Source organism: Rathayibacter sp. VKM Ac-2803 (genome assembly GCF_009807175.1).
Lineage (GTDB): Bacteria > Actinomycetota > Actinomycetes > Actinomycetales > Microbacteriaceae > Rathayibacter.
The window spans coordinates 1,020,084-1,469,167 of sequence record NZ_WUCD01000001.1 but is presented as its reverse complement, the minus strand read 5'-3'; the positions used below and the strand labels follow the sequence as shown (position 1 = coordinate 1,469,167).

Below are 449,084 nucleotides of genomic sequence, written 5' to 3'. Positions count from 1 at the left end.
GGGCAGCTGCAGGCGCCGCCGAGCAGGATCGAGTGGTCGCCCTCGTCGCGCAGCTGCACGCTGACGGCGTACGGCGAGCGACCGGAGCCCTGGACCTGCCCGAAGAGCCGGGTGCGGCCGCCGAACCACTGCAGCTCGCCGACCCGGCCCTGGTCGGCGTAGCCGGTGCCCTTCTCGAAGGCGGCGGAGCCGACCAGAGCCCGGATGTCCTGCTCGGAGAACGGCTCGCGGGTCGTCGTCCCGGGCGCGTCCGACGGCGGCACCACGTCACCGGGGGGACTCTGGCGGGCCATGGACCTCTAGCTCTCCGCGCCCCGAACGGAACGCATCCGTCCATTCAACCCGATTCCGGGCGCGGTTCGAGCCGACGGCCAGGATCCGTGCCCCTCCTACGATGGAGGGATGCCTCGCCTGTCCGTCGTCTCGGCGCACACCTCCCCGCTCGAGCAGCCGTCGACCGGCGACGCGGGAGGCATGAACGTGTACCTCGCGGCGGTGCTGCCCGAGCTCGCGGCGCTCGGCTGGGAGGTGCAGGTGCTGACCCGCGGCTCCGGGACGCGCCGGATGGCGCCGGGGGTCGAGGTTGTCGGCGTGCCGGTCGAGGCCGCTGACAAGTACGCGCTCGCCTCCTCGGCCGGGGAGTTCGCCCGCGCAGCCGTCGGCGCCGACGTGGTGCACTCGCACTACTGGGTGTCGGGGCTGGCCGGGATGCTGACCGGGTCTCCCCACGTGCACTCGATGCACTCGAACTCGCTCGCGAAGAACGTGCGGCTCGTGCCGGGCGACGCCCGCGAGCCCGAGGAGCGGATCCGCGCGGAGGAGTCGGTGCTCGCCTCCGCCGATGCCGTCGTGGTCGCGGGGAGGGCCGAGCACGACGACGTGGTGCGCGGCTACGGCGTCGACGCGCGGAAGGTGACGATCGTGCCTCCGGGAGTGGAGTCGCGGTTCCGTCCATGGGCACTCGAGCGGGAGCCCGAGATCGTGCTGGTCGGCCGGGTGCAGCCGCTCAAGGGGCAGCTGCTCGCGGTGCAGGCGCTCGCGCGGATCCCGGTCGGCGAGCGTCCGGTGCTGCGGATCGTGGGCGCGCCCGCGCCGGGCCGGGAGGGCTACCTCGCCCAGGTCGAGGAGGCCGCCCGCACGCTCGGCGTGGCCGACTCGGTGCGCTTCGACGGAGTCGCCGACCGCGACGGGGCCGCCCTGCGACTCCGGAGCGCCCGCCTCGCCCTGGTGCCGTCGGCGGCAGAGACCTTCGGGCTGATCGCGCTCGAGGCCGCGGCGAGCGGCACACCGGTGCTCGCACGACGGACCACAGGCCTCGTCGACGCGGTGAGCGAGGGGCGGAGCGGCGTGCTGATCGACTCCGACGACCCGGGCGACTGGGCGGAGGAGATCCGGCGGCTGCTCGCGGATCCCGCCGAGCGCGCCCGACTGGGTCGCGGCGGCGTGGAGTGGGCCGCCGAGCACTCGTGGGCGTCGACGGCGGCGCGCCTCGACGCGGTGTACCGGCGGCTGCTCGGCTGAGCGAGGCAACCCCGGACCGTCGAGGGAGCCCGGTGGTCGAGGCGGTGTCGACGGTCCGGGGTTCCCTCGGTGCCGGGTCCGCGGCTCGGGTCTCAGTCGGCGATCGCGGGGGCCGGGGCTCCGGGGTCGAGGCGGGCGCCGTGGGTCGAGCGGTGCCAGGGGGCGAGGCGGTCGGGCGAGACGGCGACCATCGCGGCGCCGGTGAAGCCCGCGTCGTTGCCGAAGCGGGCCGGCACGATCTCGGTGCCGATGTCGATGAACCGGGCGAACTCGTCGAAGACGTGCGCCGCGGCGCCTCCGATCACGAAGAGCTGGGGCGAGAGCAGCATCTCGAGGTGGCGGTAGTAGACGCTCAGGCGACCGGCCCACTCCTCGAGGGTGATGCCCTCGCGGCGCACGGCCGAGAAGCCGACGCGCGGCTCGAAGTCGGGCCCGTCGATGTGCACGTGGCCGAGCTCGGAGTTGGGGATCACGACGCCCTCGTAGACCATCGCGGTGCCGATGCCGGTGCCGAGGGTCGTGAAGACGCACAGGCCTCCGCGGCCCTGCATGGCGCCGAACTCGCGCTCGGCGACCCCGGCCGCGTCGGCGTCGTTGACGACGACCACGTCGACGCCGGTCGCCTCCGACAGCATCGCCTGGGCGTCGAGGCCGACCCAGCGCTGCGAGACGTGGGTGGTCTGGCGGACGACTCCGCCGCGGACGATGCCCGGGAACCCGACTCCGACGGGGGTGCCCGCGATGGGCGACACGTCGCGGACGATGCCGGCGATCGCGGCGGCGAAGTCCTCCGGCTCGCGGCCGACCGGGTTGGCCACGGCGAAGCGGCGGGCGGCGCGCTCGCCGGTGGTGACGTCGACCAGGGAGGCCTTGATCGAGGTCCCGCCGATGTCGACGCCGACGGCGAAGCGCGGGAGGAGGCCGTCCTGGGGCTGAGTCACGGATGCTCCGTCTGGGAGGGGGGTGGCGAGGGAGGACCTCGGGCTCGCGGGAACGCGTACGGCTCGCCGGATCCGCGGATCCTGACGAGCCGAGTGCGATTCTACGAGCCCGAACTGCTCCCACGCTCGGAGTGGACAGCGAGCGCGTCGAGGACGTAGTCGATCACGGGGTCGTAGAGATGCACGGCGAGGCCGTCGTCGAGCGGGACGACCACCTCGATCGAGCCCTGCGCCTCGGCGACGAAGACGGCCGGATCGTTGCAGTCGGCGATCGCGATCGTCGCGAGGCCGCGTCGTCCCGCGGCGCCGGCCCAGCCGTGGTCGGCGATCACGAGGTCGGGGCGGAGGCCGAGGGACTCGAGCTCGTCGAGGAGCGCGTTCATCGGCTCGGGCGCGTGGGTGTGCACGAGGCTGCCGCCGCGGTAGGCGCAGGTGACGCCTCCGGTCGACCACAGCCGCAGGTGCTCGTCGGCCGAGGCGATGCGGATGCCGTCGGGGCGGGCGAGCGGCAGCGCGTTCACGTCGAGGACGCGGGCGCCCGCCTCCGTCGCGGCCGCCGCGAACCGCCGGTAGACGTCCATCAGCGTGGCGGGGTGGGCGGTCGCGAAGAGGAGGAGGCCGCCGTCGCGGACCGCCGCGGCGAGGCGCCGGCGGTAGGCGTCGAGCGCGGTGACCGCGAGGCCCGCGTCGATGCGGTCCTGCCCGCGCTCGAAGGCGGGATCGGTGCTGATGCCGACCCGCTCCCCCATCAGCGCGAGGAGGCTCTCGACGTCCCAGTGCTCGGCGACGTCGACCCCGTAGAGGTGGGCGGGCTCGCGGGCGGCGAGGCGGCGGAGGTTGCCGAGGTTGCTCGAGCGGTCGGTGAGGACGGCGCCGGTCAGGAGGGTCTCGTCGAGGACGGCGGCGAGCGCGGCGGAGGAGAGCGGGGGCATGCGGGCCTCTCGGGTCGGTGGCGGGGTCAGCGTAGCGATCTTCGGTTTCCGCTTGACTCGGTGAACAGTACCGATATATCGTTACTACATCGCCGACAGATCGAAGAGCACTCGCTCGAGACGGGCGACCGGATCCGATCGAAAGGGATCCTCCAACGACAGAAACGGAACAACCATGAACTCCCACGACTTCTTCTCCGACCGCGCCTCGTCCGGCCGTGACGGCCGCCGAGGGCACGGACACGACCACCCCGGCCAGCGCGAGCGCCGCGGCCCCGGCGGCCACGGACGCGGCTTCGGTCCGGGCTTCGGCTTCGGCCCCGGATTCGGCGGCGGCCCGGGCTTCGGCCCCGGCTTCGGCGGGCCCGGCTTCGGCCGCGGTGGCGGACGCGCCCGCCGCGGTGACGTCCGCGCCGCCCTCCTCTCCCTCCTCGCCGAGACCTCCTCGAACGGCTACGGCCTGATCAAGGCCATCGCCGAGAAGACCAACGGCTCGTGGCGCCCCAGCCCCGGCTCGGTCTACCCCACGCTCCAGCAGCTCGTCGACGAGGGCCTCATCACGGCCGTCGGCGAGGGCCGCGGCACCGAGTACCAGCTGACCGACGCCGGCGGCACCTACGTCCGCGAGCACGCCGACGAGCTCGCCGCCGCCTGGGAGGCGACTCCCGGAGCGAGCGACGCCGACCGCGCCTTCATGGAGAACGTCGGCAAGCTGATGGCGGCCGTGCACCAGTTCCGCGGGGCCACCCCGGAGCAGCGGGCCGCCGCCTCCACCAAGCTCGACGAGACCAGGCGCGCGCTGTACCTGATCCTCGCCGACTGATCACCGGATCGTGAGACGGCCGGGACGCCCTGAGCGTCCCGGCCGTTTCGTCGCGCCTGCGGGGTGGGTGCGCCGCACAACGTCAGCTGAGACGCCCTCTCGCGCACCATCGTGCGCGACGACCAGTCTCAGCTGATGGTGTGCGGCGCTCTCAGCGGCCGTAGGAGGCGGCGAGCCGCGCGAGGCCCTCGTCGAGCGTCACCGAGGGGCGCCACTGCAGGTCGGCGCGGGTGCGGCGCTGGTCGAACCAGTGGGCCGTCGAGAGCTGCTCGGCGAGGAAGCGCGTCATCGGCGGCTCGTCCTCTCCCGGGCGCACCGCCCAGACGCGCTCGATGAGCGAGCCGGCGGTACGGGCGACGGAGGCGGGCACCGACCAGCTCGGCGGCTCCACGCCCGCCGCGCGGCAGATCCCGGCGAGCAGCTCGGCCACCGGCCGCGGCTCGCCGTTGGTCACGACGTAGGCCTGCCCGTGCACGTCCTCGGCGCGGTCGAGGGCGGCGACGATCGCCGATGCCGCGTTGTCGAGGTAGGTCGAGTCGATCAGCCCCTGGCCGTCGCCGAGCAGCGGGAGGCGACCGGCGCGCGCCCGCTCGACGATCCGAGCGACGAGCTGCGTGTCTCCGGGGCCCCAGACCAGGTGCGGCCGGACCGCGACCACCGCGAACCCGGGGGCGTCGGCGGCGAGCGCGAGCAGCTCGGCCCGCGCCTTCGTGCGGGCGTAGTCGCCGCGAGCGCGCTCGGGGTCGGCCGGCTCGGCATCGGCGCCCGCGATCGAGGAGCCGGCGTGCGCGACCGAGGGGGACGAGACCTGCACGAAGCGCCGGACGCCCGCGCGGGCGGCGGCCGCCAGCAGGCGACGGGAGCCGTCGACGTTCACCCGGTCGAAGTCGCCCGGGTCGCCCGCGAGCGAGACCTTGGCGGCGAGGTGCACCACCGCGTCGGAGCCGGCGACCGCCTCCTCCACCGCGCGCGGGTCGGTCAGCGAGCCGCGGGCGTCGGTCGCGCCGGCCACTCCCGAGGCGCGGCGCTGGAAGGTGCGCACCTCGTGCCCCTGGGCGACGAGGCCCGCGGCGACGGCTCCGCCGAGCAGGCCGCTCGCGCCGGTGACCAGGACCTTCACGGCGCGACCATCCGTCCGCCGGCGAGGATCCCCTCGGCCCAGCGCGAGAGCGCGGCCCGGTCGATCTTGGAGTTGTGCCGGATGTCGGTCGGCAGCGCAGGAACGACGAGCACCGCTGCGACCGCGGCTCCGACGGCGGCGCGGATCTCGGTGGCGAGCTTGTCCGGCGCCAGCTGGGTCCTGTGGACACCACCGCGCGTCTCGACGACCGCGACGAGCTGCGACACTCCGCGGGGCCCCACGCCGACGATCGCGGCGCGGGCGACGGAGGCGACGCGTGCCTCGACCCGCTGCTCGGGGCCGACCGGCGTGACGACCCCCTCCGGAGTCACGATCACGTGCGGCAGACGACCCTCGACCCACAGCCGGCCCGCGGAGTCGACGCGGCCGACATCGCCCGTGCGGTGCCAGCGCTCCCCCGGTGCGGCGCCGACGCGGGCGGCGCGGTCGGTGAGCCAGAGCCGCTCGTAGTGGTCCTCGACGTGTCCGGCCGAGACGACGATCTCGCCCGTCACTCCGATGACCTCGACGGGCTCGGCGGCGGGGATCCCCGCCTCGTCCAGCGGCGCGAGGCGCAGGCGGACGCCCTCCGCCGGGGTGCCGACGCAGACGCCTCCGCGCGGGTCGTCGTCGAGGGCGGCCTCGCGGATGCCCTCGAGCGAGGCGTCGGTCAGCAGCAGCGCCTCGGTCATGCCGTAGGGCGTGTGCGCCGACGCGTTCGGCATCAGCGCCTGCGCCTCGGCGAGCAGGGCCTCGGGCACCGGGGCGCCCGCGGAGAGGAAGGTGCGGACGCCTCCGAGCGCGCGGTGGTCGTCGGCGTCGAGGGCGGCGGAGGTGGCGACCACGTTCGCGAGCGCGGCCGGCGAGAGGAAGAGGACGGTCGCCTCCACCTGCGCGGCGGCCGCGGCGACGGCGCGAGCGGTGAGGGTGCGCGGCGCGGTGACGTTCATGTCGGGGGTCACCGAGCGCGCCCCGAGGGCGGGACCGAGCAGCGCGAACGGCGCGAATCCGGCGACCAGGCCGGTCCCCTCGCCGACGCCGTACTGGCGGGCCAGGGTGTCGCGCACTCCTGCCAGCTGGCGGTGCGTGTAGACGACTCCCTTGGCGGGGCCGGTCGACCCCGACGTGAAGAGGATCGCCGCGACCGCATCGGGCGCCGGGGGCTCGCCGAGCGCCCAGGCGTTCGCGGCGAGCTCGGCGCGGCCCAGCTCGATCAGCTGGCCGAGGGACGTGTCGACGCCGAGGGCCTTCGCGGAGGCGCGCGGCAGCGTCTGCGTCGAGATGCGGCCGCCGGGCCAGCCGAGGGCGCGGGCGACGGTCAGCCCCGGCAGGGCGCCGACCACGAGGTCGGGCCAGGTGCCGCGGACGGCGCGGGTCAGGCCGCGGAGGCCGAGGCCCGCGTCGGCCACGACCACGATCGCTCCGATGCGCAGGCAGGCGTAGAGCAGGGCGGTGAGGTCGGCGCCCGGGGGCACCAGCAGCGAGACGCGGTCGCCCCGCTGCACGCCCGAGGCGCGCAGGCCCGCGGCGAGCTCGCGGACCCGCTGCGAGAGCAGCCGCCACGACACGGTGCGCGGGCCGCCGCCTCCGGGGGGCGCCATCTCGACGAGGGCGACGCCGTCGTCGTCGGCGTGCGTGTCGAGGTGCCGCCAGAGCGACTCGACCGGCGCGGTCGGTCGCGCGACATCGGGAGCAGCACCGCGCTCGGAGGTCGCGTCGCCCAGCCAGGTGAGCACGGCGGAGGCGTAGTCGACGTCCTCCGCGAGGAGGTGGCCCGCCCCCTCGAAGCGGTGCACCTGCGCGTGCGGGAGGCGATCGACGAGGTCGTCGAGGTAGCGGTCCGAGAAGATCGGATCGAGCGGACCCCACAGCATCAGCGCGGGGACGCCGAGCTCGCGGACGCCCTCGGCGATGCGGACGAGCTCGTGGTGGCTCGGGTGCGCGGAGTCGACGGGGATGTCGGCGACGAAGCCGCCGATGCCGCCGCGGCGGGCGGCGCCCTCGTAGGGCGCGCGGTAGCCGTCCTTCACCGGGGCGGGGAGCGCCGGGTGGCCGAGCGCGAGGGTCGTCTCGAGGAACGCCGGGGTGCCGACCGTCGAGGCGCCGAGCACCCCGGACGCGAGGGCGAGCCGGAGCGGCGCCGGGATCGGCGAGCCGACGGGCTGGTGCACGGCCGTGTTGAGCAGCATCGCGCCCCGCAGCTCGGCGGGGTGGTCGACGGCCCAGCCGAGCGATACGACTCCGCCCCAGTCGTGACCGAGCGTCACCACGTCGGTCAGGCCGAGGACGTCGGTGAGGTTCGAGAGCTCGCGGACGCGGTCGGCGAGGGTGTGCAGGGCCCCGGTGCGCTCCGAGAAGCCCATCTCGAGCTGGTCGACGGCGACGACGCGCCACGCGGGCTCGCCGCGGCGGGCGGCCTCGAGGGAGGCGGCGGCGAGGCGGCGCCAGAGGTACGACCAGGTCGGGTTGCCGTGCACGCAGAGGATGGTGCCGACCGGCTCGGTGCCGAGGGAGTCCCCGGTGTCGAGGAGGTGCCAGCGCCTGCTGTCGCCGTGGGCGTCCGGTGCGTCGACCAGGCGCGACCACTCGGGGTCGAGCCCGTCGAGCCCGGCGGGCGGCACCTGCGCCGGGGCGGACCGGCCGAGTGCGGCGCGGATCCTCGACGCCGGGTGCGCGCCGGCGTTCACCAGGCGATCTCGAGCATCGCGGTGTTGATGCCGGAGCCGACACCCATCAGCAGCACGCGGTCGCCCTGCTTGAGGGTCGGCGCCTCCTGGGCGAGCGTGATCGGGATCGACGCGGGCCCCACGTTGCCGAGGGTGCCGAAGGTCGTGGGGACGCGGGTCTTGTCGAGGCCGACCGCCTTGACGAGGCCGTTGGTGTGCACGGAGGAGACCTGGTGCGTGATGTAGCGGTCCATCTTGCCCCAGTTCCAGTCGCGCTTCGCCTCCTTCCAGGCGGAGACGACGAGCTCCATCCCGCCCTTGAGCAGGGCCTTCGCGTCGGTGAACATGCCGTCGACGCTGCCGACGCAGAGCTCGTTGAACTGCGTGGCCGCGCGGGTGATGCCGCCGAGGAGGCGGTGGCCCTGCGGATGCGCGTCGGCCGGGCCGAGGATGGCCGCGGCCGCGCCGGAGCCGAGGGTGAGGCTGGCGAACTCGCTCATGAAGTCGGTGCGGCTCATGCCCTCGCGCTTGAGGCGCTCGATGGTGTTGACCTGGATCTCGTCGGCGTCCTCGCCGTCGATGATCATCGCGTACTTGATCTGGCCGGCGTCGATCAGCTGAGCGGCGAGCGTCATGCCGTTGACGAAGCCGAGGCAGGCGTTGGCGATGTCGAAGTTGATGGCGGAGGAGGGCAGCCCCAGCCCGTGGTGCAGGCGCACGGCGACCGACGGCTCGAGGTGCTTGCGGGTGACCGAGGTGTTGATGATCAGCCCGATCTGGTCGGGTCGGATGCCCGCCTCGGCGAGCGCGCGCCGGCCCGCCTCGATCGCGGCGCCGTCGAAGTCCTGCTCGGAGTCCCAGTTGCGGCGCTCGTAGACGCCGGCGACCCGCTGGAGGAGCCCGGTGGGGAGGCGCAGGCGCTTGAGCGCGGGCGCGAGTCGCGCATCGATCTCGTCCGACGTGGTCACGCGCGGGGCCATCGTGGTCGCGACGGACAGCAACGCGACGTTGCGGTGCGTGGTCGTTGCGTTTCCGTCCAACGGAACTCCCTGTCGAGTTGTCGATCCTGGCAAGTGCCGCACCGATTTTACGCTGTCGTTCACCCACTGCTTCCTGGACGAGCGCTGGATGCCGGCAGAATGCACCCGGCGACCAGCTGTCCCCCGAGTTGGCGGGGATGCCGGGCGGCGGCCATACCGCCTCCGCCGTGTCAACCACCCTCTGCCCGGGGCTCGGACGGTGGATCGCGCTGACCTGTTCGAGAAGCTCCTGGTGCGCGACCGGCGAGTCCTGGCGCGGGAGTCGCCGGTGACTCCGGAGTCCGCAGCCCCGGCCGAGGAGCACCTGCCGCGCCGGCGCCCCGGCAGGCGATCCTCGGCTCGTGGAAACACGTTCGGCTCGTCGGAATCGTCGGATCCTGCGAGCCGAACCGGATTCCGCGAGCCGGAGGTGCGCCGAGGCGGCATCGGACGTTCGGCGACGAGCCGTCAGGTGCCCATCGCCCACGGCTCGCGGTCGCCGCGGAGGCGCGCGGCGAGCGCCATCGCCTGCTCGTCGGTGAGCGTGGCGACGTAGTCGACGATGCCGCGGGCGCGGCCCAGGCGCTCGAGCGACTGCGGGTCGGCGCGCGGACGGCCGCGCTCCCCCGCCGGAAGCCACTCCGGCCGGTCGGCGCGCAGGCGGAAGTAGCCGTCGGTCGCCAGCTCGATCAGATCGAGCAGCTTCTGCGGGGCGCGGGCGTTGTCGCGCGGGTCGGCCAGCCAGTCGTCGAGGTGGGTGACGAGTGTCTCGAGCACCTGCGACTGCCCGCGCTGGTAGGTCGCGAAGTCGGGGCGGTCGATCACGAAGCGGGTGTGCACGAACTTCAGCACCGCCACGTCGTGCCACGCGTCCGGGAGGAGCGACACGTGCCCCGAGCGCACGTTCGGGTCGGCGAGCACCAGCACGGAGCGCTGCAGCCGCCCGATCCAGGAGGACACGAAGGACTCGATAGCCCGCTCGGTGCGGGTCGAGCCGTCGAACGGCACGGCGAGCAGCCCCTCCACCAGCTCGGTCGACACGCGCTCGACGGAGGCGCGGAACAGCTCGTCGCCGGCGATCCACGGGTCGCGGGCGACCAGCCTCCGCCGCAGCATCTCGAGGGAGTGCCCGGGCGCTCGCGCCCACAGCTCACCGGCGTCGAGCGCGGCCAGCGCGTTCTGCTCGCGGAGGAACGCCCGGAACTCCACCGCGACCGCAGCCTGCTGCAGCACGCCCGCCCGGTAGAAGTCGTCGAGGTCGTGCAGCGAGTAGGCGATGTCGTCGGCGACGTCCATCACCGAGCACTCGAGCGTCTGCTGCCACGGAGCGATCGCCTCGAAGCCCGCGCGCGCGTCGAGCAGGTCGTCGAGGTCGAGCGTGTAGGCCGAGAACTTGGGCGGAGCGGTCTCCCAGCGGCTGGCGGTCGAGCCCCGCGGCAGCTCGGTCGGGTCGGTGGAGTCGATGCCGGGGCGGCAGACCACGCGCCCCCACGGGTACTTGAGCACCGCGGCCCGGGAGGCGGCGGTGAGGTTGAGGCCAGCCTCCACCGTCTCGCAGACGTCGAGCTCGGAGAGGATGCGGAACGACTGCGCGTTGCCCTCGAAGCCCTCCTCGAGCCCGAGCTTCTCGCGGGCGAGGCGGTCGAGCGCCTGCTCGCCGAGGTGGCCGAACGGAGGGTGACCGAGGTCGTGCGCGCTGGCCGCGGCCTGCACGACCACCGGGTCGCAGCCTCCGAGCCGCTCGACCAGCTCGCGCTGCGCGGGATCGGTGGTGGTGAGCTGCATGGCGATCGCACGGGCGACGGCGGTCACCTTGATCGAGTGGGTGAGGCGGTTGTGCACGACCTGGCCGACTCCGCTCGGCGAGATGACCTGCGTCACCGCCGAGAGCCGGGCGAAGTAGGGGGAGAAGCGGATGCGCTCGAGGTCGACCCGGTACTCGGGGAACTCCTCCCCGGTCGAGAAGCGGTCGACCGGCTCGGGCACACGGCGATCGCGCCGGCGGTCGCGCGGACGGCGGAGCACGTCGCGCCGGAGGGTGGGCACGCCGCCGGTGTCGGCGCCCGCCGTGTCGGCGCGGGCCGCTGGGCCGGGTGCCTCATCCATGGGGCCACCCTACGTGCGCGGCGCGGGCGCCTCCTCGACGCCCCGCGGCCGCACCGCGAACAGCACCGCCGCCGCCACGACCGCGCCGAGCACGTACGCCGCGATGTCGAGCCACGAGAAGGTGCTGCCGACCACGAGCGCCAGCGGCGACCACAGCTCGACGAGGCGCGCCGCGGCTCCGATCGCCTGCAGCTGCTCCATCGCGATCGACCAGGCGAGCGCGATGCCCGCCGCCGTGACGGCCGGGACCCGCGGCAGCAGCACGCACACCAGCAGCGCGACGAGCACGACGTAGAGGACGCCGCCCGCGACATCGGCGAGGAGCCCGGTGAGCAGGAAGCGCAGGGCGAGCCCGAGCCCCAGCGCGGCGGCGGCAGCGAGCACGAAGGGCAGTCGCGCCCTCACCGCGCGCCCTCCTCGTGCGCTCGCCGGAGCCGGTCGAGGGCGAACAGGAACGTCCGGTCGTCGGCGACGGTCCAGCCGAACCGGCCCGGGGAGGCGACGACGAAGGGGACGAGCACGCTCCGGCGGCGGCGCGCGACGAGCGAGGCGCGCGCCAGACCGCGGAAGCCCTCGCCGACGGGCGCCGGCGGCGCCAGCACCGACAGCACGGCGGCGCGGACGCGGTGCGCGCCGTGGGCGACCGTGCCGACCTCGACTCCCGCGACGTCGCTCCACTCCGCGATGGCGAGGGAGTCGGCGCGCTCGGCGGCGAGCGCCGGCCCACCTGCGCCGAGGGTGACGACCACGGCTCCCCGGCTCGTGGCGGAGGCGGCGGGCGCGGTGATGCGCTGGAGGGCGCGGTCGAGCTCGAGGGCGCGGAGCACCACGAAGCCCTCGCCGATCTCGGCGAGCTCGGCCAGGCGACGCTGCCGCTCGGGGCTCGCCTGGCTCAGCTTCGACCCGACCGCGGCGCGCAGCCGTCGCGCCTGCGCGGCCGAGGTCAGGAGCGCGGTCGGCTCGAAGCGCGCGCGCGGAGGGATCGGGACCCGCGGACCTGTGGGCGCCGACGGGACTCCCCAGTGCGGCGGCGGGGCTGCGGTCATGTCCCGGCTCCTGTCGATGGGCGATGGGCGATGGCGTGCCTGCTCCTGATTCTCGCCCCTCCGCCTCCCGCCTTGCCGGGAGCGCCGCCCCGACCTAGGATGGAGGTACCCCCCGGGGGTATCCACCACCACCCCCGAACCCAGGCAAGGAGAAGCACATGGGCATCGCGCGCCTCGATCTCGGCCTCACCGCCAAGGACACCGCCGCCAAGGACACCGCCGCCGACGGCTGCGGCTCGGGCGGCGCCTGCGCCTGCGGCGGCCACGGATCCTCGGCTCACGCGGCCCACGACGGCAGCACCGCGCAGAGCCCCTCCTCCGTCAGCTTCGGCGTCGCGGGCATGACCTGCGAGCACTGCGTCCGCAGCGTCACGGAGGAGCTCGCCGCCTACCCCGAGGTCGACAGCGTCGACGTCTCACTCGCCCCCGACGGCGTCTCGCGGGTGACCGTCGGCTCGTCCCGCCCGCTCGGCCGCGAGGAGATCGCAGGCGCGATCGCCGACGCCGGCTACCGGCTCGCTCCCCTGGCCTGATGGCCGACACGACCCTCGAGCTCGACATCGGGGGCATGACCTGCGCCTCCTGCGTCGCGAGGGTCGAGCGGAGGCTCGACGCGCTCCCCGGAGTGACGGCGAGCGTCAACCTGGCCCTCGAGCGCGCGACGCTGACGCTGCCCGACGGAACCACTCCGGCCGACGCGATCGCCGCGGTCGAGGCCGCGGGGTACACGGCGACGGTGCCGTCCGCGAGCGCTCCCCGCGCCGAGGCCGGGGACGACCCCGAGGACGACGAGCGCCGCACCCTCCGCACGCGACTCCTGGTCTCGGCCCTGCTGGCCGCTCCGGTCGTCGTGCTCTCGATGATCCCCCCGCTGCAGTTCGCGAACTGGCAGTGGCTCTGCCTCACCCTCGCCGCGCCGGTCGCGGTCTGGGGGGCCCGGCCGTTCCACCGGAACGCCTGGCGGGCCGCCCGCCACGGGTCGACCACCATGGACACCCTGATCAGCCTCGGGGTCGCCGCCGCCTTCCTCTGGTCGCTGTACGCCCTGTTCCTCGGCGATGCGGGCCGGACGGGCATGAGCATGCCGTTCGAGCTGCTCGGCTCCCGCTCGGGTCACGACGAGATCTACCTCGAGGTCGCGGCCGCGGTGCCCGTCCTCGTGCTCGCCGGCCGCTACCTCGAGGCCCGCTCCAAGCGCGACGCCGGTGCTGCGCTGCGGGCACTGCTCCGCCTCGGCGCGAAGGACGCCGCCCGCCTCACGGCCGACGGCGTCGAGGAGCGGGTGCCCGCCGCCTACCTCGCCGTCGGCGACCTGCTCCGCGTGCGTCCCGGCGAGGTCGTGGCCGCCGACGGCACCGTGCTCGAGGGAGCGAGCGCCGTCGACGCGAGCCTCCTCACCGGCGAGAGCGTGCCGGTCGAGGTGGGTCCGGGCTCCTCCGTCACGGGCGGTGTGCTCAACGCGCACGGCGTGCTGACCGTCCGGGTCGAGCGGATCGGCTCCGAGACCACGCTTGCGCGGATGGGCCGCCTGGTCTCGCAGGCGCAGGCCGGCAAGGCCCGCGTGCAGCGGCTGGCCGACCGGGTCTCCTCCGTCTTCGTACCGGTCGTCGTCGTGCTCGCTCTCGGGACCCTGGCGGGGTGGCTCCTCTCGGGCGCCGATCTCGCCGCCGCCGTCTCGCCCGCCGTCGCCGTCCTCGTGGTGGCGTGCCCGTGCGCGCTCGGGCTCGCGACTCCGACTGCGGTGCTGGTCGGGACCGGTCGCGGATCGCAGCTGGGCATCCTGATCCGCGGTCCCGAGGTGCTCGAGAGCAGCCGCCGCGTCGACACCGTCGTCTTCGACAAGACCGGCACCCTCACGACCGGCGCCTTCGAGCTCGACCCGGGCGTCGACGACGAGGCGCTGCTCATGCTGGCCGCCGTCGAACGCGGCTCGGAGCATCCGCTCGCCGCCGCGATCGTCCGCGGCGCAGAAGCCAGGGGGCTCGACGTCCCCGAGGCGACCGGCTTCCGGTCGAGCACCGGGTTCGGCGTGCGCGCGAAGGTGGGCGGGCGTCTGGTCGTCGCCGGTCGGCTGCGCTGGCTCGAGGAGCAGTGGGGCTACGCCTCCGGGCCCCTCTCGGCCGAGGCCGACCGAGCGTTCGAGTCGGGCGGCACCGTGGTCGGAGTCGGCTGGGAGGGCGAGCTGCGCGGCATCGCGGTGCTGCGCGACCAGCCCCGCCCCGACGCCTCGACGACCGTGACGGCGCTGCGCCGGCGAGGACTCCGCGTGCTCGTGCTCACCGGCGACGACTCCCGTGCGGCTGCCTCCGTCGCGTCGGCCGTCGGCATCGACGAGGTCATCGCCGAGGTGCTGCCCGAGGGCAAGCTCGCCGTGATCGAGGGCCTGCGGGCGGAGGGACGCAGCGTCGCCTTCGTCGGCGACGGCGTGAACGACGCGGCGGCGCTCGCCGCGGCCGACGTGGGCATCGCGATGGGCGCCGGCTCGGACGCCGCCATCGAGGCGAGCGACATCACGCTGGTCGGCGACGAACTCTCGCGAGTGCCCGACGCGCTGAGGCTCGGCCGCCGGACGCTCGGCGTCATCCGCGGCAACCTCTTCTGGGCCTTCGCCTACAACGTCGCGGCGATCCCCCTCGCGATGGCGGGGCTGCTCGGCCCGCTGGTGGCCGGCGCCGCGATGGCGTTCTCGAGCGTGTTCGTCGTGCTGAACAGCCTCCGCCTGCGCTCGTTCCGCGCGGGCGGCTGAGCGGCTCCCGGAGTGACGTGGTTGGCTGAGGAGATGCGAACCGAGACCCGCCAGGGCGTCCCCCTCCTCCTCGTCGACGAGGAGGGCGCCGCACTGTCCACCTCCGAGGACGCGCTCGCCCTCGTGGCCGAGACCTACGGCGGCGACGTCGAGACGATCGTCGTGCCCGTCGGACGCCTCGACCCCGAGTTCTTCCGGCTCCGCTCCGGCATCGCCGGCGAGTTCGTGCAGAAGCTCGTCAACTACCGCAAGCGCCTCGTGATCCTCGGCGACATCACCGAGCAGGTGTCGACCTCGAGCGCGCTGCACGACTTCGTCGTCGAGTCGAACCGGGGCGACCACCTCTGGTTCGTGCCCGCGCTCGACGCGCTCGACGCCCGGCTGGGCGACTCGGCGACCGCCGAGGAGCCCGGTGCCGACGGCGGCGTGGAGCCGACGCCCGGCCCCGCGCACTAGTGCCGCTCGAGCTGGCCGGCCCGGTGAGACTGCTGCTGCTCGCCGACACCCATCTGCCGAAGCGGGCGAAGGCGCTCCCCGAGGAGGTCTGGCGTGCCGTCGACGCGGCGGACCTCGTCGTGCACGCGGGCGACTGGGTCGACGAGGCCACCCTCGATTTGCTCGAGGCGCGGTCGCGGCACCTGCTCGCGGTGTGGGGCAACAACGATCCCGCGGGCCTCAGGGCTCGGCTGCCGGAGGTGGCGCACGCCGTGATCGGCGGCCTGCGCATCGGAGTCGTCCACGAGACCGGAGCCGCGGCCGGTCGGGAGGCGCGGGCCGACGCGGCGCATCCCGACACCGATCTGCTGGTCTTCGGGCACAGCCACATCCCCTGGGACACGGTCTCGCCGCGCGGCATGAGACTGCTCAATCCGGGCTCGCCGACGGACCGCCGTCGTCAGCCCGCCTGCACCTTCCTGACGGCGACGGCCGACGGAGGCGCCCTGCACGAGGTGCGACTCGTCCGCCTCCCTCCGCGCCCGACCACCCCCTCCTGAGGACGCACCGACGCGAGCCGCCACCCCTCGGCGGCGTCGGCGCAAGGGGGTTCCCTGGAAGTGAGGTCGGCCTAAGCTCACGAAGATGACTCGCTCACCGGACAGACCCGATTCCGCGCACCTGCGTCCGGACGGTCTCGACAGCGCCACGGTGGCGGCGCTCGGGAAGCTGTCGGAGGCGCTCGAGACCGTCGAGCACGCTCGAGGCCTCCTCTACGGATTCCACCGGCTGACCGGATCCGCCGACCTCGCGCTCGGCGACGCGGTGCAGGCCTTCCGGGACGCCGGGCACGACGAGATCGCCGACTCCCTCGAGGCCGACCTCGTCGGACGCAACGTCATCGAGGGACGCTGGACGTTCCAGATCGTCGAGGACTACGACGACAACTACTACCGCTCCTTCCGCGAGCACGAGAAGGCCGCTCGGGACAGCCTGGCCGAGGGCCGACGGCACGTCTTCGAGTCGGAGATGAAGGAGGACCGCCGCACGAGCGGTCGCCGCCATCACGAGTCCCGGCCGGGCACCTGATGAACGCCGTCATCCGGATGCGCACGTCCTCGCTGCGCGTGAAGGCGGTCACCTCGGGATCGGGCGTCGGCGACGCTCCCCAGGAGACCACCCGGCGCACCGTCCTGAGCGTCGACGGGCGCCGCTTCCTCCTGGCTGTCGACGCCGACGCGGAGGCGCTCGAGAAGCGCCTGATCGAGGCGGTGCGCGCGCACGGCGACATGGTGAACTTCATGATCGCCGGCGGACACGAGGTGTGCGTGCTGGTGTCCCCGGGCGTCGCGGTGATCCTCGAGCACGAGGAGGTCCCCGTGGAGGACCCGGACGCGGACGACTCGCCTCTGGTGTACGACGACGTCGAGTACCTCAGCTAGACCACTCCGGTCGACGCCCAGAGCCAGAAGGCGGCGTGCGCCCGGTGCGGGCGCCACGGCTGCGAGGCCGCCTCGGCCGCCGCGGTGCCGATGCCGCCGAGCGCGCGGCGGAGGACGAGGTCGCCGGCCGGGAACGCGTCGGGATCGCCCAGGAGGCGCAGCCGCAGGTAGTCGGCCGTCCACGGCCCGATCCCGGGGATGGCGAGCAGGAGGCGGCGCTGCTCGACAGGGTCGCCGCCGGGGTCGAGGTCGAGACCGCTCGCGAAGGCCTCGGCCACCGCCCGCACCGTGGCCGCGCGAGCCCGCGTGACTCCGATCGCCGAGCGCAGCGCCTCGGGATCGGGCGCGAGGAGGGCCTCGGGGCTCGGGAAGGCTCCGAGCCCGCCGACCCCCGCGTCGCCGAAGGCCGCGACCGCCCGAGCGCCGAAGGTGCGGGCGGCGGCGACGGACACCTGCTGACCGAGCACGGCCATCACGGCGGCCTCGAACGCCGCGGGGTACCGCGTCGCGCGGAGCCCGGGTCGCGCGGCGATCATCGGGGCGAGGACCGGGTCGCGGGACAGCGCCCGGCCGATCGAGACGATGTCGGAGTCGAGGTCGAACCAGGCACGCACGAGCCGGACGACGGCGGGCGCGACCTCGGCGGCGGCCTCGACGCGGACTCCCGTGTCGGTGAGCTCGAGCGCGATCGGCTGCGGCGCCCCATGGACCATCAGGAGGCGCTCGAGCCGCCCACCGTCAGCGGCGATCCGGTCGACGCCCGGCAGGGAGTGCGCGCGGAGGAGGCTCGCCGCCCCGACGCGGTCGAACGGGCCGTTCGCCTCCAGGTCGAGCACGGTCGCGGTGGGGGAAGTCAGGGGAGAAGCACCACCTTGCCGCCCGCGCGACCGGAGGCGACGAACTCGAGCGCCTCCGCCGCCTCGCGCAGCGGGAACGATCGGCCGAGGACCACCTCGAGCTCGCCGCGGCCGGCGCTGTCGAGCAGCGGCGCGCGAGCCGCCATCCGGATCTCGGTGCCGGGGTCGGCTCCGTCGCCGCCGCCGAGCAGGAGGATGCCGCCGAGCCGAGCCGCGTGCTCGAAGCCCGCGACCGTGGCGATGCGCGAGCGGTCGGCGACGACCGCCACCGACACGTCGAGTGCCTCGTCGGTGCCGGCCGCGTCGAGGGCGACGTCGATGCCGCTCGGCGCGAGCGCGCGGACCCGCTCCTCGAGCCCCGGCCCGTAGCGGACCGGCTCGCCGCCGAAGCGGCGGACGACCGCCTCGCCCCGCTCCCCCGCCGTCCCGACGACCCGGGCACCGCGGGCGCGCGCCAGCTGCACGAGCAGCGACCCGACGGCTCCGCTCGCGCCGTGCACCAGCACCGTGTCCCCCTCCGCGACACGGGTGGCCTCGAGCAGGTGCACCGCGGTCGTCCCGGTGAGCAGGAGGCCCGCCGCCGCCTCCCAGCCGAGCCCCGCCGGCTTGGGCAGCACGGAGCCCGCGGGCACGACGATCTCCTCTGCGAAGCCGCCCGAGACCCGGAAGCCGACGACCTCGTCGCCCACGGCCACCGCACCCAGCGGACCGACCGCCTCCGGCCCCACGGCCGTGACCACTCCCGAGACCTCGCCGCCGAGCCGCACGGGCGTGCGTCCCCCGAAGACACCCGCCAGCATCTTCGCATCGGAGGGGTTCACACCGGCCGCGCGGACCCGCAGCCGCACCCGGCCGGGGCCCGGCTCTCCCGGGTCGATCTCGACCGGACGGAGGGCCGAGGGTCCTCCGAAGTCGTCCGCCTGCATCGCCATGACCATGCGCTCCACCTCTCGCTGATGCGGCCGACGCTAGCAGCGACGTCCGACACGGCAGCCCCTCCCCCGAGCCCGACCGAGAACGCCCGTTCCCTGAGCGCCTACCATGGGGGGATGTCCTCCACCCTCGAGCTCGCCCCGCGCGAGGCGATCCTCGCCGCCGCCGATCGGCTCTACTACGAGCGCGGCATCCAGTCGGTCGGCATGGACGAGCTGCGCACGGCCGCGGGCGTCTCGCTCAAGCGCCTCTACTCGGAGTTCCCGAGCAAGGAGGCGGTCGTCGTCGCCGTGCTCGAGGGCCGCCACGAGCAGTGGACCCGCGGAGTCACGGCGCGCGTCGACTCCGAGTCGGGCGCTCGCGAGAAGCTCCTCGCCATCTACGACTTCCTCTTCGACTGGTTCTCCGAGGACTCCTTCCGGGGCTGCGGCTTCATCAACGCCTTCGGTGAGCTCGGCTCCTCGAACCCCGCGGTCGCCCGCCTCGCCCGCGATCACAAGGAGTCGTTCCAGCAGTTCCTCGCCACGCTCGCCGAGGAGGCGGGCGGCGGCGCCGAGCTCGCGGCGCAGCTCGCGATCCTCGCCGAGGGCGCGCAGACGACCGCCGCGATCGCCGGCACCCCCGAGTCGGCGCTGCACGCGCGCCGGGCCGCCGGGATCCTGATCGACGTCGAGACGGCGTAGCGGAGCACTGGCGAGGAAGATCCTGTGCTCGTCACCGGCATGCTGGTCGAGCAGCCGCCGGAGGCGGCGTATCGAGAACCAACAGCGTCAGAAGTCCAGGTCAGAATGCTGATCTGTTGACGCTGGCGGGTCTCGGTACGTCCCTGCGGGGCTACTCGACCAGCATGAAGGGAGACGGGCGCCGACTTCTCCCTCCCCGCTCGAATGAGACGCATCGCGGCTTCGCCGCTGGATACGCCCGCTGAGCGGGCTGCTCGATCAGCGAGGATCGAGACGCGTCCCCGTCCAGCTCATGCCTCGCCGCCCCCGGGAGGACCGACGACCAGCAGCGCCGCGAACACCGCGGCCACCGCGGCCAGCACCAGCACCCCCGCGAGCACCGGCCGGCCCAGCGCCCAGCGGAGCACCCGGCTGAGGATCCCCCGGTCGCGCGGGTCGGAGCCCGCCTCGCGCCGCCACGGGCCCTCGAGGAGCCCGCGACGCTCGAAGCCGCGCTCGAGCGGCACCGTCGCGTAGGGGACGACGGCACTCGCCACTGCGAGGAGGGTCGCACCCGCCGACCAGCGCTGGTTCACCGCGAGCACGAGGGCAGCGGCTCCGTACGCCAAGAACGCGAAACCGTGGATCGGCCCCGCCACGCTCACCGGCCAGTCGCCGACGTCGGCCACGTACTTCAGCAGCATTCCCGCGATCAGGAGGGTCCACGTCACCGCCTCGACCATCGACAGAATCCTGAAGAGGCGGCGCGGGCTCATGGGATCGGCTCCGTTCGAGGTCCGCGGCAGCGGACGGTCGGGGTCGGTCGAGGGACGCTCGAGAGAGTAGTCAGCCCGGCTCGACGCCTCCTGCGAGATCTCTCAGGCGGGACGGCCGATCAGCGCGATCGTCGAGACCGCCGCGGCGATGAGCGCCAGCGCGCTGGCGACGGCGGCGTGCGGACCGGTCCGCACGGGCGCCTCCTCTATGGCCGGCCGCCCGTGCACCTGGGCCCAGAGCCGACGGGCCACCTCGCGCGCGGCGGGGCGGTCGGCGGGGTCGAGAGCAGTCATCGCCGCGAGGAGTGAGCGCCAGCGCTCGGGCACCGACGCGGGGATAACCGGGGAGTGGTGCATCCGCTGGAGAGAGATCTCGAGGGTCGTGCCGCTGTAGGCACGGGAGCCCGACAGTGCTTCGAGCAGCACCAGGCCGAGCGAGTAGACGTCGGAGGCGGGGCCGACGGCTCCGGACCCCAGGCTCTCGGGGCTGAGGTACGCCGCGGTGCCCACCAGGAGATCGGAGCGGGTCAGCCGCGCGTCGTCGAGCGACCGGGCGATGCCGAAGTCGCTCAGCTTCGCCTCGCGGAGGGCCGTCGCCGAGGGGATCGGACGGGAGCGCACGAGCACGTTGTCGGGCTTCACGTCGCGGTGGATCACGCCCTGCTCGTGCAGGTGGGCCAGCGCGTCGGCGACCTGCGCGCCGACCTCGGCGACGACGCGCTCGTCGGCCGAGACGAACCACTGGGCTGCGGGGTCGGCCGGGTCGAAGTACTCCAGCACGAGGAAGGACGACTCGCCGACCTCGCCCTGGTCGAGCACCTCGACGATCGCCGGGTGGCGCGAGTCGATCAGGAGGCGCGTCTCGCGCTCGCGGCGGGCGCGCTCGTTCGGGGTTCCCGCGGCCGAGCGGTGCACCTTGACCGCGACAGCACGGGCCAGGCGCAGGTCGCGGGCCCGGTAGACAACTCCGCTGCCGCCCTCCCCGATGCGCTCGAGCAGGAGGTAGCGGTCGGCGAGGGTCGCACCGAGGAGGTGGTCGACGAGGTCCGCGGCGGCGAGCATCGCTGTCCTCCTTGTCGGTGCGGGGTGGGTAAATCGCTAGCTTGTCTAACTAGCTACTCGAGTTGTACCGCGCGCACCCTCCCTCCGCAAGCAGAACGGCAGGGTTGTGCATAACTAGACGCTCTTGCTACACGTCTGTCTAAACTGATGCGCATGGACGAGGCCTCGACGAATCGATCCGGGGCCTTCTGGTACCCCGGAGCGACGAGCGAGCCCGGTGCCGTCGAGGTCCTGGCCGCGATGCGCGCGTTCCGCACCGCCGAGACCGCCATGCGCCGCCGCACCCGCGGGTCGATGGGCATGGGCGAGAACGACCTGCTCGCCGTGCAGTTCCTCATGCGCCGCCAGCAGTCGGGGCAGCACGTCAGCCCGAAGGACCTGGCCGCCTACCTCGGCATCTCCTCTGCTTCCACGACCGTCCTGATCGACCGCCTCGTCAAGAGCGGGCACGTGGAGCGGCAGCCGCACCCGAGCGATCGACGCGCGATCCGGATCGTGGCGACCCCGACCTCGCACCGCGAGGTCCGCGAGACCCTCGACGAGATGCACCGCCGGATGCTCGAGGCGGCGGCACGGCTCTCGGGAGCCGAGGCCATCACGGTGATCCGCTTCCTCGAGACGATGCGCGACATCGTCGAGAAGCCCGCACAGGGCGAGGCCGAGGTCCCGGACACGGCGGCGGACGACTCCGAGCCGGACCTGGTCGACCTCGAGTTCCAGCGCCGCCGGGCCTGATCCTCGTCGTGCGCGAGCGTCGTCTCGGCCGGTCCGACCGTCGACGGCCGCGACTTCCGTCATTCTCCGACGAGCGATAACTAGCTTGACTAGTAGAAAGCCTGTCTAGCGATACAGTGGTCCCGCACCACCCACTCGTCTGATCGGAGAAGACCATGGGCACCATCCTGTACGGCACCCCTCCCGCCGCCATCGAGGTCGAGGACAGGGCGCTCGCCCACCTCCAGATCGTCATCATCAACAAGTTCCGGCGCGACGAGCGCTTCCTGCTGACCCTCGACGCGAGCCCCCAGGCCGGCACCGGCCGCCGCGGCGTCTGGATGCACCCCACCATCCCGATCCAGTTCGAGTTCAAGGGCAGCCGCCAGCCCACGATCAACCCCGAGTGGGTCGAGGCCCTGATGGAGCGCGCCAACAGCGGCACCGGCCTGCGAATCGTGGCCGAGCCCGCCAGCGCCGGTGCCGTGCCGATGCGCCGCTCCGACACCGCGGCCTGACCCGCTCGAGCCGGACGGCTCCCGATCGAGCAGTCGGCCCCGCCCGAAGCCCGTCTCCCGCAGCGGAGGCGGGCTTCGTGTCGTCTCCGCCCGGTCGCTGCAGAGATCCAGCAGATATGAACTTGCTCGCAAGTGCTTGACATTTCGCGCCAGCCTCGATCCACCGGCCCTACACTTCGAGGGCGGCGCTGGGACGTTTCGGCGGGCTCGTCCCCCGGGCCGCACTCATGACCGACCGCCGGATGCCGGGATCCCCTCTCGCATCCGGCGGGCGGACACGACCGGGGCCCCGAAGCCCCACCGCGAGGTCCGCCACCCTCAGGAGTCGGCGCGATGACCATCGACACGTCCAGCGAACCGCAGATCGTCACCGACGCGGGCGGTGGTGCAGCGGCGCGCGAGGTCGTCCCCGGCGAGGTGTTCACCGCCGTCGTGTCCGACGGATTCGAGCACTGGCGGGTGATCGCCGTCCTCGGCATCCGAGTGCTCGCCGAGCGCGTCGACGGAGGCGAGCGCCGCAGCTTCACTCTCCGCTTCGTCCGGCACCGCCTGTGGCTGCTCGCCCAGGCCGCGCCGGAGTCGTCGCCCCTCGCCTGATCGCGGACGACTCCCGCCCTCAGAGGGCGTGCTCGGCGCGCACCGGGCGCGGGATCCGCGCGAAGAGGCGGTCGAACACGGTGCGGCGGTCGAACTGCAGCGCGTACTCGCGGGCGGCGAGCGCGCGGTGCGCCCGCTCCTCCGCCGACAGGTCGAGGACGACGTGGTCGAGCAGTGACGCGATCGTGCCGGGGTCGTCGACCGGCGTGATGAAGGCGTGCTCGCCGATGGCCTCGCCGATGCCGCCGGTGAGCGTCGTGATGACGGGGCCGCCTCCCGCCAGCATCTTCTCGGCGAGGGCGATGCCGAAGGTCTCGACGAACTCCGGCCGCGGCTTGCTCGGCAGCACGAATGCGGAGCAGCCGGCCATCAGGTAGGGCTTCTCGGCGTCGCCGACGTCGTCGAGGAAGCGGATGCGGTGCGCCAGCGGCGACGCGGCCGCGAGACGCCGCAGCTCCGCCTCCTGCGGGCCCCTGCCCGCGATGACGAGCTCGTGGTCGGAATGGACGCGGCTGCGCTCGAAGCCGCCGATGAGGTCCTCGACGCCCTTCGCCTCGGTGAGGCGCGAGAGGAAGAGCACGTAGCCGTCGGTGCGGAGCCCGCGGGCGCGGACGACCTCGTCGACCACTCCGGGGTCGAGGTGGGTGTAGGCGTCGGAGTCGATGGCCGGGTAGGAGATCTCGATTCTGGCGCGGCACTGCTCGGCGAAGCGGGTGCCGTGGGCGGCGTCGATGCGCTCCGCCTCCTCGACGATCAGGTCGCGGGTGTACTCCGAGACGGCGACGCAGTGGTCCTGCGAGAGGTACGACGCGAAGATGTGGGCGGCGGCGCCCAGGCGCCCCTCCTCGACGGCGCGCCGGACGACGTTCGTGACGTCAGAGCCGACCGCCTCGGCGACCGTGGTGACGTCGACGGGGAGTCCCGTGCTCCAGGCCGCGCGCAGCGCATCCGACACCGCGATGGTGTGCGGGCTGAGGTAGAGCGACAGGCAGACGGTGGGGACGCCGTCGGTGAAGAGCTCGACGAGGCGGCCGACCATGCCGGCCAGGAAGCGGCCGTCGGGCACCTTGTAGTCGCCGACCGGCTCGGGACGCTCGACGATGATGCCGTCGCTGTAGGGCAGCACCGCGTCCAGCGGCTTGAGCGGGAGGCCCGCGGCCTGGAGCCGCTCGATCGGCCAGGTGACGATGCGCACCTCGTCGAAGCCGCGCTCGCGGGCGGTCTCGGCGAGGTTGCGGGCCTCGACCGAGTGCCCGCAGATCACCGGATCGGCGCGGACCACGATGACGAGTCTGTTCTGCACGGTGTGGGCGTGCGTGCTCTGGTCCATGGGGCTCCTTCGGGGGTGATCGGTGGTCGGGGTGCAGTGGTGTCGAGGTGCGGTGGTACCGCAGTGCAGTGGCGCTGCGCGTCAGCGGAGCGGGAACGAGGGCGGCCGGTGGGCCGCCTCGCTCCCCCAGCCGACGGGTTCGTCGCCGAGGTGGAGCGTCAGCTCGCCGCCGCGGTGCAGCTCGGCGGCGCTGATCGCACTCGCCTCGAGCGGGGCGCCGTTGAGCTCGGCCGACTGGACGTACTGGACGGGTCCGCCGGGCACGGGCTCGACGAATCCGGTCGTCCGGATCTCGAAGTCGGCGCCGCCGACCGCGAGCGAGGCCCGCGCGAAGGCGGGCGCGTTGACCAGCAGCTGCCCCTGGCCGGCGACGGGGAACAGCCCGAGGCTCGCCCAGACGTACCAGGAGCTCAGCCCTCCGGAGTCGTCGTTGCCGGGCAGCCCGCCGCGCCCCGTGCCGAAGCGCTGGTGAACGACGCCGTGCACGATCTCGGCCGTGCGATCGGGGCGGCCCGCGTAGTGGTACGCCCAGGGCGCCTCCATATCGGGCTCGTTGTTCAGCCCCTCGAAACGGCCGAGAGCCGCCCCGGCGAGCATCTCGGCGCGGTCGGGGCGGAGGCCGGGCTGCACGACCGGCTCGGCGCCGTAGCCGAAGAACTCGTCGAGCTGGGCGACGAAGGCGTCGTCGCCTCCGCTCAGCGCAATGCGGCCGGCCATGTCGTGCAGCAGCCGGAACGAGTAGTTGTGGCGCGTTCCCTCGTAGTATGTCGAGTCCTTCAGGAGTCCCGAGCGGAGGTCGTAGGCGTTGACCCACTGGGCCGCCCGCTCCTCGAGCTGCTCGGCGAGCAGGCGATCGCCTACATGGCGGGCGACGACCGCCGTGCACCAGTAGCCGTGCGCGAGGTCGAGGGTGTGGCTGATCGGGTGCGCCTCCCCCACCGCGAGGAACTCCTCGCCGTAGGTGCGCTTGAGGTCCTCGCTCATGTGCACGAGCGCCGCCTCCCAGTCGATGCCGGGCAGCCCGAGGCGGCAGAGATCGGCGAGGAACGTGTGCGCGAGCGCGCTGCCCTGGCGCGAGAAGCGGTCGCTGCCCTTGGCCATCCGGTAGCCGATCGGGAAGTTGCCCTCCTCCTCGCAGATGGTGAGCAGCGCGGCTCCGATCTCGACCGCGCGGTCGGGGACGAGCGCGGTGAGCAGCGGCAGCTGAGTGCGGTAGATGTCCCACATCGTGCTGATGTCGAAGACGAACGGGCCGTCGCTCGGCCAGAACGGGCTCTCGTCGGGGGCCAGGCACGGCTTGATCAGCGAGTGGTAGAGCGCCGTCGCGAACACGGTCTCACGCTCGGGCGACGGGGTGTCGACCGCGACCGCGCGCAGGCGCTTGCGCCACGTCTTGCGGGTGCGGTCGCGGCGCTGGTCGAAGCCGGTGCCGGTCGGCGGCACGTCGCGGTGCAGGTTCTCGCGGGCGCGGTCGGTGCCGCGCAGCGAGAAGCCCATCCGCAGCTCGACGGTCTGGCCGGCCGTGCTCGGGCCGGCCCACATCAGGCCGAACGGGCGGAGCGTCGTGGGGCGGATGTGGTCGAAGTCGAGCCGGGTGCCGCCGGGCATCAGCCGGCGGTCGTACCAGAGCATCTGCCGCCAGGGCAGGGCGTCGCACTCGAGGTGGACGGCGAGCGGTGCCCCCTCCATCACGACCTCACCGGCGGCGACGCCGGGCGAGATCGAGTGCAGGTGCGAGCGGAGGGGCACGGTCGCCCCGGAGGGGATCGCCAGGCCGCCCAGCGAGAGGTCGACGACCACGCGAGCGCTGCGGTGCTCCGGGAAGGTGTAGCGGTGCACCACCGAGGAGGGCCCGACCGTCAACTCGGCGCGGATGCCCGAGGAGAGGGTCGCGGCGTAGTAGCCCGGCTCGGCGACCTCGTCCTCGAGCTCCCAGCTGCGCCCGAGCTCGTCCAGCGGCTCGAGCATCGGCGTGACGCGGAGGTAGTTGTAGTACTTGCGGATCGCGCCGGTGCCCGACTGCTGGAAGTGCGTGAATCCCGAGGCGACGAGGCCGTCGTGGATCGTCGGCGGCACTCCCTCGAGCGCCAGGTCGTAGCGGCCGTAGCCGGTGGGGTAGGCCCCGGAGTAGGAGCACGCCGAGACCATCCCGAGCGGGAAGGTCGCACCCGGATGCGTGTTGCCGATCTGCGGCTTGGGCGACCACCAGGTCGCCGCGAGCCCCGTCGGCTCCGGCAGGAGGGTCGCCTCGGTGCCGAGGAACGGGTCCACCCGCTCGATCACCTGGTCTCCACCGCCGCCGCCATGCCGTGACGCTAGGCAGCGCCGGGAGACACAGGGTGTCGCCCGGGTGTACGAGCGGCGACGGGTCGGCGACCGATCGGGGCCGGAGCCCGGCGGGCTACGGGATCAGCCGCTCCGCCCGGTAGCGGTCGAACAGCGCCGTGAACGAGTCGACGGTGCGGTGGTGCACCGTGAACCCGGCCAGGCGCGACTTGCTGATGTCGGTGACGACCTCGATGCGGCGGCCGAGGTCGGCGTCGGTGTGCCACCAGGAGGCGACGCGCTCGAGGTCGGGCTCGACCAGGTCGTGCTCGCGCACCAGGCGCCGCCAGGTCTCGCCCGCGTCGGCCATCTGCTGCTCGAGCGGCTGCGGCTCCTCGCCCGGGCCGACGGGCTCGACCCCGAAGTGCTCGGCGATCCGCGACCACATCCAGCGCCAGCGGAAGACGTCGCCGTTGACCACGTTGAAGGCCTGGTCGCGGCCCGCCTCGGACGTCGCCGCCCAGAGCATCTGCTCGGCGAGGACGGTCGAGTCGGTCATGTCGGTCAGGCCGTTCCACTGCGTGGGCGAGCCGGGGAAGACGAAGGGGGTGCCCTGCGCGCGGTGGATCGATGCCGCGACCGCGAGGGTGAGCCCCATGTTCATCGCGTTGCCGACGGCGTGGCCGATCACGGTGTGCGAGCGGTGCACCGACCAGGTGAAGTCGTCGCGCTCAGCGGCGGCGAAGAGCTCGTCCTCCTGCGCGTAGTAGAAGTTGGGCGCGTCGAGCCGCGCCTCCTCCTCGTGGAACGGGGTGTCGGGCATCGCGCCCTGCCCGTAGGCCTCGAAGGGGCCGAGGTAGTGCTTGAGCCCGGTGACGAGTGCGACGTGCTCGAGCGGCGCGTGCGAGAGCGCGGCGAGCAGATCGCGGACCATGCCGCCGTTGACGGCGATGTTCTCCTCCTCCGTCGCCTGGCGCGACCACGCGGTGAAGAACACGTGCGTCGGCTGCTCGCCGGCGAGGACGCGGGCGAGGTCGTCGGCCGAGCGCAGGTCGGCCGAGAGCGGAGTGACGCCGGGCCGCTCGGCGATCGGCCGGCGCGAGAGGGCGGTGACGGGCCAGCCGCGCTCGGCGAGCAGATCGACGAGGGCGGAGCCTCCGATGCCGGTGGCGCCGACCACGAGGGCGTGCGGAGCGGAGGAAGTGGGCTGTTCTGCTGCGGAAGTCATCGTTGACGACAACGCCTCCGAGCCCGTGGCATTCCACGAGACCCCGGGTGGACATCCGGCGCTGCGTGGGAACCGGACCCGAGCATTTCTCGCTATCGTCGTCGGATGCTCGTTCTTCTCCGCCGACGTCCGGCGTTCCTTCCGACCGCTCTCCTCCTCGCGACCCTGGCCGGGTGCTCCGCAGCGCCCGCGGTCCCGGTCGCGTCGGGTCCCACCCCGACCTCGGCCGTCGCGGTGACGAGCGGTCCGACGATCGGACCGACAGGCACCCGGGGAGCGGTCGACTTCGACGGCGGATTCGTGCGGTTCGGCGACGGCGCGCGCATCGTCGATCTCTACGTGGATCCGCTCTGCCCCTACTGCAGGATCTTCGAGGAGGGCTCCGCGCCGCTCCTGTTCGCCGAGGCGGAGGCCGGGAGGGCGACAGTCCGGATCCATCCGATCACCGTCCTCGACCGGCTGTCACAGGGTACGCAGTACTCGACTCGCGCCGCAGCCGCGTTCATCGCGGTAGCGGCGGCGACTCCCGAGCACGCGCAGGGCTACTTCGAGGCGCTGTTCGCCCATCAGCCCGATGAGAACACGCCCGGCCTGAGCGACGACGAGCTCCTCGCGCTGGCGGCACTGCTCGGAGGCGACGAGGAGGCGATGCGGCGCGAGCTCCCCTCGATGCAGGGCTGGGTCACCGAGCTGACGCGGTCGGCGCTCACCGGACCGCTGCCGGTCACCGACGAGATCGCGGCGATCGAGCAGGTGCCGACCGTCGTCGTCCAGGGCGCGGTCTTCCGGGGCGACAGCGACGAGACGGAGGCGTTCGCGCAGTTCTACGCGGCGCACTGACCGCGCGAGGGCGGGCGGTGGATCTCGCGTCGATGACCCCCTGACCCCAGAGCACGACCAGGCGCCCGTCATCGATGTCGAGAGGACGCGGTGATCCCCCATCGAGCCGCGTCGAGCCCGACACCGCGTGGACGTATCGGCGCCGATCACGCCCCTGCGCCGCTGCCTGCGATGGTCTGGAGAGGCTCCCCGTGCCGGTCGAAGGAGAGCTCCTCACCCACCTCGGCGCACTCGGCCGCGACGAGATCGAGGGAGTTCCAGAAGTATCGGCTCGTGGTCCTGTCGCCCGCGAGGCCGTCGAGAAGGTTCTGCTCGGCCAACCGCGCCGCATCGGCCGACGTCGAAGTGGAGGAGTCGTAGGCGAAGGAATCCAGAGCGTCCTCGAAAGACGAACGATTGACGATCGTCGGGTCTGCTGCGAAGGCGTTCCAGGACTCCTCTAGAGGAGCGCAGAGTGACTCGTCCTGCTTGCCTCCGGGCAGTGCACACCCGCTGACGAGGAGCACCGGAACGGTGAGCAGTGCCGCTCCGGTCCTCCTCATCAGTGCCACGAGAGACCTAGCCTTCCACGTACATGTGTCCCGTCGCGGCCCAGACTGCGCAGGCTTTCTTCCGATACTCCGGCTGGTTGGTCTCGTAGATGTGGTAGCACGTCGACGTTCCGGTGTACCACTTCACGCACCGGCCTTGGTACTCGTAAGCGCAGATCTTGTTCACGGTGTTCGGAACGGCAGATGCCGACGTGGCACCTCCGGCTGCGCCGAGCGCGATGAGCAGGGAGACAACGAGCGAGCGCGTCACGTTCCTCGTGCGTGTCTTCATCCCGTCCATGGATTCCTCATTCCTCTTCGTCGAGTCGAGCCGCATCAGTCGGACTTCTCGAACTCAGTTGATAGTGAGTATTGCTCACAGGAGACGAAGGTATTCTCTGTGGCGGTTCAGAGGAACCGCTGGCGCGGGATGCGCAGCTCCGGTGCGACGGGGCGAGCGCACCGCACGGGGTAGCGTCGATGGGTGCGTTCTCCGTGGAAGTCCCGTGGCCCGGCGGAGCGACTCCCCCGCGAGGTGAAGGTCCTCGGGATCGTCGCGTTCTTCGTGATGCTCGGCTTCGGCGTCGTCGTGCCGGTGCTGCCCGTGTTCGTGCGGAGCTTCGGCGTCGGCTACGTCGAGGTCGGCGCCGTCGTGTCGGCGTTCGCGCTGATGCGGCTGGTCGCGAATCCGTTCGTCGGGCCGCTCGTCGATCGCTTCGGCGAGCGCGTGGTGCTCGCGAGCGGCATCGGGATCGTCGCGGTGTCGAGCGCGCTGGTCGGTCTCGCGGGCGACTACCCGCACCTGCTGCTGCTGCGCGGGGCGGGCGGAGTCGGCTCCGCGATGTTCTCGGTCGCCGCGATGACGCTCCTGCTGCGCACGGCCGCTCCGGAGCGGCGCGGACGCGCGATCGGGTTCTACCAGGGCGGGTTCCTGCTCGGCGGCATGGCGGGGCCGGCGATCGGAGGCGTGCTCAGCGCGATCTCGCTGACCGCTCCCTTCTTCTTCTACGCCGGCACCCTGGCCGTCGCCGGCGTGGTCGGCCTGGTGCTGCTGCGCCGGCCCGAGCGGGCGGCGGACGCGGCCGCTCCGGTCACGGCGAAGCCCCTCCGGGAGGTCGCCCGCGATCGCCGCTACCAGAGCGCGGTGCTCGCCAACTTCGCGCTGGGCTGGTCGGCGATGGGGGTGCGGGCGACGCTGGTGCCCGTGCTCGTCGTCGAAGGGCTGGGCGGCGATCCGGCCTGGACCGGCATCGCCTTCGCGATCGCCGCGGTGGTGCAGACCCTCGCGCTCGCCCCCGCGGGGCGCTTCGTCGACACGGTCGGCCGGCGGCCCGCCCTGATCGGAGGCTTCGCGGTCGCCGCGGTCGCCATGCTGGCGATGCCGCTGGTCGGCGAGCTGTGGCTGCTCGTCGTGCTGCTCTGCGTCTACGGAGCGGCGGCCGCGTTCATGGGGACCGCGCCCGGCGCGCTCGTCGGGGACGCGGCCGGCGAGCGCGGCGGTCGGCCCGTGTCGGTGTTCCAGGCCGCCTCCGACCTGGGTGGCGTGATCGGACCGCTGCTCGCGGGCGCGCTGGCCGACCAGGCCTCCCCCACCGCGGCGTTCGCCTCGGCCTTCGTGCTGCTCGGGCTCACCGCCGTCGTCGGCCTCGCGATCCCGCGCCGCGCGGCCTGATCGTCAAGTGTTGCGCCCGCGGGCGTCGACGGGCCAGGAGGCGACGCCTCCGCCGGCGAGCAGCACGCGGTACTCGTCGGCGAGGTTCACCGCTGTGCAGACGTGGTTGGGCACGATCCGCACGCGGGTGCCGACGGACAGGTCGACGCCGGTGATCGTCGCGTGGTGCTCCGAGAGCACGGTGACGCGCGCCTCCGGGAACGCGGGGAGCCTCCCGAAGCCGGTCGACGCGGCACCGCGGTCGGAGGAGAGCACCTTGCTCCCCGCGTCGGCGATGAGGTGGTCGTGGCGGCGCGAGACGATCGTCGTGAGCACGGTGACGGCGACCGACTCGAGGCCGATCGTGCCCATCTCCCACTGCTGAGCGTCGCCGAGGGACGAGACGCCCGGGCGCAGCTCGGTCAGCACTCCCGCGTCGGCGAAGGCGGCGGAGGGGGTCGAGCCGCCGCTCACCACCCGCGCGGCTACGCCGGAGCGGGCGAGGGAGTCGACGGCGGCCGCGAGGGCCTCGGCCTCGTCGCGCGCCGCGGACTCCCGGTGATCGAGGGCGTAGCTGTGGCCGGGGAACGTGAAGACACCGGCCACGTCGAGACCCTCCGCCACTGCCGCGGCAGCGACGGCGCCGGCGTCGAGGGGCAGGACACCGCTGCGGTGGTGCCCCGAGTCGATCTCGACGACGACCTCGAGAGCCGAGCGCTCCGCCTCCGGGATCGCGGCGGCGAGACGGGCGGCCGACTCGGCGGAGTCGACGCCGACCCGCACCCGCGCGCTCGCCAGCACACCGCGGAGGCGGGCGGTGCGGTCGGCGTCGAGCCAGAGCGGGTAGGCGATGAAGAGGTCGCGCGCACCGCCCGCGGCGAACACCTCCGCCTCCGACACCGTCGCGACGGTGAGGCCGACCGCGCCGGCGGCGAGCTGCCTCCGCGCGATCTCGACCGACTTGTGGGTCTTGGCGTGCGGGCGCAGCGCCAGCCCCCGCGCGTGGGCGGAGGCCGCCGTCGCGGCGATGTTGCGATCGAGGACGGCCTCGTCGAGGACGAGGGCGGGAGTCGGCAGGGAGTCGAGGCGGGCGTCGGCGGTCACGGGGCGATCCTAGGCCGGGCGCCGAGCAGAGGATCCGCCCGGCCGGAGAACGCGCTCGTGTCGCCTCCGGGACGCCGGAGCGGGAGAAGTGCCTCTAACGTGGGGGGCGGGATCGTCGAGGGGAACCGGATGCAGGAGCGCGACGCGCAGCAGCACCTCGCCGACTCGCACGCCCGGGCGGACGCCTTCGGTCGCGGGGTGCTGACCGCGACCTGCTCCGTCCGCCACTCCCGCGGCCTCGACGTCGTGTTCGTCCTCGACCGACCGGACGCCGACTTCCAGATCGGCATGGGCGCAGCCTCGGAGGACTTCGGCTCGATCCTCGCGATCGGGATCGACCGCCAGGGCGACCGGCTCCGCGCCTCCGCCACGCACACCGTCGCCGGCAAGCGCCGGACCGTCCCGGTCCGGGTGGTGTACCACTCCGGCTCCGTCATCGCCGTCGAGGCGAGCCCTCTGCCGCTGCGCGACCGGCCCGCCTCGCTGAAGTGCTGGTCGTTCGTGCGCTCGGGAGACGAGGAGCACTACTCCGACGTGATCGGCTTCGTCGCACCCTCGCTCGCCGAGCTGCCGACGGTGCCGTTGAAGACCCGGCCGCGCTAGAGCTGTCGAACCGGCGCTAGCCGCAGTCGATCCGCCCGGGCAGCGGCGCGAGCGGCAACCCCTCGACGACGATCACCCGGCCGTCGAAGGCCGAACCTCTGAGGACGCGGGACTCGCCGAGGCGGGCTCGGAGACTTCGGGCGTGCGCCGAAACAGCTGCAGCGAGGCCCGCGTCGATGGCACCCGGGACGCTCAGCGCGGCGAGGAGCCCGGTGAGCGCCTCCCCCGTCGCGGAGTCGTCGTCGAGGACGTCGGCTCGGAGGATGCGGTTCGACCGTCGCTCGAGGAGCGGAGCGGGAGCGGTCGGGGCTCCTCGGAAGTGCGACATCGGCCTGTCCCCTGTCTCTCGTCGTCAGTGACGTCGGCAACAGGGTCTAGGCCGCCGACCGACACGTTAGACCCGGAGCGCGGCACTGCACCAGACCCAGGACGGGTGGATACCGGGCGGCGGAACCCCTGCCGATCACGGGCCGGAACGCCACCCCCTTCTTTTCCGACGGACGTTCCCTTTCCCTCGGCGTCCTCCATCTGCGACACTTGCCGGACTGACCGCCCCTGCCCTCGGCGAGACCGCTTCGACGAAGGGCCTTCCGCATGGGCGTCCTGCACTACGACAACCGCAGCTTCGAGTTCGACGACCGGATCCTCACGCACCTGCAGATGGTGGTCGGCCTGAAGCTCCGCCGCTCGGAGAGCGGCTACCTGACCTGGGTGCCCAGCCGCGACACCGGAACGGGACGGCAGGCGGTCTGGATCGCGACCGGGGTGGCGCTGCACTTCGAGTTCTCGGGCAGCCGGATCCCCTCGCTCAACCGCGAGTGGATCGAGCAGCTCGTCGCGAGCTCGAACAGTGGAATCGGGCTGAACCTCTCTGACGACCGGAACCGCGAGCACGCCATCGCGGCCTGAGGAACACGGGGTAGGCTTCGCTGCAGCGTGCGCGCCCTGAGACCGCGGAGATACGTCATCGACCGATGATCGAAGGTTCCCGTGATGTCCACCCTGCTGACACCCCCGCTGCGCGACCGCTACCGTCGATTCTCGTGATCGGCGAACTCACCCCCGCTCCCGGAGGCGGCCACGAGCGGGACCTCGACTCGCTGCTGACATCCTTCGTCACCCTGCTGCCGGTCGAGGACGCCGCCGCGTCCGCCCTCGGCCGCCCTTTCGACATCGAGACGCTGGTCGCGAGCAGCTCGCGCGCGGCGGGCCTCGACGGAGCGCAGATCGACCTCGGCGAGGGCCCGAGCTGGAACGCCTACCGCACCCTCCGTCCCGTCAGCATGCGGGTGGATCACGACCGCGAGCTCTGGCCGTTCTTCGCCTCGACCCTGACCCGGGTCGGGGTGTGCTCGGTGCTCGCCGTCCCCCTCCTCGTGGGCACCCTGAGCATCGGTGCGGTCTCGCTCTACAGCGACTCCGCCGTGATGCTCGAGGCCGAGCAGCTGCGCCTCGCCGCGAACCTGTCGACCCTCCTCGCCCGCTCCGTCGTCGCCCGGGCGCTCGACGAAGCCGACAGCGGAGTCGCGGTGCGAGACCCCTCGCTGTCGCGCCGCGAGGTGCACCAGGCTACCGGCATGGTGATCGCCCAGACCGGGTCGACCCCGGAGGAGGCGCTGCTCACCATCCGCGTCCACGCATACACCGCGGGCCTGAGCGTGCGCGAGGTCGCCGCCCGGATCGTGGAGCGCCGGCTCGACTTCTCGCCCGATCGTGGCGGACCGGATCACGGCACTCCGGATCGTGGCGGAACAGACCCGAAAGTAGGATGACCCCATGGCTGGTTCCGTGCGCGAGCAGATGCTCCTCGAGACTCTGACGATCGTCGCCGACACCCTGGTGGACGACTTCGACGTCGTCGACTTCCTGCACGATCTGGTCGATCGCTGCGCCACCCTCTTCGACGCCGTCGACGTCGGCATCGTCCTCGCCGATCGGCACGGCCAGCTGGTCGTGATGGCCTCGACCAGCGAGCGCCTCCGCCTGATCGAGGCGCTGCAGCTCTCGGCGGGCGAGGGACCCTGCGTCGAGTCGTACGAGCAGGGATCGGTCGTGACGGCCGGGACGCTCGACGAGATCATGACCCGCTGGCCGGCCTTCGCCCACGGCGTGAACGACTCCGGCTACCACTCGGTGCACGCGGTGCCGCTGCGCCTGCGCCGCGAGACCATCGGATCGCTCAACTTCTTCCGCGACAAGCCCGGCACGCTCGACCCCGCCGACGTCCCGGCCGCGCAGACCATCGCCGACGTCGCGACCATCGGGCTCGTCCAGGAGCGCGCCGTGCGCGAGGCGTCGCTCGCCCGCGACCAGCTGCAGCACGCGCTCGACGCCCGGGTGCTCATCGAGCAGGCGAAGGGTGTCATCGCGCACAGCCGCAACGTCGACATGGAGGCGGCGTGGTCGATCCTCCGTGAGCGCGCGCGCTCGCGGCAGGCGCGGGTCACCGACGTCGCGCAGGGCGTGATCGACGGCGTCATCGTGCTCTGAGGCCGGGAGCGCTCAGGCGGGGACGTACTCGACGAGGGGCTCGGGGACGCCCGCCGCGGGCCCGGCGCGCCCGGGGCCGCGCGTTCAGCCGAGGACCGGCGCGGCCACGGGCGGAGCGACGCCGAACGCCGACACGTCCTCGGTGGTCGTGCCGTCGAGGGCCAGCTCGGCGAGGACGCGGCCGAGGGTCGGCGTGAACTTGAAGGCGTGGCCTGCGCCGAGGCCGACGAGGATGTCGGGGTGCTCGTCGAGCGGGCCGAGGATGAAGCGCCGATCGGGGGTCAGCGCGTACTGGCAGGTGAGCGTCCGGAGGACCTCGCCGCTCGCGGGCACGACCGCGGCCAGGAAGGCCCTCAGCTCGTCGAGCAGCCCGGGTGAGGGCGCGAACGTGCGCTCGTCCGGCGACATCAGGTTGTCGGAGACGTCGCGCGCGGCCTTGATCGTCGGCTCGCCGTAGGTCGGGAAGCCGTAGAAGCAGTGCTCGTCCTCCCAGATCCACACGGGGAAGCGCTCGCGGTCGAAGGCACCCGGGTCGCTCGGACCGAAGTAGCTGACCTGCTCCTGCATGGTGACGAGCGGGATCTCGGCGCCGAGCGGGGCGAGCAGGGCGTTGGTCCACGCATCCGCCGCCACGATCACCTTGCCGGCGTGCACGTCGCCGCGAGCCGTGTGCACGACGACGCCGTCGTCGACCGGGGTCAGCCGCTCGACCGGGGTGCGGTCGCGGAGCTCGGCGCCGTGCTGCCGCGCCTGCATCTGCAGCGCGGCGACCGAGCGCGAGGCGTGCACGATGCCGGAGTCGGCGGTGTGGACCGTCTGCGTGGCGGCGGGCAGCACGAACTGCGGCCAGCGCGCCGCGACCTCGGCCGGCGTGAGCAGCTCGAACGGGACGCCGGTCTCGGTGAGGCTCGCGCGGAACGCCTCCGCCGAGTACGGGCTGCCGGGCGGGAAGAAGACGACTCCGCCGGTGACGCTGACGAGGGTCTCGCCCGAGACGGCCTCGAACTCGGCCCAGTCGCGGTAGGCCGCCTGGGCGAGGCGCACGTACTCGGGGGCGCCGTAGGAGGTGCGGATGATCCGCGAGGTGTCGTGCGACGCGCCGCGCACGTGGCCGAGCTCGAACTGCTCGAAGGCCACGACGCGGGCTCCGCGCCGGGCGAGGTGGTAGGCGGCGGCGCTGCCGATCGCGCCCAGGCCGACGACGGCGACATCGACGTGCTCCATGCGGTGACTGCTCTCTCTGGTCGGTGCGGGGTGGGATCACTGTAGGAAGTGCGGGAGCCGCGATGGGTAGGGTGCGTACTGAGAGCAATCCACCGTGCAGTGGATTGCCGATCCTGCGGACGGAGTGAGCGGTGACGATGCGCGTGACGGCCGCCCTCCGGGTGGTCCGGCTGCTCGGCGAGCGTCCCGACCCGACGATCCCGCTGGCCGTCGGTGCGATCGCGGAGGCGCTCGGCGCGCCCCTCAGCGGCACCTCGCGACTGTGCGCGGAGCTCGAGCGCTCGGGCCTGATCGAGCGCGGACCGGCCTACGGCAGCTACCGTCTCGGCCGGGCCGCCGTGCGGCTCTCGGGTCGCGCCGCCGCGCCGTTCGCGCGGACGCTGCGGTTCGCGCTCACGCTCGCCGCGCAGCAGACGGGTGAGACCGTCGTGCTGGCCGCCGGGTCCGCGCCGTCGCCCCGGGTCGTCGCCGGCATCACGTCGTCGTGGACGCTGCACGCGCCCGCGGAGGTCGGCGAGGCGATCACCGACGAGTCCTCCGCGATCGCGCTCGCCGGCGACGGCCGGGGTGCGCCGTCCGAGTCCGCGTCGGGCGGGAGCGTCGAGATCGCGACTCCGCTGCTCACCCCGGCGGGCGAGTGCGTCGCGGTGCTCGCGGCGCGGCTGCCCGCGAACCGGCTCGCCGAGAACGGGCCGCGGATCAGGCGCGCCCTCGCCGTGGCGCGCACGAGCATCGAGGCGCGCCTGGGTGAGCCGGGCGCCGTGCGAGCGGCGGCGGAGGCGGTGCCCGCGCCCTCCGCGATCGGGGCGGCCCTGCGCCTCCTGCAGCACCTCGCCGACGGGCCCGACACGGCGGCCGGAGCGTCGGCGGCGGCCGGGCTCCGCCGCGATCGCGCCGTGCGGCTGCTCGACTCGTGCGTGCGAGCGGGCCTTGTCACGTCGACCGCCGGCGAGTACCGCCTGGGCTGGATCGTGCACGGCTGGTCCCGCGCCGCCACGGCGGCCCTCCTCGTCGACGGAGGCGGGCCGCTCGTCGCGGAGACCGCCCGGCGACTCGGAGCGTGCGGCTTCATCACCGTCCTCGCGGGGATGCGCAGCCTCACCGTCGTCGAGGAGCTGCAGCCGCCGGGTGCAGGGCTTGCGATGATCCCGTGGCTGGGCCGCGCCCATCCGATCGTCGGCTCGGACGGCGGGCCCACGATGCTGATGGACCTCGAGGAGGACGAGCTGGGGCTCCTCTTCCCCGCCCGGCACACCCCGCGGGAGCTGGCCCGCCTCCTGCGCCGGAGGCAGCGGGCGCGCCGCGACGGAGTCTTGACGATGGAGGCCTACGACGCTGCCGGCATGACCTCGGTGTCGGCACCGATCCGCGACGCGAGCGGCGCGGTGGTCGCGGCGGCGTGCCTCGTGGGGATCACGGAGGACGTGCACGCGCGGCGGGCGGACTTCGAGCGCGCGGCGGTGGAGCTGGCGGCGGGGGTGACGGGGCTGCTGAGATGAGCAGCGGGCAGCGAGCGGCGCCCGAAACGAAAGAACCCCCGGTGCGTCACGGTTCACGCCCGGAGAGGCACACTGGGGGAATTCGTTCGTAGATTACCACTCGTGAATCCGACCGGCGAGACCCGACGGTGAGCCCGACCTCGTCCGAGCGAAGAGCGCTTCTTCGAGCGATCTCACCCGACCGCCTCGGAACGTACCGCGCGGAGGGCACGCGATCCGGGCGCGATTCGCTGGTGCTGTACCTCTGGGACCGCGACGTCGCCGCGGCGGCGATGGCGGACATCGCGATCCTCGAGGTCGCCCTGCGGAACGCGATGAGCGAGGCTCTCGAACGCCGAGCGGGGCGTCCCGACTGGTACAGCGAGGACGTCGGGCTCGACAACCGCTCGCTGGCGGCTCCGTCCCGCGCATGGCAGGACGTCCCGGCGAACCGACGCACGCCCGGGCGCGTGGTCGCGCAGCTCATGTTCGGGTTCTGGCGGAATCTCCTCGAATCAGGAGGCGACATCGGCACAGGGCCACTCAGGCGGCCGGTCAGCTACGAGACGCTCTGGCGAGACGATCTGCACACCGCGTTCCCCGGCGGACGGGCCGTCGCCGCCTCGGAGGGGGCGCACTACACGCGGACCTGGACCCTCCGCGTCCTCAAGGACATCCATGCTCTTCGGAATCGGGCGGCGCACCACGAGCCGATCCTGACGGGCATCCCTCTTCCGGGCGAGGGACGACGCATCAGTGCGGGGCAGGGCTCTCGCGCGTGCCTCACCCTTGCGTCGATCCTCGACAGGGACCTCGCGTCCTGGCTCCGCGGCAACAGCCGACTGGCTGACGCTCTCGCCGCAGAGCCGACGGCCTAGCGCAGGTCACCCGGCTCACGGCGTCGTCGCCATCAGGCGCAGGCGGCAGGCCAGCTCGAGCGCGAAGCGCGTGTCCGGGTCGTCGAGGTCGAGGGCGAGGGACTGCTCGATCCGGCGGATGCGGTAGTTCACCGCGTTCGGGTGCAGGAGGAGCACCTCGCCGGCGCGCGCGAGGGAGTTGCGGTTGCTGAGGTAGGCCAGCAGGGTGCGCACCGAGATGGCGGAGCGCTCGGCGCCGAGCGCGTCGAGCGGCGCGAGCACGTCGTCGAGCAGGGCGCGGCTGAGGGGAGAGGCGTAGAAGTCGAGCAGCACGCGGCGGAGGCCCGTCACGTCGGTCACCTCGATCGCGCCGAGGCGGCCCGCGGCGACGGCCGAGCCGGCGGTGATGCGCGCCTCCGTGGCCGACTGGCGGAGGCCGGAGGCACCGGACTGCGGGGTGCCGAGGCCGACGGTGAAGGTCCAGCCCTCACCCGCGAGGGCTGTGCCGTGCGCGACGAGGCGCTCGACCACGTCGCGGACCCGCCGCTGGTGGTCGGGGGCGCCCGACTCCTCCGAGGCGACGACCACGAGGTCGTCGTGGAAGACGGCGAGGTGCCAGGTCTCGTCGCGGCCGTCGGTGAGCTGGAAGGCGTTCAGCTCGAGGGCCGCGATGGGGGCGGCGGGCAGGCGCCGCTCGGGGTCGTCGCGGTGGCGCGGGGTGATCCAGGCGGCGGCGTGCGCGAAGGCGACGGGCAGTCCCGCGCGGGCGGCGTCGACGGCGAGCGCGTCGATCCGGGACGATTCGGCGAGCAGCAGCTCGACGACGAGGTCGGCGCGGGAGCGGGCGGGGCCGAAGCGCAGCTGCGACTCGCGCTGCAGGGCGCGCGAGAGCAGGGCGGCGACGACGGGCAGGGCGATCGCGACGGCGGTCTCGGCCTGGTCGGCGACGAGGCGGCCGACCGCGACCTCGCCGATGCAGACCGCGTCGGAGTCGGTCCAGGTGACGGCCGGGTCCTCGATCATCCGCAGGGTGACCCCGAGTGCGGCGCTCGCGGCGTCGAGCACGGCGGAGCGCGCGTCGAGCGGCTCCCCCTCGCCGGATCCGGGGCCGCACGCGGCGGCGGCCACGGCGATCGCGTGCTCCGCGCGGCCCAGCGCCTCGGCCGCACCGCCGCGCAGCAGCCGGTCGATCGAGACAGCGAGCTCGGAGGGGGCCGCGTTCGCGGTGAGCACGGGCAGCGCACCGCGGTCGGCCAGCGAGCGCGATGTCGCGGCGAGCGTGATCTCGCCGACGAACAGCAGCGCGGCGACCTCGGCGGCGATCGCGCGGCGGATCACGATGTCGAGCTGGTAGGCCCGCGGCTGCTCGGCGCCGTGCAGGACGATCACCAGGTGACCGGGCGAGGCCCGGCCGACGTCGTCGAGCGCGAGCATCTCGACTCCGCTGAGCGCGACTCCGTCGACGGCGCCCGCGCGGCAGACCATGTCGAACTGCTCGCCGTGCTCGAGGACGTGGGCGAGCGATGTCTGTGCCATGAGAACAATCTGCCGCATTTCCTCATGCTGTCGGCACATTCCGTCCGGCCATCGGCCTGATTAGCCTCGAACCATGAGCTTCACGCCCTCCGCCGGAACCACCGCCGTGCGCCTGATCACCCGCGACGACGTCGCTTCCCTGGCCGCCGGCTGCGCCGTCTTCGGAACCGGAGGCGGCGGATCCGTGCACGGCTCGCAGCTGTCGGTCGAGAACGCGATCGAGGCGAACGGGCCGGTGAGGATGATCGGGGTGGAGGATCTCGGACCCGAGGACGCGGTCATCATCCTGTCGGGGATGGGCGCCCCCTCCGTCGGCATCGAGATGCTCGGCTCGAGCAGCCAGGTGCACACGCTGCTCCGCGAGGTGGAGCGGCTCGTCGGCCGGCCCATCACCGCCGTCATGGCCGCCGAGATCGGCGGCAGCAACGGAGTCGCCCCGGTCGGCTGGGCGGCCGAGCTCGGCCTCGCGGTGCTCGATGCCGACGGCATGGGCCGCGCCTTCCCCAAGGCGACGATGATCTCGATGAACGTCGCGGGCCTGGCCAGCGAGTTCGCGGTGATGAGCGACGTGGTCGGCAATGTCACGGTGCTGCGGACGATCGACATCGCCTGGCTCGAGCGCCACGCGCGGGCCTTCACGGTCGCGGCCGGCGGCATCGCGCTCGGCGCCCACTACCTCCTCACCCACGAGACGGCGCCCGGCGCGGTGATCGAGGGCACGGTGAGCCGCGCGATCCAGGTCGGCCGCCGCCTCCTGGGCTCGATCGACCCGGTCGTCGACATCGCCGAGGAGCTCGGCGCCGCCGTGCTGATCGGCGGCAAGGTGATCGACATCGACCGCAGCACCGAGGGCGGCTTCACCCGCGGCTCCGTCACCATCGACGGCGTCGGCGCCGATCGGAGCCGCATGGTGCGGGTCGAGATCCAGAACGAGAACCTCGTCGTCATCGAGGACGGCGGCGTGGTGGTGAGCGTGCCCGACCTGGTGACGATCCTCGACTCCGAGACCGGGGAGGCGATCTCGACCGAGATGCTCCGCTTCGGGCAGCGGGTGAGCGTGCTCGCGTGGGCGTGCGATCCGCTCTGGCGGACACCGCGGGGCATCGAGCTGGCGGGGCCGGCGGCGTTCGACTTCGACTTCGAGTACGTGCCGTTCGACGGCGCCGCCACGGAGGTGGCCCGATGAGCGCCCGCGACCTCTCCGTCGGCATCGACGTCGGCGGCACCAACACCGACGCGGTCGTGCTCGACGCCGACGGCGCCGTGATCGCCTGGACCAAGCAGGCCACGACCGAGGACGTCACCGGAGGCATCCGCGCCGCCCTCTCGGTCGTGCTGGGCGAGCTGGGCGAGGGCCGCGAGCGCGTCTCGCGGGTCATGCTCGGCACCACGCACGCCACCAACGCGATCGTGCGGCGCCGCGACCTCGGCCGGGTGGCTGTGATCCGGCTCGGAGCGCCCGCCTCGACCGAGTTCCCCTCGCTCTCGGGCTGGCCCGCCGACCTCCGCGAGACCGTGCTCGCCGGGGCGCTGCTCGCCGGCGGCGGGCACCTGATCGACGGCTACCCGATCTCACCGCTCGACGTCGACGGCATCCGCCGGTTCCTCGACTCGCTCGAGGGCCGGTTCGACGCGGTCGCGGTCTGCGGCATCTTCAGCCCGTCGTTCCCGGAGCAGGAGCTCGAGGTCGCAGCGCTCGTCGCCGACCACGTCGGGGTCGACGTCCCCGTCTCGCTCAGCCACGAGATCGGCGCGCTGGGTCTGCTCGAGCGCGAGAACGCGACGGTGCTGAACGCGGCGCTGCACGGCATCGCCCGCGACGTGACGCAGGGCCTCCTGACCGTCGTCGAGGAGGAGCGGCTCGACGCGGCCACCTTCTTCGCCCAGAACGACGGCACGCTGATGGCCGTCGAGTACGCCGCGCGCTACCCCGTCCTCACGATCGGCTCGGGTCCCGCCAACTCGATCCGCGGCGCCGCGTTCCTCTCGGGCGCCGACGACGCGATCATCATCGACATCGGCGGCACGACGAGCGATCTCGGCGTGCTCGTCGACCGCTTCCCGCGCGAGTCGACGCTGCCGCGCGAGATCGGCGGCGTCCGCACCAACTTCCGGATGCCCGACATCCTCAGCGTCGGCATCGGCGGCGGGACCGTCGTCGACACCGCGCGAGGGGTGCCGACCGGCGACTCCGTCGGCTACCGCATCGCCCGCGAGGCGCTGCTGTTCGGCGGCTCGACTCCCACGCTGACGGATGCGGCCGCGATGCAGCTCCCCGGGATGATCGCGGGGCACAGCCTCCCGACCCTCGACCGCGCCGTGCGCTCGGGGCTCGGCAACGCGCTCGCCGTCGCCCAGGACCGCATCGAGTCGGCCGTCGAGCGGATGTCGCTCGGCCGCGTCGGCCTGCCGCTCGTGGTGGTCGGCGGCGGCGGGTTCCTCGTGCCCGATCGCGTGCACGGCGCGAGCGAGGTGCTGCGGCCCGGCCGCGGCAACGTCGCCAACGCGGTCGGCGCCGCGATCGCCCTCGCCGGCGGCCGCGCCGACCAGGTGTGCGACCACGTCGACCGCACCGCCGCGATCGAGTCGGCCGGTCGCGTCGCGATCGAGCGCGCGATCCAGGCCGGAGCCGACCCGCGCCTGGTCGAGATCGTCGACGTGCTCGAGACACCCCTCTCGTACTCGACGAACGCCACCCTCAAAGTCTCCGTGAAGGCCGCGGGCCCGCTGGCCCTGATCGGGAGTCCTGCACCATTCGCCCTGCACTCCCCGAAGGACGCATCATGACCGCATCTCTCCGCGCCCCGGCACTCGCCGCCGGCGCCCTCGTCTCGCTGCTGGCCCTCAGCGCCTGCTCCGCTCCCGCGGGCGACTCCGGAGGCGGCGACCCCGTCTCGGGCGGCACCTTCTCGCTCGCGATCAACGACGACCCGGGAAGCCTGAATCCCTTCACCGGCGTCTCGCTCGTGCAGCGCGCCCTGGTCACGTTCGGCTACGACTCTCTCGCCTACACGACGCCCGAGGGCGAGGTCGTGCCGTTCCTCGCCGAGAGCTGGGAGACCACTCCGACCTCGATCGCGTACACGCTGAAGGACGGCATCACCTGCGCCGACGGCAGCGACTTCACCGCCGAGACCGCGGCCGCGAACATCGCCTACCAGGCGAACCCCGCCAACGGCACGTTCTGGTTCGGCTCGAGCGTCACCGAGGACATGACCGCGACAGCCGAGGGCAACGTGCTCACGATCACCTCCGCGACCAACAACCCGTTCCTCCTCCAGGGCACCGGCAGCATCGAGATGGTCTGCCAGGCGGGCATCGACGACCCGACGACCCTGACCGACACGACGAACGGCACCTCGCTCTACGCACTGACCGCCTCGAACCCCGGCTCGGACTACACCTACACGAAGCGCGACGGCTACACCTGGGGCCCCGACGACGTGACGAGCGACACCGAGGGCCTCCCCGACGCCCTCGAGGCGCGCGTCATCACCGACGAGGCGACCGCTGCGAACCTGCTCATCTCGGGGGAGCTGAACGCCGCCTCCGTCATCGGAGCCGACCGCCAGCGCCTCGACGCCGCCGGTCTCGACACCGAGGGCGTGCTCAACCCGATCGGCGAGATGCTCTTCAACGAGCGCGCCGACCGCCCCACCGCCGACGTCCGCGTCCGCCAGGCGCTCACGCTCTCGCTCGACCGCGACGCCGTGGGCGAGCTGGTCACCGACGGCAACGCGCTCGAGTCGGTGTCGCTGGTCAACCAGATCCCGCTGACCTGTGTGGCGGGAGGCCCGGAGTGGTCGCTGCCCGACACCGACGTGGAGGCGGCGGGCGAGCTGCTCGACGAGGCCGGCTACACCGTCGGCTCCGACGGACTGCGATCGAAGGACGGCGAACCGCTCACCATCCGCTTCCTCTACGACGCGGGAACCCCCTCGCACGGCGCCGCCGCCGAGGAGGTCCAGCAGGAGTGGAACGAGCTCGGCATCACGACCGACCTCGTCGCCGAGGACTCCGCCGGCTGGTCGACCGACCTGTACCAGAGCTACGACTGGGACACCGGCTTCATCCAGCTCGCCCCGTCGAGCCCGGTCGTGCTGAGCCTGTTCTTCCTCGGTGAGACGAGCGAGAACGGCGGCTACAACTTCATGGGCGTCTCGAACCCCGAGTACAACGCCCTCGCCACCGAGGCGCTCAGTGCCGGCACCGCGGAGGAGGCCTGCGGGATCTGGAAGCAGGCCGAGACCGAGCTGATCGAGCGGGTCGACGTCTTCCCGCTCGCCGAGACGGAGTCGCCGATGTACGTCAAGGGCGCCACCCTCGAGCGCCCGGGCACCGTCGCGCCGACCACCATCCGGATGGAGGGCTGACACCGTGACGATCCCCTCGACGCGACCGACGGCTCCGGCCGTCGCGGCGCCCCCGCGGACCGCGCCGATCGCCGCCGTGCGTCGGGGGGATCGTCTGCTCCTGCTCGTCGGATCCCCGCGCCTCGCCTTCCTCCTCAAGCGCCTCGCGCGGGCGGCGGTCTCGCTCGTGATCGTGCTGATCGCCTCCTTCTTCATGGTGCACTTCGTGCCAGGCGACCCGGTCCGCGCCGCCCTCGGGCCCACCGCCCCGGCCGCGACCGTCGACGTGCTGCGCACGACCCTCGGTCTCGACCGGCCGATCGGCGAGCAGTTCGCGAACTACCTCGGCGGCCTCCTCCGCGGCGACCTCGGCACCTCGATCAGCACCCAGCGGCCGGTCGGCACCACCCTCGCCGAGCGGCTGCCCGCGACGCTGATGCTCTCGGTCGTGTCGTTCGCGGTCGCGGCGCTCGGGGCCTTCCCGATCGGAGTCGCCACGGCCGTCTCGGCGCGGGCCGGCCGGCACCGCGCGCTCGACCTCGGCGTCTCGGGCCTGCTGGGCGTGATCATCGCGATCCCCAACTTCCTCCTCGCGGTGGTGCTGATCTGGCTGTTCAGCATCGTCGTGCCGCTCGCGCCCTCCGCGGGCTGGGGCGGGCCCGAGTACGCGGTGCTGCCGGTGCTCGCGCTCGCGATCGGACCGCTCGCCTACCTCGCGCGCATCGTGCACGTCGAGATGGTGCGGGTGCTGGAGGCGCCCTACCTCACCACCGCGCGCAGCAAGCGGCTGCCGGCGCACCTCCTCTACCTGCGGCACGCGCTGCCCAACATCGTCACCGCGACCCTCACCGCGGGCGGTGTCGTGCTGACCGGCCTCGTCGCCGGCACGGTCCTCATCGAGACCGTCTTCGTGATCCCGGGCATCGGATCGACGATCGTCTCGTCGATCACCACCAAGGACTACCCGCTGATCCAGGGCATCGTCCTCGCCTACGCCGTCCTGGTGCTCGCGGCCAACCTCGTGATCGACCTGCTGCTCGCGGCGCTCGATCCCCGCTCTGCGATCGCGGAGGCATGACCATGAGAAACCGACTCCGCTCCCCCCAGGGCCTCGCCGCCGCCGTCGGCCTGCTGCTCGTCGTGCTCGCGACCGTGCTCGGCCCGATCCTCTTCGGCGACCTGGCCACCGAGCGCTCCATCCCCGACCGGCAGCAGGGCGTCAGCCTCGCGCATCCGTTCGGCACCGACGACCTCGGCCGCGACCTGTTCGCCCGCGTCGTCGTCGCCACCCGCGTCTCGGTGCTGCTCACCCTCGGCGCGACCGGCATCTCGGTCGTCGGCGGCGTGCTGCTCGGCGTCGTCGCGGTGCTGCTGCCCCGGGTGCTCCAGCGCCTCGTCGCGGGGCTCATCGACATCCTGCTGTCGTTCCCGTGGCTGCTGCTGGCGCTGTTCTTCTCGGTGATCTGGGGCACGACCGCGGTCGGCGCCATGCTCGCCGTGGGCTTCGCCGGGATCCCGGTGTTCGCCCGCCTCACCAGCACTCTGGCGGCCTCGGTCGCGTCGAGCGACTACGTGCGGGCCGCGGGGATGCTCGGGAGCGGATCGCTGCGCACCACCGTCCGCCATGTGGTGCCGAACATCCTGCCGCCGCTGCTCGTGAACACCGCCGCGCACGCCTCCGTCACCCTGCTCTCGTTCGCCGCCCTGTCGTTCCTCGGGCTCGGCGTGCAGGCCCCCGAGTTCGACTGGGGCCGGCTGCTCAACGAGGGCGCCAAGCGGATCTACGTCGACCCGATGGCGGCGATCGGCCCCGGCATCGCGATCGTGCTCGTCGGAGTCGTGTTCGCGCTGCTCGGCGAGGTGTTCAGCGAGTCGACCTCGCGCACGAAGCGGCTCAAGGCCGTGCGGCGCCGGCGCTCGGACGAGGTCGTCGCGCCCGTCACCGACGCGACTCCCGTCGTCGAGATGTCGGACCTCCGCGTGGCCTTCCCCGGTCGCGACGGCGCGATGATCGAGCGAGTCCACGGGGTCGACCTCACGATCCTGCCGGGCGAGACCGTCGGCATCGTCGGCGAGAGCGGCTCGGGCAAGTCGGTGACGGCGAGCGCCGTCGCGGGTCTCCTCGGGCCGGAGGCGCGGGTCACCAGCTCGCAGCTGACGTTCCGCGGGATCGACATGACCGCCGTGCCGAACGCGGCCGAGCGCCGCCGGCTCGGGCTCGAGCAGGCGATGATCTTCCAGGATCCGCTGACCTCGCTGAACCCGGCCCTCACCATCGGCCGGCAGCTGCGGGAGGCGAGCGAGGTGCACGCCCGCACCAGCCGAGCGAAGTCGCTCCGCCGCGCTGTCGACAAGCTGAACCTCGTGCGCATCCCCGACGCCGAGCGGCGGGTGGGGCAGCTCCCCCACGAGTTCTCGGGCGGGATGCGCCAGCGCGCGATGATCGCGATGGGCCTGATGGGCGCCCCGCGCCTCCTGATCGCCGACGAGCCGACCACCGCGCTCGACGTGACCGTGCAGCGGCAGGTGATGCAGGCGCTCCGCGAGGCCCAGGAGGCGACGGGCGCCGCGATCCTGTTCATCTCGCACGACATCGCGCTGGTCAGCGGCTTCTGCGACCGGATCGTCGTGATGCGCGACGGCCGCGTGGTCGAGGAGATCGCCGCCTCCCGCCTCGACGAGGCGCAGCACCCCTACACGCGCGGGCTCATCGCCTGCGTGCCCGACATGACCACCGATCGCGGGGCGGCCCTGCCCGTCATCGCGGAGCTGCAGGAGGTGCAGGCGTGAGCGAGCTGCGATTCGAGGCCGTGACCGTGCGCTTCGGCCACGGGCGATCGGCGATGACCGCCGTCGACTCCGTCGATCTGACGGTGCGCCCTGGCACGACCCACGGGCTCGTCGGCGAGTCGGGCTCGGGCAAGTCGACCGTCGCGCGGGTGGCGGTGGGGCTGTCGCCGATCCACTCGGGGCGGATACTCCTGGACGGGGTCGACATCACGAGTCGGGCGCCCGATGCCCGGGCCGCGCGCCGGCGGGTGCAGATGGTGTTCCAGGATCCGCTCTCGGCGCTCGATCCCCGGATGAGCGTGGGTTCCTCGATCGCCGAGGGGCTGCTCGCGACCGGCCGGCGGCACTCGAGTGCGGAGCGGGCCTCGCGGGTGCGCGAGCTGCTCGAGCTGGTGCACATCGACCCCGCCCGCGCCGACGACCGGCCGACCGCGTTCTCGGGCGGTCAGCGCCAGCGGATCACGATCGCCCGCGCCCTGGCCGCGGAGCCGGAGGTGCTGATCGCCGACGAGATCACCTCGGCCCTCGACGTCTCGGTGCAGGGCGTCGTGCTGAACCTGCTGCGCGAGCTGCAGGAGCGCCTCGAGCTGACGACGCTCTTCATCTCGCACAATCTCGCCGTCGTCCGCTACGTCAGCGACGAGGTCACCGTGATGCGCGGCGGCCGGGTCGTCGAGCACGGGTCGACGGACGCGGTGCTCACCGATCCCGGCGACCCCTACACCCGTGAACTGCTGCGCGCCGTGCCCGTGATGGGCCGGCCGCTCGATCTGGAGGACGCATGACGCTCCTGCGCCGCGCCCGGCTCTCCGGCGCCACCGAACCACTCGACCTGCTGCTGGAGGGCGGGAGGATCGCCGCGATCGGCGCCTCCGGGACGCTGACCGGCGCCGACCCGCTGGACCTCGACGGGCGGTTCGTGCTGCCCGGATTCTGGGACGCCCACGTGCACTTCACCCAGTGGGTGATCAAGCGGCAGCGGGTCGACCTGGCACCGGCCGACAGCGCCGCGGCCGCCGTCGCGATCATGCGCGAGGCGCTGGCCGTCCGGACCGACGAGGTGCTCGTCGGCTACGGGTTCCGCGACGGACTCTGGCCCGACGCTCCGACCCTCGCGGCTCTCGACGCGATCGCTCCCGACCGCCCCGTCGTCCTCATCAGCGGCGATCTGCACTGCGGCTGGCTGAACACCGCCGCGGGCCGCCGGCTGGGCGTGCCGGTGCCCGAGGACGGGATGCTCCGCGAGACGGAGTGGATCGGGATGCTCGACCGACTCGACGCCGTCGGCCGACCGCCGGTGAGCGCCTACCGCGAGGCCGCCGATGCCGCCGCCGCACGCGGAGTCGTCGGGATCGTCGAGTTCGAGAACACCGACAACCTCGTCGACTGGCCCGCGCGCGTCTCGGCCGGAGTCACGGCGCTGCGGGTCGAGGCCGCGGTCTGGCCCGATCGGCTCGACGCGGCGATCGCCGAGGGCCTGCGGACGGGCGACGCGCTCGACTCCGCCGGGCTCGTGCGGATGGGCCGGCTCAAGATCGTCGTCGACGGCTCGCTGAACACGCGGACCGCCTACTGCTGGGACCCGTACCCCGGAGTCGCGGCCGAGAATCCGCACCCCTGCGGCGTGCTGAGCGTCGCGCCCGAGGACGTGGAGGAGCTGCTGGTGCGCGCCCGCGACGCCGGGATCTCGCCCGCCGTGCACGCCATCGGCGACCGGGCGAACACCGCCGTGCTCGACGTCTTCGAGCGCCTGGGGATCGCCGGCACGATCGAGCACGCGCAGCTCGTGGCGCGCGAGGACTTCGAGCGCTTCGGCCGACTCGGGCTCGTCGCGAGCGTGCAGCCCGAGCACGCGATGGACGACCGCGACGTCGCCGACCGCTACTGGCCGGGCCGCACCGACCGCTCGTTCGCCTTCGGCTCGCTGCACGCGGCCGGGGCGACGCTCGCGCTCGGCTCCGACGCGCCGGTCGCTCCGCTCGACCCCTGGATCTCGATGTCGGCCGCCGTCAGCCGGCGCCGCGACGGCCGCGAGGCCTGGCACCCCGCCGAGCGGCTGCCGTTCGACGTCGCCCTCGCGGCGAGCACCCGCGGAGTCACGGTCGGCGTCGGAGCCGTAGCGGATCTCGTCGTCCTCGACGCGGATCCGTCGACCTCCTCGTCGGAGGAGCTGCGCGGCACCCCGGTCGCCGCGACGCTCCTCGGCGGCCGCCTCACCCACTCGACCCTCTGAAGGACCGTCCGTTGCCCCTCATCACCACGCCCGCGGGCGTCGACGTCTTCTACGAGACCACCGGCGACCCCTCCGGACGCCCGCTCGTCCTCCTGCACGGAGGCGGCGCGCAGCTCATCGGCTGGGACGAGCGCTTCTGCGAGCTGCTCGTCGCGCACGGCTTCTTCGTCGTCCGCACCGACAACCGCGACGTCGGCCTGAGCCAGGCCACCGGCGGCCCGGCCGACACCGCGGCCGACTACGACCTCGCCGACATGGCGCTCGACGTGGTCGCGGTGCTCGATCACCTCGGCATCGAGCGGGCGCACCTCGCGGGCATGTCGATGGGCGGCTACCTCGCCCAGCTCGTCGCCATCGGGCACCCCTCGCGAGTCGCCTCGCTCGGGCTGATGTCGACGTCGCTGTCGTCGGCCCCCGAGTTCCTGGTCGGCGAGCACACGGGCGAACCGGTGACGGAGGTGCCTCCCGCGCTCGACCGCGACGCCTACGTCGAGATGTTCGTCGGCGGGCAGCGGCACTACCAGTCGCCCGGCTTCCCCTTCGACGCCGCGGCGAGCGCCGAGCTCGGCGGCCGCTACTACGACCGCGCCTACACGCCGACGGGGCTCGTGCGCCAGTGGAACGCGCTGCTCCGCGGACCGCTCGAGCGGCGCGAGGACATGGCGCGGGTCACCGTGCCGACGGTCGTGATCCACGGACGCGGCGACCAGAGCCTGCACTGGAGCGCCGCGCTCGAGACGGCGCGGGTGATGCCGCACGCCGAGCTCCACCTCTACGAGGAGATGGGGCACGACATCCCCGTGGAGCTGTGGCCGGAGTTCGCGATGGCGCTGGAGCGCACGGCGAGGAAGGCTGACGCCCATGCGTGAGAACCCGGACTACGCCATGACCGATCCCGCCGAGGTGCGCGCGCTCATCCGCGAGCACCCCTGGGCGACGATGGTGAGCGCGACCGAGGCGGGGGTCGTCGTCTCGCACTACCCGTTCCTGCTCGAGGAGGCTCCTCCGGGCTCGGGCACCGACGAGCTCGTCCTCGTCAGCCACGTCGGCCGCCCCGACGAGCGCGCGCACCGCCTCGGCGAGTCCGAGATCGCGATCGTCTTCCAGGGCCCGCACGGCTACGTCTCGCCGAGCTGGTACGGAGTCGCGCAGGCCGTCCCGACCTGGAACTTCGCCGCCGTGCACGCCTACGGGGTGCCCGAGATCCTGTCGGACGCCGAGAACCTCGCCGTGCTCGAGCGGCTGGTCGACCACTTCGAGGACGCCATGCCCGACCCGTTCCGCCTCCGCATCACGCCCGAGAACGCGGCCTACGCCGAGCGGATAGTGCACGGCACCGTCGGCTTCCGCCTCCGCGTCAAGCGCCTGGAGGCCAAGGAGAAGATGAGCCAGGACAAGCCCGACGAGGTGGTCGAGCGGATCACCACCGCGCTCGAGGCCCCCGGCCCCTACCGCCACCCGGCGCTGGCCGAGCGGATCCGGCGGGCCCGCCCGTGACCTTCTCGGGCGCCGGCGCCGAGCTGCTCGACGACCTCGTCCGCCTGCGTCGCCGCCTGCACGCCGACCCCGAGCTCGGACTCCATCTGCCGCGCACGCAGGCGGCAGTGCTCGAGGCGCTCGCGCCGCTCGGGCTCGAGATCACGACCGGGCGGGGGCTCTCGTCGATCACCGCGGTGCTGCGCGGGCGGCCGGGACCGGTGGTGCTCCTCCGCGCCGACATGGACGCGCTGCCCGTCACCGAGGCGACCGGGCTGCCCTTCGCGTCGACGAACGGGGCGATGCACGCCTGCGGCCACGACCTGCACCTGGCGGGCCTCGTCGGAGCGGCGCGCCTGCTCGCCGCCCGCCGCGACGAGCTGCCGGGCACGGTCGTCTTCATGCTGCAGCCCGGCGAGGAGGGCTTCGCGGGCGGGCGGCTCATGCTCGAGGAGGGGGTCCTCGAGGCCGCGGGCGAGCCCCCGGTCGCCGCCTTCGCGATGCACGTCGACTGCTCCACCGACCGCGGGCTGTTCGTCTCGCGCTCCGGCCCGATGATGGCCAGCGCCAGCGGCCTGCGGATCACCGTGACCGGTACGGGCGGGCACGCGGCGTTCCCGCACCTCGCCGTCGATCCGATCCCCGCCGCCGCCGCGGTCGTGCTCGCCCTGCAGACCTTCGTGGCGCGCCGGGTTCCCGCGACCGACCCCGCCGTCGTCTCCGTCGTCAGCATCGTCAGCGACTCGACCGCGCCCAACGTGCTGGCGACCCGGGTCGAGCTGCTGGTCAACATCCGCACCCTCTCGCGAGAGACGTTCGCGCTGGTCCGCTCGGCGCTCGGCGAGCTGGTGGCCTCGATCGGGGAGGCGCACGGCTGCGCGGTCGACACCGACTTCATCGACTCCTACCCCGTGACGCACAACGACCCCGCCGAGACGGAGGAGGTGCTGCGTGCGCTCGAGGCGCGTCACGGCGCGGACCGGGTGCGCCGCCTCCCCGCGCCGTCGATGGCCTCGGAGGACTTCGCCTACGTGCTCGAGGAGGTGCCGGGCACACTGCTCTTCCTCGGCACACGGCCCGCCGGCGTCCACGCCACCGGAGCGCCCTCGATGCACTCCGAGACCGCGGTCTTCGACGACTCGCTGCTCGACGTGCACGCCGAGACGCTCGCCGATCTCGCGTGGGACCGGCTGGTGCGCGGATGAGGCGGCTCACGGCCGCCGACGTCCGCGCCTCACTGGGCGATCCCGAGCCGCCGACGAGCGCCAAGATCCTCGACCGGCTCGACCGCAGCAGCCGCGTGTTCCTCGCGCACTCGCCGTTCTTGTGCCTCGCGACCAGCGACTCCGCCGGGAACTGCGACTGCTCGCCGCGCGGCGACCACCCCGGCTTCGTCCGCGCGCTCGACGACCGGACCCTCGCGATCCCCGACCGCCTCGGCAACCGGCTCGCCGACTCCTTCTCGAACATCCTCGACAACGGCCACGTCGGCCTCGTCTGCTTCGTGCCGGGGATGAGCGAGACGCTGCGGATCAACGGCACCGCGTACGTCACGGACGACCTCCCGCTCCGGCGCATGCTCGAGCAGGACCACGTGGTGCCGGAGCTCGCGACCGTCGTCGAGATCGACCAGGTGTACCTGCACTGCGGGCGGGCGCTGCTCCGCTCGCGACTGTGGGACCCGGAGATGCAGGACCTCGCCGACGAAGTGCCGAGCGCCGGGACGATGTGGGCGGAGGCGTCGGGGTACGGCGCCGAGGTCGCACGCGAGATCGACGCGGCGTCGGTCGACGGCTACCGGACGCTGTACTGATCGTGCCCGATCGTCTGAGGCTCGTGGTGACCCGGATCACTCCCGAGGCCGATGGCATCGTGAGCGTCGAGCTCGCCGATCCTTCCGGCGCTCCGCTGCCGCCGTGGGAGCCGGGCGCGCACCTCGACGTGCAGCTGATCACGCGGCAGCAGCGGCAGTACTCGCTGCTCGACTCGGATCCACGGACGTACCGCATCGCCGTGCTGCGCGAGGAGCGCTCGCGCGGCGCCTCGATGTACGTGCACGAGTTCCTCCGGGTCGGCAGCATCGTGCGCGTGCTGCCGCCGCGGAACCTCTTCCCTCAGCCGGCGGCCGACGAGCACCTCCTGCTCGCCGCGGGCATCGGCATCACCGCGCTCCTGCCGATGGCGCAGCGCCTCCACCGCGACGGGGCGGAGTGGGCGCTGCACTACGCCGTCCGCGGCGACTCGGCGGTGCCGTTCCGCTCGGAGCTCGCGGCACTCGGAGCCAGAGTGTCGCTGCACCCCCCGGCGCGACGGCTCGACATCCCCGCGCTGCTCGCCGATCCGCGCCCCGGCGTCGCGGTGTCGGCGTGCGGCCCGGCGCGCTTCCTCGATGCGGTGACGGCCGCGATGGCGGCGTGGCCACCCGGCAGTCTGCACCTCGAGCGCTTCGAGCCGAAGCCCGTCGCGGCCCGACCGGACGCGCCGTTCTCCGTGCACTGCGCGCGCTCCGACCTCGACGTCGAGGTGCCCGCCGACCGCACGATGCTGCAGGCGCTCGCGGCCCGCGACCTGCCCGTCACCGGCTCCTGCCTCCGCGGCGTCTGCGGCTCGTGCGCGGTGCGGGTGCTCAGCGGCGAGGTCGAGCACCGCGACTCGCTGACCACTCCGGAGTCGACGGTGCTGTACCCGTGCGTGTCGCGGGCGGCGGGGGCGCGCCTGGTGGTCGACCTCTGAGGAGTCGCCCCCTCTACTCCCCGTGCGGGAACACCAGCAGCGTCGACGTCGCCGTCGCGACCACGCGGTCCTTCGCGTCGAGGAGGCGCGCCTCCGCGAAGGCGACGCGGCGGCCGGGCTTCACCACGGCGCCGATCGCGCGGAGCTCGCCGCCGCCCGCGTGCACGCCGCGCAGGTAGCTGACAGTGAGGTCGAGCGAGGTGTAGCCGACTCCCGCGGGCAGCGTCGACTGCACGGCGCAGCCCGCCGCCGAGTCGAGGGCAGTGCAGGCGAAGCCGCCGTGCACGCGCCCGATCGGGTTGTAGTGCGACTCGTCGGGCGCGCAGGCGAACTCGACCAGCCCCTGCTCGACCCGCTCGAGGCGCATGTTCATCAGCGCGACGATCGGCGGAGGCGGGATGCTGCCGTCGAGCATCGGCCGCAGGTACTCCAGCCCGCTCATCGTCTGCGCGGCGGCGGCCCCGACGAAGGGGTCCTGCCACGAGACCGTCCGGGTCCGCTGCGTGTCGTCGGTCATCTCGGCTCCCTCGCCGTCGCGATCGCCCCCGGATCTCGGAAGGGCTGCTGGCATTCTCACGGAGAGTCCCGCGATGCGCCTCGTGCTCCGCGGATCGATCCATCGGAGCAGGCCCGTGCGACCGAGCAGGACGGGTCGTTCTCGACGGATCGATCCGGGCGGCCGCCGGATCGATCCGGGCTGCCGCTTGTCGCGCGCCCGCACCCGGGCGAGAGTGGGTGCATGACCGACGAGGGAACAGGCCGCCTGCTCGCGGTGAACGGAGTGGACCTCTGGGTCCGCGAGTTCGGGTCGCCCGACCACCCCGGGGTCGTCCTGGTGCCCGGTGCCTCGTCCCCTTCGGACTGGTGGGACGTCGAGCTCTGCGAGGCGATCGCCGCCGGCGGCTACCGCGTGCTGCGCTACGACCTCCGCGACACCGGCCAGTCGACGACGCGCCCGCCCGGCGAGGCCGACTACACCGGCGACGACCTGGTCGACGATCTGGCCGGAGTGATCACCGAGGCGGGTCTCTCGCCCGCGCACGTGATCGGCCTCTCCCTCGGCGGCGGACTCGCGCAGCAGCTCGCGATGGCGCGGCCGGAGCTGGTCCGTTCGCTGACGCTGCTCTCGACGAGTCCCGGCGGGCCCGGCTCCGAGGGGCTGCCCCAGATGTCGCCGGCGCTGGCCGCGTCGTTCGCCGTGGAGGAATCGCCCGTCGACTGGACCGATCGCGACGCCGTCCTCCGGCGGACTCTCGCCGAGGAGGCGCTGTTCGGCGGCTCGATCCCCGTCGACGAGGCGCGGGTGCGGCGGATCAGCGACAGCGCCTTCGACCGCTCGATCGATCTCTCGGCCGGATCGAACCACTGGGCGATCCCGTCCGCGAGCGGCACCCGCGAGCAGCTGGCGACGATCACGGCGTCCACACTCGTCGTGCACGGCACCGAGGATCCGCTGTTCCCCCTGGGGCACGGCGAGGCGCTGGCCCGCGAGATCCCGGGCGCGCACCTGCTCCCCGTCCCCGGTCTCGGCCACCAGTTCCCGCCTCCCGAGACCTGGCCGCTGCTCGTCCCCGCGCTCCTCGAGCATCTCGGAGCGGCGGACGGCGCGAGCTGATCAGACGGGCGCGATCCGCTCGATGACCGCCGTCAGGCGCGCCTGCAGCTCGAGCAGCTCGTCGAGGTCGACCCCGAGCGCGGCGACGACCTGCGGAGGCACCTCCTCGGCACGGGCGCGCAGCTCGCGCCCCGCGGGCGTCAGGCGGACGGCGAGCAGCCGCTCGTCGCGGGGGTCGCGCGCGCGGGTCGCGAGGCCGGCCGCCTCCAGCCGCTTGATCAGCGGCGAGAGCGTCGCGGGCTCGAGGCGCAGCACTTCGGCGATGTCCGAGAGCGAGCGAGGCTCCCGCTCCCAGAGCGCGAGCATCACGAGGTACTGCGGGTGCGTCAGGCCGAGCGGCTCGAGGATCGGCTTGTAGGCGCCGATGACCGTGCGCGAGGCGACGGCCAGGGCGAAGCAGAGCTGGCGGTCGAGCGCGAGCGGATCCAGGCTCTCCGAGGTCATCGTCACGATTGCTTAGTATACTAAGGATTATGACACGAAGGACGCCGAACCCGATGAACCCGTTCGACGGGAAGCCCGGCTTCTACAACAAGTTCAACCGGATCATCTACAGCTTCACCGGCCCGGCGCACATCGGCACGGGCTCCCCGGAGGCGCCGTTCGTCCCGACCGCCGACCCGCGCTGCCCCCTCTGCGGCGAGCCGATGGACCGGCACGACATCGACCGCTCCGGAGAGCGCACGCAGCTGCACTGCCCGGCCTCCTGAGAGAGGACGATGGCGGCATGAGCCTCGTCCGCGTGCACAACTTCTCGGTCTCCCTCGACGGCTACGGCGCCGGCGAGGGCCAGACCCTCGACTCCCCCTTCGGCCACGCGGGCCACCGGCTCGTCGAGTGGGCCGTCGGGACGCGGACGTTCCGCGAGATGGGCGTGCCCGGCGAGTCGCCCGGCTCGGTCGGCGTCGACGACGCGTTCGCCTCCCGCTGGGCGCGCGGCATCGGCGCCGAGATCATGGGCCGCAACAAGTTCGGCCCCCAGCGCGGCCCGTGGGAGGACGAGGACTGGCGCGGCTGGTGGGGTGAGGACCCCGTCTTCCACACCCCGGTCGTCGTCCTGACCCATCACCCGCGGCCGGTGCTCGAGATGGCGGGCGGCACGAGCTTCCACTTCGTCGATGCGGACCCCGCCGAAGCCCTCGAGCTGGCGCGCGCCCTCGCCGGCGACCTCGACGTCCGGATCGGCGGCGGCGTCGCCACCGTCCGGCAGTTCCTCGAGGCCGATCTGATCGACCAGCTGCACCTCGTGCTCGTCCCGATCGTCCTCGGCCGCGGCGAGCGCCTCTGGGACGGACTCGAGGGCCTCGAGGAGCGCTTCGCCGTCGAGGCGACGCCCTCGCCGAGCGGAGTCGTGCACCTCGTGCTCACGCGCCGCTGAGCGCTGTCGCACCTTCGACTCCACGGTCTCCGACGCCGTCGAGCTCGAGCGGCGGCGAGCGCCGGCCGTCTCACGCGGCGCCGTGATGATCGAGGACCGGAGCGACGACCGGACGAGGCTCCACGTCTTCGCGGATCCGGCGGGTCCCCCTTTCTGCATCGTCGTGGCGGAAGCCCCCCCGCGACGATCACATGTCCCCCGTAGTGGGGCAGTAGCGCCGCAATCCTGCCCCGACCCCTCCTCCGAATCATGCGTATACATCTACCTGACCACCGGAGTCCGCATGCTCTCGACCGCACCCCCCGCCCTCACGTCCGCGCCGATCGTCCCCGCGCGCGCCCTCGCACCCTCGCTCGTCGCGACGGCTCGCGGCGCCTCGGTGTCCGTCCCGCCCAGGGCCGACATCCGCGTGGCCACGGCCCCCGCGGGCCCGCTCGCACCGACCCTGCTCGCGCCGCCGAGCACCGCCCGCCCGCCGGTCCCGGCTCTCGACCCCGACTCCGACCGCGTCCTGGTCATCCGGGCCGCTTCCGGCGACAGCGACGCGTTCGCCGTGATCGTGCGCCGCTACACCGGGCTGCTGCGCGCGACCGCCCGACGCACGCTCGGCAGCAGCGCCGACGTCGACGACGTGGTGCAGGACACCTTCCTCGCCGCCTGGAGCCACGCCGACAGCGTCATCGACGGCGACACGATCGCCGGCTGGCTCGTCACGACCGTCCGACGCCGGAGCTACGACCGCCTCCGATCCTCGGCGACGCGCACGCGCGCCGAGCTCGACGACGAGCTGCCCGCCTCGCCGCACGACGCACCCGACGCCCAGGCGAGCCGCGCCTCCCTCGCCGCGGACGCCCGCCGCGTCCTCGCCACGATGCCGTCACCGCAGCGCCGCTGCTGGGAGCTGCGCGTCGAGGGCGCCAGCTACCTCGAGATCGGCGCCGAGCTCGGCCTGCCGCTGACGACCGTGCGCGGAATGCTGGCGCGCGCCCGGGCGACGCTGGCGAGCGAGCTGGCGCACTGGCGCTGAAGCACTGACGGTGCTGAAGCGCTGAGGCGCTGAGGCGCTGAGGCGCTGAGGCGCTGAGGGTGCTCCTCCACAGGGGGACGCTGCGGCGAGTCGTCGACAGAAGCTGTCTCCGCGAGTCCCGTGGCGCCTCCGACCGATTGACTCTCCCGCATGGCAGAGACGAGAACGGCTGGAGCGGTGCTCGCCGAGGCACGTGAACGCGGAGACCGCGCGGGTGAGCTCGCCCGCGCCGCCGCGCCGCTCCTCCTCGCCTCGGTCGAGCAGCTGTACGAGGGATACCGCACCGCGATCTCCTCTCCGGAGTCCTTCGCCAGGGGTCCGTCGGCCAGCGAGTCGAGCGAACTGGCGGAGCGGTCGATCCGTGCCGAATTCGCGATCGCGATGGGCGTCTCCGAGCGGGTGGCGTCGAACGAGCTCGAGCAGGCGCGACTGCTCGTCGACGATCTGCCGCACACCCGGGCCGCCCTGGCCGGCGCGCTCATACGGTGGGAGGCGGGCCGAGTGATCTGCGCGGCCGCAGCGACCCTGCCCGTCGAGTCCCGCGCCGCCTTCGACGAACGTGGCGCGGCCCTGGCCCTCTCACTGACGCCGGGTCAGCTGCGGCGCGCCGTCGCGCAACTGAGAGAGGAGCTGCACGAGGAACCCCTCTCCGAGCGGCACGCGCGCGCTCGTGAAGAGCGGTCGGTGTGGATGTCGGCCGGGATCGACGGGATGGCCACCCTCTGCGCACTACTGCCCGCGCCGGTCGCGGCCGGAGCATTGAACCGCCTCGACCGGATGGCACGCACGCTGCGCGCTGCCGCAGAGGAATCCGGCGACACGCGGACGCTCGCGCAGCTGCGTGCCGACGCCATGGCCGATCTCGTCTGCGACGGTGACATCGCCGGCACCACTCCGCTCGCGAGCGACCGCCCCGCGCCGACCTTCGTACCCGGCCTCCGCGCCGAGATCCGCGTCACCCTCCCCGCCACCACGGCGGTCGGTCTCGACGACCATCCTGCCGACCTCGACGGCTACGGGCCGATCCCGGCCGATGCCGCACGGGAGCTCGTCGGCATCGGCGAGACGTTCACCCGGGTCCTCGTCGAACCGGAAACGGGGATGATCGCCTCCGTCGGACGCACCCTCCGCGTCCCTCCCCCGCAGATGCGATTGGCGCTCCAGCTCCGCGATCAGACCTGCCGGTTCCCGGGCTGCACCCGCCCCGCCTCCACGGCCGAGGCCGACCACACCGTCGAGTGGCGGAACGGCGGCGAGACCAGCCTCCAGAACCTCCTCAGTCTCTGCACCAGCCACCATCACGTCCGACACGGCGATCGCTGGAGCTACAACCTCCAGCCCGACGGCACGGCCGAGTGGAGCACCCCCACCGGACGCCGCGTCACCACCCGGCCGCCCGCGCTTCCCGGCGGCCCACCGCCCGTGCGATTCACCGAGCCACCGCCGATCCGACGCGACTCGTAGACTCGGCGCCACCCGACCGGAGGTGCCCCGTGCGCGAGCTGACCTACTACGTCGCGACCAGTCTCGACGGCCTGATCGCCGCGCCCGACGGCGACTGGAGCGCGTTCCCGGCCGAGGGCGACCACTTCGACGCGATCCTCGCCGACTACAGCGACACCCTCCCGATCCACGCGCAGCAGGCCCTCGGAGTCACGGCCGACGGCTCCCGCTTCGACACCGTGATCATGGGGTGGCGCACCTACACGCCCGCGCTCGACGCCGGCATCGACAGCCCCTACCCGCACCTGCGGCAGATCGTCGCGACCCGGGGCGGCCACGCGGTCCCCGAGGGGATCGAGACCACCGCCGACCCGGTCGCCACGGTCCGCGAGCTGCGCGCCGGCGGCGGAGGCGGCGTCTGGCTGGCGGGCGGCGGCGCGCTCGCGGGCGCGCTGGTCGAGCAGATCGACACGCTGATCCTCAAGGTGAACCCGGTCGTGCTCTGCGACGGCGTCCCGCTCTTCGGAGGCGCGCCGTACGCCGCTCGGCGGTTCCACCGCCTCGAGTCGCGACGGTTCGACTCCGGCGTGAGCATCGACACCTACCGCCGGGTGCGCTGACAGGACGGTCGCTAGGGTGGGCACCACGAAGGGGGCCTCGATGGCACGCAGCACGGCTCGGATCGGCGGGGCGGTAGCCGCCCTCCTCACCGCGGCACTCCTCGCGGGCTGCGCCGGACCGACTCCGTACTCGGACTTCGAGCGCACCAGGGACGACCGCGACGTGCTCCCCGACCTCGGCACCGTCGACGACAGCATCGACCTCGACTCGGTGCGCTACGCGGGCAGCGCCGACGGAGCGGCGGTGTACATCGCTCTCTCGGCCGACGACGACGCCCGCTGCATGATCGTCCTCACCGAGTACGAGCCGTTCTCGGGATGCGGCGGTGGCGAGCTCGAGACCTCGATGCCGGGCGCCTTCGTGGCCCGCCTGCATCCCGACGGCGCCGGCCCCGAGGACTCCCCCGGACTCGACTGGACCGCCCTCGGCGAGAACGTCTCGGTGCGCGCGGGCTGAACGCAGGCTGGCTAGGGTGGGCGCCATGCAGAAGACCGACACCGTCGGAGCCGTCGTCGCCGTCATGCGCACCGAGGGAGCGATCTACGGCACGGTCCTCGCGATCACGCTGATCGCCGTGGGCTGGGACAAGGACACCGATCTCGAAGTGCTGCTCTTCCTCCTCGGCTCGGTCACCGTGTTCTGGATCGCGCATCTGTACGCGGGGACGATCGCGAGGCTGCCCGATTCCGAGCCCAGCCCGCGAACCGTGCTCGCCGCGGTGGGCGACACCGCGCGGCACTCGATCGGCATGCTCGCTGCGATGATCGTGCCCGCCCTCTTCCTCGCGCTCGGTCCGCTCGGACTCGTCGAGGAGTACACGGCCTACTACCTGGCGCTCGGCTCGGGGGTCGTGATCCTCGCCGTGCTCGGCTACGTGATGTCGGCGCGCCGGGGCAGTTCGCTCGCGCGGCGCCTCCTCAGCACGCTGATCACCACGCTGCTCGGCTTCGTCGTGGTCTGGCTGAGCACGTTGGTGCACTGAACCCCGAACACTGTCAGGCTGGCGGCATGACATCGCAGTCCAGCCTCCGTCCGTTCGGCCCGTCGGGCGCCTCCGTCACCCGGCTCACCCTCGGTACCTCGTGGAATCCCGAGCGCGTGCGCGACCTCGACCGGGTGCCGGCGCTCGAGCGGGTCCTCGACTCCGCAGCGGGCAACCGCGCCGTCTCGGTGATCGACACGTCGAACGAGTACGCCCTCGGGCACAGCGAGCGCCTGATCGGCGAGGCTCTGCGGGCGCGCGGCGGCGTGCCGGAGGGGATCACCGTGGTCACCAAGCTCGACCGCGATCCCCAGACCGGCAGCTTCTCGGCCGAGCGGATGCGGCGCAGCCTCGACGAGAGCCGCGAGCGTCTCGGGATGGACGTGCTGCCCCTGCTGTACCTGCACGACCCCGAGCGGATCTCGTACGACGAGGCGTTCGCCGACGACGGCCCCGTGAAGGCGCTCGTCGCCATGAAGGAGGCGGGCGTCGCGCTGTCGATCGGCATCTCGGGCGGGCCGGCGCCGATGCTGCTGCACTACGTCGAGACGGGGCTCTTCGACGCGGTGATCACGCACAACCGGTTCACGCTGGTCGACCGCTCGTCCGAGGAGCTGCTGGACGCCTCCGTCGACCGCGGCGTGGTCGTGGTGAACGCCGCCGTCTACGGCGGGGGCGCTCTCGCCCGCTGGCCGGAGCCGGTCAAGACCTACGCGTACCGCCCGGCTCCCGCCGAGGTCGTCGACGCGGTGGCCGCGATGGGAGCAGCCTGCGAGCGCGCCGGGGTGCCACTCGCCGCGGCGGCGCTGCAGTTCTCGACCCGCGACCCGCGGGTGACGACGACGGTGGTCGGAGCGACGACGGCCGAGCACTACGACGCGTTCGTGGCCGACGACGCCCTCGAGATCCCCGACGCGCTGTTCGACGAGCTCGCCGCGCTCGCGCCGTCGAGCGACGCCTGGCAGGACGCTCCGGGTTCGACCTGGCCGCGCTGAAGCGGGCCCGGTTCGCACCGTCAGGGCATAGCCGGGCTCTGTTCCCGGTTACCCCTCTGCATGACTGACGACGCTTCCGGGCCGGCCCTCTTCCGGCCGCTCACCCTCCGCTCCCGCACCGCTCGCAACCGACTGTGGGCGGCGCCGATGTGCCAGTACTCGGTCGAGGCGCAGGACGGCCGGCCGACCGGCTGGCACCTCGTGCACCTCGGCTCGATCGCCCGTGGCGGCGTCGGAGTCGTGATCTCGGAGGCGACGGCCGTCACTCCCGAGGGCCGCATCAGCCCCTGGGACACCGGCCTCTGGGACGACGCGCAGCGCGACGCGTGGGCGCCGATCGTCGACTTCGTGCACGAGCAGGGCTCGCTCGCCGGGGTGCAGCTGGCGCATGCCGGCCGCAAGGCGTCGACCTACCGCGAGTGGAGCGGGCGCGGCACCGTCCCCGCCGAGGAGGGCGGCTGGAACACCGTCGCCCCCTCGGCCGTGGCCTTCGACGGCTACGCGGAGCCGCGGGCGCTCGACGCCGGGGAGCTGCCGGGCCTCGTGGAGGCGTTCCGCGCCTCCGCTCGCCGCGCCGTCGAGGCGGGCTTCGATGTGATCGAGCTGCACGCCGCGCACGGCTACCTGCTGCACCAGTTCCTCTCGCCGCTCTCGAACCGGCGCGAGGACGAGTACGGCGGATCGCTCGAGAACCGGGCGCGCCTCCTCCTCGAGACCGTGCGGGCGGTGCGCGCCGAGATCGGCGAGCTGCCGTTGCTCGTCCGGTTCTCGGCCACCGACTGGGCCGAGGGCGGCTGGACGCTCGAGGAGACCATCCGCGTCTCGGAGTGGGCGCGCGAGGCGGGCGTCGACCTCTTCGACGTGTCGACCGGCGGGCTCGTCGGCGGCACGCACATCCCCGTCGCACCGCTCTACCAGGTGCCGTTCGCCCGCGAGCTGCGGCGGGCGACCGGTGCCCCGGTCGGCGCCGTCGGACTGATCACCACGGCCGAGCAGGCCGAGGGAGTCATCACTGCGGGTGACGCCGACGTGGTGCTGCTGGCACGCGAGCTCCTGCGCGACCCGCACGCCGCGACGCGCATGGCGCACGAGCTCGGAGTCGACATCGCTCCCGCGCAGTACGCCCGCGCCTGGCGCTGAGAACGACGAAGGGCCGGGCGGATCAGTCCGCCCGGCCCTTCGGAGAAGTCACTTCTCGTCGGTATCGCTCTCGCTGTCCGCGGGGGCGTCCTCTTCGGGGTTGAAGTGCGAGTCACCCGACACACCGACGGCGAGGCCGTCCTCGGAGTCCGGGATGGTGCCCTCGGTGCCGACGCCGTCCTCTTCCGGAGGAGTGGCGCTCGTGGTGTCGCTCATGGCTCAGGCCTTCACGTCGCCGCGCCAGGCGCCGTCCGGCGAGCCCTTCGACTCGATGTACTCCTTGAAGTTCTTCAGGTCCTTCTTCACGGCGTGGCTGCCGGCGCCCACGAGCGAGCCGACGGTCTCGAGGAAGCCCTTGGGCTCCCAGTCGAGCTGCACGGTGACGCGGGTCTCGGAGTCCGAGAGCTTGTGGAAGGTGACGACACCGGCGTGGTCGGTCTCGCCTCCGGTGCTGTTCCAGGCGACGCGCTCGTCGGGGTGCTGCTCGGTGATGTTGGCTTCGAACTCGCGCTCGACGGGGCCGACCTTGACCTTCCAGACGGTGAGGGTCTCGGTGACCTGCTGGATCGACTCGACCTCGTCGAGGAACTTCGGGAACTCCTCGAACTGGGTCCACTGGTTGTACGCGACGGACACGGGGACGTTGACGTCGACGGTCTCGATGATCTGCGGCACGGTGGTGCTCCTTGCTGTCTTCGATGGCGGCGATCCGCAGCTGCGGTCGTCTTCCTCGACGGTATTCGGGAGCCGCCTGGGAGTGCACCGGGTTGCGGGCGTGAGCAAACGTGGTAGAGACGGACGACTTCTCGTCGTCGGTACCCCTCTAGTCGTCGGTTCCGGAGTAGCGGTACGCCGAGAACGCCGGCGCACCCGTCACCGCGTACAGGCCGAGCACGCGGCCGGTGAACGAGGTCGCCGTCTCGGCGGTGAGGGAGCGGCCGTCGATCCGGGCGAGCGTGCGCGAGACGCCGCCCGCCTCCGCCCGCAGCACGACGAAGTCGCTCGTCATCTGCCCCGGTCCGAAGCCGACGCCGCCGTCCCGCTCGGATTCGAGCACCAGCGTCACCGGGCCCTCGGGCAGCTCGGCGGTCCACTCCTGATCGAAGGAGGGGATCACCGCGCGGGCGGTCACCCGCGTCCCCGAGCCGGTCGACTCCGCCTCGATCGCGTAGAAGGAGTCCTCGTCGTAGCGGACGGCCAGTCCGCCGACTCCGCTGGACACGTCGACGACCACGGACGCGGTCATCGTCTGCGTCAGCTGCCTGCGTCCCACGAAGGTCGGCTGAGGGTGACGGAGCGTCCGCCCCTCCCCCGCGATCACCAGCGCGCCGTCCTCGACCGCCGAGATCGCGGAGGGCAGGCGCCGCACCCCGATCCAGCCCGAGTCGAGCGGAGTCGCGAAGTCGACGTCGTCGCGCAGCGGTCCGCGCGGAGCGAGCTGCACCGGCTCGGCGACCGGCCAGCCGTCGACCCACTCGACGCGCGTGACGAACGTCTCGCGGCCCAGCGCCGAGAAGGCGCGGGTGGCGCCGCGCGGGCGCACGCCGAGCATCACCAGGAGCGTGGAGCCGTCGGGGCCCTCGACGAGGTCGCCGTGCCCGGTGTTCTGCACCGGCCGCGTCGTGCCGCGCGCCGTCAGGAACGGATTGCTCGGCGCGGTCTCGAACGGGCCCGTCGGCGCGTCGCCGCGCGCGATCGAGACGCCGTGGCCGCGCTCGGTGCCGCCCTCGGCGATGAGCAGGTACCAGGTGGAGCCCCGACGGTACAGGTGCGGAGCCTCCGGGAACCCGCCGCCGGTGCCCGACCACAGCGAGCGCGGCTCCTCGAGGATCGTGCCGGTCGCGAGATCGACCCGCACCTGCTGGATCCCGAGGTGCTGCCCCGTGTCGGGGCCGTCGAGGATCAGTCCGGAGTAGGTGACGTACGCGGTGCCGTCCTCGTCCCAGGCCAGGTCGGGGTCGATGCCCTGGAGGCCCTCTCCGTCCGGGGAGCGCAGGACGGTGCCGTCGCTCCACGGGCCGGCGGGATCCTCCGTCGTGAACACCACGCAGCCGCGCCCGGCGGGCACCGTCACGATCACGTGGAAGAGCCCGTCGTGGTGGCGGATCGTCGGCGCCCAGACTCCGAGACCCGTGGGGACCTCGTCGACCGCGATCTGCTCGGCGCGCGTCGCGACGTTGCCGATCCGCTCCCACGTCTCGAAGTCGGTGCTGCGGTAGACGGGCATGCCCGGCAGGTACTCGAACGTCGAGGTGACGAGGTGGTAGACGCCGTCGACGAGCACCACGCTCGGGTCGGGGTTGAACCCGGGGATCAGCGGGTTGGGGAACGGGGCGCCCACAGAACCGGCAGCAGCGGTGCTCATGCCAGGATCTCCAGCTCGGTGGCCAGCGGGACGTCTTCGAGCGAGGTGCCGATCCGCAGAGTGAACGCTCCCGCCTCGTACTCCCAGCCGTCGTTCCAGGTGGCGAGGAGGCGCGTCGGCACGGTCACCGCGATCTGCGCGGTGGCGCCGGCCTCGACGCTGGCGCTCTCGAAGCCGACCAGCCAGCGCACCGGACGCTCGACGGCGGAGTCGCGTCGCTCGGCGTAGGCCTGCAGCACGACCTTGCCCGCGCGCTCGCCCGTGTTGGCGACGTCGACCAGGAGCACCGCGTCCTCGCCCGCCGTCGCGGGGGCGGGCGTCGCGACCGAGAGCAGCTCGAACGACGTGTAGCCGAGGCCGTGGCCGAAGCCGTAGGCCGGCTCGACCTCGCTCCGGAGCCACGCGCGGTAGCCGATGTGGATGCCCTCGTCGTAGTGCAGCTCGCCGTCGGTGGGGAGCGTCGAGAGGACGGGGACGTCCTCGATGGCGGCCGGCCAGGTGGTGGGCAGGCGTCCGCCGGGCTCGACGCGGCCGAGGAGGATGTCGGCGACCGCGTCGCCCATCTCCTGCCCGCCGAAGTAGCCGACGAGCACGGCCGCGACCTCGTCGCGCCACGGCAGCAGCACGGGGGCTCCGGCGTTGACGACGACCACGGTGCGCGGGTTGACGGCGGCGACGGCGCGCACGAGCGCGTCCTGCTCGCCGGGCAGGTCGAGCGAGCTGCGGTCGTAGCCCTCCGACTCCACGGCCGAGTTGGTGCCGACGACCACGAGGGCGACGTCGGCGTCGCGGGCGAGCGCCACCGCCTCCGCGATGAGCTCGTCGGCCGGGGTGTCGTCGGGCTCGAGGCCGTAGGTGAAGCCGAGCGCGCCGTCGAGGTCGCCCTCGGCGTGCACGATGTCGTACTCGATGCGGATGTCGACGGGTGTGCCCGCGGTGACCGTGAGCGGAGCCGAGACCGACGGCGGCGCGAGCAGCGACGCGCCGAGGTCGTTGCCGACGGGCGACAGCGTCTCCTCGAGGAACAGCTCGCCGTCGACGTAGACGCGGGCAGTGCCGGCGACGGCGAAGCCGAGGCGCACCGTGGCGTCGGCCGCGGGAGTCAGGATCGTCGAGAACTCGACGCGGGCCGAGGCGGCGATGGGGGCCGTGCCGCCGAACCAGACGAGGGAGGTGGCGCGGCGGTCCTCGACGAACAGCTCGGCGCCGGACGCGTCGAGGAAGCGGACGCGCTGCCCGGGCTCGCCCGTGACCGGATTGGTGATGGTCTCGAGGACGAGCGGGGCGACTCCGTCCTGCACGACCGCGCCGAGCGCGTAGCCGACCCGGGCGTCGGGCAGCGCGGCGCGGACGCCGTCGAGCGGCGTGACGACCTTCTCGGGGAGCACGGTCGCCGATCCGCCGCCCTGGGTGCGGGCCTCGCGGGCGTTGTGGCCGATCACGGCGACGGAGGAGAGGGCGCTCGCGTCCCACGGCAGCTCACCGGTGTTGCGCAGCAGCACGCTGCCCGCCGCGGCGGCCTCGCGGGCGAAGGTGCGGCCGTCCTCGACGAGCACCGGCTCGGCGACGGCGGGCGCGAAGCCCTCGAGGGCGCCGACGCGCGCGGCGAGGCGGAGGATGCGGCGGACCTTGCGGTCGATCACCGACTCGTCGATCTCGCCGGAGCGGACGGCGGCGACCAGCGCGGCGCCCCACGGGCCGTCGGGGCCGGGCATGACGAGGTCCTGCGCGGCGCGGGCGCTGTCGACCGATCGCACGGCGGTCCAGTCGCTGATGACGACTCCGTCGAAGCCCCACTCGCTGTTCAGCGGGGTCTCGAGCAGGTCGTTCTCGGTCGCGGTGACGCCGTTTATCGAGTTGTACGAGCTCATCACGAGCCAGGCGCGGGTCTCGACGATCGCGCGCTCGAAGGCGAGCAGGTAGAGCTCGCGCAGAGCACGGTCGCCGACGCGCACGTCGACCGTGAAGCGGTCGGTCTCGGAGTCGTTGGCGATGTAGTGCTTCGGAGTGGCGCCGACGCCGTTCTCTTGCACGCCGCTCACGTAGGCGGCGGCGAGATCCGCGGTGAGCACCGGGTCCTCGCTGAAGCCCTCGAAGTGGCGGCCGCCGAGCGGCGAGCGGTGCAGGTTGATGGTCGGGCCGAGGACGACGTCGACGTCCTTGCGGCGGGCCTCGACCGCGGCGGCGGCGCCGTAGCGCCGGGCGATCGAGCGGTCCCAGGAGGAGGAGAGCGCGGTCGCCGAGGGCAGGTTCAGCGAGGGCGAGCGCTCGTCCCAGACCTCGCCGCGCACGCCGGAGGGGCCGTCCGAGACCAGCATCCGGCGCAGGCCGATCTTCTCGATCGGCCAGGTGGTCCAGAAGTCGCGGCCGGTGAGCAGCTGCACCTTCTCCTCGAGGTCGAGGCGCGCGATCAGTTCGCTGAGGCGGGCGTCGGCGTCGGGCCCTTCGGCCGAGATGACGGGGGCGGTGGAGGTGTCGGTCACGGTGACTCTCTCTCTTTCGAAGCGACGGCATCGTCGCTCAAAACCTAGCAGTAGTTGGTTTCTCACGGCAGAGGGTGCCGATCCCCCTCGCGAGGGTCGGCACTCCGTCAGGCGTGGGCGGCCGTGAACGCGCGGCGCTCCTCGCGACGCGCCTGCTGGCGCACGGGGTCGGCCACGGGCGCCGCCAGGAACAGGCGCTGCGTGTACTCGTGCTCCGGGCGCGCGGTGACCTGGTCGCCGTCGCCCCACTCCACGATCTCACCGTGGTACATCACGGCGACGCGGTGCGAGAGGTGCCGCACGACGGCGAGGTCGTGCGAGACGAAGAGGTACGCGACTCCGGTGCGCTCCTGGATCTCGGTGAAGAGATCGAGCACGCGGGCCTGGGTCGAGAGGTCCAGCGCCGAGACGGGCTCGTCGCAGACGATCAGCCGCGGCTCGAGGGCGAGCGCCCGGGCGATCGCGATCCGCTGCCGCTGACCGCCCGAGAACTCGCGCGGGAGGCGGTCGGCGGCCGACTGCGGCAGGCCCACCTGGTCGAGCAGCTCGCGCACGCGCTTCGAGGCGACCTTGCCGTCGACCTTCCGCACGGTGAGCGGCTCGACCAGGATCTGCTCGATCGTCAGCGACGGGTTGAGCGAGGTGTACGGGTCCTGGAACACGACCTGGATCTCGGAGGAGAGCGCCCGGCGCTCGCGCCGGCTCAGGTGCGCGATGTCGCGGCCGTTGTAGACGATCTCGCCCCCGGTGACCGGGGCGAGCCCCAGCACCGCGCGGCCGAGCGTCGTCTTGCCCGAGCCCGACTCCCCCACGAGACCCACGGTCTCGCCGGGCCGGATGTCGAGCGAGACGCCCTTCAGAGCCTTGAACGGCGCGGCGCGGAACCCCTTGCCGGGGTACTCGACGACGACGTCCTTGACGTCCAGCAGGGTCTTGTTGGGCACGGTCTCGCTCATCGCGAGGTCTCCTTCGTGGCCGTGACGAGCGGTCCGCGCGCGGGCCCCTCCTCGAGGATCGCGTCGAACAGGGCGCGGGTGTACGGGTGGCGGGGGTCGGCGAAGATCGAGCGCACCGGCCCGGTCTCGACGATGCGTCCGTCGCGCATGACCGAGACGCGGTCGCACAGGTCGGCGACGACGCCGAAGTTGTGCGTGACGAGGATCATGCCCATGTCGAGCTCGGACTGCAGCTCGCGGAGCAGGTCGAGCACCTCGGCCTGCACCGTGACGTCGAGAGCGGTGGTCGGCTCGTCGGCGATCAGCAGGTCGGGGTCGCACGAGACGGCGCCGGCGATGAGCACGCGCTGGGCCATGCCGCCCGAGACCTCGTGGGGGTACGCGTCGAAGGTCCGCTGCGGGTTCGGGATGCCCACCCGGGTGAGCAGCGCGATCGCCCGCTCCTTCGCCTCCGCCTTCGAGAGGCCCAGGCACACGCGCATCGGCTGCACGAGCTGGGTCCCGATGGTGAACGAGGGGTCGAGGTTCGACATCGGCTCCTGGGGGATGTACGCGATGCGCTTGCCGCGCAGCTTCGTCATCTCCTTCTCGGAGAGGTGCGCGAGATCCTGTCCGTCGAAGACGATCGAGCCGCCGGTGATCCGGCCGCCCTCGGGCAGCAGGCGCAGGACCGACCAGGCGGTCTGCGTCTTGCCCGAGCCCGACTCGCCGATCAGCCCGTGGATCTCGCCGCGGCGGACCGTGAGCGAGACGTCGTGCACGACGGTCTTCGTCGATCCGTCGCCCTGGCCGTAGCCGACCGAGAGGTTGGTGACGCGGAGCACTTCGGCGGCGCCGGCCTGCGAAGAACCGGAAGCGGACGTCTCCTCGTGCACGACGGTCTGCGGCGTCGCAGCGTCCTCGTCGAGCATCGTCTGGATGCCGATCGTCGAGAGGCTGGTCGGCACGGTGGCCGGCGCCGAGGCCGACTTGCGCTTCTTCGAGCGCTTGGCTCCGGAGGCGCTGCGCTCGAGCTCGTCCCGCATCGCATTGCCCAGCAGGGTCAGCGCGATCGAGGTGAGGCCGATCGCGAGGCTCGGCCAGAGCATCAGGATCGGGGCGTTGAACACGTTCGAGAAGCCGTCGTTGAGCATCGACCCCCAGGTCGGGATCGACAGGTCGCCGAGCCCGAGGAACTCGAGTCCGGCCTGGATCGCGATGGCGATGCCGGCGATGAGCGCCGCCTGGATGATGACGGGAGCGCGGACGACGGTGAGGATGTGCCGGGCGATGATCCGCCCGTTGCCGAGCCCCGAGACGCGGGCCGCGTCGACGAACAGCTCGCCGCGCACCGCGGTGACGGAGGCGTAGACCAGCCGGTGGAACGCGGGCGACAGCAGGACGCCGAAGATCGCCATCGAGAGCCACATCGACGGGCCGATGACGGCACGGGCGGCGAGGAGCACGACGATGCCGGGGAGCGCCATCAGGAGGCCGGTCGTCCAGGACGACACCGAGTCGAACCAGCCGCCGAAGTAGCCGGCGAGCAGACCGCTCGTGACCCCGATGGCCATCGCGACGAGAAGGGCGACCAGGGCGCCGGCGAGGCTGAACTGCGTCGCGAAGAGCAGGCGCGAGAGCACGTCGCGGCCGGCGCTGTCGGCGCCGAGCAGGTGCGCGGCACCCGGCTCGGCGAGCACGTCCTGGAGCGACGCCTGGTTGGGGTCGGCCGGGGCGAGCAGGGGGGCGAGGACCGCCGAGAGGACGACGAGCACGAGGAACACGAGCGAGACGAGCCCGATCGGGTTGTGCAGGAGGCGGCGGAAGAGGTGCGTCCGGGCGGCTCGCTCCTCGACGGCGACGTCGAGGGCGGGGCCGGGCGGCGGAGAGATGGCGGTCATGAGAGTCGCACCTTCGGGTTGAGCCAGCCCTGGAGCAGGTCGATGAGCAGGTTGACGATGACGACGATGATCGCCGTGATGAGCACGAGGCCCATGACCAGCGGGATGTCGCCCTGGGTGGTCGCGGTGACCGCGACCTGGCCGAGACCCGGGATCGCGAAGATCTGCTCCACGATCACCGCGCCGCCGAGGAGGCCGATGAACTGCACCGCGAGCACCGCGAGAGCGGGGCCGCCGGCGTTGCGGAGCACGTGCTGGAAGACGACTCGGGAGGCGGGGATGCCGCGCGAGCGCAGCGTCCGCACGTAGTCCTGGCGGAGCGCGTCGATCACCGAGCCGCGGACCTGCTGCGCCACACCGGCGATGCCTCCGATCGCGAGGGCGATGATCGGCAGCGTGACGGTGGCGACCCAGCCCGCGAACGAGTCGGTGAGGTTGACGTAGCCGGTCGGCTTGAACCAGCGGAGGTTGATGGCGAAGACCGTCACGAGGCCCAGCGCGATGAGGAAGCCGGGGATCGCGAAGCCGAGGACCGAGACCAGCTGCACGAGCTTGTCGGCCCAGCCGCGGCGGACCGCGGCCCAGACTCCGAGCACCACGGCGATGACCGCCGAGATGAGGGTGGCGCCGATGACCAGCGAGAGCGTGACGCTGACGCGGGTGCTGATGGCGGTGGCGACCGGCTGACCGGTGAACCACGAGTTGCCGAGGTCGCCGGTGACGGCGCCGCCGAGCCAGCCGGCGTACTGGGTCCAGATCGGCTGGTCGAGGCCGAGCTGCGCGGCCCGCGCGGCCACCGCCTCCGGCGTCGCGTTCTGTCCGAGGATGCGGCGGGCGATGTCGCCGCCGCCGAGGTAGAGGAGTGCGTAGGCGACGACGGAGATCAGCACCACGAGGATGATCCCCGAGATGACGCGTCGCAGGATGAACCTGGTCATCGGTGGTTCCTTCGATCGAGGAGAGCCGGCGCCCGCAGCGCCCACGAGGGCGACGGGCGGAGAAGGGGAGGGGCCGACCCGAGGGCCGGCCCCTTCACGACCGGATCAGGCCGGGGTGATGTTCCAGAGGTACGGGTAGGCGTTGCCCGTCTGGGTCTCGACCTTCGTGTTCGCATCCGTCACGAAGCTCGACTGCTGGCGGTACCAGGGGGCGAACCAGGCGTTGTCGACGGTGTACTTGTTGACGGCCTGGACGGCGGCGGCGTAGTCGGCCTCGGGGGCGGTGCGCACGGCCTCGATCAGCGTCGCCAGCTCGGGGTCGGCGTTCTTGAACGGGTTGAAGATCGCGTTCTCGCTGAGCTCGAAGTTGATCAGCGCCCAGTCGGGGTCCTGCTGCAGCGTGAGCCAGGTGGCCGGGTACTTGGGCGTGAGCACGTCGGCGATGAAGTTGTTGCCGGCGTCGGTGTACTTCGCGGTGATGCCGACCTCCGAGAGCTGCTGCTCGATGAGGGTGAAGGTCGCGGAGCCGACGAGCGAGGAGGTGGGCATGGCCAGCTCGAAGCCGTCGGGGTAGCCGGCCTCGGCGAGCAGCTCCTTGGCCTTCTCGGGGTCGTAGGGGTAGTCGTCGTCGAGCGACTCGTCGTAGCCCTCGGAGGACGTCGGGAAGATCTGCGTCGTCGGGGTGCCGTAGCCCTGGCCGATCGCCTTGAGCAGCGCCTCCTTGTCGAACGCGTAGTTGATCGCCTGGCGGACGCGGACGTCCCCCAGCGCAGGAGCGAGCGTGCCGTCGCGGTCGAGCAGGAGGAGCCCGGTCCAGTTGAGCTCGAAGGCGTTGACGGTGAAGCCCGACGCCTCGATCTCCTTGAGGTCGTTGTTGTCGACGGTGTTGGCCGCGTTGACCTGGCCGCCCTTGATCGCGTTCACCAGTGCGGTGGAGTCGCTGTACACGTTGATCACGAGGTCGTCGTAGTGCTGCGACTCCTCGTCCCAGTAGCCGTCGCGCTTGGTGAAGGCGTAGGAGGTGCCGATGACGGTCTTCGCCGCGTCGAGCTCGTAGGGGCCGGATCCGACGGGGACCGTCTGGATGTCGGCGGACTCGAAGGCCGAGGGCGCCTCGACGAGGCCGGCGTTCTGGGTCAGGTAGAAGAGGAAGGTCGGGTTGGCCTGCTTGAGCGTGACCGTGACGGTCGAGGCGTCGGTCGCGACGGCGTCGGCGAGGTCGGCCATCTTGTTCGTGTCGGGCGAGGTGCCGTCGCGGAAGCGGATCAGGTTCTGGGCGACCGCGTCGGCGTCGAGCGTCGAGCCGTCCGAGAAGGTGACCCCGTCGCGGATCGTCAGCGTGAGGACCGTGCTGTCCTCGTTGTACTCCCACGCGGTGGCCAGGCCCTCGGTGATCGTGCCGTCGGGCTCGGCCCGGAGGACCGTGTCGTAGACGGCCTGCATGTAGGGCGACTCGTTGGCCCAGTACGAGTTCGCCGCGGCGAACGTCGACAGGGTCTGGATCGCACCGAGAGTGAGCGTGCCGCCCGAGCCCTCGGAGGATCCTCCTCCCGAGTCGGCAGCGCAGCTGGTCAAGCCGACCATCGTGGTGATGGCGATCGCAGCGGCCGCCAGCCTCTTCCATCGGAACATCTTCGGTCTCCAGGTTCTCCCGACTCGTCCATGAGCCGGTGCCGAGGAAGCTAACACGAAAAACAGATGACCCCTAGGTTTTCAGGGAAAAAACTTCCGGGCGTTAGGTTTTCGTGATCCACGTGACCGGTCACGGGAAGCGCGACCCCGTTTCGTCCCGCGAAGACGGGGAGGATTCTGAATTCCGACTACCCGCCAGTTTTTTGACTACGAAACCTCGACGGGTTAGGTTTCTCGCACCGGGGGGACGACGAGCGCTTCCCCGCCCCGCCTCACGGCGCCCGCACCACCACCTCGCAACGATGCGCCAGGAGGCACTTCATGGCACTCCCCACCTCACCCCCGCGGCGCCCGCGCGGGCAGTACGCCAAGACAGCGGCCCGACGTGCCGAGATCGTCAGCGCGGGCCTCGAGGTGTTCTCGGCGAGCGGCTACCACGCCGCCTCCCTCCGCGAGATCGCCGAGAAGGTCGGACTCAGCCAGGCCGGCGTGCTGCACCACTTCGCCAACAAGTGGGAGCTGCTCTCGGCCGTGCTGACCCTCCGCGACGACCACTCGATCACCCGCGTCCCGAGCGGAGAGGCGGTCCCAGGAGTCGAGACCGTGCGCGCCCTGGTCGAGCTGGTCGCCTACAACACGCAGATCCCCGGCCTCGTCGAGCTGCAGTGCGTGCTCTCGGCCGAGGCGACCCACGCCGACCACCCGGCGCACGAGTACTTCGCCGAGCGCTACCGCTACGTCGTCGACCTGTTCACCGCCGCCTTCGGAGACATGCTCACCCGGGGTCAGCTCGTACCCGGAGTCGACCCGCGCAGCGCCGCCATCCGCACCGTCGCGACGATGGACGGCCTCCAGGTGCAGTGGCTGCTGCAGCGCGACTCGCTCGACATGCAGGCCGAGTTCCGCCGCAGCGTCCAGACCCTCGTCACCGTGGAGGTGTGACCGTGGCCTTCACCCGCGACTCGACCCTGGGCACCGTGCTCGATCACGCCGACGCGGCCGTCGTCGTCCGCCGGTTCGCGCCCGGAGTCGTCAACTCGCCGCTGCTCGTGCAGCTGCGCTCCGCCCCGCTCGGCCTGGTCGTCGGCATGGACCCGCTGCTGAAGACCGACCCGGCCCGCGAGGAGTCGTTCTGGGCGGCGCTCGGCGCGGTCGACGACTCCGGAGTCGCGGCCCCGCGCCCCGAGCGCGTCGCGGTCGTGCCCCGCGACGACTACGATGACGCGCCGCGGGGCTCTGCGCGACTGCGCTCCAGCGTCCCCGGCACCGTGCAGGCGCCGTGCGAGATCGTCGTCGACGGCCCCTCGCACGGCAACCCCTTCGTCGACGTCCAGTTCGCCGCCGAGTTCCGCCTCGGCGATCTCGTCCTGCGCGCCGGCGGCTTCTACGACGGCGACGGCGTCTACCGCGCCCGCTTCCTGCCCCGCGAGGCGGGCACCTGGAGTGTCACCACCGAGTCGACCGCCCGCTCGCTCGACGGCCTCCGCGGCACCGTCGTCGTCGAGGCGGCGCTCCCGGAGGCGCACGGCCCGGTCCGCGTCGCCGACACCTTCCACTTCGCCCACGAGGACGGCACGCGGCACGTCCCCCTCGGCACGACCGCCTACGCCTGGACGCACCAGGGCGCGGCCCTCGAGGAGGCGACCCTCGCCACGCTCGCGGAGGCTCCGTTCACCAAGGTGCGGATGTGCGTCTTCCCGAAGGCGTACCTGTACAACACGAACGAGCCCGACCTGTACCCGTTCTCGCGCGGTGCGGACGGCGAGTGGGACGTCGACCGCCCCGAGCCGGCGTTCTTCCGCCACCTCGAGGAGCGCGTCGCCGACCTCGCCCGCCTCGGGATCCAGGCCGACCTGATCCTCTTCCACGCCTACGACCGCTGGGGCTTCTCGGACATGGGGCGCGCCGCCGACGACCTCTTCACCCGCTACGTCGTGCGGCGGCTGGCCGCGCATCCGAACGTCTGGTGGTCGCTGGCCAACGAGTACGACCTGCTCTGGTCGAAGTCGGTCGACGACTGGGAGCGGCTCGCCGCGATCGTCGTCGCCGAGGACCCGGTGGGGCACCTGCTCTCGATCCACAACTGCTTCGGCTTCTACGACTACACGCGCCCGTGGATCACTCACGCGAGCGTGCAGCGGATCGACGTCTACCGCACCGCCGAGAACACCGACGCGTGGCGCGAGGAGTGGGGCAAGCCCGTCGTCATCGACGAGTGCGCCTACGAGGGCGACATCGACCAGGGCTGGGGCAACATCACCGGCGAGGAGATGACCCGGCGCTTCTGGGAGGGCGCCGTGCGCGGCGGCTACGTCGGCCACGGCGAGACCTACCTCAACGACCGCGAGGAGCTGTGGTGGTCGAAGGGCGGTGAGCTCGTCGGCGACAGCCCCGCGCGGATCGCGTTCCTCCGCCGCCTCACCGCCGAGATGCCGGACGGGCGGATCGACCCCCTGCCCTCGGACTGGGACGCTCCCTGGGGCGGATCGGGCGGCGTGCAGCTGGTCTACTTCGGCTTCAACCGGCCGAGCTTCCGGACGATCGTCCGCGACCCCGACGACGAGTGGATCGTCGACGTCGTCGACACCTGGGGCATGACCGTGTCGCGCGTGCCGGGGGTGTTCTCGGGATCGTTCCGCGTCGAATTGCCGGCGCGGCAGTTCATGGCGATCCGGCTGACGAAGGTGCTGTCGTGAGCGGCGTGCCTCCGCGGGTCCGCGTGATCTCGGACAACGACTACTCCGGCGACCCCGACGGACTGGTGCAGCTGGCGCAGCACGCGCTGTCGCCCTCGGTCGAGCTCTCGCTCGTCATCGGCTCGCACCTGCGACCCGACGACCCCTTCGACCCGTCGGGCCGGTCGGCCGACAACGCGGCCTCGGCGGCGCGCACGGTGCTCGCGCTCTGCGGGCGCTCCGAGGTGCCGGTGATCGCCGGGTCGAACACGGCTGCCACCGAGCCGTCCGCCGCCGCCCACGCGATCGTCGCGGAGGCGCTGCGCGAGGATCCGCGCCCGCTCTACCTCTGCGCCGGCGCCGGCCTCACCGAGGTCGCGGCGGCCCTGCGCCTCGAGCCCGCGATCGCCTCGAGGATGACGCTCGTCTGGATCGGCGGCCCCGAGCATCCGTCGCTCGCCTCTCCCCCGCCGGGCGCGATGCCGATCGAGTACAACCTGCTCATCGACGTGCCCGCCGCCGCCGAGGTCTTCGCGTCGGAGCTTCCGATCGAGCAGTTCGCGCGCGACTCCTACCGCCAGGTGCTCGCCTCGACGGCCGAGCTGCGCGTGCGGATGCGCGGCGCGGGCGCCCTGGGGCGCCACCTCTTCGACGCCCTCGGCGCGGTGTCGGTGATGGGGGCCGCTCACGGCCTGAGCTTCGGCGAGACCTACGCGCTCGGCGACAGCCCGCTCGTGCTCGCGACCGCGCTGCTCTCGGCGTTCGAGCCCGACACCTCGTCGAGCCGCAGCGTGCGCGTGCCGCGGCCGGGGATCTCGACCGGCGGGCAGTACGTGCCGGGGAACGGCGGGCCCGACGTGCGGGTGTACACCGCCGTCGACACGCGGCTGCTGCTCGAGGACCTCTACGCGAAGCTAGCGCTGGCGGGGCTCGACGCGCCCTGACCTGCGGAGGCGCGCCCGACGCGACCGGGCGCGGAGCGGGGCCTCGGTGCCGGCTGAGCACCGGTCCGCGTCCACTCGCTCACGGCAGCGGCGGCGACTGGACCTCTAGGGGGCCCCGATGCGGATGCAGGACGCGAACGGCGTCCACTCGCGTCCCCGGGGGTCACGGTCGGAGCGTGCGGGGCACCAGGCCCTCCTCCGCGAGCAGCCGCGCTGCCGCGAGCGTCGACAGGTCGTGGCCGTGGGCGCCGATGAGCTGGGCGCCGATCGGCAGGCCCGAGGAGGAGCCGAGCCCGATCGGGAGGACGGTCGACGGACCCGTCGCGAGATTCGCCACGTTGCTCCAGCGGCTGATCGCGCGCTCGTCCTCCGGGGCGATCGGCGCCGCAGGCGCTGCGGACGGCACCGTCGGGGCCAGCACGACGTCGACGTCGGCGAACACCTCCTGCCAGCGGTCGCGGAGGCGCAGCTGGGCGTCCCAGTCGGCCCAGACCTGCGCCGCCGGAGCTCCCGCGGCGGGGTCGCCGACGGAGTCGAGCCCCTCCGCCGTTCCGTCGAGCGCCGCGCCGTAGGCGATCTCGTGCTGCACGAGCCGGTCGAACAGCTGCTCGGCGTCGGGCGTCGCCAGAACCGAGTCGCGGATCACACGGGTCGTGACTCCCGCGGTGCCGAGCCGCTCCGCGAGCGCCTCGAGCGCCTCCGCCGTCTCGTCGTCGACCGGCGCCGACGCCTCCGACAGCCACAGCCCGACCCGAAGCTCACCGAGCGTCGCGAATCGCGGAGCCGGCAGCGCGAGCCGCCACGGACCGGGCGACGCCGTCCCGGCGAGCACCCCGAAGAGCACCGCCAGGTCGTCCGCGCTCCGGGCGATCGGCCCCGCGACGGAGCAGGAGGGCTCGAGGAGCGTGCCCGTCCGCCAGGGCAGGTGCCCGCGCTTCGAGATCACCCCGTTGCTCGGTCGGTGCCCGCAGACCCCGTTCCACGCCGCGGGCACCCGGATCGAGCCGACGAGGTCGCTGCCCAGGTCGCCCCACGACAGTCCGGAGGCGACGGCCGCCGCGGACCCGCCGGACGAGCCCCCGGCCGAGAGCCCCGCTCCCCACGGGTTCGGCGTGCGACCGTAGACGTCGTTGACCGTGTCGAGCGTGGCGAGGAACGCGGGCACGTTCGTCTTGCCGAGGATCACCGCGTCGGCCGACCGCAGCGCGGCGACCGCGGGAGCGTCGCTCCGAGACGGGTGCAGGCTCCCGGGCGTGCCGACGCTGCCGACCAGCCCCTCGACCTCGAACGCGTCCTTGACCGTGATCGGCACCCCGGCCAGCGCCCCGAGCGGCTCACCCCGGCGCCTCCGCTCGTCGATCGACGCCGCCGCGCGCAGCACCGCCTCCGGATCGTGTGCCACCACCGTCGTCGGGTGCTCGGCGAGGGCCGCCAGCCGATCGGAGGCGACCTCGACGGCCGACACCACTCCCGCGGCGAGCGCCGCCCGCAGCTCCGCGATGCTCGAGAACGGATCGATGGGGGTCATGTGCGCCTCTTCCGTTGTCCACCGCGCCTCACAGGGCGGTGCGATTCTGTGGGGGTCGAGTGGACGCCTTCCGGTGTCCGCATCGCGATCCGAGCCCGGTTCGGGTCCAGTCGGAGGGGAGACCGGTGACGACTGGACGGCTCTCGGGGCCCGGGTCGCACCCAGGACCCGATTCGCGTCCGGTCGACGAGTTCCCTAGCGCCCCTGCGCGTCCCCGCCCAGCTGCCCGATCGCGGGCAGCGGCCCGCCGTCGTCCGCGCCCGTCCCGCGCCAGCGCGCGACCGCGTTGCCCAGGTGGTAGACCACCAGCGCCGCGGCAGCGCCGAGCACGATCCCGCCGAGCTCGAAGCCGCCGGACGAGAACGCGAAGCCCGCGATCGCGATCACGAGCGACACCGCGGCCGTGTACTGGTTGACCGGGCGGGAGAAGTCGACGCGGTTGTCGATCCAGATCTTGATGCCGATGACCCCGATGAGGCCGTAGAGCGCGGTGGTCGCGCCTCCGAGGACCCCGGCCGGGATCGAGTTGAAGACGGCGCCGACCTTGGGCGAGAGGCTGAGCAGCACGGCCGTGACGCCGGCGACCAAGTAGGCGGCGGTCGAGTAGACGCGGGTCGCGGCCATCACGCCGATGTTCTCGCCGTAGGTAGTGGTGCCCGAGCCGCCGAAGGCGCCCGAGACGGTGGTCGCGAGGCCGTCGGCGATGAGCGCCCGGCCGGTGTGCGCGTTGACGGAGGAGTCGGTCATCGTCGCGACGCCGCGCACGTGCCCGACGTTCTCGGCGATGAGCACGAGCACCACGGGGAGGAACATCGCGATGCCCGACCACGTCGATCCGCTCGCGAAGTCGGGGAACGTGAACGGGGGCAGACCCACCCAGGCCGCGTCGGAGACGGCGGAGTAGTCGATCTCGTCGCGGACGAGCGCCACGACGTAGCCGATCACGACGCCGACGAAGATCGAGATGCGGCCGAGGAAGCCGCGGAAGAAGACGCTGCCGAAGACGATCGCGGCGAGGGTGACGGTGCCCGTGACGGGCGCCTGCTGGAACGAGAGCCACGCCGTCGGCGCCAGGTTGAAGCCGATCAGCGCGACGATCGCACCCGACACGACCGGAGGCATCAGCCGGTCGATCCAGCCGAGGCCCGCGAACTGCACCACGACGCCGACCGCGGCGAGCAGGAGACCGACGGCGACGACTCCGGCGAGCGCCGACCCCGTGCCGCCGACGGCGGTCGCCGCGGTGACCGGGGCGATGAAGGCGAAGCTCGAGCCGAGGTAGCTGGGCAGTCTGTTGCGCGTGATCACGAGGAAGAGCAGGGTGCCGACGCCCGAGAACAGCAGGGTCGTGGCGACCGGGAAGCCGGTGAGCACGGGCACGAGGAAGGTCGCGCCGAACATGGCGACGACGTGCTGGATGCCGATGGCGATCGTGGCGGGCCAGCTGAGCCGCTCGCCGGGAGCGACGACGGCGCCGGGTGCGACGGTGCGACCGTCGCCGTGCAGGGTCCAGATGGGCATGGGGCTCCTCGGCGGAAGGTGCGGGTGGGGGCGGTCCAGAGTAGCGAGCCGGCCGGGTGCCGCCGTCGTCCGACCTCCGGCTCGCAGAAGCACGTTCGGCTCGCAGGAACACGCGGATACCGCGAGCCGAACCGGATTCCGCGAGCCGAAGCTGCGCCTCCGTCGCCGCCACGCACGCCCGAGCCGACCTCCGGCTCGCAGAAACACGCTCGGCTCGCAGAAACACGCGGATTCCACGAGCCGAACGCGATTCCACGAGCCGGACATGCCCCGACAGCAGCTGCGACGCGCCTCCGAGCCGCTCGCCGCGCCGGGTGAAAGCAGCGCCCGCCTCCCGGACACAAGGGAGCATGAGGAACATGCCAGCTCCCCTCGCGGGCCCCGACCGGTTCGCCGCGGTCGCCGCCGCGGTCGCCGATCCGGTCCGCCGCTACCTCTGGCGCCGCACCGACGAGGCGACGGCCGACGACGTCCTCGCCGCCACCCTCTCGGTGCTCTGGCGCCGCCCCGACGACGTGCCGGAGGATCCCGTGCCGTGGGCGATCGGAGTCGCGCGCCTGCAGCTGCAGAACGCGCTGCGCACCCAGCGCCGCCAGGTGCTCCTCGCGCAGCGCATCGCCGTGGTCGACCCGCCGCAGGTGCGCGTCGACGCCGAGCAGGGGCCGTCGGAGTCGGACGAGGCGGTGCGCCTGGTGCTCGCGCGGCTCCGCGAGTCGGATGCCGAGCTGCTCCGCCTCTGGGCGTGGGAGGAGCTCGACTCGCGGGCGATCGCGGAGGTGCTCGGCATCACCGCCAACGCCGCGTCGATCCGCCTGCACCGCGCCCGGCGGCGCTTCGCCGAGCTGTTCGAGCAGACCAGAGCAGGAGGATCCCGATGACCGGAATCGACGACGACGAGGTCCGCTGGCGGATGCGCGCCGCCGACCCGGCGCGCGCCCTCGCGCCCCTGACCCCGGACGAGCTCAGCGCGCACATCGCCGCGGCGGTCGGCGAGCCCGCGCCCCGTCACACCCCCACCCGCCGCTCGCGCTGGATGATCGCCGGCGTGGGCGCCCTGAGCGCGGGCGCCGCCGCCTCCCTCCTGCTGCCGCTCGCCTTCGGGGTCGGGGGCGGAGCGGCGTCGACCCTCGAGCTGCCCTCGACCGGCGGCCCGATGGCGATGTGCGCCCCCGTTGACGCGGCGGCGCTCGAGCCCGCCGAGATCGCGTTCCGCGCGGAGGTGACCGGCATCGACCAGGGCGTCGTCACCCTGAGCGTCACCGACCGCTTCGCCGGCGAGGTGGCCGACACCGTCCAGGTCACGCAGTCGCCGGAGTCGGCGGTCGACGGCGCCCCGATCACCTTCGAGCCGGGAGTCGGCTACCTCGTCGCAGCCTCCGGAGGCGTCATCCTCACCTGCGGACTCAGCGGCCCCGACTCGGCCGCCCTCGGCGACCTCTACCGGGAGGCGTTCGCGCTGCGCTAGACGAGGAGCGTCAGCAGGCCGCCGAGCAGCGACGGGGCGACGCCGACCGCGAGCGCCCCGAGCCCGAGCACCACGCCCGCGAAGCTCGCGCGGCTGCCGCGGAGGGCGTCGTCGTCGCGCAGCCGTCGCCGGGCGCCGAGGCCGAGCACGATCGCGGTGACGGCGAGCACGGCCGCCACGATCGGGACCTGCATCGAGAACACCGCCGCGGCTCCGATCACGGCGGCGGCGATCGCTCGGACGTCGTAGGGCCGCATCGCTCCAGCCTGCCACGCCGGCAGCCGACACCTGTGGGGCACAGCCGACCCCTCCGTGGCAAGTCCCTTCGCAAGTGGGCGGAGCACGGCGGACGCTGGAAGCTCCCGATCCTTCCAGGAGGCAATGGTGTTCTTCCACGTGCAGCGACTCATCAGCGACATCGAGCAGGACGAGCCGGATCCGGCCGCCGCGAACGCGCTCCAGGAGGGGCTCGGCGGCCAGTTCGGCGAGATGCGCACGATGATGCAGTACCTCTTCCAGGCGATGAACTTCCGCGGCGCCGACGCGAAGCCCTACCGCGACCTCATCCAGGGCATCGGCACCGAGGAGATCAGCCACGTCGAGCTGATCGGCACCACCATCTCGCGCCTGCTCGACGGCTCGCCGCAGTACCAGGGCAAGCCGACCGACCCGCTCGACAAGCCCGGTGCCGGCGGCGCGACTCCGCTCAACATCGCCCTCGACACGGGCAACATCCACCACTACCTCGTCGGCGCGCAGGGCGCACTGCCGGTCGACTCGGTGGGCAACCCGTGGAGCGGCAGCTACGTCTACAACTCGGGCAACCTCGTGCTCGACCTGCTCTACAACCTCATGCTCGAGTCGACCGGTCGCCTGCAGAAGTCGCGCATCTACGAGATGACGGCCAACAAGACGGCCCGCTCGACCATCGCGTACCTCATCGTCCGCGACCAGGCGCATGAGAACGCCTACGCGAAGGCGCTCGAGACCCTCGGCATCGACTGGAAGAAGACCCTGCCGATCCCGAAGACCAACGCCGAGAAGTTCCCCGAGGTCAAGAAGCTCCTCGACCTGGGACTGCAGAGCAAGCAGTACACCTTCGACCTCGAGGGCGCGTCCGAGGCGGGCAAGATCTTCCGCGGGGCCTCGCCGTCGAACGACGGCACCGACCTCGAGTCGAAGGAGCAGGCGCCCGAGGGCGTCCCCTCCGTCATCGCCCCCGAGCGCTTCGAGGAGTACGCGCCGGGTCTGGACCCCGATCTGCTCAAGCTCATCCAGACGACGGCCGAGATGGAGCTCGACGAGATCAGCTCCTTCTACGGGCCGACCGGGAAGTAGCGGACGACCGGGTCCCCGCGTGCCCGTGTTCCGGCTCCTCGAGCCGCGACGCTGCGAGGGGGCCCGGCTCGACGTGGTCGCGCGCGCCGTCGGGCTGGAGCTCGACGGCCGCGGCGACGTCGTGGCCGGGAGCGTCACCGTGTCGCACCGAGAGGTGCGGGCGGAGGCGCTCTTCGCCGCGCTCCCCGGCCGCCGGATGCACGGGGCCGACTTCGCCGTGCAGGCCGCCGCGGCCGGTGCCGTCGCGGTGCTGACCGACGAGGCGGGCAGCGCGGCGGCGCGCGCCTCCGGACTGCCCGTGCTGCTCGCCGCCGACCCGAGAGCGGCCCTGGGCTCCGTCGCGGCGGCGGTCTACGGCACCGATCGCGCGCGGCCGACGCTCCTCGGCGTGACCGGCACCAACGGCAAGACCAGCACGGTGCACCTGCTCGACGCGATCCTCCGCCGGCTCGGCGTGCCCTCGGGCTACAGCTCCACGGCCGAGCGCCGCAGCGCCGAGCACGTCGTCGCGAGCCGGCTCACCTCTCCGGAGGCGCCCGAGCTGCACGCGCTCCTCGCGCGCATGACCGAGGACGGAGTCGAGACCGCGGCGATCGAGGTGAGCGCTCAGGCGCTGGTCCGCTCGCGCGTCGAGGGCCTCGTCTTCGACGTCGCCGGCTTCACCAATCTCAGCCACGACCACCTCGACGACTTCGGCGATCTGAGCACCTACCTCCGGGCGAAGCAGCGGCTGTTCCGGCGCGATCGGAGCCGCCGCGCAGTCGTCGTCGTCGACACGGCGGCGGGTCGCACGGTCGCGGCCGAGGCGGAGGTGCCCGTGGTCACCGTCGGCACGCGCGACGCCGACTGGACCGTCGACGTCCTCTCGTCGACCGCGACCGGCACGCGCCTGCGCCTCGTCGCCCCCGACGGCTGGTCGATGACCACCGCCGTCCCGCTGCTCGGGCGGCACATGGCCTCGAACGCCGCCCTGGCGATCGTGATGCTGGTGGAGGCGGGCTACTCGCGGTCCGCGATCGCCGCGGCCCTCGCCTCCGGACTCGCCGTCTCGGTGCCCGGCCGCACGCTGCTCGTCTCGGGCGCCGAGGGCCCGCGCCTCTACGTCGACTTCTCGCACACCCCCGACTCGGTCGCCCGCACCGTCGACGCCCTCCGCGAGGTGACCCCCGGCCGCGTGCTCGTCATCCTCGGAGCCGACGGCGACCGCGACCCCAGCAAGCGCGCGCCGATGGGCCGCGCCGCCGCCGACCGCGCCGACCTCGTGATCGTCACCGACCACCACCCGCGCTTCGAGGATCCGGCACAGATCCGCCGGGCGCTGCTCGAGGGCGCTCTCGGGCGCGGCTGCGAGGTGCGCGAGGTCGCCGAGCCGGCGCGAGCCGTCCGCGCCGCGCTCGGCGACGCGCGCGCCGACGACTCAATCCTCTGGGTCGGCCCCGGCGACACGGACTACCGCGTGGTGCTCGGCGCCGACCTCCCCTACTCGCCCCGCGCCGATGCGGCGCTCGCGCTGGCCGAGGCGGGCTGGGCGGTCTGAGCGCTCGGGTGCTTGACTGACCGGGTCGAGCATCGGAGGCGTGCAGTGTTCTCGAGCCTTCCCGTGCGCCGTGTGCAGCGCCATCCGGCATCGGAGGCGCCGCTCGACGTCTGGCCCGCGACCCTCGCGCCGGTGCGCCAGGTGCTCGCCGACGGCTGGGACCTCGGCACCGTGACGGTGCTGACCGGCGAGAACGGCGCGGGCAAGTCGACGCTGCTCGAGGCCCTCGCGCTCGCCTTCGGGCTGAACGCCGAGGGCGGTTCGACGGGCGCGATGCACGCGACGCGCGGCTCGGAGTCGGATCTCGCCGAGCAGCTGCAGCTCGTGCGCGGAGCCGGCGCCTCGAAGCGCGGCTTCTTCCTCCGTGCCGAGACCATGCACGGCTTCTTCTCGTATCTCGAGGACGTCGGCATCGACAGCGGCTACCACGAGCGGAGTCACGGCGAGTCGTTCCTCGACATCGTCACGAATCGCTCGCGCATCCGCGGGCTCTGGCTGCTCGACGAGCCGGAGTCCGCGCTCTCGGTCTCGGGCTGCCTCGCGCTGATCGGGCTGCTGCGCGACCTCGCCGCCGACGGCTCGCAGGTGGTCCTGTCGACGCACTCGCCGATCCTCGCCGCCCTGCCGGGCGCCGACCTCTACGAGCTGGGCGACTCCGGGATGCGGCGGTGCGAGTACGACGAGCTGGATCTGGTGCGCACGTGGCGCGGGTTCCTGGAGGATCCGCGACGGTACCTGCGGCATCTCGGGTGAGCGGGCCGCACAACCAAGGCTGACCAGGCGGAAGTGCTGAGTATTCAGGGGAATCCGCCTGTCAGCCTTAGTTGTGAGCACGTTCCGGCGCTCACCGGCACGTCGGGGCGCTCAGACCGCTCAGCGGGAACGACTCGCCCGGGTGCGCCGGGCGGATGACCGTGTCGAGGTGCGCGAAGGCGGCCCGCGTCGTCGCACCGCCTCCCGAGGGTGCCGCGCACATCATGCTCGACGACGCGAAGTCGTCGACGACCCGCCCCGACCCGTCCGTCGCCTCGGCGTCGATCACTCCCCCGATCGCGTAGCCCGCACCCCGTTCGGTCATCGCGCTCATGGTGGCCAGCACCGACGGCCAGACCGCGGAGTCGACCAGCGAGCGGGCCCCGTCGCCACCCTGCGGGCCCCGCACCTCGATGTTCAGGACCGACGGGCCCATCTCGACCGTGGCGGCGCCGACGAAGGCGGCCTCAACCTCGTGCGCGAGGCGGACCAGCTCGTCGGCGGGCCGGTCGTCGTGCACGACGATCTCGGACGACGGACGCCCACCGCCGGCGGGCCGGCCGATGGTCCACTCCGGGACGCCGCGGGTGATCGCCGTGTCGCTCGCGAGGAGCCGGGCGAGCGCCGTGATCGCCGAGTCGTCGCTGGTCGCCGCGAGCTCGACGTCGATCGTGGCGTCGCCCGCGTACGTCCGCACCGACACGCCCCCATCGACGTCGCGGCGCAGCGCGTCCCAGCCCTCGAGCGCGGCGACGAGCGCCGGCCCCGCGGTGTGGACGTCTCCGACCGCGAGCACGTCGTCGCCGATGCGCTGGGTGTACTCGCTCGAGGTGCGCCAGGCGGGGACGCCGTCGAGCGCCTCCCCCGCCGCCTCGGCCACGGTCGTCGCGATCGCCGTCTGCTGCTCGAGCGTGCACTCCTCCGACACCGTCACGTCGACCTCGACGACCGCGGGCACCGACCGCGAGAGCAGCGGTCGCGGGCTCGCGTCCACGGTGCTCTCGAGCACGCACGCGTCCTGCGACAGCGCCGCGTCGAGCGCGCGCCCGTGGTCGGCCGAGCAGCCGGCGAGCGCCCCGACGAGCAGGGCCGCGCCGAGGAGTCGTCGGTACCGCGCCATCGTGTCGCCCGTCCCCGGAGGCACCTTGCCGCCGGTCTCGAGAGGTGACAGTATCGACATTCGATACGAACCGCACGTTATTCGATACAGGAGCTTCCCGTGCCCCGAACCGTCCTCGTCGCGCTCCGCGCGCTCCTCCTCCTGCTGCTGTCCGGCGGGGTGCTGATCCAGCTGAGCGTGGGCTCGATCGCGCTCGAGGCGCTCGACGGCGGACCCGTCGACGGCGTGCTGGTCGCCGTGGTCGTCGCCGGAGTGCTCTGCGTCGAGGTCGTGCTGGTGTCGATCTGGCGCCTGCTCACCCTGGCCCGCGACGACGCGCTGTTCGCCGGCGATCATCGCTCCGACCTGTGGGTCGACCTCGCGATCGGCGCCTTCGTCTCCGGCTCCGTCCTCGCCACGATCGGAGCGGTCGCCGCGTTCGCAGCGATGCCCGCGCCGCTCCCCGCGCTGGCCTTCGCCCTGGTGGCCGTCGCGAGCGCCGCCCTGGCGCTGCTCGTCGTCGTGATGCGCCGCCTCCTGCACCTCGCGATCGAGCAGCGCAGCGAGCTCGCCGAGGTCGTCTGATGGCCATCGTCATCAACCTCGACGTCGAGCTGGCCAAGCGCAAGATGTCGGTCACCGACCTCGCCGCCGCGGTCGGCATCACCACCGCCAACATCTCGATCCTCAAGAACGGCCGCGCCAAGGCCGTCCGCTTCTCGACCCTCGACGCCATCTGCGAGGTCCTCGGTTGCCAGCCGGGCGACATCCTGACGCACGTGCCGGAGGAGGCGGTGGCGGCTGTCGAGCGGTGACGGAGTGGTCGGCGCGGGTCACCCGCCGTGCTGGTCGAGCCCGCAGCCCTGGAGGAGCGTGCTGAAACCCACCGACTTCTGCAGATCAGGCTTCTGTCCAGCCTTCTGACGATGGTGGATCCACTGGGAAGAGCCCGGCAAGCCCGCTGGTCGAGTAGCCGCCGAAGGCGGCGTATCGAGCAGTGAAGCCGCGTTGCGTCTCGGTGGGGAGGGAAAAGTGGGCGCCCGTCGCCACCCGTGCTGGTCGAGTAGCCCCGCAGGGGCGTATCGAGCGGCGAAGCCGCGCTGCGTCTCTGTGGTGAGGGAAAAGGGGCGCCCGTCGCCCTCCATGCTGGTCGAGTAGCCCCGCAGGGGCGTATCGAGACCCGCCAGCGTCAGCAGATCGGGCTTCTGATCTGGACTCCTGGCGCTGGTGGATCTCGATACGCCCGCTGCGCGGGCTACTCGATCAGCAAGGCAGGGACCACACGCAGGAGGTTACTTTTCCTAGGAGACCCACCAGCTTCAGCAGATCGGGCTTCTGAATTGGACTTCTGACGCTGGTGGATCTCGATACGCCGCGTTCCGCGGCTGCGGGCTCGATCAGCAAGGAAGGGACCACGCGCAGGAGGTCGCGCGCGCAACGTCAGCTGAGAGGGGCTCTCGCGCACCATCGTGCGTGAGCGGCGGTCCTGGCTGATGTCGTGCGCCCCTCAGGCGACCGCCGCGCTCGCGACCGGTCGCATCGGCACCCGCGGCGCCCAGCCCAGCGCGATCGCCGCGCCCGCCCACGCGACCTGACCGAGCAGCGGAAGCGCCGCCGAGACGATCGAGGCGTCCCCGCCGTTGGTGTAGAAGGTGTCGGCGATCGACATCCCGATGCCGAAGCCGGTGAAGAAGCGGAAGAAGATCGCGGCCCCCACCAGACCGAGCATCACGATCGCGAGGCGTCGCGGAGTGAGGATCCGGCCGGAGGGGTGGAGGGCGAGCCCCGCCACGAGCAGCGCCGGGAGGCTCCAGAACACGGCCCAGATCGCCAGCGCGACAAGAGTGCCCGTGAGCGAGAAGCCGTCGCGCTCGGCCATCAGCGCGTAGATCGTCGCGAGGTCGGTGCCGGGAACCTTCGTCAGAGGGTTCCAGACCAGCAGGTCGATCCCGCCGACCACGACCACCGCGAGCACCAGCGCCGCGCCGCCGAGGGCGATCGGCACGCGCTGCCGCCGGGTCGCCTCCCGGTGCGCGACCGCGACCGGACGCGTGCCCCCGATGACGGCGAGGCCGGTGGCCAGCCCCGCGAGCACCACGACGAAGCCCAGGAGCGGCAGCCACCACGGCGCTCCGGGGACCAGCACCCCGACAACGACCGCTGCGGGTCCCGCGATCGCCGCGAGCAGCGACACGCGAGCGGTGCGGGTCTCGGCGGAGCGGGCTGCTCCGACCAGGTGTGCGACTCCGACGACCCCGGCCACGAGCGCCAGCGCCGTGATGACCCGGCCGCTCGCCTGCAGCGCCGTGAGCACTCCCGCCGACGCGCCCTCGGGCACGATGCCCCCGCCGGTGAGGTAGACGCCGATCAGCACGAAGGCCGCCGCCGCCAGCAGCCCCAGACCGCGCCGGGCGAGTCGGCGCGGCCGGAGGAACCGCGGCTCGCCCGAGTGCGCGGGCAGCGCCCGGTCGAGGGTGGCGCTGAGGACGAGCGCCCCGATCACGATGTCGCGACGGTGCTCGGGCGCCCCGGCGACGTCGGCGCGCCACTCCTCGAGGTAGCGCTCGCGCGCGAGCGGAGGGAGGAGGCGGGCCAGGAGGCGCAGCAGCAGATCGATCACGCGGTCACCCCCGCGGTGCCGACGGCCCGAGCCGGGGCTGCGGCGCGCGCGATGGCCGCGGGTGCCGCCTCCGCACCCTCGCCCGTGAGCTCGTAGAGCCGGCGGCGCGGGCCGCTGCGCTCGGAGTCCGACTCCCACACCGAGGTCACCCAGCCCGCGCCCTCGAGCCGCTCGAGGATCGGGTAGACGCTGCCGGCCGGGCGGCCCGTGGCCTTGATGACGAGCATCCCCCAGGTCGGGGCGTCGGAGTCGAGGAGGACGCGCAGCACGTCCGCGGTGGCGGCGGTGATGCGGGCGAGCGGAGTCATGCGGCGAGGCTACCTATATAGAGATGGCGCGGTCAATAGCCGGGCGGCCCATCAAGGCTCAGCGGATCCGCCCGGCTGCGATACTCGCCGCATGACCCTGTACAACCCCGCCGTGTTCCCCGAGCCCACTCCCGGCCAGGGCCCCGGCCCGACTCCCGCCAAGACGGGCAACGGCCTCGGCCTCGCCTCGCTCATCATCGGCGTCCTCGCCCTCGTCGGCGCCGTGATCCCGATCGTCAACTACGTCTCGGGCTTCGTCGCCTTCATCGGACTGGTGCTGGGCATCGTCGCGCTCTTCCTCAAGAACCGCACTCGCGGCACCGCGATCGCCGGAGTGATCCTGAACGCGGTCGCGCTGATCCTGTCGATCATCCTGGCCATCGTCTACACCGCCGGATTCGCGACCGGCGTCTCGAACGCGATCCAGACCGCGCAGGCCGACGCGACCGACGGCCCCACCGTGCCCCTCGTCTACGAGGTCACCGGCATGGGCACCACCGCCACCGTCGTCTACTCGACCCTCGACGGCGTCGGCTCCGGAGTCGAGCAGGCCACCGACGTCGCCCTCCCCTTCACCGAGGAGCTGCAGGTGCAGGACGACGGCACCCCCGCCTTCCAGGCCTTCACCCTCACCGCGACGAACGGCGCCGACGACGAGGGCGACATCACCTGCCGCATCACCCTCGACGGCACCGTCATCGCCGAGCAGACGAGCACCGGCGCCTTCGCGACGGCGCTCTGCACGGCGACGCCGTAGGGGCTCTGGTGCCGAGCGGAGCGATTCCGCTCGGCACCGTCCCGGACGCGACGGCGGGATTCGAACCCGCGTCAGCGGTGTTGCAGACCGCTCCCTGGCCACTCGGGCACGCCGCGCTGAGGGTGGTCGGACCGCGAGCGGCCGGGGCACCTGGGTGACGACGGCGCGCAGGCCCGCATCGATGTCATGGCGTCTCCTCTCCTGTTCGCGACGACCGGGACCGGCTGCCGTGCCCCCATCCTGCGACGCCTCCCGCGTCCGCGCACGACTGTGACGAGCGGTTGCCGAACGTTGCGGTGGGTGACGTGCGTCGCGGGCCATCGCCTGCGACGCACGGTTCTAGCAGGGCGTCAGACGAGCGACCGCGTCCGAGAGGGTGAGTGAGCTGCCCAGGAGGTGGACGGAGGAGCGGTGCTTGACAGCGAGAGCGGTCACAGCCTGCTGGGGGACGCACGAGGGTCGGCTGAGGACGATCGGGGCTCCCATCGCTGCGGCCACGGTTCCGGCGGAGAGGGCGTCGGCGAAGCCCTCACCCGAGGCGAGGAACGCGCTCGTCGCCAGCACCCCGCCGTCGTAGAACGCGTTGATCTGACCGCTGGTGTCGTAGCGGTTCTCGCCGCCGATGCGGCGGAGATCGTCTGCGAGGCCGCGCTCGACGAGGTCGACGCCGATGCCGTCCGAGATGGACGGCTCGAGACCGAGGAGTACGACCTGGCCGGCATCGAGCCGCGCGAGAGTGGCGGCAGTGCCCTGGTCGACGGAGTCACGCTTGCCGTCGACGAGGAGGACGGGAGCGCCGCGCCGCCCGGCGGCGGGGCCGATGGCGAGCGCGTCCGGGAAGTCGTTGCCGGTGGCGAGGAACACCTCCGGGTAGTCCGTCCCGGTGAAGGCGTCCGCGATGACGAGCCGCGACGTGTCGTACCGGTCGGTCCCTCCGATGCGCGTGATGGACGGGACGAGCGCTGCGATCTCGTCGTACGCGGCGCCGCTCACCGTGGCGGAGCTGCCGACGACCACGACCCGCTTCGGACTGAGCCGGACGATCTCGTCGCGGACCACCGAGGGCAGTCCGTCGGGGTCGGTGAGCAGGAGCGCTCCGCCCTGCACCGAAGCGGCCGGACCGGCGCTGAGCGCATCGGGCCACTTCGCGCCGCTGGCGACATAGAGCACAGGGACACCGGGGGCGAAGAGGCTGCGGGTCGCCGCGACGGAGGTCGCGTAGCGATCGGTCCCCGCGATCCGGTCGGTGGTCGAGGTGTAGGCGGGCAGCGCGAGGTCGATCCCCCTCGTCGCCCCCGCCCCGACCTCTACTGGCGTCCCGGTGGCAGCGGTGTCGGAGGCACGCCAGAAGACGTCAGCACTCGTCGGCGCGGTGGTCGAGGAGGTGCTCTCCAGCGCCCGGAGGAGGTAGCGCCCCGCCGGGAGGCCGGTGATCTCGAAGGGCGAGGTGCCGCCTCCCTCGATGTTCAGGTATCCCGAGCCCATCGGCCACGCGGAATCCGTGCCCTCCTCGAGGAGCCAGGCTTCGGCGTAGTAGGGGCGAGTGCCGGTCGCGGCAGCGGGTGCGCCGACGGTCCCGGTCACCGACCCTGCAGGGAGGAGGGCGATGTCGGCATCGGCCGTGCTGGCCGTGATCCCGGGCGACCGGGCGGGGATCGCCGTGCCGCCGAACCAGGTGCGGGCGTAGGGCTGATTCCATCCGGCGCCGGCGCGGAGGAAGTAGGTAGCGCCCGCCGGCGCTGAGAACGAGAAGTCAGCCGACGATGAACTCTGGATCTGGAAGCCGTTCCAGTTGTAGAGCGACACGAACGGTTGAGCACCGAACGGAAGGTTCCCGGTACCGCCCGCCCCGTCGGCGACGGTGACCGATCCCGAGATGGTGATGGTCCCTGAGCCGGTACCCGCCGCGGGGTCCTTCCCCCGCGGGATGAACTGGTAGTTTCCATCGACAGCGCCGATGGTGTCTCCGAGCGGGACCGTCCGCCCGTCGACAGGACGAGGGGGCGTCAAGGTGACGGTGTCGGTGACCGTCGAGTCGGGAGCTGCGGCCGCGAGCGGCGCGACCGTGCCGGCGAGCAGAGCCACGGTGGCGGTGAGTACGAGCAGAGGGAGGCGGCGACGGCGAGGCACTGGTGCTCTTTCGGCTGAAGGCGCCGGAAGTCGGCGGACTTCGGATGCTAACGACCCGCAGAGCGCTTGTCATCCGCCCGTTGCGGGTGACAGACGCCGCCTCGCGGGCATCGGGAACGGACGCCACGACCAGACGGAGGACGGATGCGGTGCTGACTTCGGTCTCTCGACCGGCCGCCCGTACCCGCCCTTCCGCGGCGGACCGCTTACTTGCGGAACATCCGCGCCGTGGTCTCGAACAGGCCCTTTATCGGGCGCTGCTGCTCGCCCTGCTGGGCGCCGAGGATGATGATGACCGAGGTCAGCACCGGGATCAGCCACTGAGTGACCTTCTGCACGCGCAGCGCGGTGGTCAGCTCGGGGGTGTTGCCCGCCGACGCCTCAGTGACGCCCTTGGCGCCCTCGTCGATGTGCTTCGCCTGGGTCGCGCCGGCGATCGCGGCGGTCACGGAAGCGGCACCGGCGAGGCCGGTCACGACGGTCTTGATGATCGTATTGGTGCGGCTCTCCTGCTGGTTCTTCAGGCGTTCCTTGTTCGAGAGGATGAGGCCGATGCCTCCGACGCCGTGGGCGGCGATGGCCGCGAGCTGCACGGGGGTCCAGCGGGCCCAGCCCACGGAGGCGACGCGGAGGCGCTCGGACGGGTCGGACGAGGTGGCGGCGGCTCCGTTGAGGCCGACGGCGCCCATGAGGGAGCCCCCGAACCAGGCGGCGGCACCGAGGTCGTGGAGGCTGCGGACGAGCGTGTTGCGTGAGGGCATGGCTGCCTCTTCTCTGATCGTGGTCGCGCTAGTGCGGACGCGTTCGACGCTACGTCGGCCGATGCACAGGGGCACGGGGCTTGACCTCTCGGCGACGGGGCGCTCGAGTGGAGGCGTACCCCATCCCGGGGTCGCGAGCGAGGAGCCGACGATGACGACAGACGACGAGAAGCACACGATCCGCGACGAGTTCCACGACGCCGTGAACATGACCGCGAAGCAGCTCGAGGACTGGCTGGAGAAGGACGAGTCGAAGAAGGTCGGCCAGAAGCCCGCCGGCGGAGGCGAGTCCACCGGCCACGAGAGCGGTCGCCGCATCATCGAGATCCTCGGCACCAAGCAGGCCGACCTCACGGACGACGACTACTCGCACATGAAGAAGGTCGCGGCGTACGTGGCGAGGCACTCGAAGCAGCGGCCGTCGGGCGACGTGACGGAGACGAAGTGGCGGTACTCGCTGATGAACTGGGGGAACGACCCGCTTAAGAAGTGAGAATACGAGACTCGGTTTTGCTCAAGTTCAAGCCGAGCACTTAGCCTCGTTGCCCGTAGGCGAACGGGGCCCAGGAAGGCGCCATTAATGCACAAACCAGGAATATCCACTGGCCAGATATTCGTATCGGAGTGTATACATCATGCTGTCAATGGGGCGTCGGGGTTTTTCCAGAAAATCGAACGTCGACATCGCAAAGTTGCGATCGTTGGCGCTCTTACGCATTGCGTCCCGTAATTCGGGACTCGGGAACAATTTTCCGCTGGACGGCTCGACTGCAATAAGACAGCGATCGAAGGCTAAATGATGATTCGCACAAAGAGCTAGCCCATTTGACAAAGCGTCTATCGAGTCCGTCGCTGAGGCCGGACAGATATGAGCCGCTTGAACGAGCCCAAGCGAAATTCCGCACATTGCGCATCGACCGCCAAAATTCTCGATGACCAATCCCCGGAATCTTGAATCTCGCACCAAGACGCTGGTAGCTCGTCGCACCCGAACTGAAGCGGGTTCCGAATCGTCCATCACATCTGAGTGGACTAAATGAATTGCAGCCAGTCGAGCGTCACCTTCGCTTACGTTCGAGTACTCCTGCGCCGCACAAGCAACTGGTAATAGTTCAGGGCGGAAGACCCGAATGGTCTCCCCACTCGTTGAGACGTGCTGCGCCCAGCCGGTATCACGAGCTGTCCTCAATGCATCAAGCTGTGCGAACGCAGACCACCGAGTCGGCTTGTGCTCCCGCTCATAGGCGTCGGCGAGAACGACTAACGGCGCACCGACCAGCTCGTACTCGTCCTCCAACCAGAAGCCCACGAGTAATGGAATTCGACCCGCCGGTATGACAACTGGCTTACCGACAGGATTCTGAAAACGACGTTCGACATCGTCCCGATCTCGGTGGCTGAGCCCGACGAGCGAGGAGAAAAGCGCCACAGGTAGCCAAACATCGTCCAATTTGAGGCGCCCAAGTGCTGGCCAGCCATCGCCAGGAGTATCAATTAGTAAATCCCTGGGCAGCGCATCCTGCAGAATCTGTAAGCGCTGCGCTCGAGCGCTCATATTCCTAACACACCTTCTGCTTCACTAAGCGTAAATTTTAGACGCTGAAACGGAGGCCCGATGTCCCAACTGTTCCATGAGCGCACGAACGACAACCTTGCCCAATTCGACAGGAACCGCGTTACCCAACTGCCTCTGCACGTCCATCCGACCCAACGGTAGAACAAAATCATCTGGAAAAGTCATCAGGCGGAGCATCTCCGCCACGCGAAGGCGACGCGCCCTTTCTTCCCCCGAAGCATTCAGTACGTTCTCCCAGTGGAAAGGACCGACCCAAGGACCAGGCTGGGCCTGAAGGGTCGTTGACGGCCGCTCAGGATCGAGGCGCAGCAAGAAGGTCCAGTAGCGACTACGCCACTTGAATACGTCCCTGCCTCCGTAACGGTCACTATGCCACAAGTAGTTTTGACCGGGAGGGACCAATCCGGCAAGTTCTCCGTATTCTCCGTCGACAATTTCTTCCGTCGTGACATCGCCTCCTGGCGGGAGACCTTCGAAGGCGGTGCGTGCCGAGACATGCGGAATCTTTGATAGGTCAATTGTTCGATCGCGCTCGCTCCAACCAGAGTGAGTAGGCTCCGGGAACTCAAACTTTTTCCCGTCCCTTCTTCCTACTACAAATACTCTCCTGCGGAGCTGTGGAACTCCATAGTCAGCCGCTAAAAGCACTTTCCACTGAGGGTTGTATCCCAACTCGAACAAGGAGCGGAGGAGTCGTTCAAATTGCACGCGGTGAGTTTTGTACGTCAGTCCTTGTACGTTCTCCAGAATGAATGCCTCGGGACGAGTTTCCCGAACAACACGAACGTACTCATCAAGTAGAGAAGCATTCGGGTCCCGGCTTTCTCGCTTTTGCTCGAGCCAGAAGCCAGACTTGCTGAAAGGCGTGCATGGGGGTCCACCGACCACCAAGGTGGGCTCCCCAACTCGGAGACCCGATTCCGTCAGAATCCGTTCGGATTCGAGGAGGCGGATGTCTCCCGAAATGGTCCTCGCATCAAGGAAGTTGCTCCTCAGAGTATTAAGCGCCGGCTCGTTGTAGTCGGTCGCGACCGCGACCTTTAGAAGACCAGTCCCCCGGTCCGCCGACTCGAGGGGCGTAGCGTCAGCTCGCTCGACCGCGAGGTCCAATCCTCCCGCCCCCGAGAAGAGGCTGACGACGGGGAGCTGCTCGCTCATGGATCTCCTTGTTGCATAGGTACTTGATCGAACCTGCGGGTGGGTCCGTCCTTGGCAGGATGCACCACACCTACGACATTCGCGAACGTTACGTCGCGGACCGCGATCCAAACCGGCGCATCCACGGGCGGACACAGACGATGGTGCGCGTGTACGCGGGCGTGTACTCCTGGTGGCCAACGGATCCAACCTACGTCAAGCGTACGCCGCGGCAGCGCCGCGCACCCAAGCTCAACAGCACACGCCAATCCATCGCCTCGACAGCAGCTCAGGTTCTTCCCGATCCCGGCCCGAACCGCATCCGCTCATCAAGCACTGCACGGAACATCCAGCGACCGGCTATCAGCGACAGCCCTCCCCCCTCACAGTGACACCCCTCGTCTCCAAGCGCGAACGGCGTTGCCGCGACGTCCATAAGATCTTTGGCACCTACCGATCCCGAATCGCGCGTCGTGGGGAGCGGTGCCGCTCACGTACGCAATCAAGATAACGCGAGAGGAGCCGATGACGAAGGACACGGCCCGACCGTCGCCGAAGTTGGTCGAGGTCCCTAGACAGGGTTGTAGTCGTGAGCGCTAGGAAGATATTGGGAGTCACGTGGTCGTGATCGATTCGTTTAGCTAGGAGAATCAATGCGATAGAATTCCGCCTCTTTCATTTCGCAGTAGACGGACGTCCACGGCTCGTGAATTTATCGCGGTCGAACGGCAGCCGGCGGAGGCGGTTGACAGAACCAGCACCCCGACGAGGTGCAGGCCTCGGCTTTAAAGAACGATCGGAACGATAACCACAGAAAGGGCGTAGTCTATCGCGTTCGCCACAAAGGCGAATGTTCACAAGGCAACTCACCTTGACCGCTTCGATAGTGCCATCGCATCTGACATAAGGCGCAACCTCAAAGCGAGAATCGGAAGCAAGGCGAGCTCGGGTGCTTCTCCACACGCCACGCATTTAGAGAGAAATACGTAGTTCGGGGTAGGTAATCCTGCTGACACAGGCACCCAGAAGGCGGCACTGAGGACTGCAACTGACGAAAGTGGAGCGGGAGTAAATGAGGTATTCTCCGTAATCTCTCGTCCGCTCTGCCCCTGGCGTCCTCGTATCGCCGTAGGATCTGGGGAGCGGACACACAAGAATCCGCTACAGCGAATGGAGCGACGTGGCCGACGATTGGATGTACGACAAGAGGACGGCCTGCTGGTCCTATATGACGACGATGACTGTCAGCGACTACTTGGAACTCGCCAGCGAGGCCCATGCCGCCCAAGGAGGCCTCACTGGCCAGAGGGGGGTCATGGTGACAACGACCGCAAAGCGCATTCGCAGTCGGATGGTTGAAGACCTTAAAAAAGGTGCGACGCTCCCTCCCGTTGTGATTGGGGCAGTACTCGACACCAACGCCTTCGGGAACTTACCCCCGAGAGGAAACTCCAGCAACTTGGGTTTCCTTCCTGATAATCGCTCAAGCCTCTCAATCATCGACGGTATGCAGCGAACCGCAGCGCTTCAGGAAGCGCAAGCGGAGGCACCTGAAGTAGGCGACGGCAAAGTTCGTGTGGAGTTCTGGCTCACAGATAATGTGCGGGCCATGATTTACCGAATGCTGATCTTGAATACAGGACAGGTTCCCTGGACGATCAGTAGGCAACTGTCCGTGGTCTACGCTCCGCTCCTATCGGAGATACGGGAACGAGTGCCCGAAATTGATAAGGTGTCTACACCTGACCAGCCCGGTCGTAGAGTAGGTCCCGCACAATACTCGAGTGATGCTCTGGTGGAACTTTATATCGCCTTCTCGTTGCGAAAGACCGGGGTGGATACTAAAGAGGCACTATCAGACGAATTCTCGCGCCTAGACTTCGTTGACAACCTTGCGAATGAAGGCTTTCAAGAGCAGTTCTACGGAGTGCTGGCAATTTTGAGCCGGTTGGACAAGGCTTTTTCTCGCTTCGAGGAAGAGAAAGATCTTCCGGGCGGGCGTTTTATCTTTGATCGTCAACCTGCACGAATCGGGTTCGTAGTGTCGCTTGGCCTAGCCATCCTAGGACGGCCCGGAGCGGACCGCGGAGAGGGGCGGAGAGGCGAACGTTTACAGGAACTCACTAAATCAGCAGAGCTGCTTATTGAGCGTATCGATAGAATGGATCCCAACGAGCTTGGAGACTTTCTTCGTACAGACGTGTTACAGGAACTCCTCGACAAGCGTGTGGGCCAAGTTGGGCGCTACGAGCGGGGAATATTCGCGGATGCATTCAAGGTCTTGATTGAAGAGAACTTCGATGTAGTGAACCTCGAGCAGTGCTGGAGAGCCAGCTGAAGTCATGCGAAATATGATCGAAGCAAACAAAATGCTTTTCCAGCAACTCGTGAGCTACAGCGGCGAGCGTGGATATAATGTTACAAATGCCAATGCGGTTCGTTGGGTTCATGCTAACGACGACGCAGACGCTGTGCTTATAGGTGCCACGCTCCGCGAAAGCATGAGCTTCGGCCGATTCCGGCATTTAGCTTGGCTCGAGTTTGACAAGGTAGATTACGTCTGTTCAGTTGGTTTCGAAGGAGAACTCCGAGACCCAAACCTCTTATTTATCGACGATGTCCAAGGATTCGACGTCTGCCTTTTAACCGAACTGCGCGTATCTCCCAATGCCTCTGCCGTCAAGGTCTATAATATTGTAGAAGCAAGTAGCAGAGATACCGACAGCGCATATGTGGGTCATGACAACGCCCTGGTGACGGGCCTCTATCCGCCGATTAAGGTCTACCGAAGCGTAACGCCGATTAGCTCAGAGGTCGTTTGGTCGTCGTTTCTCGACTTTAGTGCAAATGAGCTCGAGTACGGCGGTTCTTGGATCGACAAAGAGCTCGCTGGCTTACTGTCCCAACTTGCGCAGAAGAGCCTGGAGTCTCTTCCCTACGCGGAGTTATGTAGGTCGACACTTGAACTAGACCCTCGCAGCCTTTTTATGAGCCTTTATCGGTGCATCGAGGCAACCTACGCACACGATAAAGCCTCAATGTTGAAAAATGCGTTGTCTATTGAGGCGAGTTGGAATGAGATCGCGAGCGTACTCGAGAAACAGATGTCGTGGAGACCGCTCGAGGAAACAAGCCTAATTTCGGTTCTTAGCCTCGCCAAGGACGAGGATTTGAGAGAAATTTGTGCATGTCTGGGCGTCAATTTGACGGATGAAACAGGGGTTCAGTCGGCAGCAGGCAGAGCGATATATAAATTGCGCAATCATATAGTTCACTACCGGCCCGCGCATTCTCCTGTCAAGGTTTCTGGGTTTGATTGGAACCGTATTTGCAAAGCGCTACTTGCCATTGCCGAAGACGTATTTGTAGTCGCTTACGGCAAAGTTGAAGTCTCGAATTCGACGACATAGGGGCCATGCGCGGTGCAACCGTAGATTAGCGAACGTTCAGCAGTCTTTGAACCCTCGGGCGGGGTGCACGCCCTGCCCGCAGGTAGGACTCGGACTCGTTGAGGAATTGCGTGGTTACTGTTTTGCATCGCGCGCCGGCGCTCAGCAGACGGGTATCTTTGCGGATCAAATTGGTGGCGGAATCATTTTCGTATCCGGGTACTCAGTTGTGAAATGCAACCCATTGATTTAATCAAGACACGTACGAAGTGTGTCGGTGATGCGCGTTCGATCTTCCTCGCTGATGCCGAGCTTGTAGCTTCTCACCACCCCCACGAACTGCTCCGCGTAGCGGCACTGCAGCTCCCGCGCCGGCGGCAGCCACTCCCCCGGCCCGGCGTCGCTCTTCGACTGGTTCGTCTCCTCCGAGGCCGCGACGAGGTTCGCCGAGTCGTTCGCGAAGGCGAGGCGCTGCTCGTCGGTCCACGCCCAGGCGCCGTGGTGCCAGGCCCAGCCGAGGGCGACGACGTGGTCGATCTGCACCAGGCGCGAGGTGTCGGAGCCGGAGACGAAGGAGACGGCGGTGCCGTCGTAGGGGTCGATCAGGGTTCCCGAGAGGACCTTGCAGTCGCGGGTGCCGGGCTTGAACACCGGATCGAGCAGGTCGCGGCCGAGGATGTCGTTGCGGGTGTCGCAGCCGTTGCGGTCGACGTCGGACCAGGCCTGGCCGAACAGGTCGCGGTCGTAGGGCAGGTCGGCGGAGCCGTCGTCGGACGGGGTCGCGGCGAGGGCGGCGAGCGCCTCAGAGGCGGGTCCGACGGCGGGAGTGGCCGACAGCGACGCGACAGGCGATGCGACAGGCGAAGCGGACGCCGAGACGACAGGCGCGGGAGACACCGCACCCGGCCCACCGACCGCCTCCCCCACTCCCACCACCGCGAACGCGACAGCGACGGCCCCCACCGCCGCGACGACGAACCCCCACCACGGCACCCGCCGCCGCACGCCACGCGTCGGCACAGCACCCCGAAGCACCGGAGGCGCCGTCCGCCGCGGCGCTCCCGGTCGCGGCGGCGGAGGCGCACCCACCACTAGACCCCCGAGTCGCCCTCGGGCGCGACGACCGGCGCAGAGACCGAGCGCGCCCCGTCCCACAGCCGGATCGCCGCGCGCGGCACCGGCCCGACGACGTCCACGCGCCACACCAGGTCCACCGGCGCCCCCGTCGCGCCTTCATACGGCACCACATGAATAGGCGCCGACGGGTCGAACCGCAGCCGCTCCTGCAGACGCGACGGCGCGACGAGGAAGCTCGTGACCCTCTCGTGGTACCGCTCCCCCACCTGCAGCTCCGTGAGCACCGTCGCGCTCACCGGCGTCATCGGGTCGGCGCGGGTCAGCGACTCGAGCAGGAAGTCGTCCCACGGGAGGTCGAGCTCGACGCCGTCGTAGTCCTCGGGGCGGCGGAGGGCGTTCAGAGGGTTCACGCCCATCGGGCGCACGCGCGGGCGGGCGATCGACTCCTCGTCGCGCTGCACCGAGGCGACGATGTCGGCCAGGCGCGGGGCGGCGATCCGCGTGAGCAGGGACTCGTCGTCCAACGCTCGCAGCAGCATCCGCCGGGTGTGGTTGGACGAGTGCGGGAGGTCCTCGTCCAGCGCCGAGAGGCCGAAGCCCTGGCCCGCTCCGTAGTCGGCGGCCATCTCCTGCACGAGCGCCTCGAAAGCCTCGTGGCGCCAGCCGCGGCGGACGAGCTTCGACGTCATCGCGGCGCGCATGCGGGCGACGGCGGCGGTCTCCTCGCCGCTGACGGTGGCGAGGCGCACGGCGAAGGGCATGTGGCCGCGCTCGACGTCGAAGGTCTCGTGCTGCGTCCACACGGGCGGCACGTGCCACGGCCGGTGGATCGCCTTCGACAGCAGCACCAGCCAGTCCACGGCCTGGCGGTGCACCGAGCGGAGGCGCGCGGCCTCCTCGCGGTCGCGCCGGGCACTCGCTCCGTAGTGGGCGAGGCGGGTGCGCTCGACCTCGATGCGGCGCTCGAAGCGCGACCAGCCGGAGTGGTAGCGCACGAGCGAGACCAGAGTGATGAGCAGCGCGGCGCCTCCGAGGCCCACGAGCATCCACGAGAGCAGCGAGGTCAGGATGCGCGGATCGAACGAGTCGGTGCGCGTCGCGTAGTCGTTGACGAACCAGATGCCGACGCCGACGGCGAGCGCCAGGGCGACGACCGTGACCCAGCCGACGAGCATCGAGCGGTGGAAGTCGCGGCGCAGCGCCAGCAGCTCCCCCGCGCGCTGGGGGCGGATCGCGTCGATCTCGCCGACCAGGTACGCGACCTCGTCCTCGGCGCGGCGGCGCTCGGCGCCGATCCGGTCGAGGAAGCGCCAGACGAACGACGAGCTCTGCGCGCCGGCCCAGAGGTCGTACTCGGCGAGCGCCTGCAGACGGCCGGAGCGGCGCGCCTCGGGGTCGACGGGCGGCGCGACGGGCTCCTCCGCCGGCAGCTCGATCTGCACGACGGGGCGCTCGGGCTCCGCATCCGGCTCGACCAGCGACTCCTGAGCGGGCGGGTCGAAGGCGGGAGGCTCGACGGGCTCCTCCACCGCGACCGGCTCCTCCACTGCCACCGGCGCGGGCACCTCCGCGGCGACCGACGCCTCCGACGCCGTCACCCAGTTCTGCAGCTTCACTCGCGGATCCTCGAGCGCCAGCGCATACCAGTCCACCCGAGAAGGGAACCCGGGCGGCACGTCGTGCGCGCCCGCCTCCCACGGCCCGTCGGGCAGCGCGAGCACGTCGCCCACGCGCCCGAAGACGGGCACCGCGCCCTCGACGGGCACGAAGCCCGCGTCGCGCAGGTCGGCGCTGCCGTCGAGCGCGCCGAAGACGAGCTCGCGGAGTCCGGCCCACAGCTGCGGTGTCGTGCGCACGTGCGCCATCGCGGCGGGCGCCCCTGCCTCGGCCCGCGCGCGGCCCTCGTCGTCGCGGAGGCGCTCGAGGTCGGCGAGCAGCAGGCGGTCGCGCACATCCAGCACCTCGTCGAGCTGCGAGCCGACCACGGCCGAGCCCTCGGCGGTGTGCAGCGCGCGGGTCATTGAGCGGTTGGCGCTGGACGAGAGCCAGCGGGCGCTCCAGCGCGGCATCTGCACGAGCTTGCCGGCCGAGAACGAGAAGAAGCGGCCGATCTGCGCGAAGAAGCCGATCCGAGAAGGCTCGGGCACGTCGAGCGCGCCCGCGGAGTCGTAGGTGAGGGCTCCGCCGTCCAGGCGCAGCGCCCCCTCGACCATGCCGTCGACGTAGCCGGCGATCTGCCCGTCCTCGATGAAGGCGGTGCCCGGCGGAGGCGGGCTGACGCTGGGGTCGATCAGCAGGGAGTCGGGGCGGGCCGCGTTCTCGAGGACACCGGCGGCGACGCGACGGCCGAGCGACTCCGTCAGCACCGCGTTGAGGAACACGCGCGAGATCCAGACGGAGTCGCCGCCGTCGCTCTCGCGGCTCATCAGCTCGACGCTGCCGTCGGTCACGCCGTTCCACAGCCCGGCGACGCTGGCCAGATGGGTCAGCGTGAAGCCGGTGAAGCGCTCGTCGTCGCGCACGAACGCGTCGCCCGACCAGGGGCTCGAGCGGTCCTCGGGCGACGCGATCACGATGAAGCCGTGCTCGTGCGCCTCCACGCGCTCGCGGAGCTGGAACGCCGTGGGCGCGCAGATCAGGGTGACCCGGCGAAGCTCGGTGGTCTGGTCGGCGAGGGTCGCGGAGGGGTTCGGCAGCGGCATCGAGGTGCGCACCCAGCGGCTCACCAGGTCGGCGACCGCGTCCTGCGCCGCGTCGGTCTGGCGCTCGGGCAGGGCCGAGCGGAGGGTGACCAGCCGCACCAGGGCGAGCTGCTCCTCCGCCAGCGCCTCGAAGAGGTCGACCGAGATCGCGACCGACTCGAGGTCGGCGCCCACCCCGAGCACGACGGCCTCGATCTGCGGAGGCGCGTACTCGGAGGTCTTCACGTGCTCGGGCAGCACCCAGAGCGCCTGGCCGAGGAGGCCGGTCTTGGTCCACTGCGCGGCGAGCTCGAGCAGGGTCTCGCCCTGCGCGCCGCTGGGCAGCAGGACGATCGCCGCCTTGCCGTCGGGCCAGAAGCCGTCCGAGCGGGAGTCTTCGGAAGGCACGCTCACACTCCGGTGTCCCGGGGACCGGTCGACAGCACCGACGACACGAGCGCGCGGATCGCGTCCTGGAACTGCTCCCGCATCTCCCACGTCACGGGGTAGTCGTAGACCGACACCATCTCGTCCTGCTGCACGATCTCGCTGTCGAAGCGGGCGAGCTCGTTCGAGAGGTAGGCCTGCACGGCGGCGCGGCGCGAGGCGAGGTCGCCGTCGGCCGAGCCGGCGCGGGACGCCTCCGGGACCGGTGCGCCGGTGGGCAGCGACCCGGTCTGCAGCCACTCGGCCAGCTCGGTCTCCTCGCCGCGGCTGCCGCCGAGCGAGGTGAGCACGCGGTAGGCGGCGAGCGGAGCGAGAGTGCCCTCGACATTGCAGAGCGCCATCGCGATGGCGAGCGACTGCAGCACGACGCCCGGGAAGTCGGCCGGGCGGGCGTTCCGCTCGCTGAGCAGCGGGTGCGGGAAGTCGGCGAAGCCGCGGGTCGACGGGTCCCAGACCGAGAGCTTCGGGCCCTTCTCGCCCTGCGTCGAGTCGACGGCGAGGCGGCCGAGGGCCTTGGCGACGTACCAGCCGCGGATCATCGACTCGATGGCGCGGGGATCGGCGGGGATGCTCTCGCCGAGCAGGCGCGCGCGCTTGAACTTCCAGAACGCCTCGCGGCTGTCCTGGGTGTTCGACTGCGCGAGCCAGCCGCGGGCGATGGGCTCCATCACCGAGTCCATCACGATCGGCTGGTACGGGAAGCCCGACATCGCGAAGACCTCGATGCCGTCGACCTTCTGGTCCTGGAACCACGATTCGCTGGTCGCGTCGTCCCAGACCCCCATCTGGCCGAGCACGCCCTTGGTCACCTCGTACATCTCGGTGCCCTGGCGGAACGGGATCGAGCTGAAGACGAGCGAGGTGTCCTGGTTGATCGCCTTGCCGTGCACGGCGCGCAGCAGTGCGGGGTTCAGCTTCACCAGCGGCTCGCTCGCGCCGAGGGCGGCCTGGAGCTGCTCGCGGTAGCGGTCGCGGCGCGCGGCGAACACGTCCGGCGGCAGGATCTCCCTGTCGAAGAAGCCGAGCAGGTCCTCGCCGATGTAGGCGGCGAACGGGGTGCCGTCGCGCTTCATCCACGCGCGGGCCCGGGCGACGTAGGTCTCGGGGTCGGTGGCGAGCTCGAAGGAGGCGCGCTGCGCCGGGTTCGCGACGGCCGGGTCGGCGGTCACGGTGGGCTTCCAGGTGCGCGGGTTGCCGACGAGCGACCAGGCGCCCGCCTCCGACTCGGTGTCGGGGCTCACGCCGACGAGCTGGTCGGTGATGACCCGCAGCACGGCGTCCTGGTACTTGGCGTCGCCGTCGACCGAGGCGCGCACCAGCTTCTGGAACTCGCCGGGGTACTTCTCGGGCTCGATCAGCATCCGCTCGTTGGGCGCCGGGCTGTACTTGCGCGGCACGGTGTCGTCGACGCGGCGCGGCCAGAACTCGTAGGCGTTCTCGCGGTCGTCGCTCGTCTTGCGCGAGTGCACGCGCTGCAGCAACGCGGTGCGGGAGCCGTCGAGGTAGTCCGCGAGCGGGCCGAGGAATGTCTCGCGCAGCTCGGCGAGCAGGGCCCACGCGGAGTCGCGCAGCGCCGCCTCCGACGACCACTCGAGCGCCTGCCCGAGCCGCTGGATCGCGAACTGCACCGCCTCCTGATCGGGGCGGATCGACTGCTGGTTGGCCGAGGTGCGCAGCTCGTCGGACACGAGCGAGCTCAGCGTGCCCACCCACTCCTCGTGCTGGCGGGCCTCGACGCGCAGGGCGTCGACGGTGCCCTTCAGGCCGCGCTCGAGGCGGCGGAGCATCGCGACGACCACGGGCAGGCCGTCCTGCGCCACGTAGCGCGAGACGGTCTCGAGGATGTGGCCGGGCATGGTGCGCGTCCACTCGTCGAGGCGCTGCTGGCGGGCCTCGTGATCGCGGTGCAGGAGGCGGGGGCTCGCCCGGGTGTACTCGTTGACCAGGCGGTCGGTCCACGTGGTGATGTCGGTGCCGCCCTGGCGGTCGAGCGACTCGGGGCGGCTGAGCTCGTCGTCGGCGGTGCGCTGCAGCTCGGACTTGATCAGGTCGAGGGTCGCGGTGTCGCGCAGCGCGTCGGTGACGTCGTTGTGCTCGGCGGTCTCCTCGTTCAGCCGCAGCTCGCGGAGGAAGCGCTGGTACTCGCTGTCGGCCGACTTCTCGATGTACTCGCGCTCGGTCATCCGCTCGAACTGCGGGTCCTCCTCCGCGTGGGCGTAGAGCATGCGGTCGATCGCCGAGCGGGCGAAGCGCTCGGCCGAGTACTCGAGGAACCGCTCGCGGCCGAGCGTGACGCGGCCGAAGCCGATCGAGGAGAAGGGCGGCGAGTGGTGCGCGGGGCTCATGAGACCGGAGTTGTCGGGCAGCACGTTCGCGGCCGAGCGGGCCTGCCAGTTGCCCGAGGAGTAGGCGATCATGTCGTCCTGCACGCGCTCGTCGATCATCCACGCGGTGAGGCTGGTGGCGACGGCGTCGTAGACGGCGTTCTGGTCCTCGAAGGTGACCTTGCTGTTGCTGCGGCCGATGATGAACGGGTACGCGGCACCGACGCGGTCCATCGCGGCGCCGTACGAGGGGGCGACGCCCTTGGTGCGCAGGAGCTCGAGGGTCGCGGGCGACGGAGTGTCGGTCCAGAAGCCGTTCATCGTCTCGGAGATCGAGGCGAGCGCGTTGCCGGGCATGCCGGCGGTCACGTTCAGCTGGTCGAAGACGTCGGGCGCGTAGAGCATGCTGAAGAACTGGTTCGACCACGGGTACTGCTTGGCGGTCGACTTGACGATCTCGATCACGTCGAGGAACTGGCCCGCTCCCGAGCCGCCGGCGACCGACGAGATGACGATGACGATCGGGCTGCCGTCTCCGCCGTCGTCGCGGGCGTTCAGGCGCGCACCGAGCGTCTGCAGCTCGGCGAGCGCCTCCGCGTCGTTCATCCGGCCGATGGCGGTGCGCGCGGCCTGGGCGATCTCCTTCGTCGCCGCGAGTGCCACAGCGCGGCCGACGGCGCGGTACTGGCCGGCGCCCTTGGTGACGTCGACCTTCACCAGGCGCGGATCGGGCAGCTGGCGCTCGATGTCGTGGCGCATCGCGTTGTTGGTCGCGTGCGCGCTCGTGATCGAGCCGTGCACGATGTCGAACGTCGCCGCGGTGCTGACCAGCCCGCGGTAGTCCTGCCGGGGCAGGAACGGCGCCTGGTACTCCATGCCGTCCTGGACGGTGGGGGTGTCGAAGTGCAGGAAGCGCCAGGCGGCGGGGATGCCGCCCTCCCAGCCGAGCTGCTGGAGCTTGAGCTCGAGCTGGTACTTGATGCCGCGGAGGGTCTTGCCGCCGGAGCCGCCGACTCCGATGAGGAGGAAGGGTTTGAGCATGACTGTCTGCTTTCGTCGTGTCGCGAGTCGAGGCGCTGAGTGGAGTCGCTGTCAGCGACCGCGGGGCGGAGGGGTTCGGGGGCCGGATCGGCCGGGCGGCGGGGGCGGTGTCGCGCCTCCGGGGCGGGGTGGGGGCGGTGAGCTCGGGCGGCCGGGGGCGCCTCCGGATCGCGGAGGCGGGGTGCCGGGGCGCGGGGGCGAGGTCGGGCGGGACGGGACGGACGGGGCGCCCGCGCGGGAGGGCGCACCGTCGCGCGGGGCGGGGCGCTGCGGCTCCGGGGGCTCGGGTCGCCTCGCCGCGCGCTCGCGACGCAGCGTGTCGACGGTGACCCACGCGGGGGCTCCGGAGTCGCGGAGCAGGTCGTCGAGGCGACGGTCGTACTGGCCCTCGTCGTCGCGGTCGACGCGGTGGTAGAGCACGGCGGTCGCGCGGACGGGGTCGTCGCCGCGCGGACGGTCGAGCTCCTGCTCGGGGACGACGAGCGCCCAGAAGGCGTCGAGCGGGAGCGACGTGAACTCGGCGTGACCGGCCACGAGCTTCGCGGAGGAGGACTTCCGCGTGCCGGTCCGGGAGGCGACGATGACGCCTCCCGCGGGCGGGCCCACCCGGTAGCTCGGTGCCTTGAGCGGCCACCACGGCACGTGCGCGCGCAGCCGCCCCAGCTCGGGATCGGCGAGCTCGCGCACGCCGGTCTCGCTGCGGAGGTAGCGGAAGCGCTCGTCGAGGCGGGTCGCGGTCGGCGCCTGGCGCACCCCCTCCGGCGTGATCTCGACCGGGATCGTCCCGCGCTGGAACGAACCCACCATCGCGATGCGGGTGTTGCGGCGGTTGAATAGCCAGAGCAGCAGGAGCGGGAGGATCACGCCGAGCAGGAGCAGCACGAGCGAGACCAGCCCGATCGCGGCGGCGTTGACCGGGAACGTCGAGGGGAAGGAGAGCGCGATCGTCTGCGGCGCGCTGCTGCCGGCCGCGGTGCGGATGTCGAGCGGGAGGGTCGCAGTGACGGAGGAGTCGGCGGCGACGGCGTTCTCGGCGGTCACGGCGAGCGTGCGGGTCGCGCCCTGGGCGACGGTCACGCACGCCCCCGGCGCGAGGGCCGCACCGGTGTCGTCGGTGAAGGTCCAGGCCCAGGAGTCCGCGCGGTCGGCGTTGTCGCTCGTCACGGTCGGCGGCTCGGCGAGGCAGACCTGGCCGTCGCCTCCCGCGGTCGGCCCCTGGATCGCGAGGGTCCCCTCCGCTCGCCCGTCGGCCCCGGTGAGCTCGCTGAGCACGACCGGCGACGAGACGCTGGGGAACGACGCCGGCAGCACCGTGGTCACGGTCTGCTGAGTGGTGACCGGCGCGAGGGCGACCTTATGCGGCGCGGTCGTCAGCGGCTCGACGGAGGCGGTCACGAGGATCTCGGAGGCCGTCACGTCGGCGGGCAGCGGCACGGTGATCGCTCCGGTGGCCTCGTCGATGCGGGCGTCGGGCAGCGCGGTCGTGGTGCCGTCGGCGGTGGCGGTCGCGGTGAAGACGGCCTGGTCGAAGACCGACAGGTCGGCGGGCGAGCCGTCGGCGTTCTCCACGCGGGCGGTGAGGCTGGCCGCGAGCGAGCCGTCGTCGCCGCGCTCGACCTGGTTCGCCTCGTCGAAGACGATGCGGAGATCGGAGAAGTAGAAGACGCTGTCGGCGCCGGTGAGGGTCCACTGGCCCTGCAGCTCGGGGCGGTCGACGGTCAGCTCGACGAGCTGCGCGCCGGAGGAGCCGCTGACCTGCACCTCGGGCGAGGTCGCGGACAGGGTGCCGAGACCCGAGCCGGCCGGCGGGGTGAGGGTCCACGCCGGATCCGTGACGACGGCCTGGATCCGCGAGACGCCGCCGTCGATCCAGAAGGTGCCGTCGGCCGCGAGGCCCTGCTGGGCTCCGCCGCCGATGCGGGCGCCGAGCTCGAGGAACACCGACGCTAGCGCGGCGGGGTCGGAGGCGTCGACCACGGCGCCGCGGACGGATCCCTCGGGGGCCGTCGCGGGCCCGCACGTGGCGGTGCCGCCTCCGTAGACGCCGCTGCCCTCGACCAGCGGCCACATGACTCGGGCCTCCTCCCGCTGCTCGCCGTCGGCCAGGAGCGTGCCGATCACGACGACTCCGGCCTGGCGGAGCGCGGCGAGCACGCCGAAGCCGCCCGGCTCGTCGCCATCGGGGTCGATGCGGGCGCCGCAGAGGGCGTTGGTGGCGTCGGCGGTGGCCTGCGCCGAGCCGAGGTCGATCTCGCCGTCGGTCAGCCAGATCACGAGCTGGCAGGCGGAGCCCGCGCTCGGCTGGCTCTGCAGCGCCGACTGGACGCCCTGCAGGCCGGCGAGCCAGTTGGTGCCTCCGCCGGGCGTCTTGGCGCGGATGGTGTCGGCGAGCGCGGCCGGGCTGTCGCCGGTCCACTGCTGCCAGTCGACGGCGGGCTCGAAGGCGCGGCTGAAGAACGCGGCGCCCCAGTTGACCGTGAGGTCGTCGCGGAGGCCGCCGAGCTCGGCGAGGCTGCCCGCGAGGATGTCGGCGCGCGCGACATCCGGGTCGGAGCCGCGACCGTCGTCGCCGCCGGTGTTCAGCGATCCGGAGTTGTCGACGAGGTAGTAGACGTTGAGGACGTCGGAGGAGGAGAGGCAGGTGCGGAGGTCCTCGATCGCGCCGCGACCGATGTCGGTGAGCGAGGCGGTCGGGGCGGTCGTCGTGGCCTGCGCCGCGGCTCCGAACCCGAGGACGAGGAGGAGCGCGGTGACGACGACCGCGAGCGCGCGGCGGATCACAGGCCTAGCCAGTCGGACACGGGGACGCTGATGTTGAGGATGTGCCACGCGCCGAGGACGAGGGCGGCGCCCGAGAGCCAGAGCAGCCAGCGGGTGAGGCGCGGGTCGGGCGCGAAGTGCCGGGCGTCGCGGAGGGAGTTCGCGCGCTGGGAGGAGAGGTCCCAGCCGGCCGCGAGGAAGACGAGCAGCGGAGTGAGCAGGTAGCCGACGACGCTCATCCAGACGGCGCCGCCGCGCACCAGGGGCAGCGGGACGCCGAGCACGCGGACCGGCGCGGCGGCCGTCGATGCGGCCAGGATCGCCAGCGCGAGGCTCACCACAAGACCCGCCACGCCCAGCCAGAGAGGCAGGGCGCTGGCGGTCCGGCGGGCGGCGGGGGCCCGGTTGCGCACGGTCGACACCGCTCCACCCTCCGCTGTCGCAGCTGAACGCTCCCTGTTGGGGGCGGCTGCTTCAGTATGCAGAGTCGCCCCGCGAGCGGCCAAACCCCCGTGGGGCGACTGTGCTTCCCTCGCGGGGCGACTGCGCTCCCCGCGGAGGACCTCTCTGCTTCCCTCTCTGCTTCACTGAGCGGATGGAGATCGCGCTCGGACTGCTCGGACTGCTCGTCGCCGCGGTGGCGGGAGCGGGCGTGGTGGCCGGGCGGCGGCGGGCGGCGCCGACCGCGCTGGTCGACGTCGTGGTGCGGCTCGCCCACGCCGGCGACGACTGGTGGCGGGTGACCGCCACGGTCCGCAATCGCGGCGTCGCCGACATCCCGCCGACCGCCTTCACCGACGGGCGGCCGATCACGGTCGCCCCCGACGGCTCGCAGGCGGCCGCCTGGTACGGCGAGGCGCCGCTCGGCTGGTCGCTCGACTCCGCGGGATCGCTCGTGCTCTCGCCGACGCTCCTGCCCCGCTCCGTCGATCTGAGCGCGACCGTGGTCGTGCGCGGTCGGCCCGGGGTGCGGATCGACGTGCCGCTGCGGTCGGTTCCGGTGCGCGAGGAGGTCGTCGAGACGGCGGCTCCGCAGGGCTGGGCCGCATCCGCCCCGGCCGTGGTGGCGCCCGCTCGCCGGCTCGTCGACGCGCCCGTCGAAGCGCTGCCCGTCCGCGAGACCGTGCTGCGGGGCGGGTTCGGGGTCTGGGCGGCGATGGTGGCGGGGGTGCTCGGAGCCGTGCTGATGGCGGTCGGCATCGCCCTGTCGATGAACGAGGCCGCGACGACCGCCGTAGGCACGCCCGGAGTGATCCTGATCCTGGTCGCGGTGGTCGGGATCCTCGGGACCCTCGCGGTCCGCCTCCTCCGCCGCTGGCTCGAGCCGCCCGCGCTCTGGCGGACGCCCGCGCAGCGGCTGCGGCGCCCCGGCACGATCGCGTCGCTCGTCCCCACCTACGCGGGCGTGTTCCTCTTCTGCCTCGAGTTCGTCGTGCAGGAGCGCGCGGGCGACACGACCTGGGTCGCGGGTGTGGGCCTGGTGCTGCTGGTCTCGGGCGGAGTGACCGCGGCGATCACGGGGCTCGTGCGTCTGATCGCCGTGGTGCGGGCGCGGCGATCGGCGTCGGCGGGCTGAGTGGACCCGCGAATGCGGTCGATGGTGCCCTCACAGGCGCTCGTCGGGGTCGAGTCGTCGCGTTCGGGCGCTGAGGCGGGCTCGGTGTCGGTGGTCGCTGCTTCAATACTCGTATGGATGAAGCAGATGGGACAGGGACGGCGGAGGCGCGACTCGGCGCGATCGCCGCGCTGACCGGGCTCGCCGCGCGCGCGGGGTTCGCGTCGGCGCAGCTGCTGTTCGCGAGGGCCTGCGCCCTGCACGGGGCCTACCGGACGGGTCTCACGATCCCGGAGTCGTTCGCACGCGGCGGCCGCCTCTCGCGCAGCGAAACGCACGAACTCGTCGAGCGCTCCCTCCGCGCCGAGCTCGCCGTCGGCGCGGGGATGACGGAGCGGGCCGTGACGCGGACCCTCGAGCTGGCCCAGCTGCTGATCGAGGACCTGCCTCGCACCCGCGCCGCTCTGGCTGAGGGGCGACTGCTGTGGGAGGCGAGCACGGTCATCTGCGACGCCGCCGCCACCCTTCCCGCCGCGGCCCGGGCCGCTCTGGACGAGCGCGCACTCGAGGCGGCCCTGACGAAGAACCCGACCCAGCTGCGGCGGACCATCGCGCGGATGCGGGACGAGCTGCACGACGAACCGCTCACCGTGCGGCACGTCCGCGCCCGCAAGGACCGGGGCGTGTGGGTCTCGCCGGAGGTCGACGGGATGGCCACCCTCTGCGCGCTGCTGCCCGCACCCGCCGCGATGGGCGCCTACCACCGCCTCGACCGCATCGCCCGCACCCTCCGCGACGGCGCCGACGACGAGCCGGGCGACGAGCGCACCCTCGCGCAGCTTCGGGCCGACGCGCTCGCCGACCTGCTCTGCGACGGGGACATCACCGGCACCACGCCGCCCGGCGACGGCCCGAGCACCCCGCCGACCTTCGTCCCCGGGGTGCGCGCGGAGGTGCGCCTGACGCTCGCCGCGAGCACCGCCTCCGGGGCCGACGACGCCCCGGCCGACCTCGACGGCTACGGCCTCGTCCCCGCCGACGTGGCCCGCGAGCTCGTGGGCGTCGGCGCCTCGTTCACCCGGATCCTCACCGACCCCGCCACCGGCGCGGTCGCCTCCGTCGGGCGCACCCACCGCGTCCCACCCCCGCGGATGCGCCTCCACCTGCAGCTGCGCGACCGGACCTGCCGCTTCCCCGGCTGCACCCGCCCCGCCTCCACCGCCGAAGCCGACCACACCCTCGAATGGCGCAACGGCGGCCACACCGCCCTCGACAACCTCGCCTCGCTCTGCACGAGCCACCACCACGTCCGCCACGGCGACCGCTGGACCTACCGCCTCCACCCCGACGGCACCACCGACTGGACCACCCCCACCGGACGACGCGTCACCACCCACCCACCCGCCCTCCCCGGACGACCACCGGAGCCACCCCCACGACCGCGGTTCGTCGACACCCCGCCACCGTTCTGATCGGCACTCAGCCCGCTCCGCGGGCGATCCTCCGCGCGTGCGCCCCCATCCCCCCTCTCGCTGATCGAGTAGCCCGCACAGCGGGCGTATCGAGATCCCCGTCCGCCAGAAGGCACGGCATGCAGACCTCCCTGCTGACGATGGCGGGTCTCGATACGCCCCTGCGGGGCTACTCGACCAGCGAGCTCGCGGGCATCAGTCCGCCCCTTCCCCCTCCCTCTCGCTGATCGAGTAGCCCGCACAGCGGGCGTATCGAGATCCCCGTCCGCCAGAAGGCACGGCGTGCAGACCTCCCCGCTGAAGATGGCGGGTCTCGATACGCCCCTGCGGGGCTACTCGACCAGCGAGCTCGCGGGCATCAGTCCGCCCCTTCCCCCTCCCTCTCGCTGATCGAGTAGCCCGCACAGCGGGCGTATCGAGATCCACGTCCGTCAGAAGGCGCGGCGTGCAGACCTCCCTCCTGAAGCGGGTGGGGCTCGATACGCCGCCTGCGGCGGCTACTCGACCAGCGAGCTTGCGAGCGGCAGTCCGCCCCTTCCCTCCTCGCTGATCGCGAGCGAGCTCGCAGGCGTCAATCCGCCCCCCCCTCGCTGATCGAGTAGCCCGCGCAGCGGGCGTATCGAGATCCACGTCCGTCAGAAGGCGCGGCATGCAGACCTCCCTCCTGAAGCGAGTGGGTCTCGATACGCCGCCTGCGGCGGCTACTCGACCAGCGAGCTCGCGAGCGTATCGAGATCCACGTCCGCCAGAAGGCGAGCGCTCACGCCTGATCTGCGGACGCGGGCAGGGCCGGCGGCGCCGTCGACTCGCGGATGACGAGGGTCGTGGCGAGCTCGATGCGGTGCGAGATCGGCGCGATGCCGTCGTGCATCCGGACGAGGGTGTCGACGGCGAGGCGGCCGATGTCGTGCATCGGGGTGCGCACGGTCGAGAGCAGGGGCGCGGTGGGCAGCACGGCGAAGGTGTCGTCGTAGCCCATCACGCTGACGTCGCCCGGGACGGTGAGACCGGCGCCGACGACCGCGCGGATCGCCTGGAACGCGTCGGCGTCGTTCGTGGCGACGATCGCGGTCGGAGGGTCGTCGAGGGCGAGCAGACCGGGGACGATCCACTCGGCACTCGCCATGCCGTGCTCCGAGACCAGGGCCGGATCCTCCGCGATGCCCGCCGAGGCCAGCGCCTCGCGGTAGCCGCCGTAGCGCGCCCGGAGCCCGGGATTGCGGGCGTCGCCGCCGACGAACGCGATCCGCCGGTGCCCGAGCGAGACGAGGTGCTCGGTCGACTGCTGGCCGCCGACCCAGTGGTTCGAGCCGATGCTCACCACGGAGGGGTCGAGCGGGTTGGGCGCGTCGACCGCGACGAGCGGCAGCGACACCTCCTCGCATGCGGCGAGGATCTCGGCGTCGATCGCGGTGGTGACGGCGAGGATCCCCAGGTGGCCCTTCGCCGCGACGGAGCGGACGAAGGAGCGGTCGAAGCGCAGGCCCTCGTCCGCCGAGCCGCCGGGGGCGAGGACTCCGGTCGTGACGTCGACGCGCTCGCTCTGCGCGCCTCCGACGATGCCCTCGAGCACGCGCAGCGAGTAGAGGCTGAGCAGAGTGTCGAAGACGACGGTGATGCCGCCGCCGACGCGGGAGGGACGCGTGCTCGGGGAGTAGCCGAGGTCGTGGATCGCCTGCTCGACGCGCGCCCGGGTGGTCGACGAGGCTCCCGGCCGGCCGTTGAGCACCTTGGACGCGGTCGCCTTCGAGACGCCCGCGCGCGCGGCGACCTGATCGAGGGTGACGCGGGTGTCGGGGGTGCGAGCCACGGGAGGGCCTTTCGAGAGCGGATGTCGCCCCACTGTAGACGAAACAGTTTCTTCGACCCCGAGGGCCCGCTCGACGTCGTTGCTTGCAGTCGTTCTGCCGCCGGCATACTCTGAACCAGCCCAGGAAACCTAAAGAAATTGTTTCCACCATTCCCGAGAAGGACGACGATGTCGCAGATCCCTCGCCTCCACGCACCTCAGCCCGACGACCTGACCGTCGGCAACGTGACGGTCGGGGCCGTCTCGCTCTCGCGCTTCAACTGGCGCCTCGCGACCGCCCTCTTCCTCGCCGGGATCCTCTGGATCGGACCGTACGTCGGGTCGGTCGGAGTGGTGATGCCCGCTCTGGTCGCCGAGGTCGCGCCCGAGGAGCGCGTCGGACTGGTGGCCACGATGGGACTCGCCGGAGCCTTCCTCTCGCTCCTGTCGAACATCGTGTTCGGGGCGCTCTCCGACCTCACCCGCTCGCCGATCGGCGCTCGCGCGCCGTGGATCCTGCTGGGCTCGGTCGGCACCTCGATCGGCCTGTGGGGCCTCCACTCCGCGACGACGACCACCACCCTGGTCGTCTGGTGGTGCGTCTACATGCTCTTCCTCAACGCGATCATCGCGCCGATGGTGGCCGTCATCTCGGACCGCGTGCCGAGCAAGTACCGCGGCACCGTCTCCTCCATCTACGGAGTGGGCATGGTGCTCGGCGCGTCGATCGGGCAGATCGTGGGCGCGGGCTTCGTCTCGGACCCGACCGTCGGCATCCAGGTCTTCGCGGTGGTGTCGCTCGTGAGCGGCGTGTTCTTCGTCGTCGTCGCCCCCGAGAAGTCCAACCGCGCAGAGGCGCGCGCGAAGCTCTCGGGGCGCCGGCTGCTGCACTCGTTCGCGCTCCCCCGCCGCGGGTCCCGCGACTTCTACCTGGCGCTCTTCGGCAAGTTCGCCCTCATCGCCGGCATGTACGCGATCACCAACTACCAGCTGTACATCCTCATCGACCACATCGGGCTCGACCAGGGCGGTGCCGCCGGGATCATCGCGATCATGGCCGGCATCCAGCTCGTCACGGCCCTCGTCTTCGGGCTCGGCTCCGGCCCGCTCTCCGATCGTCTCGGGCGGCGGAAGCCGTTCATCATCGTCGCCGCGCTGCTCGTGGGCGTCGGGATCCTGGTGCCGTTCCTCGCCCCGTTCGCCTGGGGGATGATCGTCTTCTCGGTGCTCGCGGGCATCGGCAACGGAGTCTTCACCTCGGTCGACCAGGCGCTCAACATCGAGGTGCTGCCCGATCCGAAGACGGCCGCGAAGGACCTCGGACTGCTCAACATGGCGAACTCGGGCGGGCAGATGCTCGGCCCGGTGGTCACCTCCCTCGTCGTCGCGACCACGGGCGGCTACCAGCTCGCCTTCGTCGCGGCGTTCGTCCTCCTCGTGATCTCGGCGATCCTGATCGTCCCGATCCGCTCGGTGCGCTGATCGCGTGCGCCCTGCCTATCGACTCCCGGCGTCACATCGATTCGACCAGCACTGCCACCGACTGGTTCACTACCTAGCATGAGTCGGGATGTGGTCGTCGTCGGCGCGGGGCTGTTCGGGACGGCCACCGCGCTCCACCTCGCGCGGTCGGGCGCCCACGTCACGCTGGTCGAGTCGGGGGCGGCGGCGAGCGCCACCACCGCGGCCGGCGCCGGCTTCGTCGGCCTCTGGGCCGCCGGCTACGCCTGGTACTGGAACGAGTCGGAGCGCGATCTCGAGCAGTACGGCATCGACTTCTACCGGGCGCTGGCCGTCCATCCCGACGGCGTCGACATCCTGCTCCGCGAGACCGGCAGCGCCTGGCTCGCGGTCACCGACGACGGCGTCCGCGATCACCTCGGCCCGCTCGCCGACCACCCGCTCCGGCCCGAGGGGTCGCGCTCGCTCACCCCTGACGAAGCCGCGGAGGTGATCCCCGGCCTCGACCCCGCGGCCGTCACGGGCGGATTCCTCCAGCCCGGCGGCATCCAGATCAGCGCGCCCGACGCGGCGCTCGCCCTCGTCGCCGTCGCCCGCGCGGCCGGAGTCGAGATCGTCGAGCACGCGCCCGTCACCGAGGTCCTCGCCGCCGACGGCCGCGCGAGCGGCGTCCGCACCGCCGACGGCCGCACGTTCACGGGCGACTCCGTGGTCCTCGCCGCCGGCTCGTGGACGAACGAGCTGCTCGCACCGCTCGGCCGCCGCCTCCCCCTCGCCCGCGTCGTCGCGAGCCGCCTGACCACCGCGCCGTTCGGCCTCCCGCCGCTGCCGACGCTGATGCTGCCCGAGCTCGACGGCCTCTGGGTCCGCGAGCACCGGGGCGGGCTCACCTACGGCAACGGCGTGGGCTACGAGCCGCTCGGCGAGGCCGAGGCCGACCGGCGACCGCGGCGCACCGACCTGGTCGAGGCGATGGACGCGCACCTCGCGCCGATCCTCGCGCGACTGCTGCCCGCCTCCGCCGACGCCGTGCGCGAGACGGAGTGGACCCAGGGCGTGGTCTCGTACACGGCCGACCGCCGCTTCCTCGCAGGTCCCGTCCCCGAGCTGCCCGGGCTGTTCGTCGCCGCAGGCGACAACGAGTCCGGAGTGACCCACGGGCCGGGCCTCGGCCGCCTGGTCGCCGAGCTCGTGCTCGAGGGCCGCTCGTCGCTCGGCGACCCCGACCGGTACGCGCCGTCGCGGTTCGCGCCGCAGCCCTTCGCCGACGAGGCCGCGGTGCTGGCCGCGATGCCTCCGCGCCGCGAGGTCGACGCCCGATGACCGGCCGCGATGTCGTCGTCGTGGGCGCGGGAATCGTCGGAGCCGCAGCTGCCCGCACCCTCGCCGAGCGCGGCGACCGCGTGCTCGTCCTCGAGCGCTTCGAGCGCGGCCACGACCGCGGCTCGTCGCACGGCGAGACGCGCATCTTCCGCCGCGGCTACGTCGAGGACGACTACCGCGCGCTGACCGGTCGTGCGGCGACCGAGTGGGCGCGGCTCGAGGCCGAGTCGGGTCGGCGCCTGTTCACCCCGACCGGCGCGATCGACCACGGCGACGCCTCCGCCCTGCTCGCGATCGAGGAGGCCTTCGCCCGCGACGGCATCCCCGTCGAGCGCCTCGACGCGGCGGAGGCGTCGCGCCGCTGGCCGGGACTGCGCTTCGAGACCGACGTGCTGCTGCACCCGGAGGGCGGCCGGCTCGACGCCGCCGCCGCGATCGAGGCGCTGCTCGAGTCGGCGCAGGCCCACGGGGCGACCGTGCGGGCGAGCGTCGGCGTCCACGAGATCCGCGAGCGCGACGGAGGCGTCCGCCTCGTCACCGACGAGGGACCGATCACCGCGGACGCCGTCGTCGTCGCCGCCGGCTCCTGGACCCCGGGACTCGTCGGCGACCTCGTCTCGACCGCCGGACTGGGGATCCCCGAGGTGCGCGTCACCCAGGAGGAGCCGGCCCACTTCGCGACCGGTCTCGACGGCTGGCCGAGCTTCGTGCACCACCGCGGCGCGCTGCCCACGATCTACGGCCTCGCGACCCCCGGAGTCGGCGTGAAGGTCGGCGAGCACGGCACGGGCCGCGTCATCGATCCCGACCAGCGCGGCGACCGCCGTCCCGAGCCCGAGGCGCTCGCCCGCCTGCAGCGCTACGTCGCCGAGTGGGTGCCCGGGGCGGATGCGGCGAGCGCCGACCCGATCAGCTGCCTCTACGACACCACTCCCACCGAGGACTTCGTGCTCGACCGGGTCGGCCGCGTCACCCTCGCGACCGGCTTCTCGGGGCACGGCTTCAAGTTCGGTCCCGTGCTCGGCGAGCTCCTCGCCGACCTCGCCGACGGGGCGGAGGCGCTCGAGCGCTTCCGCCTCACACCCTCCTGACTCCCCCACCCTTACGAAAGCAGCAGCATGCACTCCTTCCGCGCGCTCGGCGCCCTCGCGGTGCTCGGCACCACCGTCGCCCTGGCCGGCTGCACCGGCGCGTCCGGCGGCTCTGCGGCGAGCGATCGCCTCGTCATCGGCACCACCGACTCGATCGTCTCGCTCGACCCGGCCGGAGCCTGGGACCGCGGCAGCTTCACGCCGCAGAACCAGATCTACCAGCACCTCCTCACCTACGAGAACGGCGACACCACGCCCGTCCCCGAGGTCGCCGAGGCCTGCGACTACGACAGCGCGACCACCTACCGCTGCTCGATCACGCCGGACCTGACCTTCTCGAACGGCGACGAGCTCACCGCCTCCGACGTCGTCTTCTCGTTCCAGCGCGTCCTCGACATCGCCGCCGACACCGGCCCCTCACCGCTGCTCGCGAACATGGAGTCGGTCGCGCAGGACGGCGACGACGTGGTCTTCACCCTCGCGGTGCCGAACGACCAGACCTGGCCGTCGGTGCTGACCAGCATGGCCGGGCCGATCGTCGACGAGGAGGTGTTCCCCGCCGACGCGCTGCTCGAGGACGCCGACGTGATCGGCTCCGGGCCCTACGCGGTCGGGAGCTACGAGGACGGCGGGCTGCTGCAGCTCACCGCGAACTCCTCCTACTCGGGCACCGCCCCCGAGACGGACGAGGTCGTCCTCCGCCCGTACACCTCGTCGACCAACCTGCGCCTCGACGTCGAGAACGGCGCCGTCGACGTGGCCTACCGCTCGCTCACCGCGACCGACGTCGAGGACCTGAAGGGGAACTCCGACCTGCAGGTCGTCGACGGACCCGGCGGCTCGGTGCGCTTCCTCACCTTCAACGTGAACACGCAGCCGGGCGGCAGCGCCGAGCAGAAGCTCGCGATCCGCCAGGCCGTCGCCTCGCTCGTCGACCGTCAGGAGCTCGCCGACCAGGTCTACCGCGGCACCTACGCGCCCGCGTACTCCGTCGTGCTCGACGGCCAGCTCGGCGCGACGGAGGCGTTCTCGGACGTCTACGGAGCGGCTCCCGACCCCGAGAAGGCCGCGTCGATCCTCGCGGCCGCCGGGGTCTCCACTCCGGTGACCCTGCCGATCCAGTACACGAGCGACCACTACGGCCCCGACTCCGATCAGGAGTACGCGCTGATCGAGTCGCAGCTGGAGGCGTCCGGCCTCTTCAGCGTCGAGCTGCAGTCGACGGAGTGGACCAGCTACGTCACCCAGCTCGCGCCCGACTCGGGCTACCCTGCCTACCAGCTCGGCTTCTTCCCGGACTACCCGGACCCCGACAACTTCCTCCGCTCGGCCTACTCGTCGACAGGGGCCTCGGTCGCCAACGGCTACTCGAACCCCGAGGTCGACGCCCTGATCGACGCGGAGGCGACCGCGACGGACCAGGACGCCCGCGCCGCCGCGATCGAGCAGCTCCAGGCGGTGACCGCGACCGACGCGCCGATCATCCCGCTGCTGCAGGGCCGCGAGACCGTCGTCGCCGCGGCCGGAGTGACGGGCCTCGAGGACACCCTCGACGCGACGTACCTCTTCCACTTCGGAGCACTGGCGAAGTAGCGGGGACGGCAGTCAGCCGACGATGCGCGCCCAGCCCGAGGTCGCGTCGTCGTCCGACGGCGCCTCCCGTACCGGCTCGTCAGCCGTCGCGCGGTGCGCCCGGAACACGCCGAATGCCACCGTCCCCGCGGTCATGGCGAGGGTCGCCTCGAAGAGCGCCGGGCCGAGCGTGTACAGCGAGTTCGCCAGGATCGCCAGCGGCGGCACGTTCTCGGGGCTGTAGCTCCACTCGTTCGGCAGCGTCACCGCTACCGCCGGGACCGCGAGCGTCACGACCCAGAGCAGTGCCGTGTAGGCGACGAGAGCGGGCCACCATCCCGTGCCCCGCCTCACGAGCGCGCCGCCTTCAGGGTGATCGCTCCGCCGATCGAGAGGAGCCCGATCGTGATCCCCGGGCCGGGCACGTACATCAGCACAGCGCGGAAGAACTGCTCCGGCCCCGTGACGGTGTCGTAGTACATCGACGCGTTAGCGGTCCAGAGCGTGGCCGCCCCGACCACGAGGAACAGCGCTCCCATCACGGCGAGAGCGATCGCCGTGCGCGAGGCCGCAGAGGGTCGGGCGCGGTCGGTCTCGGCCCGCTCCTCGAGCTCGGGCTCGGGCTCGTGCGCCGGCAGCTCGGGCGCGGGCAGCGGCTCCGACGACTCGGGGGGCACGCGGACCTCTCGCCAGCGCTCGGGGATGCGCGGGGCCTCGGCCGGAGGCTCCTGCCTGCGGCGCTCCTCCTCGGCCTCACCGCGGCGCGGACGCCGGAACCGCTCTTCCGCCCGGGTGAGCCGCTCGGGCTCGGGGCCGTCGTAGCCGCGCTGGTAGGCGGCGTGGAACCGCGGATCCGTCCGGGTGCTCGGATCCGTCCGGGCGCTCGTCTCGGTGCTCTCAGCCATGCAATCCCCCTGCATCGTCTCGAGTCTTCATCCTGTCGCAGAACGACGGATCGCGCCTCTGATGTCAAGTGCAGGACACGGAGGCCCCGCGTACAGGAAGCTCGGAGAGGATCCACGCATACCTTCCCCCGCCGCACACCCCCTGCCTCGAGAACGGCCCGGCCATGATCCTGCTCCGCACCCACTCCAATCGCTGGGTCGCCCGCGCCCGCCGCGCCGGCGTCGCACTCGGACTGATCACCCTCGCCGCGGAGCTGTCGCGGCCGGTCTACAAGACCGTGCGCCTCGACATCGAGAGCGGCGAGCGCATCCTGCTGCGCGACTCCGACTCGCTCGAGGAGGCGTTCGCGGTGCTGATCGCGGGCGTCGAGCGCGCCCGCCTCGCCGCCGAGCTGCCCGCCGCAGACGAGGGCGACGCCGATCCCGCCGAGGACGACCCCTTCGACGACGAGATCGCGGCCTGACCCGCCGATCGTCTCCGCGAGGTCAGGGCGTGCGCACGCCCCGGGTGTCGGCGGTCTGCTCGCTCGACAGGCGTTCGGCCTCGGCACCGCCGACGGCCTCGCCGCGAGCGACCATGCCGGCCTGGTCCGAGAGCGGGATCTGCTTGAGGAAGACTGCGAGCACCAGCGCGATCAGGATGAACGGGATCAGGTACCAGAAGACCGGCGCGAGCGAGTCGGCGTAGGCGGCGACGACTCCGTCCTGCACCGACTGGGGCAGGGTCTCGAGGGTCTGCGGGTCGAGCGTGGCGGCCGCGGCGGAGGCGTCGCCCGAGCCGGCGAAGACGGCCGTCAGCTTCTCGGTGAGCGAGTTCGTGAAGATCGTGCCGAAGATCGCGACGCCCAGGGCTGCTCCCACCTCGCGGAAGTAGTTGTTCGAGCTGGTCGCGGTGCCGATCTGCTCGGCGGGCACCGCGTTCTGCACGACGAGCACGACGACCTGCATGATCAGGCCGAGTCCGGCGCCGAAGACGAGGAGGTAGACGCAGATCAGCCAGATCGGGGTGTCGGCCGCCAGCGTCGTCATCGCCGTCATCGCGATCGCGGTGAGGATCGTGCCGACGATCGGGTAGATCTTGTACTTGCCGGTGCGGGTGATCAGGATGCCGGACGCGATCGACGTGCCCATCAGGCCGACCATCATCGGCAGCATCAGCAGGCCCGAGACGGCGGCGGAGGTGCCCGACGCCATCTGCAGGAACGTCGGGATGAAGGCGATCGCCGAGAACATGCCGAGGCCGAGCGTCAGGCCGATCGCGGTCGCGTTCACGAAGATCGGGTTGCGGAAGAGGCTCAGCGGGATGATCGGGTCCTCGGCCCGCGACTCCACCCAGATGAATCCGGCGACCGCGAGCGCGAAGCCGGCTCCGAAGAGCCAGGTCAGCGCGGCGCCCCAGCCGTACTCGGCGTCGCCGCCGAAGTCGGTGAAGAAGATGAGCAGCGTGGTCGCGGCCGAGAGCAGGACGACTCCGGGGATGTCGATCCGCTTCTGCGCCTTCTTGCTCGGCAGGGTCAGCGCGAACCACGCGATGGCGAAGGCACCGATGCCGACGGGGATATTGATGTAGAACGCCCACTGCCAGGTCAGGTGGTCGACGAACAGGCCGCCGAGCAGCGGTCCGGCGATCGCCGAGAGTCCGAAGACCGCGCCGATCGGGCCGAGGTACTTGCCGCGCTCGTTCGCCGGCACGATGTCGGCGATGATCGCCTGCGAGAGGATCATCAGCCCGCCGCCGCCGAGGCCCTGCATCGCGCGGAACACGACGAAGCTCCAGAAGTCGCCCGCGAAGGCGCAGCCGACGGAGGCGATCGTGAACAGGGCGATCGCGATCAGGAAGAGGTTGCGCCGGCCGAGCACGTCGCCGAACTTGCCGTAGATCGGCATGACGATCGTGGTCGCGAGGAGGTAGGCGGTCGTGATCCAGGCCTGGTGCTCGACTCCGCCGAGCTGGCCGACGATGGTGGGCATCGCCGTCGACACGATGGTCTGGTCGAGGCTCGAGAGCAGCATGCCGGCGATGAGCGCCGAGAAGATGATCCAGATCCTGCGCTGCGTGAGCAGGAGCGGCTTCGTATTACCGGCGGTGGTGGTCATCGGTCCTTCTCGGGGTCGGGGGTGCGGGTCAGGAGTGTGCGGGCGAGGTCGAGGCGTGCGCGGAGAACCGCGTCGAACGGCGGACCCTCGGGGTGGGAGAGCGACTGCTCGACGGCGTGCCGCGCGAGGGTGCCGACGAGCTGCACGGCGAGGCGGATGCGCGGGTCATCGGGCGCGACGCCCTGCCGCTCGGCGGAGAACCGCTCGAGGAGCCGGTCGCGCTCGCTGCCCGCCTGCATCAGTGCGGTGAAGAGCTTGGGCTCGCGCTCGAGCAGGGCGAAGAGCTGCTGGGCTCCGTCGGGGGTGAGCCCGATGCCCTCGAAGTGCTCGATGGCGAGATCGACCAATCCGTCGAGGAGGGTCGGCGACAGCGTGCCGGGCACGCCGCCTCCCGCGAGGAACCGCTCGAGCGCCTCCCCCTCGAGGCCCTCCTCGGGGCGGCCGAGGACGGCCTGCTCCTTCGTCGGGAAGTAGTTGAAGAAGGTGCGCCGCGAGACCCCGACGTCCTCGCAGAGCTCGTCGACGGTGAAGCCGCTGAGCCCGCGCTCGATCGCGAGGGTGCGCGCGCGGGCGCCGAGCAGGGCTCGCCGCTCCCGCATCCTTTGGTTTGCACTCTCACTCACAGAGTGCATTCTTGCACGAACTGCACTCAAGGACAGCCCCGTGTCGGAATGGACGAGGCCTGCTCCTCAGCACGGTCTGAGATCGGTCGGATAAAACCTTGTGAACAGAATCGTTCATATGGTTTTAGACTGCCCAGATGAGTCCTTCCGCCATCTCATCGCCGCTCCACGAGCTGCTCCTCGATGCCGGCATCGCCGTGCGCATCATCAGCGCGCGTGATCTGCGGATCACCACCTCGTCCGGCGACGAGATCGACGCGCACCTCGTCTTCACACCGCGGCCGCCCACTCCGTCGGAGGTGCGCAAGCACGCGCTGGGAACGGCATCGGGCGCGGTGACCGCATTCGTGTCACCCCGCGCGAACAGCATCACCCGACGCCTCGCACTCGACGATCCCCGACTCGCCCTGTTCGGCTTGGACGATGGCACCGTCATCGTCCAAGGAGAGGATCTGACCGTCGCGAAGGACGATCGGCAGACGAGCGGCAGGCGACGCCGCGTGTCGTACGCGCTCTTCGCGCTCCAGCGAACGCTCGCGCGAACACGTGAACCGCGGTTCCAGAACGACCTGGCTCACGAATGCGGCGTCTCGCAGATGACGATCTCGAAGCTGCTCAGAGCAGATCCGCTCCTGGCGCAGCGGACCGGGCAGGGTTGGGTCGCTCGGGATCCTCGCGCCCTCGCCGAGCGTTTCCTCGCGGAGTACCCGGGTCCGGGCGGGCTCTCGCAGCTCTGGTACTCGATCCGACCCGTCATCGAGCAGGCGGAACAGGCTTCGGCATCGGGGCTGAGAGCGCTGCTGTCCGGGGACAGCGCCGCCGACCGTCTCGCACCATGGAGGGTTCCGAGGACCGCAGTGGTCTACGCGGACCGCAGCCTTCCCCTCGAAACGGCCGGCTTCGCGGAGACCGATTCTCGCGAGGCCACACTGCGAGTCCACGTCCCGATGGATCAGACGATCTGGGCGACAGCGGACGCGTGGTACCCGCGCGGACGCACCGTGGACCCACTCATCGCCGCGTGGGACCTGCAGCGCAGTGGCGGTCCCGACGCGGACGAAGCCGTGGAGCGCCTCCTGAGCAAGGAGGTGACGACGTGGCTGCGATGAGATCCGTCACACTCCCGTCCACGTCCCGAGCCGATGACGCAGCTCTCCTCGCACTGGCAGACGCATCACTCGCGATCGCCGAACTCGACGATGCGTGCATCGTCGGCGGGCAGATGGTCGCGCTCCTCTGCGCCGCCTTCCCGAGCGCCGACATGATCACGCGTCGAACGGTGGACGCGGATGCAGCAGTGTCTCCCGTCGTCGCCGCTGCGGGCACACTGCACGACCTGCTGATCACCAGCGGTTACACGCCGGGTTCGGGCAACCACTACGTCTCGGGCGACCGCGAGATCGACGTCCTCGTACCGTCGCTCACGGGCCGGTTCGAGAGCTCGGAGCACGGCGGGCGCGGGTTCGACAGCGCACCGGGCCTGGACCTCGCTCTGCACGGAACGCTCGAACTCGACGTGACGGTGATCCTGCTCGACGAGACCCCGCTCGCGTTCTCCACGCGGGTCCCCGGGGTCGAGCGAGCGCTGATCGTCAAGGCGCTCGCCTACGAGTCGCGGCGGGCACTGAAGGATCTGCTCGACATCTTCAACCTGATGCTGATCAGGAACGCGCACAGTCCTGAAGAGGTCGGCGGCTGGCGGATCGGTGACGAGGCGGGTACCGGAGCACGGGGTGACGCCGCCTCGGTGCTCCGCCGTATCGCCGGAGCGCCGGGACTCCGACTGATGCTCCGCGAGACGGGCGTTCCGCCCGGCCCGTTCGGGTCGCTCCTGCGCACCTACATCAGCGCCGACTGACCAGCCGTCTCGCTGCCAGGAGGGGCCGACGCCCGCAGGCGCCTAGCCCCCCACCGGTCAGAGCGTCAGCGTGTGCTCCCCCGCCCCGAGCTCGCGGTCGGCGGCGCCCGTCGCGCGGACGACCGCGGTCGCTCCGGCAGGGACCGTCACGGCGAGCGAGACGTCGTCGCCGGCGCGATCCCAGCGCACGCTCGCGAGGCCGTGCGGGGTCTCGAGGGTCGACTCCGCCCAGGTGAGGTCGCCGCCGGGCTGCGGGGCGATCAGGAGGCGGGAGTAGCCCGGGTCGAGCGGGGCCAGGCCGCCGACGACGCGGTGCAGCCAGTCGGCGACGGCGCCGAGCGCGTAGTGGTTGAAGCTCGTCATCTCGCCGGGGTTGATGCTGGCGTCGGGGAGCATCGAGTCCCAGCGCTCCCAGATCGTGGTCGCGCCCATCGTCACCGGGTAGAGCCACGACGGGCACTCGCGCTGCAGGAGCAGGCGGTACGCGGCGTCGATGTGCCCGGTCGACGAGAGGGCGTCGGTGATGAAGGGCGTGCCCGCGAAGCCGGTCGAGATCGTGTAGCCGCTCTCGGCGACGAGCTCGGCGAGCCGGTCGCCGGCCCAGCCCAGCTCGGAGTCGTCGAGCAGGCCGAAGACGATCGCGAGCGAGTAGACCGTGGTGCAGTCGCTGAAGACGCGCTGGTCGGCGACGTACTTCGCGCGGAAGGCGTCGCGCAGAGCCGAGGCCATCTGCGAGAACTCCTGCGCCTCCTCGTCGCGGCCGAGCACGGCCGCGGAGTCCGCCACGATGCGGGCCGTGCGGTAGGCGCAGGCCGTGGCGACGACTCCGGTGTCGGCCTTCGCATCGGCCGGGGCGTCGGGGGCGGCGTCGGGGTCGAGCCAGTCGCCGAACTGGAAGCCGGTGTCCCAGACGCCGGACGCGGACAGCTTCGAGCGGACGCGGCGCGCGTGCGACGCCATCGACTCGAACGACTCCTCGAGCACCGTCGGGTCGCCGTACGCCTGCCAGACAGCCCACGGCACCCAGGCCGCGGCGTCGCTCCAGAGTGCCGTGGAGTCCATCGGAGGGAAGCTGGTCTCGGCCGCGCGGCGCTTGAGCACGTCGGGCACGACGAACGGCACGGCGCCGTCGTGGTGCTGCTGCTCGAGGGCGAGGTCGCGGAGCCAGTCGCGGAGGAAGTCCTCGGCGTCGGCGAGGTACACGGCGGTCGGAGCGAACGCGGCGATGTCGCCCGTCCAGCCGAGGCGCTCGTCGCGCTGCGGGCAGTCGGTGGGCACGTCGAGGAAGTTGCCGACCATGCCGCGGTAGACGTTGTCGTGCAGCTGGTCGAGCAGGGGCTCGGAGCTGCGGAACGTGCCGATGCGGCGGAGGTCGCTGCTGACGACGATCGCGGTGAGGGCCCCGTCGGCGATGTCCCCCGGCCAGCCGTCGACCTCCGCGTAGCGGAACCCGTGGAAGGTGAGGGTCGGCTCGAAGACGTCGGCGCCTCCCGACAGCGTGAAGCGATCGGTCGCCTTCGCCTCGCGGAGGGGCCGGACGCCCAGCTCGTCGTCCTCCAGGACCTCGGCGTGGCGCAGCGTGACGACGCTCCCCTCCGGCCCGGTGACCGCGACGCGGACCCAGCCGACGAGGTTCTCGCCGAAGTCGACGAGGGTGCGTCCCGACGGGCTGGTCCAGATCTTCTGCGGCGCGATCTCGGCGAGGCGGCGCACGGGCGGGGCGATGTAGGGCTCGAGCATCGCCGGGTCGACCTCGACCTCGTGGACGCCGACCCAGGCGGAGTCGTCGAATCCGGCGCTCGTCCAGCCGGTCGGCTCGCGGCGGGCGTCGATGTCCTGGCCGTCGTAGAGGCTGTCGGCGGTGGTGGCGCTCGCGCCCGCGCGCCAGGAGTCGTCGGTCACGACGACCTGCTCGTGGCCGTCGGCGAAGCGGAGGCGCAGCTCGGCGGCCCCGGCGATCTCGGTTCCGTAGGGCGCGGCGCCCTCGCCCCAGCTCAGCCGTCCGCGGTACCAGCCGTCACCGAGGGCGAGGCCGATCGTCACCGTGTCCCGGCCGCTGATCAGGGGCGTCACGTCGTGCTCGGAGTAGCGCAGGCGCCACTCGTAGCTCGTCCAGCCGGGGGTGAAGAGCTCGTCCGAGGCGGGCGCCCCGTCGATCCACGCCTCCACGATGCCGAGGGCCGAGAGGCGGAGGGTCGCCGAGACGACCTCGCCGTGCCCGGTGTCGAGCGGGATCTCGCGGCGGAGGAGGGGGGCGGCGCCGTCGAGAGCGTCGTCGGGGGCCAGGAAGCGGGCGGTCCAGTCGGTCATCGTCGTCCTTCTGCGTGGTGGTGTGCGGTGAGTGGGTCAGTGGCGCGGGGGGCCTGAGGAATCGCGGACCCGGAGGATCGGCGTCCGTTCGAAGTGAACCGCCTCCGTCCGGCCGTCGAGTCGCTCGAGCAGCAGGCGCACGGCCCGGTCGCCGAGCTCCTCGCCGTACTGGTCGACGGTCGTCAGCGAGATGCCGGGATGCCCGGCCACCTCGATGTCGTCGTAGCCGACGATCGCCAGGTCGGCGGAGGTGAGCCCGGCGTCGTCGCGCGCCCAGAGGGCGTCGAGGGCGAGGGAGTCGTTGCCGGCGAAGAGCGCGGTCGGGCGGTCGGGCGAGAGGAAGACCTCGAGCGAGCGGGCCCGCGCGTTCTCGACGACGGGGTCGAGGTGCAGCACCTGCACCTGGTCGGCGAGGCCGGCCTCGTGCATCCGGTGCTCGTAGCGCACGAGTCGGACGGAGTGCGGGGCGCCGGCCACCCGTCCGGTGATCTGCTCGCTGACGGTGAGGTGGGCGATGCGGCGGTGGCCGAGGGCGAAGAGGTGATCCATCACGGCGTCGGTGCCCGAGACGTCGTCGTTGGTCACCGTGTCGTAGCCGGTCGAGTCGTCGTGCCGGCCGAGCATCACGATCGGTGTGCGGCGCGCGAGACGCTCGAGCCAGGCCGGCTCGACCATCGGCGAGACGGCGATCAGGCCGTCGACCTGCCGGTCGACGAGCGCCTCGATGGCACGGAAGCCCTCGCCCGAATCGCTCTGCGCCGGCGCGACGATGAGCTGGTAGCGGCTGCCCTCGAGCGCGGCGCTGGCTCCGGTGACGATGCGGTTGAAGAAGGCGTTGCCCAGGTGCGGGACCTCGACGCCGATGGTGAAGCTCGAGCCGCGCATCGCCCTCGCGGCGACGCTGGGGCGGTAGTCGAGCTCGTCGATCGCCGCAGTGACGCGCTCGCGCATCGACGGGCTGACTCCGTAGGCGTTGCGGATCACCTTCGAGACCGCGGCGCGCGAGACGCCTGCGCGCTGGGCGACGTCCTGGATCGTCGCGTGACCGTTGATGCTGTCGATCGAGCTCATCACGGCCTCCCCTGGGCCTTCGCGGACGATTCCTCCCGGAACCGCGCCTGGTCGAACGTGCCTGATCGCGGGTCGTCGAGCGACGCCGCGAACGCCACTGTAACGGTTCACGCACGATCATGTAGATCGGTCCACAATTTTCCGTAGATCGATTGACACGTTTCACGGCAGCGACGTATGTTCTCCCTGCGCCGCTTCTCGGGCCGTCGTCGAACGGTCGGGAACGGCGCCTCGGGCACCCCCGCAACAGTGACGTTGTCGATACATGGAGGTATTTGGATGTCGTTCCGACAGAACCGGCGAGCACGGCTCGCCCTCGGCGCAGGAGGAGCGGCTCTCGCTCTCGCGCTCACAGGCTGCAGCACGGGCGGTGGCGGCGATTCCGCCGACGGCGCCACGCTCAGCGTGCTCATCGACAACCAGACGGCGACCGTCGAGCTCTGGGATGCGCTCAAGGCGGCGTTCGAGGAGGAGAACCCCGACATCACCCTCGACATCGAGACGCGCCCCCAGGGCAGCGAGGGCGACAACCTGATCAAGACCCGCCTCGCCACGGGCGAGATGAACGACGTCTTCGCCTACAACTCGGGCTCGCTCTTCCAGGCGCTCAACCCCGACCAGAACCTCGCTCCCCTCTCGGACGAGGCCTGGGTCGACTCGCTCGACGAGGGCTTCCGCACGGTCGTCTCGACCGACTCCGACCTCTACGGCATCCCGCTGGGCCAGGCGATGGGCGGTGCCGTGCTGTACAACAAGGACGTCTACAGCTCGCTCGGCCTCACGGTGCCGAAGACCTGGGACGAGTTCATCGCGAACAGCGAGGCGATCAAGGCCGCCGGCGACGTCGCGCCGATCATCCAGACCTACGGCGACACCTGGACCTCGCAGCTCTTCGTGCTCGGCGACTTCGCCAACGTCCTCGCGGAGGACCCCGAGTGGGCGACCGACTACACGGCGAACAAGGCCAAGTACGTCGACGAGCCGGCCCTCGCGGGCTTCGAGCACCTGCAGCAGGTCGCGGAGTCGGGTCTCACCAACGAGGACTACGCGTCGGCCACCTACGACGACGGCGTCCGGATGGTCGCGACCGGCGAGGGCGCTCAGTACCCGATGCTGACCTTCGCGGCCGGCCCGCTGATCCAGAACTACCCCGACTCGCTCGACAAGGTCGGCCTCTTCCCGCTGCCGGGCGAGTCCGCCGACTCGAACCCGCTGACGGTCTGGCAGCCCAACGCGGTCTACGTGCCCAAGTCGACCGAGGGCGCGAAGCTCGAGAGCGCGAAGAAGCTGATGGCGTTCCTCGTCACTCCCGAGAGCTGCGACATCCAGAGCGAGGTCGCGGCGCCCCAGGGGCCGTTCGTGGTCGACGGGTGCACCCTGCCGGACGATGTGCCCGCGCTGGTGTCGGACATGCAGCCCTACTTCGACGCCGACAACACGGGCCTCGCGCTCGAGTTCCTCTCGCCGATCAAGGGTCCGGCGCTCGAGCAGATCACGGTCGCCGTGGGCTCGGGCATCACCCCCGCCGCCGAGGGCGCCAAGCAGTACGACGACGACGTGACCAAGCAGGCCCAGCAGCTCGGCCTCGACGGCTGGTGACCGACGCCGGTGCGGCGGGCGACGGAGGCGACTCCGCGGCCCGCCGCACCGCCGGGGCGCCGCCCCTCCCCCCTCGCTTCTCGATCGACGGAGATCACATGACGACACTCACGGAGGAGCGCCCCGCGCCCACCCGCACCGCGGAACCGCCGAAGCGGCGCCGGGCCATGAAGAGCCCGTACCCGACCTGGTTCTACCTCCCCGCAGGCGTCTTCTACGTGGTGCTCTTCCTCGTGCCGACCGTCGCCTCGCTCTACTTCTCGCTCACCCGCTGGACGCTGTTCGACTCGACCTTCATCGGCTTCGACAACTTCGTCGCCTTCTTCCAGGACCCGGCGCTCTCGACCGGCTTCGTCAATACCTTCGTCTACGCCCTGATCACCTCTGGCCTCAAGATCGTGCTCGGGATGGCCCTGGGGCTCCTCCTGAGCTCGCAGATCATCGGCCGCGGATTCCTCCGCAGCGTCGTCTTCTTCCCCGTGCTGGTGTCGACGATCGGCATCGGCATCACCTTCAAGGTGCTGCTGGATCCCTTCGACGGGATCGTCAACCAGGGACTCGCCGCCATCGGCGTCGCGGGGCCCGGCTGGCTGACGGACCCGCAGTGGGCGCTGTTCTCGGTCGCCCTGGTCGACGTCTGGAAGGGCGTCGGGCTGGCGACCCTCATCTACATCGCGGGCATCGTCGCGATCCCGCAGGACTACTTCGAGGCCGCCCGCGTCGACGGCGCCGGCGCCTGGCACAACTTCCGGCACATCACCCTGCCGCTGCTGCGCCCCGCCACCGTGACCGTGGTCCTCCTCTCCCTCATCGGCGGTCTGCGCTCGTTCGACCTGATCTGGGCGATGACGAAGGGCGGGCCGGGCTTCACGAGCGACGTGGTCGCCTCCGTCATCTACAAGCAGTACCAGGCGGGCTTCTACGGTCTCTCGACCGCGGGCAACGTCATCCTCTTCCTCGTCGTGGCGGCGATCATCTTCCCGCTGTCGGCCTGGCTCAACCGGAAGGACAACGAGCAGTGACCACCACCCCGCTCACCCCGTCCCCGCTCGCGAAGGCGCCGCTCGACGTCGATCCGCTCCGCGCCAAGGTGAAGCAGCGCGGTGTCGGCCGCGGCTCGCGCGCCTGGCGGTACGGAGGCGGTATCGCCGCGATCGTGCTGTCGGTCATCGTCTTCATCGTCCCCTTCGCCTTCATCGTGCTCACCGCGTCGAAGACGCAGCAGGAGTCGTCGCTGCTCGGCTTCACCTTCCCCACCCAGTGGCAGTTCTTCGAGAACCTGCAGGCCGTGATCGAGGCGCGCGACTTCCTCCTGCTGCGCGCCTTCGTGAACAGCGCGGTCCTGACGATCGTCTCGGTGACGGTGATGGTGGTGCTCGCCGCGATGGTCGGCTACGTGCTGCAGCGCCGCCGGTCGAAGTGGAACCCGCTCGTCAACGGCTTCGTCCTCGCCGGCCTGATCATCCCGCCGGCCGTGGTGCCGACGATCTGGGTGCTGCAGGGCCTCGAGCTCTTCAAGACCCTCCCCGGCCTCATCGCGGTGCACGTCGCGTTCGGCCTCTCGTTCTGCATCCTCCTGTTCCGCGCTTTCGTCTCGACGATCCCGCGCGAGCTCGACGAGGCCGCCGTCATCGACGGGGCCGGCCCGTTCCGCCTCTTCTTCACCGTGGTGCTGCCGCTGCTGAAGCCCGTGATCGTCACCGTGATCGTGGTGCAGGCCGTCGCGGTGTTCAACGACTTCACCTACGCGCTGTACTTCCTCCCCGGGGACGACAACGCCACTGTGCAGCTGACGCTCTACAACTTCTCGTCGCAGTCGCAGTCGTCGTGGAACCTCCTCTTCATGGACGTGCTGCTCATCACGATCCCGCCGCTGGTGATGTACATCTTCTTCAACCGCCAGATCGTGGCCGGCATGACGTCGGGAGCGGTGAAGGGCTGACGCCGCTCTCCTCTCGTCGATCGGGTCTCAGCCGTCCTCTCCGGGACGCTCGGTCCACCGCGCCGCCTCGGCGGGCGGATCGGTCCGCGGAAGATCGGCGGGGCCGACGAGGCGGCGGAGCCACGCAGGGCGGCGGGACCGGGTGAGGGCCCTCCGCCACCGCGGGTCGGTCAGCGCCTCCTGCGCGGGGTCGAGGAGGCGCCGGCCGCCTCCCTCCCACACCTCGATGCGCACGAGCGGCGGATGCGACCGGTGCAGGTGCCGCGCGGGCTCGCGCTCGGGGTGAGCGTGCCCGGCGCGGGTCCGCAGCTGCTGCTCGAGCTGCTCCGGGTCGGCCGCCGACCAGGTGCTGACGCCCACACCGCCGTCGGGCAGCGGGAAGCGCTCGGTGACCCGCAGCGGGAGCTCGTCGAGGGAGGGGGACATCGTTCATGCCTTCCGGAGTCGGCGCCCCGCAGGGCGCGTCGGGTGAGGTGGGAGGGGGCTCCCGCGCGGAGCCCCCTCCCTTATCTGCGCTCAGCGCTGACTGATCAGTGCTGGACGCGCAGTGCGCGCATCCGGCGGAGGCCGAGCAGACCGCCGCCCGTCAGCAGCAGCAGCGCTCCGCCCGCGGCCAGCGGACCGGCCGCCGCTCCCGTGGAGGCGAGGACGGTCGGCACGAGTCCGATCGCCGGCACGACGACCTGCGCGCACGACGCGGACGCCTCGTCGGAGCAGGGGCTGCGGACGAGGGTCGGCTCGAAGCCGGCCGGCAGGTCGTCGATCCTCGCCCGGTTGGGGACGGTCCAGGCGTCGACCCCGTCGGCGACGACACCCGTCACCGTGAAGGTCGCCGAGGCCCCGGGGGCCAGATCCAGCCCCTCCACCGACAGGTCGGCGGAGGCGGGCCCGCCGTCGCGCGAGATCGTCACGTCGGACAGGTGCGCGAGCGTCGGCACGTCGGTGAGCGTCACGCCCTCGGCCGGACGGTCGCCGATGTTCGAGACCTCGATCGTGAAACCCGCCCTGCCGCCGTGGGCGACCGACTCGTGGAGGGCGGTCTTCTCGATCTCGAGCCTGCCGCCGACCGGCGGCACGGGGATCTCAGCGCACGAGGACGCGGCGTCGTCGGCGCAGGGGTTCTGCACCGTCGGCGGATCGAATCCGTCGGGCTGGCGGGAGATGGTCGCGCGGTTGGGGATCGTCACCGCGTCGTAGCCGTCGGCGACCCGACCGGTCACGTGCAGCGCGATCCGGCCGCCCGCCGGGATCCGCAGGCCCGTGACGGGCTCAGACACCGACTGGACGCCGCCCCGGCCGTCCTCGATCGTCACGTCGGAGACGTGCTCGAGCACCGGCACATCGGTGACGCTGACATCGGTCGCCTCGACGGTGCCCGAGTTGCCCACGACGACGTCGAAGCCGGCCTGCCCGCCGTGCTCGACCGAGGGCTGCGAGGCCGTCTTCTGCAGCCACAGCCGGCCCTCGCCGACCGTGTGCGGCACGGTCGCGCAGGGGTTCGCATCGGTCCCGGTCCCCGAATCGGAGGGGACGAACGGCGCTCCCGCGACGCACGCGGTGTTGACGAGAGAGCCGTCGCCTCCCGCACGGACGACGACGTCGAAGGCGAGCTCGGCAACCGTCCCGACCGGGAGGGTGCCCGCAGCCCAGGCGATCCGCCCCGTGGCCGGATCGATCGAGGCCGTGCCGTGCGAGGTGCGGATCGACTCCGCGTCGAGATCGGCGTCGTCGAGCACCCCCTCGTCGAGGTAGTCGACGACCGAGGCGTCGGCGTAGTCGCCGGAGCCGTCGGAGGTGAGCGCCACCCGGTAGGGCACCCGCGCGCCGGGCAGCAGCGGCGCGTCGGAGGCGACGGTCGAGCTCTTCGCGAGGGTGAGGTGCGGTGCGAGGCCGTCGAGACCCGCGATCGCGGTCGCCGAGTCGGACCCGAACGTGTAGTCGTCGATCGCCCGCAGGTCGCCGTACGACCCGTGCACCGAGTCGTTCTCGTTCGGGGTGCGGCCCTCGCCGGAGTCGTCCGCCTCCCAGCGGTGCACTCCCGCGCTCGACTCCGTGCCGTCCTGGGCCGACAGCGCCTCGGCCGTCGTCGAGTAGCGCTCGGCGTTCGAGGAGGAGAGGAGGGAGTCGTCCCAGTGGATCGCGGACGGACTGGTGCCGCCTCCCGTCGACCGCACGATCGAGATGCCGCCCGACGACGTCTCGGCGTCGACCCGGGTGAAGTGGAACTCGTTGGTCCGGCCGATCGACGCGCGGAACCCGACGTCGGGATCGCCGGTGTCGACCGCGGCGCCCTGGGCGTCGAGACCGTCCCAGTCGACCGAGAACGGGCCGGGCTCGGCGACGATCTCGGTGAGGCGCACGTCGCGCGCTCCCCGGTGGTCGCCGTCCCCGTCGGCGTCGATGTCGACCGTCACCGTCCCCGGCTGGGTGCCGAGCGTGCCGGTGAGCGATCCCGCGTTCGACGCGGATCCCGCCCGTCGGTAGGCCAGCCCCTCGATCGTCGGCGCCCGGTACTCGGGCGCGATCGAGGGAGGCAGATCGCTGGACGGCGGATCGAGGAAGAGCTTGTAGGTCTGCAGACCCTCGATGCCGGAGCGCCCGGAGGCCTGCACGTACTGCGCCCCGACTCCGCCCGCCTCGCTCGACTGCGGCATCGGGACCGAGAGGTAGGACGGATCGGAGGACCCGACCCGCACATTGCCCTTGTTCGTCGCCTGGAGCGTCGACGCGACTCCGTCGTAGCCGCGCAGCGTCATGTCGTACCGGGCACCCGTCTCGGTGACGGCGTACAGAGTGAAAGACGCACTCCGCTCCCCCGGACCGGCGTAGCCGACCCTCGCTCCCGACTGGATCGCGTAGGACTCGGACCAGACGCGGCCCGCGAGCGCATCGCCGCCCGCGTCGTCGACCCCGATGCTCCACAGGAGGTTGACCGGTGCGGTCACGTCGTCGTCGGTCACACTGACGCGGAAGACCCCCGTCTCGGCCGCGACGAACGAGCCTCCCGCCGCCTCGGTCGGCGGAGCACCCCGCGCGAACGCCTGCGCGTCGAGGACCGAGCCGTCGGGCGCAGTGATCGCTGCGGTGCCGCCTCCGCTCTCGCCCTCCGCCGACCCCGAGCCGCCCTTCAGCGGATGGAGGTCGACGCGGAGCGTCTCGCCCTTCTGCACCCACGCCGACACGGTCGTCACGCCGTCGTTCGTCGCCCCGCCGTGCAGCAGCGTGTTCTCGATCGTCGTGCGCGGTGCGTCCGCCGCCGCGGCGGGCATCGCCGCCACCCCACCGCCGACCGCTGCGCCGCCGAGCAGTCCGCCGACGAGCGCGCAGCCCGCCGTCGTGCCCGCGAACGCGCGGACGGCTCGCGCCCGCCGCCTTCGACGGCCAGCCGGCCCCGACCGTTCCGTTCGACTCATCCGATGTCCTCTCCTCAGCCGCTCGGTGCTCGGCACCGGCGACGGTTCACGTCAGCCCCGTGCCAGGAGAGTAATGCTCACTTTCGTGTGGCCGCAGGCGCGATGTCCGATCTGTGGACAACGGGCGGCGGCGCCGGATGGTGTGGAGAGTGCGAGCGGAGGAGTCCTACTTGTAGACGGCCCAGACGGACTGGTCGAGGAGGCGCGTCTCGCCGTCGGCGCTGACCTCCCAGCCCTCGGGGGTGGTGCGCAGGTAGCGGCCGCGCAGGATCTCGGGGAACCAGCGGTCGCGGGTGCGGACCCACCGGATGAAGTTGGCCGGACGACCGGCGTTCAGGGTCTGGCTGCTGCCGGATTCACTCATGCGACCAGTCTCACGTGCTCGCGGATATGGGCTCGGGGCATTGACTTCCCAGGAAGACGGGGCAGTCGTTCACAGTCGCCGCACATATCGCTGAGTATCGTTCGCAGAAACAGGAGGTCATCATGAACAGCTCGTCATCGACCGGTGCTTTCGGCTCCGGCAACCCCATCGAGGGCATCTGGCAGGCCATGGAGCAGGTGCGCTCCAGCTTCGAGAAGCGCAGCGGCACTCGCGTCGGCCGCGGCGACGTCCGCGCGGCGGTGCTCGCCCTCCTCGCCGAGCAGCCCATGCACGGCTACCAGATCATCCACGAGATCGAGGAGCGCAGCTCGGGCAGCTGGAAGCCGAGCCCCGGCTCCGTCTACCCCACCCTGCAGCTGCTCGCCGACGAGGGACTCATCTCGGCGGACGAGTCGAACGGCCGCAAGACCTACTCGCTCACCGAGGCGGGTCGCGCCCAGGTCGCCGCCTCCGGCACCTCCGCCCCCTTCGCGGGTGAGCCCGAGCCCGTCGACTTCGGCGCCCTGCCGAAGGCCGGCGTCGAGCTCGCGCAGGCCGCCGCGCAGGTCGGCCGATCGGGCACCCCGGATCAGATCCGGAAGGCCATCACGGAACTCGAGGACTCGCGCCGCAGGCTGTACGCGATCCTCGCGCAGGACTGACCCGGGTGGCGCCGGTACGCCCGGGCCCTGAGGGCCCGGGCCGCCGCCGCGCGCGCAGCGATCAACGGCGCTACCGCCGAATCCTGCGCTTCGCCTCCTGGCACCTCGCGGTGACCTGGTTCTTCGATCTGCTGCTGCCCCGCGTCGGGCTGTCGTCGATCGCTCTGCGCACGCGCCCCGCGCGCATGCGCCGCTTCGCGCGCAGCTTCCACGTACTCGCGGTCGAGCTCGGCGGACTGATGATCAAGGTGGGCCAGTTCATGTCGTCGCGCCTCGACGTCCTGCCGCCCGAGATCACCCGCGAGCTGGAGGGGCTCCAGGACGAGGTGCCGCCCGTCCCCTTCTCCGGGATCCGCGCGCTCGCCGAGGCGCAGCTGGGGCTGCCGCTCGAGCGCGCCTATGCGGGTGTCGACGAGACCCCGGTCGCCGCCGCCTCGCTCGGTCAGGCCCACCGCGCCCGACTCACTCCGATCGATGCGGCCGACACCGGCTTCGCCTCCGCGATCGTCAAGGTGCAGCGGCCCGGGATCGACGAGATCGTCGACGTCGACCTCGCGGCACTGCGCCGCGTCGGCGGCTGGCTCACGCACGTGCGTCTCGTCTCGGATCGCGTCGACGCGCCCGCACTCGTCGAGGAGTTCGCGGTCACCAGCCTCGAGGAGATCGACTACCTGCAGGAGGCCGCCAACTCGGTCCGCTTCGCCGCGGACTTCGCGGGCGACGCCCGGGTGGGCGTCCCCGACGTCGTCTGGGAGCGCTCGACCCGCAAGGTGCTGACCCTCCAGGACGTCACGGCCATCAAGATCACGGATGCCGACGCCCTCCGCGCCGCCGGCATCGACCCGGCCGAGGTCGCTCCGGTCTTCGCGGCGGTCATGTTCGACCAGCTGTTCACGAACGGCTACTTCCACGCCGACCCGCACCCCGGCAACGTCTTCGTCACGCCGACCCCGGGCGCCGAGCTGCCGTGGCGCCTGACCTTCATCGACTTCGGGATGATGGGCGAGGTGCCGCCGACGACCCGCGCGGGCCTGCGGGCGATGCTGATCGCCGCCGCGTCGCGCGACGGCAAGGGCCTCGTCGACGCGGCCCGCAAGGTCGGCGTGCTGCTCCCCTCCGCCGACTCGCGCGAGCTCGAGCGGGCGATGACCACGCTGTTCGCGCGCTTCGGCGGCATGGGGTTCGCGGAGCTGCGCGAGGTCGACCCGCGCGAGTTCCGCGACTTCGCGGTGCAGTTCGGCGACGTGGTGCGCTCGCTGCCGTTCCAGCTGCCCGAGAACTTCCTGCTCATCGTCCGGGCGATGTCGCTCACCTCCGGAGTCGCCAGCGCGCTCGATCCGGCGTTCAACCTGTGGGACTCGGTCGAGCCCTACGCGCAGCAGCTCATCCGCGAGGAGCGCGGCAACGTCGCGCAGGACGTCGGCCGGCAGGCGCTCGACACCCTCGGTCTCGTCTGGCGTCTGCCCCGGCGTCTCGACGAGCTGGCCACCACGCTCGAGGACGGCACGCTCGCCGTGACCGTCCCGACCGTCGAGCGGCGGCTCGTCCGACTCGAGGGAACGGTGCGCCGCGTCGTCTCGGCAGTGCTGTTCGCGGGCCTGCTGATCGCCGGAGCGATCACGCGACCCGACGACACGGCCTTCGGAACGGTGCTGCTGGTCGCGTCGGTGCTGCCGCTGCTGCACGCCCTGTTCTCGGGGCGGCGGGGCTGAGGTTCGGTCCCGCCGCCCCGTGAGACAGTGGAGCGTGCTGACGGACCGTACGCCGCGCCGTCTCCCGGCCGCCCCTGTCCGTCGATTCCGAAGGCTTGCGAGGCTCGGCTTCGCGGTGAACGGAGTGCTGCACCTCTCTATCGGCGTGATCGCGATCCGTCTGGCGTTCGGCGACACGTCGCCCCTCGAGGCGGATCCGTCCGGAGCGATCGCACGCCTCACGAGCGCGCCGCTCGGCAGGGTCGCCGTCTGGGCCGCGTTCAGCGCCGTACTGGCCCTCGGACTCTGGCAGCTGACCCTCGGCGGCGCATCCGACAGTCCGAGACGCGCGGCGCGCTGGGGTCGCCGGGTGGTCGAGGCGGGCAAGGGATTCGCCTCGCTCGCGCTCGCCGGGACCGTGCTGATCTTCGCGCTCGGCGGATCGACGAGCTCCTCGGCGACGATCCGGACGATCAACCAGCAACTGGTCGCGACCACGACCGGGCTCGTGATCCTGGCACTGACCGGGGCGATCGTGCTCGGCAGCGGCATCGGCTTCATCGCGATCGGCATCCGCCGCGGGTTCCGCAAGCTGATCCGGCTGCCGGCGGGGCGACCCGGCCGCCTCGTCTCGGCGCTCGGCGCCACCGGCTACGTCGCGAAGGGCATCGCCGTCGGTCTCGCCGGGGGCATCTTCCTCGTGGCGGCGGCGACCGGCGACGCCGACCGGGCGACAGGGCTCGACGGTGCGCTGCGATTCCTCGCGGTCCCGCCGTACGGGACCGCCGCCCTGGTCGTCGTCGGGCTCGGAGTCATCCTCTACGGCGTGTTCCTGATGGCGCGAACGAAGCTCGCGCGCCTCTGAGACCCGAGTTCCCGCGTCAGTGCGCGGCGTCGTACGCGCTCTGGACCTCGGCCGGGATGCGGCCCGAGGGCGGGACGTCGTAGCCGTGGCGCTTCGCCCAGTGCCGGATCGCGGCGCGCATCTCGGGGCTCTTGCGGCCGGCGCTCGCGGCGACCGTCGTGATCCGCGGCGCCGCGCCCCCGGGCGAGAGCAGGCGGGCGGAGTCGACGTAGCGGGCGAGCGCGAGGTGCAGCCGGCCGATGTTCGCGGCCGTCAGGTCGATCTCGTAGGCGTCGTCGTCGATCGAGAAGCTGACGGTGCCGCCGCGACCGTCGACGATGGGCGCGCCGGTCAGGTCGTCGATCAAGCTCGTGCGCTGGGCCATTCAGCGGACTCCTCCGGGTCGGACGGAGCGCCGCGACCACGGCGGCTCCGCCGTCCAGCGTATCGAGCGCCGCGAGCGCCTTCGGGCGATGCTCAGCGCTCGTCGTCGGCGCGGAGCGAGTGGATCATGCCGCGGAGCAGCCGGGCTGCGCCGGCCTGCTCCTCCACGGTCACGCCGGCGAGCATCCGCACCTCGACACCGCGGACCGCGACGGTCGCCGCCTCGAGCCGCCGCCGCCCCTGCGGGGTCAGCTGCGTCGGGAGCACCTTGCCCACGCGCGCCTCGACGGGGCGGACCACGTCCCCCTCCCGCTCCAGGGTCTGCAGCAGGACGTTCATCGACTGCCGCGTCACGAACGCTCCGCGCGCGAGTTCGGAGTTCGAGAGCCCGGGGCGCTGGGCCAGCAGCTCGAGGCAGGAGTAGTGCGTCACCGTCATCCCGAGCGGGCGCAGCACCCCCTCCATCGCCGCGCGGAGGGCGCTCGACGCCTCCTTGAGCAGGTAGCCGAGGGAGGTCGTGAGGTCGATCCCGTCTTGACTCATGTCAGAAGTCTGACATAGCGTGAGCCATGTCAGTCAACTGACATCAACCGAAGGAGCACCCCATGCCCGTCACCGGACCCGACTTCCTCTCCCTCCAGACCCGCGACCTCGCCGCGTCGCAGGCGTTCTACGAGCAGTACCTCGGCCTCGTCCGCTCGCCCGCCGGCCCGCCGCACGCCGTCGTCTTCGAGACGACGCCGATCGCCTTCGCACTGCGCGACATCGCGCCGGGCACCGATCTCAGCGGAGTCGTCCAGCCCGGCATCGGGGCCGCGATCTGGCTGCACGCGACCGACGTGCAGAGCATCCACGACGCACTCGTCGCCGATGGCCACCCGATCGTCGCGTCCCCGATCGACGGCCCGTTCGGCCGGACGTTCACCTTCGCCGACCCCGACGGCTACCAAGTCACGCTTCACGACCGCGCCTGACGGCATTCGAGGAGAGCGCTCCTCGACCGGCTCTAGACCGGCTCGACGGAGAGGACCATGTCGCGACTCAGGGTCGGCCCTAGCAGCTCGCGCAGCCAGACGCGGTTCAACAGAGCGCGCTGGTGGCCGTCGAAGCGGTACTCCAGAACCGATCCGGGGTGCACGAGGATCGCCTGCGACCGGTAGCCGGCCCCGCCACGTCGTCCACGTCAGCCGGAAGGGCGCACCGCGCTCCATCCGCGTGCGCAGGGCGACGCGCAGGTGGGTCAGAGTGCGGTCGTCGAACACGATCCGCCTCCGCCAGGCACCGAAGATCAACTCGCCCATCAGGGTCTCCCTCATCGTCGTCGAAAGGCTCGCGAACGAGCGGGAGCGGCTGGCTCAGAGGCTCCGCGTGGCCGGATCCGCTCGCGAGCGGAATGGCCGGCCATGAGTGCCGAGGAAGGCCGAGCAGCGAGGGCGGGCCCACCTTGAAGCTATACCCGATCGGGGCACGCAGACGCCGTGAAGCGGCTCGCCCTCCCGTCAGTTCGCGACGGCGGGCGGCACAGGACGTGAGGTAACCCACGGAAATTTGAACCGAGCACCCGATTCGAGCGCGTCGGGTCTAGGTTTCAGGCACGTGCGGTCGTGGACCCGAAGTCCGATCGCACGAGGAGAGGTGATGCAGCCCTGGTGCGGCCGACTCCGCGCGGGTTCCCGTCGGCTGCGTGCACGAGGGCGTATCCGGCGGGCGCCGTCGTGTCGGATGTCCGATCCGCCCACGAGCTGCGGCCACGGTGCCCAGGAGGCGACGAGCAGGCCGGCGACCGACCCCGCTGCTGCACATCCGCGTGCACGAGCGCGGCACGAGCGGCCGGCTGCCTCCACGACGTGATCACCCTCGACACGGGCGGGTCAGGCCGCCAGGCGCCCGGCGGCGTCGACGCGAAGCTCGGCCAGGCGGTCGCGGGTGGCTACGAGCTCCTGGATCTGCGCGTCGAGGCGGGTCTGCTCGTGCTCGAGCAGCGCGAGCATCGCGGGGGTGGTGGTGCCGGAGTAGATGCACGGCAGGAGCATCACCACCTCGGCGCTCCCGAGACCCGCCCGGAACAACTGCTGCACCAGCAGGACGCGGTCGACGGTGTCGGCGTCGAAGAGGCGCTGGCCGCCCTCCGTCCGGCAGGAGGTGATGAGCTGCCGCATCTCGTAGTACCGCAGCGACCGCACGCTGACTCCCGTGCGCCGCGCCACTTCGCCGATCTTCAACCCGGTTCCTCCGACCCCTTGAAGCTGACATCCGTGTCAGATCCTACGGTGACGACATGGACATCACAGGAGCGACCGCACTCGTCACCGGCGCCAACAGAGGACTGGGCAGGCACTTCGTCGAGGAGCTGCTCGAGAGGGGAAAGCGCCGCGTCTATGCGACGGCACGCCGCCTTCCGAGTCTCGAGCACCTCCGGGACGATCCGAGGGTCGAGACGACCCGGCTGGACATCACGGAGCCGGATCACATCCTCGAGGCGGAAGCCCGGGCGGGCGACGTCGACCTGCTCGTCAACAACGCCGGGATCGCGACCCTGCAGAACCTCGTGACGGGCGATCTCGACCGGATCCGCGCCGAGATGGAGACGCACTTCTTCGGCACCCTCGAAATGACCCGGGCCTTCGCCCCCGTGCTCGCGCAGAACGGCGGCGGAGCGATCGTGAACGTGATGTCGCTGCTCTCGTTCCGCGTCCACCCCGGCAACGGCGCCTACGCGGCGGCCAAGGCGGCCAAGGCGGCCAAGGCGGCCAAGTGGCAGCTGACCAACAGCACCCGGCTCGAGCTGGCCGGGCAGGGGACCGAGCTCGCGGGCCTGCACCTGTCCTCGACCGACACGGAGATGATGGCCGGCTGGGACATCCCAAAGAGCGATCCCCGCACGGCCGTCGCGCTCGCCCTCGACGCCCTCGCCGAAGGGCGCGCGGAGGCGCTCGACACCGAGACCGCCGAGGTGAAGGCGCAGCTGGACCGCACGCCGGAGGAGCTCTACGCGCCGTTCCGGTCGCCGTCGGCCCGATGAGCGCCCGGTCCGCAGGATCCCGCTCGCCCGCCGCAGGACCGCGATACGGAGGCGGCCCGGCCCGATCGAGGGTATGACCGTCCCACTCGCCCCCACGGAAACCATGTCCAAAACAGAGAGCTAGGACTGCAAGCCACATGAGGCCGTCGTGCGACCGAGTTGCGGGTGGAGTACCTGGCCGATTCCTCGGTGAACTTCAGCCTCTGGACGACGGTCAACCTGCCGCACCCTCTCTGTGGACGCAACCAGGAAGACACTCGGAGGATCCAGACTTCACCGCCATGCTCGGGATGGCCTAAATCCGCAGCCAGCGCGGCGAGCGTCTGACGCTTGCCAGACCCTGCCGACGCTCAAAGACCTCTTCGGCTACAACTATCCGACCGACGAGCACAACGACCAGCTCCCACCAGCGGCGGCGGGTTCGCACCGAGCACGAGCCTCGCTACCTTTCGAGAGGCCGATGAGCATCAAGCGCGACGGCGCCGTGGTACTCGGCTAAAACTTCGTCGACGGCCTACCGATTACTCACTGCTATCTGCGTCAGCCTCATACCCGTGGGCGGACCGCCTAGCATTCGAGGAAAGTGACTGGAGCATGCGGATCGTGGCAGCCAACGCCGTTGGCGTCACGGGCGCTCCGCGCCAGGCTAACTGGACTTCCACGCCCGGACCGTTGACGTTCCGGACGATACGCAGGATGGCAGGGTTGTCAACGTCTTCCCGGATGCGCTTGATCCCCAGAGTCCACGCTTCAGCCTGACCGAAGTGACGAATCTTGATACCTATCTTGATCGCAATCGACTGGACGTCTTCGAAACTTTCGGCTTGGGGAAATGTCGCAAGGCTCGCAAAATGTACTCCATTAGCATATTGAATGATGCCTAGTCCTTCATGTTGCGATAAATCTTCCGATTCATCCTGGTCAGAAGACTTCTCAATGAAAGCCTCTTTCTCGGGCTCGGCCGCACGAGGCGACGGCGCTTTCTGGACCTTTAAGAAGAGCGGCTCGAGAACGATTTCAATTACAGCCATTGGCGTGTTATCCGTAGCACGGGGACCGATTCTGTTAATCCGGGTATAGCTACCTTCACGCTCGATAGCGCGCGGAGCGATCTCGGTCAACAGTTCGTGCACAACTCTCTTGTCGTGGATAATCGCAAGAATGCGACGACGGGCCTGAATGTCGCCGCGCTTTGCAAATCCGATGAGTTTTTCAGCAAGTGGACGAAGCCGCCTTGCTTTGGCTTCGGTTGTCTTAATGCTTTTGTGGGTAAACAAAGCCGAAGCGAGGTTCGCGAGAATTATTCGCTCGTGCGCCGGAGCACCCCGGAGGCGGAGTCGCTTGTCAGACTCAGGCACGTGGCAACCCTTCAACCCATGGTCCGCTTCGCGCAGAAGCCGTCGTGATGGTAGCGCAATTAGGCATCTGAGGCGCCCTCATCATCATTCTCGCCCGTCAAGCGCGCCGAGGGCGCTAGTGCGCGGTCCCCGGGAAGCAGGTCTTCGTACCGAATTGGACCCGAGTGCAAAACCCAATCAGTCTCCTTAAAATGACTCGACAAAGCGGGATTCTCTAAATCTTCTCGGGGCCCATCTTCTCCGAAGATTGCGATGTTCACCGGTCGGTCTAGCCTTTCCTCCCAGTCCGAGACCCAAACCTGGAGATAGAGGAAATTCTTATCAGAATATTCTTTCCTGATGAACGAGTATTTGTGGTTCTCGAGGTCGGCGGTCTCCGGATCTGCGCCGCTGAAAGTGATAGATTCCGTGACCTGGAGGTACGCGTCTTGGCTCGATATCTGAATATCGAAATCGCTTTTTACAGGCGATACGCCCAGTCGATGCAGAGAATCGAAGGGCCGTCGCTGCGGGAGGACACGTGGCCAGACTATCCTATACTTAGTCGCGATCTGATTTAGTTCAAAGACATCGGGTGGCCGACCGAACTCGCTTGTGAAAGCATAAGCAATTTCATTACGCGTCACCGGCATCGACTTATGCGGACCCGAAAAAAAGAACGCGGAACTACCCTGAAGTCGGACGTCCGCCTCACGAATCCCTTCTCGCCAAATTGCTTGCATCAAGGTTAACGTAAAGTCGCTGAAATACCCCGCCGGAAACCCGAGCGGGGTTACACGCCCTAGGCACTCATGTGCAGAGGAGGTCGTTATCTGGAGAAAATCGAGATCCTCCGGAGTGAGCTCATACCCGGAGTCGTCCCTGATCTCGGGGTGATTCGATTCTCCCGGTGCCATGCGCGCCATCATCCCACAGCCCATCCGGCGAGTCTGCCACCAATTCTGGGACAAAATAGGTAGGACCTGTCCCGATTTCTTCGACGCCAGTACAACTGAGAGCCCGAACGAAGCCCTGATCTTGTAGAGAATCGCCAGAACTTCGTTGAGCAACAGCGTATCGGCCTGCTTCGTTGCGCGGAGGCGTTAGCAGCGTGGTTCGCACTACTAACGCAGAGGAATCCGGCAGTGGTCGGTGCTGCTCGGCGGCGGCCAGGTGGCACCAATGGCGCCGTAGTCAAGGAGCACGCCGATCGCGCCGAGCGGTGCCGCGAGCGCGAGGCCTGCAAAGAGGCTGGAGAACAGTGCCCGGGACGTGTTCACAGGCACGATGGCGGCGCGGTCTGCAGGTTCGAGCGGGCGCGAAAACGATTCGTCGTGCGGATGACAGCAACCGGCGGATCATCCGCGTGCACTGCGCGAGTTCGCAGGCCTCGTTCAGCGAGATTAGGCAGCGGTTCAACCTCAACGGCAACGCTGCCGGAACTCGGGGCCCATGATTCGAGAGTGCGATCGTGATCATCCCCAAGAACGATCCCCGCACGGCCTTGGCGCTGGCCCTCAACTCCCTCGCCGAGGGGCGCGCGGAGGCGCCCGACACCGAGACCGCCGAAGTGAAGGCGCAGCTGGACCGCACGCCGGAGGAGCTCTACGCGCCGTTCCGGTCGGCGTCGGCCCGGTGAGCGCCCGACTCCGCGGGAACGCGCTCGTCCCCCGCAGGACCGCGACACGGAGGCGGTACCGCGAGGGCTGATGATGGGGCGATGACCTCTCCTCGCCGCCTCCGGACGACCGCGGGGGTGCTCTGGATCGTCGGACCTCTCGTCTACGTCGGTGCGGAGGCAATCGCGGCCTCGGCCTTCCCCGGCTACAGCTACGCCGACAACTACATCAGCGATCTCGGCGTGCCCGAGGTCGGCGCGTTCGAGGGCCGCGCGATCGACTCGCCCCTGCACTCGGTGATGAACGCCGGCTTCGTCGCCGAGGGGGTGCTCTTCCTCGCGGCCGCGCTGATGACGGTCCGCGCGACCTCCGGTGGTCGGCGGCGGGGCTTCCTCGGTCTCGCCGCGGCCCACTCCGTCGGCATCGTCCTGGTCGGCCTCGTGCACGGCAGTCGGCAGAGCGTCGAGAACGGCACTTCCGGGCTCCACGTGCTGGACGCCGCTCTCGCGATCATCGGAGGGAACTTGGCCGCGATGACCGCGGGCGTCGCTGTGCTGCGGTCGCGGACGCGCTGGGCGCCGGGGGTGGTCGGCATCGTCCTCGGCGCCGTCGGGCTGCTCGGGCTGGTGCTGCTGCGGGTCGACTCCGGGAGCACCGCTCTCGATCTGCTGCCCGACGGCGTCTGGGAGCGCCTCGCCGTCTACACGGTGACGGCCTGGCAGCTCACGACAGGGATCGTGCTGCTGCGCTCGGGTCACTCCTCCCGCATCGCCCCGTCGTAGCGGGCTCGGGCCTCCTGGACCGCGGGGAGCTGCCGATCGGTCCAGCGCAGCAGCGAGTCGACGAGCTCGTTCAGCGTGTCGCCGATCGGCGAGATGCGGTACTCGACGGCGATCGGGCGGGTCTCGAGCACGACGCGCGAGATCATCCCGTTGCGCTCCAGCCGGCGGAGCGTGGCGGTCAGCGACTTCTGGCCGACCGCGGGGACGGCCCGCCGCAGCTCGTTGAAGCGCAGCGGCCGCTCGCAGAGCTGGTCGAGCACCTGGAGCGACCACTTGTCGAGCAGCTCGTCGAGCAGCTCGCGGTGCGGAGCATCCACCTGCAGCAGGTCGGTCACGGTCGGGGCGGTGTCGTCCATGCCACCTAGTCTCGTTGAAGTGCCCTTCGTGCACCAGGTAGACAGAGGGAACCTGCTACCGAGAGAAGGACCGCATGAGCGTCACCACCACCTCCCCCGAGGGCATGTTCCAGTCCGTCAACTACGACCACGTCTCGGTCGCGACGGGCAGCCGCCACGTGCACGTCGCCGGGCAGATCGCCCGCGACGGCGAGGGCAACCGCCTCGCTCCCGGCGACCTCGCCGGTCAGGTCGCGCAGGTCCTCCGCAACACCGCGCGGGGTCTGGCCGGTGCCGGCGCGACGTTCGACGACGTGGTGCGCCTGCGCTTCTTCCTCACCAGGTCCACCCCCGGGATGCTCGCCGAGTGGGTCGCCGGGATCGAGCAGGTGCGGGAGGAGCTCGGCCTGCCGGACCCGCTGCCGCCCCTATCGGCGATCGGCGTCGACTTCCTCTTCGAGCCCGATGTGCTGGTCGAGCTCGAGGCGTACGCGGTGCTCGACTGACGCGCCGGACGCGAATCGGCGCGGAAGTGTGACACTCCGCCGCCCCGCGGACATGTCCCCGGTACCAGCCCGCGCATCGAGCGGACTGCCTCACCGGAAGCGACACCATGACCCGCCAGCACCGACTCACCGTCTCCCTCGCCGCGCTCGCCCTCGCCGGCGGTCTCGCCCTCGCGACCACGGGCTGCTCCACCGGAGGCGCCGCACAGCAGTCCCCCGCCGCCGTGTCCGCGGTCGCGGTCGGCTCCGTCACGACGGACGGCACGACGATCCTCGCGGAGACCTCGCTCGGCGACGATGTGTTCGTCCTCGGGCAGCACGGCACCGAGATCCGCTCCGCCGCCTCCTTCGACGGCGGCGACACGGACCTGAACTGGGAGAGCTTCGGCGAACCGGCCGCCGTCGACGCCGCGGCGTTCACAGTCGTGAACCCCGGCAACTTCCCCGACGCCGCCCCGGGCGGCATCGCGACGGTGACCGGCCAGGTCGGCTCCGAGGTCACCGGCATCGACGTCGTGACCGGCGACGGCCCGACGGTCGCCGCGACCGTTCAGGACGGATACTGGATCGCCGCCTGGGAGGGCGGCGACTTCGACGGTGGGAGCACCCCCGACCCGAGCTTCGTCGCCCACCTCGTCGACGGCAGCGCCACGACCGTCACGTTCGCCGACGCCACGAAGGACTGACCCTGTACTCCACGTCCACTCCCTGCAGCTCGGCGAGGCGATGATCGACCACGCCCGCCTCGCCGAGCTGCACCGCGCCCATTACGGCGATCTCATCCGCTACTTCGCGAGGCGGGGCGCCCTGGACGACGCCGACGAGCTCGCGGCCGAGGTCTTCGTGATCGCCTGGCGCAAGGTGCCGGCCGAGCTCGAGGATCCGAGGCCGTGGCTGTTCGGCGTCGCCCGCAAGGTGCTCGGCAATGCCCGCCGCAGCCATCAGCGCAAGCACTCCCTCGATGTGCCGCTCGACGGAGACGCCGACGGCTCGAGCGGTGGCCGGATCCCCCGGGTCGACTCCGCCACCGGCGAGATCGCCCTGCGCCTGGATCTGCAGCGCGCCTGGAACGAGCTCGCGCCCGCCGATCAGGAGATCCTCGCGCTCACCGCGTGGGAGGACCTCACCGTCACCCAGGCCGCCGAAGCACTCGGGATGCGCCGCTCCACCGCCGCGATGCGCCTCTCGCGCGCCCGCGGCCGCCTCCGGACGCTGCTCTCGGCGCCGGCCCCTCCCTCTCCACCCCCCGCCGGTCCACGACCGCACGAACAGGAGTCCTCGTGAACGACGATCTCCCCGAACGGGACCTGCTCCGCAGCATCGACCCCGCCGCCGGCCGCTCCGTCGGCGAGGACGCCCGGCTGCACAACCTGCTCACCGTCCTGGACCGCATCGAGCCCGAGCGCGGGCCCGTGCGCTCGCTCGGTCTGCGCGGCCGTCTCGCCCTGGCCGTCCCGGCCGGACTGCTCCTGGTCGGCGCCGCGGTGCTCGTGCCGGTGCTGACCGCCCCGCCGCCGTCTGCTCCGCCCGCCGCCACCCAGAGCGCGCCGACCGCGCTACTCGCCGGATCGGTCACGCCCGGCGGCGTCACGATCCTCGCCCAGACGAGCGTCGGCACCTCGCAGTTCCTCCTCGGGCAGCTCGGCGACGACATCCGCTTCGGCGCGTCCTTCGACGGCAGCGACCCCGACGACAACTGGGAGACCTTCGGCAGCCCCGCGCCGGTCGCCCCCGACACCGTCACGCTGACGAATCCGGGCAACTTCCCGGATGCGGCCCCCGGAGGCATCGCCACGGTCACCGGACAGGTCGGCTCGGACGTCGCCGCCGTCACGTTCACCCCCTCGGGCGGTGCCGCGGTCGCTGCGGCGCTGAGCAACGGCTACTACATCGCCGCCTGGATCGGCCCGGAGTTCTCGGCGGCGGGCATCCCGGAGCCGGACGTCACCGTCACCTACACCGACGGCCGCACAGCCGACGTGCCCTTCTCCGCCCTGATGTCGGACTGATGCGCCGCGCCACGTTCGTCGCTCCGAACTGCGCACAGTCCACGACCCTCACCTCCGAGAATCGACTCATGCCTCCTGCCACCACCCGCCCGCGGTTGCCGCGCGCACTCGTCGTCGCCCTGGTCGGCGGTCTGCTCCTGGGCGGGCTGACCAGCTTCCTGCAGGGCGCGCTGCCGGGGTCGCTCAGCTCGTTCGCCAATTCGTGCGGCGGCTGGTCGATGCTCGTGTTCGCGCTCGTGCGACTCGGCGGCGCCCGCCCGGTGCCGGCGGCGCTGCTCGGACTGCTGACGTTCTTCGCGCTGCTCGAGGGCTACGACCTCGTCACCGCGGCTCGCGGCTTCGGCTACTCGCCTCCCTTCACCGACATCCACTGGCTGCTCGCCGTCTCCGCCGGGCCGATACTCGGTGCCGCCGCCGCGCTGACTCTGCACGGCACGACGCCCTGGCGGGTGCTGGCGGTGGCGCCGCTCTCGGGCGTGCTGATCGGCGAGGGCCTGTGGGCGCTCGGCGCGATCATCGACACGACCAGCCCCGTCTACTGGTGGCTGCAGATCGTCCTCGGGGTCGCGTTCCTCGCGCTCGCGATCGTGCGGAGGCGGCCTCGGGTGCTCGTCGTCGTGGCGGCACTCGCGGTCACCGCCGCGGCCTCCGTCGCCTTCTTCCTGGTCTACTCCGCGCTGTGAGCGGCCGCCCGACCGCGCGGCTCCTCGCCCTGGCTGCCGCCGGACTCGTGCTCGCGGGCTGCACCTCGCCGAGCGATCCCGTCGCGACGTCCCAGGCCTCGTCGCCGTCGCCGTCTGCGACAGCGTCCGCCGCACCGATCGACGTCTCCGCCGAACTCGCGGCGCTCGAGAGCGAGTTCGATGCGCGGATCGGCGTCAGCGCCGTCGACACGGCGTCCGATCGACGCGTCTCGCACCGCCAGGACGAGCGCTTCGGCTACGCGTCGAGCATCAAGGCGCTGGCCGCCGCCCAGTTCCTCCGCGCCGTCCCCGCCGCCGAGCGCGACGAGATCGTCACCTGGACCGCGTCCGATGTCGAGGCGGCGGGCTACTCCCCCGTCACGAGTGAGAGCATCGGCGACGGCCTGCCGCTCTCGGAGCTCGTCGAGGCGGCGGTGCGCGAGAGCGACAACACCGCGCTGAATCTGGTGCTGGCCCGCCTGGGCGGGCCGGCGGCTCTCGACCGGGGACTCGAGGAGCTCGGCGACACGACGACCGAGGTCGTCGACGAGGAGCCCGCGCTGAACACGATCGAGCCGGGTGGAACGGCGAACACCACCACGCCGTCGGCCTTCACCGCCGCCCTGGGCGCCGTGGCACTCGGCAGCGCTCTGCCTCCCGAGGACCGCGCGCTGCTCCTGGACTGGATGAGCGGCAATGCGACGGGCGACGCGCTCATCCGCGCGGGGGCACCGAGCGGCTGGGGCGTCGCGGACAAGTCGGGCGGCGCGGGCGGGATCCGCAACGACGTCGCCGTGGTCACCCCTCCCGAGCGCGAGCCGATCGTGATCACCGTCCTCACAGAGCGGAACGACCGGGACGCCGACTACGACGACGCGCTCGTCGCCCGCGCCGCGGCCGTCGTGCTCGGCGCCCTGGAGTAGCGGGCCGGCGGAGGCGCTCTCACCGTGACGTCCTCGTCCGTGATGGACTGATCCGCATGATGAATTCTCTGCACAATTCGGGTTCCGGGCACGACACGAAGGTCGGCGCCTGATGGCCGAGGAGCGCGCGATCCTCGCGGGCGGGTGCTTCTGGGGACTCCAGGAGCTCATCCGCGACATGCCCGGTGTCTTCAGCACTCGCGCGGGCTACGCCGGCGGCAGCACGCCGAACGCCACTTACCGCCACCACGGCGACCACGCGGAGGCCGTCGAGATCGAGTTCGATCCCGAGCAGCTCTCGTACCGCGATCTGCTGGAGTTCTTCTTCCAGGTGCACGACCCCACCACGAAGAACCGGCAGGGCAACGACGTCGGCACCGCCTACCGCTCCGTCATCCTCTTCCTCACACCCGAGCAGGAGCGCGTCGCCCGCGAGACGATCGCCGAGATCGACGCCTCGGGCCGCTGGCCCGGACCGGTCGTCACCGAGGTCGAGCCCGCGGGCGAGTTCTGGGACGCCGAGGAGGAGCACCAGGACTACCTGCGCAAGCACCCGGGTGGCTACACCTGCCACTGGGTCCGGCCGAAGTGGGCGCTCGACGCCTGATCGGGTGTCCCGGCGCGCACGATTCCGTCGACTGTAGGAAGCGCGACCGCGACTCCAGCGCTACGGTCGCGGCATGCCGTGTGCACGGCGCCCGCGACCTCCTGGAAGTCGTGCAGCCGCTGCGGTCGCGTCGCCGAGCCGAAGCGGTCCCAGGCGTCGCTGACGACTCCGACCAGGCAGGAGAGGCGACCACCGAGATCGCGGAATCCCACCGCCCGGAGCAGTCCGCCCACGTCCGCGATCACATCGCGGACGCGATCGGCCGCGTCCTGCCCGCCGACGATGTCGACCGACAGGAACACGGCCGACCGGCTGAGCGGCGCGACGACCGCCTGCGGCTCGATCGGGACCCGGTCGTCGGCGCTCATCGGGCGGCCGTCGCGAACGCCGTGAGAGCGACGTCGTCGAGGTGGTGCGCGGGCATCGTGACCTCCGGTCCGCACGCCGGAGGGGCGCGCTCGCCGCGAGCCTGTCAGGGCGCAGGCCGCCGCGCACGAGTCATCCGACCCGACCCGGGTGGCCGCCCCGCTGATTGGCGGAGGGGCCGCGCGACATGTATAGTCGTACCTCGTTGCGTGCGCCCCTCGGGGCCGCGCAATGGACTGCGCCCGTAGCTCAACGGATAGAGCATCTGACTACGGATCAGAAGGTTGGGGGTTCGAATCCCTCCGGGCGCACTCGGAATCCAGGCCCTCCCCGGCCCCGGAGCCACCGAGTACTGGTTGAGACAGTGCCACTCGCGAGAGTGCTGAACGGCCCGCTTCGGCGGGCCGTTCTTCGTTGAGGGCCGCGCCTCAGCGCTCCTTCGCCCTGCTCACCTGCGCATCGACAGCCGAACGCTGCCCGCCCTGCTCCTGGGTGGCGACCCAGCTCGCGAGCAGCCGCAGCGACTCCTCCGTCGGCGACCCCGGCTCGGCCGCGTAGATCAGCAGATTGAGTCCCTCACCGAGCGGCTCCATCGCCTCGTAGGCCATGTCGAGGTCGCCGACGACCGGGTGCCGGAAGTGCTTGCGGCCCTGGACGTGGTTGCGCACGTTGTGCGCGCCCCAGCGGGTCCGGAACTCGGTGCTCCGCGTCGACAGCTCGCCGACGAGGTCCTGCAGGTCGCGATCGTGCGGGTTCCGCCCCGCCTCCGTGCGGAGGATGGCCACGTTGATGTCGGCGGACGTCTCCCAGCTCGGGTAGTACTGCTCGGCGAGGTCTCGGTGCAGGAAGGTCAGCCGGGCGAGGTTCACCGGCCGCTCGTCGAGCTGGTACGCGTCCCAGTAGAGCCCGCGGAAGAGGGCGTTCTCGGCGAGGACGTCGAGACGCCCGTTGCGCACGAAGGCCGGCCCGCCGGTGACCGCGTCGAGCACCCAGCGCAGACTCGGGCGCAGGGTCTGCGGCGAGCTGCGGCGCTTCGCCCGCACCGGGGAGGCGTTCGCGGTCGCCGCGAGGTCGAACAGGTGCGACCGCTCGGCGTCGTCCAGCCGCAGGGCATCGGCGATGGCCGCCAGGACGGTGTCGGAGGCGCCGGTGAGGTTGCCGCGCTCGAGCTTGGAGTAGTACTCGACGCTCACGCCGGCGAGCATCGCCACCTCGACCCGGCGCAGACCGCTGACGCGCCGGTTCGACCCGCCCGACAGGCCGGCGATCTCGGGGGTGATCCGCGCGCGGCGCGACGTCAGGAAGTCCTTGACCTCTTCGGAGTTGACCATGCTCGCCACGCTACGACGCATCCGCAGCCCGAGGGGTGTCCTGGCAGTACAGGTTCCGGCAGTGACTCCCCCGCGCGCGCGGGACACGGTGGAGTGGGATCCGCTCACCGAGAGAGAGGCTCCACCATGAAGGCCGTATCCCTGTACGGCGCGGGCGACGTCCGCGTCGAGACCGTGCCCGACCCGATCATCCAGCAGCCGACGGACGCGATCGTGCGCGTCACCCGCGCCTGCATCTGCGGGTCCGACCTGCACCCCTACCACTCCCTGCCCGCCTCCGACCGGGGCACCCCGATGGGCCACGAGCTCATCGGCGTCGTCGAGGAGACGGGCCCGGCCGTCACCACGCTGAAGAAGGGCGACTTCGTCATCGCCCCGTTCTCGTTCAGCGACAACACCTGCTCGTTCTGCCGCGACGGCTTCCAGACCGCCTGCAAGCACGGCGGCTTCTACGGCTCCGTCGAGACCGGCGGCCTGCAGGCGCAGCTCGCCCGCATCCCGCTGGCCGACGGCAGCCTCGTCGTCGTACCGGGCGTGACCGAGAACGACACCGAGCTCTTCGCCTCCCTGCTCACCCTCTCGGACGTGTACCTCACCGGTTTCCACGCCGCGCACATGGGGCGCGTCGAGGCCGGCAAGACGGTCACCGTGATCGGCGACGGCGCGGTCGGACTCTCGGCCGTGCTCGCCGCGAAGCAGCTCGGCGCCGAGCGCATCATCCTGATGGGCCGTCACGCCTCCCGCACCGACCTCGGCATCGAGTTCGGCGCGACGGACGTCGTCGCGGAGCGCGGCGACGAGGGCGTCCAGAAGGTCCTCGACCTGACCGGCGGCGAGGGCAGCCACGTCGTCCTCGAGGCCGTGGGCCACATGCCCGCCTACGAGCAGTCGTACGGAGTCGTCCGCCCGGGCGGCGTCATCTCGCGCGTGGGCGTCCCCCAGTACGAGGACGCACCCGTCGGCTTCGGCTCGCTCTTCGGCAGGAACATCACGCTCACCGGAGGCCCCGCGCCCGTCCGCGCCTACCTCGAGCAGAGCATCCCGCTCGTGCTCGACGGCACGATCGACCCGGGCCGGGTGTTCGACCGCACCGTCGGCATCGACGAGGCGCCCGCCGGCTACGCCGCGATGGATGCTCGCGAGGCGCTCAAGGTGATGCTCACGCCGTAGCGGGAACGGCCCCGGAGCCGTGCGGTTCCGGGGCCGCGGCGCTACGGCCGGTGGTAGTCGGCGTCGGCGACGTGCTCGAGCCACGTCGTCGTCGTGGCCGGGTCGTCGGCGTTCTCGGTGATGGCGAGGTGCTCCATGTACGAGGTCGGCGTCGCGCCGTGCCAGTGCTCCTCGCCCGCCGGGATGTAGACGGTCCGGCCGGGAAGGACCTCCTCCACGGCGCCGTCGCGCGTGCCCATCCAGGCGACGCCCTCGGTCACGTGCAGCGCCTGGCCGTTCGCGTGCGAGTGCCACGCGGTGCGGGCGCCGGGCAGGAAGCGCACCTTCGCGACGACGGCCTGCTGCGCGTCGGACTGCGGCGTCGCGATCATGTCGAGGTAGACGTCGCCCGTGAACTGGGCTGCCGGGTTCCTGACGGTGTCGGGCTTGGGCTCGATCCTCATGAGGGTGCTCTCCTTCGTGTCGTCGCGGGAGTCTCCCGCTGATCGGTGGGCAGGGGTCAGGCCTTCTCGGCGAAGACCGTCTTGGCGACGGCGATCGCGGCCATCGCGCGAGGCCAGCCGGCGTAGAACGCGAGGTGGGTGATCGCCTCGACGAGCTCCTGCTCCGTCACCCCGTTGTCGCGCGCGAAGGCGAGGTGGAAGCTCAGCTGCTCGGTCGCTCCGAGCGCCACCAGCGCCGAGACCGTGGCCAGGCTCCGGTCGCGCTTCGAGAGCTCCGAACGCTCCCACACCTCGTCGAACAGCAGCTCGTCGGTGTACCGGGCCAGGGTCGGCGCGATGTCCCCGACGGCCTTCTGCCCGCCGGTCCATCCGCTGTGCTTCTCGTCGGTCATCCGAGGACTCCTCTCGCTCGTGTGCTCCTCCCACCGAAGACCCGGCAGCCGCGCCGAGGGAGCCTCTGTCGAAGGGTGTTCCAGCAGGGCATCCCCGAGGACGGGAGAGCTCCGTAGGGTCGGCCCTGAACCGATCGGATCGACGAAGGAGACCACCATGCACGACCGCGTACTCGGACAGGGCCTGACCGTCTCGGCCGTCGGACTCGGCGCGATGGGGATGTCGCAGAGCTACGGCCCCAACCCCGGCAGCCGCGACGACATGATCGGCGTCCTCCGCTCGGCCGTGGATCTCGGCGTCACCTTCTTCGACACCGCCGAGGTCTACGGCCCGTACTCGAACGAGGAGCTCGTCGGCGAGGCCCTCGAGCCGGTCCGCGACGAGGTCGTGATCGCGACGAAGTTCGGCTGGGACATCGTCGACGGCGCGAGCGTCGGGCTCGACAGCCGGCCCGAGCAGATCCGCCGGGTCGCCGAGGCGTCGCTCCGCCGGCTGCGCACCGACGTGCTCGATCTCTTCTACCAGCACCGGGTCGATCCCGCCGTGCCGATCGAGGACGTCGCGGGCACCGTCGGCGAGCTCGTCGCCGAGGGCAAGGTCCGCCATTTCGGGCTGTCGGAGGCGTCGGCCGCGACGATCCGCCGCGCGCACGCCGTGCACCCGGTCACCGCGGTGCAGAGCGAGTACTCGCTGTGGACCCGCGACCCCGAGGCCGAGGTGCTGCCCGTGCTCGGCGAGCTCGGCATCGGCTTCGTGCCCTTCAGCCCGCTCGGCAAGGGCTTCCTCACCGGCGGCGTCACGACGGCGACGTCCTTCTCCCAGGACGACATCCGGAGGCGGGTGCCGCGCTTCGAGGCCGAGAACCTCGCCGCGAACCAGGCGCTCGTCGACCACGTCGTGCAGCTGGCGAGCGCGAAGGAGGTGCCGCCGGGTCAGATCGCCCTCGCCTGGCTCCTCCTGCAGCACCCCTGGATCGTGCCGATCCCCGGCACCCGCCGCACCTCCCGCATCCAGGAGAACGCCGGATCGACCGGCGTCACCCTCTCCCCCGACGAGCTCGCCGACCTCGACGGCCTCGCCCGCCGGGTGGGCGTCAGCGGCGAGCGCTACTCCCCGCAGCACCTCGCGTTCCTGGACAGGTGATCAGGACGCCTCGGGCGACCGGGGCGGGACGGCTCCCTCGGGCGTCACGAGACGTCGGGCGGCCTCGACGACTCCGGCCCGCCGTCGATCGATCTCGGCCCCGCCGCCCGACTCGGTCATCATGCGCGCGACCTGCGGCACCGCGTACCAGTAGCCGGCCAGAGCGAGGAGCAGGAAGTTCAGATGCTCCGGCGGGAGCCCCGGGGTGAGGGATCCCGCGCTCTGCGCCTCGGCCAGCGCGGCGGTCTTCTGCGCGTAGTAGGAGCGGCGCTGCTGCTCCTCCGGCACCTCGGAGGGGAAGGACAGCGCCTCCCACAGCACCAGGCGGACGAGCTCGGGGTGCGCGCGGTTGTAGTCGAAGAGGCGGCCGGCGTACTCGCCGATCCCCTCGGGAGTGGACGACTCGATCGGGATGGTCTCCGCGACGACGGCGAGCTTCTCGCGGAGCACGGCCGCGAACAGCTCCGGCTTGCTGCCGAAGTAGTTGTAGACCCGCTCCTTGTTGACGCCGGCGATCCGGGCGATCCGTTCCATCGTCGTCGCGTCGGGTCCCCGCTCGGTGAACTCCTGCGCCGCCGCCGCCAGGATCCTGCGCTTGGTGCCCTCGACGTCCCATGCCATCCGAGTCCCGCTCCCGTTCTCCAACGTTGGCGTTGTGTTTTGCCTCCCACAGTACTAGCTTGAAGACCAACGTCAGCGTTGGATTTCGGCGGCGGCCTCGGCTCGACATGACGCAGACCCCCGGACGAGAGGAACGAAGTCCATGAGCACCTCCCCCCGCGATACCGCAGCGCCGGGGATGAGCCGCGGGCTCACCCTGCTGTTCGCCGTCGCCGCCAGCGCCGCCGTCGGCAACCTCTACTGGGCGCAGCCCCTGCTGGGCATCCTCGGCGAGGACTTCTCCGTCTCCACCGCCTCCACGGGTCTGATCGTCACGGTCACCCAGGTCGGCTACGCCCTCGGCGTGTTCCTCCTGCTGCCCCTCGGCGACACCGTGAACCGCAGGCGGTTCATCCCCGGCCTGATGGTCCTCACCGCCGCGCTCCTGCTCGCCACCGCGGCCGCCCCCACCTATCCGGTGCTCCTCGGATCCCTCGGCCTGATCGGATTCAGCGCGGTCGCCGGGCAGGTCCTCATCCCGCTCGCCGGTGACCTCGCCCGCGACGACGAGCGCGGCCGCGTGCTCGGCACCGTCGCCGCCGGAATCATGATCGGCCTGCTCGTCGCCCGAGCACTCAGCGGTGTCGTCGCCGAGCACTTCGGCTGGCGCGCGGTGTTCGTCATGGCCGCCGTCATCATGCTCGTCGTGGCGGCCGTCCTCGCGCCCCGCCTCCCCCGTCTCGAGGCGCGACCGAGCGTCCCGTACGGCCGCCTGCTGCTCTCGGTCCTCCGCACGATCACCGGGACCCGGGCCGTGCAGGTGACGATGCTCATCGGCGCCTCGGCGATGTGCGTGTTCACGATGTTCTGGACGGGCATGACGTTCCTGCTGTCGTCTCCCGCCTTCGGCTACTCCGTGTCGCTGATCGGCGCGGTCAGCCTGGTGGGAGTCGTGGGCGCCCTCGCCGCGCAGCGCGTCGGCAGGCTCTTCGACCGCGGGCTCTTCGTCCCCGCGCTGGGCATCGGGCTCGCCATCACCTTCGCCGGTCTCGCCGTCTCGGCCCTCGGGTCGACGTCGATCGTCGTCCTGATCATCGGAGCGATCGTCTTCGGACTCGGCCTCCAGTCCGTCCAGATCCTCGCCCAGACCCGGATGGTGTCGATCGACCCCTCCGCCCGCAGCCGCCTCAACACCGCCTTCATCGGGGGCAACTTCGTCGGCGGCGCCGTCGGGTCCGCGCTCGCCGGGGCGTTCTGGCAGCTGGGCGGCTGGGTCGCGGTGATGCTCGCCGCCCTGGCCGTGATCGCCCTCGCCCTGCTCGTCTGGACGATCACCCGCAGGGGCGCGCTCGCGCACTGAGGTGCGCCCGCACGGCGAGAGGCGTGCAGCTGCTGAATGCCGCTCAGCCGCGCACGAGAGAGGCCACGTCGACTCCGAACACCCGCAGGAGGTGGGAGTGGAGGTGGCGCTCGAGGTCCGTGCAGACCGGGTCTCCGGTGCTCCAGATCCGCGCTGCCGTGCAGGCCGCGCTGAGCTCCTCCACCGTCACCGCGGTCCACCACCCGGGCTCGACCGCCCTCTCGAGGAGGGCGCGGGCGGCCTCGACCTCGCCGCGGTAGCGGGCGAGCACGCTGCGCATCGCCTCCGGATCGGACACGACCGACCGGAGCTCGTCGATGTGGGCGCGCAGGGTCGCGTCACCGCTTCGGCAGGCCTCGGCGATCGCCGTGCGCGCCACGTCTCGCGAGACGAGGGCGGTCGTAGCGGCGTTCTGCGGACGGCTGTCCGGGAAGTCGTTCATCGGCGATGTCCTCCGAGGGTTCGGCGCGGCGGTCAGTCGCGGACCCGGACTTCCACGGGTCCGTCGCTCGCGTCCTGCAGGGCCTCGACCGCGTCGAACGAACCGAGGGGGACGATGCCGGGGTAGGCGCCGACGCTGTCGTAGTAGAGGACGAGCCCCTGGTCGGGGGCGTAGTAGCCGAGAGTGCCGGCGGGGGCGGCGGCTCGATCGGGCGCAGTGCCGAGATCGAGCGGCGCGGGGAGCGTCGCGATCTTCTCCTGCCCGCCGTAGTCGCGGAAGTCGAGGGTGACCGGCAGCTGCGCGAGCAGCGACCGGGCGGCGACGGAGTCGTCGAGCGTCGCCTCGATCTCGAGGTCGCCGAACCGGAGGATGAGGGCGGTCGGGGCTGCGGAGGACTGCTGTGCGGCGGTGGCCGGCGGCCCGGAGTCGGACGGTGTCGGTGCAGCCGGAGCCGTCGACGCACTGGTCGCAGGCTCGGCAGTGTCGTCGCCCGGAGCGCTGCATCCCGACACCGTCAGCACGAGGACGCCGAGGGGCGCGAGGAGCAGGCGCGCGCCGCGGACGAGCACCGCGTCAGCGCGCATCGAGGTGATCCACCGTGAAGGCCGAGCGGCGCCCGTAGAGCGTGATCAGGAGCGCGATCACGCCGAGCCCCGCCATCAGCACCGCGAGGACCAGCGCGTCGAAGCTCTCGAGCAGGACCGCCCCGAGCACCCCCGCCCCGAAGATCGCGAGGTTGAACGCCACGGGGAGGAACGAGTTCGCGACGTCCGAGTTCTCGCGGCCCGAGCGGCTGAGTGCCGACTGCAGCTGCGCGGAGGCGCCGCCGAACGAGACGCCCCACAGCACGCTCGCCACCAGCACGACGGCCGGAGCACCGCGCCCCACGAGCAGGATCAGCCCCGCGAGGACGAACACCGCGACGCTCAGGTGCAGCAGCGCCCGGGGGAAGCGGTCGATGACGGCCGCCGTGATCGCGACTCCGACGATGGAGGAGACGCCGTAGACGAGGAGCACGAGATCGGGGCCGAGGCCCGAGCCGCCCTCGCGGAGGAACGGCGCGATGTAGGTGTAGATGGTGTTGTGCGCGAGCATCCAGACGAAGATCGTCAGGCACACGATCGCCACGCCGGGCATCGCGAAGACGCGGGCCAGCGGCAGGCTCCCCGCGGCGGTCCTCGGCTGGCCGGGCGCGTCCGGGACGAAGAGTGCGATCAGCGCGAACGTCACCAGCGCGATCAGGCTCAGCCCGCCGAACGACCAGCGCCAGTCGAACGTCGTCCCGAGCCAGGCGCCCAGCGGCGTACCGAGCGCGAAGCCGACGGGAGCGCCGACCGAGACGATCGACAGCGCGAGGCCCGCTCGCCGGGGCGGACTGATCCGCCGCCCGTACGCGGCGAGCATCCCCCAGATGATCCCGGTGAAGGCTCCGGCGAAGAAGCGCGACACGAGCGACACCACGACGTCGCTCGACAGCGCGGTGACGGTGTTGGCGACGATCAGGCAGGCGATGACCACCAGGATCAGCGGCTTCCGGCGGAACCCGCGCGTGAGGCTGATCGCCGGGATCGTGACGATCACCGTGCCGAGCGCCCAGACGCTGATGAACTGACCGACGGTCCCCTCGCTGGTCCCCATCCCCTCGGCGATCACCGGGAGCAGCCCCGCGGGCATCGTCTCGGCGGCGACGAGGAGGAACCCCATCGTGGCGAGGAGGGCGAGCGCGAGCCAGGGCATGGTCCGGGGCTCTGCCCGGTCGTCGGCGTCGGGGAGGCTCACGGGCGCAGTGGAGGTCATGGGGTCCTTCGAGGGCTCGGGGCGGCTCCGCGCGAACGAGGAGCCGTGCCGTCATCGGCGGTGGGGAGAAGAGGGAGGGGTCAGCTCGAGGAGCCGGCGGTGAGCCGCGCGACGTCCTCGGTGGCGGCCCAGGTGGCGAGCAGCCGGAGCTTGTCGTCGGAGGCGCTGCCGGGGACCGCCGGGTACACGGTCATCGAGTGGCCGGGGTCGTCCTGCAGCTCGCTCACCTGGAAGGTCAGCTCGAGCAGGCCGACCACCGGGTGCTGGAACTGCTTGAGGCCGGTGTAGTGGCGGCGCACGTTGTGCTCGGCCCACCGGGTCCGGAAGTCGTCGCTGCGCATCGACAGCTCGCCGATGAGGGCGGCGAGCTGCGCGTCGTGCGGGTTCCGGCCCGCGTCGCGGCGCAGGATCGCGACGTTCACGTCGGCCGCCCGCTCCCAGTCGGGGTAGAAGGCGTGCGCGCGCGGGTCGAAGAAGATGAAGCGGGAGTGGTTCGCGGGCCGCGCGGTGCTCCGGTACATCTCGGAGTAGAGCGCGAAGCCGAGCGCGTTCGCGGCGACCAGGTCCATCCGCGTGTTCGAGACGAAGGCCGGGGCGCCCGTGATCGCATCGAGCAGGTACTGCACCTCGGGCCGGACGGTCGCCACGACCGGGGTCCGCGACCGGGAGCGGACGCCCGCCTCGTTCGCCGTCCGCGCGAGATCGCAGAGGTGATCGTGCTCGGCGCGATCCAGGTGCAGGGCCCGGGCGATCGCGTCGAGCACCGAGTCGGACACGCCCGAGAGGTTCCCGCGCTCGAGGCGGGTGTAGTAGTCGACGCTCACGCCGGCCAGCCGGGCGACCTCGTCGCGGCGGAGCCCGGCGACACGGCGGCGCCCTCCGCTCGGCTCGACGCCGGCCTGCTCCGGCGTGAGTCGCCCGCGGCGCGACGCCAGGAACTCGCGTGCCTCTGCTCGATGGTCCATACCTCGAACCGTAGGAGCCGCCGACAGGTCCGTGAAGGGTTCTGTCAGAACCTGTCTCGCCGGGGCACCCCGCAGCGACGGCGGAGCGTCATCCGACGGACGCGAGGTCGATGCCCCAGACGCGTCGGAGGTGCGAGGAGACCCGGCGCTCGAGATCGGCGCAGACCGGGTCGCCCTCGCTCCAGATCCGGGCGGCCGCGCACGCCGACGCGACGCGCTCCGCACTCGCGTCGCGCCACCACTCCGGATCCGCCGCCGCCTCGAGGAGGCTGCGCGCGGCCTCGACCTCTGTGCGCAGGCGCGCCTGCAGCTGCCGCATCCGCTCGGCGTCGGGCAGCGCCGACCACAGCTCGTCGATGTGCGACTGGAGGGTGGCGTCGCCGAGGAGGCAGGCGTCGACGACCGCGACGAGCACCTCGTCGCGCGTGGCGGCACGTGGTCCGCACGGGGAGGTCTTCATCGGGGTGGGTCCTTCGGGGCGGGAGGCGAGTGGTGCGGGGAGGCGGATGCGGCGGTCGCGGAGGCGCGACCGCGCGGCGGGAGAGGGTCGGGCCGTCGTCGCGACTCGCGGGGGGACGAGGGGACGGGGCACGGAGCGACAGGAGGCGGGGGCCACCTCCCCTGACGGTATCTGAGGGCCTGCTCAGACACGCCCCACTCCCAGGGCATGCTCGGCCGGCACCCGGCGGAGCCAGCGCCACTCGAGCCGGGTCCGGCCCGTTGTGTCGTAGCGTGGCAGACATGGAGGCCGCCGCGATCGAGCTCGTGCGCTTCGTCGTCTCGCCCCTGCACCGCTTCGAGGGCCGCCCCGCCGACGGCCCCATCCCCTCCGAGGGCAACGAGCAGCCCGACCGGATCGAGATCCGCGCAGGCCTCGGCATCGTCGGCGACCGCTACTTCGCGCAGCGCGCGCACCGGACCGCCGCCGTGACCCTCTTCGCGATCGAGTCGCTCGAGCACGTCGCCGCCGAGCTCGGCACCGCCCCCTTCGATCCGGCCGACGTCCGCCGCAACATCGTCGTCCGCGGCGCCGACATCGACGCGCTCGCGGGCCGCACGTTCGCGCTCGAGCAGAGCGGTGAGCGGATCGAGTTCCAGGGCGGTCGACCGGCGAACCCCTGCGCGTGGATGAACGTCTCGCTCGCGCCGGGGGCGCACAGAGCGATGCGGAGGCGCGGCGGCGTCCGCTGCTCGCCCCTCGTGAACGGAGTCCTCCACCTCGGCCCCGCCCGGCTCGTCCTCCACAGATCCGAGGAGATGCTGATCTGAGCCGCCCGTCCACCGCCTAGGCTCGCTCCGACCGATCCCCACTCAGACCCGAGGAGGCGCCCGTGCCCCGACCAGGCCGCCCCCTCCGGACCCTCGCCGCCAGCCTCCGCGACGGCGCCCGCGACGTCTTCGCGACCACCCGCTCGCGGCGTCGCGATCCGAGACGGCGCTTCACGAGCACCGACGTCTCGGTGCAGCGGGTCCATCACGGCCGCGTCTGGGCGCGGGTGAGCACGGTCGGCCGCTCCGGCGAGCGCACCTTCGTGCTCGTCCCGGGCATCGGAGTCGCGGCCACCTACTTCGAGCGGCTCGCCCCCGCGCTCAACGAGTTCGGCCCGGTGCACGCCCTCGACCTGCCCGGCTTCGGCGGCGTGCCGCACCCGCCGCACGCCGAGCGGATGGGCATCACCGATTACGCCGAGCTCGTGGGGGCCGTCATCGACGAGCTCGGGCTCGACGACCCGGTCGTCCTCGGGCACTCGATGGGCACCCAGGTCGTCGCCGAGCTCGCCGCACGGCGCCCGGAGCTCACGACGATCGTGCTGCTGGGCCCCGTGATGAACCGGCACGAGCGGCGAGTCCCCGTCGCCGGGCTCCGCTTCGCCCAGTCGAGCGTCCGCGAGCCGCCGAAGGTGGCGGTCCTCGCCGCCGCCGCCTACCTCCTCTGCGGCCCGCGCTGGTTCTCGCGGGTGCTGCCCGAGATGATGCACTACCCCATCGAGGAGACGGTGCCCCGGATCCGCGCGTCGACGCTCCTCATCCGCGGCGAGTTCGATCGGCTGGTGCCGCGCGAGTGGGTCGAGGAGCTCGCCGAGTCGATCCCGCACGCCCGCGCGTGGGAGATCCCCGACGCCTCCCACTCGGTGATGCACGCCCACGCCGAGGAGGTGGCGCGGCTCTGCGTCGAGCACGCACGCGCACCTCAGCCCGATCGCGGCGAGACCGAGCTCCGGCGCTTCCCCGACGACGAGGTCGACCGCTCCCAGGAGGACGCCGCGGTCCCCGACCCGCTCGGAGCCGTCCGCGGGCGGGTGACCGAGCTCGCCGGCATCCTCCTCGACGACGACTCGCTCATCGCCGAAGGCAAGACGCAGCACGCCGAGGCGACAGACCCCGCGGCGCTCCGCGACGACGACGCAGCTCGGCCGTCGAGCGAATCGGCCGGCCCGTCCGAGACGACCCCCGCGTTCGACTGAGCCTCAGGACTCCTCGCCGACGATCTCCTCGCGGATGCGCCGCAGGTCCTCGGCGAGCGCCCCCATCAGGATCCAGTGCTCCGGATGCGGTGTCGCGATGACGAGCGGGGCCGTCAGCGCCGGCAGCTCGTCGGTGATCGCCTCCGGCTCGGGCACCGCCACCGACGACTGCACGAGCAGCCGCAGGTCGTGCGCCGCGCGGTGCAGCTGCGTCGCGATGTCCGCGATGGTCGCCTCGCGAACCAGGTCGGGGTCGTAGAGGTCGTGCACCGTCCGGGTCATCCCGCGCACCCGCGTGACGATGCGGGCGAGGCGCGGCGTGACCGAGTCGAGCGCGACGAGCCGGTCGCGGTGCGCCGAGCGGCGCGGGTTCAACCGGAGCGACTCCTCGCCGGTCGCGATGGCCTCCTCCGCCTTGCGCTGCATGGTCTGCAGGAGCCGGGCGTTGATCAGCAGCTCGTCGAGGCGCGCTCTCGCGACCGGCCGCTCCAGCGCGTCGGCCAGGTCGTCGAGGGCGGCCGCGAGCTGGGTCGTCAGGTCGCCGACCGCCCGCTCGGCCGGCGCGAGGGTGACCGGCGGCACGATCACGCCGTTGATGACGACTCCGATCACCGCGCCGATCAGCGTCTCGATGATCCGGTCGAACGCGTAGTTCGGCGTGACGGAGCCGACCGAGAGCACGAGCATCGCGCTGATCGGGATCTGCACCGCCGAGGCGGGGGTGAGCCGGATGGCCCAGCCGACCGCGATCGCGGCCACGATCGCCAGCAGCACGATGGTGCTGTCCGCGCCGAAGAGCGTGCCGATCAGCGAGCCGACGACGACGCCCACGATCACGCCGACGCTGCGCTCGAGGGCCTTCGAGAACGACTGGTTCACGCTCGGAGCGACCACCAGGAGGGCCGCGATCGCACCGAACACGGGGAGCGTGTCGGGGAAGATCAGCCCCGCGACGATCCACGTCACGACCGTCGCCGCCGCCGTCTTCACCAGCTGCAGCAGCGGCGGTCGCGTGGCCACGGTGAAGCTCGAGGTCAGGCGCATGCGTCCACGGTAGCCGCGGCGATCACGGCGTCGAGGCCGTCTCCACGCTCGCGAGCACGGCGCGGAGGGAGCGCGCCGCCTCCTTGCGAGCGCTCGGCTCGACTCCGGCGATCAGGGCGCGCTCGACCGCCAGCACCTCGGGGAACGCGAGATCGATCAGTGCGGCGCCGTCAGCGGTCAGTGCGATGAGGGCGCCGCGCCCGTCGGCGGGGTTCGCCGACCTCGCCACCAGCCCCCGCTTCTCGAGCGCCTGCACCCGCTTGGTGATCGCGGGAGCACTGGCGAGCCCGATCGTGCGCAGCACCGTCGGCGACTGCGGCTCCCCCGCCCGCCGCAGCGTCGTCAGCACGTCGAACTCGCCGCGCGTCAGCGCGAAGCCCGCCAGCCGCTCCTCGGTCGCCCGCACGATCAGCGCCGACGCGCGGATCAGCCGCCCGACGACGTCGACCGCCTCCGTGTCGAGCTCGGGACGCAGGAGCGCCCATCCCTCCCGGATTTCGTCGACGGCATCGCGCTGCTGATCATTCACGGGTAAAGTATAACTGCTTCACCCGTGAAGTATCACGCCGACCGCCGCCGCTCGGATCCCGCGCCACCCGAGGACCTGATGCCCGTCTCCACCGCCCTGCCCCACCCCCGCGAGCTGATCGCCTTCGGCCCGCACGCCGGCGCCCACCGCGTCGCGATCCGCGCCGGTGTCTCGATCGCCGTGCCGCTCCTCGCGCTCTGGTCGATCGGCCGCACCGACCTCGCGCTCTACGCGACCTTCGGCTCGTTCACCGCCCTCTACGGCCGTCAGCACACCCACCGCCCGCGGCTCGCGATGCAGCTCTCGGCGGCGGCCTACCTCGTGGCGGTGGTCACGATCGGCACGGCGGTGGCCCTCTCCCCGCAGCGGGAGTGGCTGATCATCCCCGTGGTCACGGTCGTCGCGGCGGCCGCCGCCCATCTCAGCGACGCCCTGCACTGGCACCCGCCCGGTCCGCTCTTCCCGGTGTTCGCCGTGACCGCCTGCGCGTCGGTCCCCGTCGACCCGTCGCGGATCGCGGAGGCGTTCGCCCTGGCCGCGGGCTCGGCCGCGTTCGCGCTCGTCATCGGAGTCAGCGGCATCGCGTCGCCCCGCGCCCGCCGCCTGGCGCCGACCCCGTGGCACACCTCGTTCCGCGCCGCCGCGGCGCGCCCGTCGACCCGCGCGGCGATGATCCGCTTCGGCGCGGTCGTGCTCATCGCCGGAGCGATCCCGACGGCGACGGGCCTCGGCCACCCCTACTGGGCCATGGTCTCGGCCGTCGCCGCGGTCTCGGGAGTCGACGCGACCGCCCGCCTCGTCCGCGCCGGCCACCGGATGCTCGGCACGATCGTCGGAGTCGCGATCGCCGCCGCCCTCCTCGCCCTGCCCCTCTCCCCCCTCGCGACGATCGTCGTGGTGGTGCTCCTCCAGATGACCGCCGAGCTCGTCGTCGGCCGCAACTACGGCCTCACCCTCGCCTTCGTGACCCCGCTCGCCATCCTCATGGTCGAGCTGGCGCACAGCACCGATGAGCTCGTCCTCCTGCGCGACCGCGCCCTCGAGACCGCGATCGGCGTGGCCGTCGGAGTCGCCGCGACCCTGCTCGCGCACGCTGCCGCCTCCCGGCGCTTCTCACAATGAGGGAACCCCGGACCGTCGAGGGAGCCCCGAGCAGCGGATCCCCTCGACGGTCCGGGGTTCCCTCAGCAGGGGCTGCGCTCCGTCACCGGAGGCAAGCGAAAGGCCCCCGACGCCTCAGCTGACTGAGGTGCGGGGGCCTTCTCGTGGCGGTACCGGTGGGATTTGAACCCACGGTGGACGCAAGCCCACACATGTTTTCGAGACATGCTCCTTCGGCCGCTCGGACACGGTACCGGGGAAGAGTGTACGCGACGGCCGGGAGCCGCGCCAATCGAGAGGGTCAGGCGCTGCCGGGGAGCAGGAAGTCGAGCACGCGGCCCCATTCGGAGACGGCGACCAGGTGCCCACGGTCGGGGACGACCTCGAGGCGCGAATCGAGGAGGCGGGCGGCGTACCACTCGCCGTGCACGCGGCCGACGACCGCGTCCTCGGCGCCGTAGAGGAGGAGTGCGGGCGAGGGCACGCCCTCGACGGCGAAGCCCCACTCCTGGAGTGTGTAGCCGACGATGTCGGCGGCCGAGCCGAGGTTGCCCTGGGCGGCCGCGCGCTCGAGCATGCGCAGCAGCCGGTCGCGGACCCCGGGGAGCTCGAGGACGGACGCGTCCGCCTCGGAGGCGCCGAGCATCCCGAGCATCGCCGCCGGGTCGGGCGCGGGGCCGAAGGCGCCGTCGAGCGTCGCGGTGAGCCGGCGGACGGCCTCGGCGAGCGGCAGATCGCGCCACGCCTCGAGCATCGCGCGGTTGTCGTCGCCGACCCACGGCACCGCGTCGTCGGGGGCGGGAGTCGCGATGACGGCGACCCGCTCGACCAGGCCCGGGTAGTTGGCCGAGAGGGCGAGGGCGACGCGACCGCCCGCCGACCAGCCCGCAGCGGCGACGGAGGCGACCCCGATGGTCGCGAGGTACTCGGCGATGTCGGCGGCGGCCTGCTCGGGGCTCGCGCCGACCCCCGCGCCCGCGGGATCGAGATCGGTGAGCAGCGAGGAGGCCCCGTAGCCCGGCCGGTCGAACGAGAGCAGGCGCACGTCGTGCCGCGCGGTCGCCTCGGGGTCGGGGTCGAAGTGGGCCGCGCCCGGCGCCGGGTGGGCGAGGACCACCACATGCTCGGCGCTCTCGGAGCCGGACCAGCTGACCCCGAGGGAGCGGCCGGACTTGAGGAGATGCACTGTCGACGCCATGGGGTCAGTCTTCCGCAGACCGCCGACACTGCCGGGGTGCCGCTCGGAGCGCGTTCGAACTCCACAGGCCGCGACGCGGGGGCGTTCTCCCCGGCACCGGGCGCGGCGCGTCCGAGTGTCGGCGGTCGACGGTACTGTCGAAGACACGTTCGAATCGCGGCCGATGTCGGAGGCGGCGCCTAACCTCACCCCATCGGCCCGCCTCCCTCGCTCGCCGTCCCCGCACTCCGTCTCCGCACTCCGCTCCCGAAAGGACCTCATGGCCTCCTCGAAGACGCGCACCGCCGCCTTCCGCTGCTCCGAGTGCGGCTGGACCGCCGCGAAGTGGGCGGGCCGCTGCGGCGAGTGCCAGCAGTGGGGCACCGTCGTCGAGAGCACCGAGCGCACGGGGATCGTCCGCGCCGTCGCCGCCGTCGCCCCGACCGCCGCCCGCGCGGCGCGGCCGATCACGCAGATCCCGACCACGTCGGGCGCCCACCACCGCCCCACCGGCGTCGGCGAGCTCGACCGCGTGCTCGGGGGCGGCATCGTCGCCGGTGCCGTGGTGCTGCTCTCGGGCGAGCCGGGGGTCGGCAAGTCCACGCTCCTCCTCGAGGTCGCCTCGCGCGCCGCCGCAGAGGGCCAGCGCGTCCTCTACGTCAGTGCGGAGGAGTCGGCCGCGCAGGTGCGGATGCGCGCCGAGCGCACCGGGGCGATGCACGACAGCCTCTACCTCGCCGCCGAGACCGATCTCGCGACCGTCCTCGGCCAGATCGACGAGGTGCTGCCCGACCTCCTGATCGTCGACTCGGTGCAGACCGTCGCGAGCGACACCGTCGACGGGCTGCCCGGCGGCCCGAGCCAGGTCCGCGAGGTCGCGGCCACGCTCATCCGGGTCTGCAAGGCGCGCGCCCTCCCCCTCGTGCTCGTCGGCCACGTCACGAAGGACGGCTCGATCGCCGGCCCCCGTCTCCTCGAGCACCTGGTCGACGTCGTCTGCCACTTCGAGGGCGACCGGCAGACGGCGCTCCGCTTCGTCCGCTCGCTCAAGAACCGCTTCGGCCCGACCGACGAGGTCGGCTGCTTCGAGATGACGGCCGAGGGCATCGCCGAGATCCCCGACCCGAGCGGCCTCTTCCTCAGCCGCACCCGCTTCCCCACCCCGGGCATCTGCGTGACCGTCGCGATGGAGGGCCGCCGCGCCCTGCCCGTCGAGATCCAAGCGCTCGTCATCGCCAACGACGGCGACCACCCCCGCCGGGTGACGAACGGAGTCGACGCCTCCCGGGTCGCGATGATCCTCGCCGTCCTCGAACGCCAGGCGGGCATCCCCCTGCGCCGCTGCGACGTCTACGTCTCGACCGTCGGCGGCGTGAAGCTGATGGAGCCGGCGGCCGATCTCGCCATCGCCGTCGCGATCGCCTCCGCCCACGCCTACACACCGCTGCGCCCCGGCATCGCGGCCTTCGGCGAGATCAGCCTCTCCGGTGACATCCGCCCCGCCTCCGGAGCCAAGCAGCGCGCGAACGAGGCCACCCGCCTCGGCCACTCCTCGCACCTCGACTCGGGCGCGTTCACCCTGTCGAGCGCGATCACCCACGCCCTCGTGCCCGTGCCCGAGCGGATCCCGGCCGGCGCGCGCGGCTGACGGCCCCGGCCCGCCCGCCGCAGACCGCTGACCCCGATCGGTGACGGTCTAGACGCCGCCCCCGCCGCCTCCGCCACCGCCGCCGCCCGAGCTGCCGCCGCCCCCGGCACCGCCGCTCGACGAGCTCGAGGAGGACCCGACGAAGCTCGACGCCGACGACGAGAACGACGAGACGCTGCCCGCGAAGGCCGCCGCCTGGAACCCGCTCGTCCCCGAGTACCAGACCGGATCCGCGCCCGCCCGCTCGTACACGAGGGCCAGGGCCTCCGCCCACCGCGACTCGAGCCCGAGCAGCACGGCCCACGGCAGGAGGCGCTCCGTCACCTCGACGACATCGATCGTCCCCACCTGGCGACGCTCCGCACCCGTGGGCGACTGCAGCATCGCCAGCCGGTCCTGCTCCGCCAGCCGGATGTACAGCTCGAGGCCCGCGAGATGATCCCGCAGCTCCGCCCCGGCCGCCGTCAGCGGCACCTTCGACACGAGCACGGTCGACACGACACCCGCGACCAGCGACAGCAGCAGCAGGATCAGCGGGAGCGCCCCGCCGAACGACCCATCGAGCAGGATCGCCCCGCCGACCACCGCGGCCATGAAGCCGAACAGCGCGGCGAGGATCACGAGCACCGAACCGCCGACCGTGCGCGGCCGGCGCAGCCCCGCCTCCGTCGCCCGAGCGGGCACGGTCGTCAGAAAGGCCGAGACCTCCTTGCCGAAGGCCTTGTCCTTCTCGGACAGGTCGCGCACCACGCCCGGCCGCGGCGACTCTCCGAACGCGATGTCGAGGAAGCGCTGGTCGTCCTCGGCGACCGGGACCGGCTGCCGGCGAGGACGGATCGTCGCCGGATCCTCGACGCGCAACACGAAGGCAGGCCGGCGCTTGGACCCCTCCGCCTCCTCGATCCGCACCAGACCGCGCACCGCCGCATCGATGAACGCGGCCGCCGGCGCCTTCGCCGTCTTGCCGCGCAGGGCGGCCGAGAGGAAGATCCCCGCAGCCGGGGGCTCGTACTCGGCGATCACCGTCGGACGCCCCGCCGCGTCCTTCAGCACCGTCGCCCGCCGGACGGCGGCGAGGACGAGCGCCCCGAGAGACAGCAGCACACCGGCCAGCTGCAGCCAGGCCCACCCGGAGGCGAGGTAGGAGTCGTCGCGCGGAGTGAAGGTGCCGGGAGCGAATCCGAGCGCCACGGTCACGTTCTCACCCGGCGACAGGTCGCTCCCCGAGGCGGTCAGCACGCCGTCGCCGCCGTCGATCGTGCAGCCGTCGGTCGAGCCCGCCACACCCCGGTAGCACCTCGCGGTGCCCGTCGCCGCGTCCGCGAGACCCTCGTCGAGCTCGATACGGATGTCGAAGCGGTCGAACGGCTGCCGCCAGGCCGTCCCGTTCGTGTCCCAGTAGAACTCGTCCTGCCCGCTGTCCGTCCCGGAGGCGGGCAGCGTGACGTCGCGCTGCGTGTAGGTGAAGACGTAGGTCCGGCTGCCGCGGACGAAGTCGTCCTCCGCACTCGTGACCAGGAGGATGCCGTCGTCGCTCTCGGTCTCGAACGGCCGCGGAGCGCCGTCGCCGTCGGTGACCGAGATCATCCGAACGTCGGTCGGGTGCCCCTCGTACTCGAGCGGGATCGCGCGCTGCATGCCGCGGTTCTGGTCCGCGTCGGGGAACTCGGCCACGAACGTCTCGGTGGTCGTCAGTGTGGAGCGCCCGGCCTCGTCCCGGCCGAGGCGGAACACCGCCGAGTAGTCCGAGAAGCGGAAGTCGTCGACGCCGGCGCGCAGTCCGACAGCGACCGCAGAGGCCGGGGCGCCGACGGCGGCTGCGGGAGTCGCGGCCCCGGCCGCGAGCGCCGCACCGAGCAGCGCCCCGGCCAGCAGACCCGCCGCGAGCACCGATCGCGGGCGCGCCCACCGCCTCCCGATCGTCGCGGTCGGGATCCCGGGCGTCCTCGTCATGCCAGCGATGCTACGCGCGGCGCAAGCTCGACTCGTCCCCCGAATGGGCTACCCGGTCTCCTACTGCAGCAGGAACTGCGTCGTCGATCCCGAGGCGATCCCCGCCACCGACACCGACAGGTTGTACGCCGCTCCCCCGGCCGCCACGGCCTCGCGACCGCCGGAGCAGGTGTCGGGCGAGGAGCGCGTGCGGTCCCAGGTGAGCGAGCTGCCCATCACCGACTGCCCGGCCTGGAGCAGCACCTCGAGGTCGGCCGCTCCGGTCTGGCAGTCGGTCGACGTCCAGATCTGGTCCGCGCCGCTCGTGATGGTGAAGACCTGCTGACTCGTGCCCGCGTTGATCACGCAGTCGGCGCTCGAGATGTTCGCCAGCGAGAGCGAGAGCTGCGGATCCACGCCCGCCGCGTAGTTCGTCGCATCCGTCACCGCGGTCACCGCGACCGAGGCCGCGGTGCACTCGGGAGCCGCGACCGGCGTGCCGCCCGGGTCCGTCGACGGGTACAGGGTCGGCAGGGACGAGGCCGCCGGGCTCCCACTCGCGTCCGTCGAGCGCGCACCCGCCCACGGCTGCAGCGAGAGCACCACGGCGATCCCGGCGACGATCACGACCAGCGCGAGCAGCACTCCCGCCCTGCGTCGCCGGTAGACCCGGGAGGGCAGTCGGCGGGGCGGCGGAGTCACCCGCCCAGGCTACGACGCCCGTGCGGTCAGAGCGTCTTCAGCATGCGGGTGTTGCCGAGCGTGTTCGGCTTGACCCGCGCGAGGTCGAGGAACTCGGCCACGCCCTCGTCGGGAGAGCGCAGGAGCTCGGCGTACACCTCGGGATCGACGACCTTCTCGCCGATCGGCGAGAAGCCGTGACGCGAGAAGAAGTCGACCTCGAAGGTGAGGCAGAACAGCCGCGACAGCCCGAGCTCGCGGGCGTCGTTCTCGAGCCGCTCGAGGATGTGGTGCCCGACCCCCTTGCCGAGCCAGTCCTGCGCGACGGCCAGCGTCCGCACCTCCGCGAGGTCGTCCCACATCACGTGCAGGGCGCCGCAGCCGATCCGGTTGCCCTCGCCGTCCTCGGCGATCCGGAACTCCTGCACCGCGCCGTAGAGCACCACGCGGTCCTTGCCGAGCAGGACGCGCTCGTTCACCAGCGGCTCGCTCAGCTCCTGGATGAAGGGGACGTCGCTCGTGCGGGCCCGGCGCACCGGGTACTTCCAATCAGCCATCCGACAAGCCTAGAGCCGCGGGCGCGCGACCGGTCGCGGCACGACGAAGGCCCGCCCCTCCGAGGAGGAACGGGCCTTCAGCCGCTGTGAACAGTCGGTGCTACGCCATCAGGTCGGGAGTCGCCGAGCCGGCGGTCGCCGCCCCGGTCGTCGCACCGGCGCTGATCGAGATCAGCCGCGGAGTCGTCGTGAAGACGAAGCCGTTCGCGACGAAGTCGACGTGGATGTGGTCGCCCGCACCCAGCTCGCCGTGCAGGATCCGCTCGGACAGCTGGTCCTCGATCTCGCGCTGGATCGCGCGGCGGAGGGGGCGCGCTCCGAGGGCCGGGTCGAACCCGACCTCGATGAGGCGCTCCTTCGCCGACTGCGTCAGCTCGACGGTCATGTCGCGGTCGAGCAGACGGTCGCCCAGGCGCTTGATGAACAGGTCGACGATCTGGAGCAGCTCCGGCTTCGACAGCTGCGGGAAGACGATGACGTCGTCCACGCGGTTGAGGAACTCGGGCTTGAAGTGCTTCTTCAGCTCCTCGTTGACCTTGCCCTTCATGCGGTCGTAGCCGGTGGCGTTGTCGCCCTCGATCTGGAACCCGACGGGACCACCGGCGATGTCACGAGCACCGAGGTTGGTGGTCATGATGATGACGGTGTTCTTGAAGTCGACGACGCGCCCCTGGCCGTCGGTGAGACGACCCTCCTCGAGGATCTGGAGGAGCGAGTTGAAGATGTCGGGGTGGGCCTTCTCGATCTCGTCGAAGAGGACCACGCTGAACGGCTTGCGACGCACCTTCTCGGTGAGCTGTCCACCCTCCTCGAAGCCGACGAAGCCGGGAGGGGCACCGAACAGCCGCGAGACCGTGTGCTTCTCGCCGTACTCCGACATGTCGAGCGAGATCATCGCGTTCTCGTCGTCGAAGAGGAACTCGGCGAGCGCCTTGGCCAGCTCGGTCTTGCCGACGCCCGTGGGGCCGGCGAAGATGAACGACCCGGAGGGGCGCTTGGGGTCCTTGAGACCCGCGCGGGTGCGGCGGATGGTGCGCGAGAGGGCCGCGATGGCCTCCTCCTGACCGATGACGCGCTGGTGCAGCGCCTTCTCCATGAAGACGAGTCGCGACGACTCCTCCTCGGTCAGCTTGAACACCGGTATGCCGGTCGCCTGTGCGAGGACCTCGGCGATCAGGCCCTCGTCGACGACACCGGTCGCCTTGACGTCGCCCGACTTCCACTTCTTCTCGAGGCGCAGGCGCTCACCGAGCAGCTGCTTCTCCTCGTCGCGGAGCGACGCGGCCTTCTCGAAGTCCTGGTCCTCGATCGCGGCCTCCTTGGCGGCGCGGACGACGGCGATGCGGTCGTCGAAGTCGCGCAGCTCGGGCGGTGCCGAGAGGATCGAGAGGCGCAGGCGCGCGCCGGCCTCGTCGATCAGGTCGATCGCCTTGTCGGGAAGGAAGCGGTCGCTGATGTAGCGGTCGGCCAGGTTGGCCGCCGAGACGATCGCACCGTCGGTGATGGACACCTTGTGGTGCGCCTCGTAGCGGTCGCGCAGCCCCTTGAGGATGTTGATCGTGTGGGGCAGCGACGGCTCCGCGACCTGGATCGGCTGGAATCGGCGCTCGAGCGCGGCGTCCTTCTCGAAGTGCTTGCGGTACTCGTCGAGCGTGGTCGCGCCGATCGTCTGCAGCTCGCCGCGGGCGAGCAGCGGCTTGAGGATCGAGGCGGCGTCGATCGCGCCCTCAGCGGCCCCTGCGCCGACGAGGGTGTGGATCTCGTCGATGAAGGTGATGATGTCGCCGCGGGTGCGGATCTCCTTCGTCACCTTCTTGAGGCGCTCCTCGAAGTCTCCGCGGTAGCGCGAGCCGGCGATGAGCGAGCCGAGGTCGAGCGTGTAGAGCTGCTTGTCCTTGAGCGTCTCGGGGACGTCGCCGCGGACGATCGCCTGGGCGAGGCCCTCGACGACGGCGGTCTTGCCGACGCCGGGCTCGCCGATCAGCACGGGGTTGTTCTTGGAGCGGCGGGAGAGGATCTGCATGACCCGCTCGATCTCCTTCTCGCGCCCGATGACCGGGTCGAGCTTGTTGTCGCGCGCGGCCTGGGTGAGGTTGCGGCCGAACTGGTCGAGGATCTGCGAGCCGCCCTGGGGCTGCTGCTGCTCACCGCCCACGGCGACCTGCTCCTTGCCCTGGTACCCCGAGAGCAGCTGGATGACCTGCTGGCGCACGCGGTTGAGATCGGCTCCGAGCTTGACGAGGACCTGAGCGGCGACGCCCTCGCCCTCGCGGATGAGGCCGAGCAGGATGTGCTCGGTCCCGATGTAGTTGTGGCCGAGCTGCAGCGCCTCGCGGAGCGACAGCTCGAGGACCTTCTTCGCACGCGGCGTGAAGGGGATGTGGCCGGTGGGCTGCTGCTGCCCCTGGCCGATGATGTCCTGGACCTGCTCGCGCACCGCGTCGAGCGAGATGCCGAGGGACTCGAGCGCCTTGGCGGCGACTCCTTCGCCCTCGTGGATCAGCCCGAGCAGGATGTGCTCCGTGCCGATGTAGTTGTGATTGAGCATCTTGGCCTCTTCCTGGGCCAGGACGACGACGCGCCGTGCGCGATCGGTGAATCTCTCGAACATGCTGTCACTCCCTACAGAACCCGCAGGGGTGGGCTCCGATAGATCGACTGTAACCAGCGGTCCTCCCGGTCGGACCCCCTGTTCGCCCTGGGCGTGAGGGTGTTCGGAGCCCTCTGTTCGAGGCCCGCGTCGGGCGCCCCCTTCGTGGCCCCTGTCCGGGACCGTCGGACGACATCCCCGTGCGGCTGTTGCGGAGTCGTCCCCGTGTACGGGATCGTGACTGAGTGCTCTCACAGGTGAGAGCCGCGATCCCTCGGGGGGACAGCACCACATGACACTTCTCGCACGCCCGCGTACGCGCGGCGCCATCGCCGCCACCGCGGCCGCTCTCGGACTCGCCCTGCTCGCGGCGACGCCGGCCACCGCCGATGACGCTGACAACCCCTCCGACTGGGACGACGCCATCTTCTTCAACGGCGGCGGCATCTCGATCGACGCAGGCCCCGAGTACGCGGGCTACGACGTCTTCGTTCAGGCGCAGCTCCCTTACGGAGCGAGGGGCGACTCGGGCGAATGGGTCATCAAGAAGGCGTCGCTCGACGCGGAGGGCGACGCGCTCGTGTACAACTTCGCCGGCCCCGTGAACCTCTACTTCTTCAGCCCGAGCTCCCCGAGCGTGGGACTCGAGCTGCCGGAGCCGGATGCGACCGCCGCCGTCTACCGTGGCGAGTCGATCGAGTACGACGTCGACGTCGCCGCCGGGACGGCCGAAGTGGACGGAGCAGTCCCGAGCGTGACGCCGCCGGCTCTCGAGAACTTCGAGGTCTACATCACGCCGTTGACCAACGCGTCCGTCGCGCCCTCCAGCTACTCCGTCGGCGAGGCCTTCGACCTCACGTTCTCGGACCTCTACTGGGCGGGACCGGGCGACCTCGACGGCCAGACCACGTCCACGGTGATCTACTCCGACCCGACGACGATCGGCACGGCGGCCATCGCCGGCGGAGCGGTCACCACGACCATCGGCGCCGAGTACACGACCGACCCGCACACGGTCGCGCTGATGGACTCGTACGGACGCATCCTCACGAGCGCGACCCTCGACGGAGGCGCAACGGCGGCTCCCGAGGCCGCGCCCGCCACGACTCCGGTCGCCGCGGCTCCGGTCGTGAACACGGGCACCAGGACGGGCACCTCCACCGGCGCGCACCTCGCCGAGACCGGCGTCGAGACGGGCTCCACCGCCCTCATCGCGACCCTGCTCGTCGCCGCTGGTGCCGGCGGACTCGTCGTGGCGCGTCGCCGCGTGACCGCCTGACACAGGACAGCAGGGCGGTGCGGTACCGCTTCCCTCCACCTGCCGACATCCCTCTCGAGGGTGTTGCTCGAGGAGCCCGCTTCCGCCACTCTGGCTGAGCGCTCTCGCAGGTGAGAGCCATGATCCCTTGGGGGGACAGCACCACATGACACTTCTCGCACGCCCTCGCACGCGCGGCGCCATCGCCGCCACCGCGGCCACTCTCGGACTCGCCCTGCTCGCGGCGACGCCGGCCACCGCCGCCGAATCGGACGACCTGGCCGAGGCGATCGCCCACAACGGCGGCACGCTGACGGTCGATGCCGGCCCCGACTACGCGGGCTACGACGTCTTCGTCCAGTCGCAGCTGCCCAAGTCCGAGAAGGACAACGGCGGTGTCTGGCATCTCGAGAAGGCCTCGCTCGACGCCGAGGGCGACGCCACCGTCCAGAACTTCGCGGGTCCGGTGAACCTCTACTTCTTCAGCCCGAGCGCACCGCACACCGGGCTCGAGCTCCCGGACCCGCAGGTCACCGCCGCCATCTACCGCGGCGGAGCCATCGAGTTCGACGTCGACCCGGCGGCCGGTACTTCGGCCGTCGACGGTACGGTGCCGACCGTCAGCGCGCCGACCCTCGACGCCCTCGAGACCTCGATCGTGCCGTTGACCGTCGCGTCCCTCTCGCCCTCGAGCTACTACGTCGGCGAGGCCTTCGACCTCACGTTCTCCGACCTGTACTGGGCGACCGGGGGCGACCTCGACGGCCAGACCACGTCCACGGTGATCTACTCCGAGCCGACCACCATCGGCTCCGCGCCGATCGTGGGCGGATCTGTCACGACGACGATCGGCGCCGAGTACACCACCGACCCGCACACGGTCGCGCTGATGGACTCCTACGGACGCATCCTCACGAGCGCGACCCTCGACGGAGGGGCCGCCGCGGCTCCCGAGGTCACGCCCGCCCCGACGCCCGTCGCCGTCGCCCCCGTCGTGAACACGGGCACCAAGACCGGCACGAAGACCGGCGCGCGCCTCGCCGAGACCGGTGTCGAGACGGGCGCTGCCGCCCTCGTCGCGACGCTGCTCGTCGCCGCCGGTGCCGGCGGACTCGTCGTGGCGCGTCGCCGCCGCGCGACCGCCTGACGCGTGACGGCGGAGACGGGCGGGTCCGACGTGCAGACGCACGGCGGCCCGCCCGTCTCCACGTCCGGCGCAGTCCCGGCGATCCGCGCGGTCATCGCGGTGACGAGCTCGGCGCTCGTTCCCGGGCTCGGGCACGGCCTGCTCCGGCACCACCGCTCCGCCGCGATCCGATTCGCGGTCGCCGCCCTCGCCGTCCTCGCGGTCGCGCTGCTCGTTGCGGCCGTCTCCTCCGACCCATCGCGGCTGGTCGCCCTCGCGACGGACGCGCGTGCCGTGCTGATCGCCGGCGTCGCTGGCGCCGCCCTCGGCCTCTTCTGGATCTCGGGTCCGATCGCCGTCGCCCGCCTGCTCCTCCGCCGCACGAGCCGCACGAGCCTCGCGCTCGCCACCGCGGTCGCCGTCGCGCTCCCGCTCGGAGCGACGGCCTGGTGGGTGTCGACCACCGCAGCGCAGTACTCGCTGCTCTCCTCCGTCTTCGCCTCGGGCCGCGGCCCGGTGCCCGTCGACGGCCGGTACAACATCCTGCTTATGGGGCTCGACGACGATCCGCTGCGCGATCAGGTGCTGTTGCCCGACTCCCTCACCCTGGTCAGCGTCGACGCCGTCACCGGCCGGAGCGTGCTGTTCGGCATCCCGCGCACCGCCGCGAACTTCCTCTACCCAGAGGGCTCGGCGCTCGCTGCGGCCCTGCCCGACGGCACTCGCTGCCTCGCCGGCTGCGGCATCAACCACACGTACCAGTACGGCGCGACGCATCCCGAGCTCTACCCCGGGAGCGAGGACCCGGGCGCCGACGCGATGCGCGACGCGGTCGAGGGCTACACCGGCCTGCCCGTCTCGGCGACGGTGTCGATCCGGATGACCGGCTTCGCCGATCTCGTCGACGCGCTCGGCGGCGTCTCGGTGATCGTGACCCGCCCCGTCCTGCAGGCCGGCGTCCCCGACGACGGCAGCGGGAAGCCGGTCGAGTACGGGCCGCCGATCGCGACGGGGCTGCAGCACCTGGACGGCTCCGAGGCGCTCTGGTTCGCCCGGTCGCGCGTCAACACCTCCGACCAGGACCGCGCCGAGCGGCAGGGCTGCCTCCAGGCGGCGCTGTTCCGCCAGGTCGATCCCCTGAGCGTCCTGGCCCGGTTCACCGCGATCGCGCGCTCGGGCACCGAGAACGTGTCGACGAGCCTCCCCGCGGATGCGCTGCCCGCGCTGGCGCGTCTCGCGGTGTCGAGCCGCACCCAGCCGTTCGTCCGTGTCGAGCTCGGCGAGCCGCTCACCCTCCCCGAGCAGCCCGACGTCGAGCTGGTGCACCGCACGGTCGCCGAGGCGATCGCCGGAGGCGACGACGGCTCGGACGCCGTCCGCATCGAGGTCCCCGGGGCATCGGCGCCGGTCGAGGCGCCCGCGGTCGTCGCCCCCACCGGCGCGGACGACGACGTCGAGCCCGCCTGCAGCGTCCCCTGACCCTGCCGCCACTCCATGCACAGGCATACACTTCCCGGATGAGCAACCTGGAGCGGCACCCGGACGAGCATCCGGTCGCCGCCGAGCCCACCGGTCGTGCCACCGACGGCTCGCCCGTCGAGATCCTGGAGGCGCGCCTGGTGCCGCTCGGCGGACCGCGCGCGATCGAGGTGCGCCGCACGCTCCCCCAGCGCTCGCGCTCGACGATCGGCGCGTGGTGCTTCGCCGACCACTACGGGCCGGTGGCTCTCGGCGACGAAGCCGGCATGGACGTTCCGCCGCATCCGCACACCGGGCTGCAGACCGTCAGCTGGCTCTTCGAGGGCGAGATCGACCACCGCGACAGCGTCGGCAGCCACCAGCTGGTGCGGCCGGGCGAGCTCAACCTGATGACGGCGGGCCGCGGCATCTCGCACTCCGAGGTCTCGACCGGATCCGCGCCCGTGCTGCACGGGGTGCAGCTCTGGGTCGCGCTGCCCGAGGAGGCGCGGGTCGTCGATCCGTTCTTCGAGCATCATCACGGGGTGCGCGTCGAGCTGCCGGGCGCGGTCGTGCGGGTCTTCGTCGGCGGGATGCTCGGCGCCTCGGTGCCCGCGAGCGTGTTCACGCCCCTCGTCGCCGCGCAGATCGACCTCGAGCCCGGCGCGCGGATCGAGCTGCCCGTGGAGACGGAGTGGGAGTACGGCGTCCTCGTCGACTCCGGACCGATCGGGGTGGAGGGCGTCGACGTCGAGCGCTCCGACCTCGCCTACCTCGCGCCCGGCCGCTCGTCCCTCACGCTGTCGGCCGGCGAGGCGGGCGGACGCGTCGTGCTCCTCGGCGGTGAGCCCTTCGCCGAGCAGCTCGTGATGTGGTGGAACTTCGTCGGGCGCAAACACGACGATGTGGCAGCTGCCCGGGAGCGCTGGCAGGCCGACGTCATCGCAGGAGGCGACTCCGACGGCCCGTTCGGCACTGTCACCGGCTACGACGGCCGCGCGCTGCCCGCGCCGACGCTGCCGACGGTCCGACTCAAGCCGCGCCCGGCCTGAGCCCGATCCGCGTCAGGACTCCTTCGTCACCTCGTCGGCCGTCGCCTTGTCGGCCGCCGCCTTCCGGGCCGCCGCCTCGTCCGTCGCCTCCGCACTCTCCCGGAAGGCACGTCGCGGATCCTGCAGCGCCGTCATCGGCGAGAGGTCGCGCGGAGCGACCGCGTCGACGAGCCAGCCCGAGATGATCCGCCACTTGCGGTCCAGGCTCGGCATCGCGGCGCCGTGGTAGGCGCGGTGGGCGAGCCAGGCGAGCGGACCCCGCAGCTTCACGCCCTTGATGATCCCCGCGCCCTTGCCGAGCCCGTACTCGGCGACCGTGCCGACCGAGACGTGGCGGTACTCCTCGACGACGCCGCCGGTGAGGTCGCCCACGATGTTCTGCGCGAGCAGCTTGGCCTGCCGCACGGCGTTCTGCGCGTTCGGCGGGTAGTAGGCGGGCTGCTTCTCGGCGGTCAGGTCGGGAACCTGCGCTCCGTCCCCCGCCGCCCACGCGCCGGCGACCGGCTCGCCGTCGTCCGTGACCACCCGGAGGCGTGCGTCGGCCGAGACGTGCCCCCGGGGTCCGCGGGGGACGTCGGTGGCGTCGAGGATCGGGTTCGGCTTCACTCCGGCCGTCCACACGATCGTGGCCGCGGGGATCCGCTCGCCGGTCGAGAGCTCGACCACGCCGTCCTCGCAGGAGGGCATCGTGGTCTTCAGGTGCACGTGCACACCGCGCGAGCGCAGGTGGTCGAGGGTCCATCCGGACAGCTCGGGGCCGACCTCGGGCGCGACGCGGTCGAGGGCCTCGACGAGGTGCCAGGTGACGTCGCCCATCGAGAGCGACGGCTGTGCGGCCAGGGCGCGGCGGCTGAGGTCGAGCAGCTCGCTCAGCGCCTCGACGCCCGTGTAGCCGCCGCCGACGAAGACGAAGGTGAGCAGCCGGCGGCGCTCGGCGGAGTCGGTGGTCAGGGCCGCGCGCGCGACGTTCTCGAGCACGCGGTCGCGCAGGTGCGCCGCCTCCTCGACCGTCTTGAAGCCGATGCCGTGCTCGGCGAGACCGGGCGTGGGGAAGGTGCGGGTGACGGCGCCGAGGGCGAAGACGACCTGGTCGAAGGCGAGCGTGCGGGTCGAGCCGTCGAGGGCGGCGACCGTCGCGACGCGGTCGGCGAGGCTGACTCCGGTGATCGCTCCGCGGATGACGCGGGTGTGCTTCAGCGCCGAGACCAGGGGCACGGTGACGTGCCGCGGCTGGACGTGGCCGCCCGCCACCTCGGGCAGCAGCGGCTGATAGGTCATGTAGGGGTTGGGCTCGACCAGGGTGACGTCGATCGGAGCGAGTCCGCGCCGCTTCTCGAGCCCCCAGGCGGTGTAGAGGCCGACGTAGCCGCCGCCCAGGATGAGGATGCGCGTCGTTCCGGATGCCGTCATGTCCGTGTCCCTTCTCGGACCCCGGACCGGGCGACGCGCCGAAGCGGAGCCGCGTCCACCGGTGCTGGGGAGTCTCCGACGCTACGCCGCGATCCCCGACCGAGCCAGCCCCTTGCGTGCGACGCCGGACGCTCCGCTCAGCCGGCCACCCGATCCTCGAGCCGGAGCCGCCGACGGTACTCGCTGGGCGAGAGTCCCGTCTCGGTCGTGATCGCCCGGCGGAGGCGCTCGGGGGACGAGAACCCGGAGCGCCGCGCGATGTCGCTCAGCGGCAGCCCCGCCGCCTCGGCCGTGCCGACCAGACGGAGCGCGTTCTCGGTGCGGACCGTCGAGATCAGCTCGCGCAGCATGGTGCCGCGCTCGTCGGCGACGGCGCGCTGGAGGGTGCGGAGGCTGACCCGGCAGCGCCGTGCGACGGTGCCCGGGTCGAGCAGCGGATCGCTGTAGTCGGTGCGGATGACCTGGATCGCCGCGTCGACCATGTCGTGCAGGCCGAGCCGCTCGGTGTCCTCCTCCTCGCGCTCGGCCCCGAGGATGCGCGCGAGCCGCAGCACCGTGCCCTGCAGGTACTCGGACTGCACCGGGTGCCCGATGTCGAGGTCGGCGAGGAAGGCGCGCAGCACGGTGCGAGCGGAGGCCGTCAGCGCCGACTCGGGGAGGGTGCGCGCGGGCTCGACGCGGCGGGAGCGCTCGGAGGCGGGTGCGTCGAGGCAGAGCACGAGGAAGCGCACCACGCGGCCCGCGCGGATGATCGCCGGGGAGTCGGCCGAGAGCGCGATCCCGCCGTCGGTGACGGTGACGACGCCCTCGGCGGACTCGAGGATGAGCGTCCCCTCCATCGGCAGCACGAACGCCGACGCGCCGTCGGAGGCGGACGGCCCGGGCCAGCAGGCTGCGAATGCCGTGGAGACGACGTGCACGACTCGGAGGTTCTCGACCGAGGCGAGGGCGAGGTCCATCCGGAAGCCCGCCGGGAGGTCGACGGCGATCTCGAGGGTGCGGCGCAGCGCCGCTACTCCGTCGCTGCCGCGCAGGCGGACGGAGCGGACGCCCGGGCTCAGGGGAACGCTCAGCGGATTGAGCAGGGACGGGCGAGGGACCACGGTGGCGACTCCGTTCGTGAGGACGATCGCGGAGCGTTCGTCCTCCGGGAGTCTAGGAGACGTGAGACATCCTCGTCTCGGCCCCGTCCGGGGGTGTCACTGCAGGGCGGAGGTGAGGCGCGCCAGGTTGTCGAGGACGGTCGAGCGCAGCGGCTGCTGCCGCCACTCGCGCAGCGTCAGCTCGCGGGAGTGCTCGCGGTAGCTCTGCTGGACCTCGCGCAGGTCCTCGACGAACTCCGATCCGCGGACCATGAGCGACACCTCGAGGTTGAGGGTGAACGAGCGCATGTCCATGTTGCTCGAGCCGATGACGGCGACGTCGTCGTCGATGGTGAAGTGCTTCGCGTGCAGGATCGTGGGCTTGCGGTACATCCAGATCCGCACGCCCGAGGTCAGGAGCGTCTCGTAGTAGGAGCGCTGCGCGTGGTAGACCACGGCCTGGTCGCCGATCTCGGAGACGAACAGCTCGACGTGCACCCCGCGGCGGGTGGCCGTCGTGATCGCGTAGAGCATCGCCTCGTCGGGGACGAAGTACGGGCTCGTGATGATGATCGACTTCTGCGCCGAGTACAGCAGCGTGAGGAAGAGCCGGAGGTTGTTCTCGCCGTCGAACCCGGGCCCGCTCGGCACGACCTGGCAGTCGATGGTGTCGCGCCTCTGCAGCGCCTCCATCGGCTCCGACTCGCGCAGCAGCAGCTCGTCGGTCTCGCTGTACCAGTCGGTGATGAAGATGGCGTTGATGCCCTGCACGACCGGCCCCTCGAGGCGCACCATCAGATCGTGCCAGTGCAGCCCCCGCCGGATGTTGCCGCGCTTGTTGTAGCTCGAGTCGACGACGTTCTGCGACCCCATGAAGGCCGTGTTGCCGTCGACGATCAGGAGCTTGCGGTGGTTGCGGAGATCGGGCCGCTGGTACTGCAGCCGCCAGGGGCGCACGGGCAGCATGTACGACCACTTCGCGCCGGCCTTCTCGAGTGCGCGGAGGCGTCGGCGGGTGCCGCTGAAGTACCCCGGCACGCGGATGGACGCGATGTGGTCGAGGAGGATCCGCACCGTCACTCCGCGGGCCACGGCCCGGTCGAGCGCGGCGAAGAACGGCGCCGTGGTCGAGTCGGCCGCGAGGATGTAGAACTCGCAGTGCACGTAGCGCCGGGCGCGGTCGATCTCGTCGGCCATCGCCCGGATGGTCTCCTCGTAGCCGCCCTGGAGGCTCGCGTCGTTGCCTCCGACCAGCGGCATCGCCCCCAGGTTGCGGTTCAGGGTGACCACCGACTCGAGCCACTGGGGCCACGGGTGGTTGCGCGCGACCCGGTCGATGCCGTCGGTCGACTCGAGGATGAAGCGGTTGATCTCCTCCTGCTTGCGCCGCCGCCGGCGCGGCAGCTTGTAGCTGCCGATGAACAGGAACAGGAGGATGCCGACGTAGGGGATGAGGAAGATCGCCATCAGCCAGGCGAGTCCGGTCGTCGGGCGGCGGTTGCGCGGGACGACGATCACGGCGATGACGCGCACGATCAGTTCGACGACGATCGCCCCCACGGCGAGCACCAGCGACCAGTCGGGACCCGTCACCGCATCTCCTCGCCGGTCGGTCTGTCGGTGTGCATCGAGTCGGACCGGCCGGGGCGGCTGGTCTCCGGAGAACCTGTCTCTCGAGGAACCGTCACTGGAGACGCGGTCTCTGACGTGACTGGTCCTGAGAAGCCTGGTTCTGAGAAGTCTTGTTCTGAAAAGCTCAGGCGTCGCGGGGCGGAAGACCGCGGCGGGCGCGCTCCTCGGCCTCGATGCGGTCGTAGGCGCGGCGCTCGTTGCGGTCGGAGCGGATCACGGCCCGCATGATGAACCAGAAGAGGAGCCCGACGCTGACCGTCGGCACGAGTGCCCACAGCCCCTGATTCCAGATCTCCCAGTCCATGGGGCGATCCTACCGGGCGGCGCCGGGAGGGGCTCGGCAGTGGCCGGGGAACGCGCTGAGGAGCGCCTATCGGCTCTCGATCGACTGGTTGAGCGCCGAGGCGTCGGCGTTCAGGCCCTCGAGCTCCGCGCGCAGCCCGTCGTAGACCGCGATGTCGGCGTCGATGGTGTCGCGCGTCGCGTCGATCGCGTCGCCGCGCTCGAGCAGATCGGCCCGCTCCTGCTCGAACGCCGCCGTCGAGGGGAAGTCGCCGCTGTCGGCGCGCGCGTTGAAGTCGTCGATCTCGGCGTTCAGCGCGTCGTAGTCGGCGTTGTTCGCGTCGACCCGCGCGGTCAGGTCGGCGTACATCGCGTCGATCCGGGCGACCAGATCGGCGATGCGGTTCTCGAGATCGGTGAAGACGGCCTCGTAGCGCGCGTTCAGCCCGACGACGACGGAGCGGTCGGTGAAGTAGGCGGCGTAGTGCGCCTCGAGCGCCGGCGGCAGATCCGCCACCTCCGTGCCCAGGATGGAGTGCAGCTCGTTGACGCGCTCGCCGAGGCCGCCGGTGCGGTAGAGCTCGAGCCGCTCGGCGATCGGTCCGTCGGCGGGCAGCGCGGCGTAGGCCGCCTCGAGCTCGGCGCCGAGCTCGGCCTGCTCGTCGGCGTCGAGGCGCACCCACGCGGCGTGCAGCATCTCGTGGGCGGCCGTGACGTCGCGGATCCCGTCGAGGTCGGCGTTCTCGACGTCCGAGATGTAGATGTCGCTGCCCGTGTAGCAGCCGAGCACGATCTCGTCGGAGGCGCCGTAGCCGCAGAGCGTGTTGAACCCGGTGGTCGGCTCGACGGAGGGGCTGGAGGCGTAGTAGAGCGCGCGGCCGCGGGTCGACATCGCGGTGCGGTCCGCGAATCCGCTGATCGTCTCGTCGGGAGTGAACGCCTCGGCCGCCCGCTGGTCGGCGAGCGCCGTGCCGAGATCGGCGGAGTCGACCAGGACGGAGGCGGCGACGGCCGCGCCCACCCCGAACTGCGCGAGGGTGAGGACGCCGGCGAGCGCCGTCGCGACGATGCTGGATGCGCGGACCACGTCGTGCAGCGCCTACTTGACCAGGGGGAACAGGATCGTCTCGCGGATCCCGAGGCCGGTGATCGCCATCAGGAGGCGGTCGATGCCCATCCCCATCCCGCCGGTGGGCGGCATGCCGTGCTCGAGGGCGCGGAGGAAGTCCTCGTCGAGACGCATCGCCTCGTCGTCGCCCGCGGCCGCCTGCCGGGCCTGCTCGACGAAGCGCTCGCGCTGCACGACCGGGTCGACCAGCTCGGAGTAGCCGGTCGCGAGCTCGAACCCGCGGACGTAGAGGTCCCACTTCTCGACGACGCCGGGGATGCTGCGGTGCGCGCGGACCAGCGGCGAGGTGTCGACCGGGAAGTCCATCACGAAGGTGGGCCGGGTGAGGCCGCCCTTCACGAAGTGCTCCCAGAGCTCCTCGACGTACTTGCCGTGGGTGGGCACGTGCACCTCGACGCCCTCGCGCTCGGCGAGGGTCTCGAGCTCGACGAGCGCGGTCGACGGAGTGATCTCGATGCCGGCCGCGAGCGAGAGGCTCTCGTACATCGAGATCCGCTCCCATTCGCCGCCGAGGTCGTACTCGGTGCCGTCGGCCCAGGTGACCACGTGCGATCCGGCGACGGCGAGCGCCGCGTTCTGGATCAGCTCCTGGGTGAGGTCGGCGATCGAGGTGTAGTCGCCGTAGGCCTGGTAGGCCTCGAGCATCGCGAACTCGGGCGAGTGCGTCGAGTCGGCGCCCTCGTTGCGGAAGTTGCGGTTGATCTCGAAGACCCGCTCGATGCCTCCGACGACCGCGCGCTTGAGGTAGAGCTCGGGCGCGATGCGGAGGAACAGCTCGGTGTCGAACGCGTTCGAGTGCGTGGCGAAGGGGCGGGCGGAGGCGCCGCCGTGCATCACCTGCAGCATCGGGGTCTCGACCTCGAGGAAGTCGTGACCGGCGAAGGTGCTGCGGAGCGAGGCGTTCACCTTCGCGCGGGTGACCACCGTGTCGCGGGCCTGCGGGCGCACGATCAGGTCGAGGTAGCGCTGGCGCATCCGCGTCTCGTCGCCGAGCTCGTTGTGCAGGTTCGGGAGCGGCAGGATCGCCTTCGCGGCGATGATCCACTCCGAGACCCAGACGCTCAGCTCGCCGCGCTTGCTCGAGATGACCTCGCCCTCGACGAAGAGATGGTCGCCGAGGTCGACGAGCTCCTTCCAGGCCGCGAGCGACTCGTCGCCGACGTCGCCGAGCGAGACCATCGCCTGGATGCGGGCGCCGTCGCCGGACTGCAGGGTCGCGAAGCAGAGCTTGCCCGTGTTGCGCTGGAAGACGACGCGACCGGCGAGGCCGACGCGGTCGCTCGTCTTCGTGTCGGGCTCGAGACCAGCGTGGCGCGCGCGGACCGCGGCGATCGTGTCGGTGACGCCGACGGAGACCGGATAGGCGCCGCCTCCGAGATCGTCGCCGGCGCGCTCGAGCAGGCGCTCGCGCTTGGCCAGGCGCACGGCCTTCTGCTCCGAGGCCTCCTCGGGGGAGAGCTCGGCGGGGGCGTCGGGGGTGTCGGCCATGGCGGAACGGTGCTTTCGATCGGAGGCGGTCGGGCGCGATCAGGCGAGCAGGATCGGGCCGTTGTCGAGGAGGCGGGTGGAGCCGACGACCGCGGCGACGAGCACGAGGGCCGGGCCGCGGTAGTCGTCGTCGACCGGGAGGAGCGTCGTCGGGTCAGCGACGACGAGGTAGTCCAGTTTAACCAGCGGCTCGCCCATCGCGGCCGACTGAGCGGCGGCGATGACGGAGTCGACGCCCCGGTCGGCGGCGGACGCGGCCGCCTCGAGCACCAGCGGCACCGTGCGCGCGGCGCGGCGCTCGCGGGCGTCGAGGTAGCGGTTGCGGCTCGAGAGCGCGAGGCCGTCCTCCTCGCGGACCGTGTCGACGGCCTCGATCGCGACGGGGAGATCGAGATCGCGCACCATCCGGCGCACGAGGAAGAGCTGCTGAGCGTCCTTCTGCCCGAAGAGGGCGGCGTCGGGCTGCACGATGTGGAGGAGCTTCGCGACGACGGTGAGCATGCCGTCGAAGTGGCCGGGGCGCGAGCGGCCCTCGTAGAGCGAGCCGACCCTGCCCGCGACGACGCGGGTCGAGGTGGAGCCGTCGGGGTACATCTCGGCGACGGTCGGGGCGAAGACGTACTCGACCCCCTTCCGCTCGAGGAGAGCCAGGTCGGCCTCGAGATCTCGGGGGTAGCGGTCGAGGTCCTCGGAGGGGCCGAACTGCAGCGGATTGACGAAGACCGAGACGACCACGACGTCGGCGATCTCGCGGGCCCGCTCGACGAGCGCGAGGTGACCGTCGTGCAGGGCGCCCATCGTGGGGACGAGGGCGATGCTCCGACCAGCGCGACGCACCTCCTGCAGCCGCTCGCGGAGGGCGTCGATGCGTTCGATGGTGCTGATCACCCGAGAACCCTACCGGCGGAGCCGCGTCCCCTCTCCCGGGCGCCGGCTCTGCCTGAGCCTCGTCCTCCGCTCGTCGCCGGAAGCAGCGACCACACCCCACCGTCGATGCAGTCGCCCTTGTCCACAGGTCCGCGCAACGGCCTCGCCTGCAGCTGCCGGCGAGGTAGCGTTCGTGGACGAGAAGATCTCACTTCTGATGCGGAGCCCCTTGAACGACACCCGCCCGCTCTGCGAGCACGTGTCCTTCACCGAACCCGGATGGAGGTCCGACCTCGTCGAGCTGCTCGCAGCAGCCCGCCGCTGGCGCTCCCCCGCCTCCACCACCCTCGACCGTTCCGATGTCGAGGCCAGCTTCGAGAGCGCGATGCGCTGGGGGCTGCATTCCCTCCTCGCCGTCAGGGGGACGGTCCACCCGGAGCCCGGTCCGTACTCGCTGCGGATCGAGAACACCGCCACCCGGATCCGCCCCTGGCGCGGAGTCGCGATATCGACACCGAACGAGGAGATCCTGACCGAACACGAGTCCCGCACCTATCAGGACTTCGAACGCCGCGTCGCGCTCCACCTGGTGGGCGACGAGGCACCGTTCTTCTACCGATCCCCCGACAGATGACCACCGATCCGCGCCTGCCTCGGCGAAAACGAGACGCACTGCTCTGGCCCGGACTCCTTCCTCTCGCGCTCGCGCAGGTCGCCGCGTCGACCGCCGCCGGGCTGGTGCTGACGATCGCGAGCGTCACGGCTCTCACCCTCTCCGGGTCCGAGCAGATCGCAGGACTCGTGCAGACGTCGACGGTCGTCGGAGCGAGCGCGCTCACGGTTCCGATCGCGCGGCTCACTCTGCGGTTCGGGAGGCGGGCTGCTCTGGCCGTCGCCTACGGGACGGCCGCGCTCGGCTCGGTCATCGGTGCAGCCGCGGTCGCAGCCGACCTCTGGGTGCTGTTCCTCGCTGCCGCCGCATTGATCGGAGGCGGGACCGTCGCCGGTCTCGCAGCGCGCTTCGCCGCCGCCGATCTGGCGCCGAGGGACACTGCAGTGGCGATCGCTCTCGTCCTCTGGGCATCGACCGTGGGATCGATCGTCGGACCGAACCTCGCCGGCGCGACCGGTCTCGCGAGCGCTCCGGCGTTCCTGCTCCCCGCAGTCCTCTACGGCTCTGCCGCGGCCTGCGTGGTCGTCGGGCTCCGCCGGACCGAGGTCGCGACGACGCCGCAGCGCCGCGAGTCCGCTCGGACCGCGGACGTGATCGCCGTCTTCCTGGCCCACCCGCGAGCGGTGGCCGGACTCGCCGTCACCGCAGCGGTGCACGCGACGATGATCGCGCTGATGACCATGGCACCGGTGCACCTGCACCACGAGGACGAGCCGACCGGCGTCGTCGGGCTGCTGATGAGCGCGCACCTCGCCGCGATGTATGCGCTCAGCCCGCTGTTCGGCCTCCTCGTGCGTCGCGCGGGCGCTCTGCGCAGCGGCGCGGCCGGGCTGGGAGTGGCCGTCGTCGCCGGCGGCGTGCTGGCGGTCGGCGCCTCCCGCGGTGCAGTGGTCTTCGCCCTCGGGCTCACTCTGCTCGGCATCGCCTGGTCGCTGGGGATGGTGGCCGGCTCGACTCTCGTGACCGAAGCCATAGGTCCACGAGAACGGACCCTCACGCAGGGCGCGACCGATCTGCTCATCAACCTGGGCGGTGGAGTCGCGAGCGTCGTCGCCGGCTCGGTGGTCGCGTCCGCGGGCTATGCACCGCTCGCCTGGGGCTTCGCCGCCGCCGTCGCTCTCGCCGCGGTCGTCCTGCTGGCCGCCGTCGCCCGTCGGACGCGAGCCGCACCCTCCTGAGAGCCGAGGGAACCAGCTCACGTCGAAGCAGCCACGTCCTACCGGCGGTCTCGACGGGTACGGGTTCTCCGGGCAGGAGGGACGCGCTCAGCCCGCCGCCCGGCGCAGGGCGTCGTCGACCGAGGAGCGCACGAGGCTCGAGAGGAAGAAGCCCGGCTTGTCGATGCCGATGCCGGCGAGCAGGCCGGCGGCCTGATCGACGATCGCGGTCGAGAAGGTGGTCGCGGTCGAGACGGCCTCCGCGTAGGCCGCGCGGTCCGCCTCCGCGACCGTCACGGGCTCGCCGCCCATCTCGACGACCAGCGCCTGGGCGATCGGGAGCACCGGCCCGGGGGCCGTCACGGCGAAGTAGGTCTCGGAGAGGCGCGCGAGATCCAGGCTCGTCCCGCTGAACGCCATCGCCGGGTGCACCGCGAGCGGGATGACTCCGGAGGCGAGCGCCGGCGCCAGCACCCCGTAGCCGTGCTCGGGAGCCGTGTGCAGCACGAGCTGCCCGGGCTGCCAAGCGCCGGTCGCCGCGAGACCCGCGACCAGAGCAGCGATCTCGCCTCCGGGGACCGCGATGATCACCAGCTCGCTCCGCTCGACCAGGTCGGGCACGGCGAGCACCGGAACGCCCGGGAGCAGCGCGTCGGCGCGCTCGCGGCCGCTCTCGCTGGTCGTCGCGATGCCGATGACGGCGTGGCCCGCGTTGGCGAGCGCCGCACCGAGCACGGGGCCGACGCGGCCGGCTCCGATGACGCCCACTCCGAGGCGCCCGTCTCGACGGCTGTCAGGCATGCGGTGGTCCCTCCGGTGCGGGCCAGGCGGCGCGATCGAGCGGGGCCGGCCAGGAGACGGGGGCGGCGGCGCGCGCCGGGGCGGGGCGCCTCCCCCACAGGTGGCTGTCGTCGCGCCCGGCGGCGGCGACTCCGGCGCGCGCCAGCTCGTCGAAGAACCGGCGCCCGTCGGCGACGCTCATCACCGGCACCATCGGCGTCACCGGGCCGGTGACCTTGTGCACCCGCGCCGAGGCGAGGCCGAGCAGGCGCTGGATCGGTCCCTGCTGCACTCCGACGCTCTGCATCCGCGCGAGCGGGACCACGGCGACCCGCCGCCACACCGCACCGCTGCGGATCACGACGACGTCCTCGGTGAGCCGGTAGCCGGTCCGCCGGAACGAGAGCGGCCGGAGCCAGGCCGCGGCGCGGGGCGCCCGCGTGTACCCGGGGGCGTCGCGGAGGCGCAGCGCATCGCCGACCGGGGTCGCCTCCGCCCCCTCGGCCGGCCCGGGGAGGAGGAGGCCCAGCACGCGCTCGACCGCGACGAGATCGCCCACGGGCAGGATCGTCGTGTTCGGCTCGCCGTTGGCCCCGCGGGAGGCGGCGTGGCCGGCGCGGTCGATCTTGACCTGCCACCAGCCGAACGGGCGCCAGAGCAGCGGCTGCGTGATCTCGACGGCGTGGATCCGGCCCGGCGGCAGCGTGTCGCTGCTGGTCGAGAGCACGCCGTAGCCGACGCGGACGCCGTCGGGCGTGCCCGCGATCGAGTAGCGCAGCGAGCGGACGAACTGGCGGATGTAGTAGCTGCCCGAGCCGATGAGGCCCGGCAGGATCGCGAACAGGATGTAGGGCGATCCGTAGACGGCGACGAGGACCACGGCGACCACCGAGACCGCGAGGAACACCGTGAAGCCGCTGAAGACCAGCGAGCCCAGCAGACGTCCCGGCGGGATCGACACCACCGACTCCGGAGGCGTCCCCTCGTCATCGACGTCGACGAACTCCTCGAGCCGGCGCGACAGGAACCCGCCGGCGGGCGCGGCGCCGGCCGCCACCGCCTCCCGCTCGCGGACCCCCGAGGCCAGTCGCAGGATGTCGCGGCGGAGCGCGTCCACCAGCCTCGACCCGAGGTACGAGAGCTGGACGTTCGCGTCCTGACCGGCGACGCTCACCTCGAGCTTCGCCGCTCCGAAGAGCCGGGCGAAGAGCGGACGCTGCACGGCGATGCCCTGGATGCGGTCGAGCCGCGCCCGGCGGTTCGTGCGGAAGAGGACGCCGGAGCGCACCTCGACCACCTCGTCGGTGATGCGGAAGGTGTGCATCCGCCACGAGAGCCAGAACGCGAAGACCGCGATCGCGAGCCCCACGGCCACGGCGAGCAGCGCCCAGCCGATGAGTCCGCGGCGCAGCAGCTCGTCGACCGGGTCGCCGCTCGCGTAGCCGCCGGGGCCGGGGAGGAAGAGCTCGACCAGGCGCTCGCGGAGGTTGGTGATGACGATGCCGAGGACGACCAGCAGGCCGATCCCGCCCTTGAGCACGGGCGTGGCGGGGTGCAGACGGTGCCACTCCCCGTCGGCGAGATCGGTCTCGATGCCGCGGACGGCGGCGGCGGGGGCGTCGCTCACAGGCCGGCCCGGCGCGACTCGGCGAGCGCGACGAGTCGGTCGCGCAGCTCCTCCGCCTCGCCGGCGACGAGACCGGGGATGCTGACGCCCGTCGCCGCGGCGGCCGTGACGAAGCGCAGGTCGGCGAGGCCCAGCGCTCGCGCGAGCGGCCCGCGGTTGACGTCGATGAGCTGCATGCGGCCGTAGGGCACCGAGACGAAGCGCTGGAACATGATGCCGCGACGGAACAGCAGGTCGTCGTCGCGGAGGAGGTAGCCGTAGGCGCGGGCGCGGCGGGGCGCGACGATCAGGAGGGTCACCGCGAGTGCGGCGGCCGCGACCAGCAGCGGCGGCGCCCACTCGACCCCGATCAGCCAGAGCACCACGGGGACCGCCAGGAGGACGACGCTCGAGACCACGGCCGACACGATCTCGACGGCCACGTACTTCGGCGAGACGCGGCGCCACTCCCCCGGGACGTCGAGCCGCCGACCCTCGAGAGCGACCGCCTCGCGTCGGCTGCGACGCTCTCCGGCCGCGGGTCGCGACTCCGGCTCGTCGGTCACGATGACGTCCTCCCTGCCCGCGCCCGACAGGCGTCGGCGTCAGGCGTGGTTCACCTCGCCGACGACGGGATCGTCGTCGTCACTCGGTGGGATGGTGCACAGGTGCTCGGCGACCAGGCCGGCCACCAGGAGGACGACGGAGCCCACGATCGTGGCGACGTCCTGCCACACGGAGCCTAGCGAAGGGATGACGGCCCGGCTCAGCAGGTAGAGGAGGATGCCGCCGGAGGCTCCGAGCAGGAGCGCGCCGACGTGGCTGGACGCCTTGGCGAGGACGACGACCCGCATCGCGCGGAACGGGTCGATGGGGCGCCGGAGCGTGCCCTTCGTCGCCCGGTGGATGGGGATCGCGAAGCCGAGCACGAGCGCCGCCACGACCACGAGGGTGAGCGGCACCGTCAGCGGCGGGATGAGGACGGGGAGACCGGAGGAGGCGATCGCCAGGTCGAGGAGGAAGCCGGCGACGGCGCCCGCGAGGCCGAGGCCGAGGAGGGTGCTGATGCGGGTGCGCTTCACGGAGTGCTGCTCTCGGGATCGGGGTGTCCGGGGGCGGTGCTCGTCGGGGCGATCCCGGAGGAGGCGCCGCTCCGCCACGCTATCGTCTCCGGCCGGTCCTCGACCCGATCGGTCGCGCGGATCCGGAGGTCGGCGATCGGGCCGGCGCCGGGCAGCACCGCCGACGGCTCGACGTCGAGCCACGGCTCGAGCACGAACGCCCGCTCGTGGGCCCTCGGGTGGGGCAGCGTGAGGTGCGGGTCGTCGCGGGTGACGCCTCCCATCGCGATGACGTCGATGTCGAGGGTGCGGTCGCCCCAGCGCTCCTCGCCCTCACCGCGGAGCCGGCCGCCGGCGAGCTCGATCGCGGAGGTCGCGGCGAGCAGGTCGTCGGGCTCGAGGGTCGTCGAGGCCGTGACGACGGCGTTGAAGTAGGCGGGCGCGTCGCGGTCCACTCCCTCGAGCTTCCACGCCGGCGACTCGACGACCTTGGACACCGCCAGGACCCGCACCCCGGGCGTCGTCGCGAGGGCGCGCACCGCGTCGGAGAGATGGGCCAGCCGGTCGCCGAGGTTGCCGCCCAGCGCGAGGACCACGTGCCGCTCCGGCCGGATCCGCTGCTGTCGCGGCCTCACGAGCGGCTCCTCGTGATCTGCACGGCGACGTCGTCGAAGGGCAACGGGATCGGGGCGTCGGGCTTGTGCACCGTGATCCGCACGATCTCGGCCGCGGCGAAGCCCAGGGCGACCTGCGCGAGGCGCTCGGCGACCGTCTCGATGAGGTCGACCGGGTCGCGAGTCACGGCGTCGGAGAGGGCGATCGCGAGCTCGCCGTAGTGCACGGTCTCGGCGAGCGCGTCGCCGTCCGCCGCGGGAGCGGTGTCGAGCCAGACCGTCGCATCGATGACGAAGTCCTGCCCGTTCTCGCGCTCGAAGTCGAAGACGCCGTGGTGCGCCCGCACGCGCAGGCCCGTCAGTGTGATCGAGTCGCGGACGGCGAGGGAGGCGGGGTCGATCGTCACGGGCGCTCCTGGGCGAGTCGGGCGGCGAGCGCGATGGCGCGCGCGCTGGATCGGACGTCGTGGACGCGGAGCCCCCAGGCGCCGCGGTCGGCGGCGAGGAGGGTGAGCATCGCCGTGACCTCGTCCCGCTCGACCGCGGGCGCCCCGGGGGCGGCGAACGGCGCGAGGAAGCGCTTGCGCGAGTGCCCGACGAGCACCGGGAACCCGAGCGACGTGATCGCCTCGAGGTGTGCGAGCAGCGACCAGTCGTGCTCGCCGTTCTTGGCGAAGCCCAGCCCGGGGTCGAGGATCAGCCGGTCGTCGCGGATGCCGGCCTCGCGGGCGGCGTCGATCCGGCGCTCGAGCTCGCTCCGCACCTCGGCGACGACGTCGGAGTAGGTGGCGAGCGAGGTCATGTCGGCGCTGTGACCGCGCCAGTGCATCGCGATGTAGACAGCGCCGCGCTCGGCGACCAGCGGGAGCATCTCCGGATCGGCCAGCCCGCCGGACACGTCGTTGACGACGACGGCGCCGGCGTCCAGCGCCGCAGCGGCCGTCGACGCGCTCATCGTGTCGACGCTGACGCGCACGCCCTCGGCGGCGAGGGCGCGGATCACCGGGAGGACGCGGGCCTGCTCGGCGCGGGCGTCTACCCGGGGCGCCCCGGGTCGGGTCGACTCGCCGCCGACGTCGACGAGATCGGCGCCGAACGAGGCGACGCCGGTCCCCGACGGGGCGGTCATCGCGAGACCGTGCCGCACGGCGTCGTCGACCGAGAGCCAGCGACCGCCGTCGCTGAACGAGTCGGGAGTGACGTTGAGGATCCCGAGGAGCGCTGCGCGGCCGCCGGGAGCGAGATCCGTCGCGGAGGGGGGCACGTCACTCCCCCCGGGCGGCGCCGATCAGCGCGATGATCTCGGCGCGGGCGGCGGGCTCGGCCAGGGAGCCGCGCGCGGCGACGGTGACGGTCGAGCTGGCCGTCTGGCGGGCACCGCGCATCCGCACGCAGCCGTGCTCGGCGTCGACGACCACGAGCACGCCCTCCGGCGACAGACCGGAGTCGATCACCTCGGCGACCTGCTCCGTGAGCCGTTCCTGCAGCTGCGGGCGCGACGCGACGGTCTCGACGATCCGCGGGAGCTTCCCGAGGCCGATCACGCGCTCCCCCGCCCGGTAGGCGATGTGCGCGACGCCGACGAACGGCAGGAGGTGGTGCTCGCAGACCGAGCGGAACGACAGGTCGCGCACGATGACGGTCTGCTCCTCCGCCCGCCCGCCCTCGACGACCGCGAAGGTCTCGTCGAGGTGCGAGGCGGGGTCGAGCTCGAACTCGCCGAAGAACTCCTCGTACGCCTCCGCGAAGCGACGGGGCGTGGAGGCGAGCCCCTCGCGACCCGGGTCCTCCCCGATGGCCGCGAGGAGCTCGACGACGGCCGCCTCGATGCGCGCCTTGTCGACGGGCACGGGACTCAGGCCGTCGCGGGGCGGGGGGTGATCAGCGGCGGGCGCTGGGGGGCGATCTCGCCGGCGTCGGAGGTGACGCCTCCGTCGGTCACGCCCGCGTCGATGGGAGCCTTCGCGACCGGCACCGCGATGGGCGGCAGGTCGGAGAGCGGGCGCTTGTCGCTCGAGAGCCACTGCGGGCGCTCGTCGATCTTGCGCACGTCCTTGAAGATCTCGGCGAGCTGGTCGTGGTCGAGGGTCTCCTTCTCGAGGAGCTCGGTCGCGAGGCGGTCGAGGATGTCGCGGTTGGCGTTGATGACCTGCCACGCCTCGTCGTGCGCCTGCTCGATGAGCTGGCGGGTCTCGGCGTCGACCTTCTCGGCGATCTGCTCGGAGTAGTCGCGCTGGTGGCCCATGTCGCGGCCGAGGAACATCTCGCCGGACGACGAGCCGAGCTTCACCGAGCCGATGTCCGAGGACATGCCGTACTCGGTGACCATCTTGCGGGCGATCGCGGTCGCCTTCTCGATGTCGTTGGAGGCGCCGGTGGTCGGGTCGTGGAAGACGATCTCCTCCGCGACGCGGCCGCCCATGGCGTACGCGAGCTGGTCGAGGAGCTCGTTGCGGGTGGTCGAGTACTTGTCCTCGAGGGGCAGCACCATCGTGTAGCCGAGGGCGCGACCGCGCGGGAGGATCGTGACCTTGGTCACGGGGTCGGTGTGCCGCATGGCCGCCGCAGCGAGAGCGTGCCCGCCCTCGTGGTAGGCGGTGATCAGCTTCTCCTTGTCGCGCATGACGCGCGTGCGGCGCTGCGGACCGGCGATGACGCGGTCGATCGCCTCGTCGAGGGCGCGGTTGTCGATCAGCTGCGCGTTGGAGCGCGCGGTCAGCAGCGCGGCCTCGTTGAGCACGTTGGCGAGATCGGCACCGGTGAAGCCCGGGGTCTTGCGGGCGACGACCTCGAGGTCGACGCCTCCCGCGAGCGGCTTGCCGCGGCCGTGCACCTCGAGGATCTTCTTGCGGCCGAGGAGGTCGGGGGCGTCGACGCCGATCTGGCGGTCGAAGCGGCCCGGGCGCAGCAGGGCGGGGTCGAGGATGTCGGGGCGGTTCGTCGCCGCGATGAGGATGACGTTCGTCTTGACGTCGAAGCCGTCCATCTCGACCAGGAGCTGGTTGAGCGTTTGCTCGCGCTCGTCGTGACCGCCACCCATGCCGGCGCCGCGGTGGCGGCCGACGGCGTCGATCTCGTCGACGAAGATGATCGCGGGCGAGTTCTCCTTGGCCTGCTGGAACAGGTCGCGGACGCGGCTCGCGCCGACGCCGACGAACATCTCGACGAAGTCGGATCCGGAGATCGAGTAGAAGGGCACGCCCGCCTCGCCGGCGACGGCGCGGGCCAGCAGCGTCTTGCCGGTGCCGGGAGGGCCGTAGAGCAGGACGCCCTTCGGGATGCGCGCGCCGACGGCCTGGAACTTGGCGGGCTCCTTGAGGAACTCCTTGATCTCGTGCAGCTCCTCGATCGCCTCGTCGGCGCCGGCGACGTCGCCGAACGTGACCTTGGGCGACTCCTTCGAGACGAGCTTCGCCTTCGACTTGCCGAACTGCATGACGCGGTTGCCGCCGCCCTGCATGCCCGAGAGCATCAGCCAGAAGAACGCGCCGATCAGCAGGATCGGGAGGAGGAAGCCGAGAGCCGACAGGAACCAGTTGGTCTGCGGCACCTCGTCGGTGTAGCCGTCGGACGGAGCTGCCGCGGTGACCGCGTCGACGACCTCGGTGCCGCGCGGGGCCACGTAGTAGAACTGCACCTGCGTGCCGTTGTCGCCGTCGGCCTCGCTCAGGGTCAGATCGACGCGCTGCTCGCCGTCGACGATCTTCGCCGAGGCGACCTTGCCGTCCTGGAGGAGCTCGAGGCCCTCCTGCGTGCTGACCTGCCGGAAGCCGGACATGGTGATCAGCGAGGAGCCGATCCAGACCGCCACGATCGCGAGGACGACGTAGAGAATGGGACCCCGGAAGATGCGCTTGACGTTCATGAATGTTGCGGGTGCGACACCCGGCACCTTTCTGACGAGAAATGTGAGTGCCAGGCTACCTCCCGCTCTCTGAACGCCGGCCACGCGTTCGCCGTGGGCCGAAAGCGGTGCCGGCTGTGTTCATCGGCTCTGATGCGGCTGTGCCGCATCAGAGCTCGCGGTCGGCTTCCCGAGATGGCTGCGATCCGCAGAGCGGCCGGCGTCGGGCCGATCGACCGCGCACCGCCGCGGACGCCACCCATGCTGGTCGAGTAGCCCGCAGGGGCGTATCGAGACCCACGTCTGTCAGCAGGCCGAGCTTCTACCCTCGCCTCCTGACAGAGGTGGATCTCGATACGCCCGCTGCGCGGGCTACTCGATCAGCAGGGCGGGGACCTCAGAAGAACCATCGGCGTCAGCGGATCGGTGATCCGGTCCGGGGTTCCCCCACCACCTGAGCGTCAGGCGGTCTCGAGGAGGGGCTCCGGGTCGCGGAGGGCGGGGGCCAGGCCGCGGCGGCGGCGGGCGGCGGCCAGGACGGTGACGCCCAGGGCGCCGAGGAGCCAGAGGGAGAGGACGAGGACGGCGTTCGCGACTCCGATGCTGCCGCCGGCGATCAGGGAGCGGAACGCCTCGACCGTGTAGGTGAGGGGCAGCGCTCCGTGGATCGCCTGGAAGAAGGCGGGCGCCGTCTCGGTCGGGTACGTGCCGCCCGCGGAGGAGAGCTGCAGCACCATCAGGAGCAGCGCGACGAACCGGCCGGGGGCGTCGAGCAGCGAGATCAGGGCCTGGTTGATCGCGACGAAGGTCAGGCTCGTGAGCACCGCGATCCCGATCATGCCGGGTACGTTCGCGGCCTCGATCCCGACGCCGAAGCGGATGACCAGCGCGGCGAGGACGCCCTGCGCGACGGCCATCAGCGCCCCCGGCAGGTAGCTGCGCAGCGCGATCACCCACGCCGGACGGCGAGCGGCGAGGAGTCGCTCGCTCAGCGGAGCGCTCATCAGGTAGAACGCGAGCGCGCCGACCCAGAGCGCGAGGGAGAGGAAGTAGGGCGCGAGGCCGTAGCCGTACTGCGGCACCTCGTTCAGGCGCTCCTTGTCGAGGGCGACCGGAGCGGCGGTGACGGCGCTGAGCGTCTCCGCCTGGTCGGCGGTGTAGGTCGGCACCTGGTCGGCGCCGTCGGTGAGCTTGTCGGTGAGGGTCTGCGACCCGTCGGCGAGGGAGTCGATGCCGGTCTCCAGGCTCTCGGAGCCGGTCTCGGCGGTGGCGGTGCCGTCGGCGGCGGAGGCGGCTCCGTCGGCGAGCGTCCGGGCGCCGGTGGCGAGGGAGGCGGTTCCCGAGGCGAGGGAGTCCGTCCCCGTCGACGCGTCGGCGATGCCCGTCGTGAGCGGGCCGACGCTGCCGGCGAGGGTGCCGACTCCGGAGGCGAGCTGCGCGGCTCCCGTGTCGAGGGAGGCGGCGCCGGCCGCGAGCGTCCCCGCGCCGGTCGAGAGCGCCTGGGCGCCGGTGTCGACCTGGGCGACTCCCGCCGCGACCTTCTGACTGCCGGCGGCGAGGCCGCTCGCGCCGGTCGAGACGGAGGCGGCGCCCGCGGAGAGCGCGGTGAGACCGGTCTTCGAATCGCCGACCAGCGCGGCCGTGCCGGCGGAGAGGGCCTGAGCGCCCTGGTCGACACCGGCCGCCCCGGTCGACACCTCGGCCGCGCCGGTCTCGAGCTGCGTGATCAGAGCGAGGCGCTGGGCGTCGGTGAGGGTGCCGTACTGGGCGAGCAGCGACTGCAGGCCGGTGTCGACGGTCGCGGCACCGGAGGCGAGTGCGGGCGTGCCGGCGGCGAGCGTCGACGCTCCGTCAGCGAGGGATCCCCCTGCGGTGAGCGCTGCAGCCGCCCCGTCGGCGACCGAGGTCGCACCGGTCTGGAGCGTCTGCGCCCCGGTCGCGGCGTCGGCCGCGCCAGTGGCGAGCGCGGGGGTCGAGCCCGCGAGCGTCGACGCCCCCGTCGCCAGATCGGCCGCGCCGGCGTCGACCTTCTGCGCGCCCGCGGCGACCGAGGTCGCTCCGTCGTTCAGCGCCGTCGCCTGGGTGGGCAGCTGCGCGGTCTCGTCGGCGAGCTGCTGCAGCCCGGCGGCGAGCGTCGCGGCCCCCGAGGAGGCCGACGCGGCGCCGGTGCTGAGCGTCCCTGCGCCGGTCGCGAGCTGAGCGGTGCCGTCCTCGAGCTGAGACAGGCCCACGACGAGCTCGGAGGAGCCGTCGGCGGCCTGTGCGGAGCCGTCGGCCAGCTGCGCCGCTCCGTCGGCGGCCTGCGCGAGGCTGTCGTGGACGTCGGTGAAGCCCAGGTAGACGTTCTTCAGGTAGCTCTCGCCGACCTCCTTCTCGACGGTGGCGGTGACGGTCGAGCCGATCGTCGAGGCGATGGTGCCGACGATGAGGTTGGCGCCGTCGTCGGTCTCGATCGAGAGCTTCGCGACGGAGGCGGCGGCCGGGTCGTCGCCGCCGAGCGAGGCGACATCGGCGGAGAAGCCCGACGGGATGGTCAGCACGGCGTAGACGGCGCCCGAGGCGAGCTCGCTCGCCGCCTCGTCGGCGTCGAGCCGGGTCCACGCGAAGTTCGAGGAGGAGGTGCTCGAGAGCAGCTCGTCGGTCACCGAGTCGCCGAGGGCGAGCGCCGAGCCGTCGGCGGCGGTCGCACCCGTGTCCTCGTTCACGACGGCGGCGGGCACGGTGTCGAGGGTGTGGGTCGGATCGAGGTTCGCCGAGGTCAGCAGCCCCGCGTAGATCAGCGGGATGAGCGCGATCGCGGCGAAGACGACGACGAGGCGGGGCTGGACGCGCCCGAGGGCACGACGGAGGGCTGAGGTGGGCATGATCCTTCTACTTCGCGGAGGTGGAGTGGAGAGCGGCGAGCCGCTGCGACGCGACTCCGGTGACGAGGAGCTCGGCGATGTCGGCGGCCGCGTCGGCGACCGGGCGGCGCGGGTCGCCCTCGAGCAGCCAGCCGACGACGAGCCACGTGGTGCCCGCCGCCAGGAAGGTGGCGAAGCGCTCGACGCGGGCGTGGTCGCCGGCGCCGGGCTCGCGGGCGGCGAGCGGCGAGAACGTGAGCAGCCGGCGGGCGAGGAACGCGACGACCGACTCCTGCACCGCGCGCGCCGTGCCTCCGGTGAGCACCCGGCGGTAGAAGTCGGCGTGCACGAGGAGGCCGTCGAGCAGGCCGTGGACGACCCGCGGCACGGCCGGCTCCCACTCCTGGGCGGACGAGACGGGCGTCGCCGCCGCGAAGAGCGCGTGCATCCGCTCGACGGCCGCCGCCTCGATGAGCGAGGGGACGTCTCCGAAGTGCTGGTAGAAGGTGGGCCGGCTGACACCGGCGGCCGCGCAGAGCTCGGTGATCGAGGGCTGCGCGTCGCCGGGCCGGTCGAGGGCGGTGGTGATCGCCGCCGTCAGCAGGTCGCGCGAGCGGGTCAGCCGCGGATCGGTCACAGGGGCCCTCTTCTCCTCCGGAGTCGAGGCAGCGCCCCGTCTCTTACGTTCGTAAGTAACTTACAACCGTAAAAGAAAGCGCGCAAGCGACGCCGATCGTCAGGCGGTCTCCTGGTCCGGGACGATCGTCGCGATCGAGGTGGTGTCGATGATCAGCGAGTCGTGCGGAGTGAGCCCCGGGCTCTTGGGGGTCGGCACCGGCAGGCGGACGACCAGCGCGCCCGGGTCGACGCCGAACCGTCCGGCGGTGGTGCGCCCGACGGGGTCTCCGTCGAGCTCGGCCAGCACGGGCTGATCGAGCTCGAACGCGAACTCGCGGCCCGGCCACTGCCGGAGGGAGGCGAGGCCGTTGCGATTCCCGGTCGCCACGTCGAGCGCCAGGCCGAAGCGGCGGCGCAGCAGAACGAGCTCGAGATCGCCGTCGTCGAGCACGGCGCCGGCGGCGAGCTCGATGTTGGCGACCACCGAGCTGCAGTTGCAGGCGAGCACCATCAGGCAGCGGGTCGGCGGCTCGGGTGCGCCGTCGATCGTGATCGTCGCCTCGAAGCCGGCCTTGAACATCGCCGGCGCGCCCGCCGCGACGTAGGCGCCCCAGCCGACCTTCTTCTTCAGCTCCTCGTCGGTCTTGTCCATGATCTCGGCGTCGAGCCCGACTCCGCCCATCACCATGAACACCCGCTCCTCGCCGTCGTCGAACACGGCGGTGCCCACGTCGATGGCGCGGTCCTGCCCGAGCAGCGCGATCTCGACGGCCTCGGCGAGGGACCCGAGCGGGAGTCCGAGATTGCGGGCGAGCAGGTTGCCGGTGCCGCTGGGCAGGAGTCCGTAGGACACCCCCGTGCCGCGGAGCACGGCGGCGACCGCGCGGACCGTGCCATCGCCTCCCATCGCGCAGACCACGTCGGCGCCCGCCTCGAGCGCCGCGCGGGCGGCCGAGGCGCCGGAGTCGTCGACGCTGGTCTCGAACCAGAGCGGCTCGTCCCAACCGAGACGGCGGGCGACGGTGGCGACCAGATCCTCGGCGGCACCGACGTCGTCGAACTTGCTCGGATTGATGACGACGGCGACCCTGCGCCCGGGGCGTGCTCTCTCGGCTCTCACCGTCTCAGTCTGGCGCGCGATCGAGGGCCGCCGCCGCCTCCGTCGCGAGCACGGCGCCGAGCTGGGCCGAGAGGGTGGCCGGCAGGGTGGGAGGCGCATCCCAGCGCGGACCCGCGAGCAGCAGCCCGTTGCGCTCACTCGTGCTCCAGAGGGCCTCGACGCTGCCGGTGACGAAGCGGCGGAGGCGCTCGGCGGTCGCGGGGACGACTCCGTCGGTCGTGGCCAGGTCGACCAGGTGGCGGTAGGCGATGCCGCCGAACAGGGCGCCGTCCCCCGTGCCCTGGTCGACGAAGACGCCGTCGGGAGCGAGGCGCGTCAGCAGATCGTCGGCGGTGAGGGAGGCGTGCGCCACGAGCCGCGGGTCGGGGCGCAGGCGGTGCAGGGCGAGCGCCGCGCCGATGTAGACGCCGTGGTTGTAGCTGAACGCCCAGTCGTCGCGCGCCGAGCCGCCCTCGCGGCCGATGCCGTCGGCGACGAATCCGGTCTCGGCGTCGCGCAGGCGCACGTGCATCCAGTCGAGGGCGGCGCGCGAGAGCTCCTCGCGGCCGTCGGGTCGGAGGCGCTCCAGCCGGGCTCCGAGGATGGCGAACGGGCCGTTGGCGGGCGCGTTCTTGTAGTCGAGCTGTCGGCGGCGCCAGGCGAGGCTCGCGCCGTGCCGGAGGTTCCAGCCGCGATCGACCGCGAAGCGCCAGAGGTGGTCGGCGCGGTCGAGCCACCTCGGCTCGTCCGTCGCCTCGCCGAGCCGCGCGAGCGCACCTCCGAGCCACATCATGTCGTCGAAGTAGCCGTTGACCAGCCGGCCGCCGTTGCGGAGGCGGATCGCGCGGTGGAGCCGCGACGCCCGCTCGAGGTGCTCGGCGTCTCCGGTGCGCTCGAAGGCGTCGACCTGGGCGTCGATCGCGTGCGCGAGCCACCAGTAGTCGAACTCGAGATCGGCTCGGAGCGAGGTCGGGTAGCTGTTGTGGTACCCGAGCACCGGCGCGCCGAAGAGCCGCTCGAGGCTCCGCTGGGCCGTGTCGGCGCGGCGGCTACTCGTAGACGTGGGGAGCGAGGATCGCGACATCGCGGAGGTTGCGGTAGCGCTCGGCGTAGTCGAGTCCGTACCCGATGACGAAGTCGTTGGGGATGTCGAAGCCGACGTAGGCGACGTCGACCTCGACCTTGGCGGCGCGGGGCTTGCGGAACAGCGCGCAGATCTCGACCGACTCGGCGCCGCGGCTGCGCAGGTTGCCCTGCAGCCACGAGAGCGTGAGACCGGAGTCGATGATGTCCTCGACGATCAGCACCTTTCGGTCGGTGATGTCGGTGTCGAGGTCCTTCAGGATGCGGACGACGCCGGAGGACTTGGTGCTGCTGCCGTAGGAGGAGACGGCCATCCAGTCCATCACGATGTCGAGCTTGAGCTCGCGGGCGAGATCGGCCATCACCATGACGGCGCCGCGCAGGACCCCGACGATGAGGAGGTTCTCGCCGGCGTAGTCGCGCTCGATCGCGCGGGCGAGACCGCGGATCCGCTCATGGATCTCGGCCTCGGTGAAGAGGACCTCGGTGATGTCATCGGCGATGTCGGCTGCTTCCACCCGGCCACTCTACGGGTCGGCTCCGCCGGCCCGCGGACCGCGGGGAGGGCGAGGCCGGCGCCCGCCCCGGCATGCTGGTCGAGGAGCCCCGCAGGGGCGTATCGAGACCCGCCGGCGTCAGCAGATCACGCCGTCGATCCGGACTTCTGACGCTGGTGGATCTCGATACGCCCGCTCCGCGGGCTACTCGATCAGCGAGGAAGGCGACTACGCGGGTCAGGTCGCGGGCGCGGGTCAGCTCGAGGAGGCGCGTCAGCTCGCTGAGGCCGGTCAGCTCGCAGGCGCGAACACCAGGGCGGCGCCCACCCGGGTCGCGCGGACGCCGGGGAGGTCGACGCCCTTCTGGCCGTGCCAGTCGGTGACCAGGGCGGCGACCGCGAGGGTCTGGGTGCGCGAGAGCGAGACTCCGAACTCGTTGGCGACGACCAGGCGGATGATGCGCTGGCGCAGTGCCGGCGGGTCGGCCGCGAGGCCGCGGGCGTCGACCGTGACGTGACCGTCGTCGTTCTGGCCGACCAGCTCGAGCGCCCAGTCGAGGGCCATCGCATCGAGCGCGTCGGAGTCCTCGCGCAGCTGGTCGGCGGTGCGGGCGAGCGCCTCCGCGATGCCGGGCCCGAGCTCGTCCTCGAGCACGGGCAGCACGCTCCGGCGCACCCGGACGCGCGAGAAGCGCTCGTCGACGTTGTGCGGGTCGTCCCAGAACTCGAGCCCGCCGTCGGCGCACGCCGCCCGGGTGCTCTCCCGGCGGATCGCGAGCAGCGGCCTCCGCAGCGGCCCGCTGACCGCCGCCATCCCGTGCAGGCTCGCCGCGCCGGCGCCGCGCGCCAGCCCCAGCAGCACGGTCTCGGCCTGGTCGTCGAGGGTGTGCGCGAGGAGGATCGCCGCGGCGCCCGTGGCGACCAGAGCGTCGTCGAAGGCGCGGTACCGCGCGGTGCGCGCCGCCGCCTCCGGACCGCCCTCGCCCGCGGGCGCCACCGAGACGACCTCGCGGAGCACCGGCGAGAGCCCGAGCGCGCGCGCCTGCTCCGAGGCCCGCTGCGCGACCGCGGCCGATCCCTCCTGCAGACCGTGATCGACGATCACCGCGCCGGCGCGACGCCCGCCGCGGGGTGCCTCGAACGCGACGGCGGAGGCGAGCGCGAGCGAGTCCGCTCCCCCGCTCAGCGCGACCAGCACCAGCACGTCGGGTTCTAGCTCGTCGAGGCTCGCGCGCACGGCACGGCGGATATCGGCGACGGCAGGAGTCAGGCGGGGGCGATCGGGCACATCAAGTAACGTAATGCCAGCGATCCGGCCCCCCGAGTGAGTGCTCGGGAGGCGGGTCCGATCCGCCGATGCGCCGCTCACGGCGCCACCGACTCAAGGAGCGAACATGGCCGCATACGACGTCGTCGTAGAGATCCCCAAGGGCAGCCGCAACAAGTACGAGGTCGACCACGAGACCGGTCGCGTCTACCTCGACCGCGTGCTGTTCACCTCCTTCGTCTACCCGACGGACTACGGCTACTTCGAGAACACCCTCGGCCTCGACGGCGACCCCGTCGACGCGCTGGTGCTGCTCGAGTACCCCGTGTTCCCCGGCGTCGGCGTCTCGGTGCGCCCGGTCGGCGTCCTCAACATGAGCGACGAGGCCGGCTCGGACGCCAAGGTCGTCGTGGTCCCCGCGAAGGACCCGCGCTGGCAGCACATCCAGGACATCGGAGACGTGCCCGAGCAGACCAAGAACGAGATCAAGCACTTCTTCGAGCGCTACAAGGACCTCGAGCCCAACAAGTGGGTCAAGGTCGAGGCCTGGGGCGACGCGGCTGAGGCCGAGCAGATCGTCCAGGACGGCATCAAGAAGCTGGCGGAGGAGGGTCACTGACCTTCCGCCTCTGAAACGAGGGAACCCGCTCCCGTCGAGGGATCCAGCAGCAGCTGGACGTCTCGACGGGAGCGGGTTCCCTCGTTCTGCGACTGGACTAGGAGGCCGGGCGGCCGACCATCCCGGTGGGGCTGCCCCAGATGGAGTGGATCCGCACCGGCGAGTTCGGGTTCGGCGCCTCGATGATCTGGTCGCCGCCGAGGTAGATGGCGACGTGGTAGTAGTCGCCCGGGTAGTCGGACCAGAAGATCAGGTCGCCGCGCTGACGCTGGCTGTAGGGGACGAGCTTGCCCTGAGCCGACATCTCGTTGTACTGGTTGGTCGCCGAGTGCGTGCCGATGTACTCGCCGGCGGAGGCGTACGACTGCTTGGTGAGGCCGGAGCAGTCCCAGACGTCGGGGCCCATGCCGCCGAGCACGTAGCGCTCGCCCAGCTGCTGCATCGCGTAGTCGATCGCGATCTCGACGGTGTTGGAGTTCGAGACGGGCGCCGGGGCCGGAGCGGGCACGGGCGCTGCCGGAACGGGTGCCGGCGCGGGCTGCTGGACGACGGGTTCCGGGGCAGCCGGAGCCTCCGGTGCTGCCGGAACGGGAGCGGGCGCTGGAGCGGCGGCAGGCGGCGCCGCAGGAGCCGGCTGCTGCGCCGGGGACTCGGGCTGGGACGCCGCGGGCGCCTGAGCCGGCTGCGCCGCCTCCTGGGCGGCCTCGGCCTCGGCCTGAGCCTGGGCGGCCGCTGCTGCGGCGGCGGCCGCGGCCTTGCGCTGCTGCTCGCCCGCGAGGAACGCGGTCTCGATCTCGACGGTGGAGTCCTTGAGCAGCGCGAGCTGGGCGATGAGCTCGGACGACTTCTCCTCCTGCGCGGCGAGCGCGGCCTGGGCGGAGGCGGCGGCCGCGTCGGCGACGGAGCGCGCCTCGTCGGCGGCGTCGGACAGCTTCTGGTGCTCGACGACCGCGACGTCGGCCTGCTCGGCGAGCGACTCGGCGTTCTGCTTGTCGGCGAGGGCGTCCGAGTAGACCTTCTGCGACTGCTCGGTCAGCTGCGACATCGCGCCGAGCTGGTAGAGCAGGTCGCCGGCGTTCTCGCCGCTCGCGACGAGGCTCATCGAGAGGTCTCCGCCCGCGGCGCGGGAGAGGTGCGCGGCGAGGAGGCCCGCGCGCATCCGCGACGTCTGGGCCTTGGTCGAGGCCTCGGCGGCCTGGGCCTCGAGCTCGTCGACGGTCTGCGCGGCGGCGGCGAGCGACTCGGACGCCTGGCGCCAGGCCTCGGCCTTCTTCATCGCGACGACCGACGCGTCGTCGACCTGGGTCTGGAGACCGGCGATCAGGGCGGTGATCGAGTCGATCTCGGCCTGCTTGGTCGCCTCGTCGGCCTTGGCGTTCTGCACGTCGTCCCACGACGGGTAGCTCGGGTCGTCCGCGGTGGCGGGCGTCAGACCGAGGGAGGCGGTGACGGCGGTCACCGCGAAGGCGGCCGAGACGGCCAGCGGCAGCCGGCCCCTCCAGGTCCGCTCACGCGGTGCCGGGGTGAAGCTGCGGGCGGTCGTCTTCGCGTCAACCAAGTGTGACTCCTCGTGCGGCCATGAAGGGCTGAGCGTCGACGGCGACGCCGTTGACGCGGGTCTCGTAGTGCAGGTGGCACCCGGTGGAGGCGCCGGTCGAGCCGACGGCCGCGATCTGCTGTCCGGCCTCGACGCGCTCGCCGACGCTGACGTAGATGCCGCCCGCGACGATGTGGGCGTAGCCCGTGCTGATGCCGTCGCCGTGGTCGAGCAGGATCCAGTTGCCGTACGTGCCGTTGGGGCCCGCGTACGACACGGTGCCGCTGTGGGCCGCGTAGATCGGGATCCCGCAGCCGCCGGCGATGTCGGTGCCGCGGTGCGAGTTGCTGCTGGAGCCGCCACCGGTCGAGATGCTGCCGCGGGGGCCGAAGGTCCCGGTGATGCGCCCTGCGGCGGGGCGGACCCAGCCGGAGTCGCTGACGGCGGTCGAGCCGCCGCCCGCGGAGGGTGCCGGCGCGGCGTAGCTGCCGCTTCCTCCGGAGCTCGGTCGTGCGGCCGCCGCGGCGGCGGCCTGAGCGGCCTGCGCCGCGCGGTAGGCCTCGGCGGCCGCCGCGCGGGCCGCGGCCTCCTCGGCGAGCTTGCGCTGGCGCTCGGCCTCGCGCGCGGCGACGCCGGCCTGGTACTCGGCGACGGTGCGCGACTCCGTGTCGCGCAGTGCCGCGAGCTGCTCCTCGAGGATGATGCCCTGCTGCTGCTGCTCGGCGAGCGCCGACTCGGAGGCGGCCTGGGCGGAGGTGGCCTCGGCCAGCGCACTCTCGGCGGCGACCCTCAGGCGCTCGCGCTCGGTCTGCGCGACCTTCGCCTGCTCGGCGAGGGAGGACGCCGTGTTGCGCGAGGTGCTCGCCTGCTCGTAGATCGCGTTCGAGCGCTCGACGAGCTTCGACATGTTGCCGATCTTCGAGAGCAGGTCGTCGGCCTCGCCGTCCTGCCCGTCGAGGAAGATGTTGACCGAGAGGTCGGTGCCGGTGGTGCGGTAGAGCTGCGCGGCGAGCAGGCCCGCCTGCTGCGAGGCGGCGTCGGCCTCGTCGGCGCTGGCGGTGGCCTGCGTGTCGAGATCGGTCGCGCGCTCGGCGGCCTGGTCGAACGCCTCCTGAGCGGCGAAGTACTCCTCGCCGCGCTGCTGCGCGAGTTCCTGGGCGGCGGCGACCTCGTCCTGCAGGCCGTCGATCAGGGAGGTGATGTTCTCGACCTGGGCGGCGGCGGCGGCGGTGTCGCCCTTGGCGGCCTCGACGTCCTCCCACGACGGGTACTCGACGGCCTGCGCGGGCGTCGCGACGAGGAGGCCGGCGAGGAGGGCGAGGACGGCGGAGGCCAGGGCAGCGCCGCGGAGTCGACCGGGCCGCGGCGCGTCGGAGGACCGAGCGGGGCGAGAGCGGCGCGGCGAGTGGAGCATGGGACCTCTGGAGTGTCGGTGGAGCCTCCTCCGCCGACGGTGCGGCTCCATCGCGCGGAGGATTGCAATTCCGACCAACCCTAGTCAAGGCACTACCGGCGCGCCTAGAGCGGCTCCGGCCCCGGACGGGCTTCTTCACACGCCGGAAACCTTCGGTTTTGCATATCCGGCTCGGTATCCCTATGCTTGCGTGTCGGTAGTGATGGGGGGTCGATCGCAGGGTCGCCCCGCGAGCTCCCGGCCCCATCGTTTAGTGGCCTAGGACACCGCCCTTTCACGGCGGCAGCACGGGTTCGAATCCCGTTGGGGTCACGATGGGCCGGCTTCACCACGACTACCTGCAAGTGCACCGATCCGCGAGGGTCGGGGCGTGAAAATCGAACAGCCTCGAAGGCAGTATGCTTGTCTTCGCAACGAGGCCCTGTAGCGCAGCTGGTTAGCGTGCCGCCCTGTCACGGCGGAGGTCGCGGGTTCAAGTCCCGTCAGGGTCGCAGAGAGGCCCTTCCGAGAGGAAGGGCCTTTTCATCGGGGTCGCCACGTGCGGCCCCTGCGGCGTTCTCGTCGCACGGCTCTGTAGCTCAGTTGGTAGAGCGCACGACTGAAAATCGTGAGGTCACGGGATCGACGCCCGTCGGAGCCACGGAAACCCTCGCCTAGCTTCTACATGGCGGGGGTTTCTTTCGTCCCGGGGCCCTCGTCTCCGGGACGGGGCTGTTCGCCCAGGTCGCCTGCGTAGGCTGATCCGGCCATGGACTCCGCCTTCCCGCCGCCCGACCCGTCGACGATCGCCCTCGATCCTCCGGAGTCCGCGCCGCGCGGGTGGGCGCCCCCGACCGGATCGATGCTGCCGGGTGCGCCCGCCTCGTACGACGGCTGGCTGCCGGCCGAGCCGCAGCCCTCGGTGGGAGCCCCGTACTCCTCTCTCCTCTACCTGCCCGACCCGCGGGTGCGCTGGGGCCTGCCGACCGCGGTGCTCACGATCGTGGGGATCGTCGTGCCGCTGGGCGCGCTCATCCTGCTCTTCGGGTTCGGTGTGCTGCCCTACTCCCCCGGTCTGCTGTTCGCGGGCGCGTTCGGGAGCTACCTGGTCGGGCTGGTCGTCCCGATCGCGGCGTCGCGGCTGCGCGGCCTGGGGTCGCTCGCCGCCGACTACGGCCTGCGGTTCCGCTGGGTCGACATCCCGATCGGCATCGGGCTCGGCATCGGCGTGCGCCTGGCGATCGTCGCCGTGCTGCTGGTCTTCTCGCCGTACCTGCAGGATGCGCAGACGAACCTCGACCTCGAGCCCGATCCGCTGTGGTTCGTGCTCAGCTCGGTCGTCATCCCCGTCGTGGTCGCGCCGATCGTCGAGGAGATCCTCTGCCGCGGTGTCGTGATGCGGGCCGTGCGGAACCGGATGCTGCGCCGGCGCACGGACGAGGCGCCTCCTACCCGCGGTCGCCGGATCTGGGCGGCCGTCTTCAGCGTCATCGCGTCGACCGCCGTCTTCGCCCTGCTGCACGGGCACCAGATGGTGAACCCGGCGACGATCGTGACGCTCGGCACGACCACCGTGATCGCGGGGCTCGCGCACGGCTGGATCTCGACGGTGACGGGCCGGCTCGGGGCGGCGATCGTGTCGCACGCGACGCTGAACGGGACGGCCGTGCTCCTGCTGGTGCTGGTGACGGCGCTCAGCTGAGGCCCGCGGAACCGGGAAGGCGCGGCTCAGACGTCGACGGCGCGTGGCGCCGATGCGTCCCTCAGCGGCAGCTCGCCGCGGACCTGGCGGTGCAGGCGCTCCATGTCGGAGTCGAGACTGGCGGCGGTGCGCGCGGCGTCGGCGAGGCCGTCGAGCAGCTCCTGCGGGACCTGGCGGTCGTACTTGTAGTAGATCTTGTGCTCGAGGCTCGCCCAGAAGTCCATCGCGATGGTGCGGAACTGGACCTCGACGCAGACGTTCACCGAGCCTCCGGACAGGAACACCGGGACCTCGACGATCGCGTGCAGGCTCTTGTAGCCGTTCTCCTTGGGCTCGGCGATGTAGTCCTTCACCTCGAGGACGGTCACGTCGGACTGCGAGGTGAGCAGCTCGAACACCCGGTAGACGTCCGAGACGAAGCTGCAGGTGATCCGCACTCCGGCGATGTCGGTGATGGCGCCCGCGATGCCCTCGAACGTGGTCTCGCAGCCCTTGCGCTCGATCTTCTCGATGAGACTGTCGGCCGACTTCAGCCGGCTGGTGACGTGCTCGATCGGGTTGTACTCCTGCAGCTCGCGGAACTCCTCCTGCAGGATCGACACCTTCGTGACGATCTCGTCCATGCCGAACTTGTACTGCAGCATGAAGCGCGCGAAGTCGTCGCGGAGCGCCCGGATCTCGGCGACGGTGGTCGCGTCGAGGGCCTGCGCGACCGCATCGGTCAGCGGAGGCACGGCGACGGTGTCTGGCGAGCGGGGATCCACAGTCGGACACCCTACGCGCGGTCGCATAAGCGCCGGATGTGAGTGCGGACACGCCCGTCCCGCAGGCGATACTGGGCGCGTGAGCACGACCGCACCCGGAGCCGCGCCCGGCTCGTTCCCGCCGCCCGATCCGGCCGCTCTCTCCCCGGGGCGCCCGCCTCGGCGCGCCCTGTCGCGCGGGGCGCGCCTCGGCATCGCGGCCGGCGTCGTGCTCGCGCTGGCGGTCGGCGGAACCGTGACGACCGTCGTCGTGCGCGGCCAGGTCGCCGAGCAGCGCTTCGAGGAGGCGGGCACACGACTCGTCGAGACCGCGCAGGACCACGACGACGCCGTCGCGGAGTGGGACGCGCTCGAGGCCGCGGTCGCGGTCGAGACGGACGGCGTCCGCAGCGCAGTGGCCGCGGCGGATCCGGCCGCCGTCGACGCGGTGAGCCGCGACGAGTACCTGAGCGCGATCGATCGGGTCGTGGACGCGGCCGATGACGTGCCGGTCGGCGAGCGCGCGGCGGTGCTCCCTCCCGTCGACCCCGAGGAGACCGAGGAGCGCTTCGACGCGGCCGACGGCTTCGACGAGCGCTCCGACGCGCTCGAGGACGACGCGGCCGAGCAGCGGGAGCAGACCGCGCGGATCCGTCCGCTGCTCGGCGAGGCGCGCACCGCCTCCGCCGACTTCGCCGCGTCGACGGCCGAGGTCGGCACCGCCCTCGCCGAGGCGAGCACCGCCGCGACGCACGAGCAGCGCTGGCTCGTGGAGCGCGCGCTCTACGGCTACGGCGGATCCGACGAGCCCGTCGATCTGGGAGAACCCGCGCTCCTGCGCGCCTACCTCGCCCGCGTCGCCGAGCTGCAGCAGTCGCAGGCCGACGGCCTCGCCGAGCGCGCCTCCGCCGACTGGCCGCGCAAGCAGCAGGTGCTCGACTTCGCCGACTCGATCGCGGGCGGCGTGCCGATCGACGTGAGCTGGGAGGAGAGCATCGAGATCGACGGAGTCGCCTACGGCTCGCTCGACAGCGGCGCCGGGCTCGCGACGTGGACGCTCGAGGACGGGGCGCCGGCGACGATCCAGCTGACCGAGAGCATCCAGCGCAACTGGGGCGCGGAGTGGACCCGCGGGCTGGTCGCCCACGAGGTCGGGCACGCCATCACCTCGAAGGACGGCTGCTACGAGCTGTACCGCGCGGCTCCGTTCGAGGGCGACGACGAGAAGTGGGCGACGGCGTGGGCGCTGTCGCAGGGGTTCGCGGACGGCTCGGGCACGGAGCCCTACGGCGACCCGGGTGCGGACGCGGTGGCGATCGCCTCCGCCTGCCGCTGACCGACCCTCAGCCCACCGCGCGCCGGTAGAAGGTGACGCCGTGCATCGGCACGCCGCCGAAGCGCTCGAGCTGGGCGCGTGCCGCCGACGACCCGTCACGGGCGATGGCGGGCACGCGGAGGCGCCGGTACCCGCGCTCGGCGAGGTGCGCCTGGAGATCGCGGCCGAGGAGGGTGCCGACTCCGCGCCCCTGATCCTCGGGATCGGTGCACTGCAGCTGCAGCACCGCCTCCTGGCGGAACCGGGAGCGGGTCACGAGCGCCTGAGCGTGCTCGACGACGCCCATGCGGCCGCGGGTGCTCTGCAGGAAGCGGGTGTAGTCGGGGACGGCCAGGGCGAAGCCGACGATCCGGCCGCTCGCCTCGTCGGTGGCGAGGCGCAGGATGTCGGGGTCGAGCAGCGCGGCCATCGCGGCGGCGGCGGTCGAGCCGCGCTGGACCTCGCCCGCCGTCACCTCGATCCCGGACGGTGACCCGGCGTGGGCGCGGTTGAGGACGTCGAGCATCTCGGCGCGAGCGGCCTCGGTGCGGGCGGCGGTGAGACGGCCGGGGCGCAGGCCCGCGGCCGCCCACTCCTCGGGGGCCACCGGACCGAGCGGGACACCCGCCTGCCTCGGCACCGTCTCGACGCTCCAGGTGTCGCCCTCCCAGATCCGCTCGAAGCCCGCGTCTTCGTAGACGCCCGGGTAGCTCGGCGGGTTCCAGAGCACGCGATCGAAGCCGCGCTGCGAGAAGCCGCTCGTGATCACTCCGCCGCCCTCGTGGGGCAGCAGCGACACCGGACCGAGGATCTGCTCGTGCCCGCTCGCCCGCTCGGTCACGGCGTCGAACAGCGCGGCGGCCGCCTCGGCGTCGGCGAACTCGGTCGCGCCGAACAGCAGGGTGCGGGCGCCGACCCGGGCGTCGAGCCGCGGATCGGAGTGCACGGTCGTGCGGCCGACGACGCGACCGCCGTGGTCGCGGACGAGGAGCAGCTCGACTCCGGCCGGCCGCAGGCGCGACCCGCGCCACCACGACTTCAGCAGCGCGTCGGGCAGCGGGACGGTGAGCGAGCGGGGGTGCAGGCGCCCGGGCAGGAGGCTGAAGTCGTCGTACTGCGCGCGCGACTCGACCCGCTCGACGTGCATCGCGCCTCCGCTCCCCCGGCGACGGCGCGCCCTCCGCCCAGAGTAGGAGTGGGCGCGCGGGTGGCGCGACTCGGGGCGGGCGGGCGGTCGGGCTCGCAGGATCCGGTGCGGCTCGCCGGAGGGTCTATATCCCGCGAGCCGGACCGAGTTCCACGAGCCGGAGGTGCTCCGGAGACCGGCCGCGGTCCGCCGGGCGGGGGATGCCGCGGGGCGCGGCGCGTCAGTAGGGTCGGACGATGGTGACCGGCTTCAACTTCGTCTTCGTCCTGTACGCCGTCTTCGTGGTCGTGATCGCGGTGGTCCTGATCGTGCTCGCCGTGCTGCTCTGCCGCCTGGCCATCGCCGCGCGCGAGAACCAGCTGACGACGGCGCGGCTGCGCGAGCTGCAGATCGAGCGGATGCTCGCGGAGGACGACGAGTAGGTCTCCCTGCCCTGACAGGCCCGGCGGTCAGGGCAGCGCGGGGCGCGCGTCCGGACGCGAGACCTTCGGGATCAGCAGCCCCAGCACGACGGCGACGACGGCACCGATCGCGCCGATCACGAAGGTGGTGCGGAAGCCCTCGGAGCTCGGGACGTCGACCGCGCCGACCGTGACCGTTAGCTGGGCGAGCACCGCGGCGGTGACGGCCGACGACAGGGTCGTGCCGAGGGTGCGCATCAGCGAGTTGAGCCCGTTGGCGGCGGCGGTCTCGGAGAAGGGCACGGCGCGCATGATCAGCGTGGGCATCGCGGCGTAGGCGAGGCCGAGGCCGACTCCGATCAGCGCGTTGATCACGAGGATCTGCCAGACCTCGGTGCCGAACGGGAGCACCAGCAGGTACGAGAGGGCGATCAGCGCGGCGCCCGAGATCAGGACGATCCGCGGTCCGGACGAGGCAGAGAGGCGCGCGGCGACCGGCGACGTCGCCATCATCGCCAGGCCGGACGGGGCCAGGACGAGGCTGGCCACGATCAGGCTGAGCCCGAAGCCCGCGCCCGAGGCCAGCGGCGGCGACTCGAGCATCTGCGGCAGCGTGATCTGGGCGCCGAAGAAGGCGAAGCCGACCGCCACGGAGGCGAGGTTGGTGAACAGCACGGCGGGTCGCGCGGCCACGCGCAGGTCGACGAGCGGGCTGGACTGCCGCAGCTCGTACCAGCCCCAGATCAGCAGGACCGCGACGCCGCCGAGGCCGGAGCCGAGGATCGCGGGGCTGGTCCAGCCCGCGTCGTTGCCGCGCGAGACGGCGATCAGGATGCCGCTGAGTCCGATGGCGAGCCCGATCGTGCCGACGACGTCGAAGCTGCCGGGCGCGCGCAGGGTCGACACCGGCACCACGAGGAGGACGAGCACGATGTCGAGCACGCCGAGGGCCGCCGACATCCAGAACAGGACGTGCCAGTCGAGGTTCTGCGCGACGAGGGCGCTGAGCGGGAGTCCGAGCGCGCCGCCGATGCCGAGGGTCGCGCTGACGAGGGCGATCGCGCCGGGGAGGCGGTCGCGGTGCAGGGTGTCTCGGAGGATCGAGATCCCGAGCGGGATGACTCCCATCACGGCGCCCTGCAGCGCTCGACCGACGACCAGCGTCCAGACGTCGCCGGCGAACGCGCAGACGATCGAGCCGATCACGAGGACCACGAGCGCGGCGACCGCCATCCGCCGCTTGCCGTAGAGGTCGCCGAGCCGGCCGGACACCGGGGTGAGGATGCACGCGCTGAGCAGTGTCGCGGTGATCACCCACGCGGTCTCGCTGCGATCGGCGCCGAGGAGGGTCGGCAGCTCCGACTGGATCGGCACGACCAGGGTCTGCATGAAGGAGGCGCTCATGCCGGCGAAGGCGAGGACGGCGGTGATCAGCCGCGGATCCGGAGAGCGGGCGAGGGAGCGAGGGGAGGGCACAGAGGTCCTTCGGTGTCGGCGGTGCGTCGTATTGCCCAGCTTTGCATCGGCCGGCTCCGGTATCGAGCCGAGCGCGGGTCGGGATCCTTCCCGCGGAGTCTTCCGAGCCCGCCGCGGCAGGCGGAGGATGGGCGGATGATCGACATCGAGAGCTGGATCGCCGGCTACGAGAAGGCCTGGGCCAGCGATGACCCGCACGACGTGGCCGCCCTGTTCACCGAGGACGCCGAGTACTTCACGGCGCCGTACCGCGACGCGATCACTCCGCGCGACGCGATCGTCGAGTGGTGGCGGGCGGAGGAGGAGCCGGGCGACCCGACGTTCGCCTGGGGACTCGTCGCGCTCACCGAGGGGACCGCTGTGGTGGAGGCGCGGACCATCTACCCGGGCGACACGACCTACCTGAATCTCTGGGTCATCCGGTTCGCCGACGACGGGCGGGCGTGCTCGTTCACGGAGTGGTACATGGAGGAGCCGGCCGACTCGGTGTCGTGAGGCGGTGCGGTTCGCGTCAGAGCTGGGCGGCCGCGAAGGTGTCGCAGCTCGCGGCGTCGCCCTCGAAGCCGGCCTGGAACCAGCGCTGGCGCTGCTCGGCCGAGCCGTGCGTCCAGCCCTCGGGATCGACGGTGCCCGTCGCCTGCTCCTGGATGCGGTCGTCGCCGACCGCCGCCGCGGCGCCGAGCGCGTCCTGGTACTCCTGCGCCGTCACGGGCTTGAGGTAGGGGGTGCCCGTCTCGTCCGGCACCGTCGACGCGTCGCCGACCCACGCTCCGGCGAAGCAGTCGGCCTGCAGCTCGAGGCGCACGGAGTCGGAGTCGGGCCCGGTCCCGGAGCGGTCGGCCGACTCCATCGCACCCGTCAGGTTCTGGATGTGGTGCCCCCACTCGTGGGCCAGGATGTACATCTGCGCGAGCGAACCGCCCGAGGTGTCGAAGCGGGTCCGCAGCTCGTCGAAGAAGTCGGTGTCGAGGTAGATCGTCTGATCCGGCGGGCAGTAGAACGGCCCGACCGCGGCGGTCGCGCCTCCGCAGCCCGTCTGGATCTGATCCTCGAAGAGGTCGACGCCCGCCGGAGTCGTATAGGCGACGCCCAGCGCGCCGGTCGCGGTGCCCCAGTAGCGGTCCAGCGACTCCGCGGCCCCCTCGAGCCGGCAGTCGACCTGCGTGTTCGCGTCGGCGCCGCTGTCGCAGGCGACCGCGGTGCTGGTCACGCCCTCGGGCGCGGCACCGCCTCCGCCGAGCACCTCGCCCAGGCCCGACAGGTTCACGCCGAGCAGCTGCGAGAGGAGCGCGAGGACGATGACCACGCCGGCACCGCCTCCGACCGCGATGCCCGTCGTGCGGCCGCGCCTGCGGACCTTGCCGCCGCTGAGCTGGGAGTCGTCGTTGAAGGTCATGCGGTCACGGTAGCGAAGCGCCCGATCTCGCGAGGGGGCTTGCGGGCGCGCTCAGCCCCAGCGGGACTCGCTCGCGTCGCGGATGATGTCGAGCAGCGCCTCCCGGAGCGGACCCTGCTCGAAGGTGCCCGGGAGCATGTCGACCTCGAGGCGGTGGGCGCGCTGCCACGCCTCGACGCCCTTCGGGGTCAGCGAGACGAGCTGCCGGCGCCGGTCGGCGGGGTCGCTGGCGCGCTCGACGTGGCCCTCGCGCTCGAGGCGCTCGATGGTGCGCGACATGGTCTGCACCTCGACGTGCGCCGAGGCGGCCAGCTCCTTCTGCGCGGTCGGGCCGGCCTGGAGGAAGTGCAGCACGATGAGCCCCGCGTGGGTCAGACCGATCTCGGCGAGGGCGCCGTGCCAGGCGTGCTCGACCATGCGGGACGCCGTCGAGAGCAGGCGCCCCGTGGGCCAGGTGGCCATCTCGGAGGCGTCGTCAGCGGGCATCTGATCAGGGTAGTCGCGTCGGCCCGGCGCAGGCGGCGCGTGGCGTCAGGAGGCGAAGCGGTCGGTCGCCTCGATCAGGGCGTCGAGGATGCCGGGCTCGTCGAAGGCGTGGCCGGCGTCGGCGATGAGGCGGAACTCGGCCTCGGGCCACGCGGTGTGCAGATCCCACGCGGTGAACGCGGGCGTGCACATGTCGTAGCGGCCCTGGACGATGACGGCCGGCACCTGGCGCAGCACGCCCGCGTCGCGGAGCAGCTGCCCCTCCTCGAACCAGCCCTGGTGCACGAAGTAGTGGTTCTCGATCCGCGCGAAGGCGAGCGCGTAGGCGGGATCCGACCAGGCCTCGACCATCTCGGGACGCGGCAGGAGCGAGATGGTGGACGCCTCCCACGTGGTCCAGGCGACGCCGGCCGGGCCGTGCACCGCCGGGTCCTCGTCGTGCAGAAGTCGGTAGTAGGCCTCGATGAAGCTGCCCCGCTCCGAGGCGGGGACGACGGCGGTGTACGCCTCCCACAGGTCGGGGTAGACCGCCGCGGCGCCGCCCTCGTAGAACCACTCGAGCTCGGCACGTCGCAGGGTGAAGATGCCGCGGAGGACGATCTCGGTGACGCGCTCGGGGTGCGTCTCGGCGTAGGCGAGCGCGAGGGTCGAGCCCCACGAGCCGCCGAAGACCTGCCAGCGGTCGATGTCGAGGTGCTCGCGCAGCTTCTCGATGTCGGCGACGAGGTACCAGGTCGTGTTGGTCGAGAGGTCGGCACCGGGCTCGCTGGCGTGCGGAGTGGAGCGGCCGCACATCCGCTGGTCGAAGAGGACGATGCGGTACTTCTCGGGATCGAAGAGGCGGCGGTGGGCGGGCGAGGTGCCCGCGCCGGGTCCGCCGTGCAGGAAGACGACGGGCTTGCCCTCGGGGTTGCCCGACACCTCCCAGTAGATCTCGTGGCCGTCGCCGACGTCGAGCATCCCGGTGTGGAAGGGCTCGATCTCGGGGTACAGAGTGCGCATAGGCGGCACATTACTGACGATCAGGCTCTGGATCGGGGACATCTGCGGCCCGCCCCCGAGTACGCGCCTCGACGGGCGCTGGTGCCGCACCGCGGATCGGAACGGCGGCGAGCGCGGAGGAATCCTGGCGGTCCGCCGCCCCAGTGGGAGGGGGGACGCCGTGCACTCCCCGGCACCTACTCTTCGGACGACCCGAACCCGAGGAGCCAGCGCTCATGTCCGTCCTCCGCTCCACTGTCGCTGCCGCGACCGGCCTGATGCTCGCTGCGGCGATCCTCCTCGGCGGTGCCTCGGCGCCCGCCTCGGCCGCTCCTGCCTCGGTCACCCTCTCCCCTTCCTCGGGACCGGTGGGGACCCGGACCGTCGTGACCGGCTCCGGGTTCGCCAAGAAGACCAGCGGCACCGTGACCGCAGGCACGGCGACCGCACCGTTCACCACGTCGACGACGGGCGCCTTCACAGCGACGATCACCATCCCCGAGACGGCGGCCGGCACGCTCCCGGTGACGGCGCGCGCGGGCGGGCGCACCGTCACCGCCGGGTTCACTGTCACGCTCGGCGGCGCCTCCACCACGGCCGGTCCCGGATCCACGACGAGCCCGGCAGGCAGAGCACCGGCGGTGAGCACGGCCCGGCTGCGCTTCGGCCTGACGACCCCCGGCGGCGCCTCGGCGAACACCGAGCTCGACCAGGCCGCCGCGCTCGTCGGCGAGAGTCCCTCCCTCGTGCTGTCCTACCAGGACTTCGGCCAGGCGCCTCCGATCGCGGGGCTCGACAGCGTCGCGGCCCGCGGGGCGACGAGCATCATCACCTGGGAACCGTGGCGGTGGGGAGGCGGTGTCGACCAGCCCGCCTACTCGAACGCCCGGATCCTCGCCGGTGACCACGACGCCTACCTGCGGCAGTGGGGCGCCGCGCTGGCCGCCTGGGGCAAGCCCGTCCTCCTCCGCTACGCGCACGAGATGAACGGCGACTGGTACCCGTGGTCGGAGGGCGTGAACGGCAATGCCGCGGGGTCGTACGCGGCGGCCTGGCAGCACGTCCACGATGTCGTCGAGGCTCAGGGCGCGTCGAACGTGTCGTGGGTGTGGAGCCCCAACGTGCCGTACACCGGGTCGACTCCGCTCCAGGGGCTGTATCCGGGTGCGCCGTACATCGACGTGATGGCGCTCGACGGGTACAACTGGGGCACGGCGGCCGCGTGGAGCTCATGGACGTCGCCGTCGGCTCTGTTCGGCCCGGGGCTCGCGCAGCTGCGCACCCTGGCACCGGGCGCGCCGATCCTCGTCGCCGAGACGGCGTCGGCCGAGGCCGGCGGGGTGAAGTCGGAGTGGAACAGCGCCCTGATCTCGTACCTCGCCGCTCAGGGCGATGTCACCGGAGTCGTCTGGTTCGACCACGACAAGGAGGTCGACTGGCGGATCGGCAGCTCCCCCGCCTCAGCGCAGGCGTTCGCGGCGGCACTCGCCCAGCGGAGGAGCTGAACGCCCGGCCTCAGGAGGCGAGCCGCAGCGCCACCAGCGCCGTCACGTCGTCCTCGCGCTCGGGTGACGCCTCGGTGAGGGCCCGCAGACGGGCCACGACCTCGGCGGCCGTGGAGGACTCGACGACGATCTCGGCGACGTGCCGCATCGACTCCACCGTCCCGTCGTAGAGGTCGAGGATGCCGTCGCTGCAGCTGATGAGCGCGTCGCCGGGCTCGAGGACCACGCGCGAGACGCTCCACGCCTCGTCGCTCCACATGCCGACGGGCAGGTTCAGCGACGCGAGCCGCTCCCAGGAGCCGTCGGCCCGGACGTGCAGGGTGAGCCCGTGGCCCGCGTCGACGTAGCGGACCTCGCCGCTGGCGTGCACGAGACGAGCGTGGAAGAGGGTCGCGAACGAGGCGGTGTCGCCGAGATCGGACGAGAGCGCGTCAGCCGCGCGGTCGAGCGGAACCCTGAGATCCTCATGACTGCGGGCGCTGCGGATCACCGCGCGGACCGTCGCGGCGATGATCCCGGCGCCGACGCCCTTGCCCATCACGTCTCCCAGGGTGAAAGCGGTGCCTCGGGAGACGGGGTACCAGTCGAAGAAGTCGCCGCCGACGGCCTTCGACGGCAGGCAGACGCCGGCGAAGTCGTAGCCCGCCGCATCGGTGCCCGCCTTGGGCAGAAGCGCCTGCTGCACGAGGGCCGCCTCGTCGAGCTCGAGGAGCGTGATCTGCTCCCGCGCCCGCACGCTCGCGACGAACTCGCGCGCCAGACGGGCGAGATCGTTCACCACGGCGGCAGCGAGGCCGAAGGCGACCGCCGAGAACAACCCGCGGGCGATCTCGTTCGGGTTCTCCTCGAGGGTCGAGCCGAGCAGGAAGGGCACGACGAGTCCCGCGCAGATGCCGACGAAGGCGAACGCGACGCTGCGGCGCCCCGGTGAGGCGGCCATCCAGACCGTCGGGAGGATCGCGAGCGACGCGAAGATCGACGCGCTCTCGCCGGTCGAGTAGCGGAGGACTCCGACGACGAGGAAGTCCAGGACCGGGACGAGGAGGACGGCCCGGCCCTCGGGGTCGATCCGGGGCAGCACTGCCGCCAGCACGGTGGCGGCGGCCATGGCGACCGCGGAGAGCGCGAAGGCGACCGGATCCGTCACCTCGATCGTCGGGACGACGAGGCTGAGCACGACGGCGACCGCGAAGAGGAACGCCACCGGGAGCTGCTTGACCAGCGGCGACTGCTCGTCGAGTCCGATCGCCACCGCAGTGACGCGGGACGCGGAGGTGCGGATGGGTGATCGCTGGCGCGTCGCTGATCGCATCACGACTCGCCGGTCGAGCGGTCCTTGCTCAGGGTCCAGACGTTGCGGCCCTCCGCGCGCTCGTAGTCGAACGCATCGACGAGCGCCTGGATGAACGCGATGCCCCGGCCCGACTCCGCGAACTCGTCCGGCATCTCGCGCGGCCCCGTGTCGATCCCGGGGGGATCGGCCGTGTCGACGAGCTCGGCGCGCAGCCGCAGATCGTCGGCGACGATCTCGAGCCGGCAGATGATCGTGGTCGAGGACGACCCGTGCTGGATGACGTTGGCGGTCAGCTCGATGAGAGCCGTCTCGAACATCATCCGGTCCATCTCGTCGATGTCGGGTCTCTCGTCCCAGAGCGACTCGAGGGCGGCGTGCACCACCTCGACCGTCTCGGGAGGGCTCCTGAAGAGGAGGGTGCGCTCAGTCACGATAGGCGTCCTCGGGAGTGTCGAACTGGGCGAGGACGCGGTCGAGGTTCGAGAGCTTCAGGACCATCGAGACCTGCTTGCTCGGCGCCGAGATCCGCAGGTCCCCTCCCGCCTGTCGCGTGCTCTTGAGGCAGCCGACGAGGGCACCCAGACCGGAGGAGTCGAGGAACGACACGGAGCTGAGATCGACCACGACGCGCGACCTGCCGTCGTCGATCGAGCGCTTGACGATCTCGCGCAGCTCGGGCGCCGCCACCATGTTCAGCTTGCCCTCGCCGTGGATGATCGTGATCCCGGGCTCGATGGTCTCGGTGGTGAACGTCATGCGGTCTCCTTCTTCTGGGTCACGAGGTCTGGGTGACAGGGGTCGGGGAAGCGGGGGGCACGGGCTCGAAGCCCTGGTAGGCGACGGCGCGGAAGAGCACGCTCAGCACGACGAGGTCGAACACCGCCCAGGCGATGTTCACCCCCGTGCCGATCGGCTCCGCACCGTTGAAGAACAGGTGGAGGCAGCCCGTGATGATCGCGATGACGAGCAGGACCATCACCACGAGCTGGATCTTGATCAGGCGCCACGGGATCCCGGTCGACTCCTGCCGCGTCTTCGGCGTGACCGCGAACCCGAGCGGGATCTTCAACCACACGTTGTTGATCGCGGTCGTGCACGCCTCGATCCAGACCGGGAAGAGGGCCAGGCTGTACTGCTGCCCCCGCCAGGTCGGGGTCCCCTTCGCGGCGATCAGGAAGAGCAGCTGATTCACGATCATGAAGGGGATGAAGCGGATGAAGAAGTCGAACGCGTCCGAGGCCACGGGCAGGATCCCGAGCACCAGGAAGACGATCGGCGCCGCGAAGTAGACCACCGCCGCGTAGCCGCTGATGTAGCTCCACATCGTCGCGAAGTACATCAGGCGCTGCGGGACGCTGAGCGCCTTCTGCAGAAGCGGGTTCTCGCGGAGGAACACCTGCATCGTCCCCTGCGCCCAGCGGAGGCGCTGAGTGAGCATCGTCCCCGCGTCCTCCGGAGCGAGGCCGTCGGCGAGGAGCTCGTGGTGGTAGACGCTCTTCCAGCCGAGGCCGTGCAGGCGCATGCACGTCGCCATGTCCTCGGTGACCGAGATGGTCGCGAGCGGCATGATCGGCTGCGCCTCCCCCGGCCGGTCGATGGCGATGCTCTGCAGCACGGCCTGCACCGATTCGAGGGCGTTCAGCGGCGAGAGCTCGCGATCCGAGAGCCCCAGGACGATCTGCTCGATGTCGACGATCGTGTCGACCGACGACTCCGCACCGCCCGAGGCGCGGGCGAGCGCGCGGATCTCGGCGAGGTCCTCCTCGAGCCCGGCCACATCGGAGGCGACCAGCGAGTAGCTCGCGGCGTCGACGCGCCGGTGCAGGTCGTAGGTGACCGAGGCGATCGGTGCGCCGCCGGCGATCGCGGCCTGCGCCTCCTTGATGGCGCTGCTGACGTCGTCGAGTGCCGCCCGGACCGCCGAGTCGGCGGCGGCCGGGTGCGACCGGGCCTTGCTCACGGCGCGAGCCGCTGTCCGCAGCGCCGACGCGATGCTGCGGTCGAGCTCGCGGACGTAGCCGGCGATCCCGAGCTGCATCAGCGCTTCGCGCCGCAGGACGGCGTTCGAGCCGCAGAAGAACGCCGCGTTCCAGCCGTCCTTGCCCTGCTGGATCGGCCCGTAGAACAGGGGCGCCTGGCTCCCGAGCGGGTCGCCCGTCGCCACGTTCGAGAACACCTGCGGAGTCTGGACCAGCGCGACCTCGTCGTCGCGGAAGTAGCCGAGGGTGTTGTCGAGGATCTCGGGCCGCGGGATCTGGTCGGCGTCGAGGATGAGGAGGAACTCCCCTGTGGTCTGCTCGAGCGCGTTGTTGAGGTTGCCGGCCTTCGCGTGCCGGGGGCGGTCCTTCCAGTCGGCCGAGCGGGTGATGTAGCCCAGCCCCGCACCCTCGGCGGCGGCGCGCATCTCGGCGCGGTCGCCGTCGTCGAGGACCCAGGTGGCGTGCGGGAAGCGCACGGCCTGAGCGGCGAGCGCTGTCGTCATCACCAGGTCGATCGGCTCGTTGTAGGTCGTGATGAAGATGTCGACCGTGGCGTCCTGGGCAGGCGGAGGCGGCGCCGCCCGCCCCCTCGCCCGCCACATGGTCATCCCGAAGAGGCAGACGTCGATGAGGCTGTAGGTCTCGGCCGCGACGAGCGGGACGGCGATCCACCACGCGTCCCAGTTGAGCGAGAACAGCCACCGCCAGCCGACGTAGTTCACGCCGAGCACGATCGTCAGGACCACGATGATGCGCAGGAGGAGCATCCGGCCGGGCGAGGTGAGGGTGCTCTCCGTCCCGGGTCCGGTGTCCACGGCCGTTCCGGCGCTCATCGGGGCACGATCCGGTAGAGGAAGCGCGTCCGCACCATGACCCAGAGCAGGCCGAGCACGACGAGGTAGGCGAGCGAGTTGACCACGGTGTTCCCTTCGCGCAGGAGAGGGATGTTGGCGATGATCAGGACGAAGACGACGTGCATGACGAACACGTAGAGCGTCGCCTGACCGAGGGGGATGAAGAACCAGCCGAGGAGTCGCTGCGCCGGCTTCCAGAGCACGGTGAGTGCAGCGTAGGCGGTGATGACCACGAGCAGCACGTTGACGACCCTGCCCGGGTCGAGAGTAGTCCGCTGGAAGGCGACCGAGTAGATGTCCGAGAAGGCGTTCGCCGGGATGAGCCCCAGGCGCAGGTCGTAGGGGCTGGAGAGATACGGGTTGTTCCACGAGAAGACCGCCAGCCCCGCCGTGGCCACCACGGCGACCGCGAGGACGATCCGCCCGGCACGGGTCGCGAACCAGACGAGGATCTCGCGCCGGTGGAAGCCCGCGACCATCCCCGTGACGAACAGCGCCTGCCAGGTCAGCAGCGGGAACGAGTCCTCGAACTGCGAGGGCAGGAGCCGCAGGCGCAGGATCATCTGAAGCACGTAGAGGGCCCAGCTGACCAGCAGCACGATCGCCCACCGCCCGCGCGACAGGGCCCAGAGGATCAGCGGGGCGATCGCGAGCATCACCACGTACAGGCCGAGGACGTTGACCTGCCACGGCCCGAGCCGGAGCAGAGCGAGGTCGACGATGATCGCCGGGTCGACGGGGTAGCGGAGGAGGCTGCCGATGTTCGTGTAGAGGTCGTAGACCCGGCCCGTCGCCTCGCTGCCCGCCGCGCCCGTCCCCTGGTCGACGTAGGTCGTCGCCGGAGTGCTGTTCACGAATCCGACGAGGCTCACGAGACCGACGAGGACGACCACGACGAGGGCCGTGACGTAGAGCTTCCAGGCGCGCGCCTCGGTGCGGAGGGTGACCTCGCCGATGCCCCCGCCCAGCACCTTCGGACGGTGCACCATCCCGAGGACGCCGCCCGAGAGCAGGACGAACAGCTCGGCGCCCGAGACCATGCCGATCGCCTCCTGCGTGAGGTTCTGCCAGACCGAGACGAGCGCGATGTGGTTGATGACCACGAAGACGATGGCGACTCCGCGGAGGTAGTCGATGCGGAGATCGCGATTCGGGGGTCCGTCGTAGGCGAGCCGGCCGCTCCGACCGCGCAGCAGCCCCCAGCCGGTCAGGGCGATCGCCGCCACGAGGACCCCCGCGACCAGGAGCCAGGCGGCCGCCCCGCCGATCGTCCCTCCCGCTGTCCGCACCGTGGACGAGGAGGTGAACGGCGCGTAGACCGGGCCGAAGACGAGCTCGCTCGCCTCGGCGTCGGCGGCGAACGCCGAGGAGATCGTGTCCGAGCCGGAGAGGCTCCAGTCGATGACGACCTCGCCGACGACGGCCCGGGCCGATGAGGAGTCGCGCCAGAGCACGACGTCGATCAACGGGTGCGCGTCACCCGAGGTGGCCGTGATCACCTGCCGCCACCAGTCCTGCTTGATCTCGAGCTCGGCCGGTCCACCGGCCCCCGGGCTGTAGAACGCGGCGGTCTCGAGCATCATCGGCGTGCCGGCGCTCTCGGCGAAGCGCTCGTAGAACGCGAGATCGCCCTCGCCGTCGAGATCCGCGTCGAGGGCGCCCTCGGAGGCGACCGCGTTCCTCGGGGCCCCGCCGCCGCTCGGGTCGTGATAGGCCGACAGACCGACCCAGTCGACCGCGTCGTCGCCCGGGTAGTAGGGACCGTAGGGGTCGTCGCCCGCGTCGAGCGATCCGCTGCCGTTCGTGTCGAGGGCGGCGTCGTCGGTCGTACCGCCGGCCGAGAAGGGGTAGGACTCACCGGCGGCCGGCGACCACACCGCGACGGCGTCGGGCAGATCGGAGTGCAGCACCTCCGCGAAGACGCGGAAGGCCGCGATGTACTCCTCGGGGGCGAAGCCCCAGGCCGTCCAGCTCGCATTCATCTCTGGCGCGAATCGGACGAACAGTGGGAGCTCCTGCCCGTCCCGCGCACGCGCGAGCGCCGCTACAGCTGCTTCGGCCTCCTCCTGGCCGAACCGGTCGAGACCCCCGACCGGGCGGAGGGTGACCGCGGCGAGCGCGCCCTGCCCCTCCGCCTGGCGCATGAACTGCGCGAGGTAGTCGACCTCGGCGTCGGTCACCGGGACGGCGGCGACGTGCTCGAGGACCGCGGCGGGGCGGCCGAGGCGATCGGTCTGCTCCGCAGCGCTGTCGCTGCTCCAGTCGAGACTCGACCCGAAGTAGGTGCCCGTCGGCGGCGAGAAGGCGGAGTCGTCGGCGATCGAGGCGACGGCGGGACCCGCCAGCAGCACCGCCGCCGCGACGGCGGCGAGGGCCGCCTTCCATGAGGACGGGGCGAGCAGTCGGAGCCTGCTCCGCCTCACGTGCGGCTCACCACGAGAACGGTCACGTCGTCCGAGGCCTTCTCGCCGAGCGAGAGCGTGCGGACGGACGCGAAGAACTCCTCCGCGCTCGCCGAGGCGCGCGCGAGGGCGGTGACCTCGGCCAGCGAGTTCAGGGTTCCGTCGTAGAGGTCGAGGACGCCGTCGGTGAAGGACACGAGCGCATCGCCCGGCGCGAGCTCGACCGACTGGGTCATCCATCCGCCGTCCTCGGCGATGCCCAGCGGCAGCCCGAGCGAGGCGAGCCGCTGGAAGGAGCCGTCGGCGCGCAGGACGACCGAGAGCCCGTGGCCGGCGTCGACGAAGTCGAGACGACCCGTCTCGGTCTCGAGGCGGCAGTGGAAGAGTGTGGCGAACGTCCCGGTCGCGGTGAAGTCGCGGAGCAGCTGGCGGTTGACCCCGGCCACGGCTCTCGTCGGCGCATCGCCGACGCGCGCGTGGAAGGCCGAGCGGATGCTCGCCGCGATGATCGCGGCCGCCGCGCCCTTGCCCATCACGTCGGCCAGCGTGATGTCGACGAAGCCGTCACCCACCCACCAGTCGTAGAAGTCGCCCGCGACCTGCAGGCGCGGGACGGACATGCCGGTGAGCGCATAGCCGTCCGGATGGGTCAGATCGAGCGGGAGCAGCTGAGCCTGGACCTCGGCGGCCCTGTCGCGCTCGGCGGAGTCGCGCAGCTCTCGTTCGACCCAGCTCCCGAACTCGTCGAGCAGGCGCTGCTGATCCTCGCTGAGATCGCGCGGAACGAAGTCGAGGAGGCAGATCGTGCCCAGCTGGAGTCCGCCGTCGACGCTGATCGGACGCCCGGCGTAGAAGCGCACGTGCGGCGCGCCCGCGACGTTCGCGTTGTCCGCCCAGGCCGGGTCCGCCCCGAGATCGGGGATGACGAGCATCGACCGCTTCTGCAGCGTCGCGTCGCAGAAGGTGCCCTCCCGCGGGTACTCGAGCGGCCAGCCCGGGTTCTGCGGCGACTTCGTGAAGAGCGTGCTCTCGTCGAGGAAGTGGATCTCCGCCATCGGGACGCCGAACAGGTCGCGCGCCATCCGGGTGATGCGGTCGAAGCGCTCCTCGGGGGGCGAGCCCATCACCCCGAGTGCCGCGAGGGCGTCGGAGCGCGGATCAGAGACGGCGTCGCCAGCCATGGAGCACCCCTTCGAGAACGATCAGCGGCCGCGAGGGTCACCTTCAGTTCCCCGCACCGTCAACGTATCGGGCACTCCGGGGCACGAACGTCCGCACACGAACCGCTCATCTCTGGCGTCCCTCGGAAGGGGGAGGCGGCGGCGTGGGATCAACCGGCGTCCGCTCCGGTGCACCGCGCTGAGAGATCGGAGTAGACCAGCCCGGCGGGCAGGTCCGCCCGGAACGCGCGACGCGTGTCGGGCTCCTCGACGACCGACCACGACACCTCGTCCTGGACCTCCGGCTCGAACTTCTCCCACTCGAACCAGTTGATCATCTTCAGATTCGGGAAACGGGCCGCGGTCTCGGCCGAGAGCACCTGCTGCCACCACGCCTGCTTGATCGCCAGCTCCCCCGCCGGGTCGCCGCGGGGGACGACCAGCGCTGCCGTCTCGGGGATGGCGACGGGCTTGCCGTGGTCGACTCCGTAGGTCTGGTAGAAGTCGGGTGCGGCGGTCTCGTCGCCGGCCGCGCCGTTGTAGGTGCCGGTGAGCTGAGCAGCGAACTTGCCCTCCTCCGGCATCTCGTTCTCGCCCCAGGGGTGGGCCGAGCCCCAGTGGTAGAGCGACATGCCGACCCAGTCGACGGCGTCGTCGCCCGGGTAGTACGGCGCGTAGGGATCGTCGTCGAGGCTCAGCACGCCGTCGCCGGTCGTGTCGAGCAGGGCGAAGTCGGCCGTTCCCGGCTGCGCGGCGGAGGCTCCACCCTCGAACGGGTAGCCGTCGGCGTTGTTCGGCGCCCACATCATCGCGGTGCCGGGCGCATCGCCGTGCACCGCTTCGGCGACCCGCCGGAACGCCGCCACGTAGGCGACGGGCTGCTGACCCCAGGCGTACCAGGAGCCGTTCATCTCGTGCGCGAAGCGGATGATCACGGGAACGCCGGTCTCGTTGACGGAGGCCGAGAGCTCGGCGATGTCGGCCGCGACGGCGTCGGTGACCGCAGCGAGACCCTCGATCGACTCGAGGGTGAGCAGGAGCGTCCCGCCGTTCACGCGCAGCTGCTGAGCGGCCGAGCGCACCTCGTCGCGCTCCTCCTCGGTGAAGGGCAGATCGGCGAACGCGACCGCGACCGCGGGCCGCTGTCCCAGCTCGCGGGAGTACTCCTCGATCGTCTGCGATCCCCAGTCGAGGTTCACGCCGAAGAGCGCACCCTGCTCGGGGACGATCTCGGCCGCGGGGCGGACGACGCAGGCGGCGGCGGTCTCGGCGGCGGTGCCGCATCCGGTGAGGGCCGCGACGACGATCGCCAGTCCGGTGAGGGCGAGGGCGCGAGTTCGAGGGGCCACGCCACACGGTAACCCGCGGCCGCCGTTCCCGCTCGCCCGGGGTCGGGCACGGAGAGGGCTGTCCGCGCTCCGATCCGCTCTCCTGCCACCCGTGGTCTGACGTGCCCAGCAGCGAGCCGATGCCGGGGCGGTGTCGAGGATGCGCCCGTCGTCCACGGCCCTTAGTGTCCAGGAGTGATCGGTGGCAGTGGACTCGTCGCGACGGTGTCCGCCGTCGTCGTCTGCGCGGCGATCTCGGCGGTGGCGCTCAGGGTCTTCGGAGTCGGCGCCTTCCTCCGCCCGGCGCTCGCGATCCTCCGCGGCGCGGTGCAGCTGACACTGCTCGCGCTGATCCTCACCGGCGTCATCTCGGACCTGCGCTGGGTGGGCGCCTTCCTGCTCCTGATGCTCGTCGCGGCGGTGGCGACCGCCTCCGGGCGTCTCGGGCGCACTCGCCGGGCGGTGCTCGCCGTCTCTGTCGCGATGGTGGTGGGCGTGGTGTTCACGGGGGCGGTCGTCTTCGGCCTCGGCGCCGTTCCGTTCACCGGCCGCTACCTGCTCGCGGTCGGCGGCATCGTGATCGGCGGATCGATGACGGTCGCGACCGTGACCGGGCGGGCCTTCGCGGCGACGCTCGCCGACCGGTGGGATCAGGTCGAGGGATGGCTCGCGCTCGGGGCGACTCCGCGGCGGGCGACCAGGACGCCGGCCAGGGAGGCGGTGTGGACGGGGCTCGTGCCGCTGACGGACCAGACGCGGACGACCGGGCTGGTGGTGCTCCCCGGAGCGTTCGTCGGCGCGGTCTTCGGCGGGCTCTCGCCGCTGGACGCCGGCGCCTTCCAGATCACGGTGCTCGCCGCGCTGGTCGCCTCCGGATCGCTGGTCGCCGTGGTGCTGCTGGCCGTCCTGGGCGGACGAGCGGTCCGCCCGTAGGTACTGTGGAGCGGATCCCCGCAGCACCCGCCCCGACGAAGGAGCCCCCATGCCCACCATTGTGAGCGGCGTCATCGCCCGGTCGAAGGGGGCTCCCGTCGAGCTCGTCGACATCGTCGTCCCCGACCCCGGGCCGGGCGAGGCCGTCGTCGACGTCGAGACCTGCGGGGTGTGCCACACCGACTTCCACTACCGGGAGGGTGGGATCAGCGACGACTTCCCCTTCCTGCTCGGCCACGAGGCCGCCGGAAAGGTCAGCGCGATCGGCGAGGGCGTCACGAACGTCGCGGTCGGCGACTTCGTCGTGCTCAACTGGCGGGCCGTCTGCGGCGAGTGCCGCGCCTGCACGCGCGCCGAGCCCTGGTACTGCTTCAACACCTTCAACGCGACCCAGCGGATGACCCTGGTCGACGGCACCGAGCTCAGCCCGGCGCTCGGGATCGGCGCGTTCGCCGAGAAGACGCTCGTGCACGCCAAGCAGTGCACGAAGGTCGACCCGGAGGCGGACCCCGCCGCGGTGGGCCTGCTCGGCTGCGGCATCATGGCCGGCCTGGGCGCGGCGATGAACACGGGCAACGTGGGCCGCGGTGACTCCGTCGCGGTGATCGGCTGCGGAGGCGTCGGCACGGCCGCCGTCGTCGGCTCCGCACTCGCGGGGGCGAGCACCGTGATCGCCATCGACCGCGACCCGAAGAAGCTGGTCGCGGCCGAGAAGCTCGGTGCCACGCACGTCATCGACTCGAGCGGCCTCGACGAGGCGGGTGTCGTCTCCGCGGTGCAGGCCCTGACGAACGGCTTCGGCGCCGACGTCGTGATCGACGCCGTCGGTCGCCCCGAGACCTGGCGCCAGGCGTTCTACGCCCGCGACCTCGCCGGCACCGTCGTGCTCGTCGGCGTGCCCACTCCCGAGATGACGCTCGAGATCCCCCTCCTCGACGTCTTCGGCCGCGGCGGGTCGCTCAAGTCGAGCTGGTACGGCGACTGCCTGCCCGAGCGCGACTTCCCGATGCTGACCGACCTCTACCTCCAGGGCCGGCTGCCGCTCGACGAGTTCGTCACCGAGCGGATCGCGATCACCGAGGTCGAGCAGGCCTTCGCCACGATGGCCGGCGGCGACGTGCTGCGCTCGGTGGTGGTGCTCTGATGGCCGCCCGCATCGAGAACCTGGTCACGAGCGGCACCTTCAGCCTCGACGGCGGCACCTGGGACGTCGACAACAACGTGTGGATCGTCGGCGACGACTCCGAGTGCGTCGTCATCGACGCCGCCCACGACGCCGACGCGATCCTCGGGGCCGTCGGCGATCGCGTCCTCCGCGCGATCCTGCTGACTCACGCGCACGACGACCACATCGACGCGGTGGCGGCGCTGAAGGCCGCGACCGGCGCACCCGTCCTGCTGCACGACGGGGACCGCGTGCTCTGGGACGCGGTCTACCCCGACACCTCCCCCGACGGCGGCCTCGTCGACGGACAGATCGTGCCGGTCGCCGGCGTCGACCTCGAGGTGCGGCACACCCCCGGCCACTCGCCGGGCGCCGTCTGCTTCGTCGCCGCCGAGCTCGGCACCGTCTTCACCGGCGACACCCTCTTCCAGGGCGGGCCGGGCGCCACCGGCCGCTCGTACAGCGACTTCCCGACGATCATCGACTCGATCACCGAGAGGCTGCTCACGCTGCCGGCCGACACCGTCGTCCTCACCGGGCACGGCGACTCGACGACGATCGGGGCGGAGGCGCCGCACCGCGAGGAGTGGATCGCGCGCGGGCACTAGGGCGTGTCGAACACGATCCCGCGTGCTCCGACCGTGCACGCAGGCCTGCGGATTAGGGTCGCGCCATGAGCACTCAGCGCACCCCCGTCACCGTGACCGTCACTGGAGCAGGAGGCGCGATCGGCTACGCGCTCCTGTTCCGCATCGCCTCGGGTCAGCTCCTCGGGCCGGACGTGCCGGTGCGCCTGAACCTCCTCGAGATCCCCGCGGGCCTGCGCTCGGCGGCCGGCACCGCGCTCGAGCTGCAGGACGGCGCCTTCGGCCTGCTCCGCGGCGTCGAGGCGACCGACGATCCGGCCGCGGCCTTCGACGGAGCGAGCGTCGCCCTGCTGGTCGGCGCCCGGCCGCGGAGCGCGGGGATGGAGCGCGCCGACCTCCTCGCCGCGAACGCGGGAATCTTCGGGCCGCAGGGAGCCGCGCTGAACGAGCACGCGGCCGACGACATCCGCGTGCTGGTCGTCGGCAACCCGGCGAACACCAACGCCTGGATCGCCCGCGCGAGCGCCCCCGACATCCCGGCCGGGCGCTTCACCGCGATGACGCGACTCGACCACAACCGGGCGGTCGCGCAGCTCGCGGCGAAGCTCGACGCTCCCGTCGACTCGATCGCCGGAGTGAGCATCTGGGGCAACCACTCCGCGTCGCAGTACCCCGACGTCACGCACGCGACGGTCGACGGACGCCCCGCGACCGAGCTCGTCGACGCCGAGTGGCTGCACCGCGAGTTCGAGCCGCGCGTCGCGAAGCGCGGCGCCGAGATCATCGAGGTGCGCGGGGCCTCCTCGGCGGCGTCCGCCGCCTCCGCCGCGATCGACCACGTGCACGACTGGGTCACGGGAACCGAGTGGACGTCGGCCGCGGTCGAGTCCGACGGGTCCTACGGAGTCGAGGAGGGACTGATCTCGTCGTTCCCGGTCCGCGCGGTCGACGGCGAGTGGCGGATCATCGAGGGCCTCGAGATCGACTCCCACTCGCGCGCCAAGATCGACGAGTCCGTGCTCGAGCTGCGCGCCGAGCGCGACGCGGCACTGGCGTTCCTCGATCGCTGATCCCCTCCGCGAGACGCCGTTCCGGTACGCCCGGGTCGGCGTGTCGCGTACCGGAGCGGCGTCTCGCGGGAATGGTCAGTGGCGCGGGGCCTTCTCGGGGGTCGGGAGGGTGCCGGCGGCGCGCGCCGCCTCGAAGTAGGCGTGCGCCTCCTCCTGCCGGGTCGCCTCGGCGCCGCTCGCGATCGACGCGCGGATGTGCTCGGGGCGGTAGCCGAAGGCGGCGACCAGATCGCCGGCGTGCGGACGGAGCCGGGCCAGGAGCCGGTCGATGTACGACGTGACGGCCAGCGCGCGCTGCGACGACAGGCGCCCGTGGATGAGGTACCAGTCGAGGTGCTTCTCGATCAGACCGAGGCCGAAGAGATCGCGGAGCCAGGTGAGGACCGTGCGGGTCCCCTCGTCCTCGATCGCCGCGAGCCCGTCGGTGAACGCCTCCCACTGCAGCAGCTCGGCGTGCGCGCGCGCCGCCTCGATCAGCTCGCTCTGGTGCGCGTTGAAGAGCCGGGCGGCCTCGTCGGCCGGCAGCTTCGAGGCCGAGCGGAGTCGCGAGGCGATGCCCGACACCATGCTCTCGACACGGTCGGTCAGCAGCTCGCGCTGCTCCTCGCGGAGCTGGCCGACCGAGCGGGCCGTGGACCCGCGGTCCGAGACGACCTGCGCGAGCCGGCGCAGCCCCGAGTTGTTGACGGTCGCCTCCGCCACCTGCTCGACGGCGTAGCGGGCGAGCACGCCGGGCTGCGCGTTCTTGAAGCGCCGGCCGACATCGGTGAGCAGCCGCTTGGCCACGAGCTGGAGCAGCACCGTGTTGTCGCCCTCGAACGTCGCGTAGACGTCGAGGTCGGCGCGGAGCTGGGTGAGGCGGTTGTCGGCGAGGAAGCCGGCGCCGCCGCACGCCTCGCGCGCCTCCTGCAGAGTGTCGAGCGCGTGCCAGGTCGACAGCGCCTTGAGCCCGGCCGCGAGGGTCTCGAGATCCTGCCGCGACGCGTCGGTGTCGTTCGCGCCCGAGAAGACGTCGTCGAACGCGCGCAGCAGCTTGTCGTGCGCGAAGCCGGCCGCATAGGTGGTCGCCAGGCGCGGGAGCAGGCGGCGCTGGTGGCGCTGGTAGTCGAGGAGCACCTCCTCGCGGTCCCCGCCGCCGGTGAACTGGCGGCGCTGGTCGCCGTAGGTCACGGCGATCGTGAGGGCGACGCGGGCCGCCACGACGGAGGCGCCGTCGAGCGAGACGCGCCCCTGGACGAGCGTTCCGAGCATGGTGAAGAAGCGGCGGCCGGGGCTCGCGATCGGGGACGAGTAGGTGCCGTCGGCCGCGACGTCGCCGTAGCGGTTGAGCAGGTTCTCACGCGGCACGCGGAGCCCGTCGAAGTGCAGCCGGCCGTTGTCGATCCCGTTGAGGCCGCCCTTGAGGCCGTCGTCCTCACCGCCGACGCCCGGGAGGAACGCGCCGTCGTCGTCGCGGATCGGAACGAAGAAGGCGTGGACGCCGTGGTTGACGCCGCGGGTCACGAGCTGCGCGAAGACGACGGCGGCGCGCCCGTCGACGGCCGCGTTGCCGAGGTAGTCCTTCCACGCGGCGCGGAACGGAGTCTGCAGGACGAAGTCGCCGGCGGCCTCGTCGTAGGTCGCGGTCGTCGCGATCGAGGCGACGTCGGAGCCGTGACCGGTCTCGGTCATCGCGAAGGCGCCGGGGATCTCGAGGCTCATGATGCCGGGCAGCCACTTCTCGTGGTGCGCGCGGGTGCCGAGGTGCAGCACCGCGGCTCCGAAGAGGCCCCACTGCACGCCCGACTTGATCTGCAGCGACGGATCGGCGGTGACCAGCTCCTCGAAGCCGGCGATGTTACCGCCGTGGTCGGCCTCTCCGCCGAGGTCCTCCGGGAAGGCGCGGAGCACGCCGCCCTCGGCCGCGAGGACGTGCATCTGCCGGGTGACCCGCGCCCGGTGCTCGGCCATCGGCAGGCCGTCGACACGGTGCAGCTCCTCGCGGGCGGTGAGCTCGCGCGAGGCGAGGCGCTGCTCACGCCAGGCTCCGAGGAGCACCTCGCCGAGCGCGGCGACGTCGACGCTGGGCGAGCCGTCCTCGTCGAGGCGGGCATCGACCTCGGAGCCGAGCGAGTCGACGGGAGGCGTCGGGGCGATCGCGCCGGCCTTCGAGCGTCGCGGCCGCGAGCGGCCGCCGGCGGCCCTGTCGGCGGCATCGGTGGCGGAGCGGGGGCGGGGAGCGGTGGTGACCATGACTGGAGGATCCCTTCGACCGTCGTCGGTTCGGCCCGCTCGCGGATCGCCGGCGGCGACGGATCGAGCGGGGTCGATCCCTGGCCGACGATCGTCGGGAGGCGGTGCTCTGCACGGTAGATCGGCTCCCGCGAAGGCGGAAACGATCCGTCGCGGGACGACAAAGCGGGCCGCGCGCGTGTGCTCCCGCGTTGTCGGAACCGGCCAGCGCGCCGCTCGCCCCGTCGGCCGGAATGCGACAGCTCCTCCCCTCTCTTGACAGGACGGCCGGGCGTTCGTACTGTATCGATACACGCCGCTCCTGTACCGATACAGGACGGTCGCCGGGCACGAAGGAGTGCGATGAACGACACGAGTACCGCGACCCCCTCGCCGTCCCCCCTGCAGCGCTTCCTGGCGGATCCGTCGCTGGTCGTGATCGGCGACCGCTGGCACCTCTTCCCGACGACCGACGGGATCGAGGGCTGGGGAGCGAGCGCCTTCCGCTCGTACTCCTCCGAGGATCTCGTCGAGTGGACCGACGAGGGCGAGATCCTGCGGCTGGGCCGCGACGTCGGCTGGGCCGACTCGTTCGCCTGGGCGCCCTCGGCCATCGAGGTCGACGGAGTGCACTACCTCTACTTCACCGCCGGCAACAGCATCGGCGTCGCCCGCGCCTCGACCCCCGCCGGGCCGTACACCGACCTCGGCGCTCCCCTCGTCGCGGCGGGCCGGTTCGACGGAGTCGCGATCGACCCGTCGGTCTTCCGCGATCACGACGGCACCGTGTACCTGCTCTGGGGCAACGGCGTCGCGCACCTCGTGCGGCTGGCGGAGGACCTCGTGTCCTTCGACGAGGCGGACGTGCACTCGTGGGTGCCGACGGGATTCCGCGAGGCCGCCCACCTGCACCGCCACGGCGACTCCTACTTCCTCACCTGGTCCGAGAACGACACCAGGGAGGAGGACTACCGCGTGCGCTGGGCGGTCGGCGCCACTCCGTTCGGCCCGTGGACCGACGGCGGCGTCCTGCTCGAGAAGAACACGGCCCTCGGGATCCTCGCGACCGGCCACCACTCTATCTGCCCCGTCCCCGGCACCGACCAGTGGGTGATCGCCTACCACCGCTTCGCCATCCCGGACGGCGACGGAGTGCACCGCGAGATCGTCTTCGACCTGCTGGTGCACGACGGCGATCGACTCGTGCCGGTCGTCCCCCGCCACGAGCACCTCCGCGTCCCGCTCGCTCCGACCGACTCCTGACCCCCCATCACCCGATCCCCTCCACAGAACAGAGGAATGCAATGTCGCATCGCTCCCGCACCATCCGCTCGGCGGCACTCGTCGTCGCCGCCGCGGCCGCTCTCTCCCTGACCGCCTGCAGCGCCTCGGGCGCCTCCGACGGGAAGACCACGCTGAGCTTCTTCTCGTGGGACAACGAGGCGACGATGACGCCGGTCATCGACGCCTTCGAGAAGGCCCACCCCGACATCGAGATCGAGTTCTCGAACGCGCCGCCCGTCGCCGAGTACGTCTCGACGCTGCAGACGCGCCTCGCGGGCAACAACGCCGCCGACGTGTTCATCATCGCGGCCGAGAACAAGACCAACCTGATCGAGGGCGGCTTCGTGAAGGACCTCACCGACGAGCCGTTCATGTCGGCGATGTCGCCGTTCAACACCGAGACCTACAGCGCCGACGGCAAGGCCTACGGGATGTCCACCTCCTCGTGGGCGGGCGGCATCATGTACAACCGCGCGCTCCTCGAGGCCGCCGGCGTCACCGAGATCCCGACCGACTGGGACGGCTTCCTCGACGTGCTGAAGACGGTGAAGGACTCCGGAGTCACGCCGTACTACGACTCCGCCTCGCAGATCCCGCTGGGAGTCTCGGCCCTCGTCGGCTCGGCCGACGCCGAGCAGGGCGGCGAGGTGGACGCGGCGATCTTCGACGGCTCCGCCTCGTTCGGCGACCTCTGGGAGGAGCCGCTCACGGCCTGGAGCGAGCTGCTCACGAGCGGCCTGATGAGCCAGGACGTCGTCAGCCTGACCGGCGACCAGATCGTCGACGAGTTCGCCAACGGCCGCGTCGCGATGATGGCCGCCGGCCCGTGGAACCTCCCCTCCGTCCGGGAGAAGGCGCCCGACCTCGACGTCGCGTTCGCTCCGTTCCCGACCCTCGACGGCAAGGGCTACTGGGCCGGCGCCGCGTCGCCCGGCTTCGCCATCAACTCGAAGACCGAGCACACGGCCGAGGCGGAGGAGTTCCTCTCCTTCCTCGGCAGCGAGGAGGGCGTGCGCACCTACCAGGAGGGCACCTCTGCGCTCACCACCACCACGAACTACACGCCCGTCATCGACCCCGCGCTCGAGCCCAACCTGGCCGGGCTCCAGGCGGGCGAGTTCTACCTGCCGCAGATCGCCTGGCCGCGGGAGCAGGACGCGCTGAACACCGAGGCCGTGGCGCAGATCCAGCTGCTCGCGCAGGGGCAGTCCTCTCCCGCCGACGTCGCCGCCGCCCTCCAGGCGCGGCTCGAGTCGCAGGGCTGAGGGCCCCGGTCCCCGTCATGACCGCCCACACCGCTGTCCGCGGCGCCGGAGCCCTCGCGCTCCGGCGCCCCGCCTCTCCGCTGCGTCGACGCGAGACCCTCAGCACCGGGATGTTCCTCGTGCCGATCCTGATCGTCTTCGCGCTCCTGTTCGCCGTGCCGCTGGCGCAGTCGTTCTACTTCAGCCTGACGGACTTCGACGGCTACTCGGTCGAGTCCGACTTCGTCGGCTTCGCCAACTACGTCAGCATCTTCCGCGACCCGGCCATGCTCGCCGGGCTGGTCTTCACCCTCACCTACAGCATCGGCACCACCGTGCTCGTCACGGCGCTGGCGATCCCGCTGGCGCTCGTGCTCAACCGGCCCTTCGTGGGCCGCGGAGCCGTCCGCGCGATCCTCTTCTTCCCGGCGATCCCGAGCATCGCGATCCTCGGGCTCGTCTGGGGTCTGATCCTGTCCCCGCTCGGCTCGGGAGCGATCAACCGCGTCCTCGAGGGCGTCGCCGGCCTCGGTCCGGTGCCGTGGCTCTCGAACGGGGCGCTGGCGCAGCTCTCGGTGATCGTCGTGGGGGTGTGGTCGAGCACCGGCTGGCACGCGATCCTCTACCTCGCCTACCTGCAGTCGATCCCGGAGGACTACTACGAGGTCGCCCGGATCGACGGAGCATCGGCGCCGCGCCGGTTCTTCTCGATCACTCTCCCCCTCCTCGCCCCCGCGGTGACGGTGAGCACGCTCCTCCTGATGACGGGCGGGCTGAAGGTCTACGACCTGCCCTTCACCCTCACCAAGGGCGGCCCGGGCTTCTCGACCTACACGATCACGCAGTCGATCATCCAGAACGGAGTCGCGCAGGCGCAGTTCGGCAAGGCCTCGGCCCTCGCCGTGGTGTTCCTCCTCGTCGTCGGCTCGATCGTCGCCGTCCAGCTGCTCATCTCGCGCCGCTTCGAGGAGAGGACCTCATGACCACCCTGATCAAGGACCCCGCCCCGACCCTCTCGCTCGACGCCCCCCGGCGCCGACGACCCGCGGGGCCCGCTCAGCGCCGCCGCCGCTGGGGCAGCGCCCTCACCAGCGTCGGCATGATCGCCCTGGCCGCCCTGGTCGGAGCCCCCTTCTACTACATCGTCGTCAGCACCCTGAAGACGCAGCAGGAGGTCTCGAGTGCGCCGTTCGCTCTGCCGACCACCTTCGATCCGAGCAACTACACCGACGTCTTCGCCTCCGTCCCGATCCTCGGCGCGTTCGCGAACACGCTCTACGTGACCGTCGCCTCCGTCGCCCTGATGCTGCTCGTCGGCTCGATGGCCGCCTACGCGATGCTGCTGCGGAAGACACTCCTCACCCGCGTCGCCTCCGTCGTCCTGATCATCGCGTTCCTCGTCCCCGGCCAGGCGACGCTGATCCCGCTCTACCGGCTGCTCGCCGGAGCCGGTCTGGTCGACAGCCTCGAGGGCCTGATCCTGCTCTACGCCGCGGGGGCGATCTTCTGCTACTTCCTGATCCAGGGGTACATGAAGTCGCTGCCGCTCGAGATCTTCGAGGCGGCGCGGATCGACGGCGCCGGCCCGTGGCAGATCTACTGGCGCATCGTCCTGCCGCTGATCCGCCCGATCCTGATCACCGTCGGCGTGTTCCAGACGATGTGGGTGTGGAACGACTTCATCACCCCGAACGTCTTCATCAGCTCGCCCGAGAAGCAGACCCTGGTGCTGCAGGTCTACAAGGCGGTCGGGTAGTTCGGAGTGAACTGGCCCGCGTTCCTGACGCTCAGCGTGATCGTCCTGCTCCCGATGGTGGTGTTCTTCATCGCGATGCAGAAGCACATCGTCGGCGGCCTGGTCTCGGGCAGCGTGAAGGGATGAGCGGCTTCCTGCTCGCCTACTTCCTCCCCGGCGAGCGCGAGGACGGCGAGCGGGTGCGGCTCGCGGTGAGCGAGGGGGCGACACCGGAGTCGTTCCTCCCGCTCCCGCTGGGGGTGCCGGTGCCCGCCGTCGGCGAGCGCGGCGCCCGCGATCCGTTCCTCGTGCGCGACAGGACGACCGGCCGCTTCGTCCTCCTCGCCACCGACCTCCGCACCTGGCCGGACGGCGACTGGCACCGGGCCGTCCGGCGTGGGAGCCGCTCGATCCTGGTCTGGCACTCGGACGACCTCGTCGAGTGGACCGCCCCCTCGCTGCACGAGGTGGCGCCCGAGTCGGCGGGCAACGCCTGGGCCCCCAAGGCCTACTGGAGCGACGAGCGCGGCTGCTGGCTCGTGTTCTTCTCGGCGGCCCTCTACCCTCCCGAGGCGGACAGGGCCTCCGCCGCGCACCAGCGGATCCTCGTGGTGGAGACGACCGACTTCACGACCTACCGCACGGCGAGGGTCGCCCTCGACACCGGACGCGACGTCATCGACGCCACCTTCCTGGCCGTCGGGGACCAGTGGCTCCGCTTCACCGTCGAGGCCGAGCCGGAGCGCGGCGTCAGCGCGGTCACCCTCGCGCGCGGGCTCTCGCTGGAGGGAGCGTTCGAGACGGTGCGCACCGGGATCGGGTCGCCCGAGCTGGCGCGCGGCGAGGGACCCGCCGTCGTGGCCACGCCCGAGCGCACCTGGCTCCTCATCGACGAGTTCGGGCTGCGGGGCTACCGGCTCTTCGTCAGCGACGACCCGGCCGGAGGCGCGTTCGCACCCGTCCCGAGCGCGCGCCTCCCCGTCGACGCGCGGCACGGCTCGCTGCTCGCGCTCGAGGGCGACGAGGCCGCCCGCCTCCGGAGCCTGCTGCGGTGAACGGGCTGCCGCTCGTGGGACCATCGGAACGAGGAGGCCCGATATGGTGACGATCCACGACGTGGCGAAAGAGGCCGGGGTCTCCCCGATGACCGTCTCGCACGTCCTGAACGACCACCCGCACGTCCGCGAGAGCACGCGCGAGCGGGTGCTGGGTGTCATCACCCGACTCGACTACCGCGTCAACGTCGCCGCCCGCAACCTCCGAACCGGGCGGACCGGCACCATCGGGCTGGCCGTCCCCGAGATCGACCGCCCCTACTACGGCCGGCTCGCGGCCGAGATCATCGCCGCCGCCGAGAAGCACGACCTCCGCGTCGTCATCGAGCAGACCGGTGCGCGACGCGAGAACGAGCTGGAGGCGCTCGCCTCCTCGCGCAAGCGCCTCTACGACGGCATCATCCTCAGCACCGTCGGCCTGGGCTCCGCCGACACCGAGCTGCTGCGGGTCGATCATCCGCTCGTCATCCTCGGTGAGCGGATCTTCGAGGGGCCGGTCGACCACGTCGCGATGGCGAACGTCGACGGCGCGCGCATCGCCGTCGAGCACCTCATCGAGCGCGGCTGCCGCCGGATCGTCATGGTCGACAATCCGGAGCACGACGAGATCGACGTCTCGAGCCTCCGCCTCGAGGGCTACCGCCGCGCCCACCGCGATGCCGGGCTCCCGATCGATCCGGACCTGCACGTGAACGTCTCGGAGTTCACGATGACCGGGGGCGCCGAGGGAATCCGCGTCTTCATCGACCGCCGGATCCCCTTCGACGGAGTCTTCTGCATCACCGACACCGTCGGCATCGGCGTCCTGCGCGGCCTGGCCGACCGCAGCGTCGCCGTCCCGGGCGACGTCCGGGTCGCCGCGTTCGACGCCATCATCGAGGGCGAGTACACGATCCCGAGGCTGACCACGATCGACCCGGACCACGCGTTCATGGCCCGCACTGCGGTCGAGCGGATCGTGCACCGCATCGCGGGCGGCACGGAGCCGGCCGGCGAGTACATCGCGGCACCGAAGCTGGTCGTGCGGGAGAGCTCGGCCTGAGGGCGTGGGCGCGAGGGTGGCGGCCCGAGGGTGGCGGCCCGAGGGTGGCGGCGCGAGGGTGGCGGCGCGAGTGGCCGTGGCTAGGCTCGTGGCATGAGCGAGCCGCCGCTGCCCCCGCCCCCGCCGTGGCGTCCGCCGTCCGCGGCGCAGCCCGGTCCGACCTCGGGAGCGCCGTCGGAGTACCCCACCGGACCCGCCGAGCAGGGCTCTCCGGAGTGGGCGCGCGCCCAGCCGTGGGGCGATCCGCAGCCGTCGGGACCGGGCACGCCCTGGAAGGCGGAACGGGAGCGGCGCCCGCTGCGGATCTGGGACGCGGTGACGACGGTGCTGCTGCTGATCTGCACGTTCGGGCTGACCCTGCTGCTCTCGTACTTCGGGCTGTTCTTCGGGATGGCCGGCGACGCCTGCATGGGCGGGAACGACTGCGACGGCGACCTGATCGGCTGGGGCGTGCTGGTCGCGGCCGGCGGGGTGTGGCTGCCGTTCGTCGCGGCGCTCGTCGTCTCGATCGTGCTGCTGGTCGTGCGCCGGATCGCGTTCTGGGTGCCGATCGCCGGGATGGCGCTGTCGTTCGGGTTCACCGTCCTCGGCGGATGGATGGCGACGGTCGGCTCGGGGAGCTGAGCGGCGCCGCTCAGTAGCTGTCCCAGCCGGGCTCCCAGTCGGGCTCGTCCGGCGGCACCCAGTCGTCTTCGGGCGCTGCCGAGGTGACGGGCGGGCTCGCCTTGTCGGCTCCGAACGAGGGCCGTGCGGAGCCGGCGGCCCGGGCCGAGTTCGAGCGGGACGGAGCCGCTCGGCGCGGCGCCGGCGCCTCCTGGCTGTCGTCGGGCTCGGCGATCGTCGGCGTCTCGCCCGCGACGACGGCGAGCACGGCGTCGCCGTAGGTGATCAGCTTCTTCTGGCCGACGCCGCCGATGATGCTGAGCGCGTCCATGGTGGCGGGCTCGGCCGTCGCGATCTCGCGGAGGGTCGCGTCGTTGAAGACGATGTAGGCCGGCACCGACTGCGCGCGGGCCTGCGCGGCGCGCCATTCGCGCAGGCGCTCGAACAGCGGTTGAGCCTCGCTCGAGAGCTCGGACACGGTCGAGCGGCCGGAGCGGGACGACCCGCTCGAGCGCGCCGGCTTCTCCGGCTCCTGCCGCAGCTCGACCTTGCGCTCGCCGCTGAGCACGGACGCCGAGGCGGGGGTGATCACGAGAGTCCCGAATCCGTCGTCGTTGACGCCGAGGAGGCTCTGCGCGAGGAGCTGACGCGCGACTCCGCGCCACTGGGTGTCGCTCAGATCGGCGCCGATGCCCCAGGTCGCGAGGCCGTCGTGCTTGTGCTGGGTCGTGCGCGGAGTGGTCTTGCCGCGCAGGATGTCGATGATGTGGCCGGCGCCGAACTGCTGGTTGCGCTCGCGCTTCAGGCGCACGACCGTCGAGAGGAACTTCTGCGCGGCGACCGTGCCGTCCCAGCTGGCGGGCGGCTCCAGGCAGGTGTCGCAGTTGCCGCAGGCGGTGCTCTCCTGGCCGAAGTAGGCGAGCAGGTTCACGCGGCGGCACTGGACCGTCTCGGAGAGCGCCAGCATGGCGTCGAGGTGGGCCGACATCCGCCTCCGGTGCGCGAGATCGCCCGGCGACTCGTCGATCATGCGGCGCTGCTGCACGACGTCCTGGAGGCCGTAGGCGAGCCAGGCGGTCGAGGGCAGGCCGTCGCGGCCCGCGCGCCCGGTCTCCTGGTAGTAGCCCTCGACCGACTTCGGGAGGTCGATGTGCGCGACGAAGCGGACGTCGGGCTTGTCGATGCCCATGCCGAAGGCGATGGTCGCGCAGACGATGACGCCCTCCTCGCGGAGGAAGCGCGACTGCGCGGCGGCGCGGACCCGGGCGTCGAGACCGGCGTGGTACGCCACGGCGTCGAAGCCGGCGGTGCGGAGCGCCTCGGCGGTCGCCTCGACGCTCTTGCGCGAGAGCGCGTAGACGATGCCCGCGTCGTGCGCGTGCTCGCGGCGGAGGAAGTCGATGAGCTGCTTGCGCGGCTCGACCTTGTTGACGATCCGGTACTGGATGTTCGGGCGGTCGAAGCTCGAGACGAAGTGGCGGGCCGACCCCATGTGCAGCCGCGTGGTGATCTCGCGGTGGGTGGCCTCGGTGGCGGTCGCGGTGAGGGCGATGCGCGGCACGTCGGGCCAGCGCTCGGCCAGCTCGCCGAGGGCGAGGTAGTCGGGGCGGAAGTCGTGGCCCCACTGGCTCACGCAGTGCGCCTCGTCGATGGCGAACAGGGCGATGCGGCCGCGGGCGAGGAACTGCTTCATGCCCTCGTTGCCGAGGCGCTCGGGAGCGACGTAGAGCAGATCGAGCTCGCCGTCGAGATAGGCGCGCTCGACGCGGGAGCGCTCGGCCGCGTCCTGAGTGGAGTTGAGGAACTCGGCCGCGACGCCGTTCGCGCGCAGGGCGTCGACCTGGTCCTGCATGAGGGCGATCAGCGGAGAGACGACGATGCCGGTGCCGGGCCGAACGATCGAGGGGATCTGGTAGCAGAGCGACTTGCCGCCGCCGGTGGGCATGAGGACGACCGCGTCGCCTCCGCCGATGACCTGCTCGACGATGGCCTGCTGCTCGCCGCGGAACGAGCCGTAGCCGAAGACCTTCTCGAGGATCGCCTGCGCCTCGCTCGACGACCCGGCGGCACCGGTCTCGGCAGCCCCGGTCCGGGCGGGCGCGTCGATGGTCGGGAGGGCGGTCGCGGTCGGCTCGGTCACCTGGGGAACTCTACCGGCCGCCTCCGACGCGGCTTCGGGGGGCCGCCCGATCTGTGGACGGACGCCCAGCGCGAGCCCTGGGGAGGACAGCACCGCGGAGGAGTCAGAGCCCGGTGATCGTCTTCGAGTCGCCGTCCCAGAAGCGTACGCCCGAGAAGCCGATGGCGAACGGCTCGCCCAGCAGGGGCACCGCCTCGCCGAGCATCTCGGGGCGCAGGCGGCGCGACACGCTCACGTGCGGGGCCCACTCCTCCGGGAGCGAGGTGGGCACGCCGCCCGGCACGAGCCGGGTGGCGCGGGCGTGCAGGGCGTCGAGGGCGGGCGACCGGGTGACGCCCCAGGCCAGCACGTAGCGGCCGGCGTGCGGGAAGAGGAGGACCGCCGCGAGGTCGACGCTCGCGGGCAGCGCGCCGAGCGCGCCGGGCTCGGGGGCGACCAGCTCGGGTCCGGCCACGAGTGTGACGTGCGGCCGGTTGCTCTCGGAGGTGTGCAGCGACAGGCTCGGGATGCCCGCGGCCTCGAGGGCCTCCCACTGCGCCCGCACCCGCACCTCCGACTCCGGATCCAGCAGGAGTTCGACGCTGCGCATGCCCCCATCCTCCCGCGCCGCACGCCCCCTCCCCCACTCTCCACACGTTGCGGTAGTCGAACGCGACTACCGCAACTTTCGAGGAATCAGACGCCTGGTGAACTCGGGCGGAGTCGCGACTCTCCAGAAGTTGCGGTAGTCGAGCGCGACTACCGCAACTTGTGAGGACTGGGGAGGGGATTCCGACGCATGGGGAGGGGAGAGGACTGCCCGCCAGGAGAATGGATCAGCGACCGCGCGTCAGCCGATCGTGACGAGGGCGGCGAACAGCTCGGGGGCGCGGCGGTCGAGGATGCGGCCGCCGACGCGGATGCCGACGAGGGCGAACACCGATCCGAGGACGATCGCGGCGGCCAGCGAGACGACTCCGAGCACCGTGTCGCCGGCGACGAGCGAGATCACTCCGAGCACGAGCGACGGCAGCGACAGCGCCGTGGTCGCGCCCATGCTGGCGAGCATGACGACGCTCGAGATCATCCCGGAGCCCGGGGGCGTCTTGAGCGGGGAGTCGCCGGGGGCCGGCACCGGGTACACGATCAGGGCGGAGGCGACGCTCGAGACCCCGAAGCCGCTCAGCAGCAGGGCGAGCGACATCCCGAGCACCGCGGGGACCGACTCCGGCTGCCCTGCGTAGAGGCCGGTGCCGATGCCGACCACCAGCACGGCGGGGACCCCCACGATCGCGGCGGCGATGACGCGGCCCGCGCGATCGGCCGAGCCGACGACTCCCGAGCTCACGTGCGCCGCCCAGGCGGTGCCGTCGTACGACACGTCGGCGCACAGGGTCACGCCGAAGATCAGCCCGATGAAGACGGCGGAGAGGAGGACGAGCGTTCCCCCTCCCCCGCCGATCGCGCTGTAGAAGACGGCGAGGACGACGATGGCCGGGATGACCAGGAGTCCGCGACTGTAGCGCGGGTCGCGCCACCAGTAGCCGAGCGCGCGGGCGGCGACGGCACCGGTCGGCGTGCCGGGGAAGCGCCCGAACAGGCCGATGCCCTCGGAGCCGGAGGCGGCGCGCGAGGTGGACGCGGCGGGCTCGGACAGGGCGTGGCGCAGCGCCCGAGACCAGGCCCAGGCGAGCACGGCGAGGGTGGCGACTCCGATCGCGAAGCGCGCGAGCGCGGCGAGCCAGTCGCCGGCGACGATCGAGCCCGGCACCGCCCAGATCGCACCGAGCGGCGACCAGCCGAGGGCCGAGGCGATCACGGGGAGCAGGTCGAGGCCGTCGCGGACGACTCCGGTGAGGCCGATGAGCAGCGGGCCGAGGAGGATCACGACGATGAGGACGACTCCGCCGATGACCTCCCGGTAGCGGCGGCTCGAGCCCAGGCCCGTCGTCAGCGCACCGATCAGGCGGGAGGCGACCACGCAGGTCGCGACGCCGATCACGGCGCAGACGAGCGCCGGCACGATGCCGATCGGGTTGCTCCACCAGGCCGCGGCCGAGGCCAGCGCACCGAGCGACGTCACGATCCCCGGGATCCCGGCGACGCCCGCCGCGGCGAGCCCCAGCATCAGCGTGCGCAGCGGGATCGGGAACGTGGCGAGCGTCTGCAGGTCGAGGCTCTGGTCGGATCCGGACACGAAGATCGGCCCGAGCACCCAGCCGAGCAGCAGCGCCGAGCCGCCGAGGGTCAGCGCGACGGTCGCGAAGGCGGGATCGGTGGCGCCGAGCGAGACGAGTCCGGCGACCACGAGGGCGAGCACGACCAGCGCGTACAGCCCGCCGAAGACGACGCCGACCAGCTGCCAGACGTTGCGCGTGAGGACGTTCCGGAGCAGCAGGAGGCGGAGCCTCAGGAGATGCGCAACCATGCGGGGCCCTCCTGGTGGGTGCGTCCGCCGACGAGCTCGACGAAGCGCTCCTCGAGGCTCGATCCGGCACGGACCTCCGCGAGGGTCCCGGAGGCGACGACGCGACCGTCGGCGATGACGGCGACCCGGTCGCACATCCGCTCGACGAGGTCCATCGAGTGGCTCGAGACGATGACGGTGCCGCCGGAGGCGACGAAGCCGGTGAGGATGTCGCGGATGTTGGCCGCCGAGACCGGGTCGACCGACTCGAACGGCTCGTCGAGCACCAGGAGGCGCGGCGCGCGCACCAGGGCGCACGCCAGCGCGATCTTCTTCGTCATGCCCGCGGAGTAGTCGACGACGAGGGTGCGGTCGGTCGGCTCGAGGCCGAGCAGCGCCAGCAGGTCGTTCGCGCGCTCGAGGACGGTCGGGCGCGCGATGCCGCAGAGCAGGCCGTAGTAGGTGATCAGCTGGAGGCCGGTGAGGCGGTCGAACAGCTTCACCCCGTCGGCCAGCACGCCGATGAGGCGCTTGGCCTCGAGGGTGTCCTTCCAGACGTCGACGTCGTGGATGCTGACGGTGCCCGCGTCGGGCCGGAGGAGCGCGGTGGCCATCGAGAGGGTCGTGGTCTTGCCCGCGCCGTTGGGGCCGACGAGGCCGAAGAACGAACCGGCGGGCACGTCGAGGTCGATGCCCGCGACCGCCTCCTTGTCGCCGAAGCGCTTGCGCAGGCCGCGGATGCGGAGGGCGATCTCGTCCTGGCGACCCGTCGCCTCCGGAGCCGCCCACTCGGGAGTGGCCGTGTCGGCAACGGTGCTGTCGGGAACGGTGCTGTCCGGAGTGGCGCTGTCGGGAGTGCGCCCTGCGCCGTTCCGTGCGTCCGGGCCGATGGGCGTCGCGTCCATGAGTGTCCCTTCGTGTGCAGAGGTTCGTGCACGTGACGGGCCGCGGTGGGCGGCCGCTCCCTCCACGCTAGGCGGAGCGGCGCACCAGGACATCCGTCCAGGGGCGGAGCACGGCGTGCGCCTGCGCACGGGTGCACTGCCTAGGCTGGGGCGATGCCCACCCTCCTCCTCGTCCGGCACGGGCGCACCACGGCCAACACCGCCGGGATCCTCGCGGGACGCACCGCCGGAGTCCGGCTCGACGACGTCGGGCGGCAGCAGGCCGCGCGGACGGGCGAGCGCCTCGCGGCCGTGCAGCTGGCCTCGGTCGTCTCGAGTCCGCTCGAGCGCTGCCGGCAGACGACGCGCTTCGTCCTCGACCGGCAGACCGGCTCGCCGGCGACGTCGATCGAGAAGGGCATCACCGAGTGCGACTACGGGCAGTGGCAGGGGAAGTCGCTGCGCGAGCTGGCGAAGGAGCCGCTCTGGTCGGTCGTGCAGAGCCAGCCGTCGGCCGTGGTGTTCCCCGGAGGCGAGGGGCTGGCCGCGATGCAGGCGCGCGCGGTCGGCGCGATCCGGCGGCACGACGCGGCGATCGCGGCCGAGCACGGGCCGGGAGCGGTCTGGGCGGCGGTCAGCCACGGCGACACGATCAAGGCGATCCTCGCCGATGCGCTGGGCATGCACCTCGACCTCTTCCAGAGGATCACGGTCGGCCCGGCGTCGGTGTCGATCATCCGCTACGGCGCGGGGCGACCCGAGGTCGTGGCCACCAACACGGAGGCGGGCGACCTGTCGTGGCTGCGCGCGGCGGCCCCTGCGGCCGATGCGCCGGTCGGCGGAGGCGCGGGGCACGAGTAGCGGGCCACCCGGGCGGGTGCCAGCCGGACGCTCGTAGACTGGACCCATGCCTCCGATCGTCCACGGGTTCGACTGGCCCGACCGCGTCGTCGTCGGAACCGTCGGCTCCCCCGGCTCCCGCTCCTTCTACCTCCAGGCCAAGACCGGGCCGCGCGTCGTCAGCGTCGGTCTCGAGAAGCAGCAGTCGGCCCTGCTCGCCGAGAAGATCGACGAGATCCTCGACCAGCTGATGGCCGCCGAGGGCAACCCGGTGAGCGTGCCGGCCGGGACGCCTCCGGAGCTCGTCGACAACGACCCCCTCGACCAGCCCGTCGAGCCCGAGTTCCGCGTCGGCGGCATCAGCCTCGGCTGGGACCCGGCCACCGCGCAGATCCTCATCGAGGCGTACCCGATCGACGACGACGCCGCGGCCACCGACGAGGAGGAGGCGGAGCCGACCGAGGTGCTGCAGGTGCGCATCCCGGTCGGCACAGCGCGCGCCTTCGCGAAGCGGACCCTCGAGGTCGTGGGCGCCGGCCGGCCGCTCTGCCCGCGCTGCGGCGACCCGATGGACCCCGACGGACACGACTGCCCGCTCGCATGAGCACGGCCCCGAGTTCGCGCGCATGAGCGACGACTCCGAACTGCTCGACGGCGAGCTCGAGCTCACGGGCCGGATCACGACCGCCTCGAACGCGACCTTCCTCGCGCAGATCGGCGACACCTCCGTCGTCTACAAGCCGGTCGCGGGCGAGAAGCCGCTCTGGGACTTCCCCGACGGGGAGCTGGCGGGGCGGGAGCGGGCCGCGTACCTCGCCTCCGAGGCGCTCGGCTGGAACGTGGTGCCCCGCACCTGGCTGCGCGAGGGTCCGCTCGGCACGGGCATGGTGCAGCTCTGGCAGGACATCGACCCGAACCAGGACGCGGTCGACCTGGTGCCCGCGGACGCGGTGCCGGAGGGCTGGCGGCACGTCCTCGACGGCAGCGACGAGAACGACCGCGACATCTCGCTCGTGCACGAGGACTCGGTCGCGCTCCGGCGGATGGCCGTGTTCGACGTCGTCGTCAACAACGCCGACCGCAAGGGCGGCCACGTTCTCGAGATGCCGGGCGGTCACCGCTTCGGCGTCGATCACGGGCTGACGTTCCACTCCGAGCACAAGCTGCGGACGGTGCTGTGGGGCTGGGTCGGCGAGCCGCTGACGACCGACGAGACCGCGGCGCTGGCGCGCCTCCGCGCCGAGATCGACGGCGCGCTGGGCGAGGCACTCGGGGAGCTGCTGACGGAGGAGGAGATCGCCGCCTTCGCGAAGCGGTGCGACCGCCTCCGCTCGTCCGCCCGCTTCCCGGCCCCGCGCGGCGGCATGCCCGCGGTGCCGTGGCCGCTGTTCTGAGGCAGCTCCCGCCACCGAGGGAACCAGCTCTCGTCGAGACAGCCCGCGCTGGGTGGCTGTCTCGACGGGAACGGGTTCCCTCGGTGTGGTGTCAGAAGCTCCACGCGCGTCCGAAGAGCTCGTCGCCGGGTGGGCGGCCGCCCGGGGCGGCGCCGCGCGCGCCGAGGTAGGAGGAGACGACGGCGGCGCCGAGGTCGTCCGACTCCGGGTTCACCACGGTGCCGCCGATGCGGCGGGCGAGCGAGTCGATGAAGCGGGCGAGGCCCGGATCCTCGCCGAGGCGGAAGAACGTGGTGTGCGCGCCGAGGCGGACGGAGGCGTCGAGCTCGCGGACCGAGACGGCGATGGTCACCGGGTCGGGCGGGTAGTCGAAGTAGATCTCGCCGTCGGGCTCGAGGTGCGCGGTCGGCTCGCCGTCGGTGACGATCAGCAGGATCGGCTGCGCGTTCGGGTGCTTGCGGAAGTGCCGGTTGGCGAGCAGCAGGGCGTGGTGCAGGTTGGTGCCCTTCTCCCACTCGGCGTCGAGGCCGACGAGCTGCTCGACGTCCATCACCTCGGCCTGGCGACCGAAGGCGATGAGCTGGAGGTCGTCGCCGCGGAACCGGCTCGAGATCAGGGTGTGCAGGGCGAGCGCCGTGCGCTTCATCGGGACCCAGCGGCCGTCCATCGCCATCGAGAACGAGGTGTCGACGAGGAGCGCGACGCAGGCCTGGGTGCGGGCCTCGGTCTCCTGCACCTCGACGTCGCCGATCTCGATGCGGACGCCCGAGCCGGTCGGGCGGCCGTCGCCGGCGGTGCGGGTGAGAGCGTTGGTCACGGTCCGCGTGACGTCCCACGCCTCGGTGTCGCCGAACTCCCACGCGCGGGTCGCGCCGGAGCGGTCGCCGGCCGCGCCCGCCCGCCGCAGGTCGCGCGCGCCCTGACGACCCGACATGGTGTCGGCGATGTCGCGGAGCAGCGCCTTGCCGAGCTGGCGCATCGCCTTGGGTGTCAGCGTGAGCCGTCCGTCGGAGCCGCGGCGCATCGTCCCGGAGTCGCGCAGCGCCTTCTCGAGCCGCTTCAGCGTCTGCGCGTCGACCGCTGCGTCGTCGCCGAGTCGCCGCGCCAGCAGATCGAGGTCGAGATCGTCGAGGCTCGACCGCTCGTACGGCTGCGCGAGCTGGTCGGCGAGGGCGTCGAGGTCGGCGAGCTCCTGGAACACGCCGGTGCCGTCGCCGAGGCCGAGGCCCTGCTCGCCGTCCATCCGCTCGGAGCCGCCCCAGTCCTCCCCCGGGCGGAGGCCGCGCAGGGTCTCGTCGAGGCGGCCGAGCGACTGCATCAGCTCGGGCGTTCCGAAGGCCTGCTGGGCGAGGGCGTCGAGCTCGTCGCGCTGCTCCTGGGTCATGGAGTTGCGCATCCGCTGCGCCGCGGCCGCCCGTGCGGCGAGGGCGTCGATGAGCTCGTCGACCGACTCGGGGGCCTCGGGGAAGTACTCGCCGTGCTGCGCCATGAAGGCGTCGAACTGCTCGGGAGTGTCGTCGCCGCGGGCGTGCGCCTCGAGCAGCTCGTTGAGATCGCGGAGCATCGCGTCGATCGCGGCGCGATCCTCGTCGCTCGCGTTCTCGAGGGCCTGCTTCATGCCGGCGAAGCGCTGGTCGAGCATCTCCCTGCCGAGCAGCTCGCGGATCTTCTCGAAGTCGGCGCGCGCCTCGGGGCTCTGCCAGCGGTAGTCGGACAGCTCGGAGACGGCGGCGGCCGGAGAGGGCGGGAGGCTCTCGAGCTGCATCTCGGCGAGGGTGCGGTCGGCGTCGTCCATCTGCGTGTCGCGGGCGAGCTGCTTGCGCTCGGCGAGGACGGCGCGGTCGAGCAGCTCGCGGATCTCGCGCAGCGTGCCGTCGAGGTCGTGCTTCTGCGTGAGGGACCGGCGGCGCTCGGCGACTCGGGCAGCGAGGTCGTCGAGGCCCTGGCCGTCGCGGGAGCCGCGGCGGAGGAACTCGCGCATGGCGCGCTCGGGCGAGGTGCCGGCCATGACGTCCTGGCCGATGGCATCGAGCGCCTCGGCGAGGTCGACGGGCGGGGCGAGCGGATCGGGACCGCCCGCGTACTTGGCGTACCGCGCGTCGCGGTGCAGCCTCCGGTTGCCCCTAGCCACGACGGGCTCCGAGACGGGTCCGCTCAGCCATAGACGGCCTCGCCCCCGCCCGTCTCCTTGCTGAGCCGGCGCGAGAGGTAGAGGCCCTCGAGGGCGAGCTCGATCGCTCCGGCGATGCGGCCGTCTCCGGTGGCGTCGAGCCGCTCGGCGATCTCGTCGTAGACGGTCGCCTCGCCGAGCACGGGCAGCCCGGCGAGGAACTCGCGCGCCGTCACCTGCTCGCCGGTGGTGATCATGGTGCCGTTCTCGACGGCGGTGACGAGCGGCTCGAGGTCGATGCCGCGCAGGTGCGCGCGCACGGTCTCGGCCGTGGCCTGGCGGAGGAGGTGGTCGAGGATCTCCTCCTCGCGGCCCTCCTCGCCCGACTCGAATTCGATCTTGCCGCCGAGCACGTCGACCGCGGTCTCGAGGTCGATCGGGCGGGCGACCGCCTCGTCCTCTCCGCGGCGGGTGGCCCGGTGCAGCGCTGCGGCGGCGATCGTCTCGGCGCCGGCGATGGCGAAGCGGGCGCTCACTCCGCTCCGCTGGTCGACGGAGCTCGACTCGCGGAGGGCACGGGTGAAGCGGGCGAGGATCTCGATGAGCGCGTCGGGGACGATCGCGACGAGCTCCGCCTCCTGGCGGATCACCGCGATCTCGTCGGCGAGCGCCGTGGGGTAGTGGGTGCGGATCTCGGCGCCGAACCGGTCCTTCAGCGGGGTGATGATGCGGCCGCGGTTCGTGTAGTCCTCGGGGTTCGCGCTGGCGACGACGAGGACGTCGAGCGGGAGGCGGAGGACGTAGCCGCGGATCTGGATGTCGCGCTCCTCCATCACGTTGAGCATCGCCACCTGGATGCGCTCGGCGAGGTCGGGCAGCTCGTTGATGGCCACGATGCCGCGGTGGCTGCGCGGGATGAGGCCGAAGTGGATGGTCTCGGGGTCGCCGAGGCTGCGGCCCTCGGCCACCTTCATCGGATCGACGTCGCCGATGAGGTCGGCGACGCTCGTGTCGGGGGTGGCCAGCTTCTCGACGTAGCGCTCCTCGCGGCTGCGCCAGGCGACGGGCAGCTCGTCGCCGAGCTCGGCGGCGCGACGGCGACTGATCGAGGTGATGGGCTCGTAGGGGTGCTCGCCGAGCTCGGAGCCGTCGATGACGGGCGTCCACTCGTCGAGCAGGCCGTTGAGCGTGCGCAGGAGGCGGGTCTTGCCCTGGCCGCGCTCGCCCAGCAGGACGATGTCGTGGCCGGCGATGACCGCGCGCTCGACCTGCGGGATCACGGTCTCGGAGAACCCGTGGAGGCCGGGCCAGGGGTCGCGCCCGTCGCGCAGGGCGTCGAGCAGGTTCTCGCGGATCTCGGTGCGGAGGCTCTTCTGCACGTGCCCGGAGGCGCGCAGCTGGCCGAGGGTGCTGATGGCAGGACTCGTCACCTCGGCAACGCTACGCCGCACCTCCGACACGTGGTGGAGGTCGGGGGAACTCGGAGGCGGGGAGCTCGTCCGATCCTGTGATCGCAGGGAGGTGGGTGTGTGAAGGAAGGTGTCCTCCTGTGTAGTGCCCTGTACTTGCTGATCGAGTAGCCCGCGCAGCGGGCGTATCGAGATCCACGTCCGCCAGAGGGCCAGGTCACGAGACCGATCTGCTGAAGCTGGTGGGTCTCGATACGCCCCTGCGGGGCTACTCGACCAGCATGGGTGGCGACGGGCGCCGACTTTTCCCCCCACCGCTCGAACGAGACGCGAAGCGGCTTCGCCGCTCGGTACGCCCCTGAGGGGCTGCGGGCTCGACCAGGATGGATGGCGGCGGGCGGAGAGGGCGGTATCGCGGGAGCCGGGGCCACGGCTTGCTGAGAGGGCTCGAAGGATCGGCTGCGAGGCTCGGAGGCCATCCCCGATCGGAGGGACACCCGATGACCAGCACCTCGTCCCGCGTCGGCCTCGCGGCCGCGACTCTCGCGCTCGGCGGCCTGCTCGCCTCCTGCACGGCCGCGCCGCCGCCGCCCAGCAGCCTGCTCGCGGAGGGGGACGGCGAGGTCCGCACCGTCGCCCAGGACCTCGAGGCGCCGTGGTCGATCGCCTTCGTCGACGGGACGCCGCTCATCAGCGAGCGCGACAGCGGGCGCGTCCTCGAGGTCGCCGACGACGGCGCGACCCGCGAGGTGGGCACCGTCGAGGGAGTGGTCGCCGAGGGCGAGAGCGGGCTGCTCGGCCTCGCCGTCGAGGGGCGCACCCTCTTCGCGTACTCGACGGGGTCGGACGGCAATCGCATCCAGCGCTTCGAGGTCTCCGGTGAGCCCGGCTCCTTCGAGCTCGGCGCGCCGGACACGATCCTCGACGGCGTCCCCGCCGCCCGCACCCACGACGGCGGCCGGCTCGCGGTCGGGCCCGACGGGATGCTCTACGCCACCGTCGGCGACGCCGGGCAGCGCGACGCGGCGCAGGACCCCGACTCCCTCTCGGGCAAGATCCTGCGGATGACCCTCGACGGCGAGGCGCCCGACGACAATCCCTCCCCCGGTTCGCTCGTCTACAGCTCGGGGCACCGCAACCCGCAGGGCCTCGCCTGGACCTCCGACGGCACCCTCTTCGCGAGCGAGTTCGGGCAGGGCACCTGGGACGAGCTGAACATCATCACTCCGGGCGCGAACTACGGCTGGCCGACGGTCGAGGGCATCGCCTCGCGCGACGGCTTCGTCGACCCGGTGCAGCAGTGGAACCCGGACGCGGCGAGCCCGAGCGGCATGGTCGCGATCGACGACGTGCTGTACCTCGCGAACCTCCGCGGCCAGGTGCTGCGGGCGGTGCCGGCCGCCGACCCGTCGTCGCAGAGCGACTACGCGATCGGGGAGTACGGACGCCTGCGCGACGCGGTCGCCGCGCCGGACGGGACGCTCTGGATCGTCACGAGCAACACCGACGGCCGGGGTGCGCCGGGCGCGGAGGACGACCGCGTGCTGGCGGTGGAGCCTCCCGGCGTGCGGTGAGCCGCCTCGCGGACCGGCTCAGTCGACGACAGCGGTCGCATCGAGACGGACCCGGTCGCCCCGATAGCGATCGAACACGATCTGGATAGCCGAACCGGTCGGAGTGACGTACGTCATCTCACGGAGGATCAGCGGGGTCCCCTCCGAGACTCCCAGCAGCCTCGCCGTGTGAGCATCGGCCTGGTCCGCTCCGATCTGGACGTGAACCGCACCGGTCTCCTCCCGGAAGTACTGCTCGATGATCTCCCGCATGCTGAGGGGGCCACGGATCTCCCTCGGATCGAACCGGTACGAGGTCGAGTAGTACGCCGTGCGCACGCCCACCACCTCTCCTTCGGCGGCGAACGTGTTCTCGACCATGCGCACGGTCGGATCGACGAGACCGAGCCGCTGCTCCACAAGGGGGAAGACCGGCACCTCGCGCTCCTCGGTGATCGCGATCGTCACGTGGGCGCCACTGCGGTCCACGACCCCGTCGGGGTACTGCGTGGCGGAGTCGATGTCGGCGAGCGGGAGGACGAAGCCGATCCCGGTCGCCCGCGTTCCGATCCGGGGTCTGCGCTGGACGAACCCGGTGTCGCGCAACTGCGAGAGCGCCGCCCGTACCGAGCCCCTGCTCGCGGCGAAGAGCGTCATCAGATGCTCTTCGGCGAGGGGCTCGTCGGGATCGAGGTGGCCGTCCCTGATGGAGGCGCTGATGAGGTCGCGCACCCTGCTCGCGCTCATCTGCCGACCGCGCGCGGAGCCGCCCTTGGCCCTGGGGTGCTCGCGGGGCGTTCCGCTCATGGACTCTCCTCGGAGGGCAGGGGAAGCGACTGGGGTGGGGACAGCGTAGTCCTCCCCACGAACGTGTGATCCGCGTGCCGCCCGTCGCAGATCCGCGGAACGACTGATCGGCGTAACACCCGGCCGAAAGGCGCCTTGAACAGGGTTTTCCGAACGAGTGAGAGCACCTCCAGCTCGCGCAATGGGCGTTAACGGACCGGTGCGGGCTGCGAAACATCCGGCCGCCACCATGAGAGCACGACTCGTCGCCGAGCATCCGGATGCTCACCGAATCCTGATGCCCGATCGCGCGGCGGCGGAGGAGAACAGGAGGAGACGATGAGCGTCGCCCCACCACGTGCGGTGCCCCTGACCACTGCACCCGCGACCCCCGAGCCGACACCGGCAGCGGCGAAGCAGAGAGGCAGCCGGACGGGCCGTTCTCGTCCCGGCGCCTGGATCCTCCGACCTCTCGGCCTGACGATCGCGAACCTCGCGGCCTTCGTCGTGCTCGCCTTCTTCCTCGTTCAGCTCATCCCGGGAGACCCTGTGGTGACGGCGACGGGCGGCAGGCTGACAGGCGCCGAGCTCGAGGCGGCGCGCGCCGCCTACGGTCTCGACCGCCCCTGGCCGGAGCAGTTCATCGCCTACCTCGGACAGCTCCTCTCGCTCGACCTGGGCACGTCGATCGCGACCGGCCGACCCGTCGCCGACGATTTCGCGACACGGATTCCGGCGACCCTCGAGCTGGTGCTCAGCGGGCTGGTGCTGGCCTGTGTCGTCGCGATGCTGCTCTCCCATTACGCGGTGACTCATCGAGCGACGCGCGCTGCCCGGGTGCTCACCTCGTACGCGCGGTCAGCGGGTGCGCTGCCCGAGTACGTCATCGGGATCGCCTTCCTCTTCGTCTTCTACGCCGTGCTGCACTGGGCACCCGCGCCGAGCGGCCGACTGGACCCGGCGCTGATCTCGCCGCCGCGGACCACAGGGTTCCCGATCCTCGATGCACTACTGGTCGGAGATCTGCCGGCGGCGCAGTCGGGTGCCGAGCACCTGGTCCTGCCGGTCATCGTGATGGTGGTCGCCCACACGCCGATCCTGATGAAGACCCTCATCGTGGGGCTCGACACCGCGATCGACGATCCGGCGACGCGGTTCAGGATCGCCTCGGGCGCGAGGCGCCGCACAGTCCTCGCGAGCATCTACCGGCGGGCGCTGCCGACCGCCGTCCCGATGCTCGGCATGCTCTTCGGGCTCCTGCTCGGCGGCGCGGTGGTGCTCGAGGCGCTGTTCGGTCTCGGCGGACTCGGGCAGTACGCCGTCGACGCCGTCAACTCCTCCGACGTCTTCGCGCTGCGCTCCTTCCTCGTGGTCACAGCCGCGATGTGTCTCGCGATCTACCTGCTGAGCGACGTTGCCGTCGGGCTGCTCGATCCCCGTCGGCGCTCCGTCGCGATCGGGGGTGCGCGCTGATGTCGCTGCACACCCCCGTCGTCACCGATCCGGTGCTGCCTCGCGTCCCTCGGAGCGAGCGTCGCCGTGTCCTACCGCACAAGGTCTCGGTCGCCCTGCGCCTCGCACCTTTCGCACTCGTGCTGATCCTCGCTGTCGCGGGCCCGTCGCTCGCCCCGCTGAGCGCGACGGAGGTCGTCGGGCCCAACTCGCAGGCGCCCTCGGCCGAGCACCTCGCCGGTACCGACTCGAACGGCCTGGACGTCCTGAGTCGCACGCTCACGGCCTTCCAGCTCGACGTCGCCATCGCGCTCGTCGTGACGGCGGTCGCGACGCTGGGCGGCATCGCGATCGGCCTGGTGTCGGGCATGTACGACGCGGGGCGGGGCCTGCTCGGCTTCGCGGCCCGCCTCCTCGGCCGCGCGGTAGACCTGGTGCAGGCGATCCCGGTGATGATCGCGGGGCTGGTCGTCGTCTCCTTCTTCGGCCGCAACGCCATGGTGATCACCCTCTCCCTCGCGGTGGTGCTGCTCCCGTTCCAGGCGCGACTGACCCGGACCGAGGTGCTGCGGACACGATCGGACGGCTACGTGGACGCCGCTCGGATGTCCGGCGAGTCTGAGCGTCGGATCCTGATCCGGCACATTCTGCGCAACTCCGCCGGACCCGCGATCGAGAACTCGTCCTCGGTCTTCGGGATGGCGATCATCTTCAGCGCGGCACTCGGATTCCTCGGCGTCGGCATCCCCGTGCCGACCGCGGAGTGGGGCTCCATGCTCGCCCTCGGCGCTCCCGATGCCGCTGTCGGCCGCTGGTGGCCCGTCCTGTTCCCTGCGGTCGCACTGGCGTTCAGCGTCTGGGCCGCATCCCTCTTCGTGGCGGCCCTGACGGATCCACCGGGCCGCCCCCGACGCTGAACCGCCCCTCCCGAATCCCGCCCCGCTCGCGCCGCACGAACTGGAGTCCTCATGCACCGTCCTTCCCGCCCTCTCGCCTCCGTCGCAGTCGTTGCGGCAGCGGCCCTCGTCCTGAGCGGCTGCTCAGGAGGATCCACCGCCGCGGACACCTTCGTCATCGTCACCGCCGCACAGCCCTCGAGCTTCAGCTACGAGACCAGCGCCACGGGATACGAGGCGGCCGAGTTCTTCATGAACACCGGTGCGACCCTCATCAAGAACCCCTACATCGACGGCTCCGAGGGCGAGTCGGTCCACCAGGACCTGTACGACTTCGAGCCCGTGCTCGCGGAGAGCTACGAGGTGAGCGACGACCAGCTGACGTACACCTTCGATCTCAACACCGACGCGGTCAGCACCGCGGGCAACACCCTCACCGCTGATGACGTCGTCTTCTCCATCGAGCGCAAGTTCGAAGTCGAGACGAGCATCGTCGCGTTCATCAGCGCCCCCTCGCTGACCAGTCCCGATCAGGTGACGAAGGTCGATGACGACACCGTGCAGTTCACCGTGGCCGAGCCCGGCTACGGCTTCACTCTGCTGTCCCTTCTGGCGAACACTCCCTACAACATCTACGACTCGACCGCGCTGAAGGAGCACGCGACCGACGACGACCCGTACGCCGTCACCTGGTCGCAGACCAATGCGAACTACGGCTTCGGCGCCTACTCGCTGAGCGACTACACGCCCGGCGAGCAGATGGTCTACGAGGCGAACCCCGGATTCGCGCTCGGGGAGCCGGCGGTGAAGCGCATCGTGCAGCGGGTCGTGGCCGATGCCGGCCAGCGCAGCAACCTCGTCTCGAGCGGAGACGCTCAGATCGCCACCCAGCTGCGCCCCGCCGATCAGGCCGCGCTCGCGAGCGACGGGTCGGCCCAGGTCTTCACGGTCCCGACGAACGCCTTCGTATACATGCCGCTGCTGACCACGGCCGCGCCCTTCGACGACGTGCGGGTGCGCCGAGCGCTCGCGGCGGCGATCCCCTACGAGCAGATCATGAGCGACGTCTACCAGGACCGGCTCAGCCCGATCTCGACCATCCTCGACGCCTCCGCTCCCGGGTTCAGCGGCGACGGCCTGGAGGCGAACACGACCGATGTCGCGACGGCCACGGCACTGCTCGCGGAGGCGGGCTACTCGCCGGACAACCCGGTGGAGTTCACCCTCACGGTGAACAACGCAGTGCCCGACCTGCAGGAGACCGCCGTGCAGATCCAGACGGCCGCTCGCGCCGCCGGCTTCGAGATCACCATCGACCCGGTCAACTCGGCTGCGTTCCAGGAGGGGCTCGCTGCCAAGTCCTTCCAGGCCTCGATGGGCCGCGACTACGCAGTCGTGCAGTCGCCGCCCTACGTGCTGTCGCTCTTCTACACGCCCGGCTCGCCCATCAACTGGCCCGACTTCGACGACGCCGCGCTCAACGACGCGATCGCCGCGGGGAACGCAGCCGGCGACCCACTGGGTTCGGAGGCGGGCGCGGAGTGGAACTCGGCCCAGCGAGTCCTGCAGTCCGAGATGCCGACGATCTACATCGGCTACGTCCAGCCCCTGAACGCCTTCGCGAGCGACGTCGACGGCTATGCGTTCCGCAGCGACAACGTGATCGACTACTCCGAGCTGGCGGTCGCCGGATGAACGCGCCCGAGCACGACGGCCCTCTGCTCGACGTACGCGGACTGCGGGTCTCCTACGGCTCCGTGACCGCCGTCGAGGACGCCGACCTCGTGGTCCACCGCGGCCAGCGGGTGGCGATCGTCGGTGAGTCGGGATCCGGCAAGACCAGCCTCGGGAACGCGATAGGCGGGTTCATCGATCCGCTGGCGGGACAGGTGACCGCCGAGACCCTCCTGCTCGACGGGCGCCCGCTCGAGCGGACCTTCGAGATCGGGACGCCGGAGCGGATCCCGCGCCGCACTCCCGGGCTCTCGATGGTGTTCCAGGACGCCATGTCCTCCCTCGACCCGGTCTGGACGATCGGCAGTCAGCTCACCGCGGTGCTCCGAGGTGTGCGCGCGATGTCGATGAAGCAGGCCAGGCTCGAGGCCGTCGCCTGGCTCCGCGAGGTCGGGATCACCGAGCCGGAGCGGGTGATGCACGACCGTCCGCACCAGCTCTCGGGAGGGATGCGGCAGCGCGTCATGATGGCGATCGCGCTGTCCTCGAAGCCGAGCCTCCTGATCGCCGACGAGCCGACCAGCGCACTCGACGCTTCGCTCGCGGTGGTGGCGATGGAGCTCATGGTGGATCTCGCGCAGCGCGAGGGGACAGCTGTGCTGATGGTCACCCACGACATCGCGCTGTGCCGCAGGTTCACCGATGTGGTCGTGGTGATGCATCGCGGCAGGATCGTCGAGACTCTCGCCTCGGCCGACCTCGACCGGGCGCAGCACCCCTACACGCGCGGACTCGTGCAGTGCGTGCCCACGCTCGCCTCTGCGGGGCTCGATCGCCTCCCCACGCTCGAGTCGGTAGCTGGAGCGGCGGCGTGAGCGCCGTCTCCGCGCCGAGCCCCTCCGGTGTGCGGATCGAGTGCTCGCACGTCCGCAAGGAGTACCGGAGCACGACCGCCGTCGACGACGTGAGCTTCGCCGTCGACGCGGGAGCACGCGTCGGCATCGTCGGCGAATCGGGCTCGGGCAAGTCGACGATGGCGAAGATCATCACCGGCCTCGAGCGTGCGACGAGCGGCACCGTGACGGTCGACGGGACGGATCTCGCCTCGCTCCTCTCGACCCGCGCAGGACGTCTCGAGTACCGACGGCGCGTGCAGCTGATCGCTCAGGACACCACCTCGACCTTCGATCCGAAGTCGCGCATCCGAGAGTCGCTGCGCGTCCCCGCGCAGATCCTCAGCGGCCTCGACCGCGCCGGCGCCGACAGCGCGATCGACGCGATCACGGCCGAGCTCGAGATCGACCCGTCCCTCGTCGACCGCTACCCCTCGGCGCTGTCGGGGGGTCAGCGGCAGCGGATGGCGATCGCACGGGCGCTCGTCGTGCGTCCCGGGCTCCTCGTGTGCGACGAGGCGGTCAGTGCACTCGACGTCTCGGTGCAGGGCGTCGTCCTGAACCTCCTCAAGCGCTACTCGGAGGACCACGGTGCGGGGCTGCTCTTCGTCTCGCACGGACTCCCCGCGACCGCGTTCCTCACCTCGGAGCTCGTCGTCATGCACTCGGGCACTGTCGTCGAGGCCGGCCGCACCCACGAGGTGATCACGAACCCCGCCCACCCCTACACGTCCCAGCTCGTCGGCGCCTACACGGCCCTCGAGACCCGGGCCTGAGCCGCTCGTCGCGGCATCCGCATCCCCGATCCACCCACACATCTCTGGAGTTCACATGTTTCATCTCGCTTGGTTCCTCGGCGACGGCTTCGGCATCCACGCGTGGAGCTCGACGAACGGCGACGGCCCCTGGGCCGGGAACGGCGCCTCCGAATGGATGAAGCCGGGCATCCACATCGACCTGGCCACGAGCCTCGAGCGGGCCGGCTTCGACTACATCCTCATCGAGGACACCGCCATGGTCGAGGACAGCTACAACGGCAGCGCGGACACCAGCCTCCGACGCGGCTTCATGGCTCCCAAGAACGACCCGATGCCGCTCGTTCCTCTGATGACGCAGGCCACCAAGCACATCGGCATCGTGCCGACCGTGTCGACCATCCAGTACCCGCCGTACCTCGCGGCGCGCCTGTTCACGACGCTGGACCACTTGACCGAGGGGCGGGTGGGGATGAACGTCGTCACGAGCGTCACCGACCGGGTCGCGCAGAACTTCGGCTACGAGCGTCACCTCGAGCACGATGAGCGCTACACGATGGCGATGGAGTGGACCGAGGTCGTGCAGCAGCTACAGACCTCGTGGAAGCCCGGAGCCGTGATCGCCGACGGCGAGGCCGGGATCTACGCCGACCACACCAAGGTGGAGCCGATCGACTTCGAGGGGACCTACTTCCGGTCGCGCGGGCCGCTCAACACCATCCCCGGGCCGCAAGGACTCGTGCCCATCTGCTCGGCGGGCAGCTCGCCGGCGGGGCGAGAGCTCGCGGCGAAGTACGACGACACCATGATCTCGATGGTCAAGACCGGAGCGCTCGGTCGGGCCTACCGGGAGGACATGCGGCGGCGGGTCGCCGAGCTCGGTCGCGACCCCGACGCCGTCAAGTTCATGTTCCTGATCAACCCGATCCTGGGTGCCACCGATGCCGAGGCGCAGGCCGCTGCAGACGCCTACGCCGCCTACCGGCGCAGCGACAAGGGCATCGAGTACAACCTCTGGAACATGTCGTACACCTCGGGCGGTCGCATCGACTTCGGAGGCATCGACCCGGACACCCTGGTCAGGGACATCGACCTTTCGAAGCAGAACGGCGAGCACACGTCGATCCTCGAGCTGTTCCGCGGTTACGAGGACCGGACTCTGCGCGAGGCGGTCTCGGAGTCGCACCAGGTCTCGGACATGGGGCTGATCGGATCCCCCGACACGGTCGCGGCGAAGATGGGCGAGCTGATGGACGAGATCGGCGGTGACGGGTTCCTGGTGTACATGCCCACCACGCGCGTCAACATGGCGATGGTGGCGGACGGTCTCGCACCCGCTCTGCGGCGCCGCGGTCTGATCCGCGAGGAGTACACCGGCGGCACGCTGCGCGACAACCTGCTGCAGTTCTGACTCGCAGAAGGCCTGAGGTCGTTCCGCGCGCTAGCCCTCACCCCAGCGCGCGGAACGCCTCGTCGGCGACGTCGAGCGTCCGCGCGATGTCGGCCGAGGTGAGCGCGGCGTTGACGAAGTGGTTGTGGTGCGAGCTGAAGAAGACGCCGCGGCGCACGCACTCGGCGATCCACTGCTGGTGCAGCATCAGCGAGCCGTCGTCGACGAGGCGCAGGTAGAACAGGGCGGGCTCGCCGGAGGTGACCAGGGTGCGGCCGTGCGAGGACGCGACGTCGATGAGTCCGGTCGTGAGCTCGGTGCCGAGCTCGCGGAAGAGCCGGGGGGCGTCGAGCTCGACGAGCCGGCGCTGCGTCGCGATGCCCGCGGCGAACGGCACGGCGCTCATCCAGTAGCTGCCGGTGTAGGTGATGCCGCCGACCGTGGCCCGCAGGCTCTCCTTCCCGCAGAGCGCCGAGACGTTGTAGCCGTTCGCGATCGCCTTGCAGAAGCAGATCAGGTCGGCCTCGAAGCCGTAGTAGTGGTCGCTGCCGGCCAGGTCGAGGCGGAAGCCGGCGCGGACGTCGTCGATGATCAGGACGACGCCGAACTCGTCGCACAGCGCGCGCACCGCGGGCCAGTAGCCCTCGGCGGGCAGCTCGTTGTCGGCGAAGTTGCCGTGCATGTAGGGCTGCCCGATCAGGGCGGCGATCTCGCCCCGGTGCTCGGTGAAGACGGCGCGCACCGCGGCGAGGTCGTTCCACGGGATCTCGAGGTTGCCCTCGACGTCCTGCGGGAGGACGCCCGGGTAGTCGAGCTTCTGCGACCACGGGTCGACCCCGTGGTAGTAGCCCGAGATCATGACGATGCGCTGCCGGCCCGTCGCCGCCCGCGCGGTCATGATCGCGAGCGTGGTGACGTCTCCGCCGTTCTTGGCGAAGAAGGCCCAGTCAGCGCTCGCCACCTGGTCGACGAGCAGCTCGGCGAAGTCGATCATCACGGTCGAGGGGAGCGACACCACGTCCTCGTGCGCGGTCTGCGCGGCCGCCGCGGCGGTCACGCCGGGGTCGACGTAGCCGAGCACGTTGGGCCCGTAGCCGCACATGTAGTCGAGGTACTCGTTGCCGTCGAGGTCCCAGAACCGCGTGCCCTCGGCGCGCTCGGAGAACAGCGGGTAGGCCGAGCGCGGGATCATGCCGCCGCCGGCCGGGCCGAGGTGACCGGGGACGCCGCCGGGGATGACCCGCGAGGCGCGGGCGAACGCCTCCTGGCTGCGCGGATACGTGAAGGGGACCGTACTCATGATGCTCCGAGGTAGGCCCCGACGCGGTCGAGGAGTCGATTGGTGTTGTCGATGAGGGGGATGTAGCCGCGCATCGTGACCCGGCCGTCGCCGACGCAGGCGAGCGCCGTCTCGCGGCCCGAGAGCACGTCGCCGGCGACGCGGAGGTCGTCGAAGCGCAGGGCGGCGCGCGGGCAGCCGACGGGATCGCTCAGGCGGGAGAGACGGTGGTCGCGGACCCGGATGCGGTAGCGGAGGTCGTCGCCCACCTCGATGTCGAGGTCGCCGTCGGCCATGTGCGCCGCCGACACGCGGCCCGAGCGGTCGCCGTTCGCGACGACGGTCAGGGCGGAGGCGACGACCTCGAGCGTGAGCAGGGTCGTGCGCTCGGTGACCGCCGGGTCCTCGGACTTCAGTGCCTCGCCGAGCAGCGCGCTGATCGGCGTGAACACGTTGGCGAGGAAGGCGATCCCCCGAGGCCCGGCGACCGGAACCGGCTGCGCGGCGCCCGCGATGACGGCGTTGAGGTGCTTCGCCGAGGTGAACAGCAGCGTCGGTCCGGACGCTCCCCCACCGCGCCGGATCGCGGTGCTGGTGAAGGTGTAGCTCGCGCGGAGGCCGCCGGGGGCGATCAGGGTCAGCGTCGTGGGCCTCGCCACCGGAGCGAGAGCGCGAGCGGCCTCGGGCGACAGCTCGACGAGGCGCGGCAGGGCGCCGAGGACGGCGTGCAGGTTGATCGCGGCGAGGACGCGGTCATCGATCTCGGTGAGCATCGTGTCCTTCGGGAGTGGGGTCGGCGGGAACGGTGAGCGCCGCGAAGGCGCCGGCGACGAACGCGATGTAGGCGCGGGCGGCGTCGCCGTCGCGGTCGGCGAGCCAGGTGAGGGTGAGGCCGTCGAGCGAGCGGGTGAGGGAGTGGGCGAGCTCGTCGACGGGACGCGTCCAGCGGACGTCGGCGATCTCGGCGGCGTAGGCGAGCGCCTCCTCGGACGCGGCCCGGTAGACCGCCCACTGCGCGCGCACGGCGTCGGGGTCGTGCCGGACGGTGTAGAGGGCGACCTCGAGGAGCGCGAGCTCACCGCTGGGCGAGCTCTCGAGGAGCGCGAGGTAGCCCTCGAGGCCGTCGGTGAGCACCGCGGCGATGTCGGCCGGGTGCTCCGCGTCGGCGTGGTCGGCGTGCAGGATCGCGGCGAGGCGCTCGCTGTCGGTCACCTGCTCGATCACCGCCGAGACGAGCTCGTCGCGCGAGTCGAAGGAGTAGTGGAACGCACCGAGGGGCATGCCGGCCTCGGCGACGATGGCCCGCGTGGTCGCGGCGGCCAGCCCGTCGCGGGCGATGACGCGGATCGCGGCGTCGACGAGCTCGGCGCGGCGCTGGGTGACGGGGATGCGGCGCATCAGCGCGACCCCGTGAGCCGGGCGCCGACGGCGAGCGTCAGCCACCGGGGGGCGAGCGTGGCGCCGAGCGCGCGGATCCGGTTGCCGAGTCCGACAGTCAGCACCGGCCCCGTGCCGCGGTCGAGGTGCCGGAACGCCGCGTCGACCACCTCGTCGACGGTGTCCACCGAGCCGACCTTGAAGCTGTCGGAGCCAGCGGCCTCGAAGAACTCGGTCTCGGTCGGGCCCGGGCACAGCGCCAGCACGCGCAGCCCGCTCCCCCGCGTCTCCTGCCAGATCGCCGCCGTCAGGGAGGTGACGAAGGCCTTGCAGGCGGCGTACGCGGCGGCACCGGGCAGCGGCTGGAACGAGGCGGTGCTCGAGACCATCAGCAGGGTCCCGCGGGGTGAGGCGAGCAGATCGGGCAGGAGGAGGCGCGCGAGGAGCGCCGGGGCGAGCACGTCGACGACGATCTCGTCCGCGAGCCGCGCGGGATCCTCCTCGGCGAACGGCCCGGCCGTGCCGAACCCGGCGCAGTTCACCAGGACGTCGGCGCGGAGCCCCTGCGCGCGCAGCGTCTCGACGATCGCGGACGGGGCGGCGGGGTCGGCGAGGTCGGCGGTCACGACGGAGACCGCCGCTCCGAAGCGCTCGCGGACGTCGGCGGCGAGGGCCTCGAGGCGGTCGCGGCGGCGCGCGACGACGACGATGTCGTGCCCGCGCTCGGCGTAGCGGAGGGCGAACTCGCGGCCGAGTCCGGAGCTGGCTCCGGTGACGACGGCGAGGGGGCGGTGGTGCGGCATGGATACCTCCGTGGAGTTGGACGTCTGTCCAACTCCGTCGAGTAAAGCCTGCTGAGCGGCGGGCGTCAAGGACGGGGTCCACCCCTCCGCCCCTCGTTTCGGCCGCGTTTCGGATGCGTGAAGACTTCTCGTCGCGCTTGCCCGCACCCGCCGCCTGGGCTTCTCTTGACCAGAGTTGGACAACGGTCCAACTCTGCCGCACGACCGCAGCCCAGGAGCCGCCCGTGTCCGTCCTCACGCCTCCGCGCACCCGCAGCGGCACCGATCCTCGCGGCCTCGCCATCGGCGCCGGTTTCGCCGCGCAGGGGCTCGGCTACGCGGCGATCATGACCTCGCTGCCCTCCTCCTCCGCGCGCTGGCAGCTCGATGCCGCGGCCGTCGCTCTCATCGTGCTGGGCACCTGCGTCGCGGCCGCCGTCGGATCGCTGCTCGCGGATCTCGTCGCCGTGCGCCGCGGCAGCCGGGCGGCGATGTGCCTCGCCCTGCTCGTGCAGGCCGTCACGATCCTCGGCATCGCCGTCGCCCCGGTCTTCCCGGTGTTCCTCGCGGCGATCGTGGTCTACGGAGTCGGGCTCGGCATGCTCGACGCCGCGCAGAACATGCAGGGCGTGCTGCACGAGCGCTCCGGCGGCCGGGCGCTGATGGGCCGCTTCTACGCGGCGTACACGGCCGCGGCCATCGTCGGCGCGCTGTGCATGTCGGCGTTCCTCGCCTCCAGCGGGGCGATCACCGGGGCCCTCGTGGTCGCGGCGGCGGTCGATGCGGCCGTCCTCGTGATCGGGATGCTGTGGCTCGATCCGACGCGGGCGGCCCGGCCCGCGGGCGCCGTCGATCGGGCCCCGCTCCCGCGCCGCCGACTCGTCGCGGTCGGGATGATCGTCCTGGTGGCGTTCCTGCTCGACTCCGCCGTCTCGACCTGGAGCACGGCCTATCTGCAGACGGGGCTCGGAGTCGCGGCGGCGATCGCGCCCCTCGGCTACGCCGCCTACCAGGGCGCGATCCTGCTCACCCGGCTGGCGACCGATCCGCTCGAGTCGCGGCTCGGACGCGAGCGCCTCGCGGCCCTCGCCCTCGCCGCGGGAGTGCTCGGGCTGGTCGTGGTCGCCGCCGTCCCGTCGGCCGTCGGCGCGATCGTCGGGTTCGCCGTGGCCGGGCTCGCCACGGGAGCGCTCGTGCCGCTCGCCTTCAGCGCGGCGGGCACGATCGTGCCCGCGCGGAGCGACGAGGTGATCGCGCGGGTGAACCTGTTCAACTACGGAGGCGCCGTGGCGGGCGCGGTCGTGCTCGGGCTGATCGCGGCCGGGCCGTCGCTCGGTCCGGCGTTCCTGCTGCCGGCGGTGGCGCTGCTGCTCTGCCTGCCGCTCCTGCGCGCGCTGCGACCGGTCCGAGCCGCCGAAGGAGCTGTCGATCGCCGTTCGCCCTGACATGTTGAGGAGTCTTCACCCGATCTGGTAGGAAGTTCGCGTGAACGGGGTGCGCGGGCGGGTATCGGCGATGCTGGGGGCGGCTGTCGCCGTGGTTCTGACGGTGAGCGCCTGCACGGCGTCTCCCGTCGATCCTCCGCCGAGCACTGCCGCTGCAGAGCCCGCCTCGACGAGCCCGGCGCTCTCGACGCCTCCCGAAGTGGAGCCGGTGCCGACCCGGAGTGCGTCCGACGGCTTCCGCGAGTGGCTGACGGCCTCCCGCGCTCCGGACGCGGCCACGGCCTGCGCCCGGCTCTCCCCGGAGCTCGCGGCGCGGATGGTGGATGAGCTCAACGCCACCGGCCCGCTCCAGGTCGCGAGCTGCGACGAGATGATCACCGCCACCGCGGAGCTCTACCGCGCGACCGGTCAGAGCGCCGAGGTCGACATCGAGGTCGAGCAGGAGACAGCGACCGCCGCCACTCTCTTCGTGACCTACCTCTCCTCCGGCGACTGCGGCACCGTGGTGCTGGAGCGCCCGGCGACGACCTGGATCCTCACGGAGCAGTCGCAGGAGTGCGCCGGCTGAGACCGACGCGGCTCAGCGCCCGAGCAGCCCGCGCAGCCCCTCCACGACGAGGTCGTGGTCGTCCATCGACGCGAGGCCCGAGACGGTGGCCGCGGCGACGACTCCGACGCCGCGCACCCTGAGAGGGAACGAGCCGCCGGTGAGGGCGTAGTCGGGGCCGAGCCAGCCGCCGGTCGAGGGGTCTCCCCCGCCCGCGGTGAAGCGGGCGGCGGCGAGGGCGCTGCTCGACTCCAGGCGCAGCACGACGGCCGACTTGCGGGCGATCCACGACTCCTGGTCGGGGACGCTGCCGCGGAGCGCGGCGCGGAAGAGGATCAGCCCGGGGCGGCGGATGTCGACCGCCACCGCGGCTCCGGCGGCGCGGGCGAGCTCGGTGATGCGGGAGCCCAGCTCCCACGCGGTGTCGTGGTCGAAGGCGTCGAGCACGAGCTCGCGCTCCTGCTGCTCGAGTTCGGCGAGGGCGTCGGCGTCGGTCACGGGGCCTCCTGGGGATCGGGCGGGACTGTCCCTCCTGAGGGAACCACGTCGCGGCGGGTCGGCACGACGGAGGGCGCCCGGGGTTGCGCCGCCGAGGATCCCGCTGCCGACGGCAGACTGGAGGGCACGGTGCGGGCAGCGCTCCGCCGACTCGAGGACGAGAGCGAGGACCCGATGACCGAGGAGACACTGCTGCACGGTGACGGGACGCTGGAGCGACTGGCCACGGGTGCCGTCTGGAGCGAGGGTCCGCTCTGGATGCCCGCCGAGAGACGTCTGCGCTGGAGCGACATCCCGAACGACCGGATCCTGCAGTGGGACAGCGCCACCGGCGAGACCTCGGTGCACCGCGAGGGCGTCGAGTTCACCAACGGCCGCCTCCTGGACGCCGACGGGAGTGTCGTGCAGTGCTCGCACGGGCGCCGCCGCCTGGAGCGCGAGCGGCCGGACGGCACACTCGAGGAGCTCGTGGCGAGCTGGGACGGCGGGCGACTCAACTCCCCCAACGACGTCGCGCAGGCGCCCGACGGCTCCTACTGGTTCACCGATCCGGACTACGGCATCAGTCAGCCGCGCGAGGGACACCCGGGCGAGCTCGAATACGGGGCCCGCTGGGTGTTCCGATGGTCGGCCGCGGACGGCCTCTCTCCCGTCATCACCGACATCGTCCAGCCGAACGGCATCGCCTTCTCTCCCGACGGAGGGACGGTCTACGTGACCGACACCGCACGCGCGAACGACGACGGCCCCGGCCACGGGATCCGCGCCTACGACGTCGTGGATCGCGGGGCCGGCGCCCGGGAGGGCCGGCTCTTCACCGACCTCGACCGCGGCGTCCCCGACGGCATCACCGTCGACGAGGCCGGGCGGGTCTGGTCGTCGGCCGGCGACGGCGTGCACGTCTTCACCCCCGACGGAGCCGAGGTGCTGTTCGTGCCCGTGCCCGAGGTCGTGTCGAACGTCTGCTTCGGCGGCTCGGACGGGAGCGATCTGTTCCTCACGGCGACGACGAGCCTGTACCGCCTGCGGACGCGCACCCGGGCGGCGGGAGCGGTCGGAAGCCGGCGCGAGGTGTCTGAGGCGCGAACCGGCCCGCTCGACGATACGGTCGCAGGATGAGCGAGACGTTCCTCGAGATCCACGTGCCCCTGACCCGCGAGCCCGGAGCGCCGGAGCAGGCCGACGACGACGAGTACCTGTTCCCCTGGATCGACGAGATCGAGACGCTGCTCTCGGATCTCGAGGGGCCGGTCGAGGAGTACGACAGCGGTGAGGAGTGGGCGAACGCCGCGGGCGAGCCCGAGTACCTCTTCTTCGTCACGGGCGGCACGGAGTCGGAGCTCTCGGCGGTCGCGCGCAGCGTCGCGCTGCTGCCGAACGTGCCGACGGGCGTCTACGCGACGATGAACGACTCCGCCGGCGAGATGGGCGAGGGCACGCCGGTCGACATCGGGCTGTAGCGCCGTTCGGCGTTCGGAACCGAGGGTGGGACGAGCTGTCGCCGCGTCAGGCGGTCGTCACCCCTTCTGAACCTCGGTTCTGCACGCGGTCAGGAGGCGCCGGGCGCCAGCAGGCCGCTCTCGTAGGCCAGGATCACCAGCTGCGCGCGATCGTGCGCTCCGAGCTTGGTCATCGTGCGGTTCACGTGCGTCTTGGCGGTGTGCGGCGAGATGAACAGCTCCTGCGCGATCTCCTGGTTGGAGCGCCCGCGCGCCACGAGCAGCAGCACCTCGCGCTCGCGCTCGGTCAGGTGCTCGAACTCGGGCGGCACGATCAGCGTCGACGACGGCGCGAGGACGTAGCGGGTGATCAGGCTGCGGGTCGCGGCGGGCGAGAGCAGGCTGTCGCCCGCGTGGACGGAGCGGACGGCCGCGGCGATCTCCTCGGGCTCGGCGCCCTTGCCGATGAAGCCGCTGGCCCCGGAGCGCAGGGCCGAGACGAGGTACTCGTCCTCCTCGAACGTGGTGAGGATGAGGACGCGCGTGCCGGCGAGACCGGGGTCGGCGCAGATCTCGGCGGTGGCGCCGATGCCGTCGAGCTCGGGCATGCGGATGTCCATCAGCACGACGTCGGGGCGGAGGCTTCGCGCCAGATCGACGGCCTCGCGCCCGGTGCGGGCCTCGCCGACCACCTCGATGTCGGAGGTGCCTCCGAGGATGTCCGACACGGCCTGGCGGATGAGCGCCTGGTCGTCGACGACGAGCACGGTGGTCATGAGGGGCCGTCCGTTCCGTGGTCGTCCGGTGCGAGGGAGGGAGGAGCAGCGGGATGCGCGTGAGTCAGCGGCAGGGGCAGCGCCGCCGCGAGGCGGTAGCCGCCGGGCGCCGGGCCGGTGGTGACGGAGCCGCGCACGGAGGCGACGCGCTCGCGGAGGCCGAGCAGGCCGTGGCCGGCTCCCCGGGGCGCGGGCGCGGACTCGGCCGGCACGGGGTTCGTGACGACGATCTCGACGCGGTCGTCGCCGACATCGACGAGGACGTGGGCGCGGTGCTCGGCGCCGTGCTTGTGGGCGTTGGTGAGCGCCTCCTGGACCACACGGTACGCGACGAGATCGACCGCTCCCGTGACGGCGTCCGGCTCGCCCTCGGTGCGCAGGGTGACCTGCAGGCCGTCGGCCTCGAAGCGGCGGACCAGCTCGTCGAGGCGGTCGAGCCCCGGCTGCGGGCCCGCGGACTCGGCGATCCGCTCGTCGCTGCGCAGCACCTCGAGGAGGTCGCCGATCTCGCCGAGCACCGAGCGCGCGGCCGTCCGGATGGTACCGAGGGCCTCCCGCGCCTTCTCGGGTCTCGTCTCGAGCGCGGAGGAGGCCACTCCGGCGTTGAGGCTGATCACCGAGATCTGGTGGGCGACGGCGTCGTGCAGGTCGCGGGCGATGCGCAGCCGCTCCTCCGTGACCCGTCGCCGGGCCTCGGACTCGCGGGTCTGCTCGGCGCGCTCGGCCCGCTCGGTGACGGCCTCGATGTACTCGCGGCGCGAGCGGGTCGCATCGCCCGCGGCCGCGGCGAACGCGATGACGACGGCGAACTGGACGACCCGCGCGTCGAGGGCGCCGACCGTCGCCGCCAGGAGGCTGAGGAGCAGGATCGAGGCGGCCGTCGCGAGCATCACGATCAGGCTCACCCGCCGGGGATGGCGGTTCGACACGGCGAACATCGCGACGGCAGCTGCGACGGCGACGCCCGGCGACAGGGTGCCGGTGAGGGCCGCCGCCCCGTAGAGCGCGACGACGGCGACGAGCACGGCGATCGGCCGGCGCCTCCGCAGCGGGAGCAGCAGGATCGGGGTGAGCGTCAGGCCGAGCGCCAGAGCGCTCGTCGCGCGGTACTCGCGCCCCGGGAACGGGGCCAGGGCGAGCGCCGCGATGACGACGGCCGCGATCACGTCACCGACCCACCCCGGGGGCCTGCGGCGCCCGGGGAGGTGCCAGGGTCCGACCGTCTCCATGCCCTCATTCTCCCGGGCCCGGTCCCGGGGGCGAGTCCCCCGGGCGCGGTGCGGCGACTACCGCGGCTGCGGTACGCGGATGGCGCGGGCGGGGGACGCGGCCGGCGGCCCGCTCGCCGAGTCTGGACGGAGCGCCCCGGACCCTCCGGGCCGCACCGCGAGGGAGAACCCCATGAGCACGCCCATCATCTCGGTGAGAGATGTCCACCGGTCCTACGGGAAGGGCCAGAACCGCTTCGAGGCACTCAAGGGCGTGAGCTTCGACATCCGCGAGGGCGAGAGCGTCGCGATCGTCGGCAAGAGCGGATCGGGTAAGTCCACGCTGATGCACGTCCTGGCGCTGCTCGACGCGCCGACGTCGGGCGTCGTCGAGCTCGAGGGGGTCGACACGCGCACGCTCAAGGGCCGCCGGCTCAACACCACGCGCAACCGCACCTTCGGCTTCGTGTTCCAGCAGTTCTTCCTGACCGCCAACGCCTCGGTGCTCGACAACGTCGTGCTGCCGATGAAGATCGCCGGAGTAGGCCGGGCCGAGCGCAAGCGCCGCGGCATCGCCGCCCTCGCCCAGCTCGAGCTCGACGACAAGGCGAGGAACAAGGCGGTCGACCTCTCGGGCGGCCAGAAGCAGCGCACCGTGATCGCGCGGGCCCTCGTCAACAACCCGCGGATCATCTTCGCGGACGAGCCCACCGGCAACCTCGACACGGCGACCGGAGCCGTCGTCGAGGACATCCTGTTCGCGCTGAACCGCGAGAACGGCATCACCCTGATCGTGGTGACCCACGACGAGGAGCTGGCGGCGCGCTGCGACCGGCGGATCCTCATCCGCGACGGCGTGCTCGTCGAGGACTCGGCGGCGGTGGCCGCATGAAGACCGTCGACCTCATCGGGACCGCCGTCGCGAACACGTTCCGCTCGAAGACGCGCACGCTGCTGACGATCCTCGCGATCTTCGTCGGCGCCTTCACCCTCACCCTCACCAACGGCCTCGGCACGGGCATCAACGCCTACATCGACGACACGGTCAACGGCGTCGGCGCCTCCGACGTGATGACCGTCACGAAGACGTCGGACGAGGCGGCCGGGCTCGACTCCGGCCCCACCGAGTACGACCCCGACACGATCGCGAGCGGCGGAGTCGGCGCGCCCGGCCGGACGGTCGTCGCCCTCACTCCCGACGACCTCGACGCCCTCGCCGGCATCGACGGCGTGCTCGACGTGCAGGCGGTGAAGTCGATCTCGGCCGACTACATCGCCGAGGGAGACGGCACGAAGTACGTCGCGAGCGTCGGGAGCCTCGTCGAGGGCCAGACGATCCAGCTGACGGCGGGCGAGGACCCGGACGACTCCTCCTCGGCGCTGCAGGTCGTGCTGCCCACCTCGTTCGTCGAGCCGCTCGGCTTCGCGGACGACGCGGCCGCCGTCGGGCAGACGCTCTCGATCGGCATCACCGACGCCCAGCGGACGCAGCACGTCGTCGAGGCGACCATCGTCGGCGTCGCGGAGGAGAGCGTCGCCTCGCCCGCCGGTGCGAGCATCGTCCCGAACGACTCCCTCACCGACGAGCTCTTCACGACGCAGAGCATCGGAGTGCCGGCCGACCAGGTCGATCGCTACGCCCAGGCCAGCGTGCGGTTCGCTGCCGATGCGAGCGACGATCAGATCACGGCGCTCAAGGACAGGCTCGCCGACGCCGGCTACACCGGCTCGACGGTCGCCGACCAGCTCGGCACCGTCAAGACCGTGGTCGACGGCATCGTGCTGGTGCTCAACGCCTTCGCGATCATCGCGCTGCTCGCGGCGAGCTTCGGCATCGTCAACACGCTGCTGATGAGCGTGCAGGAGCGCACCCGCGAGATCGGCCTGATGAAGGCGATGGGCATGGGCAGCGGACGGGTGTTCTCGCTGTTCAGCATCGAGGCCGCGTTCATCGGCTTCCTCGGCAGCGCGATCGGCGCCCTGCTCGCCGTCGTGGCGGGCACCGCGATCAGCGGGGTGCTCTCGGGCTCTCTGCTGGCGGATCTGCCCGGGCTCGACCTGATCGCGTTCGATCCGGGGTCGATCCTGCTGGTGATCCTCGTCGTGATGGCGATCGCGTTCCTCGCCGGGACGCTGCCGGCGGCGCGGGCCGCGAAGGCCGATCCGGTGACGTCGCTCCGCTACGAGTGACGCGGGGGAACCGGTTCGTGCTCGGCGAGCGCAGAACCGGTTCCCTCGGCGGAGCCCGCACGCAGCAGGCGCTCGCCGACCTCCGTGAGCGCCGCACGCAGGTCGTCGCCGTCGAGCACGTCGAAGTCGATGCCGATCGTGCCGATGTACAGCGCGAACTGCTCCGGAGACGCGGCCCCCGCCTCCAGCTCGGACGAGTCGTCGTCGAGCGCTGTCACCCGCGCCACCGCCGGCCCGAAGAGCGCCGAGATCCGGGCGGCCGAGGCGTGCATCCGCACCCGGTAGCGATGCGGGTAGGGCGCGACCGAGATGCTGCGGGAGGCGAAGTCGCGGACCGCCTCGTCGGGGATCTCCTGCGGCGTGAAGGGCTCGGCGAGCGGGAGGCGCGGCACCAGCCGGTCGAGGCGCAGCGTCCGCCAGGCGTCGCGGTCGGCGTCGCGCGCGACCACGTACCAGCGCGCGCCGGTGTGCACGATCCGGTGGGGCTGGATCGTGCGGCGCACCTGCTCGCCGTCGTGCCGGGTGTAGTCGATCCGGAGGCTCCGCGAGTCGCGGATGGCCCGCGCGATCGTCACCACCGTGTCGAGATCGACCGGGTCGACGGAGCCGCCGAGGGTCAGCACGGCGCGCTCGATCGCAGTGATCCGCTCGCGGGTCCCGGCCGAGAGCGACTGCTCGAGCTTGACCAGGGCGCGCGCCGCCGCATCCTCGATGCCGGTGACCGTGGTGCTCGCGGCGGCGCGCAGCCCGACGGCGATCGCGACCGCCTCCTCGGTCGACAGGACCAGCGGAGGCACGGACGCGCCGATCCCGAGGCGGTACCCGCCGCCGACACCGGGCACCGAGTCGATGCCGTAGCCGAGGCCGCGGAGATCCTCGATGTCGCGGCGGAGGGTCCGCGCGCTGACCCCGAGCCGCGAGCAGAGCTCGGCGCCGCTCCAGTCTCGGCGGGTCTGCAGCAGCCCGAGAAGGTCGAGGGTGCGTCCGGTGGTGCGGGTCATGCTCCATCGTGGCATTGCGGCCGTTTTCTGACCGCGATGGCGGGCACGCTCGAGTCATGACCGAAGCAGCGAGCATCCATCCCTTCCGCGTCGACATCGCGGCGAGCGCCGTCGACGACCTCCGCACTCGACTCCGGAGCACGCGCCTCCCCCAGCCCCTGCCCGGTGACGACTGGGACACCGGGGTCCCGACCGGCTACCTCCGCGGGCTCGTCGAGGCGTGGGCCGGGTTCGACTGGGCCGAGTACCAGGAGCGGCTGAACCGGGTGCCGCAGTTCACGACCGAGATCGACGGGCAGACGATCCACTTCGTGCACGTGCGGTCCCGTGCGCCCGGCGCGGTCCCGCTGCTGCTCACGCACGGCTGGCCCGGCTCGTACCTCGAGCTGCTCGGCCTGATCGAGCCGCTGACCGAGGCGGGCTTCGACGTGGTGATCCCCTCGCTCCCGGGCTTCGGCTTCTCGGCGCCGCTGACCTCCGGCGGCTGGACGACGCGGCGGATCGCCGAGACCTGGGCGACCCTGATGACGCGGCTCGGCTACGACCGGTTCGCGGTGCAGGGCGGCGACCTCGGCGCCGGAGTGTCGCCCGAGGTCGCGCGGGTCGCCCCCGAGCGCGTGATCGGCGTGCACGTCAACGGCACCCTCGGCTTCGTGCCCGAGGTCGACGACGAGACCGCCGCCTCCCTCACTCCTCTCGAGCAGGACCGGCTGCGGCGGATCGGCGAGTTCATGCGGGACGAGTTCGGCTACATCGCGCTCCAGTCGACGCGGCCGGGACTCGTGGGCGAGCTGCTCGGCGACTCCCCCGTCGCGCAGCTCGCGTGGATGATCGACAAGTTCCGGGCGTGGACGCACCCGCTGGAAACCGCAGCGGAGGACGTGGTGGGGCTCGAGTTCCTGCTCGCGAACGCGTCGCTGTACTGGTTCACCGCGACGGGGGGCTCGGCCGCGTACGTCGGCTACGCGCAGGAGTCGGAGTGGGGCGCCGTGCCGGAGGACTCGGGCGTGCCGACCGCGGTGATCTGCTTCGCCCACGACATCGGCATCCGCCGGTTCGTCGAGGACGCGCACACGATCGTGCGGTGGACCGACGTGCCCGACCGCGGCGGCCACTTCGCGGCGCTCGAGGAGCCGGAGCTGCTGGTGGCGGACATCCGCGAGTTCGTGCGCGGCCTGCGGGAGAGCTGACTGCGCACGGCGGGATCCGGCCCGCTGTTCGAGCCCGCAGCCCTGCAGGCGCGTATCGAGCAGCGAAGCCGCTTCGCGTCTCATTCGAGCGGTGGGGGAGAAGTCGGCGCCCGTCGCCACCCCCGCTGGTCGAGTAGCCCCGCAGGGGCGTATCGAGACCCACCAGCTTCAGCAGATCAGGCTTCTGATCCGGCCTTCTGACGCTGGTGGATCTCGATACGCCCGCTGCGCGGGCTACTCGATCAGCAGGGAGGGGGCGAGCCGCGGCTCACCTCCGGGAGAAGAGCAGCGTCCGCAGCGGCGGAGCGATCGACTCGCGCCGGAGCACGGCCGTGGCCAGCAGCAGGAGCAGCAGCACGGAGCCGCGGACCAGGCCCTGCCAGTAGAAGGAGACGCCGAGCAGCACGAGGCCGTTGTTGATCAGGCCGAAGATCAGCACGCCGATCGCGGTGCCGAGCACGTTCGGCCGCCCGTGCGCCGAGAGCGTCGCGCCGATGAACACGGCTCCGATCGCGTCGAGCACGTAGAGCTGGCCGCTCGCCGGCGAGTAGCCGTAGCTGCGCGACGCGAGCACGACGCCGGCCAGAGCGGCGATGAGCGCCGCGACGACGAAGGCGGAGGCGAGCGAGATCCCCACGCGGCGGCCGGCGATCCGGGTGGCGCCCGGCTGCTCCCCCGCCGCGGTCACGACGCGGCCCCAGCGGGTGTGGTCGAGCAGCAGCCAGACCACCACGGCGGCGCCGATCGCCAGCAGCACCGGCACGCCGATGCCGAGGACGGTCGCATTGCCCCAGGCGGCGAAGGCGTCGGGAGTCTGCTGGCGGCGCAGGTAGATCGGCGCGCCGCCTCCGGTGAGCAGCTGCTGCGCGCTGGTGCCGATGAACCAGACCGAGAGGGTCGCGAGGAACGCGCGGATGCGGAGGACGACCACCAGCACCGCGTTGACGACCCCCGCGAGCGTCCCGAAGCCGAGACCGATCAGCACGGCGAACCAGGTCACGTAGCCGTCGGCGATCAGCGCCGTCGACGCCAGAGCGGCGAGGTCGATCGCGATGCCGATCGACAGGTCGATGCCGCCGGCGCGGACCACGAGGGTCATCGCGCAGGCCGCCATCAGCAGCAGCGCGCCGGCACTGGCGACGTTGAGCAGGTTGGTCGGCGCGAAGTAGCCGGGGACTCCGGCGCCGAAGACGGCGAGGAGGATCACGACGGTCGCGGGGGCGAGCAGGCGCACGGCGAGCGCGCGGCGCGACTCCCCGACGGGCAGGGCGATGGCGGTCACGAGCGGACCCCTCTCTCGCGGAGCGCCGCGAGGCCGAGGACGAGGAGGATGAGCAGCCCCTTGATCGCGCCGACCCACTGGCTGTCGACGCCGATCAGGGTGAAGCCGTTGCCGAGTGCGGCCACGAAGACCGCGGCGAGCAGCGTGCCTCCGATGGTCACGACGAAGCGGCGAGAGAACACGACCGAGAGGTAGGCGGTGACGATGATGTCGAGCAGGATCTGGTTGCCGATCCCGGGCACCGCGGCGGCGAGTCGGGCGGCGAGCAGCAGCCCCGCGACACCCGCGAGCAGCCCCGAGAGCAGGTAGCTGGTGAAGACGTAGCGCCAGACCGCCACTCCCGCGACGCTCGCCGCGGTCGGGTTCTGCCCGACGGCGTAGCTGCGGGTCCCCCACGATGTCCGCCCGACGGCGAGCGCCGTCACCAGCGTGACCACCGCGAGCACCGCCACGGGTGCCGGGACGCCGAGCACGGCCCCGCCGCGCAGCCAGTCGAACAGCGGATCCGCGACCGGCACCTTCACGTTGTCGGTGGCCAGGAAGACCACCGAGCCGACGATGCCGGACGCGGCCAGGGTCGCCAGCAGCGGCCGCAGCCCGAGCACGACGGCGGTGCCGCTGATCGCGCCGAAGCCCACCGAGACGAGCAGTGCGAGCAGCACGGCCGGGATCGCGCCGAGACCGGCGGTCAGCGCGACGGCGGCGACGACCCCCGAGAGGCCGACGATCGGGCCGGAGGCGAGGTCGATGCCTCCGCGGACGACGTCGTCGCCGCCCGTGATCACGACGATCGCCAGGCCGAAGCCGGCGATCGCGGGCACCACGGCCTGGATGAGGATCGTCGAGACGTTGCCGCCCGTCGCGAAGACCGGCGAGGCCACGCTGAACAGCACGATCTCGACGAGGACGACGAGGTAGCCGATCAGTGCCAGCGCCCCGATGCCGCGACGTCGCGCGCGCGGCGCGGCGGGCGCCTCCGTCCGAAGGGGCGTGTCGGTGAGGGTCATGACGCGTGCTCCAGGGCGCCCGACGCGATTGCGAGCACCCGGTCGATGCTGAGCTCGGCGCGCGGCAGCTCGGCGCGAACCTCGCCGCGGTGCAGCACCACGACGCGGTCAGCGAGGCCGACGAGCTCCTCGAGGTCGAGCGAGACGAGCAGGATGCCGGCGCCCTCGTCGACGAGCCGGTTGACCAGTGCGTACAGGGCGGCGCGGCTGCCGACGTCGACGCCCGCGGTGGGCTGGTCGAGCACGAACACGCGCGATCCGGCGGCGAGCCACTTGCCGACGGCGACCTTCTGCTGGTTGCCGCCGGAGAGCGTGCCGACCACGGCCTCGGGATCCGCGGGACGCACGTCCAGCGCGGCGATCTGCTCGGCGGCGACCGCCCGGTCGCGCCGGCGGCTGGGCACGATGCCGCCCAGGCTGATCCGGCCGAGGGAGGCGATCGAGAGGTTCTCGCGGACGGTGTGCGCCACGAGCACCCCGTCGCGGCGACGGTCGCTGGGCACGTAGCCGCCGCCCGCGGCGACGAAGGCCCGAGCTGTCGCGGTGGCCCGGCCGGCCACGCGCACCCGGCCGCCGCGGCGGACGAGGCCGACCACGGCATCGGCCAGCACGTCGACGCCGGAGCCGACGAGGCCGGTCACTCCGACGATCTCGCCGGGCCGCAGCACCAGGTCGAGCGCGGCGAGGGCACCCGGCACGCTGAGCGCCTCGAGCTCGAGAAGCGGGGCGACCTCGGAGGCGACCGTGCGGTCGGAGCGGATCGCGAACTCCTCGACGTCGCGGCCGAGCATCAGCTCGACGATCCGGGCGCCCTGCTCGGCGTCGCCCTCGCGCAGGTCGATCTCTCCGACGTTGGCGCCGTTGCGCAGCACCACCACGCGGCTCGCGATGCGCTGCACCTCCTGCAGGTAGTGCGAGATGTAGATCACCGAGACTCCGCGCGCCTGCAGCCGGCGGATCGACGCGAACAGCGCCGCCACCTCGGCGGCGGCCAGCGGCGCGGTCGGCTCGTCGAGCACGAGGATGCGCGGCTCGACCAGCAGCGCCCGCGCGATCTGCAGCTGCTGCTGCTCGGCGACGGTGAGATCGTCGACCAGGGTGTCGCCGCGGACGGAGAGTCCGACCAGGTCGGCGAGCACCGACTCGGCCGAGACGCCCCTGCGGCGGAGCCTCTCGTGACCGAGGTAGAGCTGCTCGGCCACGGTGAGCCGCCCCGCCAGGTGGCGGTCCTGGTGCACGACCCGGATGCCGGCCCGCTCGGCGTCGCGCGGCGCGGTGATCGCGACCGGCGCGCCGTCGATCGCGATCGATCCGCCGTCGGCCGAGTACAGCCCCGTGAGGATCTTGATGAGAGTCGACTTGCCGGCGCCGTTCTCGCCGACGAGCGCGACGACCTCGCCGCGGCCGAGGGTGAGCCCGACCCCGCGCAGCACCGGCACCCCGGCGAAGGACTTGGTGACGCCCTCCATCACGAGGGCCGGCGCACTACTCACTGAGACCGAGCTCCTCGGTCTTCTCGGCGATGTTCGCCTTGTCGATCAGCACCGGCGCGAAGTAGGTCGTCGGAGTGACCGCGTCCGCCTCGCCGCCGAGGAAACGGGCGACGTTGTCGGCCGAGCCCGCGCCGATGGCGACGTTCTGCTGCGCGACGGTGGCGGTGTAGGAGGAGTCGGGGTCGGCGATCAGGTCGAGCGCGCCCTGGTCGGCGTCGACTCCGTAGATCTTGATCTCGTCGCGGCCCGCGGCGTCGACGGCCTGGGCGGCGCCGATCTGCGGGGTGTCCCAGCACGACCAGATCGCCGAGATCTCGCCCTCCGGGTAGCGCGAGAGCGCGTCGCCGATCTGCTGCTTCGCATCCTCGATCGTGCCCTCGTACTTGTCCTGCAGCTCGGGCTGGATGATCTGGATGTCCGGGTAGTCCTCGAGCACGAGCTTCAGCTCGTTGTAGCGGATGCGGCAGGGCGCGACGCCCGGGAAGCCGTTGAAGACCAGGATCTGGCCCGAGCCGCCGATGTCCTCGGCGATGGTGCGGGCGAGCGTCGAGCCGATCTGCCAGTTGTCGCTGGTGACGTTGTTCTCGGAGTACTCCGACACGTTGTCGATGGTGAACAGCGGGATGCCCGCGTCGTGCACCTCCTTCAGCGCCGGCGCGAGGGTCGTCGCGTCGCCGAGGATCACGATGATCGCGTCGGGCTTCTGCGACACCAGGTTCTCGATGTCCGAGACGTGCTTGTCGTCCTTCGCCTCGGCCTGCGTGGCGACGACGGTGCCGCCGAGCGACTCGACCCGGTCCTGGACCGACTGGTACACGATGCGGGAGAAGTCGTGCACGATGTCCTTCGCCGCGATGCCGACCGTCTTGCCCTCGAGGCTGGGGACGTCGGCGGTGGAGGTGGTCGCCGCCGCGTTGGCCGCGGTCTCGGCGGAGGCGCCGGACGACTCCTCCTTCAGGGAGCAGCCGGTGAGGACCAGAGTCGCTGCGGCGAGGATCGCCACCGCGGAGGAGAGGGTGCGGAATCGCATGGGGTGCCTGCTTCGGGAGTGAGGGATGCCGTGGGAGCCCCGCGGAGGATCGGAGGGGCCGCACCACATGGTCGCGGCGACGCGCTCCCGCGTCATTCCGGCCGGTCACGTGACGCAACCGAGCGTCACACGGCGCAAACAGGGCGGGCGGATCGCGCGGTTCTGGTAGAGGAACCGCATCGGCGCCCTGCGTTACGCCGGGTTGCGCCCGATCCGGCGCGCCCGCCGCCCGCTCGCCTAACGTCCGGGGCGGAGTATTCGCGAACCGAACGGAACCACACATGGCGTCCCGCATCGTCCTCAACGCCTTCGACATGACCTGTGTCGGCCATCAGGCGCCCGGCCTCTGGCGGCACCCCGACTCGCACGCCGACCGCTACAACGACCTCGAGTACTGGGTCGACCTGGCGAGGACTCTCGAGCGCGGCACCTTCGACGCCCTCTTCCTCGCCGACGTGCTGGGCGTGTACGACGTGTACCGCGGCTCCGTCGGCCCGGCGCTGATCGACTCCGCGCAGGTCCCGGTCAACGACCCGCTGCTGCAGATCCCCGCGATGGCCGCCGCCACGACGAACCTCGGCTTCGGCGTCACGATCTCGCCGACCTACGAGCAGCCCTACGCCCTCGCGCGCCGCCTCTCGACCCTCGACCACCTCACCAAGGGCCGCATCGGCTGGAACGTGGTCACCTCGTACCTCGAGTCCGCCGCGCAGAACCTCGGGCTCGAGCGGCAGATCCCGCACGACGAGCGCTACGAGATCGCGGAGGAGTTCCTCGACGTGGCCTACAAGCTCTGGGAGGGCTCGTGGGAGGAGGGTGCGGTGCTGCGCGACCGCGAGCGCGGCGTGTTCACGGACCCGCGGAAGGTGCATCCGATCGGGCACTCCGGCACGCACTACCGCGTGCCCGGGATCCACCTCTCGGAGCCGTCGCCGCAGCGGACCCCCGTGATCTTCCAGGCCGGCGCCTCGCCGCGGGGCATCGACTTCTCGGCGAAGCACGGGGAGGCCGTGTTCATCAACGCGCTCCAGCCCGAGCTGACCCGCCGCACCACCGACGCGATCCGCGACCGAGCCGAGGCGCACGGCCGGAAGCGCACGGATCCGAAGATCCTCATCCTCGCGACCGTGATCGTCGCCGAGACCGACGCGGAGGCGCAGGCGAAGTACGCGGACTACAAGACCTACTCGTCCCGCGAGGGCGCGATGGCGTTCTACGGCGGCTGGTCGGGCCTCGACCTCTCGCAGTTCCCGGCCGACGAGCCGCTCGGCTACGTCGACACGGACGCGGTGCGCAGCGCCCTCTCGATCTTCACCAAGGCCGACCCCGACCGCGCCTGGACCCCGAACGACATCGCCGAGTACCTCGGCATCGGCGGCATCGGCCCGGTGATCGTCGGCTCGCCGAGCACCGTCGCCGACGAGCTCGAGCGCTGGGTCGACGTGGCCGGCATCGACGGGTTCAACCTCGCCTACGTGGTCACCCCCGGCACCTTCGAGGACTTCGTCGACCTCGCCGTGCCCGAGCTGCGCCGCCGCGGCCGGGTCTGGGAGGAGTACGAGGGCTCGACCCTCCGCGAGTACCTGAGCGGCCCCGGCAGCGCCCGCGTCGCGGACTCGCACCCCGCGGCCGCCTACCGCGGCGCCTACGTCGGTGCCGCCAGCGCCGCCGACGGCCTGCCCGAGGACGTCCTCCGCCTCCTCCCCGACCTGGAGCCCGCACGATGAATCAGCCGCGTTCCCACTGGAACCACGTCGCCACCGCCGCCGAGCACGAGCACTGGGACGCCGTCGCGTACGGCGTCGCCGAGACGCTCGCCGAGGACGTGCTCGACCGCGACCGCGCGAACCTCGACCCGACGGTGGAGCTCGAGCCGCTGCGCTCCTCCGGACTGGTGAACCTGCTCGACCCCGCCGAGTACGGCGGCGGCGGCGCGGTCTGGAGCACGGGGTTCCGAGTGATCCGCATCCTCGCGTCGGCGGACGCGTCGCTCGCGCAGATCCTGCTGTACCACTACGTCAACTCGTCGAACATCGCGTTCTCGGCACCTGAGGCGGAACGCGAGCGCTTCTTCCGCGCGACGATCGAGGGGCAGTGGCTCTGGGGCGACTCGGTGAACCCGGTCGACCCCGATCTGGAGCTGACTCCCGCCGGCGACGGCTTCGAGCTGAACGGGCTCAAGCGCTTCTCGACCGGGGTCTCCTCGGGCGACGCGGTGCTGGTCAACGCGGTGATCGCCTTCGGAGACCGCGCCGGCGAGACGCTGACCTTCGTGATCCCGCGCGACCGCGAGGGGATCGAGCCGCTCGGGGACTGGGACTACCTCGGGCAGCGGCAGAGCGCCTCCGGGTCGGTGCGCTTCACCGGGGTTCGGGTCGACGCGTCCGAGATCCTCGGCGCACTGGTCGACGAGCCGTTCGCGACCCTGGTCACGCCGTCGATCCAGCTCGGCTTCGGCAACCTCTACCTCGGGATCGCGCAGGGCGCGCTGGCGAAGGGGCGCGGGCTGACACTCGCGCGGAAGAACTCGTGGTTCCTCTCGGGCGTCGAGACGTACGCCCAGGATCCGTTCGTGCGGAGGCTCTACGGCGAGCTGGTCGCGCACACGGCCGCCGCGGAGGCGCTGGCCGACCGCGCGGGCGCGCTGCACGACGCCGAGATCGCCCGCGGCTGGGACGTGACGGCCGAGTCGCGCGCCGCTCAGGCGATCGAGATCGCCAAGGTGAAGATCGTGACGGATGCGCTCGCTCTCGACGTGACGACGCGCATCTACGAGGCCACCGGCTCCTCCTCCGCGAAGAGCTCGGTGGGCCTCGACCTCTACTGGCGCAACGTCCGGACCCACTCGCTGCACGACCCCGTGGACTACAAGAAGCTCGAGGTCGGCGCGAACTACCTGACCGGCGACGTGCAGCCGCTGTCGCTGTACACGTGAGCATCGCGGAGGCGCGGGCCGCGTTCCGGCCGATCTTCGACGAGATCGCGGCCGGAGCCGTCCCGCGCGAGCTCGATCGGGAGCTGCCCTTCGAGCCGATCGCCCGGCTCCGCGAGGCCCGCTTCGGCGGGCTCCGGGTGCCGGTCGAGTTCGGCGGCCGGGGGCTCACCCTGCGCGAGACCGCGTCGCTCCTGATCGAGCTGGCGACAGCCGACTCGAACGTCGCGCAGGCGCTGCGCGGGCACTTCGCGTTCGTCGAGGACCAGCTCTCGTTCGCGCCGTCGCCGTCCCGCGACGGCTGGCTGCGGAGGCTCGCCGCGGGCGAGCTGGTCGGCAACGCGTGGAGCGAGATCGGCACCGCCGCGGTCGGCGTCACGCAGACGACGCTCACCCGTCGCGGCGACGACCTGGTCGTCAACGGCGCGAAGTACTACTGCACCGGCACGATCTTCGCCGACTGGACCGACGTCACCGTGCGTCTCGAGGACGGCACGGACACCGCCGTGGTCGTCCGCGTCGATCAGCCCGGCGTCGTCGCGACGGACGACTGGACGGGCTTCGGCCAGCGGCTCTCGGGCAGCGGGACGACCGTCTTCACGGACGCGCGGGTCGAACCGGAGCACGTCTTCGACTCGATCCTGCGGGCACCGCACCAGACGCCGTTCTTCCAGCTGGAGCTGCTCGCCGTGCTGGCGGGCATCGCCGCGGCGGTCGAGCGGGACGCGGTCGCCGCGGTGCAGGGGCGCTCGCGGGTGTACAGCCACGGACTCGCCGACCACGGTCGCGACGACGCGCAGATCCAGGAGGTCGTCGGCGAGGTCTCGGCGATCGCGTTCGGGGCGCGCGCCGCGGTGCTGATCGCGGCGGAGGCGGTGGGCGAGGCGGCGGCGGATCCGTCGCTCGTGCCCGCGGCGGGCGCGGAGGTGTACCGGGCGCAGGTGCTGCTCACCGAGTCGGTGCCGCGGGCCGCGACCCTCCTCTTCGACGCGCTCGGATCCTCCGGAGTCGCCGCCGGCGCCGCGCTCGACCGGCACTGGCGCAACGCCCGCACCGTCGGCGCGCACAACCCGGTGATCTACAAGCAGCGGATCGTGGGCGACTGGGCCCTGAACGGCACGCCGCCACCCCTCGCGTGGTCGATCGGCGTCGGCCGCCCGCGCTGATCCCAGGCTCCCGTCCGACCCGATCGATCCGGCACTAACGCACCGTCCGAGTCGACGACACGGTGCATCTGCGCCGGATCGATCGGCGTCAGCGGGGGGGCGCAGCACGCTCGCGGCTGGGCCCGTCTTGGGTGAGGACGCCGTTCAGGCGACCGACTGCGTGGGCTCGAGCCAAACGTCGAGCGCCACAATTCCTTCTGGGTACGGCGCGAGGCGTTCTGCCAGACGCGGAGTGATGTGCTGCACCCAGGCCGTGACCCGATACCGTCCCTGCGAGTCCATCCCCTCGCCGGACATGAACAGCCCCGCGGGTTCCTCCTCGTCGGACAAGATCTGGTCGACCGCGTCGAGATCAGCCCGTGACCATCGGCTCGGCACCACTACCAGGGCGTCCTGCAGCATCGGCCGCAACGCACGCTCCACCTGCGCCGGATCGACCGCATTCACCACTACGGCAACACCGTTTCCAGAACGCACGCGTACGAAGTGCAGGACGGCCCCGACGTCGATGAGCGATCCGATCACGTCGTTGACCGAGGCCGTGTCTTCGGGCGAGGAGGGCCTATCAAGAACCGGAAGAGCCAGGTCGAGCTGTTCGCGGTGCGAGGACGCGAGCCGGAAGCTCACGAAGTCGAGCTCGACGGGTTCCACAGCGGCGACGTCGACTGCGGTACCGTTCCAGGTTCCGGCAACGCGAGCGCCCGAAGTCGGCACCGCGCCATGCCATCCGACGAGGTCGACAGCCATCGAATCGACAGCTTCGCGCTGCTCGGACGGATCAGTCCACACCGGGGCAAGGCGAAGGGTCGGCCCGCCGGTCAGCAGTTGCCCGACTACTCGAACCCGGCTGCCTCGACTCAGAGTTCTTGAAACGATATCCATGACGTCCCCCTTCGCCACCTACGTTGGTGGCCGCTTCGAATAATCCTCGTTTTCGACCGGTCTGTCCTCGTTCTGTTCGTACTGTTCACGAGTTTCTCTCGACACCGATTCGATCGCTGTCGGCGAGATCGCAGATCGCGTCGAGCGAGTGATCGAAGTGAGCGACGGTCTCGCTCCCTTGATCTCGTCCCACAGTTCGCCGTCGGTGACGGATCGATCGGCGCGGGGCTGCGGAAGGACGGCCCGGCGAACGCCGAACACGGAGACGTGACGGATCAGAGGCGCGGCGCGTCGGCGAGCAGCCGGCGCGTGTACTCCTCGCGCGGCGCGCTCAGGACGGCCGCCGCCGCCCCCGTCTCGACGAGGCGCCCGTCGCGCATGACCGCGATGCGGTCGCTCATGTGGGCGATCACGCCGAGATCGTGCGAGATCAGCAGCAGCGCCAGCCCGTGGCTCCGCTGCAGGTCGTCGAGCAGGTCGAGGATCTGCGCCTGCACCGAAACGTCGAGCGCCGACACCGGCTCGTCGCAGATCAGCACGTCGGGGCGCGAGGCGAGCGCGCGGGCGATCGAGACGCGCTGCCGCTGCCCGCCCGAGAGCGTGCGCGGAGAGCGCCCCTCCAGCGCGGGCGAGAGGCCGACGCTCGTCAGCAGCTCGGGCACGGAGGCGTGCGGCCCGTCGCCGCGACCTCCCGCGTCGCGGAGGAGCCGGCCCACGCTCCAGCGCGGATCGAACGACGAGAGGCTGTCCTGGTAGATCGCGCCGATCCGCGGCCGCAGTGGGCGACGATCGCGCTCGCGCGCCTGGGACCACGGCTCGCCGGCGAACTCGACCGACCCCGCGTCGGGCCGGCGGAGCGCCAGCAGCAGCCGCGCCACCGTGCTCTTGCCCGACCCCGACTCGCCGACGAGGCCCAGGGTCTCGCCGCGGCGCAGCTCGAGGTCGACGCCGTCGACGGCGGTGCGAGAGCCGAAGCGGGCGACGAGCCCGGAGGCGCGCAGCAGGACGTCGCCGGGCGGAGCGGGCGCGACGGTGGGCGCGTCGGGATCCGTCAGCCGCGACCCGCGCGGGCGCCCGGCCGGAACGGCGGCGACGAGGGCGCGCGCCTCGGCGCTGACCGGTGCGCGCAGCACCTGCTCGGCGGTCCCCTCCTCGACGACGCGGCCGTCGGCGAGCACCAGGATGCGGTCGGCGAGCCCCGCGACGACCGCGAGGTCGTGCGACACCAGCAGCAGCGCGCGTCCCCGCGCCTTCTGCTCGGCGAACAGCTCGAGCACGCGCGCCTGCACGGTCACGTCGAGCGCGGTGGTGGGCTCGTCGGCGACGAGCAGCGGCGGGTCGAGCACGATCGCGGAGGCGAGCAGCGCGCGCTGGCGGAGCCCGCCCGACAGCTCGCCCGAGCGGTCGCGCATCCGTTCGACGGGATCGGGCATGCCGACGCTCGCGAGCGCCTCCGCGACCCGGTGCGACGCCTCCGCCGCGGGCAGCCGGCCGTGCAGCCGCAGCACGTCGCCGATCTCGCGCCCGATCGGCCGCAGCGGGTCGAGCGACTGCAGCGCATCCTGCGGCACGAAGCCGACGGCCGCCCCGCGGAGGCGCCGCAACGCCCGCTCGCCCGCGCCGACCACCTCCTGATCGCCGACCCGGATGCTGCCCGACACCGCGCCTCCGCCGAGCCCGAGCAGTGCCCGCGCGGTCACGCTCTTGCCCGAGCCCGACTCGCCCACGATCGCCACGCACTCGCCGGGCTCGACGCGGAACGAGACCCCGTGCACGACCTCGACGCCGTCGAAGGCGACGCGCAGGCCCTCGACCACGACCGCCGCCCTCACCGCGCACCCCGCAGTCGCCCGCCGAGCACCGTCGTCGCGATCGTCGTCAGCACGATCACGAGCCCCGGGAACACCGTCAGCCACCACGCGCTCGCGAGATAGGTGCGGCCCGCCGACAGCATGGCGCCCCACTCCGGAGCCGGCGGCTCGGCACCGAGGCCCAGGTAGCTGAGCGCCGACGCCCAGACGATCGCCTGGCCGACTCCGAGGGTCGCCAGCACCGCGAGGGGCCCGAAGGTGTTGGGCAGCACGGTGCCGAACAGGATGCGTGGCGCCGAGTGGCCGAGCACGCGTGCCGCCTCGACGTAGCCGGAGTCGCGGATGCCCAGCAGCTGGGTGCGCAGGATGCGGGCGTAGCCGGGCGCGGTCGAGAGGCCGACCGCGATCGTCGCGGGGACGACTCCGGGGCCCGTGACCACGATCACCAGCAGCGCGAGCAGCAGCGCCGGGAACGCGAACAGCACCTCGAGGACCCGCCCGATCACGCCGTCCACGAACCGCCCGCCGAACGCCGCGACCACGCCGAGCACAGCACCGAGGGCGAGCCCGATGCCCGTCGCGCTGACGCCGATGAGAAGCGACGCGCCCGCGCCCGCGATCAGCCGGCTGAGCACATCGCGCCCCGACTCGTCGGTGCCCAGCAGGTGCGCGAGCGTCGGCGGCGAGAAGGCGTCGCGGGGAGCGACCGCGAGCGGATCGGCGGGCGCGAGGAGGCCGGGCGCGACGGCGGCCAGCAGCAGCAGGCCGACGAAGGCGAGGGCCAGCAGCTCGCCCGGGCGGAGGCGTCCGGCGCGGCTCCGGGGCAGACGCAGCTCGAGCTCGCTCATGCGCGCACCGCCGGGCGCGAGGCGGTCCGCGGATCGACGAGCCGGGTCACGAGGTCGGTCGCCAGCGTCACGACGATGTACGCGAGCGCGGTGACGAGCACGACGCCCGTCACGACCGGCACGTCGCGGACGGTGACCGCCGAGAGCAGGGTCCGCCCGAGGCCGGGCCGGGCGAAGATCGTCTCGACGACGACCGCGCCGCCGATCAGGTAGCCGAACGCCCAGCCCGAGAGCGAGACGCCCGGCAGCACCGCGTGGCGCAGGGCGTGACGGAGGCGGATGCCGAGCTCGCCCTCGCCGCGCGCGCGGGCGGCCAGCACGAACGGCGACTCGAGGGCGTCGAGCAGGGAGCGGCGCATCACCTGCCCGAGGAATCCGGCGAGGGGGATCGCGAGGGTGAGGGCGGGCAGCACGAGTCCGTCCGGGGCGTTCGTGCTCACCGGTGGCAGCCAGCGCAGCGCCGTCGCGAAGACCGCGATGAGCACGGTCGCCAGCCAGAAGTGCGGCAGGGCGGCGGCCGTCAGCTCGAGGCCGGCGCCGAGCGCGGCGGCGACGCGTCCGCCGCGGGTCGACCAGAGGGCGGTCGCGAGGGCGAGGATCCACGCGAGCGTCAGGGCGAGGGCGGCGAGGAGGAGCGTGCCGGGCAGCTGCTGCCCGAGCAGGTCGACGACCGGGGTGCGGAGGGAGTAGGAGGTGCCGAGGTCACCGCGCGCGAGGCGGCCGAGCTGCGTCAGGTACTGCGCGAGCAGCGGCTGGTCGAGGCCGTACTCCGCGCGGACGGCGGCGAGCGCCTCCGGAGACGCCTGCGAGCCCGGGCCGCCGAGGATCGCCTGCGCCGGATCGCCGGGGATCAGCCGGATGAGGAAGAACACCGCGGTCGCGACCGCCCACAGCACGACGAGGGCGCCGCCGAGGCGCGCGAGCACGCGTCGGATCATGCGGTGGCTCCTCTCGTCTCTCGCTGACCGCGGGACACCCGCGCCCCTCGCCGCCCGCTGATCGAGTAGCCCGCGCAGCGGGCGTATCGAGATCGACCAGCGTCAGAAGGCCGAGCCCGAGGACCGATCTGCTTACGCTGGTGGGTCTCGATACGCCCCTGCGGGGCTACTCGACCAGCATGCTTGCGAGCAGCCGGTAATGAAGCATCAGAACCCGCCCGCTGATCGAGTAGCCCGCGAAGCGGGCGTATCGAGATCCACCAGCTTCAGCAGGCTGGCGGGCCCGCTCGCTCGACCGCTCGCTACGACACCCAGGCGTCCGCGAACCACGGGGTCGAGACCGTCGCCAGGGCGGCGACGCCCTGCACGGCCGAGCGGTGCAGGTAGTGGTTCTGCTGGTCGTAGAGCGGCAGGATCCAGTAGCCGTCGAGCACGATCTTCTGCGCCTGCTGGTAGAGATCGGCGCGCTCGGCCTCGTCGGTCGTCGCGCTCGCCTGCTCGAGCAGGGCGTCGAGCGCCGGGTCGTCGATCTGGGCGTGGTTCGCGAAGTAGCCGCTCGGCGCCGGCGTGATGCCGGAGGACGAGTAGAGGATGCGCAGCACGTCGGGGCCGACCTTCGTGTACGGCGCGCTGACCAGCTCGTACTCGTTCGCCGCGAGCGCCGCGTACCAGCTCGAGAGATCGAGCAGGCTGATCTGCACGTCGAAGCCGGCGGTCTTCGCCGATGCCTGGATCTGCTCGAACAGCGACTGCTCGGCCGGGATCGACTGGTTGGTGCTCACGGGCAGGCGCAGGGTGAGCGGCGTCCCGTCCTTCTCGCGGATGCCGTCGCCGTCGGAGTCGACCCATCCGGCCGACTCGAGGAGGCCTTCGGCGGCGGCGACCTCGTCGTCCGATCCGGCGTCCTCGAAGAGCGACGGCTCGGAGTAGGCGGTCGCCTCGCTGCTCGACAGCGGCGAGTACGAGCGCTCGGCGGTGCCGAAGAAGAGGGAGTCGATCGCGTCGTTCACCCCGACCGCTCGGATGAACGCCTCGCGCACGCTCGCATCGTCGAACGGCGACTGGCCCGAGTTGAGCTCGAGGCGGTTGACCGAGCCGGGGCGCGGCGCGTCGATCTCGACGAGGTCGGAGGCATCGGTCGCCGCCGCGAGCGTGTCGGGCTGGGCGTTGTCGATCACGTCGACCTCGCCCGCCTGCAGCGCGGCGTAGCGGGTGGCGGAGTCGGGGATGAAGCGCCAGGTGATGCTCGAGAGGTAGGCGGGGCCGTCGTGCCCGTCGCCGGTCGGGCCGGTGGCGGAGTCGTAGGCGTCGTTGCGGGTGAGGGTCACGTGGTCCTGCTTGACCCACTCCGTCACCGTGAACGGGCCGGTGCCGACGGGGGCCTCGCAGTTCGCCTCCTCGCCGCGGGCGATGCCGGCGGGCGACTGGATCGCGGTCCACGGCTGGGCGAGCGACTCGAGCAGCGCGCTGTCGGGGGCGCTGAGGGTGAAGCGGGCGACGGTCGGCGACACGGCGGTGACCGAGGCGACCTTGGCGACGGCGAGGTAGCCGGTGGACGACTTGGTCGCCGGATCCTGGAGGTGCGCGATGTTCGCGGCGACCGCCTCCGCATCCAGCGGCGTGCCGTCGGTGAAGGTGACGCCCTCGCGGAGGGTGAAGTCGTAGCTCAGCGCGTCGTCGGCGACGGTCCACGACTCGGCGAGCCACGGCGTGATCGCGCCCGTGTCGTCGCGGGAGACGAGCGACTCGAGCACCTGCGTCGCGAGCAGCGCCTGCGGGTAGTTGCCGCCGACGTGCGGGTCGAGGCAGGTGGGCTCGGCGTCGCCGGACGCGTACGTCAGCGTGCCGTCGGCGACCGGACCGGCGGCCGACCCTCCGGCGTCGTCGGAGGCGGCGGTGCAGCCGCTCAGGAGGAGGGCGGAGGCCGCGAGGACGGCGACGGGAAGAAGGGAGCGCAGAGACATGACGGCTTTCGACGGGGGAGGTTCCGGATATCTGCACCCGGCCCATAAACGGTACCAGCCGCGCCGCGCCCCATGCGGAGGTCCGCGAGAGAGGTCAGCCGGAGGTGGAGGCGCGCACGACGAGCTCGGGCTGGAAGACGACCTGGCGCGGGGAGGGATCGAGCAGGAGCTCGACCGCCGTCGCCCCGATCAGCGCACTCGGCTGGCGGATGCTCGACAGCGGCACCACCGTCGCGGTCGCGAACGCGATGTCGTCGTAGCCGATCAGCGCCACATCCTCCGGCACTCTGATCTCGCCCAGCAGCACCAGCGCCTGCAGCACCCCGACGGCAAGGAGGTCGTTGGCGCAGAAGATCGCATCGGGGCGATCGGAGGCGGCGCGCTCGGCGATCGCGCGCCCCGCCTCGCGCCCGGCGAGCACCGACAGCGCCTCGGTCGGGATCTCCTCGAGCGTCGCCCCGTCGACGGCCGCGACCGCCTGCCGCGCCCCCGCGACGCGATCGGCGACCTGACGGATCGACTCCGGCCCGCCGACCACCGCGATGCGGCGGCGCCCGAGCTGCAGCAGGTGCTCGACGGCGAGACGCCCGCCGGCGATGTCGTCGACAGCCACCGACGAGAACGCGGGGTCGCTCGACTCCCGGTCGACGAGCACGCACGGGATGCCGTGCGAGCGGAGGCGGGCGAGGCGCGCCGACTCCTCCCCCTGCGGCGAGATGAGCACCCCGCTGACGCGCTGCTCCTCGAAGAGGTCGAGGTACGAGTCCTCGCGGGCGGCGTCGGAGTCGGTGCTCGCGAGCAGCACCGCGAGCCCCGCCTCCGCGGCCCTGGCCTGCGCTCCGCGCGCGAGATCCGAGAAGAAGGGGTTGCCGGCGTCGAGCACGACCAGCCCGACGCTGCGACTGCGGCCGGCGCGGAGCTGCCGGGCCGCGTCGTTGCGGACGAAGCCGAGCGCGGCGATCGCCTCGTGCACGCGCTCGACGGACTCGCTGCCGACCTTCTCGGGCCGGTTGAGGACGTTCGACACCGTGCCCACCGACACACCGGCGCGGGCGGCGACGTCGCGGATGCTCACGGACGGCACGGCTCCTCCTCGAGAGATCGACTCCTGGGCGTCCCGGAAGTATGGCACCGGGCCGCGCGGCGAGGGCTTTGACAGCCTCCGTCGCCGCGCGCTAGCCTGCGGTGAAACGATTCACACCCCCCTCCGCACCGAAGGAGCCGCTCGATGACGAGTGACACCCCCCTCACCCGGGCCTGCTTCCAGCTCCGCGTGAAGCCCGAGCGCCTCGCGGAGTACCGCGAGCGGCACTGGGCCGTCTGGCCCGACATGCTCCGCGCTCTCAAGGCCGCCGGCTGGAACAACTACTCGCTCTTCGTCAGCGACGACGGCCTCCTGATCGGCTACGTCGAGACGCCGTCGCTCGCCGACGCGCAGGCCGCGATGGCCGAGACCGACGTCAACGCGCGCTGGCAGGCCGAGATGGCCGAGTTCTTCGTCGACCTCGACGGCGCCCCCGATGAGGGCTTCCTCCCGCTCACCGAGGTCTTCCACCTCGAGGACCAGCTCGCCGCCCTCTCCCCCACCACCAGCACCGAAGGAACCGCACCGTGACCGCTCTCAGCCCCGACATCCTCCGCCAGCTCGAGCAGCAGGCCATCGAGCTGCCCTCGTGGGCCTTCGGCAACTCCGGGACCCGCTTCAAGGTCTTCTCGACCCCCGGCACGCCGCGCACCATCGAGGAGAAGATCGCCGACGCCGCGAAGGTCAACGAACTGACCGGCCTCGCCCCGAGCGTCGCACTGCACATCCCGTGGGACAAGGTCGACGACTACAGCGCGCTCGGCGACTACGCGGCCTCCGTCGGAGTGAGTCTCGGCACCATCAACTCGAACACGTTCCAGGACGACGACTACAAGTTCGGCTCGCTGACCCACTCCGACCCCGTGATCCGCCAGAAGGCGATCGACCACCACCTCGCGTGCATCGACATCATGGACGCGACCGGATCGCGCGACCTCAAGATCTGGCTCGCCGACGGCTCGAACTACCCGGGCCAGCAGGACATCCGCGGCCGCCAGGACCGCCTCGCCGACTCCCTCGCCGCGATCTACGAGCGCCTCGGGGCCGAGCAGCGCCTCGTGCTCGAGTACAAGTTCTTCGAGCCCGCCTTCTACCACACGGATGTGCCGGACTGGGGCACCTCGTACGCCCACGTCGCCGCCCTCGGCGACCGCGCGCTGGTCTGCCTCGACACCGGTCACCACGCGCCCGGCACCAACATCGAGTTCATCGTCGCCCAGCTGCTGCGCCTCGGGAAGCTCGGCTCGTTCGACTTCAACTCGCGCTTCTACGCCGACGACGACCTCATCGTCGGCGCGGCCGACCCGTTCCAGCTCTTCCGCATCCTCTTCGAGGTCGTGCGCGGAGGCGGCTACGGCCCGGACTCGCCCGTCGCCTTCATGCTCGACCAGTGCCACAACGTCGAGGACAAGATCCCCGGTCAGATCCGCTCGGTGCTCAACGTGCAGGAGATGACGGCGCGCGCGCTGCTCGTCGACCGCGCCGCCCTCGAGGAGGCGCAGCTCGCCGGCGACGTGCTGGGCGCGAACGGGATCTTCATGGACGCCTTCTACTCGGACGTGCGCCCGGCGCTGGCCGAGTGGCGCTCGTCCCGTGGCCTGCCGGCCGACCCGATGGCGGCCTACGCCGCCTCCGGCCACGCCCAGGCCCTCGCCGACGAGCGCGTCGGCGGCACCCAGTCGAGCTGGGGCGCCTGAGCCCCGCACAACGAAGGCTGAACGCCCCGGATCCGCGAGAACGTCGCGATTCGGAGCGTTCAGCCTTCTTTCTGCGGTCGCAGCCCCGGCAACGGCCAGGATCGAGGGATGGACCTCGATGACCTCGGCGATCGCCTCTGCATCATCGGCCCGTCGAGCAGCGGCAAGTCGACTCTCGCCGCGGCTATCGGCCGCGCCCGAGGGATGCGGGTCGTCCACCTCGACCAGTACCGGCATCTCCCCGGCAGGCACTGGGTCGAGCGGGGCGACGACGAGTTCGCCGCGCTCCATGCCGCGGCCATCGCCGGCGAGTGCTGGGTGATCGAGGGCAACTACTCGCGCTGGCTGCCCGAGCGCCTCGACCGGGCGACGGGCCTGATCGCGCTCGAGTCCACCACGACCGCGACCGTGATCCGCTACCTCCACCGCACCTGGAGCGGGCAGGAACGCGTCGGCGGCCTGGAGGAGACGCGCGACCGGGTGAGCCTCGCGATGCTGCGGTTCCTCCTCGGTCCCTCGCGCCGGAGCAGGGGCGCTACCGGAGGCTGCACGAGGAGTCAGCCGTCCCCTCGGTGCTCCTGCCGGACCGCGCCGCGCTGGACCGCTTCGCGCGCGCCAACGGGCTCCGCTGACCGGTCCTCGTCCGCGAACCACCGGATCCGGCCGCTTCGCGAACGTGACTTCCGTGTCGCACGGCCAACACCCGCACAACTGAGGCTGGATGCCCCGAATCCTCCCGAGTCTCGCGATTCGGGGCGTTCAGCCTTGGTTGCGCAGACGAATCGACTCTCAGTGCGGCCGCAGGGCCGCGACGATGTCGCACTGCGCCGCGCGGCCGGCGCGAGTCGGCACCAGCGGATACACGTGCACCTGGCCGACGGCCTCGTGCAGCGTGAGCGGCACTCCCGCGGCCGCAGCCTTCGACGCGAGCACGTGCGCATCGGGGTTCAGCACGTCGCGGGTGCCGGTGAAGACCGTCAGAGGCCCGAGCCCGGTGAGGTCGCCGAAGAGCGGGCTCACCACCGGATCGACGAGCTCGAGGGAGCCGCGCCAGCGGTCGGCGAGCACCCGGCCACCGGGAGTCGCCAGCCACGGGTCCGTCGGCTGGACGAGCGGGATGCGCGGGTTGCTCCAGGTGAGATCCAGCGCGGGCGAGATCAGCAGGGTCTGCGGGAGGGTCACGCCGTGGTCGCGGAGGGCGAGCGCCGTCGAGAGGGCGATCTGCCCGCCGGCCGAGTCACCGGCCAGCGCGGTCGGTCCGTGGCGCTCGAGACTGCGCCGCACGAGCGCGAGCACGCCGTCGCGCGCCTCCAGCGCGGTGCCGAACGGCACGAGCGGGTAGATCGGGAGGGTCACCGCCACTGACGCCTCGTCCGCGATCCGCGCGGCGAGCCACCAGTGCTGCGGCGCGATCTCGTTGACCCAGCCGCCGCCGTGCGCGTAGACGACTCCGCCGAGGATGCGCTGCGGCCGGATCGAGTAGACCGGCCAGCCGCCGACCTGCTCCACGTCGACCCGCACTCCGGGTCGCAGGCGTGGCGGGGGACCGTACGGCGCCGGCCGCAGCGCGTTCTCGCGGATGCGCCGGCGAGCACCGTCGGCCGTGACGAAGGTGCGGTCGGCCCGGATCAGCCGCAGCGCGAGCGGGACGAGGGCGTCGGGCACGGCGGGAGTCATCCTCCGAGGATCGCGCACGCCAGTGGGGAGTCGCTGGGTGGAATCGGCCCTCGGGAGTGCGCTCCGGCGCTCGAGCAGCCAGAGTGGCCGGATGGACATCGCACCGCTGCTCACCTGGACCCTCGCCCAAGAGATCGCCGTCCCCGATGACGTCGGAGCGCTGCTCGTCGAGGGCGAGACGGCGGTCGCCGCCTTCCGCACCCTGCGCGACTCGGCGACGTTCACTACGAAGCGGCTGATCGTCCGCGACGCGCAGGGCATCACCGGCAAGAAGGTCGAGATCTACTCGCTGCCCTACAGCTCGATCAACATGTGGTCGACCGAGAACGCGGGCACGTTCGACATCAACTCCGAGGTCGAGCTCTGGACCCGCGCGGGCCACATCAAGATCAAGCTCGGCCGCGGCGCCGATGTGCGTCGTCTCGACTCGCTCTTCGCCTGGGCGGTCCTGCACTCGCACTGACGAGAGCCTCAGTCGTCCTCGAGCACCATGCCGACGGAGGTGGCGCACGCGTCGCCGCGCCACGCCTCCACGCCCTCGCGCAGCGCGAAGACGACGATCACGAGCCCGGCGACCGGATCCGCCCACCACCAGCCGAGCAGGCCGTCGAGCACCAGCCCGATCAGCACCGCGGCCGACAGCCACGTGCAGACCAGGGTCTGCTTCGAGTCGGCCACGACGCTGGCCGACCCGAGCTCGCGGCCGGTGCGGCGCTCGGCGAACGAGAGGAACGGCATCACGATCACGCTCAGCGCTGTGATGACGAGCCCGAGCGGGCTGTGCTCCGCCTCCCGGGCGCCGGCGAGCGCCAGCACGGACGAGAACGCGACGTAGGCGGCGAGCGCGAAGAAGGCCACCGCGATCACGCGCAGCGTGCCCTTCTCGTAGCGCTCGGGATCGCGACGCGTGAACTGCCAGGCGACCGCGGCGGCCGACAGCACCTCGATGCCGGAGTCGAGCCCGAAGCCGATCAGCGCCGTCGAGGACGCCGCGGCGCCGGCGCTCAGCGCGACGATCGCCTCGACGAGGTTGTAGCCGATGGTGGCGGCGACCAGGAGGCGCACCCGGCGCCGGAGGAGCGTGCGGCGGTCCGCGGTGAGCGTCGTCATGAGCAGCTGCACCCCTCGCCCTCGCAGCAGTCGGGGTCGACGTACAGCACCACCCGCAGCAGGTCGTCGAGCGCGGGCGCGAGGTGCGGGTCGGCGAGGCGGTACCAGGTGCGCCGCCCCTCCGGGATCGCGGCGACCAGGCCGCAGCCGCGGAGGCAGGCGAGGTGGTTCGACATCACCTGGCGCGAGACGTCGAGCGCGTCGGCGAGGTCGGAGGGGAACGCCGGCGCCTCCCGCAGCATCAGCAGGATGCTCGCGCGGGTCGGATCCGAGAGCGCCGAGCCGAGGCGGGCGAGCGCGGCGGTGTGGGTGAGGGTCGCGGTGACGGGCAGGGTGGCTGGCACGACTCCGATAGTACAGCGATCGCTGTATCCACGTCCTAAGCTGGAGCGATGGACGACGCGAGCGGCACCGACGTGCGCGCGGCGACCGTCGTGGTGATCGGCGTCGGCCAGGCGGGTCTCTCGGCCGGCCACCACCTCGCGCGCCGCGGATTCTCGAGCGCCCTCGCCGATCCCTCCGGCGCCCGGACCTTCGTGATGCTCGACGCGAATCCCGCCCCCGGAGGCGCGTGGCAGCACCGCTGGGAGTCGCTGCGGATGGCGACGGTGAACGGCATCTTCGACCTGCCCGGCTTCCCGGTCCCACCCGTCGATCCCGCAGAGCCGTCGCGCGCCGCGGTGCCGAGGTACTTCGCCGACTTCGAGCGCGCCGAGCAGCTGCCGATCCTCCGCCCCGTGACCGCGCGGAGCGTCGAGGCCGTCGACGACGATCCGGAGGGCGACCTCGTCGTCCGGACCGACGCGGGCGACTGGGCCACCCGCGCCGTGATCAACGCCACCGGCACCTGGAACAACCCGCTGCTCCCCCATCACCCCGGGCAGGAGACGTTCCGCGGGCGGTCGCTGCACACCCGCGACTACGTCCGCGCCGAGGACTTCGCCGGCCGGCGCGTGGCCGTCGTCGGTGGCGGCATCTCGGCGGTACAGCAGCTCGAGGAGATCTCGCGCGGCGCGACCACGTTCTGGTACACCCGCCGCGAGCCGGTCTGGCTGCCCGGCGCCTTCACTCCCGAGACCGAGGGCCGCGACATCATCGCGCGCGTCACCGCCGACGTCGAGGCGGGGAACCCGGCCGGGAGCGTCGTCTCGTACACCGGACTCGCCTGGACCCCGTACGCGGTCGCCGCCCGCGAGCGGGGCGCGCTCGTGCGCCGGCCGATGTTCACCGCGATCGAGCCGGACGGCGTGCGCGAGGCCGACGGGACGCTCACGCCGGTCGACGACATCCTCTGGGCCACCGGCTTCCGCGGCGATCTCGCGCACCTCGATCCGCTCGCCCTGCGCAACGATCGCGGCGGCATCACGATGACCGGGACCCGGGTCGACGCCGACCCGCGCGTGCACCTGATCGGCTTCGGCCCCTCGCAGTCGACCGTCGGCGCGAACCGCGCCGGACGCGACGCCGCGCGCGTCCTCTCGCGGTATCTCGAGCCCTCGGTGTGATGCGGAGCCCTAGGGTGAACCGCATGACCGGTGCCCCCGAGCCGTCCCGGCCGAGGCTGTCCCGCGAGGACGCCTCCAGCCGCATCACGGCCTACGTCTACGGCAACATCGTGACGCTCGCCACCATCGCACCGCTGACCACGGTGGCCGCCGAGAACGGGCAGGGCTTCTGGTACGTGCTCGCCACCGCGTTCTCGACCTTCCTCGCGCACACCTTCGCCGAGTCGATCGGCCGTCGGGCGCGGACCGACGAGCGGCTCTCCGCGGCGGTCCTCCGCGCCGAGCTCCGCGACTCCCTCCCCGTGCTCACTTCGGGGATCCTCCCCGCCGCCGTCCTGGGGCTCGCCTGGCTGACGGCCGTCCCCGGCTCGACGGCAGAGATCATCGCGCTGACCTACCTCGTGATCCGCCTCGCCCTGATCGGCCCGATCGTGGCGCGGATCCGCGGCGAGCGCCCGTCCTTCCGCACCTTCGTGGCGGGGATCGTGCTCGCGCTCGTCGGGATCGCCGTGGCACTGGTCAAGGTCGGTCTCGGGTCCTGAGCCGTCGCCTGCCGGCGCGTTCCCGCGCCCACCGCATCCCGACGAGCACCGCGCCCGCCACCAGGATGTGCAGCAGGACGAGGGCGATGGCGTCCGGCTCGACGAACTCGACCCTCCAGCCCGACGGCGCCCACGTCATCCCGCCCAACAGGGTGCGCGTGACGGTGAGCTGGGTGGCGTGGAACGCGATCGCGACCAGGAGGGCCCCCTCGATCGGCAGCCGGCGCGCGGCGACGAGCGCCAGCCCGAACAGCACGAGCTGCAGCACGTAGACGACCGGGTCGTTCCCCGCCGGGAACACCGCCGGCTCCTCGCCCGCCCCGCCGAGCACCGTCGTCACGGCCCACCGCACCGGGCCGATGACGAGACCGAGGAACGGGAACAGCGCGGTGGTCACGACGGTCGCGACGGCCGGGCCCCACCCATCGCGGAGGTTCGTCCACGCGTACCCGCGCAGCGCGAGCTCCTCGGGCAGGGCCTCGTAGAGGACGATGACGACGCCGTTCAGCAGCAGGAACCCCGCGAAGGCGACCGGATCGACGGCCTCGACGCGGATCCAGCCGGCCAACGCCGCGGGCAGCCAGACCGCGAGGCCCGAGCCCGCGCCGACGGCGACGCCCACGGAGAGCGGACGCAGCGCCCGCCGGGTCAGACCCAGCCCCCTCAGATCGCGCCGGTCGACCCGGCGGCGCAGCAGCGCGATCGCGGGGACCACGAGGGCCGACATCAGCACCGCCTGCACGAGCACGACGGCGAGGAGGGGCAGTCCGAGCGCCTGGTCGAGGGCGTCCGCCGCACCGATCGCGGCTCCGAGCCCGGCCCCGAGGATCAGCCACGCGACGACCGCCCGGAGGAGCGCGGCACCGCGCGGCACCGTCCTGCGAACGACACCGACGGCGACGCTCATGCGACGGCTCGCTCCGCGCGGGACTCCACCGGCGCCGGCCGTGGCCAGATCGAGTAGCCGACGGCCGTGACGACCTCGATCGCCACGACGAGGAGCAGGATCGGGAAGACGCCCTCGAGCGCCCCGGTCCGCGCGGGGTCTCCGGCGATCGCGCCGAGCAGGAGGACGACCCCGGCCGCGATCGCCGCGGCGAGGGTCGTGCGCGCGAGGTCCTTCCAGCACGAGCGCGCGTGGGCGGAGCCGGAGAGCTTCTGCGGGGCCGGGCCCCCGGCGAAGCGGTGGGCGAAGCGCAGGTCGGCGGCGCGGACGAGCGCGTGGCCGTAGGCGATCGAGAAGCCGAGGTAGACGGCCGAGAGCGAGTGCGCGAAGGAGGCCGTCGCTCCGTTGTGCAGATCGATCGCGGTCGCGAAGAGCAGGACGACGTCGACCACGGGGGTCAGCGCGAGCAGCACGGCTCCGGTGCGCTTCCAGCGGAGGGCGTAGCGCGCGATCAGGCCCAGGGCGATGACCACCCAGAATCCGATCTCGCACGCGATGACGATGGCCAGGATCATGGTTCCCCCGTTGCTCCGGTCGATCAGCACGACTGTGCTAATCGAGATCGAACGCTAGCACGCTCGTGCTAATCTCGCGGAGTGCCCCTCGACCGCGATGCCCGCAAGGCCCAGCTGGCCGAGGCGGTCTGGCGCGTGGTGCGCGAGCGCGGCATCGGCGCCGTCTCGGTCCGCACCGTCGCGGAGGAGGCGGGCGTCGTCGTCGGCTCGCTCCGGCACGTGTTCCCCACCCGCACCGAGCTCGTCGCCTTCTCGGCCGAGCTGATGGTGACGCGCGCGACCGAGCGGATCCTCGCCACTGCGCGCACGGGCGACGCGCTCGCCGACGCGGTGGCGATGCTGCGCCACCTGCTGCCGCTCGAACCCGACAGCCGCGCCGAGCTCGAGGTGAACATCGCGCTGATCGCCGAGACGCCGGCCCTGCCCGAGCTGCGCGGGATCCGCGACGAGGCGCACCGGGGGCTGGCCGAGATGTGCGTGCTGCTCTGCGCCTCCGTGGCGGGGCGACACCCGGATGCCGAGCTGCTCGACTCCGCGCGCCGCCTGCACGCGCTCGTCGACGGACTCGCCGTGCACCTGCTCCTGCGCGAGGGCGAGGGCGAGTGGGCGGTCGGCGTGCTGAGGGCCGAGCTGGAGCGGCTGCGCGGCTGACTAGCGCGTCGGGCCGGCGGACGCCCCGGTCACGACGTCAGCCGCTCGCGGGACGCGGGATCGACGATGTCGAGCCACTCGCGGTGATCGCCGATGTAGGCCGCGATGAACGGGCACTGCGGGACCACCTCGTAGCCCTGGGCGCGGGCGTCGGCGAGCACCGCCGCCGCGAGCGCACTGCCCAGGCCGTGGCCCCCGAACTCCGGGAAGACGACCGTGTGGGTGAAGGTGCGCACTCGGCCGCGCTGCTCGTAGGCGGCCACTCCGGCCCGCTCCCCGTCGAGGAGCACCTCGAACCGCGACCGGTCGCGGTCCTCCTCGACGGTGACGTGCTGCTCGTCGCTCATGCGGTCCTCCCGGTGTCGCTGCTCCGTGCGCTCACTGTACGACCGCGCCGACCCGCGCCACCGGTACCGGTCAGTCCCGCGAGGCGAGGTGCGCCCGGAGCGCGAGCATCGCCTCCTGCACCGCGGCGAGCTGATCGGAGGAGAGCCCCGCGACGAAGGTCTCCTGGACCGCGCGGAAGTGCGGCGCCGTCGCGGAGCGGAACGCCTCGGCACCCGGCGCGGCGAGCACGACCTCGGCCCCGCGGCTGTCATCGGAGGCCTGCTCGCGGGTGAGGAGACCGCGCCGCTCCATCCGTCCTAGGTGGTGCGAGAGCCGGCTGCGCTCCCAGCCGATTTCCTCGGCGAGCTGCGACGAGCGGAGGCGGTGCTCGGGGTGCTCGGTCAGGGCGAGGAGGACCGCGTAGTCGCCCTGCGAGAGCCCGGAGTCCTCCTGGAGCCGCGAGGCGACGACTCCGCGCACGCGCTCGGACGTCTCGATGAACAGGCGCCACGCGGCGAGCTCGCTCGGCGTGGGAGAGCGTCGGCGGCGCCGGTCGTCGGGAATAGCCATCGCCGGTCCTCTGTTTGACATGTCAAGTACCTCGGTTCCGAGGTGACATGTCAACTGTAGGAGAACGGCCGGCCGAGAGGCCCACGACCTCCCCGGGAAGAGCCCCACCATGCCTGATCTCGAATTCGGACTCGACACCTTCGGCGACATCCCCGAGAAGTCCCCCGGCGCCCTCGCCACCCATCCCGAGGCGATCCGCCAGGTCGTCGTCGAGGCCGTCCTCGCCGACGAGCTCGGCGTCGACGTCTTCGCCGTCGGCGAGCACCACCGGCCCGAGTACGCGATCTCGTCGCCCGAGACCGTCCTCGCCGGGATCGCGACCGCGACCGAGCGCATCCGCCTCGCCTCCGGAGTCACGGTGCTCAGCTCGGACGACCCGGTGCGGGTGTTCCAGCGGTTCGCCACGCTCGACGCGCTCTCGAACGGCCGCGCCGAGGTGATCCTCGGCCGCGGCTCCTTCACCGAGTCGTTCCCCCTCTTCGGCTACGACCTGAAGGACTACGACACGCTCTTCGAGGAGAAGATCGACCTCTTCGCCGAGCTGCTCACCGAGAAGCCCGTCACCTGGAGCGGGACCACGAGGCCCGCACTCCATGACGCGGACGTCTTCCCCAAGACCGAGTCGGGCCACCTGTCGACCTGGGTCGGCGTCGGCGGCTCGCCGCAGTCGGTCGTGCGCACCGCCAAGTACGGCTTCCCGCTGATGCTCGCGATCATCGGCGGCAGCCCCGAGCGCTTCGTGCCCTACGCGGACCTCTACCGGCGCGCCGCCGAGCAGTTCGGCACCACCGCGCACCCCATCGGCATGCACTCGCCGGGCTTCGTCGCCGACACCGACGAGGCGGCCCGCGAGATCTTCTTCCCGCCCTACAAGATCGTCCGCGACCGCATCGGCGCCCTCCGCGGCTGGCCGCCGGTCACCCGGGCCGCGTTCGACCAGGAGGTGGAGCACGGATCGATGTACGTCGGCTCGCCGTCGACGGTCGCCCGCCGCATCGCCGCCGCGATCTCGACCCTCGACGTCGGACGCTTCGACCTCATCTACTCCGCGGGCCCGATCCCGATGAAGGACCGGATGCGCGCGGTCCAGCTCTACGGAGCAGAGGTCATCCCGATGGTCCGCGACATCCTCGGACGCTGACAGGGTGGGAACCATGACCACGCGGACATCCACCACCATCGGCATCCTCGGCGCAGGCAAGGTCGGCACGGTCCTCGCCCGCCTGGCACTGGCCGCGGGGTACAGGGTGCTCGTCAGCAGCTCCCGCGACCCCTCCGCCATCGCCCTGACCGTCGACGTCCTCGCGCCCGGGGCAGAGGCGGTGACGGCCACCGACGCCGCCGCGGAGGCCGACATCGTGATCCTCGCCCTCCCGCTCGGCAAGCTCGGCTCGGTCCCGGTCGACGCCCTCGCCGGGAAGCTCGTGATCGACTCGATGAACTACTGGTGGGAGGTCGACGGCCCGCGCCCCGACCTGACCGACCCCGAGGCGACGACGAGCGAGATCGTCAGCCGGTTCCTTCCCCGCTCGCGCGTCGTCAAGGCGTTCAACCACATGGGCTACCACGACCTCGACGAGGAGCCGCGCCCCGCCGGCGTCCCCGGTCGCAAGGGCATCGCGATCGTGGGCGACGATCCCGACGACCGGCGCGCGGTCGCCGCCGTGGTCGACGCGTTCGGCTTCGACCCGGTCGATCTGGGCGGGCTGCGTGAGGGACGGCTCCTGCAGCCGGGAGGCGCTCTCTTCGGGGCCGACATCAGCGCGGAGGAGATCCGGGCCGTGCATGCGGAGGCGTCACGGGATCCGGATGAGGTTCGCGCTTCCTAGGAATAATTGACGCGTCAATCAGTTGTACCGGACATGAGCATCGACGCGGGCGCAACGCCCTCAGCATCCCTCGGAGTCCTCGGCGTCGGAGCGATGGGCGGCGCGATCGCGCGCGCCCTCGCCGCGAAGGGCCTCCCCGTCCTGATCGCGAACAGCCGCGGTCCCGAGACCCTCACCGACCTCGCCGCAGAATCGGAGTTCCTCCGCCCGGTCACGATCGAGGAGGCCGGGCAGGCCGACATCGTGATCCTCACCGTCCCGTGGGTCGCCGTCGAGGGCGTCCTCGGCCGCCTCTCCAGCTGGGAGGGCCGCATCCTGGTCGACGCATCGAACGCGGTGATCTTCCTCGCTCCCGACTCGCCCGAGCTGCAGGATCCCGCGAACCCGCTGGCCGCGATGGGCCTGAAGGCGGCGGACACGCAGGGACGCACCTCGAGCGAGCTCGTCCGCGAGCTCGCTCCGGGCGCCCGCGTCGTGAAGACCTTCAACCACATCGAGCCGCCGGTGCTCGCCGAGCCCCGCCGCGCCGGCGGACAGTCCGTCGTCTTCCTCAGCGGCGACGACGCCTCGGCCAACACCGAGATCGCAGCGCTCCAGGCGCGACTCGGGCTCTTCCCCGTCGACCTCGGCGCCCTCTCCGTCGGCGCCCCGCTGACGGAGTTCCCGGGCGGGCCGCTGCTGGGTCTCGACCTGCTCAAGCCGTGACCTGAGCGGGAGGAGCTCCGGCTCGCAGGATCGCGAGCCGGAGGTCGTCCGGCGCCTCAGTCGGCCGTGGCCGCCGCGGCGACCAGCGCCGTGTCGACGAACTGCTCGAAGCGCACGATGAGCCCGCCGCGCACCACGAAGTGGTGGGCCACCCGGGCGTCGAGCGCCTTGCCGGTGCTGCGGTGCGTCGCGGTGTAGCGCGCGAGCACGACGACGTTCTCGCCCTCGACGACGTAGTGGTCGTCGTGGGCGGCCCAGCCCTCCCAGTCGCGGCCCAGGATCTCCATCACGTTCGACGTGACTCCCTCGGGCGTGCGGTAGGTGCCCGCGAGCGGGAAGCCCGCCATCTCGGTCCACTCGACGTCGGGGGCCATCGTGGCCCGCAGCGCGTCGAGGTCTCCGGCGGCGGAGGCGAGGTACTGGCGGCGGACGACGTCGCGCGGTGCGGTGCTCGCGGTGTCTGCGGTGCTCACGGTCTCGGCGGTGCTCTCGTTCAGCCCCATGTCATCTCTCCCTTGGCGACCTTCGGCCCGATCTGGGCTGCGATCATCATCCCCGCGTCGGGATGCTTCGCGGCGAGCAGCGCGGTGGCGGCGGCACCGTCCGCCGCCTCGGCGAGCACGTCCTCGAACTCCACGAGGTAGTCGCGGGTGTACTGCAGGGCGCTCGCGTCGGTCGCGGTGCCGGGCAGGCGGTGGCCCGGGACGACGAGGGCGGGCTCGAGGGCGAGCATCTCGTCGAGCAGGTCGACCCAGGCCGAGCGCTGCTCGGGGGTCGCGGTGTCGGCGGTCCAGACGTGCTCCTGCTGGAACACGAGCACGCCGCCGAGGATCGCGCGCTGCGCGGGGTGCCAGAGGTAGTGGCGGTCGGGCAGGATCCCGGAGCCGCCGCGCAGCTCGAGCGCCTCGCCGTCGACCTCGATCGTGTCGGAGGCGAGCGGCGAGATCTCGACGAGGCGCGTCGGCAGGTTCGCGCCGAGCGCGGCCCACGCCTTGAGCTTGCCCTCGAACGAGGCGTGGATGTGCCCGATGACGATCGGAGTGGCGACGATCGCCGCCTCCGGGAACGCGTCGGCGACGACCTCGAGGCCGAAGTAGAAGTCGGGGTCGGCGTGGCTGACGAACACGGTGGTCAGGGTCCTGCCGGAGTCGAGGATCGCCGCGACGAGGCGGTGTCCGTCGGCGCGGGTGAAGCCGGCATCGACGAGGACGGCCTCAGTCGGGCCGGTCACGAGGACGGCGGACTTGTTCGGGGATCCGACCGGGAAGTCGAGATCGAAGACGTCGAAGGAGAGGGTCATGCTGAGCGGTCGCTTTCTCGGGATGCCGGCGGCGGTCGCCGTGCACCCGAGACAACTTAGCTGCGCAGTCAGCTATTCCCGACGACGGTGAACGCGATCACGGCATGACGGGGAGCGCCCGCGCCGCGCCCTTGCTGAGCGCCTCGACGGCGGCCGCGAACGACTCCCGGTGCTCCGCGGGCAGCACGGCGAGCATCGTCCGCTCGATATTGGCGGCATGGACCGCACTGGCCCGCAGCAGCATCCGCTCCCCCTCCTCGGTGAGCTCGACGAGCTGCACGCGAGCGTCGTCGGAAGAGGGCCGGCGCTCGACGAGCCCGCGCTGCACGCCGCGCTGCACCAGCCGCGTCGCGCCGCCGGAGGTGAGCACCCGCGCCTGCGCGATGTCGCGGACCGCGATGCCGCCGTCGCCCGCCCGACCGACCACGACGAGCAGCTCGAACAGCGTGTGGTCGAGCCCCGTCTCCTCCTCGAGCGCCCTGGCGAGGAGGTGCTCCCAGCCGTTCGCGGCGCCGAGGAGTCGGCCGAAGACGAGGATCCGCGGGTCGCCCACGGCCGCGCGCACGCTGGGCATGGCCGGTTCTGAGCTCATGCGCTCACCCTAGACACCGCTGGAGCGGCGCTCACCCCCCGTTCGACTGCGGGATCCCCTCGCCGAGCGCCTCGAAGCGGTAGACGAAGCCGCCGTCCGCACCGCTGATCGTCGCGTAGGCGTCGGTCCCGCCCGGCTCGATCGCGACGTTGGTGGCCGAGGCGAGCCCGGTCGCCTCTCCCTCCGGGACCGTGACCGTGGTGAGGAGCGCGCCCTCAGTGTCGTAGACGAGGATCTCGGGCCGGTTGTGCAGTCCGACGTAGAGGCGCCCGTCGGCGTCGACCGCGATCGAGTCGACCTGCCCGATGCCGGCGGAGGCGACGATCGCGGGGTGCGCGGTCGCGACCTCGGTCCCCTCCGGTGAGAGCGTGAGCCTGTCGATGCGGTTGCCGGTGTTGAGGCTCACCCAGAGTGCGTCGTAGTCGGGCGAGAAGCCGACGCCGTTGGGCGAGGGCAGATCGGAGGCGAGCACGGTCGCCTCCGCGGTCGCCGGGTCGATGCGCACGACGCGTCCGCTCGCCTCCCAGTACGGCGCGGTCGCCCCGGCCGCATCGGTGACGTAGAGCGCTCCGTCTGGTCCGAACGCGATGTCGTCCGGCTGCATCGGCACCCCGTCGACCGGCCCGGAGAAGACCTCGCGCACGTCGGTGCCGTCGGTGGTCATGCTGCGGATCGCGCCGCCGACGAAGTCGGTCACGTACAGGCGCCCGTCGGCCGGTCCGAACTGAGCGGAGGTCAGGACGGCGGCGTCATCGGTGTGGACCGTCTCAACGCTGTCGTCCTCGAGGTCGACGCGGAGCACCTTCCCGGCACCGGGCGGGGCCACCACGTCGACGACGTACAGGCTCCCGTCGGGCCCGAAGACGGGACCCTCGAGCAGGGTCATCCCCGTCGCCTCGTGGACCTCGGAGACCTGCAGCACTCGCTCGGCCGTGATCTCGCCGCCCGTCGCCGCCGATCCGTCCGGGGCGGCGTCGTCGGGGGCGGCGGCGGTGCAGCCGGCGAGCGCGAGCACCGCCGGCACCGCGAGCAGGCGCGCGTTCCTCATCGGGCCGCCTCGACGTCGGCGCCGACCAGCACGTCGCCCATGCCGCCGTCGCGCCACTCGCGCAGGAGGCGGTGGAAGGCGATCGGCCCCGGGCTGTAGGAGGCTCCTCCGATCGAGCGGGTGCCCTCGCCGTTGTAGTAGCCGGGCGTGCACTCGGCCTGGAACGCCCGCGTGTCGGCGGCGGTCTCGTGGACGGTGCGGACCCACGCCTCCTCCGCCTCGGCGCTCGGCTCCAGGTAGCGGGCACCGACCTCGCGGCCCCGCGCGATGACGGCGGCGATGTGCTCGGCCTGCTCGAGCAGGATGTGCGCGAAGTTCACCGAGTTGGCGTTCTGGATGCCGCTGAGGTGGAACAGGTTCGGGAAGCCGTGCGACGAGAAGCCGTGCAGGGTGCGCGGGCCGCGGGCCCATGCCTCCAGGAGGGTGCGGCCGTTGAGGCCGGTCACGGGCAGCGTGCCCGACACGACGCCCGAGACGCCGACCTCGAAGCCGGTCGCGAAGATCAGGCAGTCGACCTCGTACTCGGCGTCGCCGACGACGACGCTCGTCTCGGTCACCCGGGTGATCCCGCCGGCATCGGCCGTGTCGACGAGGGTGACGTTGGGGCGGTTGAAGGTGGGCAGGTAGGTGTCGCTGAAGCCCGGGCGCTTGCACATGTAGCGGTACCAGGGCTTGAGCGCCTCGGCCGTCGCGGGGTCGTCGACCACCTGGTCGATCCGGGCACGGAGGCGGTTCATCGTCGCGAGGTCGTCGAGCTCGTCGCGCCGCTCGCGCTCCTCGGGAGTGAGCGTCCCGTCGACCGCGCCGGAGAGGATCTGCCGCTGCAGCGCGGTCGTCGCGGTCCAGCCGTCCTGGACGAGGCTCTCCCCGACGGGCTCGCCGGCGAGCACCGCGAGGAAGTTCTCCATCCGCTCGCGCTGCCAGCCGGGCTCGAGCGATGCCGCCCACTCCGGGTCGGTCGGCCGGTTGTCGCGGACGTCGACCGTCGACGGCGTGCGCTGGAAGACGATCAGCTCGCGCGCGTCGGCGCCGACGTGCGGCACGACCTGGAGGCCGGTCGCGCCGGTGCCGACCACGGCGACCCGCTTGTCGGCGAGGCCCGTGAGGCCGCCGTCGGCCGAGCCTCCGGTGTAGCCGTAGTCCCAGCGGCTGGTGTGGAAGGTGTGGCCGCGGAAGGTCTCGATGCCGGGGATGCCGGGGAGCTTCGCCTGGGTCATCGTGCCGGAGGAGGTGACGACGAAGCGCGCGCGGAACCGGTCGCCGCGGTCGGTGCCGACGATCCACTCGTCCGCCTCCTCGTCCCAGTCGAGCGAGGTCGCGCGGGTCTGGAAGAGTGCGTCGCGGTACAGCCCGTAGTGCTCGGCGATCGCGACGGCGTGCCGGCGGATCTCGTCGCCCGGGGCGTAGCGCTCGGTGGGCATGGTGCCGACCTCTTCGAGCAGCGGCATGTAGACGTACGACTCGATGTCGCAGCGCACCCCCGGGTAGCGGTTCCAGTACCAGGTGCCGCCGACGTCGCCCGCCTCGTCCATCAGGCGGATCGACTCGACGCCCGACTCGCGGAGGCGCGCGGCCGTGAGCAGCCCGCCGAAGCCGGCTCCGATCACGAGAGCCTCGACGCGGTCGGCGACGGGCTCGCGCTCGACGCGCTCGGTGTACGGGTCCTTCGCGTAGTAGCCGAACTCCCCCGCGGCGCGGCGGTACTGCGTCGCGCCGTCGGGGCGGAGGCGGCGGTCGCGCTCGCGGCGGTACCTCTCGCGAGCGGCGTCGAGGTCGAGCGTGTCGGTGGTGCCGGCGGTCATCGTGTCTCGCTTTCGTCGCGCCGCGCGGCGCATCGACCGCGGGAGACCGGGCCTTCGGCGGGGAGCGACTGCTCCCGGCCTGACGCGCCGACACGGCTCCGGATCGGGTGATGTCTTAAAAGGTTAGCCTCGAGCTAACCATTTGTGCTGGGCGTCGGCTGGGACCTACGGTGAGCGCATGCCCTCCGACGACAGCCGCGCCCGAACGACGGCCGACATCGAGGCGCTGTCGATCGCGATCACCGTCCGCTCCATCCCGCGGGTGCTCGAGCCGCTGCTGACGACGGACCTCACGATCCAGCAGCTCAAGGCGCTCAGCGTCGTGGTGACGACGGAGGAGGGGGCGACCGGCGCCGGACTCGCCGACCGCTTCGGTGTCTCGATGCCCTCGATGTCGAAGCTCGTCGACCGGCTCGCGGCAGCCGAGCTCGTCACCCGGTCGGGCGACCCGGTCGACCACCGCGTGCGGCGGATCCACGCGACCTCCCTCGGGCGGGCGGTCGTCCGCGAGCTGATGGCCGCGCGCCCGGAGCTCGGCGAGGACGTGCTGTCACGGCTGAGCGAGGACGAGCTCGAGGCCCTCGCGACCGGGCTCCGGGCGATCAGCCGCGAGCTGCGCGCGCCGCGTCCCTGACGCGGACCCCCGGGCTCGGGCGGCCGCCGTGCGGCGCACCTCCGGCTCGCAGAACCCGGTTCGGCTCGCAGAATCCGCCGGATCTCACGAGCCGAACGCGATTCCGCGAGCCGGAGGTCGCCCGGGCGCGGGCTACTGCACCGACCAGCCGCCGTCCGAGGCGAGGACGATCCCGTTCACGTTCGCGGAGTCGTCGCTGAGCAGCCAGGTGATCGAGGCCGCCATCGTGTCGGCCGAGACCACCGGCGGGATCAGCTTCATGAACGGCGTCAGGCGCTCGCGCGCCGACTCCGCCATCGACCCCTCGATCGCGGTGGCCGTCGGGCCGGGGGCGACGGCGTTCGTGCGGATTCCGGCGGGACCGTAGAAGAACGCCGCCGACTTCGTGATGCCCACCACCGCGTGCTTCGAGGCCGTGTAGGCCGTGCCGGCCGCGTTGCCGCGTAGCGACGCCTCCGACGCGATGTTCACCACCGAGCCGCGGCCCTGCGCCAGCATCACCGGCAGCACCGCGCGGCTCAGCGCGAACGTGCCGTCGACGTTCACCGAGAACACCCGGCGCCACAGGGCGTCCTCCGTCTCGTGCAGCGGAGTCATCCCGTCCATGATCCCCGCGATGTTCGCGAGGCCGTCGATCCGCTCGCCCGCCGCGGCGACGATCGCCGCGACTCCGTCGGCCGAGGTGATGTCGGCGGTCACGGTCACGACCGAGCCCTCGGGAGACGCGGCCGCCAGCTCGTCGATGCCCTTCGGCACGACGTCGACCGCGACCACCCGCGCGCCCTCGCGGACGAGTCGGCGCGCGGTCGCCCGGCCGATGCCCGAGCCCGCGCCGGTGACGACCACCGTGCGCCCGGCGAAGCGGGACGACTCCGACGCCGACTCCTCCGCCTCCTCCTCCGGGATCACGCCGCCGTTCGCCTGGCGGACGAGCGTGTCGACGAGCTCCTGGGGGAAGCGTCCGCCGCCGAGCTCGACGAGCGTCTGCAGGCTGAGGCCCGCCGCGGGCTTCAGGTCGTCGGCCGACTGGCCGCCCTGGGCGAGGATGCCGCGGAGGATCGGGCCGCCGACCGCGTCGTCGAGCCATTCCTGGACGGTGTTCTTCGAAGTGAGCACGGGCTTCTCCTTGTGAGTGGTGATCGGATGCGGGAGGTGGTCAGGTCGTGGGGAGCAGGGCGAGCACGTCCTCCGTGCTGCCGGTCTCGCCGAGGACCGGCAGCACGCGGCTGACGCTGCCCTCGTGCGAGGCGGCCTGCAGGTCGGTGACGGCGTCGGTCGCGACGACCACCGAGTAGCCGAGGTCGTAGGCGGCGCGCGCGGTCGACTCGATGCCGAAGCTCGTGGTGAGGCCGGCGAGCACGATCTGGGTGACGCCGCGGGCGGCGAGCAGCTCGTGCAGACCCGTGCCGCCGAAGGCGCTCCAGGCGCTCTTCACGAGCACGAGGTCGTCGTCGGCGCGGCCGAGAGCGGGCAGCGGAGCGATCGCCTCGGGCGGGAGGACCGGCACCGCCCGTCCGCGGCCCACCTCGGTGCGCCCCGGGTTCGGGCGGCCGAGATCGGCCGTGACCAGGGCGACGGTGAGTCCGTGCGCGCGGAAGGCCGAGGCCAGCTCGGCCGCGCGCGCGACGACGTCGCCGATCGGGTGGACCAGCGGATTCGCGGCGGTCGCGGGCTGCAGATCGACGACGACCAGCGCGGTCACCGGATCGAGGGCGCTGATCGTCATCGCGGGCCGGGGCCGAAGGCGACGACGACCTTGTCGGCCGCGCCCGGCGTCGAGGCGGTGACGAAGGCCTGGTCGACCTCGGCGAAGTCGACGACATCGCTGACGATCACCGCGTACTTCTCCCAGTTCGCGACCAGATCCTCCGTCACCTCGAAGATCTCGGTGGGGTATCCCATCGCGAGCACGAGGGTCAGCTCGGAGCCGAGGATCGCGCCGAAGTCCACCTCGACGGGCGTCTTGTGCACCGCCACGATGCCGACGGTCGCACCGTGCTTGGCGGCGCCGAGGATGGTCCGGACCACGATCGGGGCCCCCGCGGCGTCGAGGTAGACGTCGGTCGCGGGCTTGCGCTGCCCACGCCGCGCGGGCGCCTCGCCCTGCAGCGCGATGAGGCGCTCGACGACGTCCTCGCGGGAGGAGTCGACGACCGCGTCGGCGCCGACCATCAGCGCCTTCTCGAGGCGGGACGGGATCACGTCGACGACCGTGATGTGGCCGGCTCCGAGCGCGCGGTAGGCGAGCACCGCGCCCAGGCCGATGGGGCCGGCCCCGAAGACGACGACCGCGTCACCCGGCTCGGGCGCGGTGCGGTTCACCGCGTGGCGCGCGACGGCCATCGGCTCGTTGAGCGCCGCGACCTCGAAGGGCACGTGGTCGGGCACGATCTGCAGGCTCCGCCCGAGCACCGCGTCCTCGATCAGGAGGAACTCGGCCATGCCTCCGGTCGTGCCGCCGGAGCCGATGATGCCGGTGCGCGCCGCCATCGGGTTGATCACGACGCGGGCGCCGAGGGGGATGCCCTCGACGCCGGAGCCGACCGCGACGACCTCGCCCGCCGGCTCGTGGCCCAGCGGCGTGCGCCCCTCGAGGCCCGGCAGCCCGCCGAGGGAGATGTACAGCGCATCGGAGCCGCAGATGCCGCACGCGCGCACCCGCACCAGCACGTCGGCCGGTCCGGGTGTCGGGGTGTCGACCTCGACCGTCGTCGTCTCGCCGGGGGCCGTGACCATCGAGAGCTTCATCCGCCGCTCCTCCTCTTCGCAGGTGATCCAGGTGATCTGCGGCAAAGCTAGCCGATCGGCTAGCTTTCGACAATGCGCGTCTAGGATCTTCAGCGAACGAGGAGGAGCGATGGCCCGACCGGTCGGCAAGCGCGGCGAATCGCGGGCGCGCCTCCTGCAGACGGCACTGCGCCTCTTCGGCGAGCGCGGCGTCAACGGCACCTCGCTGCAGCTCATCGCGGACGAGCTCGGGGTCACCAAGGCGGCCGTCTACCACCAGTTCGCCTCGAAGGACGAGATCGTCCTGGCAGTCGTCGAGCCCGCCTTCACGCGCATGGCCGAGCTCGTCCGCGACGCCGATGCGGCGCCTCCCGAGCGCGCGTTCGACGTCACGCTCGAGGGGCTGGTCGCGCTCGCGGTCGACCACCGCGAGTTCGCCGCCGCCATCCAGCGCGACCCGGCCGTCGTGCAGCTCCTCTGGCGCGACCCCGCCTTCGTCGAGGCGACGACCGGCATCAACCGGCACCTCATCGGCCCCGACCCGTCGGAGGAGGCGCGCATCGCGCTCGCCGTCGCGGGCGGCGGCCTCATGATCGCCGGCATGGACCCCTCGCTCCGCTCGGCCGACCGCGACGTCCTGGCGCGCGTCCTCCTCGAGTCGGCGCGCACCGTGCTGACGCCCTACCGCGCGGCGGCGCCCACCGACCACGTGGGCGGCCCTGCGGCAGGGACTCCGGCCGCAGCGAGCCCGCTGGTCGAGCAGCCCCGCAGGGGCGTATCGAGACCCACCGACTTCAGCAGATGAGGCGTCTGCCCTCGCCTTCTGACGGACGTGGATCTCGATACGCCCGCTGCGCGGGCTACTCGATCAGCATGGGGGGCGCACCATCCCTGAAGTCACGTCGCCTCAGAGCGGTGAGGGAGAAGTCGGCGCCAGCATGCTGGTCGAGCAGCCCCGCAGGGGCGTATCGAGACCCACCGACTTCAGCAGATGAGGCGTCTGCCCTCGCCTCCTGACGGACGTGGATCTCGATACGCCCGCTCCGCGGGCTACTCGATCAGCATGGGGGGCGCACCATCCCTGAAGTCACGTCGCCTCAGAGCGGTGAGGGAGAAGTCGGCGCCAGCATGCTGGTCGAGCAGCCCCGCAGGGGCGTATCGAGACCCACCGACTTCAGCAGATGAGGCGTCTGCCCTCGCCTCCTGACGGACGTGGATCTCGATACGCCCGCTCCGCGGGCTACTCGATCAGCATGGGGGGGGACGCCCGTCGGGCAGTACGAGGGGCCGGCGCGGGATAATCGGCGCACATCCCCCACCCCACTGAGGACGGTGCCCATGACCTGGCGCATGCCCGCGGAGACCGCTCCGCACGACCGCACCTGGATGACGTTCCCGGTCGCCGGCCCCTCCCTCGGCGACACCGCCGCCGAGCGCGAGGAGTGCTACGCCGCCTGGACCGCCGTCGCCCGTGCCGTGGCCGAGTTCGAGCCGGTCGCGATGGTCGTCGACCCGACCGAGACCGAGCGGGCGCGGCGGATGCTCGGCTCGACGGCCGAGCTGCTCGAGACCCTTGTCGACGAGTTCTGGATGCGCGACTTCGGCCCGACCTTCGTCGTCGACGACGAGCGGCCGGGCGTCCTCGGCGCCGTCGACTGGACCTTCAACGGCTGGGGCGACCCGGGCTGGTCCGAGTGGCGCAGGTCGGCCGAGATCGCGCGGTTCGCGAGCGCCGTCGCGGGCAGCGAGCTGGTCAGCTCGACGATGGTCAACGAGGGCGGCGGGATCCACGTCGACGGCGAGGGCACCGTGCTCCTGACCGAGACGGTGCAGCTCGACCCGCGCCGGAACCCGTACCTCGACCGCGCCCGCGTCGAGGCCGAGCTCGAGCGGACGATCGGCGCGACCCGCGCGGTCTGGCTCCCCCGCGGCCTCACCCGCGACTACGACGACTTCGGCACCAACGGCCACGTCGACATCGTCGCGACGATCCCGTCGCCCGGTCGCCTCCTCCTGCACCGGCAGGACGACCCCGCGCACCCCGACCACGCCGTGATGCGCGAGATCCGGGCGGGCCTCGAGGCGCAGACCGACGCCGCGGGGCGCGCCTTCGAGATCGTCGACGTGCCGGCGCCCGAGACGCTCCGCGACGCAGAGGGCTTCGTCGACTGGAGCTACCTCAACCACCTCGTCGTCAACGGCGGCGTCATCGCCTGCTCGTTCGGCGAGCAGCGCGCCGACGCGGCGGCGCAGGAGATCCTCGCCGAGGCGTACCCGGGGCGGAGGGTGATCGGGGTCGACGCGCGGGCGATCTTCGCGCGCGGCGGAGGCGTGCACTGCATCACCCAGCAGCAGCCGAGCGTCGGGGCGGCCGCGTGATCGACGTCGTCGAGGCCTCGATCGACGACCTCGCCGCCGCCCTCGAGAGCGGAGCGACGACCGCCGTCGAGCTGGTCACCGCCTACCTCGCGCGGATCGACGCCTACGACGCGCCGGGCACCGCCACCGCGCTGAACTCCGTCGTGGTCCGCGACCCGCGCGCGCTCGAGGAGGCCGCCGCCTCCGATGCCCGCCGCGCCGCCGGCGCCCCTCGCGGCCCCCTCGACGGCATCCCGTACACCGCGAAGGACAGCTACCTCGTCGAGGGCCTCACCGCCGCCGCCGGGAGCCCGGCCTTCGCTGAGCTGGTCGCCCAGCGCGACGCGTTCAGCATCGAGCGCCTGCGCGCGGCCGGCGCTATCTGCCTGGGGCTGACGAACATGCCTCCGATGGCCAACGGCGGGATGCAGCGCGGGCTCTACGGCCGCGCCGAGAGCCCGTACAGCGCCGAGTTCCTGGCGGCGCCGTTCGCCTCGGGCTCGTCGAACGGATCGGGCACGGCGACCGCCGCGAGCTTCGCCGCGTTCGGCCTCGGCGAGGAGACCTGGTCGAGCGGCCGCGGCCCCGCCTCGAACGGCGGTCTCTGCGCCTACACGCCCTCGCGCGGCGTGATCTCGACGCGCGGCAACTGGCCGCTGGTGCCGACGATGGACGTCGTGGTCCCGCACACCCGCACGATGGCCGACCTCTTGATCGTGCTCGACGCACTGGTCGCCGACGACGCGGAGAGCCGCGGCGACTTCTGGCGGGTGCAGCCGTGGGTCCGCCTGCCGCGGGCGTCGGAGGTGCGACCCGAGTCGTACCGCGCGCTCGCGGGGGCGTCGCTGAGGGGCCTGCGGCTGGGGGTGCCGCGGCTGTACCTCGGCACGGATCCGGAGGCGGGGACCGCGACGGAGCCGGGCATCGGGGGCCCGACCGGCCGCGCGATCACGCCGAGGGAGTCGGTGCTCGCGCTCTGGGAGGCGGCCCGCCGCGATCTCGAGGCGGCGGGGGCGACGGTCGTCGAGGTCGACTTCCCCGCGGTCTCGAACTACGAGGGCGACCGGCCGGGCGCACCGACGATCGCGACGCGCGGGCTCGTCTCTCCCGAGTACCTCCGCCGCGAGATCGTCGACCTGGCGGCGTGGGCGTGGGACGACTTCCTCGCGGCGAACGGCGACCCGCGGCTGAGCACTCTGGCCGACGTGGACGGAGCGAGGATCTTCCCGGCTCCGGAGGGTGCGCTGCCCGACAGGTACACGGGCTTCGAGGACGACATCGCCGACTACCCGGAGCACGTGCGGCGGCATCCGGTCGCGGCGATCACCGACATCCCGGAGCTGGCCGCAGGGCTGCGCGGGCTGGAGGAGACGCGTCGCGTCGACCTGGAGGAGTGGATGGCCGGACTCGGGCTGGACGCCGTCGTCTTCCCGGCGGTGGCGGACGTGGGCGCCGCCGACATGGACGTGGACGAGGCGTCGGCCGAGGCGGGCTGGCGGAACGGCGTGTGGGTCGCGAACGGCAACCTGCCGGTCCGGCATCTCGGCATCCCCACGGTCACCGTGCCGATGGGCCTCGCGGCCGACATCGGGATGCCCGTGGGGCTGACCTTCGCAGGCGCGGCCTACGACGACTCGCGCCTCCTGGCGATCGCGGCCGCCTTCGAGGCGACCGGCCGCCGCCGGGTCGAGCCGCCGCGCACCCCGCGCCTGCCGGACTGGTCCTCGCTGGTCGAGTAGCCCCGCAGGGGCGAATCGAGACCCACCACCGTCACAGGGGTGGCTCTGCACACCGCGTCTCCGGACGGTGGTGGATCTCGATACGCCGCGCTCCGCACGGCTACTCGATCAGCAGGGCGGGTGCTGGGTCACGGATGGCCCGGCAGCCCCCCGCTGCGATCAGCGGCGCGAGGCCGAGCGGCCAGCGAAGCGGGTGTAGATCAGCAGGACGATGATCGCTCCGATGATGGAGCCGATGATGCCGGCCGGCTGGAGGAAGCCGTCCATGGCGTCGCGCTGGAACAGCAGGAAGCCGAGGAAGCCGCCGACGAACGAGCCGATGATGCCGAGCACGATCGTCATGAGGATGCTGATGTTCTGGCGTCCGGGGACGATCAGACGGGCGAGCGCACCGGCGATGAGGCCGACGACGATGAGACTGATGATGAGACCGATCACGGTGGTCACCTTCCTGTAGCGCAGGGCTGACCTGCAGTTCTCGGCCCGACGGTTGCGGGGCCGATGACTACGGAACCACCCCCAGGGCGGCGCCGGTACACCCCTGGGGGTGTGGCTCCGCCGGCCGATTCTGGGGTAGCGTCCGACCATGCCCCGCACCGCGCCCCTCACCGTGGCGCTCGTGGACGACTACGACGTCGTCCTCACGGGCCTCGCGCACATGTTCGACCACTACCGCGATCGCATCCTCATCGCCGAGATCAACGCGAACACCTCGCTCTCGGACTCGATCGACATCGTGCTCTACGACTCGTTCGCGCAGCCGGAGTCGGATCACCACGAGCTCGCGGAGCTGGTGCGCAACGACCGCGCGAAGCACGTCGTCGTGTACACCTGGAACTTCCAGTCCGCGCTGATCGCGGACGCGCTCGAGCAGGGGGTGCACGGCTACCTCTCCAAGACCCTGCCCGCGCGGGAGCTCGTGGCGGCACTGGAACGCGTCGGCAGCGGCGAGATCGTCGTGAGCGACCCGCCCCGGCGCGCCGGCACCGCGCCCGGGCTCGACTGGCCCGGCCGCCACGAGGGGATCACCGACCGCGAGTCCGAGATCCTGGCGCTGATCACGCAGGGCAAGAGCAACGCCGAGGTCGCGTCGCTGACCTACCTCAGCCCCAACACGGTGAAGTCCTACATCCGCAGCGTCTACGGCAAGATCGGCGCGTCCAGTCGCACGCAGGCGGTGCTCTGGGGAGTCGACCACGGCTTCACGCCCGACCACCACCGCATCGACCACTGGCTCGGCGGGCCGTAGACCGCACGGCGCGGGTCAGTCGCCCCCGCCGCCTCCGCCGCCGCCGTCGCCCCCGGAGGAGTCGCCGCTCGAGCCGCTGTCGGAGGATCCCTGATCGTCGCCGCCGCGATCGTCCCGGCCGGTGCCCGACGACGATCCACCGTCGCCGGTCGCGGAGCCGGAGTCGCCGCGTCGACGCGGGGAGTCGGCGGTCGGCGCACCCGCGCGGGCGCGGAGGATCGCTGCGATGACGGATCCGACGATCGCGATGCCGACGACGATCGCCACGAGGATCGCGATCTGCTGGTCTTCCACGGCGGGCTCCCGTCTGCGTGAGCGGATTCTCAGCTCCACCGTACGGCGATCGCGCGCGATCCGCTGACCGCACCCCGCTACGGTGACCCCATGCCGAGACAGCCGACCATCCGCGATGTCGCGGTCAGGGCGGGCGTCTCGTACCAGACCGTCTCGCGCGTGCTCAACGACAGCCCGCAGCTGCGTCCGCGCACCCGGGAGCGGGTGCTCGCGGCGATCGACGACCTCGGCTTCCGCCCCAGCGCCGCCGCCCGCGCCCTCGCCACCAGCCGCTCCGGTCTGATCGGCATCCTCGCCGCCGAGAGCCACAGCTTCTACGGCACCGCCACCGCCATGGCCGCCATCGAGCAGGCCGCCCGCGACGCCGGCTACCGGGTCCCGGTGGTCAACGCCGCGCCGGATGCGGAGTCGCTGGCCGACGGTCTCGCCCACCTCCAGCGCGAGTCCGTCGAGGCGATCGTGGTCCTCGCCCCGCAGGAGCGGGCGCTCGAGGCGATCGACAGCCTCGCGATCGGAGTGCCGTTCGTCACCCTCGGCGCGTCCGGTCGCGGCGCCGATCCGCGCCTCCTGGTCGACCAGGCCGCCGGAGCCCGCCTCGCCACCGAGCACCTGCTCGCGCGGGGCCACACCCGCCTCGCGCACATCGCCGGGCCGCAGCACTGGGTCGAGGCGCACGCCCGCCTCGACGGCTTCACGACCCGGATGGCCGAGTCCGGCCTCGCCCCCGCCGCCGTGATCGCGGGCGACTGGAGCGCCGAGTCGGGCTACCGCGCCGGGCAGCGTCTCCTCGAGGAGGTGCCGGATCTGACCGCCGTCGTCGCCGGGAACGACCAGATGGCGCTCGGCCTGCTGCACGCGTGCGCCGACCGCGGCGTCCGTGTGCCGGAGGACCTCAGCGTGGTCGGCTTCGACGACGTGCCCGAGGCCGCGCACTACCAGCCGCCGCTGACGACGATCCGCCAGGACTTCGCCGAGGTCGGCCGCCGCACGATCGGCGTCGTGCTCGCCGAGCTGCGCGGCGAGACGGCCGCGGTCGACGAGCCGGTGCCGCCGGTGCTGGTGGAGCGCGCGTCGACGGCGGCGCGCAACATCGGCTGAGAAGGCTCCTCGCGCACCATCGCGCGCGACGAGCAGTCTCAGCTGATGTTGTGCGCCGCGATACCCCTCGCCTAGGCTGACCCGGGGCTTTGTGAACGGTCACATCGCCCGAGCGAGGAGCACCATGGACCAGCGACGGCCCGCCCCCGCCGAGGCGATCTCGAGCGGCGCGACAGCCCTCGGCATCGAGCTCGGCTCCACCCGGATCAAGGCGTGCCTCGTCGATGCCGCCGATCCGACGATCGTTCTCGCGGTCGGCAGCCACGAGTGGGAGAACCAGCTCGTCGACCGGCGCTGGACGTACTCGCTCGACGCCGTGCACGAGGGCCTGCAGGCCGCCTACGCCGACCTCGTCGCCGACGCGCAGAAGCGCCACGGCGCGACGCTCACCACCGTCGGCGCCCTCGGCGTCTCGGCGATGATGCACGGCTACCTCGCGTTCGACGCTGCGGGCGAGCTCCTCGTCCCGTTCCGCACCTGGCGCAACACCAGCACCGGCCCCGCCTCGGCCGAGCTGACCGAGCTGTTCGGCGCGAACATCCCGCTGCGCTGGTCGCTCGCGCACCTGCACCAGGCGGTCCTCGACTCCGAGCCGCACGTCGAGCGGATCGACTTCCTCACCACGCTCGCCGGCTACGTGCACTGGAAGCTGACGGGCGAGAAGGTCCTCGGAGTCGGCGACGCATCGGGCATGGTCCCGACCGACCCCGCGACCCGCGACTACGACGAGACCGTGCTCGAGCGCTACGACGCCCGCGTCGCCGGCGCCCTGCCGCCGCTGCGCGACCTGCTGCCCGCCGTGCTCCCCGCCGGCGCCCCCGCGGGCGAGCTCACCGCCGAGGGCGCGCTGCTGCTCGACCCGACCGGCGCCCTGCAGCCCGGCGCCCCGTTCTGCCCGCCCGAGGGCGACGCCGGCACCGGCATGGTCGCGACCAACTCCGTCGCCCCGCGCACCGGCAACGTCAGCGCGGGCACCAGCATCTTCGCGATGGTCGTGCTCGAGCGGCCCCTCGAGAGCGTGCACCACGAGCTCGACCTGGTCGCGACTCCGGCGGGCGACCTCGTCGCGATGGTGCACTGCAACAACGGCGCCAGCGAGCTCGCGACCTGGGTGGGCCTGTTCTCGCGGTTCGCCGCGGCCTCGGGCGGACCCTCCGACAGCGATGCCGTCTACGGCACCCTCTTCGCGGAGGCGCTCGAGGGCGACGCCGACGCCGGCGGCCTGCTCGCCTACAACCACCTCGCGGGCGAGCCGATCGCCGGCCTGGTGGAGGGCCGCCCGCTCGTCGTGCGCACCCCCGACTCGCGCCTCACCCTCGCGAACTTCATGCGCGCCCAGCTCTACGGCGTCTTCGGCACGCTCGCGCTCGGCATGCGCGTGCTCGCCGGCGAGGGCGTCGTCATCGACGAGATGTTCGCGCACGGCGGCATGTTCCGCACGGCCGGAGTCGCGCAGCGCTTCCTCGCCGGAGCGCTCGACGCGCCCGTGTCGGTCGCCGCGACCGCCTCCGAGGGCGGCCCGTGGGGCATGGCCGTGCTCGCCGCCTACCGCCTGACCGGCGGCGACCTCGCGCTCGACGTGTACCTGACCGACCGGGTCTTCGGCGCGGGCGAGTTCGAGACGGTCGCGCCGGACGCCACCGACGTCGCCGGATTCACCGCCTACCTCGAGCGCTACCGCGCCGGCCTCGCCGTCGAGCAGACGGCCGTCGACACCCTCACCACGCAAGGAGAAACCGCATGACTTTCGATCCCGCGACCGAGGAGGCGATCGCCCGCGTCCGCGAGGACGTCGCCCGCCTCCACGCCGAGCTGGTCCGCTACGGCCTCGTCATCTGGACGGGCGGCAACATCTCGGGGCGCGTTCCCGGCGCCGACCTGTTCGTGATCAAGCCGAGCGGCGTCTCGTACGACGACCTCGCTCCCGAGAACATGATCCTCTGCGACCTCGACGGAGTCGTCGTCCCGGGCAGCCTCGGCAGCGAGCGCGGACCGTCGAGCGACACCGCGGCGCACGCCTACGTGTACCGGCAGATGCCCGAGGTCGGCGGAGTCGTGCACACGCACTCCACCTACGCGACCGCCTGGGCGGCCCGCGCCGAGGCGATCCCCTGCGTCATCACCGCGATGGCCGACGAGTTCGGCGGCGAGATCCCCATCGGTCCGTTCGCCATCATCGGCGACGACTCGATCGGCCGCGGCATCGTCGCGACGCTGACCGGGCACCGCTCGCGCGCGGTCCTGATGCAGAACCACGGAGTCTTCACCATCGGCAAGGACGCGAAGGACGCCGTCAAGGCGGCCGTCATGGCCGAGGACGTCGCCCGCACCGTGCACCTCGCGCGCCAGGGCGGCGAGGTCGTCCCCATCCCGCAGGAGTCGATCGACGCCCTGTTCGACCGCTACCAGAACGTCTACGGACAGAACCCCACCGGAGCACTCTCATGAGCCGAAGCCCGATTTTCAAGAGCATCGTCCCCGACCTCGCGACCCGCACCGTCTGGTTCCTCACCGGCAGCCAGGACCTCTACGGCGAGGACACCCTCCGCCAGGTCGCCGAGCAGTCGCAGGCCGTCGTCGAGCAGCTGAACGAGTCGTCGTCGATCCCCGTCACCATCGAGTGGAAGCCGGTGCTGAAGAGCTCCGACGCGATCCGCCGCACGATGATCGAGGCCAACTCCGACGACTCCGTCGTGGGCGTCATCACCTGGATGCACACCTTCAGCCCCTCGAAGATGTGGATCCACGGCTTCGACGCGCTCGCCAAGCCGCTGCTGCACTTCCACACCCAGGCGAACGTCGCCCTGCCGTGGCAGGACATCGACTTCGACTTCATGAACCTCAACCAGGCCGCGCACGGCGACCGCGAGCACGGCTACATCCTCAGCCGGATGAGCGTGCCGCGGAAGACCGTCGTCGGCCACGCCAGCGACCCCAAGGTGACCGCGAGCATCGGAGTCTGGTCGCGCGCGGCCGCCGGCTGGTCGGCCTCGCAGGGCATGAAGGTCGCCCGCTTCGGCGACAACATGCGCAACGTCGCCGTCACCGAGGGCGACAAGACAGAGGCCGAGATCCGTCTCGGCGTCAGCGTCAACACCTGGGGCGTGAACGAGCTCGTCGAGCGCGTCGACGCCGCGACCTCCGAGCAGATCGACGCCCTCGTCGCCGAGTACGTCGAGAGCTACGACGTCGTGCCCGAGCTGCTCCCCGGCGGCGAGCGCCACGAGTCGCTCCGCTACGGTGCGGCGATCGAGATCGGCCTGCGCTCGTTCCTCGAGGAGGGCGGCTTCGAGGCGTTCACCGACAGCTTCGAGGACCTCGGCGGCCTCCGCCAGCTCCCCGGCCTCGCCGTGCAGCGCCTGATGGCCGACGGCTACGGCTTCGGCGGCGAGGGCGACTGGAAGACCGCCGTCCTCATCCGCATCGCCGCCGTGATGGGCGCCGGCCTCCCCGGCGGCACCAGCCTGATGGAGGACTACACCTACGACATGACGCCCGGCGAGGAGCTCATCCTCGGCGCGCACATGCTCGAGGTGTCGCCGTCGCTGTCGTCGGAGCGCGCCACGCTCGAGATCCACCCGCTGGGCATCGGCGGCCGCGAGGACCCGGTGCGCCTGGTCTTCACCGCCGACGCGGGCGACGCGGTCGTCGTCGCCCTGAGCGACGTGCGCGAGCGCTTCCGCCTGGTCGCCAACACGGTGACGACGGTCGTGCCGCCGCAGACGCTGCCGCACCTCCCGGTCGGCCGCGCCGTCTGGCAGCCGGCTCCCGACTTCGGCACCAGCGCCGCCGCGTGGATCACCGCGGGCGCCGCGCACCACACGGTGATGACCACGCAGATCGGCCTGGAGGCGTGGGAGGACTTCGCCCGCATCGCCGGCGTCGAGCTGCTCGTCATCGACGAGTCGACGACGCTGCGCGGCTTCGAGGCCGACATCCGCTCGAACGCGGCGTACTATCGCCTGGCGCAGGGCCTGTAGGCGCCGTGACGGTCTGCACCCGACGAGGGCTGCAGGCCGTCACGGCCCCACTGCAGTCGCTCGAAGCAGCGCGCCGCGATCCGCGCCAGCGGTGTGGAGCCGCCGTTCGACGAGTACCGTTGACGTAATCGTTCAGCCCGCCCGGATCAACCGGTGCGGGCTGGATTTCTTTCCGGGGGCGCGGCGGGAGAACCCGTGGCAGCGTCACTCAAGGCGTACACGACGATCGATCAGCAGATCCGGATCCTCGTCCGTCGCGGAATGCTCATCGATGTCGACGCCGAACGCTGGCTCCGATCGGTCACCTACTACCGGCTGAGCGGCTACCTGTTCAGCTACCGACGAACGGATCCCGTCGGCGGACGACAGCAGCGCTCCGATTCCTTCGTTCCCGGAACACCGCTCTCACAGGTCGTCGCTCTCTACGAGTTCGATCGCATTCTGCGCGCTCGGGTCCACGACGGTCTCGGCATGGTCGAGGTGGCGGTTCGACGAGGGCTGGCTGATGCGCTGGGCAGGGAAGGACCCGTGGCGTATCAGGACCCGAGTCGTTTCAGGACCGGCTTCGATCACGGAGCGTGGCTCGAGCGGGCGAACCGGCGCGTCGACCGAGTCGCCCGACGGTCGGACTCGATCAGGCACCATCTCGAGAAGTACGGTGGTGACGTGCCCCTCTGGGTGCTGGTCGACGTACTCGACTTCGCCGACCTGTCGCTGCTCTTCGCGGGGGCGCGAGCATCGGATCAATGGGCCGTCGCGGACGACCTCGGCCTGGTCGTCGACCTCGAAGCACTGAACGGCAATCAGAGGGCGAAGGCCGCCGGACGTCATCCGCTCGTCAACTGGCTCGAACAGCTGACGCTCGTGCGGAACATCTGCGCTCATCACGCGCGACTGTGGAATCGGACCGTGATCCCCGCCGGGACGGCAGCGATGCGGACAGTCCCCGGCCTCGAGTCCCTGCCTCACAGCCAGAGCGAGGGCGTGTTCGGCGCTCTCTGCGTCGTCGCGAGGGCTCGGCAGACGGTCTCCCCGGCTTCCGACTGGGCCCGCGGGATCTCGGTGCTCGTCGCCACCCACCTCGAGGCCACGGCAGGTCGGGCGGCGTCCGAGATGGGGTTCCCCTCGGGATGGCGGGGAGACCCGCTCTGGATGTCGCAGCACGACCAAGGGCGAAGGCCCGGATCCGTCGCATTCTCGGCGGTTCCGGGCCTTCGGCCTTACTCATGAGGCTCTCGGCCGGAAGACTCAGGCCTCCGTGTCGACCAGCGCGTCCAGCGTGGCGAGGTCCTCGGGCGAGATCGTGAAGTCGACGTCGGCGTTCTCGGCGATGCGCGAGGGCGTGGTCGACTTCGGCAGCGGCAGCACGTCCTTCTCGAGCAGGTAGCGGATGCACAGCTGCGCGACGGACTTGCCGTAGCCCGCGGCGATCCCCGCGATGTCGGAGTTCTCGAGCAGACCGCCGGTGGCCAGCGGCGAGTAGCCCTCGACGAGGATCCCGGCCTCGCGGCAGTACGCCGTCGTCTCGTCCTGGGTGTTGCCGACGAACCAGCGGATCTGGTTGGCGTGCGGCACGACGTCGGTCGCGTCGATCAGCGACTCGAGGTCGGCGACGGCGAAGTTCGAGACGCCGATCGCGCGCGAGCGCTTCGCCTCGTAGATCTCCTCCATCGCCGACCACGCGGCGATGTTGCCGTCGCGGTGGTCCGAGCCCATGTCCGACCAGGGCCACGGCGCGTGAATGAGGTAGAGGTCGACGTAGTCGAGCTCGAGCGCGGCCATCGTGGTCTCGAAGCTGGCCTTCGCGCCCTCGTAGTCCTTGACCTCGGCGGGCAGCTTGGTCGTGACGAAGACCTCGTCGCGGGGCACGCCGCTGTCGCGGAGGGCGCGGGCGACACTCGCCTCGTTGCCGTAGGCGCGGGCCGTGTCGAGGTGGCGGTAGCCGGCCTGGAGGGCCGTGGTCACCGCGTCGTAGGCGTCGGGTCCGTCCTCGATCTGCCAGGTGCCGAATCCGATCTTCGGGATCGTGACGCCGTTGGACAGGGTGAAGGTGTCGGTCAGTGCGGGCATGTCTCTCCTCGAGGCGTGGTCGCCGCGCGTCGTCACGCGGAAGCTACTGCCACGCTAGGGCGCCGCGCTCGGCGGCGGAGGGGACTTGCGGATCGGCGCTAGCCCGCGACGAGGCCGACGACCAGCGCGATCGCGACGACGACCCCGGCGACGCCTCCGATCGCCCGCCACCGCGTCTCGCCGGCGGCGACGACGAGCGTGGTGCCCAGGGTGACCGCGAGCACTCCGAAGGGCAGCATCACGGCGAACGTCAGCCCGAGCGAGCTGCCGGAGCCGAACGGCGCGGTGGCGAGCGCGGACACGAGCGCGAGGAGGGCGACCAGCACCGGCGCCACTAGCGGGGCGACGACCCGCGGCGCCCCGAGCGAGCGCTGGGCGGCGACGGCGGACCCGCCCGCGAGTGCGCCGACCACGGCGGCGAGGGCGATCGCGATCCAGCCCGACGCCGGTGCGCGCCCGTCCATGCCCCACCCGATGACGGAGGCGAGGTACAGCAGCGCGATCACGGCCGCGCTGACCAGGCCGATCACGGCGCCCGGTCGGGCGATGCGGAGGAGGCGTCGCTGCCGCGGCACGGCGCTAGAACCGCGAGGCGACGTCGTAGAGCACCTCGTCGTCGCCCGCGTAGATGCCCTCGGCGCGGGGCCAGTGCGAGATCACGTCGGTGAAGCCGAGCTCCTCCGCCCGCCCGACCATGTCGTCGAAGCGGGCGACGCTCTCGAGCGAGAAGTGCGGGCCGGAGTCGAGCGAGAGGTGCCGCTCGAGCGAGCGGGGGTCGCGGCCCGCCGCCTCCAGAGCGCCGTCGAGTCGGCCGCCGAGCTCGGCGACGGCGGCCCACCACTCGTCGGCGGTCCGGCCCTCGGGCCCGGTGGTGACCCAGCCCTGCGCGCGCTCGGCGACGAGGGCGAGCCCCTTCGGGCCGTTGGCGGCGAGCACGAACGGCAGGCGCGGTCGCTGCACGGGCTCGCCGACCATCCGGGCGCCGCGGGCGGTGAACCAGGTGCCGTCGATGTCGAAGCCACCCGAGCCCGGAGTCTCGTGCCGGAGCAGCGCGTCGAGCGCCGAGACGAACTCGACGTAGCGCTCGTGGCGCTCCCGCGCGGTGTACACGGGCTGCCCGAGCACGGTTGCATCGAAGCCGGTGCCGCCCGACCCGACGCCGAGGACGAAGCGGCCGCCCGAGATGTCGTCGAGGGTCGCGAGCTCCTTCGCGAACGGCACCGGGTGCCGGAAGTTCGGCGAGGCCACGAAAGTGCCCAGCCGGATCGTCTCGGTGACGACGGCCGCGGCGGTGAGCGTCGGGATCGTCGCGTGCCAGACCTGATCGGCGAGCGAGCGCCACGAGAGGTGGTCGTAGGTCCACGCGTGATCGAAGCCGAGCCCCTCGGCCGACTGCCACTTGCGGCGGGCCGTGGTCCAGGGTTCCTGCGGGAGGATGACGATGCCGTGGCGCATCGTCCGAGTGTAGGAGACGGCCCGCCGGCGTCGGGCCGAGCCCGCGTCCGAGATCCGCCGGGCCACCGTGCGCAGCGCCGAGCGCACGGCCCGCGCCGCCTCGTCGAGGGTGCCGGCGGAGCGAGCGTCGGATCCACGGCACCCCGTCGACGGGAAACCCGCCGACGACCCAGTCCTCGCCCGCCAGATCCTCGACCGCGAGCCGCTCGGCGTGCGCGAAGCGGTGCCGCTCACCGACCGCGACGTGCAGCGATCCCGACGGGAGCGCCTCGCTCCCGAGACCCGAGAGGCCGTGCTCGTCGGGGTCGGTGGCGGGGTCGCGCCACCGACCCGGGCAGGTTCCCGTAGCCGTTGCCCAGGTGCATGCCGATGAGCATCCTCCGATCCACGAGGGTGTCCTCTTCTTCCGCGGATGCCCAGGCGCTGGACCTCGGGCCGTAAAGGGAGATACTCTCCATTTATCGTCACGATACGGAGACTGTCTCCGTTCCGCTGAGCGAAGGGACGGACGCATGCCCGAGGCTCCGCACATGCCCGAGGCTCCCGGAGACCGACCGCGCGGAGCGCGATCCGACGCTCGTCGCAACCGGACCCACATCCTGGGCGTGGCCGAGGAGTACTTCACCGAGCACGGAGTGACCGGCTCCCTCGACGCGATCGCGAAACGGGCCGGCGTCGGCGCAGGCACGCTGTACCGCCACTTCCCGACCCGCGAGGCTCTGCTCGCCGAGCTGCTCGCGGCTCGCGACGAGACGCTCGTCGCCCAGCGGGACCGCCTGCGCGATCCCTCGGTCGGCTCCGCTGACGCGCTGAACGGCTGGCTCGACGCGGTCGCGGAGTGGGCCGGCGCGTTCGACGGCCTCCCGGAGCCGCTTCGCGCAGCGACGAGTTCGACGTCGTCTCCCTTGGCGATGACGTGCCAGGGGTTCGTCACGACCACGGAGGAGTTCCTCGGCGCCGCCCAGAGGGAGGGCACTGCCCGCGAGGACGTCCGGGCACGCGACCTCTTCCTCGCGGCGCTCGCCACGAGCTGGGTCCGGGGTGCGGCCCTCGCCGACGACTCCTCCGGCGCGGCCCTCTCCGCTCTCATCAGGAACGGGTGGGAATCCACCCCACCGAGCCGTCCGTCCGGCGACGCCGGCCGGACCATCACCGACATCGAAGGACAGCAGACATGAATCGCATCGGGATCATCGGCAGCGGATCGATCGGAGCCGCGGTGGCCCGCCTCGCGCTCGCGGCCGACTACGAGGTCGTCATCGCCAACTCACGCGGACCGGAGTCGCTCGGCGACCTCGTCGAGGAGCTCGGACCCCGGGCCCGGGCCGGGGACGTCCGCGCGGCGGTCGAGTTCGGGGCCGTCCCGGTCCTCGCAGTGCCGCTCGCCGCCTACCCTGCTCTGCCCGCCGACGTCCTCGCGGGCCGGACGATCCTCTCCACCGGGAACTACTACCCCCACCGCGACGGCCGGATCGAGCAGCTCGACTCGCTCGAGAGCACGACCGCCGAGTACGAGCAGTCGCTCCTCCCCGGCACGGTCGTCGTCAAGGCGTTCACCAACATCCTCTTCACCCATATCCCGAACCTCGCCCACTCCGACCCGCGCACCGCTCTGGCGATCTCCGGGAACGACAGCGACGCGAAGGCCCGGGTGTCCACGATCGTCGACGCCCTCGGCTTCGACCCGTACGACGCGGGCACCCTCGCGGAGTCGTGGCGCACCGAGCCGGAGTCGGGCGCCTACACGCAGATCTACGTCGCGGACCTGGAGCTGTTCACCCGCGACTACCTCGCCGACCCCGGTGCGCCGCTGACCGCGGACCGTCTCGCTGCGCTCATCGCCGCCTCCCACCGCGCGGACGTCCGAGCCCGGCAGTTCTGAGCCGGCGCGCCTCCCCTCGAGCAGCGCAGCGGATCACCGACCACCGGCCACCCCGCGGCCCGGTCGAGTGCGGCGAGGTCCTCGTCCGACAGGTCCAGGCGGCGCCGGCGATGTTCTCGCCCAGATGAGCCGCGGAGGACGCTTCCGGGGTGAGGGAGATGTGCCACTGTCATCACGACAGCGAGCGGCGCCGGCGTGCAGCCGGCCCGGGACCTCGGGGCCGACACCGTCATCGACCAGACCGCGGACGACTTCGCCGCCCACGGCATCCGCGGCGTCCGCCAGGCCCAGCAGTCGGCCGACGTCCTCGAACGCCTCACCGGCTACCTCGCCGACGGCGTCATCACGGCGAGGGTCGGAGCGACGTTCCCGCTCGGCGAGATCGCCTCGGCGTTCGAGGCGCTCGAGAACCGCACCGTCCGCGGCACGGTCGTCGTCACGCCCTGACCCGCGCGTCCCGGCCGACCCGTGCCTACGCTGTCGCCATGAGCGCAGCACTTGACCAGGGCCCCTTCTTCCACGGGACGAAGGCCGATCTGCGGGTCGGCGACCTCCTCACGCCCGGCTTCCGCTCGAACTACCGGCCCGAGATCGTGATGAACCACGTCTACTTCACGGCAGTCGCCGACGGCGCCGGCCTCGCGGCCGAGCTCGCACCAGGAACCGCCGAGCCGCGGGTCTACGCCGTCGAGCCCACCGGCGCCTTCGAGGACGACCCGAACGTCACCGGCAAGAAGTTCCCGGGCAACCCGACCCGCTCGTACCGCAGCGCCGAGCCCCTCCGCATCGTCGGCGAGGTCACCGACTGGACGCGCCTCACTCCGGAGGCACTGCGCACCTGGCACGAGCGGCTGGCTGCCCTGCGCGCCGACGAGCGGGGGGAGATCATCAACTGACGGCGCGTCAGCCCCTCAGGCCGAGCGCTCCTCGTCGTACGTCTCCCACGAGGCGGCGACCTGGCCGAAGTGCTCGATCGACCAGCGCTCGAGCGCCTTCAGCGGCTCCTGCAGCGTGCGACCGGCGGCGGTGAGCTCGTACTCGACGCGCGGAGGCACCTCGGCGTAGACGGTGCGGGTCACCAGGCCGTCGCGCTCGAGGCCGCGGAGGGTCTGGGTCAGCATCTTCTGCGAGACGCCCTCGACGGTGCGGCGGATCGCGGAGAAGCGAAGCGGCCCATCGCCGAGCGCTCCGACGACGAGGACCGTCCAACGGTCGCCGATGCGATCGAGGAGGCGACGGCTCGGGCAGCCCGCCGCGTACGGGTCGAGATCGGGCAGGTCAGTGGCCGGCTTGGTTTCCAAGAAGTGCCTACTTCCGATTAGTGACTATCGGACCTAGCGTAGCCCTGCACCACCCGCACCACACGTTTAAAGGAGCACGCACATGACCCGCATCACCATCGTCGGAGGCACCGGCTACACCGGCAGCGCCATCGCCCGCGAGGCCGTCTCCCGCGGCCTCGAGGTCACCTCGTTCAGCCGCTCCGTCCCCGAGGGCGACGCCCGCATCGACGGCGTCGCCTACGAGACCGGCTCGCTCACCGACCCCGCCGTCCGCTCCCGCGCGATCGAGGGCGCCGACGTCCTCGTCAGCACCCTCTCGCCTCGCGGCGAGCTCGACGGACGCATCGTCGAGGTCGACCGCGAGCTCGCCGCCCTCGCCGACGCGAAGGGCGCCCGCTTCATCGTGGTCGGCGGCTTCAGCTCGCTCCGCCCCGCCGAGGGCGCGCCTCGTTTCGCCGAGGGCGACGACATTCCGCCGCAGTTCGCCGCCGAGGCGAAGCAGATGAACGAGGTCCTGAACGAGCTGCTCGCCTCGTCGGAGTCGCTCGACTTCGTCTTCCTCTCCCCCGCCCAGCAGTACGGCGCCTACGCGCCCGGCGAGGCCACCGGTCGCTACCGCGTGGGCGGCGAGGTCGCGTTCTTCGACGCCGACGGCGTCTCGGCCCTCAGCGGCGCCGACTTCGCGCTCGCGATCGTCGACGAGATCGAGCGGAACGGTCACCACCGCGCGCACCTCTCCGTCGCGTACTGAGCCGTCGCATTGCGAGCCGTGCCCTCCGCGCTCATCGTCGGCCTCGACCCCGCCCTGTTGACCGACCCGGACCTCGACGTGAACGAGCGCCGCGTGCGCGCGAGCATGGACGCGGCGGTCGAGTCGCTCCGCGGCGACGGGATCGCGGCCGAGCTGTTCCTCCTCCGCGCACCCGTGGCCGAGGTCGCCGACGAGCTGCGCGCCGAGCTGCTCGAAAAGGCCCCCGACGCCGTGATGATCGGCGCCGGGGTCCGACTCGAGCCCTCGCTCTCGTGGCTCCTCGAGCTGCTCGTGAACACCGTCGTCGAGGCGGCGCCCGGCGCGAAGCTCTGCTTCAACGAGGACCCGGAGGCGATGGCGACGGCCGTGCGCCGCGTCCTGCCCTCGGCTACGGTCGCAGGATGACCGGGACCCCGCCCCTGGAGACTCCTCCTCTGTCCGAGCGGTACTTCGACGACTACGTGCCCGGTCTCGCGGCCGTGTCCGCACCGGTCGAGGTGACGGAGGCGGCGATCGTCGCCTTCGCGACCGCCTTCGACCCCCACGCGATGCACGTCGATCCGGAGGCGGCCCGCGAGGGCGAGTTCGGCGGGCTGATCGCGAGCGGCTGGCACACGACCGCGCTGATGATGCGACTCCTCGTCGACACGTTCCTCAACCCGGCGGCGAGCATCGCGTCGCCCGGAGTCGACGAGCTGCGCTGGCACCGTCCGGTGCGCCCCGGCGACGTGCTGCGCGGCCGGTTCTCGGTGCTCTCGGCGACGCCCTCGCGCTCCAAGCCCGACCGGGGGCTGGTGCGGATCGGCATCGAGCTCGTCAACCAGGACGAGGAGCTCGTGATGTCGCAGACCATGCTCGTGCTGCAGCGCCGCCGGCCCGCGGTCGGCGGCGGCTGATCGACGCAGGTCCGGGAAAGTCCGCAGCGCGCCGCGAGAGACCTCTGCGATCGGGGGTCGGAACGGTGGTGGCGTGTCCGCGAATCGTGGTCCTGGGGGCGGATCCGGCGGTCGCCCCGGGAGCACGGCCGCCCGGGTGCTGACGCGACGTCCGGTGGGAGTGGTCCAGTCGGCGGTGCCGTCGGGATGCAGGATGTAGGTCCAGCGGTCGCCGTGGCGGACGTGGTGGTGTCCGGTGCAGAGCGAGGCGAGGTTCTCGAGGGAGGTCTCGCCTCCGTTGCGCCACTCGATCGTGTGGTCGGCCTCCGATGTGGACGCGGGGCGGGTGCAGCCGGGGAAGCGGCAGGTGCGGTCGCGCAGCTGCAGGTGCAGGCGCATCCGGGGCGGTGGGACGCGGTGGGTGCGCCCGACCGACGTGACGGTCCCGGTGTCCGGGTCGGTGAGGATCCGCGTGAAGGAGGCTCCGACGCCCACCAGCTCGCGCGCGACGCCGGCCGGGACGAGGCCGTAGCCGTCGAGATCCGCGGGGGCGTCGTCGAGACCCGCCGCGGTGCTCGCGGCGAGCGTCAGGCGCACCTCGGCACGCACTCCCGGGACGAACGTCGGCGCCGGGGTCTCGCTGTCGGACAGGGGTGTCGTGCCGGCGATGTCACCGTCGGTCAGCAGGTCGGCGAGCGCGTCGGCGCGCAGCTGCGCGAGGGTGCGCTCATCACGCGCGCCGGGATCGGCCGCGCTGTCGGCGCTCTCGCGCAACCTCCGGGCGATGCGGTCCACGCGGTCGAACGCTCCCATCGCGAACGGCGCCGGCAACAGCGCGCAGAGCGTCGCCATCCCGTCCATCTCCGGACTCACCCACACGCCCCGGTCCGCCCGAGCCCGCGCGTGGCGGGCGGCGAGCGGCTCCCCGTGCAACTCGTCGCGCAGCCGGGCCACGACCCGGCGCAACTGCGACGCGGTCGCCCCGACAGCCGCCTCCGCCGCGCGCTCGTCGAACGACGCCCTCGACGCGGGAGGCAGTGTGCTCGCGGCCGCGCAGATCACCTCGACGCTCTTCCACACGAACGCACCGCCCGCGAGAGCGGCACGGGTGCGCGGAAGATCCTCCATCAGCACGGTCGCCTGCTCCAGAGCGCAGGTCAGCTCCCGCTCCGACATCCCCATCCCGACCGCCAGCTCGGCCCGGATCGAGCGCTCCACGAGATCGTGCGCCTCACCGCGCGACAGCCGGCCGCCGCGAGCGAACGACTCCGGGATCGTGATCGCCACCCGGTACGCCGTGTGCAGCGCCGCGGCCCGCGCGAGCAGCAGCCCGGCGGAGGAGCGGCCGAGGCTCGCCGCGAGATCGGTGAACGACGCGACCGCATCGCGCCGCGCCTCCACCGTCTCGACCTCACCCGAACCATCCATACCCGTATTGAAGCAGGGACCACCGTCACACAACCGGCCCGACCGCTCGAACCGGAAGACCGGACCTCGAGGAGCGCCTGTGGAGGAGCCGCAGCACCCGCACGCGCACGGCTACGGCAGCAGCGGCAGGCGATCCACGAGCTTCGCGATGCGGTTCTTCGGACCGACGACGCTGACGGCCAGGTAGTCGAACTCCTCCGTGGTCGCCACGACGGCCCGGTAGTCGTCGTAGACCCGGATGGCCTGCGCCTCGGCGGGCATGTCGGCGACGAAGGTGCCCTCGTGCGCGATCGCCTTCGCCCGGATCGCGCGGAGGGTCGCCGCGTCGGCGGCGAGCACGGTGCAGCCCACCCAGGGGATCCCGGGGTGCGTCGATCCCGAGGCGTCGGTCGCCGACGGACCCAGGAGCCCCGCGACGCCGGCGGTCGTGGCCGCGCTCACGCAGATCGCGGCGTTGACGGCCCGGCCGGGCGGCAGCGCCTCATCGACGACGACCACCCACTTCAGGCGGGCGGCGCGGGTGGGCGCCGAGGTGTCGATCTCGTCGGGAGCGAATCCGACGGGGGTGGCGGCGTGCTCGGTCATGGGTCTCCTCGGGTCTACTTCTGTACGCGATGGCGCCCCACAGACAAGCGCAACGGCGGCAGTAGCGCAGGATGTCCGTATGAATGACCAGTGGAACGGCCGCGGAGCCGCGTTGGACGAGCTCGACATCCGGATACTGCGCTTCCTGCAGTCGGATGCACGGATGACGAACCGCGACCTCGCCGCGGCCGTCGGCGTGAGTCCGACGACCGCGCTCGACCGCACCAGGAGCCTCCGCCAGCGCGGCGTCATCGTGCGGGCGACCCTCGCGGTCGATCTCCCGTCGATCGGGCGGCCGGTGCAGGCGCTCATCGCCGTCCGCATCCGTCCGCCGTCCCGCGAGGTGATCGAGGCGTTCCGCGACTGGGTGAGCGGCCTCGACGAGACCGTCGGCCTGTTCGTCACCGCCGGCAACGAGGACTTCATCATCCACGTCGCCGTCCGCGACAACGACGACCTCTACGCCTTCGTCATCGACGGGCTGACCCAGCGCCGCGAGGTCGCGGACGTCCGCACGTCGGTGGTCTACCAGCACCTGCAGGAGCACGTCGTGCTGCCGCTGGAGGCCCGCGAGGGCGGCGGGCGGAGGAGCGGAGGCCGCTGACTCCGTGGGCCGATCGTGCGATCTGCAGGCGCGGCGCGCCGGGGAGCGCTCTCCGTCGCACGACCGGCTCCCGGCGGGGCGGATCACCCGCAGATCGCACCGGATCGGCGCGCGACTCCTCGAAAGTCGCGGTAGTCGAGCGCCACTACCGCAACTTTCGAGGAGTGAGTGAGGCGCGAACGAGCCGACCGAGGACCGGCCAGGCGCGAGGGCGTTGACCCGCTCGCGTCGTCGCGCCTAGGCTGCAGAGGCTGCGAAACAGAGGGAAACAGTTTCCTCACTGAGGATCGCACCCGCACTCTCGATCGGATCCACCATGACCGTCACCCCGTTCACCGCCGACTGGACGGTCAGGGCTCCCCGCGGGCCGTTCGCCGCCGCTCAGAGGGGCGCCGATGACGCCGTCGCGGTCACCCTCCCGCACGACGCCCTGCGCGACGCGGAGCGCGCGCCCGACGTGCCCGGCGCCGGCAGCGCCGCCTACTACCCCGCCGGCGCCTTCAGCTACCTCAAGCGGTTCGAGGTCCCGGAGGAGTGGGCCGGCCGGGTGGTCCGGCTCGAGGTCCAGGGGGCGTTCCGGCACGCCATGGTCTTCCTCAACGACGAGTTCGTCGGCAACCGGGCCGACGGCTTCGCGCGCTTCTTCGTCGAGCTGACCCCGTTCCTCCGCTTCGGCGCGACCAACACCCTGCGGATCGAGGTCCGCTCGGGGCAGGACACCCGCTGGTACGCCGGCGCCGGACTGCACCGTCCCGTGCTGCTGCACGTGGACGAGCCGACGCACATCGAGCCCGACGGCGTGCGCATCACCACGGTGCGCGTCGAGGACGACCAGGCCGTCGTCGAGGTGGTCACCAGCGTCGTCAACCGCGGCCTCGTCACCGCGCAGCGCACGGTCGAAACGAGCCTCGCCTCCGGAGCGCGCGTGGTCGAGAGCGAGCGGACGCCGGTCACCGTCGCGCCGGGCCGCACCGCGGTGGTGCGCCAGCGCCTGTACGTGCAGCAGCCCGAGCTCTGGAGCGTCGAGTCGCCGCACCTCTACACGGCGACGACGACGATCGGCGAGGCGGCCGTCACGACGGTGCACGGCATCCGCACCGTGACGGTCGACCCGCGCAAGGGCCTGCGGATCAACGGCGAGCCGGTGCTGCTGCGCGGCGCCTGCCTCCACAGCGACAACGGGCCTCTCGGGGCGGCGTCGATCGCACGGGCGGAGTTCCGCCGCATCGAGCTGCTCAAGGAGGCGGGCTTCAACGCCATCCGCACCGCGCACAACCCGGCGTCGCCGTCGATGCTCGACGCCTGCGACCGCCTCGGGATGCTCGTGATGGACGAGGCGTTCGACATGTGGGCGCGCGGCAAGACCGACTACGACTACGCCCTCGACTTCGCCCAGTGGTGGCGGGCCGACCTCGAGTCGATGGTCGCGAAGGACTACAACCACCCCAGCGTGATCATGTACTCGATCGGCAACGAGATCGTCGAGGCCGGGACGCCCCACGGCGCGGTGCAGGCGCGCGACCTCGCCGAGCACGTCCGCTCGCTCGACCCGACCAGGCCCGTGACCAACGGAGTGAACGCGGCCCTCACCGTCCTCGACGAGCTGGACGACATCCTCCAGGCCGAGCAGGGCCTGAACGAGCTGATGGGCGAGTCGGGCGCCGACATGATGAGCGCGATCGGCTCCTCCGACGCCGTGACCCGGCGCACGGCCGAGTCGAGCTCGGTGCTCGACGTGCTCGGCCTCAACTACGCCGACGGGCGCTACGCCGCGGATGCCGAGACGTTCCCGCACCGCGTGATCGTCGGCTCCGAGACCTTCCCGTCGCGGATCGGCGACCTCTGGCCGATGGTGCTCGCGAACCCGAACGTGATCGGCGACTTCACCTGGACCGGCTGGGACTACCTCGGCGAGGTCGGCATCGGCGCCACCTCGTACGCCGAGGACCCGGCCGCGAACGGCGCCCTCGAGCGCGAGTTCCCGTACCTCACCGCCTGGTGCGGCGACCTCGACATCACGGGGCACCGGCGCCCGGTCTCGTACTACCGCGAGATCGTGTGGGGCCTGCGCTCCGAGCCGGCGATCGCGGTGCTCCGCCCCGAGCACCACGGCCACTCGATCACCATGCAGTCGCCGTGGGCGTGGAGCGACTCCGTCTCGTCCTGGACCTGGCCCGGCTCCGAGGGCCGCCCCCTGACCGTCGAAGTGGCGGCCGACGCGGACGAGGTCGCGCTGCTCCTGGACGATGTCGAGGTGGCCCGCGCGACGGTCGGCGGGGTCCGCCCGATGCTGGCGACGCTCGAGACGACCTACCGACCGGGCACGCTCGTCGCCGTTGCACTGCGCGGCGGAGTCGAGACCGGCCGCACCGAGCTCCGGACGGCGACCGGGGCGGTGCGGCTCGTCGCCTCGGCCGACCGGTCGGCGCTCGAGGCCGGCGACGAGGATCTCGCGTTCGTGTCGCTGGAGCTCCGCGGCGAGAACGGCGTGCTGGTCACCGGCGACGACCGCGCCGTGACGGTCACGGTCGACGGAGCCGCCGTGCTCGCGGGCTACGGCAGCGGCGCTCCGGCGACGACCGAGCGCTTCGACGCCGCGACGCGGACGACGTTCGACGGGCGCGCGCTGGCGATCGTCCGGCCGACGGGGCCGGGCACCGTGACGGTGCGCGCGTCGGCGGAGGGACTGGCCGACGCGGTGGTGGAGCTGACGGTCGCCTGACGCCGAGCTCCGGCTCGCAGGACCACGTCCGGCTCGCTGGATTCGCCGGATCCGACGAGCCGAACGCGATCCCGCGAGCCCGAGGTGCTCCGCGAGCGACCGCGACTGAGCGGGGCCTGTGCGAGTTCTCAGTGTCCACTCCACGGAACGGCGGGAGCGACCGGGGCTGCCTACGGTCGTTCACAGGCACGACGGCGTGCACGACTCCCCCTCGAGATCCGCTCCGACCGGAAGGCCCGCCATGACCGCCACGCTCGACCACGCCACCGCCGCTCCCACGACCCACCGGGCCGCTCCGCTCGGATCGTCGCTCGGCCTCCTCGTCCTCCGCGTCGCGCTGGGCGCCGTCTTCCTCGCCCACGGCTGGCAGAAGGTCGCGGTCGACGGTCTCGCCGCGACGACCGAGGGCTTCGGAGCGATGGGCATACCGTTCGCGGCCGTCCTCGCCCCCGTGGCGGCGTTCACCGAGCTGCTCGCCGGCGCTGCGGTCATCGTCGGCCTCCTGACCCGCATCGCCGCCGCCGGCCTCGCGATCACCGCACTCGTCGCGCTCGTCGTCGTCCACCTGCCGAACGGCTTCTTCGCGGCGACCGGCGGGATCGAGTTCGTCCTCGTCCTGGCCGCCGGATCCGCGGCGCTCGCTCTCACCGGCGCCGGCCGCCTCTCGGTCGACGCCCTGCTGCGCCGCCGCCGCTGACGCCGGGCCCCCGCAGCACCTCCGGCTCGTCGAATCGTGTTCGGCTCGCGAGAACCGCCGATTTCTAAGAGCCGAACCGGATTCAACGAGCCCGAGGCACCTCCGGACCCGCTTCGGCTCGCAGAACCCGCTTCGGCTCGAGAGAACCGCCGAATCCTGCGAGCCGAACCGGATTTCACGAGCCGGAAGTGCGTCCGAACCTCAGCCCGCCGCCCCGCGCGGCGCCGCCACAGAGGCCCGCTCGATCAGACGCGTCTCCAGCTCCATCCGCGTCGCGCTCGACGACAGCGGCCGCGACGAGCGGTGCGCCTGGTGCAGCATCAGGAAGGCCGCCGCGCCCATCTCGGCGATCGGCTGCTGCACGGTCGTCATCGGCGGCGTCGCCCACGCCGCCTCCTGCACATCGTCGAATCCGATCACGCTCAGGTCCTCCGGGATCCGCAGACCGGCGTCGTCGGCGGCCTCGTAGACACCGAGGGCCATGACGTCGGAGCAGGCGAAGAAGGCGGTGGGCGGGTCGGAGGCGTCCAGCATCGCGCCCGCCGCCGCCCGGGCCCGCTCGCGATCCCAGTCGCAGTACGCGACGCGGGCGCCCGAGACGCCCGCCGCGCGGAGCGCCGTGCCGAAGCCGTCGATCCGCGCGCTGCTGTAGAGCTGGGTTCGAGCCCCGCCGAGGATCCCGATCCGCCGGTGACCCAGACCGAGCAGGTGCTCGGCCGCCATCCGCCCGCCGTCCCAGTTGGTGGCGCCGATGCTCGCCACATCCGCCGGCGGCCGGGTGCTCGGATCGACGACGACGACGGGGATGTCGGCGCTCGTCAGCAGGTGCAGCTGGGCCGGCGAGACGTCGACCAGCACGACGATCGCGCCGAGGGAGGTCCGGCGCAGGAGGCGGCTGACCCAGCCGCCGTCGGGCCGCGCGCGGGTGAGCACGAGGTCGACCCCCGCAGCCGACGCCTCCTCCTCGATCCCGCCGAGGACAGGGCCGATCCAGCTGCCGCCGAGGTGGCTGACGACCACGTCGACGATGCCGACGACCCGCGGATCCTCGACCGGCGGGCGGAGCTTCGGCCGCCTCCGGTAGCCGAGCTCGTGCGCCACCGCCATCACCCGCAAGCGCGTCGCCTCCGACACGTCCGTGCCGCCGTTGAGCACCTTCGAGACGGTCGGCACACTCGTCGCCGCGAGCTCGGCGATGCGGGCCATCGTGGGCCGCGGAGTCTCGTCGGTGCCGTCCATCCGCCCACCGTACCCGCCCGGTAGTTGCGCAACTAGTGGTCACTCCGGAGCCGCCTCGCCCTTGCCCGCGGTCATGAGCACCGGCAGAATGATCGGACGCCCTGCCGCAGACCATGCGACTTGCGCAAGTTCGAGGACGAACGCGGAGCGATCCGCCCGCCAAGCGAGGACGACGATGACCGACCCCACACCGACCTCCCCCGTGAAGAGGGCGCTCGTCGTCCGCGGCGGGTGGGACGGGCACCAGCCCGTCGAGGCGACCGAGCTGTTCCTTCCCTTCCTCGCCGAGAACGGCTTCGAGGTGCGCGTCGAGGAGTCGACCGCCGTCTACGCCGACGAGGAGTACCTCCGCACCGTCGACCTGATCGTGCAGGCGAACACGATGACGTCGATCGAGTGGCCCGAGTTCGTGGGCCTCCGCACCGCGATCGAGAACGGCACCGGTCTGGCCGGCTGGCACGGCGGCATCGCGGACTCGTACCGCAGCACCGCCGACTACCTCCAGCTGATCGGCGGTCAGTTCGCCTCGCACCCCGGCAAGCACCCCGACGAGCGCACCGGCGAGCAGTCCGACAACTACGTGCCGCACCGGATCGAGATGACGCCGGCCGCCGCCGACCATCCGATCACGCAGGGCATCGGCGACTTCGAGCTGACCACCGAGCAGTACTGGGTGCTGCACGACGACTACAACGACGTGCTGGCGACCACCACCCAGGCCGTCCGCCCGTGGGACCCGTGGCACCGCCCGATCACCTCGCCCGCGATCTGGACCCGCCGGTGGGGCGCCGGCCGCATCTTCGTCTCGACCCCGGGCCACCGCGTCGAGATCCTCGAGGACGCGAACGTCCGCACCATCATCGAGCGGGGGCTGCTGTGGGCCTCCCGCTGAGAGTCGGCATCATCGGAGTCGGGAAGATCAGCGAGCAGTACCTCGCCAACCTCCCGACGTTCCCCGGGCTGCGCCTGGTCGCCGTCGCCGATCTGAACACCGAGCGCGCCCGCGAGGTCGCCGACGGGCAGGGCGTCCGGGCGCTCTCGGTCGACGAGCTGCTCGCCGACCCCGAGGTCGACGCGGTGCTCAACCTCACGATCCCCGCGGCGCACGTCGAGATCGGCACGCGGGCGCTCGAGGCCGGCAAGCACGTCTTCGCCGAGAAGCCGCTGGGCCTCGACCCCGCGGAGGCCGCGCCGATGCTCGACCTCGCCGAGCGCCTCGGCCTGCGCGTCGGCAGCGCGCCCGACACAGTCCTCGGCACGGGCATCCAGACCGCCCGCCGCACCCTCGACTCCGGACTGATCGGCGACCCGATCGCCGCGCAGGTGCAGTGGACGGCGCCCGGGCACGAGCGCTGGCACCCGGCACCCGAGTTCTACTACCAGCCCGGAGGCGGACCCCTGCTCGACATGGGCCCCTACTACCTGACGGCGCTCGTGCACTTCTTCGGACCGGTCGTCCGTGTCACCGGCCTCGCGACGCGCTCCGCCCGCCCGCGGATGATCGAGACCGGGCCCCGAGCGGGAACGCCTCTGCCGGTGGCGGTCGACACGCACATCAGTGCACTGCTCGAGCACGCGAGCGGCGTGACCTCGACCGTCACCGTGAGCTTCGAGGTGTGGCGGAGCCGCGCCCCGCAGTTCGAGGTCTACGGCACGGAGGGGACCATCGCGGTCCCCGATCCCAACCGGTTCTCGGACCCCGTCGAGGTCGCGGTGCGCGACGGCGAGTGGCGGAGCGTCCCCGACTCGGCCGGCGTCGTCGACACGGGCCGCGGAGTCGGGCTCGCCGATCTCGCCGACGCGATCGAGGAGGATCGGCCGCACCGCGCCTCCGGTCGGCTCGGTCTGCACGTGCTCGAGATCATGGACGCGGTCCTGCGCTCGAGTGCCGACAGGGCGGTCGTGGCGATCGCCAGCACCGCGGAGCGGCCCGCCGTCGTGCCGCTGCAGACGACGGCGGGCGATCTCGTCGCCGAGGACGGAGCACCCGCATGACCACCCTCCGCGTCGCGATGATCGGCCACTCCTTCATGGGCCGTGCCCACGCGCAGGCCTGGCGGACCGCACCGCGCTTCTTCGAGCTGCCCCTGCAGCCGCAGCTCGCGGTCGTCGTCGGTCGCGACGCCGGCCGGGCGTCGGCCGCGGCGCAGAACTTCGGCGCCGAGGAGTCGTCGGACGACTGGCGCGCGGTGATCGCCCGCGACGACATCGACCTCGTCGACATCTGCACCCCGGGCGACCAGCACGCCGAGATCGCGATCGCCGCGCTCGCGGCGGGCAAGCACGTGCTCTGCGAGAAGCCACTGGCGCGATCGGTTCCGGAGGCGGAGGAGATGACCGCGGCGGCCGACGCCTCGGACGCCCTCGCCATGTGCGGCTTCAGCTACCGCCGCACGCCGGCCCTCGCCCTGGCGAAGCGCTTCGTCGAGGAGGGGCGGCTGGGCGCGATCCGCCACGTCCGCGCGCAGTACCTGCAGGACTGGCTGAGCTCCTCCGAGGCCCCGCTGACCTGGCGCCTCGACAAGCAGAAGGCGGGCTCGGGCGCGCTCGGCGACATCGGCGCGCACAGCATCGACACCGCTCAGTGGCTCACCGGGCAGAGCATCGCGGGCGTCTCGGCGATGCTGCGGACCTTCGTCACCGACCGCCCGGTGCTCGCCGAGCAGGCCGGTCTCGGCGGTCGCGCCGAGGAGGGCGCCGAACGCGGGCCGGTCACGGTCGACGACGCCGCCGCCTTCACCGCGACCTTCGCCGGCGGGGCGCTCGGGGTCTTCGAGTCGACGCGGATGGCTCTCGGGCGCCGCAACGCGAACCGCATCGAGATCAACGGCGAGCTCGGCTCGGTCGCTTTCGACTTCGAGCGGATGAACGAGCTCGAGTACTACGACGGCCGCGATCCCCAGGAGGCGCAGGGCTTCCGGCGCATCCAGGTCACCGAGCCGTCGCACCCGTACACGGGCGCCTGGTGGCCGACCGGTCACGGACTCGGCTACGAGCACGTCTTCAGCCACCAGGTCGTCGACCTGGTCACGGCGATCGCCGAGGGCCGGCAGCCGACGCCGTCGTTCGGCGACGCCCTGCAGGTGCAGCGCGTGCTCGATGCGGTCGAGCGCAGCGCAGCGGATGCGTCGCGGTACACCTCGGTCTGAGCCTCCGCCCCCTCGCCCTCTTCTGCGCCCCCTCGTCCTCTTCGGCCGGTCGAGCACGCGACTTCACCGGCCGTGAACCGCGTCCGTCGAACCGCGCCAGCGGGTCGGGCCCCTTTCGGGGGGAATTACCCGCCGGATAGTCCTAGAATCGGCCTTTCGGGGGGTGTCGCCATGCTCTTCGTCGGGCGCGGGGGGACGGCACGTGGGAGTGGGATTCCGACACGAGGGTGAGCTGCGGAGCCTCTCGGGAGCGCGGCTGCGCCCTGTCGTGGGCCCGGCGCTGACCCGGAACCGTGAGCGCTCCCGCCTCTCGGCGGCCCTGACGATGCCGAGCGGCCCCGGACTGGTGAGGCCGTCGGCCGTCGCCCAGGCGTGGGAGGCACCGCTGATCCGCCTCATCAGGGCGGGCGCTCCCGCCGCCGCGCTGCACGACGCGACCGCCGCCTCGCCCGAGGGATCCCGTCTGGCCGCCGTCATCGAGCTCGTGCGCGATGCGCTCGCGCGCCCCGAGGACGACCGGGCGATCCGCCTCGCCGGCTGGCTGGTGCGCACGCGCTACGACCCGGCCGCCGACCCGTTCCTCCGCCGCTACGGGATCGGTCTCACGGCGCACCTGCCGCTGAGCGCGGGGCTCGACGTCGACGTGCCGCTCGATGCGACGGCTCTGCGCCTGCTCTACGCCGAGCTGGCCTCGGCCGACGACCCGACGGGTGCGACGGCCGCCGTCGAGTCGCTGGAGCCGTCGACCCTCGCGGCATCGACGCTCTCGGCGCTCTACTCGGCCCGGCGGAGGTGGAGCGACGTCGCCCAGTTCTCGGGCAGCGTCGTCAACGTCGACGCGGCGTCGGCGGCGGTGCTGATCCGCCGCGGCATCGCCCTGCGCGAGCTCGGGCTGATCGAGAGCTCCCTCGACGCCTTCGACCGGGTGGTGCGGCCGAACGTGACCACGGCCCGCCCCGTCGAGCTGCGCGTCGAGGCGCTCTTCGAACGGGCGAGCACCCACCTGGCCGACGGCCGCCGCGCACCGGCCCGCCGCGACCTCGAGCGCGTCCTCGCGCTTTACCCCGAGAGCCCGGAGGCCCGGGAGCTGATGGCGGCGGCGAGCCGCTGACGCTGCACGCAGCCGCTGCCTCGCTGATCGAGTAGCCCGGGTCGGAAGCCTGATCTGCTGAAGCCGGCGGGTCTCGATACGCCTCCTGCGGCGGCTACTCGACCAGCAGGCTTGCGAGGGTCTCTTCCCCTTGCATCTGCAGCAGCGACGTCTTTCCCAGCGGCCCCTCTTCGCTGATCGAGTAGCCGCGGAACGCGGCGTATCGAGATCCACCAGCGTCAGAAGTCCAGGGCAGAAGCCCGATCTGCTGACGCCGGCGGGTCTCGATACGCCGCCTGCGGCGGCTACTCGACCCGCCGGGAGAGCGCGCGCTGCTCGGGCTTGCGGAGGCTCAGCCCTCGGCCTTCGACGGCTTCCCGTCGGCCGGAAGCACCTCGACCGGGGTGTCGAGCGCGTCCTCGCCCTCGGCCTGCGAGGGCTTGTCGGGCTGGTCCAGCGGATCCTGCACGGGGCTCGGCGTCTGGTCGTCCATCGACGTCGAGTCGCTCATCGGAATCCCTCCGGCCGGTCCGAGGTGGCCGAGGGCTCGGGGTGCGCCTCGAACTCCATCCAGGCCCGGTCGAGACCGGCCTGGGCTTCGGCGGACTCGCTGGCGAAGTAGCCGTCGTAGATCGCGCGGCCGCCGTGCTCGGGCAGGTCGTCGCGGTCGGCGAAGGCCTGGGCGAACCCGCCCACCTCGTCGTCCCTCTTCTCCTGGTCCCGCAACCATGCGGGGAAGGTCTGCGTCATGGGACACCTCTCTCTGTCGTCCCGCCAGCCCACCGCTTCGCCGCCCGGTTGGCAACCCCTCGACTCCTCGCCACCCCGCGCGTCACGCGGACACCGGGGTCGAGAGGTGCAGGCGGGCGTCGCACCAGCCGGCGACGGAGTCGTCGTGGGTGGCGACGACGACGCTCGCGCCGTGGCCGGCGAGCTCGCCGAGCACGTCGAGGACCATCGCGGCGTTGCCGGCGTCGAGCGCGCCGGTCGGCTCGTCGGCGAGCACGACGGTCGGGCTCTTGACCAGGAGGCGGGCCAGCGCGACCCGCTGCTGCTCGCCTCCGCTGAGTCGCGAGACCCGCTCGCGCCCCCTCCCGCCGAGCCCGACGCGGTCGAGGGCGCTCTCGAAGCGGCCCGCCCTGCCGCGCCGCTCCCCCAGGGCGATCGCCAGGTTCTGCTCGACCGTGGCGGTGTCGACGAGGGCGTAGCTCTGGAACAGGTAGCCGAGCCGGTGCCGGCGGAACCGTCGCCGGCCGCCCGCCCGCAGCCGGGTGATCTCCTCGCCGTCCACCTCGATCGAGCCGGAGTCGGGGGCGTCGAGGAGCCCGAGGCAGTCGAGCAGCGTCGACTTGCCGCTGCCGCTCGCGCCGGTCAGGGCGAGGGTGCTCCCGGAGGCGACGGTCACGTCGAGTCCGCTCCAGAGCGCGCGGCGGCCGTAGCCCTTGGTCAGGTCGGTGGCGAGGATCACGGTGGTCCCTTCGGAGTTCGGAGGTCAGGAGTCGACGGAGCGCGACCGCGCCGCGCGGACGTGGGCGAGGGCGAGGCACGCGAGGAGGAGCGCCCCGCTGAGCGCGGTCAGCCCCAGCGCGAGCGCGGTCTGCTCGACGACGAACGTCTCGGTGTCGACCGACCCGAGGTCGAGCACCGTCCTGACGTCCCGCGGATCCCGGAACCACATCGGCACGACCGCGAGCGCGAGCGTCGCCGACAGCAGCACCCCCTCGAGGAGGAGTCCGCTCCGGTGCGCGGACAGCGGCCCCAGCCCCGAGAAGCGGTGCACGAAGGCGCGCCGGCGGTCCTTCTCGACGAGCACCACGGCGGCGACGAGGCCGGTGAGCAGGACGACCACCGCGGCGCCGACGAGGCCGATGACATTGATCGACAGGGTGCCGAGGGCCCGGCGGTACTGCTCGTTCGCCTGGTAGGCGACCGGCGTGATCGAGGCGACGGCCTCGGTCAGGCCGCGTTCCTCCAGGGCGGCGGGCAGCGCCTCCGGCTCGGTGAAGACGACCGAGCCCCGCGTGATCGCGGAGAACAGCTCGGAGGGGGCGACCGCCGAGATCGAGGGCAGGACGACGACGATCGGATCCTCCAGCATCGTCTCGGTCGCGAAAGGGTCGGAGTCGCCCGCTCGGAACGTGTAGAGCGTCTGGCCCGCGGGGATCGTGCGCTCCTCGACGGCGGAACCGGCGGTCTCGGGTGCGGGATCGGACACCTGCGACTGGATCCGCTGCCACAGGCGGAGCTCCTCGAGCACGGCTCGGGTCCGATCCATCGGAGTGCCGTCGGGCTCGAGGACGGTGACGGCATCGTCGGGGACCTCGGTGATCCGCTCGCCACCGCCGCCCGTCACCTCGACCGCGCGGAGGTAGCCCTCGTCGACGAGGAGCACGCCGCGCTCCTCCCCCAGCGTCTGATCGACGAAGACGGCGTGCCCCGCTGCCGCCTGCGCCTCGACGAGAGCGGCGAAGCCGGGGATGGTGGCGCGGTAGCCGCTCTCGCTCCCGTACCCGTTGATCCCGAGGACGACCGCATCGCCGGCCGCGCTCCAGAACGCGCGCCCCCGGCTCTCGACGTCGGCGACACGGGCGCTCTGCCCGAGCGACGCGACGACGGCGAGGAGGACGAGGACCGCGGGGACACGCACCGCGTAGATCCCGAGCAGGACCCACCAGCCGTCGATCTCGCCCTTCACCTGGTCGACGAGGCGGCGACCGTCGGTCAGGGCGATCCCGATGACGTGGGCGGCCACGGCGGCCGGCAGCAGGATCAGGAGGAGCCGCCCGAACAGCGACGAGGTCGTGGGCAGCTGCGCCAGGCCGTTCAGGACGCCCACCGTGACGGTCACCGCGGCCAGCGACACGAGGGACAGGAGCAGGACGGGCGCGGCGAGTCGCCGCCCCTCGCCGAGGAGGATCCCGAGGAAGCCTGCCCCGTGCAGTCGCTGGACACCGTGCGCCCGACTGCGGAGGACCGTCCCGGCGCCGACGAGGACGAGGATCGCGAGGAGCGCCACGATCAGCGCCCGCATCAGGTCTCCGTACTCCCGGTAGGTGTCGATCTCGATGCCCGAGGCGTACGGGTACACCTCACCCGACCAGCCGGCCTCCTCGATCGCGGCGAGGACCGCCTCGGCATCGACTCGCTCCCCGCCGACCAGGTAGGCGCCCCGAGCATCGAGTGCACCGAGGTCGATGAGAGGTGCGACGGTGGTGGTGATCGAGGTGTCGACGGCGCCGTACCCGTCGCGGAGCAGCTCGGCCGCGACACCGTCACCCGCGACGTAGAGGTGGCGGAGGTGGGCGGGATCGTCGGCGTCGTCCACGTACCGGACGAGGTCGAGCCCCCGGCTCTGAGCGAGACCCGTCAGCTCCCGGTAGAGCTCGTCCGCCGGCATCGTGGGAGCGGCGTCACCCGAGACGCGCAGCTGCCACCCGCCGTTCCAGATCGGACCGCGCGCGTCGAACGCCCGCACGAACGCGACGGCGAACACCGCCGCGAGGACGACGGCCAGCACGTAGCCGAGGACCACGCTCCTGCTTCTCACAGCTCTCCCCTGCTGCAGAGGTGGGCGGGGCCTCTGCCCCGCCCACCGACGGACGGTGACTCAGCAGAAGCTGTAGTAGGCGTAGTCGGTCTGGAAGGGCCGAGCCGGGGCGCTGACGCCGGCCGCCCGCGTCGGGCTCGTGCAGCCGGTCCGGTGGATCGTCCCGTTGTCGACCGACGCCCGGTGCCAGCGCGACGGGTGCTGGTACGACGAGAGGACCGTCCCGTTGCTGACCCCGTGGATCCACGTCCCTCCCTCCGGATACGAGGTCGTGTAGGCCGCCGCGGCCGCCGGCGCGACGAGGATCGTGCCCGTCAGGGCGAGGGCGGCGAGGAAGGAGCGGCGCGAGCCGGGGGCGCGGAAGGACATGGTGGAACCCGTTTCTGATCTCGGTCCGCCGTCGCCGGGGCCGGCGATGCGGGCTGCGAGTGCTGCAGCGAGGGAACCGTACGACCGGACCCAGACGAGTATGCCCATGCAGGGGTGCGAATGAAGAAGTCGGGCGCAGAATCCGCCCTGTGGAGGAGCGTCGACGCCCTCAGAGCTCCGGGCCCACCGCCTCGAACCGCCGCGCCAGCACCCCGAACGCCGCCACCAGCTCGGCCGGCTCCGCTGCCGTCATCTCGCCGCCGAACCTCCCGAACGACGCGGCGAGCGCCTCCCACGACCACGCCCCGAGCGAGAGGCGGCAGCCGTCGTCGCCGAGGTCCTCGACCGCGCCGTCGCCCACGTAGGGCGCCACCTCGCGCAGCGGCATCCGGAGCGTCACGACCCCCCGGCACGGCCAGCCGCCGCCCACCTCGCCGCCGCGGAACCGGGCGTCGAGAAACGCCGCCACGCCCCCTCCGGGCAGCTCCCTCCGCGTGAAGCGCGCGCCGCGAGGCGTCCGCGGCGCCAGCCGGTCGACGCGGAACACCCGCCAGTCGTCGCGGTCGAGATCCCAGCCCACGAGGTACCACCGCCCCTCTCGCGCGACGAGGTGGTGCGGCTCGACCCGCCGCGGAACCTCCCCCGAGCCGTAGTCGAAGCGCAGCACCTCCCTGGCCCGCACGGCCGCGGACACCGCGACGAGCACCTCGGGCGCCACGGCGGGCGCCTCCGCTGCGATCGCGGTGAAGCGGAGCGCGTCGAGCCGGTGCCGGAGGCGCTCGGGCAGCACTTGCCGCACCGCCGCGAGCGCCCGCGCCGCCGCCTCCTCGAGCGCCGCCACGGGGACGGGCGACTGCAGCGCGACGGCGAGCGCCAGCGCCTGCTCGTCGTCGAAGAGCAGGGGCGGCAGCTCCGATCCCGCTTCGAGCCGGTAGCCGCCGTCGGGGCCCTTGATCGCGCGGATCCGGTAGCCCATCCCGCGCAGCCGTTCGATGTCGCGGCGCACCGTCCGCGGCGTGATCTCGAGCCGCTCCGACAGCAGCTCGCCCGGCCACACCCGGCGCAGCTGCAGGAGGGAGAGCAGCTGGAGGGCACGCGAGGAGGCCGAGGTCATGTCTCCGATGCTATGTCGAGAAGAGGACCGCAGTCGTCCTCTTCTGCGACGAGAGTAGGTCTCACCGGGAACGGATCCCGGCCCTTCGAGGAGCAGATCATGACCATCACCACCACCACCCACCTCAACTTCCGCGGCCAGGCGCGCGAGGCGCTCGCCTTCTACCAGTCCGTCTTCGGCGGACGGCTCGACGCCCTCAGCTACTCCGATGCGCACAACGTCACCGCCCCCGAGGAGGCGGACCAGCTGATGTGGGGCCAGGTCGCCTCCGAGGCGGGCTTCCGCGTGATGGCGTACGACGTGCCGTCGCACACGCCCTACGAGCCCGGCACGATCCCCGTGTTCGTCTCGGTCCGCAGTGCCGACGGCGACGAGCTGCAGGGCTACTGGCAGAAGCTCGCCGAAGGGTCCACGGTCGTCGTGCCGTTCGGGCCCGCCTCGTGGTCGCCGCTGTACGGCATGGTCCGCGACCGCTTCGGCGTCACCTGGGTGCTCGACCTCGAGGTCTCCTGGGGCGAGTGAGCCGAGCGGAGGAGGGGCCGCGCGCCCCTCCTCCGCCCCCGCCGTCTCGACACGCTCCTCCCCAGGCCCTGTCGCGCGAGTTCCTTCCAGAGTTTTCATCGACCCCGGAGGAGGCGGTGAGTCGACCCCCGATAGCGTGCCGCCATGACAGCGCAGGACGACATCGGCGCGGACCGCGCGCCCGCGAAGGACTTCTCGCACGAGCAGGAGGGCTACCAGCACGGCCTGAAGCCCCGTCAGCTGCAGATGATCGCGATCGGCGGGGCGATCGGCACCGGGCTCTTCCTCGGCGCCGGCGGCCGCCTCAACTCGGCCGGGCCCGCGCTGGCGATCGCCTACCTCGTCGCGGGGATCTTCGCCTTCTTCATCCTCCGCGCGCTCGGCGAGCTCGTCCTGCACCGCCCCTCCTCCGGGTCGTTCATCTCGTACGCCCGCGAGTTCTACGGCGAGAAGTTCGCCTACGCGGCCGGGTGGATGTACTTCCTCAACTGGGCGATGACCTCGATCGTCGACACGACCGCCGTCGCCGTGTACCTCAAGTACTGGTCGGCGTTCACCGCAGCGCCGCAGTGGCTCCTCGCGCTGATCGCCCTCGTCGTCGTCCTCGCGGCGAACATGGTGGCGGTCAAGGTGTTCGGCGAGCTCGAGTTCTGGTTCGCCCTGATCAAGGTGACGGCGCTCGTCGCGTTCCTCGTGGTCGCCCTCGTCTGGCTGGTCTTCGCCTTCCCCGTGCAGGCCGGCGGCGAGAGCGTGCGGACGGGGTTCTCGATCCTGTCCGACAACGGCGGGATCCTCCCCAACGGACTCCTGCCCGCGGTCCTCGTGATGCAGGGCGTCGTCTTCGCCTACGCCGCGATCGAGCTCGTCGGGACAGCCTCCGGCGAGACGCAGGACACCGAGAAGGTGATCCCGCGCGCGATCAACTCCGTGATCGTCCGCATCGCGGTCTTCTACGTCGGCTCGATCGTCCTGCTGTCGCTACTGCTCCCCTACACCGCCTACAAGGAGGGCGAGAGCCCCTTCGTCACGTTCTTCTCCTCGATCGGCGGGCCGGAGGTGGGCGCGATCGCCGGGTCGATCATGAACTTCGTGGTCCTCACCGCCGCGCTCTCCTCGCTCAACGCCGGCCTGTACTCGACCGGCCGCGCCCTGCACTCGATGGGCATGAACGGATCGGCGCCGAAGTGGACGACGAGGATGTCCCGCGGCGGAGTCCCGTACGCCGGGATCCTGCTCACCGCGTCCTTCACGGTCGCCGGGGTGGTGCTGAACTACTTCGTGCCGAGCCAGGCGTTCGAGATCGCCCTCAACATCGCGAGTCTCGGCATCATCACGGCCTGGGGGACGATCATCCTCTGCCAGATGCGGCTGCGGCAGTGGGCGAAGAAGGGCCTCGCGAAGGAACCGTCGTTCAAGCTGCCGGGCGCCCCGGTCACCTCGTGGCTCACGCTGGTCTTCCTGGCCGTCGTGCTGGTGCTGATGGCGATCGACTTCCCGGTCGGCACGCTGACGATCGCGTCGCTCGTCATCGTCGTCCCCCTGCTCGTGGCCGGCTGGTTCCTTCAGCGCGACCGCATCCTCCGGATCGCCGAGCTGCGCGACGGAGTGACCGGCCCCTTCCCGGTCACCGGGCGCGACCCCGCCAACCGGGTCCGCCGCGACGACGACGGCACGAGCTGATCCGAGCGGCCTCGACAGTACGCTCGACCGGCGGGCGCCCTCACGCCCGCGGACGGGAGCGGCATGGCCACGGTGGACTCCGCTGAGCGGCGAGCTCGGCTGATCGGGCTGCTCGAGCGCGACGGCGCGATCCGACTCGACGACGCCGCGGCCGAGCTCGACGTCTCGACCATGACGGTGCGGCGGGATCTCGCCGACCTCGAGGCGGAGGGCCGGCTCAGCCGGGTCCGCGGTGGTGCCGTCGCCGCGCTCCGCCCGCGCCCCTTCGCCGAACGCCTCGCCGCGGGAGCCGCCGCGAAGCGCGAGATCGCGCGCAAGGCCGTCGCCCTGCTGCCCTCGTCCGGCGCCGTGGCGGTCGACGCCTCCTCGACCGCGGGCACCCTCCTCGGCACCGCCCCCGAGTCGCCGGGGCTCCTGGTCGCGACGAACTCGCTCGAGAACCACGCCAGCGCCCGCACCACCCGGGCCCGCGTCGTCCTGATCGGCGGCGAGCTCGAGGAGGAGACCGACAGCTTCGTCGGCCCCCTGGCCTGCGCGAGCGCGGCCGAGCTGCACTACGACCGCTTCTTCACCTCCGCCTCCGCCGTCTCGATCGCGGGCACCAGCGAGGTGACGCTGCAGGAGGCGCAGGTGAAGCGGGTCTTCGTCGCCGCCTCGAGCGAGACCGTGCTGCTCGTCGACTCGTCGAAGCTCGAGCGGTCGGCGCTCGCCCGCGCGCTCGACTGGGCGGCGATCAGCGTGATGGTCACCGAGCTCGAGCCGTCCGACGAGCGCCTCGAGCCGTTCCGCGGGCTGGTGGAGCTGCGGTGACGGCGGGAGCCGCACAACGAAGGCTGAGAAGCCGAGAACGGCGAATTCTCGGCGATCCGTCCTTCTCAGCCTTGGTTGTGCGGCTCCGAGCACCGAGACCCGCCCGCCGACCGTTGACGCATCCGGCGGTGGCTGTTAGCTTCTGTGACAGTTAACAAGTTCGTTCAACCAGACGGAGAAGTCATGGCCTCGACCGCCGCAGAGCTCATCGCCCGCTCGAACCGCCTCGGCGCCGACCCGAAGAACACGAACTACGCGGGTGGCAACACCTCCGCGAAGGGTGTCGAGACCGACCCCGTCACGGGCGAGCCCGTCGAGCTGATGTGGGTCAAGGGCTCCGGAGGAGACCTGGGCACGCTCACCGAGGCCGGCCTCGCCGTGCTGCGGCTCGACCGCCTCCGCGCGCTGGCGAACGTGTACCCGGGCCTCGACCGCGAGGACGAGATGGTCGCCGCCTTCGACTACACCCTGCACGGCAAGGGCGGCGCCGCCCCCTCGATCGACACCGCGATGCACGGCCTCGTCGACGCCGCGCACGTCGACCACCTGCACCCCGACTCCGGCATCGCGTTCGCGACCGCCGCCGACGGCGAGAAGCTCACCGCCGAGGCGTTCGGCGGCCGGGTCGCGTGGGTCCCGTGGCGCCGCCCCGGGTTCCAGCTCGGTCTCGACATCGCGGCGATCAAGGAGGCGAATCCCGGCGTCATCGGGGCGATCCTCGGCGGCCACGGCATCACCGCCTGGGGCGACACGAGCGAGGAGGCGGAGGCGAACTCGCTCGAGATCATCCGGGCCGCCGCCGCCTACATCGCCGAGCACGGCGCTCCCGAGCCCTTCGGCCCCGCCCTCGACGGCTACGCCGCCCTGCCCGAGGAGGAGCGCCGCGCGAAGGCCGCCGCCCTCGCCCCGCACCTGCGCGCCGTCGCCTCGCACGACCGCCCGATGGTCGGCCACTTCACCGACTCGACCGAGGTCCTCGACTTCCTGGCGAGCACCGAGCACCCCCGCCTCGCGGCGCTCGGCACCTCCTGCCCCGACCACTTCCTCCGCACCAAGGTGAAGCCGCTGCTGGTCGACCTGCCCGCCACCGCCTCCGCCGCCGAGATCCTCGAGCGCCTCCCCGCGCTGCACGAGGCGTACCGGGCCGACTACCAGGCCTACTACGACGCCCACGCGACGCCCGAGAGCCCCGCCATCCGCGGTGCCGATCCGCTCGTCGTGCTGGTGCCCGGCGTCGGCATGTTCTCGTACGGCGCGAACAAGCAGACCGCCCGCGTGGCCGGCGAGTTCTACGTGAACGCGATCAACGTGATGCGCGGTGCCGAGGCGATCTCGACCTACGCGCCGATCGACGAGGCCGAGAAGTTCCGCATCGAGTACTGGGCGCTCGAGGAGGCGAAGCTGCAGCGGATGCCGAAGCCGAAGCCGCTCGCGTCGCGGATCGCGCTCGTCACGGGCGCCGCCTCCGGCATCGGCAAGGCCATCGCCACCCGTCTCGCCGCCGAGGGCGCGTGCGTCGTCATCGCCGACCTGGACCTCGCCAAGGCGCAGGCCGCCGCGGCCGAGCTCGGATCGACGGACGTCGCCGTGGGCGTCGCCGCGAACGTGTCGAACGAGGCCGCCGTGCAGTCGGCGATCGACGCCACCGTGCTCGCCTTCGGCGGACTCGACCTGGTCGTCAACAACGCCGGACTCTCGCTCTCGAAGTCGCTCTTCGACACCACAGAGGCCGACTGGGACCTGCAGCACAACGTGATGGCGAAGGGCTCGTTCCTCGTCTCGAAGGCGGCCGCGCGGGTCCTCGTCGACCAGAAGCTCGGCGGCGACATCATCTACATCTCGTCGAAGAACTCGGTCTTCGCCGGCCCCAACAACATCGCGTACTCGGCTACCAAGGCCGACCAGGCGCACCAGGTCCGCCTTCTCGCCGCCGAGCTCGGCGAGTTCGGCATCAAGGTCAACGGCATCAACCCCGACGGAGTCGTCCGCGGCTCCGGCATCTTCGCCTCGGGCTGGGGCGCGAACCGCGCCAAGACCTACGGCATCGAGGAGGAGGACCTGGGCAGGTTCTACGCCCAGCGCACCATCCTCAAGCGCGAGGTCGTCCCCGAGAACGTCGCGAACGCGGTGTTCGCGCTGTGCACCTCGGACTTCTCGCACACGACCGGGCTGCATGTTCCTGTCGATGCGGGCGTGGCTGCGGCGTTCCTGCGATGACATCGTCATCGCGGGGACGCCGAAAGGCGGCAGCCCTCACTCCGGTAGACCTCGGAACGCACCGGCGACCCTCAATGGGTCGCACCCCGGTCTCCAGGGACATCCACCGACCGGAGACGATCGCACCGCACGGAGTCCTCCGATGAAGGCCGTCGCCGCCGTCGACCTCGGCGCGACCAGCGGCCGGGTCATCCTCGGCTACGTCGGGCGCGACGAGCTGCGGATGCGGCACGTGGCCCGCTTCCCGAACCAGCCGGTGCGGGTGACCGAGGGGAACACCTCCGGACTGCACTGGAACGTGCTCGAGCTCTACCGCTCGCTGAGCGCCGGGCTCGCCGACGCCGTGCGCGAGGAGCCCGACGTGGTGTCGATCGGCGTCGACTCCTGGGCCGTCGACTACGCGCTGCTGCGCGGGGGGCGGATGCTCGGCACGCCGTACCACTACCGCGACGAGCGCGCCGCGCGGGGCGTCGCCGACGTGCACGCCCGCATCGGCGCCGACGAGCTGTACCAGCGCAACGGGCTCCAGCACCTCGCGTTCAACACGCTGTTCCAGCTCGCGGCCGAGCGCGAGACGCTCGCGCTCGCCGATCGGGCGCTGCTGATCCCGGATCTGATCGGCTACTGGCTGACCGGCGTCGCCGCGACCGAGATCACCAACGCCTCGACCACGGGGCTGCTGCGCCCCGACACCCGCGCGTGGGACGACGAGCTCCTCGCGCGCCTCGACCTTCCGCACGAGATCCTCGCGCCGCTGATCGAGCCGGGCTCCGCGCTCGGCCCGCTGCTACCCGAGGTCGCCTCCGAGTTGCCCGGCGCGCCCGCGCGGCTCGGCGTCGTCGCCGTCGGCTCTCACGACACGGCCTCGGCCGTCGTCGCGGTGCCGTCCACCGACGACGACATCGCGTACATCTCGAGCGGAACCTGGTCGCTCGTCGGCGTCGAACTCGAGAAGCCGGTGGTCTCGCTGGAGGGTCGGGCCGCCAACTTCACCAACGAGGGCGGCGTCGACGGGCGTGTCCGATTCCTGAAGAACGTGTCGGGCCTGTGGCTCCTGTCGGAGTCGATCCGCACCTGGGAGAAGCAGACCGGCGAGCGGATCGACCTGACCGCGCTGCTCGCCGCTGCCGCCGCCATCCGCGGACCGATCACGACCTTCGACGCGGCCGACGAGCGCTTCACCCCGCCGGGCAACATCCCCGGCCGGATCGTGGAGTGGTGCGTCGAGCGCGGTCTCGACCAGCCGCGGACCCGGGCGGAGTTCGTGCGCTCGATCCTCGAGTCGCTCGCGGAGGCGTACGCGACGACGCTCGAGCAGGCCGCGGCGCTCTCGGGCACGCGGATCGCCGCGGTGCACGTCGTCGGCGGCGGGTCGCAGAACGAGCTGCTCTGCCAGCTGACCGCCGACCGCACCGGGCTGCCCTTGCTCGCCGGCCCGGTCGAGGCGACGGCGATCGGCAACATCCTCGTGCAGGCGCGGGCGCAGGGCCTGGCCTCGGGGTCGCTGGAGTCGCTGCGCGCCCTGGTGCGGGCGGCGTTCCCTCCGGTGCGCTACACGCCGCGCGGGCGCTGAGAGCACTCCGGCGCCACCTCGGGCTCGCAGGATCCCGTTCGGCTCGTCGGAACCGGCTGATTCCGCGAGCCGAAGGACGTTTCGCGAGCCCGACGTGATGTCGCGAGCCCAAGGTGATTCCGCGAGCCCGACGTGAGCGCTCGGGCGTGCTCAGCGACGCGACCGGTCGGGCGCGCTCTCCTCCGGCGCGGGCTCGGGAGACTCGCCGACAGGAGCACGGCCCGAACCGGCCTCCCCGGACTCCCCGGAGGCCGGCTCCCCGCGCAGGTACTGCGCGGAGATCACGCGGAACGACCGGGTCCCGAGCGCCGCGGCCGCCGCGAGGATCATGATGATCCCGCCGATCAGGAACACCAGCGCGATGCCGCGGCCGATCCCGTCGCCGAGCAGCCCTCCCCAGGCCGACCGTCCCTCCGCCGACTCCATGTAGGGGATGAGCGCGAACTCGGCGATCGGCGCGATGAGGAACGCCGTGACCGGAGCCGCGGCCGACTCGAAGGCCGCCGCGAAGCCGAAGACCCGCCCCTGGGTCTCGAACGGCACGACCTTCTGGATCACCGTCTGCTCAGCGGCCTCGACCGCGGGGATCAGCGTCATGTAGATCCAGATGCCGCCGGCGTAGAGCCACCACCAGTCGCGGAGGGTGAACACGGCGCCGATCAGGCCCATCGCCATCACGAGCAGCAGCATCGTCCGGACCGGGTTCCTCCCGAGGCCGAACCTCGCGACCAGCAGACCGCCGATGATGAAGCCCGTCGCGGTCACGCCGAGCACGATCCCCCACACCTCCACGGGGAAGAGCTCCAGCCCGTACGGATCCATCAGCGCCATGTAGACGCCGCCGATCAGGTTGTTGAAGGTCGAGAAGACGATCAGCGCGAACAGTCCGGTCGCCGCCCGCACCGCCGACACGCTGCCCCGCAGATCGATGAACGGGGCCTGCTCGCCGTCCGTCGCGGGCCGGTCCTCCGGGATGCTCAGGAACAGCAGGTGGACGAGGGCGGCGGCGGAGGCGGCGATCGCGATCAGCATCGTCCACCCCATGCCGAGCACGCCGATCGACAGTCCGCTGAACACGCTCGTGACCACGAAGGCGAGCCCCTGCACCGTGCCGACCAGCCCGTTCGCGTTCGCGTGGCGCTCCACCGGGACCAGGAGCGTCACCGAGGTGGACAGGGCGATGTTGCGCATGTTCTCGATGACGGCGCCGAACAGGATCGTGCCCGAGAACACCCAGAACCAGGGACCGCCGAAGTCGAGCAGCACCGACTCCGGGAGCACGAGGTACAGCCCGCCCGCGACGCCGAACGACACGAGCGTGACCGCGCCGGCGAACAGCATCACCCGGTACTTGCGGTGCCGGTCGACGATGCTGCCGAAGGCCATCGCGAAGATCGCGACGAGCAGCATGTAGGCGCCGCCGATGACGCCGGTCGCCAGCACCGAGCGCGTCTCGAGGTACACCCAGAACGTGAGCGCGAACCAGAGGAAGCTCGTCGTCACGTTCGCGAACGCGGTGTTGACGAGGATCTGGTGGAAGGTGCGGAGGCTCGTCCTCCCGAGATCCGCGGTCTCGGGGGCGGGAGTGTCGGAGGACATGCTCACCTTCCGCTCGATGACGGCGCTTCGAGAAGTCGGGCTCTCCTGTGAGCCCGCAGGAGCCACTCTAGGCTCGCGCCCCCGCCCGGTCGAGGGCCGGCGGCGCGCCCGGGCTACTCGCCGAAGAGGGCGAGGATGTTCCCCTCGCTGTCGCGCACGTACGCCGACCGCGACGACTCCGTGAGCGCCTCGATCGCGCCGAGCTGCTCGCCGCCGTGCGCGAGGACCGCGGCGATCGTCGCCTCGAGGTCGTCGACCGAGACCGTGATCGTCGGGTGCGGCAGCTCGGCGCGCACGTGCAGGTCGCCGTCGATCCCGCCTCCTGTGCGGAGCACGCCGCGCGTGGCGTCCCACGGTTCGTAGCCGAACCCGAAGACGTCGGAGTAGAAGGCGCGCGCCCGCTCGATGTCGTCGACGGGGATGCTGAAGTGCTCGACGGAGGCCATGCCCCATGCTCGGCCGCTGCGGGAAACGGGTCAACCGCGAGCTCCCGGCGAGCGTCGTCAGGCGAGTGTCGCGATGAGCTCCTCGGTCGCCGTCCACAGCTGCGCCCGCCTCGCAGCGTCGTCACCGGGAGAGACGGGACGGATCTCCCGGCGACCGCGGGCCGTGACGTACAGACCGGTGCGTCGGAGGTACTCCGCGTCGGTGGCGAGGGCGGTGATGAGGTCGGCGCCTCGCCGGGGGTCCCCGATGTGCAGCGCGGTGAGGATGCGCTCGAGGCGGGCGGCGACGCCGAGCTCTCGGCCGAGGCCGGTGGTGTTGAAGCCGGGGTCGAGGCAGTTCGCGGTCACGCTCGTGCCGGCCAGGCGGCGGGCGAGCTCGAGGCTGAACATGATGTCGAGCAGCTTGGACTTCCCGTAGGGCTCGGAGGAGCCGCGCGCCGTGAACGCGGTCGTGTCGGTGAGGTCGCCGGGCAGCGTCAGGGTGCCGTGCCGGCGCGAGGCTTCGGAGGCGACGGTGACGATGCGCCCGGCGGGAGCGCGGTGCAAGTGGGGCAGGAGGGCGTTCGTCAGGATGAAGGGCGTGAGGTAGTTCACGGCGATCATCTCGGGGAGTCCGTCGGGGGTGATGCGGGGTTCGAAGGCGTGGAGGCCCGCGTTGTTGACGAGCACGTCGATCCGGTCGTAGCGGGCTCCGATCTCCGCAGCCACCCTCCGGGTGTCGGCGACGCGGGTGAAGTCGGCGAGGAACACGTCGATCTCGGCGCGAGGAGAGCGAGCGAGGATCTCGGCGCGTGTCTCGTCGGCCTTCGACCGGCTCCGGGCGGTGATGGCGAGGCGGGCGCCCTGTCGGGCGAGGTCGCCGGCGGCGATGCGGCCGAGGCCGTTGGTGGCTCCGGTGATGACGATGAGCGGCGCGGATGTCATGGGACGGGTCCTTCTGTCGGTCCAGCGGGCGAAGCGGCGGCCTCGTCGGCGCCCGGGCCACCGCTCGGAGAGGGCGATCGAGTAGTTTGTCGATGCCCATCACCTTAGGAAGTATGATGGGGATGTGCAAACGACATCGACGGATCGGCGCGACCTCGAGCTGGCCCTCGGGGAGGGCATCAACGCACTGCTGAGCGCGACCCGCGCGCTGAGCGAGCGCAGCGCCGCCTCCTTCCACGAGCAGCTGCAGCCGGCGGCGTTCCACATCGCGCGGTGGCTGCACGCCTTCGGGCCCGCGAGGCCCAGCGTCATCGCCGAAGCGCTCGGCATGGACCGCAGCTCGACCAGCACGCTCCTCGGGCGGATGCGCGCGCTGGGGCTGGTCGAGAGCACTCCCGATCCGACGGACCGACGCGGAGTCATCGTCGGCCTGACGACGGCGGGCGAGGAGCGCGTCGCCCGCGTGCTCGCGGAGCGCGGCGGCGAGTTCGGCGACCGCGTCAGCGCCTGGCCAGACGCCGACGTGCAGACGCTGACCCGCCTCCTCGAACGGCTGACCCGCGCAGGCTGGGCCGACTAGCGGGCCGTTGCGCTCCACAGCGACGAACGGCACGACTCGAGCTGCCCACCAGCGAGCCGGCCCTTCCGTTCGCCGGCGACTCGGCACTAGTCTTGTCGTCGCGTGCCAAAACGTTTTGGCGGCCGCCGGTGGACATCGTCCGCCGAGCGACCTGCACTCGAAGAGGAGACAGCATGTCCACCCCCGTCCTCAGCCGCCGCACCGTCCTCCGGGTCGCGGCGAGCATCAGCACCGTCGTCGCCGCGTGGTCCGGTCAGCTCGAGCCGGCTGCCGCTGCCGCTGCCGCCCCGGTCGCCGCGGGCCGCCGCTCCGTCCCGGTGGGCCTGCTGTGACCGCCGCCGTCGCGACGACGTCGAGCGACGCCCGTGTCTCGAACGTCTACGACGTCACCGACTGGAAGGTGCGCGGCCGGAAGGTGACCGCGCAGAGCGATCTGGGCGCCGTGATCAACGACATCATCGCCGAGATCAAGCGCACGCAGCCCGCCCAGGCCGACAAGCCCGGCGCCGTCGTCTACATCCCGCCGGGGACCTACTCGCTGAAGACCCGCGTCGTCGTCGACATCAGCTACCTGACGATCCGCGGATCCGGCCACGGCTTCACCTCGCTCAGCATCCGCTACAACGCCGGCGTCACCTCGGCGTGGAAGGAGCTGAACCCCGGCGGCAGCCACGTCCGCGTCGAGAACACCGACGGCACCTCGGAGGCGTTCCTCGTCACCCGCACGGGCGACCCCCGCCTCAACTCGGTCACCTTCGAGAACTTCTGCCTCGACGGAGTCTCGTTCGGCGCCGACGAGAACTCCTACCGCAACGGCAAGGTCGGCATCCGGTTCGCCACGGCGACCGACACGACGCGGGTGCGCGGCATGGGCATGGTCTACCTCGAGCGCGGGCTCATCGTCCAGGACGCCGACGCCCTCGACGTCTCGGGCAACTTCCTCGCCGAGTGCGGCAGCTGCATCGAGCTCGTCGGCTCGGGCCAGGCGTCGAAGGTGAGCGACAACCACCTGGGGGCCGGTCCCGTCGGCTTCTCGCTCTTCGCGGAGGGGCACAACGGACTCCTGATCACCGGGAACAACGTGTTCCCGCGCGGGATCGACTCGGTGCACCTGAAGAACTGCTACCGCTCGAGCGTCTCGTCGAACCGCCTGCACTCCTTCTACCCGGGCATGATCACCCTCGAGGGGAACTGCAAGGAGAACCTGATCGCCTCCAACGTGCTCGAGCGCCAGGTCGAGACCTTCGGGCCCTTCATCGGGGTCGGGAACGGCCGCGACGACCTGTTCGGCGTCGTCCAGGTGAACGGCGACGGCAACACGATCACCGCGAACCACGTCTCGCTGATCATGCCGCCGGAGCAGGTCGCGCCGGCGGGAGCGACGCCCGCCGTCTTCCGCGTGCAGTCGGGGGACCAGAACCAGATCGGCGCGAACCACGTGATCACGAACCTCGTCGTCCACACCGTGGTGCTCGACGCCGGCACGACGAACTCGCGCGTGTTCGACAGCGGCACCGAGGCGCAGTTCAGGGCCGCGACGACCAGCTACGGATTCCGTCCGACACCCTGACCTGCAGAGGCAGAGACAGGAGGGGGGCGCGGCCGCCCGCCGCGCCCCCCTCCACCCCAGCACCGACCCGAGAGCGAGAGAGACACCCATGCCGTCCGCCAACCTCTACGACGTGACCACCTGGCCGATCGGCGATCCCTTCGAGGACATCGGCGAGGTCTTCACCAGCATCCTCGCCGACATCAAGAGCCGGCAGACGGCCACCGATGACGACAGCCGCGGCAAGCCGGGGGCCGTGATCGTCGTGCCGCCCGGCGACTACCCCCTCCTGACGCAGGTCGTGATCGACATCAGCTACCTCAGGATCCAGGGCTCCGGGCACGGCTTCACCTCGTCGAGCATCCGCTTCAACGTGCCCGAGGAGGAGTGGCCCGACCTGCACGAGCTCTGGCCGGGGGGCAGCCGGATCATGGTCCGGATCCCCGTGGCCGACGGCGCCGACGAGAGCGAGGGGGCGGCGTTCCTCGTGAAGCGCGAGGGCAGCCCCCGGATCAGCTCGGTCGAGTTCGCGGACTTCTGCATCGACGGGCTGCACTTCGAGGCGGACGGCTCCGACCGGCACCCCGAGAACACCTACGTCAACGGGAGGACCGGCATCCGCGTCGCCGGCGCCAACGACTCGTTCCGCGTCACCGGCATGGGGTTCGTCTACCTCGAGCACGCCCTCCGGATCGACAACGCCGACGCGTTCTCGATCCACGACAACTTCATCGCCGAGTGCGGATCCTGCATCGAGCTGCGTGGCTGGGGTCAGGCGTCGAAGATCACCGACAACCTGATCGGAGCCGGACCCCGCGGTCACTCGATCTACGCCGAGAACCACGGCGGGCTGCTGATCACGGCGAACAACGTCTTCCCGCGCGGCGAGAGCAGCGTCCGCCTCCGCGGCGTCACCCGGTCGAGCGTGACCAACAACCGGCTGCACTCCTTCTACCCCGGGATGGTCGTGCTCGAGGCGGGCAGCTCCGAGAACCTCGTCGGCTCGAACCACCTCCTCCGCGACCACGAGCCGTGGACGCCGTTCCTGGGCGTCGACAACGGGCGGGCCGACAGCGACGGGCTCCTCGTCCTCGACGGCAGCGACAACTCCGTGATCGGCAACCACTTCTCCGAGGTGGTCGACTCGCAGAAGGTCCGTCCCGCCGGCGAGCGACCGGTCGTCATCCGGCTGACGGCGGGGACCGGGAACCACATCGCCGCCAACCACATGGTGGGCAAGGACGTGCGCGCGGCCTCGGGCGGCTCGGCCTTCGAGGCGCAGGTGGACGCGCTGCTGCACACCGGAGCCGCCGGCGGGCTCGCCCTCGCGACCGTCGTCGTCGACGCCGAGTCGGTCGGCAACACGATCCTCGACTCCGGGACCGACGCCGAGGTCGTCGCCGACCGGAGCGTCAACGCCGTCAGAGCCACGCCCGGGATCGGGGACTGACGGAGGGCGGGCGCCGCTCGATCAGGCGAGCGCCCGCGCCTCCGCCCGCCCGCCGACGGCGCGGGCGCTCGTCGCCGGGGCGATCGGCCCGCCCAGCACTCCGGCCGAGGTCACGACCTCGAGGACCGGCCCGTCGAGGAGCACCTCGAGGCGACCGCCGCGGTGGGGGGCGCTCGAGGTCTCCGCGCCTGAGCGCTCGAGCGCGACCGCGGCACCGTCCCAGACCAGCGCCGTCGCCGCCCCGAGCTCGAGCCGGTCGCCCGCGCCCTCCGGGGTCCAGCCGATCAGCACCGGGGCACCCGTCAGATCCTCGAGGTCGACGGGAGCACCGGGGGCCGACGCCCACGCGGGGTGGGGCAGCACGACGAGCCGGTCGTCGCGGATCCCGAGCAGGTGCGGGACGCTGAGCGCACCGGTCCAGCCCGCCTCCGCGTCCTCGACGCCGCGCATCCAGAACATCAGGCAGGGGCGGCCCTCCGCGTCGCGGAAGAACGACGGGGCGTAGTAGGAGTCGCCGAAGCTGAGCCGCCCCCAGTCGCGCGCCTCGAAGCGGCCGTCACGGTACTCGCCGATCCCGTAGGCCGCGTAGTGCAGGACGTCGGCGTCCCACACGGAGCTGATCAGCACGTGCCGACCGTCGATCTCGACGATCTGCGGGCACTCCCAGAGCGCCCCCGTCCACACCGGCTCGCGCTCGCTCGTCGAGCGGCGGGCGGCGACGCCGTCGTACTGCCACGAGTCGAGGTCGGCGGAGGTGTAGGTGATCGCGAGCGCGTCGCCGGAGGAGGTGCCCGCGCCGACGAACATCCGCCACCCGGCCTCCTCGCGGAGCACGAAGGGATCGCGGAAGACCACGAGGTCGAGGTCGGCGGGCGGCCGGAGGAGGACGTCGCCCTTCTCCCACACGTCCCAGCTCGGATCGGTCGGGCGCGCGACGCGGATCCGCCCGAGCGCGTAATCCTCCGCGATCGTCGAGGTGTAGAGGATGCGAGCACCGTCCTCCGCATCGACGAGGCTACCGGTCCAGATCCCGCCGTCGCCGTCGCCCGGGGCGAGTGCGATCGGGCGGCGCTCCCAGTGCAGCAGGTCCGTCCCGACCGCGTGGCCCCAGTGGCAGGTCGGCTGCCAGACCGCGCTGCCGGGCACGTACTGGTGGAACAGGTGGTACCGCCCGTCGTGGACGGTGATCCCGTGCGGATCGTTGATCCAGCCGGACTCGGCGGTGAAGTGGATGCGGGGGCGTTCCGCCCGAGGCGCGGGGGCGCCGTCGAGACGTCCAGCCGCGTCGATGGAGGTCGAGGTCATGAGGTGACAATACGTTTTGCCAAAACGTCTTGTCAAACGTCGGCATCCCGTGCATGCTGTCCTTCGTCGGCATCCGTCGACCCCCCGGCACCCCCGCACAGCGCTCTCGATTGGAGCCGAATCAATGTCGCTTCGCAGAACACCCCGCCCCCTCGCCCGGCGCAGAGTCCTCCTGGTCGGCGCCGTCGCCCTCGCCTCGACCACCGTCCTCGCCGGCTGCGGCGCGGGCGGCGGCACCGGCGCCTCCGGCGATGCCGACACGGTCATCGTCCTGGTCGAGGCAGGCGGTCTCGTCGAGCTCCAGCCCATCGCGGACAAGTTCACCGAGGACACGGGGACGACCGTCGACTTCGTCGAGCTGCCCTACGACGGGCTCTACAACCGCCTCAACAGCGAGTTCTCCGCGGGCAGCGTCTCGTTCGACGTGGCGGCCCTCGACGCGATCTGGCTGCCCGCCTTCGCCGGCGCCGTGACTCCGCTCGACGACCTCTACACCGACGACGTCGTCGCAGACCTCTTCCCCTCCCTCGTCGAGGAGGCGGACGTCGACGGCAGCTACGTCGGCATGCCGGCGTGGACAAACTCCGAGATCCTCTACTACCGCACCGACCTCTTCGAGGACCCCGCTCAGCAGGCGGCCTTCAAGGCCGAGTACGGCTACGACCTCGTCCCGCCGACCACCTGGCAGCAGTACCGCGACGCAGCCGCCTTCTTCACCCAGGACACCGACGGCGACGGCACGACCGACCTGTACGGGACCGACGTGAAGGGCGCCGTCGAGACGGAGTGGCTCGCGACGCTGTCGCAGACCGGCGAGACGACCATGGTGACGGACACCGAGGGAGCCGTCTCGCTCGGCGACGCCGAGAGCAAGGAGGCGCTCGACTTCTACACGAGCCTGCTGCCCTACGCTCCTCCCGGCGCCGCGCAGCTCGACTGGGCCGGGGCGCAGAACCTCTTCAACCAGGGCCAGACGGCCATGATGCGCTTCTGGGCGCACGCCTACCGGCAGATCCCGGCCGACGCCGCGGTCGCCGGCAACGTCGGAGTCGCGCCGATGATCGGCGGCGAGGCCGGGCCCGCGGGAGTGCCCGGCGCGTGGTACCTCTCGGTCGCGGAGGCGAGCGAGAAGCAGGAGAAGGCACTCGAGTTCGTGCAGTACGCCTACGACAACAACGAGCTCAGCGCCGAGACCAGCCTGGGCCTCGCCTCGCGCATCTCGGTCCTCGAGAAGTACCAGGACGTCGAGGGCTTCGAGAACTACAAGCCGCTGCTCGACACCCTGAACTCCCCCGCCACCCTCCCGCGCCCCGCGGTCGCCGAGTGGCAGCAGATCGTCGACACGGTGCTGATCCCGATGCTGCAGAAGTCGGTCGAGCCCGGAGCCGACAACCAGCAGCTCCTCGACGACGCCGCGCAGCAGGTCGAGACCCTGGTGGCGAAGTGACCTCCGCCACTCAGGCGCCGGCCGCGGGCCGGACGGGGACCTCCCCCTCCGGCCCCCGGCCGGACCGGCCCCCGCGCCGCTCGCTGAGCGACAAGCGCTTCGCCACCCTCCTGATGGTCCCGGCGACGCTGTTCCTGGCCGTCTTCGTCGGCTGGCCGCTGCTGCAGTTCGTCGGCGACTCGTTCTTCTCGATCGACCCGATCGGCGGGACGCGCGACTTCATCGGGCTCGGCAACTACGCCGCAGCGTTCGCCTCGCCCGACTTCCTGAACGCGTCGTGGCGGACGGTCGTCTACACGATCATCGTCGTCGCCCTCGAGTTCGTCCTCGGCCTGGGTGTCGCGCTGCTCTTCACGGCCCTCGGCGACGCGTCCCGGGTCTTCCGCACGATCTTCCTGTACCCGCTGATGATCGCGCCGATCGTGGCCGGGCTGCTCTGGCGGTTCCTCCTGATCGACAACGTCGGCATCGTCAACGAGGTGCTCGCCCGGATCGGGATCCTCTCCTCGCCCGGCCAGATCGCCTGGCTGAGCGACCCCTCGATCGCGCTGTTCTCGGTCGCCATCCCCGACATCTGGCTGACCACCTCGTTCATCACCCTCGTGCTGTTCGCCGGCCTCCAGAACATCCCCGGCGACATCATCGAGGCCGCCCGCCTCGACGGAGCGCGCTACCCGGCGATCCTCTTCCGGATCGTGATCCCGCTGCTGCGCCCCGTCATCGCCGTCGCACTGATCCTGCGCGGGATCGACGCCGCCCGCGCGTTCGACGTGATCCTCATCCAGACCAACGGCGGACCCCAGCAGAGCACCGAGACGATGTCGCTGCTGATCTACCGCACCATGATCCGATTCGGAGATCCGGGTCTCGCCAGCGCGATGGGCACGATGTACCTCGTCGTCATGCTCGCCGTCGCGCTCGTCGCGATCCTCGCGATCTGGCGACCCGGTGGAGAGCAGAACTCATGAAAGGCCTCGAAGCCACCCGCGTCGGCCCGCGCGCGATCATCTGGATCGCCCTCGCCCTCGCCGTCGTCCTGTACGGATTCCCGTTCGTCTACATGCTGCTGACGTCCTTCAAGACGCCGCTCGAGACGATCTCGGTCCCGCCGCGGATCCTGCCGACCCAGTGGACGCTCGACAACTACTCCGCGGCGCTCTCCCGGGACGGAGTCGTCGCCTCGTTCATCAACAGCATCGTCACCGCGGTGCTGAGCACGGCCGTCTCGCTCGTCCTCGCTATCCCTGCGGCCTACGCGGTCACGAGGTTCCGGACCCGCCTGGGGCGCGTCTTCATCGTCGGCGCGCTGGTCATGCGGATGGTCCCGCCGATCGTCGTCGGGGCGCCGATGATCTCGATCTTCCGGAGCCTCGGCATCGCCGACACGTCCCTCGCCCTGGCGATCGCGCACACCACGATCTCGCTGCCCCTCTCGATCTGGCTGATGTCGAGCTTCTTCGAGGCGGTCCCGGCCGAGCTCGAGGAGGCGGCGAAGATCGACGGCGCGAGCCGGCTCGGCGCACTGTGGCGGGTCGTGATCCCGGTCACGGCGGGCGGAGTCGCGGTGACCGCGATCTTCGCGTTCCTCGCGTCGTGGAACGAGTTCCTGTTCGCGCTGCTGCTCACCGCCGTCCGCGCGCAGACGACTCCGATCGTGATCGCGAACTTCCAGACCCAGTTCGGCCTCGACTGGGGCGCGATGACCGCCCTCGCCGTCCTGTACTCGGTGCCCGTGATCCTGCTCACCCTGGTGCTCCAGCGCCACATCGTCGCCGGGCTCACGCTCGGCGCCGTCAAGGGCTGACGCCGGTAGTCTCGGCGGCGGCGAACGATCGAGGAGGTGTCGGACATGGCGCAGAAGGCAGTCGGCATCCGCGACGTCGCTCGCGAGGCGGGCGTCTCCGTCACCACGGTCTCGCACATCCTGAACGACGTGGAGTCGGCCCGGGCGAGCGTCGAGACCCGGGAGCGGGTGCGGGCGACCGCGGCCCGCCTCGGCTACGGAGCGAACCGGATCGCGCGGAGCCTGCGTCGGCAGCGGACCGAGATGATCGGCCTCATCAGCGAGGAGATCGCCACCACCCCGCACGCCGGCCGGATCATCCTCGGCGCACAGGAGGCGGCGCACGCCCACGGGCTGACGCTGGTCCTGATCAACACCGTGCGCGAGTCGTCCGACCTGAGCGCGGACATCGACACGCTGCTCCGCCAGCAGGTCGACGGGATCCTCTTCGCCACGATGTTCCACCGCGAGGTCTCGCTCCCCCACCCGCCGTCGGTGCCGACCGTCCTCATCGACGCGCGCGACCTCGGCGGGCTCATCCCCTCCGCGGTCCCGGACGAGGTCGGCGGAGCGAGGGCCGCGGTGTCGGAGCTGGTCGACGCCGGGCACCGGCGCATCGGGTTCCTGACCAACCGGGAGGACGTGCCCGCGACCCGCCTGCGCCTGCAGGCCTACCGCGAGATCCTCACCGAGGCCGGTATCCCGATCGACGAGTCGCTGATCGTCGAGGAGCTCTCCGAGAGCCCGGGCGGCTACCGAGCGGGCAAGCTGCTGCTCGAGCGGGCCGACCGGCCCACCGCGCTCTTCTGCTACAACGACCGCATGGCGATGGGCGCCTACCGCGCCGCCGCCGAGCTGCACCTCGAGATCCCCCGCGACCTCTCCGTCGTCGGCTTCGACAACCAGGAGATCATCGCCGAGGGCCTCTACCCGCCCCTCACCACCGTCGCCCTCCCGCACTACGAGATGGGCGCCTGGGCGGTCGACACCCTCGTCGGCCTCCTCGCGGGCCGCGGCGAGGAGCTGCTGCTGGCATCGCACCCCGTCCTGCTGCCCTGCCCGCTGGTCCGCCGCGACTCCGTGCAGGCACCGCCCGCCCCCTGACCGAGGGGTGCACCGCAGCCGCCGCACGCGGCGGAGCCGCTTCGCCCCCCCCCCTGCTGGTCGAGTAGCCCCGCAGGGGCGTATCGAGACCCACCAGCGTCAGCGGATCGGTCTTCTGCCCCGGCTACTGACGGACGTCGATCTCGATACGCCGCGTCCCGCGGCTACTCGATCAGCGAAGAAGAGGACCACACGCAGGAGGTCAGCAGATCAGGCGTCAGCCCCGGGCTTCTGATGGACGTGGATCTCGATACGCCGCGTTCCGCGGCTGCGGGCTCGATCAGCGAGGGAGGGGACCATCCCCAGAAGGTCGATTCTCCTCACAGACCTTCGCAAGCTCGCTGGTCGAGCCCGCAGCCCCGCAGGGGCGTATCGAGACCCATCTCCCTTCGAACGTCGGCCGGCGCCGGCGCCCCCTCCGCTCGAGAGGAGCACGCGAGCCGCCCGTCAGGCCTCCGGGCTCGCCGAGACGAACGGCTCGAACGGGTCGGCTCCGCCGGCCTCGAGCCAGTCGTACTCGACGCTCTCGCCGCCGATGCACCAGGTCGACGGAGTGGGCGAGTCGAGCCAGTCGACCGGCTCCACGCCGCCGGGGGCGCCTCCGTCGAGCGCGATCCGGAGGGCCGCCGCCAGGTCGTCGTCGACGGCGGCCGAGCGGGTCGAGGGGTCGACCGAGACGAACAGCGCGGTGCCGCTGCGGGCGACGAGGTCGAGGAACCGGCGGTTCAGCTCCCAGTCGGTGCCCGGTGTGCTCGCCACGCAGTCGGGGTCGGCGGTGAAGAAGGCGCCGTGCTGCGCGAGCCGGAAGGCGATGGTGTTGACGCCCACGCGGCGGGTGCGGTCCCAGTCGAGTCCTGAGGTGTCGTCGCCGATCCGCTGGGCGTGCACGAGGCCCGCCGCGAGGTGCCCGACGACGTCGCAGCCGAGGACCATCGCATCACCGGAGGCGGCCAGTGCCGCGCGGTAGAAGCCGACGAGCGCCTCCGCCGTGGTCGCCGAGGGATCGTGCAGCGCCGGCCCGCCGCCCGGTGACGCTCCCATCTCGGGGCCCCACTGGCCGAGCAGGTCGTAGGTCGAGAAGTCGTGCTTGATGAGCTCGAAGCCCCAGCCGCTCAGCCGGGCGAAGTCCTCGGTGACGAGCTCGAGGACCGCGGGCGAGCTCGGGTCGAGCGCGATCGCACCGTCCCGGGCAGCACGGGCGCCCTCGATCGAGGAGTCGCGGGTCAGCAGCGGCCGGAACCAGACGCCCGGTCGCACGCCCTCCTCCCGGATCGCTGCGGCGGCCGCGGCCATGTCGGGGAACTCCCGGGGTCGACCGCGCCGCCACGGGCCCGGGGAGGAGGCGAGACCGTCGGCGGTGCCCTCGAGGCTCCAGCCGTCGTCGATGACGCCGAAGGGGCGCACCGCGTGGTCGCCGGCGAGGTCGGCGACCAGGCGCGCGTCGCGGACCACCGCGTCGAGCCCGAAGTCGCGACCGTAGGCGTAGTACCAGTTGTTGGCGCCGACCAGTGGCCCCGCCGTGTCGAGCGGATCGGCGCAGAGGAGGCGCATCAGCTCCTGCTGCGCGCGGAACGCTCCGGCGTCGGACGTCGTGCGGCGGACGGTGGCGGCGTGGATCGCGCGGTCGCCCGGGCGGACGGCCGCTCCTCCGCTCCGCAGGTCGAGCGTCAGCGTGACCCCGTGCGGGTCGACCTGCCAGAACGCGAAGGCGCCGCCGCGGACCTCGACGCCGAAGCCCCGGGTGACCCCGGAGACCGGGTCGGCGACCAGCGCCGTCCACGGCAGCACGCGCTCCGGTCGCACCGCGCACCACTCCAGCTCGCCGTACGAGCGCTCCCATGCGTCGCCGAGCACGCGGGCCGAGGAGGGCGTCGCCTCGTGCCAGCGCAGGGCGACCCGCGCGACTCCGGCGAGCGCCGCGACGTCGATCCGGAGGCCGTGACCGACCCCCGTCAGCGCGACCCGCACGCCCGAGCGATCGCTCGCGACGAACGGGCCGGAGGGGTCGACCTGCACCCGGATCGAGTCGGGGGCGGGGACGGACAGCTCTGTCACGGGGGCTCCTTCTCGCCGCGGCCTGCCGAAGAACGACAAGCGACGGCTATATGTCACGACATTGGCGCAAACCTTGCGCGCCAAGAATCTACCCGTGTAGCTTCCCTCTTGGCTACACGAGTAGCTAAAGGCCCGACCGGGCAGCACCACGGCATTCGACGAAGGAGTCACCGTGCACTCACATCCGACCCGCGCCCCCCGCGGCGAGCGGCGCAGCCGATGACCGCGACCCGCCCCGCCCTCCCCGCGAAGGTCTCCCCCGGCCGCCGGGCCGCCAAGCGCCGCGAGATCCTCGTCGCCCTCGCGTTCGTGCTGCCGGCGGCGATCGGCTTCGGCGCGTTCTACGTCGCCCCCGCCGTCCGCGGCATCTACCTGAGCTTCACCGACTACAACCTGATGAGCGCCCCGTCGTTCATCGGCCTCGACAACTACGTGCGCCTCGCCTCCGACCCGCTGTTCTGGAACTCGGTCGGCGTGACCCTGCAGTACGTCGCCATCAACATCGTCGTGCAGACGATCGTCGCCGTCGGTCTCGCCGTGCTGATGCACCGCTTGACGCAGTCCGTCGTCATCCGCGGCACGATCCTCCTGCCGTTCCTGATCTCGAACGTGATCGCGGCGATGATCTGGTTCCTGCTGCTCGACTACCAGCTCGGCTTCGTGAACAGCGTGATCGAGTGGCTCGGCCTCACGCGGATCCCGTTCTTCGCCGACTCCGGCTGGGCGATCCCCACCATCGCGCTGGTGAACGTGTGGCGGCACATGGGCTACACCGCCCTGCTCGTCTTCGCCGGGCTGCAGATGATCCCGCCGTACGTCTACGAGGCGGCGGCGATCGACGGCTCGAGCGAGTGGCGCTCGTTCTGGAGGATCACCCTCCCGCTGCTGCGGCCGATCCTCGCGCTGGTGCTCGTCATCACCGTCACCGGGTCGTTCCAGGTGTTCGACACCGTCGCCGTGACGACCAGGGGCGGGCCGGTCAACGCCACCCGGGTGATCCAGTACTACATCTACCAGGTCGGCTTCGGCGAGAACGACTTCGGCTACGCCAGTGCGATCTCGGTCGTCCTGCTCCTCATCCTCGCCTGCGTCGCGTTCTTCCAGCTCCGGCTGATGCGCGCCGACCAGTCCGACCTCGCCTAGGGATCCCCGATGACCTCCACCCTGATCGCCGACGCCGTCGTCGGCCCCGCCGCCCCCGACCCCGGCTCGCCCCGCCGAGCCGTCCGCCGCCGCCGCCCCTCGTTCGGCCGGGTCCTCGCCTGGACCGCGATGATCGTGGCCCTGTTCGTGACGCTGTTCCCCTTCTTCTGGATGATCCGCACGGCCTTCTCGACCGAGAACGCCCTCGCGAGCAACCCCACCTCGCTCCTGCCGGTCGAGTTCACCTGGGGCGCGTTCGCCCGGGTGCTCGGCTTCGCGACGCAGGAGCAGGCGATCGCCGAGGGCGGCTCGGGCGCCTCCGTCGACTTCTGGCTCTACCTGCGCAACTCCGTCGCCTACGCGACGCTCGTCACCGCCGGTCAGCTGCTGTTCTGCTCGCTCGCCGCCTACGCCTTCGCCCGCCTGCGCTGGCCGGGTCGGAACCTCGTGTTCTCGGCGTTCCTGACGGCGCTGATGGTCCCGCCGATCTTCACGGCGCTGCCGAACTTCGTGCTGATGCGCGACCTGGGGCTGCTCAACACGATCCCCGGGCTCGCCCTGCCGACCCTGCTGATGACCCCGTTCGCGGTGTTCTTCCTCCGCCAGTTCTTCCTCGGCATCAGCCGCGAGATCGAGGAGGCGGCCGAGCTCGACGGCGCCGGCAAGCTCCGCATCTTCTTCCGGCTGATCGTGCCGATGAGCGTCGCCCCGCTCGCCACGCTCGGGATCCTCACCTACATCAACACCTGGAACGACTACTTCTGGCCGCTGCTCGCCGGCAACACGGAGGAGTCGCGCGTGCTCACCGTCGCGCTCGGCGTGTTCCGCTCGCAGACCCCCAACGGCAGCCCCGACTGGGCAGGGCTGATGGCCGCGACCCTCGTCGCCGCCGTCCCCGTCCTGATCCTGTTCCTCGCGTTCGGGCGCCGCATCGTCGACTCCATCGGCTACTCCGGCGTCAAGTGACGCCCTCCCGAACCCCTCGCACCCCCTCCCTCGCAATGAAGCAGAAAGGTCGCAGCACCATGTCCAGAACCCTCCAGAGGTCCGCCCTCACCCTCGCCGGCGTCACCGCCCTCGGACTCTCCCTCGCCGGCTGCGTGGGCGGCGGCTCCGGCACCGGGACCGCCGACAGCGCCGACATCGACACCAGCGCAGCCTCGGGCACCATCGACTACTGGCTCTGGGACAACAACCAGAAGGCCGCCTACCAGAGCTGCGCCGACGGGTTCCAGGAGGCGAACCCCGACGTCACCGTGACCATCTCGCAGTACTCGTGGGACGACTACTGGACCAAGCTGACCAACGGCTTCGTCGCCGGCACCGCGCCGGACGTGTTCACCGACCACCTGTCGAAGTTCGCCGACTTCGTCAACAACGACCAGCTCGTCGCCCTCGACGGCGTCGTCGAGAAGGACGGCATCGACGTCACCCAGTACCAGGACGGCCTCGCCGACCTGTGGGTCGGCCAGGACGGCAGCCGCTACGGACTCCCCAAGGACTGGGACACCGTCGCCGTCTTCTACAACCAGGCGCTCATCACCGACGGCGGCTACACGCCCGAGCAGATCGCCGCCCTGCAGTGGAACCCGGACGACGGCGGCAGCTACGAGCAGGCGATCGCGCACCTCACGGTCGATGTGAACGGCGTCCGCGGCGACGAGCCCGGCTTCGACAAGAGCCGGGTCGCCGTCTACGGCCTCGGCCTCGACAGCGGCTCGGGCGGCGGCAACGGCCAGACCCAGTGGAGCATGTACGCCGGCACCACCGGCTGGAACTACACCGACAAGAACCCGTGGGGCACGCAGTACAACTACGACGACGAGCGCTTCCAGGACACCATCGGCTGGATGGCCGGACTGATCGAGAAGGGCTACATGCCCTCGGTCGCCGCCGTCACGGGCAGCGACTCGACGCAGACCTTCGGCGCCGGCAAGTACGCGATGCTCACGAACGGCTCGTGGAACATCAACTCGTTCACCGGTCTGAGCGGAGTCGAGGTCGGCATCGCGCCGACGCCGGCCGGCCCCGACGGCACCCGCGCGACGATGTTCAACGGCCTCGCCGACTCGATCTGGTCCGGCTCCGACAACAAGGACGCCGCGGCGGCCTGGGTCGAGTACATGGCCTCCCCCGCCTGCCAGGACGTCATCGGCGAGCAGGGCGTGGTGTTCCCCGCTATCCCGAGCGGCACCGAGAAGGCCCAGGCCGCGTTCTCGGAGCGCGGCATCGACGTGAGCGCGTTCACCCAGCAGGTCGACGACGGGACCACGTTCCTCTTCCCGATCTCCGACAACGCGGCGAAGATCACGGGCATCATGACGCCCGCCGTCGACGCCGTCCTCGAGGGCCAGGCCGACCCGTCCTCGCTCACGGACGCCAACGAGCAGGTCAACGCGCTGTTTGAATAGCCGAAGCGGTGGGGGCCCGGATCGTCCGGGCCCCGGGCCGTGGCCGAGGAGGCCGACCGTGACGAGCGCACCACGATCCCCGCGGGCTCCCACCCGCAACGACGTCGCGGAGCGGGCGCAGGTGAGCACCGCGGTGGTCAGCTACGTCCTCACGGGGGCGAAGAACGTCACCCCCGAGAAGCAGCGCCGCGTGCGCGAGGCGATCGCGGAGCTCGGCTACCGGCCCAACAGCAGTGCGCGGGCGCTGCGGACGGGACGGACCCACGTGCTCGCCCTGCTCATGCCCGACAGCAGCAACCCGTACTTCGCCGAGTTCGCGATGCAGATCGAGAGCGCCGCCGCCGAGCGCGGCTACGCCCTGATCATCACGAACACCCACGACGACCCCGAGCGCGAAGTGCGACTCCTGAACGAGATGCACTCGCGGGGCGTCGACGGGGTGATCCTCGCGAGCGTGTTCCACGAGAGCCTGCAGCCCGCGGCCGACCCGGCGATCCCGACGGTCCTGATCGACTCGTTCAGCCCCGTCGCCGGGGCCCCCTCGATCGGCCTCGACGCCGTCGCCAGTGCGCACGCGGTCGTCCGGCACCTCGTCGAGGCGCACGGCTGCCGGTCGATCGACCTGGTGCTCGGCGCGAGCTCCGACCCGACCGGCGCCACCGACCCCCGCGAGATCGGCTGGGCCGAGGCACTCTCGGCCGCCGGCCTCCCGCTCGGCTCCGTCGAGATCACCAGCTGGACCAGGGAGGGCGGGCTGCTCGCCGCCGAGCGCCTGCTCTCGGGCTCCCGGCGGCCCGACGCCGTCTTCGCCGGCTCGGACCTGCTGGGGATCGGACTCCTGCGCGGAGCCTCCGACCTGGGGATCCGCGTCCCGGAGGAGCTCGCGATCATCTCGTACGACGGCACCTCGGAGTCGGCGTTCAGCATCCCCCGCCTCACCACCCTCGAGCAGCCCGTCGCCGCCATGGCGCGCCGGGCCATCGACCTCGTCACCTCCCCCTCATCGCCCCACTCCGGTCACACCGCGTTCCACGGCGAGCTCATCCTCCGCGAATCCTGCGGATGCGGCGCTCGCAGCGCGGCTGGCCACTCGGAAGGACCCTCCTCATGACCGGCACCACCTCCCCGACCGGAGTCGTCCTGCGCGCCGCCGGCGTTGCCCTCGTCCTCGACCTCGGCGACTCCCTCCTCCCCGCGGTCCTGCACTGGGGCACCGACTGCGGCCCGCTCGACGCCCGCGCCTTCGAGGCGCTCGCGCTCTCAGCGGCCGCGCGTCCCAGCCCGAACGACATGGACGAGCCGGTCAGGCTCGCCCTGCTCCCCGAGGAGTGGACCGGCTGGAGCGGCAGGCCCGGCCTGAACGGCTCCCGCGCCGGCGCCGACTTCTCGCCCCGCTTCCGGGTCGTCAGCGCCCTGGCGGACGGCGAGCCGCTGACCGGAGTCGCCCAGGCGCGCGTGCTGTCGGTGCGCGCGGAGGACCCGGTCGCCGCCCTCGCGCTCGATCTCGAGGTCGAGATGGACGCCTCCGGAATCGCTCGACTGCGCGGCGAGGTCACGAACCTCGGCGCCGAGGTCTACCAGCTCGACGAGCTCCTCCTCGCCCTGCCCGTCACCCCCGCGGCGAGCGAGATCCTCGACTTCGCCGGGCGCTGGGGCAAGGAGCGGGTCCCGCAGCGCTCGAGCGTGACCATCGGCGCGCACCGCCGCGAGGGCCGGCACGGTCGCACCGGAGCCGACGCCGCGACGCTGCTCTCGGTCGGCGAGCCCGGCTTCGGCTTCGCCGGCGGCGAGATCTGGAGCCTGCACGTCGGCTGGTCGGGCAACCACGTGCACCAGGTCGAGCGCGTCTCGACGGGCGTGCAGACACTCGGCGGAGGCGAGCTGCTGCTCCCTGGCGAGGTGCGGCTCGCGCAGGGCGAGAGCTACCGGAGCCCCTGGCTCTACGCCGCCCACGGCGTCGGCCTCGACGCGGTCGCCCGCCGCTTCCACCGCCTGCTGCGGGCGCGGCCCCAGCACCCCTCCTCCCCGCGCCCCGTCACGCTGAACGTCTGGGAGGCGGTCTACTTCGACCACGACCTCGACGTCCTCGTCGAGCTCGCCGAGCAGGCCGCCGCCCTCGGCGTGGAGCGCTACGTCCTCGACGACGGCTGGTTCGGCAGCCGCCGCGACGACACCTCGGGGCTGGGCGACTGGACCGTCTCGACCGACGTGTGGCCCCAGGGCCTGCACCCGCTCGTCGACCGCGTCCGCGCCCTCGGCATGCAGTTCGGGCTCTGGTTCGAGCCCGAGATGGTCAACCTCGACTCCGATCTCGCCCGCGCGCACCCCGAGTGGATCATGGCGACCGGCGGACGCCTCCCGGTCTCCTCGCGGAACCAGCAGGTGCTGAACCTCGGGATCCCCGAGTGCTTCGAGCACATCCGCGGCGCGATCTTCGCGATCCTCGACGAGTACGACATCGCCTACGTCAAGTGGGATCACAACCGCGACCTCGTGGACGCCGGGACCTCCCCCGGCGGCCGGGCCGGCGTGCACACGCAGACGCTCGCCTTCTACCGGCTGCTCGACGAGATCAGGGAGCGGTACCCGGCCCTCGAGATCGAGTCGTGCTCCTCCGGCGGCGCCCGCGTCGACCTCGGAGTGCTCGAGCGCACCGACCGGGTCTGGGTGTCCGACAACATCGATCCGCTCGACCGCCAGCAGATGAACCGCTGGACGACCCAGCTGATCCCGCCGGAGCTGATGGGCTCGCACATCGCCTCGGGCGTCTCGCACACGACGGGCCGCTGGCACGACCTGTCGTTCCGCGCCGTCACCGCGCTGTTCGGCCACCTCGGCATCGAGTGGGACCTGCGCGCGGCGAGCGACGCGGAGCGCGCCGAGCTCGGCGCGTGGATCGCCTTCTACCGGGAGCACCGCGCCCTGCTGCACGGCGGCGACCTGGTGCGGCTCGATCACCCGGACGAGACCCTCGCGGTGCACGGCGTGGTCGCCTCCGACCGGAGCGCCGCCCTCTACTCGTACGTCTCGCTCGCGCGCTCGGGAGTGGTCTCGCCGGGACGCCTCCGTCTGCCGGGCCTCGACCCGGAGGCGGTGTACCGGGTGACGCCGGTGACCATCGGAGGCGGCGGCGACCGCGTCACGCCGGCTCCGTGGTGGGGCGAGTCCGGCATCGAGCTCTCGGGCGGACTGCTCGGGAGCGCGGGCCTCATGGCGCCGCTGCTGCGGCCCGAGACGGGGGTCGTGTACTCGGTGCAGCGCGTCGGCGGGTGAGGGCGCGGCCGTCGGCCTGTGACGTGCGCCCGGGGGCGAGAGGTTTGTGACGTAGGAGCGGGTGCGCTCCCGGGGGCCCGTTCGCCGGCTCTCGCCCCTGTGCTCTCGTCTGAGCGGCGAGAGATGACGAACAGCGTGCCCGGCCGTGTCCAGCGGTGCGTCGATTCGGCGGCTCCCCGCCTCGCGCATCGTCGCGGCCCGGTCGCGTCGGCTCGAGGACATCGAGGCCGCCCTCATGCGCGCCGCCTCTTGTGAGGCGCGACCCCCGGCCGCTACGGTCGTCGGAGCCGATCTACGAAAGGAGCCTGGCCATGCAGAACACCACGCATTCCACCACCGCCGGCTTCTTCGGCGCCCTCTCCGACTGACCGGTCGAGCCTCCCGCTCGTCATCGCTCAGACGGTGACGGCGCTGAAGAAGCTCCCGGTCCCACGGTCTCGCCGTGCGGATCGACGTCCCGTCCGGGACCCTCGCAGGTCCTCCGCGCCGCCTCCTCGGCGGTGCCTCCGCGCCGCCTCCCCGGCGGCGCCTCCGCGCGCCCTCGGCGCGCTCCTCGCCGCGCCCTCAAGGCGCTCTTCGGCGCGCCTGCGCGCCCTGCCAGAAGGACATTCTCGTGAACACCGCACTCGGAGCGACCGCACTCGCCCGACCTCGACGCCGCACCGCCGGACTCCTCGACCGCCTCGCCCTCCGCCTCGGAGTCGCGCTGGTGGCGTGGAGCCGGCGCGACCGGCGCCTCCCCCTCACCGACGCCGACGTCGCCGCGCTGCGCCGCGAACGCGCCGACCTGCTCGAGCGCGAACGGAGGTACCGCCTCCTGAACACGCCCCGCTGACCGGTGCTGCCGCCGGGCACCTCCGGCTCGCGAGAACGCGTTCGGCTCGTGGAATCGGCGCCTTCCCACGAGCCGAACGCGATTCCGCGAGCCGGACCTCGGCCGCCGGGACGCTCGGGCTCGTCAGAGCACGTTCGGCTCGTCGAATCGGCGCCTTCCCGCGAGCCGAACGCGATTCCGCGAGCCGGACGTCGCCTCCCGGGCTCCGCGCCGCTTCGAGGCTCGACGACTCCGCAGAAGTTGCGGTACTCGCGTGCGACTACCGCGACTTCTGCTGAATCGGCGGCTCAGCCGCGCGGAAAGCGCGCGTCGCGCTCGTAGTCGCGGCGCCGCAGCTCGAGAGCCGCCGCGACCTGGGCCGGCGCGTCGTCGCCGACGAGCAGGCGGAGGCGGTCGTCGCCGGACGCGACGTGCGCCAGGATCGCCCGCGCGGCCTCGGCCGGTGCCAGCCCCTCGCCTCCGGAGCTCGCGGGCCACGGCACGGTCGGCGTCCCGAACAACTCGGTCCGCAGCGGGTCGTACGCGGGCAGCGGGCGGCTGAAGCGCATCCCGCTCCCCGCCCAAGCGGTGTCGAGGGCGCCCGGCTCGACGATCGTCACGCGGATGCCGAAGGCCCGCATCTCGGCGGCCATGGCCTCACTGAATCCCTCGAGCCCCCACTTGGCCGCGTTGTAGAGGCCGAGCGTCGGCATCGTCCCGACTGCGCCCACGGTCGAGATCTGCACGAGGTGCCCGGAGCCGGCGGCCCGCATCACCGGGATCGCCGCCTGGCACAGCCAGAGCGGCCCGAGCAGGTCGGTGTCGAGGATCGTGCGCGCCTCCTCCTCCGACACCTCCTCCGCGGCGCCGATCAGACCGTGCCCGGCGTTGTTGACCAGCACGTCGAGCCCCCCGAAGGCCTCGACCGCCCGCGCCACGGCCTCGGCGGCCCCTGCTCGCTCGCGCACGTCGAGCCGGTGCACGACGAGTCGGTCGTGCGGAGGCAGATCGTGCTCGCCGCGCACCGTCGCGACGACCGCGTGCCCCTCCTCGAGGGCCGCCTCGGTCAGTGCCCGGCCCAGTCCGCGGCCCGCGCCCGTGATCATCCAGGTGGCATCAGTCATGCCGCCCACCCTACTCAGAACTGGACGCACCGTCTCGTTTCGTCGAGTACCCTCGAACCCGTGGCGCGCCTCCGGACTCAGACCCTCGTGCACACCGCCGCCCTGGCACTCGCCGAGACCGGCCCCCTCACCATGGAGGGCATCGCCGCGCGCGCAGGAGTGAGCAAGCAGACGCTCTACCGCACCTGGCCGTCGACCGGCGCGATCCTCTTCGACGCACTGCTCGCGGAGAGTCTCGGCGCCGACGGGCGGGTCGCCGTGCCCGACACCGGCGACCTCGCCGCCGATCTCGAGCTGCTCGTCACCGGGACGATCGCCGAGCTGACCGATCCGCCCCGGGAGGCGCTGCTGCGCACTCTCACCGCCGCGATCCAGACCGATGCCGCCCTCGCCGAGCAGTACCGCGAGCGCCTCCTCGTGCCCCAGCTGGCCGCCGTCGCCGACCGGCTGCGTCGCGGAGGCGTCACCGATGCGGACGAGGCGGCCGAGCTCCTCCTCGGCCCGGTCCTGCACCGGTGGCTGCTGCGCTCGCGCCCCTTCGAGCCGGGCTGGCCGGCCGCGCACGTCGAGCGCGTCCTCCGCGCGCTCTGACGCTCCCTCGGGCACCGACGCATCCCGGGAGTCCGACAGTCGTCGTACTCGAGCGCTGAGCACGACGACTTCTGGAGGGTCGACGGCGCCCGCCTTGAGCGCGTCCAGGGAGTTAGGTTAGGTTAACCTTCGCAACCCGTCACTCCCTCAGAAGGATCGTCCGTGCCCTCCTCCCGCACCCCCCTCCGCCTCACCGCCGTCGCCTCGCTCGGCCTCACCGCCCTGCTGCTCACGGCCTGCTCCGGAGGCGCCGACGCCGGTGCGACCGATGCCGCCACGGCCGGCGGCGGAGCGTTCCCCGTCACCGTCGAGCACGCGTTCGGCGAGACCACGGTCGAGTCGGCCGACCGCGTCGTCGCGATCAGCTGGACCAACCAGGACGTCGCCCTCGCGCTCGGCGTGACCCCGGTCGGCTTCACCCGCGCCTCCTACGGCGACGAGGACGGCGACGGACTGCTCGCCTGGACGAAGGACGCACTCGACGCGGCCGGCGACGAGACTCCGACGCTCTTCGACGAGACCGACGGGATCCCCTACGAGGCCATCTCCGACCTCACGCCGTCCGTGATCCTCGGCGCCTACTCCGGCATGACGCAGGAGGACTACGACACCCTGTCGCAGATCGCGCCGACCGTCGCCTACCCGGGCCTGGCCTGGGGCACGACCTGGCAGGACTCGGCGAAGCTCGACGGCGCCGCGCTCGGACTCGCCGACGAGGCGGAGGCGGAGGTCGCCGACGTCGAGTCCGACATCGACGCCGCGGTCGCCGAGCACCCCTCGCTCGAGGGCAAGACCTTCACGTACGGCTGGTACGACCCCACCGACGCCAGCTCGTTCACCTACTACACGGCGAACGACGCCCGCGTGAAGTTCGTCGAGGACCTGGGTCTCGAGCTCGCGCCGAGCGTCGTCGACCTCACCGGCGACTCCGAGGCGTTCAGCGGCACCCTCAGCTCCGAGAACGCCGACCAGCTCGACGCCGACGTGCTGATCGTCTACGGCGACGACACCACGCTCGCCGCGCTGCAGGCCGACCCGCTGCTCTCGAAGATCCCGGCCGTCGCGCGCGGCTCGGTCTACGTGCTGACCGACGACTCCTCCGAGGCCATGGCGACCTCGTCGCCCAACCTGCTCAGCATCCCGTGGGTGCTCGACGAGTACACCGCGGGCCTCGCCGCCGCCGCCGACAAGGTGTCGTGAGCGCCGGTACCTCCCTGCCGCACCGGCGCCCCGCCCCCGACGACACTCTCGGGCGGGGCGCCGGTCGCACGAGGGCCGTCGCGCTCGTCGTCGTAGTCGCGGCGCTGGCCGTCGCGATGGTGCTCTCGCTCGTCTACGGCTCGCGCGAGATCCCGTTCGGCGAGATCTGGCCTGCGCTGACCGCCCCCGACCCCGACTCGATCGCCGACGCGGCGGTGCAGGGACGCGTGCCGCGCACGGTGCTCGCACTGCTGGTGGGGGCCTCCCTCGGGCTGGCCGGTGCGGTGATGCAGGGCATGACCCGCAATCCGCTCGCCGACCCGGGCATCCTCGGCCTCAATGCCGGCGCGTCGCTCGCGGTCGTCCTCGGCATCGCGACCGTCGGAGCGACGACGCTCCCCCAGTTCATCTGGCTCGCCTTCGTCGGCGCGGCCGCGGCCGGCGCGTTCGTCTACGCGGTCGCCTCCCTGGGCCGCGAGGGCGCGACTCCGCTCAAGCTCGCCCTGGCCGGCGCCGCGACGGCCGCGGCGCTGACCTCCCTCCTCACCGCCGTGCTGCTGACGCAGGAGGCGACCCTCAACCGCTTCCGCTTCTGGCAGGTCGGCGGGGTCGGCGGCGCCGAGACCGTCGGCATCGTCCAGGTCCTGCCGTTCGTCGCCGTCGGCGCGGTTCTCGCGCTCGGCAGCGCCCGCGGCCTCGACGCCCTCGCACTCGGCGACGACCTCGCCACCGGACTCGGCCGCCGCGTGGGACGCATCCGCCTCGTCGCGGGCGTCGCCGCGGTGCTGCTCTGCGGCGCGGCCACGGCGATCGCGGGGCCGATCGGCTTCATCGGCCTGATCGTCCCGCACCTCGCGCGCCGCGTCACCGGACCGGCGCACTCCTGGCTGCTCCCCTTCTCGGCCCTGCTCGGCGCGCTGCTCCTGCTCGTCGCCGACGTCCTCGGGCGCGTCGTCGCCCGCCCCAGCGACATCGAGGTCGGCATCGTCACCGCCCTGATCGGCGCCCCGGTGCTGATCGCGATCGTCCGCCGCTCGAAGGTGCGGGCCCTGTGAGCGCCGTCGCGAGTCCCGGCATCGTCGCCGGGCGCCGGCAGCGGCTGCGCCGCACGGTGATCGGATGCACGGTCCTCGCGCTCCTCGCCCTCGCGCTGGTCGTGGTCTCGCTCACCGTCGGCAACACCGTCTACTCGCCGCTCGACGTGCTGCGGGTGCTGCTCGGCGAGACCGTGCCGGGCGCCTCCTTCACCGTCGGCACCCTCCGCCTGCCGCGCACCATCACCGCCGTGCTCGTCGGCATCGGGTTCGGGATGGGCGGCGTGATCTTCCAGACGATGCTGCGGAACGCGCTGGCCAGCCCCGACATCATCGGCATCACCTCGGGCGCGAGCGCGGCCGCCGTGGTCGCGATCGCGTTCTTCGGTCTCTCGGGCACCACGGTCTCGGTGATCGCGGTCGCGGCCGGGCTCGCGACGGCGCTGCTGATCGCCTCCCTCGCCGACGGCGGCGGAGTCGTCGGCGCGCGGCTGATCCTGATCGGGATCGGCGTCGGCGCCATGTTCCAGAGCGTCATCGCGTTCGTGCAGACCCGCGCCGACTTCGAGGACGTCCAGGAGTCGCTGCGCTGGCTGACCGGCAGCCTCAACACGGCGCTGTGGGACGGCGTGCCCCCGCTCGCGGTCTCGATGCTCGTGCTCGTGCCCCTCGCCCTGCTCCTCGCGGGCCGGCTCTCGGTGCTGCAGCTCGGCGACGAGTCGGCGACCGCGCTCGGCATCGACGTGCGCCGCAGCCGCCTGGCGCTCCTGGCCGTCGGAGTCGGACTCGTCGCGGTCGCCACCGCCGCCACCGGGCCGATCGCGTTCGTCGCCTTCGTGTCGGGGCCGATCGCGCGGCGGATCGTGCCCGACGCGCGATCGCTGCTGATCCCCTCCGCCCTCGTCGGCGTGGTCGTCGTGCTCACGGCCGACCTCGTCGCGCAGTACGTCGCCGGGCTCGTCTTCAGCGGCGCACGCTTCCCCGTCGGAGTGGTCACGGGCGCCGTCGGCGCGCCGTTCCTGCTCTGGCTCCTCGCTCGCCGCAACCGCACCGGAGGCTCCCTGTGACCGCACCCGCCACTGCTCCCACCGGGACCCATCGAACCCTGTCCGTCGACTCCGTCACCCTCGCCTACGACGAGCGCGTGGTGGTCGACGGCCTCTCGCTGACCGTGCCGACCGGCGCGATCAGCGTCATCGTCGGCGCGAACGCCTGCGGCAAGTCGACGCTGCTGCGGGCGATGGCGCGCCTGATCACGCCGCGCGAGGGCGCCGTGCTGCTCGACGGGCAGGCGATCCACCGCCTCCCGACACGGCAGGTCGCCCAGCAGGTGGGGCTGCTGCCGCAGACGCCGATCGCGCCGGAGGGGATCGCCGTGTCGGATCTGGTCGCGCGCGGCCGGTACCCGCACCGCGGCTGGTTCGGCCGCGGCGCCTCCGCCGACGACGACGCCGTGGTCGAGGACGCCCTGCGCGCGACCGGCACCCTCGAGATCGCGGACCGGCCGGTCGACGAGCTCTCAGGCGGCCAGCGCCAGCGCGTCTGGATCGCGATGGCGCTGGCGCAGCGCACCGACGTGCTGCTGCTCGACGAGCCGACCACCTACCTCGACGTCTCGCACCAGATCGAGGTGCTCGACCTGCTGACCGACCTCAACCGCTCCCGCGGCACCACGATCGTGATCGTGCTGCACGACCTCAACCTCGCCGCGCGCTACGCCGACCACCTGTTCGCGGTGCGCGACGGCGCGCTGTACGCCTCCGGGACGCCGGCCGACGTGGTGACGCCCGAGACGGTGCGCGCCGTCTTCGGGATGGAGTCGCGCGTGATCGAGGACCCCGTGTCGCGCACCCCGCTGGTGCTGCCGATCGGGCGGCACCACTCGGGCTGACGCGAGGCGACTCCCGGATCTCCCGCCTCGACTCCGCAGTAGGCGCGGCGACGGGGGGGGGGGGGGGCAGGATCGGGGGATGGCCCTCCGCGATCTCTCACCCGCCGACCTCGCGACACCGCGGTTCCTCGAGCTGCTGCGGATGGCGGCAGAGCTCCCCGACGAGGAGCTCGCCCGCCTGCGCGACGAGGAGCTGCCGACGCTCTCGATCATCGGAGCGGTGGGGGACGGGGGCCTCGACGCGTTAGCTGCGGTGCGGATCCGCGAGGACGGACTCGAGATCGAGTACATCGCGTCCCGGGTGCGGGGGCTGGGGTCGGCGCTCGTGAGCGAGCTGCGGCGGAGGCATCCGGGAGTCGTCATCGTCGCCGAGACCGACGACGACGCCATCGGCTTCTACCGGCGTCTCGGATTCACGGACGTCCCCGCTCCCGCCGACCCCCGCTGGCCGGGCCGGCCGCGGTACCGGTGCACGCTGCCTGCGTTGTGACGAACGGCGAAACCGCTTCGCGCCTCGGTGATGAGTAATAGGAGCGCCCGCCCCCTGCCTGCTGGTCGAGTAGCCCTGCAGGGGCGTATCGAGACCACTGTCCGCCAGCAGATCGGCCATCCGACCGGTTCTTCTGACGCTGGTGGATCTCGATACGCCCGCTCCACGGGCTACTCGATCAGAAGGTTCTGGCCGCACCCTCGACTCCGCGGGCGGTCACCCGGGGTCGAGGGTCACCCGCGCGTCCAGTCGCAAGCGATCCAGGAACGTCTCGTCGTGGCTCACCACGACCAGAGCGCCGCGCCAGGCCGCGAGCACGTCGACGAGGTGGTCGGTCGTGGCCATGTCGAGGTCGTTCGTCGGCTCGTCGAGCACGAGCAGCTGCGGAGCGGGCTGCGCGAGGACCAGGCCGGCGAGCGCCACGCGGAAGCGCTCCCCACCCGACAGCGCCGCGGCCCTCCGGTCGACGATCGCGCCCCGGAGGAGCAGCCGGGCCAGCGCGTTGCGCAGGTCGCCCGTCGGCACGGCGGGCGCCGCGCGGGACACGTGCTCGAGCACGGTGCGGTCGTCGTCGAGCAGCCCGTCCCGGCGCTGCGGGAGCCAGCCGATCCGGTCGGTCAGCGCGGTCGCGCGAGTGTCGACGATCGGATGCGGGCGGGCGTCCCGAGCGCCGACGAGCTGCTCGAGCAGGGTCGTCTTCCCCGTGCCGTTGGCCCCGACGACGGCGATCCGCTCCGGTCCCTGCAGCACGGTGGTCCGCCCGCGCACTGTGAGCTCGGCCAGCCGCCGCCCCGCCGGCAGCCCCGGATCGGGGAGCTCGATCCGGACCGTGTCGTCGTCGCGGATCGCCCGCGAGGCCGCGTCGACCTGCTCGCGGGCGCGCGCCTCCGCCTCGCCGTGACCGGCCCGCAGACGCCCGGCGGTCGTCTCGGCCCTGTTCTTCCGGGCGTTCGCGAGGATCTTCGGCATCGACTCCGCCGATCGGGCGCCCGCCTTCGCCCGGCGCGCGATGGTCGTCTCGGCCTCGATCCGCTGCCGGCGCTCGGCGCGCAGCAGTTGGTCGGCGTCGCGCAGATCGCGCTCGGCCGCCGCGCGCTCGAGAACGAGCCGCTCCTCGAACACCGACCACGAGCCTCCGGAGGTGCGGAGCGCACCGTCGCGCAGCTCGGCGATCTCGTCGACGTGCTCGAGCAGCTCGCGGTCGTGACTGACGACGATCAGCGTGCCGCGCCAGCGGTCGACGAGGTCGAGGAGCAGCCCGCGCGACCGGCGGTCGAGGTCGTTCGTCGGCTCGTCGAGGACGGCGATCGGCGCATCGCGCAGGCGGACCCCTGTGACGGCGGTGAGGACCGCCTGCCCGCCGGACAGCGTCGCGACCGGACGCCGCAGATCGTCGAGGTCGAGACCCACGTCGTGCAGCGCGGCGACCGCCCGGGCCTCGAGGTCCCAGTCGTCGTCGAGCGCCTCGAAGTGCCGTGGATCGGCGTCGCCGCCGAGGATCGAGTGCAGGGCGTCGAGTTCCGGGCGGATCCCCAGCAGGTCGGCGACGGTGTCGTCCGGTCCGCGATCCAGACGCTGCGGCAGCAGACCGACCGGCCCCGTGGTCGAGACGGTTCCCCTCGTGGGGAGGAGATCGCCGGTGACGAGCCGGACGAGCGTGGACTTGCCGGCGCCGTTGGCTCCGACGAGCCCGGTGCGGCCGCGCCCGAAGGCGGTGGTGACGCGGTCGAGGACGATCGAGCCGTCCGGCCAGGCGAACGAGCAGTCGGTGAGGACGACGGAAGGTGCGATGACAGTGGGCACAGTGCTCCCGGTGATGGTGTCGGCGCACGACGAACCATCGCTCCCGGGGAGGGAGGCGTCCGCCTCAGGGGGCGGGCACGGGGGTCGTCAGTGCGAGGGCAGCGTCTGCGTCGTGGACGCAGTACCGGTGCTGATGCGCAAGGGACCGTCTTCCGTGCGGGGAGCCCCCGTGTCCGCGAGCCGCCTGGTCGGCCGGTGAGGTGGCCGCGCCGACGTCGCGGCTCGCGACGAGGTACCCGTGCACGCTACGCGCAGCCGTCGCGCAGCCGCAAGGTCCCCCTCGACCTGACGCCTGGTCGATCCGTCACGAACGCACCGTCCGAGTCGAGCGCACGGTGCATCTCCGACGGATCGATCGCGCCGGGCGCGAGGCGTGGCGCGTGTGGCACGCTCGACGGGAAGCGCGCCCGCGGGCGGTGCGCGGGAGCGGAGCGGCAGATGATCGGGCTGGATCTCACGGGGAAGACGGCACTCGTCACGGGTTCGGGGCAGGGCATCGGCCTCGCCATCGCGATCGGGCTGGCGCGGGCCGGCGCCGCGGTCGTGGTGAACGCGCGGTCGCAGGAGTCGGTGGACCGCGCGATCGGGGAGGTGACCGCGACCGTGCCGGGCGCCTCCGTCTCGGGGGTCGCCGCCGACGTGTCGAGCGACTCCGGCACCGACGCACTGCTCGAGGCCGTGCCGACGGTCGACGTGCTCGTCAACAACCTCGGGATCTTCGGCAGCGCCGACGCGCTCGAGATCACGGACGACGAGTGGCGCCGCTACTTCGAGGTGAACGTGCTGACCGGCGTGCGCCTCACCCGCGCCTACCTGCCCGGGATGATCGGGCAACGCTGGGGGCGCGTGATGTACATCGGCAGCGACTCAGCCGTGGTCACTCCCGCCGAGATGATCCACTACGGAGTCTCGAAGACGGCCTTGCTCGGCGTCTCGCGCGGCTTCGCGAAGACGGCGGCCGGCACCGGAGTCACGGTCAACAGCGTGCTCGCGGGGCCGACGCACACGGGCGGCGTCGAGGACTTCGCCCGCTCGCTCGTCGGCGACGACCTGCCGTGGGACGAGGCGGAGCGCGAGTTCATGCGCCTGCACCGCCCGCAGTCGCTGCTCCAGCGCCTGATCGAGCCGGAGGAGATCGCCCACATGGTCGTCTACCTCGCGTCCCCGCTCGCCTCGGCGACGACCGGTGCGGCCGTCCGCGTCGACGGCGGCTACATCGACTCGATCGTCCCCTGAGGTCGGTCTTCTGAGGTCGGTCTTCTGAGGCCGGTCTTCACGGAGCGGAGTGACGGGGCCGCGCCGGTCGACCGGTCGCGAACCGGGGCCCGGTCGCCCCGCAGACCCCGGTGCGCGTCCGTTCCTGGCGTCGCCCGCGTGTGGCCGGGCGGCGACCGCAAGGGGAGGCCGAGCCGGACGCGCCGCGGCAGAGTGGTGACATGACTTTCACCGGGTTCGGGACGGACGCGAGCGCGTTCCTCGCCGCTCTGACGAAGGACAACTCGCGGCAGTTCTTCGACGAGCACCGCCAGGAGTACGTCGAGGTCCTCCGCCAGCCCCTCGAGGACCTGCTCGCGGAGGCAGAGGCCGAGTACGGACCCGGTCGGGTCATGCGCCCCAATCGGGACGTGCGGTTCAGCCACGACAAGTCGCCGTACCGGACCAGCGCCAGCATGTGGGCCGGCAGCGTCGGAGGCGTCTACCTCAGCGTGAACGCCGCGCACCTCGAGGTCGGCGGCGGACTCTACGAGCCCAGCCGCGACCAGCTGGCGCGGGCACGGGCCGCCATCGACTCGGTCCCCACCGCCGCGTCGCGCCTCGCCGAGATCGTCGACGCGCTGACGAGCGCGGGGTTCGAGCTGGCGGGCCCGTCGCTGAAGACGGCCCCGCGGGGGTACGACCGCGACCACCCGCGGATCGCGCTGCTCCGCCTCAAGCACTACGCGGCGCTGACCCGCCTCCCCGTCACCGCGCCGCCGGCGGCGATCAAGGACGCCTGGTCGGCCGTCGAGGACCTGATCGCCTGGGTCGACACGCACGCGCAGGCCGCGCGGTCGTGGCCCTGACGCCGGTGGGTAGCTCGCTGATCGAGTAGCCCGCGCAGCGGGCGTGTCGAGATCCACCAGCTCCAGAAGGCGAGGCCAGAAGACCGAGCTGCTGAAGCGGGCGGGTCTCGATACGCCGCCTCCGGCGGCTACTCGACCAGCATGCTGGCCGCTGCGGGCTCGGCCTGCATGGAGGGGCCGGGCGCCCGGCGCTGATCGAGCCCGTAGCCCGCGCAGCGGGCGTATCGAGATCCACCAGCGTCAAAGGGGGAGACCTGAGGACCGAGGTGCTGACGCGGGTGGGTCTCGATACGCCGCCTCCGGCGGCTACTCGACCAGCATGCCGGCAGCCCCTCCCTCGCTGATCGAGCCCGCAGCCCGCGTAGCGGGCCTATCGAGATCCACCAGCGTCAAAGGGGGAGACCTGAGGACCGAGGTGCTGAAGCGGGTGGGTCTCGATACGCCGCCTCCGGCGGCTACTCGACCAGCATGCTGGCCGCTGCGGGCTCGGCCTGCATGGAGGGGCCGGGCGCCCCTCGCTGATCGAGTAGCCCGCGCAGCGGGCGTATCGAGATCCACCAGCTCCAGAAGGCGAGGCCTGAGGACCGAGGTGCTGAAGCGGGTGGGTCTCGATACGCCCCTCCGGGGCTACTCGACCAGCATGCCGGGGCTGCGGGCTCGGCGAGCACGGCGGCGAGGGAACCGGCTGCCGTCGAGACCGCCCGTTGGAGCTGGCGGCCTCGACGGGAGCCGGCTCCCTCGGGAGCGGACGGGGCGCGGCGGCGCGCGTCAGGCGCGCGGCGGCGCGACCGAGCCGCCGGGACGCCAGGGGCCGCCGATGCGCTCCTGGAGGAGCGGCGCAGCGGGGTCGGCGAGACGGGCGAGCAGCGCCTCGACGCCGCGGCGGCCGAGGGCGTGGCCGGGGCCGACGAGCAGGTCGAGCGCCGGGTCGGCGAGGTCGGCGACGTCGGGGTCGGAGGCGAGCAGCACGATCGAGAGGTCGTCGGGGACGCTCACGCCTCGGTGCCGCAGCTCGTGTGCGAAGCCGATGGCGGCGCCTCCGTTGATGATCACGACCGCCGTGACCGCGCCGACGTCGAGCGAGCGCGCCAGGGCGCGGCCGCCGGCCGGCGACTCGTCGCAGCGGAGGAGGGACCCGGCGAGGCCGCGCGCGGCGCACATCCGCGCGAACGCCTCCTCGGTGCGCGCGTACGGGCCGAAGTCGGAGCCCTCGCCGCCGAGCACCAGCGCGATGCGGGAGTGGCCGAGCCCGGCCAGGCGCTCGATCGCCTGGCCGACCATGCCCTCGAAGTCGATGTCGACCCAGTCGAGGGCCGAGGGATCGCGGGTGCGGCCGATCAGAGCGAACGGCGTGCCGGCGTCGCGGAGGATCGCGACCCGCTCGTCCTCGGACGCCACCTGCATGAGGATCACCCCGTCGATCAGTCCGTCGGAGCGCAGGTCGGCGAGCCGCTCCGATCCGCCGACGGTCGGCCAGAGCACGATCGAGTAGCCGTTCTCGGCGGCGGCCTCGGCGGCACCGGTGAAGAAGGCCGTGGCCGTGGTGAGCGGGCGGCCCGGGACGAGCGGATGGACGACCGCGACGATGCGGGAGCTGCGGCGGGCGAGGGCGCGGGCGAGCGCGTTCGGGCGGTAGTCGAGCTCGCGCATCGCCGCCTGCACGCGCTCGCGGGTCTCGGGGGTCACGGGCTTCGAGTCGTTGACGACGAAGGACACTGTCGTCATCGAGACGCCGGCGAGGCGTGCGACGTCCTTCATCGTGGCCACGGCGACTCCTCGCGATCGGGTGCCGGTGCGCGGTTGACGCAGGGCGGGGGTCTCCCGCAGTCTAGGAGCGCGCACCGGTGAAGCGCTTAACCGCAGCAGCACCCGGTCCCACGACGCAGCGCCTCCATCGATGAAGAAGGAACCCCCGTGACCACCTCCGCCACTCCCGTCCGCGTCCTCGTCTGGGGCGAGAACCGCCACGAGCAGATCGAGGAGAAGGTCCGCGCGATCTACCCCGATGGCATGCACACGACCATCGCCGAGGGAATCCGCGAGAACCTCGGCGACGACTCCGTCGTCCGCACCACCACCCTCGACGAGCCCGAGCACGGCCTCACCGAGGAGGTCCTCGCCGCCACCGACGTGCTGGTCTGGTGGGGGCACGCCGCCCACGGCGAGGTCGCCGACGAGGTCGTCGAGCGCGTGCACCGCCACGTCCTCTCGGGGATGGGCCTGCTCGTGCTGCACTCCGGCCACTGGTCCAAGATCTTCGGCAAGCTGATGGGCACCACCTGCACGCTGCGCTGGCGCTCGGAGGAGGACCGCGAGCTGGTCTGGACCGTCGACCCCACGCACCCCATCGCCCAGGGCGTGCCGCACCCCTTCGTCATCCCGCAGCAGGAGATGTACGGCGAGTTCTTCGACGTGCCCGCGCCCGACGAGCTCGTCTTCCTCTCGACGTTCTCGGGCGGCGAGGTGTTCCGCTCGGGCATGACCTACAAGCGCGGTCACGGCCGCATCTTCTTCTTCTCCCCCGGCGACCAGGACTACCCCGTCTACCACCACGAGCACGTGCGCCGCGTGATCGCGAACGGCGTCGAGTGGGCGCGGACTCAGCGGCCCGAGCGCCGCCTCCCGGTGCTGCAGCGCTACGAGACCGAGCAGTTCTACACCGGCCACGACTACGAGGGAGCGCTCGTCCGATGACCGTGCGCCTGGTCCAGGTCGGCGCCGGCGCGATGGGGCGCGCCTGGATCCGCACGATCCGCGACTCCCCGGACGCCGAGCTGGTCGGGCTGGTCGACCTCGACGTCGATCTGGCCACGAGGGCGGCAGCGGAGGAGGGAGTCGGCCCGATCGCGGTCGGCGGCAGTGTCGCCGAGGTCGCCGCCCGCTCCGGTGCCGACGCGGTGGTCAACGTGACCGTGCCGCGCGCGCATCTGCCGGTCAGCTCCGAGGCGCTGTTCGCCGGGCTGCCGGTGCTGTCCGAGAAGCCGATCGCGCCGACCATCGCCGAGTCGCTGATCCTCGCGGCGACCGCCGAGGTGGCGGGGCAGCTGCTGATGACGAGCCAGTCGCGGCGCTACTACGCGGCGATCAACGCGTTCCGCGAGCAGATCGCGGGGCTCGGGCAGCTGGGCACCGCGTCGGTGACGTTCGCGAAGGCACCGCGGTTCGGAGGCTTCCGCGACGAGATGGCGCACGTGCTGCTCGTCGACATGGCGATCCACGCCTTCGATGCGGCGCGCTACCTGCTCGCCAGCGACCCGGTCGCCGTCTACTGCGAGGAGTACAACCCCGGCTGGAGCTGGTACGCCGACGGAGCCGCGGCGAGCGCCGTCTTCGAGTTCGCCGACGGAGTGCGCTTCAGCTACACCGGCAGCTGGTGCGCCGATGGCCTCGAGACGTCGTGGAACGGCGACTGGCGCGTCAACGGCGCCGGCGGCACGGCGCACTGGGACGGCGACGAGGCTCCGGAGTGGCAGGCGCGGGAGTCGGAGGCGGTGCAGGTCGCGTCGCTGGATCCGGTGCCGGAGGAGATCGCGGGCTCGCTCGCGGAGTTCGTGCGGGTGCTGGGCACCGGCGAGGTGCCGTCGGGCGAGGTGCACGCGAACGTGCGGAGCCTCGCGATGGTGGAGGCGGCGGTGCGCTCCTCCGAGACCGCGGCGCGCGTGCGGATCGACGACGTGCTCGAGGACGGCTACGCGGAGGCGCTCGGGCTCGTGCGCGACGAGCGGGTGCGGGCGGCGCTGGCCGCCTGGGGCTCGGCGCGCGAGGGGCTCACCCCCTCCTCTCGCTGATCGCGTCGGAGAGCCGACGTTCGCAGGGAGACGGGTCTCGATACGCCGCCTGCGGCGGCTACTCGACCAGCATGGATGGCGGCGTCACGTCACCCGAGGCGCCCCCTTCTTACTGATCGAGCAGCCCGCGCGGCGGGCGTATCGAGATCCGCCGAAGTCAGCAGGGGAGGCGTGCAGACCCGATCTGCGGCCGGCGACCGCGTGTTCGCCGCGCGGACACCTTCGTGAGCCCGGCTGTTCATCCGGGGCCGCGAGCGTGGGCGGGTTCCCTTCGAATCTGCTCAGGAGACCCGTGCCCCGTCACACCGCCCCCCGTCGCGCCGCCGGCGCCGCGATCGCCCTCACCCTCGCGAGCTGCACGATCGGTGCCGCTCTGCCCGCCGCCGCCGCGGGCGACTCCTTCTTCACGCGCATCGCGACCGTGCCCGCGTACCTCAACGCCGCCGACCCGGCCGTCGACTCCGCCGTCGCCGAGATCTCGAGCGCGTCGCCCGACGGCCGCCTCGTCTACTCGACCGACTCGGCCGGTCAGCGCATCAACGTCCTCGACATCAGCGACCCCGAGGCACCCAAGCCCCTGGGCGGCGTGGGCGTCGGAGGCGAGCCCACCTCGGTCTACGCGACCGGCGAGTACGTGCTCGCGGTCGTCGACACCAGCGACGGCGACTTCGCGAACCCCTCCGGCCACGTCAGCGTCCTGCACGCCGACGACCTCGCACCGGTCGCGACGATCGAGCTCGGCGGACAGCCCGACTCCATCGACGTGACCACCGCCGGCGACACCGCCGTCATCGCGATCGAGAACCAGCGCGACGAGGAGTTCACCCCCGAGGGCGGCGAGGAGGGCGACCTCCCCCAGCTGCCCGCCGGCGAGCTCGTGGTCATGGACCTCGCGGGCGACCCCACCACGTGGGTGGCCGAGCACGTCGACATGACCGGGCTCCCGGGCCTCGACACCCCGAGCGACCCCGAGCCCGAGTACGTCTCGATCAACCCGGCCGACACCGCCGTCGCGGTGACCCTGCAGGAGAACAACGCCGTCGCGATCGTCGACCTGGCCACCCGCACCGTCGTCACCTCGTACTCGGCGGGCACCGCCTCCGTCAGCGGGATCGACACCCTCGACGACGACCACATCGAGCTCACCGGCTCGATCACCGACGTGCCCCGCGAGCCCGACGCGATCGGCTGGGTCGGCGACGACCACATCGCCATCGCGAACGAGGGCGACTGGAAGGGCGGAACCCGCGGCTGGTCGATCCTCGACGCGGCCACCGGCTCCGTCACCTGGGACGCCGGCAACACGTTCGAGCACCTCGCGGTGAGCCTCGGCCTCTACCCCGACAAGCGCTCCGACGCCAAGGGCGCCGAGCCCGAGGGCCTGCTCTCGGCCACCTACGACGGCGTGCCCTACGTCTTCGTCGGCGCCGAGCGCGCCAACTTCGTCGCGGTCTACGACGTGAGCGACCCGGCCGCGCCGCGCTTCGTGCAGGCGCTGCCGTCCACGCCCGGTCCGGAGGGGCTCCTCGCCCTGCCCGAGCGCGACCTGCTGGTCGTCTCGAGCGAGACCGACGACGCCGAGGCGGCCGTCCGCGCGAGCGTGCAGCTCTACGCGATGGGCGCCTCCTCGCCCGCGTTCCCGACCATCGCGTCGGCGGACGTCGACGGATCGCCGCTGCCCTGGGGCGCCCTCTCGGGCCTCTCGACCGACCCGGCCGACGCCGACCGTCTCTTCGCGGTCAGCGACAGCGCCTACGCGCCGAGCGAGATCTACTCGGTCGACACCTCCGTCACCCCGGCGCTGATCGACTCGTCGCTCACCGTCACCGAGGCGGGTGAGCCGGCGGCCCTCGACCTCGAGGGCATCGCCGCGCGCGCCGACGGCGGCTTCTGGGCCGTCACCGAAGGGGCGACCGGCCCCGAGAACGCGCTCCTCGAGCTCGACGCCGACGGCGCGGTGCAGCAGCGCATCGCCCTGCCGACCGAGGTCGCCGACGCGCTCGGCTCGCAGGGCTTCGAGGGCGTGACCATCGAGCAGGGCGCCGAGGGCGAGATCGTCTGGACCGCGCTGCAGCGCGAGGCCTCGATCGACGCCGACGGCATCGTGCGGATCGGACGCTACGACGTGGCGGACGAGAGCTGGAGCTTCTTCGGCTACCCGCTCGAGGCCGCCTCCGGCGTCGAGGGCGACTGGAACGGTCTCTCCGAGATCACGCTGACCCCGGCGGGCACCCTCGCCGTGATCGAGCGCGACAAGCGCAACGGTCCGGATGCGGCGCTCAAGGCGGTCTACACGGTTCCGCTGCCCGACGGCGCTGGTGCGGCCGTGGGCGAGGAGCTCCCGGTGCTCGAGAAGACGCTCGCGGCCGACGTGCTGCCCGCGCTCGAGGCCGGCAACGGCTGGACGCAGGAGAAGCTCGAGGGGCTCGGCATCACGGGCTCCGGCGAGGTGTTCGTCGTGACCGACAACGACGGTGTCGACGACGCGAACGGCGAGACCGTGCTGGCCTCGCTGGGCAGCGCGACCGAGGTGTTCGGCGCCGCGCCGGTGCCGACGCCGACGGCGACTCCGACCGCTGAGCCGACCGCGACGCCCACTGCTGAGCCGACCGTCGCGCCGACTGCAGTGCCGACGACCGCGCCGACCACGGCACCGACCGCTCAGCCGACGGTCGCGCCGAGCGCGCACCCGACGGCGAGCGCGGCCCCTGTCGCCGGCACCACGCCCACGCGCCCCGGCTCGGGACTCGCCAGCACCGGAGTCGAGTCGGGCTGGGCCGCCGCCGCGGCGCTCACGCTGATGGCCGGCGGAGCGCTCGCGCTCGGCCTCGCCCGCAGGCGCCGCACCGCGCGCTGACCCGTTGACGACGAACGGCCCGGAGGACTCAGGTCCCCCGGGCCGTTCGTCGTCCCGCGCGCCGGCCCCGCGCCGCCGGACGACCTTCGGCTCGCGGCATCACGTTCGGCTCGCGAGAAACGCCCGTTTCGACGAGCCGAACGCGATTCTGCGAGCCGGAGGTGCTCCCGCCGGCGGTCGGCCGCCCTCCGAGACGACCTCCGGCTCGCGAGAACACGTTCGACTCGTCAGAAACGCCTGTTTAGACGAGCCGAACCGGATTTCACGAGCCGGAGGTGCTTCCGCGCGATCCGGGGCCGGGGACGTGTGGCGGGGCGCCGAGACGCCACCTTCACTGCGGCGTCGAGAGCGGAGCCGGTTCCCTCGGCGGCGGGGTCAGCTGCCGGTCGTCGGGGCGTCGGTCTCGGCAGGCGTCGGCACGTCGGTCGGGCTCTCGCCGGCCGAGGGACGGGTCGGCGGGGTGGGAGCCTCTCCGTCGGCGGGCGGTGCGGGCGGAGTCGGGACCTCGCAGTCCGCAGACGGTGCCGGCGGAGTCGGCGCGTCGCCGGTCATCGGCGGGGCGGGAGGGGTCGGGCGTGCACCGTCCGCGAGCGGGGTGGGCAGCTCGCCGTCGGCAGGCGGCGTCGGCGCGTCGCCCTCGGCGGGTGCGGGGGGCGGGGTCGGCGCGTCACCGTCCGCGGGCGCGGCCGGAGGCGTGGGCAGCTCTCCCTCGGCGGGCGGGGTCGGGGCGTCGCCGTCCGCGGGTGCTGCGGGAGGCGTCGGCAGCTCACCCGCAGCAGGCGGCATGGGCAGCTCGCCGTCAGCAGGCGGCGTGGGCAGCTCGCCGTCAGCGGGAGGCGTGGGCGCTTCTCCGTCAGCAGGCGGCGTCGGCGCCTCCCCGTCTGCAGGCGGCGTCGGCAGTCCCGCCGCGCCCGGCCCGGCCGGTCCGCACCTCCCCGGCCCGGGCGGGGTCGGCGCCGTGCCGTCGCCGGCGGCCGGCGCACCGGTCGCGCCCTCGGTCGCCCCCGGCGTCTGCAGCGGCGTCGCGCCCGCCGACGTCGACGGGGTCGGCGTCCCCGTCCCGTCGGCGAACGCCGCCGTCGCGCCCAGCCCGGTCAGCCCGAGCGCTCCGGCCGCGATGCAGACAGCGATCGCGCGGACCCTGGGTCGGCGCGGCCCGAAGCCCGAGCCCTTCGTCGTGGTGGTCTCGCTCATGGTTCTCTCCTCGTGCCGGCCCGATGCCGATCCCGTTCGGGAGCGGTTGCGGCCGGTTCCAGTTCAGATTCAGAGCCGAATCTGAAGCGGCGCTTAAGAACAGTGCCTCCCCAGCCGATGCCTGGCCCGCGTCGATCCGCCGCCCCTACGGTCGGAGCATGCTCCCTCCCGCCCGGATCCTGCTCGTCGAGGACGACGACGCCATCCGCACCTCCGTCGAGACCGCCCTGCGCAGCGAGCGCTTCACGGTGCGCGGCCTCGCGACCGGCGAGGACCTCGCCCACGAGCTCCTCGCCTTCTCCCCCGATCTCGTGATCCTCGACTGGATGCTCCCCGGCCCGAGCGGCATCGTGCTGGCCGAGCGCGTGCGCCGGGCGAGCGACGCGGCCGTCATCATGCTCACCGCGCGCGACGCCGTCGACGACCGCCTCCGCGGGTTCGACGAAGGAGTCGACGACTACGTGGTCAAGCCGTTCGTGCTCGCCGAGCTCGTCGCTCGGGTGACGGCCGTGCTGCGCCGGCGCGGGCGGGTCCCGTCGATCATCGAGATCGGCGATCTCGTCGTCGACCCCGACTCCGGCCGGGCCCAGCGCGACGGCGCTCAGCTCGACCTGACCGCCACCGAGTTCCGGCTGCTCGCGTTCCTCGCCGGCAGCCGCGGGCGCACGCTCAGCAAGACGCAGATCCTCACGCAGGTCTGGGGCTACGACCACGTCGACCCCAACCTCGTCGAGGTGCACCTCAGCTCCCTCCGCAAGAAGATGGAGGCGCACGGCGAGCGCCTGATCCACACCGTCCGCGGTCTCGGCTACCGGGTCGAGGCGTGAGCGCGACGCCGCTGCGCACCGGCTCGCTGCGCCTCCGCACGGTCGTCGCCGTCGTCGCGCTGCTGGCCGTGCTGCTGCTCGCGCTCTCGGTGACGGTGCAGGCCGTCCTCGGCGACCGCCTCCGCGCCCAGATCGAGGAGCGGCTGCAGGACCGCGCCTCCGCCGCCGCCGCTCTCGTCGGCACGATCGATGACGACGAGCTCGCGTCGCGGCTGTCGGCGCAGGGCGTCGCGGTGCGGATCACGAGCCCCGAGGGCGAGGCCGTCGTCGCCGGCCCGAGCCCGGAGCAGCTGCGCGCCGGCCCAGGGGCGGCCGATCAGCTGGCCGAGCCTCCTGCGGGACCGCCCGCCGCGGCGCCGACTCCCGCACCCCGCGCCGCCGCCGACGCCACCGTGACCGTCGCGTCGAGCTCCGTCTCGGGCGACGACCAGCTGATCACGCTCGAGTCGACCCTCAGCGACGGCACCGAGCTGACCCTGACCAGCGACGCGAGCTTGGTCGGCTCCACTCTCGCGTCGCTCAACGCGATCCTGCTCGTCTCCTCCGCCGCGTTCCTCCTGCTCGCCGCGATCGCCCTGACCGTGGTCGTGCGCGCGACTCTGCGCCCCCTCGAGCGGATGACCGCCGTCGCCCGCTCGATCGCGCACGGTGATCGCGGGCGCCGCCTCCGCCCCTCGCGCCCCGGCACCGAGCTCGGGCGGACCGCCGCCGCCTTCGACGAGATGCTCGACGACCTCGAGCAGGCCGAGCGCACCGCGGTCGCGGCCGAGAGACGGATGCGCGCCTTCGTCTCGGACGCGGCGCACGAGCTGCGCACGCCGGTCGCCGGCATCCAGGCCGCGGCCGACGCGCTGGTCAGGGCCGACGGCTCCGAGGCCGACCGCGAGCGGCTCTCGGTGCACGTGGTGCGGGAGTCGCTGCGCGCGGGCCGCCTGGTCCAGGACATGCTGCTGATGGCCCGCCTCGACGAAGGGCTGGCCGTCGAGCCGCGGCCGCTCGACGTGGTTCCCGTGGCGGAGGCGGCGATCGAGCGGCAGCAGCTGCACTCGTCCGGCCTCGCACTGGCTCTGCACCCGTCGGCGCAGGCGCCCCTCGCGCTCGCGGACCCGGACCGGCTCGGACAGATCCTCGGGAACCTGCTCGAGAACGCTGCCCGCTTCGCCCGCTCGCGCGTCGACGTCACGCTCTCGTCGACTCCCGGAATCGTCGTGCTCACCGTCGACGACGACGGCCCCGGAGTCGCGGAGGCCGACCGCGAGCGCGTCTTCGACCGCCTGGTCCGCCTCGACGACGCGCGCAACCGCGCCGACGGAGGCTCGGGGCTGGGCCTGCCGATCGCCCGTGGCCTCGCCCGCGCCCTCGGCGGCGACCTCGTCTGCGTCGAGGGCCCGGCCGGCGCGCGCTTCCGCGTGACGCTCCCCGCGGCCTGATCGCGCCCGCGACCGAGCGACGAAGGCCCGGCCCACGCGACCACCCGGCGACCGTGGACAACGCCAGGAGGACCGGTGACATCGCGACCGCGTCCGCGTTGGACAGTTCTCGCCCGGACTGCCGTCTCGAAGCGGCAGAAACCGCCGAACCGATCCGAGGACGGCCCCGGCATTCGGCACTTCTCGCCTCCATCGGATACGAGAAGCGGCAGAACCCGTCGAACAGGCGCGCCGCACGCCCAGGAGCGTCGAGAACCTGAGTACCGCCACCGAGGCGATGCGGATCGCCCGTCCCGATCGGGCCGGGTCACCCTGCGGCGTCACCCCCACCCGGTCCGAGGCGGAACCGTCACCCGAGTCCCGAGACACCGCAGCGGATGCCTCGGCCAGAACCGGTTCCCTCGGCCGAGGTCTCCCCCACCTAGGCTCGCCGCATGGCAGCCCGCATCTCGCACACGACCATCGACAGCCGCGACGCTCTGGCGCAGTCCGTCTTCTGGAGCGCCGTTCTCGGCTTCGCGGAGGACCCCGAGGATCCCGACGTGCCCGGGGACGACGAGTGCATGATCTTCTCGAGCGACAGCACTCAGCGACTGCTGTTCATCGAGGTCCCCGAGACGAAGCAGCTCAAGAACCGGCTGCACCTCGACCTCGAGCCCGACGAGGGCAGCACCCGCGACGAGGAGCTCGCCCGCCTCCTGCAGCTCGGAGCCCGGCAGGTCGACGACCTCCGCCGCCCCGACGGCACGGGCTGGGTCGTCCTGGCCGATCCCGAGGGCAACGAGTTCTGCATCCTCCGCAGCCGGGCCGAGCGGAGCGCGTAGCCACCCGCCCCTCCGCCCCGTCGTCGCGAGGGAACCGGCTCTCGGCCGGCACGCGGTGTCTCGGCCGGAAGAGGTTCCCCCGCTGAGCCCCTGCACAGCAAACCGGCGATTCCGCAAGCACGTGTCCAGGTGGCATCCGCGCGCCACGATGACGACATGGACACGCTCGACGCCGCCTCGACCCGCACGCTCGTGCGCCATGGGTTCGGCATCGACCTCTCCGAGCTCGCGCCGGTGACCGGCGGTCTCGACCCGCGCGCCCGCGTCTGGTGCGCGACCGACGACTCCGGGGCCGTCTGGAGCGTCAAGGCCACCCGGCGCGACGGACGCTTCGGGCTCGCGCTCGCCGCCGAGCTCGGCGACGCGGGCGCCTCCGGGGTCGCCGCACCGCGACGCGCCGTCGACGGGCGCCCGTGGAGCGAGGCCGACGGCCTGCTCGTCTCGCTCGCCCCGTGGATCCCGGGCGAGGACGCGGTCGACGCCGATGCCGACGCGCTGTCCTGGGAGGAGTTCGGCGGCGTGCTCCGCTCGATCCACGACGCCGAGCCTCCCGCGGGCGCCGTGCCGATCCGGAGGGGCATCCGCCGCGAGCACCGCCCGCCCGCCGAGCTGATCGCCGAGGTCGACGAGCACCCCGCCGGCCGGTCCCCGCTCTGGCGCGAGCACCGCGAGCGCCTCCTAACCCTCGCGAGCGCCGAGCGCCGCCTCAAGCGCGACCGCACCGCCACCTCCCGCGTCCCCGTGCACGGCGACCCGCACCCCGGCAACATCGTGATCGACGAGGCCCGCCGCCCGTGGCTCATCGACTTCGACGAGTCGACCGTCGCTCCCCGCGAGGTCGACCTGCTCCTGGTCGAGCTCGGCGTCATCGTCGCCCGGCCGATCACCGACGCCCAGCGGCGCGCCTTCCGCTCCGGCTACGGCGAGACCCTCATCGACGACGAGCGGATCGCGCGCTTCGGCTGCGTGCGCGCCGTCGAGGACGTGACGGCCGCGTTCCTCGCACCCGCGGGACCGCACGATCTCGCCGGCCAGCTCGGTCCCCACGGACTCGTCTCGCTCGTCGAGACCGCACTCGAACGACTCCCGGGCGCCTGACCGGCACTCGGGAACCACAGCAGACGACCACCACAGCACTCCCCACCACAGCACTCCCCCACCACAGCAGAGGATCCATCATGCGCAGACGACTACTCCCCCTCGCCGCTCTTCTCACGGCGCCCCTCGTCCTCACCGGCTGCAGCGGCTTCGGCGGTGGCGGCGGCGACTCCGCAGACGGCGGCGACTCGATCACCTTCACCACCTGGGCCAGCGAGTCGGAGCAGGCCGCGTTCGAGTCGCTCATCACCGACTTCGAGGCCGCGAACGACGGCGCGAGCGTCGAGCTCAACGTCGTCCCCTACGACCAGATGTTCAGCAACATCGACGCGCAGCTGAGCTCGGGCGAGGCGCCCGACGTGTTCCGCGTCGACTACGGCAACCTCGGCGTCTACTCGAGCCAGGAGCAGCTGCTCGACGTCACCGACCAGATCCCCGAGTTCGACTCGTTCACCCCGGCGTTCCAGGAGGCCGTGTCCTACGACGGCGTGCCCTACGGCGTCCCGCACCAGACCGACGTCTCGGCGCTGCTGGTCAACACCGCGCTGCTCGAGGCCGCCGGCGTCACCGACATCCCGACCGCGGCCGCCGACGCCTGGACCTGGGAGGAGTTCGCCGACGTCTCGACGAAGCTGCGCGCCTCCCTCCCCGCCGAGCAGTACCCGTTCGCCGCGAACTGGCAGCTGGGCGGCACGACCCGCTGGCTGAGCTGGCTGTTCGAGGCCGACGGCGCGCTGCTGGAGGAGGACGGCACGACTCCCGCGATCGACTCCGAGGCGGGAGCGAAGGCCGTCGACTTCACCAAGAGCTTCTTCGAGAACGGCTGGGTCCCGCCGACCAGCTCCGTCAAGTCGCCGGCCTACGCCGACTCCCTCTTCACCGAGCAGACCACCGCGATGGCCTTCGTCGGCTCGTTCCTCGTGCCCGACGTCGACAACCTGGCCGACTTCGAGTGGACCGCCACCCCGATGCCCGTCGATGAGCGCGGCGCGACCGACCTCGGCGGCAACGCCCTCGTCGCCACCGCCGACACCGACAACCCCGAGCTCGCCACCGCGTTCCTCTCGTTCATGACGGAGGCGGACAACATGGCCGCGTTCTGCGCCGCCACGAACGAGCTGCCCACCCGCACCGACATCGACCCCGCCTCGATCGACTTCCAGGTGCGCCCGGATGTGATGCCCGTCTTCGCCGAGCAGGCGACCACCATCACCCCGAGCGACGTCAAGCAGCTGACCTCGCCGTTCCTCGCCGAGATCTCGGTCGGGATGCAGGACCAGCTCGAGGAGGCGTTCGTCAACGGACGCAGCACCGAGGAGACGCTGTCCGGCCTGACCGACGCCATCACGCAGGCCACCGGCGAATGACGGCCGTCCCGCTCCGGCAGGCCGCCGCCGCGACGAAGGCCCCGCGTCGCCGGCGGACCGCGCGCACCAGGGAGGCGCTCGCCGGCCTCGGCTTCGTCGGGCCCAACCTGCTGCTGATGGCGCTGTTCCTGTTCGTGCCGATCCTGTGGGCGATCCAGCTGTCGTTCCAGGAGTCGCGCGGCTTCGGCGACCCGGAGTGGGTCGGCTTCGCGAACTACCTGCGGATGGGCGCCGATCCCGTCTTCTGGCAGAGCCTCGCCAACACGCTGGTCTTCACGGCCGTGACCGTGCCGCTCGAGCTCCTCGGCGGGCTCGGCCTCGCCGTGCTGCTCAACTCGGTGCTGCCGGCCCGCGGGATCTTCCGCACGATCATCGTGCTGCCGCTGGTGATCTCGGGAGTCGCCTCCGGGATGATCGCGGTCACGATCTTCAGCGAGTCCTCGGGCATCGTCAACAAGGTGCTGTCCTCGATCGGCCTCTCGCCGGTCTCGTGGCAGTCCGACGGCACGGCCGCGATGGTGTCGGTGATGCTCACCGCGGTCTGGCTGCGCATCGGCTTCAACATGGTGATCTACATCGCCGGCCTGCAGAGCGTGTCTCCCGAGCTGTACGAGGCGGCGCGGATCGACGGGGCGACGCGGTGGCAGCAGTTCCGCGCCCTGACGGTGCCGCTCGTCGGCCCGTCGACGTTCTTCCTGCTGATCATGAACGTCATCGCGTCGTTCCAGGTCTTCGACATCGTCTTCGTGATGACCGGAGGCGGGCCCGGCTTCTCGACCTCCGTGCTCGGCACCTACGCCTACCGCAACGGCTTCCAGGTGCGCGAGCAGGGCTACGGCGCCGCGCTCGGAGTCGTCATCCTCCTCATCTCCCTCGCCTTCACCTACCTGCAGTGGCGCACGAGTCGCACCCGCGACCTCGTCGAATAGGAGCCGCGGCCATGACCTCCTCCACCATCCCCTCCCCCGCGATCGCCGCGGCGGTCGTCCAGGCGTCCCCGCGCCGGGACCGCGGCCGCCGCGACGGCTCGCGTCTCGGGCTCGTCCTGCGCATCGTCGTCGCCGTGGTCGCCTCCGCGATCGTCTTCTTCCCGCTCTACTGGATGCTCGTCATCGCGTTCTCGCCCCGCGGCGAGGTCTTCTCGCCGGGGCCCCCGCGCTTCTGGCCGAGCGAGATCTCGCTCGAGAACTTCGCGACGGTGTTCGCGCGCTTCCCGGTCGAGGAGTGGTTCCTCAACTCCGTCGTCATCGGTCTGTTCGTGACGGCCTTCACCGTGGTGCTCAATCTGCTGGCCGGCTGGGGCTTCGCGCGGCTGCGCTTCCCGGGGCGCAACCTGCTGTTCCTCCTGGCGCTGGCCACGATGATGATCCCGGTGCAGGCGATCATGGTCGCCCAGTTCAAGCTCGTCACCGGGCTCGAGATCTACGGCACCTACTGGTCGGTGATCCTGCCCGGAGCGGCGGCCGCGTTCGGCATCTTCCTCGCCCGGCAGTTCTTCCTGTCGATCCCGGAGGAGCTCATCGAGGCCGCGCGCATCGACGGCGCCGGGCACCTGCGCGTCTTCGTGCAGATCGTGCTGCCGCTCAGCCGCCCGCTGATCGCGGTGCTGATCCTGCTGACGCTGCTCGGCAGCTGGAACGACTTCGCCTGGCCGCTGATCGCCCTGAAGGACAACGAGCTGTTCACGCTGCCGATCGGGCTGCTCTACCTCAAGGGCCAGTCGACTCCGGACTACTCGTCGAGCATGGCGCTCGCGCTGGTCTCGGTGCTGCCGATGGTGCTGCTGTTCCTCGCCTTCCAGCGCTACTTCGTCCAGGGCTTCGCCCGCAGCGGTATTCGCTGACGCGGCTCACCTGCTCGAGGGAACCCCGAACCGCCGAGACCGCCCGCTGTGCGTGGCGGTCTCGACGGTCCGGGGTTCCCTCGGTGCAGCGGAGCCGGGGCCGAGGTCGCGACCTATCCTGGAGGCTCCCGATCCTGGAGGCGCCGTGAACGTCCGCGAGCTCCTCACCCACCCCGAGCTGCAGCTCACCCTCGTCAGCGGCGACGACGTGCAGCTCGCCCGCGCCGTCTCGGGCACGTACACGATCGACCTGCCCGATCCGGGGCGCTTCCTCTCGCCCGGCGACGTCGTGCTGACCAGCGCGCTCTGGACCTCGGGCCGCGAGAGCGTCGAGCGCTTCGTCGGCGGTGTCGCCGACCGGGGCGTCGTGGCGATCGTGGTCGGGCTGATCGCGGTCGGCTCGCTGCCCGTGGGCATGATCGAGGTCTGCCGGCGGCACGGCGTCGCGCTGATGACGGTCGCGCCGGACGTGTCGTTCAAGACCATCGCGCAGACGGTCGCCGGAGTCGTCGCGCAGGCCGACCTGCCCACCCTCGGCCGCGACGCCCGCTTCGCGCGGCGGCTGCTCGAGGATCTGGCGTCGGGCGAGGGCGTGCACGTGGCGCTCCGCGCCTTCTTCGAGGAGTTCGCCCACGGCAGCTGGGTGGTGGATCACGCGGCGACGCTTGTCGCCTCCGCCGGCGGCATGCCCACCGCGGCCGACTACGGCGCGGCCTGGGAGGCGTCGCTCGCCTCCGCCGACGACCGCTGGCAGGTCACGGAGCAGGGCCGGTCGCTCTCGCGCCGCGCGCTGTTCTCCTCCGCCGGCGAGCGGCTGGGAGTGCTGGTCGTGACGGGTGATCAGCGCGGCTGGTCGGAGGAGACGGCCGACGCCGTCGAGCTGCTCGCGAGCGCGGTCGGCGGGCGGCTCGAACTCGCGCGGCGGCAGGAGGCGGAGGCGGGCGGTCCGCTGCTCGAGCTGCTCCGCGCCGTCGAGCACGACGAGCTGCCCGAGGCCGAGATCGCGGTGCGGCTGCGGATGCTCGGTGCCCGCCTCGGTGCGCCGCTGCGGGTGGTGACGGCGCGCTCCGACGACCCGGCGCTGCCTCCCGAGGCGCTGACGCGACTGCTGCGCGACGCGGCCGAGCGCGAGCACGGGCTGGCCCTCGGGGCCGTGCTCGACGCCGGAGCGGTCCTCGTGCTCGGCGACCCCGACGACGAGTCGCGGTCGCCGGGCGCGACGCTGCGGGCGGCCGTCGAGTCCGCGCCGTGGCTGCTGCGCGGGCGGCGCGTGGCGATCGGAGTCGGGGACGCGTCACGCAGCGCGGCGCAGCTCGGCCGGTCGCTGCTCGGAGCGCGCGAGCGGATGGCGGCGGCGACCGGAGACGCCGTGTCGGTGCTCGAGCACACCGTCCCCGTCTCGAGCGACGCGCTGCTCGAGCTCGTGGCCCCGCGCACCAGGGCGGCCTTCGCGCACGAGGTGCTCGGCGAGCTCGTCCGCTACGACGACGAGCACCGCACCGACCTCGTCGAGACGCTCCGGGTGTTCCTCGACGGCAACGGCTCCTGGCGCCAGGCCGCCGACCGGCTGCACCTGCACGCGAGCACTCTGCGCTACCGCGTGCAGCGGATCGAGGCGCTCACCGGTCGCGACCTCGCCTCGATGGCCGACCGCGTCGACCTGCACCTGGCGCTGCGGTACCTCTGAGGCCAGCCGCACAACTAAGGCTGAGTCGCGTCCCCGGCGGACGAATCCGAGGAATCCGGATTTCGGCCTTAGTTGTGCAGGCCTTTCGCGCTGACGACATGGATCACCGATACGCCCGCTGCGCGGGCTGCGGGCTCGATCAGCGAGGAGCGGCGGCAGCGACGTATGCGTCGATCCGGGCGAGCAGCGCCTCCTGGGCGTCGGCGTCGGCCCACGAGCCGAGCACGGAGTTGCGCGCCAGCTGCACCAGCTCCTCGCGCGTGAAGCCCGCGGCCTCCAGCGCCGCGTAGTTGTCGGCGATGTAGCCGCCGAAGTAGGCGGGGTCGTCGGAGTTGACCGTCACCCGCACCCCGCGCTCGAGGAGCGCGCGCATCTCGCCGGCCTTCATGTCGCTCGAGACGAAGGAGTTGGACAGCGGGCAGCAGGTCAGCGCGAGTCCGCGCTCGACCAGCACCTGCACGAGCTCGGGAGCCTCGACGATGTTCGTGCCGTGGTCGATCCGGTCCACGCCGATCTCCTCGAGCACCTGGCGGATGTGCTCGATCCCGTTCGGCTGGTCGACGTCGCAGTGCATCGTCAGGCGCAGCCCCGCCTCCCGCGCCCGCGCGAAGACCGGGGCGAACTTCGCCGGCGGGTTGCCGCGCTCGTCCGAGTCGAGGCCCACGCCGATCAGGCGGTCGGCGTACGGCAGCGCCGCCTCGAGCGTCTCGCGAGCGCTCTCGGCCGACATGTCACGGAGGAAGCAGAGGATCAGCGAGGCGTCCACGCCGAGCGCCGCCGCATCGACCGCGGCCCGGTGGTAGCCGCCGATCACGGCGTCGAGCGGCACTCCGCGCGAAGTGTGCGCCTGCGGGTCGAAGAACGCCTCGACGCGCACCACGCCGTCGGCCGCCGCGCGCCGGAAGTACGCCGTGGCGAGGTCGTAGAAGTCCGCCTCCTCGCGCAGCACGTCCATCGCCGGGTAGTACACCGCGAGGAACGAGGCGAGCGAGTCGAAGTCGTAGGCGAGCGCCTCCGGCACGGGGAGTCCGTTGCGCTCGGCGAGCGACGCGCGCAGCTCGGGCTCGAGGGTCCCCTCGAGGTGCACGTGGAGTTCGACCTTGGGAAGTCCGACGAGGAAGGAGGACACGGGAGCGCCTTTCGGAGGGGTGTCAGTGGCCGGTCGCGATGAAGTCCATCGCGACGAGGGGTCCCGGCAGGGCGGCGCCGAGCACGGTGCGGGCGGGGGGATCGACGGGGAACCGCTCGGCGTACGCCGCGGAGGCGTCGGCGAAGTCGCGCCCGAAGTCGCTCAGGATCATCGTGATGCGCACCACGTCGCCGAGCCCGAGCGCGAACTCGTCGGCGAGCAACCGCTCGATGTTGTCGAGGGCCGCCGTCGTCTGCGCGCCGACCCCCTCCGGGAGCGTGCCGTCGAGCGGCGAGAACGGCCCGATCGCCGAGCCGTAGACGACGCCGTGCGCCTGGACCGCGTGGCTGTAAGCGCCCCGGGGAGCGCCGAGCGCCTCCGCCGTCACGAATCGACGGACCTCCGAGACGGTCATCGGGGCGGCATTCCGCCCGATACGAGGCGACCGCGCGAGACGACCGCGACGATGTTCTCGGCCCGCAGGTCGTCGATGCTCTCCCAGGGCCGTCCGCGCAGCACCACGAAGTCGGCGCCGAAGCCCTCGGCGAGCCGTCCGACGCGGTTGCCGAGGCCGACGACCGCCGCGGCGTCCGACGTGGCGGCGACGAGGGCGCGCTCCGAGGTCCAGCCGAACGCGTCGCGCATCCGGCGCACCTCGTCGAGCTGCTCGCCCCAGTCGACGTAGACGCCGTTCGCGTCGGTGCCGAGCACGAAGCGCACCCCGGCCTCGCCCGCGGCGAGGAACCCGGCGTCGCGGGTGGCGACCACGTCCTGCGCCTTGAGCGACGCCTCCGGGGACGACGGCGCACGGCCCGCGGCGATCACGTCGTTGATGAAGAGGGTCGGCGCGACCGGCAGGTTCCGCTCGACGAGCGTCGCCCAGTGCTGCGGGCCGATGGCCGTGCCGTGCTCGATCGAGTCGACGCCGAGCGCGAGCGCCCGGTCGAGACCGGCGACGGAGTGGGTGTGCGCGGCGACGGGCATCCCCAGCGCGTGCGCCTCGTCGATCGTCGCGGCGATCTCGGCGTCGGTCTGGTTGCGCCAGCCGACCCGATCGCCCATCGAGAGCACGCCTCCGCTCGTGTAGATCTTGATGCCGTCGGCGCCCGCGCGGGCCCAGGTGCGCACCAGGCGCCGGCACTCGTCGGGGCTGTCGGCGACGCGGTCGCGGTGCGGGTAGTGCGGCGGCACGAAGAGGTCGCCGTGGCCCGCGGTCATGCCGACCGCGCCGTGGTTCACGAGCCGGGGCCCGTCGGCGATGCCCTGCTCGAACATCCGCGCCACGGTCATCTGCAGCTCGTCGGCCCCGAGGTCGCGGAGGGTCGTGACACCCGCGCGGGCGGCCTTGCGCGCGTTGTTCGCGATGTGGAAGACCCGCTCCTCCCGCGGCGTGACCAGCGGCCAGGAGGCGAAGTCGGCCGTCCCCTCGCCCGAGTAGGCGCCGAGGTGCACGTGCGTGTCGACCAGGCCGGGGATGATCGAGAAGGGCGAGTCTCCCGACGCCTCCGAGACTGAGGCGATGTGATCGCCGTCCCACGCCAGCGTGGCGGTGCCGAGGGATCGCTCCCCGTCCCAGATGGTTCCGGTGATGCTGCTCGTTCCGGTGATGCTGTCGCTCATGCCCATCCTCAGTTCTGGCCGCCGAAGCGGACGGCCGCCAGTCTCTCGCCGATCGCCACGACCGCGTAGGCCACGACTCCCAGCGCCGTGATCACCGCGAGCGACGCCCACAGCTCGTCGTAGCGGAATCCGGCCGACGCGCGCTGCACGGCGCCGCCGAGTCCCTTGCCCGTCGCCAGCCACTCGGCCAGCATCGCGCCGCTCAGTGCGGAGGGGACGGCCACCTTGGCCGCCGCGAAGATCGCGGGCACCGCCGTCGGCAGCGCCACCTTGAGCAGTACGTCCAGCGGCGAGCCGCCGTAGACCGTGACGAGCTCGAACGACTCGCGCGAGAGCGAGCGGAGGCCGAACACCACCGTCACCAGCGCGGGGAAGAACACCGCGACGGCTCCGACCACGGCGACCGCCGCGATACCGTTGCCGATCGCCAGGGTGATCAGCGGAGTCACCACGATCAGCGGCATCGACTTGAGCAGCATCGCGATCGGCATGACGGTCGCCTCGAGCGAGCGGATCAGCACGAACAGCACCGCGATCGCGAGGGCAACGAGCATGCCCGCGGCGTAGCCGACGAGGGCGTCGAGGGCGGTCACGCCGAGGTTGCCGAAGACGATCGCCCGGTTCTCGGCGGCGTCGGCCTCGGTGAAGAGGTAGACGGCGACGTCGGTCGGGGTCTTGCCGAGCAGCGGAGACACGTCGGCGATCGCGAGGAAGGCGTACCAGAACGCGAGTGACAGCACGACGGCGACGGCCAGCGGCACGAGCTCGGCGCGGACGATGCGGAGGGCGAGGCGCCCGGTGAGGTCGCGCGGGCGGCGCGCGGGGCGGGTGGCCGGGCGGCCGGCGGCGGCGCTCATACGACTCCTCCCGTCCGGCGAAGGACCGCGCGCCGGGTCGCCCGCGGCGTGCCCGTCACCCGCGGCATCACCCAGCGGCCGAGCGCCGCGATCAGCGCGTAGCCGAGGATCGTGACGACCCCGCTGGTCACCGCGAAGGCCCAGGCGCGCTCGACGTCCATCTGGCGCTGCGCGACCGCGAGGGCGACTCCGAGTCCGGTGGTGACTCCGCCGAGGTACTCGCCGAGCACCGCGCCGAGGATCGCCGCCGGCACGCCGACCTGCAGGGCCGTGATCGTCGCGGGCACGGCCGCGATGGCCTGAACCTTGACGATCTGCGCCCAGCGTCCGCCGCGGTAGGCGGCGACCAGGTCGAGCGCCGTGCGGGGCGCCGAGCGCACGCCGAGCAGCGCGCCGATCAGGGTGGTGAAGAAGACGAGCAGCGCCGCGAGGAAGATCGAGGTCGTGCGGCCGCCGAAGATCACGAGGATCACCGGTCCGACGGCGGTCAGCGGGAGGCAGTGGCTGATCACGCCGATCTGCTCGATCACCCGGTGGGTCCACGGCACGAGCAGCGCGACGGTGGCCAGGGCGAGCGCCGCCAGGTTGCCCCAGAGGTAGCCCTGCCCGGCGGCGAGCACGGTGTCGCCGACGTTGCGGAGGTAGAAGGAGGGCCCGTCGCGGACGAACGCGGCGACGATCGCGCCCGGGCTCGGCACGGCGCGGCTCTCGCGGTAGACGGTGTCGGCGAGGATCCACCACACCGCGACGAAGGCCGCGAGGCCGGCGAGCACCCGCCAGTTCGCGCGGATCCAGACCGTCACGCGTCGTCCTCCATCGCGACACCGTGCTGCGAGAAGAGCAGGTCGGTGATGCGGTCCTCGATCGCGTGGAACTCGGGGCTGCGCAGCATCTCGACCGTGCGGGGCCGCGGCAGGTCGATCTCGATCACCTCGACGATGCGCCCCGGGCGGGGCGACATCACGGCGACGGTGTCCGAGAGGAGGATCGCCTCGGCGATCCCGTGCGTCACCATCAGCGTGGTCGCGGGTCGTGCGGTCCAGATCCGCTGCAGCTCGAGGTTGAGCCGCTGACGCGTCATGTCGTCGAGCGCGCCGAACGGCTCGTCGAGCAGCAGCAGGTCGGGCTGCACCACGAGGGCGCGGGCGATGGAGGCGCGCTGGCGCATGCCTCCCGAGAGCTGCGACGGGTAGGCGTCCTCGAAGCCGCTCAGCCCGACGAGGTCGAGCAGATCGGGGATGCTGTCGCGCTTGCTCGCCTGGCGGGTGAGCTCGAGCGGAAGTCGCACGTTCGAGCGCACCGAGCGCCAGGGCAGCAGAGCCGAGTCCTGGAAAGCGATGCCCAGCTCGGCGGAGCGCTTCGTGCCGACGACCGGGGTGCCGTGGATCGAGACGGAGCCGGTGGTCGGCTTCTCGAGCCCCGCCAGCATCCGCAGGATCGTCGACTTGCCGCAGCCGGAGGGGCCGAGCAGCGACAGGAACGACCCGCGCGGGGTGACGAGGTCGACCTCGGCGAGCGCCTGCACCGAGCGCGATCCCAGATCGAAGCGCTTGCTCAGCCCGCTCAGGCGGATGCCCTCGGTGGCGTTCTCGATGGTGCTCAACTGCTCGTCCTCTCCGCGCGGGTCAGGTTCTCGGGCGTGCTCGGGGCTCAGCCCTCGAGAAGCTCCGGGTGCTCCTCGTAGACCTCGTCGATCAGCGTCGTGTCGAAGAGGTCGTCGGCGTCGAGCTCGATGCCGGTCAGCGCGAGCGACTCGACCGACTGCTCCTGCAGCTCCGGCGTGATCGTGAGCAGGCCGTTCTCGTCGGTGTCGGGGGTGACGATGAGCCCGGTCTGGGTCGTCATGACCTGCGCCTGCTCCTCGACCTTGTAGTTCTGGTCGGCCGCGTAGTCGGCGACGACGGTCTCGGCGGTGGCCTCGGGGTCGGCGACGGCGTCCTTCCAGCCGCGGGCGACCGCGTACAGCAGCGCCTTGACCTTCTCGCGCTCGTCGTCGATGCTCTCCTGCGCCACGACGATGGTCTCGCCGACCATCGGCAGGCCGGTGTCGGCGAGCAGGAACTGCTGCGCCGAGAAGCCGCGCTGGTTGAGCGTGTTGGCGCCCGAGGTCGCGTAGCCGATGTAGCCGTCGACCTGGCCGGTGGTGAGCAGCGTGGAGTCGGTGAGCGGCACGCGGTCGATCTCGGACTCGTCGATGTCGTTCGCGGCGAGGAACGCGCGCCAGACCAGGTCGTTGCTGTCGCTGACTCCGATGGTCTTGCCGACCATGTCCTGCGGAGTCTCGATCGGGGCGTCGGTGAGCGAGACGATCGCGAAGGGGTTCTTCTGGTAGGTCGCGCCGACGATCTTCATCTCGGCGCCCTCCGAGATCGCGGGGCCGGTGATCAGCGGCGACGAGACGCCGGCGAAGGCCGATCCGCTCGCGATGGCGGTCTCGGCGCCGGTCGCGCCGGTGCCTCCGGGGGTCAGGGTGACGGAGTCGAAGCCCGCGTCGGCGAAGTAGCCGTTCGCGTCGGCGAGGTACTCGCCCGCGAACTCGACGTGGGGCACCCACGAGAGCTGCATCGTGGCCTCGCCGAACGAGGTGTCGCCGTCGCCCGAGGCGGCCGCGTCCGATCCGCTAGAGCAGGCGGTGAGTGCGGTGGTGGTCGCGAGGGCGACGGCGAGCGCGCCGAGCAGCGCGCGGCGGCGGCGGGCGGGAGTGGTCTGGGGCATGCGGGCTCCGATGCGAGGGAGGGACGAGGAGGAGTGGGGCGGGCCGGGGGAGGCTCCACCAGTCGACCAGAGCGGGGCTCCCCGGCGCCTCGTCGCACGGAGGATGTGTGCGACGGGGTGCCGCGTCCTCCTCGATGCAGGGACAAACCGTGTTGCGGTCAGGTTTCCAGCCTCGCATCCCGCGTTTCCCCTGCACGCATCGTGGATGCCGGACCGCCTCGCCTGACTATCAGCTCAACGATCCGTGCACCGCTTCTGCTGGAGCCGGCGGCGGCGCTCGTCGCCTTCCCTGCTGGTCGAGTAGCCGCGCAGTGGCGTATCGAGACCCACCGACTTCAGTGGATCAAGCAACCGACCCGATCTTCCGGCGGTGGTGGATCTCGATACGCCCGCTGCGCGGGCTGCGGGCTCTATCAGCGTGCTGAGACGCATCGCCCCCCCTCCGACGACGCGGCGGCTCAGCCGGCCGCGACGGGCGCCGAGTGCAGCAGCCCCTCGAGCCGGGCGTAGCTCGTCTCCATCCCGTCGGTCATGCCGGTCGCGAGGACCGCGTCGCGCTGAGCGGCATCGGCGTAGGTGATGACCAGGGTCAGCAGCGTGCCGTCGGCCGTCGGCGTCAGGGTCATCTCGTTGAGCGTCGCGGGGAAGTCCGTCCCGATCATCGCCTCGGTGGTGACCGCCCTGAACGGCTCCTCCGACTCGAGGAGCTCGCCCGTGAAGCCGAACCGCTCGTCGCCGCCGTCGCGCTGCCACTCGTAGCGGTAGCTCCCGCCGACCTCGTTCGCGATCTCGCAGACGGGCATCGACCAGCCGTCGGGGCCGAGCAGCCATCGCTTCATCAGTTCGGGATCGTTGTGCGCACGCCAGACCTGCTCGATGCTCCCGCGGACGACCCGCGAGACCCGCACCTGCGTGTCGTTGAGGATCTGCGCCGAGGTGGCTCGGTCCGCGGCGAAGGAGGCCAGATCGGCGAGGACCTCGTCGATCTGGGCCATCGCCTCGCGGGTGCCCTCCTCCATTCCCATCGCGACGAGCTGCTCGAGCTGGTCGAGAGAGTCGAAGGTCGAGGTCGTCGTGAGCCGGGTGCCCTCTGCCGTCTCGTCGAAAGCGAAGACGGCGCGCGTGGCGGGCAGGTCGGCACTCGGTGCACCCGTCTCATCGGCGAACCGGTCGATCACCTCGAACGAGCGCATCGGGTCGACGGCGGTCCAGTCCCAGCAGCCGTAGTGCCGATCGCCGTCGGGGCCGGTCATCAGGTAGACGCTGCGGCCGCCGACCTCGGCGTCGTGGCGGAGGAAGGTGGCCGGGTAGGTCGGCGGACCCCAGAAGCGCTCGATCTGCCGAGGGTCGGTGTAGGCGTCCCAGACGCGCTGAACGGGAGCGGCGAAGTCGGCGACGATCGTGAGCGTCAGCCGGTCGAGATCCTTCTCGACGGAGGTGATGGGCATGGGGTGCCTTTCGGTGGAGTCGGTCAGACAGGGTTCTTCGAGGAGCCGGCGTCGGGCTCGGGTTCCGCGAGCATCGCGTCGAGTCGATCGATGCGCCCGCGCCAGATCTCCTCGAACCCGTCGAGCAGACGCTGGGCCGCGCGGAGGCGCTCGGGGTTGCCGCGCACGAGGCGCTCGCGGCCGAGCGGTCGCTTGGTCACGAGCATCGCCTCCTCGAGCACGGCGACGTGCTTCTGCACCGCCGCGAACGACATGTCGTAGCGGTCGGCGAGCTGCGAGACGGACACCTCTTCCCGGAGGGTCCGCCGGACGATGTCGCGCCGGGTCGCGTCGGCCAGCGCCCGGAACATCCGGTTGACGTCGGCGTCGGAGAGCTTATGTACAACCATGTGATTGCACGTTACGCCCGAAGGGGCGACACCGCAAGAGCGCGCAGCGGTCACACCGTCGGCGTCAGCTCCTGCAGCCCGGTCACGCGCAGCAGATCGAGCCGCGCCTCATCGGCCGACCCCGGCACCACCGTGTAGACCACGATCCGCAGATCGCCGCCGGTCACCGAGAGCACATCGCAGTCGACGGTGATCGGCCCGACGGGCGTGTCCGTGACCGTCTTGCGACTCGCGCGGTGCTCGGCGACGTGCGCCTGCGACCAGCGCGCGGCGAAGTCGGCCGAGGCCGCCCGCAACCGCACGACGAGGTGGGCGAGCGCGGCGTCGTCGGGGTAGCGGCCCACAGCGGCGCGCAGGTCGGCGACGAGGTCGGCCGCGAACTCCTCCGCGTGCCGATCGTCGAAGTCGGTGCCCTCGTGCCCCTGCGTGAAGTGGCGCCAGACGAGGTTGCGGTCGAGCCCGGTGAAGCGCGAGGGATCGCCGTTGATCGCGGCCCAGAGCGGGTTCCACAGCAGGATGTCGTGGGCCGCGGTGAACACGGCGAGCGGCACGTCCCCCAGGCGGTCGACGATGCGCTGCACCCCGGCCGTGATGTGCTGCGGCACCTGCGCGCGGGTCGGCGGGGCGACTCCTGCGACGCGGAAGAGGTGGTCGCGCTCCTCCTCCGTCAGCCGGAGCGCGACGGCCAGGGCGCCCAGCAGCTGCCCGGAGGGGTTCACCGCGCGGCCCTGCTCGAGCCGCACGATGTAGTCGACGCTCACGCCGGCGAGGGCGGCGAGCTCCTCGCGCCGGAGACCGGAGGTGCGCCGCCCGGCCCCCGCGGGAAGCCCGACCTCTGCGGGGCGGACGCGCTCGCGCCACGACCTCAGCACGCTCGCGAATTCGCTCATGCGCCCATGCTCCTCCCTCTCCGCCGGTCGGTCCTGGTATCAGCAGTCCCCCCGTCAGGCGATACCTGGGGCGGATGCCGCAGCAGGCACAGCATGGAGTCATGACAACGACACTGATCACCGGGGCCAACAAGAGCCTCGGACTCGAGACCGCCCGCCGCCTCCTCGAGGCCGGCCACACCGTCTACGCCGGGATGCGCGACACCGCGAAGGGCGAGGAGGCCCGGGCGCTCGGCGCCCACGTCGTCCAGCTCGACGTCCTCGATGCGGCGAGCGTCGACGCGGCGATCGCCTCGCTCCCCTCCCTCGACGTGCTCGTCAACAACGCCGGCGTCCTCGGCACCTCCTTCGGCGTCGACGACCTGACGGCGGAGGCGATGGCGAGCGTCCTCGACACCAACGTCACCGGCATCGTCCGGGTGACCCAGGCCGCACTGCCCCTGCTGCGCCGCTCGGACGCGCCCGTGATCGTGAACGTCGCCTCCGGGGTCGGCTGGCCTCGTGCGCTCTCCACCCCGAGTGCCGACGAGTTCCCCGTGCAGACCGTGCCCTACGCCGCGTCGAAGGCCGCGGTCATCGCCCTGACGGTGCAGTACGCCAAGAACCTGCCCGGCTTCCGAGTCAACGTGAGCGATCCCGGCTACACCGCGACCGACTTCAACGGCCACGGCGGGTACCAGACCGTCACGGAGGGCACCGATGCCACGGTCGCGCTCGCGCTCGTCTCCCCCGATGGCCCGACCGGCGAGTTCCACTCCCGGCACGGCCGCGTCGACTACTGACGCGCGCGAGGGAACCCCGGACCACCTGTTCACATCGCACTCGGAGATTCGGTAGAACAAGAACATGGGATTCTCCGAGGACGCCGAAGCTCGCGCCGCGCAGCAACGCGCAGAGGCCGCACAACGACAGTCGGAGTCGGAGCGCCTCAGGTCCTCTGTGGCCGAAGCTGCGGCGGGCTTCGCCCGAGTTGCTCTCGAACATGGATTGAGTTCGATTCCGATCTTCACGTGTATCGGCAGGAAGAAGTCATGGGGCTCCACGCGGGACGTGTGGGGGCGGACAGCTTCCGGTTGGGCGATAACCAACATGCAGAGCCACAATCGCCGGACTATCGCCATCTCCGTCGACGGCGGTACCTGCCCGAGCGTCCTCGCTGCGAGTTATGGCGGTCACGGATACCAAGGCAGAGGGTCGGACCATACCAGCAACATTCTGAGCCAATACGAGTACCGATCATTCCGGGAGATACCGCGAGATCAACCATTGATCGTTTGCGAAAGACTTGACCCTGCATCGAGTTCCGAACTCGATCGATCAGACGTCAATCTTCTCCGAGAATTCGCCGCGTCCATCATCAATGGACATCGGCCCGACTACATCCCCTGGGGCGAGCGGAAGATGTTCTAGGCCGTACACCCCTTCAGAGCTGCGAAGGATGCACGGAGCTGGTCGACACCCGACTCGATTGGTTGCAGGAGGCAACAAAACGGAGGCTTAGGCGGCAGAATGGTGAGATGACGCAACGGAGCAACTGGGCGGGCACCTACGAGTACCGCGCCGCCGACATCATCGAGCCCGAGTCGATCGAGGAGGTGCAGCGCCTCGTCCGCGACAACGACCGGGTCCGCGCGCTCGGCACCCGCCACTCCTTCAACGCGCTCCCCGACACCCCGGGCGCCCTGCTGCACCTGGGCCGCCTCGCCTTCGAGCCGGTGATCGACGCCGACGCGAGCACCATCACCGTCCCGGGCGCCACCCGCTACGGCATCGTCGCCTCCCACCTGCACGCCAACGGCTACGGCCTGCACAACATGGGCTCGCTCCCCCACATCTCGGTCGCGGGAGCGATCTCGACCGGCACCCACGGGTCCGGCGACCGCAACGCGAACCTCTCCTCCGCCGTCTCGGCTCTCGAGCTGGTCACCTCCGACGGCTCGCTCCGCACCATCCGGCGCGGCGAGCCCGGCTTCGAGGGCGTGGTCGTCGGGCTCGGCGCCTTCGGCATCGTCACCCGCGTCACCCTCGACATCCAGCCCACCTTCGACGTCCGCCAGGACGCCTTCGTCGACCTGCCCTGGGACCGCGTGCTCGACGACTTCGACGCGATCACGTCCTCCGCCTACAGCGTCAGCCTCATGACGCACTGGTCGAGCCCGACCGTCGAGCAGCTCTGGCTCAAGACCAAGGTCGAGAACGGCTCCGTGGCGGATGTCGACGCGACGCACCTCGGCGCGGTCGCCGCCTCCGCCAGCCTCTTCGCCGTCTCGGAGGGCGTCGACTCGAACCTCAACCCGTTCGGCGGCTCCGTCGGGCCGTGGTCGGAGCGCCTCCCCCACTTCCGGCTCGATCGCGAGCCGAGCGCGGGCGACGAGATCCAGAGCGAGTACATGGTGCCGCGCGAGAACATCCGCGAGGCGATCGTGGCCCTCCGCGCGATCGGCGAGCGGATCGACGAGGTGCTGCTCATCACCGAGCTGCGCACCATGGCGGGCGACGACCAGTGGCTCTCGCCCGCGTCGGGTCGCGACAGCGTCGGCATCCACTTCACCTTCGCGAAGGACCGCGCCGGAGTCGACGCCGTGCTCCCCGCCGTCGAGGGCGCCCTGCTGCCGCTCGGCGCCCGGCCGCACTGGGGCAAGCACTTCCTCGCCGGCGCCTCCGAGATCGCGCCGCTCTACCCGCACCTCGCCGACTGGCGCGCGCTGCGCTCCGAGTGGGACCCGGCCGGGAAGTTCGCGAGCGACTTCGTCCAGGAGCGCCTCCTGGGCTGACGCGCGCGGTCAACGGGGTGACCTGCGCAGCGCCGCGCCGTAGCGTCGAGGGGACGAGAGGGAGGCACCCCATGCCGCGGAACGAGCAGATCCCGTCCACCATCGAGCGCTCCGACGAGCATGCGCAGGCCCTGTGGTCGGCCGCGCACGACTCGGCCGTCGAGAGCTACGGAGACGGCGAGCGCGCGCACCGCACCGCCTTCGCTGCGCTGAAGCACGAGTACGAGAAGGTCGGCGACCACTGGGAGCGCAAGGCCGAGAAGGGCCCGTCCGACGACCGCGCCGCCCAGAGCGGACCCGACGGCGACGGCGAGACGGCGGGCGGAGTCGACGCGAACGCCACCAAGGCGCACCTGCTCGACCTCGCCAAGCGCCTCGACATCCGCGGCCGCTCCCGCATGACCAAGCCCGAGCTCGTCGACGCCCTCCAGCGCGAGAACACGAAGCGCACCCGCGCGGCCCGCTGACGCCGACTCGACGCGGACGCGCAAGCCGACGCGGACTCCCCCTCGCTGATCGAGTAGCCCGCGCAGCGGGCGTATCGAGATCCACCAGCGTCAGAAGTCCGGATCGACGGGCTCATCCGCTGACGCCGGTGGGTCTCGATACGCCCCCTGCGGGGCTACTCGACCAGCATGCTGTGGCTGCTGCAGCCTCCCCCTCAGCGCACCGCGTCCCTGATCGCCGCCATGCCGAGCTCCAGCTCGGCGAACGTCGTCGACAGCGGCGACAGCCCGATCCGGATGCCGTCCGGCCTGCGGAAGTCGGGGATGATCCCCTCGGCCTGCAGCCGCGGCACGAGCGCCGCGAACGACTCGTGCGCGATCGTCACGTGCGACCCCCGCTCGCCCGGCGCCCGCGGAGTCGCCACCCGCACCCCGAGCGGCACCAGCCACTCGTCGGCCAGCTCGAGCGCGTACGCCGTCATCGCCTCCGACTTCGCGCGGACCGCCGGCATGCCGACCTCTCCGATCAGCGCGATCATGTCCTGCATCGCGACCATCGCCGTGATCGGCGGCGTCCCGCTGAGGAACCGGCGCATGCCGGCGGCGGGCGTGTAGCCCGGCCCCATCTCGAACATGTCGGCGACACCCATCCAGCCCTGGATCGGCTGCGCCAGCGAGCCCTGGTGCCGCGACGCGACGTACGCCCAGGCCGGCGCCCCCGGCCCGCCGTTGAGGTACTTGTAGGAGCAGCCGACCGCGAGGTCCGCCTCCCACGCGTCGAGGTGCATCGGCACCGAGCCGACCGAGTGGGAGGCGTCCCACAGCACGAGCGCGCCCGCGGCGTGCGCCTGCGCGGTGATCGCCGCGGCGTCGGCCAGGAACCCCGACCGGTAGGCGACGTGGCTCAGCAGCACGAGGGCGGTGCGCTCCCCGAGCGCCGGCGCGAGATCCTCCGTCGACACCCCGCGCTCCGGGTCGGAGGTGATCCAGCGGAGGGTGCTCCCGGTCTCGGCCGCGATGCCCTCGAGCACGTAGCGGTCGGTCGGGAAGTTGTCGGTGTCGACGACGATCTCGTCTCGACCCTCCTGCGCCTGCCGTGCGACGGCCGCACGCGCCAGCTTGTAGAGGAGCACGGTGGTCGAGTCGGCGACCACCGTCTGCCCCGCGGCCGCACCGAGCGCCGCCGCACCGAGCGCGTCGCCGACCTCGAGCGGACGGTCGAGCCACGACTCCGCCCAGCCGCGGATGAGCCGCCCGCCCCACTCCTCCTCGGCGAACCGCGCGAGACGCTCGACGCTCGCCCGCAGCGGCCGCCCGAGCGAGTTGCCGTCGAGGTACGAGCGCACCTCGGGCGTGCGGACGAAGAGCTCGGGGTACGGCGCGAGCGGATCCTGGGCGTCGAGCGGATGCATGCCCTCAGCGTAGGGACACCCGCCGACACCCGCTCCGACCCCTCCCTCCACTCTCCAGAAGTTGCGGTAGTCGCGCTCGACTACCGCAACTTCTGAGGAATCGACGCTCTCCGCGCCCGGCCGCCGCCCCCCACCTGAGAAGTCAACGAGCAGACGCCGATCCGCCGCCCACCTACGCTCGCCGGAGGACGACCGCCCCCGACCCCGGAGCCGCCCCGTGACCCAGCAGACCCCCCGCCCCCAGCCCCGCCGCGAGCCCGCCGCATGAGGGTCACCGACACCAGCGACCTGTGGTGGCGCTCCGCCGTCTTCTACAACCTCGACGTCGAGACCTTCATGGACTGGAACGACGACGGCGTCGGCGACCTCGAGGGCCTCGCCCACCGCATCGACTACCTCGCCGAGCTCGGCGTCAGCTGCCTCTGGCTCGCCCCGTTCTACCCGTCGCCCGGCCGCGACAACGGCTACGACATCAGCGACTTCTTCGGCGTCGACCGCCGGTACGGCCACCACGGAGACGTCGTGGAGGTCCTCCGCACCGCGCACGACCGCGGGATGCGCGTCATCGTCGACCTCGTCGTCAACCACACCAGCGACCAGCACCCGTGGTTCCAGGCGGCGCGCTCCTCCCCGGACAGCCCCTACCGCGACTACTACCTCTGGCGCGACGAGCCGCCCGCCGACCAGCCTGCCAACGTGTTCCCGGACGCCGAGGACGGCGTCTGGTTCTTCGACGAGCAGGCCGGTCAGTACTACCTGCACAACTTCTACCGCCACCAGCCCGACCTCAACACCGACAACCCCGCCGTACGCGACGAGATCGCCAAGCTGGTCGGCTTCTGGCTCCAGCTCGGGGTCGACGGCTTCCGCGTCGATGCGGTCCCCTTCCTGATCACCCCCGGCGCACCCGACGAGCACGAGTGGCTGCGACTGCTGCGCCGCTTCGTCTCGCGCCGCTCGGGCGAGGCGATGATGCTCGGCGAGGTCAACCTCGGCCGCGACGAGCAGCTCGCCTTCTTCGGTGGTGCCGACGCCGACGAGCTGTCGATCCAGTTCGACTTCATCGGCAACCAGCGCCTCTACCTGGCGCTCGCCCGGGGCGAGGCCGCGCCGCTCGTCGAGGCCCTCGCGAGCCGCCCCGCGATCTCGACCGGCAGCCAGTGGGCCAACTTCGTGCGCAACCACGACGAGCTCACCCTCGACCAGCTGTCGGAGCCGGAGCGCGACGAGGTCTTCGCAGCCTTCGCTCCGGAGGAGTCGCAGCGGATCCACGGGCGGGGCATCGTCCGCCGCCTCCCCCCGATGCTCGACGGCGATCCGCGCCGCATCCGGATGATCTACAGCCTCCTGTTCTCGCTGCCCGGCGTGCCCGTCCTCTACTACGGCGAGGAGATCGGGATGGGCGAGAACCCGTCCCTGCCGGGCCGCGGCGCGGTGCGCAGCCCGATGCAGTGGAGCGCGGCGGCCAACGGCGGCTTCTCGCGGGCCGACGCCGACGACCTGGTCGCCGCCGTCACCGAGGGCGGCTTCGGTCCTGAGCACGTGAACGCGGCGGACCAGCTGCGCGACTCCGCCTCGCTGCTCGCGCACGTGAAGGGCCTCGCCTGGCTCTACCGCCGCTCCCCCGAGATCGGCTGGGGCGACTTCGTCCAGCTGCCCGCCGACGACCCGGCCGTCTTCGCGCACCAGGTGTCGGCGTCGACGGGGACCACGGTGGCGGTGCACAACCTCGCGTCGAGCCCCTGCTCGGCGACGCTGCGGCTGCCGGACGCGCCCGCCGGCGCCCGCCTCGTCGACTCCCTCTCCGGCGACTCGACGCCCGTCGGCCCCGACGCGTCCGTCACCCTGCCGCTCGACGCCTACGGCGCCCGCTGGTTCCGCCTCGCATCGGAGTCGTCCCGCCGCCTGGTCTGACGCCCGCCCGAGACCCCGGAGTCGCCCTCGAGCTCGAGTCACCCGCCCACTCTCCGAAGGTTGCGGTAGTCGCGCCCGACTACCGCAACTTTCGCTGAATCGAGGGCAGCGCCCGGCCAGCAGCCCCGGCGTTCCCTGAGAGGGCACGAGGCGTTCTCACGGCGGACGTCCCTACTCTGTCCCGGTGGACTTAGACACCCTCCTCAACATCGGCCTCGTCGTGCTGTTCGTCCTCATCGGAGGCGTCTTCGCCGGCACCGAGATGGCCATCGTCAGCCTCCGCGAGAGCCAGGTCCGTGCGATCGAGGCCGACAGCGAGCGCGGCCGCCGCATCGCCGAGCTGGTCCGCAACCCCAACACCTTCCTCTCGGCGGTGCAGATCGGCGTCACCCTCGCCGGCCTCTTCTCGTCGGCGTACGGCGCCTCGACGATCGCACCCGACCTCGTGCCCCCGCTGCAGTCGCTCGGCCTCTCGGCCGGCGCCGCCTCGACAGTCGCGCTCATCGCGATGACGCTCGTCATCGCCTACCTGTCGCTCGTGCTCGGCGAGCTCGTGCCCAAGCGCCTGGCCATGCAGAAGTCGGTCGCCTTCACCAAGATCCTCGCCCCGCCGCTCAACGGGCTGGCCCGCCTCATGCGCCCGGTCATCTGGCTGCTGTCGGTGTCGACCGACGCCGTGGTGCGCCTCCTCGGGGCCGACCCGCGCGAGAAGGGCGAGAGCGTCTCGGCCGACGAGGTGCGCGACATGATCTCGAGCAACACCGAGATCCACGAGGACAGCCGACGCCTCCTCACCGACATCTTCCGCGCCGACGACCGCCGCGTCGCCGAGGTGATGCGGCCGCGTCACGACGTCGACTTCCTCCGCGGCGAGCTGCCCGTGGCGGAGGGGTACCGCGCCGTCCTCGGGGCCCCGCACTCGCGCTACCCGGTCGTCGGCGAGAGCTTCGACGACGTCCTCGGATTCGTCCACGTCCGCGATCTGATGGCCGCGTACCCGGAGGAGTCTCCCCGTACCGTCGCCGACATCACCCGCCCGATGCTCGCCGTCCCCGGCACCACGAAGGTGCTGTCGGCGCTGCGCACCATGCGCCAGGACGGCCACCAGATCGCCGTCGTCATCGACGAGTACGGCGGGACCGACGGCATCATCACGCTCGAGGACCTGCTCGAGGAGCTCGTCGGAGAGATCTACGACGAGTACGACGGCGCCCGCCAGGAGGGCGACGCGAAGGCAGCCGAGAACCTCCTCGAGATCGACGGCGGCATGATCCTCGAGGATCTCGAGGAGCTCCTGCACGTCGAACTTCCCGAGGGCCCGTACGAGACGGTCGGCGGCTACATCCTCGACCGCATCGGCCGCGTCGCGGTGGTGGGCGACTCGCTCGTCGTCGGCGACCACCTGCTCCGCATCGCCGAGACCGACCGCTACCGGATCTCGCGGATCACCCTCGTGCCGCAGCCCGCGTCGTCCGCCGCGGAGGAGTCCGAACCGGCCTCCTGAGCCGGGTCGCGGCAGTCGCGCCTCACGGCAGTCGCGCCTCGACCCACCGCGTCGCCGGCAGCCCGCGCACCCCGGGCCGCGCGGTCCAGAGCCCGCCCGCGAACGGATGCGCCGCCCGCTCCTCCGCCGAGAGGTCGCGCGAGGCGGACGACACGATCGCCACGTCGAGCTCCTCGCCCGCGAAGGCGATGCTCGACACGTGCGGAGCGTCGACGGCGATGCCCTCCCCCTCGACGCGGCGGCCCTCGGCGTCGTAGACGCGCACGCCGCTCCCGCCCCAGATCGCGCACCAGAGCCGCCCCTCGGAGTCGACGGTGATCCCGTCGACGAACACGCCCTCCTCGGGCTCGAGGAACGTCTCGCGCGCGGACTCGCCGGGGTACGAGCGCCGGTGGACCACTCCCGACTCGGTGTCGACCGAGTACATCACCGAGCCGTCGGGCGACCAGCCGAGTCCGTTCGAGAGCCGCAGGTCGTGGTCGAGCACGGTGACCGAGCCGTCGTGCTCGAGGCGGAGGAGCACGTCGTCGCCCACGGACTCGCCCAGCGTCAGCGACCCGACCACCAGCCGTCCCTGCGGGTCGATCGAGCCGTCGTTGAAACGGTGCCCCTCGGGCAGCAGCTCGGAGCCGCGGGTCAGCGACCCGTCGACCTCGAGGATCGCGAGGCACCGGGTGAGCGCGACCAGCACGCGTCCGTCGCCGAGCGGCAGGGCGCAGCCGACCTGCTCGCCCACGTCCGAGCGCGAGATCGCGCCGATCCCCTCCGCGGTGAGCGGAGCCGAGAGCACGGCACCCGCCTCGATGTCGACCCAGGTCACGCGACCGGTGCCGGCGTCCCAGACGGGCCCCTCGCTGAGGATGTAGGAAGGGGTGCCCGCAGGCGTCGCGTCGATCATCCGCCCACCGTAGTCGCGGGCGGTGGGAGGCCGGGGGGCGGTTGACGCGCTCCCTTCGACGAGCGAGCGCGCCTCCGCCGCCACCCAGCGGACGAAGTCGGCGGCAGGGCCCGCGAGGGTGGGATCCGCCGTCGCCCCTCGCCGTCGCTGGTCGACAGCGGCCTCGAGCAGTCCGCGCCATCGGGGTTCGGTGCGGCCCAGCCACACCGCCGACTCCGCCTTCCCCGCGACAGTGCCGGACGTCGCCGTCCACAGGAGACGGGCGGCCGTGAGCACGGCGTAGGGCTGGGCCCAGTCGTCCACCAGCACCGCCGGGTCGTCGCGAATCCAGACCGCGCGTGCATCGGCCTGCTGCAGCGCCTCCGCCCGCAGGGCTCGGGGATCGATCTCGGGCACCAGCGTCGCGGCCGACTCCCCCGCCAGCGCGATCGCACGATGCCGGAGCAGCCAGCGCGCGTTCCAGGAGTCGTCGTGCGAGGACTCCACCAGCTCGCGGCTGCCGTTGTCGACGTACAGCCAGAGGCCGTGCGCTCCGACGGGGTCGCGCAGAGCGGAGGCGGTCACCCAGCTGCCCTCGAGCCGTCCGGCCCAGCGCAGCGGAAGGTCGGGAAGGGACCGGTGGAGAGCTCTCGCGGCCGAGATCCGGTCGGCGGAGAGCGCCTCCGCGCTCACGATCACGACATCCGCGTCGCTCGCCCGATCGCCGCAGCCCAGCGCGAACGAGCCCGTGAGGTGGACTCCGACGAGTCCGTCTCCGAGGATGTCCGCGACTCCGTCCCGCAGGGCGAGGAGGGTCTGCTCGAGATCGGCCGCCTCACCCTCCGGCAGCTGCCGCCGGAGAGTGGTGCGGATCGTCATGAGCCGACGGTACGCGCTCCTACACCTCCGCGCACCGTGCGGACAAGGGGTGAATAGCCCGGCGATACAAGGGTCTATCGTCGTCTCGCCGCACCCGAGGAGCAGACGGAGCCGGGGCGACAGGAGGGCCTTCTCATGTCGACAGGTACGACCGACTCGCGTGACGCGAAGGGTCCGGTGCGCAGTCTCGTCCCGGCACGCATCGACAGGCTCCCGTGGACGAGGTTCCACTGGTCGATCGTCGTGGGGCTCGGCTTCTCCTGGGTCCTCGACGGACTCGAGATCCAGATCGTCGCCTCCGCCGGATTCGCGAAGGAGTTCGGCCTCGACGCCGCGCAGGTCGGCGTGCTCGGCTCGGTCTACCTGGTCGGCCAGATCGTGGGGGCGCTCGTCTTCGGGCGGCTCAGCGACAAGCTCGGGCGGCGCAAGCTCTTCATCCTGACCCTGGTGATCTACCTGGTCGCGAGCGGACTCGCCGGCCTCGCGCCGAACTACGCGTTCCTCGCGGTGTTCCGCTTCTTCGCCGGCATGGGCATCGGCGGCGAGTACGCGGCCATCAACTCCGCCATCGACGAGCTGATCCCGTCGAAGTACCGCGGCCGCGTCGACATCGCGATCAACGGCACGTACTGGGGAGGCGCGGCGCTCGGCTCCGCGGCGAACCTGTTCTTCCTCAACGACGAGATCTTCGCCGAGAACGTCGGCTGGCGACTCGGCTTCTTCCTCGGCCCGATCCTCGGACTGGCGATCATCTACCTCCGCCGGCACATCCCCGAGAGCCCGCGCTGGCTGATGACGCACGGCCGGGAGGAGGAGGCGGAGCGCACCGTCGACGCGATCGAGCGCCGCGTGAAGGCCGAGGGCGGCACCGTCGAGCCGGTCGACGACTCGCTGGCGATCACGGTCAAGGCGACCGAGAGCATCCCGTTCCGCACCATCGCCCGCGTGCTGATCAGGCAGTACCCGAAGCGGACGCTGGTCGGCGCGACCATGATGATCACGCAGTCCTTCCTCTACAACGCGATCTTCTTCACCTACGCGCTGGTGCTCGAGAACTTCTACGGCGTGGAGCAGAGCGCCGTCTCGTACTTCTTCTTCCCGTTCGCGATCGGCAATCTGCTCGGCCCGCTGGTGCTCGGCCACCTGTTCGACGTGTGGGGTCGGCGCAAGATGATCTTCCTCACCTACGGGATCTCGGGCGCCGTGCTGGCGCTCTCGGCGCTGCTCTTCAGCATGGACGTGCTGACCGCGACGACCCAGGTCGTGCTCTGGTGCGTCTCGTTCTTCTTCGCCTCGGCCGGCGCCTCGAGCGCGTACCTGACGGTGAGCGAGATCTTCCCGCTCGAGCTGCGCAGCCAGGCGATCTCGTACTTCTTCACCCTCGGCCAGATCGCCGGCGCGGTGGCACCGACCCTCTACGGCGTGCTGATCGGCGACGGCAGCGACCGCGGACCCCTCACGGTCGGCTACTACGTCGGCGCCGCGGTGATGATCGTCGGCGGCGTGGTGGCGCTCGTCTACGGCGTCGACGCCGAGCGCCGCAGCCTCGAGAGCATCACGGAGCCGCTCTCGACGGTGCGGGACTGACGGCGGGCGGCGGGCGGAGTCGCGGCACGCGCCTCGCCGTGCTCCGCGCGCGTGGAGGAGTCTGGTCTCGGCATGTTCTTTTGTCAGGACATTGGGTGTAGCCTGACGGCACGTCCCATCTGATCCGCGCCGCCGCCCCTCGCCTCCCGCGAGGCGGCGACAGAAAGTTGTACAGAGCCGTATGACCCCCTCCACCACGACCTACGACGTGCTGACCATCGGCCGCGTCGGCGTCGACATCTACCCGCTCCAAGACGGTCTCGGTCTCGAGGACGTCGAGACCTTCGGCAAGTACCTCGGCGGGAGCGCGGCGAACGTCGCGGTCGCGGCGGCCCGTCACGGCCGCTCCGCCGCCCTGATCTCCCGTGCCGGCGACGACCCCTTCGGCCGCTACGTGAAGCGGGAGCTGCGCCGGCTCGGGGTGTCGGACGAGTTCGTCGGCACCGAGGCGGAGCTCGCGACCCCGGTGACGTTCTGCGAGATCTTCCCGCCGGACGACTTCCCGCTGTACTTCTACCGCAAGCCCAAGGCCCCCGACCTCGCGATCACGGCGCAGTCGCTCGACCTCGACGCCGTCCTCCGCGCGAAGGTCTACTGGTCGACCGTCACCGGCCTGACCGAGGAGCCGAGCCGCTCCGCCCACTTCATCGCCTGGAAGGCGCGCGCCCGCAAGGAGCTGACCGTGCTCGACCTCGACTACCGGCCGATGTTCTGGAGCTCCCCGGCGAGGGCGACGCAGGAGGTGGCGAAGGCGCTCGAGTGGGTCACCGTCGCCGTCGGCAACCGCGAGGAGTGCGAGATCGCCGTCGGCGAGACCGACCCGCACCGCGCGGCCGACGCGCTGCTCGAGCGCGGTGTCGAGCTCGCGATCGTCAAGCAGGGCCCCCGGGGCGTGCTCGCCAAGACCCGCTCCGAGACCGTCGAGGTCGCCCCCTTCCCCGTCGAGGTCGTGAACGGTCTCGGTGCGGGCGACAGCTTCGGCGGCGCGCTCACCCACGGCCTGATCGAGGGCTGGGACCTCGAGCGCATCCTCCGCTTCGCCAACGTCGCGGGGGCGATCGTCGCCTCCCGCCGCGAGTGCTCGACGGCCATGCCGACCTCGGACGAGGTCGAGGCCTTCCTCGAGGAGCGCAGCGATGTCGCCGTCTGACGCGCTCCGGAGCGGCGACCGCGACGAGGCCTTCGCCCGGCTGCGCCGGCTCCGCGCCGAGGATCCGACCGCGGTCGCACGGATGCTCGCCGCCCGCCGCCGCCGCCCGCTCCTCGGTGAGAACGGCCGCCTCTTCATCGTGGCCGCCGACCACCCCGCCCGCGGCGCCCTCGGCGTCAGGAGCGACGCGATGGCGATGGCCGACCGCTACGACCTGCTCGACCGACTCGCGACGGCCCTCTCCCGCCCCGGAGTCGACGGCGTGCTCGGGACTCCGGACATCATCGACGACCTCGCCCTCCTCGGCCTGCTCGACGACAAGGTCGTGGTCGGATCGATGAACCGCGGCGGGCTCAAGGGCGCGTCGTTCGAGATGGACGACCGCTTCACGGGCTACGACATCGACGGCATCGTCCGCGACGGCCTCGACTTCGCCAAGACCCTGCTGCGGGTGAACCTCGCCGACCACGGCTCCGCGGCGACCATCGAGGCCAACGCCCGGGCCGTCACCGCCGCCGCGGCGGCCGGGATCCCGATCATGCTCGAGCCCTTCATGAGCGAGTGGGTCGACGGAGGGGTCGTCAACGACCTCAGCGCCGACGCCGTCATCACCTCGATCGCCATCGCCTCCGGCCTCGGCTCGACCTCGGCCTACACGTGGATGAAGCTGCCCGTCGTCGACGAGATGGCGCGGGTGATGGCCGCCACGACCATGCCGACCCTCCTCCTCGGCGGCGACCCGCAGGGCAGCCCGGAGGCCACCTACGCCAAGTGGCGCGAGGCGCTCGCCCTGCCCGGCGTGCGCGGGCTCGTCGTCGGCCGCACCCTCATCTACCCGGCCGACGGAGACGTCGCCTCCGCCGTCGACACCGCCGCCGCACTCGTGCACGGCGTCACCTGAGCCCCGCCTGCTCCGTCCCTCCACAGAAGCGCCGCTCTGAGAAGCGTCCCTCCACAGAAGAAGGAATCATGTCCGAGACCACCGGCATCGCGCCGCTCACCACCGTCACCGTCGTCCCGCACTGGATCGACGGCGCACCGTCGCCCTCGACCTCGGGCCGCACCGCGCCCGTCTACGACCCGGCCCTCGGCGTCGTGACGAAGGAGGTGGCCCTCGCCGACCAGGACGAGATCGCGGCCGCCGTCGCGTCCGCCAAGGCCGCGTTCCCCGCCTGGCGCGACCTCTCGCTGACCAAGCGGCAGGCGATCCTGTTCCGCTTCCGCGAGCTGCTCGAGGCCAAGAAGGGCGAGCTCGCCGAGATCATCACCTCCGAGCACGGCAAGGTCCTCTCGGACGCGCTGGGCGAGATCACCCGCGGCCAGGAGGTCGTGGAGTTCGCGACCGGCCTCGCGCACCACCTCAAGGGCGAGTACTCCGAGCAGGTGTCCACCGGAGTCGACGTGTACTCGACGAAGCAGCCGCTCGGCGTCGTCGGCATCATCTCGCCGTTCAACTTCCCGGCGATGGTGCCGATGTGGTTCTTCCCCATCGCCATCGCCGCCGGCAACACGGTGATCCTCAAGCCCAGCGAGAAGGACCCGTCCGCCGCGATCTGGATGGGCGAGCTGTGGAAGGAGGCCGGCCTCCCCGACGGCGTCTTCACCGTCCTCAACGGCGACAAGGAGGCCGTCGACGGCCTGCTCACGCACCCCGACGTCCGCTCGATCTCGTTCGTCGGCTCGACTCCGATCGCGCAGTACGTCTACGAGACGGGCACCAAGCACGGCAAGCGCGTGCAGGCCCTCGGCGGGGCGAAGAACCACATGCTGGTGCTCCCGGACGCCGATCTCGACCTCGTCGCCGACTCCGCGATCAACGCAGGCTTCGGCTCGGCGGGCGAGCGGTGCATGGCCATCTCGGTGGTCGTCGCCGTCGAGCCCGTCGCGGACGAGCTCATCACGAAGATCCAGGACCGCGCGTCGAAGCTGCGCATCGGCGACGGGCGCCGCGGCTGCGACATGGGGCCGCTGGTCACCGAGCAGCACCGCGACAAGGTCGCCTCCTACATCGCCATCGCCGAGGAGGACGGCGCGAAGGTCGTCATCGACGGCCGCGGCATCGAGGTCGACGGCGCCGCCGACGGCTTCTGGCTCGGCCCGACCCTCCTCGACAGGGTCCCCACGACCTCGCGCGCCTACACCGAGGAGATCTTCGGCCCGGTGCTCTCGATCGTCCGCGTCGCCTCCTACGAGCAGGGCGTCGACCTCATCAACAACGGGGCGTTCGGCAACGGCACGGCGATCTTCACGAACGACGGAGGCGCCGCCCGGCGCTTCCAGAACGAGGTCGAGGTCGGCATGATCGGCATCAACGTCCCGATCCCAGTGCCGGTCGCGACGTTCTCGTTCGGCGGCTGGAAGTCGTCGCTGTTCGGCGACACCAAGGCCCACGGCGCGGAGGGCGTCCGCTTCTTCACCCAGCAGAAGGCGATCACCTCGCGCTGGCTCGACCCGTCCCACGGCGGCATCAACCTCGGATTCCCCCAGAACTGACCGCTCGCCATCTGACGCTGGTGGATCTCGATACGCCCGCTCCGCGGGCTGCGGGCTCGATCAGCATGCAAGGGCAGCAGCGGGCAACGGGCGCAGCAGCAGCCCGCGGCTCCGCCCGCCAGCATGCTGGTCGAGTAGCCGCCGCAGGCGGCGTATCGAGACCCACGTCCGCCAGCAGCTCGGATCTGCAGGCCCACCCGCCCAGCATGCTGGTCGAGTAGCCGCCGCAGGCGGCGTATCGAGACCCACGTCCGCCAGCAGCTCGGATCTGCAGGCCCACCCGCCCAGCATGCTGGTCGAGTAGCCGCCGCAGGCGGCGTATCGAGACCCACCAGCGTCAGAAGACCGTTCTCCAGCACGCACGCGAGAAAGAAGGCAACGATGCAACGGCGCAACGACTGGATGTTCCCCCGCGGAGCACTGAGCCGCGACGGCTGGGAGTCCGTCGTCGACGACAGCGTCCCCGGGTGGCGGCACACCGGGCTGCGGGTCGCCGAGCTGGGCGACGGCGACGAGGTGGAACTGCCCGCCGCCGGGCTCGAGCGGCTCGTCGTCCCCCTCTCCGGCTCGTTCACCGTCCGGCACCAGAGCTCGGGCCCGTCGACGACCACCCTGCTGGAGGGTCGGGACTCGGTCTTCGACGGTCCGAGCGACGTGCTCTACCTCTCGACGCTGTCGTCCGCGACCGTGTCGGGGGTGGGGCGGGTCGCGATCGCGGAAGCACCTGCCGCCTCCGTCCACCCGAGCCGCCACATCGCGCGCGTCGACATCCCCGTCGAGCTGCGGGGCGCCGGCCGCTCGAGCCGCCAGGTGCACAACTTCGGCACCCCCGGCGCGCTCGAGGCCGACCGGTTCATCGTCTGCGAGGTCATCACTCCGGCCGAGAACTGGTCGAGCTTCCCCGCGCACAAGCACGACGAGGAGATCCCCGGGCAGGAGACGCGGCTCGAGGAGATCTACTACTTCGAGTCCGCCGTCAGCCGCGGCGTGCAGGCCCCCGCGACCGCCGAGCCGTTCGGGATGTTCAGCACATCGTCCTCCCCCGAGGGAGAGATCACGATCGACGCCACCGTGCGCAGCGGAGACATCGCGCTCGTCCCGTTCGGCTACCACGGCCCCGCGGTCGCGGCGCCCGGCTACGACCTCTACTACCTCAACGTCATGGCGGGCCCGGGATCCGAGCGCGCCTGGCTGATCAGCGACCATCCCGCGCACGGCTGGATCCGCGGCACCTGGGACGGCCAGGAGATCGACCCGCGACTCCCGTACACCACGACCGAAGGAAGCACGCACGCATGAGCACGACGAAGCGGATGACCGTCAGCCAGGCGCTGATCGAGTTCCTCGCGAACCAGTGGACCGTCGACGGCGACGTCCGCGAGCGCACCATCGCCGGGACCTTCGGGATCTTCGGCCACGGCAACGTCGCCGGGATCGGCCAGGCCCTGAAGCAGATCGAGGCCGAGCAGCCGGGCCTGATGCCCTACCACCAGGCCCGCAACGAGCAGGCGATGGTCCACCAGGCGGTGGGATACGCGCGGATGCGGCGACGCCGCGCGACCTACGCGAGCGCCGCCTCCGTGGGCCCCGGAGCCGCGAACATGCTGACCGGTGCCGCCCTCGCGACCACCAATCGACTCCCCGCGCTCCTGCTGCCGAGCGACACCTTCGCGACCCGCGTGGCCGACCCGGTGCTGCAGCAGATCGAGCTGCCGCACGACACGTCCGTGCAGGTGACCGACGCCTTCCGGCCGCTCTCGCGCTTCTTCGACCGCGTCGACCGCCCCGAGAAGCTCTTCTCCATCGCCCTCGCCGCGATGCGCGTCCTGACCGACCCGGCCGAGACGGGGGCGGTCACGATCGCGCTGCCCGAGGACGTCCAGGCCGAGAGCCTCGACGTCCCGCTCGAGTTCCTCGCCCCGCGCGAGTGGCACCTGCGCCGTCCGCTGCCGGAGGCGGGCCCGCTCGCCCGCGCGGTCGCCGCGATCCGCAACGCGGAGAACCCGATCATCGTCGCCGGCGGCGGCGTGATCTACAGCGGCGCCGAGGACGCGCTGAAGGCCCTCGTCGAGGCGACCGGCATCCCGGCCGGCACCACCCAGGCGGGCGGCGGATCGCTGGACTGGGACCACCCGCAGTACCTCGGCGGCATCGGCGCGACGGGCACGACCGCGGCGAACCGCCTCGCCGCGCAGGCCGACGTCGTCATCGGCATCGGCACCCGGTACTCCGACTTCACCACCGCCAGCCGCACCGCGTTCCAGGCCCCCGGCGTGACCTTCGTGAACATCAACGTCGCCTCGTTCGACGCCTACAAGCACGGCTCGCAGTTGCCGGTGATCGCCGATGCGAGGGAGGCGCTCACCGCGCTGCTCGCCGCGCTCGGCGACCACACCGTTCCCGCCGAGTGGGCTCGGCAGGCCGCCGACGAGAAGTCCGCCTGGGACGCGACCGTCGACGCGGCGTTCGACCCCACCGGCAGCTCCCTGCCCGGGCAGGCCGAGATCATCGGAGCGGTCCAGTCCGCCTCCGAGCCGCGCGATGTCGTCATCCAGGCCGCCGGCTCGCTGCCGGGCGATCTGCACAAGCTGTGGCGGGTGCGCGACAGCCTCGGCTACCACGTCGAGTACGCGTTCTCGTGCATGGGCTACGAGATCGCCGGCGGCCTCGGGGTGCGCCGTGCCGCTCCAGACCGCGACGCGATCGTCATGGTGGGCGACGGGTCGTACCTGATGCTGCACACCGAGCTGGTCACCGCGGTGGCCGAGGGGATCAAGCTCATCGTGATCCTGCTGCAGAACCACGGCTACGCCTCGATCGGCCACCTCTCCGAGACCGTCGGCTCCGAGCGCTTCGGCACGAAGTACCGCTTCCAGGACGAGAGCGGGAGCTTCCAGGGCTCCCGGGTGCTCCCGATCGACCTCGCGGCGAACGCCCGCAGCTACGGAGTCGAGACGATCGAGATCGAGCCGAGCCCCCGCGCGATCGACGACCTGAAGGCGGCGATCGCCGCGGCGAAGGCCTCCGACACGACGACCCTCATCCACGTGAACAGCGACCCGCTGGCCTACGCGCCCGACGGCGAGGGCTGGTGGGACGTGCCCGTCGCCGAGACCTCCACCCTCGAGTCGACGGAGACCGCTCGCCGGACCTACCTCGAGAAGCGCGAGCGGCAGCGCCCGCTGCTCGGCTGAGCGCCGCCAGCATGCTGGTCGAGTAGCCCCGCAGGGGCGTATCGAGACCCACGTCCGTCAGCAGAGGAGACTTCTGCTCCACCCTTCTGACGGACGTGGATCTCGATACGCCCGCTGCGCGGGCTACTCGATCAGCGAGGGAGGGAACGCGCGGAGAAGAACACGTCCGCTGGGAGGCTCACCGAGGAAGAGACCCTCGGAAGCTCGCTGGTCGAGCAGCCGCCGCAGGCGGCGTATCGAGACCCACCTCCCTGCAGACGTGAGACCTCTTCCTTCTTCTGCGATGCGGGCCGTGGGCTCGATCACCGCCTTTCCGACGTCCTCATCACCGATCGACGAGCGTGATCTCGAACGAGTAGAGGTCGGGGCGGTAGCAGTGCTGGCCGTACTCGACCGCGCGACCGGAGTTGTCGAAGGCGGTCCGCGTCATGGTCAGCACGGCCGCGCCCTTGCGCAGGTCGAGCAGCTCGGCCTCGCGGGCCGTGGCCGCGCGCGCACCGATCCGCTGCTTGGCGACGCGCATCGCGACGCCCCTGGCCCGCAGCAGCTGGTAGAGACCGTGCGTCTCGAGGGCGGTGAGGTCGAGGTCGACGAACTCGGCCGGGAGGATGTTGTCGAGCACGGCCAGCGGCACGCCGTCCGCCGAGCGGACGCGCACGATGTGCACGACCGGCGACCCGAGCTCGACGCCGAGCGCCCCCGCCGCCGTCTCGTCGGCCACTCCGACCGAGGAGTGCAGGGTCCGCGTCTCGGGCGTCTGCCCGGACCGCTGGAGGTCCTCGTAGAGGCTCGTGAGCTCGACGTTGCGGGTCACCCGCCCGTGCACCACCTGCGTGCCGATCCCTCGACGACGCACGAGGAGCCCCTTGTCGACGAGGTCCTGGATGGCGCGCCGGATCGTCGGACGCGACATCCCGAGGCGGTTGCCCAGCGCCACCTCGTTCTCGAGACGCGAGCCGGCCGGCAGCGTCTCGTCGAGGATGGCCTTCTCGAGGCGGGTTGCGATCTGGTGGTAGAGCGGGATCGGGCCCGAGCGATCGAGGTCCATGAAGAGATCCATGGGCAGGGTCTGCTCCTCCTGAAGTGCCATGTGTCTCCCCCGTCGTCACGCCGTGCGTATGGGCTTACATTATGCCCTCCATGTCACCTCGCGCTCCTTACGTCTTATTGTTAGGACAATTGCTCCTGGCGCCACTAGGCTGATTCCCATCACTCGACGGTGATCCCGTCGGCCGGACCAGCCCTGGAGAAGACATGAGCGACACGCTGACCGCAGACGAGACCTCGACCGCCGCGGCGCCGGTCCTCCCCCTCCGCGCCGCGGCCGAGAGCACGCCGACCAGCCTGTGGAACGACTCCGCCGATCTGCGCGAGCTCGAGCGCTCCATCTCGTTCGGCGCCGTGGGCGCGACCTGCAACCCCGTGATCGCGCTGACCACCATCGAGAAGAACCTCGACGTCTGGGCCCCCCGGATCGCGCAGCTGGCGGTCGAGAACCCCACCGCGGGCGAGAGCGAGCTCGGCTGGCTCGCCATCGAGGCCATGTCGATCGAGGCGGCCGCCCTCCTCGTCCCCGCGTTCCGGGCGAGCGGCGGCCGCGACGGCCGGCTCTCGGTGCAGACCGATCCGCGCCTCCACCGCGACGCCGACGCCCTCGTCGCCCAGGCCGTGCACTTCTCTGAGCTGGCCGAGAACATCATCGTGAAGATCCCCGCGACCGCGGTCGGCATCCGCGCGATCGAGGAGGCGACGTACCGCGGAGTGAGCATCAACGCCACGGTCTCCTTCACCGTCGCGCAGGCCGTCGCCGTCGCCGAGGCGATCGAGCGCGGTCTCGACCGTCGCACGGCGGAGGGGCTGCCCGAGCACGAGTTCGGCTCGGTCGTGACCATCATGGGCGGGCGACTCGACGACTGGATCAAGGCCTCCGCCGCCGCCGATCGACGCCTCGTCGAGCCGGGGTACCTCGAGTGGGCCGGAGTCGCCGCCCTCAAGAAGGCCTACTCGATCTTCCGCGAGCGCGGCTACCGCTCCCGCATCCTCTCGGCCGCCTTCCGGAACCACCTGCAGTGGTCCGAGCTCGTCGGCGGCGACCTCGTCGTCTCCCCGCCGTTCGAGTGGCAGCTGCTGATCGACGAGAACCGGATCGCGGTCGACTTCGATCGGATCGACTCCCCCGTCGCCCCCGAGATCCTCGAGGCGCTGCTCGAGCTGCCGGAGTTCCGCCGCGCCTACCTCGAGGACGGCATGAGCATCGACGAGTTCGACTCGTTCGGCGCGACCCGGCGCACGCTGCGGCAGTTCCTCGACGCGGACGCCCGCCTCGACGCCCTGGTCCGCGACATCCTCCTCCCGGTGATCTGATCCGGTGGGCGGGGAGAGCGGGGGCGGCACCGACGACATCACCTTCCGCTCCCGCCGCTGGGTGCGCCCCGAGGACCTGAACGCCCACGGGAGCCTCTTCGGCGGCAGCCTCCTGCGCTGGATCGACGAGGAGGCGGCGATCTACGCGATCCTGCAGCTCGGGAACCCGCGCGCGGTCACGAAGTTCATCTCCGAGATCGAGTTCGTCTCCTCCGCGGTGCAGGGCGATCTCATCGAGATGGGACTGCGCGCCACCGCGTTCGGCCGCACGTCGCTGACGATGCGGGCCGAGGTGCGCAACATGATCACCCGCCACCGCATCCTCGCGATCGACCGCATCGTCTTCGTCGGCCTCGACGACCAGGGCCGGCCGACTCCGCACGGCTACACCGGCATCACCTACGAACGCGATCGGCTGCCGGCGCACGGCTGACACGTGCGGGGCGCCCCCTGAACCCGAGCACGGGCAGGGGGCGTCCCGCCGACCTCACTTCCCGGTGCGGACCGTGTAGATCGCGCCGGTCGTGACGTCCTCCTCGATCGCCTCGAGGGTCCGGCCGCGGGTCTCGGGAACCTGCGTCGCGATGAAGACCAGCGCGACCACGCCGATGCCCGCGAAGACGAAGAACGTGCCCGAGATGCCGATCGCCTCGACCACCGTCGGGAACCACAGGCCGAGCACCGCGTTCGCGATCCAGCCGAAGAACACCGCGAGGCCGATGGCGAAGCCGCGGATGAAGAGCGGGAAGATCTCGGCGAGCATCACCCAGATGGCGATGTTGAGGAAGGTCTGCATCGAGCCGACGAAGAGGACGACGAGCAGCAGGATCACGAAGGGACGCGCGGCGTTGCCGACCGGCAGCGCGATCGACGCGACGCCGATCAGGAAGTGCATGGCCGTGGTCAGCGAGAAGCCGAGCAGGAGGGTCGTGCGCCGGTTGATCCGCTGCATCAGCGAGAGGCCGATGACGCCTCCGATGACCGAGATGACACCGGGCGCGATGTTCGCGATGAGGGCCGACCCCTCGTCGAACCCGGCCTCGGTCAGCACCGACTGGCCGTAGTACATGATCGAGTTGATCCCGGTGAGCTGCTGGCCCACGCTGATGCCGATGCCGACCAGCACGATCCGGAGGATCCACTTGTCCTTCAGAGATCGCCAGCCGCCCTGCGGACGGGCCGACTCCGCACGCGCGGTGCTCTCGATCTCGTCGAGCTCGGCCTGGGCCCGCTCGCGGCTGCGGACGGTGGTCAGCACCGCGAGCGCGTCGTCCATCCGGCCCTTCGAGATCAGCCAGCGCGGCGACTCCGGGACGCCCGCCATGCCGATCAGCAGAGCGGCGGCGGGGAGCGCGCTGACCGCCAGCATGTAGCGCCAGACGCTGCCGTGGTCGGCCCAGACGGTGCCGATGATCGCGTTGACGACGAAGGCCGACAGCTGTCCGACGACGATCATGAGCTCGTTCCGGCCGGCGATGGAGCCGCGGATCTCGTAGGGCGCCAGCTCCGACAGGAAGACCGGCACGACGACGGAGGCGCCGCCGACCGCGAGGCCGAGGACGGAGCGGCCCACCACCATCACCTCGAGGTTCGGCGCGAAGACGCAGGTGAGCGCGCCCGCGATGAACAGGATCGCGAGGAGGATGATCGTCCGTCGCCGGCCCCAGGAGTCGGAGAGGCGGCCGCCGAGCAGGGCGCCGATCGCGGCGCCGACCAGGAGGGAGCTGGTGACGACGCCCTCGGTGAGGGTCGTGAGTCCGAGCTCCTCGGCCATCGGGGCGAGCGCCCCGTTGATGACGCCGGTGTCGTAGCCGAAGAGCAGGCCGCCGAGGGTCGCGATGAGGGCGACGACGCCGAGGCGGCGGCTGTGCGGACCCGCGGTGAGGGGCGGTAGCGAGCGGGAGGGGTGGGCTGGTGCAGTCACGGAGACTCCTTCGTCCGGTGGTGAGGCCCCCTGGCCGTGCCGTGGTCGACGTCGTCGTGACTCTCCGGAGCCGGGGTGCGACGACGTCGACGCTGCCTTCCCGGTCGAGCATACCTCACTTATGGTCAATGTGCTATTGTAAGAACATTAGCCAGACCGCTACCAGGGAGTTGTACACCGCCGTATGATCCAGACACTCGTCCGCGCCTCCGCCCCCACCGCCGGAGACCCCCGGTGAAGGCCTCCCTCGCCGGCGCTCCCGTCAGCTTCGGCGTCTTCGAGCTGACTCCCGAGGGGTCGGAGGTCGTCTCGCCCGACGATCTCGTCGACGTCCTGGCCCAGGCCGGCTACACCGGCGTCGACCTCGGCCCGGTCGGCTACCTCGGCCGGGGCGCCGAGCTGCGCGGGCGGCTCGACCGGTCCGGACTCGAGCTCGCAGGCGGCTGGATCCAGCTGCCCTTCACCGACGACGAGGCCTTCGCCGCCGCGCTCCCGCAGCTGCACGAGACCCTGCGACTCTTCTCCGAGGCGTCCGAGAGCGGACCGTCGCGGCTCCCCCTGCCCACCCTCGCCGACGACGGCTCGACCGCCCGGCGCTCCTCCCCCGGTCGCGGCGAGGCCGCCGATCCCCTCGACGAGGAGCGCTGGTCGCGTCTCGTCGCCAATGTCGACCGCGCCGCGACGATCGTCCGGGCCGCCGGCTTCGAGCCGACCTTCCACCACCACGCGGGCACCTACATCGAGTCGCCCGGCGAGATCGACCGGTTCGTCGGGGCCGTCGACGTCGGCCTGACCCTCGACACCGGCCACCTGCTGATCGGCGGAGGCGATCCCGTCGCTGCGATCGACCGGTGGGGTCCGCACATCAACCACCTGCACCTCAAGGACGTCGACGTCGCCGAGCTCCACCGCGTGCTCTCCGCCGGCGGCGGCATGCGCGAGGTCTGGTCCTCGTCGTCCTTCGTCGCCTTCGGCCGGGGCGACATCGACCTCGACGCGGTGATGACCGCGATCGACTCGAGCGGCTACGACGGCTGGGTGGTGGTGGAGCAGGATGTGCTCAACGCGCCCGACGCCGTCATCGACGACTTCCGCGCCGAGCGCGGCGAAGACCAGAGGATCAACCGCGAGGCGATCCGCTCCTGGGTGTGAGCCCGCCCCGCCTCCCTCACTCCCCCCACCCTCTCGACCGCCCCCTGGGCAGCTAGGACAACGACGTGACTCACAAGCCGCTCCGCTTCGGACTCATCGGCACCGGCCGCATCGGCCAGGTGCACGCCGCCAACATCGCGGCCGACCCCGAGGCCGCCCTCGCCTGGGTGTGCGACCCCTTCATCGACGGTGCGAACGCCGTCTCGGCCCTCTACGGCGGGACGGTGACGACCGACGCGGCCGAGATGTTCGCCTCCGGTGAGATCGACGCGGTGCTCATCGCCTCGCCCACCGCGACGCACGTCGACCTCCTCGAGGCGGCGATCGACGCCGGCGTCCCCGCCCTGTGCGAGAAGCCGATCGACCTCGACATCGCCCGCGTCGACGCGCTCCTGCCCCGGGTGCAGTCGTCGGGGGTGCCGATCGCGCTCGGCTTCAACCGCCGCTTCGACCCCGCGTTCGCCGAGGCGCGCGCCCGGGTCGCGGCCGGCGAGATCGGAGCGCTCGAGCAGCTCTCGATCATCAGCCGCGACCCCGCCGCCCCGCCCGCCGCCTACGTGGCGGTGTCCGGAGGCATCTTCCGCGACATGACGATCCACGACTTCGACATGGCCCGCTTCTTCCTGCCCGACATCGTCGAGGTCTCGGCGACGGGCACCACGACCTTCGACCCCGGCGCGCGCGAGCACGGCGACTTCGACACCGCGGTCGTCACCCTCCGCGCCTCCTCCGGCGCCCTCGTCTCGATCACGAACTCGCGCCACAGCTCGGTCGGCTACGACCAGCGCATCGAGGCGTTCGGCGCCGACGGCTCGATCGAGGTCGCGAACGCGCTGACGAGCCTGGTGAGCGTCTCGAACGCGTCGAGCGTCCAGGCGAAGCCGCCGTACCAGGACTTCTTCCTCGAGCGCTACTCCGTCGCCTACCGGGCCGAGCTCAGCGAGTTCATCAAGCTCGCGCGGGGCGAGGAGTCGACCAGCCCCACCTTCGCCGATGGTCGCGCCGCGCTGATCCTCGCCGACGCCGCCGCCCGCTCGGCCGTCGAGCGCGTCGCGATCGGCGTCGCACTGTGACCGCGGCGAGCGGGGAGACGCAGCGATGAGCCTCCGCCTGGCCGCGTCCGCAGAGATGCTCTTCGCCGAGCTGGACTTCGTCGACCGCGTGCGCCGCCTGCACGAGCGCGGCTTCGAGGTCGAGATCTGGGACTGGTCGACGAAGGACCTGCCCGACCTCGCGGCGACCGGCGCGACGTTCTCGTCGATGACGGGCTACCTGTTCGGCGACCTCACGACCCCGGACGGGATCGCCGAGCTCCTCCGCACCGCCGAGCTCTCGCTCGACGCGGCCGAGATCATCGACAGCCCCCGCCTCAATCTGCACGGCACCGGCCTCGCGCCGGGCGGGCTGCCGGTCCGGCCTGGCAGCGACGTGTCTCCCCAGGAGCGCGACCGGGCGGAGGAGACGCTCACCCGTCTCGCCGAGCTCGGCGAGTCCCGCGGCAGGGTCTTCACCCTCGAGAACCTCAACACCGCGGTCGACCACCCGGGCACGCCGTTCGCCCGCGCGGAGGACACGCTCGCGCTGGTCAGCGCCGTCGATCGGGCGGGGCTCCGACTCAACCTCGACCTCTACCACGCGCAGATCGGCGAGGGGAACCTGATCGAGCTGGCGCGCCGCGCCCAGCCGTGGATCGGCGAGATCCAGGTGGCCGACGTGCCGGGCCGCTGCGAGCCGGGCACCGGCGAGATCCGCTACGAGGCGATCGCTCGCGAGCTGCGCACGCTCGGCTACGACGGCGTCGTGGGTCTCGAGGCCTGGCCCTCGACCGACTCGGAGTCGGCCCTCGACGCCTTCGAGGCGGCCTTCCGCGGCTGACGACCGTCCCCTCCTCGCTGATCGAGTAGCCCGCGCAGCGGGCGTATCGAGATCCACGTCCTTCAGCACGAAGGCTTCAACCCGATCTGCTGACGCTGGTGGGTCTCGATACGCTCCTCCGGGGCTACTCGACCAGCATGGTGGGGTGGGAGCACGCGCCGACTCCTCCCTCATCACTGAGACGGGAACCGGCGCCCCCTGCTCGCTGATCGAGTAGCCCGCGCAGCGGGCGTATCGAGATCCACGTCCGTCAGAAGGCCGGGCCTGAGGACCGATCCTTTGACGCTGGCGGGTCTCGATACGCCCGCTGCGCGGGCTACTCGACCAGCATGATGGGGGGGGCAGCACACGCCGACTCCTCCCCCATCACCGGGACGCGAAGCGGCCACTCCGCTTCTGAGAGAAGTGCCCCCCTGCGCACGGCCCCCTCCTCGCTGATCGAGTAGCCCGCGCAGCGCGGCGTATCGAGATCCACGGCCGAGCCTGAGGACCGGCCTGCTCACGCGGGGGCTACTCGACCAGCATCCCCGTCAGCTGTCGTAGGTGGTGGGCCCCGTCACGCCGCGGACCGTCTCCCACGCGCGCGCCGCGTCGCTGCGGACGGCAGCCTCGACGATCTCGGCCGCCGACCACGCGTCCGCCGCCGAGGGGGCGAGCTGCCGCCCCGCGAGGACCGAGCCGAGGAACAGCGAGGCCTCGATCGTCTTGAGGTCGTCGAAACCCATGCTCGTCCCGGCGCCGGGCTGGAACCGCCCGAAGTCGCCGAAGCCCGGCTCGGCCATCACGGTCCGATAGCCGCTGGGGTCGTCGGCGAGCTGCAGCTCGTTCAGCCGCTGGAAGTCCCAGCGCAGCGACCCCTTCGTGCCGTACACCTCGAGCGCGTACTCGGCGCGGGGCCCGACGGCCACCCGGCTCGCCTCGAGCACCGCGACGGCTCCCGACTCGAACCGGCCGAGGAGCGCCGCGTAGTCCTCGTTCTCGACGGCGCCCTTCGCCGCGTCGTCGTCGCCCTTGCTGAAGTGACCGGCCGCGGCGGAGCCGGGCAGCGGACGCTCGCGGACGAAGGTCTCGGTGAGCGCGGAGACCGAGTCGATCCTCCCGACCACGTACTGCGCCAGGTCGGCGCCGTGCGACAGGAGGTCGCCGAGGACGCCGGACCCCGCGCGGTCGCGCAGGAAGCGCCAGGTGAGCGCGCCGAGCGGATCGGCCGAGTAGTCGGCCAGCAGGCGCACGCTGACGTTCGTCACGGTACCGAGCGCGCCCGCGCGCACCAGAGCGCGGGCCTTCGCCACCGCCGGCGCGTGGCGGTAGTTGAAGCCGACCGACGTCACGATCCCGGCGGTCTCGGCCGCGCGCGCGATGTCCGAGGACTCGAGTGCGGAGCGCCCCATCGGCTTCTCGATCCAGAACGGCTTGCCCGCCTCGGCCGCCGCGAGGGCGACCTCGCGGTGCAGGAAGTTGGGCGCGCAGATCGAGACGACGTCGACCTCGGGGTCGGCGAGCACCTCGCGGTAGTCGGCCGTGGCGCGCCGGTAGCCGAGGACCTCCCGGGCGCTCGTGCGGGTCGCGGGGTCGGTGTCGGCGGCCGAGACGAGGTCGACGGCGACCCCGAGATCCGGATAGTGCTCCGGGACCGCGCGATACGCACGAGTATGGAGGCGACCCATCCATCCGACCGATACCAGTCCGACTCCCAGTCGGTGAACCATGGCGCTCTCATTCCTTCTCGTCGACGCTGAACAACACCACTCTACCTCCATGACAATATGTATTGACATTTGCAACGCCCGACTTCATACTCGACGCGACAGCGACGTTTTCCCGGACCGTCATCGACGACGGCATCCGCATCGAAGGGACTTTCAATGAAGAAGCGATTCCTCACCGGACTCGGCGTCACGGCCGCGGCCGCACTGCTGCTGAGCGGATGCACGGGGACCGGTCAGGAGCCCGCCGCCAGTGCCGGAGGCGGCGGCGACTACACCTACGCCGTCGTCACGCACTCCGGCCCCGGCGACGCCTTCTGGGACCGCGTGAAGTCGGGGGCCGAGGCCGCCGGCGCCGACTACGGAGCGACGATCACCTACAACGCCGATCCCGACCCGGCCAAGCAGTCGCAGCTGATCGACAACGCGGTGGCCCAGGGAGTCGACGGCATCGTCGTCTCGATGGCCAACCCCGACGGAGTGAAGGACAGCGTCGAGAAGGCGGTCGCCGCCGGCATCCCGGTGGTCACCATCAACTCGGGCATCGAGCGCTCGGCCGAGTTCGGCGCTCTCACCCACATCGGCCAGAGCGAGACCGTCGCCGGCGAGGCCGTCGGCACGAAGCTCGCCGAGGCGGGGGCGACGAACGCCCTCTGCGTCATCCAGGAGGCGGGCAACGTCGGTCTCGAGGAGCGCTGCAAGGCGGCCGCCTCGACCTTCGGCGGCACGATGTCGAACCTGCAGGTCGACGGCACGAACGACGCCGAGGTCAAGGCGACGATCAAGTCGAAGCTGCAGTCCGACCCCTCGATCGACGGCGTCCTGACGCTCGGCGGCCAGTACGCGATCGACGCCGTCGGCGCCGTCTCGGAGTCGGGCAGCTCGGCGCAGGTCGGCACCTTCGACCTCTCGGAGGACGTGGTCACGGCGGTCGAGGACGGCTCGATCGCCTTCGCGGTCGACCAGCAGCCCTACGTCCAGGGCTTCCTCGGCGTCACCGCGCTCTCGCTCTACAGCACCAACGGCAACGTCATCGGGGGCGGCCAGCCCGTCTACTCCGGTCCCGCCTTCGTGACGAAGGAGAACGCCGCGGCGGTCGCCGAGTTCGCCGCGAACGGCACCCGCTAGCAGCACCACGGAGGCCGGCGTCGCCCCGCGCCGGCCTCCGCTCTCCCCCTTCGAACAGGAGTCACCGTTGACGACCACAGACATCGTGACGATCGCCACGAGGCCACGCCTCGAGAGACGTCCTCTCCGCAAGATCCTGGCCCGGCCCGAGACCGGCGCGCTCGTCGCAGCCCTCGCCGTGCTGGTGTTCTTCTCCCTCTACACCCCCCAGTTCCTGAGCCTCGCCGGAGCGGGCGTCTGGCTCGAGTCCGCCTCGACCTTCGGCATCATGGCGGTCGCCGTCGCGATGCTGATGATCGGCGGCGAGTTCGACCTCTCGGCCGGAGTCATGACCGGCTTCTCGGCCCTCATCGTCGGCATCCTGACCACCCACTACGGGCTCAGCATCTGGATCGCCGTCCTGATCTCGCTGGTCACCTGTCTCGGAGTGGGCGCCCTCAACGGCATCCTCGTGATGAAGACCGGACTGCCGAGCTTCATCGTCACCCTCGGCACCTTCTTCGCCCTCGCCGGGATCGACCTCGCCGTGACCAAGATCATCACCGGCCAGGTCGCGATCCAGGGCATGACGAACGTCCCCGCCTACGACAGCATCCAGCCGGTCTTCGGCTCCTCCCTCACCGTCGGCAACGGCACGTTCTACGTCTCGGTGCTCTGGTGGTTCGCCGTCACGGCGGTCGCCACCTGGATCCTGCTGCGCACCCGCGCCGGCAACTGGATCTTCGCCGTCGGCGGTGCGCTCACCTCCTCGCGCCAGATCGGCGTGCCCGTGCTCAAGACCAAGATCGGCCTCTTCATGGGCACCGCCGGCGCGGCGTGGCTCGTCGGGATGATCTCGCTCTTCCGCACCTCGACCGTGCAGGCGAACACCGGCGTCGGCCAGGAGTTCATCTACATCATCTGCGCGGTCGTCGGCGGCTGCCTGATGACCGGCGGCTACGGCTCCGCGATCGGCGCCGCCCTCGGCGCCCTGATCTACGGCATGGTCTTCCAGGGCATCACATTCGCCCAGTGGGACACCAACTGGCTGCGCACCGTCCTCGGCGGCATGCTCCTCGCGGCCGTGCTGCTGAACAACTTCGTCCGGACACGAGCAGGAGGCGGGCGATGAGCGCCGAGTACACGACCAGCGGACCCTCGACCGGGCGACCGGCGGCGCCCCGCACCCCCGTCGGCACGACGATCGTCGAGGTCCGCGACATCGGCAAGAGCTACGGAGCCGTCAACGCGCTCGCCGGAGTGTCCACCACGGTGAACGCGGGTCAGGTCACCTGCGTGCTCGGCGACAACGGCGCGGGCAAGTCGACGTTCATCAAGATGCTCGCCGGCGCCCACACTCCGTCAGAGGGGCAGCTGCTCCTCGACGGCGAGCCGGTCACGTTCTCGTCCCCCCGCGCTGCGCTGCAGGCGGGCATCGCGACGGTCTACCAGGACCTCGCCGTCGTGCCGCTGATGCCGGTCTGGCGCAACTTCTTCCTCGGCTCCGAGATCACGAAGGGCATCGGACCGCTGCGGCGACTCGACGTCAAGGCGATGCGCGCGATCACCCAGTCCGAGCTCGCGAACATGGGCATCGACCTGCGCGACGTCGACCAGCCGATCGGCACGCTCTCGGGCGGCGAGCGCCAGTGCGTCGCGATCGCCCGGGCGGTGTACTTCGGCGCCCGCGTGCTCATCCTCGACGAGCCGACCGCCGCCCTCGGCGTCAAGCAGAGCGGAGTGGTGCTCAAGTACATCGCCCGCTCGCGCGACCAGGGCCTCGGGGTCGTCTTCATCACTCACAACCCGCACCACGCCTACCCCGTCGGCGATCGCTTCCTGCTCCTGAACCGCGGCACCAGCCTCGGCAACTTCGAGAAGAGCGAGATCAGCCTCGGCGAGCTCACGAGCCTGATGGCCGGAGGAGCGGAGCTCGCCTCCCTCGCCCACGAGCTCGAGCGGTCGATGGGTCCCGACTCCGACCTCGCGGCCGAAGTGGCGCACGAGGCCGCCGCGAGCCCGTCGACGGCACCCGACCGCGCGGGGGCGAACCCCGCGGTCTGACACCGCGCAGCATCGGCCGGCCCCTCGCTCGAGGTGGTCGGCCGGTTCCGCGTTCCGGCCGGCCCGACCACGAGACGAAGGCAGGCGCATGGCGCACTTCCGCATCCGCGACTTCCACCCCGAGGACATCGACGGCATCCTGCCGCTCTGGGAGGAGCTGCGCACGCAGGCCGAGCCCGTCTACGGGCTCTCCGAGGTGCTCGCCTCCTGCCGGCAGGACCACGCGGTGGTCGCCGTCCTCGACGACGTCGTCATCGGCGCGGCGGTGGGCCGCGCCGCGCACGCCCAGGGCTGGATCGTGTTCCTCGCGACCGAGCGGGAGCACCGGCGCACCGGCATCGGCGGCGCGCTGCTCGCGGCGCTCGAGAAGCGGATGGCTCCGCTCGGCCTGTCGAAGCTCTCGGTGCTGCTGCCCGACTCGGGGCTGCCCGACGACGCGTTCGCCGAGCAGGGCTTCGAGGCCAAGAAGAACCTGCGCTACTTCGAACGGCAGATCCCCGTGCAGCGCGCCGAGCTGGGCGTGCTGTCCGAGCTCGGCGGCCGCGTCCTGCCCCGGGGGCTCTGGGAGTCGATCGGCGGCATGCAGCGCGAGAAGGAGCTGCTCGAGCGCCGCCTGGTCATGCCGCTCGCCCGCGCCGACCTCGCCGAGCAGTTCGGCGTCGTCCCGCCGAGCGCCGTGGTCCTCTTCGGCCCGCCCGGGACGGGCAAGACGACCTTCGCGCGCGCCATCGCCTCCCGGCTCGAGTGGTCGTTCGTCGAGGTCTTCCCCTCGCGCCTCGCCTCCGACTCGGCAGGGCTCGCCGGCGCCCTGCGCGAGACCTTCGACAGGATCACCGAGCTCGAGCACGCGGTGGTCTTCATCGACGAGGTCGAGGAGATCGCGGTGCAGCGCGGAGGCGGGCCGCCGTCCGCGCTGCAGGGCGTCACGAACGAGCTGCTCAAGATCATCCCCGCGTTCCGCGATCAGCCGAACCGGCTGCTGGTGTGCGCCACGAACTTCATCCGCTCGCTCGACTCCGCCTTCCTCCGCCACGGCCGCTTCGACTACGTGATCCCGATCGGGCTGCCGGACGACGACGCCCGCTTCTCGATCTGGTCGCGCTACATCCCGGGCCACGTCCTCGACACGATCGACGTCGCCGCGCTGGTCGCCGACACGACGGGCTTCTCGCCCGCCGACATCGAGTACGCCGCCCGCAGGGCGTCGCAGGCGGCGCTCGAGGACGCCCTCGACAGCGGCGGCGACGCGATCGAGGCGCGCCGGGGACCGCGGACCGCCGACTACCGCGCGGCGATCGCGGCGACCCGGGCGACGGTCTCGCACGAGGTGGCGGAGGCGTTCCTCGACGACATCGGCCGGCTCGCCCGGGTCTGAGAGGGCGGCCCTACCCGACGTGCACGCCGGGGCGGCGGGAGCGGCGCGCCTCGGCCCGCCGCAGCACTTCGCGGGTGACGGGCGCCACCTCGCCGGTGCCGGTGACCAGGAAGCGGAACATGTTGGTCAGCGGGTCGCCCTCGGTCCACTCGAAGTAGACCTCGGGGATCACCCCGGTCAGCTCCCGGATCTCGAGCAGCACGGTCGCGATCGTGTTCGGGATGTTCCCGGAGGTGACGGTGAGCACGCGGAACCCGTGCCGGATCTCGCCGCGCACCAGCAGGTCCTCCTCGAAGTCGGACGAGTCGGTCGCCTGCACCTCGAGGAAGAGCACCGGCGAGCGCCGCGGCAGGTTGCTGTGCTGGTGCTCCTCCGCCAGCTTCTGCCGGTACTCGGCCTCGGATCCGTCGTCGGGCTCGTTCGCGAGGACCCGGATGACGCCGTACTCGTCGGCGTCGGTGGTGACGAAGTCGAGCGCGGCCGCGTCGAAGGTCACCGAGGTCGCGCGCAGCTGGAACGAGCGGTGCACCCGCGACACCAGCGACACCGTCAGGATCCCCAGGATGAACACCCCGGCGATCCGCACGCCGTCGGGCCGCTCGACCACGTTGACGACCGTCGTGTAGACGAACACCAGCGCGATCACCGCGAAGCCGATCGCGCGCTTGCGCTGCCTCTTGCGCCTCGCCGACAGGAACACGGCGACGGAGGCGGAGGTGATCAGCACGAGCACGCCCGTGGCGTACGCCCCGCCCTGCGCGTCGACGTCGGCCTGGAACAGGATCGTGATGACGAAGGCGATCACCGTGAACACCAGCACCAGCGGGCGCACGGCGGCGGCCCACTGCGGAGCCATCCCGTAGCGCGGGAGGTAGCGCGGCACGATGTTGAGCAGCCCCGCCATCGCGGAGGCGCCCGCGAACCACAGGATGCAGATCGTGCTGATGTCGTAGACGGTGCCGAACGCCTCGCCCAGGTACTCGTGCGCGAGGTAGGCGAGGGCGCGGCCGTTCGCCTCCCCTCCCGACCGGAACTCGGCCTGCGGGATCAGCAGCGTCGTGACGAAGCTCGACGTGATCAGGAACGCCGACATCGTGACCGCGGCGGTGACCAGCAGCCGCTTGGCGCCGCGGATCCGACCGGCCGGGTTCTCCTCGGTGTCGCCCGCCTCGCCGCGGATCTGCGGCATCACGGCCACGCCGGTCTCGAACCCCGAGAGCCCGAGCGCCAGCTTCGGGAACACGATCAGCGCGATCCCCACCATGATCAGCGGATTGCCGTGCTGCGTGTTCAGCGCCGACCACCAGTCGCTGACAACGACCGGGTTCTCGGTGACGTGAGCGAGCGCGACGACGATCACCACGGCGTTGAGCACGAGGAACGCCGCCACGAGCACGACCGCGATGGAGATCGCCTCCTTGAAGCCGCGGAGGAACACGACCGCGAGCAGGGTGATCAGACCCAGGGTGAGCGGCACCTCGGCGCCGTGGAACCACTCCGGGGCGAACGGGTTCTCGACGGCGTGCGCGGTGGCGTCGGCCGCGCTGAGCGTGATGGTGATCATGAAGTCGGTCGCCGCGAAGCCCAGCAGCACCAGGACGAACAGCTTGCCGCCCCACCACGGCAGCAGCCGCTCGAGCATGGCGATGGAGCCCTCGCCGCGGAAGCTCTCCTTCGCCACGCGCCGATAGACGGGCAGCGCGCCGAAGAGCGTCAGCAGCACCAGCACGATCGTCGCCAGCGGCGAGAGCAGGCCCGCGGCGAGCGCCGCGATCGCGGGCTGGTAGCCGAGCGTCGAGAAGTAGTCGACGCCGGTCAGGCACATCACCCGCCACCACGAGTGGGTCTTCTCGGCGGAGGAGTGCGGCCCCGGGTGGGTGCCCGCGTTCTCGCGGAGGCCCTCGAGCAGCCACGCCCGCAGGCCGCCGGGAGGCGCCGTGCGGAGCGGGGAGGGTTCGAGGGCGTCGGCGTCGCCACGGACTGCGGAGGAGGTCACCGGACAGTTCTACTCGCTCGCCACGACCTCCGAGCGCGGATCCCGCGCATCCTTACGGATCCCTAACGGGCAGTTCCTGGGGAGGAGCGTTCAGGCCTCGCGGACCGCGTAGGTGAGCACCGCGTTGCCGGCGCTGGTGATGACGGAGTCGCGCAGCTCCAGTCGCGTCGGCGGGTCTCCCGCCTCGAACAGGCGCCGACCGGCGCCGGCGACGACCGGGTGGATCATCAGGGTCAGCTCGTCGAACACGCCCGCGAAGAGGAGGGTGCGCACGAGCGAGATGCTCGAGAAGAGCGAGATGTCGCCTCCGTCGGTCTGCTTCAGCGCGGTCAGGAACTCGGCGGCGTCGCCCTCGATGAGGGTGGCGTTCCAGCCGAGCGGGCCCGAGAGGGTCGTGGAGGCGACGTACTTCTCGATCGGGTTGATGAAGGAGGCGAAGGGGTCGTCCGCCGGCGCACTCGGCCAGTACTCCGACCACTCCTCGTAGCCGGTGCGCCCGAGCACGGCGGTGTCGACCGCGCCGATCATCCGGCCCATCATCGCGCCCAGCTCGGCGTCGAAGCTGTCGAACTGGAACAGGTTGGGCGACTCGACGACGCCGTCGACCGACATGAAGAGCCCCGCGGTGAGCGTGCGCATGGTGTGCCTCCAGTGACCACCGACTCCCCCGCCGGCTCACCCCACCCTCCCGCACCCCCAACGCGGGGACAACCGTGCATCCGCGCCGCACAGACAAGGCTGGAAGGCCGATTCCGCCGAGAATTCGGCGATCGCGGGATCCCAGCCTCGGTTGTGAGGCCGATCGCCCCGACCCTCAGCTCGCGACGGCCCCCGCGCGGCGGTACCGGCGGTTGCGGACCGCGAGGATCGCGCCTCCGATGATCGCCGCGAGGAGAGAGCCGGCGAGGACCCCGACCTTCACGTGGTCGTCGGACTCGCTGCCCACGCCGTACGAGAGCTCGCCGACCAGCAGCGAGACCGTGAAGCCGATGCCCGCGACGAACGACATCCCGATGACGTCGATCCAGCGCAGGGTCGGGTCGATGACGATCCCGCGGAACCGGGTGAGCAGGAACGTGCTGCCCGAGATGCCGATCGCCTTGCCGAGCACGAGACCCGCGATGATGCCGAGCGCGATCGAGTCCTGGAACGACTCGACGAGCCCCGAGAAGCCGCCGACGGTGACGCCCGCCGAGAAGAACGCGAAGACGGGGACGGCGAACGTCGTCGAGAGCACGCTCCAGCGGTCCGCGAAGTGCGCGGCGAGGCCGTCGTAGAGGGGGCGGCCCTCGGCGTCCGCGCCGGTCTGCACGCGGGCGCGCTTCGTCGCGACGACGGGCACCGTGAAGCCGAGCAGCACGCCGGCGACGGTCGCGTGCACCCCGGAGGCGTGCACCAGCGCCCACGTCGCCACGGCCAGAGGGATGAGCACCCACCACGCGCGCACGCCGCGCTGCACGCAGACGGCGAAGACCGCGAGCGGCACGAGGGCGAGGGCGAGCAGGAGCGCGTCGATCCCCGCGGTGTAGAAGACGGCGATGATCGTGATCGCCAGCAGGTCGTCGACCACGGCGAGCGTCAGGAGGAACGTGCGCAGCGCCGGCGGCAGGAACTTGCCGACCACGGCGATGACCGCGACCGCGAAGGCGATGTCGGTCGCCGCCGGGATGGCCCAGCCGTCGAGGGCGGCGCCTCCGCGGGGCAGGTTCACGAGGACGAAGATCAGCGCGGGGACGGCGACTCCGCCGGCCGCGGCGACGATCGGGACGATCGCGGTGCGCGGGTCGCGGAGCTTGCCGGCGACGAACTCCTCCTTGAGCTCGAGGCCCACGACGAAGAAGAAGATCGCCAGCAGCCCGTCCGCCGCCCAGGCGCCGACGCTCAGGTTCAGGTGCAGCGCCTCGGGCCCGAAGGAGAAGTCGCGGATCGCGTCGTAGAGCCCCGAGGCCGGGCTGTTGGCGATGATCAGCGCGAGCAGCGTCGCGGTGAGGAGGAAGGCGCCGCCGACCGTGTCCTTCTGGAGGGTCTGGCGGAGCCCGCGCCAGATGGCGTGCGGGGCCTGGTCGGCGGGCAGGGGGGTGTGCGGATGCGTCATGGGTCTCTTCCGGAAGGGAGGGAGTCGGGAGACGCGGCCGCGGGCTCGGAGGAGGGGCGGACGCGGATCAGACGCGTGGCGGCGGGCAGCCGGCGATCTCGCCGTGGGCGTTCGTGCCCCACGAGCTGAGCCAGCCGTTGGTCCCCGAGGCGCGCTTCGTGAGGAGCAGGCGGTTCGGGTACGCCGCAGCGGCACGCGCGAGAGCGCGCCGGAGCGGAAGGAGAGACATCCCTGCGAGTTTACCGAGCGCACCTGAGCGCGCACAGAGGGAGAGACCCGCGCACAAGTGAGGCTGAGAGGCCGGACCCGCCCGGGAAACGGGGGGACGCGGCCTCTCAGCCTCACTCGTGCACGCCGGGCGGAGGCGCACTGCCCCCGCCCGAGCGGATCACTCCTCGACGACGATCGTGGTGATGACCGGGTTGCGGCGGTGGCGGCGGGTCAGCCAGCGGCCGAGGGTGCGGGTGATCAGCGCCTCGATCGCCTCGCGGTCGGTCGGCTTGCCGGCGGCCTGCAGCACCGCGTCGTCGATCGCCTTGCTCGCGTTGGCCTTCCAGCCCGGCTCCTCGACGAAGCCGCGGGTGAAGAACTCCACCGGCTCGCCGAGCGTTCCGCGGTCGAGGTCGACGATCGCGAGGACCGTGATGGCGCCCTCCTCCGCGAGCACGCGGCGGTCGATCATCGCGTCCTCGGTGGCGACGCCCATCGTGGTGCCGTCGACCAGGATCTGGTCGGCCGGGATGCGTCCGCTG

The 449,084-nt window shown here is 72.0% G+C and carries 424 protein-coding genes, 6 tRNA genes and 2 pseudogenes (2 of these 432 cut by a window edge); 227 read left to right on the top strand and 205 right to left on the bottom strand.

Annotated features, from left to right (window positions below):
• Positions 1-293: the 5' end (the start) of a DEAD/DEAH box helicase gene (locus GRS96_RS06855; RefSeq protein WP_159854500.1), read on the bottom strand. The gene continues 3,118 nt to the left of window position 1, outside the view; 293 of the gene's 3,411 nt are visible here — the first part of the coding sequence; the start codon lies at positions 291-293; its stop codon lies off the left edge, out of view.
• A gap of 109 nt (positions 294-402) precedes the next feature.
• Between GRS96_RS06855 and GRS96_RS06850 the strand changes: the two genes are divergently transcribed.
• Positions 403-1,521 (top strand): glycosyltransferase, encoded by a 1,119-nt coding sequence (locus GRS96_RS06850; RefSeq protein WP_159988099.1) that lies wholly within the window; start codon positions 403-405, stop codon positions 1,519-1,521.
• Between the two features lie 92 nt (positions 1,522-1,613).
• Here the strand turns inward: GRS96_RS06850 and GRS96_RS06845 are convergent, their stop codons facing one another.
• Both GRS96_RS06845 and GRS96_RS06840 read right to left on the bottom strand, forming a co-directional pair.
• Positions 1,614-2,462, bottom strand: a complete 849-nt coding sequence (locus GRS96_RS06845) for an ROK family protein (protein WP_235021852.1) — start codon at positions 2,460-2,462, stop codon at positions 1,614-1,616.
• Between the two features lie 101 nt (positions 2,463-2,563).
• Complete coding sequence (locus GRS96_RS06840) at positions 2,564-3,394, bottom strand: phosphatase (protein WP_159854504.1); 831 nt, start codon at positions 3,392-3,394, stop codon at positions 2,564-2,566.
• Between the two features lie 175 nt (positions 3,395-3,569).
• Between GRS96_RS06840 and GRS96_RS06835 the strand changes: the two genes are divergently transcribed.
• Positions 3,570-4,217 carry a PadR family transcriptional regulator gene (locus GRS96_RS06835; RefSeq protein WP_159854506.1) on the top strand — a complete coding sequence of 216 codons (648 nt, stop codon included), beginning with the start codon at positions 3,570-3,572 and terminating at the stop codon, positions 4,215-4,217.
• A gap of 151 nt (positions 4,218-4,368) precedes the next feature.
• Here the strand turns inward: GRS96_RS06835 and GRS96_RS06830 are convergent, their stop codons facing one another.
• The 6 genes from GRS96_RS06830 to GRS96_RS06805 all read right to left on the bottom strand — a co-directional run bounded on the left by GRS96_RS06830 (position 4,369) and on the right by GRS96_RS06805 (position 12,174).
• Entirely contained in the window at positions 4,369-5,337 is a 969-nt protein-coding gene (locus tag GRS96_RS06830; RefSeq protein ID WP_159988098.1) for an NAD-dependent epimerase/dehydratase family protein, read from the bottom strand.
• Positions 5,334-8,024, bottom strand: coding sequence for an alpha/beta fold hydrolase (locus GRS96_RS06825; RefSeq protein ID WP_236553573.1), 2,691 nt, complete (start codon positions 8,022-8,024; stop codon positions 5,334-5,336). Before GRS96_RS06825 ends, GRS96_RS06830 begins: the two co-directional genes overlap by 4 nt.
• Complete coding sequence (locus tag GRS96_RS06820) at positions 8,021-9,043, bottom strand: 3-oxoacyl-ACP synthase III (RefSeq protein WP_235021854.1); 1,023 nt, start codon at positions 9,041-9,043, stop codon at positions 8,021-8,023. Before GRS96_RS06820 ends, GRS96_RS06825 begins: the two co-directional genes overlap by 4 nt.
• Positions 9,044-9,490: 447 nt before the next feature.
• Positions 9,491-11,128: a deoxyguanosinetriphosphate triphosphohydrolase family protein gene (locus tag GRS96_RS06815; protein WP_159854512.1), complete on the bottom strand. Its 1,638-nt coding sequence runs from the start codon at positions 11,126-11,128 to the stop codon at positions 9,491-9,493.
• Positions 11,129-11,137: 9 nt separating this feature from the next.
• Positions 11,138-11,533, bottom strand: a complete 396-nt coding sequence (locus tag GRS96_RS06810; protein WP_159854514.1) for a DUF2809 domain-containing protein — start codon at positions 11,531-11,533, stop codon at positions 11,138-11,140.
• Positions 11,530-12,174 carry a hypothetical protein gene (locus tag GRS96_RS06805; RefSeq protein ID WP_159988096.1) on the bottom strand — a complete coding sequence of 215 codons (645 nt, stop codon included), beginning with the start codon at positions 12,172-12,174 and terminating at the stop codon, positions 11,530-11,532. The genes GRS96_RS06810 and GRS96_RS06805 overlap by 4 nt, the downstream gene beginning before the upstream one ends.
• Before the next feature lie 158 nt (positions 12,175-12,332).
• Here GRS96_RS06805 and GRS96_RS06800 point away from each other — a divergent pair, with 158 nt between their 5' ends.
• From GRS96_RS06800 to GRS96_RS06775, 6 genes are all read left to right on the top strand, one after another.
• Complete coding sequence (locus tag GRS96_RS06800) at positions 12,333-12,707, top strand: heavy-metal-associated domain-containing protein (RefSeq protein WP_159854518.1); 375 nt, start codon at positions 12,333-12,335, stop codon at positions 12,705-12,707.
• Positions 12,707-14,920: a heavy metal translocating P-type ATPase gene (locus GRS96_RS06795; protein WP_159988095.1), complete on the top strand. Its 2,214-nt coding sequence runs from the start codon at positions 12,707-12,709 to the stop codon at positions 14,918-14,920. Before GRS96_RS06800 ends, GRS96_RS06795 begins: the two co-directional genes overlap by 1 nt.
• Before the next feature lie 33 nt (positions 14,921-14,953).
• Complete coding sequence (locus GRS96_RS06790; protein ID WP_159988094.1) at positions 14,954-15,376, top strand: DUF4180 domain-containing protein; 423 nt, start codon at positions 14,954-14,956, stop codon at positions 15,374-15,376.
• A gap of 23 nt (positions 15,377-15,399) precedes the next feature.
• Positions 15,400-15,915: a metallophosphoesterase family protein gene (locus GRS96_RS06785; protein ID WP_159854524.1), complete on the top strand. Its 516-nt coding sequence runs from the start codon at positions 15,400-15,402 to the stop codon at positions 15,913-15,915.
• A gap of 85 nt (positions 15,916-16,000) precedes the next feature.
• Positions 16,001-16,444 carry a hypothetical protein gene (locus GRS96_RS06780; RefSeq protein WP_159854526.1) on the top strand — a complete coding sequence of 148 codons (444 nt, stop codon included), beginning with the start codon at positions 16,001-16,003 and terminating at the stop codon, positions 16,442-16,444.
• Positions 16,444-16,797, top strand: a complete 354-nt coding sequence (locus GRS96_RS06775) for a hypothetical protein (protein ID WP_159854528.1) — start codon at positions 16,444-16,446, stop codon at positions 16,795-16,797. Before GRS96_RS06780 ends, GRS96_RS06775 begins: the two co-directional genes overlap by 1 nt.
• Here the strand turns inward: GRS96_RS06775 and GRS96_RS06770 are convergent.
• Both GRS96_RS06770 and GRS96_RS06765 read right to left on the bottom strand, forming a co-directional pair.
• Entirely contained in the window at positions 16,794-17,633 is an 840-nt protein-coding gene (locus GRS96_RS06770) for a DNA-3-methyladenine glycosylase family protein (RefSeq protein ID WP_204162051.1), read from the bottom strand. The two genes, GRS96_RS06775 and GRS96_RS06770, sit on opposite strands and share 4 nt — an antisense overlap.
• Positions 17,634-17,650: 17 nt before the next feature.
• Positions 17,651-18,586 carry a quinone oxidoreductase family protein gene (locus GRS96_RS06765; RefSeq protein ID WP_236553572.1) on the bottom strand — a complete coding sequence of 312 codons (936 nt, stop codon included), beginning with the start codon at positions 18,584-18,586 and terminating at the stop codon, positions 17,651-17,653.
• Between the two features lie 117 nt (positions 18,587-18,703).
• Here GRS96_RS06765 and GRS96_RS06760 point away from each other — a divergent pair, with 117 nt between their 5' ends.
• Positions 18,704-19,270 (top strand): TetR/AcrR family transcriptional regulator, encoded by a 567-nt coding sequence (locus GRS96_RS06760; RefSeq protein WP_159854532.1) that lies wholly within the window; start codon positions 18,704-18,706, stop codon positions 19,268-19,270.
• Positions 19,271-19,560: 290 nt separating this feature from the next.
• Here GRS96_RS06760 and GRS96_RS06755 read toward each other — a convergent pair whose 3' ends face one another.
• Both GRS96_RS06755 and GRS96_RS06750 read right to left on the bottom strand, forming a co-directional pair.
• Positions 19,561-20,025: a DUF3817 domain-containing protein gene (locus GRS96_RS06755; protein ID WP_159988093.1), complete on the bottom strand. Its 465-nt coding sequence runs from the start codon at positions 20,023-20,025 to the stop codon at positions 19,561-19,563.
• A 102-nt stretch (positions 20,026-20,127) separates the two neighbouring features.
• Positions 20,128-21,087, bottom strand: a complete 960-nt coding sequence (locus tag GRS96_RS06750) for a serine/threonine-protein kinase (protein ID WP_159988092.1) — start codon at positions 21,085-21,087, stop codon at positions 20,128-20,130.
• Between the two features lie 153 nt (positions 21,088-21,240).
• On the opposite strand from GRS96_RS06750, the gene GRS96_RS06745 reads away from it, so the two are divergent.
• The 3 genes from GRS96_RS06745 (at position 21,241) to GRS96_RS06735 (ending at position 22,916) form a co-directional block, all read left to right on the top strand.
• A complete protein-coding gene (locus GRS96_RS06745; protein ID WP_159854538.1) occupies positions 21,241-21,822 on the top strand; it encodes a MarR family winged helix-turn-helix transcriptional regulator in 582 nt (193 codons plus the stop codon).
• Positions 21,823-21,977: 155 nt separating this feature from the next.
• Positions 21,978-22,319 (top strand): DUF7882 family protein, encoded by a 342-nt coding sequence (locus GRS96_RS06740; RefSeq protein ID WP_159854540.1) that lies wholly within the window; start codon positions 21,978-21,980, stop codon positions 22,317-22,319.
• Between the two features lie 333 nt (positions 22,320-22,652).
• Complete coding sequence (locus tag GRS96_RS06735) at positions 22,653-22,916, top strand: hypothetical protein (RefSeq protein ID WP_159854542.1); 264 nt, start codon at positions 22,653-22,655, stop codon at positions 22,914-22,916.
• Between the two features lie 19 nt (positions 22,917-22,935).
• Here the strand turns inward: GRS96_RS06735 and GRS96_RS06730 are convergent, their stop codons facing one another.
• From GRS96_RS06730 to GRS96_RS06720, 3 genes are all read right to left on the bottom strand, one after another.
• Positions 22,936-24,246, bottom strand: coding sequence for a glycosyltransferase family 4 protein (locus GRS96_RS06730; RefSeq protein WP_159854544.1), 1,311 nt, complete (start codon positions 24,244-24,246; stop codon positions 22,936-22,938).
• Between the two features lie 81 nt (positions 24,247-24,327).
• Positions 24,328-26,529 carry a glycoside hydrolase domain-containing protein gene (locus GRS96_RS06725; protein ID WP_159854546.1) on the bottom strand — a complete coding sequence of 734 codons (2,202 nt, stop codon included), beginning with the start codon at positions 26,527-26,529 and terminating at the stop codon, positions 24,328-24,330.
• A 118-nt stretch (positions 26,530-26,647) separates the two neighbouring features.
• Complete coding sequence (locus GRS96_RS06720) at positions 26,648-27,739, bottom strand: SDR family oxidoreductase (protein ID WP_159988091.1); 1,092 nt, start codon at positions 27,737-27,739, stop codon at positions 26,648-26,650.
• Positions 27,740-27,844: 105 nt separating this feature from the next.
• Between GRS96_RS06720 and GRS96_RS06715 the strand changes: the two genes are divergently transcribed.
• Complete coding sequence (locus GRS96_RS06715; RefSeq protein WP_159988090.1) at positions 27,845-28,579, top strand: DsbA family protein; 735 nt, start codon at positions 27,845-27,847, stop codon at positions 28,577-28,579.
• Between the two features lie 146 nt (positions 28,580-28,725).
• Here the strand turns inward: GRS96_RS06715 and GRS96_RS06710 are convergent, their stop codons facing one another.
• Together GRS96_RS06710 and GRS96_RS06705 are read right to left on the bottom strand one after the other, a co-directional pair.
• Positions 28,726-29,121, bottom strand: a complete 396-nt coding sequence (locus tag GRS96_RS06710; protein WP_159854551.1) for a hypothetical protein — start codon at positions 29,119-29,121, stop codon at positions 28,726-28,728.
• A gap of 16 nt (positions 29,122-29,137) precedes the next feature.
• Positions 29,138-29,446, bottom strand: a complete 309-nt coding sequence (locus GRS96_RS06705) for a hypothetical protein (protein ID WP_159854553.1) — start codon at positions 29,444-29,446, stop codon at positions 29,138-29,140.
• A gap of 147 nt (positions 29,447-29,593) precedes the next feature.
• On the opposite strand from GRS96_RS06705, the gene GRS96_RS06700 reads away from it, so the two are divergent.
• The gene (locus GRS96_RS06700) at positions 29,594-30,781 is read left to right on the top strand and encodes an MFS transporter (protein ID WP_236553571.1); all 1,188 of its coding nucleotides are present in this window, start codon (positions 29,594-29,596) and stop codon (positions 30,779-30,781) included.
• A 3-nt stretch (positions 30,782-30,784) separates the two neighbouring features.
• Here the strand turns inward: GRS96_RS06700 and GRS96_RS06695 are convergent, their stop codons facing one another.
• Positions 30,785-31,864 (bottom strand): alanine racemase, encoded by a 1,080-nt coding sequence (locus GRS96_RS06695; RefSeq protein ID WP_204162050.1) that lies wholly within the window; start codon positions 31,862-31,864, stop codon positions 30,785-30,787.
• 129 nt (positions 31,865-31,993) lie between these two features.
• Between GRS96_RS06695 and GRS96_RS06690 the strand changes: the two genes are divergently transcribed.
• A complete protein-coding gene (locus GRS96_RS06690) occupies positions 31,994-32,467 on the top strand; it encodes a hypothetical protein (protein WP_159988089.1) in 474 nt (157 codons plus the stop codon).
• Between the two features lie 16 nt (positions 32,468-32,483).
• Here the strand turns inward: GRS96_RS06690 and GRS96_RS06685 are convergent, their stop codons facing one another.
• Positions 32,484-32,795: a hypothetical protein gene (locus tag GRS96_RS06685; RefSeq protein WP_159988088.1), complete on the bottom strand. Its 312-nt coding sequence runs from the start codon at positions 32,793-32,795 to the stop codon at positions 32,484-32,486.
• Positions 32,796-33,061: 266 nt separating this feature from the next.
• Between GRS96_RS06685 and GRS96_RS06680 the strand changes: the two genes are divergently transcribed.
• The 3 genes from GRS96_RS06680 (at position 33,062) to GRS96_RS06670 (ending at position 34,957) form a co-directional block, all read left to right on the top strand.
• Complete coding sequence (locus tag GRS96_RS06680) at positions 33,062-33,376, top strand: DUF7882 family protein (RefSeq protein ID WP_159988087.1); 315 nt, start codon at positions 33,062-33,064, stop codon at positions 33,374-33,376.
• A 134-nt stretch (positions 33,377-33,510) separates the two neighbouring features.
• Positions 33,511-34,239, top strand: coding sequence for a GAF and ANTAR domain-containing protein (locus tag GRS96_RS06675; protein ID WP_159988086.1), 729 nt, complete (start codon positions 33,511-33,513; stop codon positions 34,237-34,239).
• A gap of 4 nt (positions 34,240-34,243) precedes the next feature.
• Positions 34,244-34,957 (top strand): GAF and ANTAR domain-containing protein, encoded by a 714-nt coding sequence (locus GRS96_RS06670; RefSeq protein ID WP_159854563.1) that lies wholly within the window; start codon positions 34,244-34,246, stop codon positions 34,955-34,957.
• Positions 34,958-35,041: 84 nt separating this feature from the next.
• On the opposite strand, the gene solA (GRS96_RS06665) is transcribed toward GRS96_RS06670, so the two are convergent.
• Entirely contained in the window at positions 35,042-36,181 is a 1,140-nt protein-coding gene (gene solA, locus GRS96_RS06665; protein WP_159988085.1) for an N-methyl-L-tryptophan oxidase, read from the bottom strand.
• Positions 36,182-36,318: 137 nt separating this feature from the next.
• Here solA (GRS96_RS06665) and GRS96_RS06660 point away from each other — a divergent pair, with 137 nt between their 5' ends.
• Complete coding sequence (locus tag GRS96_RS06660; RefSeq protein WP_236553680.1) at positions 36,319-37,680, top strand: MarR family transcriptional regulator; 1,362 nt, start codon at positions 36,319-36,321, stop codon at positions 37,678-37,680.
• A gap of 233 nt (positions 37,681-37,913) precedes the next feature.
• Entirely contained in the window at positions 37,914-38,537 is a 624-nt protein-coding gene (locus tag GRS96_RS06655) for a hypothetical protein (protein ID WP_159988083.1), read from the top strand.
• A 15-nt stretch (positions 38,538-38,552) separates the two neighbouring features.
• Here the strand turns inward: GRS96_RS06655 and GRS96_RS06650 are convergent, their stop codons facing one another.
• On the bottom strand, positions 38,553-40,052 hold the full coding sequence (locus tag GRS96_RS06650; protein ID WP_204162049.1) for a PucR family transcriptional regulator: 1,500 nt from the start codon (positions 40,050-40,052) through the stop codon (positions 38,553-38,555).
• Positions 40,053-40,125: 73 nt separating this feature from the next.
• Here GRS96_RS06650 and GRS96_RS06645 point away from each other — a divergent pair, with 73 nt between their 5' ends.
• From GRS96_RS06645 to GRS96_RS06590, 12 genes are read left to right on the top strand one after another with little or no spacing between them, the layout of a single operon-like run.
• Positions 40,126-41,238, top strand: a complete 1,113-nt coding sequence (locus GRS96_RS06645) for a DUF917 domain-containing protein (RefSeq protein WP_204162048.1) — start codon at positions 40,126-40,128, stop codon at positions 41,236-41,238.
• Positions 41,235-42,839: a hydantoinase/oxoprolinase N-terminal domain-containing protein gene (locus GRS96_RS06640; RefSeq protein WP_159854569.1), complete on the top strand. Its 1,605-nt coding sequence runs from the start codon at positions 41,235-41,237 to the stop codon at positions 42,837-42,839. Before GRS96_RS06645 ends, GRS96_RS06640 begins: the two co-directional genes overlap by 4 nt.
• Complete coding sequence (locus GRS96_RS06635) at positions 42,836-44,425, top strand: ABC transporter substrate-binding protein (RefSeq protein ID WP_159854571.1); 1,590 nt, start codon at positions 42,836-42,838, stop codon at positions 44,423-44,425. Before GRS96_RS06640 ends, GRS96_RS06635 begins: the two co-directional genes overlap by 4 nt.
• Before the next feature lie 4 nt (positions 44,426-44,429).
• Positions 44,430-45,482, top strand: a complete 1,053-nt coding sequence (locus GRS96_RS06630; protein WP_204162047.1) for an ABC transporter permease — start codon at positions 44,430-44,432, stop codon at positions 45,480-45,482.
• Positions 45,479-47,194, top strand: coding sequence for a dipeptide/oligopeptide/nickel ABC transporter permease/ATP-binding protein (locus GRS96_RS06625; protein WP_159988082.1), 1,716 nt, complete (start codon positions 45,479-45,481; stop codon positions 47,192-47,194). The genes GRS96_RS06630 and GRS96_RS06625 overlap by 4 nt, the downstream gene beginning before the upstream one ends.
• Positions 47,191-47,979, top strand: a complete 789-nt coding sequence (locus GRS96_RS06620; protein WP_159988081.1) for an ABC transporter ATP-binding protein — start codon at positions 47,191-47,193, stop codon at positions 47,977-47,979. The genes GRS96_RS06625 and GRS96_RS06620 overlap by 4 nt, the downstream gene beginning before the upstream one ends.
• Positions 47,976-49,427 carry an amidohydrolase gene (locus tag GRS96_RS06615; protein WP_159988080.1) on the top strand — a complete coding sequence of 484 codons (1,452 nt, stop codon included), beginning with the start codon at positions 47,976-47,978 and terminating at the stop codon, positions 49,425-49,427. The genes GRS96_RS06620 and GRS96_RS06615 overlap by 4 nt, the downstream gene beginning before the upstream one ends.
• A gap of 11 nt (positions 49,428-49,438) precedes the next feature.
• Positions 49,439-50,296, top strand: coding sequence for an alpha/beta fold hydrolase (locus tag GRS96_RS06610; RefSeq protein WP_159854579.1), 858 nt, complete (start codon positions 49,439-49,441; stop codon positions 50,294-50,296).
• Positions 50,289-50,924, top strand: coding sequence for an FMN-binding negative transcriptional regulator (locus GRS96_RS06605; protein ID WP_159854581.1), 636 nt, complete (start codon positions 50,289-50,291; stop codon positions 50,922-50,924). Before GRS96_RS06610 ends, GRS96_RS06605 begins: the two co-directional genes overlap by 8 nt.
• Complete coding sequence (locus GRS96_RS06600; protein ID WP_159988079.1) at positions 50,921-52,108, top strand: M20 metallopeptidase family protein; 1,188 nt, start codon at positions 50,921-50,923, stop codon at positions 52,106-52,108. The genes GRS96_RS06605 and GRS96_RS06600 overlap by 4 nt, the downstream gene beginning before the upstream one ends.
• Complete coding sequence (locus GRS96_RS06595) at positions 52,105-52,716, top strand: MSMEG_1061 family FMN-dependent PPOX-type flavoprotein (protein ID WP_159854585.1); 612 nt, start codon at positions 52,105-52,107, stop codon at positions 52,714-52,716. The genes GRS96_RS06600 and GRS96_RS06595 overlap by 4 nt, the downstream gene beginning before the upstream one ends.
• A gap of 26 nt (positions 52,717-52,742) precedes the next feature.
• Positions 52,743-53,636, top strand: coding sequence for a PDR/VanB family oxidoreductase (locus GRS96_RS06590; RefSeq protein WP_159988078.1), 894 nt, complete (start codon positions 52,743-52,745; stop codon positions 53,634-53,636).
• A gap of 13 nt (positions 53,637-53,649) precedes the next feature.
• Here the strand turns inward: GRS96_RS06590 and GRS96_RS06585 are convergent, their stop codons facing one another.
• A complete protein-coding gene (locus tag GRS96_RS06585; protein ID WP_159988077.1) occupies positions 53,650-54,153 on the bottom strand; it encodes a PaaI family thioesterase in 504 nt (167 codons plus the stop codon).
• 222 nt (positions 54,154-54,375) lie between these two features.
• Here GRS96_RS06585 and GRS96_RS06580 point away from each other — a divergent pair, with 222 nt between their 5' ends.
• Entirely contained in the window at positions 54,376-55,251 is an 876-nt protein-coding gene (locus GRS96_RS06580) for an alpha/beta fold hydrolase (protein WP_159988076.1), read from the top strand.
• Here GRS96_RS06580 and GRS96_RS06575 read toward each other — a convergent pair whose 3' ends face one another.
• Complete coding sequence (locus GRS96_RS06575) at positions 55,252-55,695, bottom strand: MarR family winged helix-turn-helix transcriptional regulator (RefSeq protein ID WP_159854870.1); 444 nt, start codon at positions 55,693-55,695, stop codon at positions 55,252-55,254.
• A gap of 29 nt (positions 55,696-55,724) precedes the next feature.
• Here GRS96_RS06575 and GRS96_RS06570 point away from each other — a divergent pair, with 29 nt between their 5' ends.
• From GRS96_RS06570 to GRS96_RS06530, 9 genes are all read left to right on the top strand, one after another.
• Positions 55,725-55,961 carry a hypothetical protein gene (locus GRS96_RS06570; RefSeq protein ID WP_159854593.1) on the top strand — a complete coding sequence of 79 codons (237 nt, stop codon included), beginning with the start codon at positions 55,725-55,727 and terminating at the stop codon, positions 55,959-55,961.
• A gap of 17 nt (positions 55,962-55,978) precedes the next feature.
• Entirely contained in the window at positions 55,979-56,629 is a 651-nt protein-coding gene (locus tag GRS96_RS06565; RefSeq protein ID WP_159854595.1) for a dihydrofolate reductase family protein, read from the top strand.
• Positions 56,630-56,912: 283 nt separating this feature from the next.
• Entirely contained in the window at positions 56,913-57,656 is a 744-nt protein-coding gene (locus GRS96_RS06560; RefSeq protein WP_159988075.1) for an RNA polymerase sigma factor, read from the top strand.
• Positions 57,657-57,806: 150 nt separating this feature from the next.
• Entirely contained in the window at positions 57,807-59,120 is a 1,314-nt protein-coding gene (locus GRS96_RS06555) for an HNH endonuclease signature motif containing protein (RefSeq protein WP_159988074.1), read from the top strand.
• 29 nt (positions 59,121-59,149) lie between these two features.
• A complete protein-coding gene (locus GRS96_RS06550; protein WP_159854601.1) occupies positions 59,150-59,719 on the top strand; it encodes a dihydrofolate reductase family protein in 570 nt (189 codons plus the stop codon).
• Positions 59,720-59,759: 40 nt separating this feature from the next.
• Positions 59,760-60,176, top strand: a complete 417-nt coding sequence (locus tag GRS96_RS06545; protein ID WP_159854603.1) for a hypothetical protein — start codon at positions 59,760-59,762, stop codon at positions 60,174-60,176.
• Positions 60,177-60,201: 25 nt separating this feature from the next.
• The gene (locus tag GRS96_RS06540; protein WP_159854605.1) at positions 60,202-60,702 is read left to right on the top strand and encodes a hypothetical protein; all 501 of its coding nucleotides are present in this window, start codon (positions 60,202-60,204) and stop codon (positions 60,700-60,702) included.
• A gap of 26 nt (positions 60,703-60,728) precedes the next feature.
• On the top strand, positions 60,729-61,697 hold the full coding sequence (locus tag GRS96_RS06535; RefSeq protein WP_159854607.1) for an aldo/keto reductase: 969 nt from the start codon (positions 60,729-60,731) through the stop codon (positions 61,695-61,697).
• A 60-nt stretch (positions 61,698-61,757) separates the two neighbouring features.
• A complete protein-coding gene (locus GRS96_RS06530; RefSeq protein WP_159988073.1) occupies positions 61,758-62,837 on the top strand; it encodes an NADH:flavin oxidoreductase/NADH oxidase in 1,080 nt (359 codons plus the stop codon).
• A gap of 48 nt (positions 62,838-62,885) precedes the next feature.
• Here GRS96_RS06530 and GRS96_RS20465 read toward each other — a convergent pair whose 3' ends face one another.
• The 8 genes from GRS96_RS20465 to GRS96_RS06495 all read right to left on the bottom strand — a co-directional run bounded on the left by GRS96_RS20465 (position 62,886) and on the right by GRS96_RS06495 (position 73,091).
• Positions 62,886-63,053, bottom strand: coding sequence for a hypothetical protein (locus tag GRS96_RS20465; RefSeq protein ID WP_204162046.1), 168 nt, complete (start codon positions 63,051-63,053; stop codon positions 62,886-62,888).
• 3 nt (positions 63,054-63,056) lie between these two features.
• A complete protein-coding gene (locus tag GRS96_RS06525) occupies positions 63,057-63,512 on the bottom strand; it encodes an SRPBCC family protein (protein WP_159988072.1) in 456 nt (151 codons plus the stop codon).
• Positions 63,513-63,660: 148 nt separating this feature from the next.
• Positions 63,661-65,202: a glycoside hydrolase family 43 protein gene (locus GRS96_RS06520; protein WP_159988071.1), complete on the bottom strand. Its 1,542-nt coding sequence runs from the start codon at positions 65,200-65,202 to the stop codon at positions 63,661-63,663.
• Complete coding sequence (locus tag GRS96_RS06515; protein ID WP_159854615.1) at positions 65,199-67,685, bottom strand: glycoside hydrolase family 3 C-terminal domain-containing protein; 2,487 nt, start codon at positions 67,683-67,685, stop codon at positions 65,199-65,201. The genes GRS96_RS06520 and GRS96_RS06515 overlap by 4 nt, the downstream gene beginning before the upstream one ends.
• Positions 67,686-67,792: 107 nt before the next feature.
• Positions 67,793-68,641, bottom strand: coding sequence for an ATP-binding cassette domain-containing protein (locus GRS96_RS06510; RefSeq protein WP_159854617.1), 849 nt, complete (start codon positions 68,639-68,641; stop codon positions 67,793-67,795).
• Complete coding sequence (locus GRS96_RS06505; protein ID WP_159854619.1) at positions 68,638-70,521, bottom strand: dipeptide/oligopeptide/nickel ABC transporter permease/ATP-binding protein; 1,884 nt, start codon at positions 70,519-70,521, stop codon at positions 68,638-68,640. Before GRS96_RS06505 ends, GRS96_RS06510 begins: the two co-directional genes overlap by 4 nt.
• The gene (locus GRS96_RS06500; RefSeq protein WP_159854621.1) at positions 70,518-71,459 is read right to left on the bottom strand and encodes an ABC transporter permease; all 942 of its coding nucleotides are present in this window, start codon (positions 71,457-71,459) and stop codon (positions 70,518-70,520) included. The genes GRS96_RS06505 and GRS96_RS06500 overlap by 4 nt, the downstream gene beginning before the upstream one ends.
• A gap of 105 nt (positions 71,460-71,564) precedes the next feature.
• Positions 71,565-73,091 carry an ABC transporter substrate-binding protein gene (locus tag GRS96_RS06495; protein WP_159988070.1) on the bottom strand — a complete coding sequence of 509 codons (1,527 nt, stop codon included), beginning with the start codon at positions 73,089-73,091 and terminating at the stop codon, positions 71,565-71,567.
• 321 nt (positions 73,092-73,412) lie between these two features.
• Between GRS96_RS06495 and GRS96_RS06490 the strand changes: the two genes are divergently transcribed.
• The 3 genes from GRS96_RS06490 to GRS96_RS06480 are packed head-to-tail and all read left to right on the top strand — an operon-like array spanning position 73,413 to position 76,710.
• A complete protein-coding gene (locus GRS96_RS06490) occupies positions 73,413-74,033 on the top strand; it encodes a TetR/AcrR family transcriptional regulator (RefSeq protein ID WP_159988069.1) in 621 nt (206 codons plus the stop codon).
• Positions 74,034-74,035: 2 nt separating this feature from the next.
• The gene (locus GRS96_RS06485; protein WP_236553570.1) at positions 74,036-75,787 is read left to right on the top strand and encodes a DUF5605 domain-containing protein; all 1,752 of its coding nucleotides are present in this window, start codon (positions 74,036-74,038) and stop codon (positions 75,785-75,787) included.
• Positions 75,784-76,710 carry a nucleoside hydrolase gene (locus GRS96_RS06480; protein WP_204162045.1) on the top strand — a complete coding sequence of 309 codons (927 nt, stop codon included), beginning with the start codon at positions 75,784-75,786 and terminating at the stop codon, positions 76,708-76,710. The genes GRS96_RS06485 and GRS96_RS06480 overlap by 4 nt, the downstream gene beginning before the upstream one ends.
• 163 nt (positions 76,711-76,873) lie before the next feature.
• On the opposite strand, the gene GRS96_RS06475 is transcribed toward GRS96_RS06480, so the two are convergent.
• Positions 76,874-78,238, bottom strand: a complete 1,365-nt coding sequence (locus GRS96_RS06475; protein WP_159988068.1) for an amidase — start codon at positions 78,236-78,238, stop codon at positions 76,874-76,876.
• 195 nt (positions 78,239-78,433) lie between these two features.
• The gene (locus GRS96_RS06470) at positions 78,434-79,759 is read right to left on the bottom strand and encodes a uracil-xanthine permease family protein (RefSeq protein ID WP_159988067.1); all 1,326 of its coding nucleotides are present in this window, start codon (positions 79,757-79,759) and stop codon (positions 78,434-78,436) included.
• Positions 79,760-80,118: 359 nt separating this feature from the next.
• Here GRS96_RS06470 and GRS96_RS06465 point away from each other — a divergent pair, with 359 nt between their 5' ends.
• Both GRS96_RS06465 and GRS96_RS06460 read left to right on the top strand, forming a co-directional pair.
• Positions 80,119-80,637, top strand: a complete 519-nt coding sequence (locus GRS96_RS06465; RefSeq protein ID WP_159854633.1) for an RNA polymerase sigma factor — start codon at positions 80,119-80,121, stop codon at positions 80,635-80,637.
• Entirely contained in the window at positions 80,634-81,224 is a 591-nt protein-coding gene (locus tag GRS96_RS06460) for a hypothetical protein (protein ID WP_159854635.1), read from the top strand. The genes GRS96_RS06465 and GRS96_RS06460 overlap by 4 nt, the downstream gene beginning before the upstream one ends.
• Here the strand turns inward: GRS96_RS06460 and GRS96_RS06455 are convergent.
• Positions 81,221-81,481 carry a hypothetical protein gene (locus GRS96_RS06455; protein WP_159854637.1) on the bottom strand — a complete coding sequence of 87 codons (261 nt, stop codon included), beginning with the start codon at positions 81,479-81,481 and terminating at the stop codon, positions 81,221-81,223. The two genes, GRS96_RS06460 and GRS96_RS06455, sit on opposite strands and share 4 nt — an antisense overlap.
• 127 nt (positions 81,482-81,608) lie before the next feature.
• Between GRS96_RS06455 and GRS96_RS06450 the strand changes: the two genes are divergently transcribed.
• The 3 genes from GRS96_RS06450 to GRS96_RS06440 are packed head-to-tail and all read left to right on the top strand — an operon-like array spanning position 81,609 to position 84,852.
• On the top strand, positions 81,609-82,562 hold the full coding sequence (locus tag GRS96_RS06450) for a manganese catalase family protein (RefSeq protein ID WP_159989245.1): 954 nt from the start codon (positions 81,609-81,611) through the stop codon (positions 82,560-82,562).
• 19 nt (positions 82,563-82,581) lie between these two features.
• Positions 82,582-84,099, top strand: coding sequence for a Mur ligase family protein (locus GRS96_RS06445; RefSeq protein ID WP_236553569.1), 1,518 nt, complete (start codon positions 82,582-82,584; stop codon positions 84,097-84,099).
• A gap of 45 nt (positions 84,100-84,144) precedes the next feature.
• Positions 84,145-84,852: an AAA family ATPase gene (locus tag GRS96_RS06440; RefSeq protein ID WP_236553568.1), complete on the top strand. Its 708-nt coding sequence runs from the start codon at positions 84,145-84,147 to the stop codon at positions 84,850-84,852.
• Between the two features lie 91 nt (positions 84,853-84,943).
• Here GRS96_RS06440 and GRS96_RS06435 read toward each other — a convergent pair whose 3' ends face one another.
• Positions 84,944-86,032 carry a hypothetical protein gene (locus GRS96_RS06435; protein ID WP_159988066.1) on the bottom strand — a complete coding sequence of 363 codons (1,089 nt, stop codon included), beginning with the start codon at positions 86,030-86,032 and terminating at the stop codon, positions 84,944-84,946.
• Positions 86,033-86,071: 39 nt separating this feature from the next.
• Between GRS96_RS06435 and GRS96_RS06430 the strand changes: the two genes are divergently transcribed.
• Together GRS96_RS06430 and GRS96_RS06425 are read left to right on the top strand one after the other, a co-directional pair.
• Positions 86,072-86,536 carry a DUF2975 domain-containing protein gene (locus GRS96_RS06430; RefSeq protein ID WP_159988065.1) on the top strand — a complete coding sequence of 155 codons (465 nt, stop codon included), beginning with the start codon at positions 86,072-86,074 and terminating at the stop codon, positions 86,534-86,536.
• Positions 86,536-86,766 (top strand): helix-turn-helix domain-containing protein, encoded by a 231-nt coding sequence (locus GRS96_RS06425; RefSeq protein ID WP_159988064.1) that lies wholly within the window; start codon positions 86,536-86,538, stop codon positions 86,764-86,766. The genes GRS96_RS06430 and GRS96_RS06425 overlap by 1 nt, the downstream gene beginning before the upstream one ends.
• Positions 86,767-87,458: 692 nt before the next feature.
• Here GRS96_RS06425 and GRS96_RS06420 read toward each other — a convergent pair.
• Complete coding sequence (locus tag GRS96_RS06420) at positions 87,459-88,571, bottom strand: hypothetical protein (protein ID WP_159988063.1); 1,113 nt, start codon at positions 88,569-88,571, stop codon at positions 87,459-87,461.
• Positions 88,568-88,879 carry a PadR family transcriptional regulator gene (locus GRS96_RS06415; protein ID WP_159854649.1) on the bottom strand — a complete coding sequence of 104 codons (312 nt, stop codon included), beginning with the start codon at positions 88,877-88,879 and terminating at the stop codon, positions 88,568-88,570. The genes GRS96_RS06420 and GRS96_RS06415 overlap by 4 nt, the downstream gene beginning before the upstream one ends.
• 91 nt (positions 88,880-88,970) lie before the next feature.
• Between GRS96_RS06415 and GRS96_RS06410 the strand changes: the two genes are divergently transcribed.
• Positions 88,971-89,636 carry an MmpS family transport accessory protein gene (locus tag GRS96_RS06410; protein WP_159988062.1) on the top strand — a complete coding sequence of 222 codons (666 nt, stop codon included), beginning with the start codon at positions 88,971-88,973 and terminating at the stop codon, positions 89,634-89,636.
• A gap of 45 nt (positions 89,637-89,681) precedes the next feature.
• On the opposite strand, the gene GRS96_RS06405 is transcribed toward GRS96_RS06410, so the two are convergent.
• From GRS96_RS06405 to GRS96_RS06395, 3 genes are all read right to left on the bottom strand, one after another.
• Positions 89,682-89,752, bottom strand: a tRNA-Cys gene (locus GRS96_RS06405).
• Positions 89,753-89,975: 223 nt separating this feature from the next.
• A complete protein-coding gene (locus GRS96_RS06400) occupies positions 89,976-91,766 on the bottom strand; it encodes a cell wall-binding repeat-containing protein (protein ID WP_159988061.1) in 1,791 nt (596 codons plus the stop codon).
• A gap of 206 nt (positions 91,767-91,972) precedes the next feature.
• A complete protein-coding gene (locus GRS96_RS06395) occupies positions 91,973-92,527 on the bottom strand; it encodes a hypothetical protein (RefSeq protein ID WP_159988060.1) in 555 nt (184 codons plus the stop codon).
• Positions 92,528-92,678: 151 nt separating this feature from the next.
• On the opposite strand from GRS96_RS06395, the gene GRS96_RS06390 reads away from it, so the two are divergent.
• Positions 92,679-93,020, top strand: a complete 342-nt coding sequence (locus GRS96_RS06390; protein WP_159988059.1) for a DUF3140 domain-containing protein — start codon at positions 92,679-92,681, stop codon at positions 93,018-93,020.
• 84 nt (positions 93,021-93,104) lie between these two features.
• Here the strand turns inward: GRS96_RS06390 and GRS96_RS06385 are convergent, their stop codons facing one another.
• On the bottom strand, positions 93,105-94,082 hold the full coding sequence (locus GRS96_RS06385) for an HNH endonuclease (RefSeq protein WP_159988058.1): 978 nt from the start codon (positions 94,080-94,082) through the stop codon (positions 93,105-93,107).
• Between the two features lie 24 nt (positions 94,083-94,106).
• Positions 94,107-95,261, bottom strand: coding sequence for a DNA cytosine methyltransferase (locus GRS96_RS06380; protein ID WP_159988057.1), 1,155 nt, complete (start codon positions 95,259-95,261; stop codon positions 94,107-94,109).
• Between the two features lie 1,159 nt (positions 95,262-96,420).
• Between GRS96_RS06380 and GRS96_RS20460 the strand changes: the two genes are divergently transcribed.
• Both GRS96_RS20460 and GRS96_RS06370 read left to right on the top strand, forming a co-directional pair.
• The gene (locus GRS96_RS20460; protein WP_204162044.1) at positions 96,421-97,578 is read left to right on the top strand and encodes a hypothetical protein; all 1,158 of its coding nucleotides are present in this window, start codon (positions 96,421-96,423) and stop codon (positions 97,576-97,578) included.
• Between the two features lie 13 nt (positions 97,579-97,591).
• On the top strand, positions 97,592-98,650 hold the full coding sequence (locus tag GRS96_RS06370) for a hypothetical protein (RefSeq protein ID WP_159988056.1): 1,059 nt from the start codon (positions 97,592-97,594) through the stop codon (positions 98,648-98,650).
• 228 nt (positions 98,651-98,878) lie between these two features.
• Here the strand turns inward: GRS96_RS06370 and GRS96_RS06365 are convergent, their stop codons facing one another.
• The 5 genes from GRS96_RS06365 to GRS96_RS06345 form a co-directional block, all read right to left on the bottom strand.
• A complete protein-coding gene (locus GRS96_RS06365; RefSeq protein ID WP_159988055.1) occupies positions 98,879-99,649 on the bottom strand; it encodes an HNH endonuclease family protein in 771 nt (256 codons plus the stop codon).
• Positions 99,650-99,720: 71 nt separating this feature from the next.
• Positions 99,721-102,795: a hypothetical protein gene (locus tag GRS96_RS06360; RefSeq protein WP_159988054.1), complete on the bottom strand. Its 3,075-nt coding sequence runs from the start codon at positions 102,793-102,795 to the stop codon at positions 99,721-99,723.
• 2 nt (positions 102,796-102,797) lie between these two features.
• Complete coding sequence (locus GRS96_RS06355) at positions 102,798-106,199, bottom strand: tubulin-like doman-containing protein (RefSeq protein WP_159988053.1); 3,402 nt, start codon at positions 106,197-106,199, stop codon at positions 102,798-102,800.
• A 51-nt stretch (positions 106,200-106,250) separates the two neighbouring features.
• Complete coding sequence (locus GRS96_RS06350; protein WP_159988052.1) at positions 106,251-108,980, bottom strand: hypothetical protein; 2,730 nt, start codon at positions 108,978-108,980, stop codon at positions 106,251-106,253.
• The gene (locus GRS96_RS06345) at positions 108,977-109,381 is read right to left on the bottom strand and encodes a hypothetical protein (protein WP_159988051.1); all 405 of its coding nucleotides are present in this window, start codon (positions 109,379-109,381) and stop codon (positions 108,977-108,979) included. The genes GRS96_RS06350 and GRS96_RS06345 overlap by 4 nt, the downstream gene beginning before the upstream one ends.
• Before the next feature lie 173 nt (positions 109,382-109,554).
• Between GRS96_RS06345 and GRS96_RS06340 the strand changes: the two genes are divergently transcribed.
• A complete protein-coding gene (locus GRS96_RS06340; protein WP_159988050.1) occupies positions 109,555-110,535 on the top strand; it encodes a hypothetical protein in 981 nt (326 codons plus the stop codon).
• A 113-nt stretch (positions 110,536-110,648) separates the two neighbouring features.
• Positions 110,649-111,986: an HNH endonuclease signature motif containing protein gene (locus tag GRS96_RS06335; RefSeq protein WP_159988049.1), complete on the top strand. Its 1,338-nt coding sequence runs from the start codon at positions 110,649-110,651 to the stop codon at positions 111,984-111,986.
• A 760-nt stretch (positions 111,987-112,746) separates the two neighbouring features.
• Here GRS96_RS06335 and GRS96_RS06330 read toward each other — a convergent pair.
• Positions 112,747-113,796 carry a LacI family DNA-binding transcriptional regulator gene (locus GRS96_RS06330; RefSeq protein ID WP_159988048.1) on the bottom strand — a complete coding sequence of 350 codons (1,050 nt, stop codon included), beginning with the start codon at positions 113,794-113,796 and terminating at the stop codon, positions 112,747-112,749.
• Between the two features lie 168 nt (positions 113,797-113,964).
• Between GRS96_RS06330 and GRS96_RS06325 the strand changes: the two genes are divergently transcribed.
• The 4 genes from GRS96_RS06325 (at position 113,965) to GRS96_RS06310 (ending at position 119,243) form a co-directional block, all read left to right on the top strand.
• Entirely contained in the window at positions 113,965-115,257 is a 1,293-nt protein-coding gene (locus tag GRS96_RS06325; protein ID WP_159854679.1) for an MFS transporter, read from the top strand.
• Between the two features lie 78 nt (positions 115,258-115,335).
• Positions 115,336-116,559: an NAD(P)/FAD-dependent oxidoreductase gene (locus GRS96_RS06320; protein ID WP_159988047.1), complete on the top strand. Its 1,224-nt coding sequence runs from the start codon at positions 115,336-115,338 to the stop codon at positions 116,557-116,559.
• Positions 116,556-117,650, top strand: a complete 1,095-nt coding sequence (solA, locus tag GRS96_RS06315) for an N-methyl-L-tryptophan oxidase (RefSeq protein ID WP_159854681.1) — start codon at positions 116,556-116,558, stop codon at positions 117,648-117,650. Before GRS96_RS06320 ends, solA (GRS96_RS06315) begins: the two co-directional genes overlap by 4 nt.
• A 27-nt stretch (positions 117,651-117,677) precedes the next feature.
• Positions 117,678-119,243: an ABC transporter substrate-binding protein gene (locus GRS96_RS06310; RefSeq protein ID WP_159854683.1), complete on the top strand. Its 1,566-nt coding sequence runs from the start codon at positions 117,678-117,680 to the stop codon at positions 119,241-119,243.
• A 12-nt stretch (positions 119,244-119,255) separates the two neighbouring features.
• Here the strand turns inward: GRS96_RS06310 and GRS96_RS06305 are convergent, their stop codons facing one another.
• Positions 119,256-119,576 carry a hypothetical protein gene (locus GRS96_RS06305; RefSeq protein WP_159854684.1) on the bottom strand — a complete coding sequence of 107 codons (321 nt, stop codon included), beginning with the start codon at positions 119,574-119,576 and terminating at the stop codon, positions 119,256-119,258.
• Positions 119,573-120,127 carry a hypothetical protein gene (locus GRS96_RS06300; RefSeq protein WP_159988046.1) on the bottom strand — a complete coding sequence of 185 codons (555 nt, stop codon included), beginning with the start codon at positions 120,125-120,127 and terminating at the stop codon, positions 119,573-119,575. Before GRS96_RS06300 ends, GRS96_RS06305 begins: the two co-directional genes overlap by 4 nt.
• Before the next feature lie 164 nt (positions 120,128-120,291).
• Here GRS96_RS06300 and GRS96_RS06295 point away from each other — a divergent pair, with 164 nt between their 5' ends.
• Entirely contained in the window at positions 120,292-120,591 is a 300-nt protein-coding gene (locus GRS96_RS06295; RefSeq protein ID WP_159988045.1) for a hypothetical protein, read from the top strand.
• Positions 120,592-120,613: 22 nt separating this feature from the next.
• Here the strand turns inward: GRS96_RS06295 and GRS96_RS06290 are convergent, their stop codons facing one another.
• Positions 120,614-122,224 (bottom strand): MDR family MFS transporter, encoded by a 1,611-nt coding sequence (locus GRS96_RS06290; RefSeq protein ID WP_159988044.1) that lies wholly within the window; start codon positions 122,222-122,224, stop codon positions 120,614-120,616.
• Positions 122,221-122,847 (bottom strand): TetR/AcrR family transcriptional regulator, encoded by a 627-nt coding sequence (locus GRS96_RS06285; RefSeq protein ID WP_159988043.1) that lies wholly within the window; start codon positions 122,845-122,847, stop codon positions 122,221-122,223. The genes GRS96_RS06290 and GRS96_RS06285 overlap by 4 nt, the downstream gene beginning before the upstream one ends.
• 197 nt (positions 122,848-123,044) lie before the next feature.
• Here GRS96_RS06285 and GRS96_RS06280 point away from each other — a divergent pair, with 197 nt between their 5' ends.
• Complete coding sequence (locus tag GRS96_RS06280) at positions 123,045-123,956, top strand: hypothetical protein (protein WP_159988042.1); 912 nt, start codon at positions 123,045-123,047, stop codon at positions 123,954-123,956.
• Entirely contained in the window at positions 123,944-124,705 is a 762-nt protein-coding gene (locus GRS96_RS06275; protein WP_159988041.1) for a hypothetical protein, read from the top strand. Before GRS96_RS06280 ends, GRS96_RS06275 begins: the two co-directional genes overlap by 13 nt.
• A gap of 57 nt (positions 124,706-124,762) precedes the next feature.
• Here GRS96_RS06275 and GRS96_RS06270 read toward each other — a convergent pair whose 3' ends face one another.
• Positions 124,763-127,015 carry an alpha-L-rhamnosidase gene (locus GRS96_RS06270; RefSeq protein ID WP_159988040.1) on the bottom strand — a complete coding sequence of 751 codons (2,253 nt, stop codon included), beginning with the start codon at positions 127,013-127,015 and terminating at the stop codon, positions 124,763-124,765.
• A gap of 36 nt (positions 127,016-127,051) precedes the next feature.
• Positions 127,052-128,086: a LacI family DNA-binding transcriptional regulator gene (locus tag GRS96_RS06265; RefSeq protein WP_159988039.1), complete on the bottom strand. Its 1,035-nt coding sequence runs from the start codon at positions 128,084-128,086 to the stop codon at positions 127,052-127,054.
• A 279-nt stretch (positions 128,087-128,365) separates the two neighbouring features.
• On the opposite strand from GRS96_RS06265, the gene GRS96_RS06260 reads away from it, so the two are divergent.
• From GRS96_RS06260 to GRS96_RS06250, 3 genes are all read left to right on the top strand, one after another.
• Entirely contained in the window at positions 128,366-129,685 is a 1,320-nt protein-coding gene (locus GRS96_RS06260) for an ABC transporter substrate-binding protein (protein ID WP_159988038.1), read from the top strand.
• A 98-nt stretch (positions 129,686-129,783) separates the two neighbouring features.
• Entirely contained in the window at positions 129,784-130,707 is a 924-nt protein-coding gene (locus GRS96_RS06255; RefSeq protein WP_159988037.1) for a carbohydrate ABC transporter permease, read from the top strand.
• Between the two features lie 68 nt (positions 130,708-130,775).
• Positions 130,776-131,627 carry a carbohydrate ABC transporter permease gene (locus tag GRS96_RS06250; RefSeq protein WP_159854882.1) on the top strand — a complete coding sequence of 284 codons (852 nt, stop codon included), beginning with the start codon at positions 130,776-130,778 and terminating at the stop codon, positions 131,625-131,627.
• Between the two features lie 27 nt (positions 131,628-131,654).
• Here GRS96_RS06250 and GRS96_RS06245 read toward each other — a convergent pair whose 3' ends face one another.
• The 3 genes from GRS96_RS06245 to GRS96_RS06235 all read right to left on the bottom strand — a co-directional run bounded on the left by GRS96_RS06245 (position 131,655) and on the right by GRS96_RS06235 (position 135,404).
• A complete protein-coding gene (locus GRS96_RS06245) occupies positions 131,655-132,053 on the bottom strand; it encodes a hypothetical protein (protein WP_159988036.1) in 399 nt (132 codons plus the stop codon).
• Positions 132,054-132,157: 104 nt separating this feature from the next.
• The gene (locus GRS96_RS06240) at positions 132,158-135,040 is read right to left on the bottom strand and encodes a DUF7927 domain-containing protein (protein WP_159988035.1); all 2,883 of its coding nucleotides are present in this window, start codon (positions 135,038-135,040) and stop codon (positions 132,158-132,160) included.
• A gap of 166 nt (positions 135,041-135,206) precedes the next feature.
• Positions 135,207-135,404 (bottom strand): hypothetical protein, encoded by a 198-nt coding sequence (locus tag GRS96_RS06235; RefSeq protein WP_159854701.1) that lies wholly within the window; start codon positions 135,402-135,404, stop codon positions 135,207-135,209.
• A gap of 122 nt (positions 135,405-135,526) precedes the next feature.
• Between GRS96_RS06235 and GRS96_RS06230 the strand changes: the two genes are divergently transcribed.
• Genes GRS96_RS06230 through GRS96_RS06220 form a run of 3 tightly spaced genes read left to right on the top strand, consistent with a single transcriptional unit; the run spans position 135,527 to position 138,622 of the window.
• Entirely contained in the window at positions 135,527-136,066 is a 540-nt protein-coding gene (locus GRS96_RS06230) for a PadR family transcriptional regulator (protein WP_159854703.1), read from the top strand.
• 5 nt (positions 136,067-136,071) lie between these two features.
• Positions 136,072-137,778 (top strand): ABC1 kinase family protein, encoded by a 1,707-nt coding sequence (locus tag GRS96_RS06225; RefSeq protein WP_159854705.1) that lies wholly within the window; start codon positions 136,072-136,074, stop codon positions 137,776-137,778.
• Positions 137,779-137,797: 19 nt separating this feature from the next.
• Positions 137,798-138,622: a DUF1206 domain-containing protein gene (locus tag GRS96_RS06220; RefSeq protein WP_328612391.1), complete on the top strand. Its 825-nt coding sequence runs from the start codon at positions 137,798-137,800 to the stop codon at positions 138,620-138,622.
• A 16-nt stretch (positions 138,623-138,638) separates the two neighbouring features.
• Here GRS96_RS06220 and GRS96_RS06215 read toward each other — a convergent pair whose 3' ends face one another.
• Entirely contained in the window at positions 138,639-138,986 is a 348-nt protein-coding gene (locus tag GRS96_RS06215; RefSeq protein WP_159988033.1) for a histone-like nucleoid-structuring protein Lsr2, read from the bottom strand.
• A 92-nt stretch (positions 138,987-139,078) separates the two neighbouring features.
• Positions 139,079-139,528: a MarR family winged helix-turn-helix transcriptional regulator gene (locus GRS96_RS06210; RefSeq protein ID WP_159988032.1), complete on the bottom strand. Its 450-nt coding sequence runs from the start codon at positions 139,526-139,528 to the stop codon at positions 139,079-139,081.
• Positions 139,529-139,590: 62 nt separating this feature from the next.
• Between GRS96_RS06210 and GRS96_RS06205 the strand changes: the two genes are divergently transcribed.
• The gene (locus GRS96_RS06205) at positions 139,591-139,959 is read left to right on the top strand and encodes a VOC family protein (protein ID WP_159988031.1); all 369 of its coding nucleotides are present in this window, start codon (positions 139,591-139,593) and stop codon (positions 139,957-139,959) included.
• A gap of 32 nt (positions 139,960-139,991) precedes the next feature.
• Here the strand turns inward: GRS96_RS06205 and GRS96_RS20780 are convergent, their stop codons facing one another.
• From GRS96_RS20780 to GRS96_RS06200, 3 genes and pseudogenes are all read right to left on the bottom strand, one after another.
• The gene (locus GRS96_RS20780) at positions 139,992-140,123 is read right to left on the bottom strand and encodes a hypothetical protein (protein WP_268893221.1); all 132 of its coding nucleotides are present in this window, start codon (positions 140,121-140,123) and stop codon (positions 139,992-139,994) included.
• A gap of 46 nt (positions 140,124-140,169) precedes the next feature.
• Positions 140,170-140,286, bottom strand: a pseudogene (locus GRS96_RS20905) (DUF7882 family protein); the annotation flags it as partial.
• Positions 140,287-140,856: 570 nt separating this feature from the next.
• On the bottom strand, positions 140,857-141,207 hold the full coding sequence (locus tag GRS96_RS06200) for a MerR family transcriptional regulator (RefSeq protein ID WP_159988030.1): 351 nt from the start codon (positions 141,205-141,207) through the stop codon (positions 140,857-140,859).
• Positions 141,208-141,263: 56 nt separating this feature from the next.
• Here GRS96_RS06200 and GRS96_RS06195 point away from each other — a divergent pair, with 56 nt between their 5' ends.
• Positions 141,264-142,007, top strand: a complete 744-nt coding sequence (locus GRS96_RS06195) for an SDR family oxidoreductase (RefSeq protein WP_159988029.1) — start codon at positions 141,264-141,266, stop codon at positions 142,005-142,007.
• 521 nt (positions 142,008-142,528) lie between these two features.
• On the opposite strand, the gene rplQ is transcribed toward GRS96_RS06195, so the two are convergent.
• A complete protein-coding gene (gene rplQ, locus GRS96_RS20900) occupies positions 142,529-143,365 on the bottom strand; it encodes a 50S ribosomal protein L17 (RefSeq protein ID WP_159988028.1) in 837 nt (278 codons plus the stop codon).
• 1,450 nt (positions 143,366-144,815) lie between these two features.
• On the opposite strand from rplQ, the gene GRS96_RS06185 reads away from it, so the two are divergent.
• Positions 144,816-144,983: a hypothetical protein gene (locus GRS96_RS06185; protein WP_159988027.1), complete on the top strand. Its 168-nt coding sequence runs from the start codon at positions 144,816-144,818 to the stop codon at positions 144,981-144,983.
• An 81-nt stretch (positions 144,984-145,064) separates the two neighbouring features.
• On the top strand, positions 145,065-145,745 hold the full coding sequence (locus GRS96_RS06180) for a DUF998 domain-containing protein (protein WP_159988026.1): 681 nt from the start codon (positions 145,065-145,067) through the stop codon (positions 145,743-145,745).
• Here the strand turns inward: GRS96_RS06180 and GRS96_RS06175 are convergent.
• The gene (locus GRS96_RS06175; RefSeq protein WP_159988025.1) at positions 145,718-146,101 is read right to left on the bottom strand and encodes a winged helix-turn-helix transcriptional regulator; all 384 of its coding nucleotides are present in this window, start codon (positions 146,099-146,101) and stop codon (positions 145,718-145,720) included. The genes GRS96_RS06180 and GRS96_RS06175 overlap by 28 nt on opposite strands.
• 74 nt (positions 146,102-146,175) lie before the next feature.
• Here GRS96_RS06175 and GRS96_RS06170 point away from each other — a divergent pair, with 74 nt between their 5' ends.
• From GRS96_RS06170 to msrA, 7 genes are all read left to right on the top strand, one after another.
• Complete coding sequence (locus GRS96_RS06170) at positions 146,176-146,586, top strand: RidA family protein (protein WP_159988024.1); 411 nt, start codon at positions 146,176-146,178, stop codon at positions 146,584-146,586.
• 107 nt (positions 146,587-146,693) lie between these two features.
• Positions 146,694-147,272 carry a hypothetical protein gene (locus tag GRS96_RS06165; RefSeq protein ID WP_159988023.1) on the top strand — a complete coding sequence of 193 codons (579 nt, stop codon included), beginning with the start codon at positions 146,694-146,696 and terminating at the stop codon, positions 147,270-147,272.
• Between the two features lie 40 nt (positions 147,273-147,312).
• Positions 147,313-147,870 carry an RNA polymerase sigma factor gene (locus GRS96_RS06160; RefSeq protein WP_159988022.1) on the top strand — a complete coding sequence of 186 codons (558 nt, stop codon included), beginning with the start codon at positions 147,313-147,315 and terminating at the stop codon, positions 147,868-147,870.
• Complete coding sequence (locus tag GRS96_RS06155) at positions 147,867-148,595, top strand: hypothetical protein (RefSeq protein ID WP_159988021.1); 729 nt, start codon at positions 147,867-147,869, stop codon at positions 148,593-148,595. Before GRS96_RS06160 ends, GRS96_RS06155 begins: the two co-directional genes overlap by 4 nt.
• 68 nt (positions 148,596-148,663) lie before the next feature.
• Positions 148,664-149,278 carry a DUF6518 family protein gene (locus tag GRS96_RS06150; protein ID WP_159988020.1) on the top strand — a complete coding sequence of 205 codons (615 nt, stop codon included), beginning with the start codon at positions 148,664-148,666 and terminating at the stop codon, positions 149,276-149,278.
• Complete coding sequence (gene bla, locus GRS96_RS06145; RefSeq protein WP_204162043.1) at positions 149,275-150,201, top strand: class A beta-lactamase; 927 nt, start codon at positions 149,275-149,277, stop codon at positions 150,199-150,201. The genes GRS96_RS06150 and bla overlap by 4 nt, the downstream gene beginning before the upstream one ends.
• Positions 150,202-150,313: 112 nt before the next feature.
• Complete coding sequence (gene msrA, locus GRS96_RS06140) at positions 150,314-150,808, top strand: peptide-methionine (S)-S-oxide reductase MsrA (RefSeq protein WP_159988019.1); 495 nt, start codon at positions 150,314-150,316, stop codon at positions 150,806-150,808.
• Here msrA and GRS96_RS06135 read toward each other — a convergent pair.
• Positions 150,763-151,176: a Dyp-type peroxidase domain-containing protein gene (locus GRS96_RS06135; RefSeq protein ID WP_159988018.1), complete on the bottom strand. Its 414-nt coding sequence runs from the start codon at positions 151,174-151,176 to the stop codon at positions 150,763-150,765. The genes msrA and GRS96_RS06135 overlap by 46 nt on opposite strands.
• 236 nt (positions 151,177-151,412) lie before the next feature.
• On the opposite strand from GRS96_RS06135, the gene GRS96_RS06130 reads away from it, so the two are divergent.
• Positions 151,413-151,485, top strand: a tRNA-Arg gene (locus tag GRS96_RS06130).
• A 117-nt stretch (positions 151,486-151,602) separates the two neighbouring features.
• Here the strand turns inward: GRS96_RS06130 and GRS96_RS06125 are convergent.
• Positions 151,603-152,505: a helix-turn-helix domain-containing protein gene (locus tag GRS96_RS06125; protein WP_159988017.1), complete on the bottom strand. Its 903-nt coding sequence runs from the start codon at positions 152,503-152,505 to the stop codon at positions 151,603-151,605.
• A 126-nt stretch (positions 152,506-152,631) separates the two neighbouring features.
• Between GRS96_RS06125 and GRS96_RS06120 the strand changes: the two genes are divergently transcribed.
• A complete protein-coding gene (locus GRS96_RS06120; protein WP_204162042.1) occupies positions 152,632-153,675 on the top strand; it encodes a zinc-binding dehydrogenase in 1,044 nt (347 codons plus the stop codon).
• 41 nt (positions 153,676-153,716) lie between these two features.
• Here the strand turns inward: GRS96_RS06120 and GRS96_RS06115 are convergent, their stop codons facing one another.
• Both GRS96_RS06115 and GRS96_RS06110 read right to left on the bottom strand, forming a co-directional pair.
• Positions 153,717-154,118 carry a (R)-mandelonitrile lyase gene (locus GRS96_RS06115; RefSeq protein ID WP_159988016.1) on the bottom strand — a complete coding sequence of 134 codons (402 nt, stop codon included), beginning with the start codon at positions 154,116-154,118 and terminating at the stop codon, positions 153,717-153,719.
• A 56-nt stretch (positions 154,119-154,174) separates the two neighbouring features.
• Positions 154,175-154,510 carry a carboxymuconolactone decarboxylase family protein gene (locus GRS96_RS06110; RefSeq protein WP_159988015.1) on the bottom strand — a complete coding sequence of 112 codons (336 nt, stop codon included), beginning with the start codon at positions 154,508-154,510 and terminating at the stop codon, positions 154,175-154,177.
• Positions 154,511-154,667: 157 nt separating this feature from the next.
• Here GRS96_RS06110 and GRS96_RS06105 point away from each other — a divergent pair, with 157 nt between their 5' ends.
• Positions 154,668-155,654 (top strand): aldo/keto reductase, encoded by a 987-nt coding sequence (locus GRS96_RS06105; RefSeq protein ID WP_159988014.1) that lies wholly within the window; start codon positions 154,668-154,670, stop codon positions 155,652-155,654.
• On the opposite strand, the gene GRS96_RS06100 is transcribed toward GRS96_RS06105, so the two are convergent.
• Positions 155,655-156,275 (bottom strand): TetR/AcrR family transcriptional regulator, encoded by a 621-nt coding sequence (locus GRS96_RS06100; RefSeq protein ID WP_159988013.1) that lies wholly within the window; start codon positions 156,273-156,275, stop codon positions 155,655-155,657. It abuts the gene before it with no gap.
• Between the two features lie 142 nt (positions 156,276-156,417).
• Between GRS96_RS06100 and GRS96_RS06095 the strand changes: the two genes are divergently transcribed.
• The gene (locus tag GRS96_RS06095) at positions 156,418-157,614 is read left to right on the top strand and encodes an MFS transporter (RefSeq protein ID WP_204162041.1); all 1,197 of its coding nucleotides are present in this window, start codon (positions 156,418-156,420) and stop codon (positions 157,612-157,614) included.
• 43 nt (positions 157,615-157,657) lie between these two features.
• On the opposite strand, the gene GRS96_RS06090 is transcribed toward GRS96_RS06095, so the two are convergent.
• The 5 genes from GRS96_RS06090 to GRS96_RS06070 all read right to left on the bottom strand — a co-directional run bounded on the left by GRS96_RS06090 (position 157,658) and on the right by GRS96_RS06070 (position 161,278).
• Positions 157,658-158,056, bottom strand: coding sequence for a hypothetical protein (locus GRS96_RS06090; protein ID WP_159854729.1), 399 nt, complete (start codon positions 158,054-158,056; stop codon positions 157,658-157,660).
• Positions 158,057-158,088: 32 nt separating this feature from the next.
• Entirely contained in the window at positions 158,089-158,640 is a 552-nt protein-coding gene (locus GRS96_RS06085; protein WP_159988012.1) for a cyclophilin-like fold protein, read from the bottom strand.
• Entirely contained in the window at positions 158,630-159,853 is a 1,224-nt protein-coding gene (locus tag GRS96_RS06080) for an MFS transporter (RefSeq protein WP_159988011.1), read from the bottom strand. The genes GRS96_RS06085 and GRS96_RS06080 overlap by 11 nt, the downstream gene beginning before the upstream one ends.
• A gap of 80 nt (positions 159,854-159,933) precedes the next feature.
• Entirely contained in the window at positions 159,934-160,818 is an 885-nt protein-coding gene (locus GRS96_RS06075) for a helix-turn-helix transcriptional regulator (protein WP_159988010.1), read from the bottom strand.
• 88 nt (positions 160,819-160,906) lie between these two features.
• A complete protein-coding gene (locus GRS96_RS06070; RefSeq protein WP_159988009.1) occupies positions 160,907-161,278 on the bottom strand; it encodes a hypothetical protein in 372 nt (123 codons plus the stop codon).
• A 281-nt stretch (positions 161,279-161,559) separates the two neighbouring features.
• On the opposite strand from GRS96_RS06070, the gene GRS96_RS06065 reads away from it, so the two are divergent.
• Together GRS96_RS06065 and GRS96_RS06060 are read left to right on the top strand one after the other, a co-directional pair.
• Entirely contained in the window at positions 161,560-162,087 is a 528-nt protein-coding gene (locus GRS96_RS06065) for an MOSC domain-containing protein (protein WP_159989239.1), read from the top strand.
• 62 nt (positions 162,088-162,149) lie between these two features.
• Positions 162,150-163,283, top strand: coding sequence for an alpha/beta fold hydrolase (locus tag GRS96_RS06060; protein WP_159988008.1), 1,134 nt, complete (start codon positions 162,150-162,152; stop codon positions 163,281-163,283).
• Between the two features lie 3 nt (positions 163,284-163,286).
• On the opposite strand, the gene GRS96_RS06055 is transcribed toward GRS96_RS06060, so the two are convergent.
• Together GRS96_RS06055 and GRS96_RS06050 are read right to left on the bottom strand one after the other, a co-directional pair.
• Entirely contained in the window at positions 163,287-164,327 is a 1,041-nt protein-coding gene (locus GRS96_RS06055; RefSeq protein ID WP_159854739.1) for an FUSC family protein, read from the bottom strand.
• A gap of 22 nt (positions 164,328-164,349) precedes the next feature.
• Complete coding sequence (locus GRS96_RS06050) at positions 164,350-164,856, bottom strand: MarR family winged helix-turn-helix transcriptional regulator (protein ID WP_159988007.1); 507 nt, start codon at positions 164,854-164,856, stop codon at positions 164,350-164,352.
• A 78-nt stretch (positions 164,857-164,934) separates the two neighbouring features.
• On the opposite strand from GRS96_RS06050, the gene GRS96_RS06045 reads away from it, so the two are divergent.
• On the top strand, positions 164,935-165,978 hold the full coding sequence (locus tag GRS96_RS06045; protein ID WP_159988006.1) for an FUSC family protein: 1,044 nt from the start codon (positions 164,935-164,937) through the stop codon (positions 165,976-165,978).
• A 144-nt stretch (positions 165,979-166,122) separates the two neighbouring features.
• Here GRS96_RS06045 and GRS96_RS06040 read toward each other — a convergent pair.
• Positions 166,123-166,212, bottom strand: a tRNA-Ser gene (locus GRS96_RS06040).
• Between the two features lie 46 nt (positions 166,213-166,258).
• On the bottom strand, positions 166,259-167,155 hold the full coding sequence (locus tag GRS96_RS06035) for an alpha/beta fold hydrolase (RefSeq protein WP_159988005.1): 897 nt from the start codon (positions 167,153-167,155) through the stop codon (positions 166,259-166,261).
• 259 nt (positions 167,156-167,414) lie between these two features.
• Here GRS96_RS06035 and radA point away from each other — a divergent pair, with 259 nt between their 5' ends.
• Positions 167,415-168,782, top strand: coding sequence for a DNA repair protein RadA (radA, locus tag GRS96_RS06030; protein ID WP_159988004.1), 1,368 nt, complete (start codon positions 167,415-167,417; stop codon positions 168,780-168,782).
• 48 nt (positions 168,783-168,830) lie between these two features.
• On the opposite strand, the gene GRS96_RS06025 is transcribed toward radA, so the two are convergent.
• The 4 genes from GRS96_RS06025 to GRS96_RS06010 form a co-directional block, all read right to left on the bottom strand.
• Entirely contained in the window at positions 168,831-170,735 is a 1,905-nt protein-coding gene (locus GRS96_RS06025) for a DUF2207 family protein (protein WP_159988003.1), read from the bottom strand.
• Positions 170,736-170,795: 60 nt separating this feature from the next.
• Positions 170,796-171,416 carry a hypothetical protein gene (locus tag GRS96_RS06020; protein WP_159854750.1) on the bottom strand — a complete coding sequence of 207 codons (621 nt, stop codon included), beginning with the start codon at positions 171,414-171,416 and terminating at the stop codon, positions 170,796-170,798.
• A 26-nt stretch (positions 171,417-171,442) separates the two neighbouring features.
• The gene (locus GRS96_RS06015) at positions 171,443-171,952 is read right to left on the bottom strand and encodes an amino-acid N-acetyltransferase (RefSeq protein ID WP_159988002.1); all 510 of its coding nucleotides are present in this window, start codon (positions 171,950-171,952) and stop codon (positions 171,443-171,445) included.
• A gap of 100 nt (positions 171,953-172,052) precedes the next feature.
• On the bottom strand, positions 172,053-174,563 hold the full coding sequence (locus GRS96_RS06010) for an ATP-dependent Clp protease ATP-binding subunit (RefSeq protein WP_159854754.1): 2,511 nt from the start codon (positions 174,561-174,563) through the stop codon (positions 172,053-172,055).
• A gap of 271 nt (positions 174,564-174,834) precedes the next feature.
• On the opposite strand from GRS96_RS06010, the gene GRS96_RS06005 reads away from it, so the two are divergent.
• From GRS96_RS06005 to GRS96_RS05990, 4 genes are all read left to right on the top strand, one after another.
• Positions 174,835-175,821, top strand: a complete 987-nt coding sequence (locus GRS96_RS06005) for a hypothetical protein (RefSeq protein WP_159988001.1) — start codon at positions 174,835-174,837, stop codon at positions 175,819-175,821.
• 145 nt (positions 175,822-175,966) lie between these two features.
• On the top strand, positions 175,967-176,947 hold the full coding sequence (locus GRS96_RS06000) for an LPXTG cell wall anchor domain-containing protein (protein ID WP_159988000.1): 981 nt from the start codon (positions 175,967-175,969) through the stop codon (positions 176,945-176,947).
• 3 nt (positions 176,948-176,950) lie between these two features.
• Positions 176,951-178,405: an LCP family protein gene (locus tag GRS96_RS05995; RefSeq protein WP_159987999.1), complete on the top strand. Its 1,455-nt coding sequence runs from the start codon at positions 176,951-176,953 to the stop codon at positions 178,403-178,405.
• Between the two features lie 38 nt (positions 178,406-178,443).
• The gene (locus GRS96_RS05990) at positions 178,444-179,436 is read left to right on the top strand and encodes a pirin family protein (RefSeq protein ID WP_159987998.1); all 993 of its coding nucleotides are present in this window, start codon (positions 178,444-178,446) and stop codon (positions 179,434-179,436) included.
• Between the two features lie 12 nt (positions 179,437-179,448).
• Here GRS96_RS05990 and GRS96_RS05985 read toward each other — a convergent pair whose 3' ends face one another.
• The 7 genes from GRS96_RS05985 to panC form a co-directional block, all read right to left on the bottom strand.
• Complete coding sequence (locus GRS96_RS05985; protein ID WP_159854764.1) at positions 179,449-180,846, bottom strand: NAD(P)/FAD-dependent oxidoreductase; 1,398 nt, start codon at positions 180,844-180,846, stop codon at positions 179,449-179,451.
• A 137-nt stretch (positions 180,847-180,983) separates the two neighbouring features.
• Positions 180,984-181,949 carry an AraC family transcriptional regulator gene (locus tag GRS96_RS05980; protein ID WP_159987997.1) on the bottom strand — a complete coding sequence of 322 codons (966 nt, stop codon included), beginning with the start codon at positions 181,947-181,949 and terminating at the stop codon, positions 180,984-180,986.
• A 96-nt stretch (positions 181,950-182,045) separates the two neighbouring features.
• Positions 182,046-183,521 (bottom strand): cardiolipin synthase, encoded by a 1,476-nt coding sequence (gene cls / locus GRS96_RS05975; protein ID WP_159854768.1) that lies wholly within the window; start codon positions 183,519-183,521, stop codon positions 182,046-182,048.
• A gap of 163 nt (positions 183,522-183,684) precedes the next feature.
• Positions 183,685-183,864, bottom strand: coding sequence for a hypothetical protein (locus GRS96_RS05970; RefSeq protein WP_159854770.1), 180 nt, complete (start codon positions 183,862-183,864; stop codon positions 183,685-183,687).
• A 66-nt stretch (positions 183,865-183,930) separates the two neighbouring features.
• Positions 183,931-184,929 (bottom strand): hypothetical protein, encoded by a 999-nt coding sequence (locus tag GRS96_RS05965; protein WP_159854772.1) that lies wholly within the window; start codon positions 184,927-184,929, stop codon positions 183,931-183,933.
• A 12-nt stretch (positions 184,930-184,941) separates the two neighbouring features.
• A complete protein-coding gene (gene lysS / locus GRS96_RS05960; RefSeq protein ID WP_159854774.1) occupies positions 184,942-186,459 on the bottom strand; it encodes a lysine--tRNA ligase in 1,518 nt (505 codons plus the stop codon).
• Between the two features lie 39 nt (positions 186,460-186,498).
• On the bottom strand, positions 186,499-187,347 hold the full coding sequence (gene panC / locus GRS96_RS05955; protein ID WP_159987996.1) for a pantoate--beta-alanine ligase: 849 nt from the start codon (positions 187,345-187,347) through the stop codon (positions 186,499-186,501).
• 208 nt (positions 187,348-187,555) lie between these two features.
• Here panC and GRS96_RS05950 point away from each other — a divergent pair, with 208 nt between their 5' ends.
• Both GRS96_RS05950 and GRS96_RS05945 read left to right on the top strand, forming a co-directional pair.
• Positions 187,556-187,960 carry a hypothetical protein gene (locus GRS96_RS05950; protein WP_159987995.1) on the top strand — a complete coding sequence of 135 codons (405 nt, stop codon included), beginning with the start codon at positions 187,556-187,558 and terminating at the stop codon, positions 187,958-187,960.
• Positions 187,957-189,177, top strand: a complete 1,221-nt coding sequence (locus tag GRS96_RS05945) for an MFS transporter (protein WP_159987994.1) — start codon at positions 187,957-187,959, stop codon at positions 189,175-189,177. Before GRS96_RS05950 ends, GRS96_RS05945 begins: the two co-directional genes overlap by 4 nt.
• Positions 189,178-189,264: 87 nt before the next feature.
• Here the strand turns inward: GRS96_RS05945 and GRS96_RS05940 are convergent, their stop codons facing one another.
• The 15 genes from GRS96_RS05940 to tilS all read right to left on the bottom strand — a co-directional run bounded on the left by GRS96_RS05940 (position 189,265) and on the right by tilS (position 204,488).
• Positions 189,265-189,957 carry a Rossmann-like and DUF2520 domain-containing protein gene (locus GRS96_RS05940; RefSeq protein ID WP_159987993.1) on the bottom strand — a complete coding sequence of 231 codons (693 nt, stop codon included), beginning with the start codon at positions 189,955-189,957 and terminating at the stop codon, positions 189,265-189,267.
• On the bottom strand, positions 189,950-191,563 hold the full coding sequence (locus GRS96_RS05935; protein WP_159987992.1) for a PH domain-containing protein: 1,614 nt from the start codon (positions 191,561-191,563) through the stop codon (positions 189,950-189,952). Before GRS96_RS05935 ends, GRS96_RS05940 begins: the two co-directional genes overlap by 8 nt.
• Complete coding sequence (locus GRS96_RS05930) at positions 191,560-192,108, bottom strand: PH domain-containing protein (protein ID WP_159854786.1); 549 nt, start codon at positions 192,106-192,108, stop codon at positions 191,560-191,562. The genes GRS96_RS05935 and GRS96_RS05930 overlap by 4 nt, the downstream gene beginning before the upstream one ends.
• A gap of 39 nt (positions 192,109-192,147) precedes the next feature.
• Positions 192,148-192,624 carry a DUF3180 domain-containing protein gene (locus GRS96_RS05925; RefSeq protein WP_159854788.1) on the bottom strand — a complete coding sequence of 159 codons (477 nt, stop codon included), beginning with the start codon at positions 192,622-192,624 and terminating at the stop codon, positions 192,148-192,150.
• A complete protein-coding gene (gene folK / locus GRS96_RS05920) occupies positions 192,621-193,238 on the bottom strand; it encodes a 2-amino-4-hydroxy-6-hydroxymethyldihydropteridine diphosphokinase (RefSeq protein ID WP_159987991.1) in 618 nt (205 codons plus the stop codon). The genes GRS96_RS05925 and folK overlap by 4 nt, the downstream gene beginning before the upstream one ends.
• Positions 193,235-193,624, bottom strand: a complete 390-nt coding sequence (gene folB, locus GRS96_RS05915; RefSeq protein ID WP_235021864.1) for a dihydroneopterin aldolase — start codon at positions 193,622-193,624, stop codon at positions 193,235-193,237. The genes folK and folB overlap by 4 nt, the downstream gene beginning before the upstream one ends.
• Positions 193,621-194,481: a dihydropteroate synthase gene (gene folP, locus GRS96_RS05910; RefSeq protein ID WP_159987990.1), complete on the bottom strand. Its 861-nt coding sequence runs from the start codon at positions 194,479-194,481 to the stop codon at positions 193,621-193,623. The genes folB and folP overlap by 4 nt, the downstream gene beginning before the upstream one ends.
• A gap of 1 nt (position 194,482) precedes the next feature.
• Positions 194,483-195,067, bottom strand: a complete 585-nt coding sequence (gene folE / locus GRS96_RS05905) for a GTP cyclohydrolase I (protein WP_159854794.1) — start codon at positions 195,065-195,067, stop codon at positions 194,483-194,485.
• A gap of 5 nt (positions 195,068-195,072) precedes the next feature.
• Positions 195,073-197,082 carry an ATP-dependent zinc metalloprotease FtsH gene (ftsH, locus tag GRS96_RS05900; RefSeq protein WP_159854796.1) on the bottom strand — a complete coding sequence of 670 codons (2,010 nt, stop codon included), beginning with the start codon at positions 197,080-197,082 and terminating at the stop codon, positions 195,073-195,075.
• A gap of 440 nt (positions 197,083-197,522) precedes the next feature.
• The gene (locus GRS96_RS05895) at positions 197,523-199,925 is read right to left on the bottom strand and encodes a YhgE/Pip domain-containing protein (protein WP_159987989.1); all 2,403 of its coding nucleotides are present in this window, start codon (positions 199,923-199,925) and stop codon (positions 197,523-197,525) included.
• Between the two features lie 7 nt (positions 199,926-199,932).
• A complete protein-coding gene (locus GRS96_RS05890; RefSeq protein WP_159987988.1) occupies positions 199,933-200,541 on the bottom strand; it encodes a TetR/AcrR family transcriptional regulator in 609 nt (202 codons plus the stop codon).
• Positions 200,542-200,640: 99 nt separating this feature from the next.
• Positions 200,641-201,642, bottom strand: a complete 1,002-nt coding sequence (locus GRS96_RS05885) for a diacylglycerol/lipid kinase family protein (protein ID WP_159987987.1) — start codon at positions 201,640-201,642, stop codon at positions 200,641-200,643.
• Between the two features lie 4 nt (positions 201,643-201,646).
• Positions 201,647-202,705, bottom strand: coding sequence for a glycoside hydrolase family 76 protein (locus tag GRS96_RS05880; protein ID WP_159854804.1), 1,059 nt, complete (start codon positions 202,703-202,705; stop codon positions 201,647-201,649).
• The gene (hpt, locus tag GRS96_RS05875; RefSeq protein WP_056041011.1) at positions 202,671-203,222 is read right to left on the bottom strand and encodes a hypoxanthine phosphoribosyltransferase; all 552 of its coding nucleotides are present in this window, start codon (positions 203,220-203,222) and stop codon (positions 202,671-202,673) included. The genes GRS96_RS05880 and hpt overlap by 35 nt, the downstream gene beginning before the upstream one ends.
• Positions 203,223-203,492: 270 nt before the next feature.
• Positions 203,493-204,488 carry a tRNA lysidine(34) synthetase TilS gene (gene tilS, locus GRS96_RS05870; RefSeq protein ID WP_159987986.1) on the bottom strand — a complete coding sequence of 332 codons (996 nt, stop codon included), beginning with the start codon at positions 204,486-204,488 and terminating at the stop codon, positions 203,493-203,495.
• Positions 204,489-204,594: 106 nt separating this feature from the next.
• On the opposite strand from tilS, the gene ppa reads away from it, so the two are divergent.
• Positions 204,595-205,086 carry an inorganic diphosphatase gene (gene ppa, locus GRS96_RS05865; protein ID WP_159987985.1) on the top strand — a complete coding sequence of 164 codons (492 nt, stop codon included), beginning with the start codon at positions 204,595-204,597 and terminating at the stop codon, positions 205,084-205,086.
• Between the two features lie 97 nt (positions 205,087-205,183).
• Here the strand turns inward: ppa and GRS96_RS05860 are convergent, their stop codons facing one another.
• Complete coding sequence (locus tag GRS96_RS05860) at positions 205,184-206,644, bottom strand: C40 family peptidase (protein ID WP_159987984.1); 1,461 nt, start codon at positions 206,642-206,644, stop codon at positions 205,184-205,186.
• Positions 206,637-208,037: a M23 family metallopeptidase gene (locus GRS96_RS05855; RefSeq protein WP_159987983.1), complete on the bottom strand. Its 1,401-nt coding sequence runs from the start codon at positions 208,035-208,037 to the stop codon at positions 206,637-206,639. Before GRS96_RS05855 ends, GRS96_RS05860 begins: the two co-directional genes overlap by 8 nt.
• Positions 208,038-208,276: 239 nt before the next feature.
• On the opposite strand from GRS96_RS05855, the gene GRS96_RS05850 reads away from it, so the two are divergent.
• The 4 genes from GRS96_RS05850 (at position 208,277) to GRS96_RS05835 (ending at position 209,718) form a co-directional block, all read left to right on the top strand.
• A tRNA-Glu gene (locus GRS96_RS05850) sits at positions 208,277-208,349 on the top strand.
• A 105-nt stretch (positions 208,350-208,454) separates the two neighbouring features.
• A tRNA-Asp gene (locus GRS96_RS05845) sits at positions 208,455-208,528 on the top strand.
• A gap of 76 nt (positions 208,529-208,604) precedes the next feature.
• Positions 208,605-208,677 (top strand) — tRNA-Phe (locus GRS96_RS05840).
• Between the two features lie 108 nt (positions 208,678-208,785).
• Positions 208,786-209,718, top strand: coding sequence for a CPBP family intramembrane glutamic endopeptidase (locus GRS96_RS05835; protein ID WP_159987982.1), 933 nt, complete (start codon positions 208,786-208,788; stop codon positions 209,716-209,718).
• A 26-nt stretch (positions 209,719-209,744) separates the two neighbouring features.
• Here the strand turns inward: GRS96_RS05835 and GRS96_RS05830 are convergent, their stop codons facing one another.
• Positions 209,745-210,362, bottom strand: a complete 618-nt coding sequence (locus GRS96_RS05830; RefSeq protein ID WP_235022083.1) for a GTP pyrophosphokinase — start codon at positions 210,360-210,362, stop codon at positions 209,745-209,747.
• A 199-nt stretch (positions 210,363-210,561) separates the two neighbouring features.
• Here GRS96_RS05830 and GRS96_RS05825 point away from each other — a divergent pair, with 199 nt between their 5' ends.
• Positions 210,562-211,797, top strand: coding sequence for a hypothetical protein (locus GRS96_RS05825; protein ID WP_159987981.1), 1,236 nt, complete (start codon positions 210,562-210,564; stop codon positions 211,795-211,797).
• A gap of 7 nt (positions 211,798-211,804) precedes the next feature.
• Here the strand turns inward: GRS96_RS05825 and GRS96_RS05820 are convergent, their stop codons facing one another.
• Positions 211,805-212,923 (bottom strand): GNAT family N-acetyltransferase, encoded by a 1,119-nt coding sequence (locus GRS96_RS05820; protein ID WP_159858400.1) that lies wholly within the window; start codon positions 212,921-212,923, stop codon positions 211,805-211,807.
• 236 nt (positions 212,924-213,159) lie between these two features.
• On the opposite strand from GRS96_RS05820, the gene GRS96_RS05815 reads away from it, so the two are divergent.
• A complete protein-coding gene (locus GRS96_RS05815) occupies positions 213,160-213,345 on the top strand; it encodes a hypothetical protein (RefSeq protein ID WP_159858397.1) in 186 nt (61 codons plus the stop codon).
• Positions 213,346-213,372: 27 nt separating this feature from the next.
• Here the strand turns inward: GRS96_RS05815 and GRS96_RS05810 are convergent, their stop codons facing one another.
• A complete protein-coding gene (locus GRS96_RS05810) occupies positions 213,373-214,800 on the bottom strand; it encodes an MFS transporter (RefSeq protein WP_235022080.1) in 1,428 nt (475 codons plus the stop codon).
• Positions 214,801-214,935: 135 nt separating this feature from the next.
• Here GRS96_RS05810 and GRS96_RS05805 point away from each other — a divergent pair, with 135 nt between their 5' ends.
• Complete coding sequence (locus GRS96_RS05805; RefSeq protein ID WP_159858394.1) at positions 214,936-215,295, top strand: nuclear transport factor 2 family protein; 360 nt, start codon at positions 214,936-214,938, stop codon at positions 215,293-215,295.
• Between the two features lie 16 nt (positions 215,296-215,311).
• Here GRS96_RS05805 and ypfJ read toward each other — a convergent pair whose 3' ends face one another.
• The 3 genes from ypfJ to pip are packed head-to-tail and all read right to left on the bottom strand — an operon-like array spanning position 215,312 to position 217,684.
• Positions 215,312-216,196 carry a KPN_02809 family neutral zinc metallopeptidase gene (gene ypfJ, locus GRS96_RS05800; protein WP_159858391.1) on the bottom strand — a complete coding sequence of 295 codons (885 nt, stop codon included), beginning with the start codon at positions 216,194-216,196 and terminating at the stop codon, positions 215,312-215,314.
• 51 nt (positions 216,197-216,247) lie between these two features.
• Positions 216,248-216,682: a MarR family winged helix-turn-helix transcriptional regulator gene (locus GRS96_RS05795; protein WP_159987980.1), complete on the bottom strand. Its 435-nt coding sequence runs from the start codon at positions 216,680-216,682 to the stop codon at positions 216,248-216,250.
• A 45-nt stretch (positions 216,683-216,727) separates the two neighbouring features.
• Positions 216,728-217,684: a prolyl aminopeptidase gene (pip, locus tag GRS96_RS05790; RefSeq protein ID WP_159858385.1), complete on the bottom strand. Its 957-nt coding sequence runs from the start codon at positions 217,682-217,684 to the stop codon at positions 216,728-216,730.
• Between the two features lie 215 nt (positions 217,685-217,899).
• Here pip and GRS96_RS05785 point away from each other — a divergent pair, with 215 nt between their 5' ends.
• A complete protein-coding gene (locus GRS96_RS05785) occupies positions 217,900-219,168 on the top strand; it encodes a glycoside hydrolase family 26 protein (RefSeq protein ID WP_159987979.1) in 1,269 nt (422 codons plus the stop codon).
• 10 nt (positions 219,169-219,178) lie between these two features.
• On the opposite strand, the gene GRS96_RS05780 is transcribed toward GRS96_RS05785, so the two are convergent.
• The 7 genes from GRS96_RS05780 to GRS96_RS05750 form a co-directional block, all read right to left on the bottom strand.
• Positions 219,179-220,420 (bottom strand): PP2C family protein-serine/threonine phosphatase, encoded by a 1,242-nt coding sequence (locus tag GRS96_RS05780; protein WP_159987978.1) that lies wholly within the window; start codon positions 220,418-220,420, stop codon positions 219,179-219,181.
• A 59-nt stretch (positions 220,421-220,479) separates the two neighbouring features.
• Entirely contained in the window at positions 220,480-220,893 is a 414-nt protein-coding gene (locus GRS96_RS05775; RefSeq protein WP_159858376.1) for an ATP-binding protein, read from the bottom strand.
• The gene (locus GRS96_RS05770; RefSeq protein WP_159858373.1) at positions 220,886-221,218 is read right to left on the bottom strand and encodes an STAS domain-containing protein; all 333 of its coding nucleotides are present in this window, start codon (positions 221,216-221,218) and stop codon (positions 220,886-220,888) included. The genes GRS96_RS05775 and GRS96_RS05770 overlap by 8 nt, the downstream gene beginning before the upstream one ends.
• A 19-nt stretch (positions 221,219-221,237) precedes the next feature.
• Positions 221,238-223,208 carry a glycosyltransferase family 2 protein gene (locus GRS96_RS05765; protein WP_159858433.1) on the bottom strand — a complete coding sequence of 657 codons (1,971 nt, stop codon included), beginning with the start codon at positions 223,206-223,208 and terminating at the stop codon, positions 221,238-221,240.
• Between the two features lie 62 nt (positions 223,209-223,270).
• A complete protein-coding gene (opgC, locus tag GRS96_RS05760; protein ID WP_159987977.1) occupies positions 223,271-225,718 on the bottom strand; it encodes an OpgC domain-containing protein in 2,448 nt (815 codons plus the stop codon).
• A complete protein-coding gene (locus GRS96_RS05755) occupies positions 225,715-226,878 on the bottom strand; it encodes a PP2C family protein-serine/threonine phosphatase (protein WP_159987976.1) in 1,164 nt (387 codons plus the stop codon). Before GRS96_RS05755 ends, opgC begins: the two co-directional genes overlap by 4 nt.
• Positions 226,879-227,027: 149 nt before the next feature.
• Positions 227,028-228,206: a glycoside hydrolase family 26 protein gene (locus tag GRS96_RS05750; RefSeq protein WP_159987975.1), complete on the bottom strand. Its 1,179-nt coding sequence runs from the start codon at positions 228,204-228,206 to the stop codon at positions 227,028-227,030.
• Positions 228,207-228,380: 174 nt separating this feature from the next.
• Here GRS96_RS05750 and GRS96_RS05745 point away from each other — a divergent pair, with 174 nt between their 5' ends.
• From GRS96_RS05745 to GRS96_RS05730, 4 genes are all read left to right on the top strand, one after another.
• Positions 228,381-229,118, top strand: a complete 738-nt coding sequence (locus GRS96_RS05745; RefSeq protein ID WP_159858364.1) for an ABC transporter permease — start codon at positions 228,381-228,383, stop codon at positions 229,116-229,118.
• 49 nt (positions 229,119-229,167) lie between these two features.
• Positions 229,168-230,262, top strand: a complete 1,095-nt coding sequence (locus tag GRS96_RS05740; protein WP_159987974.1) for an S-(hydroxymethyl)mycothiol dehydrogenase — start codon at positions 229,168-229,170, stop codon at positions 230,260-230,262.
• Positions 230,262-230,891, top strand: coding sequence for an MBL fold metallo-hydrolase (locus GRS96_RS05735; RefSeq protein ID WP_159987973.1), 630 nt, complete (start codon positions 230,262-230,264; stop codon positions 230,889-230,891). The genes GRS96_RS05740 and GRS96_RS05735 overlap by 1 nt, the downstream gene beginning before the upstream one ends.
• A gap of 65 nt (positions 230,892-230,956) precedes the next feature.
• Entirely contained in the window at positions 230,957-231,940 is a 984-nt protein-coding gene (locus tag GRS96_RS05730; protein WP_159987972.1) for a malate dehydrogenase, read from the top strand.
• A gap of 75 nt (positions 231,941-232,015) precedes the next feature.
• Here the strand turns inward: GRS96_RS05730 and GRS96_RS05725 are convergent, their stop codons facing one another.
• A complete protein-coding gene (locus GRS96_RS05725) occupies positions 232,016-234,172 on the bottom strand; it encodes an acyl-CoA dehydrogenase family protein (protein ID WP_159858352.1) in 2,157 nt (718 codons plus the stop codon).
• Positions 234,173-234,514: 342 nt separating this feature from the next.
• On the opposite strand from GRS96_RS05725, the gene GRS96_RS05720 reads away from it, so the two are divergent.
• From GRS96_RS05720 to GRS96_RS05690, 7 genes are all read left to right on the top strand, one after another.
• Positions 234,515-235,414 (top strand): family 43 glycosylhydrolase, encoded by a 900-nt coding sequence (locus GRS96_RS05720; protein ID WP_159858349.1) that lies wholly within the window; start codon positions 234,515-234,517, stop codon positions 235,412-235,414.
• Positions 235,415-235,455: 41 nt separating this feature from the next.
• Positions 235,456-236,700 (top strand): ABC transporter substrate-binding protein, encoded by a 1,245-nt coding sequence (locus GRS96_RS05715; RefSeq protein ID WP_159858346.1) that lies wholly within the window; start codon positions 235,456-235,458, stop codon positions 236,698-236,700.
• Positions 236,701-236,717: 17 nt separating this feature from the next.
• On the top strand, positions 236,718-237,662 hold the full coding sequence (locus GRS96_RS05710; protein WP_204162040.1) for a carbohydrate ABC transporter permease: 945 nt from the start codon (positions 236,718-236,720) through the stop codon (positions 237,660-237,662).
• Positions 237,659-238,435 carry a carbohydrate ABC transporter permease gene (locus GRS96_RS05705; protein WP_236553567.1) on the top strand — a complete coding sequence of 259 codons (777 nt, stop codon included), beginning with the start codon at positions 237,659-237,661 and terminating at the stop codon, positions 238,433-238,435. The genes GRS96_RS05710 and GRS96_RS05705 overlap by 4 nt, the downstream gene beginning before the upstream one ends.
• 122 nt (positions 238,436-238,557) lie before the next feature.
• Positions 238,558-239,469: a glycoside hydrolase family 43 protein gene (locus tag GRS96_RS05700; protein ID WP_159987971.1), complete on the top strand. Its 912-nt coding sequence runs from the start codon at positions 238,558-238,560 to the stop codon at positions 239,467-239,469.
• Between the two features lie 43 nt (positions 239,470-239,512).
• Positions 239,513-240,511 (top strand): LacI family DNA-binding transcriptional regulator, encoded by a 999-nt coding sequence (locus tag GRS96_RS05695; RefSeq protein ID WP_159987970.1) that lies wholly within the window; start codon positions 239,513-239,515, stop codon positions 240,509-240,511.
• Between the two features lie 93 nt (positions 240,512-240,604).
• On the top strand, positions 240,605-241,135 hold the full coding sequence (locus tag GRS96_RS05690) for a DUF6264 family protein (protein WP_159987969.1): 531 nt from the start codon (positions 240,605-240,607) through the stop codon (positions 241,133-241,135).
• A gap of 10 nt (positions 241,136-241,145) precedes the next feature.
• On the opposite strand, the gene recQ is transcribed toward GRS96_RS05690, so the two are convergent.
• From recQ to GRS96_RS05670, 4 genes are all read right to left on the bottom strand, one after another.
• Complete coding sequence (gene recQ, locus GRS96_RS05685; RefSeq protein WP_442966596.1) at positions 241,146-243,254, bottom strand: DNA helicase RecQ; 2,109 nt, start codon at positions 243,252-243,254, stop codon at positions 241,146-241,148.
• 103 nt (positions 243,255-243,357) lie between these two features.
• Positions 243,358-243,843 (bottom strand): 2'-5' RNA ligase family protein, encoded by a 486-nt coding sequence (locus GRS96_RS05680; RefSeq protein WP_159987967.1) that lies wholly within the window; start codon positions 243,841-243,843, stop codon positions 243,358-243,360.
• Between the two features lie 240 nt (positions 243,844-244,083).
• A complete protein-coding gene (locus GRS96_RS05675) occupies positions 244,084-245,661 on the bottom strand; it encodes a transporter (RefSeq protein WP_159987966.1) in 1,578 nt (525 codons plus the stop codon).
• Positions 245,643-246,545 (bottom strand): ABC transporter ATP-binding protein, encoded by a 903-nt coding sequence (locus tag GRS96_RS05670; RefSeq protein WP_236553566.1) that lies wholly within the window; start codon positions 246,543-246,545, stop codon positions 245,643-245,645. Before GRS96_RS05670 ends, GRS96_RS05675 begins: the two co-directional genes overlap by 19 nt.
• Positions 246,546-246,698: 153 nt before the next feature.
• Between GRS96_RS05670 and GRS96_RS05665 the strand changes: the two genes are divergently transcribed.
• From GRS96_RS05665 to GRS96_RS05655, 3 genes are read left to right on the top strand one after another with little or no spacing between them, the layout of a single operon-like run.
• Positions 246,699-247,385: a histidine phosphatase family protein gene (locus tag GRS96_RS05665; RefSeq protein ID WP_159987964.1), complete on the top strand. Its 687-nt coding sequence runs from the start codon at positions 246,699-246,701 to the stop codon at positions 247,383-247,385.
• Positions 247,386-247,431: 46 nt separating this feature from the next.
• The gene (locus GRS96_RS05660) at positions 247,432-247,968 is read left to right on the top strand and encodes a DUF3090 domain-containing protein (RefSeq protein ID WP_159858319.1); all 537 of its coding nucleotides are present in this window, start codon (positions 247,432-247,434) and stop codon (positions 247,966-247,968) included.
• 22 nt (positions 247,969-247,990) lie between these two features.
• Positions 247,991-248,758, top strand: coding sequence for an SCO1664 family protein (locus GRS96_RS05655; RefSeq protein WP_159987963.1), 768 nt, complete (start codon positions 247,991-247,993; stop codon positions 248,756-248,758).
• Between the two features lie 91 nt (positions 248,759-248,849).
• Here GRS96_RS05655 and GRS96_RS05650 read toward each other — a convergent pair whose 3' ends face one another.
• Positions 248,850-250,889 carry a vWA domain-containing protein gene (locus GRS96_RS05650; RefSeq protein WP_159987962.1) on the bottom strand — a complete coding sequence of 680 codons (2,040 nt, stop codon included), beginning with the start codon at positions 250,887-250,889 and terminating at the stop codon, positions 248,850-248,852.
• Positions 250,890-250,912: 23 nt separating this feature from the next.
• A complete protein-coding gene (locus GRS96_RS05645; RefSeq protein WP_159858311.1) occupies positions 250,913-252,298 on the bottom strand; it encodes a magnesium chelatase in 1,386 nt (461 codons plus the stop codon).
• A 479-nt stretch (positions 252,299-252,777) separates the two neighbouring features.
• Here GRS96_RS05645 and GRS96_RS05640 point away from each other — a divergent pair, with 479 nt between their 5' ends.
• Positions 252,778-253,851, top strand: coding sequence for a PQQ-dependent sugar dehydrogenase (locus tag GRS96_RS05640; RefSeq protein ID WP_159987961.1), 1,074 nt, complete (start codon positions 252,778-252,780; stop codon positions 253,849-253,851).
• Between the two features lie 18 nt (positions 253,852-253,869).
• Here GRS96_RS05640 and GRS96_RS05635 read toward each other — a convergent pair whose 3' ends face one another.
• Positions 253,870-254,637 carry a GntR family transcriptional regulator gene (locus GRS96_RS05635; protein WP_204162039.1) on the bottom strand — a complete coding sequence of 256 codons (768 nt, stop codon included), beginning with the start codon at positions 254,635-254,637 and terminating at the stop codon, positions 253,870-253,872.
• Between the two features lie 318 nt (positions 254,638-254,955).
• Here GRS96_RS05635 and GRS96_RS05630 point away from each other — a divergent pair, with 318 nt between their 5' ends.
• From GRS96_RS05630 to GRS96_RS05605, 6 genes are read left to right on the top strand one after another with little or no spacing between them, the layout of a single operon-like run.
• Positions 254,956-256,089, top strand: a complete 1,134-nt coding sequence (locus GRS96_RS05630) for an ABC transporter permease (protein WP_159858307.1) — start codon at positions 254,956-254,958, stop codon at positions 256,087-256,089.
• Positions 256,089-256,985 carry an ABC transporter permease gene (locus GRS96_RS05625; RefSeq protein ID WP_159858305.1) on the top strand — a complete coding sequence of 299 codons (897 nt, stop codon included), beginning with the start codon at positions 256,089-256,091 and terminating at the stop codon, positions 256,983-256,985. The genes GRS96_RS05630 and GRS96_RS05625 overlap by 1 nt, the downstream gene beginning before the upstream one ends.
• 51 nt (positions 256,986-257,036) lie before the next feature.
• On the top strand, positions 257,037-258,659 hold the full coding sequence (locus GRS96_RS05620) for an ABC transporter substrate-binding protein (RefSeq protein WP_159987960.1): 1,623 nt from the start codon (positions 257,037-257,039) through the stop codon (positions 258,657-258,659).
• Positions 258,656-259,513 (top strand): ABC transporter ATP-binding protein, encoded by an 858-nt coding sequence (locus tag GRS96_RS05615; protein ID WP_159987959.1) that lies wholly within the window; start codon positions 258,656-258,658, stop codon positions 259,511-259,513. The genes GRS96_RS05620 and GRS96_RS05615 overlap by 4 nt, the downstream gene beginning before the upstream one ends.
• Positions 259,510-260,307, top strand: a complete 798-nt coding sequence (locus GRS96_RS05610) for an ABC transporter ATP-binding protein (protein WP_204162038.1) — start codon at positions 259,510-259,512, stop codon at positions 260,305-260,307. The genes GRS96_RS05615 and GRS96_RS05610 overlap by 4 nt, the downstream gene beginning before the upstream one ends.
• Positions 260,308-260,362: 55 nt before the next feature.
• Positions 260,363-261,697 (top strand): NtaA/DmoA family FMN-dependent monooxygenase, encoded by a 1,335-nt coding sequence (locus GRS96_RS05605; RefSeq protein ID WP_159858299.1) that lies wholly within the window; start codon positions 260,363-260,365, stop codon positions 261,695-261,697.
• Between the two features lie 37 nt (positions 261,698-261,734).
• On the opposite strand, the gene GRS96_RS05600 is transcribed toward GRS96_RS05605, so the two are convergent.
• From GRS96_RS05600 to GRS96_RS05585, 4 genes are read right to left on the bottom strand one after another with little or no spacing between them, the layout of a single operon-like run.
• Positions 261,735-262,976 (bottom strand): aminotransferase class III-fold pyridoxal phosphate-dependent enzyme, encoded by a 1,242-nt coding sequence (locus tag GRS96_RS05600; protein ID WP_159987958.1) that lies wholly within the window; start codon positions 262,974-262,976, stop codon positions 261,735-261,737.
• The gene (locus tag GRS96_RS05595) at positions 262,973-263,728 is read right to left on the bottom strand and encodes a hypothetical protein (protein ID WP_159858295.1); all 756 of its coding nucleotides are present in this window, start codon (positions 263,726-263,728) and stop codon (positions 262,973-262,975) included. Before GRS96_RS05595 ends, GRS96_RS05600 begins: the two co-directional genes overlap by 4 nt.
• On the bottom strand, positions 263,709-264,353 hold the full coding sequence (locus GRS96_RS05590; RefSeq protein WP_159987957.1) for a TetR/AcrR family transcriptional regulator: 645 nt from the start codon (positions 264,351-264,353) through the stop codon (positions 263,709-263,711). The genes GRS96_RS05595 and GRS96_RS05590 overlap by 20 nt, the downstream gene beginning before the upstream one ends.
• Positions 264,353-265,135, bottom strand: coding sequence for an SDR family NAD(P)-dependent oxidoreductase (locus tag GRS96_RS05585; RefSeq protein WP_159987956.1), 783 nt, complete (start codon positions 265,133-265,135; stop codon positions 264,353-264,355). Before GRS96_RS05585 ends, GRS96_RS05590 begins: the two co-directional genes overlap by 1 nt.
• A 224-nt stretch (positions 265,136-265,359) precedes the next feature.
• Here GRS96_RS05585 and GRS96_RS05580 point away from each other — a divergent pair, with 224 nt between their 5' ends.
• A complete protein-coding gene (locus GRS96_RS05580) occupies positions 265,360-266,559 on the top strand; it encodes an MFS transporter (protein WP_159987955.1) in 1,200 nt (399 codons plus the stop codon).
• 40 nt (positions 266,560-266,599) lie between these two features.
• Entirely contained in the window at positions 266,600-267,127 is a 528-nt protein-coding gene (locus GRS96_RS05575) for a hypothetical protein (RefSeq protein ID WP_159858286.1), read from the top strand.
• A gap of 12 nt (positions 267,128-267,139) precedes the next feature.
• Here GRS96_RS05575 and GRS96_RS05570 read toward each other — a convergent pair whose 3' ends face one another.
• On the bottom strand, positions 267,140-267,604 hold the full coding sequence (locus GRS96_RS05570; protein ID WP_159987954.1) for a heme-degrading domain-containing protein: 465 nt from the start codon (positions 267,602-267,604) through the stop codon (positions 267,140-267,142).
• A 174-nt stretch (positions 267,605-267,778) separates the two neighbouring features.
• On the opposite strand from GRS96_RS05570, the gene GRS96_RS05565 reads away from it, so the two are divergent.
• Complete coding sequence (locus tag GRS96_RS05565; protein ID WP_159987953.1) at positions 267,779-268,723, top strand: SMP-30/gluconolactonase/LRE family protein; 945 nt, start codon at positions 267,779-267,781, stop codon at positions 268,721-268,723.
• Positions 268,720-269,064: a hypothetical protein gene (locus GRS96_RS05560; RefSeq protein ID WP_159858280.1), complete on the top strand. Its 345-nt coding sequence runs from the start codon at positions 268,720-268,722 to the stop codon at positions 269,062-269,064. The genes GRS96_RS05565 and GRS96_RS05560 overlap by 4 nt, the downstream gene beginning before the upstream one ends.
• Positions 269,065-269,153: 89 nt before the next feature.
• On the opposite strand, the gene GRS96_RS05555 is transcribed toward GRS96_RS05560, so the two are convergent.
• Together GRS96_RS05555 and GRS96_RS05550 are read right to left on the bottom strand one after the other, a co-directional pair.
• Positions 269,154-269,819, bottom strand: coding sequence for a response regulator transcription factor (locus tag GRS96_RS05555; protein WP_159858278.1), 666 nt, complete (start codon positions 269,817-269,819; stop codon positions 269,154-269,156).
• Positions 269,816-271,048, bottom strand: a complete 1,233-nt coding sequence (locus GRS96_RS05550; RefSeq protein WP_159987952.1) for a sensor histidine kinase — start codon at positions 271,046-271,048, stop codon at positions 269,816-269,818. Before GRS96_RS05550 ends, GRS96_RS05555 begins: the two co-directional genes overlap by 4 nt.
• Positions 271,049-271,220: 172 nt before the next feature.
• Between GRS96_RS05550 and GRS96_RS05545 the strand changes: the two genes are divergently transcribed.
• Both GRS96_RS05545 and GRS96_RS05540 read left to right on the top strand, forming a co-directional pair.
• Positions 271,221-271,919 carry an ABC transporter ATP-binding protein gene (locus tag GRS96_RS05545; protein WP_159987951.1) on the top strand — a complete coding sequence of 233 codons (699 nt, stop codon included), beginning with the start codon at positions 271,221-271,223 and terminating at the stop codon, positions 271,917-271,919.
• A complete protein-coding gene (locus GRS96_RS05540; protein WP_159987950.1) occupies positions 271,916-273,217 on the top strand; it encodes an ABC transporter permease in 1,302 nt (433 codons plus the stop codon). The genes GRS96_RS05545 and GRS96_RS05540 overlap by 4 nt, the downstream gene beginning before the upstream one ends.
• Here GRS96_RS05540 and GRS96_RS05535 read toward each other — a convergent pair.
• Positions 273,208-274,218 carry a helix-turn-helix transcriptional regulator gene (locus tag GRS96_RS05535; protein WP_159987949.1) on the bottom strand — a complete coding sequence of 337 codons (1,011 nt, stop codon included), beginning with the start codon at positions 274,216-274,218 and terminating at the stop codon, positions 273,208-273,210. The two genes, GRS96_RS05540 and GRS96_RS05535, sit on opposite strands and share 10 nt — an antisense overlap.
• 56 nt (positions 274,219-274,274) lie before the next feature.
• Between GRS96_RS05535 and GRS96_RS05530 the strand changes: the two genes are divergently transcribed.
• Positions 274,275-275,408, top strand: a complete 1,134-nt coding sequence (locus GRS96_RS05530; protein ID WP_159987948.1) for an epoxide hydrolase family protein — start codon at positions 274,275-274,277, stop codon at positions 275,406-275,408.
• 268 nt (positions 275,409-275,676) lie between these two features.
• On the opposite strand, the gene GRS96_RS05525 is transcribed toward GRS96_RS05530, so the two are convergent.
• From GRS96_RS05525 to GRS96_RS05510, 4 genes are read right to left on the bottom strand one after another with little or no spacing between them, the layout of a single operon-like run.
• Positions 275,677-276,690, bottom strand: coding sequence for an ABC transporter permease (locus GRS96_RS05525; protein WP_159987947.1), 1,014 nt, complete (start codon positions 276,688-276,690; stop codon positions 275,677-275,679).
• Positions 276,687-277,697 (bottom strand): ABC transporter permease, encoded by a 1,011-nt coding sequence (locus GRS96_RS05520; protein WP_159987946.1) that lies wholly within the window; start codon positions 277,695-277,697, stop codon positions 276,687-276,689. The genes GRS96_RS05525 and GRS96_RS05520 overlap by 4 nt, the downstream gene beginning before the upstream one ends.
• Positions 277,694-279,190 (bottom strand): sugar ABC transporter ATP-binding protein, encoded by a 1,497-nt coding sequence (locus GRS96_RS05515; RefSeq protein ID WP_159987945.1) that lies wholly within the window; start codon positions 279,188-279,190, stop codon positions 277,694-277,696. Before GRS96_RS05515 ends, GRS96_RS05520 begins: the two co-directional genes overlap by 4 nt.
• Positions 279,183-280,220, bottom strand: coding sequence for a sugar ABC transporter substrate-binding protein (locus tag GRS96_RS05510; RefSeq protein WP_159987944.1), 1,038 nt, complete (start codon positions 280,218-280,220; stop codon positions 279,183-279,185). Before GRS96_RS05510 ends, GRS96_RS05515 begins: the two co-directional genes overlap by 8 nt.
• Before the next feature lie 281 nt (positions 280,221-280,501).
• Here GRS96_RS05510 and GRS96_RS05505 point away from each other — a divergent pair, with 281 nt between their 5' ends.
• Genes GRS96_RS05505 through GRS96_RS05495 form a run of 3 tightly spaced genes read left to right on the top strand, consistent with a single transcriptional unit; the run spans position 280,502 to position 284,318 of the window.
• Positions 280,502-281,947 carry an LLM class flavin-dependent oxidoreductase gene (locus tag GRS96_RS05505; RefSeq protein WP_159858258.1) on the top strand — a complete coding sequence of 482 codons (1,446 nt, stop codon included), beginning with the start codon at positions 280,502-280,504 and terminating at the stop codon, positions 281,945-281,947.
• Positions 281,944-283,155, top strand: a complete 1,212-nt coding sequence (locus GRS96_RS05500; protein WP_159987943.1) for an acyl-CoA dehydrogenase family protein — start codon at positions 281,944-281,946, stop codon at positions 283,153-283,155. Before GRS96_RS05505 ends, GRS96_RS05500 begins: the two co-directional genes overlap by 4 nt.
• Positions 283,152-284,318, top strand: coding sequence for an acyl-CoA dehydrogenase family protein (locus GRS96_RS05495; RefSeq protein ID WP_159987942.1), 1,167 nt, complete (start codon positions 283,152-283,154; stop codon positions 284,316-284,318). Before GRS96_RS05500 ends, GRS96_RS05495 begins: the two co-directional genes overlap by 4 nt.
• A gap of 144 nt (positions 284,319-284,462) precedes the next feature.
• Here GRS96_RS05495 and GRS96_RS05490 read toward each other — a convergent pair whose 3' ends face one another.
• The 6 genes from GRS96_RS05490 to GRS96_RS05465 all read right to left on the bottom strand — a co-directional run bounded on the left by GRS96_RS05490 (position 284,463) and on the right by GRS96_RS05465 (position 291,845).
• A complete protein-coding gene (locus GRS96_RS05490; RefSeq protein WP_159987941.1) occupies positions 284,463-285,200 on the bottom strand; it encodes a hypothetical protein in 738 nt (245 codons plus the stop codon).
• A gap of 275 nt (positions 285,201-285,475) precedes the next feature.
• Entirely contained in the window at positions 285,476-287,032 is a 1,557-nt protein-coding gene (locus GRS96_RS05485; protein ID WP_159987940.1) for an ATP-binding cassette domain-containing protein, read from the bottom strand.
• Complete coding sequence (locus GRS96_RS05480) at positions 287,029-287,859, bottom strand: ABC transporter permease (RefSeq protein WP_159858248.1); 831 nt, start codon at positions 287,857-287,859, stop codon at positions 287,029-287,031. The genes GRS96_RS05485 and GRS96_RS05480 overlap by 4 nt, the downstream gene beginning before the upstream one ends.
• A complete protein-coding gene (locus GRS96_RS05475; RefSeq protein WP_159987939.1) occupies positions 287,856-288,797 on the bottom strand; it encodes an ABC transporter permease in 942 nt (313 codons plus the stop codon). Before GRS96_RS05475 ends, GRS96_RS05480 begins: the two co-directional genes overlap by 4 nt.
• 302 nt (positions 288,798-289,099) lie before the next feature.
• The gene (locus GRS96_RS05470) at positions 289,100-290,761 is read right to left on the bottom strand and encodes an ABC transporter substrate-binding protein (protein WP_159987938.1); all 1,662 of its coding nucleotides are present in this window, start codon (positions 290,759-290,761) and stop codon (positions 289,100-289,102) included.
• A 94-nt stretch (positions 290,762-290,855) separates the two neighbouring features.
• Positions 290,856-291,845: a LacI family DNA-binding transcriptional regulator gene (locus GRS96_RS05465; RefSeq protein WP_204162037.1), complete on the bottom strand. Its 990-nt coding sequence runs from the start codon at positions 291,843-291,845 to the stop codon at positions 290,856-290,858.
• A 144-nt stretch (positions 291,846-291,989) separates the two neighbouring features.
• On the opposite strand from GRS96_RS05465, the gene GRS96_RS05460 reads away from it, so the two are divergent.
• Positions 291,990-292,376, top strand: coding sequence for an L-rhamnose mutarotase (locus GRS96_RS05460; protein WP_159987936.1), 387 nt, complete (start codon positions 291,990-291,992; stop codon positions 292,374-292,376).
• Entirely contained in the window at positions 292,373-293,542 is a 1,170-nt protein-coding gene (gene rhaI, locus GRS96_RS05455) for an L-rhamnose isomerase (protein ID WP_159858238.1), read from the top strand. Before GRS96_RS05460 ends, rhaI begins: the two co-directional genes overlap by 4 nt.
• A 789-nt stretch (positions 293,543-294,331) precedes the next feature.
• On the opposite strand, the gene GRS96_RS05450 is transcribed toward rhaI, so the two are convergent.
• Positions 294,332-295,219: an alpha/beta hydrolase fold domain-containing protein gene (locus GRS96_RS05450; RefSeq protein ID WP_159987935.1), complete on the bottom strand. Its 888-nt coding sequence runs from the start codon at positions 295,217-295,219 to the stop codon at positions 294,332-294,334.
• A 91-nt stretch (positions 295,220-295,310) separates the two neighbouring features.
• Here GRS96_RS05450 and GRS96_RS05445 point away from each other — a divergent pair, with 91 nt between their 5' ends.
• The gene (locus tag GRS96_RS05445) at positions 295,311-295,682 is read left to right on the top strand and encodes a PH domain-containing protein (RefSeq protein ID WP_159858232.1); all 372 of its coding nucleotides are present in this window, start codon (positions 295,311-295,313) and stop codon (positions 295,680-295,682) included.
• A gap of 8 nt (positions 295,683-295,690) precedes the next feature.
• On the opposite strand, the gene GRS96_RS05440 is transcribed toward GRS96_RS05445, so the two are convergent.
• Both GRS96_RS05440 and GRS96_RS05435 read right to left on the bottom strand, forming a co-directional pair.
• Positions 295,691-296,329, bottom strand: coding sequence for a cation diffusion facilitator family transporter (locus GRS96_RS05440; protein ID WP_159858230.1), 639 nt, complete (start codon positions 296,327-296,329; stop codon positions 295,691-295,693).
• On the bottom strand, positions 296,326-296,673 hold the full coding sequence (locus GRS96_RS05435) for an ArsR/SmtB family transcription factor (RefSeq protein ID WP_236553565.1): 348 nt from the start codon (positions 296,671-296,673) through the stop codon (positions 296,326-296,328). Before GRS96_RS05435 ends, GRS96_RS05440 begins: the two co-directional genes overlap by 4 nt.
• A 48-nt stretch (positions 296,674-296,721) precedes the next feature.
• On the opposite strand from GRS96_RS05435, the gene GRS96_RS05430 reads away from it, so the two are divergent.
• Positions 296,722-297,834, top strand: coding sequence for a flavin-containing monooxygenase (locus GRS96_RS05430; protein ID WP_159858228.1), 1,113 nt, complete (start codon positions 296,722-296,724; stop codon positions 297,832-297,834).
• 23 nt (positions 297,835-297,857) lie between these two features.
• Entirely contained in the window at positions 297,858-298,376 is a 519-nt protein-coding gene (locus GRS96_RS05425; RefSeq protein ID WP_159858226.1) for a hypothetical protein, read from the top strand.
• Here GRS96_RS05425 and GRS96_RS05420 read toward each other — a convergent pair.
• The gene (locus GRS96_RS05420) at positions 298,354-299,283 is read right to left on the bottom strand and encodes a CPBP family glutamic-type intramembrane protease (protein WP_159987934.1); all 930 of its coding nucleotides are present in this window, start codon (positions 299,281-299,283) and stop codon (positions 298,354-298,356) included. The genes GRS96_RS05425 and GRS96_RS05420 overlap by 23 nt on opposite strands.
• On the bottom strand, positions 299,280-299,837 hold the full coding sequence (locus tag GRS96_RS05415) for a hypothetical protein (protein WP_159987933.1): 558 nt from the start codon (positions 299,835-299,837) through the stop codon (positions 299,280-299,282). Before GRS96_RS05415 ends, GRS96_RS05420 begins: the two co-directional genes overlap by 4 nt.
• Positions 299,838-299,918: 81 nt before the next feature.
• On the opposite strand from GRS96_RS05415, the gene GRS96_RS05410 reads away from it, so the two are divergent.
• Positions 299,919-300,488, top strand: a complete 570-nt coding sequence (locus tag GRS96_RS05410) for a TetR/AcrR family transcriptional regulator (RefSeq protein ID WP_159858220.1) — start codon at positions 299,919-299,921, stop codon at positions 300,486-300,488.
• A gap of 29 nt (positions 300,489-300,517) precedes the next feature.
• Here the strand turns inward: GRS96_RS05410 and GRS96_RS05405 are convergent, their stop codons facing one another.
• Complete coding sequence (locus GRS96_RS05405) at positions 300,518-300,835, bottom strand: GNAT family N-acetyltransferase (protein ID WP_159858218.1); 318 nt, start codon at positions 300,833-300,835, stop codon at positions 300,518-300,520.
• A gap of 70 nt (positions 300,836-300,905) precedes the next feature.
• Positions 300,906-301,385 carry a MarR family winged helix-turn-helix transcriptional regulator gene (locus tag GRS96_RS05400; RefSeq protein ID WP_159987932.1) on the bottom strand — a complete coding sequence of 160 codons (480 nt, stop codon included), beginning with the start codon at positions 301,383-301,385 and terminating at the stop codon, positions 300,906-300,908.
• Between the two features lie 109 nt (positions 301,386-301,494).
• On the opposite strand from GRS96_RS05400, the gene GRS96_RS05395 reads away from it, so the two are divergent.
• Genes GRS96_RS05395 through GRS96_RS05385 form a run of 3 tightly spaced genes read left to right on the top strand, consistent with a single transcriptional unit; the run spans position 301,495 to position 303,919 of the window.
• Complete coding sequence (locus tag GRS96_RS05395; RefSeq protein ID WP_159987931.1) at positions 301,495-302,526, top strand: LLM class flavin-dependent oxidoreductase; 1,032 nt, start codon at positions 301,495-301,497, stop codon at positions 302,524-302,526.
• A gap of 4 nt (positions 302,527-302,530) precedes the next feature.
• Positions 302,531-303,214, top strand: coding sequence for an NADPH-dependent F420 reductase (locus GRS96_RS05390; protein WP_236553564.1), 684 nt, complete (start codon positions 302,531-302,533; stop codon positions 303,212-303,214).
• Between the two features lie 33 nt (positions 303,215-303,247).
• Complete coding sequence (locus GRS96_RS05385; protein WP_159987930.1) at positions 303,248-303,919, top strand: NADPH-dependent F420 reductase; 672 nt, start codon at positions 303,248-303,250, stop codon at positions 303,917-303,919.
• A gap of 56 nt (positions 303,920-303,975) precedes the next feature.
• Here the strand turns inward: GRS96_RS05385 and GRS96_RS05380 are convergent, their stop codons facing one another.
• The 5 genes from GRS96_RS05380 to GRS96_RS05360 form a co-directional block, all read right to left on the bottom strand.
• The gene (locus GRS96_RS05380; protein WP_159858208.1) at positions 303,976-304,422 is read right to left on the bottom strand and encodes a nuclear transport factor 2 family protein; all 447 of its coding nucleotides are present in this window, start codon (positions 304,420-304,422) and stop codon (positions 303,976-303,978) included.
• Positions 304,413-305,219 (bottom strand): MBL fold metallo-hydrolase, encoded by an 807-nt coding sequence (locus GRS96_RS05375; protein ID WP_159987929.1) that lies wholly within the window; start codon positions 305,217-305,219, stop codon positions 304,413-304,415. Before GRS96_RS05375 ends, GRS96_RS05380 begins: the two co-directional genes overlap by 10 nt.
• 97 nt (positions 305,220-305,316) lie before the next feature.
• Complete coding sequence (locus GRS96_RS05370) at positions 305,317-305,811, bottom strand: MarR family winged helix-turn-helix transcriptional regulator (RefSeq protein WP_159987928.1); 495 nt, start codon at positions 305,809-305,811, stop codon at positions 305,317-305,319.
• A 31-nt stretch (positions 305,812-305,842) separates the two neighbouring features.
• Positions 305,843-306,859: an SMP-30/gluconolactonase/LRE family protein gene (locus GRS96_RS05365; protein ID WP_159858202.1), complete on the bottom strand. Its 1,017-nt coding sequence runs from the start codon at positions 306,857-306,859 to the stop codon at positions 305,843-305,845.
• Positions 306,856-308,661 (bottom strand): flavin-containing monooxygenase, encoded by a 1,806-nt coding sequence (locus tag GRS96_RS05360; RefSeq protein ID WP_159987927.1) that lies wholly within the window; start codon positions 308,659-308,661, stop codon positions 306,856-306,858. The genes GRS96_RS05365 and GRS96_RS05360 overlap by 4 nt, the downstream gene beginning before the upstream one ends.
• A 178-nt stretch (positions 308,662-308,839) precedes the next feature.
• On the opposite strand from GRS96_RS05360, the gene GRS96_RS05355 reads away from it, so the two are divergent.
• Positions 308,840-309,295, top strand: coding sequence for a MarR family winged helix-turn-helix transcriptional regulator (locus tag GRS96_RS05355; RefSeq protein WP_159987926.1), 456 nt, complete (start codon positions 308,840-308,842; stop codon positions 309,293-309,295).
• Positions 309,296-309,427: 132 nt separating this feature from the next.
• Here the strand turns inward: GRS96_RS05355 and GRS96_RS05350 are convergent, their stop codons facing one another.
• Genes GRS96_RS05350 through GRS96_RS05340 form a run of 3 tightly spaced genes read right to left on the bottom strand, consistent with a single transcriptional unit; the run spans position 309,428 to position 312,043 of the window.
• On the bottom strand, positions 309,428-310,411 hold the full coding sequence (locus GRS96_RS05350) for an SDR family NAD(P)-dependent oxidoreductase (protein ID WP_204162036.1): 984 nt from the start codon (positions 310,409-310,411) through the stop codon (positions 309,428-309,430).
• A gap of 40 nt (positions 310,412-310,451) precedes the next feature.
• A complete protein-coding gene (locus GRS96_RS05345) occupies positions 310,452-311,021 on the bottom strand; it encodes a cysteine hydrolase (RefSeq protein ID WP_159858196.1) in 570 nt (189 codons plus the stop codon).
• Positions 311,018-312,043: a zinc-dependent alcohol dehydrogenase gene (locus GRS96_RS05340; RefSeq protein WP_159858194.1), complete on the bottom strand. Its 1,026-nt coding sequence runs from the start codon at positions 312,041-312,043 to the stop codon at positions 311,018-311,020. The genes GRS96_RS05345 and GRS96_RS05340 overlap by 4 nt, the downstream gene beginning before the upstream one ends.
• Before the next feature lie 109 nt (positions 312,044-312,152).
• Between GRS96_RS05340 and GRS96_RS05335 the strand changes: the two genes are divergently transcribed.
• From GRS96_RS05335 to GRS96_RS05325, 3 genes are all read left to right on the top strand, one after another.
• Entirely contained in the window at positions 312,153-312,827 is a 675-nt protein-coding gene (locus GRS96_RS05335; protein WP_159987925.1) for a TetR/AcrR family transcriptional regulator, read from the top strand.
• A gap of 533 nt (positions 312,828-313,360) precedes the next feature.
• Complete coding sequence (locus GRS96_RS05330) at positions 313,361-314,401, top strand: agmatine deiminase family protein (RefSeq protein WP_159987924.1); 1,041 nt, start codon at positions 313,361-313,363, stop codon at positions 314,399-314,401.
• Entirely contained in the window at positions 314,398-316,119 is a 1,722-nt protein-coding gene (locus tag GRS96_RS05325; protein ID WP_159987923.1) for an amidase, read from the top strand. Before GRS96_RS05330 ends, GRS96_RS05325 begins: the two co-directional genes overlap by 4 nt.
• Before the next feature lie 159 nt (positions 316,120-316,278).
• Here GRS96_RS05325 and GRS96_RS05320 read toward each other — a convergent pair whose 3' ends face one another.
• Positions 316,279-316,557: a GlsB/YeaQ/YmgE family stress response membrane protein gene (locus GRS96_RS05320; RefSeq protein ID WP_159859791.1), complete on the bottom strand. Its 279-nt coding sequence runs from the start codon at positions 316,555-316,557 to the stop codon at positions 316,279-316,281.
• 148 nt (positions 316,558-316,705) lie between these two features.
• Between GRS96_RS05320 and GRS96_RS05315 the strand changes: the two genes are divergently transcribed.
• Positions 316,706-317,368, top strand: coding sequence for a response regulator transcription factor (locus GRS96_RS05315; RefSeq protein WP_159859788.1), 663 nt, complete (start codon positions 316,706-316,708; stop codon positions 317,366-317,368).
• 15 nt (positions 317,369-317,383) lie between these two features.
• Here GRS96_RS05315 and GRS96_RS05310 read toward each other — a convergent pair whose 3' ends face one another.
• A complete protein-coding gene (locus GRS96_RS05310; RefSeq protein WP_159987922.1) occupies positions 317,384-317,662 on the bottom strand; it encodes a hypothetical protein in 279 nt (92 codons plus the stop codon).
• A 90-nt stretch (positions 317,663-317,752) separates the two neighbouring features.
• Between GRS96_RS05310 and GRS96_RS05305 the strand changes: the two genes are divergently transcribed.
• The 5 genes from GRS96_RS05305 (at position 317,753) to GRS96_RS20895 (ending at position 323,970) form a co-directional block, all read left to right on the top strand.
• A complete protein-coding gene (locus GRS96_RS05305) occupies positions 317,753-318,760 on the top strand; it encodes a LacI family DNA-binding transcriptional regulator (protein WP_159859782.1) in 1,008 nt (335 codons plus the stop codon).
• Between the two features lie 124 nt (positions 318,761-318,884).
• Complete coding sequence (locus GRS96_RS05300; RefSeq protein ID WP_159987921.1) at positions 318,885-320,504, top strand: xylulokinase; 1,620 nt, start codon at positions 318,885-318,887, stop codon at positions 320,502-320,504.
• The gene (locus GRS96_RS05295) at positions 320,501-321,208 is read left to right on the top strand and encodes an L-ribulose-5-phosphate 4-epimerase (RefSeq protein WP_159859776.1); all 708 of its coding nucleotides are present in this window, start codon (positions 320,501-320,503) and stop codon (positions 321,206-321,208) included. The genes GRS96_RS05300 and GRS96_RS05295 overlap by 4 nt, the downstream gene beginning before the upstream one ends.
• Entirely contained in the window at positions 321,205-322,740 is a 1,536-nt protein-coding gene (gene araA / locus GRS96_RS05290; protein WP_159987920.1) for an L-arabinose isomerase, read from the top strand. The genes GRS96_RS05295 and araA overlap by 4 nt, the downstream gene beginning before the upstream one ends.
• Positions 322,741-323,001: 261 nt before the next feature.
• Positions 323,002-323,970: an Abi family protein gene (locus tag GRS96_RS20895; RefSeq protein ID WP_442966632.1), complete on the top strand. Its 969-nt coding sequence runs from the start codon at positions 323,002-323,004 to the stop codon at positions 323,968-323,970.
• An 18-nt stretch (positions 323,971-323,988) separates the two neighbouring features.
• On the opposite strand, the gene GRS96_RS05280 is transcribed toward GRS96_RS20895, so the two are convergent.
• The 3 genes from GRS96_RS05280 to GRS96_RS05270 all read right to left on the bottom strand — a co-directional run bounded on the left by GRS96_RS05280 (position 323,989) and on the right by GRS96_RS05270 (position 326,265).
• Complete coding sequence (locus tag GRS96_RS05280) at positions 323,989-324,810, bottom strand: aldo/keto reductase (RefSeq protein WP_159859767.1); 822 nt, start codon at positions 324,808-324,810, stop codon at positions 323,989-323,991.
• Positions 324,811-324,908: 98 nt separating this feature from the next.
• Positions 324,909-325,385: a hypothetical protein gene (locus GRS96_RS05275; RefSeq protein ID WP_159859764.1), complete on the bottom strand. Its 477-nt coding sequence runs from the start codon at positions 325,383-325,385 to the stop codon at positions 324,909-324,911.
• A 4-nt stretch (positions 325,386-325,389) separates the two neighbouring features.
• The gene (locus tag GRS96_RS05270) at positions 325,390-326,265 is read right to left on the bottom strand and encodes an LLM class flavin-dependent oxidoreductase (RefSeq protein WP_159859802.1); all 876 of its coding nucleotides are present in this window, start codon (positions 326,263-326,265) and stop codon (positions 325,390-325,392) included.
• A 530-nt stretch (positions 326,266-326,795) separates the two neighbouring features.
• On the opposite strand from GRS96_RS05270, the gene GRS96_RS05265 reads away from it, so the two are divergent.
• The 4 genes from GRS96_RS05265 to arr all read left to right on the top strand — a co-directional run bounded on the left by GRS96_RS05265 (position 326,796) and on the right by arr (position 329,043).
• Positions 326,796-327,443: a TetR/AcrR family transcriptional regulator gene (locus tag GRS96_RS05265; protein ID WP_159859799.1), complete on the top strand. Its 648-nt coding sequence runs from the start codon at positions 326,796-326,798 to the stop codon at positions 327,441-327,443.
• Complete coding sequence (locus GRS96_RS05260) at positions 327,440-328,147, top strand: NADPH-dependent F420 reductase (RefSeq protein WP_159859761.1); 708 nt, start codon at positions 327,440-327,442, stop codon at positions 328,145-328,147. The genes GRS96_RS05265 and GRS96_RS05260 overlap by 4 nt, the downstream gene beginning before the upstream one ends.
• Positions 328,148-328,342: 195 nt before the next feature.
• Complete coding sequence (locus GRS96_RS05255; protein ID WP_159859758.1) at positions 328,343-328,594, top strand: zinc-binding dehydrogenase; 252 nt, start codon at positions 328,343-328,345, stop codon at positions 328,592-328,594.
• Positions 328,595-328,632: 38 nt separating this feature from the next.
• Entirely contained in the window at positions 328,633-329,043 is a 411-nt protein-coding gene (gene arr / locus GRS96_RS05250) for an NAD(+)--rifampin ADP-ribosyltransferase (RefSeq protein ID WP_159859755.1), read from the top strand.
• A gap of 15 nt (positions 329,044-329,058) precedes the next feature.
• On the opposite strand, the gene GRS96_RS05245 is transcribed toward arr, so the two are convergent.
• A complete protein-coding gene (locus tag GRS96_RS05245; protein WP_204162035.1) occupies positions 329,059-329,448 on the bottom strand; it encodes a winged helix-turn-helix transcriptional regulator in 390 nt (129 codons plus the stop codon).
• An 82-nt stretch (positions 329,449-329,530) separates the two neighbouring features.
• Between GRS96_RS05245 and GRS96_RS05240 the strand changes: the two genes are divergently transcribed.
• From GRS96_RS05240 to GRS96_RS05230, 3 genes are read left to right on the top strand one after another with little or no spacing between them, the layout of a single operon-like run.
• Positions 329,531-330,181: an NAD(P)-dependent oxidoreductase gene (locus tag GRS96_RS05240; protein WP_159987918.1), complete on the top strand. Its 651-nt coding sequence runs from the start codon at positions 329,531-329,533 to the stop codon at positions 330,179-330,181.
• Positions 330,182-330,199: 18 nt separating this feature from the next.
• Entirely contained in the window at positions 330,200-330,586 is a 387-nt protein-coding gene (locus GRS96_RS05235) for a hypothetical protein (protein ID WP_159987917.1), read from the top strand.
• Positions 330,583-331,077 (top strand): MaoC family dehydratase, encoded by a 495-nt coding sequence (locus GRS96_RS05230; RefSeq protein ID WP_159987916.1) that lies wholly within the window; start codon positions 330,583-330,585, stop codon positions 331,075-331,077. The genes GRS96_RS05235 and GRS96_RS05230 overlap by 4 nt, the downstream gene beginning before the upstream one ends.
• A gap of 246 nt (positions 331,078-331,323) precedes the next feature.
• Here the strand turns inward: GRS96_RS05230 and GRS96_RS20890 are convergent.
• A pseudogene (locus tag GRS96_RS20890) lies at positions 331,324-332,484 on the bottom strand (DUF222 domain-containing protein); the annotation flags it as partial.
• A gap of 111 nt (positions 332,485-332,595) precedes the next feature.
• On the bottom strand, positions 332,596-333,069 hold the full coding sequence (locus tag GRS96_RS05220; RefSeq protein ID WP_159987915.1) for a DUF2000 domain-containing protein: 474 nt from the start codon (positions 333,067-333,069) through the stop codon (positions 332,596-332,598).
• A gap of 79 nt (positions 333,070-333,148) precedes the next feature.
• Between GRS96_RS05220 and GRS96_RS05215 the strand changes: the two genes are divergently transcribed.
• The 3 genes from GRS96_RS05215 (at position 333,149) to GRS96_RS05205 (ending at position 337,092) form a co-directional block, all read left to right on the top strand.
• The gene (locus GRS96_RS05215; RefSeq protein ID WP_236553562.1) at positions 333,149-333,673 is read left to right on the top strand and encodes an Lrp/AsnC family transcriptional regulator; all 525 of its coding nucleotides are present in this window, start codon (positions 333,149-333,151) and stop codon (positions 333,671-333,673) included.
• A gap of 316 nt (positions 333,674-333,989) precedes the next feature.
• Positions 333,990-336,395, top strand: coding sequence for a glycoside hydrolase family 2 TIM barrel-domain containing protein (locus tag GRS96_RS05210; RefSeq protein WP_159987914.1), 2,406 nt, complete (start codon positions 333,990-333,992; stop codon positions 336,393-336,395).
• A gap of 241 nt (positions 336,396-336,636) precedes the next feature.
• Positions 336,637-337,092 carry a DoxX family protein gene (locus tag GRS96_RS05205; RefSeq protein WP_159987913.1) on the top strand — a complete coding sequence of 152 codons (456 nt, stop codon included), beginning with the start codon at positions 336,637-336,639 and terminating at the stop codon, positions 337,090-337,092.
• 201 nt (positions 337,093-337,293) lie between these two features.
• Here the strand turns inward: GRS96_RS05205 and GRS96_RS05200 are convergent, their stop codons facing one another.
• Positions 337,294-338,331, bottom strand: coding sequence for a LacI family DNA-binding transcriptional regulator (locus GRS96_RS05200; RefSeq protein ID WP_204162034.1), 1,038 nt, complete (start codon positions 338,329-338,331; stop codon positions 337,294-337,296).
• A 175-nt stretch (positions 338,332-338,506) separates the two neighbouring features.
• On the opposite strand from GRS96_RS05200, the gene GRS96_RS05195 reads away from it, so the two are divergent.
• From GRS96_RS05195 to GRS96_RS05180, 4 genes are all read left to right on the top strand, one after another.
• Positions 338,507-339,223 carry a ThuA domain-containing protein gene (locus GRS96_RS05195; protein WP_159859399.1) on the top strand — a complete coding sequence of 239 codons (717 nt, stop codon included), beginning with the start codon at positions 338,507-338,509 and terminating at the stop codon, positions 339,221-339,223.
• Positions 339,208-340,326, top strand: a complete 1,119-nt coding sequence (locus GRS96_RS05190; RefSeq protein ID WP_159987912.1) for a Gfo/Idh/MocA family protein — start codon at positions 339,208-339,210, stop codon at positions 340,324-340,326. Before GRS96_RS05195 ends, GRS96_RS05190 begins: the two co-directional genes overlap by 16 nt.
• On the top strand, positions 340,323-341,480 hold the full coding sequence (locus GRS96_RS05185; RefSeq protein ID WP_159859394.1) for a Gfo/Idh/MocA family protein: 1,158 nt from the start codon (positions 340,323-340,325) through the stop codon (positions 341,478-341,480). Before GRS96_RS05190 ends, GRS96_RS05185 begins: the two co-directional genes overlap by 4 nt.
• A 208-nt stretch (positions 341,481-341,688) precedes the next feature.
• Positions 341,689-342,591: a tetratricopeptide repeat protein gene (locus GRS96_RS05180; RefSeq protein WP_159859391.1), complete on the top strand. Its 903-nt coding sequence runs from the start codon at positions 341,689-341,691 to the stop codon at positions 342,589-342,591.
• 331 nt (positions 342,592-342,922) lie between these two features.
• Here GRS96_RS05180 and GRS96_RS05175 read toward each other — a convergent pair whose 3' ends face one another.
• From GRS96_RS05175 to GRS96_RS05150, 6 genes are all read right to left on the bottom strand, one after another.
• Complete coding sequence (locus GRS96_RS05175) at positions 342,923-343,081, bottom strand: hypothetical protein (RefSeq protein WP_159859388.1); 159 nt, start codon at positions 343,079-343,081, stop codon at positions 342,923-342,925.
• On the bottom strand, positions 343,078-343,320 hold the full coding sequence (locus tag GRS96_RS05170; protein ID WP_159859385.1) for a hypothetical protein: 243 nt from the start codon (positions 343,318-343,320) through the stop codon (positions 343,078-343,080). The genes GRS96_RS05175 and GRS96_RS05170 overlap by 4 nt, the downstream gene beginning before the upstream one ends.
• An 82-nt stretch (positions 343,321-343,402) precedes the next feature.
• Positions 343,403-344,038 (bottom strand): ABC transporter ATP-binding protein, encoded by a 636-nt coding sequence (locus GRS96_RS05165; protein ID WP_159859382.1) that lies wholly within the window; start codon positions 344,036-344,038, stop codon positions 343,403-343,405.
• Between the two features lie 24 nt (positions 344,039-344,062).
• Positions 344,063-346,117, bottom strand: a complete 2,055-nt coding sequence (locus GRS96_RS05160; protein WP_159987911.1) for a hypothetical protein — start codon at positions 346,115-346,117, stop codon at positions 344,063-344,065.
• A 60-nt stretch (positions 346,118-346,177) separates the two neighbouring features.
• Positions 346,178-346,486 carry a lactococcin 972 family bacteriocin gene (locus GRS96_RS05155; protein ID WP_159859377.1) on the bottom strand — a complete coding sequence of 103 codons (309 nt, stop codon included), beginning with the start codon at positions 346,484-346,486 and terminating at the stop codon, positions 346,178-346,180.
• 169 nt (positions 346,487-346,655) lie between these two features.
• Positions 346,656-347,600 (bottom strand): helix-turn-helix transcriptional regulator, encoded by a 945-nt coding sequence (locus GRS96_RS05150; protein ID WP_159859374.1) that lies wholly within the window; start codon positions 347,598-347,600, stop codon positions 346,656-346,658.
• A 99-nt stretch (positions 347,601-347,699) separates the two neighbouring features.
• On the opposite strand from GRS96_RS05150, the gene GRS96_RS05145 reads away from it, so the two are divergent.
• The 5 genes from GRS96_RS05145 to GRS96_RS05125 all read left to right on the top strand — a co-directional run bounded on the left by GRS96_RS05145 (position 347,700) and on the right by GRS96_RS05125 (position 354,402).
• A complete protein-coding gene (locus GRS96_RS05145; protein WP_159987910.1) occupies positions 347,700-348,122 on the top strand; it encodes a VOC family protein in 423 nt (140 codons plus the stop codon).
• A 144-nt stretch (positions 348,123-348,266) separates the two neighbouring features.
• A complete protein-coding gene (locus tag GRS96_RS05140) occupies positions 348,267-349,802 on the top strand; it encodes an amino acid permease (protein ID WP_159987909.1) in 1,536 nt (511 codons plus the stop codon).
• Between the two features lie 63 nt (positions 349,803-349,865).
• Positions 349,866-350,612 (top strand): DeoR/GlpR family DNA-binding transcription regulator, encoded by a 747-nt coding sequence (locus GRS96_RS05135; RefSeq protein ID WP_159859365.1) that lies wholly within the window; start codon positions 349,866-349,868, stop codon positions 350,610-350,612.
• Between the two features lie 183 nt (positions 350,613-350,795).
• Positions 350,796-352,829, top strand: coding sequence for a bifunctional aldolase/short-chain dehydrogenase (locus GRS96_RS05130; RefSeq protein WP_159859362.1), 2,034 nt, complete (start codon positions 350,796-350,798; stop codon positions 352,827-352,829).
• Positions 352,830-352,971: 142 nt separating this feature from the next.
• Positions 352,972-354,402, top strand: a complete 1,431-nt coding sequence (locus tag GRS96_RS05125; RefSeq protein WP_159987908.1) for a rhamnulokinase — start codon at positions 352,972-352,974, stop codon at positions 354,400-354,402.
• Positions 354,403-354,552: 150 nt separating this feature from the next.
• Here GRS96_RS05125 and GRS96_RS05120 read toward each other — a convergent pair whose 3' ends face one another.
• The 3 genes from GRS96_RS05120 to GRS96_RS05110 form a co-directional block, all read right to left on the bottom strand.
• Positions 354,553-356,001 carry an MFS transporter gene (locus GRS96_RS05120; protein ID WP_159987907.1) on the bottom strand — a complete coding sequence of 483 codons (1,449 nt, stop codon included), beginning with the start codon at positions 355,999-356,001 and terminating at the stop codon, positions 354,553-354,555.
• Positions 356,002-356,114: 113 nt separating this feature from the next.
• Positions 356,115-356,447, bottom strand: a complete 333-nt coding sequence (locus GRS96_RS05115) for a VOC family protein (protein ID WP_159987906.1) — start codon at positions 356,445-356,447, stop codon at positions 356,115-356,117.
• 57 nt (positions 356,448-356,504) lie between these two features.
• A complete protein-coding gene (locus tag GRS96_RS05110) occupies positions 356,505-357,371 on the bottom strand; it encodes an SDR family NAD(P)-dependent oxidoreductase (protein WP_159987905.1) in 867 nt (288 codons plus the stop codon).
• A 124-nt stretch (positions 357,372-357,495) separates the two neighbouring features.
• On the opposite strand from GRS96_RS05110, the gene GRS96_RS05105 reads away from it, so the two are divergent.
• From GRS96_RS05105 to GRS96_RS05090, 4 genes are all read left to right on the top strand, one after another.
• Entirely contained in the window at positions 357,496-357,951 is a 456-nt protein-coding gene (locus GRS96_RS05105; protein WP_159987904.1) for a MarR family winged helix-turn-helix transcriptional regulator, read from the top strand.
• Positions 357,952-358,124: 173 nt separating this feature from the next.
• A complete protein-coding gene (locus GRS96_RS05100) occupies positions 358,125-358,283 on the top strand; it encodes a hypothetical protein (RefSeq protein ID WP_159859353.1) in 159 nt (52 codons plus the stop codon).
• Positions 358,280-359,521 (top strand): NosD domain-containing protein, encoded by a 1,242-nt coding sequence (locus tag GRS96_RS05095; RefSeq protein WP_159987903.1) that lies wholly within the window; start codon positions 358,280-358,282, stop codon positions 359,519-359,521. Before GRS96_RS05100 ends, GRS96_RS05095 begins: the two co-directional genes overlap by 4 nt.
• Before the next feature lie 88 nt (positions 359,522-359,609).
• Positions 359,610-360,950, top strand: coding sequence for a NosD domain-containing protein (locus GRS96_RS05090; RefSeq protein ID WP_159987902.1), 1,341 nt, complete (start codon positions 359,610-359,612; stop codon positions 360,948-360,950).
• Between the two features lie 21 nt (positions 360,951-360,971).
• On the opposite strand, the gene GRS96_RS05085 is transcribed toward GRS96_RS05090, so the two are convergent.
• The gene (locus tag GRS96_RS05085) at positions 360,972-362,255 is read right to left on the bottom strand and encodes a glycoside hydrolase family 32 protein (RefSeq protein WP_159987901.1); all 1,284 of its coding nucleotides are present in this window, start codon (positions 362,253-362,255) and stop codon (positions 360,972-360,974) included.
• A 124-nt stretch (positions 362,256-362,379) separates the two neighbouring features.
• Between GRS96_RS05085 and GRS96_RS05080 the strand changes: the two genes are divergently transcribed.
• The 4 genes from GRS96_RS05080 (at position 362,380) to GRS96_RS05065 (ending at position 366,589) form a co-directional block, all read left to right on the top strand.
• Complete coding sequence (locus tag GRS96_RS05080) at positions 362,380-363,702, top strand: ABC transporter substrate-binding protein (RefSeq protein WP_159859342.1); 1,323 nt, start codon at positions 362,380-362,382, stop codon at positions 363,700-363,702.
• Positions 363,703-363,815: 113 nt separating this feature from the next.
• Positions 363,816-364,670: a carbohydrate ABC transporter permease gene (locus GRS96_RS05075; protein ID WP_159859413.1), complete on the top strand. Its 855-nt coding sequence runs from the start codon at positions 363,816-363,818 to the stop codon at positions 364,668-364,670.
• Positions 364,667-365,506 carry a carbohydrate ABC transporter permease gene (locus GRS96_RS05070; RefSeq protein WP_159859339.1) on the top strand — a complete coding sequence of 280 codons (840 nt, stop codon included), beginning with the start codon at positions 364,667-364,669 and terminating at the stop codon, positions 365,504-365,506. The genes GRS96_RS05075 and GRS96_RS05070 overlap by 4 nt, the downstream gene beginning before the upstream one ends.
• Positions 365,507-365,551: 45 nt before the next feature.
• Positions 365,552-366,589 (top strand): LacI family DNA-binding transcriptional regulator, encoded by a 1,038-nt coding sequence (locus GRS96_RS05065; RefSeq protein ID WP_159859336.1) that lies wholly within the window; start codon positions 365,552-365,554, stop codon positions 366,587-366,589.
• 447 nt (positions 366,590-367,036) lie between these two features.
• Here the strand turns inward: GRS96_RS05065 and GRS96_RS05060 are convergent, their stop codons facing one another.
• Positions 367,037-368,644 (bottom strand): hypothetical protein, encoded by a 1,608-nt coding sequence (locus GRS96_RS05060; protein WP_159859333.1) that lies wholly within the window; start codon positions 368,642-368,644, stop codon positions 367,037-367,039.
• A gap of 219 nt (positions 368,645-368,863) precedes the next feature.
• Here GRS96_RS05060 and GRS96_RS05055 point away from each other — a divergent pair, with 219 nt between their 5' ends.
• The 6 genes from GRS96_RS05055 to GRS96_RS05030 all read left to right on the top strand — a co-directional run bounded on the left by GRS96_RS05055 (position 368,864) and on the right by GRS96_RS05030 (position 376,306).
• The gene (locus GRS96_RS05055; protein WP_159859330.1) at positions 368,864-369,787 is read left to right on the top strand and encodes a carbohydrate ABC transporter permease; all 924 of its coding nucleotides are present in this window, start codon (positions 368,864-368,866) and stop codon (positions 369,785-369,787) included.
• A 9-nt stretch (positions 369,788-369,796) separates the two neighbouring features.
• Positions 369,797-370,753 (top strand): carbohydrate ABC transporter permease, encoded by a 957-nt coding sequence (locus GRS96_RS05050; RefSeq protein ID WP_159859327.1) that lies wholly within the window; start codon positions 369,797-369,799, stop codon positions 370,751-370,753.
• Between the two features lie 59 nt (positions 370,754-370,812).
• Positions 370,813-372,198 (top strand): ABC transporter substrate-binding protein, encoded by a 1,386-nt coding sequence (locus GRS96_RS05045; RefSeq protein ID WP_159987900.1) that lies wholly within the window; start codon positions 370,813-370,815, stop codon positions 372,196-372,198.
• Between the two features lie 58 nt (positions 372,199-372,256).
• A complete protein-coding gene (locus tag GRS96_RS05040; protein ID WP_159987899.1) occupies positions 372,257-373,309 on the top strand; it encodes a LacI family DNA-binding transcriptional regulator in 1,053 nt (350 codons plus the stop codon).
• Entirely contained in the window at positions 373,306-375,471 is a 2,166-nt protein-coding gene (locus tag GRS96_RS05035) for an alpha-galactosidase (protein WP_159987898.1), read from the top strand. The genes GRS96_RS05040 and GRS96_RS05035 overlap by 4 nt, the downstream gene beginning before the upstream one ends.
• 613 nt (positions 375,472-376,084) lie before the next feature.
• On the top strand, positions 376,085-376,306 hold the full coding sequence (locus GRS96_RS05030; RefSeq protein WP_159987897.1) for a hypothetical protein: 222 nt from the start codon (positions 376,085-376,087) through the stop codon (positions 376,304-376,306).
• Between the two features lie 287 nt (positions 376,307-376,593).
• On the opposite strand, the gene GRS96_RS05025 is transcribed toward GRS96_RS05030, so the two are convergent.
• Positions 376,594-377,409, bottom strand: coding sequence for an SDR family NAD(P)-dependent oxidoreductase (locus tag GRS96_RS05025; RefSeq protein WP_204162033.1), 816 nt, complete (start codon positions 377,407-377,409; stop codon positions 376,594-376,596).
• Positions 377,410-377,469: 60 nt separating this feature from the next.
• Between GRS96_RS05025 and GRS96_RS05020 the strand changes: the two genes are divergently transcribed.
• The 6 genes from GRS96_RS05020 (at position 377,470) to GRS96_RS04995 (ending at position 382,615) form a co-directional block, all read left to right on the top strand.
• Entirely contained in the window at positions 377,470-378,000 is a 531-nt protein-coding gene (locus tag GRS96_RS05020) for a TetR/AcrR family transcriptional regulator (protein ID WP_159987896.1), read from the top strand.
• Between the two features lie 162 nt (positions 378,001-378,162).
• Complete coding sequence (locus GRS96_RS05015) at positions 378,163-379,200, top strand: iron-siderophore ABC transporter substrate-binding protein (protein ID WP_159987895.1); 1,038 nt, start codon at positions 378,163-378,165, stop codon at positions 379,198-379,200.
• Entirely contained in the window at positions 379,197-380,255 is a 1,059-nt protein-coding gene (locus GRS96_RS05010) for a FecCD family ABC transporter permease (protein ID WP_159987894.1), read from the top strand. Before GRS96_RS05015 ends, GRS96_RS05010 begins: the two co-directional genes overlap by 4 nt.
• Entirely contained in the window at positions 380,252-381,301 is a 1,050-nt protein-coding gene (locus tag GRS96_RS05005) for a FecCD family ABC transporter permease (RefSeq protein ID WP_159987893.1), read from the top strand. The genes GRS96_RS05010 and GRS96_RS05005 overlap by 4 nt, the downstream gene beginning before the upstream one ends.
• On the top strand, positions 381,298-382,125 hold the full coding sequence (locus GRS96_RS05000; RefSeq protein WP_159987892.1) for an ABC transporter ATP-binding protein: 828 nt from the start codon (positions 381,298-381,300) through the stop codon (positions 382,123-382,125). Before GRS96_RS05005 ends, GRS96_RS05000 begins: the two co-directional genes overlap by 4 nt.
• Before the next feature lie 79 nt (positions 382,126-382,204).
• On the top strand, positions 382,205-382,615 hold the full coding sequence (locus GRS96_RS04995) for a GNAT family N-acetyltransferase (protein ID WP_159987891.1): 411 nt from the start codon (positions 382,205-382,207) through the stop codon (positions 382,613-382,615).
• A 216-nt stretch (positions 382,616-382,831) separates the two neighbouring features.
• Here the strand turns inward: GRS96_RS04995 and GRS96_RS04990 are convergent, their stop codons facing one another.
• Complete coding sequence (locus tag GRS96_RS04990) at positions 382,832-384,418, bottom strand: ATP-binding cassette domain-containing protein (protein ID WP_159987890.1); 1,587 nt, start codon at positions 384,416-384,418, stop codon at positions 382,832-382,834.
• 441 nt (positions 384,419-384,859) lie between these two features.
• On the opposite strand from GRS96_RS04990, the gene GRS96_RS04985 reads away from it, so the two are divergent.
• A complete protein-coding gene (locus GRS96_RS04985; RefSeq protein ID WP_159989233.1) occupies positions 384,860-385,654 on the top strand; it encodes an SDR family NAD(P)-dependent oxidoreductase in 795 nt (264 codons plus the stop codon).
• Positions 385,655-385,854: 200 nt separating this feature from the next.
• A complete protein-coding gene (locus GRS96_RS04980) occupies positions 385,855-386,481 on the top strand; it encodes a DUF2461 domain-containing protein (protein ID WP_159987889.1) in 627 nt (208 codons plus the stop codon).
• Between the two features lie 768 nt (positions 386,482-387,249).
• Here GRS96_RS04980 and GRS96_RS04975 read toward each other — a convergent pair.
• A complete protein-coding gene (locus GRS96_RS04975) occupies positions 387,250-388,239 on the bottom strand; it encodes a LacI family DNA-binding transcriptional regulator (protein ID WP_235022113.1) in 990 nt (329 codons plus the stop codon).
• A gap of 156 nt (positions 388,240-388,395) precedes the next feature.
• Here GRS96_RS04975 and GRS96_RS04970 point away from each other — a divergent pair, with 156 nt between their 5' ends.
• The 3 genes from GRS96_RS04970 to GRS96_RS04960 all read left to right on the top strand — a co-directional run bounded on the left by GRS96_RS04970 (position 388,396) and on the right by GRS96_RS04960 (position 393,126).
• Entirely contained in the window at positions 388,396-389,175 is a 780-nt protein-coding gene (locus GRS96_RS04970; protein WP_159987888.1) for a ThuA domain-containing protein, read from the top strand.
• Entirely contained in the window at positions 389,172-390,269 is a 1,098-nt protein-coding gene (locus GRS96_RS04965; RefSeq protein WP_159987887.1) for a Gfo/Idh/MocA family protein, read from the top strand. The genes GRS96_RS04970 and GRS96_RS04965 overlap by 4 nt, the downstream gene beginning before the upstream one ends.
• A 292-nt stretch (positions 390,270-390,561) precedes the next feature.
• Positions 390,562-393,126: an esterase-like activity of phytase family protein gene (locus GRS96_RS04960; RefSeq protein ID WP_159987886.1), complete on the top strand. Its 2,565-nt coding sequence runs from the start codon at positions 390,562-390,564 to the stop codon at positions 393,124-393,126.
• A 375-nt stretch (positions 393,127-393,501) separates the two neighbouring features.
• Here the strand turns inward: GRS96_RS04960 and GRS96_RS04955 are convergent, their stop codons facing one another.
• A complete protein-coding gene (locus GRS96_RS04955; protein ID WP_159987885.1) occupies positions 393,502-394,320 on the bottom strand; it encodes a hypothetical protein in 819 nt (272 codons plus the stop codon).
• A 158-nt stretch (positions 394,321-394,478) separates the two neighbouring features.
• Between GRS96_RS04955 and GRS96_RS04950 the strand changes: the two genes are divergently transcribed.
• From GRS96_RS04950 to GRS96_RS04915, 8 genes are all read left to right on the top strand, one after another.
• Positions 394,479-395,147, top strand: coding sequence for a response regulator transcription factor (locus GRS96_RS04950; protein WP_159857634.1), 669 nt, complete (start codon positions 394,479-394,481; stop codon positions 395,145-395,147).
• Entirely contained in the window at positions 395,144-396,577 is a 1,434-nt protein-coding gene (locus GRS96_RS04945) for a sensor histidine kinase (protein ID WP_159987884.1), read from the top strand. The genes GRS96_RS04950 and GRS96_RS04945 overlap by 4 nt, the downstream gene beginning before the upstream one ends.
• Before the next feature lie 434 nt (positions 396,578-397,011).
• Entirely contained in the window at positions 397,012-397,401 is a 390-nt protein-coding gene (locus GRS96_RS04940) for a VOC family protein (protein ID WP_159987883.1), read from the top strand.
• 156 nt (positions 397,402-397,557) lie between these two features.
• Positions 397,558-398,499, top strand: a complete 942-nt coding sequence (locus tag GRS96_RS04935) for a phosphotransferase enzyme family protein (protein WP_159987882.1) — start codon at positions 397,558-397,560, stop codon at positions 398,497-398,499.
• Positions 398,500-398,579: 80 nt separating this feature from the next.
• Entirely contained in the window at positions 398,580-399,866 is a 1,287-nt protein-coding gene (locus GRS96_RS04930) for an ABC transporter substrate-binding protein (RefSeq protein ID WP_159987881.1), read from the top strand.
• Positions 399,863-400,795: a carbohydrate ABC transporter permease gene (locus tag GRS96_RS04925; protein ID WP_159987880.1), complete on the top strand. Its 933-nt coding sequence runs from the start codon at positions 399,863-399,865 to the stop codon at positions 400,793-400,795. Before GRS96_RS04930 ends, GRS96_RS04925 begins: the two co-directional genes overlap by 4 nt.
• Positions 400,796-400,806: 11 nt before the next feature.
• Positions 400,807-401,709, top strand: a complete 903-nt coding sequence (locus tag GRS96_RS04920; protein ID WP_159857646.1) for a carbohydrate ABC transporter permease — start codon at positions 400,807-400,809, stop codon at positions 401,707-401,709.
• A 145-nt stretch (positions 401,710-401,854) separates the two neighbouring features.
• Positions 401,855-403,396 (top strand): PucR family transcriptional regulator, encoded by a 1,542-nt coding sequence (locus GRS96_RS04915; protein WP_159987879.1) that lies wholly within the window; start codon positions 401,855-401,857, stop codon positions 403,394-403,396.
• Positions 403,397-403,535: 139 nt separating this feature from the next.
• Here the strand turns inward: GRS96_RS04915 and add are convergent, their stop codons facing one another.
• The 10 genes from add to GRS96_RS04865 form a co-directional block, all read right to left on the bottom strand.
• Positions 403,536-404,525, bottom strand: coding sequence for an adenosine deaminase (add, locus tag GRS96_RS04910; protein WP_159987878.1), 990 nt, complete (start codon positions 404,523-404,525; stop codon positions 403,536-403,538).
• Between the two features lie 22 nt (positions 404,526-404,547).
• Positions 404,548-404,940, bottom strand: a complete 393-nt coding sequence (locus GRS96_RS04905; protein WP_159857652.1) for a RidA family protein — start codon at positions 404,938-404,940, stop codon at positions 404,548-404,550.
• Positions 404,937-406,145, bottom strand: a complete 1,209-nt coding sequence (locus GRS96_RS04900; protein WP_159857654.1) for an amidohydrolase family protein — start codon at positions 406,143-406,145, stop codon at positions 404,937-404,939. The genes GRS96_RS04905 and GRS96_RS04900 overlap by 4 nt, the downstream gene beginning before the upstream one ends.
• Before the next feature lie 8 nt (positions 406,146-406,153).
• Entirely contained in the window at positions 406,154-407,002 is an 849-nt protein-coding gene (locus tag GRS96_RS04895) for an ABC transporter permease (protein WP_159857656.1), read from the bottom strand.
• Positions 406,999-407,805 carry an ABC transporter permease gene (locus tag GRS96_RS04890; RefSeq protein WP_159987877.1) on the bottom strand — a complete coding sequence of 269 codons (807 nt, stop codon included), beginning with the start codon at positions 407,803-407,805 and terminating at the stop codon, positions 406,999-407,001. The genes GRS96_RS04895 and GRS96_RS04890 overlap by 4 nt, the downstream gene beginning before the upstream one ends.
• Positions 407,802-408,605 (bottom strand): ABC transporter ATP-binding protein, encoded by an 804-nt coding sequence (locus tag GRS96_RS04885; RefSeq protein WP_159987876.1) that lies wholly within the window; start codon positions 408,603-408,605, stop codon positions 407,802-407,804. The genes GRS96_RS04890 and GRS96_RS04885 overlap by 4 nt, the downstream gene beginning before the upstream one ends.
• Positions 408,606-408,652: 47 nt before the next feature.
• Positions 408,653-409,717: an ABC transporter substrate-binding protein gene (locus GRS96_RS04880; RefSeq protein ID WP_159987875.1), complete on the bottom strand. Its 1,065-nt coding sequence runs from the start codon at positions 409,715-409,717 to the stop codon at positions 408,653-408,655.
• A 458-nt stretch (positions 409,718-410,175) separates the two neighbouring features.
• The gene (locus GRS96_RS04875; protein WP_159987874.1) at positions 410,176-411,165 is read right to left on the bottom strand and encodes an SRPBCC family protein; all 990 of its coding nucleotides are present in this window, start codon (positions 411,163-411,165) and stop codon (positions 410,176-410,178) included.
• A gap of 23 nt (positions 411,166-411,188) precedes the next feature.
• Complete coding sequence (locus GRS96_RS04870; protein WP_159857664.1) at positions 411,189-411,554, bottom strand: ArsR/SmtB family transcription factor; 366 nt, start codon at positions 411,552-411,554, stop codon at positions 411,189-411,191.
• A gap of 50 nt (positions 411,555-411,604) precedes the next feature.
• Entirely contained in the window at positions 411,605-412,444 is an 840-nt protein-coding gene (locus GRS96_RS04865) for a helix-turn-helix transcriptional regulator (RefSeq protein ID WP_159987873.1), read from the bottom strand.
• Between the two features lie 101 nt (positions 412,445-412,545).
• On the opposite strand from GRS96_RS04865, the gene GRS96_RS04860 reads away from it, so the two are divergent.
• The 3 genes from GRS96_RS04860 to GRS96_RS04850 all read left to right on the top strand — a co-directional run bounded on the left by GRS96_RS04860 (position 412,546) and on the right by GRS96_RS04850 (position 415,685).
• Positions 412,546-413,226 (top strand): SDR family NAD(P)-dependent oxidoreductase, encoded by a 681-nt coding sequence (locus GRS96_RS04860; RefSeq protein WP_159987872.1) that lies wholly within the window; start codon positions 412,546-412,548, stop codon positions 413,224-413,226.
• Positions 413,227-413,961: 735 nt separating this feature from the next.
• A complete protein-coding gene (locus GRS96_RS04855) occupies positions 413,962-415,218 on the top strand; it encodes a D-arabinono-1,4-lactone oxidase (RefSeq protein WP_159987871.1) in 1,257 nt (418 codons plus the stop codon).
• A 71-nt stretch (positions 415,219-415,289) separates the two neighbouring features.
• A complete protein-coding gene (locus GRS96_RS04850) occupies positions 415,290-415,685 on the top strand; it encodes a ChaB family protein (RefSeq protein WP_159987870.1) in 396 nt (131 codons plus the stop codon).
• Positions 415,686-415,879: 194 nt separating this feature from the next.
• Here GRS96_RS04850 and GRS96_RS04845 read toward each other — a convergent pair whose 3' ends face one another.
• A complete protein-coding gene (locus tag GRS96_RS04845; protein WP_159987869.1) occupies positions 415,880-417,076 on the bottom strand; it encodes a kynureninase in 1,197 nt (398 codons plus the stop codon).
• Positions 417,077-417,340: 264 nt separating this feature from the next.
• Between GRS96_RS04845 and GRS96_RS04840 the strand changes: the two genes are divergently transcribed.
• Both GRS96_RS04840 and GRS96_RS04835 read left to right on the top strand, forming a co-directional pair.
• Complete coding sequence (locus tag GRS96_RS04840; protein WP_159987868.1) at positions 417,341-418,990, top strand: alpha-amylase family protein; 1,650 nt, start codon at positions 417,341-417,343, stop codon at positions 418,988-418,990.
• A 184-nt stretch (positions 418,991-419,174) separates the two neighbouring features.
• A complete protein-coding gene (locus GRS96_RS04835) occupies positions 419,175-420,494 on the top strand; it encodes a hemolysin family protein (protein WP_159857688.1) in 1,320 nt (439 codons plus the stop codon).
• 22 nt (positions 420,495-420,516) lie between these two features.
• On the opposite strand, the gene GRS96_RS04830 is transcribed toward GRS96_RS04835, so the two are convergent.
• Positions 420,517-422,250 (bottom strand): SMP-30/gluconolactonase/LRE family protein, encoded by a 1,734-nt coding sequence (locus tag GRS96_RS04830; RefSeq protein WP_159987867.1) that lies wholly within the window; start codon positions 422,248-422,250, stop codon positions 420,517-420,519.
• 135 nt (positions 422,251-422,385) lie between these two features.
• On the opposite strand from GRS96_RS04830, the gene GRS96_RS04825 reads away from it, so the two are divergent.
• The 6 genes from GRS96_RS04825 to iolD all read left to right on the top strand — a co-directional run bounded on the left by GRS96_RS04825 (position 422,386) and on the right by iolD (position 430,674).
• Positions 422,386-423,837: an MFS transporter gene (locus GRS96_RS04825; RefSeq protein WP_159987866.1), complete on the top strand. Its 1,452-nt coding sequence runs from the start codon at positions 422,386-422,388 to the stop codon at positions 423,835-423,837.
• Positions 423,838-424,018: 181 nt separating this feature from the next.
• Positions 424,019-424,987, top strand: coding sequence for a 5-dehydro-2-deoxygluconokinase (gene iolC, locus GRS96_RS04820; protein WP_159987865.1), 969 nt, complete (start codon positions 424,019-424,021; stop codon positions 424,985-424,987).
• Positions 424,974-425,888, top strand: a complete 915-nt coding sequence (locus GRS96_RS04815; RefSeq protein WP_159987864.1) for a class I fructose-bisphosphate aldolase — start codon at positions 424,974-424,976, stop codon at positions 425,886-425,888. The genes iolC and GRS96_RS04815 overlap by 14 nt, the downstream gene beginning before the upstream one ends.
• Positions 425,889-425,956: 68 nt before the next feature.
• Complete coding sequence (locus GRS96_RS04810; RefSeq protein WP_159987863.1) at positions 425,957-427,480, top strand: CoA-acylating methylmalonate-semialdehyde dehydrogenase; 1,524 nt, start codon at positions 425,957-425,959, stop codon at positions 427,478-427,480.
• 381 nt (positions 427,481-427,861) lie between these two features.
• The gene (gene iolB, locus GRS96_RS04805) at positions 427,862-428,779 is read left to right on the top strand and encodes a 5-deoxy-glucuronate isomerase (protein WP_159987862.1); all 918 of its coding nucleotides are present in this window, start codon (positions 427,862-427,864) and stop codon (positions 428,777-428,779) included.
• On the top strand, positions 428,776-430,674 hold the full coding sequence (gene iolD, locus GRS96_RS04800; RefSeq protein WP_159987861.1) for a 3D-(3,5/4)-trihydroxycyclohexane-1,2-dione acylhydrolase (decyclizing): 1,899 nt from the start codon (positions 428,776-428,778) through the stop codon (positions 430,672-430,674). Before iolB ends, iolD begins: the two co-directional genes overlap by 4 nt.
• 325 nt (positions 430,675-430,999) lie before the next feature.
• Here the strand turns inward: iolD and GRS96_RS04795 are convergent, their stop codons facing one another.
• On the bottom strand, positions 431,000-431,764 hold the full coding sequence (locus GRS96_RS04795; protein WP_327437448.1) for a GntR family transcriptional regulator: 765 nt from the start codon (positions 431,762-431,764) through the stop codon (positions 431,000-431,002).
• Positions 431,765-431,928: 164 nt separating this feature from the next.
• On the opposite strand from GRS96_RS04795, the gene GRS96_RS04790 reads away from it, so the two are divergent.
• Both GRS96_RS04790 and GRS96_RS04785 read left to right on the top strand, forming a co-directional pair.
• Positions 431,929-433,038 carry a transaldolase family protein gene (locus GRS96_RS04790; protein ID WP_159987860.1) on the top strand — a complete coding sequence of 370 codons (1,110 nt, stop codon included), beginning with the start codon at positions 431,929-431,931 and terminating at the stop codon, positions 433,036-433,038.
• 4 nt (positions 433,039-433,042) lie between these two features.
• The gene (locus GRS96_RS04785; RefSeq protein WP_159857706.1) at positions 433,043-433,471 is read left to right on the top strand and encodes an acyl-CoA thioesterase; all 429 of its coding nucleotides are present in this window, start codon (positions 433,043-433,045) and stop codon (positions 433,469-433,471) included.
• Between the two features lie 54 nt (positions 433,472-433,525).
• Here the strand turns inward: GRS96_RS04785 and GRS96_RS04780 are convergent, their stop codons facing one another.
• Entirely contained in the window at positions 433,526-434,962 is a 1,437-nt protein-coding gene (locus GRS96_RS04780; RefSeq protein WP_159857708.1) for a sugar porter family MFS transporter, read from the bottom strand.
• 234 nt (positions 434,963-435,196) lie between these two features.
• Here GRS96_RS04780 and GRS96_RS04775 point away from each other — a divergent pair, with 234 nt between their 5' ends.
• The 3 genes from GRS96_RS04775 to GRS96_RS04765 all read left to right on the top strand — a co-directional run bounded on the left by GRS96_RS04775 (position 435,197) and on the right by GRS96_RS04765 (position 437,989).
• Positions 435,197-436,114, top strand: a complete 918-nt coding sequence (locus GRS96_RS04775; protein WP_159987859.1) for a sugar phosphate isomerase/epimerase family protein — start codon at positions 435,197-435,199, stop codon at positions 436,112-436,114.
• Between the two features lie 65 nt (positions 436,115-436,179).
• Positions 436,180-437,187: an inositol 2-dehydrogenase gene (gene iolG, locus GRS96_RS04770; protein ID WP_159987858.1), complete on the top strand. Its 1,008-nt coding sequence runs from the start codon at positions 436,180-436,182 to the stop codon at positions 437,185-437,187.
• A 25-nt stretch (positions 437,188-437,212) separates the two neighbouring features.
• Positions 437,213-437,989 (top strand): TIM barrel protein, encoded by a 777-nt coding sequence (locus GRS96_RS04765; RefSeq protein WP_159987857.1) that lies wholly within the window; start codon positions 437,213-437,215, stop codon positions 437,987-437,989.
• 530 nt (positions 437,990-438,519) lie between these two features.
• Here the strand turns inward: GRS96_RS04765 and GRS96_RS04760 are convergent.
• Positions 438,520-439,698 (bottom strand): Gfo/Idh/MocA family protein, encoded by a 1,179-nt coding sequence (locus GRS96_RS04760; RefSeq protein WP_159987856.1) that lies wholly within the window; start codon positions 439,696-439,698, stop codon positions 438,520-438,522.
• A 156-nt stretch (positions 439,699-439,854) separates the two neighbouring features.
• On the opposite strand from GRS96_RS04760, the gene GRS96_RS04755 reads away from it, so the two are divergent.
• The 4 genes from GRS96_RS04755 (at position 439,855) to GRS96_RS04740 (ending at position 444,241) form a co-directional block, all read left to right on the top strand.
• Entirely contained in the window at positions 439,855-440,823 is a 969-nt protein-coding gene (locus tag GRS96_RS04755) for a sugar ABC transporter substrate-binding protein (RefSeq protein WP_159857718.1), read from the top strand.
• A gap of 67 nt (positions 440,824-440,890) precedes the next feature.
• Positions 440,891-441,934: an ABC transporter permease gene (locus GRS96_RS04750; protein ID WP_159987855.1), complete on the top strand. Its 1,044-nt coding sequence runs from the start codon at positions 440,891-440,893 to the stop codon at positions 441,932-441,934.
• Positions 441,931-442,866 (top strand): ATP-binding cassette domain-containing protein, encoded by a 936-nt coding sequence (locus tag GRS96_RS04745; protein ID WP_159987854.1) that lies wholly within the window; start codon positions 441,931-441,933, stop codon positions 442,864-442,866. The genes GRS96_RS04750 and GRS96_RS04745 overlap by 4 nt, the downstream gene beginning before the upstream one ends.
• A gap of 88 nt (positions 442,867-442,954) precedes the next feature.
• Positions 442,955-444,241 carry an ATP-binding protein gene (locus GRS96_RS04740; RefSeq protein ID WP_159987853.1) on the top strand — a complete coding sequence of 429 codons (1,287 nt, stop codon included), beginning with the start codon at positions 442,955-442,957 and terminating at the stop codon, positions 444,239-444,241.
• Positions 444,242-444,251: 10 nt separating this feature from the next.
• Here GRS96_RS04740 and GRS96_RS04735 read toward each other — a convergent pair whose 3' ends face one another.
• The 5 genes from GRS96_RS04735 to GRS96_RS04720 all read right to left on the bottom strand — a co-directional run.
• The gene (locus GRS96_RS04735) at positions 444,252-446,237 is read right to left on the bottom strand and encodes an amino acid permease (protein ID WP_442966590.1); all 1,986 of its coding nucleotides are present in this window, start codon (positions 446,235-446,237) and stop codon (positions 444,252-444,254) included.
• 90 nt (positions 446,238-446,327) lie between these two features.
• Complete coding sequence (locus GRS96_RS04730; RefSeq protein ID WP_159987852.1) at positions 446,328-446,876, bottom strand: dihydrofolate reductase family protein; 549 nt, start codon at positions 446,874-446,876, stop codon at positions 446,328-446,330.
• 175 nt (positions 446,877-447,051) lie between these two features.
• Positions 447,052-448,332 (bottom strand): Na+/H+ antiporter NhaA, encoded by a 1,281-nt coding sequence (gene nhaA / locus GRS96_RS04725; protein ID WP_159857728.1) that lies wholly within the window; start codon positions 448,330-448,332, stop codon positions 447,052-447,054.
• Between the two features lie 67 nt (positions 448,333-448,399).
• On the bottom strand, positions 448,400-448,561 hold the full coding sequence (locus tag GRS96_RS20450; RefSeq protein ID WP_204162180.1) for a hypothetical protein: 162 nt from the start codon (positions 448,559-448,561) through the stop codon (positions 448,400-448,402).
• A gap of 159 nt (positions 448,562-448,720) precedes the next feature.
• On the bottom strand, positions 448,721-449,084 hold the 3' end of the coding sequence (locus GRS96_RS04720; protein WP_204162130.1) for a ribonuclease J. It continues 1,265 nt past the right edge of the window; only the last 364 of its 1,629 coding nucleotides appear in the window; its start codon lies beyond the right edge, outside the window — the gene reads right to left on this strand; the stop codon is at positions 448,721-448,723.

Excerpts from the sequence above, each read along its gene's own strand:
- GRS96_RS06850 (WP_159988099.1), top strand. The coding sequence starts at position 403 with ATGCCTCGCCTGTCCGTCGTCTCGGCGCACACCTCCCCGCTCGAGCAG.
- GRS96_RS06840 (WP_159854504.1), bottom strand. The coding sequence starts at position 3,394 with ATGCCCCCGCTCTCCTCCGCCGCGCTCGCCGCCGTCCTCGACGAGACC.
- GRS96_RS06835 (WP_159854506.1), top strand. The coding sequence starts at position 3,570 with ATGAACTCCCACGACTTCTTCTCCGACCGCGCCTCGTCCGGCCGTGAC.
- GRS96_RS06815 (WP_159854512.1), bottom strand. The coding sequence starts at position 11,128 with ATGGATGAGGCACCCGGCCCAGCGGCCCGCGCCGACACGGCGGGCGCC.
- GRS96_RS06805 (WP_159988096.1), bottom strand. The coding sequence starts at position 12,174 with ATGACCGCAGCCCCGCCGCCGCACTGGGGAGTCCCGTCGGCGCCCACA.
- GRS96_RS06800 (WP_159854518.1), top strand. The coding sequence starts at position 12,333 with ATGGGCATCGCGCGCCTCGATCTCGGCCTCACCGCCAAGGACACCGCC.
- GRS96_RS06795 (WP_159988095.1), top strand. The coding sequence starts at position 12,707 with ATGGCCGACACGACCCTCGAGCTCGACATCGGGGGCATGACCTGCGCC.
- GRS96_RS06790 (WP_159988094.1), top strand. The coding sequence starts at position 14,954 with ATGCGAACCGAGACCCGCCAGGGCGTCCCCCTCCTCCTCGTCGACGAG.
- GRS96_RS06780 (WP_159854526.1), top strand. The coding sequence starts at position 16,001 with ATGACTCGCTCACCGGACAGACCCGATTCCGCGCACCTGCGTCCGGAC.
- GRS96_RS06775 (WP_159854528.1), top strand. The coding sequence starts at position 16,444 with ATGAACGCCGTCATCCGGATGCGCACGTCCTCGCTGCGCGTGAAGGCG.
- GRS96_RS06765 (WP_236553572.1), bottom strand. The coding sequence starts at position 18,586 with ATGGCGATGCAGGCGGACGACTTCGGAGGACCCTCGGCCCTCCGTCCG.
- GRS96_RS06760 (WP_159854532.1), top strand. The coding sequence starts at position 18,704 with ATGTCCTCCACCCTCGAGCTCGCCCCGCGCGAGGCGATCCTCGCCGCC.
- GRS96_RS06755 (WP_159988093.1), bottom strand. The coding sequence starts at position 20,025 with ATGAGCCCGCGCCGCCTCTTCAGGATTCTGTCGATGGTCGAGGCGGTG.
- GRS96_RS06750 (WP_159988092.1), bottom strand. The coding sequence starts at position 21,087 with ATGCTCGCCGCCGCGGACCTCGTCGACCACCTCCTCGGTGCGACCCTC.
- GRS96_RS06745 (WP_159854538.1), top strand. The coding sequence starts at position 21,241 with ATGGACGAGGCCTCGACGAATCGATCCGGGGCCTTCTGGTACCCCGGA.
- GRS96_RS06740 (WP_159854540.1), top strand. The coding sequence starts at position 21,978 with ATGGGCACCATCCTGTACGGCACCCCTCCCGCCGCCATCGAGGTCGAG.
- GRS96_RS06735 (WP_159854542.1), top strand. The coding sequence starts at position 22,653 with ATGACCATCGACACGTCCAGCGAACCGCAGATCGTCACCGACGCGGGC.
- GRS96_RS06730 (WP_159854544.1), bottom strand. The coding sequence starts at position 24,246 with ATGGACCAGAGCACGCACGCCCACACCGTGCAGAACAGACTCGTCATC.
- GRS96_RS06720 (WP_159988091.1), bottom strand. The coding sequence starts at position 27,739 with ATGACTTCCGCAGCAGAACAGCCCACTTCCTCCGCTCCGCACGCCCTC.
- GRS96_RS06715 (WP_159988090.1), top strand. The coding sequence starts at position 27,845 with ATGCTCGTTCTTCTCCGCCGACGTCCGGCGTTCCTTCCGACCGCTCTC.
- GRS96_RS06710 (WP_159854551.1), bottom strand. The coding sequence starts at position 29,121 with ATGAGGAGGACCGGAGCGGCACTGCTCACCGTTCCGGTGCTCCTCGTC.
- GRS96_RS06705 (WP_159854553.1), bottom strand. The coding sequence starts at position 29,446 with ATGCGGCTCGACTCGACGAAGAGGAATGAGGAATCCATGGACGGGATG.
- GRS96_RS06690 (WP_159988089.1), top strand. The coding sequence starts at position 31,994 with ATGCAGGAGCGCGACGCGCAGCAGCACCTCGCCGACTCGCACGCCCGG.
- GRS96_RS06685 (WP_159988088.1), bottom strand. The coding sequence starts at position 32,795 with ATGTCGCACTTCCGAGGAGCCCCGACCGCTCCCGCTCCGCTCCTCGAG.
- GRS96_RS06680 (WP_159988087.1), top strand. The coding sequence starts at position 33,062 with ATGGGCGTCCTGCACTACGACAACCGCAGCTTCGAGTTCGACGACCGG.
- GRS96_RS06670 (WP_159854563.1), top strand. The coding sequence starts at position 34,244 with ATGGCTGGTTCCGTGCGCGAGCAGATGCTCCTCGAGACTCTGACGATC.
- solA (WP_159988085.1), bottom strand. The coding sequence starts at position 36,181 with ATGGAGCACGTCGATGTCGCCGTCGTCGGCCTGGGCGCGATCGGCAGC.
- GRS96_RS06660 (WP_236553680.1), top strand. The coding sequence starts at position 36,319 with ATGCGCGTGACGGCCGCCCTCCGGGTGGTCCGGCTGCTCGGCGAGCGT.
- GRS96_RS06650 (WP_204162049.1), bottom strand. The coding sequence starts at position 40,052 with ATGGCACAGACATCGCTCGCCCACGTCCTCGAGCACGGCGAGCAGTTC.
- GRS96_RS06645 (WP_204162048.1), top strand. The coding sequence starts at position 40,126 with ATGAGCTTCACGCCCTCCGCCGGAACCACCGCCGTGCGCCTGATCACC.
- GRS96_RS06640 (WP_159854569.1), top strand. The coding sequence starts at position 41,235 with ATGAGCGCCCGCGACCTCTCCGTCGGCATCGACGTCGGCGGCACCAAC.
- GRS96_RS06635 (WP_159854571.1), top strand. The coding sequence starts at position 42,836 with ATGACCGCATCTCTCCGCGCCCCGGCACTCGCCGCCGGCGCCCTCGTC.
- GRS96_RS06625 (WP_159988082.1), top strand. The coding sequence starts at position 45,479 with ATGACCATGAGAAACCGACTCCGCTCCCCCCAGGGCCTCGCCGCCGCC.
- GRS96_RS06615 (WP_159988080.1), top strand. The coding sequence starts at position 47,976 with ATGACGCTCCTGCGCCGCGCCCGGCTCTCCGGCGCCACCGAACCACTC.
- GRS96_RS06605 (WP_159854581.1), top strand. The coding sequence starts at position 50,289 with ATGCGTGAGAACCCGGACTACGCCATGACCGATCCCGCCGAGGTGCGC.
- GRS96_RS06595 (WP_159854585.1), top strand. The coding sequence starts at position 52,105 with ATGAGGCGGCTCACGGCCGCCGACGTCCGCGCCTCACTGGGCGATCCC.
- GRS96_RS06585 (WP_159988077.1), bottom strand. The coding sequence starts at position 54,153 with ATGACCGACGACACGCAGCGGACCCGGACGGTCTCGTGGCAGGACCCC.
- GRS96_RS06580 (WP_159988076.1), top strand. The coding sequence starts at position 54,376 with ATGACCGACGAGGGAACAGGCCGCCTGCTCGCGGTGAACGGAGTGGAC.
- GRS96_RS06575 (WP_159854870.1), bottom strand. The coding sequence starts at position 55,695 with ATGACCTCGGAGAGCCTGGATCCGCTCGCGCTCGACCGCCAGCTCTGC.
- GRS96_RS06570 (WP_159854593.1), top strand. The coding sequence starts at position 55,725 with ATGACACGAAGGACGCCGAACCCGATGAACCCGTTCGACGGGAAGCCC.
- GRS96_RS06565 (WP_159854595.1), top strand. The coding sequence starts at position 55,979 with ATGAGCCTCGTCCGCGTGCACAACTTCTCGGTCTCCCTCGACGGCTAC.
- GRS96_RS06560 (WP_159988075.1), top strand. The coding sequence starts at position 56,913 with ATGCTCTCGACCGCACCCCCCGCCCTCACGTCCGCGCCGATCGTCCCC.
- GRS96_RS06555 (WP_159988074.1), top strand. The coding sequence starts at position 57,807 with ATGGCAGAGACGAGAACGGCTGGAGCGGTGCTCGCCGAGGCACGTGAA.
- GRS96_RS06545 (WP_159854603.1), top strand. The coding sequence starts at position 59,760 with ATGGCACGCAGCACGGCTCGGATCGGCGGGGCGGTAGCCGCCCTCCTC.
- GRS96_RS06540 (WP_159854605.1), top strand. The coding sequence starts at position 60,202 with ATGCAGAAGACCGACACCGTCGGAGCCGTCGTCGCCGTCATGCGCACC.
- GRS96_RS06535 (WP_159854607.1), top strand. The coding sequence starts at position 60,729 with ATGACATCGCAGTCCAGCCTCCGTCCGTTCGGCCCGTCGGGCGCCTCC.
- GRS96_RS06530 (WP_159988073.1), top strand. The coding sequence starts at position 61,758 with ATGACTGACGACGCTTCCGGGCCGGCCCTCTTCCGGCCGCTCACCCTC.
- GRS96_RS20465 (WP_204162046.1), bottom strand. The coding sequence starts at position 63,053 with ATGAGCGACACCACGAGCGCCACTCCTCCGGAAGAGGACGGCGTCGGC.
- GRS96_RS06520 (WP_159988071.1), bottom strand. The coding sequence starts at position 65,202 with ATGAGCACCGCTGCTGCCGGTTCTGTGGGCGCCCCGTTCCCCAACCCG.
- GRS96_RS06510 (WP_159854617.1), bottom strand. The coding sequence starts at position 68,641 with ATGAGCGAGACCGTGCCCAACAAGACCCTGCTGGACGTCAAGGACGTC.
- GRS96_RS06505 (WP_159854619.1), bottom strand. The coding sequence starts at position 70,521 with ATGACCGCCATCTCTCCGCCGCCCGGCCCCGCCCTCGACGTCGCCGTC.
- GRS96_RS06500 (WP_159854621.1), bottom strand. The coding sequence starts at position 71,459 with ATGACCAGGTTCATCCTGCGACGCGTCATCTCGGGGATCATCCTCGTG.
- GRS96_RS06495 (WP_159988070.1), bottom strand. The coding sequence starts at position 73,091 with ATGTTCCGATGGAAGAGGCTGGCGGCCGCTGCGATCGCCATCACCACG.
- GRS96_RS06490 (WP_159988069.1), top strand. The coding sequence starts at position 73,413 with ATGGCACTCCCCACCTCACCCCCGCGGCGCCCGCGCGGGCAGTACGCC.
- GRS96_RS06475 (WP_159988068.1), bottom strand. The coding sequence starts at position 78,238 with ATGACCCCCATCGATCCGTTCTCGAGCATCGCGGAGCTGCGGGCGGCG.
- GRS96_RS06470 (WP_159988067.1), bottom strand. The coding sequence starts at position 79,759 with ATGCCCATCTGGACCCTGCACGGCGACGGTCGCACCGTCGCACCCGGC.
- GRS96_RS06465 (WP_159854633.1), top strand. The coding sequence starts at position 80,119 with ATGCCAGCTCCCCTCGCGGGCCCCGACCGGTTCGCCGCGGTCGCCGCC.
- GRS96_RS06460 (WP_159854635.1), top strand. The coding sequence starts at position 80,634 with ATGACCGGAATCGACGACGACGAGGTCCGCTGGCGGATGCGCGCCGCC.
- GRS96_RS06455 (WP_159854637.1), bottom strand. The coding sequence starts at position 81,481 with ATGCGGCCCTACGACGTCCGAGCGATCGCCGCCGCCGTGATCGGAGCC.
- GRS96_RS06435 (WP_159988066.1), bottom strand. The coding sequence starts at position 86,032 with ATGTCGATACTGTCACCTCTCGAGACCGGCGGCAAGGTGCCTCCGGGG.
- GRS96_RS06425 (WP_159988064.1), top strand. The coding sequence starts at position 86,536 with ATGGCCATCGTCATCAACCTCGACGTCGAGCTGGCCAAGCGCAAGATG.
- GRS96_RS06415 (WP_159854649.1), bottom strand. The coding sequence starts at position 88,879 with ATGACTCCGCTCGCCCGCATCACCGCCGCCACCGCGGACGTGCTGCGC.
- GRS96_RS06410 (WP_159988062.1), top strand. The coding sequence starts at position 88,971 with ATGACCCTGTACAACCCCGCCGTGTTCCCCGAGCCCACTCCCGGCCAG.
- GRS96_RS06395 (WP_159988060.1), bottom strand. The coding sequence starts at position 92,527 with ATGCCCTCACGCAACACGCTCGTCCGCAGCCTCCACGACCTCGGTGCC.
- GRS96_RS06390 (WP_159988059.1), top strand. The coding sequence starts at position 92,679 with ATGACGACAGACGACGAGAAGCACACGATCCGCGACGAGTTCCACGAC.
- GRS96_RS06385 (WP_159988058.1), bottom strand. The coding sequence starts at position 94,082 with ATGAGCGCTCGAGCGCAGCGCTTACAGATTCTGCAGGATGCGCTGCCC.
- GRS96_RS06380 (WP_159988057.1), bottom strand. The coding sequence starts at position 95,261 with ATGAGCGAGCAGCTCCCCGTCGTCAGCCTCTTCTCGGGGGCGGGAGGA.
- GRS96_RS06370 (WP_159988056.1), top strand. The coding sequence starts at position 97,592 with ATGATCGAAGCAAACAAAATGCTTTTCCAGCAACTCGTGAGCTACAGC.
- GRS96_RS06355 (WP_159988053.1), bottom strand. The coding sequence starts at position 106,199 with ATGCTCAAACCCTTCCTCCTCATCGGAGTCGGCGGCTCCGGCGGCAAG.
- GRS96_RS06340 (WP_159988050.1), top strand. The coding sequence starts at position 109,555 with ATGGAGATCGCGCTCGGACTGCTCGGACTGCTCGTCGCCGCGGTGGCG.
- GRS96_RS06335 (WP_159988049.1), top strand. The coding sequence starts at position 110,649 with ATGGATGAAGCAGATGGGACAGGGACGGCGGAGGCGCGACTCGGCGCG.
- GRS96_RS06325 (WP_159854679.1), top strand. The coding sequence starts at position 113,965 with ATGTCGCAGATCCCTCGCCTCCACGCACCTCAGCCCGACGACCTGACC.
- GRS96_RS06320 (WP_159988047.1), top strand. The coding sequence starts at position 115,336 with ATGAGTCGGGATGTGGTCGTCGTCGGCGCGGGGCTGTTCGGGACGGCC.
- solA (WP_159854681.1), top strand. The coding sequence starts at position 116,556 with ATGACCGGCCGCGATGTCGTCGTCGTGGGCGCGGGAATCGTCGGAGCC.
- GRS96_RS06310 (WP_159854683.1), top strand. The coding sequence starts at position 117,678 with ATGCACTCCTTCCGCGCGCTCGGCGCCCTCGCGGTGCTCGGCACCACC.
- GRS96_RS06300 (WP_159988046.1), bottom strand. The coding sequence starts at position 120,127 with ATGGCTGAGAGCACCGAGACGAGCGCCCGGACGGATCCGAGCACCCGG.
- GRS96_RS06295 (WP_159988045.1), top strand. The coding sequence starts at position 120,292 with ATGATCCTGCTCCGCACCCACTCCAATCGCTGGGTCGCCCGCGCCCGC.
- GRS96_RS06290 (WP_159988044.1), bottom strand. The coding sequence starts at position 122,224 with ATGACCACCACCGCCGGTAATACGAAGCCGCTCCTGCTCACGCAGCGC.
- GRS96_RS06270 (WP_159988040.1), bottom strand. The coding sequence starts at position 127,015 with ATGACCGACTGGACCGCCCGCTTCCTGGCCCCCGACGACGCTCTCGAC.
- GRS96_RS06265 (WP_159988039.1), bottom strand. The coding sequence starts at position 128,086 with ATGAGCTCGATCGACAGCATCAACGGTCACGCGACGATCCAGGACGTC.
- GRS96_RS06260 (WP_159988038.1), top strand. The coding sequence starts at position 128,366 with ATGTCGTTCCGACAGAACCGGCGAGCACGGCTCGCCCTCGGCGCAGGA.
- GRS96_RS06255 (WP_159988037.1), top strand. The coding sequence starts at position 129,784 with ATGACGACACTCACGGAGGAGCGCCCCGCGCCCACCCGCACCGCGGAA.
- GRS96_RS06245 (WP_159988036.1), bottom strand. The coding sequence starts at position 132,053 with ATGTCCCCCTCCCTCGACGAGCTCCCGCTGCGGGTCACCGAGCGCTTC.
- GRS96_RS06240 (WP_159988035.1), bottom strand. The coding sequence starts at position 135,040 with ATGAGTCGAACGGAACGGTCGGGGCCGGCTGGCCGTCGAAGGCGGCGG.
- GRS96_RS06235 (WP_159854701.1), bottom strand. The coding sequence starts at position 135,404 with ATGAGTGAATCCGGCAGCAGCCAGACCCTGAACGCCGGTCGTCCGGCC.
- GRS96_RS06230 (WP_159854703.1), top strand. The coding sequence starts at position 135,527 with ATGAACAGCTCGTCATCGACCGGTGCTTTCGGCTCCGGCAACCCCATC.
- GRS96_RS06215 (WP_159988033.1), bottom strand. The coding sequence starts at position 138,986 with ATGGCCCAGCGCACGAGCTTGATCGACGACCTGACCGGCGCGCCCATC.
- GRS96_RS06210 (WP_159988032.1), bottom strand. The coding sequence starts at position 139,528 with ATGAGTCAAGACGGGATCGACCTCACGACCTCCCTCGGCTACCTGCTC.
- GRS96_RS06205 (WP_159988031.1), top strand. The coding sequence starts at position 139,591 with ATGCCCGTCACCGGACCCGACTTCCTCTCCCTCCAGACCCGCGACCTC.
- GRS96_RS06195 (WP_159988029.1), top strand. The coding sequence starts at position 141,264 with ATGGACATCACAGGAGCGACCGCACTCGTCACCGGCGCCAACAGAGGA.
- GRS96_RS06180 (WP_159988026.1), top strand. The coding sequence starts at position 145,065 with ATGACCTCTCCTCGCCGCCTCCGGACGACCGCGGGGGTGCTCTGGATC.
- GRS96_RS06175 (WP_159988025.1), bottom strand. The coding sequence starts at position 146,101 with ATGGACGACACCGCCCCGACCGTGACCGACCTGCTGCAGGTGGATGCT.
- GRS96_RS06170 (WP_159988024.1), top strand. The coding sequence starts at position 146,176 with ATGAGCGTCACCACCACCTCCCCCGAGGGCATGTTCCAGTCCGTCAAC.
- GRS96_RS06165 (WP_159988023.1), top strand. The coding sequence starts at position 146,694 with ATGACCCGCCAGCACCGACTCACCGTCTCCCTCGCCGCGCTCGCCCTC.
- GRS96_RS06160 (WP_159988022.1), top strand. The coding sequence starts at position 147,313 with ATGATCGACCACGCCCGCCTCGCCGAGCTGCACCGCGCCCATTACGGC.
- GRS96_RS06150 (WP_159988020.1), top strand. The coding sequence starts at position 148,664 with ATGCCTCCTGCCACCACCCGCCCGCGGTTGCCGCGCGCACTCGTCGTC.
- msrA (WP_159988019.1), top strand. The coding sequence starts at position 150,314 with ATGGCCGAGGAGCGCGCGATCCTCGCGGGCGGGTGCTTCTGGGGACTC.
- GRS96_RS06135 (WP_159988018.1), bottom strand. The coding sequence starts at position 151,176 with ATGAGCGCCGACGACCGGGTCCCGATCGAGCCGCAGGCGGTCGTCGCG.
- GRS96_RS06125 (WP_159988017.1), bottom strand. The coding sequence starts at position 152,505 with ATGGTCAACTCCGAAGAGGTCAAGGACTTCCTGACGTCGCGCCGCGCG.
- GRS96_RS06120 (WP_204162042.1), top strand. The coding sequence starts at position 152,632 with ATGAAGGCCGTATCCCTGTACGGCGCGGGCGACGTCCGCGTCGAGACC.
- GRS96_RS06115 (WP_159988016.1), bottom strand. The coding sequence starts at position 154,118 with ATGAGGATCGAGCCCAAGCCCGACACCGTCAGGAACCCGGCAGCCCAG.
- GRS96_RS06110 (WP_159988015.1), bottom strand. The coding sequence starts at position 154,510 with ATGACCGACGAGAAGCACAGCGGATGGACCGGCGGGCAGAAGGCCGTC.
- GRS96_RS06105 (WP_159988014.1), top strand. The coding sequence starts at position 154,668 with ATGCACGACCGCGTACTCGGACAGGGCCTGACCGTCTCGGCCGTCGGA.
- GRS96_RS06100 (WP_159988013.1), bottom strand. The coding sequence starts at position 156,275 with ATGGCATGGGACGTCGAGGGCACCAAGCGCAGGATCCTGGCGGCGGCG.
- GRS96_RS06095 (WP_204162041.1), top strand. The coding sequence starts at position 156,418 with ATGAGCACCTCCCCCCGCGATACCGCAGCGCCGGGGATGAGCCGCGGG.
- GRS96_RS06090 (WP_159854729.1), bottom strand. The coding sequence starts at position 158,056 with ATGAACGACTTCCCGGACAGCCGTCCGCAGAACGCCGCTACGACCGCC.
- GRS96_RS06085 (WP_159988012.1), bottom strand. The coding sequence starts at position 158,640 with ATGCGCGCTGACGCGGTGCTCGTCCGCGGCGCGCGCCTGCTCCTCGCG.
- GRS96_RS06080 (WP_159988011.1), bottom strand. The coding sequence starts at position 159,853 with ATGACCTCCACTGCGCCCGTGAGCCTCCCCGACGCCGACGACCGGGCA.
- GRS96_RS06075 (WP_159988010.1), bottom strand. The coding sequence starts at position 160,818 with ATGGACCATCGAGCAGAGGCACGCGAGTTCCTGGCGTCGCGCCGCGGG.
- GRS96_RS06070 (WP_159988009.1), bottom strand. The coding sequence starts at position 161,278 with ATGAAGACCTCCCCGTGCGGACCACGTGCCGCCACGCGCGACGAGGTG.
- GRS96_RS06065 (WP_159989239.1), top strand. The coding sequence starts at position 161,560 with ATGGAGGCCGCCGCGATCGAGCTCGTGCGCTTCGTCGTCTCGCCCCTG.
- GRS96_RS06055 (WP_159854739.1), bottom strand. The coding sequence starts at position 164,327 with ATGCGCCTGACCTCGAGCTTCACCGTGGCCACGCGACCGCCGCTGCTG.
- GRS96_RS06045 (WP_159988006.1), top strand. The coding sequence starts at position 164,935 with ATGCCCGTCTCCACCGCCCTGCCCCACCCCCGCGAGCTGATCGCCTTC.
- GRS96_RS06035 (WP_159988005.1), bottom strand. The coding sequence starts at position 167,155 with ATGGCGTCGACAGTGCATCTCCTCAAGTCCGGCCGCTCCCTCGGGGTC.
- radA (WP_159988004.1), top strand. The coding sequence starts at position 167,415 with ATGGCCTCCTCGAAGACGCGCACCGCCGCCTTCCGCTGCTCCGAGTGC.
- GRS96_RS06025 (WP_159988003.1), bottom strand. The coding sequence starts at position 170,735 with ATGACGAGGACGCCCGGGATCCCGACCGCGACGATCGGGAGGCGGTGG.
- GRS96_RS06015 (WP_159988002.1), bottom strand. The coding sequence starts at position 171,952 with ATGGCTGATTGGAAGTACCCGGTGCGCCGGGCCCGCACGAGCGACGTC.
- GRS96_RS06010 (WP_159854754.1), bottom strand. The coding sequence starts at position 174,563 with ATGTTCGAGAGATTCACCGATCGCGCACGGCGCGTCGTCGTCCTGGCC.
- GRS96_RS06005 (WP_159988001.1), top strand. The coding sequence starts at position 174,835 with ATGACACTTCTCGCACGCCCGCGTACGCGCGGCGCCATCGCCGCCACC.
- GRS96_RS06000 (WP_159988000.1), top strand. The coding sequence starts at position 175,967 with ATGACACTTCTCGCACGCCCTCGCACGCGCGGCGCCATCGCCGCCACC.
- GRS96_RS05990 (WP_159987998.1), top strand. The coding sequence starts at position 178,444 with ATGAGCAACCTGGAGCGGCACCCGGACGAGCATCCGGTCGCCGCCGAG.
- GRS96_RS05985 (WP_159854764.1), bottom strand. The coding sequence starts at position 180,846 with ATGACGGCATCCGGAACGACGCGCATCCTCATCCTGGGCGGCGGCTAC.
- GRS96_RS05970 (WP_159854770.1), bottom strand. The coding sequence starts at position 183,864 with ATGGACTGGGAGATCTGGAATCAGGGGCTGTGGGCACTCGTGCCGACG.
- lysS (WP_159854774.1), bottom strand. The coding sequence starts at position 186,459 with ATGGCCGACACCCCCGACGCCCCCGCCGAGCTCTCCCCCGAGGAGGCC.
- GRS96_RS05945 (WP_159987994.1), top strand. The coding sequence starts at position 187,957 with ATGACCACCGATCCGCGCCTGCCTCGGCGAAAACGAGACGCACTGCTC.
- GRS96_RS05940 (WP_159987993.1), bottom strand. The coding sequence starts at position 189,957 with ATGCCTGACAGCCGTCGAGACGGGCGCCTCGGAGTGGGCGTCATCGGA.
- ftsH (WP_159854796.1), bottom strand. The coding sequence starts at position 197,082 with ATGAACGTCAAGCGCATCTTCCGGGGTCCCATTCTCTACGTCGTCCTC.
- GRS96_RS05895 (WP_159987989.1), bottom strand. The coding sequence starts at position 199,925 with ATGCCCACCTCAGCCCTCCGTCGTGCCCTCGGGCGCGTCCAGCCCCGC.
- GRS96_RS05880 (WP_159854804.1), bottom strand. The coding sequence starts at position 202,705 with ATGTCGCGATCCTCGCTCCCCACGTCTACGAGTAGCCGCCGCGCCGAC.
- ppa (WP_159987985.1), top strand. The coding sequence starts at position 204,595 with ATGGCCGCATACGACGTCGTCGTAGAGATCCCCAAGGGCAGCCGCAAC.
- GRS96_RS05855 (WP_159987983.1), bottom strand. The coding sequence starts at position 208,037 with ATGCTCCACTCGCCGCGCCGCTCTCGCCCCGCTCGGTCCTCCGACGCG.
- GRS96_RS05835 (WP_159987982.1), top strand. The coding sequence starts at position 208,786 with ATGGACTCCGCCTTCCCGCCGCCCGACCCGTCGACGATCGCCCTCGAT.
- GRS96_RS05830 (WP_235022083.1), bottom strand. The coding sequence starts at position 210,362 with ATGCTGCAGTACAAGTTCGGCATGGACGAGATCGTCACGAAGGTGTCG.
- GRS96_RS05820 (WP_159858400.1), bottom strand. The coding sequence starts at position 212,923 with ATGCACGTCGAGCGGGTCGAGTCGCGCGCGCAGTACGACGACTTCAGC.
- GRS96_RS05815 (WP_159858397.1), top strand. The coding sequence starts at position 213,160 with ATGGTGACCGGCTTCAACTTCGTCTTCGTCCTGTACGCCGTCTTCGTG.
- GRS96_RS05805 (WP_159858394.1), top strand. The coding sequence starts at position 214,936 with ATGATCGACATCGAGAGCTGGATCGCCGGCTACGAGAAGGCCTGGGCC.
- ypfJ (WP_159858391.1), bottom strand. The coding sequence starts at position 216,196 with ATGACCTTCAACGACGACTCCCAGCTCAGCGGCGGCAAGGTCCGCAGG.
- GRS96_RS05795 (WP_159987980.1), bottom strand. The coding sequence starts at position 216,682 with ATGCCCGCTGACGACGCCTCCGAGATGGCCACCTGGCCCACGGGGCGC.
- pip (WP_159858385.1), bottom strand. The coding sequence starts at position 217,684 with ATGCGCACTCTGTACCCCGAGATCGAGCCCTTCCACACCGGGATGCTC.
- GRS96_RS05785 (WP_159987979.1), top strand. The coding sequence starts at position 217,900 with ATGTCCGTCCTCCGCTCCACTGTCGCTGCCGCGACCGGCCTGATGCTC.
- GRS96_RS05770 (WP_159858373.1), bottom strand. The coding sequence starts at position 221,218 with ATGACGTTCACCACCGAGACCATCGAGCCCGGGATCACGATCATCCAC.
- GRS96_RS05765 (WP_159858433.1), bottom strand. The coding sequence starts at position 223,208 with ATGCTCCTCCTGCGCATCATCGTGGTCCTGACGATCGTGCTCGGCGTG.
- GRS96_RS05755 (WP_159987976.1), bottom strand. The coding sequence starts at position 226,878 with ATGGCTGGCGACGCCGTCTCTGATCCGCGCTCCGACGCCCTCGCGGCA.
- GRS96_RS05740 (WP_159987974.1), top strand. The coding sequence starts at position 229,168 with ATGCCCACCATTGTGAGCGGCGTCATCGCCCGGTCGAAGGGGGCTCCC.
- GRS96_RS05735 (WP_159987973.1), top strand. The coding sequence starts at position 230,262 with ATGGCCGCCCGCATCGAGAACCTGGTCACGAGCGGCACCTTCAGCCTC.
- GRS96_RS05730 (WP_159987972.1), top strand. The coding sequence starts at position 230,957 with ATGAGCACTCAGCGCACCCCCGTCACCGTGACCGTCACTGGAGCAGGA.
- GRS96_RS05725 (WP_159858352.1), bottom strand. The coding sequence starts at position 234,172 with ATGGTCACCACCGCTCCCCGCCCCCGCTCCGCCACCGATGCCGCCGAC.
- GRS96_RS05720 (WP_159858349.1), top strand. The coding sequence starts at position 234,515 with ATGAACGACACGAGTACCGCGACCCCCTCGCCGTCCCCCCTGCAGCGC.
- GRS96_RS05715 (WP_159858346.1), top strand. The coding sequence starts at position 235,456 with ATGTCGCATCGCTCCCGCACCATCCGCTCGGCGGCACTCGTCGTCGCC.
- GRS96_RS05710 (WP_204162040.1), top strand. The coding sequence starts at position 236,718 with ATGACCGCCCACACCGCTGTCCGCGGCGCCGGAGCCCTCGCGCTCCGG.
- GRS96_RS05705 (WP_236553567.1), top strand. The coding sequence starts at position 237,659 with ATGACCACCCTGATCAAGGACCCCGCCCCGACCCTCTCGCTCGACGCC.
- GRS96_RS05700 (WP_159987971.1), top strand. The coding sequence starts at position 238,558 with ATGAGCGGCTTCCTGCTCGCCTACTTCCTCCCCGGCGAGCGCGAGGAC.
- GRS96_RS05695 (WP_159987970.1), top strand. The coding sequence starts at position 239,513 with ATGGTGACGATCCACGACGTGGCGAAAGAGGCCGGGGTCTCCCCGATG.
- GRS96_RS05690 (WP_159987969.1), top strand. The coding sequence starts at position 240,605 with ATGAGCGAGCCGCCGCTGCCCCCGCCCCCGCCGTGGCGTCCGCCGTCC.
- GRS96_RS05680 (WP_159987967.1), bottom strand. The coding sequence starts at position 243,843 with ATGCGCAGCGTCGAACTCCTGCTGGATCCGGAGTCGGAGGTGCGGGTG.
- GRS96_RS05675 (WP_159987966.1), bottom strand. The coding sequence starts at position 245,661 with ATGGTTGCGCATCTCCTGAGGCTCCGCCTCCTGCTGCTCCGGAACGTC.
- GRS96_RS05670 (WP_236553566.1), bottom strand. The coding sequence starts at position 246,545 with ATGGACGCGACGCCCATCGGCCCGGACGCACGGAACGGCGCAGGGCGC.
- GRS96_RS05665 (WP_159987964.1), top strand. The coding sequence starts at position 246,699 with ATGCCCACCCTCCTCCTCGTCCGGCACGGGCGCACCACGGCCAACACC.
- GRS96_RS05660 (WP_159858319.1), top strand. The coding sequence starts at position 247,432 with ATGCCTCCGATCGTCCACGGGTTCGACTGGCCCGACCGCGTCGTCGTC.
- GRS96_RS05655 (WP_159987963.1), top strand. The coding sequence starts at position 247,991 with ATGAGCGACGACTCCGAACTGCTCGACGGCGAGCTCGAGCTCACGGGC.
- GRS96_RS05640 (WP_159987961.1), top strand. The coding sequence starts at position 252,778 with ATGACCAGCACCTCGTCCCGCGTCGGCCTCGCGGCCGCGACTCTCGCG.
- GRS96_RS05635 (WP_204162039.1), bottom strand. The coding sequence starts at position 254,637 with ATGAGCGGAACGCCCCGCGAGCACCCCAGGGCCAAGGGCGGCTCCGCG.
- GRS96_RS05630 (WP_159858307.1), top strand. The coding sequence starts at position 254,956 with ATGAGCGTCGCCCCACCACGTGCGGTGCCCCTGACCACTGCACCCGCG.
- GRS96_RS05625 (WP_159858305.1), top strand. The coding sequence starts at position 256,089 with ATGTCGCTGCACACCCCCGTCGTCACCGATCCGGTGCTGCCTCGCGTC.
- GRS96_RS05620 (WP_159987960.1), top strand. The coding sequence starts at position 257,037 with ATGCACCGTCCTTCCCGCCCTCTCGCCTCCGTCGCAGTCGTTGCGGCA.
- GRS96_RS05615 (WP_159987959.1), top strand. The coding sequence starts at position 258,656 with ATGAACGCGCCCGAGCACGACGGCCCTCTGCTCGACGTACGCGGACTG.
- GRS96_RS05605 (WP_159858299.1), top strand. The coding sequence starts at position 260,363 with ATGTTTCATCTCGCTTGGTTCCTCGGCGACGGCTTCGGCATCCACGCG.
- GRS96_RS05600 (WP_159987958.1), bottom strand. The coding sequence starts at position 262,976 with ATGAGTACGGTCCCCTTCACGTATCCGCGCAGCCAGGAGGCGTTCGCC.
- GRS96_RS05595 (WP_159858295.1), bottom strand. The coding sequence starts at position 263,728 with ATGCTCACCGAGATCGATGACCGCGTCCTCGCCGCGATCAACCTGCAC.
- GRS96_RS05590 (WP_159987957.1), bottom strand. The coding sequence starts at position 264,353 with ATGCGCCGCATCCCCGTCACCCAGCGCCGCGCCGAGCTCGTCGACGCC.
- GRS96_RS05585 (WP_159987956.1), bottom strand. The coding sequence starts at position 265,135 with ATGCCGCACCACCGCCCCCTCGCCGTCGTCACCGGAGCCAGCTCCGGA.
- GRS96_RS05565 (WP_159987953.1), top strand. The coding sequence starts at position 267,779 with ATGACCGAGGAGACACTGCTGCACGGTGACGGGACGCTGGAGCGACTG.
- GRS96_RS05560 (WP_159858280.1), top strand. The coding sequence starts at position 268,720 with ATGAGCGAGACGTTCCTCGAGATCCACGTGCCCCTGACCCGCGAGCCC.
- GRS96_RS05555 (WP_159858278.1), bottom strand. The coding sequence starts at position 269,819 with ATGACCACCGTGCTCGTCGTCGACGACCAGGCGCTCATCCGCCAGGCC.
- GRS96_RS05550 (WP_159987952.1), bottom strand. The coding sequence starts at position 271,048 with ATGGAGACGGTCGGACCCTGGCACCTCCCCGGGCGCCGCAGGCCCCCG.
- GRS96_RS05545 (WP_159987951.1), top strand. The coding sequence starts at position 271,221 with ATGAGCACGCCCATCATCTCGGTGAGAGATGTCCACCGGTCCTACGGG.
- GRS96_RS05540 (WP_159987950.1), top strand. The coding sequence starts at position 271,916 with ATGAAGACCGTCGACCTCATCGGGACCGCCGTCGCGAACACGTTCCGC.
- GRS96_RS05535 (WP_159987949.1), bottom strand. The coding sequence starts at position 274,218 with ATGACCCGCACCACCGGACGCACCCTCGACCTTCTCGGGCTGCTGCAG.
- GRS96_RS05530 (WP_159987948.1), top strand. The coding sequence starts at position 274,275 with ATGACCGAAGCAGCGAGCATCCATCCCTTCCGCGTCGACATCGCGGCG.
- GRS96_RS05520 (WP_159987946.1), bottom strand. The coding sequence starts at position 277,697 with ATGACCCTCACCGACACGCCCCTTCGGACGGAGGCGCCCGCCGCGCCG.
- GRS96_RS05510 (WP_159987944.1), bottom strand. The coding sequence starts at position 280,220 with ATGCGATTCCGCACCCTCTCCTCCGCGGTGGCGATCCTCGCCGCAGCG.
- GRS96_RS05505 (WP_159858258.1), top strand. The coding sequence starts at position 280,502 with ATGGCGTCCCGCATCGTCCTCAACGCCTTCGACATGACCTGTGTCGGC.
- GRS96_RS05500 (WP_159987943.1), top strand. The coding sequence starts at position 281,944 with ATGAATCAGCCGCGTTCCCACTGGAACCACGTCGCCACCGCCGCCGAG.
- GRS96_RS05490 (WP_159987941.1), bottom strand. The coding sequence starts at position 285,200 with ATGGATATCGTTTCAAGAACTCTGAGTCGAGGCAGCCGGGTTCGAGTA.
- GRS96_RS05480 (WP_159858248.1), bottom strand. The coding sequence starts at position 287,859 with ATGAGCGAGCTCGAGCTGCGTCTGCCCCGGAGCCGCGCCGGACGCCTC.
- GRS96_RS05475 (WP_159987939.1), bottom strand. The coding sequence starts at position 288,797 with ATGATCCGACGCGTGCTCGCGCGCCTCGGCGGCGCCCTCGTCGTGCTG.
- GRS96_RS05470 (WP_159987938.1), bottom strand. The coding sequence starts at position 290,761 with ATGTCTCTGCGCTCCCTTCTTCCCGTCGCCGTCCTCGCGGCCTCCGCC.
- GRS96_RS05460 (WP_159987936.1), top strand. The coding sequence starts at position 291,990 with ATGACGAGTGACACCCCCCTCACCCGGGCCTGCTTCCAGCTCCGCGTG.
- GRS96_RS05450 (WP_159987935.1), bottom strand. The coding sequence starts at position 295,219 with ATGACTCCCGCCGTGCCCGACGCCCTCGTCCCGCTCGCGCTGCGGCTG.
- GRS96_RS05445 (WP_159858232.1), top strand. The coding sequence starts at position 295,311 with ATGGACATCGCACCGCTGCTCACCTGGACCCTCGCCCAAGAGATCGCC.
- GRS96_RS05440 (WP_159858230.1), bottom strand. The coding sequence starts at position 296,329 with ATGACGACGCTCACCGCGGACCGCCGCACGCTCCTCCGGCGCCGGGTG.
- GRS96_RS05430 (WP_159858228.1), top strand. The coding sequence starts at position 296,722 with ATGGACGACGCGAGCGGCACCGACGTGCGCGCGGCGACCGTCGTGGTG.
- GRS96_RS05425 (WP_159858226.1), top strand. The coding sequence starts at position 297,858 with ATGACCGGTGCCCCCGAGCCGTCCCGGCCGAGGCTGTCCCGCGAGGAC.
- GRS96_RS05420 (WP_159987934.1), bottom strand. The coding sequence starts at position 299,283 with ATGAGCGTCGCCGTCGGTGTCGTTCGCAGGACGGTGCCGCGCGGTGCC.
- GRS96_RS05415 (WP_159987933.1), bottom strand. The coding sequence starts at position 299,837 with ATGATCCTGGCCATCGTCATCGCGTGCGAGATCGGATTCTGGGTGGTC.
- GRS96_RS05405 (WP_159858218.1), bottom strand. The coding sequence starts at position 300,835 with ATGAGCGACGAGCAGCACGTCACCGTCGAGGAGGACCGCGACCGGTCG.
- GRS96_RS05400 (WP_159987932.1), bottom strand. The coding sequence starts at position 301,385 with ATGGCTATTCCCGACGACCGGCGCCGCCGACGCTCTCCCACGCCGAGC.
- GRS96_RS05395 (WP_159987931.1), top strand. The coding sequence starts at position 301,495 with ATGCCTGATCTCGAATTCGGACTCGACACCTTCGGCGACATCCCCGAG.
- GRS96_RS05385 (WP_159987930.1), top strand. The coding sequence starts at position 303,248 with ATGAGCATCGACGCGGGCGCAACGCCCTCAGCATCCCTCGGAGTCCTC.
- GRS96_RS05380 (WP_159858208.1), bottom strand. The coding sequence starts at position 304,422 with ATGGGGCTGAACGAGAGCACCGCCGAGACCGTGAGCACCGCAGACACC.
- GRS96_RS05375 (WP_159987929.1), bottom strand. The coding sequence starts at position 305,219 with ATGACCCTCTCCTTCGACGTCTTCGATCTCGACTTCCCGGTCGGATCC.
- GRS96_RS05370 (WP_159987928.1), bottom strand. The coding sequence starts at position 305,811 with ATGAGCTCAGAACCGGCCATGCCCAGCGTGCGCGCGGCCGTGGGCGAC.
- GRS96_RS05365 (WP_159858202.1), bottom strand. The coding sequence starts at position 306,859 with ATGAGGAACGCGCGCCTGCTCGCGGTGCCGGCGGTGCTCGCGCTCGCC.
- GRS96_RS05360 (WP_159987927.1), bottom strand. The coding sequence starts at position 308,661 with ATGACCGCCGGCACCACCGACACGCTCGACCTCGACGCCGCTCGCGAG.
- GRS96_RS05355 (WP_159987926.1), top strand. The coding sequence starts at position 308,840 with ATGCCCTCCGACGACAGCCGCGCCCGAACGACGGCCGACATCGAGGCG.
- GRS96_RS05345 (WP_159858196.1), bottom strand. The coding sequence starts at position 311,021 with ATGACGATCAGCGCCCTCGATCCGGTGACCGCGCTGGTCGTCGTCGAT.
- GRS96_RS05340 (WP_159858194.1), bottom strand. The coding sequence starts at position 312,043 with ATGAAGCTCTCGATGGTCACGGCCCCCGGCGAGACGACGACGGTCGAG.
- GRS96_RS05335 (WP_159987925.1), top strand. The coding sequence starts at position 312,153 with ATGGCCCGACCGGTCGGCAAGCGCGGCGAATCGCGGGCGCGCCTCCTG.
- GRS96_RS05330 (WP_159987924.1), top strand. The coding sequence starts at position 313,361 with ATGACCTGGCGCATGCCCGCGGAGACCGCTCCGCACGACCGCACCTGG.
- GRS96_RS05315 (WP_159859788.1), top strand. The coding sequence starts at position 316,706 with ATGCCCCGCACCGCGCCCCTCACCGTGGCGCTCGTGGACGACTACGAC.
- GRS96_RS05305 (WP_159859782.1), top strand. The coding sequence starts at position 317,753 with ATGCCGAGACAGCCGACCATCCGCGATGTCGCGGTCAGGGCGGGCGTC.
- GRS96_RS05300 (WP_159987921.1), top strand. The coding sequence starts at position 318,885 with ATGGACCAGCGACGGCCCGCCCCCGCCGAGGCGATCTCGAGCGGCGCG.
- GRS96_RS05295 (WP_159859776.1), top strand. The coding sequence starts at position 320,501 with ATGACTTTCGATCCCGCGACCGAGGAGGCGATCGCCCGCGTCCGCGAG.
- araA (WP_159987920.1), top strand. The coding sequence starts at position 321,205 with ATGAGCCGAAGCCCGATTTTCAAGAGCATCGTCCCCGACCTCGCGACC.
- GRS96_RS20895 (WP_442966632.1), top strand. The coding sequence starts at position 323,002 with ATGCTCATCGATGTCGACGCCGAACGCTGGCTCCGATCGGTCACCTAC.
- GRS96_RS05280 (WP_159859767.1), bottom strand. The coding sequence starts at position 324,810 with ATGCCCGCACTGACCGACACCTTCACCCTGTCCAACGGCGTCACGATC.
- GRS96_RS05270 (WP_159859802.1), bottom strand. The coding sequence starts at position 326,265 with ATGCGCCACGGCATCGTCATCCTCCCGCAGGAACCCTGGACCACGGCC.
- GRS96_RS05265 (WP_159859799.1), top strand. The coding sequence starts at position 326,796 with ATGCCCGAGGCTCCCGGAGACCGACCGCGCGGAGCGCGATCCGACGCT.
- GRS96_RS05260 (WP_159859761.1), top strand. The coding sequence starts at position 327,440 with ATGAATCGCATCGGGATCATCGGCAGCGGATCGATCGGAGCCGCGGTG.
- arr (WP_159859755.1), top strand. The coding sequence starts at position 328,633 with ATGAGCGCAGCACTTGACCAGGGCCCCTTCTTCCACGGGACGAAGGCC.
- GRS96_RS05240 (WP_159987918.1), top strand. The coding sequence starts at position 329,531 with ATGACCCGCATCACCATCGTCGGAGGCACCGGCTACACCGGCAGCGCC.
- GRS96_RS05230 (WP_159987916.1), top strand. The coding sequence starts at position 330,583 with ATGACCGGGACCCCGCCCCTGGAGACTCCTCCTCTGTCCGAGCGGTAC.
- GRS96_RS05220 (WP_159987915.1), bottom strand. The coding sequence starts at position 333,069 with ATGACCGAGCACGCCGCCACCCCCGTCGGATTCGCTCCCGACGAGATC.
- GRS96_RS05215 (WP_236553562.1), top strand. The coding sequence starts at position 333,149 with ATGAATGACCAGTGGAACGGCCGCGGAGCCGCGTTGGACGAGCTCGAC.
- GRS96_RS05210 (WP_159987914.1), top strand. The coding sequence starts at position 333,990 with ATGACCGTCACCCCGTTCACCGCCGACTGGACGGTCAGGGCTCCCCGC.
- GRS96_RS05205 (WP_159987913.1), top strand. The coding sequence starts at position 336,637 with ATGACCGCCACGCTCGACCACGCCACCGCCGCTCCCACGACCCACCGG.
- GRS96_RS05200 (WP_204162034.1), bottom strand. The coding sequence starts at position 338,331 with ATGGACGGCACCGACGAGACTCCGCGGCCCACGATGGCCCGCATCGCC.
- GRS96_RS05195 (WP_159859399.1), top strand. The coding sequence starts at position 338,507 with ATGACCGACCCCACACCGACCTCCCCCGTGAAGAGGGCGCTCGTCGTC.
- GRS96_RS05185 (WP_159859394.1), top strand. The coding sequence starts at position 340,323 with ATGACCACCCTCCGCGTCGCGATGATCGGCCACTCCTTCATGGGCCGT.
- GRS96_RS05175 (WP_159859388.1), bottom strand. The coding sequence starts at position 343,081 with ATGAGCGACTCGACGTCGATGGACGACCAGACGCCGAGCCCCGTGCAG.
- GRS96_RS05170 (WP_159859385.1), bottom strand. The coding sequence starts at position 343,320 with ATGACGCAGACCTTCCCCGCATGGTTGCGGGACCAGGAGAAGAGGGAC.
- GRS96_RS05155 (WP_159859377.1), bottom strand. The coding sequence starts at position 346,486 with ATGTCCTTCCGCGCCCCCGGCTCGCGCCGCTCCTTCCTCGCCGCCCTC.
- GRS96_RS05150 (WP_159859374.1), bottom strand. The coding sequence starts at position 347,600 with ATGACCTCGGCCTCCTCGCGTGCCCTCCAGCTGCTCTCCCTCCTGCAG.
- GRS96_RS05145 (WP_159987910.1), top strand. The coding sequence starts at position 347,700 with ATGACCATCACCACCACCACCCACCTCAACTTCCGCGGCCAGGCGCGC.
- GRS96_RS05140 (WP_159987909.1), top strand. The coding sequence starts at position 348,267 with ATGACAGCGCAGGACGACATCGGCGCGGACCGCGCGCCCGCGAAGGAC.
- GRS96_RS05135 (WP_159859365.1), top strand. The coding sequence starts at position 349,866 with ATGGCCACGGTGGACTCCGCTGAGCGGCGAGCTCGGCTGATCGGGCTG.
- GRS96_RS05130 (WP_159859362.1), top strand. The coding sequence starts at position 350,796 with ATGGCCTCGACCGCCGCAGAGCTCATCGCCCGCTCGAACCGCCTCGGC.
- GRS96_RS05125 (WP_159987908.1), top strand. The coding sequence starts at position 352,972 with ATGAAGGCCGTCGCCGCCGTCGACCTCGGCGCGACCAGCGGCCGGGTC.
- GRS96_RS05120 (WP_159987907.1), bottom strand. The coding sequence starts at position 356,001 with ATGTCCTCCGACACTCCCGCCCCCGAGACCGCGGATCTCGGGAGGACG.
- GRS96_RS05115 (WP_159987906.1), bottom strand. The coding sequence starts at position 356,447 with ATGGCCTCCGTCGAGCACTTCAGCATCCCCGTCGACGACATCGAGCGG.
- GRS96_RS05110 (WP_159987905.1), bottom strand. The coding sequence starts at position 357,371 with ATGACATCCGCGCCGCTCATCGTCATCACCGGAGCCACCAACGGCCTC.
- GRS96_RS05100 (WP_159859353.1), top strand. The coding sequence starts at position 358,125 with ATGTCCACCCCCGTCCTCAGCCGCCGCACCGTCCTCCGGGTCGCGGCG.
- GRS96_RS05090 (WP_159987902.1), top strand. The coding sequence starts at position 359,610 with ATGCCGTCCGCCAACCTCTACGACGTGACCACCTGGCCGATCGGCGAT.
- GRS96_RS05085 (WP_159987901.1), bottom strand. The coding sequence starts at position 362,255 with ATGACCTCGACCTCCATCGACGCGGCTGGACGTCTCGACGGCGCCCCC.
- GRS96_RS05080 (WP_159859342.1), top strand. The coding sequence starts at position 362,380 with ATGTCGCTTCGCAGAACACCCCGCCCCCTCGCCCGGCGCAGAGTCCTC.
- GRS96_RS05075 (WP_159859413.1), top strand. The coding sequence starts at position 363,816 with ATGGTCCCGGCGACGCTGTTCCTGGCCGTCTTCGTCGGCTGGCCGCTG.
- GRS96_RS05070 (WP_159859339.1), top strand. The coding sequence starts at position 364,667 with ATGAAAGGCCTCGAAGCCACCCGCGTCGGCCCGCGCGCGATCATCTGG.
- GRS96_RS05065 (WP_159859336.1), top strand. The coding sequence starts at position 365,552 with ATGGCGCAGAAGGCAGTCGGCATCCGCGACGTCGCTCGCGAGGCGGGC.
- GRS96_RS05055 (WP_159859330.1), top strand. The coding sequence starts at position 368,864 with ATGACCGCGACCCGCCCCGCCCTCCCCGCGAAGGTCTCCCCCGGCCGC.
- GRS96_RS05050 (WP_159859327.1), top strand. The coding sequence starts at position 369,797 with ATGACCTCCACCCTGATCGCCGACGCCGTCGTCGGCCCCGCCGCCCCC.
- GRS96_RS05045 (WP_159987900.1), top strand. The coding sequence starts at position 370,813 with ATGTCCAGAACCCTCCAGAGGTCCGCCCTCACCCTCGCCGGCGTCACC.
- GRS96_RS05035 (WP_159987898.1), top strand. The coding sequence starts at position 373,306 with ATGACCGGCACCACCTCCCCGACCGGAGTCGTCCTGCGCGCCGCCGGC.
- GRS96_RS05025 (WP_204162033.1), bottom strand. The coding sequence starts at position 377,409 with ATGACTGATGCCACCTGGATGATCACGGGCGCGGGCCGCGGACTGGGC.
- GRS96_RS04995 (WP_159987891.1), top strand. The coding sequence starts at position 382,205 with ATGGCCCTCCGCGATCTCTCACCCGCCGACCTCGCGACACCGCGGTTC.
- GRS96_RS04980 (WP_159987889.1), top strand. The coding sequence starts at position 385,855 with ATGACTTTCACCGGGTTCGGGACGGACGCGAGCGCGTTCCTCGCCGCT.
- GRS96_RS04975 (WP_235022113.1), bottom strand. The coding sequence starts at position 388,239 with ATGAAGGACGTCGCACGCCTCGCCGGCGTCTCGATGACGACAGTGTCC.
- GRS96_RS04965 (WP_159987887.1), top strand. The coding sequence starts at position 389,172 with ATGACCGTGCGCCTGGTCCAGGTCGGCGCCGGCGCGATGGGGCGCGCC.
- GRS96_RS04955 (WP_159987885.1), bottom strand. The coding sequence starts at position 394,320 with ATGAGCGAGACCACCACGACGAAGGGCTCGGGCTTCGGGCCGCGCCGA.
- GRS96_RS04950 (WP_159857634.1), top strand. The coding sequence starts at position 394,479 with ATGCTCCCTCCCGCCCGGATCCTGCTCGTCGAGGACGACGACGCCATC.
- GRS96_RS04940 (WP_159987883.1), top strand. The coding sequence starts at position 397,012 with ATGGCAGCCCGCATCTCGCACACGACCATCGACAGCCGCGACGCTCTG.
- GRS96_RS04935 (WP_159987882.1), top strand. The coding sequence starts at position 397,558 with ATGGACACGCTCGACGCCGCCTCGACCCGCACGCTCGTGCGCCATGGG.
- GRS96_RS04930 (WP_159987881.1), top strand. The coding sequence starts at position 398,580 with ATGCGCAGACGACTACTCCCCCTCGCCGCTCTTCTCACGGCGCCCCTC.
- GRS96_RS04925 (WP_159987880.1), top strand. The coding sequence starts at position 399,863 with ATGACGGCCGTCCCGCTCCGGCAGGCCGCCGCCGCGACGAAGGCCCCG.
- GRS96_RS04920 (WP_159857646.1), top strand. The coding sequence starts at position 400,807 with ATGACCTCCTCCACCATCCCCTCCCCCGCGATCGCCGCGGCGGTCGTC.
- GRS96_RS04905 (WP_159857652.1), bottom strand. The coding sequence starts at position 404,940 with ATGACCGTCTCGGAGGTCCGTCGATTCGTGACGGCGGAGGCGCTCGGC.
- GRS96_RS04900 (WP_159857654.1), bottom strand. The coding sequence starts at position 406,145 with ATGAGCGACAGCATCACCGGAACGAGCAGCATCACCGGAACCATCTGG.
- GRS96_RS04895 (WP_159857656.1), bottom strand. The coding sequence starts at position 407,002 with ATGAGCGCCGCCGCCGGCCGCCCGGCCACCCGCCCCGCGCGCCGCCCG.
- GRS96_RS04880 (WP_159987875.1), bottom strand. The coding sequence starts at position 409,717 with ATGCCCCAGACCACTCCCGCCCGCCGCCGCCGCGCGCTGCTCGGCGCG.
- GRS96_RS04875 (WP_159987874.1), bottom strand. The coding sequence starts at position 411,165 with ATGCCCATCACCTCCGTCGAGAAGGATCTCGACCGGCTGACGCTCACG.
- GRS96_RS04870 (WP_159857664.1), bottom strand. The coding sequence starts at position 411,554 with ATGGTTGTACATAAGCTCTCCGACGCCGACGTCAACCGGATGTTCCGG.
- GRS96_RS04865 (WP_159987873.1), bottom strand. The coding sequence starts at position 412,444 with ATGAGCGAATTCGCGAGCGTGCTGAGGTCGTGGCGCGAGCGCGTCCGC.
- GRS96_RS04860 (WP_159987872.1), top strand. The coding sequence starts at position 412,546 with ATGACAACGACACTGATCACCGGGGCCAACAAGAGCCTCGGACTCGAG.
- GRS96_RS04855 (WP_159987871.1), top strand. The coding sequence starts at position 413,962 with ATGACGCAACGGAGCAACTGGGCGGGCACCTACGAGTACCGCGCCGCC.
- GRS96_RS04850 (WP_159987870.1), top strand. The coding sequence starts at position 415,290 with ATGCCGCGGAACGAGCAGATCCCGTCCACCATCGAGCGCTCCGACGAG.
- GRS96_RS04845 (WP_159987869.1), bottom strand. The coding sequence starts at position 417,076 with ATGCATCCGCTCGACGCCCAGGATCCGCTCGCGCCGTACCCCGAGCTC.
- GRS96_RS04840 (WP_159987868.1), top strand. The coding sequence starts at position 417,341 with ATGAGGGTCACCGACACCAGCGACCTGTGGTGGCGCTCCGCCGTCTTC.
- GRS96_RS04830 (WP_159987867.1), bottom strand. The coding sequence starts at position 422,250 with ATGACGATCCGCACCACTCTCCGGCGGCAGCTGCCGGAGGGTGAGGCG.
- GRS96_RS04825 (WP_159987866.1), top strand. The coding sequence starts at position 422,386 with ATGTCGACAGGTACGACCGACTCGCGTGACGCGAAGGGTCCGGTGCGC.
- iolC (WP_159987865.1), top strand. The coding sequence starts at position 424,019 with ATGACCCCCTCCACCACGACCTACGACGTGCTGACCATCGGCCGCGTC.
- GRS96_RS04815 (WP_159987864.1), top strand. The coding sequence starts at position 424,974 with ATGTCGCCGTCTGACGCGCTCCGGAGCGGCGACCGCGACGAGGCCTTC.
- GRS96_RS04810 (WP_159987863.1), top strand. The coding sequence starts at position 425,957 with ATGTCCGAGACCACCGGCATCGCGCCGCTCACCACCGTCACCGTCGTC.
- iolB (WP_159987862.1), top strand. The coding sequence starts at position 427,862 with ATGCAACGGCGCAACGACTGGATGTTCCCCCGCGGAGCACTGAGCCGC.
- iolD (WP_159987861.1), top strand. The coding sequence starts at position 428,776 with ATGAGCACGACGAAGCGGATGACCGTCAGCCAGGCGCTGATCGAGTTC.
- GRS96_RS04795 (WP_327437448.1), bottom strand. The coding sequence starts at position 431,764 with ATGGCACTTCAGGAGGAGCAGACCCTGCCCATGGATCTCTTCATGGAC.
- GRS96_RS04790 (WP_159987860.1), top strand. The coding sequence starts at position 431,929 with ATGAGCGACACGCTGACCGCAGACGAGACCTCGACCGCCGCGGCGCCG.
- GRS96_RS04765 (WP_159987857.1), top strand. The coding sequence starts at position 437,213 with ATGAGCCTCCGCCTGGCCGCGTCCGCAGAGATGCTCTTCGCCGAGCTG.
- GRS96_RS04760 (WP_159987856.1), bottom strand. The coding sequence starts at position 439,698 with ATGGTTCACCGACTGGGAGTCGGACTGGTATCGGTCGGATGGATGGGT.
- GRS96_RS04755 (WP_159857718.1), top strand. The coding sequence starts at position 439,855 with ATGAAGAAGCGATTCCTCACCGGACTCGGCGTCACGGCCGCGGCCGCA.
- GRS96_RS04745 (WP_159987854.1), top strand. The coding sequence starts at position 441,931 with ATGAGCGCCGAGTACACGACCAGCGGACCCTCGACCGGGCGACCGGCG.
- GRS96_RS04740 (WP_159987853.1), top strand. The coding sequence starts at position 442,955 with ATGGCGCACTTCCGCATCCGCGACTTCCACCCCGAGGACATCGACGGC.
- GRS96_RS04730 (WP_159987852.1), bottom strand. The coding sequence starts at position 446,876 with ATGCGCACGCTCACCGCGGGGCTCTTCATGTCGGTCGACGGCGTCGTC.
- nhaA (WP_159857728.1), bottom strand. The coding sequence starts at position 448,332 with ATGACGCATCCGCACACCCCCCTGCCCGCCGACCAGGCCCCGCACGCC.
- GRS96_RS20450 (WP_204162180.1), bottom strand. The coding sequence starts at position 448,561 with ATGTCTCTCCTTCCGCTCCGGCGCGCTCTCGCGCGTGCCGCTGCGGCG.